This is a genomic window from Rhodopila sp., assembly GCF_965276935.1.
Taxonomy (GTDB): domain Bacteria; phylum Pseudomonadota; class Alphaproteobacteria; order Acetobacterales; family Acetobacteraceae; genus Rhodopila.
Genome location: NZ_CBDIBS010000001.1, coordinates 1 through 455,055 on the forward strand (window position 1 = coordinate 1; position 455,055 = coordinate 455,055).

The window sequence follows — 455,055 nt, forward strand, 5'->3', positions numbered from 1 at the left end:
CGCAGGCGCGCCAAATCGTCGTGGAATACCACATCCAGCACCCAGTGCAGCCGGTTCTCAATGCCCCAGTGGCTCCGCACGACCCTGGCGAGGGTCTCGGCACTGAGTTTGGTTGAGCACAGGTAGTATCGGGTTTCTGTCTGGATAACGCCGCCCCGCTCGGTTTCGCTTTCGATCATGCCGATGGCGGTCAGGCCAGGGAATGCAAATTCGCCCGGATGACGCCGCTCGGCGAACAGCCAGTTGATGTCGTGGCAGATCGTATGGCGGCGGGTTTCGATCCGGCCATGGTCGCCATCGACGGTCTCGAAGCTTTGCAGCGTCAGCGTTGGTGGTGGATCGGCAAAGACGGTTTCCACTTCGGCATAGGTCGCTGGCCAGTTCTCCTTCAAGGCCAGCACGTAATCGCCACCACCCTCGATGATCGTCTGGGCAATCTCCTTCTGCGTGCCCATGGCATCGATGGTCACCAACGCGCCGGCCAGTTCCAGACGACGCAGCAGCACAGGAATGGCGGTGATCTCATTGGATTTCGCCGACACCGCCTCTTGTCCAAGGACCAATCGCTGACGCGTCGCCCAGGCGGACACCGTATGCAGCGGCAGACGCCCTTTGCCGCGGGCATGGCTGCGACGCGAGGTCTTGCCATCGATCGCGATAATCTCGGGCGTGTCAGTCCGCAACCCGTCTACCCAGGTCAGGAAACATGTCTTGAACAGCTCAGGATCAATCGCCGCGATCACGTCGCACAATGTGTCGTGGCTCGGGATGCCGTGCTTGAACGGCAGAAAACGGCGGAGGAAGCCCTGGCGTTCGCTGCCCCACAGGCTGATTTCGACAAAGTCGTCCGCACCGGCGATGGTCCCGCAGAGCATCAGCAACAGGATTTCCGGTAGAGGATATAGCACCTTCGTCGCTTGGCGCGGGTCCCGGAGGGCCGCGAAGTGGGACAAGAAGCAGGGCTGGCTTGGCATGGACATAGAGACCTCCTGATGAGAGGCTTCCTATGAATCCGATTCTAGCCCGCACGGGAATCCCTCAACCACTCAAGCGATCGCCCTGAGGGCAGCGCAACCGTGGTTAAGGCTGCGCTTCAGGATCCGCTGACGGTCCGCCAGATCCCAAGACCATCGGCCCGAGCGGCGGCTTCGGCTGGTTGCAGATCGGCCGTCAGCGCCCGCGCCCATCCACTCCGGACCAGTGCTTCACCCAATGGCACGCCAGCGGACAGGCAGGCGGCGACGGGGCGCCCCATCCTATCGCTGCCATGGATGGTGCAGGCAACCTGACGTTCGCTCACCAGCGATGCCAACTTGTTGGCGGCGGCAACGCCGCAGTCCAGCGCCGCAGCGGTCGCGCCATGGCACAATGACCCACGCGCAGGGGCCAAGATGCCGTCCAGTCGCACCACATGGTCGCCAACCCGTAACGTCTCCCCGTCGATCACCGCCAACTTGTCGGCTGGGGCGGAGAGTTGCTGGTTGGCGGGGACACGGGCCGGCGCGTCAGAAGACCGGCCGAACAACGTGGCAACCGCTAGCAGAGCCGCCACGCCACCCAAGGTAACCAGCAGAACGTTTGGCGCGGGAAAGCTGCGGCCGCGCAGCAATGCACCAGTATCCGCGCGGAAAATTCGCCGCCTGTGGTTCAAGGACATCCGCGCCACTCCACCTGCCTGCTGCTTTCATACATAATTAAAATATTACAATAATGTATTAATTAGCCGTCGGCCAAGCCTGGATGAAATCCTGGCTTGCCGCAGCACGGCGACGGCGGTCAAGTCCAATAGATCGGCTGGCGGCGGAATTTCTCGAAGGCGCGGATGATCTGGGGTCGCAGCTTTCCCGCGCGGGACGCGGTAAACCCTACGACAATACCCACCGCATAGCCATGGCGGCCGGCAGAACCGCCCAGTTCATCCAGAAGCTGCGCCGCCACAGCCGCGTCATTCAGCAGGCCAAGGCGCTGCTGCAGCACACTCAGGCGGCGGATGAAGCGATGTGCGGCTCTGCCGTTGTCCAGGCCGGCGAACATCTCGGCCGCGTAGCGTGCCCGCTTGGCACGCAGCCGTAGTTCGTGCAGCGCAGGAATGTCCAGCGTCTCGATCTGCTTGCCGACCGAGGTCAGCTTCTTCCAGCGGTGCTGCAGGACGCCTGGCGCGAAATCCGCGACGAGCGACCGTTCGGCGGGCACTTGATCCAGCCGATCTTGATCAGGGCCATCTGGCGAAACATCGGCACTCGCCGGCCAAAAGTGCAAGGCGAACCAAGCCAACTCGATCCCCAGAACCCGGAACGCCGGACTTTGGAGGTGGTGCGCGAGTGCCGCGCGATGGTCGTGCCGCCGCCGCACCGCCGCGGCGATCAGCCGATCGAGCTTCTTGTCCGGCGGCAGCGCCTTTGCGATCATCGGCGCCGTCTCGCCGACGAACACATCCCAGTCGCGCGTGAAACCCAACGTGGCGCCGAGTGTCTTCAGCCCGTCGTGCACCCGGTCAAGCGCGCCATCCGGCAGCGCGCCACGAAAAACCGAAATGGCCGACAGCGCTCGACGTACCGCCACCCGCATCTGATGCACGGCCTCCACACGGTTGGCATCCGGCACATCCTTGGCATCCGACTGCGCCGCGACCGGCGCATGATGCAGGATGACGTCCGTCAGGTGCCCCAGGATGTGTGTCAAGGCGGCGGCCACGGTCATCCCCACACCGGGCAGCACGGGCGGCCCTAGCCGCCGCGGGACCGGGACCCCGCCGCTGGCCAGGGCGATAGCCCGCGCGGCCAGGCTGGCCCGCGGCACCCAGACGGCCGCCGCATTCGCGATCACCAGCGCCGCCGCGTGGACGGCGTGGTCCGCACCGCTGAGCTGGATCCGGGCAACCGCCTGTTCCGCCGTCACCGACCGCAGCACGCCGCATTCGATCAACAGGGTGACCGGTGCCTCCTCGATCCGATGCTCGCTGACGGTGCGTCGCCCCTGGAACGCCGCGACCGGTGCGAGCCGAACTGGCAGGCCGGCGGTCAAGGCTGTTGGCTCCTGGCTTTCCTGCAGCACCGGCGGAGGCTGCCCTGGCAGCCAGGTTTCCGCCGCGGGCAAAACACGCTCCAGGCGCCAGCGGCCGCGCTGTTCGGCCAGTATCAACCCCTGGCTTAGCAGCGTCTGGTCCGGACTGTCGTGCCAGACGACCTTGAAGACCTGGCTGCGCGGGCGTCCCTCGCGGGCCAGCGCCTTCAGCCTGGACATGCCGGCGACGGTGTCTGGATCGGCCTGAAGTTCCAGCTCCATCCGAATTAGCCAGCGGCGTCCAGCATGCGGGGAGTCAGGAATCGGACCAGACGGCCGCCGCCTTCCCGCAGTTCCCACCAGGAGCCCGCGATCACGAACTCCGCCAGCGCGGCGGTTGGGAAGCCGGCCACCAGCGCCCGTTCGTGTTCGCCGCTGGCCAGGGCGCGACGGCCGGCCAGGGTCAGCGCCAGGTCGTGCAGGCCGGGATTGTGGCCAATCAGCAGCACGCTGCGCACTGTCTCCGCCACGCCATGCAGCGCGGCCATCAGGTCGTCCAGGCTGGCGAGGTAGAGGCTGTCCATCGGGTCGACCAGCGGCATGTCGTCCCAGGGTTCCAGCGCTTCCAGCGTCTGCATCGTCCGGCGGGCGGTGGAAACCAGCACCATGTCGGGGGTGAGCCCAAGGTCCTGCATGGCCTGCCGCATGATCGCAACACTGCGCCGGCCGCGCGGGTTCAGCGGGCGGTCCCGGTCGGGGCTGGCGGTATCGTCCCAGGAGGACTTCGCGTGCCGCAGGATCAGAAGCTGACGCATGATAGTAGCATCCTGCCATGAACCGGACGGCTTGTCCTCCCCGCCAGGCGAAGTTTCGGCATGGACATGCTCGATCAGGCAGCCATTCTCCCCGGCTACGAGCACCCCATGTCTCGCAATGCGCGCGGGCTGGGTCTCGCGATGCCCGGCCTGATTGGCGCGGAGTGCGCGGACCAAATCGCATCAGGGCACGCGGGCGAAGTGCCGCATGAGGGAGAATCCATGCCGACCGAGACATTGCGGGTGGTGCTGGGCGATCAACTCAGCCGGTCGATCGCGGCGCTGTCCGACCTCGACCCGGCGCGCGACGTGGTGCTGATGGCGGAGGTGATTGGCGAGTGCGCCGTCGCCCCTTACCATCGCAAGAAACTGGTGCTGGTACTGTCGGCGATGCGGCATTTCGCCCGCGCCCTGACCGCGCGCGGTGTGCGGGTGCGCTATGTCCGGCTGGATGATCCCGAGAATATCCAGACCCTGGCGGGCGAGGTGCGCCGAGCAGTCGCCGACCTGGAACCAGGTCATGTGGTGGTGACCGAGCCTGGAGCGTGGCGGGTCCTGGACAGCATGCGCGGCTGGGTGGACGGAATCGAGATCCGCTCCGATACGCGCTTCGTCTGCTCGATTGCCGACTTTCGCCACTGGGTCGCCGGACGCACCGGGCTGCGCATGGAGTTCTTCTATCGGCAGATGCGACGGCACACCGGACTGCTGATGACGGAGGATGCCCAGCCCGAGGGCGGCCGGTGGAATTTCGACGCAGAAAACCGCAGGCGGCTGCCGGCCTCGTTGCAAAGTCCGCCGCCGCCTGAATTCGCGCCCGATGAGGTGACGCGGCAGGTGATCGAACTGGTGCAATGGCGCTTTCCCGACGGCTTTGGCGCGCTCGACGGGTTTCACTTCCCGGTCACCGCCGTGGACGCCGAGGCGGCGCTGGCGGATTTCATCGCCCACCGGCTGCCCGGGTTCGGCGACTGGCAGGATGCGATGAGGCGTGCCGCGCCAAGCTTGTTCCACGCGGTGATCTCGCCGGCCCTGAACATCGGGCTGCTCGATCCGCTGGCGGTCTGTCAGGCGGTGGAGGCAGCTTGGCGAAGCGGCCGGGTCGCGCTGAACGCGGCCGAGGGCTTTATCCGCCAGATCATCGGCTGGCGGGAATACATGCGCGGCATCTACTGGCTGCGCATGCCGGAGTACGCGACGCTGAACGCGCTGGCCGCGACGCGCCCTCTGCCGGACTTTTACTGGAGCGGCGAGACCCGGATGGAATGCATCCGCCAGGTGGTGATGCAGACGCGGCGCGACGCCTACGCGCATCATATCCAGCGGCTGATGGTGACCGGCAATTTCGCCCTGCTGGCCGGACTGCACCCGGACGCGGTGGATGAGTGGTATCTGGCGGTCTATGCCGACGCCTACCAGTGGGTGGAAATGCCGAACACCCGTGGCATGGCCCTGTTCGCCGACGGCGGTATTGTCGGATCCAAGCCTTACGCCGCCTCCGGCGCCTACATCAACCGCATGAGCGACTATTGCGGCGCCTGCAGCTATGATGTGAAGCAGACGACCGGCGCTGCAGCCTGTCCATTCAACGCGCTGTACTGGGATTTCATCGCCCGCCATGCGGATCGGCTGGAAGCGAACCCGCGGATGGCGATGCCGGTGCGAAGCTGGACGAAGATGGCAGCAGACCGACGCACCGCGATCCGGGCACAAGCGGCGGATTTCCTGGCTGGGTTGGACGACGGGGCGGGCAACCGGGCAACCGTGCCGGGTTCGCGGGAATGATTCCCGACGAAGCCGAGCGTTGGGTAGGGCTGCTGCACAGACTCCACCGGCTTGCAGGGGTCAACCTGGCCATTCGGAGGCGTCAGATGAACGCCTGCCGCTCAAAATGTAACCTTCACTAATGTCCGCGAGGGCCTGCGTCAGCGCATCAAGCAGGCCTTGCGGGACATCGTGATAAACTGCACTCATCCGTTGTCACATTATTCGAAAGGAAGTAATCGGTCCGTCATGGATCGAGGAACAACCTCCTGCGGCCGAATTAAGCGCCACGTTGACACGGTGCCGGGAGCATCCTCCAGAACAACGCCGATTGTTTCGATAATGTTGCGGTTGATCTATTGCATTTCCCACCGGATGCGGAACACTTGCTCATCGGCGATCAGATGTGCATCTTAAAAAAATTGAGGTGTGATGAAAATATGTTTCTTTCCCGTATGCGTTTTGCTTTTCGAGATTTTGTCCTGCCACCATGGACTGGCCTACGCAAGCGGCGTCGACAGTCCACCCCCGGCCATCGAGCCGCCACCTGCAAGCAATGCCACTGGCTGGACCGAAGAGCGAGGGACTGCTTCCTATTATGGTCCTGCGCAGAATGGCCGCCGATCCGCCAGTGGCGTCCGCTTTGATCAGCGGCTGCTGACAGCCGCGCATCCGTGGTTGCCGTTCGGCACCAAGGTCAGGGTCACGCTGGGCGAAACCGGACGGTCAGTGATCGTCACCATCACCGACCGTCTGTATTCGACGTGCCGCATCGTCGATCTTTCGGTCGCCGCCGCCAAGCAACTTGGCATGATCCGGCTCGGCATCGCCGAGGTCACCCTCGCCCCCGCCTGAGTAATACCAAACGACTCATGAGGTGACCGTTTTTGCCCAGTCCCGTGTGGCGATTGATCGGATACGCTCTGGTGCGGCGATGAGTTTGTTCCAAGCCACGCAGCATGCGTCGATGATCGCTTCAGAGGTTGCGTAGACGCGGTTGCTGAGGTCGTTCTGTCGCAGGAATTCCCAGACGTTCTCGACGGGGTTCAACTCCGGCGAGTAGGGCGGCAGGTGCAACAGCCCGATATTCTCGGGCACCTCCAAGCGGTCGCCCGTCTGGTGCCATCCGGCGCCGTCCAGCGTCAGCACGGCGAACGCACCTTCGGCGACCTGGGTGCTGATTTCCTGCAGGTGCAGGTTCATCGCGTGGACGTTGGCGTGCGGCAGCACGAGCCCAGCCCCGACGCCCCGCGCCGGGCAGACCGCGCCGAACAGGTAGGCCCAGTGGTAACGCTGATCCCGCGGTGCTGTGGGGCGGCTGCCGCGTTCCGCCCAGATGCGGGTCAGGCTGCCTTGTTGACCAACGCGGGCTTCGTCCTGCCACCAAAGCTCGATCGGCTTGCCGTGCGCGGCCGGCGGAATGGCAGCCGCGACCAGTTCGGCAAAGTTTTTTTATGCGCCTGCTGCGCTTCGGCATCCGCCTTGGGATGACGCGGCCGAACCGAGATGTGGCTGAACCCCAATGCCGACAGAATCCGCCCGACGCTGCGCTCATCCATCAGGACAAAGAAGCGCGCCAGGATCCGCTCCCGCAGGTCGCACAACCGCCAACGCACGACGCCATCTTCAGCAACAGTCGGCTTTTTGCCAACCCAGATCGCCAGTTGCGCCGTCTCCTCGACAGACAGTTTCGCCGCCGCCCCGCCGCCATGCGGACGGTCTGATAGACCCGCAATGCCGTGCTCGTTATAGCGGATTACCCAGTCGCGCAGCGTCTGCCGGTCCATCCCGCAGGTGTTCGCGGCATCCGTCCGGTTATGACCTTCCAGCACCAGCGCCAGCGCCAGAAGTCGCCGCGCCACCGGCGCCTCGGTTGTGCGGCCAGCCTGCCAGCGCAGTGCGCCGGCATCGTGCTCCCGTCGCGTGATCTGTATCGTCATGGCTGTTCCACCCGTCATCAAGCTGGACCAAACCACCACGACGCCCCGAGCCGGCGGAAATCACGTACGAGTCAGCTCATTTGTCGGTTGGTATAATACGCCTTTTGATCACGCGGGGCTGAAACTTCGAAACGCGTGAATTGCCTCGCGACATGCTCTATCCACACCGCCAGGAGGACTGGATCATGCTGAAGGACTGCCGCGGACTGGAGCTGACCACGTGTTCGGCGCGGACCGTCACCGCGTTCGATCATGCCATCGACGGCTACCTCGCCTATCGAGCCGATACGGCCGCTCGACTGGACGCACTGCTGGCGCTCGATCCCGAGTTCGGCATGGCGCATTGCCTGAAAGGCTATCTGCTGATGATGGCCTTCCGCGCCGATCTGCTGCCGGCGGCGCGAAAGGCTTCCATCGATGCCCGGCATGGAATGGCCGATGGAACGCCGCGCGAGAAAGCCCATGCCGGTGCGCTGGACGCCTGGACGGCAGGGCATCCCGAACAGGCGGTCGCGGTCTGGACGATGATCCTGCGCGATCATCCGCACGACATCCTTGCCCTCCGCCTCGCCCATTTCCTTGACTTCTGGCTCGGCCGGCCAAAGGCGATGCTGGCCGCGGTGCTGGCCGTCGACCGGCATTGGAGTCCCGCGCTACCCGGCTACACCGCGGTCCTCGGCTGCCGCTGCTTCGCGCATGAGGAAGCTGGTTTTTACAGTGAAGCGGAACAGGCGGGGCGCCAGGCGATCAATCTTGATCCCACCGATCTCTGGGCGGCGCACGGCGTGGCGCATGTGCTGGAAATGACCGGCCGGCCCGCTGAGGGCATCACCTGGGTGGAAACTCTGCAGTCCCGCTGGGATGACGGCAACAACCTGAAACACCATCTGTGGTGGCATCAGGCGATGTACCATCTGGAGCAGGGCGAGATGGCCAAGGTGCTGTCGCTGTACGAAGCGGGGTTCCGCGACCTGGCCGCGCCGCTGACCGATGCGGCGCCGGACCTGTATATCGATGTGCAGAACGCCGCCTCGATGCTGTTCCGGCTTGGTCGGCACGGCGTTGATGTCGGCGATCGTTGGGTGGAACTGGCCGACAAGGCGGAAGCACGGATTGGCGACTGCCTATCGGCGTTCACCTTGCCGCACTGGATGATGGCGCTGGCCGCCACCGGGCGGGAGGCCGCGGCCCGCGCGATGCTGTCCGCGATGCGGGACTTCGCCAGATCGCCTGATCCGATCCCAAGTCTGGTGCGGCGGGTCGCCCTGCCGGTGACCGAGGCGGTCCTGGCCAACGCGCAGGGGCGGCACGCCGAGGCCGTCGCTCTGATGCGGCCGATCCTGCCTGAGATGCACCGCATGGGCGGCAGCCACGCCCAGCAGGACGTATTGGAGCAGGTGTTTCTCGATGCCGCGCTGAAGGCCGGAGCTGACGCGGACGTGCGCATGCTGCTGGCGCAGGTCACCGGGCGCCATCCCGTGCCGCCGTCTCGGCGGCGGGGCTATTCGATGGGGGCACGTCTACTGGCGGCGTAGAGGTTCTGCCGGTGTATCATCGCAAGGTTCGGCACCAGGGCATGAAGCGGCGCTAGGATTAAACCGACAAGCGCGACGGCGTCGGCCGCCCTGCATCGATCTGTTCAGCTCCGCCCCTGGCGGTGACGGCCGGGCACTTCAAATGCAGTGCCGTCCTTAAATGCAGTGCCGTCCTTTTGTCCGCCAGTTTTGATGCCGGAAGCGTTCCTGCACAGGAGTGTGATTGAGGGGAACTCGACAACTCAATATTAAGTGTGTGTAAGGTGCCCGAAAGGTTAGGGAGGAGCGATCAACATGAGCGATAAAGCTCAGGGGCGAGGCCTGCGTGTATCGATCCCATATCGACTGCGGTGGTCCGCGGTGATCGCGGCGGTCGGTTGTCTGCTATTATTCGGGTCAGGCGGGTCGCCGGCGCAGGCAAGCCCATGTTCCGATCTCGCCAGTTCGCTCTCCGTGCAGCTTGATGACGGCGCCGTCCTGGTCGGACCCGAAACGACGGTGCAAGATATTACCTCGGGCAGCTACACACCGGCGGGGTCTACCACGCCGATCACGGGCCTGCCGCCATTTTGCCGCGTGGCGCTGGATATATCCGCCAACGGGCATCTTACCCAGTCGCAGATTCTGGTCGAGGTCTGGCTGCCGGAAGCCGGCTGGAACGGCCGTTACCTCGGCACCGGCAACGGCGGCTTCGCCGGCACCATCAGCGCCACCGCACTCGCCGGTGGCCTGCTGCAAGGCTACGCGGTCGCCAACACGGACATGGGCACCGGTGTGCTGTACAAGTGCAACGGGCTGTATTGCGGCGGGCGCACCGGACTTGGCGGACCGCCGGCCGGGTTGTACGGGCACCCGGACTCGATCAAGGATTTCGGCTACCGCGCCACCCACCTCATGACGGTGGCGGCCAAGCAGGTGGTTGCCGCCTACTACGGCCGGCCACAGCACCATGCTTATTTCGCCGGTTGCTCGACAGGTGGCCAACAGTCGCTGATGGAGGCGCAGCGCTTCCCCGACGACTATGAAGGCATTCTGGCGGGCGCGCCGGCCTATGACCGGACGCATCTGCACATGTCTGGCTCGTGGCCCTACGCCTGGACCCATGCCTCGACATCCAGCGTGCTGACGGTGCCGGCGCTATCGCTGATCAACAAGGCCGTCCTGGCGAAATGCGGCGGTCAAGACGGCGGCCTTGCGGGTGAGGGCTTCCTGACCCAGCCCGCCGCCTGCCGTTTCAGTGCCGAGGTGCTGCAATGCACCGGCGCCAAGACCGACGTGCCTTGCACCGATCCGGCCGCGGCCTCGTGTACTTGCCTTGCCCCCGAGCAGTCCGCGGCAATGGACGCGATCTGGCACGGACCGGTGGACGACCACGGGCGTCGGCTGCAGCCCGGCTTCCTGCGCAGCAGCGAGACTCCGGTGCCGCTGACCGCGGCCAATCCCTTCGGCAACCTGGGACTCGTGTGGGGCCAGTCGGGAACGGAACCGCAGTTTGACGGACTGATCTTCTGGGCGCTGGGGCCAGACTGGACGTGGCAGGATTTCTTCGCCAACCCCGCCGACCCCGACGCCATGCTGTCCCGCGAAATCCAGACCATCGATACCACACAGGTGGGCGGCATAACCTTTGCCCAGGCGTTGAACGCGACCAGCGCCGACCTGAGCCAGTTCTTCTACAACGGTAGCAAGCTCATTCTGTATCAAGGCTGGGCCGACCCGCTGATCCCAGGTTATGCGGCGGTCGATTACTGGCGGGCGCTGCAGCGTGCCGAGGGTGCCCGGCTGGCGGACTACACCCGCCTGTTCATGGCACCGGGCATGTGGCACTGCAGCGGCGGTCCCGGCCCAAATGCGTTCGGCGGACAGGACCAGGTGGTTCCCCCGAAGCCAGGCGATCCGAGCGACGACGCGCTGGCGGCGCTGGTGAACTGGGTGGAGAACGGTGTTGCGCCCACCCAGATCATCGCCACGAAATATGTGGATGACGTGCCCGCGCAGGGCATCGCTTCCCAGCGACCGCTCTGTGAGTACCCGAGCCACGCGGCTTATCGCGGCTCTGGCAATCCTGGCGATCCGGCCAGCTTCGCGTGCGTGCCCAACCAGGATAATCGCATCCTGGCACCTGCACCGATTTATGGGCCGTAGTGCGGGTGACAAGGTCGATGCGTGTCGCCAGCATCGGCCTCGTCCCCTGCCGCAGCGTGTTCTGCGCGTTTTCCATGCTGAAGGCTGCCCGATGAATGATTAATATCAACCGGCGGAGGAAGTGGCAGGAATGCCTCGTTACGGCGAGTTAGGCGCGTGGCGGCCGCCGGTTATGGTCCCCCCATGATATCCTTGATCCGACCCGCCAGATCGCGCATCGCGAACGGCTTTGTCAGAACATGCATCCCGGGTTCCAGATAGCCGTTGGCAACAACGGCATTCTCCGCATAGCCGGTGATGAAAAGCACCTTCAGCATTGGCCGGCTTGTGCGTGCCGCGTCGGCCAATTGGCGTCCATTCAAGCCGCCCGGCAAGCCGACATCGGTGATCAGCAGGTCGATGCGCCGGTCCGAACGGAGCAGCCGCAGCCCGGCCGGCCCATCGGCGGCCTCCAGCCACGTATAGCCCGCCTCCTCCAGCACCTCGGTCACCAGCATCCGCACCGTCGGCTCGTCATCAACGACCAGCACCGTCTCGCCCTGTTCGGCACGTGGCGTGTCGGTCGATTCCGCCGGCTGGTCGGCAGCGGTTGCATCGCCATGATGCCGGGGCAGATAGAGGCACACCATCGTGCCCTGGCCCAACTCGGAGTAAATCCGCGCCTGGCCGCCCGATTGCCGGACGAAGCCGTAGATCATGGACAGGCCAAGACCAGTGCCTACGCCGATCGGCTTGGTCGTGTAGAACGGGTCGAAGGCGCGCCGGATCACCTCCGGCGTCATGCCGGTTCCGGTATCGCACACGCACAGCGAGACGTATTGTCCCGGCGGCAGCTCGCGCTCTCGCGCCGCGCGCACATCCAGCCACTTGTTGCCGGTTTCGATGGTTAGCCGGCCGCCATCCGGCATGGCGTCGCGTGCGTTGATGCACAGATTGAGCAACGCGTTCTCAAGCTGGTTAGGATCGACCAGCGTCGCCCAAAGGCCGACCGCGCCCACCACTTCGACGGTAATTGCCGGCCCAACGGTGCGGCGGATCAGGTCTTCCATGCCGGCGACCAGGCGGTTGACGGCGGTCGGTTTGGGATCAAGCGTCTGTTGCCGCGAAAACGCCAGCAGCCGATGCGTCAACGCCGCGGCGCGCGCCGCGGCGCCCTGGGCGGCGCGAACGTAGCGCTCCACGTCGGCCATGCGTCCCTGCGCCACGCGTGTTCGAAGCAGATCCAGGCTGCCGGTGATCCCGGTCAGCAGGTTGTTGAAGTCATGCGCCAATCCACCGGTAAGCTGGCCAACCGCCTCCATCTTCTGCGACTGCCGGAGCGCGTCCTCGCTCCGCCGCAGGGCCTCCGCCTGCTCCTTCGCAACCGTGATGTCGCGGCCATAGGCATAGATAAGGTCGCCCTCGGCGGTGCTGTGCCATGAGATCCAGCGCGGCGTGCCATCCTTGTGGCGATAGCGGTTCTCGAAGTTCGTCAAGTTGACCTTCGACGCCGCGGTGTCCAGGCCACCTTGCGTCAGGTCGGCATCGTCCGGCCAGATAAAATCCAGGAAGCTGTGGCCGACAACCTCCTCCGGTTTGTGGCCGAGGATCGCCGTCCAGGCCGGGTTGGCGGCCCGGAAGACACCGTCGGTTCCGATGATGACGAGCAGGTCGCGCGAATTGCGCCAGACGCGATCGCGCTCCGCCGTGCGCTCCGCCACCCGCCGCTCCAGGTCGGCGTTCAGGGCAGCCAGGGCATCGATCGCCTCCCTCCGCTCCTCGATATCGGTGTTGGTGCCCACCCATAGGACGACCGCCCCATCCTCGGCGCGAATCGGTTGCGCCCGGACGAGATGCCAGCGATAGGCGCCGTCGGCGCGCCGGATGCGGAACTCGGTCTCGTAAGGGTTTCCAGTGGAAAGCGAGTGCGCCCAGAGTTGCATGGTAGGCGCCAAGTCATCGGGATGTACAATGCTCGCCCAGCTCTGACCGGCTAAAGCGTGGTAGTCCAGGCCGCTATAGGCGTAGACCTGCTGGTTAAACCAGTCGAGCTCGCCATCCGGCCGAGCGATCCAGGCGTGGTTTGGCACGGCCTGGGCCAGGGCGCGGAACTGCGCCTCGCTTTCGCGCAAGGCCTCCTCGGCGCGGCGGTCATTGGTGACGTCCCGGTAGAATGCGGCTAACCCATCACCCAAGGGGTAGGCGCGCACCTCCAGCCAGACGTCGTGGGTGCTGGAAACATGCCGATACACAAGCTGACCGGCCGCCCGCTCCGCCATCAGTCGCTGCAGCCAGGGCCAGGTCTGCACGCTCTTTAATTCCGGCCAGACGTCCAGCAGATGGCGACCCGCGATAGCCGCATGGCCCCGCCTGTCCATGCGCAGGGCTTCGGCGTTGACGCGCTGGATGTGGAAGTTGCGGTCGAGCAGGATGAACCCTTCACGCATGCCTTCGAGCACACCGCGCGCTTCAGCCTCGCTCTCCCGCAGCCGCCGCTCGGCGATGACCTGCGCGGTGGTTTCCGCGCAAGGACAGAAGAAGCCGGCTACCGTGTCCGTTTCAGTGTCGCGGATCGGCGTGTAAGAGAAGTTGAAATGGGTTTCCTCTGGATATCCATGGCGCTCGATGACAAGCGTGATGTCGTCCATGTGGACCGGAATCCCGGCGTAAGCCTGCGCGACAATCGGTAAAAGGTCGTCGCGGATTTCCGACCACACGTCCAGGAACGGCTGTCCAAGGGCATGCGGATGCTTGTCCCCGAGGATGGCGGCATAGGCTTCATTATAAACCAGGGTCCCAGCCGGGCCCCAGGCAATGAACATGGGTTGCGTGGCACCCAGCATGACTTCAACAAGGGTGCGCAGCGAGGCCGGCCAGATCGCGGGCGGACCAAGTGGGGTGGCTGACCAATCGTGCGCACGTATGCGTGCCCCCACTAAGCCGCCGCCGGTGAGGAAGCGCGGGGCCGCTTGCCAGATCACCTAGGTGCGTCTCCGGTCAAACACTGCCGGCGGCGTCCGGCATCCCGCGGTGATGCGGGAAACCGATGGCGCGGGCAGACTCTGTTCGTGGGCACGCAACGCGTCATGCGGGCAATTTGCCACGATGCAACAGGTCGTGCCAACCGTCGACAGAGGGCGGTGACCCGATTGTACCATGAGCCAGGGTGACCTAGGCGTGACGTCGGCCAGAGACCAGCACGGCCAGTACGCAAAAGCCCCGTCAGGTTCAAGCAACAAGCCCTAGCCAGCGCTCACGCTGACCATGTCGCGGAAAATCCGCCGGAACGGCGGCGGTTCCGTGCAGGCGCCCAGATACAGCCCCAGCGTGGCGAACAGCAGCATGCCGGCATCCGCGGCATCACTCGGATCGCCCGAACCGAATTGCGCCAGCCGCAAGGCCAGCATCAGCAGGATGATCGCGCGGTGTGGCCGCATCGACAGCCGCAGCGGATTGCCACTCGATTTGCCGCCAAAGCGCCGGAAGACCATGCGCAGACCGAGCAGCGCCAGCAGGCCAACCATCAGCATGGCCACGCGCAGGACCGACATGCCGGCATCCCAGGCGATTACCGCAACCGACAAGCCGTGGGCCCGCGCCAGGATCCAGCTCACCGACGCCAGGTCGAGGCAACAGCAAGCCGCCCGCGGACGATCGAGACCACACCGGTTGACGAACACGTTGGACAGCGGCTGGAACAGTCGGTCGATCAGCACATCGTCAAGCGGAGCGAACACCCTTCGCATACACCATCGACCTTCACGGAAGCGTGATCTTAGGCCATATCCGGCGCCGCGACGTCAAGCAAATCATAACAGATGCAGAGCGATTCCCACCGATGCGGCCGCTGCCGCCACGCCAACGATGCCGGCGCCGATCGACATTACACGAATCCGCGTCACCACCGAAACGGATGCGAGCACGATCGCCAGCTCCAGCGCGCCCACCGCGTATTCATAGCCGTGATAGCGATGGGCGTATTCGTCCCGTTCGGCCTCTCGCGCGTGGGCCTGGTCCGCCAACTGCTTCATGCCGTCAGCCGCCGGATCGTCGCGCATCCGCGCCGCATAGTCGCGTGCCTGCTCGATGCGGGCCTGGATCGCCGGGTCCGAAGCATTCGGCAGGCTTGCCAGCACCTCGGCCTCCGTTATTCGGATCACCGAGCGCTGGTTCTTGGCCTGGTAGAACGCCCAGTCGTTGGACAGGGCGATGTGTTCGGTGAGGTAGGCGTTCTGCGAGGTCTTCTGGCCAATCTCGGTCAGCGCCAGCACAGCGGCCAGCACGGAGACCAGCACCGCGACGCCGCGTGCCCAGCCGTCGCCGTGGTTGGCGTGCTCGTGAATGGTCTCGTGTGCCCGTTCGAGGGATTCGCTCACTCTGACTTCTCCTGTCGCCGCGTTTGCGGCAAGGTCGGCTGATCATCGCCGGAGAACCAGTCCATGAAAACAGCGGATGGCAAAGTCCTGGATGGCGTCCGCGTCGTCGATCTAAGCCGTGTCCTCGCCGGCCCGTATTGTGCGCAGCTTCTGGCCGATTTCGGCGCCGACGTCATCAAGGTCGAGGGCCCCGGCGGCGACGAGAACCGGGCCTGGCCGCCGCTCGGCCCCGGCGGAGACAGCGCCAACTTCGCCTCGGTCAACCGAGGCAAGCGCAGCCTGGTGCTGGACCTGAAGACGCCGGCGGCCCGCGACATCCTGCTGCGGCTGGCGGGCGAGGCCGACGTGCTGCTGCACAGCTTCCTGCCGGATACCGCCGCCCGCCTGGGCATCAGCCAGGAGCGGCTGCGCGCCGACAACCCCAGGCTGGTGGTCGCCACCATCTCCGGCTACGGCGCCAAGGGTCCACTGGCGGAGAAGCGCGGCTACGACCTGATGGTGCAGGCCTTCGCCGGCGTGATGTCGACCACCGGCCTGCCCGGCGGTCCGCCTCTGCGCTGCGGCCTGTCGTTCATCGACATGTCTACCGGGCTGTCGCTGTACGGCGGCATTGTAACGGCGCTGCTGGCGCGAACCGCGACGGGCCAGGGAACCTGGGTGCATGGATCGCTGCTGGAAACCGCGGTGGCGTTGCTGGGACATACCGCCGTCGCCTGGATGCAGGCCGGTGTGTTGCCGGAACCGCAAGGATCCGGGAGTTCACTGCTGGTGCCGTACCAGGCGTTCCGCTGCCAAGATGGCATCGTCCTGGCCGGCGCACCGAACGACGGAGCTTGGTTCCGTTTTTGTGACGCGCTGGGATGTGCGGAGCTGGCGGCCGATCCAAGGTTCCACGGCAATCTTGCCCGCGTGGCCAGCCGCGAAATCCTGATCCCGCTGCTGGAGCGCCGCTTCGCACTCGGGACCGTGGCGCATTGGCTGGAGCGGTTCGAGGCGCGCAGCGTCGCCTGCGCGCCGGTGCAGATGGTCGACCAGGTGATGCGCCATCCGCAGGTGGTCGCCAATGCCATGCGGGTGCGGGCGCACGACGTGGATGGTCTGGAGACCGATCTGGTCGGCACGCCGTTCAAGCTGGCGTGGGGTGGCGGTGTGGCGGCCAGTGCGGCACCTCGGTTGGGCGCGGACACCGCCGCTGTAATGGGGGACTGGCTGGGGCTGTCGGAGCGGGAACTCGGAACGTGGCGTCAGGCGGGGGCATTCGGCGGGTGATATGAACCGATAGGGTGTCGCAAAGCCGGCCGATCCGAGGCTCCCCCAAGGACACACCGGCGTCTGCCCATCATCACCGCATCTGGGTCCGGATTTAATGCGCTGATCGCCGTCACCGGTGTCCCGCCGATGTTCTCGCAGGAACCAGCGCCACTCAATGAGCGTTTCCGCAGCGAAAACAAGAGGAAGATGATGACGACTGAACTTGATCTGCTCGCCTGGGCGGTCGTGCTTGGCCTAGTCTGAACTTTACCGTCTTTTCGACGTAAGTCATTGATCCGACTCCGGACCCCACCTGCTTGCTGTCTACGCTGCCGTCAATTCGACCCCCAACAGACTGAGTGCGCGGCGCTGTATCGGCGTTGCGGTGGTCTGAACGGTAAGCATCTTCTGCCCTGCGAAGCAGACGGTGTTTCGGGCCAATGTTGCCAGATCGCCCAGCAGGGTGCGGAAGCTGTGCACCGGCTGGAGCTCGCCGCTAGCGTCCACCACGCGCTGCGTCGAGGCCTTGCGATAAGCCGCCTTGGAGACCTTGGCCTTGGCCACTGGCGACGTCCGCTCTGCTTCGGCCGACGCGCGGTCATGATCGTCGAACAACATCGGCGCCAGCGGCTGGCGCATATGCCACTCCAGGTAATACGCCAGCATGCACAGCAGGACATGCGCGCGTACCCGCGGCGCGGTCCAATGGAACACCGGCCGCAGGTCCAGATCGACGCTCTTGAGGCAGCGGAACGCGCGCTCTACCTGGGCCAAGGCTTTGTAGGCCCGCACGGTCCCGGCGGTATCGATCTGCTTGGCGGGGAGGTTGGTGCGCAGCACGTAAAAGCCATCGAACCTGGCTTCATCGGCGATCGCTTCGGCCTTGCGCGTGAAGTCAAATGCGGCGTCGGTGATGGTCAACGCGAAATGCTTGGCCATCTTGCGTTTGCCCAGGAGAGCGCCGACCGCGCGGCCGATGTCCCCAGCCCCGCGCAGAGGGTTCTTCGCGCGCGTCACCCGGGCCTGGATCTTGCTCAGGTCGGCCTCGGTCAGCGCCAGTAACGCGTCACGCTTGCGTTGGCGTTCCGCCGCCAGCAGCGGGTTCTGGCACACCACCAGCCGTTCGTCGGGATAATCCGGGCTGCTGATCTCAGCCATATCGCGGGTGTCGAACAGGGAGAATTGCAGCTGTCCGCCTTCCGCCAGTTGCCGGATCGCCGGGGCACGCAGCGCGGTGATCCAGTCTAGGCCGGCGGGGCGGAGGGCTTGTTCGATCCGTGCGGCGGTGAGCATGCCGCGGTCGCCGACCATCACCACGTGGCGCAGCCGCAAGCGCTGCTTCAGCTTGCTGATCTGCGCCGCGACGGTGGCCGGGTCGGCGGTGTTTCCCTCGAACACCTCGACCGCCACGGGGCAACCATCCGCGGCACACAGCAGGCCGATCACCAGTTGCGGCCGATCGCCACGGCTGTCGCGGCTGTAACCGTGGTGGGCCAGCGGACAGCAGCGGCCCTCGAGGTAGGTGGAGGTGACGTCGTAGAGCACCAGCGCGCCGTTCTTCAGATGGCGGCGGGCGAGTTGGTTTTCGATGAAGGCCTGCTCGCTGCCGAGCCAGTCGAGGGTGGTGTAGATTTCGCCGGCGGTAACGCAGCCAAGGCCGAGGCTTTCACCCAGCGAGTGGCTGGCGGTGGCGCTGTCGAGCATGCGCGCTGTCGCCAGCTTCGCCGCCGGGTCGAGCAGTCTGGCGACGATCAGCGCCAGCGCCAGGTCACGGCGGCGCGGCGGGGCGCGGCGCGGCAGCAGATCGTCGAGGCCGATGCGCCGTGCCACGCTCAGCGCCGCAAGCACGTGGCCATGCGGCAGCGAGCGGCGGATCTCGAAGCCGTTGTCACCAACCGGGGCGAGCGGGTCGCCACGCAGGGCAGCACGCAGAGTCTCGATGCGCTCGACCGGCAGCTTGGAGAGGTTGGCCAGCGTGCGGTTCTTGACCTTGCCGTCCTCGCGATAGGTTTGGCGCAGGAGGAAGGACGGTTTGGCGTTACGGTTTGGGACCTTGGCGATGTGCATGAGGCATGGAATCAAACCGGTTCGGCCTGTGTCAAGGAGAAATTCGCCAAATGCTTGACTACGTTCGTGGCACGTTTCCTTGGTAATCAACCGGATGGCTCAAAAACACAGCAAAGTTCGGCCTAGTGCATGCCGTGGCCACGGGTCAGTTCACCACGCTGCAGCACGGCTTGCGCTACGGCGTCAGCCCGCGCGACGAGCAAAAGCCGCTGACCGGCGTCGGTGCGCGGGTGCAGCGCGCCTTCGCCAACTACATGCAGACGTTCCCCTTCTTTGCCGCGGCTGTGCTGATGGCGCACGTGGCCGGCCGGCACAGTTGGCTGACGATCACCGGCGCGCAGCTCTACTTCTGGGCGCGGCTGATCTACGTGCCACTCTACGCCGCCGGCATTCCGGTTGTACGCACCCTTGCGTTCGTTATTGCTTTGATAGGGGTAGTGTTGATCCTCATCGCACTGACATAGGCCTCGGCCGCGGCAAGTCCTGCGGCGACAGGCCGAACTTCGGCACCTTGCCCCGAATCACCCGGCGGCCATGGGAACGGTTTCGATGGTATCTTGATCAGGGCACCCGCAGCTTGACGAGGCACAGCCCAGCCCTCGGCGTCATCACAGATCCCAGTCCAAGCTACCGTTCGCGCGTGCTACGCCGCCACATCGTGCTGACGCTTCGGATCGTAGTTCGCATCAGTCCAGGCAGTAACCCAGCTCTCGTAGGTGATCGGCTTCCACCGCTGTGGGTTGTCCGGTCCGGTGCAGGTCGGCAGACATTCGATGACGGTATCCAGGTGCGGCGCCAGGAAGAACGGGATGGCATAGCGATGTTGTCCCAACGGTGGTAACGCCCGGTGCGGCGTGGACAGGAAGCGTCCATTCGTCCAGCGCCGCATCATGTCGCCTGAATTCACCGCGAACGACCCAGGAATGGACGGCACATCGAGCCAGTCGCCGGATGGTGTCCGTACTTGCAGACCTGGAACATCAGACTGTGCCAGGAAGGTCATGAAGTTCGCGTCGGTGTGCGGTGCGATGCCGAACTGATTGGCATCCGCTTTCACTGGCGGATAATGCGACAGACGCAGCGTGAACTGACCGTCCACGAAGTGCGGCGGAAAGTAATCCGGCGGTAGATCCAACGACATCGCAATCGCGGGCAGCAGCCGGTTGGTAAAATCCTCCATCGCGGTCTGGTAGTTCAAGATGTGTTCGCGAAAGCCCGGCAAATCGGCCTCATGCGGCCACACATTGGCGCCGGCGAAGCGACGGCCGGAGCGGCGTAGTGCGCTATCAGGATCACGTTCACGCTTGATAAAGAATGCCTCGTTCAGGTCCGGCTTGTCGTTGTCGTTGACGTCAGAGGTCCAGACCGCATAGCGCCCCATTGCCATGTAGCCATTGTTGTGTGCGTTCATCTTGAGCCCAATCTTCCGGCCCATTGGCAGATCATGCAGACGCTCGGCTTCATCGAATGTCTGCCTGATCAATGCCGCCAGCACGTTATGTCCCGTCATTACGAAGAACCCTACATTCGTTAGGGCATCGTGTATGGCGCGCGAGGTTTGCCGCAGCGCACCCGGACGACCGGAGATGGTGTCGGCGACATCAATGATGGGAATGCCATGGGTCATGCGATCGCCCCTGATGTGGTTTCAATCAACGCTCACATAACCTAGAGGGCGGGTCAACCAGACTAGGCTCGATGGCTGCTGGTCGCCGCGTCAGCTTCAAACCAGGCCGATGTGATATAGCGACGTACGGCTGAACAGCGCCGCTAAGGACGCACTCTCCCGGATCGCATACCATCGCTTCCTCTGGTGCAAGTCTACGTATCCGGGACTGATGGTGTCATAGCCAATATCTTTCGCGTGGCCTGCTCGGCCTCCTCCGGCAGGTAACCCAGTCTCGCGAATGTATCAGCCAGCACCTGCTCTGGAGTCGCGTCGGCCGGCGCGGTCGACAGGATCGCCTGCAATGCGTCCCGTACTGCATCGGGAAGTTCGGGCGTCATAGCGGACAGTGCGCGTAACTGGTGCGGTAGATCAGCGGTCATTGGCGTTCTCCCTCAAACAGATCGTTACTTTGACGCTGCGAAATCGGCACGGACAGGCCTCTGGGGCCGGCTGCCCGGCGCTGACACGAAACCGGCGGGCGGGCTGAGCAGACCATTTCATGGAAGGCTGCCTCCTGCTATCGCGCCTGTCGAGATCAGGGGAGGTTACCCAGCGGGTGGCGCAACCGCCTCCAGCACGACCTCGAACGTAATGCACACTGGGTTCTGCCCGTGCTGCAGCCAACCCTCATGCACCATGCCCCTCATATCCACGACCAGCATGTCCAGCGCCGCTTGGCCGTTGCATATGCAACCTTCGCGGACCAGAACCTCGGTCGCGTGGTCGTCCACCTGACCGCCGCCGGCGAACCGGGCGCCGATCAGGCTGCCCAGGCTGCCGCGCACCACGGCGTCGGCGACGCGGTAGGTACTGGCGATCGTTTCGATGGCGGTCAGGATGTCCTGGTTCGGCTTGATCCGCGCGACAATGCCGCTCGCGTCGCGGAGGGGAATGCCGGACGGCTGGAACAACGGGAAATTGGTCTCCGCATCCGCCGCGGCCTCAATACGAACGTTCATAAAGCCCCAGCCTGTGGCCTCGGCGGTTGCCGCCAGGATCGTCTCGTGCGGCAGGATGTGGCCGCCGCGACGCCGCCCGTCCGGTTCGCTCCAGACGGCGTGGCAGTGCACGAAGGGCTTTCCATTGACCCAGCCGAACGTGGCATTGGCCCTCTCGATTCGACAGGTCCCAATCGGCGCGCGCGGCGCGCTGAACCAGGCGACATGAAAGGCATCATTGGCCGGACTGGGCACCACATAGTGGAACGGATCCAGATCGGCCGCCTGGAACGTGACCGTGGCGGACTGGAAGCCCGCGGCGACCAGCGGCGCGGTCAGCGCCGCGTTCAAGGTGGCGCCCGGCGTCAGGGCGAAATGCAGCCTGTGCGGCTTGCCCGGGATGCTGTCGATCCGCTTCGGATGGACCGGGCCTGGCTGCATCAATTGGCGCATCAGCGTCCTACCGCATAGCCTTGCATGCCGCGCGGGTTGGCGCCGGCGTACATCTGCCCGTCCGCTTCCAGCCGAGCGCCCGACAGGCGGCCTTCGGACCAATCCTCGCCCTTGCTGGCGTCGTGGCCGCGCATTCGCAGGTCGCTTAGAACGGCGTTGTCGAAACGACCTTCCAGCACCAGCTTGCCGGGCCGCGCGAGGCGCGGCCAGAAGCTGGACGGCCAGTGCTCTGAATGGAAGGACGGCGCGTCGATGGCCTGCTGGATGCCCATGCCGTGGTGCACCATGCGCAGGAAGAAGATCAGCGACCATTGGTCCTGCTGCTCGCCGCCCGGCGTGCCGAACGCCATCCAGGGTTTGCCCTCGCGCAGGGCAAAGCTCGGGGACAGCGTGGTGCGTGGGCGCTTGTTCGGCTGAAGGCTGTTCGGCAGGTTGGGCTTTAGCCAGAACATCTGGCCGCGCGTGCCCATCGGGAAGCCGAGCGCCGGGATCACCGGAGAGGATTGCAGCCAGCCGCCCGAGGGCGTGGCGCTGACCATGTTGCCGAAACGGTCGATTACATCGATGTGACAGGTATCGCCGCCGGTGGCGCCCAGGCCGGCGACGGTCGGCTCGCCGGTTCCGGCCATATTGCTGGCCAGCAGAGCCACCCGGGCGGAGGCGCCATGGTCGACGATCGGCGTATAGCCGGGGATCGTGCCGGGTCGAAGCTGCACCGACGCGGTGTCGTCGATCAGGGCACGGCGGGCGATATTGTAGTCGTCCGACAACAGCCCCTGCAGCGGTACAGTGACGAAATCCGGATCACCGTAGTAGGCTTCCCGGTCGGCATAGGCGAGTTTCGCCGCCTCGGTCACCTGATGCACGAAAGCCGCCCCGGTAAGGTCCAGCCCAGCGATATCCATGTCCTTCAGCAGTGCGAGCTGCTGCAGGAACACCGGTCCCTGGCTCCAGGCGCCGCATTTCAGCACGCTGTGGCCGTGATAGTCGTAGGTGATCGGGTCCTCGATCGTCGCCGACCATCGGGAAAGATCATCGGCCGTGAGCAAGCCGCGATGGCAACGGCCGCTGGTGTCCAGTATATCTGTCGCTTGGAAGAAACGACCAACCGCTTCGGCGATAAAGCCGCGATACCAGGCGTTGCGTGCGGCGTCTATGCGAGCTTCCCGCGTGGGACCGATCGATTCGCGGAGGACGCGTTCATAGGTGTCCGCCAAGGCCGGGCGAGCGAACAGGCTGCCGGGTGCCGGCACCTTGCCGTTGGGCAGGAAGACTGCGGCGGAGCTTGGCCAGGCGGTCTCGAACATTGGCTGCATGGTGGCGATCGCCGCGCTGATGCGAGGGACGATGTGGATGCCATTGCGGGCGTAGCCGATGGCGAAGGCCAGCACGTCGGGCAGCGCCCAGGTGCCCCAGTCGCGCAGCAGCAGGCACCACGCATCGAAGGCGCCCGGCACCACCGCCGGCAGCAGCCCAGTGCCGGGGATCAGGCCGAGATCGAGATCCTCGAACTTTGCGATCGTCGCGGCTTCGGGCGAGACTCCCTGGCCGCAGATTACATGCTGACGGCGGCTGGCGGCGCTGTGCAGGATGATCGGCGCGTCGCCGCCGGGACCGTTCAGGTGCGGTTCAGCGACATGTAACATGAAAGCCGCGGCGACGGCGGCATCGAAGGCATTGCCGCCGCGTTCCAGGACCGCCATACCGACCTGGCTGGCCAGCCAGTGCGTGCTGGCGACGACGCCGAATGTGCCGGCGATCTCGGGCCGTGTGGTGAACATGGCGGTGGGCTCCTGATGGGTTGCCGAACGGGGCTTTATCGACGGCAGGCTACCCTCGGCGTGCGGCCGGTCAATGGCTTTGGCGGAGGCTTTAGGCGGCGGAAGCCTGGGAGGCGCGATTTGGTGCTGGTACTGGTGGTTGGCCCAAGCGGAGCGGGGAAGGACACGCTGCTGGGGCTGGCGAAGCAAGCGCTAGGCGATAATCCGAGCTTCCGCTTCGTGCGCCGGGTGATCACGCGCCCGGCCGATGCGGGTGGGGAGGACCATGAAGCCGTCTCGGAAGCGGCATTCGCCGGCCGGGAGTTCGCATTGCATTGGCATGCGCACGGGCTTGATTATGGTATTCCCGCCAATATCGACGCAGATCTGGCGCGTGGTGTCGTGGTGGTCGCAAATGTCTCCCGTGGGGTGATCGCCGATGCCGCGTCACGCTTTCCGGTGCGGGTGATCGAGGTGACCGCGCCGCCCGACGTGCTTGCCAAGCGCCTGATGGCGCGTGGGCGGGAGACGGCAGCTGAAATAGCACGCCGGTTAGCGCGTTCCGTTCCGCTTCCAAGTCATGTCCCTGTCGATACGGTGGTGAACGATGCGACACCGGAGGCGGGTGGGGATCGGTTCATCGCGGCGCTTTGGGCTGGCTTGGGTCAATGATTAGGTTGGTAGGCGCTTGGCCTGGGTTTGCACAGGCATCAAGGGCCGCATTTTTGCTCGGCACCTTGACTTCATCGGCCGGTGGACGTCCGCATCATATCGAGCGAGGTTTCGGGGCGCCCGGATTTGCCGTCATGCGCGGTCTGAATCGAATGGCCAGTTCTGTTGCGAGCGGAACTTACCCCCACAGCCTTACCCGCTCCGCGATCTGGAACGGCGCGTCCGGCCCGACCTGGGTGAAAACGCACAGGTCCGTCACCCGCCGCCGCACATCCAGCGCCGGCGCGAACCAGGCTTCCGCCGCGGGCAGCAACACCGTCTTCTCCTGCTCCGACAGGCGGCGCGTCAGAGTCAGGTGAAAGAACCACGTGCCAAATACGTAAGGATAGCCCCAGCGCAGCAGCATCGCGTCCTGCTCGGCCGACAACCTGGCGGTCCGGCGGTGGGCCACTTCCGCCTCTGACGGCGGTGCACGGAACCCGTCGAGCTGTTTTACGCATACATCGGCCAATACCTGCAATTCGGGGCAGGGGATGGTCTCGCGCAAGGCCAGGAACCCGTGCAGATCGTTCACCGCCAGCCGGGGCAGGTCGAACGGTGCCAGACTCGCCGCGACGGCGCGAACCGCCGTCATCAACTCGCTCCAGGTCCGGTTTGGCGCTAGTCGCATGGGCGGCTTCAGCGTGGCATGAAATCCGTAGCGGCGGGGTTCGGCGGTGATTTCCTTGATGCCAGGCAGTCCCGGCTGTGGGACCGGCGCGCCGGTGACAGGATCACGACCGAGCCAGGTGGTCGCCAACGCGGTCAGCGGATCGTCGCGCAAGGGCGCATAGTAGATCGCGATCCGCGCGTCGCCGAAAGGCGGCGACCGCATCAGATCACACGATCCCCGGCGCACCAGACCTGGCGGACGATCGGCAGGCTCTCGAACAGCCGGATGCGCACCAGATCGGCGCGCAGGCCAGGCTCCAGCCGGCCGCGATCGGGCAAGCCGGCCATTCGCGCGGGATGTTCGGTCACCATGGCGATGGCGGCCGGCAGGCTGATCCCTCCCGCCCGCGCGCACAGGAACGCCGCTTCCACCAGGCTGCCGGGTACGTAGTCGGAGGCAAAGGCGTCCACCGCCCCCGCCCGCACCAGGTCAAGCGCCGACACGTTGCCAGAGTGCGAGCCGCCGCGAACGATGTTGGGCGCGCCGGCGATGACCTGCATCCCCGCGGCCTTGGCGGCGAGGGCGGCTTCCATGGTCACCGGAAACTCGCTGATGCGAATGCCGTCGGCGGCGTTCTCGGCGACCTCGTCGACCGTCCGGTCGTCGTGGCTGGCAAGTGCAATGGTCGTGCCGCGCACCCGGTCCAGCAGGGCGCGCCGGTTAGGGCCGCGCAGCCGCTGCCGCTGGTCCCGCAGTTCGACGATGCGGCGATCGACAGCGTCCCCATCCATGCCGCCGCGGCGGCGCATTTCGCGGTAGAAGTCGATGTTGGCATACTGGCCGACACCAGGGCTGTGATCCATCAGGCTGAGCATGCGGATCAGCGAATGGCTCGCCACCGGATCGAACAAATCCAGCGTGTCGGCCGCTGGCACCTCGCAGCGCAGGTGCAGAAAGTGGTCGGATTTCAGCAACCTGGCCTCGGTCAGCGCGTCCAGATCGACGACGCCATCCTGGAAGGTCTTGATGCGTTCCTTGTCAAAGCCAAGGTCGCCGAGACACAGTGCATCCAGCACCGTGGTAACACCGGCCGCGGCGCATTGCGCGTCGTGCGCCACCATGGCGGAGCGGGACGGCCAGCGCGCCAAGGTGCGCGGCTGCACCTGCCGCTCCAGGTTGTCGGTGTGCAGGTCGACCACGCCGGGGATCAGATAGTCGCCGCCGAGGTCGATTGCGCCCGGCGCATCCGACGACCCAGCCTGGATGTCGGCGATGGCGGTGCCGCGCAGGACAATGGAGCCGAGGAAGGTCTGGTCCGGCAGGACCAGGATGGCATTGGTCAGAAGCGTGTCCGGGATCATGCGGCGTCCTGGTAAGGTGTCATCGTGAACAGCCGGTCGGCGATCGCGTCCCGGACGTCCGCATCATGGCAGATCGCGACGATGGCTGTCCCGCGGGCTTTTGCCTGCCGCACCATATCGACCACCACCGCACTGTTTTCGGCGTCCAGGGAAGCGGTTGGTTCGTCCAGCAGCAGGATCGGATGACCGGCGATGAAGCCGCGCGCCAGATTGACCCGCTGCTGCTCACCGCCGGAGAAGGTGGCCGGTGGGATCGCGTGCAGGCGAGTAGCGATGTTCAGGCGCAGCAGCATGTGTCTTGCCTGGTCGCGTGCGGTTGGCGGGTGGATGCCGCGCGCCAGCAGGACCTCGGCCACCACGTCGAGCGCCGACACGCGCGGAACGACCCGCAGGAATTGGCTGACATAGCCCAGGGTTTCGTGACGGACGGCCAGGACGGCGCGCGGATCGGCGGCGGCGATGTTGATCATCTGGCCGTGGTGGCGGACCTCGATGATGCCGCTTTCGGCGCGATAGTTGGCGTACAGGCTGCGCAGCAGGGTGGATTTGCCGGCACCGGACGGGCCGGACAGCACGACGCACTCGCCGGCGTGGACATCCAGATCGACGCCGGACAGCACCGGCATCCGGATACCCCCGCGTAGGTGCAGGGTGAAGGTCTTGGTCAGCGCACGGGTGCGCAGCATGAGGGTCATGAACTGAATACCTATGCATTCAATACCGAACTGACCAGCAACTGCGTGTAGGGGTGGCGCGGATCGTCCAACACCTGGTCAGTCAGGCCGGTCTCGACGATCCGCCCCCGCTGCATCACCGCGATACGGTGCGCCAGCAGGCGGGCGACGGCGATGTCGTGGGTGACCAGCACCACGGCGATGTTCAGCCGGGTGACAAGAGACCGGATCAGGTCGAGCAATCGTGCCTGGACAGAAACGTCCAGGCCGCCGGTGGGTTCGTCCATGAACACCAGGCGTGGATGGGTGACCAGGGTGCGGGCGATCTGCAGCCGTTGCAGCATGCCGCCGGAGAACGTGCGCGGCAGGTGATCGATACGGTCGGCGTCGATCTCCACCTGCGCCAGCCAGTCCAGCGCGGTGCTGCGAATGGCCCCGTAGTTCCGCGCTCCCTGCGCCATCAGGCGTTCCCCCACGTTGCCGCCGGCGCTGACGCCCATGCGCAGGTTCTGTCGCGGGTCCTGGTGCACGAAACCCCAGTCGGAGCGATGCAGCGTCCGCAGTGCCGGCGCCGGCATGGCGTGCACATCGTGCAGGTGATCGACCGGGTCGCGATACCAGACGACGCCTCGGTCGGGCGGAAGGCGGCCGGACAGGACGTTCAGCAGCGTGGTCTTGCCGGAGCCCGACTCGCCGACGATCGCCAGCATCTCGCCGGGCCACAGGTCGACCGCCACATCGGCCAGCGCGGTAATGCCGCCGAAGGACAAGTTCAGCCCGCGGCCGGACAGGAGGGTTGGATCGGTCATCGAGGCTGGCTGCATCGTCGCCCTGTTCCACTCGGTCACTCCGCCGCCTCCCGCAGCCCGTCCGTGCCGATGTGTCCGCTCGCCCGCCGCTCCGCGCAGTGGTCGGTGTCGGAGCAGACGAACATTCGTCCGCCGCGGTCGTTGGTAACAATCTCGTCCAGATACGAATCCGTCGCTCCGCACAGCCCGCACGGATGCCGGGCGTTGATGGCGCGGAACGGATGGTCCTCGAACTCCAGAGATTTAACCCGTGTCCAGGGCGGAATAGCGTAGATGCGCTTTTCCCGTCCGGCGCCGAACAGTTGCAGTGCCGGCATCATGTCGAGCTTGGGATTGTCGAAGGCCGGGATCGGACTAGGCGACATCAGATAGCGCTGGTTCACCATCACCGGGTAGTCGTAGCTGATGGATATCTGGCCGTAACGGGCGATGTCCTCGTACAGCTTGACGTGCATTAGCCCATAGTCCGCCAGCCCGTGCATCCGCCGTGTTTCCTGCCGGCTAGGTTCCAGCTTGGACAGCGGCTCCGGCTGCGGCACTTGGTAGACAATGATCTGGTCTTCGCGAAGCGGCTTTTCGGGGATGCGGTGGCGGGTCTGGATCACCGTCGCCTCGGCCGTCGCGGTGGTCGTGCGCACGCCGGCGGTGCGGGCGAAGAAACGGCGGATGGATACCGCATTGGTGGTGTCGTCGGCACCTTGGTCGATCACCTTCAGCACATCGTCGGCGCCCAGGATCGAGGCCGTCACCTGGATGCCGCCGGTGCCCCAGCCGTACGGCAGCGGCATCTCGCGCGAGCCGAACGGTACCTGGTGGCCGGGGATCGCGACCGCCTTCAGCAGGCCGCGGCGGATCATGCGTTTTGTTTGTTCATCCAGATAAGCGAAATTGTAGCCTTTCATTCGGCTGCCTCCGCCTCGGCTGCCGCCCGCATGCGGCGGACGTTCTGCAGTTCGCTCTGGAAATCGACATAGTGCGGCAGCTTCAGGTGCTCGACGAAGCCGGTCGCCTCGATGTTGTCCGAGTGGTACAGCACGAATTCGATGTCCTGCGCGGGAGCGGTGACGTCTTCGCCGAGTTCCTCGGCGCGCAGCGCGCGGTCTACCAGCGCCATCGCCATGGCGCGGCGCTCACCAAAGCCGAACACCAGGCCGTAGCCGCGGGTGAACTGCGGCGGCACGGCTTTGGAGCCCTTGAACTGGTTGACCATCTGGCACTCGGTCAGCACCAGATCGCCGATGTCGATGCCGAAGCCGAGTTCGGCGGGTTCGATTTCCACCGAGACCGTTCCCATGCGGATTTCGCCGGCGAAAGGATGGGCGCCGCCGTAGCCGCGCTGGGTGGAGTAGCCAAGGCCGAGCAGAAAACCTTCGTCGCCGCGCGCGAGGGCTTGCAGGCGGATATCGCGGGCGGCCGGAAAGCTTAGCGGGTCGCGGGTCAGGTCGCCGGGTTCGCGGTCGGTGGTCTGATCCGGTTCCAGCAGGCCTTCGTTGCCGAGGATGTCGGGGACGCGGGGGGTGGGGACCCAGGCGGGTTCAATCGGCACGGTTAGCGAAAGGCCGCCATCCACGATTTTGACTGTATCACCGCCGTCAGGCGTGGATGGCGGGCCTTCGCCCGCCATGACGGGGGTGTGAGGCTTGGAAGAGATGTCGTCGGCTACCGTAACAGGGGTATGAGGCCTGGATGAGATGCCTTCGCCCGTCACGGCGTGAGGCGCGAGGCATGGTCCGCGCGCCGCTTCCGGCATGCACGCTTCCGACTCCATAAGCGAAAAATCCAGCAGCCTGTGGGTGTAGTCGTAGGTCGGGCCGAGCACCTGACCGCCGGGAAGGTCCTTGTAGATGGCTGATATGCGCCGCTCGATGTGCATCGCGGCGGTTTCCACCGGAGTGGCGTGGGCGAAGCGGGGCAGGGTGGTGCGGTAGGCGCGCAGCAGGAAGGCGGCCTCAATCAGGTCGCCCTGCGCCTGCTTGATCGCCAGCGCCGCCAGTTCGCGGTCGTACAGCGATCCCTCCGCCATCACCCGGTCCACGGCGCGACCCAACTGGTTCTCGATCTGCGCGATTGACAACGCCAGGGTGGCCGGATCGCCACGCCGCGCCTCGGCCAGCCAGGCGTGGGCGGCGTCGATCGCTTTCTCGCCGCCCTTGACCGCGACATAGGCCATTTCAGGCGTCCTTCACGGTAACGCTGCGCGGCAGGGCAGCGAGTTGACGGCCGGCGCACAGGATCAGGTCGATACCGCGCGGGAACAGCGCCTGGTTGGCTGCCCAGATCGCCGCGAAGTCGTGCGGCAGCCCGTCGACCGTCAGCACCGCCGGCTCCCGTAGGCCGGGGCCGGACAACCGCAGTTGTGCGCCGGCCGACAGCGAGGCGACCTGAAGGATGACCGTGGCCGCGGTTTCCGGCGCCTCATCCGTTCCAGCCGACAGGCCGGCCAGATCCGGTAATGCCAGCGTCAGCACGAACAGCGCCCGCGCAAGCGTCCGCGTGATCGGTGCACCGGTATGGAACGCGATCCAGCCACACGCCGCATGAGCGTTCGGATCGAGCCAGAGCGGCGTCTCCTGATCCACCAAGGTCAGCAGCATGGCGGCGGCGGCGTCATCCAGCGGCGCAGGGGCGGCGACGCCTGGCATCGGGTGCACCTGCCCAGGGCGCGCCATCGCATCCAGCACCGCGCGGAAGCAGGCCTGTGCGTCGGCGACCGGTTCGGCAAAGCCGGCGGATAGGTTATCGCTCATGCGCGGGTTGTCTGCATGGCGAAGAACTGCACGCGGGTGGCGGCGGCCTTGCCGGTGCGGTCCGCCCGCGCCGCGGTCTGGGCCTGTTCCAGCGGCAGGATCACGCGCGCCTCCAGGTCCTCGGTCCATTCGGCATCCAGCATCAGCGCATCCACCAGGGCAGCCAGTTCCGCCTGCCGCATGTCCCGGCCGGCAACATAGGCGTGGCCGATCCGGCCGGTGGCAGTGCGGACCGTGCAGCGCGTCACTGTCATCTCCCCCAAGTTGAACGCCGCCCCGCCACCGCCGGCCCGACCGCGCACCATCACCAGGCCAGCTTCTGGACCCCGCAAGATGGCATGGTCCGGCAATGCGGCGCAGCCAGCCAGCAAGGCATCGATCCGCTCGGCCGGCGCCCTCGCCAGAACGGACATCCAGCGGCGGCGGCCAGGGTAGGGGTGTTCGACGCGATGATTCATGCGAACCGCAAGTTGTTTAGACATCTAGACAGGTAGAGCCGCACAAGTCTATCGTCAACTACCTTTTCGCGGCATGACGAATGGCATTGGATGAAACATCGATGAATGTGGCGGATGACAGTCTGACCCATCCGGTGCTGCGCCAGGACGGCATCGCGCTGTGGCGGCAGATCGCCAACCGGGTGCAGCAGGACATCGCCTCCGGTGCCAGGAAGCCCGGCGAGCAGCTTCCCACCGAGGCGGAATTGTCGGCCGGCTTCGGTGTCAACCGCCACACCGTGCGGCGCGCGTTGGAGGAGCTCTCGCGCGATGGGCTGGTGCGGGTGGAGCAGGGGCGCGGCAGCTTCGTGGCCGAGGATGTGCTGGATTACGCCGTGGAGGCGCGGACCCGGTTCTCCGAATGGATCCGCAAGCACAACAAGGAACCCTCCGGCCAGGTTCTGCAACTGCGGGAGATTGCGGCGGAGCCGCGCCTCGCCGCTAGCCTGAACGTCAGTGCCGGCAGCCGCGTCGTGCTACTGGAACGTCTTGGTTTCGCCGATGACCGGCCTGTCGGCCTCACCCGCCACTATTTCCCGGCGCTTCGGTTGAACGGCATCCTGGAGGCGCTGCGGGCATCGCCCCGCATCACGGAGGCGCTGCGTACGGTCGGCGTGGACGACTACCTGCGTCAGCAGACGCGGGTTACGGCACGGCTGCCGACCCAGGTGGAGGCTGATCGGCTGCGCATGGCGCGCAACCGGCCGGTGCTGGTGACGGAGAACATCAACGTGGACCACGCCGGCACGATCGTGGAATTCGCCACCGGCTGTTATCCCACGCCGCGCGTGCAAATCGTTTTCGAACCTTGAGGGGCCTTGTTCATGCGTGATCTGCGTATTGTCGGCGGCACGGTCCTGCTGGCCGCCGACCGGCTGCAATCGGCCGATCTGGTGCTGAAGGACGGGCTGATCGACCGGATCGGTGGCGGCAGCGGCGGGTCTTATCTGGATGCGTCCGGATTGCTGGTGCTGCCCGGCATCGTCGATCTGCACGGCGATGCGTTCGAGCGGCAGTTGCAGCCTCGGCCGGGGGTGGATTTCCCCGCTGACCTGGCGCTGCGGGATACGGAATCGCAGTTGCTGGCGAATGGCATCACCACGGCGTTTCACGGCGTGACGCTGTCGTGGGAGCCCGGGCTGCGCAGCCTGAGCGCGTGGCGCGCCATGCTGGACGCCTTGGCCGCCCGACCATGGACCTGCGACATGCGCGTGCATCTGCGGTGGGAGGCCTACAATCTGGATGCGCTGGACATCGCGGTTGCCGATATCGCGGCCGGGCGGGTGCATCTGCTGGCGTTCAACGACCACACGCCGTCGATCCTGGCCAAGCTGCGGGACCCGGTGGAGGGCGCCAAGTACAGCGGCCGAGCGGGGATGAAGCTGGCGGCGTTCCAGGCGATGGCGGACCGGATCGCGTCGCACGCCGATGCGGTTCCGGCCGGGCTGGACCGGATCGCGGCGGCGGCGCGGGCGGCTGGCCTGCCGATGGCCAGCCATGACGATGACAGCATCGCGGCGCGGGACGGGTTTCGCGCGCGGGGTGCGAGGATCTGCGAGTTTCCGATGGCGGAGGCGGTCGGACGGGCGGCGGTCGAGGCGGGGGATTTCGTTGCGATGGGCTGCCCGAATGTCGTGCGCGGCGGGTCCCACCTTGGCTGGGCCTCGGCCGCGCGTCTGGCGGAGGCGGGGGTCTGCACGGTGCTGACCTCGGATTACTTCTATCCGGCGATGCTGCGGGCGGCGTTCGTGCTGGCGGAGCGGGGGGTGCTGGATCTGCCGCGGGCCTGGGCGCTGATCTCCTCCAATCCAGCGGCGGCGGCGGGACTGGCGGATCGCGGGGCGATCGAGGCGGGCAGGCGAGGCGATCTGGTGGTAGTCGATCCGGAGACGTCGCGGGCGGTGACAACGATTGTCGGGGGGCGAGTGGCGTTTCTGACGACGGAGGGAAGCAAGCGACTGTTCGAAGCTGCGTGATAAAGCGTCTCACGGGGCGCACGTATCGTCGACGACGCCTGCACAATCGTCGATATCGCCGCCTGGGCTGGATCGACCGGGCCAGCGCCATTCTTGGTGAAGAGCGTCTGGCGGAATTTCCCGACCTCGCCTGCTGGTTCGCCGCGATGGACGCACGCCCGGCGGTCGCCCGCGCCCGCGCCATCGGCAAGGAATCCCGTTCAAGCGGAATATGGACAAGGATCACAACCGCAATCGAAGTTGACTGCCCGCTTCTCACATACGACATGCGCATCGCCCGCTTCAACGAGACCTATGGCAGTCCATACGGGTTTTTGATCGCGGTATAGCCGGATCTTGCAACCACCTGCCTCGGCCCCGCGGAACACGTGATAGCCGTCCGCGTTGCACCCGGATCGTAACCAGCGGGAGCAGCAGCGATGGCAGCGACGGCGGAAAAGACCAATCTGGCTTTGTGGGAGAAGGTGAAGCAGGCGGTCACGGACAGCGACCGGGGCGGCAAACCCGGTCAATGGTCCGCGCGCAAGGCCCAGCTCGCCGTTCAGGACTACAAGAAGCAGGGCGGCGGCTACCAGGGCCAGAAGTCCAAGAACAATCACCTCCGGCAATGGACCGAGGAGGAGTGGGGCACCAAATCCGGCAAGCAGTCCGGCGAGACAGGCGAACGTTATCTGCCGAAACGCGCCCGAGCGCACCTCAGCGATAAGGAATACGCCGAAACGACGGCAAAAAAGCGCCAGGACACCCAGCATGGCAAGCAGTTTTCCCGGCAGCCCGCGGCCATCGCCAGGAAGACCGCCGCGGATCGTGGCACAGGACGCTCGGACGCCGACCTTGCCGCGTTGAAACGCTCCGACCTGCTCGCTCGCGCGGCCCATGCCCAGATCCCTGGCCGGTCCCGCATGCGCAAGGACGAGCTGGTAAAGGCGCTCGCCTGATGCCGGCGCATGGTTTGACCGCAGACGAGAAGAAGGCGACCCATGAGGCGTTCTCCACGCTGGTCAACATGACGGCCGCTCAGTTGCGCAAGTGGCTGGCCAACGAGGAAAGTCGCGGCGTCGGCATGACGCCAGACGGCGATCGGGTTACCGGCAGCAATCAGCATGAGTCTGTCGGCCATCACATGGGCGAGCGCATTCTGGAAATTCGCGGCAGGAAGCAAGCTGATCTATCGGATGACGATTATGCGGACATGCGCAAGGTGATTGGCTACATCCACCGCCATTCCGCGCAGCGGCCGAAAGGTGACATCACCGATACAAGGTGGCGGAAGTCGCTGATGAATTGGGGACACGATCCATTGTAAAAAGCTTTGGCACGGGTGATCGGCAACGTTACTGTTGCTGCACGAGTTCAACATATTGTGCGTAAAGATTAATGTCGAAACGTTCTCAATGCTATGCGATAGATTTGAACCGTGGGCCGAGAGCGCCACGCGGGGATATGGCGGCCGACATCATAGGTGCCGGCGCGCCGCTGCTGATCGGCTTCAGGAATCCGATATTCTATGCCTGACGCGTCGCGTAGAGCTACTTCGCCTTGATTGACGCGCTCTCTTCTTAAAGAGCGAAAAAGGCTGGCCCGCGTGTCGATAAACGCGCGGCCAGGCCGTTCAAGGTGCTCTCGCCGCGGCACACACCCAAATATTTGATTGCCCGCGGCTATCCCGCCCTGCTTCGGCCGGGCAAGACAGTCTCATGCCGCTTCTAATCGCACAACGTCCAGCCCAAGCTCCAGTCGTCATATCCGCTGCGGCTCCGCCCGCCCCCGCCACACTTGTCGCTTTTGCCGTGCTGTTCATCCTCTGGAAGATTCCAGACATACTGCAGGGGCGCCTTTGGGCAGAGGACGGCCTTTTTCTCCTTGACGCTTTGCACCTGCCGTGGTGGCAGGCCCTCACTACCCCGCATACCGGCTATATAGACGTGGTTGCCAGCGGTGCGATGCTGATCGCCACGCGTGTTACGGATCTCGATCATGTCGCGCTGGTAAGCGTTGCGATTGCGCTGATCGTTCAGATTTGCCCCGTTGTCCTGCTCGTCACCACTCGATGCGAATGGTTACGGCAGCGCCGGGTGCGTCTGATCGCCGTACTGCTCGTCCTGACGCCGCCGGTAGCCGAGGAAATCTGGCTCAGTCCCGTCACCAGCCAATACCACTTGATGCTATGCGCCGGCCTTATCCTCGCGTTCGAGGTTCGGCGAGGGGCAATCGGCATGTTGCAGCTTTTGTTGCTGGGGATTGCCGGCTTGACCGGTCCAGGACCGGCCCTCGTGGCGCCGCTGTTTATCGCGCGCGCTTGCCTCGACCGTTCGCGGCGGCGCGCAATTCAGGCAGCCGTTCTATCCACCGGCGCACTAATTGAGATCACGATGGTCTGCGCGCATCCGGAACCGGGACGACACCTCGGGATCAACCCTGCGCTCCTGCTCCACGTCATCTATATTAAGCATCTTGTTATTCCTTTCCTTGGGCCTCGCCTGGCATTTTCGGTAACAAATCGTCTGGACCGGGCGGGACTGCTGGAACGATACCCGCTTATACCGATCCTCGTTTCGACAATGGCGATTACCGGCCTAACCCTGGCCGCCGCGACGGCCCGCGCGCGGGAGGTCCGATGGCTCTGTGCCGCGGCTTTCACAATGATGATTCTGTCCTATTTTGGGGCGCTTGGCGGACAGGCGCACCTGCTCGAGATCTATTTCGGCGCGCGCTACTATTTTGCGCCACAGGTTCTGCTCGAGCTTACGCTGCTCAGCATAGCAAGTACAGGCACAGGAGTGCGCCGGACGGTGACTATGGTGCTCGTTACTTGGCTTCTGATCGTGGGAATTGGAACATATCGCTCGATCAATCAGGGTATGGCGCACGGTCCCTCATGGCGCGAACAGGTTGTTCAGTGGCGCGCGCGAAACGCCAACACTGTTATGTTGTGGCCGCCCACTTTCACAATTATTCCCTGATCAGCTACGTCCTGGTGCGTCTCCTTTGGTGTGGCTACCGCAGCAAAGGGTCTGAGTCATAGCCTAACCGATCCTGGCGGAACCCGGTCAGGCTGCTCCGCCCTCTCCCGAACAATAAGCTGCTGTAGCGCACCCGACGGCGAGGGTCGGCCTTAGTACCCTGGCGGCGGATAATACGCAGGAGGCGGATAATAGGCAGGAGGCGGATAATAGCCCGGCGGGGGCGGATAGTATCCCGGCGGCGGCGCGTAGACCACAGGTGGAGGCGGCGCATAAGCTTGCGACGCGATCACGCCGCCAACCACGGCCGCGGCACCTAGGCCCAGCAACGCGCCCCCCAGGCCAAAGCCTGGGCCGCCACGATAACCGCGGTCGTATCCGCCGTGCCAGCCGCCATGATCGTGGTCGTGTCCGCCGTGCCAGCCGCCATGATGGTCTCCGCCCCCGTGCCACTCGGCATGGGCCGCAGGCGCAAACAGCAGCCCCGCCGCGACGGGAGCCGCAATGAACAGGGACCTAACGCGCCACATGATCTAAACTCCTTGAACTTAACATATTCGATAGTGAAGATACGGCGTGGCCGTATTGCGGCAAGACAAAGATCGTTTGATGGTCATAAATTAATAGCACATTCGCAACATATGCGCCAGCTTTTACCGTTGACGTTCGCCAGGAAGAGAGCCTGAAGCCAGATCACCGCGCCAGATGCCGCACGCTGCTCAGCTCGCCCGGTCCTGAGTTACCGGAAGCACGAACCGGCGATAGACTATTCCAACCCCGATCAGCGTCAGCCCCAGCCCCAGGAAGGACATCACGCGCCAAAGCCCAGTCAGCCCCGACATGTCGATTACGAACACCTTCGCACTGACCGCACCGATCACGCCAAGCGCGGTCAGGCGGAGCCGACGCTGGCCCGAGCGGATGGCCAGAACCATCAGCCCGGTCCCGTAAGCCAGCCACCCGCCGGACCAACCCCGAGTTCCGGCGCCTCAATCGGTGCACTGCCCCAGCCCATTCCGCCGGGATGGAAATACTGCCGGATTTGCAACGTGATCCAGACGAAGCCGGCAACCACGGCATAGGCGCCGAGGCCGGTGCGCAGCTTGTCGTCCGCCACGCGCCGGCGCGCCAGCGCGGCAAGGCAAGCTGGCGCGAGATAAGCGGCGGACAGCGTAAACACCCCCGCCGAGACGCCGGTGACCATCGGGTTCAGCGGAAGAATCGCGACCGCGTCGGCAAGTGCCATCCCACCAAGAATCCGCCAGGCCCAACTCAGAACCCTGCGCTCGGCACCTTGGGCTATCCCGTGCTGGGCGAGATAAAGATAGGCGTTCGCCTGAATGGCGATCGCCAGCAGGTGCAGCGCCACCTCGGTAAAGCGAGCGGGACGTGCCAGGTAGCCGCCACCGTGCGTGTGGCGGATCTCCAGCGCGACGAACAGCGCGAGAAAGATGATCGCGCCTGCCTCCAGCGTGGCGACCAGCCGGTCATCGGTTCGGCGGCGGAACATGGCGGCGGCGGAGGCGAAGGCGCTGGTGGGGACCGCGTAGCCCGGGAGCAGCCCGTTGACCAGCGGCATTGTCCCAAAGGCGTAGTCCAGCACATACGGGTTCAGCACCAGCCGGACAATGATCAGGGCGGCCACCGCCAACGCGACCAGGCGCAGCGCCGGAAGGTCCGCGCGCGCCTCGATCCAGGCCAAAGGTGGCAGGAACAACGCGACGGCGAGTGTGAGCCAGTTGTCGTGCAGCAGCATGGCGCAGCCCAAGGCCAGGGCGGCGACGGCGCCGGCGGCATGGACGCCGGCGCGCGGGCGCTTATTTGAATGCGCGGCGGCCGCGGCAAGGGCCGTGAGCCCGACCGTCAGCGCGAGCGCGGCGGCCGCCCACGTGATGTCCGTCTGAAAGCCCGTGATCCGGGCGTAGGCGGCTGCAAGGCTGAGGACCGGAACCGCCGCGACCAGCGCGGCCCAGTGCAATGGGTTTGCCGCGCGCCGCTGCTGCCACAGACCGGCGGCGGCGTGGAACGCGGCCAGCAGGCCGGCGGCGGCGATCACCGGCGGGGCCACCTGAGCGGCGGGCGGCAGTGCCTGGACAAGGCCCTGGACATGGATTGCCTCCTCCAGCGGCATCCAAGGCGACAGCGTCCAGAGCAGCAGCGTCAGCAGGCCGAACAGCGCGGCGATCCAGGGCAGACGGTCGAGGCGCGGTTCGACGACGCCTTTGCAGACTGCTATGGGAGACAGCAGAAACAGCGCCGCGCGCGAGGCCATGCCAGGGGCGAAGGTTTCCAGCACCAGGCCAGCGGTGCCCATCGCGGCGAACGGTACCCAGGCCAGGCGCCGGCCGGCCGGCTGTTCGAGCGCCGCCTCAGGCAGCAGCAGCAGGTTGAATGCCACTGCGGCGGGTATGAATGCGGCCGCTGCCCAGCGGTTCGGTTCGGCTGAGAGACCGGCAAAGCAGATCCAAAGCGCGCTGGCGATCGTCGTCGCCCAGGCGAGCCAGATCCAGCCGGCGCGGCGGACCACCAGCAGCGCGGCGGCGGAGACAACAAGCAGGTAGGCGAACAGGCCGGGCAATGATGGAGTCTGGGTGGCAACCAGGGCCGGTGTCGCGAAGGCCCCCACAATGCCGGTCGCGGCGGTCAGAGGTCCGTAGCATAGCGCCGCTGTCAGGGCGATCAAGGAGGCGGCTGCCATCGCCGCGAACGCAATCAGCGGCGGCAACAGGCCGAGCAAAGGTCCTGCACCGTATGCCGAGCCGAACAGCACGGCCGTGCCGCCCGCGGCCAGCCCGCTCGGAGCCTGGTCGATGCGGAAGGCGCCGGCCAGCGGCGGAGCCTCGTGACGGTGCAGGAACTCGGCGGCGGTTAGCAGGACAAGGCCCAGCAGCATGGCGAGGGAGCAGCGGGCGGCGGGGCCAAGGAGCGCCTGCTCGACGGCGTAGCGGACCAGGAAAATACCGGCGAACAGCAGCGCCGTGGAGCCGAGCCAGACGCTCCAGCTTGTCGTGAGAAGGGCTTCAAGGTCCCGAAGCGGCAACGGAGGGTTTGCGGGTGGGGGTTTGGTGGCAGGGGCGATCGCGGCTTTGGACGCGACTGGGGCGGGGTTAATCGCCAACGGCTGGGTCACTTGTCGGGCAAGCTCGATGCGCAGGTGCCGTAGTTCCGCGTGGGCGCACAGCGCGCTGAAGAAGCCAATGATGCCCAGGACCCAGCCGCCGAACCATCCGAGTTGCAGGAGAATGTGCATGGGCTCAAGGGGCCTTGAGGCCGTCCGTCGGTCAAGAGAAACGCGGCGCGGGGTGAAAGAAACATGCTTCCATTCTCGTCGGTACGCCGATCGTAGCCTCCAGGGCCTGGTGTGGCATCGCCACGTTGCCGGTGCTCTGGTCAGCGGGACAGGTATAACCGAGGCATATGCCGATGCGCTTATGTCGCGCGCGCCCGCTTCCCTCCCGGATTGACTCGGCCGGTTCGCTTCGTCAGTTTCCAGTCGTCTGGGAAAAGTCAAAAACGAAGGATACGGAGGCGTATGGCAGGCTACGGCTGTATCGGCACGACGCGTGGGATCCGCGCGTGACCAACCTGCTCGAGGCCAAGGGCCTGCATGCCGCCTATGGTGAAACCAGGGTCCTGCACGGCATCGACTTTGCCGTGCGCCAGGGCGGCGTCACCGCGCTGCTGGGGGCGAACGGCGCCGGCAAGACCACTACGCTGCGGGCCATCTGCGGACTGGTCCGCACCCAGGGCGAGCTCAACTTGAATGGCACTTCGATCGGCGGCCTCGCCACCGAGGACATCGTCCGTCTCGGCGTTGCCCACGTCCCGGACGGCCGCGGCACCTTCATGGAACTGACGGTCGAGGAGAACATGAAACTCGGCGCCTACACCCGCCCGGCGAACCAGGCGCATGCCGACTTCGATCACATGTTCGACTATTTTCCCCGCCTGAAGGAGCGCTTCAAGCAGCAGGCCGGCACCTTGTCCGGCGGCGAGCAGCAGATGCTGGCCATCGTACGTGCCCTGCTGCTGCGCCCGCGGCTGCTGCTGCTGGACGAACCCTCGTTCGGGCTTGCGCCATTGATCGTGCAGGAGATCTTCCGGATCCTGCGGCGCATTCGCGACGACGCCGGCGTCGGTATTCTGCTGGTGGAGCAAAACGCCGCCCTGGCGCTGGAGTTCGCCGAGGACGCCTATCTGCTGGAAACCGGACGCATCGTGATGTCCGGGCCGGCGGCGGACATCAGCAAGGACGAGGGCGTCCGTCGCTCGTATCTTGGGTACTAGGGGGCACGATGCAGGGCGTTCTTCATCAGATCATGTCGGGCATCGCCACCGGCGGCATCTACGCCAGCGTGGCGCTGGCCCTGGTGATGATCTATCAGGCCACGCATCATGTGAATTTCGCGCAGGGGGAGATGGCGACCTTCTCCACCTACATCGCGCTGACAATGATCAATTGGGGTCTGCCCTACTGGGTCGCCTTCTTCGGCGCGGTGGTGTTCTCCTTCATCATCGGCGTCGCGATCGAGCGGATCCTGATGCGGCCGCTGGCGAATGCGCCGGTGCTGGCTTCGGTCGGTGTGTTCGTCGGACTGCTGCTGGTCATCAACAGCTTGAGCGGCTGGTTCTTCGACTACACCATCAAGCAGTTCCCGACGCCGTTTCCCGACCGGCCGATGCTGGGCGGCTACTTGTCCGGCCATGAACTCGGCTCGACGGCCGTCACGCTGATCGTGTTGATCTGTGTCTGGCTGTTCTTCCGATTCACCCGATTGGGGCTGGCGATGCGGGCGGCGGCGTTCAATCCGACATCGTCGCGGCTGGTCGGCGTGCGCGTCGGCTGGATGCTGGCGCTGGGCTGGGGCCTGGCGGCGGCGATCGGTGCGGTCGCCGGATGCATGGTGGCGCCGGTCGTGTTCCTCGATCCCAACATGATGGCGGGCATTCTGCTGTATGCCTTCGCCGGCGCCTTGCTGGGCGGCATCGACAGCCCGCTGGGTGCCGTGCTGGGTGGCTTCATGGTCGGCGTGATCGAGAACCTCGGTGGCGCCTATATCGTCGGGACCGAACTGAAACTGACCCTGGCGCTGGTGATCATCGTCGCGGTGCTGACCGTTAAGCCTTCCGGCCTGATGGGCCGCAGAGTCTATAGCCGGGTATAGCGCAATGCGAGGAAGCGTCTGGCTGATCGCCGTTCTTGTCGTGCTTGCTGCCGTGGTGCCAGTGATCGGCCTCAGCGGCTATCACCTGTTCCAGCTGACGATGGTGGTGGTTTATGGCATCGCCATCCTGGGCCTGGCGCTGCTGACCGGGTTCAACGGGCAGATCTCCCTCGGTCATGGGGCCTTCTACGCCATCGGCGCCTACACCACCGCCATCCTGATGACAACCTGGAACGTGCCGTACTGGCTGACCTTGCCCGCCTCGGCCATCGTCTGTGCGGTGATCGGCTTCCTGCTCGGGCTGCCGGCGCTTCGGCTGGGCGGCCTGTACCTGGCGCTGACCACTTTCGCGCTTGCGGTCGCGGTACCGCAGTTGCTGAAATACAAGCTGGTGGAAGACTGGACCGGCGGCGTCCAGGGGCTGGTGATCGACAAGCCGGATGCACCCTTCGGCTTGGCGCTGTCGCAGGACCAGTGGCTGTACCTGTTCACGCTGGCCGTTGCGGTGATCCTGTATGTGATCGCCTGGAACCTGGTGCGCGGGCGGATCGGGCGGGCGATGATGGCGATCCGGGATCATGCTCTGGCGGCCGAGGCGATGGGGATCAACCTCGCCATGCTGAAGACCCGCACGTTTGCCGTCAGCGCGATGTATACCGGCCTCGCGGGCTCCTTGGGTGCCATTGCGATACAGTTCGTGGCGCCCGACAGCTTCGGCGTGTTCGTTTCAATATTTCTGTTCGTCGGACTGGTAGTGGGCGGTGTTTCATCGATCGGCGGCACCCTGATCGGGGCGGCGTTCATCGAGTTCATTCCCAACCTGTCCGACCAGGTCTCCAAGGCAGCGCCAGGCGCGGTGTATGGCGTGCTGCTGATCGCGGTAATGTTCCTGCTGCCGGCCGGGGCAGGCGGGTTCCTCAAGCAGATGTGGCGGCGGATGACACAGCCTCGGCGACGAATCGCCGCTATGCCAGAGGCGAACGCCGATCCGCAGGACCAGCCGCAACCCCCGGTTTCAAGCAACACGCCGGAAGCCGCTGAACTGGTGCGGCAACACCGGACCGGCGAAGACGCCGCGGGCGTTCGCCTGAAGCATTAAAACCACCCGGCGCAAGCCTCATCGCTGAGGCGGATCGCGTCGGCGCGGGACATGCTCACGCATGACGCGGGACGTGCTTATCGACACCAGCGACAGTCCCAGCATCTTCGTGACAAGACGCTGCGGACCGATCGCGTAAGGCTTTCATTAATTAATCCCGCCTACGTTGCAGCCACCGCGCGTCGCAGCCACTGCGCGCCGCGGCGCCACGGGTCGGGTTGACCTGCGGATCTCATTCGGTTCTGGTTGCCCGTCACGGAGACAGGTCTTGCCCGCAGGTTTCAGATCGGCGTCGCGCAGCCGCGGCCTTGCATGGGTCGCGATGGCACTGATGCTCAGCCTGGTTCTCGCCGCGGGGATCGCGATCTGGCAGCTCCGCCAGGGTGCCGTTGCCGACACCGAGGACGACAACCACCGGCTTGGTGTCGTGCTCGCGGAGCAAACTACGCGGACGCTTCAAGCCGTCGATTTTGTCCTGCGGGAGATGTCCGACAAGATCATCGACAGTGGTGTTGATGACCTGAACGTATTGCACAAGATATTCGGCGGCCTTGACGTTCATCAGGCACTTGCTCGGCGCCTTGTCGACCTGCCGCAAGTGATTGGGTTCACCATTGTCGACTCTTCCGGACATCTGGTGAACCTTTCCAGAAAATGGCCCGTGCCGGATTATTCGGTCGCGGACCGGGCATATTTCCAATACTTCGCCGCCACGGCAGACCCCAATCCGTACATCTCGGAGCCGGCGATCGCCCGTACTTCCGGCGAGAAGGCGATCTTTCTCGTGCGCCGGATTACTGGACTAAATGGGACTTTCCTGGGCGTTCTCGTCGCCCCGATCCGCCTGGACTACTTCGATACATTTTTCGCCAAGACTGGTTTCAGTGACGGCACCGGAGTCTCGATCGTCCGCCGCGATGGCCTGATCCTGGTGCATTTTCCCGGATCCGATCTGCGGCCTGGCACGCGCATCCCCACCAAGCTGAGCTGGTATGACCTGGTCGCTTCCGGCGGCGGCCATTATCGCCTGGCAAATACGTTTGCTGATCTCGGCCCGACTTTCGTGTCCGTCCATCCGCTCAAGCATTATCCGGTTGTCGTCGATGTCGTTCGGACTCAGGCGGCGGCGCTGGCGCGCTGGTTTCGACAGGCGATTGCGATCGCGGCAGGCGTGCTTTCGGCCTCGATCAGTCTGGCGCTGTTGCTGCGCGCGTTGACCCGCCAGGTCGCCATCAGCGAGGCATCGCAGGACCAGATCAGCCGGCAGGTCAAGGCATTGCAGGCGAGCGAGACGCTGCTGGCGACGACGCTCGAGCACATGAACCAGGGCCTTATCATGATCGATGCCACGGGTATGATGCTAATTTGCAACAAACGTGCGATTGAGCTGCTCGACCTGCCGGTCGACATGATGGCGGCCTACCCGCGCGCCGCTGACGTCATCGAGTACGTAAGGCAGCGAGACGACGTTTTAGCCTGTTCGGAACCGCCGCTGGACATGGGCTTGGTGCTCGACAATCAGGCTTGTTACGAGCGCCGGCGGCCCAACGGCACCGTGCTGGAGGTGCGCACCGCGCCGCTGCCGGATGGCGGGCTGGTTCGCACCTTCACCGACATCACCGCCCGCGCCGCGGCCGAGGCGATGCTTGGGCTTGCTGCCTCGCACGACCAGCTTACCGGCCTCGCCAACCGCAACGGCTTCAACACCCGATTGGATGCCACACTGGCGGCGGCTCGACGCGGCAATCCCGAGGTGGCGGTGCTGTGTCTCGACCTGGACCGGTTCAAGGCGGTCAACGATACGCTTGGCCACGATGCCGGTGACCAGTTGCTTGTCCTGGCGGCGCAGCGGATGCGTGAGATCGCGCGAGTCACGGACATCATCGGCCGTCTGGGCGGCGATGAATTCGCCATTATTCTTCCTGCCACCAACCTGGCCGGCGCGGAACAGGTGTCGCGGCGGCTGCTCGAGTCGATCCGCATGCCTTACATTCTTGGTACGGAACGAGCGCGGATCGGCGTGTCCATCGGCATCGCCATCTATCCGACCGATGGTGGAACCGCCGAACAGTTGCTGCGCAATGCCGACACCGCGCTATACAAGGCCAAGGCGGCGGGACGAAACACCTTCTGTGCCTATGCCACCGAGGACGGCCAGCGGGAGCAACATCGCGTTCAGTTGGAGCAGGACTTCCGTACCGCCGTCGAATTGGCGCAATTCAGCTTGGCCTACCAGCCGATCTGCGATGCCGCCACCAGCGAACCGGTGGCGTTCGAAGCGCTGTTGCGCTGGAACCACCCCAAACGGGGCGCCGTTCCACCATCAGACTTTATTCCTATAGCCGAGCAGACGGGATTGATAATCTCGTTGGGGCGTTGGGTCATCGAGGTTGCCTGCGCCGAGGCCGCTGCCTGGGCGCTGCCGCTGCGGATCGCCATCAACCTGTCGCCGGCGCAGTTCCGCGACCAAGACCTGCTGTCGTTCATTCGCGACGTGCTGTCGCGGACCGGCTTGGCGCCCACCCGTCTGGACCTTGAAGTGACGGAGGGGCTGCTGCTGGAGGATGTGGCGGACATCGTCAAGACAATGCAGGCGCTGCGGAGCGTGGGCGTCCGCATGGTGCTGGATGATTTTGGCACCGCACACGCCAACCTGAGCTACCTGCGCGGTTTTCCGTTCGATGCCGTGAAGATCGATCGCAGCTTCCTGCGCGCGCTGAACAGTGACCGGCAGGCCCGCGCGCTGGTGGAGGCGATGCTGGCGATGGCCGGCGCCCTCGGGCTCGACGTCATCGGCGAAGGCGTGGAAACGCCCGAACAGCTTACGCTCCTCTGCCTTCTGCAGTGCCGCTGGGTGCAAGGCTTTCTGCTCGGCCGTCCCGCACCCAGCGAGGAGACGCGCGAGCTGATCTGGAACCGTGCGGCGAACAACCCGCGAGGCGACAAGGCCGTGCGCCTTCCTCGGGCAACACACCGATGAGTTTGCCGGGGTTCAAGCGCTGGGGTTCAAGCATCGGCCGTCCATCGGCCTTCTCAAGTCGGCAGCGTTGGAAAGGAAATCAGCGCCACTTGCGCCGCAAACTGCCTGAACGCGCGCGCCGGCTGGGACATGTTCGAGGAGACATAAGCGAAACCTCAAGGCTACGTCAGCGCATCGAACCCTGACGCGTCGCGGTGAGCGCCGTTAGAGCAATATCAGCCTGACTGGAATGGCGAGGCGATCTCAGGCTGATGAAATTGCTCGTGAAATACAGCTAGAGCGGTTCCGCGCTTGGTGAAGCCGCTCTAGCCCGCCGATGCCAGGAAGTTCATCGCCGCCTGCACCCCGCCGGCCTGATGCGGAATGCCGGCCGCGCGCAGGCCCATCTCCACGCCGGTCAGGGCGCCGGTGAAGGACAGCACGCCTATCTCGCCCATGTGGCCGATGCGGAAGACCCGGTCCTCCAGACGGCCGAGGCCGTTGCCAAGGCTCATGTTGAAGCGTTCCAGAATCACCGCGCGTAGATTATCGGCGCTGTGGCCTTCCGGCGTGCGGATCGCGGTCACGCCGGGCGCATAAGCCGCCGGATCGGCGCATTGCAAGTCCAGGCCCCAGACCGCGGCGGCCAGGCGAGTCGCCTGCGCATAGCGGGCATGACGGGCAAAGACACGGGGAAAACCTTCCTCGGTCAGCATCGTCAGGGCTTCGTCCAGCGCGAACAGCAGGTTCATCGCCGGGGTGTAGGGAAAGAAGCCGGTCTGGTTGGCGGCGACCAGCGGCTCCCAGTCCCAGTAGCTGCGGCGCGACCCGCCGGCGCGCGCGGCGGCCAGCGCCTTGCCGCTGATCGCCGTGAAGGCCAGGCCCGGCGGCACCATCAAGCCTTTCTGCGAACCAGCGATGGTCACGTCCACGCCCCAGCCGTCGTGCTGATAGTCAATGCATCCAAGCGATGAGATCGCGTCGACCATCAGCAGCGCCGGGTGGCTTTCCATCGCCTGGCGTACCGCCGCGATATCGGTCATGCAGCTTGTCGAGGTCTCGCTGTGCACGGCGCAGACCGCCTTGATACGGTGCTCGCGGTCGTGATCCAGCACCCGCGCGATGGCGGCCGGATCAGCGCCGTGGCGCCAGTCGGTTTCCAGTGTCGCCACGTCCAGGCCGAAGCGCAGCGCCATCTGTTCCCACAGCCAGGCGAACTGACCGGTGCGGCTGAGCAGGATACGGTCACCAGGGACCAGCGTGTTGACCAGCGCGGATTCCCAGGCGCCGGTGCCGGAGGCGGGAAAGATGCCGACGGTTCCGCCGGTCCGAAAGACTTGGCGCAGCTTCGCCACGACCGCCAGCCCCAGTGCGCCGAACGCGGGACCACGGTGATTAATGGCGTTGCGATCCATCGCCCGCAGCACCCGGTCGGGCAGGTTGGTCGGTCCCGGGGTTTGCAGGAAATGGCGGCCGGACACGAACGGGGTCATTCGGCGTGCATCCTTCAACAGGCAGCGCAGGAACCACGACGGCCGGAAGATTGCAACGATGTTGACGGCATGGCAGGCGCGCGGCCGCCGGCGTTCGGCACTGGCATGGCGACGGCGGAGCAAGTATGGCTAGACGAAAGCAAGCTGGACGGAAGCAATGCAAGCGAACGCAAGGTGGCGCAGCCAACGCAGGATTGGCAGATCATGGCTTCGCTGATCCTGACCGTCATCGGTCCAGACCGCCCTGGGCTGGTGCGCTCGCTGGCACACGCGGTTGCCGCGCATGGCGGAAGCTGGCTGGAAAGCCGGATGGCGCGCCTCGCCGGCCAGTTCGCCGGCATTGTGCTGGTCGAGGCGCCACAGGCGCTGCTGGCCGATCTGCGTGCGCTGGAGTCCGAAGGGCTGCAGATCGTCGCGCAGAATGCCGCGGGTGTTGGACCGGTCAACCAAGACGGTGCCGGCGAGCGGCTGGCGCTGGAGGTGGTCGGCAACGACCGCCCCGGCATCGTCCGCGACATCGCCCGGATTCTGGCGGACAACGCGGTGAACATCGAGGAGCTGACGACCAACGTGGCCAGCGGCTCGTTCAGCGGCGGGACGCTGTTTCGGGCAACAGCCTTGCTGCGCGCGCCGAACCCGAGGGCGGTGGAGGCGGTGCGGGCCAGTCTGGAAAGACTTGGCCATGAACTGATCGTGGACATCCAGCCAGCGGAGAATGTTCCAGGTTCCAACTTGTCATCGGCCTGAGACACGCCCACCAACACTCAGTTGCCGGCAACAGCGCGAAGCCGCACTGCCGCGGTATCCTGTCCGGCGGCCCATCCGACAATGTCCCTGGTTGACCTCGCTGTCTTGCCTGTCCACGCCGTACAGACTTTATGCACCCACCGCCGTTACCGGTGCGACCACCAGACACGGTTCCGCTCCCGGCACGTCCCACATCAGGCGCGGGTCGAATGCCCGTGCCGCGATCATTGACAGCACCACGGTCGCCAGGAAGATCGGCGATCCCTGCATGACATCGATATGCGCCAGCTCACCAAACTGCACCAGCGGCGCGAAGATGATGACGGCGAAGGGATCAACGGTGGACCAGCGTCCGACGTTATCAATGAATCGGTAGAGTTGCGTCTTGCGACGCAGGCAGCATGGCGATCGCCGTCGCACCGACAACAGGAACCATGTCAGGCTGATCAGCTTGGCCAGCGGAAAAACCACCGAGACGAACGAGATCACGATCCCGAAGTACCAGAACTTGCTCTGGAACAGCATCTCGATCCCGTCGATGATCGAACACGGACTTTGCATTCCGGCAAGCCAGTATTCGCCCATCGGCAAATCATAGGCGAATGGTGTCAGGGCGAAGGTCGCGGACAGCAGCGCGGTGCGCTGCATCACCGCGTAAGGACGGCGGCGATGGACCCGGGCGAAGCAGCGTGGGCAGCGCTGCCCCTCGGTCTCCCCCGGCAGCACGAGATCGCAGCTTCGGCAGGCGACCGCATCCGCGCCGACCTCTTGCGGCGGCATCTCCAGCCGCCGCCACACCGCTCGCCGCTCAAGGCTTGCCCGGGTGACCATTGTCATCACCGCCGCACCGACGAAACACCAGCCACTGACATCGATCCGCACCGGGATCTGCGATGCGATCCGCCCATAGCCGATGCCGGCGCCCACCAGCAGGACATCCGCCATGGTCCAGACATCGAGCACCTCGCAATACCGGAACGCCCGGCCGATCCAGCCGCCGCGCCTGCCCAGCCGAAGGGCACCCAACGTGACCGACAGCAACCCGAACCGCAGGGTGGGCAGGACAAGCGCCTGCAGTCCAAGGACAATCGTGACCATCGGCCAGCCCTGGCCCCAGGCGGTGCCCAGCCCGGAGACAAGGTAGGTCGAGCGGCTGATCCCGGCGATATGCATCGTCATTACCGGCATCAGGTTGGCCGGCAGCAGCAGCAGCAATGTCGCGATCGTGCAGGCCAGCGCGGCATCCAGGCTACGCCCGGTGGCATTTTCCAGCACACGTCCGCATCGCCAGCACGCCAGCCGTCCCCGCGTGGGCGTCGGCGGCATGTGCTGGATGGTCGCGCAGTCTCGGCAGGCGATCAGCATCCTTACGAGACGGTGCCGTATTCAGTGGCACTTCCACGCCAACGCGCGCGTCATCCCTCTGGTTCGCGACGTTGACCTGGGATCAGACAGTGGTCGAGTGTTATCCTGCCAATTGCCGATGCCCTGTTCGTGCGGCGGTGTCTGGCAACACGCCGATTGCCGAGTGTGCGGGCATGATGTTCGTCCAGCCGCTACGCGATCGGACAGCCCACCACATGCTGCTGGAATGCCGGCCGCTCGCACAGCCGGTCATACCAGGCGCGAAGGCCAGGCAGTTCCGGCCGCGTCAGCCCAAGATAGTTCATGCCGAACCACCGATGCACATGGACACCCCAGGGAATGTCGCACAGGCTGAAATCGGCGCCCGCGATGTATCCGTGCCGGTTCAGCGCCGGCTCAATCATGCCCCAGATCCTGGCGGTTTCCTCGATTGAGGTGGCCACCGCGCCCAAATCTCGTTTGTCTGGCGGCGTGCGAACCAGGCCCCAGAACACGCCGCCCATGGGCCGGTTCAGCAGCGTCTGCTGCGCGTCCATCCAGTGATCGACCGTGGCACGGACATGCCGGTCGGCCGGCCACAAGGCAGCGCCCGCAGCATGACCCTGCGCGAGGTAGCGCAGGATGGCGTTGCTCTCCCACAGCGTGAAGTCGCCCTCCTGCAACGTGGGCACCAGGCCGGTCGGGTTCATCGCACGGTATTCGGGGGTGTCTGTCCCGCCGAAGGCGCCCCCGACATCGATCCGCTGGAACGGCAGGTCCATCTCGGTCAGGCCCCACAGCACCTTCATGACGTTGCTCGATGAGGCGCGGCCCCAGACGATCCGCTGTGCGCTTTCATTCATGCTATCAATCCCTACTGTCGTCGCAATCTTCATTGTTAACCTGTTGGAGAACGGCATCCAGGTGTCTCGACAGCGCCGTCGGCACCGCGTCCCCGCCAAGCTCGCACAGGATTGCCCCGCGCGGAGCGTCCACCAGCAGGCCGAGGTCGCCGCCGGCTCGATCGCCGCTGAGCGGCATGCAACCGAAGCGGCGGCGATTCGCGGTCCGGAAGCAGCCGACCCGCACACGCAGATTGAAACATTGCAGGTCAAGGGCGATGAATGGCTGCAAGGACGACTTCCGAGCGAGGACGGTATAAGGCTAAACCCGCTGCCACTGCCCGGCAACTTGCTTCATTCCACCAACCAGGGCAAACGGCATTCATGCGACAACAGCCGCCACCCCGCACCTTGAGTGTCCTGACGGCTCTTGCAGGGATCGCCGCCCTCGGCATCGCGCACGCGACGGAAGTCTGGGGTGGCCTAGTCCCCTGCGCGCTGTGCCTGCTGGAGCGGTGGCCTTACCGCATCGTCATTGTCCTCGGTCTGCTGGCGGCGATCGCCCGTCGCGGCGTCGCCCGCCTGCTGTTGACTGCCGCCGTGCTGTGCCTGCTGGCGGATGCGGCGATCGCCGCGGTGCATGTCGGGGTGGAGTTCCAATGGTGGCCAAGCCCGCTGCCGGAGTGTGCGGCACCACGGCTGGCGAGCGGGTCGGTCGCCCAGCGCCTGGCCTCGATGCCGGCGCGACCATCCAAGCCTTGCGACGATCCGACCTTCCTGATCCCTGGGCTGCCGGTATCAATGGCGGCGATGAACCTGCTGTATGCCCTGGCATTCTCCACGATCGTGGCCATGTCGCTGCAAGCGAGGTTCCCAAGACGATGACAAGCGGACAATGACAAGCGACAATTTGGATGGCCCCGGGCAGCGACCTGGCGACCTGACTGACCGCCAGCGGACGGAACGCATGATCCGCGTCGACCACGCCGGCGAATATGGCGCCGTGCAAATCTACGCCGGCCAACTCGCCGTACTCGGCCGCGGTGACAAGGGCGGCCTGCTGCGGCACATGCAGGCGCAGGAACAGCATCACCTGGCCACCTTCAACACCCTGATCGCCGACCGCCGCGTGCGCCCGACCGCCCTGCTGCCATTCTGGCGCCTCGCCGGCTTTGCCCTTGGTGCCGTCACCGCCGCGCTGGGTGAGAAAGCCGCCATGGCCTGCACCGTCGCGGTGGAGGAGGCGATCGACGCCCATTACGGCGCGCAGATAGAGTCCGTGGATTCCACCGCACCTGATCTGCGCGAGACACTGGAGAAGTTTCGTTCCGAGGAACTTGAGCACCGCGAGATCGGCTTGGCGCATGGCGCCGAACAGGCGCTGGGCTATCGCCTGCTGTCCGGCGTGATCAAGGCCGGCTGCCGCACCGCGATCGCGCTTAGCGAGCGGCTGTAGAGCCGCGCAGCCGGTCGCCACTGCCGCCGCGTGCGGTTATCGTGGCTTCCGCCCGTCATGGCTGCGTTTTCGCCACATTTTCAGCATTGTTTCGGCATTATGCTGTGCAATGATCCGTGCATGATGATGTCCCAACCCTTCGTACGCGGCGGCGCCTCGTGCTAGCGGCACTGGTGACGTGGGTCATGCCGGCACGCGCTCAATCGCCGCCGGAACAAGCGCAGCCCAGACCACTGCCGCCTGCGCTAATAGACTACATCGCCATAGTGCTCGCCCGCCTGATCGAGGTCGCTCGCCAGCAAGCCATTGCTGATGGCGTTCGGCCGATCCCGTCCGCCGTCTACCGCTCCCTATTGGGCTATTTTCCTCCAGCGCTGCTGCGGAAGACTCGGTTCGCCAGCGGGAAAGCCGAGGCGTTGACCTTGCCGGCACTGGCTTTTTCCTACGGCGACGCCATTGCTCTGACACTGGGCGAAGTCGTGCTGTTCAAGTCCGAGCGGCTGGCGCAGTCCGACCTGCAACTGTGGGCGCACGAGCTGACGCATTTGATGCAATATCAGCGATGGGGCATCGACGGGTTTGCCGAACGTTACGCCCGCGACAGCGCGGCGGTGGAGCGGGAGGCGATCGACAACGCCAACCGCTTCATGGCGTGGCATTCGCAACGCGGGTCCTGAGGAACCACACGTCCGATTAAGCCGGCGCCGGCCAGGGACCACGTCAGGGTCATGCGAAATCGGTGACCAGCCCGGCTGACGCGAAGGCATTATCGGGCGTGTTCTGCACAGGACGCCCGCACAGCGATATGGGTGGTGGTTGCGCCACAGTCGCCGGCCCGGATCAACGAGACGGCAGGGCCGGCGTATGACGTCGTTCGCTACGCCGCCGCCTGCGCCGCGACCGGCCGCGACCACGCCTTCAACACCGGAAGCACCTCCTTTGCGTAAAGCTTTAGCCCATCCTCGGCCAGATCAAACGGTGTTCCACCGAACCGGAACGATGTTGCCAGTTCGAACTCGCCCACGATCGCCCGACGCTCCTCAAACATCTTCAGGATGTGATCCGGCGTGCCCCAGACCGCCGCCTGCATGAATGCCGAGACGATTCCGTCCATGCCGATCTCCTTGGCCAGTGCGATCTTCTGCGCATAGGCATCATAGCCTTTCACCGTACTGAAATGTTCACCAAGTAACTCGTAATGATAGAAATTGCTCTCGACGAATTTTCCCATGTATTGCCGAGCCTTGTCCTCGGCGCCGTCCATCGTCGGTGTGCAGATGCAGAAATCCGCCAGCAAGGGGGGAAGTTCCGTCCCGCCGTGCATCTGCCGGGTCAGCTCGCGGTGCTTCCGGATTGCCGGCATGCGCATCGGCCAAGGGCGGTCGGCGAACATAACCATGCGGGCGTTCAGCTTCGCCGCAGAAACGACAGAGTCATCGGATGACGCCACGGCGTAGATCCGCCCGTCGATCGGCTTCACCGGCCGGGGCCGCAACTCCGTCCGCGGCTGCTTATAGTATGTTCCGTCGCCCTCGATGAAGCCGGTGCGCAAGGCGTTGACAATCATCGCCGCCGCTTCATCAAACCGTTCACGTGATTCATCCATCGTGCCGCGGAAGGCGTGAAATTCGCGGCGCGCCAGGCCTCGGCCCATGCCAAGGCGCAGGCGCCCCTTGCTGAGCAAGTCTACGACGATCGCTCGTTCGGCGACCCGCAGCGGATCGTTCCACGGCAGGATCACGGCGGCCGTCCCGAGATCGACGTTCGGACAGACCGCTGCCAGATAAGCCATCAACTGCAGGTTGTCGGGACAGAACGAGTAGTCGTTGAAATGGTGCTCCACCGACCACAGCGCATCGAAACCCGAATCAGCAGCCACTCGCGCCAGCCGGATCTCCTCATCCCACACCTGCGCATCGGAAACGCCGCTCCAGCCGTAGCTGGCGAACACCATCTGCAAACCGACGTCCATTGCGTCCTCCTGTCCGTTGGTGGTTGCCATGCTTTCACGACAGCGGGCGGTTCGCAACTTTGCCGCCGGGATGGGCTGGGCCTAAGCTGTCCGAGACAACCAAGGAAGCGGCGATGGCGTTGAAACGCATGGTGCTGGAAATCGGCATGGGAAGCGATATTCGGGGTGCCGACCCGACCAAGGCCGCGGTGCGCGCCCTGCGCGATGCTCTGTGGCACAACTCGCTCAACATCGCCAAAGCGCTGGGGCTGGACACCGATGCCATGCAGGTGGAGGTCACCATCGGCGTGCCGCACCCGGAGAAGGTAAACAAGCAAGAGGTGTTGGCGATCCTGCCGCACGGCACCGGCACGGTGACGGTGGTCGATGGCGGCCTGGAGATCGTCAACGACGAGAACACCGGTTCCACCCTGATCGCCAACGCCGCCGCCGTCGTCTGGCTAGATGTCGCGTGACCACGGAGAATGACGCAAGGAGAATGACCATGTCCCGCAAGCGAGTCATCCTGGAGCTTGGCGCCGGCAACGACCTGCACGGCGGCGACTACACCAAGGCCGCGCTGCGCGCCGTGCAGGACGCCCTGCACCACTCCTCCCTCTCGATGCTCCGTTCGCTCGGCATCGATGCGGAGACGCAGATGTTCGTCGAGGTCACGATCGGTGTGCAGCAGCCGGACAAGGTGGACACCGAGGCGGTCAGGGCGTCCCTTCCCCATGGTGTCGTCACCGTCAGGGCGGTGAAGGGAGGTCTGGACGTGATCGACCGGGAGCGCGGCGACAATGCAGTGATCGCGGCGGCGGCCGTGGCGGTGCGGCTGGAATTACCTTAGGATCGGCGATGAGTGTATGATCGCCGATAAGCGGTGCCCGAGGCAGACAAGGCGGCGTGGGAGCACAGGCCGACGAGGCTGTTAGCCGGGCGTTGCAAGGATTGCCAGCCCGGGCAGGACCGGCAACCTCGTTTGCAGTACGCAACTATTGCCTAGCGCCTATCGGATGAACAGCACCAACGAGTTGAACTAAACGATAGTTCTTGGCGTAATTCTTGCAATTACTGAGGTGATTTTCGGGAAGGTAGATTGTGCAGATTCAGCCAAGTTTGTTTCCAAGTCCCGTGACAAACCTCTACCCCAGCCTGAAAACGGGAACGGCGATCGACCTCGATACAACGCTTACCAGTGGTGACAAGGCAATGTTGTCGGCGGTCTACGGTAGCAACTGGCAAACGCAAGCAGGACCGAACGGCAATATAAAAACAAACCCGCTGGCGGATGCCATCGCGATCTCCCGCGCCATGGGAACCTTGAAGGGGCCTGTTACAGCACAGTTCTTGCGCAGTATGCCAGCAGCCCAACCATGGGAGCGGGCGTTATCCAGAAGGCGTTGAACTTTCTGTCGTCATCCACGGATCAGCACGGCAACTCCGGCAAGTCCGTCAACATCGTGGCGTGACCGTTATCACCGCCTACGCCTGATCGTCAGTGGTATCTATTTGGTATATGCATTAATACTGCAGAACTGGAAGAAGTTGCACGTCCATATATAACAGCGAGCCATGACGGAGGGCAGCATGAGTGCGTACGACACTGATATCCTGGTCTGGTCCACACGCCAAGCCGAGATGCTGCGTCGCCGCGGGGCCGGCGAGCCGGTCAATGATGTCGAACTGGATTGGCTGAACATCGCCGAGGAGATTGAATCGTTGGGCAAGAGCGTTGCGCGGGAACTTGCCAGCAGGATCTCCACGATACTCATCCATCTGATGAAATTGCAGGCGTCGCCGGCGGTCGCGCCGCGCATTGGCTGGCTCGAGACGATCCGGGAGCAGCGGGACGAGATTGAAACCTTGCTGAAGGATGCCCCCAGTCTTCGCCAGACCATTCCTGGCGTCATCGGTGAAAAACTTGCCGGCGCCAGGAAGCGGGTGCACGCGGCGCTGGCAGACCATGGTGAGCAAGCCCTGATCGAACTCGATGCCGTCAGCTATACCCAGGATCAGGTGACCGGGGAGTGGCTGCCCTGAGTCTGGTCGGAAGCTGACCCCTGGATGAAGCCATGCAAAAGCCGATCCGCGCCTTCCGTTCGCGACCCTGAAACTACCGACCCCGCCAGACCGGTTTGCGCTTCTCCACATAGGCCCGCACGCCCTCTACCCGGTCTTCGCTGCTGTACGGGCTGATCCCCTCGTTCAGCCGCAGCGCGACCGGCACCGGCAGGCCGTTCGCCCGCACCGCCGTCTCCTTCATCCGCCGCAGCGAGACCGGGGCGTTCTCACACAGCATCTCGGCCATCCGCATGGCTTCGTTCAACGCCTCGCCGCGCGGCACCACGCGATTGACCAGGCCCCAGTGGCGCGCATCGTCCATGTTGATGTATTCGCCGAGGTAGAGCATCTCGAAGGCGATGCCGGACGGGATCATCCGCGGCAGCATGACGTTAGCGAAGTGCGCGCCCTTGCCGCGCTTGGCTTCCGGCAGTCCCATCAACGCGTGCTCCGCCGCCACGCGCATGTCGCACGCCAGCGCCAGTTCCATCCCGCCGGCGACGGCGGACCCGTTCAGCGCGGCGATCGTCGGCTTCACCGTCTCGTAGACAACTTCGAAGACATAACGTTGCACGCGAGACAGCAGCGGCTGGAACGGCTTGCCCTCGGTGTCCTCCTGCGCCCGCGCCTTCAGATCCGCGCCGGCACAGAATGCCCGGTCGCCAACCGCGGTCAGCACGATCGCCCGCACGTCAGGGTCGGCACCGGCATCGACGAACGCCTTGATCAGTTCATCCGACAGTTCGGGTGACAGCGAATTCATTCGCTCTGGGCGGTTGATGGTCAGCAGCCGGATATGGCCGCGCGTCTCCGACAACAGAATTGGCTCAGCGTCCGCCATCATCGTCTCCCTCTCTGGACGATCGAGACTAACCGAGACTGCGTGACATGGACACGCCGCCGGCGCGCCGACACTATGTGCTGGATGTCTTGCCAGGGAGCCGACGCCCGATGTCAGCCAGGATCACCACCCAGGATGCGTTGCACGCGCTGTTCCACCCGCGCGCCGTCGCGGTGATTGGCGCGTCCGACGATACCACCAAGCATGGCTACATCGTGCTGACCAACGTCCGCGGCAGCGGCTATGCGGGCGGCGTCTACGGCATCAGCCGCCGGTTGAAGGCCGTCGATGGTATTGCCTGCTTCCCCGACTTGAAGGCTGTGCCCGAAGCGGTGGACACGGCATTCCTCGCCATCCCGGCCGAAGCCGCGGTGCAGGCGGTGCGCGACTGCGCCCGCGCCGGCCTGAAGGCGGTGATCGTCGGCTCCGCCGGCTACGCCGAAAGTCTGGACGCCGGTGGTGCGGCGCGGCAGCAAGACCTGCGGCGCATCGCGCGGGAGGAAGGCATCCGCATCGTCGGTCCCAACTGCAACGGTATCTACAACGCGCACCATCCGCTTTCCATCGGCTTCAATACCGCGCATGCCAAGCGCCTCGCACCCGGCGGGATTTCCATCTTCTCCCACAGCGGCGCCCTGTTCGACGCCATGGCGGGACGGCTGTCCATGCTGGGGGCCGGGCTGTCGCTGTTCGCCTCGGTCGGCAATGAGGCCGACATGTCGGTGCTCGATACCATGGAATACGCGCTGACCCATGCGCCGACCAGGGTCATCGCGTTGCTGATCGACAGCCTGGACGATGGGCCGCGCTTTCGTCGCCTGGCGCTGGCCGCACACGCGGCGGGCAAGCCGGTCGTGGCGCTGAAGATTGGCGGGTCGGCGGCGGGCGCCGCGGCCGCCGTGGCGCATTCCTCCCGGCTGGCCGGCGACGATGCTTCATATCGCGCGCTGTTCGCGGCCAGCGGCGTGGCCACCGTGGCGACGCTGGAGGGGCTGATGACCGCCGCCGCTCTGCTGGACAAGTACGGCCCGTGCCCAGGCACGCTCGGCGCGCTGTCCACCTCCGGCGCCGGCGCGTCGCTGATCGCCGACCGCTGCGCGGCGCTGGGCGTGCCGCTCGCCACCCTGACGCCGGAGACGCATGCGGCGATCGACGCCCAGAAGATGTTCTCCCGCATCGGCAATCCACTGGATATGGGCATCTTTGGCGGCATGCGCCGCTCAGCCGATGTTCCGACACGGCTGCTGAACGATCCCGGGGTCTCGGTTGGCCTGGCGCTGGTGCACTCGATGAATCCGTGGCAGGGCGATCCCTACCGCGCCGCCATGGGCAAGGCGCGGGAGACCTCCGGCAAGCCGCTGCTGCTGGTCAGCCCGGGCGGCATGCCGGAAGCGGAGCGCCAAACCTACGTCGCCCGTGGCATCGACGTCTTCACCGAGACCGACATCCTGCTGGAAGGGATCGGCGCACTGCTGTTCCCGCCGCCGCAGCCACAGCCCGAGGCCGCTGCGATCAACGCAACCATGCTGCCGACGCGGCCAATGAGCGAACCAGAGAGCCTGCGCCTGCTCGCCAGGTTCGGCGTCCGGACGGTGGCCACAATCGAATGCGATTCACATGCCGATGCGGTGGCGGCGGCCACGCGCCTGGGTTATCCGGTGGTGCTGAAGGGCGTCGCCGAGGGTGTCGCTCACAAGAGCGACCTGGGGCTGGTGCATGTCGGGCTGCGCGATCCCGATCAGGTCTTGCGAGCCTGCACCGCCGTCGCCTGCCCACATGTCATCGTGCAGGCGATGATCACCGGCGGCCTGGAGGCGATCGCCGGCGTCACCCGCGCCGAGGGCGTCGGCTTGGTGCTGATCGCTGGCCTGGGTGGCATCTTCGCCGAGGCGCTGCACGATGTCGCGACGTTCCCCATTCCCTCCGGCCGGCCCGCGATCGAGGCCGGTCTGGCGGCGGGCAGCCTCGGCCGCGTGATGGCCAGCCCGCGCTGGAAGCATCCCGGGTCGGCGGAGGCCTTCGTCGATCTGCTGATGGCGCTGCAGGAGGCGGCGCTGGCGCTCGGCGACCGGCTGCATGCGATCGACATTAACCCGGTGATGCTGGGGCGGGAAGGCGCGGTCGCCGTGGATGCGCTGGTGGTGCCGCGCCTATGACGGACGACACTATGACAAACGACAGGCCGCCACGACAGTGCCTGGCTGCACGGTGATGCGATTCTCGGTGACCTACCGCGTCCGCGCGGACGCCGCCTCGATCGAGGCTCGGGCTCAGGCCATCGCGGTGGAACAGAGCGTGGAGATGCCGCTCGCCGCCATCGATGACCCGTCGGTGCTGGAAGACATTGTCGGCCAGGTCGAGGCCATCCATGATCTGGGCGCCAACACCTTCGCCGTGCGAATCGGCCTTGCCGTCGCCACGGTTGGCACCGATGCCGGTCAGCTCCTCAACATGCTGTTTGGCAACACGTCCCTGCACGAGGATGTCGTGCTTGTCGATGTGGACATCCCAGCGCCGTTGCGCCTCGCTTTTGGCGGCCCGCGGCATGGCATCGCGGGTTTGCGCCACCGGCTGGCGCTGCACGGGCGGGCCTTTACCGGGTCGGCGCTGAAGCCGCAGGGCTTGCCGGTCGACCGCCTCGGCCGGCTGGCGGAGCAATTCGCGCGCGGCGGGCTGGATATCATCAAGGACGATCACGGCCTGGCTGATCAACACTATAGCCCCTTCGCCGATCGAATACGGGCTTGCGCGGCCGGGGTCGCCCGCGCCGCGCGCGCCACCGGGCATCCGACCCGCTACGTCCCGAGCCTGACCGGTAATCTTGATCAGTTACGGACGCATGCCGCGCTGGCGCGCGAGGAAGGGCTGGACTGCGTCATGGTGGCGCCGATGATTGCTGGTTTTCCTGCGGTGCAGGCGCTGGTGCGGGGGTTTCCCGACATCGCGTTCATCGCCCATCCCAGCCTGGGCGGCCTGCGCATCTGCCCCGACCTGCTGATCGGCAAGCTGTTTCGCCTGATCGGCGCTGATGCTGTGATCTTCCCGAGCCATGGCGGGCGGTTCGGCTATAGCCAGGCGACGTGCCGATCCTTGGCCAGCCGCGCCCGTGAGGTCGGGGACGGCCTGCGCCCCGCCCTGCCTGTCCCGGCCGGCGGCATGACCGTTGCGCGGACCTCGGAAATCCTTGACTTTTACGGTCCGGACACGATGTTGTTGATCGGCGGCAATCTTCTGCTGGCGCAGGACCGCATCACCGACGAAGCCGCCGCTTTTGCCCGCGCCGTCGCTGACCATCGCTTTACCCGAGGCTGACTATGGATGACGACGCCCTGCCGCTGTTTCGCCCCGCCATGCAGGGGTTTCGCTGGGATGCGGTGGCGCATCAGCCATACAAGCAGGACGGCAGCGCGCCGTTTAAGGACATCTCCCGCCAGGTGCTGTTCCAGCAGGACAACCTGGCCTGCGAATTGCGCTATTTCGAAATGGACCCGGCCGGATATTCGACACTGGAACAACATGAGCACACGCATGCCGTGATGATACTGCGCGGCCGTGGCGCGTGCCTGGTCGACAGGACCGTGCAGGCCGTTAAGCCATTCGACCTCATTACTATTCCTGCCTGGACCTGGCACCAGTTTCGCGCGGCGCCGACGGAAGCCCTCGGCTTTCTGTGCATGGTTAACAGCCAGCGCGACCGTCCTCGCTTGCCCACCGACGACGATCTGGCGGCGCTGAAGCGAGATCCTGCGATTGCCCGCTTCATGAGCACAACCTAGACCCATCGCATCTTTCATCGGTCTGATGACCGAGTGCGAACGGGCTACTGAAACCCTTCCATCGAGGACCCATCAGTCCCGAATGGTTGGCACTGGTCGTGAGCCGGGGGACCGGTTCGCGCCGCCGCGCCGTGTTTCAGGCGCCTGCCAATGCGCGAACCGTGTCAGCGGGATCTATTCCTTGACCGCATCCCGCACGGAATCCTTCGCGCCGCCGGCGGCATTCTGCACCTTTCCGCCGGCCTTCTGGGCCGCACCGGATGCCTCGGTCTTCTTGTCGCCCGTTACCTTGCCGGCAGCTTCCTTAACACTGCCCTTGGCCTGGTCCATGGCGCCTTCAACACGATCCTTATCCATCGGACTCTCCTGACGTCTGTTCGCGACACTTGCGGTCGCAGAAGGTTAACGTTCTGAGCGCCGCTAAGTTCCTTGGCTGGCGGCGGCCTTCACGACGAAGCGGTTGAATCGCTTTGGGCTGCTCAGCTTCTCCAAGTAAAGAACAAGGTATTTTGATTTTAATAGGGGTTAATGTATTATCATCAATCCGCAACATGCGTGACGCTTTCAACTATTTTAGCGATAGGAGATGACGCTATCGCATCAACCGTCTCAATCTGTGCGCCTGCTGCTTCGGCTGACTTAAGCCGGATCGTGACGGTCTACCCGCCGTTTCGCACGTTCGGCATCGGCTTGGTCTGGCCAGACGGTGGACAGCCGAGCAGCGGGAAAGTTGGCTCTTTTTGGCGTGATTGCTGATGTGGCCGCTTGCGGGCGTACCAGAGCGCCCGCACAATCCAGTCCCTTGTTTGTCAGGATCCGAAATTCATGCGTCGTCTGATGACTGCCCTGTTCGGCCTGGCCGTTCTGTTTCCGATCGCGGCACCCGCTCAGACCCTGCGCGTCGCCCTGCGGGAAGACCCCGACATCCTGGACCCGACGCTGGCGCGCACCTATGTCGGGCGCATTGTCTTTGCCGGCCTGTGCGACAAGCTGTTCGACATCAACGAGAAACTGCAAATCGTGCCGCAGCTCGCAACCGGCTATGAGTGGGCCGATCCGCGCACGCTGCTGATCCACCTGCGCCCCAACGTGACGTTTCAGGACGGCGAACCGTTCGACGCGCCGGCGGTGAAATATGGTCTGGAACGGCATCTGACCATGCCCGGCAGCTTCCGCCGCGGCGAGCTTAGCGTCATTGACCATATTGAAGTGGTCGATCCGCTGACCGTCCGGCTGGCGCTGAAATCGCCCTCGGCGCCGCTGCTGGCGGTGTTGACGGACCGCGCCGGCATGATCGTGGCGCCAAAGGCGGCCGAGGCGGAGGGCAAGGATTTCGGCCTGCATCCGGTCTGCACCGGCCCGTTCAAGTTCGCTCAGCGGGTGGCACAGGATCGTATCGTGCTGGACCGCTATCCCGGCTACTGGGATGCCGACAAGATCCACTTCGATCGGGTGATCTACCAGACCATGCCCGACACCTCCGTAGTCGTGGCGAACCTGCACACCGGCAACATCGATCTGGCGGAGCGAGTGCTGCCGAGCGACGTGGCGGAGGTCAAGCGCGACCCGAAGCTGCGCATCGTGACCTCGCCCGCGCTCGGCTATGAGGGCATTACCGTCAACCTGGCGAATGGACCACAGTCCAAGGCGCCGATCGGCCAGAGCGCCTTGCTGCGCCAGGCGTTCGACGCGGCAATCGACCGCAAGGCCCTCATCGACGTCGTGTACAACGGCATGTTCCAGCCCACGGTACAGGCGGTTCCGCCGTCCTCCCCGATGTATGTGCCCGGCGTCGAGGCCCCGCCGCGCGACCTCGACAAGGCCAAGGCCCTGGTCAAGCAGTCCGGCGTTCCGACGCCGATCGCAGTGACCATGATGGTGCCCAATACCCCGGATGAGAGCCAGATGGCGGAGGTGATCCAGTCGATGGTCAGCGACGCCGGGTTCGACCTGAAGCTCAATGTGGTCGAGTTCGCATCATCCTTGTCCGCGGCGGCCGAGGGCAACTTCGAGACCTATCTGATTGGCTGGTCGGGCCGCACCGATGCCGACGGCAACCTGTATGGGTTCTTGAAAACAGGGCAGGGGCTGAATGATGCCCATTACTCGAACCCGATCGTCGATCAGGCGCTCGACGCCGCCCGCGCCTCGACCGACCCGGCGGCTCGACTGGGGCAATACAAGACGGTGCTGGAGCAGGAGCGGAAAGATCTGCCGATCATCTACCTGTATCATCCGGTCAATATCGTCGGTCTGTCGGCGAAGCTGACCGGCTTTCGGCCGGTGCCGGACGGGATGATCCGGCTGCAGGGTCTGTCGGTGGCGAAGTGAAACTGAGCGGCCGGATCGCCCAGATCGTTCCGACGCTGATCCTGGTCAGCATCCTGGTGTTCGGCCTGCAGCAGTTGATGCCCGGCGATCCGGCGCTGGCGCTGGCCGGCGAGGAGCGGGGCGACCCGCGCGTGCTGGCGCAGATCCGGGCGCAGCTTTGGCTGGATCGGCCGGTGCCGGTACAATATCTGCATTGGGTCGGCAACGTGCTGCGCGGCAACCTCGGCTATTCCTGGCGCACCCGCCAGCCGGTGACGCAGTTGATCGAACAGAAGCTGCCGGTCACGGCACAGCTTGGTGTCATGGCCTTCGCCATCGCCGTGGCGATCGGCGTGCCGGCGGGCGTGGTGGCGGCGGTGCAGCGGAACCGGGTGTGGGACTACCTCGCCAATGCGATCGGGCTGGCGGGCTTGTCGATGCCGACCTTCTGGCTGGGGATCATGCTGATCCTGCTGGTCTCGGTCGATCTGGAGTGGCTGCCGCCGTCCGGCTACGTGCCGTTGACGCAGGACCTTTGGCGGTCGCTGGCGACGACGATCATGCCGGCCTTCGTGCTGGGCTACGCCATCGCCGCGGTGCTGATGCGGCACACCCGCAGCGCGATGCTCTCCACACTCAGCCAGGACTACGTTCGCACCGCGCGCGCCAAGGGGCTGAATGAGCGCCGGGTCATCCTGCGCCACGCGCTGCGCAACGCGCTGATCCCGGTGGTGACCCTGGGGGCGCTGGAACTCGGCACGCTGCTGTCCGGGGCGGTGCTGACCGAGCAGGTGTTCTCCATCCCCGGCTTCGGCAAGATGATCGTCGATGCGGTGTTCAACCGGGACTATCCGGTGGTACAGGGCGTCGTGCTGGTGACGGCATTCGTGTTCGTGCTGCTGAACCTGCTGGCGGATATCCTGTACGTGCTGATCAATCCGCGGTTGCGCCGCGCCTGATGCGCACGCGGACGCACACCGCTTCGATGCAAACCGCTGGGCGGCCCCCGGGACGTGTTAATCCGCGACGCCTCACGCCCGGCCGTCTGGCCTTGGGACGGTTCCTGCGCCGCCCCGCCGCGGTGGCGGCATTGGGGGTGATCATGCTGTTCGTTATCGGGGCGGTGCTGGCACCGCTGGTCGCGCCGTTCGATCCGGTCGCGACCTCCTGGACCGCGATCCGCAAGGCGCCGTCGGCCGCGCACTGGATGGGCACCGACGAGATTGGGCGGGATGTGCTGTCGCGCGTTGTGTTCGGTGCCAGGGCGAGCCTGCTGGCGGGGGTGGTCTCCGTGCTGATCGCGGCGGCGATCGGTGTGCCGGCCGGGCTGCTGGCGGGGTTCGCCGGGGGCTGGATCGACGCCGTGCTGTCGCGGCTGGTCGACGCGATGCTGGCGTGCCCGTTCCTGATCCTGGCGATCGCGCTGACGGCGTTCCTTGGGCCGAACCTGACGAATGCGATGATCGCGATCGGCGTGTCCACCGCGCCGCGGTTCATGCGCGTGGCGCGGGCGGCGACGCTGGAGGTCGGCAGTGCCGACTACGTGCAGGCGGCTTGGTCGATCGGCGCGCCGGCCTGGCGGGTGGCGGTGCGGCACGTGGCGCCGAATATCGTGCCGCCGGTGCTGGTGCAGGCGACCTTGTCGCTGGCGGCGGCGATCATCGCCGAGGCGTCGTTGTCGTTTCTGGGACTGGGCCAGCAGCCGCCGTCGCCGTCCTGGGGATCGATGCTGAACGCGGCGCAGCGGTTCCTGACCCAGGCGCCATGGCTGGCGGTGTTTCCGGGGATGGCGATCTTCCTGTGCGTGCTGTCGTTCAACCTGGTGGGGGATGGCCTGCGGGATGCACTGGACCCGCGAGGGTCGTAGCAATCGACTGTAGCAAATGGCCCGCCTCAGCCTTCCGCCACCGCCGGATACGGCTGCTCCCACTTGTCCAGATACACGAAGTCCGCCAGCTTGCCGCGTCCGACCGGCCCGAACTTGCCCATCGGGTAGCCGACCGGCAGGATCGCATAGGAATGCACCCCCGGCGGCAGGCCCAGCGCGGCCTCGGCCTCCTTCTCATACAGCAGATGCCGGGTGGTCAGCGTCGAGCCCAACCCCAGCGCGCGGATCGTCAGCAGCATGTTCTGCACCGCCGGATAGATCGAGGCACCGGCGCCCCGGCTCGGATTCGGACCATCCTTCAGGCAGGCCACGATCCAGACTGGCGCCTCATGGAAATGCTCCGTCAGGTATTCGACCGCGCCGTGCTGGCGGGTGAAGCGTTCCGCCGTCACGCCAGGCGGCGCGGCGCTGGTGGCGTAGCGCGGCCCGACGACCTCATCGAACGCCTTCTTGTACCAGACCTGCACGGCCTGCTTGATCGCCGGGTCCTTGACCACGAGAAAGCGCCAAGTCTGCGTGTTGCCGCCGTTGGCGGCCGCGGTCCCGGCCTCCAGGATCTGCTTGATCAGCGCATCCGGCACCGGGTCAGGCTTCAGCCGGCGCATCGAGCGCGTGGTTCCGATGATCTCGAAAAAGTCCGGCATGGTTGCGATCTCCTGTTATGCTCGTTTTGCCGGCGCAACGCCGCCCGAGCCGGAGCGGCCGCCGTCGATGACAATGTGCGTCCCGGTCACATCCCCCGACAGCTCGGAGCACAGATACAGCACCGCGCCCGCGACCTCCTCCGGTTGCGCGTACCGGCCGGTAGGAATGCCGGCGGCTAACGCGGCGTGCACGCCCTCAGGGTTGTTTGAATCGCGCTGCGATTCCAGCGACCGCATCATGCGGGTCTCGACCGGACCCGGACAGACCGCGTTCACCCGCACCCCCAGCGCCGCGACATCGGTGGACGCGACCTTGGTCAGCCCCAGCACGCCGTGCTTGGACGCCACATAGGCCGGCATGCCCGGCGAGCCGAACAGGCCAGCGACCGAGGCGGTATTCACGATCGCCCCCGAGCCCTGCCGCAGCATCACCGGCAGCACGTGGCGCAGCCCGAGGAAGACACCCTTCAGGTTGACCGCGATGACCTTGTCGAAGATATCCTCGTCATAGTCCTGGGTCGGCCGCACGACACCCTCGATGCCCGCGTTGTTGAAGAAACAATCAATGCGGCCATACGCCGCGAGGGTTTTCTCCACGTAGTCCTTCACCGATCTCGCCTGCGTCACGTCCGCCTGCAGGAAGGCCGATGTCGCCCCGCGCTGGGTGATGATGTCCACGCTCGCCTGGCCGGCGTCCGCATCCGCGTCCACGACCATGACCTTCGCCCCTCGCAGCGCGAAGCCGAGAGCGGTCGCCCGCCCAATGCCGCCACCGCCGCCGGTGATCAGCGCCACCTTCCCTGTAAAGTCCATCTTGATTTCCTCCTTTTTGCCCGCTCGCCACGGCTGGCCTTGTGCCAGCCGTTCGCTCCTTTTGCCCCCGCTCGTCATGGCCGGCCTTGTGCCGGCGACCCACCCCTTTCGCCCCGCGCCAGCCCCGTGCCAGGCGTTCGCCCCATTTTGCCCTGCTCGTCACGCTTGGCCTTGCCAGCAGTCCGCCCCTTTCGTCCCGCTCGTCATGGCCGGCCTTGTGCCGGCCATCCGCCCGATGCCGTCGGTGCGCGGATGACCAACAAGTGGTCGTCCATCAGGATGCGGGCAGTTTGTGTTGCTCAAACCACTTTCGCAACATGCAGCGCGGCGATCTCCTCCGCGCTGTAGCCAAGCTCCGCCAGCACGGCATCGGTATGCTCGCCCGCTTCCGGCGTGGCACTGCGGATGCTCCAGGGCGTGCGGCTGAGTTCGATCGGCTGGCCGACCACCTCCACCTCGCCCAGCACCGTGTGCGGCACGGTCCGGGTCATCGCCAGATGCTTCACCTGCGGATCGGCAAACACCTGATCCATTGTGTAGATAGGGCCGGCAGGCACCCCTTGCCGGTTCAGCGCCTCAATCCAGTCCGCGGAAGATTTCGTCCGTGTGATCGCCGCGATCGTCTCGTTCAACGCGTCACGGTTCTCCAGACGCGCTCGGCCGGTAGCGAACAGCGGGTCGGCGGCGAGGTGTTCGGCCTCCATCGCCTTGCACATCCGCCGGTAGATGTCGTCCCCGGCGGCGGCGATGTTGATATAGCCGTCAGCCGTGGCGAAGACTCCGGTCGGGATGCTGGTCGGATGGTTGTTGCCGGCTTGCCCCGGCACCTCCTTGCCGATGGTCCAGCGCGCCGCCTGGAAATCCAGCATGGAGATCTGCGCGCCAAGCAGGGAGCTTTTCACCCACTGGCCCTCGCCTGACTGCTCGCGTTCCAGTAGCGCGATCAGGATGCCCATGGCAGCGAAGATGCCGGCGGTCAGGTCGGCGACAGGAATGCCGACCCGCATGGGGCCGCGGCCGGGTTCACCAGTGATCGACATCAGCCCGCCCATGCCCTGGGCGATCTGGTCGAAGCCAGGCCGGTCGCGATACGGCCCGTCCTGTCCAAAGCCGGAGATGCTGGCATAGACGATCCGCTTGTTGATCGCCTTCAGGCTCTCGTAATCCACACCGAGGCGGAACTTCACGTCCGGGCGGTAGTTCTCCACCACCACATCGGCCTGCGCGACCAGCCGCTTCAGCACCGCCGGCCCGTCAGGCGCCTTCAGGTTCAGCGTCAGGCTGCGCTTGTTGCGGTGCAGGTTCTGGAAGTCGGGGCCGTGCCGCTCGCCGCCCAGGCCGGCGTCACCTTCCGGCGCCTCGATCTTGATGACATCGGCACCCCAGTCGGCCAATTGCCGCACCGCGGTGGGGCCGGCGCGCACACGGGACAGGTCGATGACCTTGAAGCGGGCGAGGGGGCCGTTCGTCATGCGCTGATCCTTCCAAGGCTGAAGGATATCGTGGCATGAAAAGCGCCGGCTGGTCGAGGCGGGCGCCGACGATGCCGACCTTCAGATAAAGCCGCCCTTCGTGATTACCGCCTTGGTGCGGCCAGTGATTGCTTTGACGCCATCGCGGCCCATCCACGGATCCGCTGTCAACACAAACGCCTTCAAAGCGCAACGGACATGGCGCTCATGGCCGGTTGGCTCCATCGTCCGCGGACTTCGGATTAGTGCGCTTTAGAAAAAATAACGCGGAGGTGTTTGCCAGAACTTTTAGTCCAAGCCACGAAGACAGCGGCGTCGGGTTGTCCAGGAGTACCTTCATGTTAAGCCGGCTGGAAAGCGGCGTCGGGTTGTCCAGGAGTACTTCCCTGTTAAGCCGGCTGGAAAGCGGCGTCGGGTTATCCAGGAGTACCTTCCGGCCAAGCAAGGACGACAATGGCGTGGCCTTGTCCGAAAGTACCTTCATGCCAAGCCGCGATGACAACGGCGTCGGGTTGTGCAAGAGCGAGGCCCTTGGGGTCTGCTCCTTCGAGAGTGTCCGTCGATTCAAATACGACGACAGCGGTGCCGGGTTGTCCAACAGAACAGGCCAGTTGAGGGCGGTAGACAATGGCGTTCCCCCAACACCCATGGAGCCTGACGTGGAAGGTTCAGCTTTGGGCCGGGTCACGTCTTCATACGCCGCGTGGGGCGTGTCCTGATCGTTCGGGCGAACGCGTTCCAGGATTTCCGCCGCTCTTCCGGAGGCACCCAATGGCGCCTCAGCGATGACCAGTGTTCCGCCCTGGCGGATGCCCTCGGCGTAATCCTTGGCGTGAGCCTCCGACAGGCCTTGCTGCATGATGCCTGTCTCGCTGACATCGGCTTTGGTTTTGTCGATCACCCGGATTGATGCTTGTCTGAAGCCAACCTGCTCCAGGTTGGCGACCGCACCCATCGCGTCCTCGTTCGTGGTAAACATGCGTGAGACAAGCATGATGTCGCCTTTCCAGTTTATGCGCCGGTTTGATCGGGCTCACGGCATCCAGCGCGCCGGCTCAGGTATGGGCTTCGACCCGGCGAATGAGCGGGACCATCGTCAGAAGTGTCGCGAACAGCAACATGACTTCAACACAGTAGACAAAATCGTACCCCGTTGCCGCCGCAAGCAGATAGTGCGGTGCCAGTCCGTTCACGAGATCGCGAAGTATGCCGCCAAGCGCAATCGCGACTCCGGCTGCCGAGGCTTGCACGGCACCCCAAGCCCCAAGCGCCAGCCCAGCCTGGTTTGGCGGCGCCAGATTCATTGTTGCAGTCAAGGTGCCGTGACCAAACAGGCCGGCGCCGAATCCGATCAGCAATGTCCCTGAACCAAAGACGGAGGCGGAGGCCAGCGGCGCAGCCATCATCACCGCGATAAAGCCAGGAATTCCAGCCAGGACGCCATAACCAGCCATGCGAAAGGGATCAGCGCCGCGACTGAGGACACGCGAAGCAAGACCAAAGCCCAGAAGCCCACCGACAGCCAGGGTTGCTGTCAGCTTGGTCGTATCACCGACAGTCAGGTGCAGAACCTGACCGCCGTACGGTTCAAGCAGAACGTCTTCCATGCTGAACGCCATCGTCCCACAACCGACGGCAATAAGGCGGCGCATGGCTTGCCCGCCGTGAATGAATCGCTGCCACGATTGCTGAAAATTGGGCTGCGTCCGGTGCGCCTGCGCCATCCGCGAACGATTGCGGCCCTCCTGTTTCCACAGGGCGCAGGTGTTGAGAACAATTGTCATCACGGCTGATCCCTGGATGACCTGGATCAGGCGCCCTGGCGTGAAATTCGCGAGAAATGCGCCAAACAAGAGCGCACTGCCGATCATGCCGAACAGGAGCATCACGTACATCAGGCCGACCACGTTGGGCTGCGATTCCTTTGGTGCGAGATCGGTGGCCAAGGCGAGGCCGACGGTTTGCGTCGTGTGCAACCCGGCGCCAACCAGCAAAAAAGCCAACCCCGCCGACAGGTAGCCGATCCATGCCGGAGCATGGCTCGCATTGCCGCCGCCGGACAGGACCAGCAACGCGAACGGCATGATCGCGAGGCCACCGAACTGTACCATGGCGCCCCTGAATATGAAGGGGACCCGCTTCCAGCCAAGCTCGGACCGATGGGTGTCGGAGCGGAAGCCGATCAGCGCACGAAATGGTGCGAAAATCAGCGGCAGCGATATCATGACCCCGACAAGTGATGCGGGCACGTTGAGTTCGACGATCATCACCCGATTAAGCGTCCCCACGAGCAAGACCAGTGCCATTCCAACAGAAACCTGGAACAGTGACAAACGCAGCAGCCTGGGGAGCGGCAGGTCGGGTGTCGCCGCATCGGCAAACGGCAGGAAGCGAGAGCCGAGGCCGATCCATGCCCTCATCACGTGTTGGCTGACGCGATTCATCGTCCTGGGAATTCCATCAGATGAGAGGCAGAGATATGCGAAAACTCCAATCAACGGATTGGTCTGGCTTACGCGGGCCGTGGCCATAGACAAAAAAGCCTCGGCAAAAAAGCGCTGCTTACTGTTTCCGACCTTGATGCACGCCCTCAGAGGTCAGTATTCGATAATACCGGCCTCTGATGAATCATGCGGGCATCAACTCGATTAGTTGGCGCTGGCCGAGCGGATCGGGATGGTGCCGGATGGGTTATTTGCGATGTTATCAACAGCGGCTTTGGTATCGACTGTTGCATTTACATTCGGAGCTACCGTGATCACAAAGGATGCCTGGGCGTTAGCGGCCGTTGCTGGAACAGGGGTTACCGTCATCGAGAATGCGGCTGGGGCTTTTGAATCCGTCGCGGCGACCTTTGGCGTGGCATTCTGTATCGCTAGTCTTGGTTTCGCGGACCCTTGCCAATAGTTACTCATCCAGGTGGTGTGGGTCATGACCGCCGTATGGACAGCCAGCGACGTCAACGCGACGCTGCCCAACAACAGCGGCAAACCTACGGTGGGGTGGACCACACACCAAATTCTACCCTGATTCATGTCAATTTTCTCCCTAGTGGAGCCACGGCGACCAGATGAACGCCAGGAAATGCGCGAATAACGCGATAACGAAGAACACGCGCGCACCGTCGATGACGTGCTTGTGCAGCTCCTCTGACTCCGCGATCGTCAGGCCTGTCGGCCAGACTCTGTTGAGATCTTCGTCCATGGGAATTCCTCGTTCCAAGGCTAGCGGCCAATGTCGTGCTAAACCCGCACGTGGGTTTCATCGCGAAGGCTTCACGAAGCCTCGCCTGGCAGCAGGAATCGTCTGGCTTTTCGTGTCGGAACTCGCACGGCGCCGTAGCTTCGATTGAGGGGTCTGTCTTGAAGACGGGGCGGTGCTGGTCTCTCGGCGTTAGCGCCTTTTGCTGTTGGCTCCCTGTTGTTCCCACCACATGTGTAAAGCAAAGTTGACACTCAACGGTGTAAACTACCCATTACACTTGCTTGGCGTCTTCGTCAATCCGCTTAACAGCGGCGCTCTTGAACTAGCGAGCGGGCGCCACTGACTGAAAAATGGATGATGATCCGCGCCATGCCGGATGCTGAAGGGCGCCCGCTTGACGCCGTCTCGACGACTGATGGGCGGATCGATTCGCGGCTTAGGCCGCGGGTTGATCCGCTCTATCTGACGGCAAGCTCGGTTGGCGGACAGCCGCTTCATTGAGCGGCTGCGTTGTGGCCTTGCAATCGCACGAGGTGTTCAATGAAACCCGCACCACGCTTCAGGGCGCCCCCCAAGGCATCGGCACGTGACCGACTTATTTGAACGGATAGTCACAACGGCGACAGACCCCGGAGGCGCCGAACGACTGCACACGGACCTGCTTATGTCGTGGCCGGCCTTCTCGTCCGCGACACATCTACAACGCGTCTGCCATATCCAACCAGGTTTGCGCGCATGGCATATCCCCGCTGCTGCGGCTGGGACGATAATCGCGGGCACGGCCGCGCCGCACCCGACACTCGGTTGTGCAAGCTAGAGCGCGATCGCCTGACGCTGACCGAGTCACAAGGCGTGAATCACGCGATCAAACAATGAATTAAAGCGCGATCCGTGGGTCAACCTAAACCAATCGCGCTTTAATGCTTCAGGCGGCGCTACATCTGCACGACGGTGCTCAGTTCAAACGCCGTACCGGTCGGGTTTTCGCCGATGCGCAACGTCTTGTCGTCGACGAACCGGTAAGGCGGCACCGGCAGGTTGTATGGCGCGGGCACGCCTTTATACACCCGGCCGGCGAGGTCGTATTTTGATCCGTGGCACGGGCAGAAATAGCCGCCCGGCCAGTTCGGCGCCGGAGTGGTCGGGTTGGGGTTCGGCTGGTAGCCAGGCAAGCATCCCAGATGCGTGCAGATCCCGACCAGCACGGCGTACTCCGGCTTCACCGAGCGGTGCCAGTTCTCCGCATACTGCGGCTGCTGACGCACCGTCGAGTTCGGGTCCGACAGGTTGGACACCAGGCTGGGGGTCTGCAATGTCTTCAGCGCCGCCGGCGTGCGGTTTACGATCAGCATCGGGGCGCCGCGCCACAGCACGACGATCTGCTGCCCGGCAGCGATTTTCGACATGTCGATGTCGATCGGCGCTCCGGCGGCGAGCACGTCAGCCGACGGGTTCATCGAATCGATCAGCGGCCAGATGATCGCGGCGGTGCCGATCGCCGCGCCGGACAGTGCGACAAGAGAGATCAGGTCCCGCCGCGTGGGCTGCGGGCCGGTTGAGCTTGCATGTGATGACATCCCCGCATTATGGGGCGGCGTTCAAAACCACTCCATCAACAGCGTGATAAAATATCCGTGATGCCGCAACACGCGCCGCCCGCTCTATCGCGCCAGGAAATGCAGGATGTGCCAGGTGAACTGGTCCGGGTCCTGCAGGAACGAGAAGTGGCTGGTATTCGGCAGAATGAGCAGGCCGGCACCGGGAATGTCGGCGGCGATCCGCTCGGTGTGCGGCCGCTTGATTGCTTCATCGTGGTCGCCGTCCACCACCTGAATCCTCGGCTTGATGGCGTGAAGCTGCGCCGCCGTCCAGTTCGGCTGCGTCGCCCACATCTTGCTGATGGCATCGACGAAGGCGTCGTATTTCCCCGGTGAGGCCGACAAGGTCCGATACTCCTGGCCGGCACGCGCGATGAAGGCGGCGAAGGTGGGGTTCTTCTCCACCCCGTCCACCACGCCCGAAGGGTCGGTGTTGGCGGCGAAGGCAAATACCTTGGACACCCGGTCGGGATAGCGCATCGCGAGATCAAGGCCGAGGATGCCGCCATCGCTCCAGCCGACCACGGCAGCTTGCCGGATTTTCAGGCTGTCGAGCAAGCCCACCACGTCGTCGGCCATCAGGTCATAGCCGTATGGCCGGTCGTCGCGGGTGCTGCGGCCGTGGCCGCGGCTGTCCATCACGATTACCTGGTAGTCCCGCGCCACCGCCGGTACCTGCAGGCCCCAATAGTTCGCATTCGCCAATCCGCCGTGCAGGAAGACCACCGGTTGGCCGTGCCCGAATACCGCGTACCACAGCTCGATGCCGTTCACCGCCGCATGACCGCTTCGGTCGGCCTTCGGTAATGAAGGCGTCGGCGGCAAGATCAACCACCGCGGCGGCTGTGCCCAGGCGGGGGGTGCCCAGGCGCGAGGCGCCAGCAACAGGGTCATCCCGAACAGCGTCACACGGCGAGGGAGCATGGGAAATTCCGGTTGCGTACGCGGATCCGTTCGTGCGCGCAGGGCAACGCCAGCGGGTAAGCTCGCGCGATCAAGGTTCAAGATCCTTGACACCTCCAGACTTTCACATGCCGCTGCGCGGCGCCAGTGCGATCTGGCGTCATGAGCCAGCCCCTGACACTGTGCAGCGCCACTCGCCGTATCGGAACCTGCCCTTGCAAACCTTGAACATCCTCAGCCTGCAACGCATCACCCCTGCCGATCACGCCCGGATTGAAGCTGTCGATCCGGCGGTCCGGCTGACCGATGCCGGCGGTTGGTTCGACGGCGAATATCGCGAGACCTGGCCCGCCTTCAGCGCCACCCGCTATCTGGCACCCGACGCCATGGGCCGTGGTTCCCGCAGCGACCGCGACAAGCTGCTGGCGGAGGCGGACATTGTCCTGGGCGGCTTCCCGTTTCCGCTCGATCTGCGCGCCAGGGCGCCGCGCCTGAGGTGGTTTCATCAGCGGCCGGCGGGGGCCAGCAATCTGCTGCGCGGCGATCTGTGGGGCAGCGACGTGGTTGTCACCACCTCCCGCGGGTCGGCCAACGGCCTGGCGATCGCGGAGTTCGCGGTGGCCGGCATCCTGCACTTCGCCAAGGGCCTGCATTGCGCGGTGGCCGATCAGCGGGCAGGGGCGTTCACGCCACGCACCTATCGGCCCTGGCTGCTGGAGGGCAAGACCGCCTGCGTCGTCGGCGCCGGCGGCATCGGTCTGGAAGTTGGTCGTCTCTGCGCCGCCCTCGGCCTTCGCGTCATCGGCACCCGCCGCCACGCGCCCTCCGAGCGGCCCTTGCCACCGGGTTTCGCCGAGATTGGCGGCGCCGGGGACCTGGATCGGTTTCTGCCGGAAAGCGATGTCGTGGCCATCTGCTGCCAGTGGACGCCGGAGACCAACCGTCTTTTCAACCACGCCCGTTTCGCCGCGATGAAACCGGGCGGCGTGCTGGTGAACGTCGCCCGCGGCGAGATCGTCGACGAGGATGCGCTGGCCGATGCGCTGGCGCGCGACCACCTGCGCGGCGTTGCACTGGACGTCTACGTCGGCGAGTTCGAGCGTCCGCCGGACCCTAGGCTATGGGCCGATCCCAAGGTGCTGATCACGCCGCACGTCTCGGCCGCAAGCGACCAGGACCGGCATGGCGGGATCGACGTGTTCTGCGACAATCTGCGAGCCTACCTGGACAAGCAGCCGTTGCGGAACGTGGTGGATTGGGCGAGGGGTTATTAGGCTCTCGTCGGTTGCGCCGGGTGAACATGCATGTCCTTGGCCGCAACCATCGCGACGGCATGTGCGCGGTGCCTGGCGGCGATTGCCGCCCCGCCTCATAAGCCGAACACTGATCCGCGACATCGATCAACGCGATGGCGACCTTTGCGTTCATCTTGAACCGCGAGCGGCCTGAAACCGCGACTTTGCCAGACCGTTGCGGTCATGAGCGCAAGCACGGGACCATCATCAGTTGCATCACATCCAGTCCTTGTTCTGGTCGCCTTCCCAGGCCAATCCCAAGACCTCGCAATGCCCAACCTGATCGGCTGTCCGGACTGCGGGGCGATCCAGGAGATGCCGCCGATCAGCTCCGGCCGCCTGCTGTGCTGGCGATGCCACTGTCCGCTTGAACGTGCGACCGGACGCGCGCCGGGCACCGCATTCGCCTGCGCGCTGACAACACTCATTCTCCTCGTGCCAGCCAACCTGATGCTGCTCATGAGCGTCTCGAAGCAAGGTCTGTCGGCGCAGATGCATCTGGCTTCCGGCATCGCGACGATCTGGCACCAGGAATGGCCCATCGTCGCGGTAGTGGTCGCGCTGGAGGCCGTGGCCCTGCCGTTCCTGCGCTTCGGCCTGCTCGCCGCCTCGCTCGGCGCGGTGTTGGTCGGACACTCCGCCGCCTGGGTCGGCCCGACCTTCCGCAGGGCGGAGGCGCTGGATCTGTGGGCCATGCCGGACGTATTCCTGATTGGCTGCGCCATCGGCTACAGCCGCCTCGCGCCGTTCGCGGGGGTGACCATCGGCGCGGGGGGATGGTGCTTCGTCGGCGCGGCCTTGATGGCGATGCTGACCCGGGCCACGTTGCAGCGCCGCCGCGTCTGGCGGCGGATCATGACGCCAGCCGCGGTGACCGGCGATCACCCGTTTTCCTGTAATGCCTGCGACATGGTGGTGCCGGCGCACAGCGAAGGCGAATCCTGTCCGCGCTGCGGCCAGACCTTGTGGCGGCGGCGGCGCAATGCAATGCCCTTTGCGATGGCCTTCACGCTGGCGGGGCTGCTGCTCTATCCGGTCGCCAACCTGTTTCCGCTCAGCGTGCTGGACTGGGCCGCGGGCACCTCGCCGCACACCTTGTTCTCGGCTGTTGAGCGGCTGATCGGCGCCAATCTGTGGTTCCTGGCCGGCTGCGTGTTCACCACCAGCATCGCCATTCCGTTCATCAAGCTGATCGGCATGCTGTGGTTCTATCTCTCAGTGCGCCGCCGCTCGACCCGCCACCTGGTTTTCAAGACACGCTTCTATCGGACGATAGACGAACTCGGCCGCTGGTCGACAATGGATATCTTTACAGTGGCGGTCTACATGCCGCTCATCCAATTCGGCCAGCTTGCCACGGTGCGGATCGGCGCCGGCCTGCCGGCGCTGCTCGCCGTGGTGGTGCTGACGATGCTGGCCTCCCGCTGCTTCGATCCTCGGCTGCTCTGGGATGTGGCGGAGGCGAATTCGGCGGATGTATTCTCGGCCGAACCGGTAGCAGCGACATGAACGACAAGATCCCACGCCGCGCCGAGGAGCGGCATGGCTGGTGGCCGGGATGGATCTGGTCGATCCCGATCGCGGCGGTTGGCCTGGTAATCTGGCTGGCGGTGCGAAGCTGGACCGAGACCGGCCCGCAGATACAGGTGGTGTTCCCGGAAATCGCCAACCTCAAGCCCGGTGACACAAAGGTGCAGTTCGAGGGAATGGATGTCGGTGAGGTCGAGAACTCCAGGCTGGAGCCCGACCTCAGGCACATCCGGGTCACGCTGAGCCTGCACCCGGACCTGCGCGGCCACCTGGGGGCGGACACACGGTTCTGGATCATCGGCAAGCAAGTCAGCCTTGCGCACATCTCTGACCTGAAGTCGATCATCACCGGCGCGTCGATTGGCATCAGCCCAAGCCCAGGGCATTCGCAAGACACTTATCAAGGACTTGCAAACGCCCCAGTGCTCGGCTTCGGCGCCACCGGGACGTCCTTCAAGCTGCATGCATCAAGCCTGGGTTCGATCCAGCAAGCGACGCCGATCTATTATCTTGGCGAGAAGGTCGGGCAGGTCGAAGCCTACAGCATGACAAACGGGCGCGGCTTCGACGTCACGGCGTTCATCAACACCCCCTATGACCAACTGGTGCATGACGGCAGCCGGTTCTGGCGAGCCGGGCCGCTGCACCTGTCCACCGGCGCGGATGGGCCAAGTCTGCAGTTCCAGTCCCTGCCTGCTTTGGTCGAGGGCGCCATCGCGTTCGCAACGCCGGCCGGCGTCTCGCCAGGCGCGGTTGCCGGCCACGGTCACGACTTCACCCTCTACGACAGCGAGGACGCGGCGGAAAATGTCCCGGACCCCAACAGCGTGGCGTATCGGCTGGTGTTCCACAATGTCAGCGGCGTTCCGGACAACGGGGCTTCGGTCAAGCTGATGGGCAAGCGCGTCGGTTCGGTGACCGCGGCGACGTTGCAATACGATCCGGACCAGGGTCGCATGAACGTGCTCGCGACAATCGTGCTGGAGCCGAACCGTATCGCGCTGCCCCATGGCGCGGCCTGGAGTAACCCGCGGCCGCAGATGGACGACATGCTGCGCCATCTGATCGCCGACGGACTGCACGCGGAGCTGGCGGCGTCGCCGCCGGTCATCGGTGGACAGCAGGTCACGCTGGCGCTGTCTGGCGGCCAGCCCGGCAGCCTGGGCCAAGGTCCGGAGCCGGAGATCCCGACAGTGGATGCTGGCGGGGGCGTAGCCGGCATCATGGCAAGCGCGAATGACGTCATGACGAAAGTCAACCAGATGCCGCTGCCGCGCATCGCCGACAATCTGCGGGACATCTCGCATCATCTGGCGCAACTCACCAGTTCCCCGGCACTGGCCGGTATCCTCAGCCACGTCGATCGGTCGACCGCCAACCTGCAGCGCATCAGCAGCGAGATGCGTCAGCAGTTGCCGCCGACCCTGGCCGATCTGCGCCGGACGGTGGCGCAGGCGCAGGCATCGCTTGCCTCCGCACGGGACCTGCTTTCGTCGCAGGGGACCGCTGGGAGCGAACCGGGGACCAAAGGACTGCCCGAAACCCTGTACGAGATCAGCCTAACCGCCCGGTCGTTGCGCAGCCTGGTTGATCTGCTCGACCAGCACCCGTCCGCCCTGCTGACCGGGAGCCGGTAGTGAAAGCCTGCGGAACGCTGCTGCTGATCTTGCTGGTGTCAGGCTGCGGCGGGCCGCCCACACGCTTCTACACGCTGGCACCCGTCGCGCCGGCGGCCACGGCTGGCGTCCCGCTGGCCAGTTGCCCCACCGGACCCGTTGCGGTGAACCATGTGCTGCTACCGGAAACGCTGGATAGACAGTCGGTGGTTAGGGCCGATGGAACCGAGCGTCTCGACATCTCCAACCAGGATCGCTGGGCCGCACCGCTGGACGGCATGATCCAGCACGTGCTGGCGGAGGATTTGCGAAACCGCCTGCCAGCCGATCGTGTGCTGATGCCGGGCGATGCGCCGCCACCGGGTGGTTCGGCTGGAATTGACATCAATATCCAGCGGTTCGTCGGCGACGCCGCGGGGCATGTGGCACTGCGGGTCGATTGGACATTGCTCAATCGGCACAAGACCGTGGTGGCCACCCAGTCGGAGGCGATCAACGCCGATGCCGCCTCGGCGGGAACTGATAGTCTCGTAGCCGCGATGAGCCGAGCGGTCGGTGATCTCGCGGATCGCATCGTCGTTGTGCTGCAAAAATGCCCGGCTTGATGTCGCACGGAATGGCCATGTGGTCATGCGGCCTTGGACCATAGCAGGTTCATGTCGAGGAACTCGTCCAGGGGCGACGCCCTGTCAGCGGCACGGTTCAAGCTGCACCTGCCGATGCCGCTGCGGTTCACGCGCAACTATCCGCCTCATGCCACTTGCCCCCGCTCATACCAACCGCGCGAGCGGCGGACGATCTGCACCACGGACAGCATCACCGGCACTTCCACCAGCACACCGACGACGGTTGAGAGCGCTGCGCCAGATTGAAAGCCAAACAAGGCTATGGCCGTCGCCACCGCCAGCTCGAAGAAGTTGCTGGCCCCGATCAGCGCCGACGGCCCGGCCACGCACCATTCGACGCCGAGCCGCCGGTTCACCCAGTAGGCGAGGCCCGCGTTGAAATAGACCTGGATCAGGATCGGCACCGCCAGCAGCGCGATGACGACGGGCTGGCGCATAATCTGCTGACCCTGCAGGCCGAACAGCAGCACGAGCGTCAGCAGCAGCGCCGACAGAGACAGCGGCGCAAGCGTGCGCAGCCTCCGCCCGAGTGCCGCTTGTCCACCCTTCGCCAGCAGCACGCGCCGCCAAAGCTGCGCCACGATCACCGGCACGACGATGTAGAGGACAACTGACAAGATCAGTGTGTCCCATGGCACCGTGATCGAGGACAGGCCGAGCAACAGCGCGACAAGCGGCGCGAAGGCAAAGACCATGATCGTGTCGTTCAGCGCCACTTGCGACAGCGTGAAATGCGGCTCGCCATCCACCAGGTTCGACCACACGAACACCATGGCCGTGCAAGGCGCCGCCGCCAGCAGGATCAGCCCGGCGATATAGCCGTCGATCTGGCTGGCCGGCAGATAGGGCCGGAACAGATGTGCGATGAACACCCAGCCAAGGAGCGCCATCGAGAACGGCTTGACCAGCCAGTTGACGCCGACCGTCGCCGCAATGCCGCGCCAATGTTCCTTCACCTGCCCAAGAGCAGCGAGGTCGATCTTCAGCAGCATGGGAATAATCATCAGCCAGACCAGCACGGCGACCGGCAGGTTGACCTGCGCCACCGTCGCCGCGCCGATCGCATGGAACACGCTTGGCACGATCTGCCCAAGGGCGATGCCGACGATGATGCAGAGCGCGACCCAAAGCGTCAGGTAGCGCTCGAACGTCCCCATGGACGGGGCTTTTCCTGGCGCAACGACTGCAGCTTCACTCACGACGCGGTCCTCCCGATGTGGCTTCCGCCTCCATCCACCACCGACGCATCATGCAGCCACCTCGCAGCAAGAGGTGCCACCGGCTAGCTCCGGCTTTGAGGCGCAGCAGGCGCCACCGTCGTTGGCCACATCATTGATTGAGAAAATCTGTGCGTCTTCCATTGAATGGTAAGCTTCCCACGCGATGCCGTTTGGATCTTCCACCCAGGATTTCTCCGATTTCGCATAGCAACAGGTCGTTTCCCCATCGCCATGAGTCGATAGATTCGCGGCTGACATCTGTTGGCGCAGCGCGGTCAGTTCGCCCGCATCGTCGACTTGCAGGCCCATATGATCGACGCCGGTTTTTTCCGCCCGGGTCGAGATTGCAAAGTTCAGGCGCGGGTCTTCCAGCATCCATTTTGCATAGTCGGGCTTGAGCTTGGCCGGTTGAGAACCGAACAAGGCATTGTAGAAACGAACACTCTCTTCGATGTTGTCAACTCCGACATGGATATGCATGCGCTTCATTGGCGAGTTCCTTTCTTGACGTTGACGAGGGTGGAGGTATCGCAGATGCCGACGCCGCAGCCCGAGGTATCGCCCTGGCAACAGTTTTCTGTCAGATAGCTCAGCAGGCCATTCATCGCGGTATATTCGGCTGCGTAGATCAGCGATCGCCCTTCCCGCCGGAAGGTGACGAGGCCCGCATGTCGAAGCTGGTTTAGGTGGAACGACAGCGTTGCCGAAGGCAGGTCTAGCCGTTCACCGATCTGCCCGGCCGGTAATCCTTCTGCCCCAGTCCGCACCAGCAGCCGGAATATATCTAGCCGCGTATCTTGAGCGAGCGCCGCGAGAGCGGCTATAGCGTCCGTCTTTTCCATATTTCCAATATAATGGAGGAAAGGAGCATGTCAACAGAAGCCTTTAATCAGGTTTTGCTGAATGTCCGGCGATCAAGCTGTTCCCCGGGACGGCGAACTCAGCGGGTTGGCAGTGGCTAAGCTGCGCTTACCCGGTTCACCACGCGCTCATGGACCGAGACTCAAAACGGAATTTCCACCTCCGCACGCCAGCGCAGCGTGCCCGTGGCGGTGGCCTGGGTGGCGCCAAACAGCCAGCCGAGCTCGTATTTCAACCGGCCTGCGCGGCCAAGGCCGAGTGCGTTGAGATTGAGTGAGCCAATCGCGACCGGCCCGGTGAGCAGTTGCTGGCGCGAGAAGCGCGGCATGCCGCCGAGTGTGCCGGCGTCGCCATAAATCTCGATCGCCGGCGACAGTGGCGCCCACAGGTTCCACCGACTTTGCCAGGCGTAGCTGATATCCAAACCTTGACTGGTCTGATCCGGCCCAAGTTGCCGGGTGAAGAACAGGTTCAGCGTATGGGTGGTGCGGCCGATGTCCTTGCTGACCAGGGGACCGAAGGTGATCTCGTTGGCGGCCGCGTTCCTGCCGCGCGCGACGGTCTGGCCGTATTCAAAATAGAAGCCGGAATCGAAGAAAGCCTCCCCCGGCTCGGTCAGCTCGAAGGTGTTTTCCGTGACCAGTTGCGACAGCAGGGACGGCTCCTGTCCACCCGGCGCGCGGTCGAAGCCAAATTCGATCTCGCTGTGCCACCACGTGGTCAGGCCGGTGCCGAATTCGATCGTGTAGCTCGTCGCGCCGGAATTGGCCGTGCGGCGATCAAACTGGGCATCGCCGTTGTGCTCGATCTCCAGTTCACCCAGATCGATCTCGTTTGGATAGACGATGTGGTAGTCGGCGCGCGCCGGAAACGCCGCCAGCAGCGTCAGCGCGGCGGCAAAGGCGCGCAGCAGGCAGGTCATTGCGCGACCAGCACGCCCCGCGCGGTGTCTTGGTGAAAGTCGCCAAAGAACTTGTATTCGCCAGGATCGAGCGGGCCGAGAAACACAGTGATGTCCTTGCCGGCCGGTACCAGCTTCTCGCGGTTGAGGTCCGAGCTCTCGAACTCGTCGGCACTGTCATCGGTGTTCTGCACACGCAGGCGGAACTTGACATGTGCCGGCACCACGATGCGGTCCGGCACGAAGCGGTGCTGGCGGAACACCAAGGTCGGCAGGTCGTCGGCACGCGCCGGCGGGCCTGACGCCAGCAATGCCGTCAACAGTGCCGCGACGGCGACCGGGCGGTGGCGCGGGCGGCTGATGGCGCGCGACGCCAACGCCAGGACCAGCAGCGTGGCGAGCCAGGCGGCAAGCTGGATGCCCGCGGGCCGCGCGGCGTAGCCGACCAGCGCGTGCAAGCCGCGTCCGGCAAGGCTGTCATCCGCGAGAATCCCGCTGGTGTCCCACAGATGTTCGCCCCAGCCGGGCAGCAGATCGGCGGAATGCAGCACCGCCGCCGCCTGGCCAGCCATGCCGGCGGCGAGCAACGCAATCAGTCCATTGGTGACGCTGAACAGGCGGCGCAGCGGAATGGCGACCAGCCCAAGATACAGCAGCCAACAAACGCCGCCGGCGAGCGCCAGCCCCAGCACGCCGCCGCCGAGCAGCGCCAGCGCGCCCACATGCGTCGCGGCGGCCACGCCGAACAGGAACAGCACGACCTCCGCGCCCTCACGCATCACGGCGACGGCGACGACGGCGGCAAGGGCCGCGAGTGACCGCTGGCCAAGCCGCACGGCCTGGCCGACCTGCCGCAGTTCGGCAGCCATGGTGCGGGCGTGGTGCGACATCCACAGGATATGCCAGCTCAGCATGACGACCGCGAAGCCCAAAATGGACGCGGTGAACACTTCCTGGCCGGTGCTTTGGAACGCATCGGACAGGGCGGCGGCGAACACCGCGACCAGGATGGCTCCGGCGATCCCTGCTGCGATGCCGCCCGCGATCCAGCGGCGCCGACCAGCGATCCCCTCGGTCGCCGCCAGGATGATGCCGACGATCAGCCCGGCTTCCAACGCCTCACGGAAAACGATGATCATGCTGACGAGCATGTGGTGCTCCCCCAAATCCAACTGCGAATAACTATCAATCGCGATGCGTTCTACACAGCCGCCGGCGGCGGCGCAAGACAGCAATATTCTGGCGGTGGAGCCGCCGCTCCGTTCGTAGCTATTTCAGCAGGGATGACCCGCTATCAGCGCAATCGGGGCTGACGCCTACCCTTAGCACCAAGAATGCAACGATCGGCAGCATCGCCGCTGAATGGCTGGACATCGTCTTCCGCGGCGCGGTTTCTCTGCCTGACGATGATTGGTGCCGGCGATCGCAACATCGGTGTTCGTTGATCGCATCGCTCGGTGACGCCCGCGACAATGCCATGCCCGGCCGCTTCTTCTGCACCTTCGTCTTAGCACCGGCAAATACCGCACGGGCTGGCATTTTGGCGCATCCGCCCGACATGCCGATCATGTCGCGCCTCTGGATACCTCGACCGGTGCTCGTCACGCCGTCCGCCCTTGCTTGGCCAAGCGGCGCTGCCATGATCGAGCGCGCCGCGGCGCTGGGCTCAGACATCGTGCGTCTCAACACGGATCGCCTGACCGGCCTGCCTGATGCCTACCGCGACGCGAAAACCACCCTGGCGATCGTCACCGCAAGCCCAAGCCGGCGCCGTCTGCAGCCGATCCCGCCCAGCGCTGATTGGCGCTTTGATCTCGCCGAGGGTTGCCCGGCCCATTGCACATATTGCTACCTCGCCGGCTCGCTGGCAGGTCCGCCGATCATCCGCGCCTATGCCAACCTGCCGGAAATCCTGGCCGAGCTGCCCGCCGCTGTCGGCCAGGGCCGCGTGACATCCACTTCGGCGGATCGCGCCGGAGAGGGAACGACATTCGAATGCTCCTGCTACACCGATCCATTGTCGATCGAGCACCTGACCGGCCACCTTGCCGCGTGTATCGCGCATTTCGGCGCCTGGCACGCGCCGGCGCAACTCCGTTTCACCACCAAGTTCGACACCGTTGAACCACTGCTCGCCCTGGTCCATCAGGGGCGGACCCGCATTCGCTTTTCCATTAATGCGGCAGCGGCTGAACGGCATGAAGGCGGTGCGCCTCGCACGAAGGCGCGGCTTGCCGCGCTTCGGGCCGTTGCCGCGGCGGGCTATCCGGTCGGCCTTACGGTCGCGCCAATCTTGCGTCTGCCGGATTGGGCCGAGGCGTATGACCGCCTGTTCGCTGACGTCGCCATCGCACTCGACGGGCTGGCAGACCTCGATCTGACAGCCGAACTCATCACGCATCGCTTTACGCCAAAGTCCAAGGCAGTGCTCGCTACCTGGTATCCTGGCAGTCCGCTTGAGATGGATGAGGCGCGGCGGGCGCGGAAGATGACCAAGTTCGGCTCGGTGAAATGGGTGTTTCCAAAGGCGCAGATGACCGAGATGCGTTTGACGCTGGAGGCGTCGCTCGTCCGCCACCTACCCAAGGCGCGCCTGTTGTACTGGACCTGATCCGGAGCCTGCTACCGAGGCGTAGATATCCGACCAAAAGGCATCGTCGTGTTGACCACGAGAATAACCGTCGACGAGGCGAACCAATCTAGATTGCCTGGCGGCGCGGCCCGACGCATCGATCACATCTGGTCGGCTGCTATACAGATACGTGTATAGGCGGAATGATGACGATCGTGTCGGCAGGACCGTATGTTGATGATCACCTGTACGCTATCGTGACCGGCAGTTGGGACATGAAGACCACCGCGGAAATGGAGATGATCGCGAGATGGCGAAACCGAGGATGCATTTGGCCTTCGATTTCTCGTATACGCACATGGGCGGCCGCTGGCGCCTCCCCGGCGCGTGGCCGGGGCGCACGTTTCCCGATGTCGCGATGTATGAGGATGTCGCCCGCATCGCCGAACGCGGCCTGCTGGACATGCTGTTTTCCGGCGATGGCACCGGCGTGCCGGATACCTGGCGCGGCTCACGCGATGCCGCCATCGAATGGGGCATGAACTGGCCGCGGCAGGACCTCAACCCGATCATGGTCGCCATGTCGCGCGTAACGAAACATGTAGGCTATGGGCTGACCTATTCGTCCACCTTCATGCATCCTTACTACACCGCTCGGCTGATGAACTCGCTCGATCACGTGACCGGCGGTCGTATCGCGATGAACCTGGTCACCTCCACCCGCCGCTCCGACGCCGCGAATTTTGGCTTCGACGCGCTGATGGAGCATGGCGCGCGCTACGATCGGATGGAGGAATTTACCGACGTGTGCCGCAAGCTTTGGGATGCAACGGAGGCTGACGCCATGCTGTGGGATCATGCGACAGGCCGCGTCGGCGATCCCGCGAAGGTGCGCGGCATGAGCCACCACGGACGGTTTTTCAAGGTCGAGGGGCCGCTGAACACGCCGCCCTCGCCGCAGGGCCGGCCGGTGCTGATCCAGGCCGGCGGATCGCCGCGCGGCATCCGGGCCTCGGCCTACGTCGCGGACCATGTGTTCGGCGCGGACATGGCGCTGCCATCGCAGGTGAAGCAGCGCCACGCGCTGGATCAGGCGCTGACCGATCTCGGACGCGATCCCGCCTCGGTCGGGATCTTGTGGCAGACACCGATCGTGGTGCGTGAGACCGAGCGGGAGGCGCTGGCTCAGAAGGAAAGGTTGCTGACAGCGGTGCCGGCGGAGGCGGTCGGTGTCTACCTGTCGTACAATGCCGGTTACGATTTCTCCAGCTTGCCAGAACGCTTTTCGCTCGCCGAGCTGCAGGCGGAGATCGTGGCATCGCATGCGTCGCCAGTGGGTTTCGTGCATGTCCTGTCGCAGAAGCTGGGCGCCGAGACGACCATTACGCGGAACGAGTTCTTCGAGCATGGCGTGCGCGAGGCCACCAGCTACGATACCACGATCGCGGGCTCGACCACGCAGATGGCGGATCTGCTGCAGCGGAAGTTCGAAGCCACTGGCAGCCGCGGCGGATTCATGTTCGGCCACATCGTCTCGCTGCCCGCCGACCTGGTGGCAATCGTCGATCTGCTGGTGCCGGAGCTGCAGCGTCGCGGCGCGTTCCGCACGGCCTACCGCTACCGGACGCTGCGGGAGAATCTGCTCGATTCCTAACCTGCTGTCCGGCTGGTGGCGGATCGGCATTCCGCTAATCGAGTCTCGAAAGCGGTCAAAATCGGCTCCACGCCTAAACCTTCAAGCGTCAACCACTTCCCCATGAAAATGGATCACGCTCTTGATCGTCACCGACTTCCCCTATGCGTTACGCGAAATCGACCACACCCTGATCCCGCTGCACGATGGCACGAACTTGGCGGCCCGTACCTGGTTGCCGGATGACGCGGACCACAATCCCGTTCCGGCCATCCTGGAATATCTGCCGTATCGCAAGCGCGACGGCACCTATGAGCGCGACGCGTTGACGCATCCGTATCTCGCCGGCCATGGCTACGCCTGTGTCCGCGTCGACATCCGCGGCAGTGGCGAGTCGGACGGGCTGCTGTTCGATGAATATGCCCAGCAGGAGCAGGACGACGCGCTGGAGGTGATCGCGTGGCTGGCGGCGCAACCCTGGTGCAGCGGTGCGGTTGGCATGATGGGCATCTCCTGGGGCGGCTTCAACGGCCTGCAGGTGGCGGCGCGCCGTCCACCGGCGCTGAAGGCGATCATCACGATCTGCTCGACGGATGACCGTTATCGCGACGACGTGCACTTCATGGGCGGCGCGCTGCTAACCGCGACGTTCGGCTGGGCCTCGTTCTTCTTTGGCGCCATGTGCCGCCCGCCCGATCCCGCGCTGGTCGGCGACCGCTGGCGGGCCATGTGGTTGCAGCGCCTGGAAAACCTGCCGCTGTTCCTGGAGCCCTGGTTACGCCACCAGTGGCGCGACCTGTATTGGAAGCACGGCTCGGTGTGTGAGGATTACAGCGCGATCCAGTGCCCGGTCTATGCCGTCGGCGGCTGGACCGATGGCTATACGAACACAATCTCCCGCCTGCTCGCGCACCTCACGGCACCGCGCAAGGGCCTGATCGGCCCGTGGGCGCATAACTATCCGCATCTTGCGCGGCCTGGCCCGCGGATCGGCTTCCTGCAGGATGCGCTGAGGTGGTGGGATCACTGGCTCAAGGGTGTCGACAACGGCGTGATGGACGAACCCATGCTGCGCGCGTGGCTGCCGGACAGCGTCCGGCCGGCGCGATATCACGAGGACCTGCCCGGACGATGGATCAGTGCGCCATCATGGCCTCCGCCAGGGATCGGGGCACGCCGCCTGTTCCTCACCGACACCGGCCTGCAAGCAAATGATATGAGCCTGACGCCCCGCGCGGTCTGCTCGCCGCAGACGGTCGGAAAGGACGCCGGAAGCTGGTGCCCGTTCGGCCGCACCGGTGACCAGGCCGGCGATCAGCGGACCGATGATTCCCATTCACTGGTGTTCGAGACCACGCCGCTCGACGCGCCTGTGGAGATCCTGGGAGCGGCGGTCGTCACGCTTGATGTCGCCTCTGACAAGCCGCTTGCCAACCTGGCCGTGCGGCTGTGCGACGTGCATCCCGACGGGGCGTCGTTGCGGATCAGCTACGCGATACTCAATCTTGCGCACCGCGACGGCCACGAAAGGCCGGCGCCCCTGCTGCCGCGGCACCGCTACCGGGTGCGCATTCAGCTTAATGACGCGGCCGCGGTGCTGCCGGCCGGCCACCGGATCCGGGTGGCGCTGTCCACCACCTACTGGCCGATCATCTGGCCAAGTCCGGAGGCCGCGACCGTCACGGTGCACGGCGGCATGCTCGATTTGCCGGTGCGGCCGCCGGACGTCGTGGATAATCTGCTGCCGCCGCTGCCAGAGCCGGAGACGGCGCCCGCCGAACCGACCACTCTGCTGCGTCCGGGCGTTACACGCATCGACCGGATCGGTCTCGAACTCGGCGGGGAGGGCAGCTTCAAGTTTCACATCGAGGCGGACGATCCACTCAGCGCCGTTGCCGAAATGCGCCAGGTTCAGACGATCGCGCGTGAGGCATGGCGGACGCGGATCGAGACATCGACGCGCTTGTCGTGCACACGGGATACGTTCGTGCTGCGGGCAACGATGCAGGCGTGGGAGGCGGACGTCGAGGTATGTTGCCGCAGCTGGGATTACAGCATTCCGCGTGATCTCGTGTAAGCGTGCCAACGCGAGATTTCGCACGCCGGTACCGCGAGCCAGAACCCGTCGTTGCCGGTCGCCTGGAAGATTAACAAAAAGGAGCGAGCAGGACAGCCGGTCACGCAGGTCCGGCCTGGACGGTGGACAGGTGATCCGGCCGATGTCAACCTTCCTGTATAGATCGGAAGGAGCATGATTTTGCCGGATCTCCGCTACTCTATCGGCACGGATGTCGGGGGCACCTTCACCGACCTTGTGTTCTGCGACTCGTCCGGCGACGTGCACTGCTTCAAGATCCCAAGCACGCCGACGATGCCGGGCGAAAGCATCCTGACCGGCGTTGACGAAATCCACCAGGCACTTCGACCGCCCGCGGACGCCTGGCGCGAAGCGCATCATACCCACAGCAGCACCGTCGCCACCAATGCCCTGATCGAGCGCCGCGGCGCGCGTGTCGGCCTGATCACGACATTTGGGTTTCGTGACCTGTTCGAACTGCAACGCTTGGCGATCCCGCATCCGATGCGCTTCGACTCGCGCCGCCCAACACCCCTGGTGCCACGCGACCTGGTGCACGAGGTCCATGGCCGCATTGGTCCCGACGGCAGCGAAATCGAGCCGCTGGATCAGCAGGAGTTGATCGAGGCAGCCAGAGCGCTGGTCGCGTCAGGCGTGGAAATCGCCGTGGTGACGTTCATTCACAGCTATCATAACCCGGCGCATGAGCGCCTGGCCCGCGAGTTGGTTGTCCAGCATGGCATTGATCTTCGCTTGGAACTCTCCGCCGATATCTGGCCACAGGCGCGCGAGTATGAACGTGCGGTGCTGACCACGATCAACGCCAGCGTACGGCCGATTGTCGAAGCCTATGTGCGGCGGCTGACGGATGGCCTCGATGCACGCGGGCTTGCGATACCGGCACGTATCGCCCGGTCCAACGGTGGCGCCGAACTGGCACGCACCATGCGCGACCGGCCGGTGGTGGCCCTGCTGTCCGGTCCGGCCGCCGGTGTCGCGGGCGCCGCCGACGCCGCGGAAGACGCCGGGTGGGCGGCGGCCGACCTGATGACGTTGGACGTTGGCGGCACCAGCGCGGATATCGGTGTGATACGCGATGGCCAGCCGGTGCTCAGCAGTGAAGAGCTGGTCGGCGATTTTCCCGTTCTCATTCCCACCGTTGCGGTTTCCAGCATCGGTGCCGGCGGTGGCTCCATCATTTGGGTGGATAGCGCCGGATCATTGAAGGTCGGGCCAAGAAGTGTCGGCGCTGATCCAGGGCCGGCCTGCTACGGCAGCGGGTCAACCACGCCGGCCTTGACCGACGCGTTCCTGGTCGCCGGTCTGCTGACCCCCGGCCAGCGCCTTGGCGGCAAGCTGGCGCTGCGACTGGACCCGGCTCGGCGTGCTTTGGCGACCGTCGGGCAGCGCCTGCACTTGACCGAGGAGCAGGTGGCGGACGGCGCGATCCGGGTTGCCACGGCAATGATGGCCGCGGAAGCAACACGTGTGCTGGCGCGCCGCGGGGTCGATGCGCCACGCTTCCGCATGGTGGCGTTCGGCGGCGCCGGACCGTTGATGGCCGCGTTGATCGCCGAGGAGATCGCCATCGACACCATCCTGATCCCACCGTTCCCAGGCGCCTTGAGCGCGTTGGGCGCGGCGCGCGCGGATATCGCTGGCGACCTCGTGCATCCAATCTACACGCGCCTGCACAAGCTGTCCTCGGCCGCGCTCGCGGCGGCCTACCAGGCTCTGCGGAACGCCGCCGAAACCTGGATCGACGACCAATCCTCCGGCGTCGACATGCACCCGTTCCGCATCAGCTATGCGGCGGAAATGCGCTATGAGGGCCAGGGCTACGACGTTCCGGTGGCGCTTGAGCCGGACTGGCTGGCGAATGACGATCGCGACAGCATCGCCGCCGCCTTCCATGCGGCACATCGCTCGGTCTACGGCCACGCCACGGAAGCCAATGAGGTCTGGCTGAAGGAGCTGCGGGTGCATCTGTCCGGCGCGATACCCCGGCCGCGCCTGCGCGCCGTGCGCAACGAAGACCTCGAACCTGATTCGAAACGTCCGATCCGTCTGTTCGGCCAGACAGTGGAAGCAGCGGTCGTCAGCCGATCGGCGCTTGGCGCGAACGGCACGGTGCAAGGCCCGACGATCCTGAACCAGATGGATACTACCACGCTGATCCCGCCGGGTTGGCAAGCCAGCCTCGCCCCATCCGGCGCCATGATCCTGCGTCATACCGAAACGAAGGCGGCACAATGAGCCAGGATGCCATCAGCGTCGAGATCTTCGCAAACCTGTTCAAGGCCGTCGTCGATGAGATGGCGTGGATCCTGCTGCGCTCCTCTCACACGACATTCGTGAAGGAAACACAGGATTTCGCCGTTGCGCTGGTGACACCGGAAGGCGAGACCTTCGCCTACCCCTATGGCGCCGGCGCGACGCCGATCATGGGCGTGCCGATGCACGCCGGCACCCAGGCAGTGACCGATTGGGTGCCGGGTGACGTGCTGATGACCAATGACCCGTACAGCACCGGCGGCATGGTCATGCACCTGAACGACATCTACCTGTTCCAGCCAATCTTCGTCGACGGCAGCTTGCTGTGCTTCGCCTGGACCTTCATTCACTGCACCGATGTCGGCGGCTACGCACCCGGCAGCATCGACATGCAGAACAGTGAGGTGTTCCAGGAAGGCTTGCGCCTGCGGCCGGTGCGGCTGTTTCGCGGTGGCGAACTGAACACCGAGCTGTGGAACATCTTCGCCGACAACTGCCGCATCCCGTCATTGAACTGGGGCGACATCACCGCCTGCGTTGCCGCCTTGAACAAGGCCGACCAGCGGATGCGGCGATTGGCCCAGCGCTATGGCCGCGACGCGGTGACAGCCTCGATCGGCGGCACCTTGGATCGCACCGAACGCATCGCCCGCGAGGTACTGGCGGGCATCCCCGCCGGCGAATATCGTTTCGTCGAGTTCTTCGAGGACGACTACATCAGCGATCTGCCGGTGCGCCTCGCGCTGCGCCTGGTTTCCCACGGCGATGGCCGCGTCACCCTAGACTACACCGGCTCCGACCCGCAGGTGCGCGCAGCGTTGAACCTGCCGACCGGATCAATGAAGCATCATCCGTTCCTTTCGCTCGGCCTTACCAACTTCGTGGTGACGAAAGCCGAGGCAATCCACATCAACGCCGGCATCCAGCGCTGCATCGATCTGGTGTTGCCGGACGCCTCGGTGGTGAACGCGGGGTTCCCGGCGGCCTGTGGAATGCGCTTCACCACCGCGATGCGGGTGCATGATTTGGTGGTGGGCGCACTGACCAAGGCCTTGCCAAATCAGGTGCCGGCCGGTGGCGGCAACACCCTGGTGGTATCCTATATCTCCACCTCTGAACTGGGCGAGACCGGCCGCGTGGTGGTGGCAAATCCAGTACCCGGCGGCTCCGCCGGCGGACCGGATCGTGATGGTATCTCCGGCACCGACTTCTCCGTGGCGTTTCTGCGCAATGTGCCGGTGGAGGTGCTTGAATCCGAAGCCCCGGTGCTGGTGCATCGCTACGCCCTGGTACCGGATTCCGAAGGCGCCGGACAGCACCGAGGTGGCTTCGGCGTGGCCTACCACGTGGAAATCCGGCACCCGAGCGCCGTCGTGGTAATGCGCGGCAAGGATCGCTTCCGCTTCGCAAGCTGGGGTGCGTTCGGCGGCGGCGGCGGCAGCGTCTGCGGCAATGTCGGCCAGCGTGGCGATGCGGTCGCCGACATTGGCAAGCGGACCGTCTATCGTCCCGAACTGGGCGAGGTGATCAAGCTCTGGAGCGGCGGCGGCGGTGGCTATGGCGACCCGCTTACTCGCGAACCGGAACTTGTCGCGCGCGATGTCGCCCAGGGTCTGGTTTCTCCCCAGCGGGCACGCGGGACCTATGGCGTGGTGCTGCACGACGGCGCCGTGGACGCAGCCGCGACAGCCGGCCTGCGTGAGGAACTGGCGGCGCATCGGATTGCGCCGGCAAACTATGACTTTGGGCCAGGCCGCACGGAATGGGAGCGTGTTCATGGCGTCGCGGCCGGCCTGATCGCCGATTGGCTTCCACTGCTGCCCGCCGGCGTGCGGCGCCATGCCCAGGCGCACGCTTATCGGCGCCTGCACGAAACCGGCCCCGGCCCCTACGAGGCGCCGTCCATCCGCGGTATCCTGTCCGAACTTGCCGTCCAACTAAACCCGGCGCGACAGGAGGCGGCGGAATGAGCGAGGCGATCGCCAACCAGCCCGTCACCGAGGACTACATGCCCCGCACGATCATTGCGGGCGTGATCGGCAACATGGTTGAATGGTATGATTGGACCGTCTACGGCCTGCTGGCGGGCGTATTTTCGCACGCCATCTTTCCCGCCCAGAATCCGACCAGTTCAGTGATCAGCGCGTTGCTGACCTTCGCGGTCGGATTTTTGATGCGCCCGGTGGGCTCGATCGTGTTGTCCCCGCTGGCGGACCGCTATGGACGGCGGCAAATCCTGTCGTTGACCATTCTGTTGATGGGCTTCGGCAGCCTTCTGATTGCGGTGGTGCCGCCCTACGCCTCGATCGGGATTGCCTCACCGCTGATCGTGCTGGTGGCGCGGCTTCTGCAAGGATTTTCCACGGGCGCGGAATTCCAGAGCTCGACGGTCTATCTTGTGGAGCATGCGCCCGCTGAACGCCGAGCCTTCGTCGGATCAAGTCAGCTCGCGAGCATCGGCTTCGCCGTCCTGGTCGCCACCGGTGTTGCGACATTGACCACGACGTTTGTTCCGCAACCGGCGCTGGAGACCTGGGCGTGGCGTATCCCGTTCCTGTTCGGCGCGTTGCTGTCGCTCTACGGCATGTGGATGCGGTTGCGCCTGCCGGAGACGCCGTTCTTTGTCGCGATAGAGCAACGGCAGGATAAGGCGCATCGTCCTATCTTCGAGGCACTGCGGGAATATCCCGCCTCGACGCTCTATGTATTCTGCGTTCAGATCGGAACGGTCATGTTCTATCTGTGGACGGTGTTCCTGCCGACCTATGCCAACCTGGTGGGCAAGCTGCCATTAAGCCAGGGACTGCTGGGCGGCACGATCTCCCTCGCGGCATTTACCGTCGCAGTGCCAGTGATGGCGGCTCTGTCCGACAGGGTCGGCCGGAAACCGCTGCTGATCGGCAGTGCCGTCGGCTTTCTGGTGCTGGCGCGGCCGCTGTTCTTCCTGCTGGGCAATGGCGATTTCGCCTCCTTCCTGTTGGCCGATATCGTCGGTTGCCTGCTCCTGGCAATGGTCGATGGTGTGATGCCGGCGCTGTTCTGCGAGCTGTTTCCCACCCGTGTCCGTACCTCCGGCATCGGCATCCCCTATCAAGTCTGCTCGGCGATATTCAGCGGCACCGCGCCGCTGGTCGCGGCCTGGTTCATTCACCGAGGCGAACCGTTGGCGGTGACGTGGTACGTCATGGCAATCGGACTGCTGACCGGGATCGTGTTTTGCTTCATGCCGGAGACACGAGGACGCTCGCTGGGGTAGAGCATGATCGCCTGAGGCTGAGCCGTCAGAAGGCGTGCATCACGCGATTGATCCAATACAAGAGGCATCGACTCATCCGAGTCAATTTGGGGATCCCCAAACCTAGGTCAGGACCAGGCAGGATCGGGAAAGAGATCGAGCGGGATCGTTAGGTATCGCCGGCCATACATTTATGGCTTCAAGGTCGCCTCGTGTAGACGCAGCACCGTGCGGGCATTCGTGGAACTCGTCGCCAACGTGTTGATAACGCCGGTGCGCAGGGCGCCCAAAATCGCGGCGGCCTTGGTGTTCTCGCTTGCAACCGCGATCACGTTGGGGATGCGGATTAGGTCGCGGGTGGTCAGTCCAATGACCCGGCCCTGCATGTTGGCGCTGGAGGCGCGGCCATGGATGTCGATAAAGTCGTAGCCCATGATGTCGCCGATCGTCCCTGAAAGCCTGGCCTCTGCCACCTCCTGCGGGGAGAACCAACCCATCCGGACCATGTTGCTGTCCTCGCTGAGGTCGCCGATCCCGACCAGCGCCACATCCGCCCGGCGCGCGCGGTCGAGCACCAGCTTGACGGTATCGTTGCGGTAAAGCTCGTCGCGCAGGCTGGCATTGGCCACCAGGGCCGGCGCATACAACGTTTCGCTCTCGCCGCCGAAGCGCACGGCCAGCCGGCGGCAGATGTGGTCCGGGTTCATGTGCTCCCCCGCCCGCACCGAGCCGCCAATGGCGCAAATGAACGTCACCGAACGTCGCGTTGATACGACGCAGTCCGCCACAGCGGCGACATTGCGGCCCATGCCGACCGCGACCGTCATACCCTCGGTCAGCGTGCGGGAAAGGTGGCTTGCCACCAGGCCCGCGACCGCAAGGCGCTGCGCTTCCGGATCTCGCTGGTCGACCGACACGAGCAGCCGCTCAATGCCGAACCGGGCGATGAACTCCTGCTCCAGTTCATCGCTGACGCCGGGATGCTGATGCACGCGGATCTCGACGATGCCGTCCTCTCGGGCTCGTTTGAGCAGACGGCTGATCTTCGCTCGGGACAGTGAGAAGCGGCGGGACAGCTCCTCCTGCGTGATGTCCTGGTAGTAGTAAAGGCTGGCGATCTCAACCAGCGTGTCTGCCGAGGTGTCGCCCCAATCAATCGGTCGTCGGACGTCCTTTGAAAATGCGCTCACGATCAGGAAACCCGACTTGCGGGTTACAGCTACGCTTTTTTTACAGCTTCCTCAAATTCCCGGATGCGGGCGATCTTAGGTCCGGAACGAGCTGGCTCGAACTCCGAGGCAAGCCAGGCGTGCAGGATCGTCTTGGCCAATTCGGGGCCGACCACGCGCGCGCCCATGGTGAGAACCTGGGCGTCGTTGCTTTTGCGCGCGCGCTCGGCCGAATAGGTATCGTGGCACTGGGCGGCGCGGATGCCCGGCACCTTGTTGGCGCTGATGGCCATGCCGATGCCGGTGCCGCACAGCAGCACGGCCCGGTCGTTTCGACCGTCCACAATCGACTGTGCGGCGGCGAACGCGATGTCCGGGTAGAGCACCGGCAGAGTGTCGTGGGTGCCGAAATCCTCGACCTCCAGACCGCGGTCGATGAGCACCTGCTTGAGGATCTGCTTCAGCTCGAAGGCCGCCTCATCACAGCCGATCGCGATCGCCATGAACTTTCCTTTCCGAAGTGCGGCGGGTGCACTGCACAAGCGTGCAAGCGCCGAACTTTCCATCAGCGGCAAGAGCGTGCATCTACGCCTGCGAATCGGTGAAAGCAAGACCCACCGCAAGTCGAAAACAAGCTATGACGCTTCAATGCGGGATTATTCGCTGCACGCTTGTGCAGATGCTTGACATCGGTTCAGTCTTGGAGAAGCATTGAAAAAAATGGGAGGACGGCTTGCTTCAACCACGGACACCACAAACCGCATGAACCGGGTCATCAACAACCCGGATGAGGTGGTCGAGGACAGCCTGCGCGGCTATCTCGCGGCGTGCCCCGGCCTGTTGCAGGCAACGCCGCACCCGCGCGTGTTGCGCCGTGCTGATCCAGCGGTGCCTGGCCACGTCGGCGTGGTCACGGGTGGCGGCTCCGGGCACGAGCCCGCGTTCCTGGGTTATGTCGGACCGGGCCTGCTGGATGCGGTGGCAATCGGCGAGGTGTTCGCGTCACCCACCGCCAAAAGCTTCCATGCCGCGTTCCAGGCAGCCGATACCGGCGCCGGGGTCGCTTGCCTCTATGGCAACTACGCCGGCGACAACATGAACGTCAAAATGGCTGTCAAGCTCGCAGCCAAGGACGGCGTCACCGTGCGGACCGTGGTCGCCAACGACGACGTCGCCTCCGCCGGCCCGCACGAGCGCGACAAACGCCGCGGCGTGGCCGGTGAGATTATCATGTGGAAAACCGGCGGCGCGCGGGCGGCCGAAGGTGCGGATCTTTCCGAGGTGATCGCCGCCGCCCAGAAGGCGATCGACCAGACCAGATCGGTCGGCATTGGCCTGTCCGCCTGCACCATTCCAGCCGCGGGCAAGCCCAACTTCACCATCAAGAACGGCGAGATGGAGGTCGGCATCGGCCACCACGGCGAGCCCGGCATCGTCGTCCTGCCGACCGCATCCGCGAAGGACATGGCCGCGGACATGGTGGAGCGCATCGTCACCGACCTGCCGTTCGGCCGCGGCGACGATGTGTCGGTCCTCGTGTCCGGCCTGGGCGCCACCCCGCTGATGGAGCTGTACCTGCTCTACGGCCACGTGGACGAGATGCTGCGTGCCCGCGGCATCACCCCGCGCCACCGCTTCGTCGGCAACTACTTTACGTCGCTTGATATGATGGGCGTATCCCTCACCCTCACGCGGCTGGACGCGGAGCTGGACCGGCTGCTCGCCGCGCCCGCCCGCTCCATCGGCCTTACGGTCGGAGGGCACTGAACGTGGATAGCATCAGCGAACAGGATGCCGGACCGCTCGTGCTGGAGATGGCTGCCGTCATTGTCCGCGAGCAGGCCTTCCTCAGCGAGATCGACGGCAAGATCGGCGACGGCGATCACGGCATCAACATGAGTAAAGGCTTCCGCCTGGCGGCCGAGCGGCTGCGCGCGGGCGGCCCGTTCGGCCTGGCGCATGGGCTGCAAACGCTGGGCGACACGCTGCTGGGCGACATCGGCGGCTCCATGGGGCCGCTCTACGGCACGTGCTTCACCGAGATGGCGGGTGCGCTGGAAGGCGCCGGTGAGATTGACGCCGCCCGGTTCGCGGCCACCCTGCGCGCGGGCTATGCCGCGGTGATCGATCTTGGCGGCGCCAGGCCCGGCGATAAGACGCTGGTGGACGTGCTCGAACCCGCCGTGACGGCGTTCGAGGCGGCGCACGCACGGGGTGAACCGTTCGCCGGATCTCTCGCGTCGATGAAGCAGGCCGCCGCCTCGGGTCTCGCCTCCACCCGCGACATGGTCGCCCGGATCGGGCGCGCGAGCCGCCTGGGCGAGCGATCCCGCGGCACGCTCGACGCCGGCGCCGCCTCCTGCAACCTGCTGCTGGCGACGCTGGCGGACGGGCTGACCCAACTGTTGCACGACCAGCAAGGAGCATCGCAATGAGCGACACCGCGGCGGTGTCCCGCCCCAACGAGTTGCCAAAGACCATGACGGCCGTTGTCGCCTATGCACCAGGCGACTACCGGCTGGAAACCGTTGACGTGCCGCGCGCCGGGCCGGACGACATCATCATCGCCGTGGAAGCCTGTGGAATCTGCGCCAGCGACATCAAGACCTTTCAGGGCGCACCGTCCTTCTGGGGCGACGACAAGGGCCAGCCTCGTTACGTCAAGGCGCCCATGATCCCCGGCCACGAGTTCATCGGCCACGCCGTCGAGATCGGCGAGAACGTCGCGCGCTCGGGGCAGTACAAGATCGGCGACCGGCTGATCTCCGAGCAAATCGTGCCGTGCGAGCACTGCCGCTACTGCAAACGCGGTGAATACTGGATGTGCGAGCGGCATGACGTTTACGGCTTCCAGAACAACGTCAACGGCGGCATGGCCAAATACATGCGCTTCCCGAAGGAGTCACGCACCTACAAGATCCCGTCCGACCTGCGGATGGAGCGCGCGGTCCTGGTCGAGCCTTACGCATGTTCTGTCCACGCCGTGAACCGCGGCCTGATCGGGCTGGACGATGTGGCCGTGATCGCCGGCGCCGGGCCGTTGGGCCTTGGCATGGTGGGCGCGGCCCGGCTGAAGAACCCGTCCAAGCTGGTTGTGCTTGACACCAAGCCCGACCGGCTCGAGTTGGCCAAGCGCTTCGGCGCCGACGTGATCATGAACCCGCTCAAGGAGAACGTGGTTCAGGCGGTCAAGGACATGACGGATGGCTACGGCTGCGATGTCTACATCGAGGCGACCGGTCACCCGTCCAGCGTGGCCCAAGGCCTCAACATGATCCGCAAGCTTGGCCGCTTCGTCGAGTTCAGCGTGTTTGGCGAGGAAGTCACCGCCGACTGGAGCATCATCAGTGACCGCAAGCAACTCGACCTGTACGGCGCGCATCTCGGCCCGTACTGCTACCCGCTCACCATCGCCGCCATCAACGACGGACGCTTGCCGACCGAAGGCGTGGTGACGGATATCTTGCCGTTGTCGGAATGGAAAACCGGTTTCGACAAGATGAAGAAGGGCGACGGCTCCATCAAGGTCGTGCTGGTTCCAGAATAAGAACCGGTGGCGGCATCCGAGGAGCGGAGGAATGACAATGACCAGGCGGGGCAAACTGGACGCGAGACTCGCTGTCGGCTCGGGCGCGATCCTGGTCTTGCTCGCCGCGATGGCCCTCGACACCAAGGCCGTGAAGATGGGGTCCGCCGAGGATGTGCCGGCCGGGGAATTCTCCGCCGCAAAATATGGCCCTGCCCAGTTCCCAAAGGTGCAGTCCGCGATCGAGGGCCGCGCGGTCGAGGCCACGATGCTGGCGGCGGCCTTGGCCAAGGATCAGACGGCGGCCGAGGCGAAGTATGGCGTGCCCACGCCGGCCGGCCCGGAGTTTTCGGTCAAGTTCACGGGCAAGGTCGGCAAAGCGGACTCTGGCGTCTACGACGTTGCGGTCCCTGGAATGCCGGATAACATCCACCTCAGCGTGCAGACCGGTCCCGCCATCAACGGCACCGACCTGCGCGACGCGACCGGCCTCATCAAGTTCGGGGACTTCAACAACCAGATCGACTACCAGAACGCCGGCTCCGCACTGAACAACGAGATGAAGAAAGTGGTGCTGTCCAAGATCGACGTCTCCGATTTGACCGGCAAGACCCTCTCCGTGATCGGCGCCTTCGAGCCGTCCGACCCGGCCGAATGGGTCATCACTCCCGTGAAGCTGACCGTGCAATGAGTGTGGCCCAGGCGGCCGCGGCGTCCCAGCCTGCTCCCGCCATAGGCGAAGCATTGCTGTCCGCGCGCAACGTGACCAAGACGTACGGCAACACCCACGCGCTGCGCGGCGTGAATTTTGACATTCACCGCGGCAAGGTGACCACGCTGTTCGGCGAGAACGGCGCCGGCAAGTCAACGCTGATGAAGATCCTGTCCGGCGTGGTGACACCGACGGCGGGCGAGATCGAGCTCGATGGCCGCAGGGTCAGCTTCGCGTCCACTGTCGAGGCACGAGACAACGGCATCTCCATCATTCACCAGGAGCTGAGTCTCGCACCCAACCTGAGCGTGCGCGACAACATCTTTCTCGGCCGAGAGCTGCGCCGCCCGTCCGGCATCGATTTCAACGAGGAAGCTCGCCAGACCAAGATCCTGATGGAAGATCTCGAGGAGGAGATCGATCCGCTGACCCCGGTCGAGGAGCTGCGCCTTGGCCAGCAGCAAATCGTCGAGATCGCCCGCGCCCTGTCGGTCGACGCGCGCATCCTGATCATGGACGAACCGACCTCCGCGCTGAGCGCGGCCGAGGTCGAGGTGCTGTTCAAGGTCATCCGGGACCTCACGAGCCGCGGCGTCTCGATCGTCTATATTTCCCACCACCTCGAAGAGGCGCTCCAGATCACCGATTATGCGGTGGTGCTGCGTGACGGCGCGATTACGGCGACGGCCGAGGCCAAGGACATCGACCTGCAATGGATCGTCCAACACATGGTGGGCAGCCACTACGACCGCGGCTCCCCGCCCGTCGGCTACGCGTTTGGCGATGTGGTGCTGTCGGCCAGTGATATTTGCGTTGCCGACACCACGCGGTCGGGCGGCCTTGTCGTCGACCACCTGTCGTTGGACGTTCGAGCAGGCGAAATCGTGTGCATCTACGGCCTGATGGGCGCCGGCCGGACCGAGCTGCTGGAGGCTATCGCCGGGCGCGTGTCCATGGTGGCCGGCCGAGTGCTGCTCCAAGGGAAACCCGTCGCGGGTCTCAATATTGCCGGGCGCATCGCCCGTGGCCTGGTGCTCGTGCCCGAGGACCGACAGCGTGACGGCTTGGTGCAGACGATGTCCGTGGGCGAGAACCTCTCGCTCGCCAGCATCAGCGCGTTCGTCAAGCGCATGCTGACTTCACGACCCGCCGAGCGTGCGCTCGTCGACGCGTCCATCCGTAATGTGACCATCAAGACCGCGGGCGGCGCCGCGCCTATCGGCTCGCTGTCCGGCGGCAACCAGCAGAAGGTCGTCATCGGCAAGATGCTGGCGACGCACCCGAAGGCGATTCTGCTCGACGAGCCCAGCCGCGGCATCGACATCGGCGCCAAGGCCGAGGTGTTCCGCCTGCTCGCCGATCGCGCGGCCCAGGGTCTCGCGGTCATCTACTCGACGTCGGAGGTTCAGGAATGCCTCAGCATCGCGCACCGGATCGTCGTCATGAGCAAGGGCAGAATCTCGACCGAGTTCGGACCCGGTGCGACCAAGGAAGACATCATGGCCGCCTCCGGCGAAGCCGTGGTCAGTTGAACCAACAGCGGAACACCTGACGATGACCGAAACAACCCTGTCTGCAAAACGTTCCCCGCTGGGCTCGTTCACCGGCGAATTCGACATCGCCAGGGTGCTGCTGGAAGGCCGTGCCTTCTTCGCGCTAATCGCGATCATCATCGTTTTCTCGCTGCTGTCGCCTTACTATTTCTCGCTCGCCAACTTCCTGACGATGGCCTCCCACGTCGCCATCTTTGGCATCCTCGCCATTGGCATGCTGCTGGTCATCCTGAACGGCGGCATCGACCTGTCGGTCGGTTCCACGCTCGGCCTGTGCGGCGTGATCGCCGGCTTCCTGATGCAGGGCGTGTCGATCCCGACGCTCGGCTACACGTTCTATCCGCCGGTCTGGGTGGTCGTGATCCTCACCTGCGCCCTCGGCGGCTTCGTCGGCCTGGTCAACGGCGTGCTCGTCGCGCGCTTCAAGGTCCCCGCCTTCGTCGCCACCCTCGGCGTGATGTATGTCGCCCGCGGCGTGGCGCTGCTCATCACCAACGGCCTGACCTACAACAACCTCGGTGGCCGCACCGCTTTGGGCAACACCGGCTTCAACTGGCTCGGCTTCAACCGCCTGCTTGACGTCCCGATCGGCGTGGTCGTGCTGGTCGTGGTCGCGCTCATCGGCAACCTGGTGCTGACCCGCACCGCGTTCGGCCGCTGGCTTTACGCGTCCGGCGGGAACGAGCGCGCGGCGGAACTGTCCGGCGTTCCGGTCAAGCCGGTGCAGATTACTGTCTATGTCCTGTCCGGAGTCTGCGCCGCCATTGCGGGCCTCATCCTGTCGTCGCAGCTCACCTCCGCCGGGCCGACCGCGGGCGTGAGCTACGAACTGACGGCCATCGCCGCGGTAGTTATCGGCGGCGCGGCACTCACCGGCGGCCGCGGCACCGTGCGCGGCACCATGCTCGGCGCGTTTGTCATCGGCTTCCTGTCCGACGGACTCGTGATCATTGGCATCTCTTCCTACTGGCAAACGGTGTTCACTGGCGCCGTGATCGTGCTGGCGGTGCTTCTCAACGCCGTGCAGTACCGTCGCCGCAGCCCAAAACCCGCGACGCCCACGCCGGGTCATCCGACGCTCGCGAAGGCGGGCTAGGAGCGACAGACCAAACCAACTTCGGAGCGGCCCCGAAGACTCCGAAAACAACACTTATCGAAGGGAGAAACCATGTCACGCAGAACACTGTTGTCCACAATCGCCGCCATTGCGCTGGCCGTGCCGGCACTGGGCTACAGCACGGCACCCGCAACGGCCGCCGGCGGCCTGATGACGATCATCGTCAATGATCCTTCTAACCCATACTGGCAAACCGAAGGCAACGTAGCCAAGACGGAGGCGGAAAAGCTCGGCTACACGGCCAATGTCGGCGCGACCAAGGGCGACACCAACACCGAAAGCAACCTGATTGACACGGCCATCACCAATCGCTCGGTCGCGATCATCCTCGATCCGGCGAACGCCAGCGGTTCCGTGGGCGCGGTGAAAAAGGCGATCGCCGCCAAAATCCCCGTCATCCTCGTCAACGCCGAGATCAACCAGGAAGGCCTGGCGAAAGCGCAGCTCGTGTCCAACAACGCGCAAGGCGCAGCCCTCGGTGCCCAGCAGTGGGTGAAGGATGTCGGGCAGAAGGGCAACTATGTCGAGCTGCTAGGCTCGCCCTCCGACAACAATGCCGCCACCCGATCCAATGGATACAACACCGTGCTCAGCCAGTATCCCGGCCTCAGGAAGGTCGGCTCGCAGGTCGCCAATTGGGACCGGACCCAGGGCCATGACAAGATGCAGAACCTGCTGCAGGCCAACCCAAACATTATTGGCGTAATCAGCGGCAATGATGAGATGGCACTTGGCGCGATCGCGGCGCTGAAGGAGGCGGGAAAACTGTCGAGCATCAAGGTCGGTGGCTTCGACGGGTCTCCGGACGCGGTGGCGGCGGTAAAGTCGGGGGAGATGGCCTATACCGTCCTTCAGCCAGTCGCCACCTTCACCGCCAAGGCAGTGGAAGAGGCGGACTCGTTCGTCAAGACCGGCAAGACCGGAGCGGCGACTGAAAAGCAGCTCTTTAACTGCATTCTCATCACCAAGGCCAACACGGGACGCTTCGTCGGGCCGTTCACGCTGAGGAAGTGACGGCAGGCGGGTGGCCATGACGGGCTGCCCGCTGACTTTTTACCGACGGGCCGGCGACGCCCAGCCTGAGGATCTCTATCCCTTCTGGTTGGAAGGCTGGCGCATTTGAGTTGTTTCTCCTGCCCATCAAAAGAAACTTGTTGAAGCAGAATCTAGATATGATAAAGAAATGAACTCTTGGTGGCGCCACCTCATCATGCCGACGCAGGTCGGCATCCAAGCTTTTCCCATGCACATGAAAAGCCTTGGGCAACGGCCCTTCCTCCGCCATGATGGTTGAGGCCGTTGCCCAGGCGGTCAGCCTGTCAGCCCATGAGTAGGACCAACAGGACTCTCAATTCACATCACGTGCAGCTTTGCCGAAATCGTGTTGCCATTCCGGGCATTGCCGCAAGCAACACCGGCAGGTTCATAGCAACACGTTGTTGCAAAGCAACGGACTGCTCTTGTGCGTCAACAAGCATCGCGGCCTCATCGAAAGCCAGGATGCGACCATCGCGCATCACCCATTGACCGTCGACCATAACATTGTCGACATGTTCGACGCCGGCATGCTGCACCATCACGTCGAGCGTCGGACGTGCGGCGAGTGTTCCCGCATCCTTGGCGCGCACCAGCACGAGATCGGCGATTTGCCCCGGAGCAACCCGGCCAAGCTGACCTTTCAAATCCAGAGCAGCCGCCCCGGCCTCGGTAGCGGCGGAGAAAATCTCGGACGCCTTCGGCCAGAGTGCGAAGTCCCCGCCGTCTTGTCGCGGTAAGCTCATCGCCAGGCGCATTCCGGCGAAATGGTCGGCGCGTCCGGCGGTATTGGCGGAATCGTTGCCCAGCGCCAGCCGCAGGCCGCAGGCGGCGCAGGCACGGAAGCGCATGACACCGCTGCCCAACATTAGGTTGCTGGCCGGGTTATGGCTGACCGTCACATCGTGGCGGGCGAGGGTTTCCATCTCCGCCTCACTGAGCCAGACGCCGTGGGCGCATGTAAGGCTGCCGTCCAGCAGGCCCTGACGCTCCATCTCCGCCACCAATCCGCCAGGCCATCGCGCATTCAGCGAGGCCTGTGCTCGGGTTTCAAGCAGATGCGTGTGCACCGCGACGCCATGCCGATCCCGCAGCGTGCGCCAAAGCACCCAGGCCGCTGGCGAGCAGCGTTGCGGCGCGTTGGGTCCGAGCTGGATGCTGACTCGGCCCGAACCGGCCCGGGCCGCCTGCACGATGGCGGCAAATCTGCCTGTATAGGTCACGGCATCCAGCGGCGGCGGACCGCCAACCAGCGGCCGCAGTACGTCCGGCAGGGAAAGATCGAGCAGATCGTAGTCGGACACGTCATGCAGGAACGGCGCATAGGCGACGCGCAGGCCGGAAGATTCATGCGCCGCCAGCGAGGCCTCGGCCAAAGGCATCATCACCGCGTGGTCGACCATGCTGGTGATGCCCGCGCGAATACGTTCGGCGGCGCCCAGCAACGTGGCGGCGCGCAGGGCCGGCGCGTCAAATGCGCGGCCGTACAGCGTGGTGTGCAGCGCCCAGAGCTCCAATGGCAGCGAGTTCTCGGTGCCGCGCAACAATGTGCCGTAGGCGTGCGCATGAGCATCAACCATGCCGGGCATTAGCCAGTGCCCGGTGCCGTTCACCACCTCACCAGCGCGGGCGCGCAGTGCGGTCCGCTCCTCGGGCATGAAGGCCACCGCCTCGATCCGACCGCTCTCGACCAGCACGCTGCCGGTACGCGCCGCGGCATCGGTGCAGATCATGGCGTCGTCGATCAGGATCGGGGTCATCGCGGCTTAGCCGGGTTCGCCAGGGGTTCTGACGGCATGCATGCCTTCAGTCCGCTACCGCATAAGCCAGATTGGTAGGCGGTTTTCATGAAGCGCCCGCCCGCCCGCTTCCAATCCAACTCAGGCGAGCAACGGGGTGACTGCTGCCCTGGCCATGGGATGCCGCTGGATTCATGCCAACTGCTGCTCACGGCAGGCGCTTGCCGAGGGCTGGTCACCGGGATCGGCGCCCTGCACCCGCAGCCGGCGCTGCAGCCCGGCGACATCGATCGCGCGGACCGTGGTGCCGGCGGACAGCGCCATCGCCGCGGCGACGCCGGCGGCCTCGCCCATCGCCATGCACGGTGGAATTTCACGGGATATCTTCTGTGCCTGCGGCGTGGCGGAGTAGTGCCGGCCCGCCACCAGGATCTGCTCGATGCCGCGCGGCAGCAGGGCGCGGTAGGGTGTGTAGTAGTCCCGCCCGCGCGCGATGCTGTCGGGGAAATGGACGCGCTGGGTCACATCGTCCTTCGTCACCACATATTCGCCTTGCAGCATCCGCGTCTGCCGCACGCCGGTCTGCGGCGCCACATCGACCACGTAGCAGTTGGCGAACCCCGGCAGCTTGGCGCGCACATGGTCAACCATCGCATGAATACGCTTGCGGCCTTCAAACTCCGCCCGCGTCAGGTCTTCCACCTTCATGCCGTCTAGCCCCGTCATGTGCGGGCAGTTGCACCAGACGATGCCGGGCAGCGGCGTCTTCAGCCACCAGTAATCCCATGAGCCGCCGATCACCCGCCGGGCCTCCAGATCCAGCACGGCATACCGCTCCGGCTCCTCGAACTGGAACCGCTCGGCCTCATCGGTATCGACCCCACCCAGCCGGAACACGGTGGTGACCATGTAGGCGCCCTCGGAAAATCTCGCGCCGGCGGAGGCGGCGACATCCAAATCGCCCGTCGCGTCAATGACCACCTCCCCGATGATCGCCTGTCGCCCCGCCTTGCTTTCGACCACCACGCCGGCGACGCGGCCGTCGCGCACGATGCTGCCGGCGAACAAGGAATGCAGGCGAAGCTCGATGCCGGCCTCCCGCACCATGTCGTCGCTGGCACGCTTCCAGCCATCCGGATCAAAGGCCACCGCGCAGCAGATCGGATGCGGACGGGTGCGGGTATTGAAATCAAACAGCCCCCATCTGGACCATTTGCGGAACATCGCCGGATCGTGGCCGCGCTCGTGTTCCGGCGGGTAGACCGCCAGGCCGTGTGCCTTCATCCGGTCCACCAGTTCACCGCAGAGGCCGCGCACGGTGATCTCCGCACCCGCGCACATGTCGTCCAGCACCAGCACCATGCCGCCGGACGCAAGGCCGCCCAGATACGGATAGCGCTCCACCAGGCACACCGAGGCGCCCTGTCGCGCCGCGGCAACGGCGGCGCTGAACCCGGCCGGTCCGCCGCCAACCACCACGACATCGGCACGGGCGGCAACACGCAGGGTGCGTTCCGGCTCGGTATAGGTGCTGTGCAACATGACGTGTGTCCTCAGCCTTGGGCGTGCGGCGCCCAGCGCACGCAGATGCGCTCGAGCATGCGGATGAACAGAAAGAAGGCGACCGAGAAGGCCGAACCGCAGATCACGGTGGCATAGAGCAGGGCGCTGTCGAAGTTGTAGGTCGCCTGGATGATCAGCGCGCCGATCCCCACCTGGGAGCCGATCCACTCGCCAACAATCGCCCCCACGACCGCCGTGCTGGCGGCGATCTTCAGCGCCGAGAACAGGTACGGAATCGAGGTCGGCAGGCGCAGCCGGGTGAAGACCTCCCACTTGCGGGCTGACAGCACGTGCATCAGCTCCAGCGCCTCCGGGCTGACCGCCTCCAGGCCGCGCACCATGTTCACCAGCGTGGGAAAGAAGCAGACAATCGCGGCGATGGTGATCTTCGGCGCCATGCCGTTGCCCAGCAGCAGCACCAGGATCGGCGCCTTGGCCACCACTGGAATGGAGTTGATCAGCACCACGATCGGGAAGAACGCTATCTCGATCGCCTTGCGATGCACGAACAGCGTGGCGATGGCGATGGCGACGACATTGCCGAGCAGGAAGCCGCTGATCGCCTCGATCGCGGTCGGCCAGAGATTGGTTAGCAGCATGTCGGATTTCTGCCACAGCGTGACGGCGACCACCTGAGGCGCCGGCGCGATGAATGGCTTGACCTGGAAGAACGCCACCAGCGCCCACCAGGCGAACAGCAATGACGCAGCGCCCGCCAGCGGCAGCAGCCGGCGCTTCCAGCGTGCCCAGCGCTGCGCAGCCAACCACGCCGCGCGGGCACGATCAGCGTCGTCCAGGGTGCGCGCGGGCAGGCTGACCGTCGGATGATCGATGCCGACATCCGATGCCATCAGCAGGTCTCCAGCACGGCGCGCAGGCGGCCGGCTAGCGCGCCGAACTCGGCGGTGTCGCGGATCGCCAGATGGCGCGGCTCTGGCAAATCGATCGTCACCATCCGCCGCACCCGGCCGGGTGCGGCGGCGAGCATCAGCACCTGTTGGCCGAGATACGCCGCCTCATGGATGCTGTGGGTCACGAACAGGATCGTCGTGCCGGTTTCCCGCCAGATATGCAGCAGTTCGTCATTCAGGCGGTCGCGGGTGATCTCGTCCAGCGCGCCAAATGGCTCGTCCATCAGCAGGATTTTCGGGTCGCCCAGCAAGGCGCGGGCGATTGACACCCGCTGCCGCATGCCGCCGGACAGTTCGCGCGGCAGCGCCTTTTCCCAGCCGGCCAGCCCGACCAGCGCCAGCAATTCCTCGGCACCACGGCTGCCGCGCATCGGACTGCCGCCGCCCACCTGCAGCGGCAGGCGGACGTTGTCGATCGCGCTGCGCCAGGGCAGCAGGGTCGAGTCCTGAAAGACGAAGCCGATCTCACGCCTGCGGCGTGCGTCCCGCGGCGCCTGGCCCAGCACGCGCACGCGGCCGCTGGTCGGTGCGATGATGTCCGCGACAACGCGCAGCAGCGTGGATTTGCCGCAGCCAGACGGGCCGAGCAGCGTGAGGAACGTACCTGTGTCTAGACTGAAGCTGATGTCCTCCAGCGCGGTCACTTCGCGCCGCTCGCTCATGAACCGCACGGACACGCCGTTCAGTTCGATGGCGGGCGCCGTCAGGGTCGCCGCCGGCTGCATTCAGCCGATCCTGGGCCGGGCCGCGGCGGTGGCCTTCAGGATGTCCAGCGTCATGACCTCATCCAGCTTCGGAGTGCGCTTGGTGAACTGGTTCAGGCTCGCGTAAAGCGCGATCTGATCGTGCCATACCGCCGGATCCATCGTGCCGTAGCCGCCGGCTCTGGTGTGCTCGTCGAAACAGTAGTCCAGCATCACGTCCGCCGCGGCCCGTTCGTCGGCGGGAACCAGGTTGGGATATTGTTTCACCAGCAGCTCGACCGCCTTGTCGCGATTGGTATGCGCGAAACCCCATCCGCGGGCACTGGCACGCAGGAAGCGGGCTAGCACGTCGCCCTGATTGGCGATTGTGTCAGGCGTCGCGTAATATGGGTCGGCATAAAGTTGCACCCCGGCGTCCCACAGTCGCAACGTCACCCGATCCGGTCCCAGAACCTTCAACGCCGTGGTATTGGTCAGCCACCCGGTCACCACATCCACTTGGCCGGTCATGATCGGCATCATGTCCGAGCCGATCGTGACAACTTTTACATCCTTCAGATCCATTCCATTCTTCGCCAGCAGGGCGCGCAGCAGGACGACCCCTGTTGCCTGGATACCCACCTTCTTGCCCTTCAGGTCAGCCGGCGTATGCACCGGATTCTTCGCCAAGGAAAAGAACGCATAGGGGTGCTTCTGCGCCGATACCGCGAAACACCGGACCGGCAAATCCTGCGACACCGCAAGCATCAGCGACGGGCTGGAGGAAACCTGTCCAACCGCGCTGTGCCCCGACGCCACCGCTGCCACACCGTCATTGTTCGGACCGCCCGGCAAGATTTTCAGATCGAGACCCTCTTCGGCGAAATAGCCAAGCCGCAGGGCTGCTACCTCGCCCAACTGGTTGCCGCCGCCAAGCCATCCGAGCTGCATCTCCAGCGGCTGCGCGGCGCAGGCCTGCCTGGGGTCAATGCTGATCAACGCGCTCGTGGCACCCGCTACAAGCACGGATCGGCGGGAGATGTCTTGTCGTGAGATCGAGAAAGACGCCATGGAAAGACCTGCTCCCAAGTGTTTCAGGGTGACAGAACGCTGCTTATGTCAGATAGCGCCTTCTTGCGGCCTCGGCGATGCCCTTTCGGCGGCACTCAAGCGGAAGGCATCACCGTAATCTTGCCGCATGACCGGCTGGCGGCCATGAAGCTTCGCCGCGTTCGCCTACAGCGAAAGCGCCATCTGCCAAGCCAGCTTCTCGGTATCCGCTTGCCTCAACTACAGAATTTCAGGCGACGTGGCAGGCGCATCCGCCGCGCCACCGCAACTCATGACCGAACGACCGATATCGCCGCCAACCGGTGCCGCCCCAACACGCGGCGGAGCTATCCAAGCCGCTTGCCAGCATGTGACGATTCTGCCTTTGTTGGGGCTTCCGAGCCAGTGAAAACAGGGGAGTGTGTAACGTGACGGTATCAATTCGCCAAATTCATCCGGTCTTCGTCGGCGAAGTCACCGGTATCGATTGCAGCAAGCCGCTGTCGTCCGGAGATGTCGCGGCGATTGAGGCAGGTATGGACCACCACGCGGTGCTGATATTCCCGGACCAGCCGCTCACCGACCAGCAGCAGATCGACTTCACCCGGCACTTCGGGGAACTCGAGGGCTACCAAACCGGCGGCCATATCCGCAAGAAAGAAGACTCACGGCTCGCTCCCGAACTTGCGGATTTTTCCAACCTCGACAAGTCGGGCAACATCATGTCGGACCAGGATCGCGTGTGGTTCTTCAAGCTCGGCGATCGGCTCTGGCACTCCGACAGTTCGTTTCGTCCGATACCGGCGAAGTATTCGCTGCTGTCCGGACGCGTCCTCCCCTCCTGGGGCGCCAACACGGAATTCGCCGATATGCGTGCCGCCTATGACGCATTGGACGACCGCACGCGGCGAGAGGTCGAGGATCTGGTCTGTGAGCACTCGTTAAGGTTTTCACGCGAAGCGATCGGCTTCACCGACCTGACGCCAGAAGAGCGGACCGCGTTCCGTCCGGTCCGCCAGCGGCTGGTGCGCACCCATCCGGTGACGGGACGGAAGTCATTGTTCCTGTCCTCGCATGCCGGCACCATCCTGGGTTGGACCATCCCGGAGGCCCGCATGTTCTTGCGCGACCTGACGGAGTTCGCGACGCAGCAGCGCTTTGTCCATGCGCATGCCTGGCGGGTGAATGACCTCGTCATATGGGACAACCGCACCACGATGCACCGCGCTCGGCGGTTCGATCGCAACGAGGTCCGTGACGTGCGGCGCACCACGCTGGGTGGCGACGTTGCGACCATTGAACAAGCCGCGTGACGGCGGACCTACGCCGACGGCAGCCTCAAGCCATCTAATGCGTCATGGCCGGGTGACCGAGCCCGTTAGGAACGGTTGTCCCGGCCATCCGCCGGCGGTCCAAGGATCGTGTGGACGAACCGAACCTGACGGGGTGAAGGTCAGGCGACCTGATCGGAAATCGCCCCACGTCACGGACCAGGCCGTTCAGCACGTAGAGCGATAGAACGCCGCCCGCCGACGTACCGGATCGAGCAGCGACCAATCGCCCTGTTCCACCTCGAACCCCTTCGGAAACGGCGGCCTGACCTCCATGCCGAGTGACCGCATGACCCGCTCGTCGCGGTAATAGCATTGCACGATGACCCCGGTCAGCGCCGTCAGCGGTGCGCCGCCGGCTTCCCGCAACGCCGCCGCGGCGGCTTCGCGCCGAACCGGGTCAAGGTTGCAGAAGACGCCGCCAGCCAACGCATCCAGTCGCTGCAGCGCCTGTTTCACCAGCGCCGCATCCAGCCCGATACTGCCCAGGATATCGGTGAAGATCGTGTCATCGTCCGCGCCTGGTACGCCATGCGCGGCGCTCGCGGGGATCATCATTCCCGCGACGCACCGCAGCGACCGTGTCTCGTTCGCCGTCAGGGGCGGGTCCTGGTTTCGCATGGCTGCCTCAATCGAACAGTGTTGCCAGGCGCTGCTTGATGCTGTCCGCGATGTACAACGCCAGCGCCTGGATCGTGCAGGTCGGGTTCACGCCCGCGGAGGTTACGAAAACACTGCCATCGACCACGAACAGGTTCTTCACGTCGTGGCTGCGGCCCCATTCGTTGACCACGGAACGCTCCGCATCCGTGCCCATACGGGCCGTTCCCATCAGGTGCCAGCCGCCGTTGGTCACCGGCAATTCGACCCCCACATCGTGCGCCCCCGCCGCCAGCAGGATCTCGGTTCCTCGCGCCACCGCATGATCCAGCATGCGGCGGCTGTTCCGGCTGAAGGTGTAATCGATCCTGGGCGCGGGGATGCCGCTGCTGTCCTTCAGCACCGGATCGAGCGTGACGGTATTATGCGCCTCCGGCAGATCCTCGCAGATCGCCATCATTCCAGTGCGATGGCAGAACAACTTGCGATAGGCGTCGTGATGCCCCTCGCCCCACGGCACGCGCCCCGTCGCCATTCCGGCGATCGCCGTTCGCACTGGACCCTGGCCGCGATTGAATTCGAAGGTATAGCCGCGCAGGAAATCCCGTGACGGGTCGGTTTCGTAAAACTCCTGGCTCCAGATGCAATTTCCCGGACCGCGATAGCCATCCTGCGCCTTGTCGAAATAGCCGTAGATCTGGGCATAGGGATGGAACATCAGGTTCCTGCCGACCAGGCCGCTGGAGTTTGCCAGTCCGTTCGGAAATCGCGACGAGGCCGAGTTCAGCAGGATCCGCGGCGTGCCGATCCCGTTGCAGGCCATGATCACGACCTCCGCCGGCTGGAATTGCTCGACCCCGTCCGCGTCGTAGTAGACCACGCCGGACGCCATGCGCTTCTCGTTGGTGGTGATTTCCCTCACCCGGCACCGCGTCCGCAATTCGACCCCGGCGCGGATCGCGTGCGGCCAATAGGTGATATCCGTGCTGGCTTTCGCCCCCTGCGCGCAGCCGCCGACGCAGTTGCCAAGGTTGATGCACCCGGCGCGCCCCTCGTAGTCCGAGGAGGCGATCGCGCTGTCCGATGGCCACCAGTGCCAGCCAAGCTTGTTCAGCCCGCCTGCCAAGGTCGCGCCCGACTTGCCCAGCGGCAGCGGCGACATCATCGGCTGCTTGGGCGGATAGGCCGGATCGCCCGCCAGGCCGGATACCCCTGTCATGCGGTCATTTTCCGCGTAATAGGGCTCCAGCGTGCGGTAATCGATCGGCCAGTCGTCAGCCACCCCGTCCAGCGAGCGTACCCGGAAGTCCGATGGATGAAACCGCGGGAAATGCCCGGCATACAAGATCGTTCCGCCGCCGACGCCATTGAAGTTGACAACCTTGATCGGCGAGTTGTCCTCGTTGATGGGATAATCCATCACCCCGGCGCGGCGGTTGGGGCTGGGGCTGAACGATCCCATTTGCCGCGCCTCCGAGTCCCGGCCATTGCTGGGGTAGTCGGTGGGTTTCACCCAATCGCCTTGCTCCAGGCACACGATCCGCATTCTTGTCTCGGCCAGGCTCCAGGCCACGGCACCGCCCGAGGCGCCGGCGCCTATGATCACGACATCAACCGGTTCCAGCATGGTGAACTCCTGGGCGCACTAGGGGCATCGCCACCGCAAGCCGGCCAGGCGGCCCGCACTATCTTTAAATGTGCCACACACCCTGCGCGATATCGGTCGGGCCGGCAAGCCGAAGGTGGTTGCCATGAATACCGCCATATCAGCACATCAATGTCCACTGCATTGGTATTGCAGCCCAAGGCAATCGGGTGAACCGGATGACGCGAAAAGTTCCGCGCCACGGGCACCCGACGGGCGTCCTGGCCGCGCTGCCTTGTGTCATGGCCCTGGCTTGGCTCGGCTATCCACGACTTGCGGTGCCACACCAAGCCAAGGTCGTGGGTCACCGGGCCAAGCCCGGTGATGACACAGTGGCGGATGCGCCATCCCGTATCTTCGATCTACTTCACCCGATTGCCCGGTGTTGCATCCCGGCAGCCGACTTGCCCACGGTCGCCTGACGTCTATTGTTGCGCCGCAGCGAATACCTGCGGCCTGGACGTCCTGAAGTCGGAGACCCATCTCTCATGTCCCGCAAGCTTATTCTCGATGTCGACACCGGAACCGATGACGCGGTGGCGATCATGCTCGCCGCCTTGCATCCGGAACTGGACCTGATCGGCGTGACCACGGTGAACGGCAATGTCGAGGTGCGCTACTGCACCGACAACAGCCTGCGCACACTGGATTTTATCGGCCGCTCCGACATTCCGGTGTTCGAGGGCATCGCCCGTCCGCTGGTGCGGCCGGATTTCCCGATCCCCCGCGCCAGCAAGAAATCCACCGGCGTGCACGGCCAGACCCTGGACATCCCGGCCGCCACCAGCACCAGGCAGCATCAGCGCGCGGTTGACTTCCTGATCGAGACCTACCGTGCCGCCACCGAGGCGATCACCCTGGTGCCGACCGGCCCGCTGACCAACATTGCCGCGGCCATCGCGCTGGACCCGAAATTCGTCGAGCGTGTGCCGGAGATCGTCATCATGGGCGGCGCGCACCACCACGGCAACGTGACACCGGCCGCGGAGTTCAACATCTGGGCCGACGCCGACGCGGCCGCATCGGTGCTCGCCGCCGGCTTCCGCAAGCTGGTAATGGTGCCGCTGGACGCCACGCACCAGGCGCTGGTGTCGATGCAGGCATGTGACGATATGGCGGCGCTGGGCACGCCCGCCGGCATCGCCGCGGCGCGCTTCATTGGCCGCCGCATCAGGGCCTATGATTCGAACCAACCAATGGCGGAGCGCAACGCCGCCCCGGTGCACGATGCGCTCTGCGTGGCCTATCTGGTGGACCCGACGGTCATCACCACGACCCACCTGCACGTGGCAGTGGAAACCCAGGGCGCGCTGACCGTCGGCCGGACTGTCGTGGACACCAATGCCCGTGGCGAGCAGGCACCCAACTGCCATTTCGCGTTCCATGCCGACCGCCGCAAATTCGTTGCTATCCTGCGTGAGACCTTCGCCCGCGTCGCTGCCTGATCCCGCTCCCCAGCCGCAAGGATGCGCGCAACATGAAATCCATCCTGCTGCTCGCCAGCCTGCTGACGCTCGCTGCCGGAGGCGCATTGGCAGGCGAGCGCGGGTCTCCCACACCAGCGTGTCCGCAAGGCGTGCTGACCCTGCGCCTGCTGCGTTCCATCAACAATCCACCACAGCCGGATGTGGTCGGCACCTGGGAAGCCGCCAATCCCTGCGTGACGATCGAGGTAAACGAGGTGCCATTCGGTCAGCTCGCCGACAAGATCAGCGTGCTCGCCGCATCGGGCAATCCGCCCGACATCTTCGGCTATGACGGGCCGAACACCGCCAGCTACGCCGCCGCCGGAATGCTGCTGCCGCTGGATGCCTACCTGCCCGCCGGGTTCAAGGACGATGTCACGCGGGCGTCGCTGACCGAGCACAGCTACCTCGGCAAACTCTATTCGCCGGGCACGCAGCAGACCACCCTGGCGATGTTTTACAATGCAACGCTGCTCGACAAGCTCGATATCCATCCGCCGACTGATCTGAACTCCGGCTGGACCTGGGCGCAGGCGCTGGAGGCAATGCAGAAGTGCCAGCAGGGGAGGGGCGACGACGTCGCCGTCTGGGGCCTGGCACCCAGCCACTTCGGCACCGGCCAACCTGGCTTCGTGTATCGCGACCTGCTGTTCGAGCGCAGCGCCGGCGATCCCAAGGCGCCAAAGGACAGCAGCGCCTACAAGACCTATTTCGCCATTTCGCCGGACGGCAAGACCGCGGAGGGGTGGCTGAACACGCCACAAGCCGTTGCCGGCGCCACCTTCTACCGCGACCTGTTCAACGTCGCCAAGGTGACGCCAAAGGCCGGCATCCCAACCGCGTTCCAGGACGGCAAGGCGTGCTTCACACTCGACACCTCGTATTTCATGGCCGGGCTGATCAAGAATGATCCTGGCTTCAAATGGGGCGTGACGCCGCTGCCCTACATCAAGACGCCGATCGTGCACACCGGCAGCGTCACCCTCGGCGTCAGCCGCAAGACGAAGTACCCGGCGCAGGCCGCGAAGTTCGTGATCGACGTCAGCACAGGTTTGCCGGCCGTGGAATACGCCCACCGTGCCCGCATCCTGCCGGTGCTGAAATCGGTGCGCGACAAGATGCCGGAATTGAACGAATACCCGCTGTCCATCTTCTATCAGGAGCTGGTGCAGTGGGGCCAGCCACGGCCGCCTTCGCCGCACTTCGCGCAATACGACAAGATCGTGTCCGACGCGCTGCGCGACATCGCCTACGGCGCCGATCCGAAAACCCGGCTTGATGCGGCGGCGCGCACCTTGCAGCCGATCCTGAGCCGCTGACCCGCCCGGTGACCGGCGCCCGCCGCCGGCCGCGCGCCTCCCACGCACGGCGGCGCCTGCGGCACGGCGCCACCATTGCCGCCTTCATCGGCCCGTTCCTGTTGCTGCTGGCGGTGTTCCAGTATCTGCCAGTGGCCAGAATGATGCGCGACAGCCTGTACAGCTACCAGCTTCTCAACCCGGACGAGCGACTTTTCGTCGGGCTGGAAAACTATGTCGAGCTGTTCACCGATCCAGACACGCTGCGGTCCTTCAGCGTGACGTTCGGATTTGCCGCCGGCACCATCGTCGTGGTGATCCCGCTGTCCTTCCTGCTGGCGGTCTACCTGAACGGCAGGCTGCCGATGCGCGCGGTGGTGCGCACCGTGGTGTTCCTGCCCGTGGTGACCTCGGCGGTGGTCATCGCCACCATGTGGACCTTCCTGCTCGATCCGGCCAACGGGCTGATCAACGGCGCGCTGGCGGGGCTGGATCTGCCGCGGCTGGCGTTCCTGACCAGCAAGGCGCAGGCACTGCCCTCTGTCGTGCTGGTCACCGTCTGGCAGCAGCTTGGCTTTGCAACAATCCTGTTCCTGTCGGGCTTGCAGGGCATTCCCGCCGAACTGGAGGACGCCGCGCGGGTCGACGGCGCCTCCGGATTGCAGCGCCTGCGCCACGTGGTCCTGCCGCTGCTGGGGCGCACCACGCTGTTCGTGGTGGTGATCATGACGGTGTTCGCGCTGCAATCCTTCGCACCGCCGCTGATCATGACCGGCGGCGGGCCTGAAGGCACCACCAACTTCGTCGTCTACAACATCTACCAGACCGCCTTCAGCTTGCAGCAGCCCGGCATGGCATCGGCGATCTCCACGGTGTTCATGTTCATCGTGCTTGGGATCAGCCTGGTGCAGATGGGCCTGCTGCGCACGAAGTGGAACTACTAGCGTGCCACGCGCCATGCTGCGCGGTGCGGCCGCCGCCGCCATCCTGGCGATCATCGTCGTGGTGTTCCTGTTGCCCTATGCCTGGATCGTCGCCTCCTCGTTCAAGCCGCAGGCAACCATCTTCCGCGACCTTAATCCGGTAAGCTGGCGCAGCTTCGTCCCGACCAACCCGACCCTGGACAACGTCATCCACCTGTTCACCCAGCGCGGCGTCGGGCGTGCCTTGCTGAATTCCGCCGTCATCTCCGCCTGTCAGGTGGTTGGCACGCTGATCCTGTGCACGCTGGCCGCCTACGGGCTGACGCGCATCCGCTTCCGCGGCAGCAACATCGTGTTCGTGCTGATCCTGATGACATTCCTGCTACCTATCGAATCGCTGATAGTGCCACTCTATCAGGTGGTCGCCGATATCGGCCTGCAGGACACCTTGATCGCCGCGTTCATTCCGTGGATCGCCAGTCCGTTCGGCCTGTTCCTGCTGCGCCAGGCGTTCGAGGAACTGCCGCGCGAACTCGACGACGCCGCGACCATAGACGGCGCCGGCCACTTCCGCATCTTCTGGAGCATCATCCTGCCCAACGTGCGCACCGCGTTGGCGACCCTCGCCCTGGTGACGTTCCTGTTCTCCTGGAACAGCTTCCTGTGGCCGCTGGTGATCCTGCAATCGCCGGAGAACCAGGTGATACAACTCGCCATCGCACAATCCGTGGCGCCTGGGCAACTGCCGAACTGGGGCGAGACATTCGCCGGCGCGATGATCGCGACGCTGCCACTGATTCTGCTGTTCCTGTTCCTGCAACGCTTCTTCGTCCGCGGGATCGCCGTAACGGGGATAAAAGGTTAGCTTCAGCCCCCCCGCAGCCTTCGTCGTCGTGAGCCCTGATCGTCACGGCACTGCTTCCCCCGCCACCACAACCTGTTCCGGCTTTCCCAGCATCAACAGCATAGCGGTTCCCAGCAACGCGAACGCCACGATCGGCAGCATCGCCAGCGGATAGCTGTGCGTCGCATCAAAGATCCAGCCCATCAGCGTGTTGCAGATGAACCCGCATCCCGTCCCCATCGCATTGACCATCGCAATACCCGCGGCTGCGCTCGGAGCGGCCAGGTAGTCCGAGGTCAACGCCCAGAATGGCCCTCGCGTAATTGACGTGCAGACCACGCACACGCACAGCAACCCGATTGTCGGCATCAACCCGGTGAACGGCACACACAGCGCCAACGCCACGCCACTCAGCCCCAACGGTATCGCGGTGTGCCACAGCCGCTCGTTCTTGCGGTCCGACCGCTGACCCCACCAAATCATCGCCGCGGCCGAGAACACGTAGGGCAGGGCGTTCAACCAGCCCACCTGCGAATTGCTCAGCCCGAAGGACTTGATGAATTGCGGCTGCCACAACGCCAGGCCCGAGCTGGCCGTCGCGCCGCCGGCGTAGACAATCGCCAGCGCCAGCACGGTCGGGTTGCGCACCACCCGCCAGGCCGACCCCTGGGCGACACGCCTCGCCTGCCGCCGTTCGCTGTCCAGCCGCTCGGTCAGCCAGGCCCGCTGTTCCGCGGTCAACCAGTTCGCGTGCTCGGGCCTGTCGGTCAGCCAGATCAGGCAGACGAAGCCCAGCAGTATTGCGGGCACGGCCTCCAGGATGAACACCCATTGCCAGCCGCGCAGGCCGAGCAATCCGTCGAAGCCGAGCAGGGTCGCGGAAATGGGGGAGCCGATGAAGCCGGCGACGGGGATGGCGACCATGAAGATGCCGACGATCCGCGCCCGCTGCGCCGCCGGGAACCAGTAGGTCAGATACAGGATCACACCCGGAAAGAAGCCGGCCTCCGCCGCCCCCAGGATAAAGCGGACGATGACAAAGGACGCGGGACCGGCGACGGCCGCCATGCCGGCGGACACCAGGCCCCAGCTTATCATGATCCGGCAGATCCACGTCCGCGCGCCGTACTTCTCCAGCGCCAGGTTGCTTGGCACCTCGAACAGGAAGTAGCCGACAAAGAAGATACCGCCGCCCAGGCCGAACACGGTGCCGCTGAGGCCGATGTCCTTGTTCATCTGCAGCGCCGCGAAACCGGCATTGGTGCGGTCGATGTAGCAGATCAGATAAGCCAGCATCAGGAACGGCAGCAGACGGAGGCTTACCCGCCGCAGTGTCGCGGCCTCCAGCGCGCCGGGTTCGGCCATGTTACCCTCCCTTGCTGCCGGCTGTGATCGCTCGGCCTGAACACAGCCTGCCGGACGCGCCGGACGCCGGTCAACGCCGCATTGCATGATGAATCATCGAGGCAATCCTTGATCGGGACTTGCTGACGGCGGATGTTCGCCTTAATGCCACTCCGAGTAACCCAAGCGGGATCTGCGCCAAGCCGGAGAACGACGCGTGTCAGTCACTACACACGACCACGAACATGACCACCACGGCCACACCCCCGGATTTGTGGCGCGCTGGCTGTTCAGCACCAACCACAAGGACATCGGCACGCTGTATCTGCTGTTCGCCGGGCTGGCCGGGACGGTCGGCGGTGCGCTGTCGATGATTATGCGGGCGCAGTTGCAACACCCGCACGGCACCATCGTCTCCACTGGGCAGGAGTGGAACACGATCATCACCTCGCACGGCCTGATCATGATCTTCTTCACGGTCATGCCGGCGCTGATCGGCGGCTTCGGCAACTGGTTCATCCCGCTGATGATTGGCGCGCCCGACATGGCGTTCCCGCGGCTGAACAATATCAGCTTCTGGCTGCTGCCGCCGGCGTTCGTGCTGATCATGACCGGCCTGTACCTGGGCGAGTCCGGCACCGGCTGGACGCTGTATCCGCCGCTGTCGCTGTCCACCTACGAAAGCGGCATCGGCATGGATTGCACGCTGTTCGCGCTGCATCTGGCGGGCATCTCGTCGCTGCTCGGATCGATGAACTTCATCGTCACCATTTTCAACATGCGCGCCCCCGGCATGACCCTGCACAAGATGCCGCTGTTCATTTGGGCGGAGCTGGTCACCGCGTTCCTGCTGCTGCTGGCGGTCCCCGTGCTGGCCGGCGCCATCACCATGCTGATCTGCGACCGCAATTTCGGCACCGCCTTCTTTGACCCGACCGGCGGCGGCGATCCGGTACTGTTCCAGCACCTGTTCTGGTTCTTCGGCCACCCCGAGGTCTACATCATGATCCTGCCGGCCTTCGGGATCGTCAGCCACGTGGTTTCGACCTTCAGCCACAAGCCGATCTTCGGCTACCTCGGCATGGTCTACGCGATGATCGCCATCGGAGTGGTCGGCTTCGTCGTGTGGGCGCACCACATGTTCATCTCCGGCATCGACGTGGACACACGCGCCTACTTCATGGCTGCGACCTTGGTGATCGCGGTGCCGACCGGCATCAAGATCTTCTCCTGGATCGCCACGATGTGGGGCGGCTCGATCGAGTTCAAGACGCCGATGCTGTGGGCGATCGGGTTCATCTTCGTCTTCACCATCGGCGGCGTCACCGGCGTGGTGCTGGCCAATGCCGGCATCGACGAGATCGTGCACAACACCTATTACGTCGTGGCGCACTTCCATTACGTGCTGTCGCTGGGCGCCGTGTTCGGCATCTTCGCCGGCTTCTACTACTGGATCGGCAAGATGTCCGGCCACCAATATCCGGAGTTCTGGGGCAAGGTGCATTTCTGGCTGTTCTTCGCCGGCGTCAACCTGACCTTCTTTCCGCAGCACTTCCTCGGCCTGTCCGGCATGCCGCGCCGCTATCCGGACTATCCGGACGCCTTCGCCGGCTGGAACCTGATCTCATCGCTCGGTGCCTACCTCAGCGGCGTGTCAATGTTGGTGTTCGTCTATGTCCTGTTCAGGACGTTCACCTCACAGGCGCATGTCGCCGACAACTATTGGGGAGAGGGTGCCACGACCCTGGAATGGACCCAGACCTCGCCGCCCGCGCACCATACCTACCTGGAACTTCCGCGCATTCGCTGAATCCGATTGCCCGTGGACGAGTCGATATGGCAAGAAACCGCCATGTCGACCCGCCGCACATTGCTGGCTTGCGCTGTTCCCGCGGTCCTTGCAGCATACGCCCGCGTGCAGCCGGCGCAGGCCGCCCCGGCGGGCAACAGTTTCCACGACTTCCTGACTGAAGTCCGCACGCAGGCGAAGCGGGCTGGCATCGCCTCCGCGACGCTGGATCGGGCCTTTGCCGGCGTTACGCCGAACCAGAAGGTGCTGGAGCGCGACCGCCACCAGCCTGAATTCAGCATGACCTGGGCGCGCTATCGAACACTGGTGATCACCGACAAGCGCATCGTCGATGGCCGTCAGGCGGTGGCGGCGAACCGTGCCTTGTTTCGTCGGGTCCAGGAGCGCTTCGGCGTCGCGCCTGGGGTCATCGCCGGCATCTGGGGGTTGGAGTCCAGCTTCGGCACCGGCACCGGCGACTTTCCGGTGGTGGAAGCTCTTGCCACCCTGGCCTGGGAAGGCCGTCGTGCGGCCTTCTTTCGCGGCGAACTGCTGGCCGCGCTGAAGATCCTGGATCACGGCGACATCGCACCCGCCGGCATGACCGGCTCCTACGCCGGCGCCATGGGGCAGCCGCAGTTCATGCCAACCAGCTACCTGCGCTACGCCATCGATTTCGACGGCCACGGGCGCCGCGACATCTGGACCAGCAATGCGGATGTGCTGGGCTCCATCGCCAACTACCTGGCGCAGTCCGGCTGGCAAGACGGGCAGACCTGGGGACAGACGGTCTCGGTTCCGTCGGGTTTCGCGGCGGACGGGCGCGATGCCAGGCGCCCGCTGAGCGAATGGGCGCGCGCTGGCGTGCGTCCAATCGGCGGAAGCTGGGCGGCCTCGCCCGATACGCCGGCCGGGATCGTGGCGCCGGACGGGACGGGCGGTGAGACCTTTGCCGTCTTCGGCAATTTCACTGCGATCCGGCGATACAACCCGTCGGATTTCTACGCGATCGCGGTCGGCCTGATCGGCGACCAGGTGCTGGCGTGATGCGGTTTCGCGGCATGCGGACGGGATCGTCCAGCCACGGCCCAAGGATCAGGCGCCGCGCCGCCCGCCCGCGATGACTAGGCGGTTTTTCCTTCCGGTCACCCTTGCTGCCCTGCTGCTCCACGCCTGCACCCAGCCGCCAAAACCCGATCCGCATTACGTGCTCGGCCCGCCCTACCAGTCCGGCGGCGTCTGGTTCTATCCACGCGACTCCGACGATCTGGATGAAACTGGCTTGGCCGCTGTCCTGACAGGGGCGCACCCGCCGCTGACCACGGACGGGGAGGTATTTGATCAGACCGCGCTGGCCGCCGCGCATCCCACGCTCCAGCTTCCCGCCATCGCGCGGCTTACCAACCTGGAAAACGGTCTGCAGGTGATGGTCCGGCTGAACGACCGTGGCAATCCGGATCCGCGGCGGCTGGTGCAGGTTACCCGTCGTACCGCGACGTTGCTCGGGATGTCGCAAACCGGCATCGGCCGCGTCCGGCTTCAGGTCCTGCCGGTGGAAAGCCGAGCAGCGGTGGAGGCTGTGCCGGGCGCGCCAAAACTGGCGATCAGCCCGGCGCCGCGCGGGCCGGTGGAGGTCGTGCAGCTTGCGCCGCCATCCGGTGTGCGCCAGGGCAGGGGACGCCCGCTGGCGGACGCTGCCGTCATCAAGCCGATAGACGAAACGATCGTTACACCACCGCTGCGCCTGCCGGAGGCCGTGGTGCGGACAATCCCCCAGCCGAACCGCCTGATGGTGCGGCTGGATACCTTCGACGCGTTACATAATGCAGCCGTGCAGCAGGCGAAAATGAGCGGCGCCGGCGCCCGGATCGTTGCTTTCCAGGAAGGGCGGACCCGCCAGTTCCGCGTGCAGATCGGACCGCTCCAGGATGTCGCCCGCGCCGATGCTGTCTTGCTCCAGGCGCTTGAATACGGGATACCTGATGCCCGCATCGTCATCGATTAACAGAAGGTTCCGTCGCGATGCTGACCCGTCGTAGTGGCTTGCTGGCGTCCGTGTTGACCACGTTGCTTCCCACCGGCGCCATGCCGGCGTTCGCGCAAAGACATCCGTCGGCGGGGGCGCATTCGGGTGCCGGAAGCAGGAAGTTCAAGGAGCCGGCACCAACCGGCTCCCCGGCGGATACCCCGCTCGGCCCGGTCGATACCACCGCCCGCTGGGCCTATGGAATGGATTTCACAACCGGCGCCACCTTGCTGGAAAAGCAGGCGGACGAGGAGATGCCGCCGTCCTCGATGACCAAGCTGATGACGGTATATCTGGTGTACGAACGCCTGAAGCAGGGCCGCCTGAAGCTGGACGATGAACTGCCGGTCACCGAAAAGGCCTGGCGGATGCAGGGGTCAAAGATGTTCGTGCCGATCGGCGGCTCGGTGAAGGTGGAGGACCTGATCCGCGGCGTGATCGTGCAGTCCGGCAACGACGCGGCGATCGTATTGGCCGAGGCACTCGGCGGTTCCGAGGAAGGCTTCGTCGACCTGATGAACAAGAAGGCGGCTGAACTTGGCCTGACCCATTCCTATTTCAAGAACTGCACCGGCTGGCCCGACCCAGACCAGCACATGAGCGCCCGGGACATCGCCGTCCTGGCCGGCCGGATCATTCACGACTTCCCGGAATATTACCACTACGACGCGGAAAAATCATTCCGCTACAACGGCATCGACCAAGGCAACCGCAATCCGATGGTGCAGCGTGGCACGGCGGACGGCTTGAAGACCGGACACACCGAGGCCGGTGGCTACGGCCTGGTGGTCAGCTCCAGGCGCAACGACCGCCGCGTGATCCTGGTGCTGAACGGCATGAACTCCATGCATGAACGCGCCGAGGAGTCGGAACGGTTGATGGACTGGCTGTTCTTCAACTTCGAGGACGTCACCCTGTTCACCGCCGGCGATGTGGTGGACAGCGTGCCGGTGTGGCTGGGCACCGAGCGGACGGTGCCGCTGGTGGCCGGTCGCGACCTGATCGTGACGATGCCGCGCAACTGGCGGCAGAAGGCCTCGATCAAGGTCAGCTATGACGCCCCGCTGCGCGCCCCCGTGACAAAGGGCGCCACGGTCGGCAAGCTGACGGTGACGGGAGAAGGCGTCCCCCAGATGGACGTGCCGCTGCTCGCCGCCGAGGATGTCGGGCGGCTGGGCTTGCCGGGACGTGCCATGGCGGTGCTGTCGAAGTATGTGACCGGAACGTGAGCCTAACAGGTTCGGCCAGGGGTTCCATGGCGGGTTCCACCGGACGCTTCATCACGCTGGAAGGAGGGGAAGGTGCTGGCAAGACGACACAGTCGGCGCTGTTGACCCAGGCACTGATCGAGCGGGACTTGCCGGTGCTGCGCACGCGCGAACCCGGTGGCTCTCCTGGTGCGGAACTGCTGCGTGGCATCCTGCTGGATGGCGGTGTGGACTGGGCGGCGCCGGCCGAGACCCTGCTGCATTTCGCCGCGCGAGTAGAGCATGTGGCGAAAACGATCCGACCAGCGCTGGATGCCGATACCTGGGTGATCTGCGACCGGTTCTTCGATTCCACGATGGCCTACCAGGGCTACGGCCAGGGCGCCGACCGAGGCTTCATCACTGGGCTGACCCGGCTGCTGGGATTGGCACCGGACCTGACAATCGTGCTCGACGTTTCCGAAACCGTCGCGGCGGAGCGGATGCGCCGGCGCGGCAATCCCGCCGATCGGTATGAGCGGCTGGATGAAGCGTTCCACGCCCGGGTGCGGGAGGGCTTCCGCGCCATCGCAACGGCCGAACCGGCGCGCTGTGTCCTGCTGGACGCCTCGGGCGACGTGGCGACGGTTCATACAGCTCTGATGACCGTGGTGTGGAGGTGGTTCAGACCTGCCCAAGGTTCGCCGCGAATCGCCGGCTAGTACGCCGGCACAGAGGTTTTGGCGGGTTGCCAATGCAGTTTAGCTGGCTTCCAACCTCACCATTGCCTGATGTCCAGGGGCGTTAGGACCTTCGCACCATCTGCTATGGGTGAACTAAGGACATTCTGATACCTGGATGATCCGATGATTGGGCGTCCCCAAAACGGCTAATATCAGATCATGCCAACGAGTTAAGGTGGCACTTATGGCACCTCACATCTACGATGTATGCCTCAGTTAACGGCCAGCAGTATAAAATCTGCCTGCGTTTCAGCGTAGATGCGCTAATACGAAAGGTGCATGATGATGCTCAACACGACGATGATCTTAGTTCGACTTTGGCCATTTGGCGGCGCTCATGCGGCGTTGCAGAGGGCGTAGGTCATGCCTTCGCGTAGCGCCTTGGAGGGTTTTTTGCTGTCTACCCTGGACCGTGACATTGAAAAACCTTGTGCGGCCCAGATTTCGCGACGCACGGCGGCAAGTGTATCGGCGAAAGTGGGCCGCTGCTTGTGGTACCAGGCGGCGGTCGAGACGGCCAGGCGGGCCCGGTGGGTCAGGCGGGTGCCCAGCAATGTGACGATGGAGAACAGCGCCAGCAGGCATGGTGTGGTGCGGGCGATCGCTTGATCGGACCACTGGCGCTGGGTCTCAATGCCGAGGTGATCACGTGTCTCGCGGAACGTCACCTCCAGCGCCCAACGCCGCACAAACCAGCCGATGATGTCGTGCGCATCGTGAGCTGGATCGGTGCACAGCAGCGCCTGTGGCGCGAACGCGCCGTTGGGATCGCGCAGCAGCACCCACCGGATCGGCAACACCGGCAATCCGGCATGATACCACACGGCGCGATCCGAGCAGATCTGCAGACGACGCTCGGTGTTGCCATACCAGCCTGAAACAGAGATCGATTGCCACTCGGTGCTGGGATCTTGCAGTCTCTGGATCAGCGTTGGCAGCCGCGCACCCTTCTTGCGGGGTCGCCCTTTGGCGCCCGGCTCGCGCGGTGCGGCTGGCTTATACAAAGCCGCATCCAGGCGCAGGCGGGTGATACAGATCAGACCCTGGCGCATCAGCGCTGCCAGCAGGTCAAGCGCGGCAAAACTGCTGTCGCCGACCAGCACAACCAACCGTTTTGGCAGCCAGCGCCGCGCCTGCAAGGCCACCTGACGGGTCCAGTCTGTTAGTTTCTTATGCCGTTGGTTGTGCGTGCGGCAAAAGCGTTCCGAGGGCGCCAGCACGGTCAGGAATGGCAAACCCCAAACCCGCTGTGCCCAGGGCACAGGCGCCAGCACCATCAGGCTGAGCCAGCGCAAGCCGCTGGTCTTGACGAAGAACGACTTCGATGAGCGGACCGGCTCACGGTAGATGCCCTTGGCGCTGATCCGCTTGCCACGTCGGCGTTCAATCGTGTCATCCACACCCAGCACGATCGGATCGGTTGAAACGAAGCGGTTGATCAGCAGGTCCAGCAGCAGACGCGCCGCATGCCGGCTGCGCCAGATCGCACGGTTGAGCACGCGATGGTAATTGACGAAGTGCCGCTCCCGCCGCAACCCGATGATCCGCAGGATGCTGCTCACTGTGCGCTGGCCCGGCGCCAGCAGCGCGCCCAACAACAGCAATCGGGCGTGCCGCCAGGTGCGCTGCTGCACAAACACCGAGGCAAATGCTAAAATGATGGCGGCGAAGCGGGGTGGCAGGCAAAGCATGACGGCATCTCCCGGCAGGGATGCCTCATTCTATGCCTCCATCCGCTCCGCCACCCAACCTCGGCCGATGCCTATCCACTCAACCAAATGGCCAAAGTCGAACTTAGACCTCCTGGGCAAAAAGCCGGAGAGATACATTCAGCACTCTATGGGCCGCTATCGCATGAAGGAACCAAACGGCGATGATGTTACCATGCGAGAAGGCGGACAAGATTTTTTGGTTGAGCCGGTAGCCACGCAAATGGACGATCTTACGGACGCTTCGCGATTAGTCCGCCATGGCTCGAAATACAGCGTGGCGCCAAACTAGCGCACCGGAGTCGGCGCATAACCCACATTATTCTTATCGTTCCAAAATCATTGCATTTATGAGGCTTTTTCTGATTGACTTGTTATGCATATTGACGGTAGGTTCTACGGTTACACTCGGCATTTCGACGAACGCAGCGTTAACATGAATTACCGACCGCCTCAGGAAGACGACGATCTTCCGATTTACCGGCTTGCCGACGCCCGAAAACGTCTAGAAAACCTGCGCCAATTTCTGCCGACGTCTGTCAGCTTAGCGACACTTGGCGTGAGGTCTAAAACGCCGTTTCATATTCTTTGCGTCCGCGAGGCTTTGGCATGGCGGACGGAAGAATTTAGTCGCACTGCATGCGACGCAATTGAAAAGGGTGATGTGGCGTCTGGGATGTTGCTTACCCGCGCGGTAATGGAAAGCACAGCCTGCATTTGGCGGCTACGGAAACTCTTGGTGACCCGCGCGCAGCGGAAGACGGAAGAAGTTCAGGCGGAAGCACTCTCAATGTTTGCGGGATCAAAGAACGGCCCAGAATTTGCAAAGAGCATCAATATCTTAACCCTAATTGACGATTTGAACAAAACCATTCCGCTATTCAGGAACAACTACGACACTTTTAGCGAGGTCGCGCACCCGAATTATAGTGGGGTCGTAGGGCTCTTTGCGGAGATCGACAGGCCCAGCTTTGTCATGAACTTCGCCCGTGGCTGGAGCAGGAACGAGGTAAAGCCGCAAAGCGCTATTGAGATACTTGCAACCTGCCTCGATCTTTTCATTCTGGTTTACAACGAGATTGCAGATCAGATGCAAGGATATCTGGCCGAGCTAGAGCCGCTATAGGCGTTTACCCCATAGACCATTTTTACATTTGGTAATGTTCTTTGTCACATGTAATTTTTTATCGATTGATTCTCTGCTTTACGCGATAACTGCCACATGTCGCCCGCTATGCGCACATCGACGCTCGTGTCCACAAATTGCCCATCGTGGCGAATGCCCGAAAAGAAGGCGGCTGTCCCATACAGGACGTTAGTCTGACTGGCAGCGCATCTTGATCGAGAGGTTTTGCCTCTCAAGCCGTTAAAACTTCTAGGTTAAGGTACTAGAGCATTGTTCGCTCACGCTGACCCGGCATCGGCCCGCACCTTATCTGGTACGGATCGGTGCCGCTCGATCGACAAATTCTCTAATAAGCCAGTGCTTCCTGTTCGACCGGCACCCAGCGGCCATCCCTGACAACCGTCAGGAACGAACGGGTCGAGGCATGGTGCTGCTCCGGCCCAAAGGACAGTTCGGAGCCGAAGCTGTCCTTATAGTCGTGAATGCTTTCCATGCCCTTGATGAAGCTGTCCACCGTCAGGTCGCGTCCGGCACGCTGCAAGCCCAGTAGCACGAGGTGCGCGGCGGTATAGCCGACCTCGCCATGAAAGTTGGGATCGCGGCCAAAGCGGGCCTTGAACTTCTTGGCGAAGTCCTGCACCTCGGGCCGCGGATCGTCCGGATAGGCATACAGCGCCGGTGCCATGCAGTAGAAGCCTTCGGTGGCGCCGCCCGGCAAGCTTGCCACCGCCGTGTCATAGGACGCGAACTGGCCGACCATATCGACGTTCCAATTCATCTTTCGCGCGGTCTGAATAATGATGTTGGTGTCGCGGACGATGGTGCCCATCATGACGATGTCGCAGCCGGCATCGTGCAGTTTGCTGACGTTGGCGTTGAAGTCGGTGTCGGTCGGGCGGTGCGCGGTGGTCGCGACGACCTTCAGGCCCAGCGCCTGGGTCTCGGCCGTCACGCCGGCCAGCACATCCTTGCCGAAGTCGGAATCCTGGTAGCTGACGCAGAAGGCTTTGCGGCCTTTCTTCTCGGCGAAGTATTTCACTGCCGCGCGCATCTCATCGTAGTAGGAGGCGAACTGTCCGAACTTCAGCCGGTTGTACGGCTCATACATCGATCGTGCCGCGGTCAGCGGGAACATGTTGGGCACGTTCTTGGCGAACTGCGCCGGCATGTTGGCATCGTTCATCGGCGTGCCGCCATCATCGATGGCAAGGAAGATGTCGTCATTGTTCAGCAGCTTGTTCATCGCCTGAACCGCGCGCGGAATCATGTATTGGCTGTCCTCGAGCACGAACTTTATCTTGCGGCCGTTGACGCCGCCCTTTTCGTTCGCCTCGTCGAAGGCCATCCGCACCGCATCGCTGTTGTTCACGCCCTGCACCGCCGTGACGCCAGACAGGTCGGTGACGGAGCCGATGACGATTTCGGTATCAGTCACGCCACGCACCGGACTGGCCGCGTTGGCGATCGAGGTGGTCATCAGAAGACCAGCGGCAAGAACCGGTAACCAGCCTTTGCTAAACCTTATCGGCATCAAATCGTCCTTCCCTGCGTCCGGCCATGCACGCCGGTTTCGTTTGTGTCCCGGCTCGTGCCGAACGGCGGCAAGCTAGCCGGGACAGGTCCGCGAATAAAGCCTCTTGATACGGTGCGTTGCCTAGTCCTCGCAGTGCGGCGCCTGGGCGCGCGGGGGCCTGTGTTACACCATCACGACAGGCCGCACCGGCGCACCGGTAGCGCCTCGGAATTTTGTCGCCAGCAGAATGAAGCAGCCGGCATGGACGCGGCCGGCGGCGAGTTCCTCCAGCGCCAGGTTCTCGATCAGGTAGACGCCGCATTCGGCCAGGGCGAACCGGTGCACCGGCATCATCAGGCCGCGGTCGGGGTTGGGCAGTACTTCCACCGCCATGGTGTCGGCGCCGATTGCCGCGATGCCCTGGTCGATCAGCCACTTTGCCGCCGGCACATCCAGGCCCGGCTCGCCTTCCAGATAGCGGGCGTTGTCGGTGCCATAATAGCGGCCCCAGCCGGTGCGGATCAGCGCGATGTCGCCCGGTTCCACCGCGAAGCCGCCCGCGTCCGCGGCGCGCTTCAGGTGGTCCGGCGTCACCGTCTGGCCGGCTGACAGATGGGCGCTGCCCGCGGCACCCGCGACATCAAACAGCAGGCCGCGGGTGATCATCGGCGGCACATGCTCGATCCCCAGCCGGTCGAGCCCCCAGTCGGTCACCACGTCCGCCGCGGCATTGTTGTTGTAGAGCCTGTCGCCGTTGGAAAAATGACCCAGCGCGTCGATGTGGGTGCCGACATGCGTGGTCATTTCGATGCGTTCCAGGTTGGTGCCGGCATCGTTCGTTGCCCCCAGCTTGCGGCGGCGCTTGATGGTGTCGCGCCAGGAACCGAAGATCGACATCAGGAACGGCGTCTGATTCGGCGCCATGTATGGCGCGCCCATGAAGATCTCATGGCTGACATCATAGATACGGCCCTGCCGGACAGAGGTCAGGGCGGCAATGCGCTTTTCCACCGTCAGCAGGTTGCCGGCGCCGACCTGGTCGGTCGGCCCCCACTGGCTGTGGCTGTGGATCAGGTTGGGCATGTCTGACGCTCCCGTATTGTTCGGCCAATAGCGTGCCACCGCCGGTTTCGCCACGGCAAGCGCGCCGGGCCGTCTCGGTCGCTCAAGGCGCCAGCGGCGTAAACGTGTCGACGATGTCGCCCCGCGTGGGCAGGTCGGCGGTGGTCCAGCCGCCACCCAGCGCCTCGATCAGCGACACGCTTGCCAGCAGCCGGTTTTGCTGGATCGACAGCGCGCTCTGCTGGTCCGACAGCAGCAGCGTCTGCTCAGTGATCACGCTGGTATACGCAACCGTGCCCGCCCTGTATTCATTGAGCGTCACGTCCACGGCCCGTCGAGTGGACGATACGGCAATGGCTTCGGCCTTGGCCTGCGCCTCCAGGATGCGCAGCGACGACAGGTCGTCCTCTACCTGCTGGAACGCGGTCAGAACCGTGCCCCGGTAGCTCGCCACTGACGAGTCGTAGACTGCGCGCGCCTCCGCCACGGCCGCGGTGCGGAATCCGCCGTTGAACAAGGTTTCGCTGCCCGACGCCGCCACCTGCCAGATCTCGCTGCCGACGGTGAACAGTTGCGACAGCGGGGTGCCAGCGAACTCGCCCAGGGTGGACAACGTGATATTCGGATAATACGCCGCGATCTGCACCCCGATCAGCGCATTCTCCTGCTGCATCGCGCGTTCGGCGGAGGCGACATCGGGCCGCCGCTCCAGCAACGCTGACGGCAGGCCGGGTGGCAGCACCGGCACCTCGGAGGCCAGCCGCCCAGGTGCGAGCGTCAGCTCCGCCGGCGGATGCCCGGTGAGCACGGCGATCGCATGTTCGTATTGCTGCCGCTGCACGCCAACCCCGACCAGCTCCGCCTGGGTCGATTGCAACTGTGCCAGCGCCGTCACGTACGCGGCGCTGGATGAGGTGCCGGCACGATACTGGTTCTGCGTGATCGACAACGACTGCTGGTAGGCCCGCACCGTCTCGCTCAGAAGTTGCATGAGCGCATCCTCCGCCCGCAGGTCGAAGTAGTCGGCGGCCAGCGTCGCCTGCGCCGACAGCGTCGCACCGGCCAGATCCGCCGCGTTGAGCTGCGTGTTGGCAACCGAACTTTCAACCTGCCGCCGCATACGGCCCCAGATGTCGGGCACCCAGGAGACGGTTCCGCTGACGGTGTACTGCGTGGCCGGCCCGCTCAGCCCGCGGCCGCTGCGGGTGACGCCGGGACCGGCCTGGACGACCGGGAACAGGCTCGCGCGCGCTTCGGCCACCAGGGCGACCGCGCTGCGATACTGCGCCTCGAACGATTTCACCGTCTGGTTGGAGACCGCGACCATCCGCTCCAGCCGGTCGAGGTCCGCGTCGTGATACACCGACCACCAGGCGCCCCGATCCATGGCATCGGCCGGATGACTCGGCTTCCAGTCGCCGAGTTCCTTGAACACCGCCGGGGTCGATGCGGCCGGGCGCTTGTAGTCCGGTCCAACCATGCAGCCCGCCGCCGCCAGGCAGAGGGCGCAAGCCCAGACGAACCGCATTATTCGGCGGCCTCCGGCGCGGCCAGGCCGGGAAAGGCACGACGCCACTGCCGTTTCGCCGCCAGCCGCAGGCGATCCAGGTACAGATACACCACCGGCGTGGTGTACAGCGTCAGCACCTGGCTCACCATCAGGCCGCCGACGATGGAAATGCCAAGCGGTCGACGGAACTCGCCGCCGTCGCCGAAACTGAGGGCGAGGGGCAGGGCGGCCAGCAGCGCCGCGCCGGTGGTCATCATGATCGGGCGAAAACGCATGACGCAGGCCTGGAAGATGGCGTCGCGCGGCTGCAGGCCGTGCGCGCGTTCGGCCGCCAATGCGAAGTCGATCATCATGATGGCGTTCTTCTTCACGATGCCGATCAGCAGGAAGACACCGATCAGGGCGATGACGCTGAATTGGATGTGGAACAGCATCAGCGTCAGCACCGCGCCGATGCCGGCCGAGGGCAGCGTGGACAGGATGGTAATCGGGTGGACGTAGCTCTCATACAACACGCCGAGAACGATATAGAGCGTTGCGATAGCGGCGACAATCAAACTCAGCTCGCTGTCGAGGGCCTGCTGGACGATCTTCGCCGTGCCCTCGAACGATCCATGGATCGAAGCCGGCATGCCGATCTGGCGCATTGTCCGATCCACCGCCGCCGCGGCATCGTTGAGCGTCTTGCCGGGTGCCAGATTGAAGGAAATCGTCGCGGCGACGAACGGCCCCTGATGGTTGACCGCCAGCGGCGTTTTCCCGTGCCCGTAGGTGGCAACCGTGGACAGCGGCACCATCGTCTCCTGACTGGTGCTGACGGCGGCGGCCGAGGGAGCACCGCCACTGGCGGTCGCCGCCAGTGCATTGATCGACGCATTGCGGGCCGAACTGGCGGCGATGGAAGCGGCCGTTGGCGTGGCCGTGCCACCGCCCGCGCCGCCTGTCACGCCGCCGCCCGCGCCGCGTGTCACGCCGCTGGCCGCGCTGCGTGTCGCACCCCCGCTTGCGCCGCTTGTCCCGGAGCCAAGCTTTGTCGCGGCGGCGAACGTGCCCAGTACGGCGTTCGTCGTCTGTGTGCCCGAGGCGGGGCCGCCAGTGGTACTGATGTAGATGTCCTTCAGCGTCTCCGGGTTTTGCCAGTACTTCGACGCCACCTCCATGATGACGTGGTACTGGTTCTGCGCGCTGTAGATGGTCGATACCTGGCGTTGCCCGAACGCATCGTACAACGTGTTGTCGATCTCGTTGGCACTGAGGCCGAGGCGGCTGGCAGTGGCGCGATCGATCGTCACATCGGTTTCCAGCCCCGTCTGCTGCTCGTCGGTGCTGACGTCGCGCAGCACAGGATCGCGCTGCAGCGCGCGCTGCAGCTTTGGCGCCCAGTCGTACAGCAGTGCCAGGTCGTCGGCTTGCAAGGTGTACTGGTAGGCGGCGTTGCTCTGCCGGCCACCGGCTCGCAGGTCCTCCACTGGCTGCAGGAACAGTTGGGCGCCGGGTACCACGCCCAGCTTTCGCCGCAGACCGCTGATGACGTGCTCGATGCCCGGTCTTTGCGACAGCGGCTTTAGCGTGACGAAGACCTGCCCGGTATTGGTCTGGGAGGCTGGGCCGCCGCCGCTCTGACCGGTGAAGCCAACCACGCTTTCGACGGCCGGATCGCGCTGCACAATCGCCGAAAGCTGCGTCAGCTTTCGCTGCATCGACTGGAAGGAGACGCTTTGGTCGGCTTGCAGGCTGCCCATCAGTTGGCCGGTATCCTGTTCCGGAAAAAATCCTTTAGGTACAGCGGCATACAGTTCAAAATTCAACCCGATCGTGATCATCAGCACCAGCATGATCAGCATTGGGTGGCGCAGCGACCAGGCCAGTGTGATCCCATACAGCCCCTGTGCCCGATCGAGCAGCGAACGTCGCTTCGGCCCGTCGGCCGGGACCGACGGACGCAGCAGCAGCGCGCACATCATCGGCGTGGTGGTCAACGAAATCACCAGCGACACCACGATGGCTAGCGACAAGGTCACCGCGAAGTCGCGGAACAGCCGGCCGGCAATGCCGCCCATCAGCAGGATCGGCAGGAACACCGCGATCAGCGACAGGCTGATCGAGACAACGGTGAAGCCGACCTCCCTGGCCCCCAGCAGCGCCGCCTGGACCCGCGGCATGCCATCCTCCAGATGACGTGTGATGTTCTCCAGCACGACAATGGCGTCGTCGACGACGAAGCCAGATGACACCGCCAGCGCCATCAGGGAGAAAATGTCCAGGCCGTAGCCCAGCAGGTACATCGTGCCGAAGGTGCCCACGATGGAAATCGGCACGACGACCGCCGGGATCAGGGTCGCCCGGACGCTGCCAAGGAACAGGAATATTACCAGGATCACCATGCCGACCGCGATCAGCAGCGTCAGTTCCGTGTCGCGCAGGCTGGCACGAATGGTGAAGCTGCGGTCGTTGGCGATCTGCACGTCCATGTCGCGCGGCATCGCCGCCATCAGTTGCGGAATGGCCGCCTTCACCGCGTCCACCGTGGAGATGATGTTGGCACCCGGCTGGCGGAACAGGATGACCAGCACCGCCGGCTGGCCCTGCGACAGGCCGAGGTTGCGGATGTTTTCCACCGAATCCGCCACCTCGCCGACATCCGACAGGCGCACCGCGGCGCCATTGCGGTAGGCGACCACCAGCGGCTTGTAGTCGGCCGCATGCGTGGCCTGGTCGTTGGTATAAAGCTGGTAGTGCCGGCCATCCGCCTCGATGGCGCCTTTCGGGCTGTCGGCGTTGGCCGAGGCAAGCGCCGCGCGCACGTCCTCCAGCCCGATGCCATACTTGTTCAGCGCGGTCGGGTTCAGCTCCACCCGCACCGCCGGCGGTGCGGCGCCGCCGATGACCACCTGGCCCATGCCCGGAATTTGCGACAGCTTCTGCGACAGCACGTTGCTCGCGGCGTCGTAGATCTGGCCACGGGTCAGCGTGTGCGAGGTCAGCGCCAGGATCAGCACCGGGAACGAGGCTGGATTGAGCTTGCGATAGGTCGGGTTGCTGCGCAGGCTGCTCGGCAGGTCGGCGCGCGCGGCGTTGATCGCCGCCTCCACATCGCGCGCGGCGCCGTTGATGTCGCGGTTCAGTCCGAACTGCAGCACGATCCGGCACTGCCCGACCGAGCTGGTGGAGGTCATCTCGGTGACATCGGCGATCTGGCCCAGATGCCGCTCCAGCGGTTCGGCGACCGAGGTCGCCACCGTGTCCGGGCTGGCGCCCGGCAACTGCGCCTGCACCAGGATGACAGGGAAATCAATGTCCGGCAGCGGCGAGACCGGCAGCCGGAAGAAGGCAAACAGGCCCGCCAGGGTGATCCCGATCGACAGCAGCGTCGTCGCCACGGGACGCGCGATGAACGCGGCGGACAGGTTCATGTTAAGGCCGCGTCACGGACCGGCCGCCTCATTCCGCGGCTTCCGGCGCCGCCACGTCGGGGAAGGCGCGATGCCACTGCCGTTTTGCCGCCAGTCGGAAGCGATCCAGGTACAAATATACCACCGGCGTGGTGTACAGCGTAAGCACCTGGCTCACCATCAGGCCGCCGACAATGGAGATGCCCAGCGGCCGGCGCAGCTCGCCGCCGTTGCCAAAGCTCACCGCCAGCGGCAGGGCACCCAGCATCGCGGCGCTGGTGGTCATGATGATCGGCCGGAAGCGGATCAGGCAGGCTTCGAAAATGGCGTCGCGCGGGTCCATGTCGTGCGCGCGTTCGGCCTGTAGCGCGAAGTCGATCATCATGATGGCGTTCTTCTTGACGATGCCGATCAGCAGGAACACGCCGATCAGCGCGATGATGCTGAACTCGATGTGGAACAGCAGCAGCGCCAGCACCGCGCCGACGCCGGCCGAGGGCAGCGTGGACAGGATGGTGATCGGATGGATGTAACTCTCGTACAGGATGCCCAGCACGATGTAGACGGCGATCAGCGCGGTGGCGATCAGCATCGGCTCGCTGTCCAGGGACTGCTGGAAGGTCCGCGCGGTGCCCTGGAAACTGCCATGGATGCTCGCCGGCAGGCGGATCCGCGCTTCCGCCCGCACCACCGCCGCGGTGGCATCGCCCAGCACCTTGCCGGGGGCGAGGTTGAAGGAAATCGTCGCCGCGACGAACGGCCCCTGATGGTTTACCGCCAGCGGCGTGTTGCCCGGGCCGTATTTGGTGAACGCCGCCAGCGGCACCATCGTCTCCTGGCTGGTGCTGACCGCGGCGGCCGAGGACGCGCCGCCCTTGCCGGTGGTCGCCAACGCGTTGGTAGCCGCGTTGCGCGACGAACTGGAGGCGATGGAGGCCGCCGTCGGCGCACTGCTGGCGCTCGACACGCTCTTGCTGCTCGCCACGCTTTTGCTGCTCGCCGCGCTGGTGCTTTTCGCCACGCTGCTCGGCGAACCGGTGCTGCTTGTTGAACTGGTGCCCGACGTGCCGGATTTGGCCGTCGTCGCGACGCTGACGGTGCCGACCACCGCATTTGTCGTCTGTGTGCCAGCGGCCGTGCCGCCCGCGGTGCTGACATAGATGTCGTGCAGCGTCTGCGGCCGCTGCCAATACCGCGGCGCCACCTCCATGACGACATGATACTGGTTCTGCGCGCTGTAGATGGTGGAAACCTGACGCTGGCCGAAGGCGTCGTACAAGGTATTGTCGATCTGGCTGGGATTGATGCCCAGCCGGCTGGCGGTGGCGCGGTCGATGGTAATGTCGGTCTCCAGGCCCTTCTGCTGCTGGTCGGAGTTGACGTCGCGCAGGACCGGATCGTGCTCCAGCGCTGCGGTCAGTTTCGGCGCCCATTCATAGAGCTGGGCCGTGCTGTCGGCCTGCAGGGTATATTGGTAGGCGGCATTGCTCATCCGGCCGCCGACGCTGATATCCTGGATCGGTATCAGGAACAGCCGAGCGCCCGGTACGACGGCGAGCGCCTTGCGAAGCCGGCTCATGACGACATCGATGCCGGCGCGCTGCGACAACGGTTTCAGGGCGACGAAGACGCGGCCGGTGTTGGTCGTCCCACCGGCCCCCCCGCTGCCCTGGCCGGTGAAGCCAACCACACTGCGCACCGCCGGATCGTGTTGCACGATGCTGGAAAGCTGGATCAGCTTCTGCTGCATCGCCTGGAACGAGATGCTTTGATCGGCCTGCAGGCCACCCACCATCCGGCCGGTGTCCTGCGCCGGGAAAAAGCCCTTCGGGATCATCACGAACAGCGCGACGTTCAGCCCGATGGTCAGCAGCAGCACCAGCATCACCAATGCCGGATGGCGCAGCGCCGTCGTCAGCGTCCGGCCATACAGTCTCTGCGCCCGGTCGAAAAGGGTCTGCTTCCCAAGCCCCGCGAGGGACAGCCCGTGCGACGCCTTGTAGGCGGCCGGCCGGAGGAAGATCGCGCACATCATCGGCGTGGTGGTCAAGGAAATCACCAGCGACACCAGGATGGCCAGGGAGAGCGTGATGGCGAATTCGCGGAACAGCCGGCCGACGATGCCGCCCATCAGCAGGATCGGCAGGAACACCGCGATCAGCGACAGGCTGATCGAGACAACGGTGAAGCCGACCTCCCTGGCCCCCAGCAGCGCCGCCTGGACGCGCGGCATGCCGTCGTCGATGTGGCGGGAGATGTTCTCCAGCACGACGATCGCGTCGTCGACGACGAAGCCGGTGGCGATGGTCAGCGCCATCAGCGACAGATTGTCCAGGCTGTAGCCCATAAGATACATCGTGCCGAAGGTGCCGACGATGGAAACTGGCACGACGACCGCCGGGATCAGGGTCGCCCGGGCGCTGCGCAGGAACAGGAACACCACCAGGGTGACCAGCCCGATGGCGATCAGCAGGGTGAATTCGGTATCGGACAGGCTGGCGCGGATCGTCGTGGTGCGGTCGTTGGCGATCAGCAGGTTCACGTCGGCCGGCATCGCCGCCATCAGTTGCGGAATGGCCGCCTTCACCGCGTCCACCGTGGAGATGATGTTGGCACCCGGCTGGCGGAACAGGATGACCAGCACCGCCGGCTGGCCCTGCGACAGGCCGAGGTTGCGGATGTTTTCCACCGAATCCGCCACCTCGCCGACATCCGACAGGCGCACCGCGGCGCCATTGCGGTAGGCGACCACCAGCGGCTTGTAGTCGGCCGCATGCGTGGCCTGGTCGTTGGTATAAAGCTGGTAGTGCCGGCCATCCGCCTCGATGGCGCCTTTCGGGCTGTCGGCGTTGGCCGAGGCAAGCGCCGCGCGCACGTCCTCCAGCCCGATGCCGTACTTGTTCAGCGCGGTCGGGTTCAGCTCCACCCGCACCGCCGGCAGCGCCGAACCGCCGATGATCACCTGGCCGATGCCGGGAAGCTGCGACAGGCTTTGCGAGAAGACATTGGTCGCCGCATCATAGATCTGGCCGCGCGTCAGCGTCTTGGAGGTCAGCGACAGGATCAGGATCGGCGCATCCGCCGGATTGAGCTTGCGGTAGGTCGGGTTGCTGCGCAGGCTGCTCGGCAGGTCGGCGCGCGCGGCGTTGATCGCCGCCTCCACATCGCGCGCGGCGCCGTTGATGTCGCGGTTCAGTCCGAACTGCAGCACGATCCGGCACTGCCCGACCGAGCTGGTGGAGGTCATCTCGGTGACATCGGCGATCTGGCCGAGATGCCGTTCCAGCGGTTCGGCGACCGAGGTCGCCACCGTGTCCGGGCTGGCGCCCGGCAACTGCGCCTGCACCGAGATGGTCGGAAAGTCGACCTGCGGCAGCGGCGCGACCGGCAGCCTGAAGAAGGCGAAGATGCCGGCCAGCGTGATCCCGATGGTCAGCAGCGTCGTCGCCACGGGACGTGCGATGAACGGCGCGGACAGGTTCATGACGTGGAATTGCTGGGCCTGGAGCGGTTTCCGATGACGTCGCACCCACTCGTCATGGCTGGGCTTGTCCCAGCCATCTTCGCGCCAATGGCTGGGACAAGCCTTACTCGCGTGCTCAGTCGCCTGCCGATGACGGATTGAACGTGGAGCGACCCGATCGGAAACCGCTCTACCCGACACATGTTGACCACTATTTCAACGCGCAAGAGGCCTGCGCCCGCCATGGCGGCGTTGTAGCGCCGCTGGCGATCCCGCCTGACCACCCGCCCAACCCACTGTCCGACTGCATACCCAACATTGGTCACAATGGCGCACTCTCGCCCGCCAGGCCCTTCTCGGGACCCTTCCCGGTCAGCCGCCAGGCCAGGCGGTCGAACATCAGGTAGATCACCGGCGTGGTGAACAACGTCAGCACCTGGCTGACGATCAGTCCGCCGACGATCGCGACACCCAGCGGGCGGCGCAACTCCGAGCCGGTGCCGTTGCCCAGCATCAGCGGCAGCGCGCCCAGCAAGGCCGCCATCGTCGTCATCATGATCGGGCGGAAGCGCAGCAGGCAGGCCTGCTGGATCGCCTCCCGCGCCGACTTGCCTTCCTCGCGCTCCGCCGCCAGCGCGAAATCGATCATCATGATGGCGTTCTTCTTGACGATGCCGATCAGCAGGATGATGCCGATGACGGCGATCACGTCGATGTCGTCGCCGGCGATCCACAGCGCCACCAGCGCGCCGGCGCCGGCCGACGGCAGCGTCGACAGGATGGTGATGGGATGGATAAAGCTCTCATACAGCACGCCCAGCACGATGTAGACGGTGACGATCGCCGCCAGCACCAGCAGCAGCTCGTTCGACAACGAGGTCTCCAGCGCCGCCGCAGCACCCTGGAACGCGGTGATGAAGCTGGCCGGAAGCGCCACCTCGGTTTCCGCCTGGCGGATCTCGGTCACGGCGTCGCCCAGCGACGATCCCGGCCGGGTATCGAACGAGATCGTCGTCGCCGGGAACTGCCCCAGGTGGCTGATCTGCAGCGGCCCTGGCTTCTGCTCGATCGACACGAAGGCGCTCAGCGGCACCTGCCCGGTGGTGGAGGCGGCGGACGGCAGGTAGATGGCCGACAGCGCGCTGATCGAGGTCTGCAGGTCCGGGTCCGCCTCCATGATGACGCGGTACTGGTTGGACTGCGTGTAGATCGTCGAGATGATGCGCTGGCCGAACAGGTCGTACAGCGCGTTGTCCACCGTCGCCGGCGTGATGCCGAAGCGCCCCGCCGTCGAGCGGTCGATCACCACATTCAGGGTCAGCCCCTGCTGCGCCAGGTCGCTGGCAACGTTCATCAGGTCGGGCGCCTGGTCCAGCTTCTGCACCAGTTTCGGCACCCAGGCGTTGAGTTCGGACTGGTTCGGGTTCTCCAGCACGAACTGGTACTGCGTGCGGCTGACCGCGGCATCCACCGACAGGTCCTGCACCGGCTGCAGATACAGCGATACGCCGGCGACATCGGCGGTCTCCTGCTGCAACCGGCGAGCGATCTGCGTCGCATTGAGGCTGCGATCGTCCTTCGGCCGCAGGTTGATCAGGAAGCGCCCGCTGTTCAGCGTCGCGTTGCTGCCGTCGACGCCGATGAAGGAACTCAGGCTGACCACGTCGGGGTCCTTCAGGATGGCATCCGCCAGCGCCTGCTGATGCGCCGCCATGGCGCCATAGGACGAGGTCTGCGCGGCGACCGAGATGCCTTGCAGCACGCCGGTATCCTGCACCGGGAAGAAGCCCTTCGGCACCACCACATACAGCGCCACGGTGACCGCCAGGGTCAGCACGGCGACCAGCAGCGTCAGCGGCTGGTGTGCCAGCACCACCGTCAGCGCCCGGTCGTAGCGGCCGATCACCCAGTCGAAGCCGCGCTCCGCCTGCAGGTCGAACCGGCTGCGCGCCGAGACGGGCCGGTGGCGCAGCAGCCGGGCGCACATCATCGGCACCAGGGTCAGCGAGACCACGGCGGAGATGACGATGGTGACCGACAGGGTGATGGCGAATTCATGGAACAGCCGCCCGACCACGTCGCCCATGAACAGCAGCGGGATCAGCACCGCGATCAGCGACACGGTCAGGGATATGATGGTGAAGCCGATCTGCCCGGCGCCCTTCAGCGCGGCGGCCAGCGGCGCCTCGCCGGCCTCGACATAGCGGGCGATGTTCTCGATCATCACGATCGCATCGTCCACCACGAAGCCGGTGGAGATGGTCAGCGCCATCAGCGACAGGTTGTCCAGGCTGAAGCCCAGCAGGTACATCACCGCCAGGGTGCCGACCAGCGACAGCGGCACCGACAGGCTGGGGATGATGGTCGCCGGGATGTTGCGCAGGAACAGGAAGATCACCAGCACCACCAGCACGACGGACAGCCCGAGCTCGAACTCCACGTCGGCGACCGAGGCGCGGATCGTCGCGGTCCGGTCGGTCAGCACCGCCACGTCGACGGCGGCCGGCAGGGTAGCGGTCAACTGCGGCAGCAGCGCCTTGATGTTGTTGACCACCTGGATGACGTTGGCGCCCGGCTGGCGCTGCACGTTCAGGATTACCGCCGGCGTCCGGTTGGCCCAGGCGCCCAGCTTGGTGTTCTCGGCGCCGTTGACCACCTTCGCCACATCCTTCAGCCGCACCGGCGCGCCGTTGCGGTAGGCGATCACTAGGTCCAGGTACTGCGCGGGATCGGTGATCTGGTCGTTGGCGTTGATCGTGGTGGCCTGCGCCGGGCCGTCGAAGTTGCCCTTCGGCGTGTTGACGTTGGCGTTGCCCAGCGTGGTGCGCAGGTCGTCGATGTTGATCCCGTTGGCCGCCATCGCCCGGGGATTGATCTGCACCCGCACCGCCGGCCGCTGACCGCCGCTGATGCTGACCAGCCCAACGCCGGGCTGCTGCGACATCTTCTGCGCCAGCCGTGTGTTGGCCACATCCTCCACCTGCGTCAGCGGCAGCGACTTGGACGTCAGCGCCAGCGTCAGGATCGGCGCGTCCGCCGGATTGACCTTGGCGTAGATCGGCGGCGCCGGCAGATCGGATGGCAGCAGGTTGCCGGCCGCGTTGATCGCCGCCTGCACCTCCTGCTCCGCGACATCCAGGCTGACATCGAGCGAGAACTGCAGCGTGATCATCGATGCCCCGGCCGAACTGGTCGAGAACATCTGGTTCAGGCTGGGCATCTGGCCAAACTGCACCTCCAGCGGCGAGGTGACCGAGGAGGTCATCACCTCCGGGCTGGCACCCGGATAGAAGGTCTGCACCTGGATGGTCGGATAATCGACCTCCGGCAGGGCGGAGATCGGCAGGAAGCGGTAGGCGACGACGCCGACGATGATGATCGCGGCCATCAGCAGCGTGGTCGCCACCGGGCGCAGGATGAAAGGCGCGGAGGGAGTCATGCCCCGGCTGTCGGGGCGGATCGAGGTGGCGGCAACCGAATGTTCCCGAGGCAGCGCCACGCTGTCAGGATCGGCTGATCAACGAACCCGCCGCTTGCGGCGGGGAAAGCCCGGCTGGAAGGGAACGCGTCGCTTGCAGCGGGGAACACATTGCTTGCGCCAGCGAACGCGTTGCTTGCGGCAGCGGGGCACACTCTCGACGTCATGGTGGGCAAAGGCCCGCCATCCATGCCTTTGTCGCGACCAGCACCGCCAGGCGTGCATGGCTGACCTTCGTCCGCCATGCCGGAACTGGCCGACTGTGACTGATACGCAGCGGTTACCCGGCCACAGGCCCTTGCTGCCATGGCCGGCCATGGCACGTTCATAAGCGGCCTCATTGGGTTGATGAGGTCAGCTCGCATCGGGCCAAACCCGGCCATGTCACAACGGCCTCATTGCGCCTGCGACGTGCTTCGGTGTCGCTGCTGCTGGACGTCTGGTTGGCCAGAGCCAGTTGGCGCCTGCCCCTGCGCCGTCTCCTGCGCCTGATCCGCCGACGCCTGACTCGTGTGCGCCTGGCCCGTCTGCGCCTGGCCCGTCTGCGCCTGGCCCGTCTGCGCCTGACCCGCCGGCGCCTTACCACCATCCTGCGCCTGACCCTGGCCCGCGTCTGCTTGCGCCGTGGGCACGGTCACGGCGGCGCCATCGCGCAGCCGGTCGGTGCCGTCGGTCACCACCCGCTCCCCAGGCTGCAGGCCGGACAGCACGGCCTCGAAGTTGCCATCCGTCGGACCGACCTTGATCGGACGGACGGACACCGTGTTGTTCGCGTTAATGACGTAGACGAATGTCCCGGGCTCGCCACGCTGCACCGCCGGCACCGGCACGCGGACAGTGTCGTGCATCGTGTCCACCAGCAGGCGGGCGTTGACGAACTGGTTCGGGTAAAGCTTGTCCTCCGGGTTCTGGAAGATCGAGCGGATGTTCAACGTTCCGGTGGTGGTGTTGATCTGGTTGTCCAGGCTGGAAAGCTGCCCCGTCTCCAGCAGGCGGTTGTTGGAGCGGTCATAGGCTTCCACCGACAGCGTCGCTCCGGCGCGCAGCCGCTCGACCACCTCCGGCAGGTTGTCCTCCGGTATTGAGAAGATGACGGAGATCGGCTGCATCTGGGTGACCACCACCAGCGCGCTGGCGCTGGTGGTCGACACGTAGTTGCCCTGGTCGATCTGGCGCAGGCCAACCTGCCCGTTCACCGGCGAGATGATGTGGCAATAATACAGATTGAGTTTCGCGGTATCCACCGCCGCCTGGTCGGTCGCCACCGTCCCGGTATCTTGCTGCACCAGGAATTTCTGGTCCTCGAGCTGCTGCATCGCGATCGAGTCCTGGCGGCCCAACGTAGTGTAGCGCTTCATGTCGGATTTCGCCTGCTCCAGCAGGCCGGTGTCGCGTGCCAGCGTGCCCTGCGCCGAATCCAGTGCGGCTTGATAGGGGCGGGGATCGATCTGCGCCAGGAAATCGCCTTTCTTGACCATCTGGCCCTCGGTGAAGCCGTACTGCATGAGCTGGCCGCTGATCTGCGTCACCACCGTGACGGTATCCAGGGATGTGACGGTGCCAAGCTGGTTCAGAATGACCCGGATGTCGCCCTTGTCGATCGTCGCCGCGCCAACCGGTTGCGCCAGACTCTGCCCCTGGTTGGCTCCGCGCGTCGGTGCAACGGTCCGCGTGGCCGCCGGACCTTGCGTCGCATGGTGGGTCCACCAATACCAGCCACCGCCGCCCGCCGCGATGATCAGCAGCGGCAGGATCAGGCGGCCGACCCGGAAACGGCGCCTGACAGGTGTCGTACGCGACCGCGGGGCTGGGTCCGTTCGGACCTGAGGCGGAGCGACGTGGTCGTCCATGCGGGATGATGTCCTTCGTGAAGCCTAGCCGGCGGACCTATAGCACATGCCGATAAGGGATCGGACTCGGCTCCGGCAAGTTAATCAGCGTCCAAGTTACGGTAAGCCGTCTTTTGTTACACTGGGGACATGGCTGCAACGGATGGTCGCGGGTCGCCGCGCCCCTGTTCAGTCGCGGGTCGCCGCGCCTCTGTTCAGTCGCGGGTCGCCGCGCCTCTGTTCAGTCGCGGGTCGCCGCGCCTCTGTTCAGTCGCGGGTCGCCGCGCCTCTGTTCAACTGTCCCGCCAGAAGGCAGAACCTTTGGCGATGTCCGATACCCCCGTGCCCGCTACATCCGCGCCAACCACCCTCGCGCCCGATACCGCGGTGCCCGACCCCGCCACGCCCGACCCCGCCACGTCCGATCCCACCGCGCCCCACAGGCCCGCGACACCCGCCCGGGTCTGGCTCCTGCTCGGTGCCGCCTTCGCCACCTTCTCCATCGGCGCGGGCTTCATGCAGGCCTACACCGTGTTCCTGGTCACCTTCATCGACGTGTTCGGCTGGAGCCGAGCGGAGGTCTCGGTGGCTTATGCGGTGGCGCAGTTGGTCAATGGTGCCAGCTCACCGCTGGTCGGTTTGCTGGTTGATCGTCTCGGCGCTCGGCGGTTGATCCTGATCGGCGGCACGGTGCTGGCGGTCGGGCTGCTGCTCAGCAGCCGGGTCGATGCGCTGTGGCAGGTGATCCTGGTGTATGGCGTGGTGATGACGCTGGGCGCCAACTGCCTGGGACTGGTGGTGTTCGTGCCGTTTCTGTCGCGCCTGTTCGTGCGCAACCGCGGCATGGCGGTTTCCGTGGTGCAGTCGGCCAACGGGTTCGCGCGGGCCTTCTCCGCTCCGGTGACCACGCTGATGATCTCCGGGCTTGGCTGGCGCGGGGCCTACCTGTGGCAGGGCGTGTTCATGGCCGCGGTGGTGATCCCGCTGGCGGCGCTGTTCCGCGGCGCGGGGCGGCCGGCCGCACGCCGGACCACCGACGCGCACGGCTGGACGTTGCGCCAGGCGATGCGGACGCCGCACTTCTGGCTGCTGTTCGTGGTCTACCTGTGCACCGGCCTGGGCAGCTTCCTGGTGGCGCTGCACCAGTTGGCGTTCGCCATCGATATCGGCTTCGACAAGCTCTATGCCGCCGAGGTGCTCGGCCTTGGCGCCTTCCTGTCGCTGCCGGGGGTGATCATCACCGGCACGCTGTCCGATTACATCGGGCGGGAGTTGGCGGCGATTATCACCTACGGCACGTCGATCATCGGGGTAATCTGCGCGCTGCTGATCACCAGCCCGGACCAGCATCTGCTGCTGTGGCTGCATTCCTGCTTCTTCGGCCTGACCTGGGGCGCGCGTGGGCCGGCGATCACCGCCAAGACGGCGGATCTGTTTCCCGGCCCGAACCTGGGGACGATCCTGGGGGTGATCACCATCGGCACCGGGATCGGCGCCGCGGCCGGCTCCTGGCTGGCCGGCTTCGTCTTCGACACCACCGGCAGCTACCGGGTCGCCTTCTGGCTGTCGATCCTGTTCTATGTCGCCGGCAGTGTCGCCTTCTGGGCGCTGCGCCGGCCGCCGGCGATGCAGACACCGGCCACGCAAACATAGGAGACGTCCCATGCTGTTCCTGGTCATCAGCGAGCCGCGCCCCGAGCCGCCCTCCAGCGTGACGGCGGCTCGGCAGCGCTACTGGACATGGATCCAGCCGCTGATCGATGCCGGCGAGGTCCGCTCGGTTCACGCCAAGGTCGGACGCGGCGCCGCGGTGCTGTTCGACGTTGCATCGAACGAGGCGTTGCACGCCCACCTGAACGCCTGGGCCGACATCATCCCGGCGCGCTTCGATGTGCACGCGCTGATCGATCCCGTGGCGGCACGGCGGTTTCTGCAGGGGCAGGGGGTGGGATGATCGTCATGCCATCCCACGCCGTGTCGTGACGGAAGCGATCCCGGCCGCGCGCCTCGCCACCTCGGACAAGGCCGGGGCGGAGGTAGCCGCCTTGGCCGAATCCGCTTTGGCAGTTACCGCCGGCGCGATCCTCGCCTACCGGTTGTTCGACGTCGCCTACGCCATCGATCTGGGTCGAGCCGAAGCGAGCTGGGCACGCATCGTGCGCACCGGAAGCACTCGCGGGCGGCTGACCACCACGCCGGAAAAGGCGGTAGCGTTCGGCGTGCCGCCGGTCGCCCTGGCGCTGGGCCCAATCACGCTGTCCCTGCCCGACGGCCCGCTATCCGCCACCGCGACCGCTCGGCTGTACGACTTCGGTGTCGTCAGTATCGCGCTGCGGGTGCCGGTCGCCGGGCTGTCCTGGGGCGTCTTCACCCAGCGGCTGAACGCGGTGGATCGAGCCGTCAGCCTCCCCCGGGCCACGGATCTGTGGACGCCGCTGCTGGACCGCGTGCGCCAGGGCGTCGGCGACGCGCTGATCCGCCCCATGCCGTCCACGCTGGAGGAGGACTATCTGATCGGCGTCGCCAACGCCTTCAGCGAGCCCCTGCTCGCGGAGGCCTTGCCGGCGCGCCTCGATTTGATCCCCCTGCTGTCCGGCGAGCAACGCCCGCTGTCCGATGCCGCTCGCCGGGACCTGCTGCGGCATCGGTATTCGTACTACACCGACGATCTGGTGGTGCTGACCTGGGACCGGGCGTTCATCTACGAGCCGCGTGGCGATGCCGACGTCATCGACGTGCTGGAAGTGGCCAACGCCCAGTTGCTGGAGATGCGCTATTACGACGAGCTGCTCGATGCCGAGCTGCCGCGGATGTACGATCTGGTGGAGGCGACGCGGCGGCGCTGGCCGCTGCCGGGCGCACGGCGGTTCGCCGACCTGGCACGCCGGCTTTACACGATCGTTGCTGAAGTAACGGAACTGACCGAGAAGGTGGACAACGCCCTGCAGGTGACCGAGGACGTCTATCTGGCGCGCATCTACGCGGCGGCACTCGATTTGTTCCGCGTGCCGACGGTCAGCGCCGCGGTGGACCGCAAGCTGTCGATCATCCGCGATACCTATACCGCGCTGTACGACGAGGCACATAGCAGCCGGTCGGAGCTGCTGGAGATCATCATCCTGGTGCTGATCGTGGTGGAGATCGTGCTGGCGGTCGTGCGGTAGCGGATGCATCGGCCGACGGCTTGAGGGCAATCGGGTGAACCGGGTGACGCGAAGAGTTCCGCGCCATGAGCACCCGACGGGCATCTTGGCCGCGCTGCATTGCCTTGTGTCATGGCCGAGCTTTGGCCTGGCCACCCACGACTCGCGGTGCCAAACCAAGCCAAAGTTGTGGGTCACCGGGCCGAGCCCGGTGATGACACAACGGCAGATGCGCCATTCCGTGTCTTCGATCTACCTCACCCGATCGCCCTGCCGGCGGCTTGCCTGATGCCACGAACCCGGAATAAGGAGATAGTGCTGCCGGTGCCGGTTCGGAAACCGTCCCACGGTGGTTAAGGTCCAGAATAGGTTTGTCAAAAGGATGAAGGCCATGCATTCGCATCAGCGCCAGACGAGACGCTTCGCGGGTAGGGGATACACCGCCGGCATCGCCGTCGTTGTTCTTCTCGCCGGCTTGCAGCTTTCGGCCGTGCCCGCGCAGGCACAGTTGCTGAACCAGTTGAAGGGTGCGGCCGGAGCGGGACAAGGTGGCGGTGGTGGCATGATGGGAGGTCTCGGCGGCGGGGCATTGCCATCGGTTGGCCAGGCAGGCGCGGGCAACAGCGCCGGCGTTTTGCAATATTGCGTCCGTAACAATTACATGAGCGGCAATGCCGCGTCGTCGGTCAAGAATTCGCTCATGAACAAGATTGGCAGCTCTGGCGGCAGCAGCGGCGACAGCGGCTTCAACGCGGGCGACAAGGGCATCCTGCAAACCGGCAATGGCCAAAGCTACAGCCTTGGCGGCAGCGGGATCAAGGCGCAGGCGACCCAGAAGGTCTGCGACATGGTGCTGCAGCATGCGAAGTCACTGCTGTGAGACAGTTCCGCCGAGGATAGCCCGGTTGTAGCAGAACCCGGAATTTGCCGCCACCGGCTACGCTACGCTGGGCATCGGTTAAGCCCACCAGCCAAAGCCCGGATGAAGATGAACGGGATGGACATGCGGCTTGCTCGGACCATCTGATCATGACCGAGCGCACCAACCCGGACCGACATGCCGCATCCCGAGACCTGGCTGAAAGTGCTTCCCTCCGGTCTGTTCTGCGAGCCAGGCGGGTTCTTCATCGACCCGTTGCGGCCGGTGGACCGGGCGATCATCACGCATGGCCATTCCGACCACGCCCGCCCCGGCCATCGCGCCGTGCTGGCCACCGCCGAGACGCTGGCGGTGATGCGGGCCCGTATGGGAGCCGACCGCGCCGGCGACGCCCAGCAGGCGCTCGGCTGGCACGAACCGATCAGGCTGGGCGACGTCCGGGTCTGGCTCAGCCCCGCCGGCCATGTGCTGGGCAGCGCACAGGTGGCGATGGAATATCAGGGTGCTCGCGCCGTGGTCAGCGGCGACTACAAGCGGGTGGCCGACCCGACCTGCGCCGGGTTCGAGCCGGTGCCGTGCGACGTCTTCGTCACCGAGGCCACCTTCGCCCTGCCGGTCTTCGTCCATCCGCCGCCGGACCAGGAGATCGGCCGCCTGCTGGACAGTGTCGCGCTGTTTCCGCAACGGACGCACGTTGTCGGCTGCTACGCGCTGGGCAAGGCGCAACGGCTGATCGCGCTGCTGCGCCAGGCCGGCTGGGACAAGCCGATCTGGCTGCATGGCGCGCTGGCCAGCATGTGCGAGGTCTACCGCCAGTGCGGTGTTGAACTCGGCGATCTGCGGCCGGCGACGGTGGCGGCGAAGGCGGCGCTGGTCGGCGCCATCGTGCTGGCCCCGCCCGGCGCCATCGCCGACCGCTGGGCGCGCCGGCTGGAGGACCCGGTGGTGGCGCTCGCCTCCGGCTGGATGCGGGTGCGCCAGCGGGCCAGGTCGCGGGGGGTGGAACTGCCGCTGGTGATCTCCGATCATGCCGACTGGAACGAGTTGAACGCCACCTTGGACGAGGTCGCCGCGCCGGAGGTATGGGTGACGCATGGGCGAGAGGAAGCCCTGATCCATGCCGCCGCGCAACGCGGCATCCGCGGCCGAGCACTGCGGCTGCTGGGGTATGGCGACGAGGAAGAAACCGAACCGATGGAGGCAGCCTGACATGACCGACCCGTTGACATTCTCATTCGCCGACGATGGGGCAATTCCAAATTCCGCGCTGAATCTACTGGTTTATCGCGACGCGGTACCAGCCGATCCGGCGGCGATCGAGCGTCTGTTCGCCGCCAACCGCTGGCCGCCGGCCTGGCGCGATGGGGTGCATCCGTTCCACCACTTCCACAGCAATGCGCATGAGGCGCTGGGTGTCGCCCGCGGCGAGGCGTCGGTGCTGTTCGGTGGTCCGGGCGGGCAGGTGCTGACGGTGCGGGCGGGCGACGTCGTGGTGGTGCCGGCCGGCGTCGGGCACTGCAACCAGGGCCAGTCGGACGATCTGCTGATTGTCGGCGCCTATCCGGACAACGCGCCGCGTCCCGACCTGCGGCGCGGCCGAACGGCGGAGCACGGGGATGTGGTGCGGGCGATCGCCGAGGTGCCGCTGCCGGCGGGCGATCCGGTGGCGGGAAGTGATGGGCCGCTGCCCCGGTTATGGGATGGAGTGGCTGCGCGTTAGATATCCCGGCGTGCGATGCTGTGCGACACGCCGGTCGGCCCGCATGGCTACAGGATCAACCGGGCAAAAACCCGCCATCATTTCGTTGCAAGATGGCAGGTCTGGCTGTTGCATTGTCATACCAGCCCATCGGGCACAATGGCGCCCGGTACGCCTATTCGTCGCGCCGCCGCTCTTCCAAGGTCAGATGCGCGATATAGCCGGAACGGCTCTCTCCAGCCATCCATTCCAGGGCATCGAGGCGCTTTAGCACGCGACGCGGCAGCGTAATGTTCACGCGCTCGACGGTGTCATCCAGCAGCGCGGCGTCCAGGGTTATGACCCCAAACGCCCATCCCGCATGATCGGGGTTCTGGCGGATGGCGTCCAGACTGGATGGCGCGGGGATGGCATGACCAGCGTCCAGGGCCGCATCGATCCAGGCGGCGGCGGCTTCCTCGGCGCCTGCCACGGCCTCATCCAAGGTGTCCCCAGCCGAGAAACAGCCGGGCAGATCGGGAACCACGACACCAAGGGCCGTGGTTTCAGTGCCGATTTCGATCGCGATGGGGTAACGCATGTGAACTCCTATAGGCCGGCTTGCTTGGCCGATAAAGCGATGGAACGTGATCCCGACGACACCAGACGGATGGCCTTGTTTTTGCTAAGCTGGCCACCGCAGGCACGTGGACCGACCGGACCGGCACACGGCCGCGGCTGCCGGAGGAGACTACGATGACGACGCACCACAACCGCCGAATGATGAACCTCGGCGCTTTCGTCCACGAAACCGGCCAGCACGTCGCCGCCTGGCGCCACCCGGACGCCTACGCCGAATCCGGCACCGTGTTCGCCCAGGCGCTGGATGTCGCCAGAACGGCGGAGCGTGGCAAGTTCGACCTGTTGTTCCTCGCCGACAGCGCCGCGATCAGCACGCACGGTTCAGCCGAATCACGCGGACGGATGGGCAAGGTGGTGAAGTTCGAGCCGATCACCGTGCTGTCGGCGCTGGCCGCGGTCACCACGCGTCTCGGCCTGGTCGCCACCTGCACCTCGACCTACAACGAGCCCTACACGCTGGCCCGCCAGTTCGCCTCGCTGGACCAGATCAGCGGCGGGCGGGCCGGCTGGAATCTGGTCACCTCCAACAACGAGGCCGAGGCGTTCAACCACGGCCGCGACAAGCACGCCGCGCATGCCGACCGCTACGACCGCGCGGCGGAATTCGCCGAGGTGGTCACCGGCCTGTGGGACAGTTGGGACGAGGACGCCTTCATCCGCGACAAGGAGTCGGGCGTTTATTACGACACCGAAAAACTGCATGTGCTGAACCACCAGGGCAGACATTTCTCGGTGCGAGGTCCGCTGAACGTGGCGCGCTCGCCGCAGGCCCGGCCGGTGCTGGTGCAGGCTGGCGCCTCCGACACCGGCCGCGATCTGGCGGCGCGCCTGGCGGAGCTGGTGTTCACCGCGCAGACCACCTTCGAACAGGCGCGCGAATTCTACGGCGATGTCGTCGCGCGCCTGCCGCGCCATGGCCGCTCGCGACAAGAAATGAAGATCCTGCCTGGACTGTACCCCGTGGTCGGCCGCACCGAGGCGGAAGCGCGGGAAAAGTTCGAATTCCTGCAATCGCTGATCCATCCCAGCGTCGGTCTGGCGGTGCTGGAGCATACCATCGGCGTGGCGAACCTGTCGCAGTACCCGCTGCATGGTCCGGTGCCGGATCTGGCCGACACCAACGGCCCGCTGTCGCGCCAGCGCCTGCTGCTGGAAGCGGCGCGCCGGGACAAGCTGACCTTGTGGGAACTGTGCCTCCTGAACGCCGGCCCGCGTGGCCATCTGCTGAGCATCGGCACGCCCAGTCAGATCGCCGACGTAATGGAGCACTGGTTTCGCAACGGCGCGGCCGACGGGTTCAACGTGATGCCCGCCTTCCTGCCAGGATCGCTCGACGATTTCGTCGACATGGTGATACCGGAGCTGCAACGGCGCGGACTGTTCCGCACCGAGTATGAGGGAAAGACACTGCGGGAAAACCTTGGCCTGCCGAAGCCGGTCAGCCGCTGGGCGCGAATGCCGATGGTGGCGGAATAAACGTGATTTTTCGGTCCGTGGCGGCCAAGTGCCATCGCGGCATTGCCACCACTTCCTGTTTGCCATGCAGGCCGGTGGTATCTTTTTGAATAGAGGGGTCTGAGGGCCAACGAACGACGCAAGCCGACATCGTCTTGTCATGCATTGTCCACGGACCGCCACTGCCAGCGCCGCAGCCTTGGCCTTCCCGTGCAGGGATCGGCGGCGGCATGAGGTGTGATCGATCCTGCACCACCGCGCGCTACAACAATGACCGGCGAAGCAACGGCATCTGGAAGCTGAAGCACGTTTCCGCCGCGGACGTGACGTCAAGCGTTCCGCCATGCGCCCGCGCGATCTCCAACGTGATGAACAGACCCGGGCCCAGCCCTTGCTGGTTTGTCGTGATGCGTGAAAGAACAGATAATTGTTTCTATGTACCTACAAATATCGCTTTCGCCCGTCCACGGCACGACTCTCTGCCCAATCGAGATCAACCCGAACGTCTTGCCGGCCCGATCCCGGCTTCATCCTTCACCGGCTGTGGTCAATTCGTTCAGGCATGGTAGCCTGCCGCGATGTCACACCCCATCACGCCCGAAATCCTCGCCGCCTGGGATGCCGCCGATCCGCTCGCGCCGTATCGCAGCCGATTTCACCTGCCTGCCGGCATCGTCTACCTCGACGGCAACTCCCTCGGCTGCCTGCCGCTTACGGCGAAGCACCGCGTTGCCCAGGCGTGCGCCGAGGAGTGGGGCGAAGGCCTGATCCGCTCCTGGACCGGCGCCGACTGGTTGAACCTGCCGATCCGTGTCGGCGGCAAGATCGCTCGCCTGATCGGCGCCGCGCCGCACGAGGTCATTGCCGCCGACTCGACCTCGATCAACCTCTACAAGACCCTCGTCGCCGCCGTCAGATTGCGACCCGATCGGCCGGTGATCGTGACGGAGGCCGACAACTTCCCGACCGACCTCTACATCATCGACAGCATCGCCGAACAACTGGGCCTCACCGTTCGCCGGGTGCGGCCGAATGAGGTCATCGAGGCGATCGACGACCAGGTCGCCGTGGTGGCGTTGACCCACGTCAACTACAGGACGGCGATGATCCATGATATGCAACAGATCACCGCCGCGGTGCACGCCCGTGGTGGCCTGACGATCTGGGATCTCGCCCACACCACCGGCGCGATGCCGTGCGACCTGAATGGGGCCAACGCCGATTTCGCGATTGGCTGCGGCTACAAATACCTCAATGGCGGACCCGGCGCCCCGGCGTTCGTGTTCGTCGCGTCCCGCCATCAGACGCGGGCGACACAACCGCTCACCGGCTGGCTCGGGCACAGCGCGCCATTCGCCTTCGATGCCAGGTTCGATCCCGCGCTCGGCATGTCCCGCTTCCTCTGCGGCACGCCATCCATCCTGTCCTTGACCGCGCTGGACGCGGCGCTGGATGTGTTCGAGACGGTGTCCCTCGCGGCTGTCCGGGACAAAAGCCGAAGAATGACCGACGCCTTCGTCACGCTGTTCGACGAGACACTCGTGTCGTGGGGGTTCACCCTCTGCTGCGAACGCGACGGCAGCCGGCGCGGCAGCCACGTCGCCTTCCGCCATCCCGACGGTTCCGCCATCATGCAAGCCATCACCGCCCAGGGGTTGATTGGCGACTTCCGCCCGCCCGACGTCCTGCGCTTCGGCTTCGCACCCCTGTACAACCGCTATGCGGACGTACAGGCGCTGGTCGACGTTGTGCTGTCCGTCATGCGGGCGCGGGCAGGATTGTCGGCGGTAACCGCTGCCGCGGGTTCTTGAAGGCCGGTTCAAGAAGCTGCTCGAGCAAGTTTGCCGTCAACCGGCCTGCTCTCCGGTTGTAGCCGAGCCGGTGTTTCCAGCGGCGAGATCGCTGACGCGGAAGCTGACGATCCGCGCGGTCCATGTCCATTCTTGTAACTTTGCGTTTGACTTTGGTTATGGCCGGCAGGGAAACGGTAACCGGCAAATGCAGGACACACGTCAGAGCGACGTATCTCGTCGATCGGCGTCCGATCCCAGGTCAGCCGATCCACGCCGCCGCGTGTGGAAACCTATCGCAATGGTATCAAGATGACGACGATGGAGCACCGCCATGCATCTGTGGACACAAAAGCATCTCTGACGGTCCAGTTTGAGTTGTCCGCGAAGCATCTGGTTCGGCTGCTCCCGAATAGCAGGACGTTTTATTTTCAAATCGCGTCGACTTTACGAATAAAGACTTGACCTGTTGGAAGTAGCACGGGGTTGCAAGCAGTCAGCGGAAGCAGCGTTCGGTCAAGGTGTACATCGCCATGCCAGAAGGATACGCGGCGGATCAACAAGCTGCGCCAATAACGTTGCCGTCTCGCACGGTTACACCCCGTGCCACGCTGTCTCGCGCGCCAGCGACGTTGGCGACACTGCCATCGCCGGCAGCGCAGCCGCCGCCATCCTGCCGAACCGCGCCAGAAGCCTGTTTTCCCGGCACGGCCGCCTGTCGCTGCATCGAAATCATGCAGCAGTGATCCCGGCGGCCGCCGGCCCTGCGACAATCCAGACAAACGCCCCGCAGGGTTCACCTCGTTTGCCGTCGCTTCGGCCGAAACGGCGGAAAATTCGCGCGGATGGCACCGGTCTTGCTGAGACCTGCGACGATCCAACCCCTAAACCGCCGGCCGTTGTTCCGATTACTCCTGGAGTTCCAAACGATGACGCAACCAACTGCCCCTCGGTCACCGTCGCGCCGCGCGATCCTGAAATCCGCCGCCGCCGTCGCCGGTTCGGCGATCGGCAGCGGCGCGATCACCGGCTTTCCGACGATTTGGGCGCAGAACATCAAGGACATCACGCTGCGGCACGCTGGCACGCCGGTGATGGCGATCCCGGCGGTCGCCGAACAGGCGACAAAGGACCTGGGCTTCACTGTTCACATGCAGGCCTCGGAAGGCGCCGACCTGCTGAACCGCTTCCTCTCCGCGTCGGACGCGATCGATTGCGCTGACGTCAGCCTGTATTACCTGAAGTATTTGGTCGGGCGGAACACGCTGCAGCCGATCCCGGTGGCGAAATTCAAGTACTGGGATCAGACCATCCCGCTGTTCACCAAGGGCGAATATTCCGACGGGCGGCACGCGGCGGAGCAGGGCACCGCGCCATGGACCGTGTTGTATGCCACCGACGCCACCGGCCAGAAGTTCTCCAAGACGCCAACCGACTGGCTGACCGGGACGCCAACGATCACCAACGGCGACACCCTGGGCATCCGGCCGGACCTGGTCGGCCGTCCGGTGACAAGCTGGGCCGACCTGATCAGCCCGGATTTCAAGGGCAAGGCGGCGTTGCAGGACCAGGCCGCGATCGGCGTGATCGATGTCGCCATGGCGCTCGAGGCCAGCGGGCGGATGAAATACGGCGACAAGGGCAACATGACCAAGGCCGAGATCGACAAGACCATCAGCACGATGATCGAGATCAAGAACGGCGGCCAGTTCCGCTCGTTCTGGACCTCGTTCGACCAGTCGGTGAACCTGATGGCCTCGGGTGAGGTGGTGATCCAGTCGATGTGGTCGCCCGCCGTCACCGCAGTGCGCACCCGCGGCATTCCCTGCATTTTCCAGCCGCTGAAGGAAGGCTATCGCGGCTGGGGCTACACCCTCGGCGTGATGAAGCATGTCAGCGGCCTGAAGCTTGATTGCTTCTGGGAATACATGAACTGGTACGCCTCCGGCTTCCAGGGAGCGTTCGTGGCGCGCGAAGGCTATTATTCGACCCAGCCGGAGACCGCCAAGAAGTTCCTGACGCCAGCCGAGTGGGATTACTGGTACGGCGGCAAGCCGGCGGCGACCAACATTCTCGATCCCTACGGCAAGGTGATGGAAAAGGCCGGCGGGCCGCCGCGCGACGGCGGCAGCTTTGAGAAGCGCATGGGCAACATCGCGGTGTGGAACGCGGTGATGGACCAGGACCGCTATCTGGTCCGGCGCTGGAATGAATTCATCACGTCCTAAAAAAATAGCTGAAGGCTTCGGTAAGTATCCGCACCGGCGCTGCTCTTGCCGGCATAGCGCCGCGGCTGGCAGATGTCATCTCGACCGCATGACGTCTGCCAGCCCGTGATCGGCTATCAGGGAGGTTTCATCGGATGACCAGCCAAAAGACCACGCGACAATCTGCCTCCCGCCGATCGATCCTCAAGTCCGCCGCCGCGGCTGCCGGGGCCGCGATCGGCAGTGGTGCCGCCGGTGGTTTCCCGACGATCTGGGCGCAGAACATCAAGGACGTGACCTTGCGTCACGCCGGTCCGCCGGTGTCCGCCATCCCGCAGGTTGCTGAACAAGCCACCAAGGATCTCGGCTTCACCGTCAACATGCAGGCCACGGAGGACGCCGACCTGCTCAACCGCATGTTGTCGCAGTCCAATGCGATGGACTGCGGCGATGTCGGCATTACCGACCTGAAATACCTTGTCGGCCGCGACATCCTGCAAACGATCCCGGTGAGTAAAAGCAGATACTGGGACCAGATGATGCCGCTGCTGACCAGGGGCGTATACCCGGACGGGCGCCGCGCGGTAGAGCAGGGGACCGCGCCGTGGACGGTGATCTATGCCACTGACGCGACCGGTCGGAAATTCTCCAAGGCGCCGACCGAGTGGCTGAATGGCATTCCCAGCATTACCAACGGCGATACGCTTGGCATCCGGCCCGACCTGACAGGCCGGCCGATCACCAGTTGGGCGGACCTGATCAGCCCGGATTTCAAGGGCAAAGCGGCGCTGCAGGATCAGGCCGGCATCGGTGTCATCGACGTCGCCATGGCGCTCGAGTCGAGCGGCCAAATGAAGTATGGCGACAAAGGCAACATGACCAAGGCGGAAATCGACAAGACCATCAACACGATGATCAAGATCAAGGAAGCCGGCCAGTTCCGCTCGTTCTGGACCTCGTTCGACCAGTCGGTGAACCTGATGGCCTCGGGCGAGGTGGTGATCCAGTCGATGTGGTCACCGGCGGTCACCGCAGTGCGCACCCGCGGCATTCCCTGCACCTTTCAGCCGCTGAAGGAAGGCTATCGCGGCTGGGGTTATACTCTTGGGGTGATGCGGCATGTCAGCGGCCTCAAGCTCGACTGCTTCTGGGAATACATGAACTGGTACGCTTCCGGCTTCCAGGGGGCGTTCATCGCGCGGGAGGGTTACTACTCGGCCACCCCGGCGACCGCCCGCAAGTTTCTCACGCCGACCGAGTGGGATTACTGGTACGAGGGCAAGCCGGCGGCGGCCGACATCGTCGATCCCTACGGCAAACTGATGGAAAAAGCCGGACGCTCACGCGACGGCGGCAGCTTCGAGACGCGAATGAGCAACATCGCTGTCTGGAACACGGTGATGGACGAAGATCGCTACCTGACGCGCCGCTGGAACGAATTCATCACCTCCTGACCGTCGGAGACCCCCATGCAGCTCGGCGTTTTCATTCCCATCGGCAACAATGGCTGGCTGATCTCGACCACCTCGCCGCAGTACAAGCCCAGCTTCGACCTGAACAACGCTGTCGTGCGAAAGGCCGAAACCTATGGCTTTGACTTCGCCCTGTCGATGATCAAGCTGCACGGCTTCGGCGGCCCGTCCGGGTTCTGGGACTACAACCTGGAATCCTTTACCCTGATGGCCGGCCTCGCCGCTGTCACCAGCCGGATCCAACTCTTCGCGACGTGCGCCGTGCTCACCATGCCCCCGCCGGTCACGGCGCGCATGGCGGTGACCATCGACAGCATTTCGCACGGCCGGTTCGGCGTAAACATCATCTCCGGCTGGCAACGCCGGGAATACGCTCAGATGGGCATCTGGCCGGGCGCCGAACACTACCGTCGTCGCTACGACTACTGCGGCGAATACGTCAGCATCATGAAGCAACTGTGGGAGACCGGGCGGTCCGACCACAAGGGCGACTTCTTCCAGATGGACGACTGCCGCTGCCTGCCGACGCCGATCGCCAGGATCCCCATCATCAGCGCCGGCCAGAGCGACGCCGGCACTCGCTACGCCGCTCAGCACGCCGACTACAATTTCTGCTCCAGCTTTGGCGTCAACACCCCAGCCGCCGTCAAGGACAGTGTCGCCCGCCTGGTTAAGGCCACGGCGGAGATCGGCCGGTCCTGCGGCGCGCTGGTCTCCACCATGGTGATCGCCGACGAAACCGATGCCGCGGCGATGGCCAAGTGGGAGCACTACAAGGCCGGCACCGACCAGGAGGCGATCGGCTGGCGCGATGCCCAGGCCGAGGATGACCCGACCCGCGACCCGCTCGCCGGCCCGAACAAGCGCAAGACCTTCGGCATGCAGACCATGCCGACGCAGGGTGGCGTGCTGGTCGGCTCCTACGCGAATGTCGCCAGGATGCTGGACGAAGTGTCCGAGGTGCCCGGCGTGCAGGGCGTCATGCTGACCTTCGACGACTTCCTGATCGGCATGGAGCAATTCGGCACCCGCATCCAGCCGCTGATGCGTAGTCGCAACGAGATGCCACGGGCGGCGTGACCGCCCGCGCCGTGGCCAAGGCTCCGCTGGTTTAGCGCTCAATGGCGCGTTCGCAGCGTTGAAGGGCGACGTCCGGTAGTAGAGGATACTGTTGGCGAAGTCGGTCATTTTGCCCCATCGCTATAGAAGCGCCGGTGCAAAGGGTCGCTATGCCACGTGAGGAAGTGTTTGATAAGCCATCTCCCCGTGAACTACAGCGAGCGCCAATTTTCCTAACAATAGCAATATCAAACAAGAATTTCATAGGGCGTAAGCTGAACTCAAGTGGCTTTGTCGCTTATAGAGAGATGTATTAAATTGATACCCACTCAAATTGCGCTATAATTAGCGATGCAAGACGATACCCTGATTTCATCGTTCTAAAAATTAGCGCCTTCGAACCAAAAGGTCTGTAATGAAAAAACTTCTCCTACCGGTTTCGCTTGCGATTATATTGACCGCAATGTCGCCAGCATCTGCTAACGAGCAGCGGGACTTCCCCACGGGGGAACCGGGCGCAACCGTGGCTTACTTTGATGTCGGTGGCGCTGGACATCCAACGGGCTGTGTGATTGCAATTACATCAGGCCTTCCAGTGCTGGGTGTCTCGATTGCACTCTTCAGCAACAATAAGTTTACTATAACGGCTGCATCGCAGCAGCCGATTGCAAATATTGCGGCTGGAAGCAGTGCTACAGTAAAGATAAATACAACATACATGTTTTCGAAGGTATCAAGGGCCTTCACCTCCGGTCCTTTCCATGTTCTAGAACTTGTGCCCGTCGAAAAGACGTCCATTCAGGTTGCACACAACGCAATAAACCAAATTGTTTATAACGATGTTCGTGTCGATGTTGTCGCGGATGACGCCCAAATAACCCAGGGCATCAACATTCCAGCAGAGCCCCGACTCGCGGCGGCGCTCGAAGCTTGCCAGCAATATATGGTAACGCACTTCAAAAACTAGGTAACCGTTGAGAAGCTGGCTTGGCCAACGGTTCTAGGCCCTGTTAGGGCTTGAGCTCTTGCTCACGACTTGAGCCAGTCCATGGCAGCATCAAGACATCGCAACCCATCCCGCTAGCTAATACTGAATACTCTCCCGCATCGGCGCGTTCGCCGCTATTCGCCGTACCGACAGCTCGGACAGGTCCAAGGTCCGGTAACCGCCATAAATAATCAACTCCGACAAGGCTCGGCCGATGCCGGGAGAATGCATCAGGCCATGACCGCTGAACCCATTCGCGAGATAGAAACCGTGCAGGCCCGGCACGGCGCCAATGAACGCGTTGTGGTCCAGCAGGCTCATGTCGTAGTGACCCGCCCAGGCACTGCGCAGGCGGGCATTCTCGAAGCCTGCCACGCGATGCGCCAGCCTTGGCCACACCTCATCCTCGAACACCGCGTAATCGACATCGAAGTCGCTGAGCTGCTCAAGCGTCTTGATCCCAAGACCGGCGATGTAGTCGTCGCTCTCCGGTCTGAAGAACAGCCGATCCGGCGTGAATACGAAGGGCATCCCCTGGGCGCGGTGCGGACTGGCGAACGCGAACACGACCTGTTTCACGTTCCGCAGCGGCAGATCAACCCCGGCCATGCCGGCGATGGCCCGGCCGTTGAAGCCGGACGCGTTCACCACGTGCGCCGCCGCGATCTCGACCCCACCGGAACAGCGCGCGCCGGTGATGCGGTCGCCGTCGCGGACAATGCCGGTCGCTTCCACGTACCGATACTCGACGCCGTTCGCGCGGGCACGCCGCTTGAACGCGCCCATCAGGACGTAGCCGTCGATCCATCCTTCACCCGGCCCGGTGAATGATCCGACCTCGATGTCATCGAGCGTCAGCCAGGGAAACCGGCGGCCAAGCTCTGATCTGCCGAGCAGGCGCACGTCGACGCCGAGGGAGCGTTGCAGGCGATTGTTGTCCTCGAACGCCCCGACCGCGTCAGGCCCGCCAAGCAAGAGGTAGCCGTTTTCGTGAAACACAATTCCTGAAGACGATCCGTCCGTCCCGAGATGCACGTCCGCCTGTTTCAGGAACTCCACCGTGTACTGGGACAGCTTGACGTTCACGGCGCTTGAAAACTGTTGCCGGATGCCGCTGGTTGACAGCGAGGAGGCAGCCCGCTCGTACGAGCGGTCCTTCTCCAGCACGATCACGCGGCCTTGGAAATCGGGGTTCACGGACAGGGCATAGGCGACGGCGCTGCCGATCACCGCTCCGCCGATAATCACGACATCGGCTGTTTCCGCCACTTGCGCGTCCTCCTCCTGAACCATCATCGCGCCCGTGACCGGGCATGTCTCGATGTTTCGGCGGACTGGACATAATACCAGGCGGGGAAAAGATCGATCCTGCCGCGCCGCCTTCATCATCATGCCCGGCGATCTCGGCGATGCCGCCGCAACCTACTGGCACCAGAGCTGCACCGCCAAAATGGGCCGCGACGGGATGTCGGTCGTGGATTCCACCTTGAAGGTCTACGGCATCGACCGGCTTCGCATCGCCGACGCGTCGATTTTTCCTCGCGTGACGTCAGGAAACACCATGGCGCCGTGCGTGATCGTCGGCGAGCGGGCATCGCAGCGGCTGCGAGAGGAACACCAATTTTAATGGGTCGTCATCGCATCGCCGCCGGGTGTTCTGGCGGGTTGCGACCGTCTCCAGGCGTCAAACTTGCCACCACGAAACCACTCAATGTCCTGTTGGTCGTTCATCTATCCAGCCAGGGGCTGGCCATTGGGTCCGTTTCGCGGCAAGCAGGTGTTGGCGAATGCTAGGATAATTCCAGGCCTGCATGAGCGATTCCAGCTCTGCGAGAATGGTCATATCCGATGGAGTAACCGACCATGAAGGCCGCCATCCTGAAGGCGTTTGGATCACCCCTTGTTGTGGAGAGCTTGCCCGACCCGGTCCTGGGAACGGGCGAGATCGTCGTCGATGTCGTGGCGGCCGGTGTTCTGCCCTATGCGAAAGAAGTCTTCAGTGGCGAGCGGAATTACCTGCTCACGCTACCCGTTGCGCCAGGCGCGGGCGCCATCGGGCGGGTCCGCGCACTCGGGCCGGACTCGACACGGCTGGCGGTGGGCGATTGGGTAACCTGCGATCCGACAGTGCGGGCGCGAGACGATGCGCTGACGCCCGACATCACGCTGCAGGGTTTGAGCGCCCGCGGCGAAGGCGGCCTACGCTTGCAGAAGCACTTCCATCACGGTTCATTCGCCGAACAGATGCTGGTTCCGACGGAGAATGTCTTCTCGCTCGGACCCATCGACCCTGAGGAAGCCGGCCGGTGGTGCACGCTTAACCTGCTGCTGGTACCCTACGGCGGCCTCCTGGCAGCTAATCTCAAGGCGGGAGAGACGCTGGTCATAAGCGGCGCGACCGGAAACTTCGGCAGCGCCGGAGTGGCGGTCGCCCTGGCAATGGGCGCCGGATGCGTCGTCTGTCCAGGACGTAACGAGGCAATGCTGGAAGAGCTCAGGCGCCGGTTCGACTCTCGTGTTCGCACGCTCACGCTGACCGGCGACGAGGCGGAAGATCGGCAGCGGATGAAGCAGGCCGCGCCCGGCCCGATCGATTGCGTCCTGGACCTTCTACCGCCCTCGGCCCCTGCCAAGGCGGTGCGCGCCGCCGTCATGGCCGTGCGGGAATATGGCAGAGTCGTCTTGATGGGCGGTGTCGGCATGTTGGGCGGCGATGATCTCGCGCTGCCCTATCCGTGGATCATGCGCAACTGCATCACCATCATCGGCCAATGGATGTATCCGCCTGAGGCCAGCATTCGCCTCATAAAGCTGGTCCGTGCCGGGTTGCTGGATCTGCGCAACTGGGAGGTCACGGAATTTGACCTGGACGACGCCAACGAGGCCGTTGACCAAGCCGCCGCCGGGAGCGGTCCATTCAAGCGGACCGTGCTTCGACCATAAGACACGCACGCTGAAATGCGCCGAACCGGTACCACCGCCGACAAACGCATCATTGTTTAATCCGAGGATCTCGGTCATGCCCTCCAATCAGATCACCGCGATCACCGTCGACCAGGACGATGCTGATCGACTTGCCGTTCGCCGGGTCAGCCTCGCACCGGCGGCACTCGGTGAGATCACCGTCCGTGTCAGCGCCATCTCGCTCAACCGCGGCGAGGTCAGGCGCGCCCTCACGATCACCGAAACCGGAACCACGCCCGGCTGGGATTTTGCTGGCGTCGTTGAACAAACCAGCGGAACGCCGGGCGCCCCCAAAGTCGGAACACGCGTCGTCGGAATCCTGCCAGTCGGCGCGTGGGCGGAACGCGTACACGCACCGCTGAACGCGATCGCAGTCATTCCGGAGGGTGTGACGGACGCGCAGGCTGCCAGCCTTCCGGTCGCCGGCCTGACGGCGCTGCATGCCCTGCGCAAGGACGGCCTTCTGCTCGGACGCAAGGTCCTGGTGGATGGCGCTACAGGCGGCGTAGGGCAAATCGCGATCCAACTCGCCGCCGCCTCCGGGGCCCAGGTCTATTCGCACATCCGCCGGCAAGCGCAGCGCGACCTTGTGGAGGCATCAAGCACAGGCGGCGTCGTTGTGGGAGAAACCCTCGAGGCAGCGCGCGGGTCTGGACCTTTCGACTTTATTCTCGACTCGGTCGGGGGTTCGGCGCTGTCAGCCGCGTTGACGATGCTAAGGCGAAATGGCGTCTGCGTCACGGTTGGAGTAACCGAGGGCGCACCTGTCACGTTCGACAGCGCGGTGTTCCTCCGGACTTCAGGCGCATCCTTGCACTCGATCGTCCTCGGTGATGACATCGCGGCAACCGAGCCAGCCGCGGACGGGTTGGCGCTCCTGCTTCGTCTCGTCGAACACGGCAGAGTGAAACCGAGCATTGGCATCGAGGCTCCATGGACCGAAATCGCCACGGTCGCGCGTCAGCTCGTTGAACGTGCCTTCACCGGCAAGGCCGTGCTCCACCTCCCGGGCTGAAGATAGCGCGCAGGCGGCGAGCCTGATCAGCAAGGCCCGGAAGTCGCCCGAGAGGATGAAGCAGCCTTGCTGTATCGCATAACCTTTCACGTGGGCCGTCAGGCGCTTGTCGCCGCCGGAGAGACCGTGATGCAGGTCGGGGCGGCGGAAGTCGAACCGGCAATGTCGGCGCAACAGGCGGGGCGGCTGATCGGGTTGTGGCGTCGCGCCGACGGCAACAGCGTGATCTTCAGTCCCGACAGCGATCCGCACGAGGCGCTTCATGAGGAACTTGATCCGCTCCCGATGTTCCCCTTGGCTGAATTCATCGACGTGCTCCCGGTGCTTCCCTGTCCCGGAGTTCTGAAGTTCGCGAAGGCACGGAAGAAGCCGAATGCTGCTTGAGAAAACCGGATTGAGAGCGCACCATGCCGTGGTCGACAACCGGTTCGCTGATCGCTAGGCGCAGGCGCGGACGCGGTATCGCCAGGCGGCCGAACCCGCCATTGCTCAAGACTTCCTCTGATGTGATCCGATCCGCCGTCGCGCAGCGGAATCCTTCGTGCCAAGCTGGTTTGCCAAACATGAGGGGAATGTACGGAAGATGGACGCTGTCGGGCGAAAAAGCCGGTTGGAACGGATACGGCGGATGCCGCTCGTTTCGCCGCGGCTGTGGCGGCGACGGCTGGTCTTCTGGGTCGGCGCGGTGCTGCTCTCGGTGGTCGCTGTCGTCTTCGCCCAGGCGGCGGACTACGCCGGTCACCTCTTTCTGCTGATGCAAGGCGGCAGGACCTGGCCGGCCTTCATCCTCGCCCCGGCCGGCCTGACGATCTCCTTCCTGCTGACCCAACGGGTGTTTCCCGGCGCCCAGGGCAGCGGCATCCCGCAGACCATCGCCGCCCTGCACATGCACGACGACGTCATGGTCGGCCGCGTCCTCTCCCTGCGCATCGCCGTCGGCAAGGTCCTGCTCACCCTGCTGGGCCTCGCCTCCGGCGCCTCGATCGGACGCGAGGGCCCCACCGTCCAGGTCGGCGCCTCCATCATGCACGCGCTGGGCCGTGGCCTGCCGCGGATCGAGATGCGGCGCGGCCTGGTGCTGGCCGGGGGTGCGGCCGGCATCGCGGCAGCCTTCAACACGCCGCTCGCCGGGATCGTCTTCGCCATCGAGGAGCTCAGCCATTCGTTCGAGGCGCGCACCTCCGGCACCGTGTTCACCGCGGTGATCGTCGCCGGCGCCACGACCTTGGGCATGGTCGGCAACTACACCTATTTCGGCAGCACCTCGATCCAGTTAAGCAACCACGCCGCCTGGGGCGCGGTGATCCTGTGCAGTGTCACCGGCGGCCTCGCGGGCGGCATATTCAGCCAGGCGCTGGTGATCGCCGCCAAGGGCGTGCCAGGCCTCGCCGGACGGTTGATGATGCGTTATCCGGCGGGATTCGCCGCGCTCTGCGGGCTGACCTTGGCGATCCTCGGCTGGGCCTCCAACGGCCAGACCTACGGCACCGGTTACGAGCAGGCGCGCAGCTTGGTGGAAGGCCACTCGACACTACCCGCCGCCTACGCCGTGCTCAAGCTGGCGGCGACGGTGGTGTCCTACGTCAGCGGCATCCCGGGCGGCATCTTCGCGCCGTCGCTGTCGATCGGCGCCGGTATGGGGTCGGTGCTGGCGCCGCTGGTGCCCTCCGCACCGGTCGGCTCGATGATCCTGCTCGGCATGACGGCATATTTCTCCGGCGTGGTGCAGGCGCCGATCACCTCGACGGTGATCGTCATGGAGATGACGGCCGACCAGAGCGTGACCATCCCGCTGATGGCGACCGCGTTCCTGTCGTTCGCAGTGTCCCGTTTGGTCTGCCGCCGGCCGCTGTACGGGGCGCTGGCGCGCCGCTTCCTGCAGTTGCAGACACGCGCGGTGGCCACCGGCGAGGTCGGGCCGGAGGAAGCGGTTGGCCCGCGGCCGGATATGCCGGTATCTTGACACCACCGTATCCTGACCAGACGATCATCAAAGGAAACCGCCATGCCCGGACCCTTGGACGGCTATCGGATCATAGACCTGACCTCGATGATCTCGGGACCGCTGGCCACCATGATTCTGGCCGACCAGGGCGCCGACGTGATCAAGGTGGAAAATCCCGATGGCGGCGACCACACCCGCGCGGCGAACAACCGCAGGGCAGGGTTCTCGGCATCGTTCCTGAATAACAACCGCAACAAGCGTTCGGTCGCGCTGGACCTGAAGCACCCGGCAGCGAAGCAGGCCCTGCTGCGGCTGGCCGCCACAGCGGACGTGTTCGTGCAGAACTTCCGCCCCGGCGTGGCCGACCGCATGGGCCTGGGTGAGGCCGCGGTGCGCGCCGTCGCACCGCGCATCGTCTATGTCTCGATCAGCGGCTTCGGCGAAACCGGCCCATACGCGCAAAAGCCGGTCTACGACCCGCTGATCCAGTCGGTCTCCGGCCTCGCCAGCATCCAGGCGGGGTCGGACACCGAACGGCCAAGGCTGGTCCGCACCATCGTGCCCGACAAGCTGACCGCCGTCAGCGCGGCGCAGGCCATCACCGCCGCCCTGCTGGCGCGCGAGCGCCCAGGGGAGGGCCACGGGCAGGGCCAGCATGTCCGGCTGTCGATGCTGGATGCCGTGGTCGCCTTCCTCTGGGCCTCCGACATGGGCAGCCAGACCTTCGTGGGCGAGGAAATCCCGCAGCAGGAGGCCGCCAGCTTCATCGACCTGATCTACGAAACCGCCACCACCGCGATCAGCGCCGCGGTGCAGACCAACCGCGAATGGCTGGCGCTGACCCGCGCGCTGGACAAGCCGGAATGGCTGCAGGACCCCCGCTTCAGCACGCCCGCGCTGCGCCAGCGTCACATCAACGAACGCCTTAGCCTGATCCAGGACGTGCTGCGCACCCGCCCAGCCGAGGAATGGCTGGATCGGCTGACCGAGGCGGGCGTGCCCTGCGCGCCGGTGCTGACCCGCACAGCGATGCTGTCCGACCCGCAGGTCGTCGCCAACGGCATTGTCGTGGAAGCCGAGCATCCACAGGCAGGGCTGCTGCGTCAGGCCCGCCCCGCCGCGCGCTTCTCCGCGACACCCGCCGGCATCCGCCAGGGCGGCCCGGCATTGGGCGAACATACCGCCTCGGTGCTGGCCGAGATCGGCTATTCGGCCAGCGATATCCAGGCGCTGACACTCCGGGAGGACGCCGCATGATCGACTTCTATTACTGGCCCACGCCGAACGGTTGGAAGGTCTCCATCATGCTGGAGGAGACCGGGCTGCCCTATGCGCTCAAGCCGGTCGACATCGGCGCCGGCGACCAGTTCAAGCCGGATTATCTGGCGATCAGCCCAAACGCGCGCATGCCAGCGATTGTGGATAACGACACCCCGGACGGCCCGCTGCCGATCTTCGAATCAGGCGCCATCCTGATCCATCTGGCGGAGAAGGCAGGGCGCTTCATCCCCACCAGTCGCGTCGGGCGCAAGCAGTGCCTGGAGTGGCTGTTCTGGCAGGTCGGCAACCTGGGGCCGATGGCCGGGCAGCTCAGTCACTTCGTGAACTACGCGAAAAGCGTGCAGGCGGGTGACCATGACTACGCCCACAAGCGCTATGCCGGGGAGTACAACCGCTGCCTGGGCGTGCTGGAACAGCGTCTGCGCGGGCGGGATTTCATCCTGGATGACTACTCGATCGCCGACATGATTTCCTGGCCCTGGGTGCTGATCGCCAAGCCGCTGGGCCAGTCGCTGGAGGCATTTCCCCACGTCTCCCGCTGGCGCGACACCATCAAGTCGCGGCCGGCGGTGCGGCGAGGCGTCGATCTTGGGAAGCCGATGCGACGGACGGGTCCGCACACGGAAGCGGCGAACAAGATCCTGTTCGGCCAGTCGGCGCGGTCATTGGGCGGCTGAGCGGGTAGGGGGTTGCCGCTGGTTCAAGGGCTGAAAGGAGCCCGAAAAGCCCAGGCGAAGGCTACGGAAAGTGCCCTGGAGCAGCGTGCTGGGCCGCCGCTTTGTTAGACGTCCGCTTCCCGCGGAGGAGTTCTTCTTCCTACTGTCGGGCTTTGTGCTGACGCGTCGTGCCTTGGTCGCCGGCGACGAGGTCGCACGCGGCCATCCCGGCGACTGCCACGATCGCTTGTGCACTCCATGGGCGACGAAGGCGGCATCCTCTGCAAACTCTATCTCGAGCCGAACGGCTTCCGGAATGTTTGGCTATTTTTCGCCGAGGCACATAGTTTGAGCCGCACCGGAACTTTGGTGAGATGTCTTTGTCTTCCGATTTGAGCTGAATAAACGGCTGGTGGCATGGTGCCATCGGGAGTGACCGTGGGCGTGTGCCGATGGCACGCCGGCACCAACAGGATGCGCTGCGGGCGCAAACAAACCTCGACATATGTTTTCAACTACTCGATCGAAAATCATAACTGCGCTGGCCTTAGCTGCGACCGCGCTTTTGTCTACCGCTGCAAATGCCGGTGTGATCGACCTCAGCGGTCTCCCACTCGACGCCTTCACTCAGCCACTCACTGCTGGCAATGTTGTGCTCACGCTACGGAACGAAGATTCGGCCGCTCCGACCATCGCTGTCGTCAATAAGGTCCATGTCATCACCGCAACTGGCAATTTCAGTCATGGTGGCGACGTTTTCCTTACCGTCGCTGACGGCGGCACATTCAGCCTCATCTCGGTGGATATCGGTCTGCTGCCAGGTTACGGTTCCTCTGGTCAGAGCGTTGCTACTGCGATATCAATCGACAATCTTAACGGCGTCGCAACGTCTAGCCCGCAAAGGACTAACCTGGGGACGCAGTTCGCTAATATCACATCGGTTGATCTCGACGCGACCGGCGGGGTCTTTTACGAAAACATCAACGTGAATGCAGTGCCCAAGCCCGCAACCTAGGCTTTGATGATCGTCGGCACCGGCCTCGCAGCCCGCCGACGTACGACTGCGCCCGCGGACTGATCCCCACGGCCCTTGGCGTTGACCCATAGCCGGTCAACGGACCGTCGGTATCTTGCTGATTTCGCGCGCGGCCAACCCACCACCCCGCGCGCAATCAACCGGCCGTTCAGACCCCTGGTATGAGACCTACTTGCGTGAGTTGCGGTTCGTCGAGCAATCGGCGGACCCCGTTTCGGCTTAGTCAAAGCGACGCCTTCATTGCTTTCTTGTCAGGACATGATTGCGTCTTCGCATATCTGCTCTCTGAACATCGGCGTGTCAGAACGCATGGTCGACAATCCACCCTCAGCGGACTGCAAGACTGCCTTCCCACCTCTGGTTAGGGCGGCGTTGACATTGTAACAATATGGTTTACCGCCATGTGCTGATAGCGATCATCTTAGTTGATTTGACGTTCCAACTGCCGTCGCCATTGCGTATCCGTCAACCCGAGCCGCTCCGCTTCAAGAATGAAGACGCTGTGCGCGGCGCGTAGCTGCTTTATGTAGCATCCACCGGTCTCGTTCCGCCTTTTGGCGTCGCCGCATCGCTCACGTTGTGTCGGCGGATGTCGCTAGTATCTGATCGCAGAGAAGCGTGAGACGCGTAGCGGCCACGTTTCGGCGCATGAATCAGATACTTCAGGCCAATAGCGACGTATCGCGCTTCTCTGATGCGCGATACTAGCATGCTCGGCGGCTATCTCTTACGGCACGGTGTGGTGATGGATTGCAACCGGCGTAACGTGCCGCTTGTTCCGGCCTGTCGACATCATGGACTCATGACACATTCATTGCAGGGCGAGGATATCCCGCTGGAGGCATTGCGGGGACTTGCGGTGTTGACCGTCGTGGCCTGGCACCTGATGTGCGGTTTTTCCTGGGACAACCGGTCATTTTCATTGACTTTGATCCGGTGGAGGCGGCGAACGACCACTTCTGGTTCGGACTGTTGAACAGGGCCGCCACGATGGATTCCTTCTTCCTACTTTCGGACTTCGTGCTGACCCATCGTGCCCTGGTCGCCGCCGGCGGGGTCGCGTCGGCGCGCGCCGCGGTGAAACGCTAGCCGCGTCTGGCTGGAGGGTAGAGGATATACGACTGAATGCTGCTTCTAGCCTCTACTATACGCCTGCATGTGTAAAGTATTTTGCGCCTCTATTTTCTTAAAATAGCACACAACAGCATGTATTTTGTCCGATAATGATATACATATGTAGTATTATCACTGCAGATGTATGTTTAGACTGTTGGCACGGTCGTTGCTTATTCTGCACTACAGACCGAGCATTTCGGCTGATCATGACAGGAAGCGACATTATGGTTCTGGCAAATCGTTCATTCCGTCTCACGCTGCTTGGAGCCATGGCTCTTGCCGCCGTCTCGGTCACCGGTGTCGCCACCGCCAACGCCACCGTGTTCAGTGCCACCGCCACGCTCACAGACTATTCCACCGGCAACACTGCACTGACATTTACCACACGGGCGGAGCCATTTGTCACCACCGGCGGCGTCTACACGCCTGCCATTGTGTCCTTGACGACCACTGATACCACGCAAGGCTCCCAAACCGACCAGGTTTACCTCACGCTGTCCTGGACGGAGCCCAGCACTGGCGTGCTGCAATTCGCCCAGTTCAACGGCACAGTCGATCAAACGAACAACGGAAACACAAGTACAGGCGATATCAACTGGGGCGTTCCCAGCCGATCGGACAGCTACGGAAATTACGTCGCGCAGAACGTCAGGTTCGCTGACGGTACCACCGGCATGGTCAAGCTATATGATACCACCCTCTCCGGCACTGGCACGTCGCTGACAGGACAGGTTGCCGTGCAGGTCGTCGACACACCGGAGCCGATGTCCATCGCCCTGTTCGGCGTCGGCATCATTGGTTTGGGCGTCGTCGCCCGTCGCCACCCGGCGCGGTGTCCACAAGCAACTGCCTGATCCAGATAGCGTCGCCTGGCTGGTCAATAAATCGATCGCCAGGCGGCCGGAGCATTCTCCGCATCTGTTACCGCCCCAACGTGTCAGCCGCTCTAACGGGACGCCTCGGTTATCAAGAAGGCCCAATCAGTCTTCGCCAAGCAGCGGCGTTACGGCGTTATGTCCGAAGCGATAAAGATCGCTCTTTGGATGATCGTGCCGTCAAAGCTCATCGCGACGTTTTAGCGAATAGGTCATCGTCTATCAGGTCGTGACGAACCCGGTCTGTCTCGTGCTAGGTCGCACGAGCCGGCCTGTCGCGGTAAGCCGCGGCCTCGTGGTTGAGTAACCATCGTTTGCGTTCGATACCGCCGCCGTAGCCGGTCAGCAAGCCATCGGTGCCGATCACGCGATGACAGGGCACCACGACGCTGATCGGGTTGGCTCCGTTGGCTAGGCCGACGGCTCGAACGGATCTGCGACATCCAAGCTTCGCCGCCAGGACGCCATAGCTGAAGGTGTCGTCCGGAGCGATCGTGGTGAGAGCGGCCCAGACGGCGCGTTGGAATGGCGTGCCGGTCCGTGCGCCATTCGCGTGACAGCGAACGCCCTGGGCCACGGACTTTTGGGACATACTGACCTTGAGTGGGCCGCCGCAGCCGAACTTGGGTCGGCTGCACTGGGTACTGGCGGGCGATGTCGATGGCATGGGCTGGCTGCATCGGACAGTTGTTGCTTGCACGCAAGGCGGCGACCCGTTACGGAACCGTATGGCGATGGATGGCATCCTGCCTGACACCCTGATCCTTTCGGCGCGTCCGCATCATGACACACCCGTCGCAGGGCAAGGACGTTCCGCTGGAGGCATTACGGGGACTGGCCGCGTTGACCGTCGTGGCTTGGCACCTGATGTGCGGCTTCTTTCCCGGACGGACCGGTATCTTCAAGGGCTTCAATCCGGCCCAGGCGGCGAATGGCCACTTCTGGTTCGGCGTGCTGAACGGGCCCGCGGCCGTGGATTTCTTCTTCGTGCTGTCGGGATTCGTGCTGACCCGTCGCGCCCTGGCCACCGGCGACGCTGTCCCACTGGTGCGCGGCATCGTAAAACGCTGGCCCCGGCTCGCCGGACCTGTGGTCGTGACCATCCTGCTATCTTACGCGCTGTCGCGGCTCGGGGCCTACACCACGTTCGTCGACGCCGGCCGCCTGACACACTCCCCCTGGCTCTCGAGTTTCGCCTTCGCCAACCCAGGTCCCGCCGACCAGGGCCTGATCGGCGCGCTGACACAAAGCGTGTATCGCGTGTTCTTCTACGGAGACTGTTCCTGGGACACCAGTCTCTGGACCATGGTCATCGAATTTCGCGGCAGTTTGCTGGCGTTCGCGCTCGCGTTGGTTTTCATCCATTTGCGCCCCGCCCGGCCGCTGGTTTCTGGTTTTCTTGCTGTCGTCGTGGTGCTGGTCGTCGCGCGGATCGACCGTGCCTATCTGACCTTCGTCTCCGGGGTCCTTCTGGCGGCGCTGCTGACCAGGCGATCGCCGCGGCTGCCGCTGCCGTTGGCTGGCATGATGGGCGTCGTTGGGATCTACTGCCTTGGCTATTTCGATGGCCGCGGCGATTACCACTGGATTGCCATGCTGTCGGGCACCCAGTGGCTACCCTCGGATGTGCATATCGTGGGATCTGTTGCCCTGATTCTCGCCGTTGAGGGTTCGACAAGCGTGCGGCGCGCGCTCTCGGGCGTCTGGGCGGCCGCCTTGGGGCGGTTATCCTTTCCGGTTTATCTTGTGCATGTGCTGGTGATCTGTTCGGCCGGATCGGCAACGTTTCTCGGATTGTCCGGCGCCATGCCGTCGCCCTGGCCGGCGTTGGGCGGCTGCGCCGTGACGGTCTGCGCGACCCTTGCCATCGCCCTGCCGCTCGCCCGGTTCGACATGTGGTGGATGCGCGCCATCAACCTGGCAACCCGATGGGCAGTGCCCCCGGCGGTTGCATCAAGATCGGAGACCGCACCGATGCCAGGCTTCGCCGGCTTGGAAAGATTGCCGCGGCCTTCCCGCACAGCGCCGGCACATTCTCTCGAAAGCACGGTCGTGCCTTGGGGTGAGCCCTGAATTCGAAGCTTTCGACAGTTGTAGCAGGGATGCGCGACACGGCTTGTCTAAAACCGCGCCTATCCGAACTGGACGTGGTTTAGCCAACCGTCAGGCTGTCCGATCGACGGGTCGCGCCGCTTCAGACGTGAAAACGCGCCGCCGCGCCGTCCAGATCGCGCCCGCCTGCGCCATCGCTTCGGCCGGATCGGCGGCACGTCCCATCGCCAGAAGCGCCAGCGCGATCGTCGCCTGGATCGTCGCCAGCGGCGTCTGGGGCGTCGCCTCGCCACGCCATACGGCGGCCAGCAAAGTCGGCGTATCCTCACCCGTCGGGTGCGCTGGCAGCCCCGCCACGGCGGGAAGTGCCACATCCTCGCGGCCCAGCCGTCGGTCCCAGAGCGCGGCGGTCGCGGCTTTCAGCGGCACCCGTTCCGCCTCGCCGCCACCGCCCTTCAGCACCAGCAGCCGCGATCGGCCCATCCGCTCGGCCACCCCCAGATGCACGTCGATGTACGGCGGATGGAACACGCCATCGACCCCAAACGGGGCATTCGCCGGGTTCAGCAGTCGCGCCACGGTGTTGACCGGGGAGCGCAGGCCGAACAGCCGGCGCATCTCCAGCAGACGGTCCATTGCCGGCGCCATGGCATGCAGCGGCAGATAGGCAAACCGATCCCGTCGCAGGTCATCAGCCGCCGTCGCCATCGCCGCGGCCGGCCGCAGACCCAGCGCATGCAACCCGTCCGCCACGCTGATCCCCGAGGAGAAGTCGTTCGAGCCATGCATCAGAATCGTCGTGCCCGAATTGGCAAGCGCCAGCGCCGCAAGCAGGAACCAGGGCGCCCCCCGCGTGCGTCCCGCGCCATACGACGGCCAATCCAGCTCCACGTTCGGCGAAGCCTGACCCAGTCTGGCGTGGGTGCGGGCGGCCTGCACCAGGCCGGTGATCTCCTCCGCGTCTTCTCCGCGGAACCGCAGCAGCATGAGGAAGGCGCCGATCTGATGCGGATCGGCCTCGCCGCGCAGGACCATGCCGAAGGCGTCGCGGGCTTCCTCCCGCGTCAGCGCGCGCGAACGACCTGGGCCGCGCCCCAGCGTGGCGACGAAGGATGCGAAACGTGCCTCGGTGTCGGCTGATTGGACCATGATGTTCCAGTCTGCTCTCTGTCTTCACCCGTCAACGGACGTTTATCAGAAACCCAGGCTGACCCATGGCAAGAGGGCCGCATGCTTCTCTCGAAGCCGTGATGATGCCAGTTGATTGCCTCGATGCGAATTCACGGTTTGCTACGGCTGTTTAACGATCTACTGACTGCCGCTTGATAATTCAGTGCTTACATGCAACATGTGAGGAATTGCTTCGCCGTGATCTGATCCGAACCCGGATCGCCGGCGGTTATGAACGACGAATGGAACCGTATGCGAACATCGGGCAGCCTGGCCGCACAAGACTCATTCGGCAATGTCCTGCGCGACTGGCGTCGTAGGCGCCGCATGAGCCAGCTCGACCTGTCATGTGATGCCGATGTGGGCAAGAAGCATCTCAGTTTGCTTGAAAGCGGACGCTCACGGCCGGCCCGATCAATGGTGCTGCATCTTGCCGAGTGTCTTGATGTGCCACTGCGTGTGCGCAACACGATGCTGGTCGCCGCTGGCTATGCGCCGGCCTACCAGCAACGTAACTTCCTGGTGCCTGACATGGCCGTCGCCCGCCGCAACGTGGAACTGGTCCTGGCGGGTCACGATCCCTTTCCGGCCATGGCGGTCGATCGGCACTGGATGATGATCTCGGCCAACAAGGCCGTGGCCAACCTGGTCACCGGCGCCGAACCCATGCTGTTGCGTCCCCCTGTCAACCTGCTGCGGCTATGCCTGCACCCTGCCGGCCTGGCCTGCCGCATCGTCAACCTGGTGGAATGGCGGGCCCACATCACTGCCCGCCTGCGCCGTGAGATCGACACCACCGGGGACGCCGGCCTGGTCGATCTGCTGGAGGAAATCCGTGACTATCCCAGCCCACCGGGGGGACAGCCGGCGCGGGCCGCCGCCGCCCCCCACACGGTTGCCATGCCGTTCCAACTTGTCACCATCGACGGCACCTTGTCGTTCTTCAACACCACGACGCGGTTCAGCACGCCAATGGACATAACCCTGTCCGAGTTGGCGATCGAGGCGTTCCTGCCCGCCGACCCGCACACCGCGGCGGTCCTGCGGCGCGATGCGCAGCGATGTCAGGCGCCGGAGACCTATGTTCCAGCAAGCGCGAACCATTGGGTCGCCGCGACGGCCTGACTTGTGACTTCTTCCCGTCAGGGCTAAAGTCCGGACCAGCCACACCCGCGGCACCGACAGACGACCTCGACCGGTCGGCGAGACGGCCGCAATCGTCATGGCGCGCGCAGGCCCGCCATCCACGCCTTGTAGGTGCTGAGAAAAGACGTGAATGCCGACCCGCTTCGGCATGACAAGGCACCGCCTCCGATGTGTCACTTTCTCCCGGTTGCAGCCTAGGGAGTACGCCCTGCATCGGCGCACATCCGGCTCCGTCGAAGCGACCAGCTCCCCCCGGTCAGGATGGCGTCCCAGTTGGTTTTGCGGCATATTCCGGAAAAATGCGAGGAAACCATGTTCATCGGTACGCATGCGGCGCAGGCGCCCAACCGGCCGGCGGTGATCGACAGCGCCACCGGCGAGATGATGACCTACCGAGAACTGGATGAGCGATCCAACAGCTTTGCCCAATACCTTGCCGCGTTTGGGGTCAGGCGCGGCGACACCGTGGCGCTGTTCATGGAAAACAACATGCGCTTCATGGAGGTTGTTTGGGCCACCCGGCGATCTGGCCTGTATCTTACCGCGGTCAACCGATACCTGACCGCGGATGAGGCTGCCTACATCATCAACGATTCCGATGCGGTCGTGGTGGTCGCCTCGAAAGCGCGGCAGGACATCGCCGTCACGTTGCCGCCGCGTCTGCCGCGGTGCCGCGGGTTTCTGATGACCGATGGCACGATCGATGGCTGGTTATCTTATGAGGACACAATCGCACCATTTCCCGTCACGCCGCTCGCCGAACAGTGGATCGGCGAGTTGATGCTCTACAGCTCTGGCACGACCGGCCGTCCCAAGGGCGTGCGCCGCCCGCTGCGCGATGTCGCGGTGGGGGAGGATGAGATCGTCAAGGCTTTCGTCGGCGGTTATGGATTTGATCAAAAAACGGTCTATCTGTCTCCCGCGCCAATGTATCATGCGGCACCGCTGGCGTTTTCGCTTGGCGTTCATCATGCCGGCGGAACCGTCGTGATGATGCCGCGCTTCGACCCGGTGGAAGCGCTTGCCTGCATCGAGCGATACAGGATCACCCACAGCCAATGGGTGCCGACCATGTTCGTGCGCATGTTGAAGCTTCCCGAAGCCGAGCGCCGGCGTCATGACCTGTCCAGTCATCGGATGGCGATCCACGCTGCGGCGCCGTGCCCGACGCAGGTCAAGCGCGCGATGATCGAATGGTGGGGCAAGATCATTCATGAATACTACGGCGCCACCGAAGGCAACGGCATGACCCGGATCAATGCCGCCGAGTGGCTGGCGCACCCGGGCTCGGTCGGACGTGCCGTGATCGGCGTGCTGCACATCTGCGATGAAGATGGCAACGAACTGCCCGCGGGCGAAGCCGGGTTGGTCTATTTCGAACGGGATACCGTGTCGTTTGCTTACCATAAGGATCCGGCACGCACGCGGTCGGCGCAGCACCCGATGCATGTCAACTGGTCGACCGTCGGCGATATCGGCGCTGTCGATGCGGACGGATATCTGTTCTTGACCGACCGCAAGGCGTTCATGATTATCTCTGGCGGCGTGAACATCTATCCGCGCGAGATCGAGGATCTGCTGGTCTCGCATCCCGTGGTCCGCGATGTCGCCGTGTTCGGCATCCCCGACACGGAGATGGGCGAGCAGGTCAAGGCGGTGATCGAACCGATGGACGGCGTGCATCCGTCGGACGTGCTGGCAGACGAACTCATTGCCTGGATGCGGGGGCGGCTGGCGCATTACAAGGTGCCGAAATCCGTCGATTTCGTCGAGCAGCTTCCCCGTTTGCCGACGGGAAAGCTGTATAAGCAGGCGTTGCGCGCGGCCTACTGGCCCGCACCGGCCTGACCGGGCTGCGTTGTTATCGGCAGGAAAGTCGGCAGGCGAGAGGCCGCCGCGCTCAGACTGCCTGTCCCGCGCATCGCTTGCCTACGCCCATCTTGAGTTTTAGCCACGCGCCATCCGGCGACGTCGACGGCCTCGCCGATCATCAACAGGCCGCGCACCGCCTTGTCCGCGACGATAGATCGCGCATGCCCTCCGCGCTGTAAGGACCAGCGTCCACACTCGGCGGTCGTTCCCGAGCCAAAGCTGGGGTTTCTTCAGAAGCCGCTAGCCGCCAGGCGCCGCCAGCAGCACGCGATTGATCCGCTCCAGTGCGGTGAAGGTCTGCCGCCATGCCTTGCCGAATACCTCGGCTTTCATCCCGCGCCCCGCCAGGATCGCGCTGATCTGGCCGACGTCGCGCTGACCGTCGATCAACGGCAGGATTGCCGAGGCCAGCGGGGGCAGCGCCACCGGGATGCGCAGGCCGTCCAGTATTACGGACAGGATGCCGTCGGAACCGATGCCGCGGACCAGCTCCGCGCCGCTGATCTCCCGGCAAACCGGCACGGCCGCGGCGGCGAACGGATCGGCGCGCGCCAGGGGATCACAGCGAGGATCGGCGGCACGGGTGCAATAGACGATGTGCCCGGCCATGTTGCCGGCCAGTGCTTCGGCCAGGGCCGCCCGCTGCGTCAGGCTCATGCCGTCCATCTGGGCGCGCAGCCTGGGGTCGGGCAACAGCGGCGCCGGGTCGTAGCGCAGCGGCTCCACCCAGCAGGCGACACGCAGGCCGGCCTCGGCGAGCATGGCTTCAAAGGCGGTGACGGTGAAGGCACGGTCGCGCGGGTTCAGCAGCAGGTCGTACAATCCAGCATCGCCGCCATTGATGTGGTCGTCGAAGCCGCGGTTGTGGCGGAGCCATTGCGTGTCCGGCAGATGCCGCATCACCCGGCGCGCGACATCCAGCCGCTGCCGCGGCGGCTGATCCGCCGGCGCCAGCATCCGCAGCGCGTCCTGCATCATGTAGACGCCGGTGCGGCCATGCGGCGCATAGACCATCAGTCCCATCCCGCCCTCCGGCGCGAGGACCGAAAGCAGGGCGCGCAGCCCTTCGGCCGGGTCGGGCAGATGGTGCAGCACGCCGCAGCAGTCGATATAGTCGAACGGTCCCAATCCAGAGCCCGGCAGATCCAGCAGCGACCGCTGTTCCCAGACAACATTGGTCAGGCCTCGCTGCTCCGTTCGCCCGCGCGCGATCGCCAGCGCGGTCGAGGAGCGGTCCAGCCAGGTCACCGACCCGGTCCGGCCCAGGCGCGCCATCTGCTGCGCCAGCATGACCGTGGCGTCGCCGGTGCCGCCGCCGGCGATCAGCGCGCGCAACGGCCGTGTCGCCGGCCTGGTGGCACCGAACACCCAGTGATCGATCTCCCGGATATGGCTCGGACTGCCGACGATCAGCCGCCTGGCCTCGTCGCGCGGATCGCGGCGTGGGTAGGGATAGGCCTCGTACTGGTCGGCGAGTTGATCGTCGGCTGTATTGCTCATGCATCGGGCATAGACCGCCGCGATGGTTGAAGCCAGGGGACGGCGATGGGGGGGGCGGCAAGCGGGCTGTGCCACGCGACGCGGCTATTCCGGCATTGGCGTGGAAGGTGCCTCGAAATCCGCCAACATCGACGCCCTGCTGCGTGCCGGCCACGCTTTCGGCGCGGCGTTCTGCTTCACCGTCGGCCCCGGCTGGGATCGACGCGCCGCCCGCACCGTCGATACCGCGAATACACCCCTTGCATGGGCCGCTGTGGCACTTCCCGGCGCTGGCGGACCTGGGGCGGCTGCGCGCTGCTCGGGATCGGGTCGCTGGAAGACGCCGTCATTCCGCCACCCCTTGAACGCCGCCTACGTGCTGGGCCGGAGCGGGCCGGATTGTCCGCCGCCCGGCCCGTGGGCGGCATCAGTGGGCAGCATGGGCGCCGCGGTGCCCGCGGTCGCGGCCACCGGCCATGGTGCGCCACGATTTCGCCGGATCATCCCCGATCGGCAGCCAATCGGGGATGATCCTGACACCGACGCGAACAAGCCATGAGCGCGCAATGCTTGTCCGGCGGGTCCGGGCGTCCTATTCCTCCCGCCATGATCACACGTCTGTTGTTCGTTTTGCCGCTGCTGTGCGTGCTTCCTGCGGCGGCGCAGGTCCGCAAGCCGGCATCGTCGCCGCATTCCGCCTCGACCGCTTCCAGCCCGAAGCAGATCGGCAAGTTCGACGACTGGACTGCGGCGACGCATCCAGAATCCGGTCAGCTTGTCTGCTACGCGTTCACCCGCGCGCAAAGTTCCAACCCCGCGCTGCCCGGCCGGGGTCAGGTGATCCTGACGGTGACCGAGCGCGCTTCCGGCCGTGACACCGTAGCGCTCGCCGCCGGCTTCACCTATCCCGCCAACGCCACGGTTACCGTGCAGGTCGATCAGACCGGGCTGGAATTCTATACCTACCAGACCAACGCCTTTGCGCGCGACGGCAAGGCCGCGGTGGCGGCGCTGGACAAGGGCGCGCGCGCCATCGCGCGGTCGCCCGGCCCGAAGGATGCATCGGTGACGGATAGCTTCAGCCTGAAGGGGTTCAGCGCCGCCTACGCGGCGATCGTCAAGGCGTGCCCCCCGAAATGAGCCCCCCAAAATGAGCCCGCTGGCATGAGCGACATCGTCGACCTGACGGCCGCGGAGCGCACGCGCATCCTGGCGAAGTCGGCGCTGTTCGACCCGCCGCCGGCCGGCTTGGCGGACGGGCGGCGCGATCTGGTAGGGCTGTCGCGCGCCGAACTGGCGGCCGAGATGGCCTCGATCGACGAGGCTGCCTTCCGCGTCAAGCAGTTGTGGCACTGGATCTACCACCAGGGCGTGACCGACTTCAGCCGCATGTCCTCCATAGCTCGGCCGTTGCAGCGGAAGCTGGCGGAACGCTTCGTCATCGGCCGCCCAGAGGCCGCGGTGGAGCAGACCAGTTCCGACGCCACGCGCAAGTGGCTGTTCCGCTTCCGTGATGGGCAGCAGGCGGAGACGGTCTACATCCCCGATCCCGTCGAGGATCGCGGCGCGGTCTGCGTGTCCTCCCAGGTCGGCTGCACCTTGTCGTGCCGCTTCTGCCACACCGGAACGCAGACCCTGGTGCGCAACCTAGGTGCCGCCGAGATCGTCGGGCAGTTCATGGCGGCGCGGGACGCCTATGGGGAGTGGCCGTCGCCGAAGGGCGAGACGCCGCGGCTGCTGTCCACCATCGTGCTGATGGGGATGGGCGAGCCGCTGTACAACTACGCCAACGTCGCCAAGGCAATGACGATCGTGATGGACAACGAGGGCATCGGGCTGTCGCGCCGCCGGATCACGCTGTCCACCTCCGGCGTGGTGCCGATAATGGACCGGGCAGGGGCGGAGCTGGGGGTGAACCTGGCGGTGTCCCTGCACGCGGTGACCGATGCGCTGCGGGATGAACTGGTGCCGCTGAACCGCAAGTACCCCATCGCCGACCTGATGGCGGCCTGCCGCCGCTACCCCGGCGCTTCCAACGCGCGCCGGATCACCTTTGAGTACATCATGCTGAAGGGGATGAACGACTCGGAAGCCGAGGCGCGCGAGCTGGTGCGGCTGATCGCCGGCATGCCGGCGAAGGTGAACCTGATCCCGTTCAATCCCTGGCCTGACTCCAGGTATGAACCGAGCGGGAAGGCGGCGCTGGAACGGTTCTCCGGGATCGTGAACGCGGCAGGGTTTGCCGCGCCGGTGCGGACGCCGCGCGGCCAGGATATCCTGGCGGCCTGTGGGCAGTTGCGGACGGAGGGTCGGCGGCCGCGCGGCCAGTAGCGCCGGATATTGTGCAGCGCGCTGCTCGCGGTTGGCGCCGGTATTATCCGCTGTCGTCATCCGGAACTGGTTCTGGCATCACCCATGTCATATGCCGCCGGTTACTGGCAATATGATTACATCCGATATTGATATCTCTTTCGGACCCGCTCAACATCGAGCGCAAGCTGGCTCGTTGGAACATGCCGGCGTCGGAGGGGATCATGGGCGACAGTCCAACCGGCTTCACGCCGCTTCCCAAGGATCTGGCCGAAATCTTCATGATGCTCGACTTCATAGCGGGCAAGCCGGACGAGACGATCGACGATCTTCAGGTCAAGTGGAGTCGCTCGCTCGCCGGCCAACAGGCACGTCCGAGAGAAGCCTCGGAACTGCTGACCGAACTGCGCAAGATCGAGGATCGATACACCAATTCGACGAAAGCCGCGCCGGCTCCGGTACTGGACGCGGATGACGCCGCCCTGCTGCAACTGGTGAAAAATGCGCTGAACGCCAAGTCGAAACCGGCTAGTGCCACGACAATTGCCTATACAAATCTCTACATCAGGGGACAGCGGCGGGCGCGGCCCGGCGATTATGAGGCCCTTGCGCATCCAGAGCTGGTGAAGCCCGCCTGGCGTCATCGGATAACAAATACTGCCTTGCTCGCGATCGTTCTTGTTGCCGCGTTGATTGCCCTTTGGGAATCCGCGTCCGTGGCCTTGGGAAAGTCGATCCTGCAGGCCCGCCTGGACCTGCGCGTCAGGCAGGCCGCCATCGCTACCGAGAAGTTGCGAGCCGAGACCAGTGCCCTGGCCGCCAGCGACTGGGCGCTTCCCGCCCTTCAGTTGGGCGATGTTTCCTGGTTCAAGGACAAGGCACCCCACCTCAGCTTCGATTTCTGCGAGCGGCCCAGGATACTCGCGCAGACCGTGCGGCTGCAGTTCGAGACCGTTACCGGCATAAAGTGGCCGACGGGCGTCCAAGAGCAGCGAACCCAGGACGCACCCAATGAAAATCCGCCGAAGACCGCCGAGGATCTCCGTGTTTATGAGACCCCCCAACAGCAGGAAATCTGCGACTGGGATCTGATCCTGCGCGATCAATTTCGTATATCAACCGCGGAGATGGCAGGATATGTAAGGTCCTGGCCCTCGCTTGTCGGCAACCCCTTCGAGGCGATGGCGAAACCATTTCTCGCCGCCGTCGGTGTGACCGGCAAGGATAATGACGACGAGCAGGAAGGTGATACCGAGATCAAGTTAGCACCTCGATTGCTGGTTCATGGCAATTTCATACTTCCGGTGCTCTTCGCGTTTCTTGGCGCCGCGGCCCATGTGGTTCTTGAGTTTTACACGAAAATGCAGGCGAGCACGCTGACGCCGCACGATCGGGCCCTAGGCGCGATCCGTCTGGTTCTCGGCCTGGTCGTCGGCACCTGCATCGGCCTTGCGTTCAGTTCCGTTACGCCCGCACCCGACAAGACGATCACCGACCTTGTCGCATCGCTCAGTCTGACCGCGTCAGGTGTCTCGTTCCTTGCGGGATTTGGTGTCGAGGGCGTCTTCGATATGCTCAGGGAGGTCGTCAAGCGGGTGTTTCCCGCACAGGCGTCAAGATGATCAGGATACGTATGGGCCAGCGCTTTGCCCAACGGCGAAGACGAGCGGACCGGCCCTGTCATTGAGCTGGCGTCAATGCAAAAATCGAAGGAGAGGATGCACGCCGGATCCTCCGGGACGACCGCGACATCAGCCTGCCTGCCCGTTGCGCTGCTGCATGCCGACGCGAAGCATCCAGGCCAGGCGACCCTTGACGTTGATCGAATTGCATGATCGGCTTTATCCAGAATAAGCGGCGAATTCGGCGTCCCTTGATTACGACATCCTGGTAGGTTCGACGCGAGCGCCAAGGCAAGACCGCCTGTTTTTGCTTCCGGCAAGACGGGAGCCACGCCTGGATATTGGTTCGGCCGGCAGGCTTTCCTCAACCCGCATCTTATGGAATCCGCGAATGCCAGTTGATCCGCAGGTCCAGGCGCTCCTGGATGAATTTCGTCGACAGGGTGTGCCGCCCTTTGACCAAATGAGCGTCACCCAGGCCCGTCTTGTCGCCGGCGGCTTCCGGGACCTGCAGGGCGAACCCCAGGACGTTGGCGAGGTCCGGGACATTCTCGTTCCTGGTCCCATGGGCCGACTGCCGGTGCGCACATATCATCCGGCGCCGGGAAAATCATTGCCTCTGGTGGTGTATTTCCATGGCGGCGGCTGGGTCATCGGCGATATCGAGATCGCCGATAGACCCTGCCGAGCATTGGCGAATGCGTCACAATGCGTCGTCGCTTCGGTGAACTACCGACTCAGTCCAGAAACGAAATTCCCTGGGCCGGTGGACGACTGCTACGCCGCGATGTGCTGGTTGGCTGAACACGCCGCGGACATCGGAGCAGAGGGCCGGTCCGTGGCGGTTTCGGGCGACAGCGCCGGCGGCAACCTGGCGGCTGTCATGGCGCTGATGGCTCGGGATCGTGGCGGCCCGGTGCTGTCCTGCCAGTTGCTGATCTATCCGGTGACGGCGCCCGCCCAGGGCTCGACGTTCGCATCCTATCAGGATAACGCGGAAGGCTACCTGCTGACCCGGGGCACCATGATGTGGTTCTGGGAGCATTACCTGGCGTCCGCGGACGATGGCAGGAACCCCTACGCCGCGCCGCTGCACGCCGCCGACCTGCGCGGGTTGCCGCCTGCCATGGTCATAACGGCGGAATTCGATCCTCTGCGCGATGAAGGCCTGGCCTATGCGCAGCGGCTGCGAGAGGCCGGTGTGGTCGTCAAATCATCCCACTATCAGGGGATGATTCACGGCTTCTTCTGGATGGCCGGCGCCGTGCAGCGCGGTCGGGACCTGATTGCCGAGCTTGCCAACGAATTACGCGAGCAATTCGCCGCCTGACGCACGATCCGGCGCTACGAACCGAGAAGCCTGCGCTGGCCTGCTCACAGGGAGGCACTCACGATCGGCTGACCTTCATCAAGGTGGTCGTTCCCAACACCCCGTGGCGCTGCCCTTGCTGCCGGGGGCACCGGCAGCAAAAGGCGAGAGCCGCTGTCGGCGGTAGGTCCTTTAACCCGCCATTTGCTGATGCGCCGGAACCGCCAGCTTGAAGAACCGCGCCGCGTTCAGCCCCAGGATCTTCGCCCGCTGAACATCCGTCAGATCCGGCATCGTCCGTTCGATCGCCTCGGCCGAATGCGGCCAGGTGCCCTCGTGATGCGGATAGTCGTTCGCCCAGGCGAAGTTGTCGACCAACCCGAAGCGCTCCGCCAGATACAACCCCACCGGGTCTTCCTGGAACGTCGCCATGCCATGCGCCTTAAAGTAGTCGCTGGGCAGCCCTTGCAGCTTTGGACGCACCCACATGTGGTGCTTGCGATAGGCCTCGTCCATCGCCGTCAGCAGCCAGGCAACCCAGCCGATGCCGGCCTCGATGGTCGCGAAGCGCAGCCGCTTGAACCGCTCCAGCACGCCGGAGGCACACAGGTTCGCCACCGGTTCGATCGTCGGCGCCAGCGAATGCGTGACATAGTTCACCACCGCTCCGCCATTGCCGCGGGCCGCCCGTGGGTCACGGCCGGTTGAGACATGGAAGGTGATCGGCAGATCGGCTTCCTCGATCAGCCGCCACATCGGGTCGAAGTGCGGCAGGTTGTAGTTGACGTGATCCACGTCATGCCCACCCCAGATCGGCTTGCACGGCAGCGACAAGGCGCGGAAGCCGATCCTGGCAACCCGCTCGATCTCGGCCATCGCACCTGGCAGATCGCCGGTCGCGATCGGGGCCACCGGCAGCATGGCATCGGGATGCGGCCCATACTGCTCCCACGCCCAGTCGTTCCACACCCGGCACTGCGCGTTGGCGAACACCGGGTCGGGCGTCGCCCACATTGCCAGGCCCTTGTTGGGAAAGATGACCTCGACATCGACGCCGTCGGCGCGGTTGTCGCGGATGCGCTCCGGCACGTCCGCTCCGGCGCGGGAGCGTACCCAGTCCTCGCCCTCGAAGCTCATCACCCGCACCCGGTCCGGCCGGTAGCCTTCGCAGTAGCGCCACTGCACGCCTTGCTCGTCTGTGATGATGCGGGGCACGCGCTCCCGGTACTTTGCATCGATCCGTTTCTCCCACAGATCGGGCGGTTCGTTGGCGTGGCTGTCGGTGGAGACCATGAAGTATTTCCGCGGATCGCCGACCCGGGCGGAGCGAGTCCAACCGGCGTGTCCCGGCGTCTCCAGACGCCAGAGATTCGGGGTATTGATTTGTATCTCGTTCATTGGCTTTCTCCCTTGGATGGTCCGCCGTGCTGCTTTCTGATCAGCCTACTCCTCGGTAGGCGGGCCTTACCAGCGGTCAGCCGACGCCGTGTCAGGGACCACCGCACGGGGCATCCGCGGCGCGGCACCCATCGCTGGTCTGCCTGGCCGCGCGTGACCATCAGGCCAATGCGCCGCTTGCATCTGCCCCCACCCCGTGCGATCCACCCAAGGCAAGCACCCAGCACAAAGGGCCCGTCCATGCAGCGCGAGGTTTACATCGTTTCCGGCGTCCGCACCGCCATCGGCGATTTCGGCGGCAGCCTGAAGGACATCCCGCCCACCGACCTCGGCGCCCGCGTGGCGCGGGAGGCCCTGTCGCGCGCCGATGTCGCCGGTGACGAGGTGCAGCACGTCGTCTTCGGCAACGTCATCCACACCGAGGCCAAGGACATGTACCTGGCCCGTGTCGCCGCGCTGAACGCCGGCATCACCCAGGATGCGCCGGCGCTGACCTTGAACCGCCTGTGCGGCTCCGGTCTGCAGGCCATCGTCTCCGCCGCCCAGGCGGTCACGCTCGGGGATGCCGACATCGCGGTCGCCGGCGGGGCAGAGAGCATGAGCCGAGCCGGATATCTGGCGGCGGGGATGCGGTGGGGCGCGCGGATGGGGGACAGCGCGATGACCGACATGATGAACGCTGCGCTGCACGACCCGTTCCACAACATCCACATGGGCGAGACAGCGGAGAACCTGGCCGAAAGTCATCAGGTCACCCGCGGCCAGCAGGATGAACTGGCGATTCAGTCGCACCAGCGCGCGGCCCTCGCGATCGCGCAGGGGCGCTTCAAGACCCAGATCCTGCCGGTCGTGCAGAAGACCCGCAAGGGCGAGACCACCTTCGACACCGACGAACACGTCCGTCCCGGCATCAAGCCCGAAGACATGGCGAAGCTTCGTCCGGTGTTCCGCAAGGATGGCACGGTGACCGCCGGCAATGCCTCCGGCATCAACGATGGGGCCGGGGCGGTCGTCCTGATGGACGGCGACACCGTCGCCAAGCGCAACGCCCGCCCGCTCGGCCGGCTGGTCGCCTACGCCCATGCCGGCGTCGACCCGAAGATCATGGGCATCGGACCGGTCCCCGCGACCCGCGCCGCGCTGAAGCGCGCCGGCCTCGCGCTGGAGCAGATGGACGTCATCGAATCGAACGAGGCATTCGCCGCTCAGGCCTGCGCCGTCGCCCGCGATCTCGGCTTCGATCCGGCAAAGACCAACCCCAACGGCTCCGGCATTTCGCTCGGCCACCCGGTGGGTGCGACCGGCGCGATCCTGACCATCAAGGCACTGTATGAACTGGCACGCATTGGCGGCCGCTACGCGCTGGTGACAATGTGCATCGGCGGCGGCCAGGGCATCGCGGCGATCTTTGAACGGGTCGAATGACGCATCCGCCGCAGTAGACTCAGATCGCTTGGCGAGGCGGGGCTGCTCCCGCCGATCGGGCTTGCGCCGGTGCTGGCGATTCCGTCCTGGTACTATCCATTGGGTCCTGTCTCGGTGCGAATTTCCGCAACGGACGGATAGCCGACTTCGGACGTCCGCGGGCCTAGGTCCACTTCGCACCCGAGGCTTCATCGCAAGCCTAACGACTTGCACCGCAATATCTTGCATGGCCGCGACACGCCATGCCGTCACCGTATGCACGCCGGAGATCAGCGAAGCCGGCGTGTTAAGTTGCTAAAGCCTCGCACTCCACTGCCGCACCGCGTCGGCAACACGATCAGGCTGCTCGGGGAATAGCGCGTGCGAAGCGTCCTCGATGATCACCGTCGTCACACGATCGCCCACCTTGTCGTGCAACGCCGACCACTGGGCCGGTGGATTGAACGGGTCGTGGCGTGGGATGATGTCGAGTATCGGCGCGGTGCCGGCATCCCAATAAGGATTGAGGTTGGTGGCCTCGACGGCGCCGCGCTGCATGGCAAGCGTCTCGGGATACCAGCCGTCGAGCCACGGGCGGGGATCGTGCCCTGGAGCAAAGAAGGCGAGGCGCAGCGCGGCCAAACGCTCCTCCTCCGGCCGGGTGGGGTCGCCGGCGACGAAGGGAGCCTTGTTGACCTCGGGCGCCACCTTTGCCGGCGAGGACGTGGCGGCGGCGAGGATGATGCCGCGTACCAACTCGGGATGTTCGACCGCGACCACGCGCGCGACGAAGTTGCCGAACGCGTGGCCGAGCACGACGGCGGGCGCACCGCCAAGCTGCCGGATGACGCCAGCGACGTCGGCGGCGAGATCTTTCAGGTCGATGCCCTGCATCGGCCCGGCCGAGCCCGCGATGCCGCGCGGCTGCGGGCGCAGCACGCGCCAGCCCGTCGCGGCGACGCGGTCGGTGACGTCATCAAAATCATTGAACCCGTCGCGGCCGTAGGAGGGCAGCATGATGAGCGTTTGCCCTTCCCCATCGACACAGGTCACGATCTTGGCGGCATCGGCGCTGACGGTTTCGAGCCGGCGTGGACGGTTTGCCAAAATGCTTCTCCTCTTCGCGATCGCGAGTCAGGCGACCGGCGGCAGCTCGACGCGAAGCACCTTGCCGGTGCGGTACTGGCCGTCCGGTGGCTGTGCGGTGCCGCCATCGCTGGAGAAGTAGGCGATGCGGCCCTTGTCGCTGGGCGTGCGTCCCCAGGCGCCCGCCGAAGGGCCAACCAGCGTTTCGGTGAACGGGTCGCCGGCGATCACGCTCCTGCCCTCGCGGTTGCCGTCATGGGCCAGGCGCACGCGGTCGATGGTGTTCTCGCGGTGCGTCGTCGCGTAGGCGACGCCCCCGTCCTCGTCGATCAGGAAATCGTCCCATTCGCGACCGCCAGCGATGAACTCGGGAAGCCCGACCGGGTCCTGCGTGGTGGGATCGAGCTTCACGCGCAGCATCATCTGCTGTGATGTCGTGGTGTAGTAGACATAGCCGGTCTTGCGGTCGAACTGGACGCCGTTGGTGCCCGGCTGCTCGGGCTTCATTTCCCCGGGCCGGTTCTTCATGCTGTCGTGCTGAAGCCAGATGCGTGCCGACGCGCTTGCGTCGTCGTCCAGCTCGACCCGCCAGATAAGCCCTGCCATGCCAGCCGCAAGCAGCACTTTCGGCGCGACCATGCAGCCGCCGTTGAGCCCGACCCATGGCCTCGGAAACCCGAGCACGAGGCGCGGCGCGACTGAACCGCCGGGCGTCCAGCCCGTCAGATCGAGCTCGTAGAGCTTCGCCTCATGCGTGTCGTAGACGTCGGCGACGCCGAGCAGAAAGCGCTCGGATTTCCATTCCACGACGAAGGTGGTGTTGAACTCGAAGGTGAACAGGAGAAGCGGCTTGACCGGCAGTGTACTGCCAGGCGCGGGCACGAACCACAGCTCCTTGCGGTTCGTCACGGTGATCAGCATCGACCCGTCGGCGCGAACCGCCAGGTTCTCCAGGAAGAAATGCTCGGGGAATTCGGCCACGACGGTAAGCTTGGCCTGGGGTGCGCTGGGCATGAGATCGGACCTCTCGGAGGAATGGCTATGCCGGCCTTGGGGCAGGAACGGCGAACAGGTTGAGCAGACCGCAGACGAGGTGATAGCAGCCGGCGAGAACCGCGAAATCGACGAGCCCCGTCTCGCCGAAATGCCGCAGCGCCTCCGTAAAGAGCTCATCGTCGACGGCATGTCCGGCGGTGAGCACCAGCGCAAGGCGCTGGGCAATCGCCTCATCGGCCGCGAACTCGGGTGTGATATGCCCGGCCACGAGCGCCTCGACGCATGTGTCGGAGAAGCCTGCGTGACAGGCGGCCGCCGCATGCGCGGAGAGTTCATAGTGCGCTTTCCACACCGACCCCACGCTGAGAATGACGACTTGGCGGACGCGGTCGGACAGGCTGGTGTGCTTGCTCTCGTCCATCTGGAGCTGCACGAAGGTCAGCGCGATGTCCGGACTTCGCAGCATGGGATTGAATGGCCCGATGAAGCAATTATCGAAGGTTTTGCTGTCAAAGCCGGTCTTGCCGGCCCAGCGTCCCATGGTCGCGTCCATCCTGTCCCACAACGTCTTCTGCGCCGGGGACAAGCTGATTGCGTCCAAGAGCGGCAGGCGGCCGCCGAGCCAGGCATCGGGATCGGGCATCGTCGACTCCGGAAATTCTTGAGCGGCTACTGGTCGAGGCCGGTTGCGTCCGCGTCCGCCGGCACGTCGAAGGCGGCGAGCGTCATGCTGACCATCGTGAACCAGCCGATCAGCACCGCGACATCAATCAGCCCGGCGTCGCCGATCCGCGACTTGGCCTTGCGGTAAAGGCCAAGCGAGACCGGCCGCGGCTGCACCAGGGCATAGGCGACCTGGTAGACGACCTCCTCGCGCGGGTCTTCGAACGAAACCGGAAGACCGGCGATTAGCCGTTGCACCGTCTCGGGATCGAGATGCCCTTGCGCCTCGCCGATCTTCTCGTGCTCGTAGCTGGCGTAGGCGGAAAGCCAGCGCGCGGTGACAAGGTTGGTGACGATCTCGATCTCGGCCTTCGTCAGCGTCGACCGCTTCTGATAATATTCTCCCGTAGGAACGATCGTTTTCGACAGCGTGGGATTGGCGAGCCAGATGCGATGCGGCCCAGGAACAAGCCCGCGCAGTCCCTTGGTGAAATCATAGGCATCCTTCATGTCGGGCGGCATGTCCGCGACGGGCGTCTCGCGAAATCGCCCGAACGTGCCGAATTCGGTCCGATCAGCCATCGAAGCACTCCTTTTGACGAAATAACATCGGCCCGCAATCGGCAGCACGCCGCAAACGTTAGGTGTGGAAGATTGGTTCAATCCCGGCCGTGAATGAAGACTATGCCCCAGGTGAATACAGCATGACCTTGATCGCGACGGACCGGCTTGATCTGATCAGGCTGTTCCTCCGTGTCGCCGAGACCGGGCAGATCTCGCAGGCTGCCCATGCGCTCGGCCTGTCGCAGCCGACCGCCAGCCGTTTTCTGAAGCGGCTCGAGGATCAGGTGGGAACGAAACTCGTCGACCGCTCGCCGCAAGGGCTAAGCCTGACCCAGGCAGGCCGGGACTTTCTCGCGCCGGCGCGGCGTTTGGTCGACGACTGGTACGAGGCCATCGATGTCGTGAAGGGGGACACATGCACCCGCTCGGGCACAATCCGCATTGCCGTGCCCGTCGCCGTCGGCCAAGGGTTTCTGGCCGTGATCGCCGCGCGCTTCCTGCGGGCGCATCCCGCCATCGCGATCGAGTGGCACCTGCGCGACGATCTGGTCGACGTGACCGCGGAAGGTTACGACTTGTGGATCCGCGTCGGCGAGGTCCATCGCGACGACCTCGTGGTGCGGCACATCTACCGGGTCGAGCGCGCGATCGTGACGGCGGCAGGGCGTCCTGAAGTTTCGCATCCGCGTGAGTTGCAGCCGACGCCGGCCGTGCGCCTCTCCACGTTCGTGCCGGGAGTGGTCGAGCTGACTGATGGCAGCGGTGTGACGTTCCAGCTCCGGCAACGGGTCATGTTCACCACCGACAATCTATATGCCGCGCTCACGGCGGTGCTGCAGGGCGTCGGCTACGCCGTGCTGCCGTTGTGGTGCATGCACGCGCAGCTCGCGCAGGGGGCGCTGCGGAGGGTGTGCGAACCATGGCGTCCCGCCGACGTCACTCTCTCGATTGCCTATGCGCCGAACCGAGGCCGCTCTTCCCGCGTCGCCGCGTTGATGGCCCATATTCAAAAGGAGCTGCAGGACGACCAGGGTCTAGGCGTCGCCTTCCTTCGCGCAGCCGGCGCGATGGATAGCGTGACCAGAATAGGGCGGCTCGTCCGTCGATAAGCATGACCTGCGACAGTCTCGCTCGCACGCGAACTCTTGATTCACGCCTTCTAATTGGTCAGCCTTGGTCGGTAACACGCTATGGCGGTTGCAGCGACGCCTCCGCTGTCGCGATGACCTGAGGCGTGAAGACATAACCGCCATACCGAACGGTTTTGATAAAGGACGGATCTTTCAGGCTGGTCTCGATCTTCCGCCGCAGCCGGCTGATCTGCACATCGATACTGCGGTCGAATACAGCCGCGGCGCGACCGTGCAGCATGTCCAGCAAGTCGTCGCGCGACATCACCTTGCGGGAATTCTGGCAGAAGATCGTCAGGATGTTGAATTCACCGCTAGTTAGGGATCGGGTTGCGCCGGTCGGATCAAACAGTTGTCGGCGCGCCATGTCCAGCCGCCAACCTTCGAACACCAGGGTTTGAGACGCTTCGACCGCGGCCGGCTCGGATGCGGCACTGCGGCGCATCACCGCCCTGACCCTGGCCACCAGTTCCCGCGAATTGAACGGCTTGGGCAGGTAGTCGTCCGCCCCCAGTTCCAGACCGACGATCCGGTCAGTGTCCGTGCCGTGTGCCGTGACCATGATGATGGGAATAGTCGATTTGCCGCGCAGCCGGCGGCAGATGCTCAGCCCGTCCTCGCCGGGCAGGCCAACATCCAGGATGACAAGATCGACCTTGCTGTCGGACATCACACGATCAAGATCTCGCCCGCTTCGGGCAGGCGTCACCTTGAATCCATGCTCGGTCAGGCAACTGACCATCGTGCGACTGATGTCAGGATCGTCCTCGACAATGGCGACATGCGATGCTGCGTCCATACCTCACCTTTTCGTGGGCGGACATTGGCACTTTAGCATGTTCAATAACAAGGTCAACCTGAACATGGAAACAAATTGATATTTTCCGTCACATTGGGTGCCGTCTGGGCCAAAGGTGGTTCGTTCGTGGTGGGGTAGCCCTGGGCATACCGATCAGTATAATCCCCCTGGTTGAGACGGTCCGACGCATGGGGCCAGACCATTCGCGGACGCATGGGGGAGTGAAGCATGAGTTTGAAAGGTGCGGCATATATCGTGGGGGCGTGGGAACATCCCACGCGCAAGGCGACCGACAAGTCGATCGCCATGCTCCACGCGGAGTGCGCCAAGGGCGCGCTGGAAGACGCGGGCCTGACCAAGGACGATGTGGACGGCTACTTTTGCGCCGGTGACGCGCCGGGGTCGTTGGGACCGTTGTCCATGGTGGACTACATGAACCTGAAGTGCCGGCATGTGGACAGCACCGATGTCGGCGGTTCGTCCTATCAGGTGGCGGTTGGTCACGCGCTGGAATCCATTGCCGCCGGGCGGTGCAATGTCGCGCTGATCACGCTGGCCGGGCGGCCGCGCAGCGAAGGCATGGCGACCGGCACCGCACCGCGGGCCGGCAGTCCCACGGCGCCGGAGATGCAGTTCGAATACCCGTACGGACCAACGGTAGTGAACCAGTACGCGATGTGCGCCGCGCGCCACATGTACGAGTATGGCACCACCAGTGAACAGCTTGCCTGGATCAAGGTCGCCGCCTCAACCCATGCGCAGTACAACCCGAACGCCATGCTGCGGGATGTCGTGACGGTCGAGGACGTGGTGAAGTCGCCGATCGTCGCCAGCCCGCTGCACCGTCTGGATTGCTGCGTGATCAGCGACGGCGGCGGAGCATTGATCGTGACCAAGCCGGAGATCGCCAAAAGCCTGAAGCGGCCGAAGGTCAAGGTGATCGGCGTCGGCGAATCGCCGAAGCACCAGATGGGCGGCGAGGTCGACCTGACCTACACCGCCGCCCGCTGGTCCGGCCCCCCAGCCTGGGAGATGGCCGGCATCAGGCCGTCCGACATCAAGTACGCCTCGATCTACGACAGTTTCACCATCACCGTGCTGATGCAGCTCGAGGATCTAGGCTTCGCGGAGAAAGGCAGGGGCGGCGCCTTCGTGTCCGATGGCAACCTGATCTCCGGCGTCGGCAAGCTGCCGTTCAACACCGATGGCGGCGGGTTGTGCAACAATCATCCGGCCAACCGCGGCGGCATTACCAAGATCATTGAAGCCGTGCGCCAGTTGCGCGGTGAGGCGCACCCTTCGGTACAGGTTGCCAACTGCGACCTGGCGATCGCCCACGGCACCGGCGGGTCGCTCGGCACGCGTCACTGCGGCAGCACCGTCATCCTGGAGCGGGAGTAATCATCATGGCCTACGTACAGAGAAAGATCCCGTTCGTCGGAACCGCTGACACCAATCCAGAAACAAAGCCGTTCTTCGATGCCGCCGCGGCGGGAAAGTTCATGGTTCGCCGCTGCACCAGGTGCACCAAGGCGCACTGGTATCCACGTGCCCTATGCCCGTTCTGCTTCGGCGACTGCGCCTGGGAGGAAGCCTCGGGCAAGGGGAAGATCTATTCCCTCAGCGTCATGAAGCGGGGTGAGGCACCCTATGCCATCGCCTATGTCACCTTGGCCGAAGGGCCGTCGATGCTGACCAACATCGTCGACTGCGATCTTGATGCCTTGAAGATTGGCCAGGACGTCAAGGTGACGTTCGTGCCGTCCGAGGGCGGACCGCCCTTGCCGTTCTTCGCTCCGGCCTGACCGGCCTTGCCGAAGGCGGGTCAACGGCGCCGGTCCGCATGGGCCGGCGCTGTTCGTCGGTTGCGCAACGCCGGCTGACGGTTGGTCGAGCCGCTGGTTCGATTGCATGATTAACGCGCTTTGAACGTGCCGCTCGACGCGACCATGGTTTAAAGCGTGATCGCCTGGGGCTGGCACGGTCAGAAGGCTGAGCTACGCGATCAAACAATGAGGTAAAGCGCGACTCCTGAGTCAACCTAGAGCATGATCGTTTTAAGTTGACTCCTGCGTGAGTAGGGGTTCCGGCGCGGCCTAAAATCTGATCCAAGCTGTGGGCTGGGTCGGAGGCCAGCATGGATGGGTGCTCCTTACACGTTGGATTTGCGAGAACGCGCTGTCGCGGCATTCCGCTCAGGCAGGAGCCGGCTTGAGACGGCGACCCTCTTCCAGGTCAGTGAGTCGTCTGTGCAGCGGTGGTCGCGGCTGGATCGACAGAAGGGCAGCGTGGCGGCGCAGGGGCTGGGTGGTCATCGGCCCTTCGCACTGGCCAACGAACGCGACAGGATTATCGAACGGATTGCGCAACAGCCGGATCTGCCGTTGCGCGCACTGCTCGCTGAGTTGCAAGACCGTGGCATCACGGTGAGCTATTTTGCTGTCTGGAACATCGTTGACCGCGCTGGTCTCAGCTTTAAAAAAAAGCCTGCACGCCAGCGAGCAGGATCGTCCCAATGTTGCCCGTCGGCGCCTGCAATGGCAAAAGCGGCAGGATAAAGTTGATCCCAGACGGCTTGTTTTTGTAGACGAAACCTGGACGAAGACGAACATGACCCCGATCCGGGGGCGGTGCCCGGTCGGCCAGCGTCTGCTCGCCAAGGTGCCGCATGGTCATCGCCAGACGCAAACCTTCGTTGCCGCCCTGCGATGCGACGGCATTCATGCGCCATGCCTGCTCGATCAGCCGATGAACGCGATCAGTTTTCGCGCCTATGTCGAGCAGTTCCTGGTGCCGACGTTACGACCGGGCGACGTTGTGATCATGGATAATCTGAGCAGTCACAAGGGCCCTGTCATCCGCAAGGCAATCCGGACAGCGGGTGCAAAGCTGATTTTCCTGCCACCCTATAGTCCCGACCTCAACCCGATCGAGCAGGTGTTCGCCAAACTCAAAACCCTGCTGCGCAAGGCCAACGCCCGCACCATCGACGCAGTGATCGAAGCGATCGCCAAGCTCCTCGACGAGTATACCGTCGAAGAATGCGCCAATTACCTCGTCAACTCCGGCTACGGGTCAACCTAAAACGATCATGCTCTAAACCAGCCGCGTTTTATGGGACTGATCAACGCTGTCCGCTGTGCAGGCTGTTGCGGCCCTGGGTCTTTGCTTATCAATAAGCGCTTCATTTGTCGCAACGTGCCCTGCGCTCAACGTCATGGCGGGCGTACGCCCGCCATCCACGCCGTTGTCGAGACCAGCACTGCAAGCCGTGAATAACGGGCCGAGGCGCGCCATGACGGAACTGGGTAAACGTGTCTGACTTGCAGTCGTTCCTTGTTCACGTATCCTGTGCTTGGGCGCAACGACAAAGGCGGCAGCCCGCGTGTCGTTAAGTTCTGCAGGGCCCTTCGTGGGTTTCGGTGGGGACTAACCGCACGGCGAGGGCGGCCAGGGCAGCAATCACGCCGGCAACCAGAAACGTCACGGATAGCGAACGCGTAATCAGCATGCCGGCGAACGCGGAACCAAGCGGGAAGCCGGCGGTGTTCAGGCTGATCGAGACGGAGAGGACGCGGCCGAGCAGCGCGGGATCAGTGCGCCGCTGTCGCAGCGTGAGCAGGCCGACATCGATTGGCCCTTCGGCGAAACCGGCCATCAGAAGACCCAGGACTAATCCCGGGGATCCAAGTTCCGCTGCGATTGACCAGGCGGCCAGGGCGGTTGCCAGCATGCCGGCCGCCATGATCGGCCGTTCTCGTCCCGCGGTGCGAAGCTGGCCGGCCAGCAGGGCGCCCAGGCCGCCGGCGATGCCGGTCGCCGCCCACAGGAAACCCGTCATCGTCTCGCCTGCGCCATTGGCGAACGTGCGGACCATGAACACGGGCACGGCGATAACAAGAATACCCCAGGCCACCTGATACAGGATGTATGAAACCGCCAGCCCGCGCAGCGTCGGGTGGCGCATGACGACGCGGACGCCCTCCAACGTGTGATGCAGGAGCGAGCCCGATGAAGGCGCCACATTCGGGACGAGACGCACGCGAGCAATGCAGACGGCCGCCATGCCGAACGTCAGGGCGATCAGCGTCAGTGCTGGCGCTGGTCCGGCGAAGGCAACGATCAGCCCCGTGAGCGCTGGTCCGAGCACGTCGGCAGCGGCATGGATCGCAGTGTCGAGTGCATTGGCGCGGTCAAGCGCCTCGACTGGTACCAGCCGAGGCAGCAGAACACGGATGCCCGCGGTGCTGAGGGGGCTTGTCAGAGAGAACAGTCCAACCAGTATCAACAGGACGACGGGATTTACCCAGCCAAGCTGATCCGCCGCGACCAGCAGCGCGATCAGCACCGTGCTCGCGATCATGTCGACCGTGACTGCCGAGGCCGATCCGATACGGTCAAGAAATGCGCCAGCGAGCGGGCTGATCATCAAGCCTGGTGCCACGGCGGCACATGTCACCCACCCGGCAAGCGCGGGTGAGGCGAAGCGTCCCAGCACATACAGCACGAGAGCCAGCAACAGCATGCGGCCGGCCAGCCGAGACAACATGGCCGCCGTCAGAACGGCTGGCAGATCGGCAACGGCAAAAAAATCGCGATATGAAACAGGTTGTCCGACCACCGGCTTGTCTTCAAGCGGCGGATGCTCCGGCCTGCGTCTCGAGAAACCCATTCAGCGCACTAATGAAACCCTTGGTGTTCTGCCCGTGCACATTATGGCCGCAGTCCGGCACCGTCACCAGCGTGCCGCGCGGTAGCGCGTCGGCGAACCGCTCCGCTGCCTCGGGCGCGAGAATATTTGACTTCGCGCCCCGCACCAGCAGCACCGGCAAGTCGAAACGTGTCGCGTCATCAAGAGAGACATTCTCCAACAGACCGCTGCCGCGCACGATGTTCAGCCGGCGCGGATTGGAATCGCATTTGCTGACGTACTTCCCGTCCGCCCGTTCCAGCATGTTGTACTTCACCGTCCGCTCGATATGCTCGCGCGGGCGATACGGATCGTATTGACGCACGTTGCGGATGAAGTGCTCCAGATCATCGAATTCCTGGTTCACCTGCACGAACCCGGCGATCGCCGCTCGCCCCTTGTCGGATAGTTCCGGCCCCACATCGACGATCACCAGCGCGCCCAGCCGCGACGGATCGCGCCGCGTCAGCAGCATGGCGTTGCGTCCGCCCATGGAATGACCGATCAGGACCGGCCGCCGCAGCCCCATCGTGTCGATGAAGGCCTCGGCGTCCAGCGACATCTCGTGGTTGGAATAGGCAACATCGCGCGCCCACTCGCTGTCGCCATGGCCGCGTTGATCCAGCGCCAATACGCGGTAACGCTGCGCCAGGTGCAGGCTGACCAGGTCCCACGAATGCGCCGACTGGTGGCCGCCGTGCAGCAGCACGATCGGCGGCGCGTCCGCCGCGCCCCAGTCGAGGAAATGGAACCTCATCTGGCGCAGCACGACGTTGCAGGACCGATAGGCAATATCCCGCGCATGCGGAATGCCCAGGTCGGCCGCGCTGTCCAGCAGGCTGCGGAACTCGTCCGTGTCGGTCATGTCCAGCGGCTGCTGCCCATTGGCGAAAATGTTGAGATACATGGCGTCGGACACCTCGATGCAAGCAGATCGGGCCGGCAGACCGCTGCGATAATGCCACAACAGCCTGCCTGGCCCTGCATGGCAAGTGCCTCAAACCTCCGCTCGCCAGTGCATGGGTGGCTCGGCCGTGACCAGGGAGCCGCCGCATGTGCCCGCGCGGCCCCGTCATTCATCCGGGATTGCTCCCGCGGCAACGTGGTGCCAGTTGAATTTCGGCATAGGCAGGAGATTGATCAATGAGCAAGGTCGTGCGGTTTCACGAGTTGGGTGGCCCCGAGGTTCTGAAGCTCGAGGATGAGTCGCCGCGGCAGCCGGGGTCAGGCGAGGCTCAGGTCGAGGTCCGCGCCATCGGCCTCAATCGCGCCGAGGCCATGTTCCGGCGTGGCATCTACCTGGAGCAGCCGAGCCTTCCATCGCGGATCGGCTACGAGATATCCGGTGTCGTCCGCGCAGTTGGACCGGACGTGACGTCGTTCAAGCCCGGTGACGCGGTCAGCACCATTCCCGGCTACTCGCAAGGCAAGTATGGCGCGTGTGCGGAGGTGGCCCTGGTTCCCGCCGATGTGCTGGTGGCCAAGCCGGAGGCACTGTCGTTCGAGCAGGCAGCCTCAATCTGGATGCAGTACATGACAGCCTACGGCGCGCTGATCGACATCGCGCATCTCGGCAGGGGTGATGCGGTCGTGATAGCTGCGTCGTCTTCCAGCGTCGGATTGGCGGCAATCCAGATCGCCCGTCATGTGGGCGCCACGCCGATCGCCACCACGCGGACCGGGGCCAAGCGTGCCGCATTGCTGGAAGCCGGCGCGGCAACGGTGATCGCGACCGAAGAGGACGATGTGCCGGCGGCGATCATGGCCGCGACTGACGGCAAGGGCGCGCGGGTCGTGTTCGACCCGGTTGGCGGCCGCATGGTGCTGAAACTGGCGGCGGGGATGGCGCAGTCGGGCATCCTGTTTCAGTACGGCGGCCTGAGCGGCGAGGAGACGCCATTCCCGACCATGGCGAGCTTTGCCAACAGGCTGTCGATGCGGGCCTACTCGCTGATGGAGATCATCGCCGATCCGGCGCGGCGCGCAAGCGGCGTGGACTACGTGCTCGATGGCCTGAAGTCCGGCGCGTTGACGCCGAAAATCGCCAAGACGTTCACGCTGGACCAGATCGTCGAGGCATATCGCTACCTGGAAGGCAACGAGCAGATCGGCAAGATCGTGGTGACCGTCTAGATCGGCCGCCAAGGAAGCCGGCTGCTGCAAGCCAGCCGGCTGTCCCTGCTTTAGTCGGCGGATTTTCAGGCCGCGGCGCGCCGGGTCAGGTCGGCCTGGGACGGCAGTTCCCGCCCGTGTGTTTCCGGCAACAGCAGTGCGGTCGGAACAGCAGGGCGGTCGCATCTGGACGGCCCGCCAAAGTTGCTCAATCGCGCTTCATGCGAACGCGTTTCGTGCAAAAGCCGGAGCGTTGGAGGAGTCGTGTCAGGGCTCTGCGGTGCGGTGCCAGGCTGTCAAGCCAGCGACGCTTCTTCGGTGCCGGACACGCGGCGGCGTGTGGCAGCCGACCGACCCTGGTCAGCCAGATGCCGCCTGCTTATGGTTGGCGCTGTCGCACCAGCCGAGGAACCCGCCGATGTCCCAGTTCGCGCTTGAAACCAACTCCGCGCTCGATCGTGCCCAATCCTATCAGGCGGAGCTGACCGCCATCCGCCGCGACATTCATGCCCATCCGGAACTGGGGCTGGAGGAGTATCGCACCGCCGACCTAGTCGCCCGCAAGCTGGAGGAATGGGGGATCGAGGTGCATCGCGGCGTCGGCAAGACCGGCGTCGTCGGCGTGCTGCGCAACGGCAATGGCGAGGCCGCGGTCGGGCTGCGCGCCGACATGGACGCGCTGCCGATCCAGGAGGCGACCAACCTGCCGTATGCCAGCCAGAATCCCGGCCGGATGCACGCCTGCGGCCATGACGGCCACACCACCATGCTGCTCGGCGCGGCCAAATACCTGGCGGAAACCCGCAACTTCAACGGCACTGTCAACTTCATCTTCCAGCCGGCCGAGGAAGGCGTCGGCGGCGCGCTGGAAATGCTCAAGGACAAGCTGTTCGAGCGTTTCCCCTGCAATTTCGTCTACGGCATGCACAACCGGCCGGGGCTGCCGGTCGGCCGTTTCATCACCGGACCCAACGCGCGCGCTGCGGGTGGCGCGTTCTTCGACATCACCATCACCGGCAAGGGCGCCCATGGTGCGCATCCGCAGCAGAGCATCGACCCGGTGGTGATCGCCTGCCACCTCGGCACCGCCCTGCAGTCCATCGTGTCGCGCAACATCTCGGCGCAGGATACCGCGGTCTTGAGCATCACGCGGATCCAGTCCGGCGACGCCTACAACGTGATCCCGCAGCATGCGGTGCTCGCCGGCACGGTGCGGACGATGAAGCGCGAGATCATGCAGACGATCGAGACCAACATGCGGCGCCTGTCCACCAGCCTCGCGACCGGCTTCGGGGCGACGGCTGAACTCGATTTTCGGGTCATCTTCGCGCCGATGGTGAACAACGAGGCCGAGGCGATCGCCTACGGCGATGCCGCCGCGGCGCTGGTGGGCGAAGCGGCGGTGCGCCGCGACGGACCGCCCGGCATGGGATCGGAGGATTTCAGCTTCATGATGGAGCAGGTGCCCGGCGCGCACATCAACCTCGGCAGCGGCGACACCGCCGCGCTGCATAACCATTTGTATGACTTCAATGATGCCGCGATCCCCTACGGCGTCGCCCTGTACGCCGGAATTACCGAGAAAAAGCTGCCGAAAGGCGCCGTTGACTGATGTTGACGCGGCGGACGCCGACGGACCTGATGATCTGGTTCGCCGGCCAGGCGATCCCCGCCCGAAGCGGCGACAGCGTCGCGGTGGCGTTGCTGGCCGCCGGCATCGCCGCCACCCGCACGACGCCGATCTCCGGCGCGCCGCGCGGACCGTTTTGCATGATGGGCGCCTGCTTTGATTGCCTCGCGATGGTGGACGGCCAGGCGAACGTGCAGACCTGCATGGTGGCCGCGCGGGACGGGATGCGGGTGGAGCGGCAGGAGGGTTCGGCATCCTTGAAATAACGAGTTTTCGTCATCGCCAGCATGCTGACGGTGCAGGGCGGCATCACTAACGTTTGTTGAAGGCGATGGCGAAGATCACCGACCAGCACCGCCCTGGCTTGCGCCAGCGCGACCCGCGTGCCATCGGCCCGGGCCTCGCTCCTTGCATGGAGCACGACGCCATGCCCCTGCTCGACCAGGAGGTGCCCCACCATTACGTAAGCCGAGCCCGTCGGAGGAAAATGCCTCTATTGGGCCTTTTATCGCCTAATCGCTTTTATGGTAAGTGGCGAAGGCCTGCGCTGGCCTCGTTCCCCTCAGCCGCACAGGCCGTATCCGAATGCTCGATGGTCCCGTCGGGCTGAATGAAATGAATACGGCGAAGGCGGAGGATATCGAACTCGGCTGAAATGCCGGTGCCCTGCTCTCGCGGCCCCGCAACCATCATCCCTACCGGGAACCAGCGATGAAGTCCGGCGCATTCGGAATGCATCAGCACAGGCCCGCCACTGCACCCGCTTAGGTTAGCCCCTAGCTCCGGCCCTGTCCCTGCCACAACTCGACTGTCTCGCGTAGGTTCATAGGTCACGATGATGTCGCGCTGAGTTACATCTTGGATGAAAGTGAGTGTCATAAAAGCACGAAATACTGCATTGAAGTGCAAAGTTTGTTTTGCGATTTCCCCAGGGAAACCGCCGAAGCTAACCGGGTCGCCTTGGTTGGGTGCTGGCGGCGGCCAACTCGTGGAACGGCAATCCAACGCTACGGCCTCACTTCCCGTTAAGTCATCTTCGGTGACGGCAAATGTTGCGATGTCAAGATCGGCGTTACGAGCGAGAACCGCGCCGAGAAGATCAAATGGAACCGTCCTAAGTAGGCACCTCATGCCTACATCCTTCCGCTTGTCCTCTTCAAAAGCCGAAATAACATGGTCGGCGGTAACCCCAATTAGCCCACGCTCAAAACGCAATATGAAGCAACTGCCTCCGGACAAAGGTTTAGGCCAAGCCTCTCGATCATTATACCGAACCAAAGGCCGGGCAACTTTCAACGTGAGGTCACTCATTCGTTGATGGAGGACTCGTTCATTGGACGTTGCGACATAAGGGGCACTCACCGTTAATCCCGCTCCTCGGCGGTCAAGGTGGCTGGGGCCAAGACGACCTCTGTAGAGCTTTCGGACCGCGGCACCGTTTCGATCAGGCGAAGGAACCGCTCGGTAACCTGGCCAACAAAGGCGTCTGTCTCGGCATGAACCGGGCGCTTCCGCTGGTGGGCTCGCGCGCCGTCCAAGGCCATCTGCCAAGCACCGTCTTTCATGCGACTAATCTCCGCCAAATCCAAACCAACGCATAACCCTGCTTTTCGGTACCCTCGGCCCGGCGTCGGCTGCAGCAGATTGGGGTTTATTCTCCGGTTTCCTCTCTACCGGAATAACTGCCGTTACACGGTCAAGTTCCGAGCGGCCTTTGTCCGTTATCATGTCGCCCGGCAATCTGCGAACGCCCGTGACCCATTGAAGGGAACACATGCAACCAAGTTCTTGGCTCGGTCTGCTGATCGCATCCAGATAGCCAGCGGGGCCAACTTTCATAAGACCCTTTTCGAAAGCCCAACAGCCGCGAACGGCATACACGCGGCCGTCACGCTGTTGATGGTTGTAAGTCTTCTGGTATTCGCCCTGCGCGTCCAGATCGCTATAGCGCCAGATTGCGGCAAGAGGATTGCCTGCGAACACAAAGATATGTTCGATTTCGGCGGGAAAGCTTCTCGCCTTGTATGTGTAAAACAGCCGATCCCACGTTGCCAAAGAGCGAAGCTCTTTCTTGATTTCCGCAATGCTGCCCTTGATCGCCTTGTCTTTTGTTCCTCCACTTGGGACTTGGTCAAGAAACTCTTTCAACATCGCCTGAAATTGGCCAATCTGGCCATTTAAATAAGTGTTCGACTGAGAACGATAGTTCTCAACACACCACTCAAACTGCTCGGTGATTGATGGGCGGAGCGTATCAAATATTTTGGCTACGTGGCTCCCGCTGGAACTGACGTTTTGTGATTGCTGTTCATCGCTGCCTGATATTTCTTTGATCGGCATACCTCGAACGCGAATTACATTGTCAAGAAAAGCTTTACATACCCGTTGGTAGCTCGCTGTAGCGTCTTGGCTGCTCGGTATGATTGAGGGAATCGACCTTGAGATATCGGTGTAGGTGTCCGCAAGATGGTTCGGATATTGCGGGCCTGATTTCAGGACGGCCGCCAGCATATTCCCTACCGCGTTGATCGACTCTCTCGTGTCGATGATCGGCCGAGAATCCTCCATCACGCGGCCAGCGTAGAAATTGTGCTGTTGTGGGCGTTGTAGCCCTGCGCAATCTCCCGCACGGCTTCGCCGTTCGCCTTGCGACGGATGCTCGTCACGAAAACACGCATGCCGACCTCCTTATTGTCTTGCCTGCCAAGTAGCGCCGCAGAAGCGCGCCATCTGCCGTTGTGAGTCACTCAGGCCCTTGGACGTTAGAATACAGTTTTGGAGGCAGCCTTTACACCCTCGGGTCATCGCAGGAAGACGGCCTGCCAGGGCGATGCTACGTCCCGCACCGCGAGCTGCGGGTAGCCGGCCGGAGCCCATCCGGAAACGGGTCCGGACCGAAAGGTGTTGCTTCGTATTCGACGCAGGCGCGCCATGACGTTGTGACTGTGGTGCGCTACCGCAAACAGTGTATTTGTTAATCAGCAGCGAGTTGATCCCGCCATCCCGGATCACCGGATCGGCACGATCAGCCCGTCCACCGCCGTGATACCCGACCCCGCACAGATCAGCGGATTGATGTCCAGCTCCGCCACCGTGTCGCGGTGATCCGCGACAAAGCGCGACACATCGCTGATCACCTGCGCCAGCCGGCCGATATCCACCCCGGCCATGCCGCGGAACCCGTCCAGCAGCGCGACCCCCTTCAGGCGGCGCAGCAGCCCCACGGCCTCGGCCGGCGTGACCGGGGCAGGGGAGATCGCGGTATCCTTCAGCACCTCCACCAGGATGCCGCCCAGACCCACCACGATCAGCGGCCCGAACAGCGGATCATTGCGGGCCCCGACCACAAGTTCGATCCCGGCCGGCACCATCGGCTGCACCAGCACGCCATTGATCCGCGGCGGCGGCGACACCTTGTCGGCGTTCGCCATCACGGCGTGCCAGGCCGCGCGCACCTCATCCGCGTCCCGCAGGTTCAGGCGGATGACGCCGGCCTCGGTCTTGTGCGGCAGATCGGCCGACTCGACCTTCAGCACGACGGGATAGCCCAGCGCGCCGGCGGCGTCGGCGGCATCGTCGGCGGAGGCGGTCAGACGCTCCCCCACCACCGGCACCCCATACAGCGCCAGCACCGCCTTGACCTCCCGCTCCGTCAGCGTCTCGCCGGTGGCCGCCTTGATCAGCGCACGCGCCTCCGCCGCCACCCCGTCCGGTGTGGCCGCGACCACCTGCGCGCCTGCCGCCCGCTTGTCGGCCCGCCATTGCCAGGCCGCCAGCGCCGCGAAACAGGCACTCATGGAGCGGAACAGCGCGACCCGGTCGCACTGGTTCGCCTCGACCACACCCGGCCCGTCCTGCCATTCCGTCTGCCAGACGACGCAGGCCATCTTGCCGGCTTCCCTGGCCATCGCGCTGTAGAGCCGCGGTCGTTTCGCCGATGGCGCGTAGCCATAGGTCAGCGGCGAAACCAGCACGCCATATTGCGGATCGCCGAGCAGCGCCGTGGCGCAGGCGCCGAGGGATTCCGGATCGCTCAGCACCTGGGCGGTGACGTCGCAAGGATTGCGTGAGGAGCCGAATTCCGGAATGCGGGATTCCAGTATGGCACGGACGTCCGGCGTCGGCTGCGGCATCGGCACGCCATGTTGCTCCGCCCGATCCGCCGCCATGATCGCCGCCCCACCCGAGGCGGCGATGACCGCAGCGCCCGCGGCCTTCGGCGGCGGTGCCTTGGCGAAGAAGGCGGCGGTTTCCATCAACGCCTCGAAATCATCCACCACAACCGCGCCGGCATGGCGGAACAGCGCGCGGTAGGAGTCGTGCGAACCGGCCAGCGACCCGGTGTGCGACATTGCCGCGGCGGCGCCGTGCGCGCCGGTCGCCATCTTGAACATCACCAGCGGCTTGTCCGCCGCCCAGGCGTTCTCGGCCGCCAGCAGCAGGCGGTCGGGCGTCGCCATGCCCTCGAACACGCAGGCGATGGACGCGCAGGCGGGATCGTCAACCAGATAGTTGACGTAATCCGCCATATCGACGTCGCAGCAATTGCCGGAGGTCAGCACATGGCTGACCGACAGCCCGCGCACCACGCCCTGCGCCAGCGCCATGCCGAGCGCGCCGGACTGGCTGATGATGCCGACAGCGTGCGGCTCTGGCTGGGGGATCGGCGTGATGTCCATGAATGTCACGCGGCTGTCCAGCATGGCGTTCACCACGCCGATGCAGTTCGGCCCGACGATGCGCAACCCCGTCTCCCGCGCGATCGCCGCCAGCCGTTCCTGCTGCGTAATGCGGTCTTCCTTGCCGGTTTCCGCATAGCCGGAGGCGAAGATGATGGCGCCACCGACGCCGGCCTTGACGCAGTCGAGGATGATCTCCTCCACCGCGTCGCGTGCCGCGCAGATCACCGCGCAGTCCGGGGTTTCCGGCAGGTCCCGGACATTGGCGTAGCAGGTCTGTTCGTTGATGGTCGGATAGCGCGCGTTGACCGGATAGGACCGGCCGGCGTAGTGCGCCATGTTGGCGAGCACCTGCTTGCCGAACGCCCCGGCGCGGGTGGAGGCGCCGATGACGGCGATGCTTTGCGGATGCAGTAGGCGAATGAGCTGATCGCGACTGTAGACTCCGGTGCGCCGGTATTGCATTGACTTTGGCCTGATTGACGTTCCTTCGGCGGCCAGCATACTCGCCGGTAACCGCGCGGCAAGCGTCACGCCGGGTGGCGCGCGAACAATCGGGGGAACCAGATGTCATCGTTGTTTGATCTGACCGGGAAGGTCGCCATCGTCACCGGATCAACCAAGGGCATCGGCCTGGCGATCGCCACGCGGATGGCGGAGCACGGCGCGATGGTGGTGATCTCAAGCCGCAAGCCGGATGCGTGCGAGGCGGCGGCGGCCGGCATCCGGGCCGCCGGCGGAAACGCCGTCGTCATTCCCTGCCACATTGGCCGCAAGCCGGAGCTTCAGGCGCTGGTGGACCAGACGCTGGCGCAGTGCGGCGGGATCGACATCCTGGTGGAGAACGCGGCGGTGAACCCCTACCTGGGGCCGGCCGCCGGCATGCCGGATGAGGCCTTCGATCGGGTCATGGGATCGAATGTCCGCAGCAACGTCTGGCTGGCGAACATGGCGATCCCGCACATGGTGCAACGCGGCGGCGGGGCGCTGATCATTATTTCCTCGATTGGCGGCCTGCGCGGATCAGCGCAGCTCGGCGCCTACGCGATCTCCAAGGCCGCCGACATGCAATTGGCGCGCAACATCGCGGTGGAATGGGGGCCCAGGAACATCCGCGCCAACGCCATCGCGCCGGGCCTGGTGCGAACGGATTTCGCACGGGCGCTATGGGAGAATCCGGAGCTGTACCGCAAGCGGACCAAGGACACGCCGCTGCAGCGGATCGGCGAGCCGGATGAGATCGCCGGCGCGGCGGTGTTCCTGGCCTCGGCCGCTGGAAGCTTCACCACGGGACAGACAATCGTGATCGATGGCGGCACAACGGCGGGATCGGTTGTCGGCAGCGACGATTGAGCCCGTATCCGGGGATCAGCGATGTCGTCTCCAACCACGCGGCGCCCTTCCTGCGTGGACGGAGGCCCTGTCTCCACCTCTTCATTATTGGCCGGCAGGTCATGCCCGTCAGCCGCTCTGCTTCTCCGGCAAGGCCAGCCGCTGACTAAAAATCACCAGATCGTCGCGACCTTGTACTCGCGAAACACCGTGTCGTCGGTGATCACGGTCAGCGACCGTTCGAGCGCGGCAGCGATCAGCATTCGGTCCATCGGGTCCTTGTGGTGCATCGGCAGCCCATTCGCTCGTTCGGCAACATCCCAGGTCAGCGGCAGCGCACGATAGCCAACCTGTCGAAGCCACTCGGACAAAGTGCCGTTGAAGCCGGGCGGCGCGGGTCGTTCCAGTTTGCCAAGGGCAACCTTGCGGGCGATCTCCCAGACTGTGATGGAAGCGACGAAGACGTCACCCGTGCTCATCGCCATCTTGCCCGCGTGGCTCATGGTCTGTCCGCCGTAGCCGTGAAAGACAATGATCGCGCAGGCGTCGGCGAGGAACGTCACACAGGCCAGCCTTCCTCGCGGGCTTCGTCGTCGGCCATCGGAGCAAACAGGGATTTGTTGTAGGTGCCGTTCCAGCCCCAGTCGCCCAGGGTGCGGGTAACCGTCCGTGGTGCGCCAATGATCCGCGCCACCGGGTGGCCATGGCGGGTAACGGTGATTTCGGCACCAGCCTCAGCCTCGGTGATGAGGGCGGACAGGTGCGCCTTGGCTTCGGCAAGAGTAATGCTTTTTTCCATGACCAATAATCTGGTCATTGGCGGCTGCGTGTCAAGCGGGAACTGGCGAGGACCGGCCAAGGCGCCAACCCCTGGACGCGGTGGCGGTTTTGTCGATGGGCTGCACGGGAAGGTCATCCACGCCCACAACGGCATTGACCGCGTTCGGATTAGCTTGCGTGGCGACAAAACCATGACGAACGTCGGGCGCACCGTTCACGCGCTGCCGACCTAACCACTTCGTGAAGCCCGCCAGGCTCAACCGCCGCCCGTCGTCATCAGTTGGCGGATTGGAGGGCATCACCCATGGCGCAGCAGATTCCGATCAATGAGTCCACCGAGACCGGCATTGAAATTCCGGAGGAAGGTGTCTTCGAAATTGCTCCCGACTTGGCCTACCGGCGCCTGGCTCTGGTCAACATCATGCTGTTCGGCCAGCCACACCAACCCGAATGGGTGCTGATCGACGCCGGCCTGCCCGGCACCGCCGGCATCATCGCCCGCACCGCCGAAGCCCGCTTCGCCACCGACGGACCGCCCGCCGCAATCCTGCTGACGCACGGTCATTTCGACCATGTCGGCGCCCTGACGACCCTGGCCGAACGCTGGGGCGTGCCGATCTACGCGCATCCGCTGGAGCACCCGTATCTCGACGGCACGACCGCCTATCCAAAGCCGGACGCGCATGTCGGTGGCGGCATCATGTCCATGCTCGCGCCGCTGTATCCGCGTGGGCCGCTCAGTGTCAGCCTGTGGCTGCGGGCGTATCCGCAGGACGGCACGGTGCCGCACATGCCGGGTTGGCGCTGGATCCATACGCCTGGCCACTCGGTCGGCCACGTCTCATTCTGGCGCGAGTCGGATCGCTGCCTGATCGCCGGTGACGCCTTCATCACCACCGCGCAGGAATCCGCCTATGCGGTGACGGTGCAGGAGCCCGAACTGCATGGACCGCCGATGTATTTCACCCACGACTGGCAGGCTGCCAGGGACTCGGTCCAGCGCCTGGCGAAACTGGCGCCCGAGGTAGTGGTGACCGGACACGGCAGGGCCATGCACGGAGAGGCGATGCGGACGGCCCTAAACCGACTGGCAACGGACTTTGATCGCGTCGCCGTGCCCAAGGATGGACGTTACGTCAACCAGCCGCAAACCGCGGCGGACGGCAGCGCCTATCCCGGACGGAACTGACAGGTCACTCCGATTGGTTGGCGGAGGTGGCGCAGCTTTACGCCACGTTCAGGAAGTTCTCCGCCAGGCCCATTAGCCCCGACAGCGAAGCGACATGACCTTCACGTCCTTTGGATCAGCCCGCCTCCAGCTCATCGATAAACCCCGAGATCACGTCCAGCCCCTTGTTCCAGAACCCCGGGTCGGACGCATCCAGCCCGAACGGCGCCAGCAGTTCCTTGTGCCGCTTGGTGCCGCCCGCCCGCAGCATGTCCAGATACTTCGCCTGGAACCCGGGATGGCCGCCTTGGAACACCGAATACAGCGCGTTCACCAGGCAATCCCCGAATGCATAGGCATACACGTAGAACGGCGAATGAATGAAATGCGGCACATAGGCCCAGAACACGCTGTAGTCCGGCGTGAACTCGAACGCCGGCCCCAGGCTCTCGGTCTGCACCTGCATCCACAGCTCGCCGATCCGCTCCGGCAGCAGCTCGCCCTTGCGCCGCTCATCATGCAGCAGTGTCTCGAACTGGTAGAACGCGACCTGGCGGACCACCGTGTTCAGCATGTCCTCGGTCTTCGCCGCCAGCATGATCCGCCGCTGCGCCAGGGTCGCCGCATCCAGCAGGGAGCGGAACGTCAGCATTTCGCCGAACACGCTCGCCGTCTCCGCCAGGGTCAGCGGCGTCCCCGACATCAGGTAGCCCTGTCGAGCCGCGACGACCTGGTGCACGCCATGACCGAGTTCATGCGCCAGGGTCATCACGTCCCGCGTCTTGCCATGGTAGTTCAACAGCAGGTACGGATGAACGCTTGGCACCGTCGGATGGGCAAAGGCACCGCCTGACTTGCCCGGCTTCAACCGCGCATCGATCCATGGCCGGTCGAAGAACCGCTGGCCCACCGACGCCAGCTCCGGGCTGAACGCGCCATAGGCCGTCAGCACCTGCTCCCGCGCTTCCCCCCACTCGATCAACCGGTCATCGTCGCTCGGCAGTGGCGCATTCCGATCCCAGTGCTGCAGCTTTGGCAGTCCCAGCCACCGCGCCTTCATCTGGTAGTACCGATGCGACAGCCGGGGATAGGAGTCCCGCACCGCCGTCGCCAGCGCATCGACGACCTCGTCCTCCACCATGTTGGCGCGGTTCCGCGCGCTGCCGGGGCGGGCATGGTGGCGCCAGGTGTCCTCGATCTCCTTGTCCTTGGCCAGCGTGTTGGTAATCAGCGAGAACAGCCGCAGATTGTCCCCGAACACGGCGCCGATCGCGCGGCCGGCGGCCTCGCGTACCAATCGGTCGCGGTCCGACAGCTTGTTCAGCGTATCGCTGACCGTCAATGAGGCGCCTTCCAGAGGGATCCGCAGGGCGGCGATCGTCTCGTCGAACAGCCGCACCCAGGCGCCGTTGGCGGTCAGGTCCCGCTCATGCGTCAGCTTCTCCAGGTCGTCCGCCAACTGGTGCGGCCGGTAGACCCGCAGGTCGCGCAGCCAGGGGCCGTAATGCGCCAGGGCCGGGTCAACCAGCTTCGCCTCCAGCGCCGTGTCGCTCAGCCGGTTCAGCTCCAACGAAAAGAAGATCAGGTCGCTGCTGATCCCGGTCACCTGCTCGCGCACCGTCTGGTAGAACTGGCCGATCGCCGGGTCGGTCGAATCGCCTGCGAACAGAAGCTGGGCGTATGATGACAGGCGGCCGAGGCTTTCCTGGATACGCTCGTAATCAGCGATCGCGGTGGCGATCGCGGCACCGGACAGCGTTGCCAACTTGCCGGCGTAGGTGGCGGCGAACGATTTCGCCATCGCCTGCGCCCGCGCGAAGTCAGCCGCCACCATGGGATCGTCAGGCGCAGTGTATAGATCGGACAGGTCCCACGTGGGCAGTGTGCTCGTCTGTGCGGGGCTGGTGGTATTCATTATGGTTTCAACATCCTGAACCTGCGGCGAAAGCAGGATTGGACCTGCTGCGTAAGTAAGATATGTAGGCTAGGAGTGTCCCACGTCAAAGGGCGTGCTGGCCAGCGGAATCAACCTGCCCGGCATCCCGCGCCGGAGGATGCGTGCAGACCAATTCAAACTGGCCGAACCTGGCCGCGATGATGTTCACCCTGGCCGGCGCCTGGCCGGAGAAGCCGATGTTGCGCGCTTACCAGGATGGCGCCTGGCACACGGTTACCTGGGGCGCATTCGCGCGCCAGGCCGCGTCCTGCGCCCGCGCCCTGCGCGCCGCGGGCGTGTCGGCCGGCGACCGCGTGCTGCTCTGCATGGAGAACCGGCCGGAATATCCCATCGCCGAAACCGCCCTGATGGCGATCCGCGCCATACCGGTTCCGGCCTATACCATCAACACGGCCGCGGACCACGCGCATCTGCTGCGTGATTCAGGCGCACGCGTGGCGATCGTATCCTCGGCCCCGCTGGCCGAGAGGCTACGGCAGGCGGCGGCCAAGGCGACGAAACTCGATCTTGTCGTGATGATGGACACGCCGCCGGAAAGCCTGCCCGACATCGTGCCTTGGGCGTCGCTGGTCCAGGACGCCCGGCAGCCGGACGACATCGCGTTGGAAGCCGACCAGATTCCCGCCACGACAATGGCTTGCCTGATCTACACCTCCGGCACCGGCGGCGTGCCGAAGGGGGTGATGCTGCCGCACCGCTGCATCCTGTCCAATTGCGCCGGCGCCGTCGAACTGGTCCGCCCGCTGCGCCTGAAGAATGAGGTCTACCTGTCCTATCTGCCGCTGGCGCACAGCTATGAACACACGGTCGGCCAGTTCTTCCTGCTCAGCCTGGGCACCGAGATCGTCTATGCCCGCGGCGTCGAGCACCTGGCGGCGGACATGCTGGCGGTCCGCCCAACCATCCTGACTGTCGTGCCGCGGGTGCTGGAGGTGATCCGCGCCCGCGTGCTGGCACAGCTCGCGCGAGAAAAGCCCTGGCGGCGGCGTCTGTTCCAGACAGCCTTGGCGATCGGCCACAAACGCATCGATCGCCAACCGCTCACTCCGCTGGAGCATCTGCTGGACCCGCTGCTGGATCGGCTGGTCCGCGCCAAGGTGCGCGCGCGCTTCGGCGGCCGGCTGGTCGCGGCGATGTCCGGCGGCGCCCGCCTGGAACCCGAGGTGGGACGGTTCTTCCTCGCCCTCGGCCTGAAGATCATGCAGGGCTACGGCCAGACCGAGGCCGGTCCCGTCATCAGCGCCAACCCGCCCGACGCGATCCGCATCGACACCGTCGGCACCGTGCTGGGCGGCGTCGATCTGCGCCTGGCCGACGACGGTGAAATCCTGGTCCGCGGCAGCCTGGTGATGGACGGCTACTGGAACCGCCCGGCCGACACCGCCGCCACCATCGTCGATGGCTGGCTGCACACCGGCGACATTGGTGAGCTCGACCGCGGCTATCTGCGTATCACCGACCGGAAGAAGGACATGATCGTTCTGTCAGGCGGGGAGAACGTCTCGCCAGCCAGGATCGAGGGCATGCTGATGGCGGAAGCCGAGATCGCCCAGGCGGTCGTCGCCGGCGACGGCCGCAGCGGCCTAAGCGCGCTGGTCGTCCCGGCCGAGGGTCTGGACGACGTCGCCGTTGCGCTGGCGGTGCACCGGACCAACATGCGCCTATCCGCGACCGAGCGCATTCGCAAGCACGCGGTGGTCGCGCCGTTCACCGTCGAAAACGGCTTGCTGACGGCTTCGCAGAAGATCCGCCGCATGTTGGCGATCCGTGCCAACGCTCAGGTACTGTCCAGGCCCCGGTGACCCAGGCCACGGTGACCCAGGCCCCAGCGACCCAGGCCCCAGCGACCCAGGCCACGGTGACCCAGCCTGATTTTCCGCCGAACGGTCATTGCGACGCGCCGGCCGCTCTGCTAGAGGGCGCGGCTTGTCTGTCGGTTCAAACGTGTCCGCCTCTCCGATCCATCGGGTCGCGGGGCATACGGTGTTCGAGAAAGAGCCTGGTCCATGGCCGTACCAAAGAGAAAAACATCGCCTTCCCGTCGCGGCATGCGGCGGAGCCACCAGGCGTTGCCGCACGAAGCGCACGCCGAGTGTTCCAACTGCGGCGAGCTGAAGCGTCCACACCACGTGTGCAGCCACTGCGGGCACTATGATGGACGCGAAGTCGTCGCAGCCGGCAAGCCGCTGCGAGGCGCTGTTCGCGCCTGAGCCCGGATCGCGGCATACGGCTCCTCCGGTGACGGCTCCTTCCATACACGCACCGCTTGCTTTGGCGTCGTTCACCCTGGCGATCGACGCCATGGGCGGCGACAAGGCGCCCGACATGGTCGTGCAGGGTCTGGAACTCGCCGCCGAACGGCATCCAGGCGCGCGCTTCCTGCTGATCGGCGACGAGCCGGTGCTGAACACCTTGCTCAGCCGTTCCAGGCGCGCCCGCGCGGCCTGTACGGTGCGGCACGCGCCCGATGTTGTCGGCAACGATATCAAGCCGACCGCTGCGCTGCGGATGCGCCAGTCGTCGATGCGGCTCGCGATCGACGCCGTGGCGAGCGGGGAAGCCTCGGGCGTGGTCTCCGCCGGCAATACCGGCGCACTGCTGGCGTTGGCCAAGATCGTCATCAAGACGCTGCCCGGCATCGATCGGCCGGCCATGGCCGGGATCGGACCGTCGGCGCGCGGCGACGTGGTCATGCTCGACCTCGGCGCCAACGTGCATTACGACGTCCGCAACCTGGTCGAGTTCGCCGTCATGGGTGACGTCTTCGCCCGCACCGTGCTGGGCCTCACGGCACCATCCATCGGCCTGCTGAACGTCGGCTCGGAGGAGATGAAGGGCGACGATATCGTGCGCGAGGCGGCCGAGATCCTGCGTGCCAGCCATGTCGGGCCACAGTTCCATGGTTTTATTGAAGGCCATGATATCGCCGCCGGCACCGTCGACGTGGTGGTGACCGACGGCTTCACCGGCAACGTCGCGCTGAAGACCGGGGAGGGCGCGCTGAAGCTGATCGGCGAGTTCCTCAAGCAGGTCTTCACCAGCGGCATCATGGCAAAGATCGCCTATCTGCTGGTGCGGCCCGGCCTCGACCGGTTGCGCGAGTGGCTGGATCCGGTGCGCTATAATGGCGCCGTCATGGTGGGGCTGAACGGGGTGGTGGTGAAGTCGCACGGCGGCACCGATGCCCAGGGTTTCGCCCACGCGGTCGATGTCGCGATGGACATGGTGGTGCATCGCTTCAACGATCGGATCCGGGAGGATCTCGCGCGTCTGGGACTGCTCAGGCGTCACTCGGCGGAGAAGAGTTCGGCGACGCCGCCGGTCAAGCAAACCACGGATGTCAGTCTTGGACCGAACGCGGGTTCGACGGACGACAACCACCTCGCCACCGCCTGAGTGGAATCGAAGATGCCGCCCTGTTCCATCCTCGCCGGCTGCGGTGGCTATCTGCCTGAGCGGGTCGTGACGAACGACGAACTGTCGCGCACGATCGATACCTCCGATGACTGGATCCGGGAGCGCACCGGTATCCGGCAGCGCCATTTCGCCGCGCGGCATGAAACCGCGGCTTTCATGGCGACAGCCGCGGCACGTGCGGCGCTGGCCGATGCTGGCGCGACCGCGGCGGACGTCGATGCCATCATCCTGGCGACCAGCACGCCCGACCAGGCATTTCCCGCCACGGCGCTGCGGGTGCAGGCGGAACTTGGGATCACCCGTGGGTTCGGCTTTGATCTGTCGGCGGCCTGCGCCGGCTTCATCTATGGGTTGTCCGTCGCCGACGGCATGATCCGCGCTGGTCAGGTGCGTGGCGTCCTGGTGATCGGCAGCGAGGTCTATTCCCGCATCCTGAACTGGCAGGACCGTGGCACCTGCGTGCTGTTCGGCGATGGCGCCGGTGCGGTCCTGCTCCGCGCCGAGCAACCGCGCCACCATGACAGGCGCGGCATATTGTCGACCCACATCCACGCGCAGGGCACACTCGGCGATATTCTCTATGTCGATGGCGCCGTCGGCCAGCCGGACAAGTCCGGCCATCTGGTGATGAACGGCCGCGAGGTCTTTCGCCATGCCGTCACCCGGCTGGCCGAAGCGGTGGACGAAGCATTGGCCGCCAACAACCTGTCCCATGCCGACATTGATTGGCTGGTTCCGCATCAGGCCAACCGCCGTATCATCGACGCCATGGGACGCAAGCTGGGCCTGCCGCCGGAGCGGGTGGTGGTGACGGTGGACCGGCACGCCAACACCTCCGCCGCGTCGGTCCCGCTGGCGCTGGCCGAAGCTTGCCGGGACGGCCGCATTCGCCCCGGTCAACTGGTGCTGCTGGAAGCGCTGGGCGGCGGCCTGACCTGGGGTTCGGCGCTGGTGCGGATGTAAGGCAGGCCAGGGCTCCGCCCTGGACCCGCAAAGGGGCGGATGCCCCTTTGATCCCTGTCCAGGGGTTTGGCGGAGAGGGGGCCACTCAGTCCGTTGCAACCGCCTCGGTCGCCCCCCTCTCCGCCAAACCCCTAAATGGGTTCCAAGGGCGTCAGCCTTTGGCGGGGTCGAGGGGCGGAGCCCTCGCCTTCCTGGCCGTCTCAGCCTCAAACGACACAATCGGCTGCAAAGTGCTGATCCTGAGTGATTCTCGTTACCGATAAACTTGACGCGCCGATACGTTCTGCCTAGCGTACGGTTATGCTGACGATCACGCGTGCGCACATTGCCGAAATGATCTATACCCAGGTCGGGCTGTCTCGCAACGAGTCCGCTGACCTGCTGGAGGACGTTCTCGATCGCATTGCAATCCGTCTCGAGAATGGAGAGGCCGTTAAAATCAGTGGCTTCGGCACCTTTTCAGTGCGCCAGAAGGGACGCCGTATTGGCCGCAATCCAAAGACGGGCGAAGAAGTGCCCATCTTGCCGCGGCGGGTGCTGGTGTTCCGCCCCAGCCATGTGCTGAAGGCGCATGTCAACGGCACCACGCCCGGTCCGGAAGACGATGAATGACCGGATTCTCCTGGACATTGATCCGGACCGCGGGCCATGGACCTTGTCGTGACAGACGACCCGCGAGGCAGCGATAACGATCCGGGCCAGCGCGCTCGCCTCAAGAAGGCCCCCAATGCCTACCGCACAATCAGTGAGGTAGCGGACGATCTTCATATTCCACAACATGTTCTGCGCTTCTGGGAAACCAAGTTCCAGCAGGTAAAGCCGCTCAAGCGTGGCGGTGGCCGGCGCTATTATCGGCCTGATGACATCATCCTGCTGCGCCGCATCGCGGATCTTCTCTACACCCAGGGTTACACGATCAAGGGCGTCCAACGCCTGCTGCGCGAAGGCGGCGGCCTGCTGTCCGACGACATTCCGCCACCAACCGCCGACGAACGCGCCGCGGCGGAGGGGGAAAACCATCCCACCCATGAACGGCTGATCCCCGGTCTCCCGCTCATGGTGCCGCCGTTGCCCCTCACCGGCCGCGCGACGCAAGGTTCGGGCGCGGATCCGCAAGCCGAACACCTGCGTGCGCTGCTGGCGGAGGCGGTGCGGGAACTGGAGGCTTTACGGGCGCTGCTGGTCGGCAAGTAGAACCGCCGAACTTGCAAGCGAGTGGCGACCGCGCTACCCGCCGAAAGCGGACAGTCCGGTCTGTGCCCGCCCCAGGATCAGTGCGTGCACGTCGTGCGTGCCCTCATACGTGTTCACCGTCTCCAGGTTCATCACATGACGGATGACGTGATACTCATCGACAATGCCGTTGCCGCCATGCATGTCGCGGGCAACGCGGGCGATGTCCAGTGCCTTGCCGCAGTTGTTGCGCTTCAGCAGGCTGATCATCTCCGGCGCGGCCTGGTGCTCGTCCATCAGCCGGCCCAGGCGCAGGACGGCGTGCAGCCCAAGCGTGATCTCGGTCTGCATGTCGGCGAGCTTCTTCTGCACCAGTTGCGTCGCGGCCAGCGGGCGGCCGAACATCATGCGCTGCAGGGTGTACTCACGCGCGGCGTGCCAGCAGAACTCGGCGGCGCCCATCGCGCCCCAGGCAATCCCGTAGCGCGCGTTGTTCAGGCAAGAAAACGGACCGCGCAAGCCTTTCACGCCGGGCAACTGGTTCTCGGCCGGCACGAACACGTCCTGCATCATGATCATGCCGGTAACCGAGGCGCGCAGCGAGAATTTTCCTTCAATCTTCGGCTGCGTCAGGCCATCCATGCCGCGTTCCAGGATGAAGCCGCGGATGTCGCCGGCATCGTCCTTCGCCCAGACCACCAGCACGTCGGCGATCGGCGCGTTGGTGATCCAGGTCTTCGAGCCGTTCAGGATGAAGCCGCCATCGACTGCTTTCGCACGGGTCCGCATCGACGCCGGATCGGACCCGGCATCCGGCTCGGTCAGGCCAAAACAGCCGACAAACGCGCCGGTGCGCAGCTTCGGCAGGTACTTCCGCCGCTGCTCCTCCGAGCCGAAGGCATGGATCGGATACATCACCAGCGACGACTGCACGGAGAACGCCGACCGGTAGCCGGAATCGACCCGTTCGACCTCCCGCGAGATCAGGCCGTAGCTGACATAGTTCACGCCGGCGCAGCCGTAGCCGTCCAGGGTGGCGCCCAGGAAGCCCATCTCGCCGAACTCGTTCATGATCTCGCGGTCGAAGTGCTCGCGACGGTTGGCCAGCAGGACGCGCGGAAACAGCTTCTCCTGGCAGAAATCGTGCGCGGCATCGCGGATCGCCCGTTCGTCCTCATTGAGCGCGCCCTCCAGGCGGAGCGCATCATCCCACGCGAACGGCGTGAAATGACTGACGGGATGGGAAGGAGCGTCGTTCATGCATCGGTCTCCCTGCTGTCTGGCGCCATGCTCTCGGGGCTATGGGGACGGCGGGGCCGCAGCATCATGAAGGCTGGCACGTCATCGCCAAAGCCGACGACATCGGGACCCAGGTCCTCATCACGGCGATAACGCTCACGCCGCGGCTCGTCGCGACGGAATTCGTCCCGACGTAACTCGTCCCGGCGGGGATCGTCTCTGCGCGGCTCATCGCGCCGCGGCTCATCCCGCCTGGACGGACGCTCCGGCGCGCGCGCCATCGTCGGTATGTCAAGGCTCGCATGCTCCGGCACCGCCTGCTCCGGGTTTGGCGGACGGGCCGGACGCGCCCGCTCTGGCCGTGCGCCGTCGCGTCTTGCCCTTGGCTCCCGCGTCTTGTCCTTCTCCGACGGCGTGCGGGCCTCGGGCTTCCTCGGTTCGGCGCGCCGGCGTCCGCGTCGCTTGCGGCCGTCGCCCTCGGCCCAGTCTACCGGATCCAGGCCTTCGACCAGCATGGGCGGAATTGGATGGGCGATCAGCTTCTCGATCTGCTGCACGGCATAGCGGTCATCGGGCGCGGCGATGGTGAAGGCATGACCGATCAGTCCGGCCCGCCCGGTGCGGCCGATGCGGTGGACATAGTCTTCCGCATGGATCGGCACGTCGAAGTTGAACACATGCGACAGGCCGCCAATATCCAGGCCGCGCGCCGCGACATCGCTGCACACTAGCAACTTCAGCTCGCCGGCCTTGAACTTCTCCAGCGTGGCGAAGCGCACGGTCTGCGACAGGTCGCCGTGCAGCGCGCCGGCGCTGAAATGATGTTTCGACAGCGACTTGTAAAGGATATCGACATCGACCTTGCGGTTGCAGAAGATCAGCGCGTTCTGCACGTTCTCATTCCGGATCATCCGGCGCAGCGCCTCGCGCTTGTCGTGTTCGGCCACCAGGGCAAGACCCTCGGTGATGGTGACCGCCACCGATGCGGACCGCGAGACGGTGATTTCCTTCGGATTGCGCAGGAAGGCATCGGCCAGGCGTTTGATCTCCGGTCCCATGGTGGCGGAGAAGAACAGCGTCTGCCGGGTCGCCGGCAGCATCGAGACGATACGCTCCACATCCGGAATAAAACCCATGTCCAGCATGCGATCGGCTTCGTCGATGACCAGGATACCCGTGTCGGACAGCAGGATGGAGCCGCGCTCGAACATGTCGAGCAGCCGGCCGGGCGTCGCGATCAGCACGTCCACGCCGCGGTTGAGGACGTCCTTCTGGTCGGACATGCTCTCGCCGCCGATGATCAGCGCGTGGGTCAGCTTCAGGTATTTGCCGTATTGCACGAAGTTCTCGGCGACCTGCAGGGCAAGCTCGCGGGTAGGCTCCAGGATCAGGCTGCGCGGCATGCGGGCGCGGGCCCGCCGCCCGGTCAGGATATCCAGCATCGGCAAGGTAAAGCCGGCGGTCTTGCCGGTGCCGGTCTGCGCGATGCCCATCACGTCGCGGCCCATCAGAACATAGGGGATGGCCTGTTGCTGGATCGGCGTGGGACGGCGGTAGCCAAGTTCGTTGATGCTGCGCAGCACGTCCGCCGAAAGACCCAGATCGGCGAAGGTGGCAAGCACCGGTTCGGGCGGCGCGCCCGCCGCGATCGGGATGACAGCGCCGCCGGCGATGGGTTCTTGTTGCGCATCAAGATCAAACAGCGGCGGCGAGTTCGCGGCCAAACCGCTGCTGTCCGCCTGAAGCGTGTCCGGTTCAATTGCCGCATCAGCGTCAGCGGCGGAGTCTGCCGGCTCGGCTTGATCCGGGATCGGTCTTGCCGAACCGTCGTCCGCGAGCGGTTCCGCCGGTGCTTCATCCATGGCAGCCGGGTCCGCCTCGCTCTGCGGGGCAACCGCCTCGGTCGAGGCTTCGACGGTCGGCACGACGGTTTCCGCGAACGCGCTCTCCGCCGCCGGAGCAGTCGTTTCCGGAGCAGTCGTTTCCGGGGCGGTCGGTTCCGCGTCGGTCTGTGGCCGTGAGGCGGTCGTTGATTCGGTCAATTCGGGTCCAGTCGATGACATGGCTGCGATCAATGCATCGGCAGCCGCGCGAGGGACATCTGCATCCCGCCTGCGAGATCTCCGGCATCCACTCGCCTGACGGGCGGGGTATCGGAATAACAAGGGCAAAAGTCAAGGATACGGGGGCACTTGATTTATGTGGCGACGGTTTTCGCCAGTCCAATCCCCCAGGTGCTGCACCGATGGTAAATTCAGACGATCTTCAACTCAAGAAATTCCATCTGGCACCCCCGGCATACCCGGCAACGCCGGGCACCCTGCGAAAGCAACGACCATCACGTTGAACAGCTCTCCCATGGCCCGCGGTTCGGCTAGCCGCAGCGCGCCATCCCGCAGCGCCGCCGCCTGTTTTACCGGGCGTTCACGAGCCAGTACTTCCGTCCGCTTGAACAGCCCGAGTTCGGCCAGAAACGCCCCCTGCGTCACCGGCCCCTGCACCGAGGCCCCCGCCGCCCGCGCGACCAAGGCCAGATCGGCGAAATCCACATGCGCGGTCAGATCCGCGGTGCCCGGCGGTGACAGCGGATCAACCGGCCGCGCTTGCGCGATCGCCTGCAGGCTGACCCCGGCGGCGCTGCGTTCGGGCCCGTAATCCACCAACAACCCCACCCCCCTGTCCCGCCGCACCCGCTCGGCCACCGCCCCGACGAACGCCCGCGCCGCCTCGTTCACCTCGACGACCTGTCCGACGGCCGCTCGCCGCTCCGCCGGCACCGCGGTTCGGTCGGCCGGACGTTCCAGCCAGGCCCCGTCCAGCACGAACCGTTCCGTCCATCCGCCAGCCCGGCGGACGAACTGCCTGATCGGCAGCGCGTCCAGGAACTCGTTCGCCAGCAGGATCATCGGCCCCGTCGGCACCGAATCGAGCGAGTCGTGCCAGGTCGCCATCGGCACCCGCGCCGCCTGGGCCGCGCGCAGGCGCGCCGAGGTCTCGATCAGATGCACCCGCAGCGCGGTGGCGAACGCCGGCATCACGCTGCGCGCCGCGCGCAGGACATCCGCCATCAACGTGCCGCGGCCCGGCCCGGCCTCGACCAGCAGTACCGGGTCCGGGCGGCCCAGATGCTGCCAGTTGTACGCCGCCCACGCGCCAATCAGTTCGCCGAAGACCTGGCTGATCTCAGGCGACGTGGTGAAGTCGGCGAACGGGTCGTGCGTCGAATAGTAGATGGCGTTGGCCCGCGCCATGAAGTGGTCCAGCCGCTCTGCTGTCATGCGATCCGGCGAGTCCGCAGAATCAGCCACAGCCCGACCAGGAACATCGGCACCGACAGGACCTGTCCCATCGTCGTGCCGAACGGCAGGAAGCCCAGGAACGCATCAGGCTCGCGAAACAACTCGCCGGTGATCCGCGCGATGGCATAGCCGCACAGGAAAAACCCGGTCAGCATGCCGAAACGCGAGCGCAGGCGTTCCCGGCGCGAGAGCAGGAACATGACCAGGAACAGCAGCAAGCCTTCCAGCAACGCCTCGTAGATCTGGCTCGGATGCCGCGCCACACAGATGTCGGGAAAGCTGGGGCAGTCGGGTGCCCTGGGGAACTTCATCGCCCAGGGCAGCCAGTCCGGCGCGGGGCGTCCCCACAACTCGCCGTTGATGAAATTCGCCACGCGGCCAAGGCCCAGGCCGATCGGTGTGACGACAGCGATCCGGTCGGCGAAGCCCAGCAGCGGGATGCCGTTGCGGCGGCAGAACACGATGATCGCCGTGGCCACCCCCAGCATGCCGCCGTGGAAGCTCATGCCGCCTTGCCAGACCGCGAGGATCTGCAGCGGATGCGCCAGATAGACCGATGGCTGATAGAACAGCACGTAGCCAAGCCGTCCGCCCAGCACGACGCCCAGCACCGCCCAGGTCAGGAAGTCGTCAACCTGCAACGCTGTGGCGACAGCCGGCGGCAGCCGCGCCAGTCGGCGCACCAGCCGCCAGCCGACCAGCAGGCTGGCGATGTAGGCAAGGGCATACCAGCGGATGGCGAACGGTCCGACCTGGACAATGACCGGGTCGAACTGCGGAAACAGCAGGGCGGGGATCATGGCACGACCGGGATCACACGTACCGGTCAGGCGTTGCCAGATGTTCCTGCACGTAACGCCGGATACCTTCCTCCAGTGAGGTGAACTGGCCAGGATAGCCAGCGGCTCGCAGCCGTTTCATCGGCGCCTGGGTGAAGGACTGGTATTGTCCGCGAAGGCTGGCTGGCATGTCGATAAAGTCGACCGCACGCGGCCTGCCCACCGCGTCGGACACCGCGTGCGCCAAATCCAGGTAGGTGCGCGCCTGGCCGGTGCCCAGGTTGAACAGTCCGCTGACCGCGGGCGTGTCCATCAGCCACAGCATCACGTCGACCACGTCACCAACCCAGATGAAATCCCGCGCCTGTGCACCATCGGCCAATCCCGGCTGATCGGACTTGAACAGGCGTGCCGGTCCGCCAGCCGCGACCTCATCATATTTGACCTTCACGACCGAGACCATGCCACCCTTGTGGTATTCGTTCGGGCCATAGACATTGAAGAACTTCAGGCCGGCCCACTGCGGCGGATGCTCATGGCGGCTGGTCAGGTGCTTGGCGACCTGCATGTCGAACGCGTGCTTGGTCCAGCCATACAGGTTCAGCGGGCGTAGCTGCTCCAGCGCCGGGATCGACCCGTCGTCGTCAAAGCCCCGCGCCCCGTCGCCATAGGTCGCGGCGGACGAGGCGTAGATCATGCGCACGCCGCGCGCCGAACACCACTCCCAGATGCGGCGGCTTAATTCGACATTGGTCGCCCAGGTGTGATCGCCATCGGTCGCGGTGGTTTCGCTGACCGCGCCAAGATGGAACACCATCTCGAAGGATGGACGGCTTGCCAGGAAGGCGTCCAGCTCGGCCGGCGCCACGATGCGGGATGGCGGATGCTTGGCAAGATTGCGCCACTTGTTCCCGCTGCCCAGGCTATCCACCACGACGGTTTCGCACCCGCGTCGCGTCAGCGCCGCATGAAGATAAGAGCCGATGAAGCCAGCGCCGCCGGTAACAAGGATCATGGCGCCGCTATATACGTGGCATGATCCGGCTGAGGAAGCCGTATCACAGGAGCAAGCAGCAATGACCGATCGGCCAAAGTTTTTCGACGACCTCGCCGGTGTTGCCGGCGGTGCGATCTCCGCCATGGCGGGACTGCGGGAGGAGGCGGAGGCGATGCTCCGCGCGCGGCTCGATGACATGATCCAGCGCCTCGACCTGGTCCGGCGCGACGAGCTGGAGGCGGTGCAGGAACTCGCCGCCAACGCCCGCGCCGGACAGGAAGCGGCCGAGGCCACGGTGACGACGCTGGAAACCCGGCTTGCCGCGCTGGAGGCGAGGGTAGCCGTGCTGGAAGCGCCGGATGCGGATGCCGTCGTGCCGGATGAGCTTTAGAGCCTGATCGCCTGAGGCTGACCCGGTCAGAAGGCGTGAATCACGCGATCAAACAATGATTAAGGCGCGATCCGTGGGTCAACCTAAAACAATCGCGCTTAATCCACCTGTATTGTGGAGGCAAAGACACCTAAGCTTTTGGTGAAAAGTTAGCGATAGCCCTTGCGGGCGATGCGGACACATGAATAGGCTTCATCATGTGGCCAACTCCGGGCGAATCGCATTGCAGATTCATACCAATCCTGGGGGTGAAGGCCACGCTCGGCCTTCCTTTTGATGGGAGACCCCGCATGTCAGCAGCGCTGACCACGTCCAGTGACACCGCAGCCAACCCCCTCGATGTAATGGAGCAGATCGTCGCCGCGAATGAATGGGTGTTCGACCGCCGCAGCGATTCCGAAATGGCGGCGGAGGCACCGGGGCGCTGGTGCGACTACGGCCTGTTTTTCAACTGGTCGCACGAGATCAGCGTGATGCACTTCACCTGCGCCTTCGACCTGAAGGTGCCGGAAAAGCAGCGCGCCGCGCTGTACGAGCTGCTCGCCCTGGCGAACGAGAAGCTGTGGCTGGGCCATTTCGGCCTGGAGTCGGACGACGGGATGCCGGTGTTCCGTCATGCCGTGCTGCTGCGCGGCGCGCCAGGCGCGTCCGCCGAAAGCCTGGAGGATATGATCGACATCGCTTTGACCGAATGCGAGCGATTCTTTCCCGCCTTCCAGTTCGTGCTGTGGGGCGGCAAATCCCCGGCGGATGCCCTGGCCGCCGCCATGCTGGATTGCGTGGGGGAGGCATGAGGAAATCAGCCAGCGGCGGTGGGACCAGCAGGACCGGCCCGCCAGGTCCTCGCAGGCAAGTCACTGCTGCCTGGAAGCGGCGTTCATGCCCCACGTCATGGCCGGCGGAGGCCGCCCAGCCACGCCCGTGCCGGGTACGGCACCGCAAGGCGTCGGCGGCCAGGCCGCTGCCGGTCGTGACGCACGGTCCGATCCGGCTGTCTTCTTGTCGCTCCGCCAACTGGCTACCATGCTGAGCCCAGCCGGCTCCATCCCGCCGATCCTGCTGGTCGGCTGTGGCCGCATGGGCAGCGCGATGCTGGCGGGTTGGCGGGAGCAAGGTCTGGCGCCATCCTGCGCCGTCGATCCCGCCGCATCGGCCACGACGTCCGCCGGTCCCGACATGACCGTGGTGCCGGACGCCGCGGCACTTCCGGACCGCTTCGTTCCGGCCGCCGTCGTGCTGGCGGTAAAGCCGCAGAACGCCGCCGCCATCCTGCCGGCCTATGCACGCTTCGCCGGCCGAACAGTATTCCTGTCCATCATGGCGGGGCGTACAATCGCCGGGATTGGCGCGTTGCTGGGGCCCACGGCGGCGATCGTCCGCGCCATGCCGAACACCCCCGCCGCGGTACGCCAGGGAATTGCTGTCGCCTGCGCCGGCGAAGGCGTCAGCACCGCGCAACGCACGCTGTGCGACCGGCTGCTGCGCGCGATCGGCACCGTCGCCTGGGCGGAGCAGGAGGCGCTGCTCGATCCCGTCACCGCCGTCTCGGGCAGCGGACCCGCCTATGTCTTCCTGCTGGCGGAACTCATGCAGCAGGCGGCGATCGAGCAGGGCATCCCGCCCGACCTCGCCCGTCTGCTGGCGCGCCACACCGTGTCCGGCTCCGGTGCCTTGTTGGCGGCCAGCGCCGAGGACGCGGCGGATTTGCGCAAGGCGGTCACCAGTCCCGCTGGCACTACAGCCGCGGCGTTGTCGGTGCTGATGGCGCCGGACGCCTGGCCCGCCGCGCTGTCCCGCGCGATTGCCGCGGCAACCCGGCGCTCGCAAGAACTTGCCGGTTGAGCGAAGCGGCACACGTCCCATGTGTGCATCATGAGCGATACTGAATTCGACACCGCGCTGATTGCCGCGGCCTTCCGTCTGGCCGCCGAGGATGGCTGGCGGCACGTGACCGTTCCCGCCGCCTGCCGAGCGGCTGGTTTGCCGTTATCGGAAGCGCGGGCCCGCTTTCCCGGCCGGTCCACCATTCTGCTGCGCTTCGGGCGGCTTGCCGATCAGGCGGCGCTGACCGACGCCCCCTCCGAGGGGCCGGTGCGGGATCGTCTGTTCGATCTGCTGATGCGGCGATTCGATGCCCTGCAAACCCATCGTGACGGGATCAAGGCGCTGCTGCGCGCCCTGCCGACTGACCCCGCGACCACCTTGCTGCTGGCCGTCGCGACGCGCGACAGCATGCGCTGGATGCTCCAGGCCGCCGGCATCGACGCCACCGGGCCGCGCGGCGACCTGCAGGCGCAAGGTCTCGCGGCGGTGTGGCTGTGGTGCCTGCGCACCTGGGAGAAGGACGAGACGGACGACCTGTCCGGCACCATGTCGGCGCTGGACTCGGCCTTGGGTCGGGCGGAGCAGGTTGCCTCCTGGATGGGCGGCGGCACGTCGTCGGCGCCACCACCACCGCCCATGGCGGAGGGAGCCGGCGAGCTTGATCCCTCCGACCCGGCCTTTCCCGACCCGGATCCTCCGGGGCCGCCGGCCGGAACGCCGCCCGCGCCGCTCGATCCGACCCCGATGATCGAGCCGCCCGACGAACCGGATGCCTGATGCGGTCGGCGCGCGGCTCGACAGCGCGATCCGGCTCGCCGAACAGGCCGGCAAGATGGCCATGGCGATGCGGCCGCCGCCTGGGGCGGTACGCGGCAAGCTGAAAGCGCCACAGGACTGGGTGACCGAGGCGGACACCGCCATCGAGCGGTTTTTGTCCGAGCAGTTCGCCGCCGCCTTCCCGTCGGACGGGTTCCAGGGCGAGGAGGCGGGCGTCTCGCGCGGCGGCCGCCTGCGCTGGGTGGTCGATCCGATCGACGGCACCGCCAACTTCGCCCGCGGCGCGGCGCGCTTCTGCGTCTCGGTAGGCTGCCTGGAAGGAACCACGCCGCTGCTCGGCGTCGTCGTCGCGCCGGCGCTGCATGAGACGATCACCGCGCGGCGGGACGCCGGGGCCTGGCTCAACGGTCGGCCGCTCCATGCCGCCGATACGAAGGCCGTGGACCAGGCGATCATGGAAGTCGGCTGGTCCCGCCGCCGGCCAAACACCGCCTATCTTGAAGTGTGCGAGCGCGTGCTGCGGGATGGCGCCAGCCTGCGGCATGGCGGGTCCGGTAGCCTCGGACTGGTCGACGTCGCCGCCGGACGGCTGGATGGCTACGCGGAACTGCACATCAACCTGTGGGACGTGGCCGCCGCGCTGGTCATCCTGCGAGAGGCCGGGGCGCGGGTCAGTGACTTTCTGCGCGGCGACGGCGCGACGGCGGGCAATCCGATTGTCGCCTGTGCGCCGGGGCTGGCAAATGCGTGGTCGGATTTGCCGGGACTGCCAGCGGCGGTCTGACGGCGACCGGTTCCAATGGGGCCACGTGCGGTGCATTGCTAGAACAGTTTCCGATCAGGTTGCTCCGTTTTGACCCCGTCATGGCCGGGCTTGTTCCGGCCATCTTCGCACCAACGGCTGGGGGCGGATGGCCGGGACAAGCCCTACCGGATTCACACAACATGGAAACGATCTGGCGGCTGCTGCGTCAAGCATGGCCCGGCTGATGCCTTGCGATGTGGTATCCCATGAGCATTGCGTTAAAGCGGGCGAGGCCGGCATGAATGACAATGGGTCCCGGCTTGCCGTAGTAGCCGGTCCAGCCGCCGAGGCGTGCGCATACCCAGGTGGCGTAGGCCAGCGAGCCGGGGGGGTGCGGGTTTTTCTGCTTGGCGGTGTTGCCTTCGAGGGTGGTGCAAACGGCCTGCAACACGGGTTGATCGTCGGGGTCGAAAGCGTCGGTCAGCGGCCGAGCGGCGGTTCCGTCCCGGTCATGCACCATCTGCATGACCTTGACGGCGGCGATCAGGGTGGTGGCGACAAGGTTCTCGAAGGCCGCTTCGTCCTGCATTTCGACGGCCTCAATGTCGAAGCCCTGGGTTTTCATGACCCGGAACACCTGCTCGATGCTCCAGCGGCGGCGATAGAAGTCGATGATGCGTTGCGCCTCTGGCAGGGTTTGCACCGGGTGCGTTGTCAGCAGGCGCCAGTGCAGCGGCTTCACTCGCGGCGGTGCATTGACTTCCCGCGCCTCGACGTAGGTCAGGCTCAGTTTCGCCGGCAGCCGGGCGGCTTCCGCCGCGCGGTTGCGCTTTGGCCGGCGCAGCGTGACCGGGCAGGCAGACAGCACCACCTTGGCCTGGCGTTCGGCGCGGCCGGGGGCGGCTGGCACGTGCACCACGCTGCCGCCCAGTTCGCCCAGCGCGGTGGGGGCGGCATACAGCCGCGTCGCGTCGGCCAGCACGCGGTTGTGGTGGCAGCGGATCAGCAACTCCGTCGTCGGCGGGCGCAGCGCGAAGGCCTCGTAGAGGTCGCATTCGCGATCGGCCACCGTGGTGACGCAGGCCGCGCCAGCCGCCGACAGCCGCGCCGCCTCTTGCGTCGCCTCCAGCCAACGAGCGCTTTCCTTGTCGCCGAACGCTCGTTTGTTGCAATGCGCCGCCTGCTTGCCCCGGCGCAGCAGGAAGCTGGCCGCGACGACGCCCAGCAAGGTGCCGTCGTCGGCGTCCACGGCAATCGTCGGATGCAGGTAGTGGCCGCTGTCCTTGCCATCGTCGCGCAGGCTGGTGGTGTCCTGGATCGCCAGCACGTGCCGGCCGCCCACCAAGGCGGCGGTGTGCGTCCGCGCAGCCTCGATCATCTCATCGGGGGTCACGCGGGGGTTGTGCAGGAACCGCCTTATCCTCATCTCGCCGGCCCGGTCGCCGCCCAGCGCGCGCACCTGCACCCGCTTTTGGCCCATCCCACACAGCCGCTGTTGCATGTCCAGCCAAGCCGCTTCCAAACGACGATCACTGAACAGCGAGGGGTTGGCTGTCATGCCATGCTCCGCAATGCACTTCTCGATTTGAGGCAGATGACAAGCCCATACCGCACGGGGCCTAGCAAGGTCGTTCATAGGATGTGTGCATCGGGTAGGGACAAGCCCTGGCATGACGAATTGGCGCCCAAGGACATGACTTCTTCAACAATTTTTAAGTGACCGCTATCATGTTGCCTTCGCGCGCGACCGCTCCGACGCGCCCGCGCGCAGTTCGGTCAGCGCTTCAGGTTGCTGATATTCCCTCGCGCGGCGGCAGCCCCTGCGGCATGGTGCGGTTCGCTCAGGAGGTGTCCAATGCCCAAATATGACTTCGTCACGGTCGATGTCTTCACCGACCAGCGTTTCGGCGGCAATCCCTTGGCGGTCTTTCCCGACGCGGCCGGATTGACCGACCGGCAGATGCAATCGATCGCCGCGGAGTTCAATCTGTCGGAGACCACCTTCATCCTGCCACCGGCCGATCCCCGCAACCACGCCCACGTGCGCATCTTTACCCCAAGGGCGGAGTTGCCGTTCGCCGGCCATCCCAATGTCGGCACCGGCTATGTTCTCGCCTGCATGGCTGGCGATCCGCCCGAACACTACACCTTCGAGGAAGCCGCCGGCCTGGTCCGCGTGCATATCCTGCGCGACGCCGGTGGCGCGATCTCCGGCGCCCGCATCTCGGCGCCCCGTGCGCTGTCGCTGGACATTGCCGTGCCGATCGATCTGGTCGCCGCCTGCGCCGGACTGAATGAGGACGATATCGGCACCGGGGTGCATTACCCGATCGTCGCCTCGGTCGGCGCATCGTTCGTGATCGCCGAGGTCGCGTCGCTGGAGGCGCTGGCTCGGGCCCAGCCCGATCTGGCGGCGTTCCGCGACGGTGCGGCGCGGCTTGCAGCCCTGCCGGAGCACTTCGCCGTTCATCTATATACCCGACTTGGCGAGGATTTCCTCCACCTGCGCACCCGCATGTTCGCCCCTCTGCTCGGCGTCATGGAGGACCCGGCCACCGGTGCCGCCAACGCCGCACTGGCGGCCCTGCTGACCTCATTGGCACCGGGGGAGAATGTCGATCTGCACTACGACATCGAACAGGGCATGGAGATGGGACGGCCCAGCCACATCATCGCCTCCGCCCGCAAAACGGGTGAGGGGCCGGTGCTGGCGACGGTGGCAGGAAGCTGTGTCCCGGTGACCCGAGGGACCTTGGAGTTGTAAAGAGTGGTTCGAGCAGGTGGTATCACCGAAACGGTGAATCACGCGATCAATCTAACGGCTGGAGCAGGGTCCGTGAGCCAAGGCGAACGGACGACGCTCTAGCGGCGGCGCCCCAAGGATCAGAACCGGGACACCTCAAGCACGGCAACATCATAGCGCCGGATCGCGTCGTCGTGGGTGACCAATGTCAGGGTCTCGATCCGCGCCTGGGCAATCAGCATCCGGTCGAACGGATCGGCATGGTGGCGCGGCAGGCTGCCGGCGGCGATGCCATGGGCCGGCAGGATCGGCAGCATGTCGCAGCCCATGCGCTGCATGATCTCGTCAAAGCGCTCCAGCGGAAATGTCAGCCGCCCGCAGGCCTGTTTGATCGCGATTTCCCATGGCGTGGCGGCACTGACGATCACCTCGTTGTCGGGCGACGCCAGTGCCGCTAGAATCCGTCGATCAATCCGGGATGGCTCCGCGACCATCCATAAAAAGACATGCGTGTTGAGCAGCAGGTTCAAGATGCTGTTTACTTGAACGCCTGCAGGATCTCCTCAGGCAGCGGGTCATCGAAATCAGGGCCAATGGTGACCTGCCCCGCCAGAAGGCCGAGCGGACGCGGCGAGGTCCGCTTGGCCAGGGGCACCAGCCGCGCGAGGGCGCGACCGGCCTTGGCGATGATGATCTCCTCACCCTGGGCCGCGCGTTCGACCAGTTCCGACAGATGAGTCTTGGCTTCGTAGAGATTAATGGTGTTCATGGCCGTTCCTTGACCAACGTTGGTCAACCGATGGTCCACCTTGGCATCCACGTCAAGAACCTGAAATAATCCGCTCATTTTTCATGCCTCATCCAAGCTGATCGGTGATGTTGGCTTGTAGCCGTGAAGCAGTGGTTAATTGGCCTGAAAAGGAGCGCCGCAGGCAGAGCCATGTTACGGCGCAGGCGTCACCTGAAATCGCCGCTTACCGCGATCAATCAGCCTGCTACTCGACCGTCACCGACTTCGCCAGGTTCCGCGGCTGATCCACATCCGTGCCTTTAAGCACCGCGACATGGTACGCCAGCATCTGCACAGGGATCGCATACAGGATCGGCGCCACGAACGGATCGACCGCCGGCAGCACGACGGTTTCGGCGGCAATCCCCTTCAGCTTCGCCGCGCCGGCAGCATCGCTGAACACGATCACTTGGCCGCCGCGCGCCGCCGCTTCCTGCAGGTTTGATGCCGTCTTCTCGAACAGCGGCCCGGATGGCGCGATGGCGATCACCGGCACCGCCGGATCGATCAGCGCGATCGGGCCATGCTTCATCTCTCCGGCGGCGTAGCCCTCGGCGTGAATGTAGCTGATTTCCTTCAGCTTCAGCGCACCTTCCAGCGCGATCGGAAAGCAGTTGCCGCGGCCCAGGAACAGCACGTCCCGCGCCTGCGCCACCCGATGCGCCAGCGCCTGGATCGCCGCATCATTCTCCAGCACCTCCGCCGCTCGGCTTGGCACCTCCAACAACGCCGCCGTCATCGCCGCTTCGTGCTCCGCCGAGATCGCCCCTCTGGCGCGTCCGGCCGCGAGCGCCAGGCAGGCCAGCACGGAAAGCTGCGCGGTGAACGCCTTGGTGCTGGCAACCCCAATCTCCGGTCCGGCAACGGTTTCCAGCACCGCGTCGCTCTCACGCGCCATGCTGCTTTCGGCGACGTTCAGGATCGACAGCACCTGCTGCCCCTGTTCGCGCATGTAGCGCAACGCTGCCAGCGTATCCGCCGTCTCGCCCGATTGGGAAACCAGCAGCCCCAGCCCACCCTTCGGCAACGGCGGCGTGCGGTAACGGAATTCGCTGGCGACATCACCCTCGGTCGGAATGCGGGCGATCGCTTCGAACCACCAGCGGCCGACCAGGCCGGCGTAGAACGCACTGCCGCACGCGCTCATGGTGATCCGAGGCAATGTGGCGAAATCAATCCCCAGATCGGGCAGCGCGACCGCGCGGCTGCCCGGACTGACCATGCGATGCAGCGTGTCGCCGATCACCGCCGGATGCTCGTGCAGCTCCTTTTCCATAAAATGCCGGAAGTTGCCCTTGCCGATCGCGGCGCCGGTCATGCGGGTGAGTTTCACCTCCCGCTCGACCGGATGGCCGTCCATGTCGAAGAACCGCGCGCCCTGGCGATCGACCACCGTCCAGTCGCCATCGCGCAGATAGGCGATGCGGCGGGTCAGCGGCGCCAGCGCCGACGCGTCCGATCCGACGAACATCTCGTCCTCGCCGAAGCCCACCGCCAGCGGCGCGCCGTGCTGCGCGCCGATGATCAACTCGGGGTGGCCGGCGAAGATCATCGCCAGCGCATAGGCGCCTTCCAGCCGGCGCAATGCCGCCCCGGCCGCCTCAACCGGTGCCATGCCGTGCTTCAGATTGAGGTCCACAAGCTGCGCCACCGTCTCGGTATCGGTTTCGGTGCTAAATTCCTGACCCTGTGATTCCAGTTCGGAACGCAGTTCGGCGTGATTCTCGATGATGCCGTTATGCACCAGCGACACGCGCGCGGTGCCGTGCGGGTGGGCGTTGCTCTCGGTCGGCGCGCCATGCGTCGCCCAGCGGGTGTGACCGATGCCGATAAAGCCGGGCAGGGCGGTGCGCTCCAGGATGGAGGCCAGGTTGACCAGCTTTCCCTCCGCCCGCCGGCGCTCGATATGCCCGTTCACCAGCGTGGCGATGCCGGCGCTGTCGTAGCCGCGGTATTCCAGCCGGCACAACGCGTCCAACAGGATCGGGGCCGCGGGACGGGCGCCGATGACGCCGACAATGCCACACATCAGTGCTGTTCCTTCTTCGCGGCTGCCCGCATGATCCTGGCGCGCCCCGGCTTCTGCACCTGCCGTCCGCGCCCCAGGGCCAGCGCGTCGGGCTCGACCGTCTCCGTGATCACACTGCCGGCGGCGATGAACGCGCCATCGCCGACCGTGACCGGCGCCACCAGTGTGGTGTCGGAGCCAACGAAGACATCCGCACCGATCGTGGTGCGATGCTTGTAGGCGCCATCGTAGTTGCAGGTGATCGTGCCAGCGCCGATGTTAGTACCAGCACCGACGGCGGCATCGCCGATATAGCTCAAGTGACTGGCCTTCACCCCGGCGGCCAGGGTGGCGGCCTTGATCTCCACGAAGTTGCCGACATGCACGTTGTTTTCAAGGCTGGCGCCGGGCCGCAGCCGAGCGAACGGGCCGATGATGCTGCCGCGGCCGATCGTGGCACCTTCCAGATGGCTGAAGGCACGGATCAGCACGTCGGAGGCGACGCTCACGCCGGGGCCGAACACCACGTTCGGCTCGATCGTCACGTCCGGTGACAGACGCGTGTCGGCACACAGGAACACCGAGGACGGGTCGGTCATCGTCACCCCGGCGTCCATTGCCGCCTGGCGCAGCCATGACTGCAGCACGGCTTCCGCCTGCGCCAGTTCGGCGCGGCAGTTGACGCCAGCCAGTTCGTCCGCCGCGGCTTCGACCGCGATGACCGGAACACCGTCGGCGCGGGCGAGCGCCACGACGTCCGTCAGGTAATATTCCGCCTTCGCATTGTCGTTGCGAACCGCCCGCAGCCAGCATCGCATGTCAACCGCGGCGGCGCACAACACGCCGGCGTTGCACAGGCCGGCCGCGCGTTCGGCCGCGCTGGCGTCGGCGTATTCGACGATGCGCTCGACCAGGCCATCCGCACCGGTCAGCACCCGTCCGTAGCGCCCAGGGTCGGCAGGGCGGAACGCCAGCAGCGACAGTCCAGCGCCGGCGCGGCTGTCCAGCAGATGCCGCAGCGTGGCGGAACGGATCAGCGGATTATCGGCGTACAGTACGGCCACCTGGCCGCTGCCGAAATGATCCAGCGCCTGCATCGCCGCATGGGCGGTGCCCAGTCGAGCGTCCTGCACCACGCAGGTATGTGGCGCGGCTTCTTGCCGGACCGCATCCATCTCCGGGCCGAGCACGACAACGATGCGGTCGAACACGGTTTCGCAGCTCGCCAGCAGATGGCGCAGCATCGATCGCCCGGCCAGCCGGTGCAGGGTCTTCGGCCGAGACGACTTCATCCGTGTACCCAAACCGGCTGCCAAGATGATGGCGGTTGCGTGCATGCCTTGTTCCTGCTTCGCTCGGCGGACGGCCTAGCGGTCCGGCTGAACCTATGTCAAAGCTTTCCGTTATGCTACTGGTTCAATCACGTTTCGGAGTGCGATGGAGTGGCGCGAACCCTGCTGCTGGATCTGGATGGCACCCTGGTGGATACCGTTCCGGATATCGCGGCCGCGCTGAACCGGCTGATGCGGACGCGGGCGCTGCCGGCGTTCACGCCAGCGCAGGTCGCCGGCATGGTCGGCGACGGCGTGGCGGCATTGGTCGCGCGCGCTTTCGCCGCGCATGGACAACCCCAGGATGCGACGGCGCTGGCGGATTTCGCCGCCGACTACGGCACTCATGTGGCGGTGGAAAGCCGGCTCTACCCGAATGTCGAGCCGGTGTTGCGGGCGCTGGCGCGGGACGACTGGGCGCTCGCGGTCTGCACCAACAAGCCGGAGAGCGCGGCGCAGGCGCTTTTGGCGGCAATGGGTCTGCTGCCGCTGCTGCGCGCCGTCGCCGGCGGTGATAGCTGCGCGGTGCGCAAACCCGATCCGGCGCATCTTCTGGCGACGCTCGCACGCGTCGGCGGCAGCCCGGACCGTGCGATCATGCTGGGCGACCATCGCAATGATGTGCAGGCCGCGAGGGGCGCCGGCATGGCGTGCATTTTCGCCGCGTGGGGCTATGGACCGCCTGCCATGGCGGAGGGCAGTGCGGCCTGTGCGCATGACATCGCCGAGGCCGCCGCACTTGCCGGCCGGCTGCTGCCGCCGGTCGATCCGGTATCTGACAGCAATTAAACCGCGTCCGGTTTGGCAGCCATGGTCCCGCTTCTTCAACCAGGGACTCAATGGGCACCGGCGCCCCTGGCCGTTTTCAACCCAAGTCGATCGTATAAGCGGTGAGTCGCCGACTCCGGAAGCGATCATAGCTCCACGGCCCAGATGGCCGCCTTCGCGCCTATGTCGGTCGTTCCAGGCGACTTCGAGGCTCCCTCAAAGCGGACATGTTTGCCTTCGCCACGGTGGACCGGTTCAAATTCCGCAACGCTCGCTGCGGTGCGGGCCGCTACACATCAGCCGGTCGGGCGTTTCCAGCCATTAGATCGCGCCAGCTTCTCCTGGGTCACCTCTTGCTCTCGGGCCCAAGGTTCAGGTCTGACCCGCCGCGCGCGCTGCGACGCGCGCCAGGCGATCAACGATTGAACGGAATGCCTGCTCGGTGCGCGTCTCGTGCTTGAGGCTTGAACCGGCGGTCGCCAGGAACGCCGCGAAGCCGTCCGCACCGCCGAAGGCCGTCAGGTCCGCGCCCTGCTGCGCCGCCTCACGACCGCGTTTGGCGAGCAGCGCGGCGAACCGCGCATCGAGCCGGGCCACATGGGCGGCCGTCCGCTCGGCCTCGAGTTCCAGCAACTCCGCGCCGTGCGGCGTCGCATTGAGGATGTGAAAGAAGCCGAGATCCTTGGCGAGCAGGGTCGCGGCAATGTTCTCCGACAGTGACGCATCAGGAACCCAGGCCGCCTCCGCGCGGGCGAGCGCTTCATCAACCAACGACGACGCCAGTGCCTCGAACAGCGCGGGCTTGTCAGGAAAGCGGAGATAAAGCGTCGCCCGCGCAATCCCAGCCTCGCGCGCGATGTCGGCCATGCTTGTCCGCTGGAAGCCGTGACGGCCAAACAGCGTCAGCGCCGCGGCAAAAACACGTCTCAAGCCAGGATTAGACGGACTAGACATTCAATGTATAATATGTCTAAATCTGCATGCAGGCGAGGAGAGCGTCATGGTCGAGTCTGAACGTGTGCTGGTGACGGGTGGATCGGGGTACATCGCAAGCTTCTGCATTGCCCAGCTTCTTCAGGAAGGTTCACACGTTAGCACGACCGTCCGCAGCCTCACACGTGAGGCGGCGGTCCGCGCCGCGATCCGTAAGGTCGCAAGGACTGACGAAAGACTTAAGATCGTGGTCGCCGATCTCAACGCTGATGCCGGCTGGCGGGAGGCCTGTTCCGACTGCTCGGGCGTGCTGCACGTCGCATCACCCTTCCCGGCGCGCAATCCGAGGAATGACGAGGAACTGGTGCGGCCGGCCCGCGACGGCACACTGCGGGTGCTCAAGGCGGCCCGCGACGCCGGCGTGCGGCGGGTGGTGATGACCTCATCGACGGCTGCGGTGACCTACGGCCATGGCGGACGATCACAGCCGTTTACCGAGGCGGACTGGTCCGACCCGAGCAACCGCACCGACAGCTCCGCCTATGAGCGGTCCAAGATGATCGCGGAGCGCGCTGCCTGGGACTGGCACTCCCGCGAGGGCGGGGCGCTGGAACTCGTCACCGTCTGCCCCGGCGCGGTGATCGGTCCGGTGCTCGGCGGCGACTTCTCGGCCTCGCTCGACATCGTCAAGAAGCTGATGGACGGTTCGTTACCCGGCCTGCCAGCCTTCGGCTGGCCGCTCACCGATGTGCGCGACATCGCCGACTTGCATGTCCGGGCGCTACGCGCACCGGATGCCGCCGGGCAGCGCTTCATCGGAGCTGGACCATTCTACTGGATGGAGGACATCGCGCGGGTGCTGCGCGAACGCGTGCCCGAGATGGCGGGCAAGGTGCCCGCCCGCCGGTTGCCGAGTTGGCTCGTGCGGATGTCGGCGATGTTCGACCCGGCCGTGCGTGGCCGGCTGTTCGAGATCGATAAGGAACGGCCGGTCTCCGCCGAAAAGGCGAAGCGCGAACTCGGGTGGGCGCCGCGGAGCAACGACGACGCGATCATCGACACGGCGCGGAGCCTGCTGGCGGAAGGTATCGTCAAGCGCGTGGCGGCCTGACCAGCGATCTTGTCGCGCGGCCGCCGGGTCGTAACCCGATCAGATGTCACGTCACTCCGGTCAGCGTGCCCTCGACCACGGCCGAGTCATCAAGGCGGCACAGTTAACCTGGCTAGGACAAGCTGCGGACAGGCAGCTCTCCACGCAGACCAGACGGTACGAACCGGCCTGACTCCTTCCGGACGTCGGTCATTGATCACGTCAGGCAACGATAAAGGCGGGAAGCCAGAGAAACCGCTTTGGCAACCCTTTCAAAACTTATGTAGCAAGATGCTGGACGAACGGCCCGAGACAGCCGCTTGCCCTGACCGCCGCCCGGTGCGATGGTCCGGCGCATCAAAACAACCGGCGATCCGGCTTCGGCAGTCGGATGCCCAAGAGGACAGAATGGCGAAAATCAAGGTGAAGACCCCGGTCGTCGAACTCGACGGGGATGAGATGACCCGCATCATCTGGGGTTTCATCAAGGACAAGCTGATCCTGCCGTATCTGGATATCGACCTGAAATACTACGACCTCGGGATGGAGTACCGCGACCAGACCGACGATCAGGTCACCGTCGACGCCGCCCACGCCATCGCCCGGTATGGCGTCGGCGTCAAATGCGCCACCATCACCCCCGATGAGGCGCGGGTGAAGGAGTTCGGCCTGAAGCGCATGTATCGCAGCCCGAACGGCACGCTGCGCAACATCCTGGACGGCACGATCTTCCGCGAGCCGATCATCTGCGACAACGTCCCCCGCCTGGTGCCGCACTGGACCCAGCCGATCGTCATCGGCCGCCACGCCTACGGCGATGTCTACCGCGCCGTGGAGATGAAGGTCCCCGGGCCCGGCAAGGTCAGCATGACCTACCAGCCGGCCGATGGCGGACCGGCACAGACGCTGGAAGTCCAGGCGTTCGGCGAAGGCGGCGGCGTCGCCATGGGCATGCACAACACCCGCGTCTCGATCGAGGGCTTCGCCCGCGCCAGCTTTAACTACGCGCTGATGCGCGGCTGGCCGCTGTACTTCTCCACCAAGAACACCATCCTGAAGACCTATGACGGCTTCTTCATGGATATCTTCGCGACAATCTACCAGAACGAGTTCAAGGCCGAATTCGACAAGCGCGGCTTGACCTACGAACACCGGCTGATCGACGACATGGTCGCCTGCGCGCTGAAGTGGAACGGCGCCTATGTCTGGGCCTGCAAGAACTACGACGGCGACGTCCAGTCCGACACCGTGGCGCAGGGTTTCGGCTCGCTCGGGCTGATGACCTCGGTGCTGCTCAGCCCCGACGGCACCAAGGTGGAAGCGGAAGCCGCGCATGGCACAGTGACCCGCCACTACCGCCAGCACCAGCAGGGCAAGGAGACCTCGACCAACCCGATCGCCTCGATCTTCGCCTGGACCCGCGGCCTGATCCATCGCGGCCAGTTCGATGGCACGCCCGATGTGACCGGCTTCGCGGAGACGCTGGAGAAGGTGTGCATCGAAACAGTCGAGTCCGGCGCCATGACCCGCGACCTGGCGACCCTGATCAGCCCGGAGCAGCCTTGGCTGAACACCCAGGCATTCCTGGCGAAACTGGACGATAACCTGCAAAAGGCGATGAAGTAGCGGTCTTGCTCCCCCAAGGCCGAACACCGGTCATGTGCCGCAAGTGGCTGGGTTCGTCGTGGTTCCAACCGGTGCTGACCCGCAACCGCCTGTGAAGAGCTGAGGCAAAGCCGGTCACGAACGGCGGACGCCTGCCCATCCGGTCACGACAGGCGCATGCCGCACGCTTCCAGGAGACAAACACGGACATGGATGACACGACCGAAATCGCCGGCTTGCGCAATTACCCGCTGGCGCGCCGCGGCATGATGATGACCGGCTTGATCAGCGGCTTCACGCTCGCTACGCAGCGCGCCGAGGCGCAGGCAATCCATACTGACAGCGAAGGGCTGGAGGTTGGCGAGACCGAGATCCCCACCGACAAGGGCCGCCTGCCAGCCTATTTCGCCCATCCGGCGAAGCACGGTGAATTTCCGGTGGTGCTGGTGAATGAGGAGATTTTCGGCGTCCACGAGTACATCAAGGACATTTGCCGCCGGCTGGCCAAGCAGGGCTACCTTGCCGTCGCGACGGAATACTATGCGCGGATCGCTGACCTTTCGAAGATGACCGACGCCAGCCAGATCGTGAAGGATGTCATCTCCAAGGCGCCCGACGCGCAGTATATGGCGGATCTCGATTCGACCACGGCCTGGGCGGTACAGCATCGCGGCAGTTCCACGCGGGTGGGTGTGATCGGCTTTTGCCGCGGCGGCCGGCAGACCTGGCTATATGCCGCGCACAGCCCGCACCTGAAGGCGGCGGTGGCGTTCTATGGGCCGATCGGGGGCACGCCCTCGCCGATCCAGCCCCGGACGGTGCTGGATCTGGCCGACCAGATCAAGTGTCCGCTGCTGGGCCTGTATGGTGGCCAGGACCCCAGCATCCCGGTCGATCTGGTGCGGCAGGCAGAGGCGAAGGCAAAGGCCGCCCATAAGCTGGTCGATATTGTCATCTACCCGGACGCCGGGCATGGGTTCCATGCCGACTATCGTCCAAGTTATCGGCAGGCGGATGCCGAGGATGCATGGAAGCGCGCCATGGCGTGGCTGCGGCGGTTCGGCGTTACCCCGGCGGGCTGAGCGGAACGGCTGATCCGGCCTGGCATCAGTTGATCAATCTTCGTTGCGAGTCGCATTCGGCGGTCGCATGTCGAGAACCTCTTGTGCCCTCGGCCGGCCCGCAACCAGACCCGGTTTCATGAATTTTGCGGCCCATTGCGCCGCGGACCCCTGACCGTTGCCTGTCGATGGATCAGCCTCAGGCGATCACGCTCCATGGCCTCTGGTCGGCGCCGGATTCCTGTAGCGACTTATGCATTCCTAGCCAGCTTGCAACGATGTCCTCCCTGCGGTCAGCGGGCGCCATGCTGACGTAGAACTCGGCTTCGTTGGGGGCAGTATCAATGAAGTAATCGCACGCCAGCGCAAGCAGATCAAGTTCAGCCAACTCAAGACACAGGGCCGCGAACGACGTCGGCGTGAAGACCCAGCAGTGAACGTCGTGGTAGGTTCCGTTCGCGATCGCGTCCCGCGCCAGATCCAGACCGATACGCGTGGAGGCATAGGGCTGCAGACCGGCGGCATCGAGCGGACCGTTCCAGGCCGCCGCGACCTCGACGTATCGCAGCAGACTGTGGTGCTCGATGACCGCGCGCGGCAGCGGCGTCCGCGCCTGTCGCAGATAGGCGTCAAGCACATCGTGGATCCGGCTCTCGCACCGCAGATAATCAAAGGTGAAGCGGCGATCGGGAACGGCAAGCCGCAGGCTGCCATGCGGCCGTAGAACGGTGCGGACCTCGGCGAACCAGGCGACAAGGTCAGGGACATGCTCGATGACGTGCGAGGCGACGACGTAGTCGACCTTGCGATCGGACCCGATGCATTCCTGCAGCGTTCGTTCACCCCAGACATGATCGACGGTCACGATCTTGCTGATGTCGACGCCATCATGCGTGCGGTAGATGTCTCGCAGGGAAGCGGTATCGGCATGGTCGACATAGCGGATGTCGCCTTCCGCGGGGGTCACCAATGGCGTGGTCAGGGCGCCGATCTCCATGCCCTCCAATGCCGGAAGATCCAGATTGGCCAGTATTCGGTCCCGCCGCTGCGGCACCAGGTCAGGCCGAAAGGGAAACTTCAAGGGAAGCGCACGCACGCCCGGCCGCAACGAGCGATTTTCGTTCATGCCGTGACGGGTATAGTGCGTCAGGCCCGATGCGATGGTCCCGGCGTCGACCGCCGCGGCAACATCCGGATTGGCGGCCAGATAGGCCGCTTCATCAAAGTCAGCCGCCGCCGTTTGCATTGCCTGCTCCCGGAACGCGCCGAACCCGTCCCGATCGGGTTCGTGGCGTAGCCCGGACACGCTTGTCCTCTGTCCTCGGCGATCCGGCCCTGCCGCCATGATCGTCCGAGGTTGCATTATGCCGGTGTCCGATCATGGTCTAGCACCTTGCTTGATCGCGTGATGCACGCCTTCTGACGGGTCAGCCTGCGGCTATCCCGCCAGTCGCGACGCCTGAGCTGCGCCGCTGATGGCAGTCAGATTAGCCGGATTGGCCGTTCACGGAAAGCTGATTGTACTGCTTCCGCCTGGTTCCATCGGCTCCCCGCAGGACCTGCGGCAGAATAACCCAGGCAGACGATCTTGTTCGGCGATGTTGGCTTCCTGAAGGTCGTGCGGGACGGCGTGACGCAGGCGTCGAAACGGTGGTGCCGCTGCCTACCATGGGATCGGGGCACCGTCCCAGGCAAAGAAGCCGCCGTTCGCCGTCGGGCCCAACCCGTCCATCACCGCCAGCAGAGCCGCCGCCGCCTGTGCGGGACTGAACAGCCGCGCTGGCGCGACACCGGCCTGGAACGGTGCACTCAGCGCCGTATCGACCGTGCCGGGATGCAGCGCGACGCAGACACAAAGCGGCCGCGTGCGGCGGTGCTCGATCGCCAGGCTGCGGATCAGCATGTTCAGCGCCGCCTTCGACGCGCGGTAGCCGTACCAGCCGCCAAGCTGGTTGTCGCCGATGCTGCCCACCCGCGCCGACAAGGCGGCGAACAGGCTGGGTTCGGCCCTTGGCGTCAGCGGCAGCAGATGCTTGGCGACCAGTGCGGGACCCGCGGCGTTCACCGCGAACAGCCCGCTCAGGCCCTCGAGCGACAACGCCCGCATCGACTTCTCCGGAACAAGTCCTGGCCCATGCAACCGCCCCGTCGCGACGACGATGCGTGTCAGCCGCCCAGCCTGCGTGATCCGGTCCGCCGCGATCCGCTCGGCCGCGGCCGCTAGGCTGGCCTCATCCAGGATGTCGGCGCCGATCCAGCCACGCCGGTCGTCGCTCCGCCAGTCCGCCGGCCGGCGACGCGACATGGCGATGACGCGCGCATAGGCGGGATCGACTGCCAGACGTTCGGCGATGGCACGGCCGATCCCGCCCGAGGCGCCAACGACGCAGGCTATGGCGGGCGACAGGCGGCTCATCTCAGGCCGTCAGCACGATCGCGCCGGCGATCAGGCCGGCTGCCGCGCCCAGGGTCAGCGGCGTGCGCAGTCTTGTATACCAGGTCGGCAGGTCGGCACCCCGCAGGTCCCATAGCCAATGCACCCCAAGCGCCACGGCAAGACCCAGCAACTGCCCCCGACGCTGCGCCGATGGCAGCAGCAGCAGGGCCAGCGCCACCAGGGTCGGCAGCATGGCGAGGGTGATGATCCAGGGCCGCGGCGCCGGCTGCCTGATTTCCGCACCCCACCGCGCGCCACCGAGGAACGACAGGATCAATCCGCCGTAGAGCGACAGCACCACCGCCGACAGCGGCCTGATGTCCGGGAACAACACCCCGGCGGCGGGCGGCGCGAGGAACGGGATCACGCCAAGCAGGCCATAGGCCAGCACGGCGCGCGGAATCGGCGGGCGCATCGGTTCAGCAGAGGCGTCGGCTGGCGGCAAGCGCAGGCGAAGCCGGCCGTAGGCGCAGGAACCCCAGATACAATCGCTCCAGCACCTTCAGCACCAGCTTGTTTCGCGCTGCCAGGCCGAGTGGACGGAGCAGGGGGATGGCACGCCAGAGGGCGGCGAAGGCGGCAGCGCCGGACAGCAGCGGTCCATCTGCTTCGCGGGCGCGGAAACGCTCCAGCAACGCCTGACGCCCGATCGGACAGACGCTGCCCTCGGCGGCAGCGTCGACGAACAAGATCGCGTCGCGGCGGTCCAGCCGGCGCATGAGGGCGATCTCCCTCGAACACAGGGGGCAGGACCCATCGAACCAGACCGTGACCTTCGCCATGCACCGGACATGGGGTTGCGGCGGGGGTTGGCAATCCGGTCCGCTGCCTGGATGGGCCTCACACACGTTGGCACACCGGGCGCCGACCGGCGGATATCATCCCAGCGCCGGGATGTCCTCCGGCCGCTCGACCGTGACATTCAGGTCCCTGACCAGCCCATCGGCGATCGAGTAAACCCAGCCATGCACGCTGATCTTCTGTCCGCGCTCCCAGGCGTCCTGGACGAAGACGTCGGACGTGACGTTCTTGACCTGGCCGACGACATTGAGCTCGCATAGGCGATTCAGGCGTGCGCGTTGGTCCGCGATGGCGTCGAGTTCGTGGCGGTGCGCGCGGTGGATCTCGCGGATCGGGTGCAGCCAATGGTCGACCAGTCCGCGCCGCCGTCCGTCCACCGCCGCCGCGACGCCACCACAGCCGTAGTGGCCGACGACCAGGATGTGCCGGACCTTCAGGACGTCGACGGCGAACTGCAGCACCGACAGGTAGTTGGCGTCCTGCGGCGGTGCCAGGTTGGCTACGTTGCGATGCACGAAAAGTTCGCCGGGGTCGAGCCCGACGATCTCGTTGGCCGGGACACGGCTGTCGGAACAGCCGATCCATAGGTACTCCGGCGCCTGTTGTCCCGTCAGGCGCGAGAAAAAGCCAGGATCGCTGGCGGTCTTGCGCGCCGCCCAACCTCGGTTGTTGGCTTTCAGGTCGTCGAGCATGATATCCGTCCACGGTTTTGCAGTCGCCATGATCGTTGCGATCCGCACGGCCGCATGTGCCGCCACGGTGTCAGCAAGCCAATGCCTAATGCCAACGCGGCGACGCGTGTTTCGCGTCCTTTTATCCAATCCGCAGACAGCCGCAACCGAAGATCGCCGTCGTCCGCGGCGCGGGAGAAGACGCGAAGTGACCCAAAGGAAGCCGGCCGCCATGCCTTGTCATCGACCGCACCAGCGGACCGTGCCGCGCCGGCTGATCGCCATCGTGCTGTCCGCCGTGTGGCTGATCGGTTCGACACCCGCACCGTCACCGGCACAGCCGCCACCACCTGCCGCGACCGTGGCAACACCGGATTATCCGCCCGAACAGCTTGATGCGATCCTGGCACCGATCGCGCTGTATCCCGACCAACTGCTGACCCAGGTCCTGATGGCGTCCGCCTATCCGCTCGAGGTCGTGCAGGCGGCCCGCTGGATTGACGATCCCGCCAATCGCGCGCTGCGGGGTGATGCGTTGACGCAGGCGCTGGCGCAGCAGGACTGGGATCCCTCAGTAAAGTCGCTGGTGCCGTTTCCGCAGGTGCTGGCGATGATGAACGGTCAGCTCCCGTGGCTGCAGCAGCTTGGCTATGCGGTGGCCGAACGGCAGGGTGCGGTGATGGCTGCGGTTCAGCGGCTGCGGCGGCAGGCGGCGATCACCGGCGCGCTGCACTCCACCGATCAGCAGGTGGTCCGCGATGAGGCACAGGTCATTGTCATCGAGCCGGCACAGCCGGCGATGGTCTACGTGCCGAACTATGCGCCGGCGCAGGTGTATGGTGCATGGCCCTATCCGTCCTATCCGCCGGTCGATCTGCCGCCGCCGCCTGGCTACGGGTTCGGTCCCGGACTGGCCACTGGGCTGGCGTTCGGCGTGGGCGTGGTGATCGTCGGCGGCCTGTGGGGCTGGGTTCGGCCGAACTGGCGTGACCGCAAGATATCCGTTAACGTCAACCGCTTCAACGGCATCAACGTTAACCGTCCGCCTGTCCGCGATCCGGACTGGCGTCCGGCCACGGTGAACAACCGGCCGATCGGTGGGTTCCGGCCGCCGCGTCCGATCGGCTCATTCAGCGGCGGTCCGTCCGGCGGATCCAGCCTTCCAAACGTTATCACGCCTGGCAATGGTTTGCGTCCGCCGACCGCGACCGGCGGCGCTGATCGCTCCGTCGGTCGCCAGGTCAGGCCTCCAGCCGGCTTCATTCGGCCGCCAGCGCCGCCTGGCGGGATCGACCGGCCGATCCCAAGCGGTCGCCCCGCTGGCGGCGGTGGCGCACGGCCAGGATTTGCCTCGGCAAAAGCGCCAGTGGCGTCAGGACGCGCTCCACAGGTCAGCCAGCCCAGCGCGCCGGTCCACGGCGGCGGGCGCAACCGTATGTGATTGACCGCCCAACGGAGCCGGATGTCGTCAACCGGCGGCTAATCGAGCTTGCCATCGGCCATTTGACCATAGGTCCGTAAACGAGCCGGCGCTTGACGGCGGAGCGGATGCCGGGTCATTTCCGGCGTTTTTTGCTGCTCGGCAGACCGCTTCAGACCGCCGCCGTCGCCGATCAAGCTCGACAGATGACCCACCCCGTTTGTATGGTCGGACCACCGGAGCATCGAGTTAACTTCATGGGTCTGAAGACAGTTGCGATGAGGCCGATGCAAGGGCTGCTCATGGTCGCGATCGGCGGCTTCATCATGCTGGCCGCCGGCTGCGCCGAACAACCGCCGCCCAAGCCGCCGCGTCCCGCGGCACGCGTTCACCCGCCGGACTGGTTCCATCAGCAACTCGCCGCAGCCCGCGCGGCAAGGCGGAATCACCAGCCCAGGACCGACACCGTGGGCGCGCAGCGGGCTTATGACGATACGATGCGCGCCGCCTGCACCCGTGCCGCGTTGATGGGGCCTGACAAGTATCCGGCGCGCTGCGACGCGGTCTTGCACCCGACGCCGGCTCAGTCAGCACCCGACGCCGACCCGCTTGCCTGCGAGGACGATACCGACCCGGCCCAGCAGACCGCGTGCAGCGATTGATCGCAGGGCAAGGCCTTATCTGCTGTCCTGCCCCCGAAGTTGATCGCATCCTGTGACGGACGCAGGCGATCAGCAGGCCACTGAAAACACATAGCTGGTGGCCGGGGTCAGGGGTTCGCCCACCATGGCGCACGTCTGATCCAGGACACCAGGCTGGCCGCGGCTTGGGGTGCCAGACTCGGTGACTACGCAGCGGTCGCGGGAACCTGCAGACCCTGGTTCATTGCGGCTCGATCGGCATCCGCGCGATGCCCAGCCACGCAACCGGTGCGCCGGCGCCCTCCGCCGCCTGGGCCGACGGCAGCGAGGTATCCCAGTCCGCCGCGATGAACCGCCGGCCGCTGATCTTGGCGGCCTCGTCCGAGATCAGCCACAGGAGCGGCGGGACCATGATTTCCGGCCGCAGCATCTTGGTGCGGTCGCCGTGGTCGCCGACCAGCGGCGTATCGGTGACGCCGCCGGGCACCAGCACGTTGGCGGTGACACCGGTGCCGGTCAGGTCGGCCGCCAGCACCGCCATCGCCGACTCCAGCGCCGCCTTGCTGGCGCCGTAGAGCAGGTACCCGTCGCGCACCATCGTGCCCAGGCTGGTGGTGACGGTGATGACGCGGCCCCGGTCGGCTTTCAGCATGTGCGGCAGCACGGCGTGGGTCAGCATGATCGGTGCGGTGGCGTTGACCGTCAGGAACTGCTGCCATTGCTCGCCCGTCGCTTGCCAGAAGCGGATCGGGTTGCTGCGCTGATTGGCGCGCACCGCCGCCTGGCCGATCCCGGCGTTGTTGACCAGGATGTCGATGCGGCCGAATGCGCGCAGGGTCTCGGCGACGATGGTGTCGAACGAGGCCGGTTGTGCCAGATCAGCCGCCAGCGGCAGGATCGGCGCGGGCAGGGTATCCAGCCCCGCTGCGTTGCGATCCACCGCGACCACGTCGACCCCGGCTTCGGACAGACCCAGCGCCATGGCACGCCCGATGCCGCTGGCGGCACCGGTGACGATGGCGGTCTTGCGTTCTGTTGGCATTCTAGGTTCCTCCCGGCGCTACTTTGGCGCGAGAGCAGCGGGATGCCAAATGAATGTATTCACTTCAGCAGGAATCGTTTGCCAGCCGCCTCCGCGTGGTCGCCAAAACCGGCATTTTGACGACAGCCATGACTATTTGTCTGCTTTGACTCGTACCTGCCGGCGATAGCTGTTCAACATTCTTCTGGTAAGCTGCTTCGCACCTGCTCATCAGCAATGTTGCGTACCTGGGACTCGTCAGGGGCTTCATTAAGAGTAGATCGAATATATTGTTCAATAGCATCAAGCCATGCCTGCTCATGCTGAGGCAGAAAATCTGACAGTTTTGGTGTTTTAGCAGCCGCAGTGCGCACGGCGGACTCTTGTCCTTGCTTGGCCGAATTGACTTTTCCGCCGATCTGAGCAGCCAGAGCGTTGTTATAGATAGCCCCGAACTTCGTACGTCCCCACCACGTCACGGGCGATGTATCGACAAATCCATCCTTGCGAATGGTGCCCATGTTGAGTGGCTTTCCCTCTGGTGAAGCATGCTTTAGACTTAGCGCACTCTGAAACTCAGTGTAGACATTCAGTGCTTCGGCCTTAGCCAAAAAAGCCTTTAGAAGTTCCGGTAGCCGAAGGTCTGTCTGCCCAAGTTTCTCGAAGAACTCGTCCTCGCCGATGGTCATCCTCTGACCAATAACCACGGACGATGAGTCAGGAGGCGCTGCAACCTCAACTCGAACACCGTGTAGACCATCACCTTCAATCCGTATGACGCCTCGCTCGATCAGTGCGGTCTGGGCCAAGATTGACGGCACCACGAGGCGCACGCCTTGCTCCGGGGTCTCATAGATCGCCAACTCCACCAGTGCGAACGTAAACCGATGTCCAGCGTGGCTTTGCAACAGGTTGACGAGCGGGAGGATGTCCTCGCGGATACCGTCTCCAACGACTGCAATGATTGCACGTCCTCGCCGCAAATTTCGTGATATCGCATCGATGAATTCGGCTTCGTCAAGTTCTCCGGCATGAGCATTTACAATTCCGAATAGGGAAGTTTCGGTCGCTTTGTCCACGCAGCGTGCCTTGATAACCGCGCGCTGCAGCTCGCTGTAGTTCATTCCGAATACAGCAGCGGCGTATTCCATTGCCTGAGCAACAACGGCTCGACGTGCTTCCGGATTTCGCCAAAGTTTTGCTTCGATGAAGACAAGGCCACCATCCCGGGTGACAAACAGGTTGTCTAGTGCTCCAGACCTGCCGCCACCGAAACTAAGCGGCAGCTCGCGGCACAAGGGAATAAGATCGCCAAATCCTGGCTCGATTTGCTCAATCGGTAGCACCTCCGGATGGCGGTGTAGAAGACCTTGCAGCCAAGCCTCATCGTAGACGCCTGGAGCGGTGCTCGACTCTAGATCGACCCGTCGAAGCGCCTTGGTGTGTTGCTTGGGTTCGTTAATCCAGAATGGCAATCCGTCACGTCGACGCATACGTTTGCTAATCCTTTAATACATTGCGATAATGGTTCGAGTGACACTATGCGTTTTCCCACGTCAGGATAAACGAAAGTCACCATTGCAGAATTGTAAACAATCTCATCCCGCCGCCCCGATCACCAGGCACACATTCTGCCCGCCAAACCCGAACGAGTTCGAGATCGCATGCCGCACGCTGGCCGCACGCGCCACGTTCGGCACGCAATCCACCGGCAGCGCCGGATCGGGCGTTTCATAGTTGATCGTCGGCGGCAGCAGCCCGTCACGGATCGACAGCACGGTGAAGATCGCCTCCACCGCGCCGGCCGCCGTCAGGCTGTGCCCGATCATCGACTTGTTCGACGAGATCGGGATCGCGCCAGCCCGCGCCCCGAACACCGCCGACAGCCCGACCCACTCCATCTTGTCATTCTCCGGCGTGCCGGTGCCATGCGCGTTGACGTAGCCGATCGCCTCGGGTGGCAGGCCCGCGTCAATCAGGGCATTGCGCATGCAGGCGATGATCGGCTTGCCGTCCGGTGAGGACCGGGTGCGGTGGAACCCGTCCGCGACCTCGCCGCAGCCCTCCAGCACCGCCAGCACCGCGGCACCTCGGGCCCGCGCGCCGGACAGGCTTTCCAGCACCAGCGCCCCGGCGCCCTCGGCCATCACGAAGCCTTCCCGGTCCTTGCTGAACGGGCGGGATGCGGCCGCCGGCGGATCATTCCGCGTGGACAGCGCCGACAGCAGGGAAAACCGGATCAGGCTTTCGGGATTGACCGAGGCATCGGTGCCCACCACCAGCGCGGCCTCCGTCTCCCGCCGGCGGATCGCTTCGACGCCAAGCTGGATCGCGGTTCCGCCCGAGGCGCAGGCGGTCGAGGTCGCCACCGGCGATCCCCTGGTGCCGAACCGATCGGCCAGGTTCTCGGCGACCGAGCCGAACAGGAACCGCCGATAGTACGGCTCGAACCCGCCGCTGCCGGCGGTGCGAAGCAGATCGGCATACGTCACCGCCTCGTTCGCTCCCGACGCGGCGGCGATCGCCAGGCGCTGGGTCCATTCGATTTCGATCGGCGGCAGCGCCAGCAGCAGTGGCCCGGGAAAATCGCCGATGCGGCCGATCGCGGCTTCCGCTATGGCTTCCTCGATCACCAGTTCGGCCAGCCGCTCCGCCAGGGCCGGGGCCGACATCGCCGCGACGGGAATGAAGTCCACCGTGCCGGCGATGGCGGTGCGCAGGCCGGCGGTCGGGAAGCGGGAAATGCGGCGGATGCCCGACACACCACGGGTCAGCGCGCCCCAGTTGTCCGACTGGCCCTGCCCGAGGGACGTGACGATGCCCATGCCGGTAATGGCAACGATCGGGCGGCCGAGATGATCGGTATCCTGTGTCATGATGAACCTTTGGACGAAGCTACGGCGAACGCTTCATGCCGGGGTGACCAGCGCCAGCGCCTCGCCGCGCCAATGGCCCCAGGATGTCACCAGCGCCTGCTTCAGCGGCCCCGGCATCGCCCGCTCCGCCGCTTCCAGCGGCGTGAACAGCCTGCCCCGTTGCACCGCCAGCGCCGCCAGCGCCAGGCTGGCGGGAAACGAAGGCTCCGGGCCATGTCCCAGCGCCGTCGCGGTGCCCCGTACCGGCAGGCCGAGGCTGGTCAGGAAGGCGTTTTCTTCCACGGTCGGTCCGGCCACGCCACTGGCGCCGGAGATCACCGCGCAGCCGGCCGGATGGTGATCCGCCGCCATGCCCGCGAGTTGACGCCTGGCGTTGGCGGTGGCCTCTCCCGGTCCACGCCGGCACCGGCCGGTCTGGATCGCCGCGACATGCGCGATCGCCGCCGCCCCACGCTGCGCCGCATGGGTTCGGCTTTCCAGCACCAGGAAACAGCCGATCGAGCCCAGCACCATCCCGCCGCCGGTTGCCTGACGCGCCCAGACGCCGGCGAACGGCGGCCGGGACTGCACCCCGCCTAGTTCATAAAGCAGCATCATGTCGGGCCGCTGCGCGTTATAGGAACCCCCCACCAGCGTGACGTCGCCTTGCCCCGCGGCGATGCGCGCGCAGGCGATGCGAACCGCGTCCGCGCCGGCGGCTTCCTCGCCCATGAAGGTGCGCGATGAGCCGGTCACGCCATGCACGATGGAAACGTTGCCGGCCAGCAGGTTGGACAGTTGCGCCAGGAACAGCGTCGGCCGCAGGTCACTCAGCAGATGCTCGTTCAGGTAGGCGCCTGGGTCGGCGGCCTTCGGCTGGCCCGACAGCATCGCCTCGTCCACTGCGTAATCGCGCTCGCCGCCGCCGGCCGCGACGATCATGTCCATCCGCCGCAGCAAGCCGGCGTCGCCCTTGATGCCGGCGGACTGCAGCGCTAGGCCGGCGGCGAACACGCCGATGCGCTGCCAGGCCTCCATCTGCCGCTGGTCGCCGCGCTTGGGGATCTGCGCGTCGAGGTCGAGCGGCGCCATCGGGTGCACCATGAACGGCGCGAACGTCCGCGTATCCACCACGGGCCTGAACCCGGCCGGATCGTCCAGCGCATCCCAGTGCGCCTGCACGCCGGTGCCGAGGCAGGATACCAGCCCGATGCCGGTGATCAGGGCATCGCGATCATGCGGCATCAAGCAGGCTCTCCGGCACGCCGACGCGGCGGGCGGCTTGCAGCATGACGTCCCGCATTCTGTCGTTCGGGAACGGCACGACGCCGTAGCGAACCTCGGCGTCGGCCACTTTCCGGTCCCCAAGGGCGCCGTCCCGCGTGCTGATCGAGCCCTTCACCACGGCGTAGCCGGAGCCATCATGCAGCAGGCTGACCTCCGACGTCAGCAACTGGCCGGGCGGCACGAAGCACCGCATCTTGGCCTTTTCCACCTGCATCAGGAACGGCATCCGGGTGAACCGCAGCATCGCCAGGATCAGCCAGCCGCCGGTCTGCGCCATCGTCTCGATCATCAGCGTGCCGGGCAGGATCGGATGGCCGGGAAAATGACCCTCGAACACCGGCGACTGGTCGGGCACCTGGCAGGACGCGGCGATCAGCCGGGACTCCAGGTCCAGGCGGGTGATCCGATCGACCATCTGGAAGTATTCCAGCCGCATCAGGCCGCCGCGTCGGCGTGCGATGCCATGCGTCCCAGGCGGGCTTCGCCGCGATCTATCAAGCGGGCTTCGCCGCGATAGATCAAGCGGGCTTCGCCGCGACGAGCTTGTCGATGTTGCCGCACAGGTTCTTCAGAACGAAGTACTCGTCGGTGGAGACCTTGCCGTCGTTCACTTCCTGCATCCACTGCTCCAGCGGCATCTTGATGCCGAAGGCCTTGTCGATGGCGAAGGCGACGTCAAGGAAGTCCAGGCTGTCGATCCCGAGGTCGTTGATGGCATGGCTGTCCGGCGTGATCTTGTCGCGCTCGATGTCGCAGGTGTCGGAGATGATCCCCGCCACGGTTTCGTAGGTCGATGCCATGCGTCAGTCCCTGAGAAAGCCCGCGCACTAACATTGTCGCCCCCAGCCGTGCAAGAGACCGTGAGGGCGTGGTTGGACGTCGCGGCCGCCGCAACCCCAAGGTCATTCCGCCGCCAGAATCGACGCGGCCGCGTCGGCGAACACCTGGCAGCCAAGCACGATGTCCGCGTCGTCGGTGTTCTCGGCGTAGTGGTGACTGATGCCGCCGATGCTGGGAACGAACAGCATCGCCGAGGGCAAACGGCGAGCCAGGATCTGCGCGTCATGCCCGGCGCCGGAGGGCATTGGCTGGTGCAGGTTTGGCGCGTGATGCTGCGCGGCGGCGGTCAGCGCGGATTGAAATGCCGGGTCCATCGCGCTGGGATCGGTCGTGCCGCGCTGCATGACGCTCACCTCGCACGGGCCGCGCGCGGCTTCAGCCAGCAGCTCGTTCAAGCTTGCCTCCAGCGTGTCCAGGATCGCCGGGTCGGTGTCGCGGAACTGGAACACCAGTTCCGCGTCGCCCGGCACGATGCTGGGCGCGCCTGGGTGCAGCTTGATGTCTCCGGTGGTCCAGACCGTGCGCGGGCCGGCAACCGCCGGAAACCGCTGCTCGATGCCGGCGACGAGTTTCACCAGCGCGACGCCGGCGTCCTTGCGCACCGACATCCGCGTGGTGCCGGCATGGTTCTGCACGCCCTTGAAGGCAATCCGGTAGCGCCGGCTGCCGACGATCGCGGTGACGATGCCCAGGCGCAGGTGGCGGCCTTCCAGTTCGTTGCCTTGCTCGATATGGGCTTCCAGGTAGCCGCGGTAGCGGCCCCGGTCCATCGTCTGCCGCGGCCGGTCGGAAAAACCGGCCTGACGCAGCGCATCGCGCAGCGCGATGCCGGTTTCGCGGTTGGCGCAGGCGTCGATCTCCGCCTCGGTCAGCAGGCCGCAGAACGACCGGCTGCCGATGAACGAGCCAAAATGCCCTTCCTCATCGGCCCAGGCGGCGACATCAATGCCCCGGCCCAGGGTGCGCGCGGCCTCCAGCCCATAAATCACGCCCAGCGCGCCGTCCAGCCAGCCGGCATGATTCTGCGTCTCGACATGGCTGCCCAGCAGCAGCTTGCGGCCTGGCGTCGGATCGCGGCCATGGACGTTGCCAATGCCGTCGATCGACGTGTCCAGTCCAGCTTCGCTCAGGCGCGCGGCGAGCCAGTGCCGGGATTCGACATCCCGCGGCGAGAACGTCGGGCGGTGCACGCCGGTCTTGTACTCGCCGATCTTACGCATCGCATAGAGGTCGCGGAGAAGGCGGGCGCCGTCGATCGCGGGCATGGCGATGCTCCCTGTCATTCATTGCAGTGCAGCATGTCGTTCAGAGCGCGTCCATAGGTGCCGGAGGCTGGCCTTGCCGATGACCCTGAGGGGGTCGCGCCGCCGATAGATAATGCGGCCTTCCGGATTGGGCACGCGCTGGCCTTGTTGGCAAAGTTCCGGTCTCGCGGGTCGATGTTCCTGATTACACGTCATGAGCGGAACAGAGAGCAATGGCACGAACATGAAGTTAGCAAGAGCCGATTTATCTTGATCGTTATGAATTGGCATTTTCCGGCACAGCTTGTTCCTCCTCTGGCGTTCTGCTATCTAGATTAGCAAGAATGCTGATGAGCGGACTGTTTTCACGAGAGTTCGACTACTAGGTTATATTACCTAGGTCTTACTGTGGAAGTTCAGACTATGGCGTTACAATTGGGTGCTGTGCGGGACGCCTTCCTCGCGGCTAACGTGCCTGCGGACAAGGCCGACAAGGCCGCGGAAGAACTGGCGGAGTTCAAGGACCGCTTTGCCGGCGCTGACGTAAAGCTGGTCGAGCTGACATCCAGCGTACGACTCGTGCAAGCCATGCTTAGTGTCAACCTTGCGCTGACGGCAGGCGTCCTGTGGCGCCTGCTCGGCCACTGACATGGCATTCAATCCCGATCTCGTCGATGCCGACGACGAGGTGCTGGTGGAATTGCCCTCGCGGGCATTGCGGCGTGGCCTGACCCGAGGGCCGCGAATGCTTGGGTTGGGTGAACAGCTATAAGGTGATCGAGTGCCTGCTCATCCATCTAATGCGCGCAACGCCTTGGATCAATCTACGCCAGGTCAGCGGCGCCGGGTTCGGTATCGCCGCCACGAACAAGCGTATCAAGCAGCGACAGGGTCCGACGCCAGAGGCTTCGTCGAGTTGCGGCAGAGCTGGCACGACGCGGACTGTAATCGCCGAAACCCCTAAAAGGGATTGGAGCGACGCAGCCGATAGCCGCTCAACGATGTATCTGATCGCAAACGTACAAAAGGGACGACGGCAATAGGTCGAAATGTCCATTTGTATGTTGGCTACTCGAGGCACCCCCCAACGAGCACCGAAGGATGGCATCGTGCCAACCCTGGGGAAGATCCTCTGCGATAGTTGAAGGTAACAGGGCAAGGCCTCGCTGCCTGCGTTTCGATGGCGCCAGAGCGTCCACCATAAAGATAGTCATGCCCGTTCGGCCAGCAGTGGGCGCTCACATGAGGCCGCTACATGGGTGCCGTTGTGAAAGCTCAGGTTGGTTAGGGCGATGTTCTTAAACAATTGGATAACAATCCTGAAACAGCATTCAGCTAACCTGATGTGTTAACCTTATGATAAGGAACATGCTTCGTCTGATGTCGGATTGGGAAATATTTCTTGATCACCCCCACAACCTGAGGTAGAACCCACAGGACCCATCCGGAACCAGCCGCCATGACCGAGACCACCACCCGCACCCAACCCGCGACCGGAACCACACCGCCGGTTCGCCCGATGGACATCCTGCTGAACCTCGTCGTCACCCTGCTGACGCCGATGTTCCTGATCGACAGCGGCGGCGACCTCACCTTCGCCCGCATGGCGGCGCTGGAGACGGTGAACAGCTATAGCGCGCGCGACCCGATGGAACTGCTCACCATCGCGCGGATCATCGGCTTCGGCCTCGCCGCGCTGGGCTCGCTCGCCCTGTCCATGGCCGATGACACGCCGCCGCTGATGATGCTGCGCTGGCGCTGCAACGCCAACGCGCTGAACCGCTCCGCCGAACAAAACCGCCGCGCTCTGCAAACCAGCCGCTTGGCCGCCATGGACTGTGCCGGCATGGGGCATTGCCAAGGGAGCCAGCCAACCGCCGCGGCCTGGGGCGACCTGCCGCCGGACGCCGATCAGGCGCGCTACGAGGCGCAGGTGCTGGCCGATCTGGCACAGACCCAGCAGCGCGTCGCCGAAGCCAAGGCCCGCCAGGCGGCTTCAGACCAGGCCGCACAAGCCATCCCGGGCGCGCCGCCGGTGCCGGTGGCCGAGCGGCATCCGGCACCGCCGTCCACCCCAGTTGCCCAACCGACACCCGCGCCGATCCCTGCTACGATGCTGACCCCGATCCCGTCCCCCGCGCCGATCCCCGCCATGACCGCGGAGGAGCGTTACCGCGCCGTCTTCGCTACGGCGATGGCGGAGGTGGCGGCGGAATTCACCGCCGAACTCGATGATCTGTCGCCGCACCAGCGTGCGGAGGCCGTGGTGCAGGCCGCGGCGCTCAGCAGCAGCGCCAACGTGTTGCTGTCAGGCACACCCACGCCGTCGCCGAGGTTCGCTGCACCGCCATCCGATCCGATAAGGTAAGGCCCCGAACACGGATCGGTACGCTGGTCCGCTCGATCTGACCCAGGTCCGATCCAGGTGCAGGCCGTCGGCGGGCCGGGAACCGGTTTTAGTGGACTACCGTTCGATTACTGCACGGCCGAGTAGGGCGTCGGGCCAAGGATGAAATTCTTTACGTTCGCCACGAGCGGACCATTCTCCTCGGTCTTGGCGCGGGCCGCCGTCCAGTCGGGGTCCACCTGGAAGGCGTTCCACTTGGTCTCGCGGTCAGCCAGCGATTCCCAGGCGAGCATGTAGTACAGCGTCATGTTCGATTCGCCGATCACCGTGGTCCAGAAGCCGGCCTGCTTGATGCCGTGCTTTTCCCAGATCTTCAGCGTGATGGTGGAAAACCGCTTGTTCAGGTCGGGCAGGCGACCTGGCACGGCCTCATAAATCCGTAATTCGTAAAGCATCGTGTTTCTCTCCCTGGTGATGCCGGAACAGTCTGCGGCGAGCGACGCCAACGGGCAAGCCGGGCGGCCGATGCATCCGTGGCGGGGCAGCCCCGCATCGCGGCGGAAATCCCCAGGTTGCCGCACGGTCCCGGCTTCGATAGCTTTCCGCGCTTTCCATCCGCCTTCAAGTCCCGTTGGGAACCTGTCATGTCGCTTACCGCCGAACGTCTCGACCGCATCCAGCCCAGCCTGACCATCGCGATCTCCACCGTGGCGCGCCGCATGATCGCCGAGGGCAAGAACGTCATCAGTCTGTCGCAGGGCGAGCCGGACTTCGATACGCCGCGCAACGTCAAGGACGCCGCGATCCGCGCGCTGGAGAACGGCGAGACGAAATACACCGACGTGTCCGGCACCCCGGCGCTGCGCCGCGCCGTCGCCCAAAAATTCGCCCGCGACAGCGGCATCGAATACAAGCCGGAGGAGATCATCATCTCTACCGGCGCCAAGCAGGTGCTGTTCAACGCCATGCTCGCCACCCTGAACGCCGGCGATGAGGTCATCATCCCCAGTCCCTGCTGGGTCAGCTATCCCGACATCGTCACCCTGGCCGATGGCAAGCCGGTGCTGGTCCCCTGCGGCCAGAACAACGGCTTCAAGCTGCGGGCGGAGGATCTGGAAGCGGCGATCACCCCGAACACCCGCTGGTTCATGCTCAACAACCCCTGCAACCCGACCGGCGCGGGCTACAGCGCCGACGACCTGCGGCCGATCTGCGATGTGCTGCTGCGTCACCCGCATGTCTGGGTGCTGACCGACGACATCTATGACAGCCTGGCCTATGCCGGGTTCAAGCCGAGCACCATCGTCGCGGTGGAGCCGAAGCTGCAGGACCGCACCCTGACGGTGCACGGCGTTTCCAAGGCCTACGCGATGACCGGCTGGCGCATCGGCTTCGCCGGCGGCCCTGTCGCGCTGATCAAGGCGATGGACAAGCTGCAGAGCCAGTCCACCTCCAACCCCAACTCCATCGCCCAGGCCGCCGCGATCGAGGCGCTGACCGGCCAGCAGGAGACGGTGGAGACGATGCGCCGGGTGTTCGAGCAGCGGCGTGACCTGGTCGTCGGGCTGCTGAACCAGGCGCCGGGGATGAACTGCACCAATCCGGATGGAGCCTTCTACGTCTATCCGTCGATCCACGGCTGCATCGGCAAGACAAGCGCCGGCGGCAAGCTGATCAAGGACGATGAGGCATTCGCACTGGCCCTGCTGGATGAGGCAGGCGTCGCCACCGTCCACGGCGCCGCCTTCTGTTATCCCGGCTACGTCCGCATCAGCTACGCCAACGCGACCGAGGAGTTGCAGGAGGCCTGCAGCCGCATCCGGCGCTTCTGCGAAGGTCTGCACTGATGTCCCAGCAAACGGCCGCCGCGCCTGGATTCTCCCAGCGGTTCGGCCGGGTCCAGCTTGCCGCCAGCGTGCAGATGTCGATCAAGGCGCGGGAACTCAAGGCCGCCGGCAAGCCGGTTGTCACGCTGACGACCGGGGAGCCGAACTTCGACAGCCCGCCGCATGCGATCGAGGCGGCGCATCAGGCCACATTACGTGGCGATACCAAGTATCCGCCACAGGATGGCACACGGGCGCTGAAGGAGGCTATCCAGCGCAAGTTCAAACGCGATTCGGGGCTGCACTACGCGCTGGATGAAATCGCCGTCTCCAACGGCGGAAAGCAGTGTATTTTCAATGCGATCATGGCCACTGTTAACGCTGGCGATGAGGTTGTCATCCCGGTCCCGTCCTGGATCGCCTACGCCCAGATGACCCAGTTGTGCGAGGGTGTGCCGGTGCTGGTAAGCTGTCCTCAGAACAACGGCTTCAAGCCGCGTGCCGAGGATATCGACGCCGCCATCACACCGCGCACCAAATGGCTGATTCTGAACAATCCCAACAATCCGACCGGTGCCTGCTGTTCGGCGGAGGAAATACAGGCGATTGCCGCCGTCATGCGGAGGCATCCGCATGTCTGGGTGATGTCGGACGACATGTATGAGCATCTGGTGTTCGATGGTTTCCATCACGCCACCTTCGCCGAGGTCGCGCCCGACCTGAAGGCGCGGACGCTGACGTTGTCGGGGGTCTCGAAGACCTACGCCATGACCGGCTGGCGGATCGGCTTCGCTGGCGGCCCGAAGCCGCTGATCAAGGCGATGACGGTGATGCAGGGTCAGGCCACGGCCGGCACCTCAACCGTTGGGCAGGCAGCGGCGGCGGCGGCCCTGGATGGCCCGCAAGATGGCGTGGACGTGCAGATCAAGGCCTACCAGCGCCGCCGCGACCTGGCAGTGGCGATGCTGAACGACACGAAAGGCATCACCTGCCACAAGCCGGAGGGCGCGTTCTACGTCTTTCCCAACGTCGCCGGCTGCCTGGGCAAGACCACCACCGGCGGGCGCATGTTGAACAGCGACGAGGATGTCTGCCTGGCGCTGCTGGAAGAGCATTACGTCGCCACCGTGCATGGTGCGGCCTACCACATGAGCCCCTATCTTCGGATCAGCACCGCCACCGCCGACGATGACCTGCGGGAAGGCCTCCAGCGCATCCAAACTTTCTGCGCAGGCCTGCGGTAGAGCGCGGTCCAGGCCGTCAGAGTGGCTTCCGATCAGGTCGCTCCAGGTCGTCATCGCCGGGCAGGTTCCGGCCACCCGCCGAGGTCGCTCAAATTCGTCAAGGCCGAGCGTATCTCTGCCATCCGCCGAGGCCGCTCAAATTCGTCAAGGCCGGGCGTGTCCCGGCCATCTGCCCCCAGCCGTTGGCGCAAAGGTGGTTCGGACCATGACGACTGGGAGCGGCCTGATCGTAAACCGCTCCAACGCCAGAATGAGGCACATCGCTACTGCCGCGCGCGAGGTAAATCGGATCCATGCGGCCGTCCTGAGACCGGGGGAGCACCGGATGCGCCAACGCCCTGAACTTCATGTTTTAACATGAACGTGGCAGGCGACGATCAAGAGTCCACCTGGTCAATCCGCCTCGGACGGGACAGCGACGGTCCGGCGCTGATCGCGCTGATCGCGGCGTGCTGGGCCGTATATCCGGGCCTGCGGATGGACGTGGACCGGGAAATGCCGGAACTTCATGCGCTTGCAGCCTATTACCAAGGCGCCCTATGGGTTGCGCAACGCGGGCACCGTGTTGTCGGCATGATCGCCACCCGCCCGCTTGGCGAGGACGTTTGGGAAACCTGCCGCGTCTATGTCGATCCTACGCTGCATGGCAGCCGCCTTGCCCATGAACTCCTGGACACCGCCGAAGGCCATGCTCTCCGCCACGGCGCTCGGCGTTTCGTGCTATGGACCGATACCCGTTTCCAGCGGGCGCATGCCTTTTACGAAAAGCGGTCCTATATCCGTCACGGCGGAATTCGGGTGCTGCACGACCTGTCCGCGTCGCTGGAATTCGGCTACGCGAAGCCGGTCGACGGGATCGAGGCGCTGGATGCGGCCTCGGCCACATCCGCCGAACGGCGCTTGTCCGACATCCTGATTGCCTGCGTGGCGGACGGCGCCTCGGTTTCCTTCCTGCCGCCGCTCGATCCCGGCAAGGCGCGGGCGTTCTACAGGCGTGTCAGCACGCAGGTGGCCATCGGGCAACGCTTGCTGCTGGCAGGATGGCGTCGCGGCGTGCTGGTGGGCACGGTCGCGCTCGATCTCGACACGCCGGAAAATCAGCCGCACCGGGCGGAGGTGCAGAAACTGCTGGTGCATCCCGTGGCTCGCAGGTCGGGCCTCGGCCGCGAGATGATGCACCAGGTCGAAATGCACGCCCGCGCCGCCGGACGAACCCTCTTGACGTTAGACACATGGGCAGGGAGCGCCGGCGAAGCGCTTTACCGTGCGGCGAGCTGGCATGAAGCCGGCCGCATTCCCGGTTTCGCGCTCGACGCCGAGGGCAACGCGCAGGACACGCTTTTCTTCTGGAAGAAAGTATGAGTCAACAACACATCGACCGGAGATAGCTGATTGTTTCTACAACTCTTACCTTCCAAACTGCGCGTCGTGCAGCCGGCGGTAGGTTCCTCCGGCGGCGAGCAGGTCGCCATGACGGCCCTGCTCGACGACACCGCGCTCGTCGACCACCACGATCCTGTCGGCGTCGCGAATGGTGGCCAGGCGGTGCGCGATCACCAAGGTGGTGCGGCCGACAGCCAATTCGGCCAGCGACTGCTGGATCGCCCGCTCGGTTTCCGTATCCAGCGCGCTGGTCGCCTCGTCCAGGATCAGGATCGGCGGGTTCTTCAGGAACATGCGGGCGATTGCCAGACGCTGCTTCTGCCCGCCGGACAGCTTCACGCCGCGCTCGCCGATCAGCGTGCCGAACCCGTCCGGCATGCGGGCGATTGTCGCCTCAAGCCGAGCACGGCGTGCCGCCTGGTGGATTTCGGCCTCGGTGGCACCGAGGCGGCCATAGGCGATGTTGTCCCGCACCGTGCCGCCGAACAGGAAGACGTCCTGCTGCACGACGCCGATCTGCCGCCGCAGCGAATGCAGCGTCATCGACCGGACATCGATCCCGTCGATGGTGATCCGCCCGGCATCGACATCGTAAAAGCGCGGCAGCATGGCGCACAGCGTCGTCTTTCCGGCGCCGGACGGTCCGACGAAGGCAACTGTCTCACCCGCCGCGATCCGCAGGCGGACATCACGCAGCACCCGATGCGCCGGCGAGTAGCCGAAGGTGACATCCTCATAGGCGATGTCGCCGCGCAGCGGTGGCGCCGCGACGGCATCCGGTGCATCGACCAGCGTTGGCGCGGTATCGATCAGTTCGCAGTAACGGCGAAAGCCCGCCATCCCCTTCGGATAGGTTTCGAGGACGGCGTTGATCTTCTCGACCGGCCGGAAGAACACGCCGACCAGCAGCAGGAAGCCGACGAAGCCGCCGGGCGACAGCGCGCCGTGCAGCACGAACCAGGTCCCCGCGATCATGACGATCATCTGTGTCGCGCGCATCGACAGGTAGCTCAGCGCCGTGCTCTGGGCCATGATCCGGTAGCCCTGCAGCTTGACCCGCCGGTAGTCCTCGTTGTCGCGGGCGAACAGCGCCCGCTCGTGCGCCTCGTTGGCGAAAGCCTGGACAACGCGCATGCCGCCGATGTTCTCCTCCACGCGGGCGTTGAAGGCGCCGATGCCGGCGAAGATGGCGCGGAAGTTCTGCGTCATGCGGCTGCCGAAGCGGGTCGCCAGGAACATGATGACCGGGACGACAAGGGTGGTCAGCAGGGCCAGCCTGGCGTTGATGGCGTACATCAGGCCAAAGGCACCGGCGAACGTCATCAGGGCGATGAACAGATCCTCCGGCCCGTGGTGGGCGACCTCTCCCACGTCCTCGAGGTCCTTGGTGACGCGGGCGATCAGGTGGCCGGTCTTCTGCTCGTCGTAGAAGGCAAACGACAACCGCTGGAGGTGATCGAAGGCCTTGCGGCGCATCTCCGTCTCGATGCCGATGCCGAGTACGTGGCCCCAGTAGGTGACGATGGCGATAAGCCCGGTATTGAGCAGATAAAGCGCGGCGAGGCCGCTAGCCGCGGCGGCGATCAGCCCCCAATCGCGACCGGGCAGCAGCCGATCGACGAAGATGCTGACGGCGAGGGGAAAGGCAAGCTCGAGCAGGCCCGAGAGGACAGCGCAGCCGAAGTCGACCGCGAACAGCCGGCGGTGCGGCCGATAGTAGGCAAAAAAGCGACGAAGCATTGATCAGGCGCCGGACATGGAATCGTTGACGCTTGCTATATCAGCTTCCTTACCAATTGGCTCCGGCGAAACGTTCACGGGACCGAGCCGCGCGGCAACCGCATTGACACCATCGCCGGATGCGGCCGTCGCGGATGCTTGCCGCGATGACGCACAGCCGCACCGGTCGGTGCATGTCCGACAACGCTTAGCGAAAGATCGAGTGCGGTCGAGCGAGGTTGATCATGCTGCCCGCCATGTGCCAGCCGCTGGACGTGGTTTCGTCGTGGATCAGACCATCCTGAACGGGTTTGCCAACCGCACCCAAGGCTTCCGAAAGCCTGACCGCCGCCTCCATCACCTGCGGCAGAAGCGCCCGCGGGCGGGGCGGGCGCATACGCATCGAGGGCGAGTCGATATCCAGCACCGCGACGACCGCACCGGCCGCGTCACGGATGGGACAGGCGATGCTCACGGACCCTGGGACGACCTCATCCGAGGTAATCAGGTAGCCACGTGCGCGGATGCGTTGCAAGTCCGCGGCAATCCACGTCGGATCGATGCGCGTCGCCGGGGTAATGCGGTTCAGGCGCTGGGCGAGCAATTGCGTCTGAACCGCCTCCGGCGCGAAGGCGAGCAGCACGCGGCTGCTGCCGGCGTGCAGCGGGCCGCGCTTGCCAACCTCCGAGTACATCCGGATGGCGGGATCAGTCTGGTAGATCGCCACCGTCTCGCTTTCCATCCCGTCGCGCACCCGAAGATAAACGTTCTCTCCGGTGGCTTTGCCCAGTGAGGCGAGAAACGGCATGGCGGTCGCCGCCAGCGCGCCTTGCTCGGTTGCGGCGCGTCCTAGCACGCTCCATCGCGCCCCAAGGCGCCACAGGCCGCGGGCTTCGTCCTGAATGGCGAAACCGCGTGACTGCAAGGTCCGTAGCAGACGGAACGCCGCGGTGCGGGTGCACCCCGCCGACTCAGCCAGCGCGGCCAGCGATGCGGGGCCGAGGCGCGCCAGCGCTTCCAGCAGATCAAGCGTACGGTCGACAGCGGCTATATTATAGTCTTTCGAACTGGTCTCTGGAAACGCACCAGACAGGTCCGGGCTCGCCTTCGATTTCGGCTGAGATGCCCCGTTACCATTCTTGGCTGTCCCCATCGTGTAGACCTTTCCTCAAATATGGCGGATCGCCGGCTAACCTCGAACTGATGCTTTAAACCACGATCAATGCGCATCAACATTACTGATGAGTAGATTTGCATTCCCTTAAGCTCCCGTCAAAGCCGATTTTGCATGGGTGCCATGCAATGAGGCAGGCAGTGGCTGAATTCAAAGCAGTTTCGCTGGAGGTATGATCGTTTGCGGCTTGCGGTTCTTCAGACGTTCCCTCAAATCGTTCGGTTCTCGATAGTGGATGCGCCGGTCGGGGAATGCGCCCGTCGGGGAATGCGCCGGTCGGGGAATGCGCCCGGTGGGGATGTCTGCGTTGCGGCGGGCCTTGCAGCCGTTCTCCCCGCCAGCGGTGGATGGCGACGGCTTGTTGCTTGTCGTCCCGCGAAGCCTGCGGTAAAGCGCCCGCTTCGTGCCGACCGGCGATGGGCTCGGCCTGGCGTGCCTTGCCGGGCGGACCCGGATGGTTCATCGCGGGCGTGGTGAAATTGGTAGACACGCCAGATTTAGGTTCTGGTGGCGAAAGCCGTGGGGGTTCAAGTCCCTCCGCCCGCACCACCCTGCCGCGGGAAGCCGGGGTCGGTCGCCCCGTAGGGGGCGAGGAACCGCCGCGCGCGGCGGTTGGATTTAGCGCCGCCCAGGCGGCTTGTGCAGACTGATTTGATAGGATTGGCCGGACAATGCAGGTGACCGAGACGCTCTCCGACGGGCTGAAGCGTGGCTACACCGTAGTGCTTCCCGCGGAAAACCTGGACTCCCGCCGGAATGCTCGGCTGGTGGACCTTGGCAAGACGCTGAATTTGCCGGGGTTCCGACCCGGCAAGGTGCCGCTGACGATTGTCAAGCAACGCTACGGCACCGCCGTCTCCGCCGAAGTCGTCGATCAATCCGTCAATGACGCGATGCAGACGGTTCTGGCCGAACGCGGCCTGCGCCCGGCGCGGCAGCCGAAAGTGGCGCTGGTGACCGAGAATCCGACCGCGCCGGGCACCAGCCTGGAATTTAGCGTCGAGATGGAATTGCTGCCGACCATCGTCATGCCGGACTTCAGCACGCTCGCTCTGACGCGGTTCAAGGCTGAGGTGACGTCGGAGATGGTCGATCGCACGCTTGAAAGGGTCGCCAAGAGCAACCGGAGCCTGGCGCCGATCACCGCCGAGGAGCTACAGGCGCGCGGCGACGGGGCGGCGATCGGGGACGTCGTGACGATCGACTACCTGGGCAAGATCGATGACGTACCGTTCGAGGGCGGCAGCGGAACCGATACCGAGGTGGAAATCGGTGGCGAGGGGTTCATACCGGGTTTCGCCGAACAGCTTGCCGGCGCCAGGCCGGACGAGGTCAAGACCATCGCCGTCACCTTTCCCGCCGATTACGGCAAGGCTGAACTCGCGGGCAAGCTGGCGTCGTTCGAGATCACCGTCAAGCAGATCAGCCGCCAGGTGATCCCAGCGCTGGATGACGAACTGGCCAAGCAGCTCGGCACCGACAGCCTGGCCGCCCTGCGTGAGCTCGTGGTCACCCGCCAGCAGCAGGACCTTGATCAGATGTCTCGCCTGCGGCTGAAGAAGGTGCTGCTGGATGCGCTGACCGGCCTGGCGGATTTCCCGGTGCCGGCTTCCATGGTGGACGAGGAGTCCGCCCAGATCTGGCAGCAGTTCGAGAAGGCCCGCGAGGACGGCACGCAGGACGAGGCGGACAAGAGCAAGGACGACGACACGCTGAAGTCGGAATACCGGGCCATTGCCGAACGCCGCGTGCGGCTGGGTCTGCTGCTGGGCGAGATCGCCGCGGTGAACGCCATCACGGTTTCCGAGCAGGAACTCAACCGCGCGATCTATGCCCAGGCGATGCAGTTCCAGGGGCAGGAAATGCAGATGCTTGAACTCTACCGGAAATACCCGCAGCTCACGAGCAGCATCCGCGCACCCATCATGGAAGACAAGGTGGTTGATTTCGTGCTTGAACTTGCCAGCGTGACGGATCAGCTTGTCACCCCGGAGCAACTGGCCGAGGAGGATACCGGCACGCCGGCGCCGTTGGCTCCAGACGCCTTGGTTTCCGGCCCTGGGACTTCAGACCCCGGACCTTCAGATTCTGGGGTTTCAGACTCTGGGACCTGAACAAGCGGGCGACCGGCCGCTTGGCCGGGTGGCTGGACTTTCGTGCCGGCGCATCTAGCTATAGGTTGTTCTTTTCCTACTCTTGTTAGTTCAGGTGATCATAATGCCGGACCGCAGCCCTGTCGAAGTCTATGCCAATGCCCTGGTGCCGATGGTGGTTGAACAGACCGCCAGGGGCGAGCGGGCGTTCGATATCTACTCCCGCCTGCTCAAGGAGCGGATCATCTTCCTGACCGGCGCGGTCTATGACCAGGTCAGCGCGCTGATTTGCGCCCAGCTTCTGTTCCTTGAGTCGGAAAACCCGAACAAGGATATTTCCTTTTATATCAACAGTCCAGGCGGCGTCGTTTCGGCTGGTCTGGCAATCTACGACACCATGCAATATGTCCGCAGCCCGATCAGCACGGTGTGCATCGGCCAGGCGGCCTCGATGGGCAGTCTTTTGCTGACCGCCGGCGCCAAGGGCAAGCGGTATGCGTTGCCGAACGCGCGCGTGATGGTGCACCAGCCGTCCGGCGGCGCCCAGGGCCAGGCGACCGACATCGAAATCCAGGCCCGGGAAATTCTGACGCTGCGCAAGCGGCTGAACGAAATCTACGTGCGCCACACCGGCCAGCCGATCGAGGCGATCGAGCGCAAGCTGGAACGCGACAGCTACATGTCGGCGGAGGAAAGCCGCGACTTCGGCCTGGTTGACGAGGTGGTGGAAAGTCGCCCGATGGCGGCAAGCGACGACACCAGCAAATCCTGAATAACCGGCGGGTGACGGTCTGACTGGTTCGGTGCGGCCGTCATGCCGTGCCAGCACCCGTCATCTGGTATTTTGTATGGTCTGATGGCCAGCATTCACCGTATAGTCGCGGTCACTTTCAGGCGCCGTCAGTCGACGGTTCTTGTCCTGGCCGCGTGGCGGGGGTTATGCTCCCCTATTGTGCCCCTATGTCCGGGGGAGGAGTACGCATGAGCAAGTCCGGCGATTCGAAAAATACCCTCTATTGCTCGTTCTGCGGCAAGTCGCAGCACGAGGTCCGCAAGCTCATCGCCGGCCCGACGGTCTTCATCTGCGACGAATGCGTCGAACTCTGCATGGATATCATCCGTGAGGAGCACAAGACCCACCTGGTGAAGTCTCGCGATGGTGTGCCGACCCCGCGGGAGATCTGCAAGGTGCTGGATGACTACGTGATCGGCCAGAGCCATGCCAAGCGGGTGCTGTCGGTGGCGGTGCACAATCACTATAAGCGGCTGGCGCATGGCCAGAAGAACAACGACGTCGAGATCGCCAAATCCAACATCCTGCTGGTTGGTCCCACGGGATCGGGCAAGACGCTGCTGGCGCAGACGCTGGCGCGCATCCTGGATGTGCCGTTCACCATGGCCGACGCCACGACATTGACCGAGGCCGGCTATGTCGGTGAGGATGTCGAGAACATCATTCTCAAGCTGCTGCAATCGGCTGACTACAATGTTGAGCGGGCGCAGCGCGGCATTGTCTATATTGACGAGGTCGACAAGATCTCGCGCAAGTCGGACAATCCGTCGATCACCCGCGACGTGTCGGGGGAAGGCGTACAGCAGGCGCTGCTGAAGATCATGGAAGGCACGGTTGCCTCGGTCCCGCCACAGGGCGGGCGCAAGCATCCGCAGCAGGAATTCCTGCAGGTCGACACGACCAACATCCTGTTCATCTGTGGCGGCGCGTTTTCCGGCCTCGAGCGCATCATCGGCGCGCGCGGCAAGGGGTCGGGCATTGGCTACGGCGCCGAGGTACGGTCGCAGGACGAACGCCGGATGGGTGCCATCCTGCGCGAGGTCGAGCCGGAGGATCTGCTCAAGTTCGGCCTGATCCCGGAGTTCATCGGACGCCTGCCGGTGGTGGCGACCCTGGAGGATCTGGACGAAGACGCATTGATGGAGATTCTCACCAAGCCGAAGAACGCGCTGGTGAAGCAGTATGGCCGGCTGTTCGAGATGGAAGGCGTGAAGCTCTCGTTTACCGACGACGCGCTGAAATCCGTTGCCACGCGTGCCATCGCCCGCAAGACCGGCGCGCGCGGCCTGCGTTCGATCATGGAACAGATTTTGTTGTCCACCATGTTCGACCTGCCCGGTCTGGACGGGGTGGAGGAAGTGGTGATCAACCGGGAAGTCGCCGAATCACGCTCTAACCCATTGTATTTGTATGGCAAGGAACGAGCCGAGAGCAGCGCCTGACGCGCCACGTCGGGAGATGGACAGGTCTCGCGGCGGCGTGATCACGAATTTCAAGGACTTGCGGCAACTCGTTCGGCGGCTATATCCCACGGAACGGTCTCTGACAGAGCCGATGTCTCTGACGGAGCCGATGAAAGTATCCTCCGTGCCGTTGCCGGGTGGAGGATGCTGACTGTCCTTGAGGAGGTCAAACATGACGGAACAGAACAAGCCGGCGCCTGAACAGAACAAGCCGGCTCCTGAACAGAACAAGCCGGCGGGCGAGCGGTCCGCTGGCTCCGACAAGCCGCAGACGCAGCCGCAAGGTGACCTGATGGCGGTGCTGCCGCTACGCGACATCGTGGTCTTCCCGCATATGATCGTCCCGCTGTTCGTCGGCCGGGAGAAGTCGGTACGTGCGCTGGAAGCGGTGATGAAGGACGACAAGCAGATCCTGCTGGTCGCTCAGAAGAACGCCTCGCAGGACGATCCCTCGGTGGAGGACATCTACCGCGTCGGGACCGTCTCGACGATCCTGCAATTGCTGAAGCTGCCCGATGGCACGGTGAAGGTGCTGGTCGAGGGTGGACGCCGTGCCAGGATCGCCAGTTTCAGGGAGACCGAGGCATTCTTCGAGGCGGTGACCACGCCGATGCCCGACGTGGGCGGCGACAAGAAGGATCTGGAAGCGCTAGGCCGCACCGTGGTGTCGCAGTTCGAGCAGTACATCAAGCTGAACAAGAAGATCGCGCCCGAGGTGCTGGTTTCGCTGAACCAGATCGAGGAGCCGTCGAAGCTGGCCGATACCGTCGCCAGCCACCTGAACCTGAAGATCCCGGAAAAGCAGGACCTGCTGGAGATCGCCCGCATCAATGAACGGCTGGAACGCGTGTTCGGCCACATGGAGTCGGAAATCGGCGTGCTTCAGGTGGAAAAGCGCATCCGCAACCGGGTCAAGCGGCAGATGGAGAAGACCCAGCGCGAATACTACCTGAACGAGCAACTGAAGGCGATCCAGAAGGAACTGGGCGAAGGCGAGGACGGCAAGGACGAGAACGCCGAGCTGGAAGCGCGCATCAAGAAGACCAAGTTCAGCAAGGAAGCTCGGGAAAAGTCGGTCGCTGAACTGAAGAAGCTGCGCACCATGAGTCCGATGAGCGCCGAGGCGACGGTGGTGCGCAACTACCTCGACTGGATGCTGTCGATCCCCTGGAAGAAGCGCAGCAAGATCCGCAACGACGTGGTGGAAGCCGAGAAGGTCCTGGAATCCGATCACTACGGGCTGGAGAAGGTCAAGGAACGGATCATCGAGTACCTGGCGGTGCAGGCGCGCAGCCCGAAGGTGCGCGGCCCGATTCTGTGCCTGGTCGGACCACCCGGCGTGGGCAAGACGTCGTTGGGCAAGTCCATCGCCAAGGCAACGGGGCGCAACTTCGTGCGGATGTCGCTGGGCGGCGTCCGGGATGAAGCCGAGGTCCGCGGCCACCGGCGGACCTATATCGGCTCGATGCCCGGCAAGGTCATCCAGGGCATGAAGAAGGCGAAGACCTCCAATCCGCTGTTCCTGCTGGATGAGGTGGACAAGCTGGGCTCCGACTGGCGCGGCGATCCGTCCTCGGCCTTGCTTGAGGTGCTGGACCCCGAGCAGAATTCCACCTTCGCCGACCACTACCTGGAAGTGGACTACGACCTGTCGGACGTGATGTTCGTCACCACGGCCAACAGCCTGCGCATGCCGCAGCCGCTGCTCGACCGAATGGAGATCATCCGCATCCCCGGCTACACCGAGGATGAGAAGGTCGAGATCGCCAAGCGGCACCTGCTTTCCAAGCAATCCGAGGCGCACGGCCTGAAGAAAGAGGAGTGGAGCCTGTCGGAAGACGCCTTGCGCGACCTGATCCGCTATTACACGCGTGAAGCCGGGGTGCGGAACCTGGAGCGGGAGATCGCCAACCTGGCCCGCAAGACGGTCAAGGAGATCGTCACCAAGAAGACCGCGAAGGTGGCGATCACCCGCAAGAACCTGGAGAAGTACGCCGGCATCAAGAAGCATCGCTACGGCGAGACCGAGGCCGAGGATATGGTCGGCGTGGTGACCGGCCTGGCCTGGACCGAGGTCGGCGGCGAGATCCTGACCATCGAGTCGGTGATGCTGCCCGGCAAGGGCACCATCAAGCACACCGGCAAGCTGGGCGACGTGATGCAGGAAAGCGTTTCCGCCGCGCTGAGCTACGTGCGCAGCCGCTCGACCAAGTTCGGCATCAAGCCGACGCTGTTTGAACGGCGCGATATCCATGTGCACGTGCCGGAGGGGGCGACCCCGAAGGATGGCCCCTCGGCGGGCGTGGCGATGGCAACCTCCATCGTGTCGGTGCTGACCGGCATCCCGGTGCGGCGGGACGTGGCGATGACGGGTGAGATCACCCTGCGCGGCCGGGTGCTACCGATCGGCGGCCTGAAGGAGAAGCTGCTGGCGGCCCTGCGGGCCGGGATCACGACGGTGTTCATTCCCAAGGAGAACGAGAAGGACCTGGCGGAGATCCCGGACAACGTCAAGAAGCTGCTGAAGCTGATTCCGGTTGCCGATGTCGATGAGGTCATCGCCCAGGCGCTGGCGCGTCGGCCGGAGGCGATCGAGTGGGAGGAGCCGCCGGAGCCGCCGGTGCCTGCTCCGGCCCCTCACCAGGCGCCGGCGTCGCTGCCACACTGACGGCGTCTGGCAAGCCTGATGATTGCTGTAGCGGCCCGCCGGCTGACGCTGGCGGGCCGTTTTCCTTGGTTATCCGGAGCGCAAAGCATTGACGGCGCGGAAACGCCGCCAGTAGTGTCCGCCCGCTTTGACGGGCTGCCAGCCCTCAGCTTCGAGTCGTGACCATGGACATGAGAGGGAAACGCTGTGAACAAGATGGATCTCATCGCGGCCGTTGCCGACGGAACCGAGCTTTCACGGATCAAGACCGGTGAAGTCGTCGATGCCGTGTTCAACGCGATCGCCGACGCGCTGAAGAAGAAGGAGGAGGTTCGGCTTGTAGGCTTTGGCACGTTCGCGGCGGCGATCCGCAAGGCCAGCACCGGCCGTAATCCGCGGACCGGGGAAGAGATGGAAATCCCGGAATCGACGACGGTCCGCTTCAAGCCCGGCAAGGGGCTGAAGGATTCTGTCGGCGCGGTCTAGCTGAACTGGTCGCCCGGGCGCGACAATCACATTGGCTAGCTGATGAGAGCTGGCTGATGGAAGCTGGCTGAGAGGGTTCGCCGGATTAGGTTTGCCGCCTGGTGGCGTGGCTGCCAGAGCGGTCCCGGAACGGGCCGTGAGGTATGATCCATTGGGGGGCGGTTAGCTCAGCGGTAGAGCGTCTCGTTTACACCGAGAGGGCCGGCGGTTCGAATCCGTCACCGCCCACCGGTCTGCCCTTCCGCTTGGGCCCAGCAAATCTGGGACATATGCAAAGCGGGAGGTCGAACTTGGATCGGGTTCATGGAGCGGGCAGGATGTCAGACTATAAGCTTCACTATTTCCCGGAGTCGGGTAACAGTTACAAACTGGCGCTTATGCTAACCCTCTGCGGGCAGGCGTTTGAGCCTGTCTGGACTGACTTCGGCAGTGGGATAACCTGGACAGAGGGGTGGCGTCGCAGCGTCAATCCCATGGGTGAAATACCGGTTCTCGTCGAGGACGGCGTGAGCTTGACACAGACCGCACCGATACTCCTGCGGTTGGCCGACAAGTTCGGCCGCTTCCAGGGCACTGATGAGACGGAAAGGTTCGAAATCCTGCGTTGGCTTTTCTGGGACAATCAGAAACTGAGTGGCTTCATGGCGGCTTACCGCTACCGCCGTGCGTTCACGGAAAACCCGGACAGGCATGTGTTGGATTTCATGAAGGCGCGAACCGACGATTTCCTGAACATCCTGGAAAGCAGCCTGAAAGAACAGCGCTTCATCGTGGGCGACAAACCAACGGTCGCCGACTTGTCGATGACAGGATATCTGGCATTTCCGAAGCACGAGAGCGGGTACGATTTGGACGCTAGTCATCCCGCTATCGGTGCGTGGCTGGGCCGCATTCGAGCGCTGCCGAGCTGGGCCGCGCCCTACGATATCCTGCCGGGCAAGCGTATGCGCTGCTATGTATGAGATGCACTGTGCCCACGGACCTGGCTATGCCTATCAACTCGCGCGCTCAAACTGATCCAGTACCCGCCGCTCAACACCCTTGACGCCTCCAGCCACGCGGCCTAAACGCTGCGCCCTGTCGCTGCGGGTGTAGCTCAGTTGGTTAGAGCGCCGGCCTGTCACGCCGGAGGTCGCGGGTTCGAGCCCCGTCACTCGCGCCAGCGGCAGCCCTTCCATTTATTCATGTTTTCTTCGCCTTGCGCATAGGCAAATTCCTGGCCGTCCCCCTATATGGCGGGCATGGTCGGATGGGTCTATTGTCCGGGCTTGCTGCACCGCGGTATTGGATGGGCTGGCGCCGATGGCGCCCAGTCGGCGCCATAGGGCGATCAGTGTCATGAGACCTTGTTGGGAGCTGTCATGCAGCCAATCCTGTTTGGCTATCTGCCGATCCTGGTGTTCCTGGTGATTGCTGGGGTCATTGCCACCGCGATGGTGGGCGGTTCGTTGCTTGTCGCGCATCAGAAGCCGTATGCGGAAAAACTGTCCGCCTATGAGTGCGGGTTCGAGCCGTTTGACGACGCCCGCCGCCGGTTTGACGTGCGCTACTACCTCGTTGCCATCCTGTTCATCATTTTCGACCTCGAGGTTGCGTTCCTGTTCCCCTGGGCAATTTCGCTCAAGCACATAGGCGCATTCGGCTTCTTGTCGATGATGGGGTTCCTTGGCGTGCTGACCGTGGGCTTCATATATGAATGGTCCAAAGGCGCGCTTGATTGGGAGTAGCGGGATATGAGTGATGCAACCTTGAGTGACCCGACCGTCAGCGACCCGACGGTGCTGGCCTGGAACCGGGATCATCTGCCGCCAGGGCCGGAGCAGGATGCCGTCATCCAGGGCATCACGGGCGAGATAGCCGACAAGGGCTTCCTGGTCGCCAACCTGGACAAGGTGGTCAACTGGGCGCGCACCGGCAGCCTGTGGCCGATGACCTTCGGGCTGGCCTGCTGTGCGGTGGAGATGATTCATGCCTACATGCCGCGCTACGATCTGGATCGGCTTGGCGTCATCCCGCGCGCGTCACCGCGGCAGAGCGACGTGATGATCGTCGCTGGCACGCTGACCAACAAGATGGCGCCGGCCCTGCGCAAGGTCTACGACCAAATGCCGGAGCCGCGCTGGGTCATCAGCATGGGAAGTTGTGCCAACGGCGGCGGCTATTATCACTATTCCTATTCGGTGGTGCGCGGGTGCGATCGCGTGGTGCCGGTGGACGTTTACGTGCCAGGCTGTCCGCCCTCGGCCGAAGGGCTGGTGTACGGCATCATGCAGTTGCAGAAGAAGATCCGCCGGACAGGAACCATTCTCCGTGGCTGATGAAACCCCGTCCGAGGCGGCTCCGCCGTCCGCCCTGGAAGTGCTTGGCCAGACCGTGACTCCGATCCCCGGCATCGTCGGCTACCGGATCGAGGGCGGCGAGCTGGTGGTGCATGTCGAACGGGAATCGTTGCTGGAGGTGATGATCACCTTGCGCGACGACCCCCGGTTCGCCTTTGAGCAGATGATGGACCTTTGCGGTGTGGATTGGCCGGATCGGGCAGAGCGCTTCGACGTGGTATACAATTTGCTGTCGGTCTCGCTGAACCACCGTTTGCGGGTGATTGCCGTGACCAGCGCGGACAAGCCGGTTCCCTCGGTCCACACCGTCTGGCCGGTCGCCACTTGGTGGGAGCGCGAGGCCTGGGATCTGTTCGGCATCGTGTTTTCCGGCCAGCCCGACCTGCGGCGCATCCTGACCGACTACGGCTTTGAAGGGCATCCGTTGCGCAAGGATTTTCCGCTGACCGGCTATGTCGAGGTCCGCTACGACGAGGACCGCAAGGCGGTGATCTATGAACCCGTCAAGCTGACGCAGGATTTCCGCAGCTTCGACTTCCTGTCCCCCTGGGAAGCCGTGACCACGCTGCCGGGTGACGAGAAGGTCTTCACCGAACGCGCCGAACAGGCGAAAGGCTGAGCCATCATGACTGAACCCGTCTCGATCGACGTCAAGCCGTCGGCCAAGCTGGTCGAGATCGACAGCCACTCGATCAACTTTGGTCCGCAGCATCCCGCCGCGCATGGCGTGCTGCGGCTGATCCTGGAACTGGACGGCGAGGTTGTCGAACGCGCCGATCCGCACATCGGCCTGCTGCATCGCGGCACCGAGAAGCTGATCGAATACAAGACCTACATGCAGGCGGTGCCGTATTTCGACCGGCTCGACTACGTGTCGCCGATGTGTGAGGAGCACGCCTTCGCGCTGGCCGTCGAGAAGCTTCTCGGCATCACCGTGCCGGACCGCGGGCAATGGATCCGCGTGCTGTTCGCCGAGATCACCCGCGTGCTGAACCATCTGCTGAACGTGACGACGTATGCGCTGGATGTTGGCGCCATCACGCCGAGCCTGTGGGGGTTCGAGGAGCGTGAGAAGCTGATGGAGTTTTATGAAGCGGCCTCCGGTGCTCGTTTGCATGCGAACTACTTCCGGCCGGGTGGGGTGGCGAAGGACCTGCCCGCTGGGCTGACCGATCAGATCGCCGCCTGGGCCGAGACCTTCCCGAGGTTCATCGACGACCTGGAGCATCTGCTGACCAAGAACCGCATCTGGAAGCAGCGCACGGTCGATATCGGCGTCATCACCGCCGAGGACGCGCTGGCCTGGGGATTCAGCGGGCCGCCGCTGCGTGCCTCCGGCGTGCCGTGGGACCTGCGCCGGTCGCAGCCCTATGACAAGTACGCCGAGGTGGAATTCCAGATCCCGGTCGGCCGCAACGGCGACTGCTACGACCGCTATCTGGTGCGCGTCGCCGAGATGCGGGAGAGCGTGCGGATCATCCAGCAGGCACTGGCGAAGCTGCCGCCGGGGCCGGTCAAGGTGCAGGACCGGAAGTTCTCGCCGCCGGCGCGGACCGAGATGAAGCGGTCGATGGAAGCGCTGATCCATCATTTCAAGCTGTTCACCGAGGGCTATCACGTTCCCCCGGGTGCCACCTATACCACGGTGGAAAGTCCGAAAGGCGAGTTCGGCGTCTATCTTGTCGCCGACGGCACCAACCGGCCGTATCGCTGCAAGATCAGGTCGACCGGCTTTGCCTTCCTGCAGGCGACCGATGTGCTGGTGAAGCGCCACATGCTGGCCGATGTCAGCGCGATCGTCGGGTCGCTCGATGTCGTGTTCGGCGAGATCGACAGGTAGGCCATGGCAAGCGAGAACAGAGCGGCAGGCACGGAAGCGGCCGACGACCAGCCGGCCCACTTCGCCCTCGATGCCGAAAGCGAAGCCGAGATCGCGCGGGTGATCACCAAGTATCCGCCCGGCAAGCAGGCCAGCGCCGTGCTGCCGGCGCTGTATATCGCGCAGCGGCAGATGAAACGGCAGACCGGCAGTGCCTGGGTGCCTGTCAAGGCGATGGATTCCGTCGCCGACAGGCTGGGGATGCCGGCCATCCGGGTCTACGAGGTCGCCACGTTCTACCTGATGTTCAACACCGAACCGATCGGCACGTATCACTTGCAGGTCTGCACCACCACGCCTTGTTGGCTGCGCGGCTCCGATGCGGTGACGCAGGCCTGCCGCGATGCCACCGGCATCCAGGGCTGGGGTGAGACCAGTGCCGATGGTGTGTTCTCGATGACCGAGGTGGAATGTCTCGGCGCCTGCGTCAACGCACCGGTCCTGGCGGTGGACGACGACTTCTATGAAGACCTGGATGCGGAGACAGTTACTGCGTTGCTGGCGGCGCTGCGCCGGGGCGAACGGCCGCCGCCGGGCTCGATGACGGGGCGGCAGACGTCCGCGCCGGAGGGAGGTGCGACCACCTTGAAGACGTTGAATTTCAGACCGGAGCGTCAGGATGCTTGACGACAAGGATCGTATCTTCACCAACCTGTATGGCCAGTTCGATCCGCTGCTGAAAGGCGCGCGGGCGCGTGGCGACTGGGACGACACCGCGGCGATCCTGGCGCGTGGCCGCGACGTGATCATCCAGGAAATGAAGGATTCGGGTCTGCGCGGTCGTGGCGGGGCAGGGTTTCCGACCGGCCTGAAGTGGTCGTTCATGCCGAAGCAGTCCGACCGGCCGTGCTATCTGGTGGTCAACGCCGACGAATCCGAGCCGGGCACCTGCAAGGACCGCGACATCATTCGCCATGACCCGCACAAGCTGGTCGAAGGCTGCCTGGTCGCGGGTTTCGCCATGGGCGCCAGCGCCGCCTACATCTACATCCGTGGCGAGTTCTACAACGAGTCGCTGGTGCTTCAGGCGGCGATCGACGAGGCCTACGAAGCTGGCCTGATCGGCAAGAACGCCTGCGGCTCGGGCTACGCCTACGACGTGTTCCTGCATCGTGGGGCAGGGGCCTATATCTGCGGCGAGGAGACCGCCCTGCTCGAAAGCCTGGAAGGCAAGAAGGGCATGCCGCGCATGAAGCCGCCGTTTCCGGCGGGTGTCGGCCTGTATGGCTGTCCGTCGACGGTGAACAATGTCGAGTCGATTGCGGTGGCGCCCACCATCCTGCGCCGCGGCGCCGCCTGGTTCAGCAGCCTCGGCCGGCCGAACAACGCGGGGGAGAAGGTGTTCTGCATCTCCGGCCACGTCAACAGGCCCTGCAATGTCGAGGAGGAACTCGGCATTCCGATGCGCGAACTGATCGAGAAATATGCCGGCGGCGTGCGCGGCGGCTGGGACAATCTGCTGGCGGTGATACCGGGCGGCGCCTCCGTGCCGCTGATCCCGAAGTCGGTCTGCGATGAGGTGCTGATGGACTTCGACAGCCTGCGCGCGGTGCGCAGCGGGCTGGGGACGGCGGCGGTGATCGTGATGGACAAGTCCACCGACCTGATCAAGGCGATCACCCGACTGTCGAAGTTCTACATGCACGAAAGTTGCGGCCAGTGCACGCCGTGCCGGGAGGGCACCGGCTGGATGTGGCGCGTCATGAGCCGGATGGTGGAGGGGCGCGCCGACCCGTCCGAAATCGATATTCTGGATCAGGTGACGCGGCAGGTGGAAGGCCACACGATCTGCGCGCTGGGCGATGCGGCGGCCTGGCCGATCCAGGGGCTGATCCGGCATTTCCGCCCGCTGATGGAAGAACGCATGGCCGCGTACAAAAGCCGCAGTGCGCCGCGCATGGCGGCGGAGTAGGTCATGGAGGTCACTGACAAGTTCGAGCCGATCATCGCGAAGGACAGCGACCTGTCCGGCTCGACCTTTACCCGCTGCATGCTTAAAGATGCGCGGTTTGCAGACGTGGCGATGCCTTCAGCGGATATTCAGAACATCAACCTGTCAGATGCAGCAATTCGCGAGATGAACCTGTCTCGCGCAAGCTTCACCGAGGGCATGTTGCCGGGCGTGCGGTTCACCGCAGTCAACCTGTCAGGTGCGATGTTCGACGATGTCAACCTCGCGGGTACGACAATTCGCGGCGCCGATCTCAGGGGCATGCAGATCAGCGGCTGCAAGCTGGACCGGATGCGGATCGACGGTATCCTGGTGAGCGATCTGCTCGCCGCTTTTCGGAAGAGTGCGTAATGCCCAAACTTACCATCGATGGCATTCCGGTCGAGGTCGCCAACGGCTCGACCATCCTGCAGGCGGCGGAGCAGGCGGGGGTAGAAATTCCCCGCTTCTGCTATCATGAACGGCTGTCGATCGCCGGCAACTGCCGCATGTGCCTGGTGGAGGTGGAGAAGGCACCGCCCAAGCCGATCGCCTCCTGCGGCTATCCCGCGGCCGAAGGCATGGTGGTTCACACCGACAGCAAGATGGTGCGCAACGCTCGGCGCGGCGTGATGGAGTTCCTGCTGATCAACCACCCGCTGGATTGCCCGATCTGCGATCAGGGCGGTGAATGCGACCTGCAGGACCAGGCCATGGGCTACGGCATGGATCATTCCCGCTACGCCGAGAACAAGCGCGCCGTGCCGGACAAGAACCTGGGGCCGCTGGTGAAGACCAACATGAACCGCTGCATTCACTGCACGCGGTGCATTCGCTTTGTTACCGAAATTGCCGGCGTGCCCGATCTTGGCGCCACCCGCCGCGGTGAGGCCATGGAAGTCACCACCTATGTCGAGAAGGCGCTGGGGTCCGAACTGTCGGCCAACATCATCGATCTGTGCCCGGTCGGCGCGTTGACCTCCAAGCCCTATGCCTATGTCGCTCGGCCGTGGGAACTGACGAAAGTCGACAGCATCGATGTGTTGGACGCCATCGGCACGAATATCCGCGTCGACGCGCGCGGCCCGGAAGTGCTGCGCATCCTGCCGCGTGTCAACGACGACGTGAACGAGGAGTGGCTGGGCGACAAGGCTCGCTTCGCGCTGGACGGCTTGAAGCGCCGCCGGCTCGACCGTCCCTGGGTGCGGGAAAACGGCAAGCTGCGCGCGGCGACCTGGGCCGAGGCGTTCACCGCCATCGCGGCGAAGCTGAAGACGCTGCCAGGGGAGCGCATCGGCGCCATCGCCGGCGATCTGTGCGATGCCGAAAGCATGGTGGCGCTGAAGGATCTGATCCACAATCTCGGTTCGGCCAACCTCGATTGCCGCCAGGACGGCGCCAAGCTGGATGCCGGGCGGCGCGATTTCTATTCCTTCAACACGTCCATTACTGGGATCGAGGACGCCGACGCGATCCTGATCATCGGCTCCAACCCACGCCGCGAGGCGCCGGTGCTGAATGCGCGCATCCGCAAGGCCTGGGTGGCGAACGCGATCCCGATTGGCGTCATCGGCACCAACACCGACCTGACCTATCCCATCACCGTGCTGGGTTCGACGCCGTCGGTGCTGACCGCGCTGCATGACGGCTCGCCCGACTGCGCCAAGATTAACGACTTCGCCAAGGTTTTGGGCGACGCCAAAAGGCCGATGATCATCGTCGGGCAGGGCGCGCTGGTTCGGCCGGACGGTGGCGCCATCCTGGCCGCGGCCTGGCGGCTGGCCTCGCGGGTCGGCGCGCTGACATCCGACTGGCATGGCTTCAATGTGCTGCACACTGCGGCCTCCCGGATGGCGGCCCTGGACCTTGCCTTCCTGCCGGGACCAAAAGGCAAGGGGTTCGAGGCGATGCTGGACGATGGCGTGGATTTCCTCTGGCTGCTGGGCGCGGACGAGTTTGATCCGGCGCGCATCGGCGCCGGCACCTTCGTGGTCTATCAAGGCCATCACGGCGATGCCGGCGCCAAGCGGGCGGACGTGATCCTGCCAGGGGCCGCCTATACCGAGAAGGCCGGCACCTACGTCAATACCGAAGGCCGGGTGCAGCGCGGCTTCATGGCGGTGTATCCGCCCGGCGAGGCGCGCGAGGACTGGAAGATCCTGCGCGCCTTCAGCGCCGTTATCGGCAAGACCCTGCCGTACGACACGATCGAAGCGGTGCGCAACCGGTTGACCGAGGTCAATCTGTCCTTCGGCCGATTGAACCACCTGCCGCGCTTCGGCTGCTCCGATACCACGGGTCCGGCCGGAGATCCGGCGGCCCTCGGTGATGCGCCGCTGGCGTCCACCGTGGAGAATTACTACATGACCGATCCGATCAGCCGATGCAGCCCGACCATGGCGGCCTGCACGGAGGCACAGTCCGAAACCGCGCCGCCAATCCCCGTCATGGCCGCGGAGTAACGCGATGTATGCGTTTTTTCACGATACCAATACTGGCATCGTGATCCTGACATTCGCGGAGTCGCTGGCACTGCTGGTGCCGCTGCTGATCAGCGTCGCCTACCTGACCTACGCCGAACGCAAGGTCCTGGCCGCGATGCAGTTGCGCAAGGGTCCGAATATCGTCGGCCCGTTCGGGCTGTGGCAGCCGTTCGCCGACGCGCTGAAGATGCTGATGAAGGAAACCATCATCCCGTCGGGCTCGAACCGTTTCCTGTTCCTGCTGGCGCCGATGCTGACCTTTTCGCTGGCGATGGTCGCCTGGGCGGTCATCCCGGTCAACAACGGCTGGGCGATCGCCGATATCAACGTCGGCATCCTGTATCTGTTCGCGATTTCCTCGCTTGGCGTCTATGGCATCATCATCGCGGGCTGGGCGTCGAACTCGAAGTACCCGTTCCTGGGCGCGCTGCGCGCGGCGGCGCAGATGGTCAGCTATGAGGTCTCCATGGGCTTTGTCCTGGTCACGGTACTGCTGTGCGCCGGCAGCCTGAACCTGACGCAGATCGTGCTCTCACAACGGACCGTCTGGTACTGCGTGCCGCTGTTTCCGATGTTCATCATCTTCTTTATTTCGACCTTGGCGGAATGCAACCGCTCGCCGTTCGATATCGCGGAGGGCGAATCGGAGATCGTCGCCGGCTTCTTCGCTGAATACTCGGCGATGAGCTTCGCGCTGTTCTTCCTGGGCGAATACGCCAACATGATCCTGATGAGCGCGATGACCACCATCCTGTTCCTGGGCGGCTGGCTGGCGCCGTTTGGCGTCGTGCCCTTCACCTGGGTTCCCGGCGTGATCTGGTTCGTGCTGAAGGTCTGCGCCTGCCTGTTCGTCTTCCTGTGGGTGCGCGCGACGATGCCGCGTTTCCGCTACGATCAGCTCATGCGGCTTGGCTGGAAGGTGTTCCTGCCGATCTCGCTTTTATGGCTGGTGCTCACCGCCGGCGTATTGACGGCGTTTGGGTGGCTGCCCAATACGTAAGCCGAGCGCGCGTTTGCGCGCTGACGGAGTTCTGACATGTCATTCATCGACCGCACCGCGCGGAGCCTGGTGATGAGCGAACTGATCGCCGGTTTGGGCCTGACCTTGCGCTACTTCTTCAAGCGCAAGGTGACGATCAACTATCCCAACGAGAAGGGCGTGCTCAGCCCGCGCTTCCGGGGCGAACATGCGCTGCGCCGCTACCCGAATGGGGAAGAACGTTGCATCGCCTGCAAGCTGTGCGAGGCGGTCTGTCCGGCGCTGGCCATCACCATCGAGGCCGAACCGCGCGCCGACGGTTCCCGCCGCACCACGCGCTACGACATCGACATGACCAAATGCATCTATTGCGGGCTGTGCGAGGAATCCTGTCCGGTGGATGCCATCGTCGAAGGCCCGAACTTCGAGTTCTCGACCGAAACGCGCGAGGAACTGTACTACAACAAGGAAAAGCTGCTCGCCAACGGCGATCGGTGGGAGCCGGAGATCGCGCGCCGGCTGGAACTGGACGCGCCTTACCGATGATCACCACGCTTCTGTTCTATCTGTTCGCCGCCGTGCTTCTGACGTCGGCGGCAATGGTGGTCAGCGCCCGCAACCCGGTGCACTCGGTGCTGTTCCTGATCCTGGCCTTCTTCAACGCCGCCGCCCTGTTCCTGATCGCCGGCGCCGAGTTCCTGGCGATGATCCTGGTCATTGTCTACGTCGGCGCGGTGGCGGTGCTGTTCCTGTTCGTGGTGATGATGCTGGACGTGGATTTCGACGAGCTTCGCAGCGGGTTCCAGCGCTATCTGCCGGTCGGCGCCACGGTTGGCGCGGTGCTGTTCGTGGAACTTGCGCTGGTGCTTGGCGGCTGGACGCTGACCTCCGGCGCGGTGCGGTTCCACATGTCGCCGATGCCCACCGGCGTCAGCAACACCCAGGCGCTGGGGCAGGTGATCTACACCGACTACATCCTGCTGTTCCAGACCGCCGGGCTGATCCTGCTGGTGGCGATGATTGGCGCCATCGTGCTGACCCTGCGGGATCGCAAGACCGCGCGTCAGCAGGACATCACCCGCCAGACCGCGCGCACCGTGGCCGAGACGCTGGACATGGTGACCTTGTCGCTTGGTGCCAGCACGACACAATCCGGTGGTTTCCTGCGGCCCAAGGTGGGCGAGCCGGAACGGCTGGTCGACCATTCGGCGGCGGGGGAGCATGACCATGGGCATTAGGCGGAAGCATCGGGCCGTCGGCGATGACACGCTGATGAGGCAACTAGCTTGGCCGTTTGGAGCGGGTTCCGATCAGGTCGCTCCAGCTTCAATCCGCCCGGCCATCGGCCGACAGGAACGCCACGCATGAGCACCATCGGCACCGGCCATTACCTCACGGTCTCCGCGATCCTGCTCGTTCTTGGCATCTTCGGGATCTTCCTGAACCGCAAGAACGTCATCATCATCTTCATGGCGATCGAGCTGATCCTGCTCGCCGTCAGCCTTAATCTGGTGGCGTTCTCGGCGGCGTTGAACGACCTGGCGGGGCAGGTGCTGGCGATGCTGGTGCTGACGGTCGCGGCGGCCGAGGCGGCGATCGGCCTGGCCATCCTGACGATCTACTTCCGCAACCGCGGGTCGATCCAGGTTGAAGACGTCAACCTGATGAAGGGCTGATCATGCTGTTCGCGCTCGCCGTCTTCGCGCCGCTGGCCGGCGCGCTGATCTCCGGCCTGCTGGGCCGAGCGATCGGCGACCGTGCGGCGACGGGGGCGTCGATCCTCGGGATGCTGATCGCCGCGGTCTGCGGGCCGCTGGCGTTCTTCCAGTTGACCGGTGGGACCGCCGATGCCGGCGCGCTGGACCTCGGCACCTGGATCGAGGCCGGGCGCTTCCACGTTGATTGGGCGCTGCGCTTCGACACGCTGTCGGCGGTGATGGTGGCGATGGTGTCGTTCGTGTCGATGCTGATCCACGTCTACTCGATCGGCTACATGGGGCACGAGACGCGACCGCGCTACCGGTTCTTCGCCTACCTGTCGCTGTTCACCTTCGCCATGCTGATGCTGGTCACCGCCGACAACCTGGCGCAGTTGTTCTTCGGCTGGGAAGGCGTCGGCCTGTGTTCCTACCTGCTGATCGGCTACTGGTATGACCGTCCGTCCGCCTGCGCCGCCGCGATCAAGGCGTTCGTCGTCAACCGCATCGCCGACCTGCCGTTCGCCGTCGGACTGGCGCTGATCTTCTTCAAGTTCGGCTCGCTGGAATTCCCGGTGATCTTTCCCGCCGTCGCGCAGCACGGCGCGGACACCTACGCGCTGTTCGGCACCAGCTTCCCGGCGTTCGAGGTGATCGGCTTCCTGTTGTTCATCGGTGCCATGGGCAAGTCGGCGCAGCTTGGCCTGCATGTCTGGCTGCCGGACGCGATGGAGGGGCCGACCCCGGTTTCCGCGCTGATCCATGCCGCGACCATGGTCACCGCCGGTGTCTTCCTGATGGCCCGCATGTCGCCGCTGATGGACTATGCTCCGGCCGCGCTGGGCTTCGTGACGTTCATCGGCGCATCGACCGCGCTGTTCGCCGCGACCATCGGCTGCGTGCAGAACGACATCAAGCGGGTGATCGCCTACTCGACGTGTTCGCAGCTTGGCTACATGTTCGCCGCCGCCGGAGTGGGTGCTTATCAGGCGTCGGTGTTCCACCTGATCACGCACGCCTTCTTCAAGGCGCTGCTGTTCCTGTGCGCGGGCTCGGTGATCCATGCGATGTCAGATGAGCAGGATATGCGCCGGATGGGCGGGCTGGCGCGGACCATTCCGATGACCTGCGCGGCGATGTGGATCGGCAGCCTGGCGCTGGCCGGGATCCCGCCGCTGGCCGGGTCGTATTCGAAGGATGCGATCATCGCCGCGACCTACGCCTCCGGCACCGGAATCGGCCTGTACGCCTTTGTCTGCACCGTGCTGGCGGCGTTGCTGACTGCCTTCTACTCTGGGCGGCTGCTGTTCATGACCTTCCATGGTCGGTCGCACGCCGATCACCACGCGCTGGAGCATGCGCATGAAAGCCCCTGGGTGATGCTGGTGCCATTGATGGTGCTCTCGGTCGGCGCGATCGGCGCCGGCTGGGCGCTGAACGGCTGGTTCATCGGCTCTGGCTGGCACGCGTTCTGGAACGGCGCGATCGTCAACAACCCGCACAATCAGGTCATCGCCAGCCTGGAGCAGGTGCCGACCTGGGTCGATCTGTCGCCCCTGGCCTTCGCGCTGGCCGGGTTCGCGCTGGCCTTCCTGATGTATGTCGTCAATCCGCTGCTGCCGGTGCGCCTGGCCGGTGCGTTCGGGCCGGTCTACCGGTTCCTGCTCAACAAGTGGTATTTCGACGAGCTGTACAACGCGATCCTGGTGCAGCCGACGTTGCGGCTGGCCCGCGGATTGTGGCAGGTCGGCGACGTGCAGATCATCGACGGCGTGCCGAATGGTCTTGCTGCCCTGGCCGGCGAAGGCTCGCGTGAGGTGGTGAAGATCCAGACCGGCTCGCTGGCGGTCTATGCCTTCGTCATGCTGATCGGCGTTGTCGTGCTGGTCGCCGTGTTCATGATCGGGCTGGTGATGGGATGACCGCCGTGACCAACGCCGCCGGCTTTCCGATCCTGTCCTTGATCACCTGGCTGCCGCTGGCGGGTTGCCTGGTGATCATGATGGTGCGCGGCGACGAGGCCACCGTCGCATCGAACGCACGCTGGACCGCGTTGTGGACCAGCCTGCTGGTGCTGGTGCTGTCGCTGGTGCTGTGGGTCCGATTCGATCCGGCCGAACCCGGCTTCCAGTTCAACGAAAGCATCGCCTGGCTGCCCGAGTTCAAGGTCGGCTACCGCATGGGCGTGGACGGCATCTCGGTGCTGTTCGTGCTGCTGTCCACCCTGCTGACGCCGATCTGCATCCTGTCGGCCTGGGACGCCATCCACACCAGGGTGCGGGAGTTCATGCTGAGCTTTCTGATCCTGGAAACCATGATGGTCGGCATGTTCTGCGCCACCGACTTCGTGCTGTTCTACATGTTCTTCGAGGGTGTGCTGATCCCGATGTACCTGATCATCGGCGTCTGGGGCGGCCCGCGCCGGGTCTATGCGGCGGTGAAGTTCTTCCTGTTCACCTTGACCGGTTCGGTGCTGATGCTGCTGGCGCTGGTCGCCATGTGGCTGCAGGCCGGCACCACCGACATCACCACGCTGATGCACACGATCTTCCCGACCCACATGCAGACCTGGCTGTTCCTGGCGCTGTTGGCCTCCTTCGCGGTGAAGGTGCCGATGTGGCCGGTGCACACCTGGCTGCCGGACGCGCATGTCGAGGCACCAACCGCCGGATCGGTCATTCTGGCCGGCGTGCTGCTGAAGATGGGAGCATACGGGTTCCTGCGCTTTTCGGTGCCGATGCTGCCGCAGGCGTCGGCGGCCTTCGCGCCCCTGATGTTCGCCTTGTCGGTGATGGCGGTGATCTACACGTCGCTGGTCGCGCTGGCGCAGACCGACATGAAGAAGCTGATCGCCTATTCCTCGGTGGCGCACATGGGCGTGGTGACGATCGGCATCTTCACCTTCAATGTCCAGGGCATTACCGGCGCACTGTTCCAGATGCTATCGCATGGGATCGTCTCCGGCGCGTTGTTCCTGGTGGTCGGCGTCGTCTATGACCGCATCCATACGCGCGACATTGCCCGCTACGGCGGGCTGGCGGATCGCATGCCGGGCTACGCGCTGGTGTTCATGCTGTTCATGATGGCGACGATCGGGCTGCCCGGCACCTCCGGCTTCATCGGCGAGTTCCTGGTGATCATCGGCTCGCTGCAGGTGAATTTCTGGCTGTCGCTGCTAGGCGGCATGGGGATGATCCTGGGCGCGGCCTACATGCTGTACCTGTATCGCCGGGTGATCTTCGGCCGCATCACCCGCGACGACCTGCGGAACATCCTGGACCTCAGTCCGCGTGAGTGGGCGTTGTTCGCGCCGCTGATCGGCCTGACCTTGTGGATGGGCATCTATCCATCCAGCTTCACCAGCTTTTTCGATGCCTCGGTGGGCGCCATGGTGCAGCAGCATACGGCGGCGCTGGCCGTCACCACCAAGCTGGCCGGGATCGCGCATTGATGAACTGGACCATCGCTCTCCCGGAGATCGTGCTGGCGGCCATCGGCATGGCGACATTGGTGTTTGGCGTCTTGCGCAGGCAGGCGGACGCGACGCTGTGTGCACCATGTTCACCATCGGCGGCTTCCTGATCGCCGGGCTTCTGGTGATGACCCGCACCACCGGCTTCGGCTTTCACGGCCAGTTGGTGGCCGACCCGTTCAGCGCCTTCAATCAGATCCTCATTCTCGCCGGCGCGGCGATGTCGACCATCCTGGCGCTTGGCTGGAACCGGGCGCAGAACATCGCGCGGTTCGAGTTTCCGGTGCTGATGCTGTTCTCGACCATCGGCATGATGCTCATGGCCGGGGCCGGCAACCTGATGACGCTGTATCTGGGGCTGGAGCTGCAGTCGCTGGCTTTGTATGTACTGGCGGCGTTTGCCCGGGACGAGCTGCGGTCGTCCGAGGCTGGCCTGAAGTATTTCGTGCTCAGCGGCCTGGCGTCCGGGCTGCTGCTGTACGGCATATCGCTGGTCTATGGGTTCTCCGGCACCATGGACCTGATGTCGCTGCATACGCTGCTGGCGGCGCCAGCGACGGTTTCGGCCGGCCTGGTGGTCGGCATCGTCTTCGTGCTGGTTGGTCTGGCGTTCAAGGTTTCCGCCGTGCCGTTCCATATGTGGACGCCCGATGTGTACGAGGGCGCGCCGACCTCGGTGACCGTGTTCTTCGCCACCGCGCCCAAGGTCGCGGCGATGTCGCTGCTGCTGCGGGTGATGGGGACGTCGTTCGCATCGCTGGTGGGCGCGTGGCAATTGCTGGTGGTGATCGTCGCGATCGCGTCCATGGTGTTGGGCGCCCTGGCGGCGATCGGGCAGACCAACATCAAGCGGCTGATGGCGTATTCCTCGATCGGCCATATGGGCTATGCGCTGATCGGCCTGGCGGTGGGATCAGCCGCCGGCGCGCGCGGCACGCTGGTCTACATGGTGATCTACGTGTTCATGATCGCGGGCACCTTCGGCTGCATCCTGGCGATGCGACGGAAGGGACGCGCGGTGGAGCAGATTTCGGACCTGGCGGGGTTGGCGTCGAATGATCCGGCGCTGGCGCTGGCGCTGGCGGTGTTCATGTTCAGCCTGGCGGGCATTCCGCCAATGTCGGGCTTCGTCGCCAAGCTGTATATCTTCCTGGCGGCGGTGCAGGGCGGCTTGTGGGCCCTGGCGATCATCGGTGTGCTGACCAGCGTCGTGGGCGCCTACTACTATATCCGTGTCATCAAGGTGATGTATTTCGACGCCGCCGCCGAACGCTTCGACCAGCGGCCGCCGTCGCTGTCGTTCGTGGTCGCGGTCACCGGCGTGTTCACCGCGTTCTTCCTGCTGTTTCCCGCCCCGGTCGTTGCCGCGGCGCAGGCGGCGGCCGGGGTGCTGTTCAGGTAGGCGGAAGCACCCGCTGATCAGGTGTCCGCTTTTTGGTTGAGCGGTGCCGCGCCAGCGACCTATACGACCCCTGTCCGCTGAACCCGCACAGGGAAACATCCGCCGAATGGACCTTCAACCGAGCCTCGATCACGCGCTGGACGATGGTGAACTCCTGCTCCAGTTCGAGAGTATCGGCGACAATTGCGAACTCGGTCTGGTGCAGCGCCGGGTGGGTGTGGAACCTTTGGGGCTGCTGCGTTTCGCCGGCGCGCCGCTGCGTCATCTGCTGCGGGCTTTGCACGCCCGGTTCGCCGGCATTGCCGAACCTCACCACGTCCGCTTGCAGCCGGAAAACGGTGAGTACATGGTCAAGCTGACCAAGTATGACTTTACCCACCACACGCACGTGCAAATCGGCGCCATGGAACCGGTGGCGCTGCACCGTCAGCAATGCCGTACCATCGGCTTCCTGGCCGGCAAGTTGGTGGGCGACCTGGAAGCGCCGTCGAAGATCCTGGTGTTCCGGCAGAACGAGCCGCTGTCGGCCGCTGATCTGGTCGATCTACGGATCGCGTTGTCGGTCTATGGCCCCAGTGTTCTTCTATGGGTGCAGGAGGCGCGGCCGGGGCATCCTCCTGGAACGGTTGACGTTGCGGACGAGCGGCTGCTGGTTGGTTACGTTCGCCGCCTGGCTGACCGGGACGATGTGCCGGACCTCGACATGGAGTCATGGTTGGCGATGTTGCGCAACGCCCATGGCCTGTGGCGGCGTGCCCAGGCGGGCGGCGTGGCACTAGGCGATTTCGCCGCCGGACAGCTTGCGCGGACGGAACTGACGTTCGGGCAGGAGGGCAACGCCGCATGCCATCTTGGCTATGGCTGGTCCGGACCGGAAGCGGGTTATACGTGGTCGATCGGCGAACGCAGCCTGCTGACCATCGAGAACCCTGCCGATGCGGACACGTATTGGCTGGAGATGGATGTCATGCCCTTCGTCAGTCCCCCGCTGCTGCCTCGGCAGCGTCTGGATGTCGTGATCGGCGGGACATTGGTGCACAGCTTCGATCCGCTGGCGCGTGGCGAGGTGGGATGTCTGGTGCCAGGGCACCTGATCGCCGGCCGGACAGAGGTCGCGATCATCCTGGATCATCCCTACGCGGCCAGTCCGGTTCTGGTTGCCGGAGGGCAGGATGACCGGCGCCTGGGCGTGGCATTCACTCGCATTGCCTTGATTTGCACTTAAGGGGGGGCGGATGGCCGGGACAAGGGGCCTGGAGCGCGATGGAACGCAAAAGCCATGCAAGGGCCGGCTCGTTCATAAACCCAAGCGGAGATTTCCGGTCAGGATTGCTCATGTCCGCCTTGAGGCTTATGCGGTCATCACGTGTCACAATTCCGCCTGTTGTCACGGCGGGTAGGAACCAAGCCGTCACGACGGCATAGAGGAGCGAACAGCATGACGCGCGTCCTTCTGATCGGCATCAAGCCCGAGGCAGTTGACTTCTCCGATCCTGATTTGCCGCCGGGAACCACGTCGGAGAAGATCGCGGCTGGGATCGACGCGACCCTGTCGGATATGAAGGCGCGCGGCTGGGAGGCAGCCTTCTGCTCGATCCTGACCGACGACAGTGCCGAGGCGACGATCGCTGCGTCGCTTGCCGAGCACTGGGACTGCATCGTTATCGGCGGCGGCATCCGCGTCCCATCACGGGCCCTGGCGTTATTCGAACGGGTCATCAATGCCGTCCACCGCGGCGCGCCGAAGACGCCGATCGCGTTCAACACCTCCCCAAACGACTCCGCCGATGCGGCGGCGCGGTGGCTGAGAAGGGGCGCTGAGCAGCCGACCGGCGCTGAATGAGCGAAGGTCCGCTTACGCTGGTGAGCCGCCGAAAGCGGATCGTCTCTTAACCACCAAACTCGGCCGCGGGAGCGATCTCGGTCCTTGCGTAGGTTATCCGTTCGTTGCTCCCCGGACCCCGACAACGCTCCCCTCGCGTGCTCGGTCGCCCGGCCATGACGAATTGGTGCAACGTGATTGAAAACCGCGCTAAACCCGGTGAAACCATCAAACTTTCGCGGCCTCGGCCACGATGCGCTGCAACCCGGCATCGCGGATGCCGAGCGACGCCAGGTGATCCAGGGTGTTCTGAAGGTAGGATGCGCAGGTGCCGAGCGTGCCGGCGGCGGAGGCAATGCGTATTGCGGCTTCGGCGTCGCTTAGTCTACCCGCGTAGCGCGCATGAGAGCGGTTGACCACGAATGTGATTGCCTGAAAGCTTGCGTGGGCGGTATGAACGTTGACCCAGCGCGCTAGATAGGCGGTCCCGAACATCTCGCGCCGCCATATGATTAGCAACTCCGATCGGACCTCCCGCGCCGGAATGCGGAATGCGACGCCCCGGCAGGTTCCGCCACGATCAAGCGCCAGCATCAGGCCGGGATTGGTCGGGCTGCCCCTTCCCATCTCGAGCCACAAGCAAAAGCGGCGATGCCAGCCACGGATGACGCCAACCCGACGCTCGGCATAGGCGAACGCGGGATTCCACATCAGCGAGCCATAGCCGAACACCCAGACGTCCGCGGCCGGATCATGCGCAGCGAGGGTCTGTTGCAGGGACGCAGCGATCTCCGCGTCGCTGCGGACCACCATGCCGGGAGGCAGGCGGGTGCGGATGTCCGCCAGAAGCGAGCCGTCCGCCAATCCAGCGTGTGTAATCACCACCTGTTCGGGTGGCATGGAGGCTTTGTCTGTCATGCCGCCATGTATCCACATATTGATGTGGGGGGCGAGCCTGATGTCAGAACCTGCCGTATGGAGTTGAGTGACGTATAGAAAGTTGCCATGATGCAGTTTCGGCACGGTTAGTCCCGGATCAACCGCGCATGGGCTTCGCGGGCGCGTTCCATCGCAGGGGCCAATGACGGCGGATTGAGGAGCAAATCAACAAAGCGGCGCTGGTCGTCCGCCGCAAGGCGGATGATATGCATCTCCTCGATCGCTCCTTGCGCCGCGTCCTGGGCGGCAGCCACAACGAAATCACTGACGCTGCGACCTTGTAACTGGGCGGCGCGTTTGATAATGGACAATGCTTCCGGGGCTATTCTTGCCTCGATCCGCGTGGTCCGGTTGGGTTTCTGGGGCATTATAAAGCCTTTCTTTCCCTCACATTGCACGGGATTCAGCCGGACATGTTGAGCAGGGACTTTTCAGCCGTCGAGGAGATTGACGCGTTCAGGCGCTTGCAGGGGATGCAAGTTGACGGTGCAGGCTTTTGTCGTCCGGTTTCATTTCAATTGCGCGCCGGACCAGAAGTTCGGACTGCCCAGGGTCGCCAGTCAAATGCGTCAGATGCGCGAGGTGACCCAGTGCCGGGGCACTGTCTGGATGGTCTTTCACGACGGCTCGGGCATCGGCGAGGGCCTCCTGCAATCGGCCCTGCCGGGCGACGAGGTCGCCCAGGAAAATCCGAAACCCCTCGGTTTCAGGCGACAAGCCGACTGCTCGGCGCTGCTCGGCCTCGGCACCTGCAAGATCATTGCGATGCATGAGCAAGCTGGCCAGATGGACGAAACGATGTGGATTGCGCGGCTCCAGTTGCGTGGCTTTTCGGGCCGCCGCGATGGCGTCCGCGAAGCGCTGCTGCTGGTTGAACAGGACGCTGAACTCGTGTTGGATGTGCGCACTATCGGGTTCAAGGTCGGCTGCGTGCCGGAAGGCAAGTTCGGCGGCCGCGGGGTCTCCGGCTTGCCGAAGAACATGGCCCAGATGTCCGTAGGCGCGGGCGTTGGGGGGTCCGCTGGCCGTGGCCGCATAGGCTTCCGTCAACGCCTGCCGTGGCCTGTCCTGCCGCAGCAGGAAGTCACTGAGCGTGATGTGGAACCGAGCCGCATCGAGGTCCAGCGCCATGGCTTGACGAGCCGCGTCCACGGCTTCCTGGAAACGGTTCAGCCTGCCCAGTATCTGGGTCAGCCTGTGATATGTGGCGGCGGTGTCCGGATCGAGCGTGGCCGCCGCCTGAAGCGCCGTGATGGCTCCGGGCAGGTCGCCTTTCGCTTCCAGGCCGTCGGCCAGTTGCGCCTGCAACCGCGCGGAAAAAGGCTCCTGACGGATTGCCTGACGGATTACCTCGCAGGCTTCGTCGACCTGGCCAAGTTGCCGGATCAGATGCGCCAGAAGGATATGGAAGTGGGGTTCCGTCGGGTCGGCGGCGACGGCGGAGCGCAACGCCGCCTCCGCCTCCCGCAGGTGCCCGGCATTGCGCAGCAGGTTGCCCAGATGGGCATGGTAGGGGGCGAAATCCGGTTTAAGTTCAATGGCACGTCGCACCGCCGCGAAAGCCTGGTCATGCGCGCCCTGCTGGCTCAAGACATGGCTCAGCGCATCATGCGCGGCGGCTGACCGTGGGCTGCGCAGCAGCGCGGCGTCGAGACATGGGCGAGCCTGTTCGTGGCGTCCGGCGCGGAGCAGGCTCAGGCCCTCTTCCAGCGCATCGTTCCACTCGTAACGCATGTAGCGCAGCGCGTACTCGCGGAACGTGAAAGATCCTTCGTTCATGAAACGATATTTCTGGTCCGCGCTGGCGAAGCTCAGGCCGAAATGTCGGCCGACGCCGGGATGTATGGGCAATTCGTCTTTCGGGAATGGGGTCGCACGCGTGCCGATCCGCATCCGCTCGATGTCGTCACGTTCCGCGCCCAGTTGCTCGAAGAATTGTGCCGCCAGCGTCACGGCTATGCGGACATTCGGATGATACGGACTGAGAAAGGTTTGTTCCTGACGAAAATACCGTTCGATGACGCCGGCGATCTGGTAGCCGGTGGTCTCATCGCGGGAACGCTGCCTGTCCATGACCAACTCGTACAGGCGGTCCAGATTGACGCGGGTCCTGACGTCCAGGCTGGCGTAGGTCTCGACCGCCTGTTCGGCTGGAACGTTGGCGGCGATCATGCGATTCAGGTAGGAATCGCCGGCTTCCCCGCCATATGGTCCGGTCGTCATGAACGACGGCGGCGTGTTCCTGGGGTGCTGCTGGCCGGCAAACGGCCACAGGAATGCCGCGGTGACCATGGGAACGAGCAGGCGCGGCCTGCCACCGCCCAGGTCCGTGGTGTCAGCGCGCGGCCGCAGGTCGAGCAGTTGCTCGACGACGACGTCGGCCTGTTCGATGGCAAGCTGCCCGGCGGGCGTCAGGTCCTGATAGGATGGAATGACCTCCAGCGTGTCGCCGGTGCGGGCGGCGACGAATTGCCGGTACAGCTTTGCCATGGCATCGATCTGGCAGTTGCCGATCAGCACGATGCGTCGCCGGGTCTTGCCGGTGTGGCCTTGGCTGGCCGCCGGGCTGGCGGATGGTAACCGCGACCGGAGCGATGGGTTGCCGCGCAGGTCGTGCGCCCGCCGGCAAAGCGCCGACCACGCCGCGTTGACCGGGGCCGCGTTGACCGGGCCGAGCAGATCGTCATTTGTCGAGAATGAGAAATGCGCGATATAGCCGACCAGAAGACCCGGCTGCCTGACCTCGACCATGCCGGCCGGATGGGCTTCGTCGGCATGTCTGACATACAACAATGTCGAGTTGCCATATCCTTGGATGGCGGTGTGCAGCCGAAACAGATCGGCGTCGGCAAGGTTGCGGAAATTGGTCTTGAAGACGAAGATCTTCTCGCCGGCTTCGAGGTCCTCGATGAGTTTATGACGAAGCGACCGAATTCGATCGAGGAGCTGATCGGTCACGTCGTCCAGGCTGGTATCGGCCGCCTTGACAAACGACCTCATGGCCATCCAGTAACGTCTGTCCTTGGTCCACCATTCGTCGCTATGCCCGGGTTGGAAGATGATGGTGTTTTCCACCGACCCGACGCCGTCGAAACGGCTTTCCAGTGCCTTGATCAGCAGATCATGATCGAGGTCGGCGTCGCGCAACAATCCTTGCGCGTCATGGCCCAGATGTTTCTGCAGAAGCCCGAATTCGTCGCCGTGGCCGCTGCCGCCCAGGCTCTCAAAGGAATTTGCCAGATCGCGATCACTCAGGTCATCCATCAAACCCCCGGGCATTGGTGACACCGCCACCGAGGCCGATCTGGTTATGACCGGTGCGGTTCCGTCCATGATCTTGATCCGCGGTGGCAGGGGATGGATACCCGGCTTGCACGCTCGTGATCAAGCATAACTCCATTGGTGGCGGTCGAGGCCGGGAAGCTTGCCACGCTGGAATTTTCCTCGGCGTGGTATGTGGTCACCAATCGCGGGCTTGGTTTACCAGCCTGCGCGACGGCGCCATTGTGCGCGGCGGCGGCGGCACGTCGGATCAACCGCCATCGGGAAAGGATACAGCATGACCGCTTCGCCTGCGACAGCACGGGCAATCGCCAGCATTGGCTTCATTGGTCTCGGCGTGATGGGTGAGCCGATGTGCGGCCACCTGGCACGCCGGTCCGGTCTGACCGTCCTGGCGCATGACCTGCGCGACGAACCGGTGCGGCGGCTGGCCGAACATGGCGTGCAGGCCGCGTCCGTGCAGCAGATCGCCGAGCGCTGTGATGTGATTCTGCTTTCGCTGCCGGATGGCAAAGCCGTCGACGCCGTGGTGACGCAGCTTGAGCCGGAGCTGCGCCCCGGCCAAGGCATCGTGGACACCAGCACGTCCTCGGTCGAGCTCACCCGGCAGATCGGAGTTCGGCTGGCGGCGAAGGGCATCGCGTATGCCGATGCGCCGGTGGCGCGGACGCGGGATGCCGCCGCGCGGGGCGAACTCAGCATCATGGTCGGCGCGACCGAGGACACGTTCGTCCGGCTCCGGCCGATCCTGGAGACGATGGGCACGGATGTCACCCATTGCGGGCCGGTGGGCTGCGGCCAGGTGGTCAAGATCCTCAACAACATGCTGGTGTTCCAGCATTGCGGCGCGCTGGCCGAGGCGATCGCGATCGGCCGGCGCAACGGCGTGGCCGCCGACGTGCTGCTGCCGACCATGGCTATGGGGTCCGGCGACAGCTTCGTGCTGCGCAACCACGGCATGAAGGCGATGCTGCCGGAGGTTTTCCCCGAGCGGGCGTTCTCCACCCGCTACGCGATGAAGGACCTGTCCTATGCGCTGGAGATGGCCGCGGCATCCGGCCTGGACATGGCGGCGGCGAAGCTGACCATGGCGCGCCTGAAGCAGGCGGAGGCGGCCGGGTTCGGCGATCAGTACCATCCCGTGGTGCTGAAGGTGATCGACCCGCAATGAGCGGCTTTCCGGAGGCCGCATCCTGGCGCGCGGCCTGTGCCGGTGATGCCACGTTGGCCGCCTGGACCGGCCCGTGGTCCGTCAGCTTCGCCGTCGCCCACGGTGCGGATACCACTGTGTTCAACCTGATCGATGGCAAGATCCAGCCGGAGGGCGGCTCGCCGGCTTTCACCCTGGCCGCGCCCGATATGGTCTGGCGCAAATTCCTGCAGCCAATTCCGCCACGCCACCATCATGGTCTTTTCGCCATGCACTACCGGGTGCCGGAGTTCTCCATCCGGGGCGATCAGCTTGTCTTCATGCAGCACGCGCATGTCGCGCGACGGGTGCTGGAAGTCGGCAAATGGCTGGCGCTGGGCAACCGGGCGCCGGTGCCGGTGAGCCTGGCGCCGCGCGGGGGCGCGCGGGCGATGCCGCGGATTGAAGGTCGCTACGTGCCGGTCACCGTGCGCGGCGACACCTATCAGATCTATTACGAGGTCGCCGGTGCCGGACGGGATATCCTGTGCATGCACACCGCCGGTGCGGACGGACGCCAGTTTCATGGGTTGATGGCTGATCCACGGATCACGCAGGGTCATCGGCTGGTGGCGTTCGACCTGCCCTGGCATGGCAAGTCGCCGCCGCCCGAAGGTGCGATTCCAGGATCGTGGCGGTTGAATACCGATCTGTATGTCGACCTGATCATGGGGTTTGTCGCCGCCGCCGGACTGGAGCGGCCGATCGCATTGGGCGCCTCGATGTCGGGCGAGATCTGCCTGGAGCTCGCCTACCGTCATCCCGACGCGTTCGGCGGCATCATCGCGTGCGAGGCGTGCGAGAAGATCGAGCGCCGGCAGACTTCCTGGGCGGCGCATCCGGCGGTCAACCCGTCGCTGTTCGTGCCGGAATGGATCCGTGCGCTGAGCGCCCCGCAAAGCCCGGCGGAATACCAGGAAGCGATTGCCTGGCACTATGGCCAAGGTGGGCCGGGCGTGTTCTTCGGCGATATTGCGTTCTATTCGGGCGACTGGGATGCACGCGACAAGGTGGGAAAGATCGATACCAGCCGCTGCCGGCTGTTCATGCTGACGGGGGAGTATGACTATTCATGCACGGTGGAAGCGTCGCAGGCGACGGCGGCGAAGATCCCCGGCGCGCGGTTCCAGGCGATGGCGGGGATCGGACATTTTCCGTTTGCGGAAAATCCGCGGCTTTTCGCGGATTATCTGTTGCCGATCCTGAGCGAGCTTGGCGGCGCGATCCCGCCCTAGGTTCGGCACGGTGATTTTGACGAGTTGCCAGACAAGCCTTGCTGGCTTCTTGGCACCACCACAGCCCGCTTCCGAGAGCAGAATCAGTCGTTTCGGACAGACTGCTCGGCTGGTGAGCGGACATGGACGCGAGTCACGACTTCAGTGCTATGACCCGCTGCGAGAGGAAGTCCGCGAATTTGGGATGCAGGAAAACGCGTTCATAGAGCACGTTTTCTTGCCGTCTCACCTCGAACCGCTGGAGAAGCGCGGCGTAAAGTTGCTCGATGGACTGAGATGACGAGCGACCATTCATCGCGCCGATGACACCGTTGATCGATTGTTTGGCGTGCTGGCGCGCCAGACCGTCGTCCGCGACATCGAGTAAGATTTCGTTAAGGATTGCGCGCCATTCACGGCTGTCTCGAGGTGCAGGAACAGCGGTTCCTTGAGGCGCAGGAACAGCGGATCTGCTTGGCAGCTTCCACCAGCAGTAATTTGCTCCGCCGATTTGCCCCATCCAGCGTTCCTCGCAGACAGTAAACTGGGCCTCGGCGTCCACCGGCATACCCCAGTGCAGACCCGAAGCAACTGTGCCGGGGGAGCGCCCGGAGACGACAATGATGCCGTCCTTATCAACCTGCGCGTATAGGTGTCCGGGATCAAGCAGCGTCACTAGCTTCATCACCGTGGCCGCAGGCGACACTATTGCGAGGGAAGCAGCGTGCGCGACCAGTTCGATTGGATTGCCCCAACGTTTGACTTCGCTCGACAGCCAGTCGCTCGGGAGTAGAAGCTCCGATGCGAACCGGTTGGCCTCCTCCTCCATCTGGTAATGTGGTATTAAACCTGGGCTTTGCGTTGAGGTGTCATCCACCATGATCCCAGTATGCCACGGGATGAGCACGTGCCCAAGTTCGTGGGCAGCGGTGAAGCGGAGCCTCGTTGGTGGACGCAGCTTGTTCAGGACGATTTTTGGCCGAACGCCCGATTTTTTTAAATCATAGCAGACGCCGTCAGCGTCGATAGGAAGGCGTTCGATCGAGACCTCGGCGTAGTTCCGGGCTAGTGTGATTACGTCTACGGGCGCCGTCAGCTCAAACCTCACGAGAACGCGGCGTGCAAGATTGACTTCGGGCGGGTGCGTCAGGCTGTTCTGCGCCGCTCTAGCCATTTCCCCAGTGCCTTAATGGCCGTTTGGTTGTCCGCGCGTGCTGCCAGCAGCATGTTGTCGACGTGTTCGTGCATTACCGCATCCAAGGACGCATGGCTCATTCGCGCCCGCACGATATGCGGTAGAACAGACGCATCGTGAACCCAAGCCTCGTATTCGTCTCGAGTCATTCCAAGGAATTCGTTTATCGGTATGGAATCGGTTTCGACGACTTTGGCCTCCTCGTGCCAACGGTCAATAAAATCGTCGATTTCATCCGCCATCAAGTAGCCGCCACTATACAGGTCCATAAAGGTTGGCTGTTTCAGTGAATTAGACATCTATGGTCCTCCCCGGAACTGCATCCGAGATCATGTTGCCGACCGGGTCGAGAACCCCGAGGTGCTTACCTCGTCGATTATAGACTTCAATTTCCCCATGCAGATCATCCCACTCATAAAGGCGTTGGCCGTCGTGGCTGCGCCATCGCCTGCGGCCGTAAACAAACCCGAGGGACTGGCACGCGTCCAAGTAAGATTGGCGGGGTATCGGCACACGTCCCAATGCAGAAAGTCCGTCCACAGTCAGTCATCGTACGAGGCCCCAGAGACCTTCATGTATAGACAGGCGAACTCGTCGTTTCCGTGTTGTCGAATGTGGTCGCGTCAGTCCAAGCTGTCCACCAGTCTTTTGAGACGGCGGTCCCCAGCACCATTGAAGGTAACAGGGCCTGAGCGACCGCCACCTTCTCGACATCCCGGCGTGGCCGGACTTCATACGACTCGCCTGTGAGTAAGGATTGCACTCCCTACCTCAAGCCTTGACGGCAGACGCATCAAAGTGAACCCTGCGGCATCTCCTCCATGGGAACCCTGAGCATGAACATCGCCACCTCGCCCGCTTCGCTCGCCGGCGTATCCGACGCCGAATGGCAGATCCGCTGCGACCTGGCCGCGCTGTACCGGCTGATCGCGCATCATCGCTGGACCGATTTCATCTACACCCACATCAGCGCCCGCGTGCCGGGACCGCAGCACCACTTCCTGATCAACAAGTACGGCGTGCATTTCCAGCACATGCGTGCCTCCGACCTGGTAAAAATCGACCTGGATGGCAACGTGGTCGAGGCGGGCGATGTCAGCAGCCGCCAGGTCAATGCCGCCGGCTTCACCATCCACTCCGCCATCCACATGGCGCGGGAGGACCTGATCTGCGTCGCCCACACCCATACGCCAGCCGGGATCGCGGTGTCGGCGCAGAAGGACGGGCTGCTGCCGCTTTCCCAGCATGCGATGAAGTTCTACGGCCGCATCGCCTATCACGGCTATGAAGGCATTGCCCTGGACCTGGATGAGCGGGAGCGGCTGGTCGCCGACCTCGGGCAGCACAAGGCGATGATCCTGCGCAACCACGGGCTGCTGGTGGGTGGCACCTCGATCGCCGAGGCGTTCCTCAACATCTACATGCTGGAGCGGGCCTGCGCCGCGCAGGTGGATGCGCTGTCCGGCGGACGCGAGCTGATCCTGCCGCCGGAAGCGGTGCGGGTGCACACGGCGGAGCAGTTCGCCAAGCACGAGAACGACACCCACTACAGCATGGTGTGGGACGCCGCGCTGCGGCTGATCGAGGACGGCAAGCCGGACTACCGCAGCTAGTTCCGCGCGTCGACCCGCGATGACCATCTCCTGTGTCCCGAATGCCGGGATGGTCATCGGCTCGGAGCCGTCCCGCCAGGCGCGGAATGCGTGGTCTCGGAGCTGATGTGGCGTCCGACGATGCGGCCTGAGCATGTTCCGCGCCGCATACGGCGGCGCGGCGGATAAGCCGTACGACGGCACTGGCATGATGGTCATGCCCGGTTCCTCGACCATTCATTCGCTCGCTTGAGCGAGCCAACGAACAAGCGGCTGATCGAGGCGATCAGCCGTTCTGGCTTCGACAATCGGTCGCGCTGCAAGTGCCGGCCGAACGCGAAGGCGGCGGCCGCTGCCGGCTATGCCCGCGTCGCGCCACCCGTGCTTCTACATCGCTCCGGCCGCTGCTGAACGCCATCGTCGCGACTCGGCTGACGCAGACCGGCGGGTCGAGCAGATCGATCCATCGAACCAACTCATCCGGGCGATGTTATCGGTCTAAAAGGCAATGCGACAGATGATCTCTCAGCCTGAGTATGCCGCGGACCGGCTTGTCCGGACACTCCGCGCCATCGCCATTGCGGCGTTCATCGTGTTGGCGACCTGGGCGCTGGCTGGTCTCCTGCTCACGATTTTCACGGCGGTGATGCTGGCGGTGATGCTACGCGGGGTCAGCGATGGGGTGGCACGCCGCACCGGCGCCCCGCCTCTGCTGATGTTGGCGGCCGTAAGTCTTCTGTTCGTCGTGCTGCTGCTGGCGTTCCTTTTCTATCTTGCTCCGCGCGTGGTGGATCAGGTGCAGGATCTGTGGGGACAGTTGTCGCAAATCATCGCGGATCTGCGCCATTCCTATGATGGCACGCGATGGGGCCATCTGGTCCTCGATCATCTCCAGCAGGGCATCAGCAGCGTTGGCAACCATGTTGCCGGCTATGCGACCGACGTCGCTGCGACGACATTCAGTGGCCTGGCGCGGGCGTTCGTGGTGATTGTGACCGCGCTTTATCTTGCGGTTTCCCCCGCGCTCTACGTCAACGGTGCCGTGAGGCTGTTTCCGCTGCGGCATCGCGACCAGGCCAACCGGGTATTGATTGATCTTGGGCGCACGCTGCAATGGTGGTCGCTGGGACAACTCATTGATATGGCAGTGGTCGGCGTGCTCTCCTCGGTCGGGCTCAGCCTGCTCGGCGTGCCGCTGCCGATTGCATTAGGGGCGTTGGCCGGGCTGCTCACGTTCATTCCTTACCTGGGCGCGATCGCCGCGTCGATTCCGGCGGCGCTGGTTGCGATGACCGTAAGCTGGCAGACGGCGCTTTGGACGCTCGTTGTTTTTCTCTGCTGCCACGTGATCGAGGGCTACATCCTGGCGCCGATCGTGCAGCGTCGGACGGTTAATATGCCGCCGGCATTGACCGTCCTGGCGATGACCATCCTCGGCGCCCTGTTCGGTCCGCTGGGCGTGATCCTTGGGACGCCGATCGCGGTCGTGGCGCTGGTCACGACGCGCGAAATCTATGTTGGGGAAATGCTGGGCGATCCCGAGATCGCCGGGCCACGCGGGGCAGATTCGAAGTTCACCGACCCATCGAATGCCGCCCGGCGTGTTGACAACACGCCGCCGGGGCGCGGCGGTTGATCCGGTTCAGCGCCGGGCGGTGGGCGATCAGGATGTCCGCACCGGTGGGACCGTCATGCAGGGCATGCCCCGGCCGCTGAGGCGCGCGCAGGCGTCCGTGGCCATTGCCGGGGTCAGGCCGGCGAGGCGGGCGCGGAAGGCGATCTGGCTGCCAAAGGGCCGGGTGGCGGGCAATTCCGTCTTGGCCATCCGCAGCAGGTCTGGCACAGCCTTCCTGGCTCTTTCGGCGGCGGCCTGCGCGGTGGCCAGATTGGCGAAAGCGCCGACCTGGATCGCCCAGACGCCAACCGGGGTGCTAGGGCTGAACCGGAGCAAAGGCGCGCTGGCTTCTTGTATTGGACGCCTGGCGCGGTCCACGCGGCGCCCGTCCGCGAGCCGCGAGCGGAGCGGCGGCGGCAAGGTTTCCGCGACGACAGGTGGGGCGACGACAGGTGGGGCGACGACAGGCGGGGCGACGACAGGCGGGGCGACGACAGGCGGGGCGATGACAGGTTGGGCGACAATGGCGGCAGGCCGGCACGGCCGTGTCGGGTCGTACGCGGCATCCGGATCGCAGTCAGCAGGCGGCGCGAGGGATGGCGTGACAGCCACCGCAAGGGGGGGCGCGGGGACGGACTGGATCGGCTGGCAGGGGCGGGTGGGATCATAGGCGGCATCCTGATCGCACCCCGCCGGCGTTGGGGTGACGATGGCGGCCGCCGTCTGGATCCTGGGCTGCGCCGGCGTGCAGGGCCCGTCGGGATTATACGCGGCGTCGGGGTCGCAGCCGCCGCGAGAGCGGCGCGCGGCCAGCAGCGGCAGGCTGCCGTTCGGCGCGCCATAGACCGCCAGCGGACCCGACATGGGCGTACCCGATCCGAGCAAGGGCGCGATCGAAGCGACGTAGTTCACTGTCTCCTCGGGCAGGGGGATCCCATCGTTCAGGTAGCGGTCCAGACGATTGGGTCCGGCGTTGTAGGCGGCCAGGAACCCCGGCGCACCGTAGTGGTCGTACATCTCCCGCAGATAGGCGGTGCCGGCGAGGATGTTGTTGTGCGGATCGAACGGGTCGTCGCCCAGGCTGTAGCGCCCGCGCAGGCCGCTGTAGGTGTCCGGCATCACCTGCATCAGGCCCATGGCGCCGGCCCAGGAGATCACATCCTCCTGGCCGCCGGATTCCTGCCGCATCACCCGGCGGATCCAGAGTTCCGGCACGCCAAACCGGCCCGACGCTTCATGGATATAGGGACCCCAGGGGTCGCTCGCCGAACCGGGCGGCGGATAGTAGCGGGACGGGTTATAGTGGGCGGCCTGCCGCGCAGTGTGGCTGCCGCACGCCGTGACGGCGCAGAGCAGCACGAGGCAGGCGAGCAGGCGCAGTCCAGGGAAGCAGCGGCAAGACGCAAGGACTTCGTGGGCGGCTCGGTGGCTCATGCGATTGCACCCGACTCGATACGGTCCGATGCCTACTATCATGGACGCGAAGCAATACGCCGAGATTCTTTGTGGATCGCCAAGCGGCTTGCCGGTTCTGATCGATGCCGTGTCGACCGATGACACCAACTGGCGTAGGTTCCGGCCGCCGGTTGTCTGCCGTCGTGGCGGGTGGCGTTCGGCATCCACGGTTCTTCTCAACGGATGCAAAGGCGCGGATGGCGGACCTGCCGCTGCCTCGCGTGCCCGGTCGGCCGGCATGACGGTTGAGGCCGTCTCGCCGACCGGTCAACATACATGCCGCTTGGTACAGCGCCGTATCGAGCCAAACCGACCACGGGAACTCATGAACAGGCATCTCAGGCTACTGCTCCTCGCCGCCGTTTTGCTTCCGCTTGATGCCAACGCCGCCGAACCACCCGGCTCTCGAACCCCGGGCTCTGGGACATCGGGTTCGCCGGCGGGGTCGGCGGTGGAATTTCTTGGCAAGGGCGAGCAGATCTACACTTGCGCCGTTACCTTGGGCGCCGCCACCTCGGGCGGCGCGGCCTGGAAGCTGAAGGCCCCCGAGGCAACGTTGCTTGATGCATCGGGCCACGTCGTCGGACGTCATTTCGCCGGTCCCACCTGGCAGGCGTCGGACGGCAGCAAGGTGGTGGGCACACCGCTGATAGCCAGTGCTTCCCCCGATCCCGGCGCAATTACCTGGCTCGTGCTGCGCGCGACCGCGCATGATGGCGCCGGTCTTTTCGCCAGTGTCGCCTACATCGCGCGAACCCGTACTGTCGGTGGCGTCGCGCCCGCCACCGGCTGTGATGGCAGCCATCAGGGCGCCGAAATCCGCGTTCCGTACAGCGCAACCTACACGTTCTTCAAGCCGGTCGCGCCCTGAAAGGAGCCGAACCAGATCGCCGGCAAGGCAGCCCGGTCGGCTGCACCATGGGCGCTCTTGTCAGGTTTCCCCCGGCGGTGTCCCTTGGGCGGCGGGCTTGTCAAGCGCGGACCTGGGCGCTCCATTGCCTTTCAGCACATGTTCGACAGGCCGGTGCCGGCTAGCTGGCGATGCGCCACCGCCCAACCGCGGTATCGGCAGCCCCAGGTTCTCCCGCAGCGTCGCGCCGGTGTATTCTGTCCGATACAGGCCGCGCCGCTGCAGCTCCGGCACAACGAAGCGCACGAAATCCTCGAAGCTGCCGGGCATATGGGTGCCGGCGATGACGTAGCCGTCGCAGGCGCGTTCGGTGAACCAGAGCTCCAACCGGTCGGCGATGTCGCGGCCGCTGCCGACGATCGCCTCGCGCGGGCGGCCGCGGCGGGTGACCTCGAGGAAGTCGCGCACCGTGGGGTTGCGGCCGGTCAGCCGCACCACCCGGTCGCGCATCGCCTGCATGCCGGACATGCCTTCCAGCTCCGCGGTGGTGAACGCCTCATCCATCGCCTTGGTCTTGAAGTCGAAGTTCATCGCCTCGGACAGCAGCGCCAGTCCGTCGACCTCCTTATACAGATGATCGATCAGCGCCATCTTGTCCTCGGCCTCGGTCCGGGTTTCGGCCACGACCGGATAGGCGATGGTGTTGACGGTCATCAGGTCGGGGTCGCGGCCGAGGCGGGCGACCTCGGTCTTCAGGTCGGCGTATTGCCGCTTGCCTTCTTCCAGGCTGGCGTAGCCGACGAAGACGGTTTCCGCCCAGCGCGCGGAGAACGTCTTGCCGCGCGCGCTGGCGCCGGCCTGGATCACCACCGGGTGGCCCTGCGGCGACCGGGGCACGGTGAACGTGCCCGACGAGTTGAGGAATTTTCCCTTGTATTCCAGCCGGTGCACTTTCTCCGGGTGGGCGAACAGGCCGCTTTGCTTGTCGCAGACGATGGCGCCGTCTTCCCAGCCGTCCCAGCAGCTCAGGACGATTTCCATGAATTCGTCGGCGCGGTCGTAACGCAGGTCGTGGTCCATGTGGACCTCGCGGCCCATGTTGTGGGCCTCCCCGTCGTTCACCGAAGTCACCACGTTCCACGCCGCGCGTCCGGCCAGCATGTGGTCCACCGTCTGGAAGCGGCGGGCGACATCGAACGGCTCGTAATAGGTGGTGGAGGCGGTCGAGCCGACTCCCAGATGCTTCGTGCCGAAGCCCATCGCCATCATGGTCGCCACCGGGTCGATCTTCACCACACGGATGCCGTTGGCGACCACCTCGGCCGGATTGCCGCCGTAGATGTCGGGCATCGCCAAGCGGTCGTCGAAGAAGGCGAGGTGAAACTTGCCATCCTCCAGCACCTGGCCGATCTTCTGGTAGTAGGCGGCGGAGGTGAAGTCGCTGCGCGCGTCCGGATGGCGCCACGCGCTGGCCAGCGTGGTGCAGTTCTGTGCCTGCAGGAAGCCTACCATAACCATTTGCCGCATCATGTCACCTCGGTTCCGCCCATTGCGGCAGTCTGGACTGAACCGTGGTGATGTCCAGACCGGCGGCGTTTCTGGTCAGGGATGCTTGGCCGAGTGATGCTCAAGCGACGCGCCGGCTCGCACAGACGTGACAGGTTTCATTCTTGCTTAGCGTTGTCTGTTTTGCTTGATGACGAAGAAGAAAAGGTATGTGCAGCAGATGCGCTGTTCAGGCGGGAGGAACACGTTAGTGAAAACCAAATTGGCACTTTTGGGAGCAACCTTGGTCGCTCTTGCGCCGGTCGTATCAGCGACTCCAGCCATGGCGCAGCAGAACAGTGGGCTTTACGTTCTGCACACACCGGCAAGTGGCACCTGCCCCAGCCTGGATTGGCACATCCTGCTGCAGCCGAATGGTTCATTGTCGGGCTTCGCGGCCTGGGACCAGATGAAGCACATGGCCAGACTGAATGGGACCATCGCCAAGAATGGCGCGTTCAAAATGAACGGCCAGGAGGTCGGCGGGGAGGACAGAACGGCGGTCGTCACAGGCACTGCTTCGGGCTACTACATAAAGATATCGATCAACGGATCCGGAACTGGCTGCGACAATAAGATATTCTCAGTGCCGCGCTTCGCGAGCGGCCTAGCGGGCGGTGGCGGCTAAGGCAAACTGAAGGCGGGCGAGTTCGCTTACCAAGACCAGTTGCTGGAAGGTTGCAGCTACAGGGGGTGCGGCATGGGGCTGGTCGGCCCTACCGAACCCCGCCAAGCCGCTGCACTGCCGCAACGAGTAACCGGCGGTATTGTGCGGAGCCATATCCCGCCGGAGCCCTATCCCGCGCCGGCAAAACCGGCCCGAACAGTCGCAACGCTTATGAAGCTTGGCAACGTGCATTCTGACTTAGCTTGATGACCTTACATCGCTTTCCAAAAACCGTCGCAGCGCGCGTCCACCTTGAAAAACAAGCTTCCGGCCGCCGAAGCCTTGGACAAGCGCCAGGTGCGTGGCCCGTCTCCTCCGGTTCCAGTTCCAGGCGAAGCGCAGGAAGGCCAGATCGAGCCGTTCGGGGCAGCCGGGCGCTGCGTCGGAGCGGATCCGCCCATAGCCGAACACGATGCGGCGGATAATGCGAAGCATGCACAACGGAATTGATGCGTCAATGTAGATCAGGGTGTCCGCCGCGCGGAGGCGGGGGTTGATCGTGCCGAGGTAGTTGCCGTCGATGACCCAAGCCGGCAGCGCCGCGATGCGTTCCACTTCGGCACTAAAGATGTCCTCCGGCGTTCTCATCCAGTTTGGCTGCCAGTAGGCCTGGTCCAGATGGAAGACCGGCAAGCCGCGGTGCGTACCCAAATGCCGCGCCAGGGTGGACTTACCACTACCCGGCGGCCCCATGACGACAATCCGCTGCATTGGGCGCAAAATGCCGAAAGCGGACCTCGGCTTCAAGCCGATTGCATGATGGAAGCTCCATCCGGACACGCACGCTCTTGTCTCGCTATCAGGGATCGGGTCTGATCCGGGCAACGCCATGGAGGAGCCGAGATGGCCGAGATACGCACAGTACCATTGCTGACGCTGAAACTGGCGGTGAACGGCATGCAGTCGATCGGGCAGAGCCCCTCCGGCAACCGCCGCGTCGGCCTTGTGGCAGGTGGCACCTTCGACGGCCCCAGGCTGCGCGGCATCGTGCTGCCCGGCGGCGCGGACTGGATCATCGGCCGTCCCGACGGCGCCACCACGCTGGACGTCCGCATCGTGCTGGAAACCGACGACAAGGCGACGATCGGACTGACCTATCGCGGGATGCGGCACGGCCCGCCGGCGGTGATGGACAAGGTCAACAGCGGTGTCCTTGTCGATCCGGCGGAGTATTACTTTCGCACCGTGGCCACCTTCGAGACCGCGTCGCCGAAATACGACTGGCTGAATCGCATCTTTGGCATCGGCACCGGCAGCCGCCCTCCGGAAGGTCCGGTCTACGAAATCTTCGAGGTCCTGTAGCCATGGCAAAAATCGGATTCATCGGCCTGGGCAACATGGGCGGCCCGATGGCCGCCAATCTGGTCAAGGCCGGCCATGCTGTCAGCGGCTTTGACATCAACACCAAGGCGCTCGACCTGCTCGCCGAGGCCGGTGGTCGGATCGCCGGCAGTTCAGCCGCGGCGGCGAATGGCGCCGACGTCGTCATCACCATGCTGCCGGCCGGGGAGCATGTGCGGGAGGTTTTTCTCAATCAGGGTGGCTTGATCGACGTGGTGAAGGGCGACGGCCCGTTGCTGATCGACTGCTCCACCATCGACGTCGACAGCGCCCGCACGGTGACCGCGGCAGCCGAGGCGGCGGGTCTGGCGATGCTGGACGCGCCCGTCTCCGGCGGCACGGTGGGGGCGCAGAACGGCACGCTGACCTTCATGGTCGGCGGTTCGGACAACGCCTTCGCGCTTGGCAGGCCGATCCTGGAGGCGATGGGCAAGAACATCTTCCACGCCGGCGGACCTGGGGCCGGGCAGGCAGTGAAGATCTGCAACAACATGATGCTGGCGATCAACATGGTCGGCGTGTCCGAAGGCTTCATCCTGGCCCAGAAGCTCGGCCTGGACTGGGACAAGCTGCACGCGATCTGCGCCACGGCGACGTCGAACTCCTGGGCGCTGTCGAACTACTGTCCGGCGCCGGGACCGGTGCCCGCGGCGCCTTCCAATCGCGATTACGCGCCCGGCTTCATGGCGGCGCTGATGGTCAAGGACGTCAAGCTGTCGCAGGCGGCGGCGGCGGCGACAGGTGCCCCGACGCCGCTGGCCGCGAAGGCGCTGTCGTTCTATCAGCAGGTGGTCGAAGCCGGCGACGGCGCCCGCGACTTCTCCGTGGTATTTCGCTGGCTGGCTGGGCAGAGCCGGGAATAGGGACATGCCATGACAGTGCAGGCATTCAAGGCGGCCCGCGATTTCCTGCTGGCGAACCGGACCGACTACGCCACCGCGTATCGTGACTTCCGCTGGCCGGAACTCGATCGTTTCAATTGGGCGCTGGATTGGTTCGATGCCGAACTGGCGCGCGGCGAGACGGCGCACCAGCCGGCGCTGATCATCACCGGCGAAGCCGCCGCCAGGCTGACGTTCGCCGAGCTGTCGGAACGATCCAACCGGGTTGCCAATGGCTTGCGGGCACTGGGGGTCAGACGCGGTGACCGAATCCTGCTGATGCTGGGCAATGTCGTTGCGTTATGGGAAGTCATGCTGGCGGCGATGAAGCTGGGGGCGGTGGTGATTCCCGCGACCACCTTGCTGACCGCTGGCGACCTGGCCGATCGTTTCGACCGAGGCCGAACGCGGCATGTCGTGGCGGCGAGCGCCGAGGCGGTCAAGTTCGGTGGTTTTGATCCGACCCTGACGCTGATCGCGGTGGGCGATCCGGTGTCCGGATGGTCCCGCTACGACATGCTGCTGGCGGCATCGGCGGAATTCACGCCGGATGGCGAGACCTTCGCCGACGATCCGCTGCTGCTTTATTTTACCTCCGGCACGACGGCGAAGCCGAAGCTCGTGCTGCATTCGCATCGGTCGTATCCGGTCGGACATCTTTCAACGCTGTATGGCCTCGGTCTGCTGCCGGGGGACATTCACCTGAACGTTTCTTCACCGGGATGGGCAAAACACGCCTGGAGCTGTGTATTCGCGCCGTGGAACGCCGGCGCCGCGGTGTTCATCGCCAACCTCGGCCGGTTCAACGCGCGGGCGCTGCTCGACGCCGTGGCGGCGAACAAGGTCACCACGCTGTGCGCGCCGCCCACGGTGTGGCGGATGCTGATCCAGGAAGATCTGAAGACTGTCAGGCACAGCCTGCGTGAAGTCCTCGCCGCCGGAGAGCCGCTGAACCCGGAGGTGATTGATCAGGTCAAGGCCGCCTGGGGCCTGGTTGTCCGGGACTTCTACGGGCAGACCGAAACCACCGCGCAGGTCGGCAACACGCCTGGCCAGCCGATCAAGGCCGGTTCCATGGGGCGCCCGCTGCCGGGGTTCCGCATCCGGCTGCTGGACGACGAGGAGCAGGATGTGTCGGAAGGCCAGGTGTCGATCGCGCTCGACCCGCCGCCGGCCGGCCTGATGCGCGGCTACCAGCAGGACAACGGCGGCATCGCCAAGCTGACCGGAACGGCCTACCGCACCGGCGATGTGGCATCGCGTGACGCGGAGGGTTACCTGACCTATGTCGGCAGGGCAGACGACGTGTTCAAAGCGTCCGATTACCGAATCAGCCCGTTTGAACTGGAAAGCGTGCTGATCGAGCATCCGGCGGTGGCGGAGGCGGCCGTGGTGCCGGCGCCGGACCCGGTGCGCATGGCGGTGCCGAAGGCCTATCTGGCGCTGGTCGGCGGCGCGACACCCGACCGTGCCACGGCATTGTCGATCTTCCAGCACCTGCGCACCCGCCTGGCCCCGTTCAAGCGTGTGCGCCGGCTGGAATTCCATGAGTTGCCAAAGACCATCTCCGGCAAGATCCGACGCGTCGAACTGCGGCGGGAGGAAGCGGCGCGCGCCGCCAGCGGTCTGCGTGGGGATGCCGAGTTTCGCGAGGAGGATTTTCCGGAGCTGCAGGCGTCATAAACGCCTCATAACCCTTGGGCGGCGGCGGAACCAAGGGCTGCCTGGATAAACTGCATGCAGGTGCCGCGGTCGTGGCTGGCCAGCGCCTGCAGCGCCTGGGAAATCTGCCCGACCGTCGGGTTGTCGCTGACGGTGTGCGTTCGGCCTAGCGGAACAGAGCGATCGAGCAACCGCGTCTGCGCCATTTCCAGCGACTCCTGCGTCTGTCCGGTGCGGCCGGCGGCCAAGGCGCCTTCCGCCGCGCGGAGCAGGTCGGATGGCCGATGGCTGTCCGGCAGATCCGGCGCCGGCAGGTCAGGGGCCGTGATGGAGTGCGTGTCCTCGGGCGTCAGGTTGCTGGCGCTGCTGCCCCTCGGCATGGGCATGCCGGCGGCGCCGTTGTTGCCGGGACGTGCACCATTGGGGATGGGCTGAGACAGCGCTGCGGCTGACAGCGCGACAAGCAGAGGCACGGACAGGATCATCGGGCGCATCGACGCTGATCTCCGGGACAAATTGGTTACGTCGCCAAGTGGTTACGGAGCCGGTGTGACGAAATCAAGGCATCCTCAGGTCACGACAGGTTGAACGGAAGCAGACCAACCGCGGTAATGATCGACCGTTGCTGGGCCGACATGAAGCGTTGAATCCGTTGGCTTTCCCGACTGGCAAAGGGTCACTTCTCAGGGCCGTTCGCATACCACGCGCTAACCCGCAACGAGCATTTCGATCTGTCGCCTGGTCTCGTCGATCAGCTTGGTGATCTCGCCGGAGGATTGCGATGAGCGTCCGGCGAGGGATTTGACTTCCGAGGCGACCACGGCGAAGCCCTTGCCGGCGTCGCCGGCGCGGGCGGCTTCGATGGTCGCGTTCAGCGCCAGCAGGTTGGTCTGACCGGATATGCTGGTGATGCCTCCGGCAACCTGGCTGATGCGTTCTAGCACGCCTGTCATGACCTGCTCGCTTTCTCGGATCGCCTTGCGGCGGGCGGAGACATCCATGGCATAGATCACCGTGCGCCGGAGCCGGCCTTCGACGTCGCGCAGCGGTTGCGCCGGTCCCGACAGGACGACTTCGCCGCTGGCGCAGCCGCCTAGGACGAAGTCCCGGGTCACCGACGTGCCGGCGGCAAGCGTGCCGCGTTCATCAACGCTGAACAGCGTGTCATAGGCCAGGGATGGCAGGCACCTGGCGTCCACGACGCTGTGCGCGCCCAGCAGGGTCAGCGCGCCATCGTTCAGCCGCATCAGCTCGCCCTTGTCATCCCACTCCAGAACGATGTTGGATTGTTCAATCGCCTTGATGCGCAGGTCGAAGTCGAGTGCCCGGGTCTTGGTCTCGGTGATGTTGGCCTGAACCGAGACGAAATGTTCGAGTGCGCCATCCTTGTCGAAGACCGGATTGACCGATAGCGAGATCCAGTACGGCGCGCCGTCCTTGGTGTAGTTGAGGATCTCCTCGTAGAACGGTTTTTTCTGGTGCAGGTTCCGCCTGATCCGCTCGACGGTGACGGGATCGGTGTGCCGGCCCTGCAGCAGGCTGCCGGGCTTGCGTCCCCTGGCTTCGGCTTCGGTGTAGCCGGACATGCGCGAGAAGCCCGGGTTGACGTATTCGATCAGGCCGTCCTTGGTGGTGATAACGACACCGTTGTCGGTCTCGTTGGCGACGAGGGACAGCAGGCCAAACTTGACCCGCTGTTCCACCTGCTCGGTGATGACGGTGGCGAACTTGATCACCTTGAAAGGCTTTCCATTCGGGTCGAGGATCGGGTTGTAGGTTGCCTGGATCCAGACTTCGCGGCCATTCTTGCCGAGACGAAGGAACTCCGCGGACTTGAACTGTCCCTTGTGCAGGTCGTCCCAGAACCGCTTATAATCCGGGCTCTCACGATCATCGGGGCGGACAAACATGCTGTGGTGCCGACCCTTGATCTCGTCGAGGGTATAGCCCAGCGCATCAAGGAAATTCCTGTTGGCAGCCAGGATGGTTCCCTGAGGGTCGAATTCGATCACGGCCTGTGACCGGCTGATCGCGGCGACCTGACCGGCAAAGTCCACATTGCGCAGTTTCAGGGCGGTCACGTCGGTCGCGAATTTCACCACCTTGAAGGGCTTGCCGTCGATGCCACGGATCGAGTTGTAGGTGGCCTGCAGCCAGATCTCGCGGCCATCCTTGCCAATTCTTTTGTATTCTCCAGCGGTGAAATGTCCCTGCCGCAACCTGGCCCAGAAGGCGGCATACTCCGTGCCGGTGCTCTCCTGCTTGCTGACAAACATGCGATGGTGTTTGCCGAGCACGTCTTCCTTGGTGTAGCCGACGGTGGAGAGGAAGTTCTCGTTGGCCGCGGTGATGGTGCCGTCGAGATCGAACTCGATCACCGCTTGGGAACGCCCGATGGCGGCAACCTGGCCGGCGAAATCCAGGCTCTGCCGCTTTGCCTCGGTGATGTCGGCTGCGAACTTGACGACCTTGAAAGGTTTGCCGGTCAGGCCGCGCACCGGATTGTAGGTGGCCTGCAACCACACTTCGCGGGCGCCTTTGCCGACGCGGCGGTATTCGGCGGACTGGTATTCGCCGCGCCGGAGCCGCGCCCAGAATTCGCGATATTCGGCACTGTCCCTGTCATCCGGGTGGACGAACAGGCTGTGATGCTTTCCCTTGATCTCGTTCAGGGCATAGCCGACGACGTCGAGGAAATTCTGGTTGGCATGTAGAATGGTGCCGTCCATGGAGAATTCGATGACGGCCTGCGAGCGATCGATGGCAGCAAGCTTGGCTCGCATGTCGCGACCCCGAAACAGCTTTGACATCAGGATACCTTCATTGGATGGATGCTTCCCGCGCGACCGCCTGACAGATGCCAGACATTCGTTAAGATCCGGTAAAAGGAGCAACTCGTGGTCCAACACACTGCCTGATCGCGTGATTCACGTCTTTCGACGGCTCAGCCCCGGGTGATCGCGTTCTAACGCCAGCGGCGGTGGAACCATAGCCACTGGCCCGGATGTTCCCTGATCCATCCCTCGATGACCGAGGTGATCATCTGCGTCGCCGCCGCGACGTCGATTTCCCCATCCGCGTCCCTGGGGAGCACGAAGGGACCTTCTCCGGTCACCAGGAAGCCATGGTCCGGCAGCCGCACCACGCGCATGCCAACGACCGGACAGTCGAAACGGCGGGCGAGGCGGGCGACCGTCGGATTGGCCTTGCAGCGGCGGCCGAAGAAGGTGACGTCCACGCCGCGGGAAAAATGCTGGTCGACCAGCATGCCCAGATGTTCGCCGGCCTGGAGTGCGGCGGCCATTTCCAGCGGCGCCTGGGCGCGGGTGCGGATCATGCGGCCCATCAGCGGCGCGCGGATGCGGATGATCTCCCTGGCGACCGCCTTGTTGTTCGGCATCCGATAGACCACGGCGGATGGCACGCCATGGGCGGCGGCGGCGACCGCCGGCAATTCCCAGTTGGCCAGGTGGGCAGCGAAGCACAGGGCCGGCTTGTCGTCGTCCTTCAGCGCCATGAACAGCGGCAGGTTCTCGGCCTGGATGCGGCCGGCATTGGGGTGATCGAGGTCGAAATCCCAGATCCGCGCCATGTGGACATACTCGCCGGCGACGCGGCCAAGGTTGTCCCAGGCTTCCCGCAAGGTCCGCCGAATCCAGGCCTGGTCCTTGTCCGGAAACGCCGCGCGCAGGTTGGCCTCGCCGATCCGATGCGCCGGCAACAGCGGGCCGACGTGGCGGGCGATGGCGCCGCACAGGTCGGAGGCACGGTTCGGGTCGGCCCGCCGCAGCAGCCGGATCAGTCCCTTGACGATGCGCCCAAGGATCCGATCGCCATAGAGAGCCAGCGTTCGTCGCACCGGATCAGAGTTCGACGAGGATCTTGCCGAACACGTCGCGGCTTTCCAGCCGGCCCAGGCCAGCGCGGAAGTCGGCCAGCGGATAGACAGTGTCGATCACCGGCTTCACACCGGAGGCGATGCGGTCCAGCCCGCGCGCCAGGGCCGAAAGCGGTGCACCGAACGAGCCGACAATCCGGTACTGCTGCTGGAACAACTGCATCAGGTTCAGGCTGGCGGTGGGACCGGAGGTGGCGCCGCAGGTGACCAACCGGCCGCCGCGCTTCATCGACAGCAACGAGCCCGCCCAGGTGTCGGCGCCGGTATGCTCGAACACCACATCGACGCCCTTCTTGCGGGTCAGCTTGCGCACGATGCCCTCGAACCGGTCTTCCCGGTAGTTGATGACGTGGTCGGCGCCCAGCGCCGTCGCCCTGGCGGCCTTGTCGGCGGAGCCAACGGTGGTGATGACGGTGCAGCCGATCGATTTGGCGATACGGATGGCGATGCTGCCGATGCCGGAGCCGCCGGCATGGACCAGCACCCACTCCGCCGGTTCGAGCTGGGCGTTGTCGAACAGCATATGCTCGACGGTGCTGTAGGCGACCGCGACACAGGCGGCGTCATGCATGCTGACCGTGGCGGGGATCTTCACTACCAGACGAGCGGGGTGGTTGGTGATGTCCTGGGCGAAGCCGTTGATGTGGAAGCCGCGCACGCCGCTGGGGTTCTCGCAGAGATTGTCCCGACCGCGCAGGCAGGACGCGCAGACGCCGCAGGTCAGGGCGGAGTAGGGGACAACACGGTCGCCCGGTTTTACGTTGGTCACGGCGGCGCCGACGGCGATGATCTCACAGGCGGCCTCGGCGCCGACGCTGATTGGGTACAGCCGCTTGGCGAATGCCATGCCGCGAAAGCCCCAGACGTCGATGTGGTTCAGTCCAACGGCGCGCACGCGAAGCTGGACCTGATCCGGCGCGGGGGGCGCGGGCGGTTCGCGTTCGACTAGCTCGACCTGACGGTCGGCGAGAAGCTGCAGCGCGCGGATCATGGCCATGGGGTTGGTCCTGGGTCACTCATGGCTGCCCAGTAATCAGGCTTCGACCAGGGGGCAATCCCTAATGCATCGATGCCCTGGTTCGGCCAGTGCGGACCCTTAGACAATGCCAACGTTAACGGTTTCTTCAGGCGCCTGATTCAAGACAAAAGAGCCGGCCGAGGAACAGTCCCGACCGGCTCACTCGAGGAGGATGTGATGCGTAATCATCGCGACCTCTTGCCGTGGATGCTGGTGAAGAGCGGCGTCAAAATCAAGACAGCCATCGTCCGCAAGTAGGCTGGCTGGTCCATGCTCAGACCAGCCGCTCCTTGAGGATCGCAACGTGATATCGCCGAGCGCTTCTCGCGTCGCGGCATGATTGGCATGCGTCGTCATGGCGATTCGGATCGCGATGGATGCATCGCGGTTCAGTGGGACAGTCCGGCCTTGGCTTCCAGCAGGTGCCATGCGCGCGACAGCCGACCGCGAACGGTTCCGGACGGGTTAGGTAAAGTCATGCGCTGCCGCGTGACTGTTCTGATCAGCACCCTGAGTGAAGCAGGATCGACGCGGTCAGCCCGCATCATGGTTTGGACAAGGTCGTCCGACAGCAGGTCTTCCAGGCTCAGGCTCTTGTGACATGACAACATCGCTACTTAAACCCTTGAGTACAAGCCTGATTTCAAGGCACAGCCGTCCGCTCATTGCATGAAAGGTGGCTCCGACGTCTCTGCTCGAACCGAGGTTCGCTCCGTACGCCTTATCGTTAACGTTGGGTTGGCGCCAGGTTTCGCGGGGTCTGGCAAAGCATCCCGGTCAATGCCGAACGTCGGAGCAAGCCTGAACCGATATTCCTAATCGACGCCGAAGTGGCTGGTCGCTGGTTGATCATGCCGTCTTTGCAGCTTGATGGCACTTTCCGGACAGACCAGCACGCAGAGGCCACAGCCTTGGCAGGCGTCAGGACTCAGGGCGAACGCCTGTTTACCGCCGTGGACGAGAAGCTTGAGGCGTCCAATCAACGGAAGCATCGCCCTTTCGTCGCTCGGGACAGTACGGATCGCAAGGAGAGAGTTCTAACTTGAGATATCTGCCAGCTTTGCTAGACTGACGGTTTTTGGGCTGGAGGCTGTAATGTCTGCGGATGGTTTGAACTGCAAGCAGTGCGGAGGATTGGACTACGTCAAGAGCGGCACGGTGCGCGGCCACCAGCGCTACCGGTGTCATCGCTGTGGCTGCAACTTCACCGATACCCCGTTGCGGGGCAAGCCGCCTGCGATGAAGGCGCTGGCTATGCTGCTGTATGGCATGGGCAACATGAGCTTTAGCATGATCGGACGCCTGCTGGGTGTCAGCGACGTGGCGGTGCTGAAGTGGGTGCGAGCCGAAGCCTCCGCCTTGCCGGAGCCTGAGGTAGCGGCGCAGGTGATCACGGTCGAGGCGGACGAGATGTGGCACTTCATCAAAAAAAGTCTGCCAAGCTGTGGGTCTGGCGCGCCTATGACGTTGATACACGCCGCGTTGTGGCCTGGGTTCTGGGTGGGCGTGATGATGCAACCTGCCGCCGCCTGCTCGACAAGGTCGGCCTGAGCGGCAAGACCTTCGTCACGGATGATTGGGAGGGTTACCACCGGCTGATCCCGGAGGATCAACTGTTCACCGGCAAGGACTTGACCTTCCCCATTGAGCAGGACAACAGCAACGTCAGGCATTATCTCGCTCGCTTTCGACGCAAGACCAAGGTCGTGTCCAAGTGTCCCACCATGGTCGATCTGTCACTGCGCCTGCTCCACCACCTGCAAGATCCGGAAAACTATGCCACTTATGCCAAGACGTTCTTGGCTATCTTTGGTTAGAACTCTCCGCAAGGACACTGTATGGGCAGATTGGAACACACGCCGCTTCGGCTTTGCAACGCGTGGGATCAATGATCGGGGCCATGTATCCCGGCGAAAACTTGCAGTCCGGATCGATTAGGCCAAGGCTGGGCATGATGTTCTCCTTCAGGTCGTTCGACGTTCAGAGCTCGATCTACCGGGACGGGCTCATTCGATCGGGGCAAAGGCGATTTGGGCATTCATCAGCCATGATCCGGATGCCCCTCGGCACGGTGTGCCAACACACGGGTCGACAGGTTTGCAGCGGATGACGTCTTAAGAAAAAGCCAATGCCTTATAGTCAGATCGTTCGGTCTAATAATGTGGGTTCGCTTTGCCTGTCAAGCTGTGCTAGATGGAACGCTCTAATTTCATGAGAGCGTGGCGTGCGCAAGGTGGATCCCGAAAGGCATGATGAGAAACGGCGGCAGATTCTGCAGGCTGCCGAGCGGTGCTTCGTCCGTGGTGGGTTCCGCGGAGCAAGCACCTCCGACATCTGCGCCGAGGCGGGCATCAGCCCCGGTCACCTGTACCACTACTTCGAATCCAAGGAGGCCATCATTGCCGCCATGACAGAGATTGGCTTGCAGAAGGCGGCCGCTCGCTTCGACGGCTTGATGCAGAAGCCGGACGTGGTCGCCGCGCTGCTCGCGGAAATCGATTCGTTGAGGCTGAAACAAGGCATGGCCGGATCAATGCTCCACTTGGAGGTGCTCGCCGAGGCCAGCCGGAATCCAGCGATCGCGAAGATTCTGCAGCATCGCAGCCGGCGGCTGCAGCAGCTTTTGGCCAGCTTTCTGCGCAAGGGGCAGGAACTCGGCCAGGTTGATCCCGGCCTTGAACCAGACGCCGCCGCGGCCATCGTCTTGAACGTGGTTCTGGGGGCGGGCAGCCTGCGGGTATCGAACCCTCACCTCGACGGTGCCTCAAGCAGGGCAATGCTGAAACTGCTCATCTCCCGGTTCCTGACGCCCCTGGGCATGGCAGAGACCTAGTACCTTTGCACAGAGGTTTTGACCGGTTGAGCGTGTCCTGGAAGTAGTTCAGGCAAAGCGGAACGCTCAAGCAGGACGACGATGCTCCGTGCGAAGCCTGGTTTGCGTGAGATCAGCCCGGCCTGCTCGAGGGTGAGCACCATCTGATGGACGCTTGGAGGCGTGAGGCGGAAGAACCGCATCATGTCCGCCTCCGCCGGCGGGCGCCCGTTCACCAGAGTATAAGCGTCGATATACGCCAAAAACTGGCCCTGTCTGGGGGTAAATTGCGGTCGCAGCGCATCGACAGCTCGACTCATCGTTGTCCTTGAAGGGAAAGGAACGGCGATGACCATACGGTATCGGGTCGATCTGAGCGAGGCGGAGCGCGCACACCTCACGACGCTGCTGAACGGCGGCAAACACGCAGCACGCAAGATCAAGCGGGCTCAGATCCTGCTGGCCGCCGATGCTGGTGTCAGCGACGACGTGATCGCCAACAGCGTCTCGGTTGGCACCTCGACGGTCTACCGCACCAAGCGACGCTTCGTCGAGGGCAACCTGGATCTGGCGCTCAGCGAGGAGGTCCGCCCAGGGACTTCGCGCAAGCTGTCCGGCAAGGAGACCGCGCTGCTGGTGGCAACGGCCTGCACCACCCCGCCGGTGGGGCGCAAGCGCTGGACGCTCGATCTGTTGGCCGGCGAGATGGTGAGGCTGACCGAGCATGAGGATCTGTCGCGCGAGACCGTGCGCCGGCGCCTTGCAGAAGACGATCTAAAGCCGTGGCGGCGGGAGATGTGGTGCATTCCACAAATTGATGGCGCCTATGTCGCGCGGATGGAGGATGTGCTCGATCTCTACGCCGAGACGGCTGATGCGAAGCGCCCGGTGGTGTGCTTTGACGAAAGTCCGACCCAGTTGATCGGCGAGGTACGTGAGCCGATCCCGGCCGAACCGGGTCAGCCGGAGCGCTATGATTGCGAATACCGCCGTAACGGCACCGCCAATCTGTTCGTGTTTCTCGACGCACACAGACCCTGGCGTCATGTAAAGGTGACAGACCAGCGAACCGCGCAGGATTTCGCCGTCTGCATGCGTGATCTGGCCAATACCCACTATCCAGATGCCGACCAGATCCGGGTTGTGCTGGACAATCTTTCAACCCACACCGCCGGGGCGCTATATGAGACCTTCCCGGCACCCGAAGCGCACCGTATTCTTCAGCGCCTGGAATTTCATTACACACCCAAACATGCCAGTTGGCTGAACATGGTGGAGATTGAGATCGGCGTGCTGCGCGGCCAGTGCCTGGATCGCCGGATCGGTGAGCGCGACGTTCTCAACACCGAAATCAAAGCATGGCAAAGCCAACGCAACGCGTCAGGCGCACGGATCCAATGGAAGTTCACGACGCAGAAGGCGAGAGACAAGCTGGCTCGCGCCTATCCCGACACCACTTAACCGTTCAAAATCACTGTGCAGAGTTACTAGTGGATAAAATCCAACGGATAGGCCTGTTGAATTTATCCACTAGGCTTTGATTTGGTGGGCCGATTCACCTAACGCTTGGGAACCAAGCGTTAGGATCGGACCACTAGCTTGGCGTGCATCCATGGCGAAGTGGTAGACCGGCGTTAGCCCGTAGGCTGCGGCTAGCGGGCCGAGCGGACATGCCCCGGATGTGGCTCAGGTATGGTCGATATGCGAGTTAGGTAGGAGCGCGGAATGAATCGAGTCTTGCTCATGCGGGTGTGCCTGCTATGGCTATGCTGCATCCTGCTGTCTGGCTGCGGACTTTTCGCCGCGCCGTGCCGAGTGGGCTCAGCAGCGCTGAAGATCGTGCCGCTTGCCGGACAAGTGGCGGCAGCGCCAACCGACGCTTGCGCTAACGCGATCGATCCAACACCAACAAGGTCCTGAACGCCTTGCGGTGTGACCGAACCGACATCGCTGCACCCGCGCGTCGTGCTCGGCACGATGGAGATCGCGTTCACCGGGCCGCGTGTTTGAGAGCATGCTGATTGTCTACCGCATCCTGTAGAACGCCGCGTTCATGCTGGCGCACACGTGTACGGGACCATGGCGTTTTGCACGAAGCTCCGCGGCTTGCCGGTGAAGATGCGCGGCCCAGGCCGGCGGCACCACCCGCTGCTTTGATTGCATCATGACATTGGCCATCGCCTCGCTTGTCAGCGGTCCGCGGGACGCCTAGCGTCGCGTGGATCTCGCGGAAGGAACGCACCATCATGAAATTCCTGGTCGTCCAAGGCGCCGGCATGAACATGCGCGGCAAGGTGCAGACCGAGATCTTTGGTAGCATGACAATGGACGAATACAACAAGCACATACAAACTTATGCAGCCGAGCTTGATGTGGGGGTGGAGATCTTTCATTCGAACATTGAAGGCGAGGTGATCAATCGGCTGTATGCGGCGAACGATCAAGGTTTTGACGGCGCGTTGGTGAACCCGGCTGGCTACTCCCGCGGCTATCCCGCACTGACGGCGGCGATCAGCCAGGTGACGTTCCCGGTGATCGAGGTGCATATCTCCAACCCGGTGCGCCGGGGACCGATTTCCGACACGGCTCAGGTCAGCCTCGGCATGGTCGCGGGCTTTGGTGTCCTGGGGTACTACCTGGCGCTGCGCGGCCTGCGCGACACACGCAAATAGCGGGCTTGTCTCAGGTCAACCGCACTGTCACTGGCGGCAGCGGCGGAAAGGTGACGGTCACCGTGGCGGGTCCGGACAGCCAGACCGGCGGCGTGACGCTGCCCAACATCACGATCTGACCGGCCTTCAGGCCACCGAACGCGGCGGCGACGGCGGAGCCCGCAAGCCAAGCCAGCCCAGTCAGCGGATGCCCCAGCAGGTCGGTCGTCACGCCGTGATCCCCGGTCCCGTCATCCAGGCTGATCCGGCCGTGCAGCGCGCCGATGTCCAACGTGCGCCAGTCGGTATTGCCCTGTTCGCCGATCACCGCGGCCGCGTGATACATCTGGTCGGCTACCAGGGTGGGCGTGCCCAGGTCCTTCAGGTCGCCGTAGCGGTTCTCGACGATCTCAATAGCCGCGACAAAATCGCCCACCGCCGCCTGGGCCTGCTGCAGCGAGCATGGCCCGGGCGGCAGGTCAGCGGCGAGGCGCACCGCGACCTCACATTCGACGCCAGGCCGGATGTAATCGGCAAAGCGCAGATTGGCGTGCGATAGATAGACGTCCTTGCCCTGCATGAACCCGGCAATCGGCGCATCGACACCCAAATAGGTTTGCATCCGCCGGCCGGTGGCGCCGATCTTGAAACCGAAGGGCGGATCGGCGTTGACCAGACGCGCCAGCGCGTGCTGCACCGCGGCGCCCTCGGCTTCGGTGGTGGGCGCGATGCCGGGGGGCAGCGACGACACGACCATATGGTTCTGCCGGTCGCGCAGCAGCGCCGCCGCGGCTTGTGCGGGATTGAAGGCCATCACCGCCTGCTTAGTTCGTAAAGCGCCACCGATGCCGCGGCGGAGACATTCAGGCTTTCCACCGCGCCCTTGATGGTGAGGCCGGCAATCGCGTCGCAGGTCTCCCTGGTCAGGCGACGCAGCCCTTCACCCTCGGCGCCGAGCACCAGGGCCATTCGCCGGTCGGCGAAGGCCGGGCCGGACAGTGGCGCGCCGGCGGCGTCCAGGCCGATGCACCAGACATTGGCCGCCTTCAGCGCGATCAGTGTCCGGGTGATGTTGACCGCGCGCAGCAGCGGCATTGTCTCCAAGGCGCCGGAGGCGGCCTTGGCGAGGGCGCCGGTTTCCTCCGGCGCGTTGCGGTCCTGGGTGATGACGGCGGCGGCGCCGAACGCGGCGGCCGATCGCAGGATGGCGCCGACGTTGCGCGGGTCCGTCACCTGGTCCAGCACGACGATGACGCCGGATTTTTCCAGCACCGACTGCAGGCTGGGGGGTGCCAGCGGATCGGCCAGCAGCGCCGCGCCCTGATGCACGATGTCACGGCCGAGGAGGTGATCCAGGCGCGCGCGGTCGACGTGTTCGGCGGACAAGGCCCAGGGTGGCGGAAGATGCCGGCTGATCGCGGCTTCGGCTTCTTCGGTCAACAACAGGCGGCGCAGACGGCGTGACGGATTTGCCAGTGCGGCGGCGACCGCGTGGTGGCCATACAACCAGACAGTGCCCTTGGGCGCGTCCGGTGCATGGCGCGGCGCATCATGCTCCCGAGGGCGCGGCGACGGGCCGCCCTGGCGCGGCTGAAAGCCTTGCGGTTTGGCGGTTGCCGAGCGGAATGGTTCGCTGTTGGAGGCTTCCCTGTTGAGGCGGGGCTGGAATCCGGTTCCCGTTCCCCCTTGGGGCCTTGGCTTCTGGGGGTTGCGCGGTCCCGCATCAGCATGATGACCGCCGCCATGGCCGGCGCGGGATTCGCTTCGTGGTCCGGCGCCGCCCTGGCCGGGCGGACGTTGGGGCGGGCCGCCCGGTCCCCGGTAGGGACCGCGATCAGACGGAGGGCGCGACGAGCCGCCGGGACGATTGCCGTGGGGAGGTTTCATTGGCAACCCTTATAAACCCCGACCACATGCCTGCACAGGCGTCAGAGCGACCGGCGGGTCATGTTGTCGTGCCGCCAGATCGGAAAGTGGCGCGCCTGCTGGCACGGATTTTCATCAGCGGCTGGATAAAAAGGGCATTAAGTATGGCTCGTTACATGGCCTTGCGGTTCGCCGCCGCGTTGGTCGCCTTGAGGTGTTCCCAATTCGCCCGGGCCGTTTCGTCCGCGACTACCATGGTCAGAACATAGACGCCGACGGTCGAGCCGGTCTTCACGATCATGATGACACAGGCGCGCCGACGCTGAGAATCCGCTCCGACTCCGCCTGAAAGTGGTCGAACAGGTCAGTGGTTCGCTGCATGTCCTTGATGTCTTCATGGCGAATGCAGTGAACCCGATGGGTGTCACCCAGATCCACCGACGGTGGAATGCGCGTCCGGCAGGCATCGACCACGAAGGGGCAGCGCGACGCCAGGAAGCACCCCGTGGGCAAGTTGATCGGACTTGGGATCTCGCCCGACAGGCTCACGTCGAATGGCTGCCGCAGCGCCGGGTTGGGCAACAGGACGGAGGACAGAAGGCCGACGCTGTATGGATGACGTGGCTGGGCAAACAAGCTTGCTGCTTCACCTTGTTCGACAATCATGCCGAGATACATGACCGCGATACGATGGCTGACAAACCGCACCGTGCTTAGATCGTGTGAGATGAACAGATAGGCGGTACCAAGCTGCTTCTGGATGCCCACGAGCAACTCGATGATCTCCGCCCTGGCCGTGGGATCGAGCGCCGAGGTGGGTTCATCGAGAATGACCAACCTAGGACGGGTGATCATGGCCCGCGCGATGCCGACACGCTGCTGCTGGCCGCCGCTGAGTTCCGCGGGGTAGAGCTGCAATGTCCGGCGCGCGAGACCGACCAGATCGAGCGCCTCGGCGACCCGCCTTGATCGTTCGTTGGGGGATACGCCCAGCACAACCAGCGGCTCCGCGATGCAGGCTCCGATCCTCATTCTGGGATCGAGTGCATCGGCCGGTTCCTGGAACACGATCTGTATCTGGCCGCGCAATGAAGCCGGGTTTCGCTTCCGCGTCATCAGCAGATCGTTGCCGTTGAACTTGATGCCGCCACCGGAGATATCGGTCAGGCCGAGAATGCACCGCCCGACCGTCGTCTTGCCGGAACCGCTTTCACCGACGATTCCCAGCGTTTCACCCGGCTCGAGCGTGAAGGAGATTCCGTTGACGGCTTGTACGACGCTGCGTGATCCCGGTATCGCGAATCGCTTGACGAGGTGGGCGACCTCGAGAAGCGGCATTACCGCAGCACCGGAAAATGACACCGCGCATAGTGGCCACGCGCGAGTTCACGCAGCGCCGGACGATCGACGCGGCACCGCTTTTGCGCGAGCGGGCAGCGCAGGACATAGGGGCACGCGGTTGCCTCGACCGCGGCACCTGGCAGCGGCTCGGGACGCGCCCACAGCCGACGGAGCCGCTGGTTGTAGGAGAAGGCGGCCATGAGCATGATCGTGTAGGGATGCGCGGGCCGGAAGAAGAAATCCTCACGATCCGCGAGCTCCATGATCTCACCATCAAAGATGACGGCGACCCTGTCGCAGAAATGCGCCGTGATGCCGATGTCGCGGGTTATGAACAGCATGGCGCTGCCGCGATCCTTTGCCAGCCGGCGCAGCAGGTCCAGGATCTGCGCCTGCACGGTGACATCAAGACCGCTGGTCGCGTCATCGGACACGATGAACTTCGGCGAGCAGATCAGGGCGATCGCGATGACGATCCGTTGCGCCATGCCGCCGCTCATTTCATGCGGGAAGGCTGTCATGCGGCGGTCGGGGTCGGGGATCTGCACGGCGCGCAGGATCTCGAGCGCCATGCCGAACGCCTCGCGCCGCGATACGCGCAGATGGACGCGGGCAACGTTGGCGATCTGCTCGCCCACGGTGAGCAGCGGGTTCAGCTCGTTGCGCGGGTTCGGCACGATCATGGAGATATCGCGGCCACGCATCCGCTGCAGCGCGACCTCGGTCAGCGGCATGATGTCTCGGCCTTCGAAGACCAGTTCTCCGGCCGAGATGCGGCCCGGCTCGGGCGGCAGGCGAAGCAGGCTGCGCGCCAACGTGGTTTTGCCAGCGCCCGATTCACCGACGAGGCCGAAGATTTCCCCCCGTTCGATGCGAAGATCAAGGTTCCTGATGGCGACAGCCGGGTTGCCGCTTATGGTTGGAAACTCGACGGTCAGCCGGCGTATGTCGAAGGTCGGCATGGCAACAGTCGCGGCGGCGTTTTCCTGGACCGGATCGCTGAGCTTCAGCATGTCATCGTCCAATCCTGGGATCGATCGCGGCGTAGACGATATCCACGATCAAGTAGACGACCAATGAAAATATCGCGGAGAACAAGACGAAGCCGAGTACCGGATAGATATCGGAGTTGAGCACGCCTTGCACGGCGTACTGGCCAGCGCCCCCCCAACTAAAGACGATTTCCACCAGGACCGCGCCACCAAGCAGATAGCCATAGAGGACACTGATGATGGTCACCACGGCGGGCAGGGCGTTTCGCAAGGCGTGACGGACAACCATCCCATGCGGCAACCCGGAGAGCACCTCGTAACGACTGAAATCGGATTGCAGCATCCTGTCCATGGTCGACTGCGTCATCTTCAGGATCGGGCCGGCGTTGATAAGACTAAGGGTCAGGACGGGCAGGCAAAGGTGGCCTAGCGCCGAAGCAAGAGCCTGCCAGTCTCCCGCAATGATGCTGTCGAGCAGCAGGAAGCCGGTTACTGTCGGAGGCGGCAGGATGGCGAAGTCCAGACGACCAAGTGGCGCCGGTACGACCTGAAGGACTGTGTAGAAGACAAAGATGAGCACCAGCGCCAGCCAGAAGTCCGGCAGCGAGCCGGCGGTGAGGCCATACAGCCCGGCCACGCGGGCGAGCGCCCCTTTCTCGTTGAACGCCGAAGCGATTCCTAACGGCACGCCGATCAGGATGGCGCCGAGGAGCCCAAGCGTGACCAGTTCGAGTGTCGCGGGAAAACGCTGAAGCAGGTCTTCGAGAACCGGTCGCGTGGTCTGCCAGGAGGTACCCAGGTCACCATGGACCAAATCGACAAGGAAATGCCAGAACTGCACCGGCAGGGCGTGATCAAGGCCAAGCTTCGTACGCAAGCCGGCAACCGCATCGGCGGATGCCATCGGGCCGAGCATCAGCACAGCCGGATCACCAGGAATCGACTTTATGAGAAAGAAGCTGACAAGCAGAATGCCAAAGAGCTGTGGCACGATGAACAGCAAGCGGTGTCCAAGGAATCCAATGATTCGCATCAGGCTCGGCGCCTGGAAGCACGCGCCCGTTCGCGCAGTGTCACGTCGCGGATCAGGCGGCGGACTTTCATCGGGTCGCCGAAGACCTCTACACTGTTTCCGACCAAGGAAAATCCGAAGACGGTGATGGCGAGCGCGAGGCCGGGAAACACCGACGGCCACCATTCACCAGTCACGACGTTCTGAAAGCCGGTCGCGATCATGCTGCCCCACTCCGGGATGGGGGCTCGAACGCCCGCGCCGACGAAACTCAGGCCTGCTGTCAGCAGGATCGCCCAGCCGACATTGACCGAGAGTTGTGCCAGCGCCGGGCCCATCGCGTTCGGCAGGACGTGGCGAAAGATCGTCCGCATGGCCGACATGCCGGCGACCAGGGATGCCTCGACGAAGCGCATTTCCCGTATTGTCATGACCTGCGACCGCATCAGACGCAGGTAGATCGGAATGTTGACGAAGGCGATCGCGAAGACCACGGTCTGAATGCTCTGGCCCAGACTGGCGACCAGGGCGATGGCGAAGACGAAGACCGGAAAAGCCTGCAGCACATCCGCAAGCCGCATGATCAGGAAAGCGATTCGCGATCGGAAATCCCCAGGCCGGCTGTAGTAACCGACCCATGCCCCTAGCAGGCAACCTATTGTCGCCGAGATCAGCGTGCCGAGAACCGCGATCGTGATGTCGATACGTGGGCTGTACAAAACCCGCGAGAATATATCCATCCCCACGGCATCCGTTCCGAGCCAGTGTAGTCGGTTCGGCGGCTGAAGGAACTGCGACGGATCGGCCTCGATTGGGTTGTAAGGTGCGATCAACGGTGCCAATGCACCCGCCAACACAGCGACAGCCACGATGACATACCCAGCCGCGAAGCTTGGGCGGGCGCCGGCGATCCGCAGCATGGTCCTGATCCAGGAGGACCTGGGTTTCGCGGACGACAGGCTCATCGATCGCCAGCCATCGGGCGCATTCGGGGTGTCAGTCGTCCTGATCGATAAGCCATCATCAGATCATCACGTCGCCGCCGTTCATGTTGAACGACGCGCCGGTGTAGTAGGAGCCTTCATCCGAGGCGATCAGGACCACTGTCGGCGCGACCTCCGCCACCTCCCCGTAACGGCCGAGGGGAAGTTCCAAAAGTTTTTGGGCTTTCCACTCCGGTGAACCCACCAATGACATGTCGGTGTTGATCGGTCCCGGGCAGATCGCATTGACGGTGATGTTGTATTGCGCGACCTCGTAGGCGAGTGAACGGGTAAAGCCGAGCACGCCGGCCTTTGCGGCGGCGTAATGGGTGAGCTGGCGGCCGCCTTTGTGGGCGAGCTGCGAACTGGTGCTGATGATGCGGCCCCAGCGGCGCTCGATCATTCCAGGCAGTACAACGCGGGTGCACAGAAACACGCTCCGCAGGTTCACCGCGATCATCTCGTCCCATGTGGCAACTGTCATGTCGATGAGCGACACATGGGTATTGATGCCTGCATTGTTCATCAGAACATCGACACGCCCCAGTTGCCGCTCGGCCTCGGTCAGCGCCTGAGTGATAGAGGTTTCATCGGAAACATCCGCGCTAAAGGCGATCGCCGTTACGCCCAGGCCGGTCAATTCCGCAGCGACCTGCCTGGCGTTATCACCCATGCGGTCGATCACGGCGACGTCGGCGCCTTCCCGCGCGAAGGCGAGCGCGATCCCGCGTCCGATGCCGCGGCCCCCACCGGTCACGACGCATTTCTTGCCCTGTAGCCGGCCCATGCCAATCTCCTTCATCAGTGGTTGCGTCGGTCAGGTCCGGCTGAAATCCTGGAAGCGCAGATTGTTCGACGTGTAATAGGTGAAACCTTTCAGGTTCTTCTTTCGACCCAGGGCATATTTGGGGTACACCACGAATCCCCACGGAGCATCGTTCATCACGGTCTTCTGGACCTGTGTGTAGATTACCTTGCGGCGCGGATCATCCAGCGTCTGCATGCCTTCCTGAATCAGCTTGTCGACATCAGGGTTTGAATAGTTGCTGTAGTCGACGAAGCTTTTGGACGAAAAGTAGAGGGCGGTGGAATAACCCGGATCGGGTGTCCAAGGTGAGTCAAGGTAGAAGATGACCGGCTTCTGCCGCCGGCTGACGTTTTCGTAGAAGACCCCGGCCGGCAGCTTGTCCAGAACAGCCTCGATGCCGACGCGGCGCAGGGAGGTCTGGAAGATCAATGCGATCGGCTCCTGCACCGGGTTGCCCGCATCGTAGCTGATCGTGGTCTTGAAGCCGGCTGCGAGGCCGGCCTGCTTGAGAAGGTCTTTCGCCTTGTCGACGTTCTCGTCGTAATCAAAGAAGCTGTAGTCAACCATTGGATAACCTTGCGGAACGCAAGCGGTCTGTTTTGTCGCGAGGTCGTAATAGACGGTCTTGACGATTTCGTCCCGCGGCAACAGGTAGTTCATCGCCTGGCGGACGAGCCTGTTGTCGAATGGTGGAATTTTCGCATTGAGTTCGAGCCACAGCATGTAAGACGCCGGTACGGCATCAAATGTCGCCAAGGGCGACGATTTCAGTGACAGATACTCACGTGGCGCGAGGAACTGGGCGATGTCGACCGCACCGCCTTGCAGCAGGGAAAGCCGGCTAGCCGAGGACGGCACCTCGCGCATCACCACCGTCTCGAAATAGGGTTTGCCACCGTAATAGTCGTTGCGCGCCTGGAAGACCGCTTGCTGACCGCGGACGATCTGTGCCAGGCGGTACGGACCGAAGCCGGCGCTGTTGTTCTTCAGGAAGTTGTTGCCCCAGGGGTCATCGGTGGTGGCCACCTGCTTCATCTTGACCTGATCGTAGATCGGCGATCCCAGGTTGCAGTGCAGTTTCAAGATCAGCGGCGTCGGCTTGGGAAGATCGAAAGAAACAACCTGAGGCGACTGTACCTTGATCTGTGCAAGGTCCTCGACTCCTAACATGCGCGTCATGAAGGTGCCGTTGCCCTTGCTGTTGAAGCGGCGCGCCCATGAATAACGCACATCCTCGGCGGTCAGCGGATTGCCCCAGGCGCTTTTGACGCCCTGCCGAAGCGTGAAGGTCACGCGTTTGCCGTCGGGCGACAGCTCCCACTTTTCGGCCAATTTGCCTTCCAGCGCGAGGCCGTAAGGCAACTCCGGGTGGACGCCGATGTCTTCTCGCATGACATCGGGAGAGGCAGGATCGGGGATTTTCTTGTACGCGATCAGGTTGTCATAGAACGCGCCGGTTGAATCGACTGTTCCGAGGCTGACGTCATAATCACCGTCCAGCCCCTGCGGTGTCGCCGGGCTTGCGATCACCAGCGTCTTGCTGCTGTCCGCCGCCCGCGCGTGGTTGGCAGACGCCGCGCCAACGGCCGCAAGGGCAGCCGTTCCACGAAGCAGGTCTCGACGATCAACTCGGATTGGCATGTGTCCCGCCTTGGATGTGGTTCAAAGGGCGCTGGTCTTGTTCGTGAGCTGGAGGCTGACAGTCTGGCTCAGATCATGACATCGCCGCCGTTCGGGTTGAGGGACGCGCCGGTGTAATAAGACCCCTCGTCGGACGCCAGCAGGACGGCCGTCGGCGCGATTTCCTCGACTGTTCCGAACCGGCCTAGCGGCAGTTCGGCGAGCTTGCGTGCGCGCCACGCGTCGGACAGCGTCGTGGACATGTCTGTCTCAATCGGTCCGGGGCAAATCGCGTTGACGGTGATGCCGTGTTGCGCGACCTCATAGGCGAGAGCACGGGTAAATCCCAGGATGCCTGCCTTAGCGGCGCAATAGTGCACAAGTTCGATGCCGCCCTTATGGGCAAGCTGCGAGCTGGTGCTGATGATACGGCCCCAGCGACGGCTGATCATGCCGGGCAGCACGACACGGGTACACAGGAACACGCTGCGAAGGTTGACCGCGATCATACGGTCCCAGGCTTCAACCGACAGGTCGACCAGAAGCGCGTTACCGCCGATACCCGCGTTGTTGACCAAGACGTCTACTGAGCCAAGCGCCTGCTCCGCCCGCTGCAAAGCCGCGGTCGCGGATGTTTCGTCCGATACGTCGGCCGTTATCGCGAAGGCACAGACACCTATAGCTTCCGCGTCGCGCGCGGTTGTGGCCGCGAGCTCTTCATTACGGTCCAGTATTGCAATGTCGGCGCCTTCCCGGGCAAACGCCAGCGCAATGGCACGACCGATGCCACGTGCTCCTCCGGTGACGACGCACTTCTTGCCTTTCAGTCGATCCATGGGACGCTCCTGTTGCAGGTAGCGCCGACTTGGTCTTCGCTACCTGCATATTGCACCAGGGTATCTTCAAGAACCGTGCCATGGCGGTCGTCCATCACGGGTCCGAAGTTGAAGCCTCGAAGTTGCCTGATAGAGCGCAAGCAAGTACTTTCATTCTGGATTGACAGTGGCGGTGACCCAGGGAAATCTTGGCACCTGTGCGTTGATGCGTCGCCCTGGGCAAGGATTTCACCGTTGAAGGCATTCATCTGCACGACATGCGGCACGCAGTTCGAGCCCACTGACGCGCCGCCGGAATCCTGTTCAGTGTGCACCGACGAGAGGCAATATGTGGGTCCGTTGGGCCAGAGTTGGACAACACTGCCACAGCTCATGCGCAGCCACATGACGACGGTCCGCGACGAGGCGGGCTTGATCGGGATCGGCACCAGTCCGAACTTCGGCATCGGGCAGCGAGCGTTGCTGGTTCAAACACCCGATGGCAACATCCTTTGGGATTGCATCAGTCTGGTGGAACCGGCCGCCGTTGCGTTGATCAAGGGTTTGGGCGGCCTGGCCGCAATCGCGATCTCGCATCCGCATTACTACACGACGATGCTGGAATGGAGCCGAGCGTTCGGCGGCGTGCCGGTGCATCTTCATGCGGCCGATCGTGCGTGGGTGATGCGCAACGGCCCAGAGATCGTGTTCTGGGAGGGCGATAGCAAGACGCTCGCCCCTGGTCTGACGCTCATTCGCTGCGGTGGTCATTTTGAGGGTGGCACGGTTCTACATCATGCCGCCGGCGCGGCAGGCCGTGGCGCTTTGCTGAGCGGCGACATCCTGCAGGTGGTCGCGGACCGGGCGCATCTCGGCTTCATGCGGTCCTACCCGAACTTCATACCGCTTGGCGCCGCCGCGGTGCGGGCCATCGCGGCGAGGCTACAACCCTGGTCGTTCGACGCGATCTATGGCGCGTTCTGGAACGGGGTCATCCCGCGGGACGCCATGACCGCTCTTACGCGATCGGTGCAACGCCATATCGACTGGCTGGGACGCGACGCGCTGTAGCGAGACACAGGTCCAATGTCCGCACGCTAAACACAGCAGCTTTGGGCATTGGTGGCCGGCGGCAGGTCGATGACCGGGTTCTGGTCAAAGAAGCCTGATGGCATCAGCTTGAAGCCGCAGATGACGCATGGCTGGACCGGATGATCCTCCGGTCGCGGCAGATGATGCAGACCGAAGCTGTGCCAAACCACGATATCGGTGTTGTCAACCGGCCGGTCTGTCCGCGTCCAGTTCGGCAGCCCTTCTTCACCATTCGACTGGTTGACAAATTCACCAGCGGGAAACCGCTCGTCCGCGTTAAACGGCGTCACCCAAAGCTGATGCTGGATGAAGCGCCCGCGGCGGCCAGAGGGGCTGTCGGGATGGGTGAAGGGCTGCACCGATGACCCTGCTTCCAATTTGAAACCCGTCGGCCGGCCGACCCAGTTCTTCACCTGCGGATTGATGATGCGCCAGTAGCGCATCTTGCCGAAGTCGAAATCCCGCTGCGCTTCGCGTTCCGAGCGCAGCGGCCGTTCCTCGACGAGGAAGGCGTTGCCATAAGGGTTGTCGTTACCGAGTGGCAAGGCGCGCGTGTCGCACTCCACAACGGTGTTGTTCGGTCCATCCACCTCCATATCGAGGCGGGCGCAGAAGATGTGCTGATGGATATGGCCGACGACACCCGGCGCCACCTCGGTGCCGAAGCGGCCGGGCTGTCCCGGATGGCAGGCCGAGGTGTTGATGATCCCGGTCGCTTTCATCTCATATTCGATACGACCATCCTGATGCAGGTACCAATAGGATGCGTACTCGTAGTTTCCAATGGTGGAGATCGAGGAAATCACCAAACGTCGAGCGCGTCGCACCTCCACGCGTTGGGTACGAACATCGGTATGCTTCCAGGAAAGACCGGCGTCTTCCTCGTGGAGGCAGATGCAGTTCTTGATGGTGCGTGGGAAACCGAACACGTCTGGCACTTCGGCATCAAAGTAGTGGATCGCGCCCAGGCAATCGCAGCCGAGTGTCAGGGCGTTCGCCAGACGGCCGAAGCCGATCTCACCGCTGTCGAAGACGTTCTTGCGGTAGTGGCTGCGCTCCGGCGTGCCGTATGGCACCACCATCTCGGCGATCGAGGCGCGATAGAGGATCGGCCGCCGCTGACCGTCCTGGGTGTAGCCGATGGTGTTCAGCACCAGTCCCTCGCGGCCGTTGAAGCCGACGCGGAAGTCCCAGTTTTCCCAGGTGACCTTGTGCCCATCGACACGAAATCCCGGGCCTTCTGGCTGCACCACGTCAAGCGGCGCGGAAGGCGGCCGAAATGACTTGAGCAGATCGGCGTCGTAGTTGAGCGGCGTGCGCGGTACCGGGATGTAGTCGCCATTGGCCTCGAAATGATCCTCGACCTTCAGGATTTCGAGCGTGCTGACGTCGATCAGCGCATGCAGCCCCTCGACGGGATGGGCGTAGTAATTGTCGAGCGGGAAGCCACGCATCCAGATAAAGCAGTTGAGCACCCTGCGGCCTTGCTCGATGACATGGCCGAAGTCGCCGACGGTCCAGGGATCAACACACATCAGGTCGAGGTGATCCAGCAGGCCGCGCCGGCGCAGCGCTTCCTGGAAGCGCGGGTTCGCCTTGACGATCTTTTCAATCTGCAGGACTTCCTCGATCGCGACCATGGCACGGGCATCCTCGCGGAAGACCTGCCACAGAAGCTCACCGCTGCTCAGGTCGAACTTGCCGGACACGACACCCATGACACCACGGCGGTAGATGTTGAAGCGGGCGATCCGCTGAATTGGTGTGCCGTCGGTATAGGCGCGCACGACGTGCTTGGGTGGTTCGTCCAGGTCGATCGTCTCGACACGCAGATCGTCACCCCAACTGAATTGGTCGCGAATGAGTTGCGCCGCGCGGGTCAGTTCCGCCGCCGAGAGCGGATCGAGCGGATGTGGAAAGGCGGTCGTGGCTTGCGGCTGCGTATGGCAGGTTGTCATGTCGGTGGGTCCTGTTTGTCCGTTGTCAGCCGAAGGGCTGGTCAGCCATGAAGCGGTGAAGCGTGTTGAGCGTGATGCGGGCGATGTTGTTCTCATAGCCGTTGCAGGGCAATGCGCCGCACCACGCGATCGAACCGGTGGAGAAGATCGCCCCGCCGGACGTGGTCTCGGTAAACGTAAGATCGGCGCGGACGCGCTCGTTCTGATCGCCGCCGAGATTGGGCAGGGTGGATGTGAACTCCTCGTTCACCAGCAGCATCAACGGGCTGTGGTCTTCCGAGGATGCGAGGCGCAGGATGTTCGGCGGCGAGCCGAGAAGGGGGTTGATGCAGTCGAGTTCGATGCCGGCCGCGCCGCCGCCGATCAGGCCGAAGTCGCCGATGATCTCGTCTTTCACGCCGTCGAAGATGAAGCTGGCACGTGGATTGTCGGCATCCGGCGCGCGACGGTAGTAGGAGGATACATCGAAACCCTGAGCCACGAAGCCAATGCCCGTCATCAGGTTAGGCGGTCGGCCGCAGCGGCGCCAGAGGCCGCCATATTCGCCGGTGAAGGAATGGTAGTATTCGCCGGGTTCGGCTTCCCAGGATCGGATGCCGTCCTCCGCCCGCCGCACCTCGATGACGCCGGGCAGTTCATCATGAAAGGCGATACGCCAGTACCAGCCGTTGCCGCCCATGTACATCAGCCGGCCGCCGCGATCGAGCCAGGCCTTCATTGCGTCCCACATCGCGGTGGAATGATATTCCGGGTGCGATCCGGTCAGGATGACGCGATAATCCTTAATCAGCGCATAGCCATCGCGATGCAGATCCTCGTCCGTTACGACGTCGTATTCGATGTCGTGATGCGCAAGCCAGCCGAACAGGTGCGTATCGGCGTTGTACTGATAGAGGCTTGATCCGTCGCCGCCGAGCCAGGAGTGGTAGCGCGGCGCGCAGTTGATGACGGGACGCAGACGGCTGGAATAGCAGATGCCGGAGCCATCCGCGTGCTTGTCGTACAGCGAATAACCGATCTCTGGATGATCGTAGAGATAGACGTCCTGATGGCCGAAATGCAGCAGCCGTCCCATCAGGGCTTCGGGGCCCGGTGTCGCCATGTGACCAGCGTGGTTGGCATAGGCGATGTAGGAGCACGTCGGCGCCAGGAAGGCGACCTTGGGCCGCTTTGTCCGTGCCGTCGGGATACGCGGCGGGCGGATGAAGAAGGGAATGTAGCTTTCCCGCATTGCCTCCGGTCCCGTCTCGCCGCAACGCACGTGCAAGGCGTAGGCACCGCTTTTGGCGTCGTCCGGCACGGTCCAGACGATGTCGGCCGGCCAGCCGGCGTCGTACAGGTCGTCCTCGTGGAAATGCACCGTGCCGTACTGGGCCGGCGCCGCCTGCCAGCTATGGTGCTTCCCCGTCCAGGCCGATCCCTTCATGCCGCGCGCGGGCAGGTTGACCAGCCGACCGTGCCGGCGGGATGGCCCGACATCCGTGACCCGCTCGGTCCTGATCCCTTCCGAGAAGTTCCAGGCGGCAATGATGCGCGGCGAAAGCGCCGGCGGCAGCGGGCTGATTGTCATCGCCGCGAGCGTGGGCTGATCCCATTCACCATCGAGAAAGACCGGAGCTTCAATCTTGCCGTTGAAGTGCTCGCCGACCATTCCATCCGGCTGCGGCGCACCCGCCAGATATATCGGGCCCGCCACGTGACCCACCGCCAGAGGCAGCTTGCCGTCGCGGCTTTCGCTGTCCCACACGCCGAAATCGGCTTGCAGTGCCGACTGGGTCAAGCGGAAGTACTGCTTCACGGGATCGATCGTCAGCGTAACGACATACCACTTTCGCTCGAGCATCCTGGCAGCAAGTTCGGCCCGTGCGGTGTTGCCTGACCCGTCGCCCAGGATGAGCATCAGTCGACCGTCACTCGTCATCAGCTTGAAGCCGCACTGCGTGGCGGCATCCCATTGGGCCGCCAGCACCTGAGCCGGACGATTGAGCAGAGTCGGCCAGATCAGCATGCGGAAGCTGAATGCCTGACGTGATCCCAGGGCCGGAAATCCGGCCGCCACGAAGTACGAACCGGCATCAGCGCGCCGTGGGACGCCGGTATAATGGCCATCCACCACGCTCGGCAGATGGGGAAGGTCGAGTCCGGGGCCGGCCGGATTACAGTCTCCGTTCACCACGCGGACGATGCGTGCCTCGTATTCATCACCTTCTTCCAGTGAAACCTGAAAGGAGATCCGCTCGCCCGGCGCTACGCTGTAGCGGTCAGGATAGCCCAGGATTTTCAGCATTGCCGTCCTTTCCTGCAAGAGCACACGGTTCGCGGCCGGTCACGCGCCAGCGGTCGCGGTTGGTGGAGGCAGGTTGATCCTTTCACCAGTCGCCGCATGCCAGCGCCGCCGGAACACTTCCCACTCCGCCTCGTCGCGGTTGGTGAAGATGGGGCTGTCCTCGAAGATCATCGGCTGCCGGCGATCAGCGGGCATCTCCGCGATCTGCCACTCGGCAAAGGGCTTGCGACAGAACAGCACGAGCTGTTTTCCACTTGGATCATTGCGCAACGTGTTCAGCACGCGCATCAAGCCGGGACTGTGCTTGCCTACGGGTCTGCTTCGGAACTCCTCGACGAACGGACGGTCGAGTTCCGGATCGATTCGATAATGACCCATCAGCCTCTCCGGTAAGACATGCGATCTGCCACGGCGCCCGGGCCCGGCTGGCCAGACGTTGGACACGTTCGCACTGTGCGATCCGCGCGCCGGCATGGCATCATGTCGAGGATGTTGAACGCGGTTGCCGCTGCCATGACGCATCATTTCAGCCCGATCGTTCGGCCGCGTCAACTTGCACCAGCGCCATGCACGGCGTGCGCTGCCGGCGACAGGGAATCTTGAAGCGCTGTATCAGCACGCCAGTCAAACTCCGGTGCCAACGAAGAATAAAACCACCGATCGCAAACGGAGACTGATTAAATCCAGGGTTTATGCCTGATAAAACGGCAGGAAAAAATCGCTTGCAAACAATACTGCCGGAGTTACCGTGACGATCCAGATGTCCATGCGGCCACGCTTGTAGACGGAGGCTAAAGTTGCCTTGAGCATAATCGCTGCTGCCAGCCAGAGGCTTCAGGGTAACACGGGTGACGGGGGCGATTGTCCGCTTGCCCATGCAGCCGATGTGTCCAGCCGGCCCAGGTGTCACCAGCCTGCATGGCAATCAGCAAGCATCGATCATGCAAGGCTTCCTGGCACATGAGGGTTTCGGTGCGGGCTGACCGTTTTTCGTTTGGTACAAGACGACGCTCTTTCCACTTTTCCATAAGCCAGCGCGTGCCAAACCTTCCGCCATTTGCCCGCCGGCCAGGCATGCAAGATCGAACGCCTGGGAGCGACCGTTGCATGAACGACGGCGGCCTTGTCCGGCTCCGGACGCCATTCATCGGATCAAGGATTCAGCTTCCATGATCATAACCTTCGGCCTGGTTGCCATCTTCTGCATCGCAGTCATCGTCGTGCTGCAGCGCGCGCATGTCAGCGACAAGTCGTTCACCGACTATGCGGTTGCCGACCGGTCGTTCGGTCCCGCGTACCAGATGATGTCGTTCCTCAACACCTGGTGGCCCGGCAGTATTTTCCTGGCATTGACCGGGCTTGCTGCCAGCGGGGGCGTGGTCGGCTTCTACATGCCGATCTACAGCCTGCTGACGGTTGTATTGATGTACGTCATGGCCGAACGGGTCTGGCTGTGGGGCAAACTGTTCGACCTCAAGACACAGCCGGACCTTTTCGCGCTGCGCTACAACTCACGCGGCTTCGCGGTGATTGGTGCGCTGGTTGGTATCATTTCGGGCATACCCTGGCTGGTACTTGGCTTCAAGGGGCTGGGCGATCTTTTCGAGTCGCTGTCTCTCGGCGCGATGGGTGCGACCTCGGCGGTGCTGATTGGCGTTGTCCTGATGGTCATCCGCCAGTTCTGGACCATCCGCATGGGCATGCGCGGGGTGGTGATATCCGACATGTTGCAGGGGATCGTGGCCTATGTCGGCGGCACGGCCATCGTTTTCGGCCTGATCGCCTGGTTGATCTGGGGCCATGGGTTCAGCGTCACCACGCTGCACACGGCGATGCTGCAAGCGCCTGGCCTCGGTTCGGCGGTCGGCCCGCTCTACCTGTTCGCCATCATTTTCAGCGGCGCCATCGGCGGCTGGTGCTGGCCGTCCATCTTCATTCGTATCTACACCGCCGACAGCGTCCGCAGCGTGCAGCGCGCGGGCGCGCTGGGTGCGCCGATCTCGTTCTTCTATGCCATGGCGCTGGTGATCCTCGGGCTGCTGGCCAGCTTCCTGCCGGAGGTCGCGAAGGCGCCGGATACGATGTGGTTCACCGTCTGCCGAATGGCGGGAGGGCCCCTGCTGCTCGGCCTTGGCGGTGTCGCGGTCCTGGCCGGCACCATGGGCAGTGTCGATGGCGGAATCCAGGCCACGGGCGCGCAGGTCGCCAATGATATCGTCGGCAACTACCGGCCGCTCAATCACAAGCAGTCGGTGGTGATCGCCAAGCTCGCCATGATCGCGGTGACGCTGATCTCGGCGTTGCTGGCGACCCGCTCGATCCCGCACCTTTTCACGCTGGCCATCCTGTCCTACCAGGGGATCATCCAGTTGGCGGTGCCACAGTATCTCGGCATCTTCTGGAAACGCGGCAACGCGGCTGGCGCCATTGCCGGCACCGTGGTGGGCTTCGGGCTCGCCATCATCCTGCAGAGCATCTACCCCACCAGCATCTCCTGGGCCTGGGGCCTTACGTCCGGCATCATCGCGCTGGCCGTGAATGCGGCGATCTATGTCGGCTGCGCGGTGCTGCTGCCGAGCGGCGCTGGTGAACGGGATCGGGTGGAGGGACTGTTCGCGCTGACCGGCAGCCGCGTTCCGAGCGCCGGCGCTGTCGACGCCCTGGCGTTGCAGCCTCGGCTGAGTCCATCATCGCGCCGCGCCTGAGCATGGCATCCCCTTCACGACAGGAGCCGCATGCATGACCACCTTGCTGCCAGCGACCAGGCCCCGCTCCGCCTTCATTTCGATCTGGTTCATGCTTGACGCAATCCTGGGCTTGTTTCCACCCATCTACTGGATCGCCGGCGGTCCGGCCCCGCTGATCTTCGGGTTGCCGTGCTCGATTGTCTACTTCATCGCCCTTGCCCTGTTCATCGCCGCGAGCATTGTCGCGGCTTACTGGGATGATGAGAAACGCGGTGCGTTTAATGTGACCTCTGACAGTCTGCTGCCGCGATCTGGCGGTATCGGCGCTTGACCTACGATACCATCATCGTCGGCGGCGGCAGTGCCGGTTGCGTGCTGGCGAACCGGCTGTCGGCCGATCCGGCGCGCCGTGTCCTGCTGCTTGAAGCCGGCAGGGCGGCGCCGCTCGATTCCGATGTCCCGGCCAACTGGCCGATGATGCTCAACACCAGGGTGGACTGGGGCTACCACACCGAGCCGCAGGCAGGGTGCCGTGGGCGTCGCATCTACTGGCCACGTGGCCGCATGATCGGCGGCTCCGGCGCGCTCAACGCGATGATCTATATCCGAGGGCTGCCGTCGGATTATGACGGCTGGGCGGAAGCGGGCTGCACCGGATGGTCGTGGCACGATGTCCTGCCGGCATTCCTGCGGTCGGAGAACAATCCCAGGCTTGGCAATACGCCGCTGCATGCGGCCGGGGGCGAGCTGACTGTCTCCGACGTGGCGCACGTCGATCCGGTCGAGCGGCTTTGGCATCAGGCCGCGCAGGCCGCCGGCATTCCCGCCAACGAGGACTTCAACGGGCCGGTGCAGGAAGGTGTGGGCTGGTTCCAGCTTACGGTGAAGGATGGCGAGCGCTTCGGCACCGGCAAGGCGTTCCTGCGCCAGGCGCTGGATCGTCCCAACCTGACGGTCCGCACCGGCATCCTGACGACGCGGATCATCATCGAAAACGGCAGGGCCCGCGGCGTTGCCTTTCTCGATCGCGGCCAGCCGGAGACCGCCCTGGCGCCCGAGGTCGTGCTGTGTGCCGGCAGCATCGGCTCGGCGCAGTTGCTGCTGCTGTCCGGCATTGGGCCGGCCGATGAACTGCGCGCTGTCGATGTCGCCCCGCTGCACGATCTGCCGGGTGTTGGCAAAAACCTGCAAGACCACATCAACGCGCCAATTACCTTCTCCACGCGCGAACGCGTCGGGATCGGCGGCATGACGGGTGCCGAACTCGATGCCGCCATGGTCCAATGGCACCAGGAGAAAGCCGGCCCGCTGACGTCCTGCTGGGTGGCGGCCGGCGGCTTCGCCCGCAGCGGTCCGGATGCAAGGGAACCGGATTTGCAGCTCTATGGCGTCGTTTCCGGCCATCGCGACCATGCGCGCTATCTCGCGGCCGGCCCTGGCATGACGTTGCACGCGACGTTGCAGCGGCCGCGCAGCCGGGGTGAACTCAGGCTTCGCTCCGCCGACCCGCTGGAGCATCCGGCGCTTGACCCGCGCTACTTCAGCTCGGATGACAGCGGCCAGGATCTCGCAACGCTTGTCGTGGGCGTCAGGCTCAATCGCCGCATCGCCGCCTGCGCCCCGCTTGCCGACCAGCTTGGCCCGGAGATCACGCCGAGCGCCGAGGCGCAAAGCGATGAGGCGATCAGCCAGTTTATCCGCGGGCACTGCACCACGCTGTATCATCCCACCAGCACCTGCCGCATGGGCAGGGACCCGATGGCGGTGGTCGATCCGCGCCTGCGGGTGCACGGGCTGGAGGGCCTAACGGTCGCGGATGCGAGTGTGATTCCCATCATGGTTTCAGGCAATACCAATGCGCCGACGATCATGATTGCTGAACGAGCGGCGGAGTTTCTCGGCGCGTGACGTATCCCGCTGCTGTAGGCAGCGCGGTGATCGCACGAACAGGATTGATCCCGCACGCTCACCCCCCTTGGCTCAGGCGGCCTCGCCGGCTAGCGTTTCATCGGCGGGCTCCGGCTGATCGGGCTGCTGTCTGGGCCGGGCGATGACATCTCAAATGAGTCAGGGCAACAATCAACCCCGTGTCCTTGCGAAGATCCCGGTCACCGTGCTGACCGGCTTCCTCGGCAGCGGCAAGACGACGCTGCTGCGGACTGTGCTGGCCTCGCCCGAAATGGCCGACACTGCCGTGATCATCAACGAAGCGGGGGAGGTGGGGCTTGATCATCTGCTGCTGGAAGCGGTGGAGGAACAGGTGCTCGAACTTCCGAGCGGCTGTCTGTGCTGCGTCCGTCGGCTCGATATCGTCACCACGATCCGCGGGCTGATCGAGCGGCGTGACCGCGGTGCGATCCGCGGCTTCAGCCGCATTGTCATCGAGACCAGCGGCCTCGCCGATCCGGCGCCCATCCTGTATACCCTCGCCGTCGATCCGACGCTGGGCCATGTGCTTTCGTTCACCGCGGTGGTCACGCTGGTCGATGCCGTGGCGGGGTACACCAGCTTGCAGCGTCATCCGGAGGCGGTGAGCCAGGTTGCGGTGGCGGACCGCATCCTGATCACCAAGATCGACCTGTCGCCGCTGGCCGGCGATCTGGCGGCCATGCTGGACGGGCTGAACGGTTGGGCCGAACGGATCGAACTTCCTGGTCCGTCCGAACCGGTGGAGATGCTGTTCACGAAGGCGCCCCCGGTGGCCAACCGGCGACGTTTCATTGCGCAGGCGGTCGCACCGGATGCGGCGCATACCGCGGCGATCCATACGGTCTCGCTGGTTCTGGCCGAACCGCCGACACGCTTTGCCTTCGCCCGCGCGCTTGGTGGCCTCGCCGCCGATCGCGGAGCGGACCTGTTGCGCGCCAAGGGTCTGCTCTGCTTTGCCGATCGGCCGGACCATGTTGCGGTCATCCATGCCGTGCAGCACACGATCTATCGTCCGGAATGGCTGGCGCGCTGGCCTGATGATGACGCGCGCAGCCGGCTTGTCTTCATCACGCGAGACATCGGCGCGGATGACATCCTTCGACGCTTCGCGGCCTTCGCGCCCGTACCTTGGACGGCGGCCACGATCTGATAGCACAGGAGATTTTGCCATGTTCGATCTCGTGATCACCAATGGGATGGTGGTTCTGCCCAGCGGCGCCGCGCTTGCGGACATCGCGGTGACCGGCCAGACGATCGTCGCCATCGGCGGAGCCGGTGTGTTCGCTGGCAGCGGTGCGCAACGGATCGTTGACGCGACGGGCCAGATCGTCATGCCGGGTGGCATCGATCCACACGTGCATTGCGGGTTGACGATGCCGGCCCCGGCGGGCGCCAGCTTTGACAGCGAAATGCCCAGCGTGGTGAGCAAGGCGAGCCTGTTCGGCGGCACCACCACCATGTGCGACTTCGTCTTCTGGCAGAATGACAGTGGAACGCTGCATGACGCGGTGAAGCAGCGCCGCGGCCTGTTTGATCAGCGCTGCTACGGCGACTATGCGCTGCACATCGGCGTCGAAAGTCCGCTGCCCACCTCGATTCTTGATGAAATCCCCGCACTGGTGCGGGCCGGCTACCCGACCGTCAAGATGTTCACAACCGACATCACACCCGGCCGCATGGCGCACCTGACCAACTTCGGCGACATCTGGGAGGTGCTGAAGGTCCTCGCGCGCGAAGGCGGCCTGGCATTGATCCATGCCGAGGACAACGACCTTGTCATGCACATGTACGAAAAGCTGATCGCCGAGGACAAGGCCGGCTTCGAGCATCTCGCTGAAGCGCACACTGTGATGTCGGAGGAGCTGTCGTTCAACCGGGTCATCGGCCTGGCGCGGAACGTGCCAGGGGCCGCGCTGTACATGGTCCATACCAGCGCTCGCACCGGCGTCGAGGCTGTTACCCGCGCCCGCGCCGCTGGCTACCCGATCTATGGCGAAACGTTGCATCAGTATATCATGTTCAATGCCGAGGACTACAAACGGCCGAATGGGCAGATCTACCACACCTATCCGTCGCTGAAGTATCCCGAGGACCAGAAGGCGCTATGGAGCGGCATGCGGTCCGGCGCGTTACAATGCGTCGCCACCGACGAAGTCTGCTGTCCACTGGAAGTGAAGCTTCTCGGCAAGCGTATCGATGACACGACCGGCGGCAACAGCGGGGTCGAGCCACGGGTGTCGCTGATGTACACCGAGATGGTCACGAAGCGCGGCTTCAGCGTCGAGCACTTCGTCGATCTGGTTTCGACCAACGCGGCGAGGATCATGGGTCTGTATCCGCGCAAGGGCGTGCTGGCGGTCGGGTCCGACGCCGACATCGTGTTGCTCGACCCCAAGCTTGGCCACACCATCGATGGGTCAGCGCTGCATTCGGTCGACTACTCGCCGTGGGACGGCTGGGAGGTTGCGGTCTGGCCAAGCATGACCATGCTGCGCGGGAAGATCATGGTGGAAGGCGGCCAGTTCAACGGCAACTTGTCCGATGGCGCCTTCATTCCGCGCAAGATCCCGGAGGCAATCCGGCGCGGCCCGGCGGTCTGAGTGCGGTCAAGCGGACTATCGGGAGGAACACGCCAGTGATTGAGAATGGCTCACATCAGCCCCAAAGCCCGCGGGACCGAGCGGCCGTCCTCATCAACGGCGGATTGGTTGCCGACGTTACGACATAGTCAGCACAATGAACGATATTACCCCGTGCACGGCGTGTGGCCATTATCACGTATAGAACCAATCGGTCATCCGGCTCTCTTTTCAATCGCGGCTGGCATACTGCTTGCTGACTGATTTCAGGATCGGGAAGAGGCGGTGACATGAAAACCTGGGTGCTTAAAGCGTTGGCAGTCGCCGTCGCGGCGCTGATCGCGGGTCCGGCGCATGCTGACGGGATGGATTATTTCGAAGCCCAGCTCAAGCCATACTTCGAGAAACCAAGCTTCGTCGCACCAGCGCCCGCGTTCGACGCAAAGGCTTGCATGGCCGGGAAGTCGATCCTGAGTATTCCTGTCTCGTCGGCCAATCCCTTCACCGCCAACATCGAGAAGGCGATGGCCGCCGCCGCCGGCCGGGTCGGGTTCAAGTACACGGTGTGGGAAAACCAGGGCCAGAGCTCGCAGTGGGTGCAGGGCATGAACGCGGCCATGAACGAGAAGGCGAGCCTGATCGACCTGCTGGCCGGCACCGATCCGCGGGTGCTGGTTCCGCAGGTTCGCGCGGCGCGTGCCGCCGGCATTCCTGTCGTGGCGTCGCACTACAATGGCAAGGAGCAATCCGACATCGTACACAAGTACGCCGACGCCGACGTTCCAATCGATTATTTCAAGGCGGGTGCCCTGCTTGTGGATTGGGCGGTTGTGCACACCAAGGGGGACATGAACGCCCTGGTGCTGATCTCCTCCGGTGCGCTATCCACCGACAGCATGGTGGCCGGTATAGATGCCGAGCTGAAACATTGCGATCATTGCAAGACCAAGGTCTTGAACTTTCCGGTGGTCGACTGGGGCACGCGCATAACACCCAACGTGCAGTCAGCGCTGCTGAGCGATCCGACGGTGAACTACATCATTGTCATTTATGACAGCATGTCGCAGTTCGTGGTTCCCGCGGTGATCGCGGCGAACGCGACCGAGCGCGTGAAGATGGACGCGTTCAACGGCACGCCGTTCGTCCTCGGTCTGCTGCAGGATGGCAAGATCCAGATGGATATTGGCGAAAACCTTGACTGGATCGGCGACGCGCTGCTTGACGCGGAGATGCGCATTCTCTGCAAACTGCCGCAGGTGCGCGACCCGAAAATCCCGTTCTATATCTTCGATAGCCATAACGCGGAGGACGCAGGCAAGCCGCCGCAATTGTCAAAAGGGTATGGCGCCGCCTATGTCGAGGGCTACGAAAAGCTCTGGAAACTGAAGTGACCGCGCCGGCGCTGGCATTCTCCGGCCTGTCGAAGACCTTTGGCGGACAGCAAGCACTACGATCCGTGAATTTCGCCGTCGCGCCCGGTGAGGTGCACGGCCTGCTCGGCCAGAACGGTTCCGGCAAATCGACCCTGATCAAGATACTGGCCGGATTTCATGCACCTGATCCTGGCGCGACACTGAGCATCGCGGGTCAGGACGTGCCGCTGCCGCTGCCGCCGGGTGGTGTGCGCGCCTTTGGCGTGGCGTTCGTTCACCAGCATCTCGGCTTGATCCCGCCGGTCACCGTGCTGGAGAACCTGTTGCTGACACGGCTTTCCGGACGTGGCGGACTTCGCCGTCGCTGGGCGATCAACTGGCCACGGGAGCGGGCGGCGGCGCGTCGTCTGTTCGAACGTTATGAACTTGATATCGACCCGGCGGTGACGCTGTCGCGGCTGTCCTCGGTGGAGCGCGCGCTGGTGGCCATCGTCCGGGCGGTGGAGGAAACCGCCGCGGGTCACGCCCGAAGTGGCCACGGCGTGCTGGTGCTGGACGAGCCTACACCGTTCCTGCCGCGCGCCGACGTGGATCGTCTGTTCACGCTGATACGCCGGGTGGTCGCCAACGGCGCCAGCGTGATTTTCGTGTCGCACGATATCGAGGAAGTGCTGGAAATCACCGACCGCGCGACGGTGCTGCGCGATGGCCAGGTGGCGGGTGTGCTGGCGACGGCGGACGCCACGCGGGATACGCTGGTTGGCATGATCATCGGCCGCCAGCTAAAGGCGGGACCTTCGAGAGCCGTTGCGATCGGCAGCGGCCCCGCGGCTGTCGCGATCGCGAACCTGTCCGGCGGCCAAGTCGCGGAGATGTCTCTTTCGCTGCGCGCCGGGGAGATCGTCGGGCTGACCGGCCTGCTGGGTTCCGGGTATGAGCAGGTGCCTTATCTGGTCTACGGCGCGCTACAGGCGCGGGCCGGCACGCTCACGCTGGGCGCGGAGCGGATCGATCTGACGGCACTGACGCCAGCCGCGGCGATCGCGGCCGGTCTCGTGCTTATCCCAGGCGACCGGCCGGTCGCGGGTGGCGTGGGCGCCCTGCCGATCGTGGATAATGTGACGCTGCCGGCGCTGGTCAGCCGGTTCCGGCCGTTTTTGCTTCGTCGCGGTGCAATGGTGACGGCAAGCCGCTTATTGGGAGAGCATTTTGGCGTTGTTCCAAACCGGCCGATGCTGCCGCTTGCGTCGCTGAGCGGAGGCAACCAGCAGAAGGTCGTCCTGGCGAAGTGGCTGCAACTGACACCCAAGCTGATTTTGCTGGACGAACCGACCCAAGGGGTGGATGTCGGTGCGCGGCAGACCGTCTATCAGGCGATCCGCGATGCCGCTGCCACCGGCGCATGTGTGCTGTGTGCCAGTTCGGACGCCGAACAACTGGCTGAAATCTGCGATCGGGTGGTGGTGCTGGGTCGCGGCAGGATCGCCGCAGAGCTGACGCCGCCGACGCTGTCGAAGCATGCGATCACCGAGTGCTGCTATGGGCTTGCCGCATGACGCCGGGAACCGCCGCCGCCAAGGCCGCCGCGCCGGATCAGGCGGGGCCGAGGCACGAACCGCGTTTCATCGATCTGGCGGAACGCTATGGGCTGATCGCGGCACTTGCGATTCTGGTCGTCGTGTTCAGCGTCCTGCGGCCGGAGACGTTCTTCACCTGGTCGAACCTGTCGACCATTCTTGGCTCGCAGGCCGTCCTTGTCGTGGTGACACTTGGCCTGATCGTGCCGTTGACGGCGAACGACTTCGACGTCTCGATCGCCTATGTCATGACGCTGTCGGCGATGATGGTCGCGTTGCTGAATGGGCAGGATGGCTGGCCGATTGGGCTGGCTGTGCTGGCCGCCCTGGCGATGGGGATCATGGTTGGCGCGATCAACGCGTTCTTCATCACCGTGTTTCGGATTCACTCCCTGATTGTAACCCTGGGGATTGGCACATTCCTGCATGGCGTGACGCTGTACGTCAGTGATTCGATGACGATCAGCGGCATCTCCGATGGGCTAATGAACCTGGTTATCGTCGACCGGCTGCTCGGCATTCCGCTGGAGTTCTATTATGCCCTGCTGCTGTGCATCCTGGTCTGGTACGTCTTTGAATTCACCGCGATTGGCCGGCAGATGTTGTTCGTCGGCCGGGGACGGGAAGTGGCCCGGTTGTCCGGCATCAACACCGATCGCGTCCGCCGCGGCTGCCTCATTGTTTCCGGCTTCATGGGCGCGCTCGCCGGTGTGTTGTATGCGGGCACCCAGGGCGCGGCGGACCCGGTCTCGGGCGTGTCCTACCTGTTGCCGGCCTTTGCCGCTGCTTTCCTGGGGTCCACCAGCATCACGCCGGGGCGGTTCAACGCCTGGGGTTCGGCGATCGCGGTGTATTTCCTGGTGGTGGGCATCACCGGGCTGGTGTTCATGGGCGGCAGCAGCTTTGTCCAGGACATGTTCTACGGCGGCGCCCTGGTTCTGGCGGTTACCTTGTCCCAGCTTGTCCGTGGCCGAGAGGAGCAGCAATTCTAGATGCCGCGCCGCCTCTATCGTCAATCCCGCGCCTGACGACGATAAGGCAGTGCCGAAGGAATCAATCCTTATGGCGATTAGTGCTACGCCACGTAAGCCTCACGTCCGGATCTCCACCGAAACATCCATGCCCAGGAAATCGCCCGGCCGACCCGTGAACGTGCCCTTCAGCGGCACGGCCTGACTCGGGTCGCGCACCACCGCCACACGGATCAGGTTGCGGTCGCTGATCAGACCGTTGGTCGGGTCGAAGGTGACCCATCCGGCGCCCGGCAGGTAGATCTGCAACCAGGCATGGGTGACGCCGCCACCGATCAGCGTGTCCGGGCCACCGCCAAGCTTGCTATCATCATACAGGTAGCCGGAGACGAAGCGCGCGGCCAATCCCAGGCTGCGAGCGGCCTCCATCATCAGCAGCGCGTAGTCACGGCAGGTTCCGGTCAGCGTCCGCAGGGTCTTCACCGGGTCCTGCGTGCCCATCTCCTCACGTGGATTATAGGTGAACTCGTTCTGGATTGCCTTGGTCATCGCCGACAGGATGCCCAGTGTTTCATGGTCAGGGGTTTCCGCCACGAAACGGCGCGCCCAGAGGTCCACCTGGTGCGTCGGATCAGGATAGTGGCGCTCCGCGGTTCGTCCGATATCGGGAACCTCGGAGGCATCATAGCTGAACGGGTATCGGCGCGCGTAGTCCTCGACCTGCACCGCGCTCTCGGGCAACGGAAAATGTTCGGCGCGAAAGACCGATTCGACGAGCAGTTCGCTTGCCGGCGTGGCGAACCGGGCGATGGCGATCGAATTGCCGAACACGTCATGGATCCAGCGGACCGACGCTCCGGCCGGGCGCAAGATCAGGGAGGTCTCCAGCAGCCGCAGGTCGTGGCTGTCGCGCGGACGCATCATCATGCGGTGCTCGCCAAACCGAACCGGGTTGGCGTAGCGATAGGTGGTGCGGTGGTCCACGGTCAGGACGGGCATATGCGGCCTTTCTGGAATGGATGGCCGGTGGCTAACAATTCGGCTTGGCGAAGGATTGTCGGCCCACGATGATTTGCGCCGCGTCAGTCGCGCGAGGCAGGCTCCAGTCCAGCGCGCCGCAGGATTGGTTCTGCCACGGGTGACGCCAGAAACGCCAGCAGCTCGGCCGCCGCGCCGCTGTCCGTCAACAGACCGCCGGAGAACGTCGCCACGGTCTGGATTTCCCGCGGCAGCGGTCCGACGACCTCGATCCCCGGCACGACCAGCAACTCGCTGATCTGCTGCACGGCCAGGGCCGCCTCGCCGTTCACCAGGCGTTCGGCGGTGAAGCCGGAGGGGACGATCACCGCGCGGGCGTTGATCTCGGCGGCGATGCCCAGGCGCTGGATCAGTTCGGCAAAATACAGGCCGCTGGCGCCGATGCGGGAGTAGGCGACGGCGCCAGCGCCGAGCAGCGCGGCCTTGAAAGAATCGACCGAGCCGATGTCGGGCTTTGGCGCGCCTGCCTTCACGGCCATGCCGATGAAGGACAGCGCGATATCGATGCGGGTTCCCGATCGGACGATGCCCTGATGCGTCAGATCGTCAATCCCCTGGGCGGTCAGGATGGCGATGTCCGCCGCTTCGCCGCCACGCAGCCGGTCCAGCAGCGCCATGGTAGGCGAAAAGGCGGTGTCGATCGCGATGCCGGTCTTGGCCTGATGCAGATGCGTCAGGTCCTTCATCGCACCCATCACCGCCAGGGTGGACAAGATCTTGATGCGCGTCGTCATGCCAGGTCGCCGGTCTCGTTCAGCGGCTCCAGATCGACGCTGACCGCCAGGGTGTGGTCGCCGCCGCCAAGGATGACGCCACGCACGGGGCTGACGTCGCTGTAATCGCGGCCCCAGCCCAGCAGCACGTGCTCGTCTTTCACCACGATGCCGTTGGTGGGATCGAGCTCCACCCAAGCGTCCCTGGGACCCAGCCAGCAGCCGACCCAGGCGTGCGACTGGTCGGCACCCTGGCGCCGCTGCTGTCCTGGCGGCGGCCTGGTGCGGATGTAGCCCGAGGTGTAGCGCGCCGGCAGGCCAAGACCGCGCAGCGCGCTGATCATCACATGGGAGAAGTCCTGGCACACGCCTTCGCGCCGCCGCATCACCTGCGAGACCGGCGTGGAGATGGTGGTGACGCCGGAGCGGAAGCGGAACTCCCTGTAAATACGGTTGTTCAGATCCATCGCCGCCTGAAGGATCGGGCGTCCTGGGGTGAAGGAGGTGCTGGCGAAGGCTGTGGTGGCGGCGTCGACCGGCGCCATGGTGGTGCCGAAGCTGTATTCGGCTGCCTGCCAGCCTTCCAGGCCATGCGCGGCCGTTACCACCGCTTCCCAAGGCGGCGTTTCGGCTGGGTCGGGATGAGACGAAGACAGGACTTCGACGACCGATTCCGCGGTGACCTCGAAATCGGCGTGCGGCAAATCCAGGAACAGCCAGGTCACCAGATTGCCGAAATAATCTGTTCCGTCACGCCGCCGAGCGGGGGCGGGCTGTGTGGTGATCTGCTCGGAAATGATGGTCTGGAAGGCGCGCGGACGCGGGCGCAGATGAACCATATGGGCGGCGAGTTCGACTGGAGTGCCGTAGCCATAGCGCGAGGTGTGTCGGACGCGGTAACGCATGACGCATCCTAGCCGGGTCTGAAACGGTTGTCTGCGGCTGGTCGCGGAGAGTTGGTCTGGAAAAAAGGCGATGACGGGCGGAGGTGCACAATCCGTTGGTCAGACAACCTTAGATCAGAAACGGCACGGCCATCTTTGGCTGGCCAGCGAATGAGCAGCCGACAAGCCGCTGCGCGGCACGATCTTGCGGTCCTTCCCAGCTGAAGATCCTTTGCGGACGTGCATCGGCGTTGACAGTCATGTGAGTGGCGTGTGATCCGGGTAGGGTAACTGATGCAAGCTCGAGCTTTCTGATCAGTGGCCGATATCATCCACGTGTATCCAGCGTCAGTGATCGCATGCCAAGCGGCGACCGTTTGTCCGCCATGGGCGCGAAGCGGACAGTCATCAGGGTATGTTCAATGGCGTATTCTGGCCGCGACTGAACAGTCCGCTTTCGGAAAGCCTGAACGCAAAGCAGACCTCGGCGACCGAAATCGGTATCCGCCCCGCGCTCAGGTCTCGAGCAGTTCCTTCGCGAATATGTCCTCGCAGGTCAATCGCCGCTGCGTGAGGCCTTGTTCGTAATGATAGCGCAAGACGACATCGACTGCCTTACGATTGGCTGCCATGCCATAGGGCCACCAGTCATCACCCAGCAGGCTGCGGTCCTCGTCGATGAGCCTGCTAAACCACGGCAACATGGTGGCCATGTTGTTGAAGGTCATGCCCTTCACATATTGCTCCGTCACAGCCTGCTTCGCGTCGCAGAAACCCCTGTAGACAGCCTTGACAATGTCCGGCCGCCCGGCAGCAAGTTCCCTGCGGACCACCACCGTGTGCATGATTGGGAAAATGCCCGTGCGCTGAAAGTAGGAGCGCTCAGCCCCCTCATAGTCGTCGAACAGCCGGCCGACCTTGGGCGATTTCTCCAGCACGCACTTTGGAACGTCGGCCGAGATTAAGGCGTCGATCTCGCCTGCTTCCAGCATTTTGCCCAAATCGGCGCCCTTCGCGGCCGACTTCACTTCGACATCAGCGGGATGCGGTTGTGGAATGAAGTCGACCGGCTCCATTGGGAAGTCAATGCCGCCAACGATCCAGCGGCATTGTTCCGGTTTCAAGCCGTAGTCGTCCGACAAAATGCCCTTTGGCATGATACCGGCGTCATGGCCATAAACCGCAAGTTCACCGATGGTCTTACCGGCAAGATCCTCCGGGCGCTCAATCCCACTCGCCTTGTTGATGTAGATCGCTGAGTGCCGGAAGCAGCGATTGGGGAATACTGGAATTGCGACGAATGGCGGATCGTCAAAGTCCATGGTGCGCAGGAAATACGTCATGCCGAGTTCCGACACATCGAACGCGCGCTTCCGGATCATGCGCTCGAAGATTTCAGTAACAATGCGCGCGCTGTGGAAGGTCGCGTCAACGCCCTCGATCGTGACGGTGCCGTCGGCCAGAGCGCGCGTTCGATCATAGTTCCAAAAGGCGATCTCGAGTTTCATTCCGCTCATGATGATGAGTCCTGCTTGTTCTTGGCTGACCGATCCCTGGCAGGCACTGGACCAGCGTTCGGCGGCGTCAGCGTTGGGGAGAGGCATCGGTGGTCCGACATCATTGTTTAACGCGCTAAGACCGCGGATGATGCCGACCAGGTACCTCCACGCATGTCACGACCCCATGCGCCCTTCCTCAAGCTGCCCCGCGCCGCGGCCGGTTTTCCACGCCCAAGCTGCGCGCGATCGGCAGCAGCGTGAAATAGCGCCGCGATACCCGTTCCGCCATTGCGCCGATGGCGCGGGACAGCGCGCGCAGCCGCGGCGGAAGCCGGGCTGCGGTGGACATCTGCTCGGGCGAGCGTATCACCTCCTGCACGATGTCCTGGGCTTCCTGCAGCAGCGGCTCCATCGCCATCACCAAAGTGTCGCCGTCTTCCACAATCTCGCGGAGCAGATCACGCAGCGTGGCCAACTGGAATGCCAGGCCGCGCGGATTGCCTTCATCCGCCAGGATCAGGTCGAGCGCCGGCGCCGGCTGCAATACCGCCAGATAGCGGCCGCGGTAGGTGATCATCGAGTCTCTCAGCTCCAGCGCCAGGCGCAGTCCCGCTTCCACCCGGCCCGGCTGGCTGGCTGCGTCCGGCTGGTCCAGCACGTCCGCCAGTTCGGTGACGATGGCCTGGGCCCGCTCGGTTCGGCGGCCGAAATCCAGGAACAGCCGGCCGCCGCCGCGTACCATGTTTTCGGCCACCAGTCCGGCGACGGTGGCGGCGAAGGCCAGGATCTCCGTCGTCAGGTGGGACGCCGATTCCAATGCCGACGCATCGGAGTCGAACGGAAGCTTGCGCATCGCCTCCCCCAGGTCGCGCAGCGAGCGGGTCAGCACGGTGTGCATCTCACCGGTCAGGCGGTCGCGAAGCTGATCGACCTGCCGTGACACATGGCCCAGCACCCGGCGCATCCGGCCGTTGGCGCGGAAGGCGCGTGTCACCGTGGAGGCCAGCATGCCGACGCCCAGCACGGTGTTTTCCTCGGGATTGATCATGCCGGCGCTGCTCAGGCTGGCCATCAGCACCTGCATCTCGGCAAGCTCGCGGGCCGACGGCAAGGGACGCAGGATGCGGGCGATCATGGCGCGCTGCAGGCGGGCGGCTTCCTCCAGCCGTTCCAGATAGCGACCCAGCCAGTAGAAATTATCGGCCACGCGGGACGGCAGGTCCCCCGCCGTGCGGCGGATCGCCAGAATCGGCGTGATCACGCCGAGCACACCCTGGGTGGCGCTGCTTTCCTCCGCCAGCACCCAGACGTCCTTCGACAAGGCATTGCGCGGCAGCCGGCCGGCCAGGGCGTCTTCATCCGACAGGGCGCGGGCGAGGCCACCTGGGAACGCCCGCCAGCGCGTGCCATCGAAGCACAGGAACATGCGCAGCGCGACCGGCCTCGCCTCCAGGCCGTGCGGACCGGCGCAGGGCGCCACGGAGGGCGTTGGCGCCATGGAAGCGGCATAGGCGGCTGGCATCGCCGCGATGCCGGCCGCCAGATCCGCGCGTTCCCGTGCGGACAGCATCATCGGCACCACCGGTATAGAATCGCCGTCGGTTGCCGGCCGGATAACCCAGCCTTCCAGGTCGCGCAGCACGGTGCGAACCACCGCCCCTTCACCCAGCCACAACGTGGCCTGGCTGGCCACCCGCAGATCTTCGGACAACAGCCGGCGAGCCAGACTGGGCAGGAAGGCGGCGAGGGCAGGGGCCTCGGCCAGGGCGGAACCAGGATTGTTCGCCATGCGCAGCGAACCCGCGCGGATCGCTTCCAGCAGTCCGGGCACGCCGACGCCGGACGCCAGTTCCAGCGAGTCGACCTGGTCGCCGTCCTTGCGTCGCAGCAGCACGCCGATCCGCCGCAGTCCCCGCAGGGTCTTGAGAAAGACCTGGCCGTTGCGCAGTGTGAGGTCGCCGCTCTCCACCAGGTTGATCGACAGTTCCCGCGACAGCAGCACATGCTCGAACCACATCGGGTCGGCGTGGCCGCCGCTGAGAAGCGCGACCGCCGCATCGTCGTCGGGAGCAAGCGCCTGCAACGTCTCGCTGATGATGTCGAGGAAGGGGCGGAGCTGCCGGATCCTCTGGAACTGGAACAGCTCCGGCACGACGCGGCCAAGGATGCGGCGGTTTTCCAGCGCATAGGCGAGGCCCTGGCCCTGGTCGGTGCGGTCGGCAAGCACCCGCCAGGCACCGTCGGAGCCGCGCAGCAGGTCGGCGGCGTAGAATGACAGGACGCGATTTCGGTGCTGGCCATCGACCCGGCGGCACGGACGCAGGAACGCCGGATTGCCATAGACCAGATCGGGCGGAAGCAGCCCCTCGGCCAGCAGTGTCCGCGGGCCATACAGATCGGCCAGGATCAGGTTCAGCAGATCGGCGCGTTGCGCCAGGCCGAATTCCAGCGCGGCGAACTCGGCCGCCGCCAGCGGCAGCGGGATCGGATCGCAGCGCCAGTTGACCGCGCGTTCCCCCGGCAGGATGGCGGTGATGCCCTCCTCCTCGAACGACTGGTCGAGCAGGTGCGCGCGCTGCGCCAGGGTTTCGCTGCCCAGGCTGAACATGGCGGAGAGCAGGGACCGCCAGTGCGGTTTGACGCCACCGGCACCGTCCGCCATTTCATCCAGCGCGCTGTTGCCGATCATGCTTGTCGGGCTCGAGGCGCCGCGACGGCCTGAATGGATTGGCTGATCAGGGCGGCCAAACCCTTGCAGGCACGCACGGTATCTTCCTTTTTTCAGGCCGAGGCGTTAATCGTACAACATCGGTGAAACCTGTGTCCAGAAGCACCTTTCCGATGGTGATCCGACGGCGTGGTGCGGTCAGGCCGCCACTTCCAGCGCATCGTTGACGACCGGCGGCGCGGGCTGGACGCGAGACCTTGGAGACGGCCGCACCGGCGCCGGCTGGTGGCCGATCAGGCGGCGGTACAATGCATCATATTCGGCCGCCGCACCGGACCAGCCGAAACTCCGTGCCATCGCCGCGCGGCGCATCTCGGCCAGCAGCGCCTCATCGTCATAGGCGTCGAAGGCCCGGTGGCAGGCGGACATCAAACCATCCGAGGACAGGTTGGAGAACAGAAAGCCGGTTGTCCCGTCATCGATGGTGTCCGCCAGTCCGCCGGTGGCATGGGCGATCGGCAGGGCGCCATAGCGCTGCGCCTGCATCTGGGTCAGGCCGCACGGTTCGAACCGAGACGGCATCAGCGTGAAGTCGCTGGCGGCGACGATGCGGCGCGCCATTGGCTCGTTGAAGCCGATCAGCACGCCGATATCATCGCGATGCCGGCGGGAGGTCCGGCTGAGCATATGCTCGATCTCCGGATCGCCCAGGCCGAGGATGGCGATCTGGCCGCCGTTGCCGACGATGTCGTTCGCCGCTTCGGCCACCAGGTCCAGGCCTTTCTGATGCACCAGGCGGGAGACGATGCCGAACAAGGGCCCGTCGGATGGACGCAGGCACAGCCCGGTGCGAATGACGTCCGCATTGGCCTGCTTGCCGTCCAGGTCATCGGGCTCGAAATGATGCGGCAGATGCGGATCGCTGCCGGGATCCCAGCTCTCGTCAATGCCATTCACGATGCCGGAAAGCTGTCCCCGCGACGCGCGTCCCTGCATCAGGCCATGCAGGCCGGCGCCAAGCGACTCGGTGGTGATTTCCTTGGCATAGGTCGGGCTGACCGTGGTGACGTGGCTGGCATAGAAGCTGCCGGCTTTCAGGAAGGAGACGCGGCCGTGGAATTCCACCCCGTTGACATTGAACGCCGCATCCGGGATGCCCAGCCCGTGACGCTGGGTGGCGTCGAAATTGCCTTGATAGGCAATGTTGTGGATGGTCAGGACAGTGGGGATGCGCGTGCCGTCCCACTGCATGTAGGCTGGCGTCAAGCCGCCTGGCCAGTCGTTCACATGGACGATGTCGGGGGTCCAGTCCAGCCCGCCGCGCCCGGCGGCAATGTCCGCCGCGGCCAGCGAGAGGCGGGCAAAGCGCAGGTGATTGTCCTGCCAGTCGGCACCCTCTGGCGTGCAATAAGGCGTGCCCCGCCGGTCGAACAAGCAGGCTGCTGCAACCAGATACAGGATCATGCCGTCCGGCAGGCGCACCTCGCCAAGCCGAGCGGCTGGAACTGCGGCACGTCCGGGAAGGTGACCGGTCCATGCCACGGCGGGGATTTTCGCCATGACCTCGGCGTAGGCTGGCATGACGATGCGGACGTCGATGCCACGTTGCCGCAGCGCGAGTGGCAGGCCGGCCGACACTTCGCCAAGGCCGCCTGCCTTGGCGAGGCCGGCGACCTCACTTGTGACGAAGAGCACCTTTATCGCTGCCACCAGGACCCCGACCTTCTGGATCCATCTGATCCATTTGAACCGATCATACTGGCTAGCGAGGCTGGCGAATGCGTGGCCGATGCCTTGGGAAGCCTACAAAATCAGGATTGGTTGACAGCCTGATACCGACAATGCAACTATATGTTATCGGACTGCGGCATGTCGGACGGCATCGGAACGGCAATGCGCCTGACCGGTAAAAGGCCATGGCTGCTATTGCAAAACAGGCGAATGTAGCTGCATGGCGGCTGACTATTCGCAGACCTCGCCTGAGGCAAGGCAGCTAAGCCATTATGTTACGATACAGTTATTGATATAGGGTTCAGACAGATCTTGCGATGACGGGCGCCAAAGGCGCTGAACCGCTGCCTTGCACAGATACATTCACCTGCATGGACAGGCGCAAGCGTCAGTGCGTCACCGCCCCGCCGACGGCACCCACCCCGCCACCGAGGAGCGCGCCGGTTGCGGGCCGGCCACCGGCAACCGCCGCAACGCCAGCGCCGGCCCCCGCGCCGATCAAGCCGCCAGAGACAGCCCGGGTCGCCGGATCTCCGCCGCACCCTGCCAGACCCAACATCAGCCCGGACAACATCACCACCTCAACAATGCGCATAACAAAACTCCTGTCCTCGCGGGTGACAGATTGACCGAGAAACTTGCCAATTCGCGACAAAAAAGCGGCAACTTTGCGGCAGCTCATCAAGGGTTTGTCAAGCAACCCCTTGTGATCTGCAACCGTGAAGGCTAAGCCGTCTGGTGCCGCTTGCACGCCTCCTCACGTCGTGATTCTCTAGTGACCTGAGTCGTAGGTTCGCCATCATGGGTGAACCCCAGACCCCGGCCACTAGTTCCTTGTTTTCAGTGGCCTACTTAACCGTACGTCCGTCACAAGATGCGACGAACTTCGGGGGGCAGGACACGAGGGCCAATCCTTCGCATTCCGACCAAAGGTTCTCTGGATGTTCACCCGGTTGCTCGGCTTCATGTCAGCCGACATGGCGATCGATCTCGGCACGGCCAACACGCTGGTGTATGTCAAAGGCCGAGGCATTGTGCTGGCGGAACCCAGCGTCGTCGCCATTGCCGATGTCCGCGGCAAGAAACAGGTGGTCGCGGTCGGCGAGGAAGCCAAGCAGATGCTCGGCCGCACCCCAGGCTACATCACTGCCAGCCGGCCGCTGCGCGACGGCGTCATCGCCGATTTCGAAGTGGCGGAGGAAATGATCAAGCACTTCATCCGCAAGGTGCACAACCGCCGCCGTTTCGCCTCACCGGTGATCATCATCTGCGTCCCCTCCGGTTCCACTGCGGTGGAACGCCGAGCCATTCAGGAAAGCGCGGAAAGTGCCGGGGCACGGAAGGTGCAGTTGATCGAGGAACCGATGGCCGCCGCGATCGGCGCCGGCCTGCCGGTGACCGAGCCGTCGGGTTCGTTGATCGTCGATATCGGCGGCGGCACCACCGAGGTCGCGGTGATCTCCCTGGGCGGCATCGTCTATTCGCGCAGCGTCCGCGTCGGCGGCGACAAGATGGACGAGGCAATCATCAGCTACATTCGCCGCAACCATAACCTGCTGATTGGCGAGTCCTCGGCTGAACGCACGAAGATGGAGTTGGGCGCCGCGGCCGCTCCGAGTTCCGGCGAGGATGGCCCGTTCCGGGAAGTGCGCGGCCGCGATCTGATGAATGGCGTTCCGCGGGAGGTGCTGATCAGCCAGCGGCAGATCGCCGAAAGCCTGGCCGAACCGGTGTCCGCCATTGTCGAGGCGGTGAAGGTCGCGCTGGAAAACACGCCGCCCGAACTGGCCGCCGACATCGTTGACCGGGGCATCGTGCTCACCGGCGGCGGTGCGCTGCTGCATCGGTTGGATCAGGTACTGCGCGATACGACGGGGCTTGGCGTCGTCATAGCGGAAAACCCGCTGCAATGCGTCGCACTTGGCACCGGACGGGCGTTGGAGGAGAGAAAACGTTTGAGTAACGTGCTGACAAGCATGTATTAGAGGCAGGCAACGCCAGAAGGGCGTCCGAGCGGGCGTCCAGGTGGGCCAGTGGAGGATGTCAGCAAGGCCGTTCGCGCTGATCTTCCTCCGTGAAGGTGCCAATGATCCGCCTCTCGATCCAGGCCCGCCAGGCATTGGCGCGGATGACCCTGCCGATGCTGATCCTGGCTTCGTTCGCCTTGATGCTTCTGGGCAAGGCGGATTCGGTGGTGGCCGAGCGTGTGCGGCTGGCGCTGGCGGATGCGCTGGTGCCGATCTATGCCGCTATGGCGGGACCATCCGAGCGGGTTCAGGCCGCCGTGACCGAACTTGCCGACCTGTGGGCAATGCGGGCGGAGAATGCCCGCCTGCGCGACGAGAATGAGCGGCTGCATCGCTGGCAGTCGATCGCGCTGGCCCTGGACGCCGAAAACCAGCGTCTGAAAGCCAGCCTGCGCTGGATCCCTAATCCCCCGGCGTCTTTCGTCACCGCGCGGGTCGTCGCCGATGCCGGCGGCGTCTACGGCAAGGCGGTGCTGCTGTCGATCGGCCCCCACCACGGCATTCGCCGGGGCGAGATCGCGGTCGATGAACGCGGACTGGTCGGCCGCGTCACCGACGTGGGCGCCCGCACCGCGCGCGTCCTGCTGATCACCGACCTCAACAGCCGTATCCCGGTCATGCTGGAAGCATCGCGCGCCCACGCCATCCTGATCGGCACCAACGGAAGCCGGCCGCGGCTGCTCTATTGGCCCGAGGGCACCGTTCCACAGGAAGGCGAGCGGATCGTCACCAGCGCCGAGGCAGATGCGTTCCCGGCCAATCTGCCGGTCGGCACCGTGCACTATGCCGGCGGCGGCACCCCAGAGGTCGAGCCCGCCGCAATGCTCCAGAAGCTGGAACTGGTGCGGATCTTCGACTACGGCGTGAATGACATCGCGTCTGCCGAAGCGGCGCGATCCCCGCCGCATCCGCAGGGACAGCCGGCGTCGCCGATCACGCCTGGCGAGCATTGATGGTGCGAAGCGACCGGCACCCAGGTGTCCGCCCCAGAGCAAGCCTGGGCCGCCGGCTGGACAGCGCCGCGCGGATCAGCTTCCCCACCTGTGCCACGTTTCTGCTGATGCTGCTGACCACGGCACCCCTCGGGATCGCTGCCCAGCCGCCTCTGCTGCCTGCCGTGGCGATCGGCTGCGTCTGGTTCTGGTCATTGGTTCAGCCGGACTACCTGCCGCCACCCGCCGTCTTCGTGATCGGCCTGCTGCTCGACCTGCTGGGCTATCTGCCGCCGGGTGCCGGCGTGCTGACCCTGCTATGCTGCCACGGGGTCGCACTTCGGCTTCGCCAGGTCCTCGCGCAACGCGGCTTCGCGCTGGCCTGGCTGGCGTTCATCCCGGTTGCCGCGGGCGCCGCGCTGCTGATCTGGCTGCTGGTCATGCTGCTGACGTTCCGCCTGCTGTCCCCCGAGGCGGTGGTGTTCCAGGCGATCTTGAGCGTTGCGATCTATCCCGTGATCGCGGTGCCGCTGGCGGCGGCGCAGCGCTCGATTACCAGTGCGGAGCGGGCCTGATGGCGCATTGGGCTTGTGGACAAGGAACCGCGGTGGATCAGGCACGGTTGGTCAGTGCCGTCATGGCGGGCGACCGGGCACTTGAGGGAGGGGCAGGCCCGGCGTCCACGCTTTCGCCGAGGCCAGCACCGCAAGGCGTGGATGGCGGCCCTGCGGCCGCCATGACGTCAAGGTTACAGATACCCGGTTGCATATGAAGCGGGCGGTGAAACGCACCGGCGTCTTTACCCGGCGCGCGCTGCTGCTAATGGGCGGACAGGTTGCCATTCTAGGTATGCTGGGATCCCGCCTGTATCAGGTGCAGGTGCGGGAAGGTGCCCGCTTTACCACCTTGGCGAACGAGAACCGCATCAGCGCCCGCATGATCGCCCCGCCGCGCGGCCGCATCCTGGACCGGTTCGGCGTGGTCGTGGCCGGCAACAGCACCAACTGGCGCGCCGTGCTGATCGCCGAACAGACAAATGACGTGGCGGCGACCCTGGACGCGTTTTCCGCGCTGCTGCCGCTCAATGAGTATGAGCGGGCGCGGATCGACCGGGAGCTGCACCGCCGGCGCAAGTTCATTCCGGTGCTGATCCGCGAGTTCCTCACCTGGGACGACATGGCGAGGATCGAGGTCAATGCCCCGAACCTGCCCGGCATCGTCGTCGATGCGGGCACCACGCGCGAATACCCGTTCGGCGAGCAACTCGCGCATGTTGTCGGATATGTCGCGCCGCCGAACGATCAGGACGTCGCCGACGATCCGCTGCTGGGCCTGCCTGGTCTGCGGATCGGCCGCGCCGGGATAGAGAAGTACCATGACCTGGCGCTGCGCGGACGCGCCGGGGCGGTGCGGCTTGAGGTGAACGCGGTCGGCCGGGTGATCCGCGAACTGGACCGCCAGGACGGCGTGCAGGGAGAAGAAGTCGGGCTGACCCTCGATGCCGGCTTGCAGCAGTCGGTGCTGCGGACGCTGGGCGACGAAAGCGCCAGCGCCGTGGTGATGGACTGCCGCAACGGCGAGGTGCTGGCGATGGCCACCAACCCGTCCTTCGACCCGATCCTGTTCAACGCCGGCGTTTCGCAGGCGCAGTGGCTGGAATGGAATGCGGACCGCCGCACGCCGCTGATCAACAAGGCGACGTCCGGTCTCTATGCGCCTGGATCAACCTTCAAGATGGCGGTGGCGCTGGCCGGGCTGGAATCCAGGGCGATCAGCCCGACGGACCGCATTCACTGTCCAGGCTACCTCGATATCGGCAATACGCGGTTCCACTGCTGGCGCAAGGGCGGCCACGGGATGCTCGACCTGCAGGGCGGCCTGAAGCACAGTTGCGACGTCTATTTCTATGAGGTTGCCCGTCGCACTGGCATCGACCCCATCGCGGCGATGGCCAACCGGTTCGGCCTGGGGGTGGAACTGGCGCTGGATCTGCCCGGCCAACGTCCTGGCCTGATCCCGACGCGGGCATGGCGGGTCAGCCACGGCCACGCCTGGAACCTGGGCGATACCATTGTCAGCGGCATCGGCCAGGGCTTTATCCAGGTGACGCCGCTGCAGCTTGCGACCTACGTCTCCCGCATCGCCAGCGCGCGGGCGGTGCAGCCGCATCTGACACGCAAGCTGGGCGGCGTGCTGCGGCCTGGGGCGACGGCGGCAGACCATCCGCCGCTCGCCGTGGCTGACAAGCTGCTGCATATGGTGCGGCAGGGCATGTGGGCGGTGGTCAATGAACCGGGTGGCACCGCGCCGCTGGCTAGGCTGGCCGATCCGGCGGTGCAACTGGCCGGCAAGACCGGTTCCGCGCAGGTCCGGCGGGTATCGCGGGAGCTGCGCGAAAGCGGCCACTTCGACAGCGGGAAGCTGCCCTGGGAGTATCGTCCGCACGCCTTGTTCGTCGCCTATGCCCCCTATGACGATCCGCGCTACGCGGTGTCGGTGGTGGTCGAGCATGGCAACGCCGGTGCCGCGGCGGCGGCCCCAATGGCGCGGGACATCATGACCGAGGTGCTGCGGCGCGATCCGGTCAACCAGACGAACCCGCCCGTTGCCGACGCGACGCCGTTGCCTGGGAATCAGGCGCGGTCATGACGGATCGCCGCCCCTGGCGCGGAGTGTCGTTCGACGCGGTGGGCAAGTTTCGGCGGATCAACTGGCTGTACGTCCTGCTGCTTTGCCTGCTTGCCGGCGTCGGCTACACCGCGTTGTACAGCGCCGGCGGCGGTCCTGAGCCATTCGCGACACGTCATGGGGTGCGGTTCGCCCTGGGTCTGGTGCTGATGCTTGCGATTGCGATGGTGGATATCAGGTTCATCGCCCGCCTCGCCTGGCCGGCCTGGCTGGGCTGCGCCGTGCTGCTGCTGCTGGTGCTGCGGATGGGGCATGTCGGTAAGGGGGCGGAGCGCTGGCTGGAACTCGGCGGTCTGCAACTCCAGCCATCCGAACTGATGAAACTGGCGCTGGTGCTGGCGCTCGCGGCCTGGTTTCATCGCGCGTCGTGGGAGCGGATGGGCAACCCGTTGTTCCTAATCCCGCCGCTGCTGGCCGTGCTGATCCCGGTCGGGCTGATCCTGAAGGAGCCTAATCTGGGCACCGCGGCCATCACCGCGATACTGGGCGCCGCCGTCTTCTTTGCCGCCGGCGTAAGATGGTGGAAGTTCCTGCTGGTCGCACTGCCGATCCCGTTTCTGGCGGAGTTTGCCTACGCGCATATGCACGATTACCAGCGGGCGCGGATCGACACCTTCTTACATCCGGAAAGCGATCCGCTGGGAGCGGGCTACAACATCATTCAGTCCAAGATCGCCCTGGGGTCCGGCGGGCTATGGGGCAAGGGCTTCCTGCAGGGCACCCAGGGCCACCTGGATTTCCTGCCGGAAAAGCAGACTGACTTTATTTTTACCATGATTGGCGAAGAATTCGGGTTGGTCGGCGGCCTGGTCGTCATGGGGCTGCTGTGCCTTATAATCCTGGGCGGCATGCTGATTGCAATTCGCTGCCGCAATCAGTTTGGCCGGCTGGTGGCCCTGGGCATCTCTTGCAATTTTTTCCTTTACGTGTTTGTCAACATCGCGATGGTCATGGGCGTGATTCCGGTTGGTGGCGTGCCTCTGCCGCTGGTTTCACATGGGGGATCTGCGATGCTGACGGTTATGGTCGGATTCGGCGTGTTGATGTCGGTCCACGTGCATCGTGACGTGGTGTTTGCCATGCGCGACGCGGTTTAGGTGCACGCTATTTTTCCGCTGGCCTACCGCCAGAGCCGATATGAAGCCGCCGGCGCGGTTGTGCGGATCGGCTGCCGTTCGGTCGCCATGGACCGGCTGTTGTCCGTGCATCGCAGCCGAACCGGCACGTTCGTCACTGCCTTCAACCCATTCTCCCGCCGGATGCCGCTGGGCTGGAACCGGCGCATGCAGGCTCGGCTTGAGCAGACCGCGCGCCGCTGGCCGGCGCTGGCCGCCAAAGGGTCGTGGCGAGGCTGGTGTGAGGCGCACCTGCTGCTGTTTGGAAACTGGCGGCCGGCGATCCGTCTGGCCCGCAGCTTTCGGCAGAACGCGGTTGTGATCATCCACCTCAGGCAATCCGGACGTCTGGTATCGACTTCTTGAACCGAACGATCCACCTCTGTGCAGTCGAATTTGCCGGGTGTCTGAAGGTCGTCGCGTTTAAAGGTCTTCGAACCTCTGCTCCCGTCCAGGTCAGATCAATCCGTCAGCGTCGACGTTTTACGCACGCATCTTAGTGGGGTCAGCGTGGCAATCGATGATTTACTTGCCTGGTCAAGTGCCGAGGCCGCAGTCAGCATGAACTCATCGATGTCGATTGTGCCGCCGGCCAAACCCCTGTCGGCGGCCATCTACATCCAGGACCTTTCGCCGGGCGGGGTCGAGCGCCAATGCCTCGTGCTTGCACGCGAACTGCGGGCGCGCGGCGTGGACGTGACACTGGTGTTGCACAAGGTCCGCGGTGAGCTGCTGCCGCTGCTGCCGGATGGTGTACCGGTCATCGACCTGCACAGCCGCCGCACATTGCAGGATGTCCAACGGCTCCGGCGGTATCTGCGGAACGACCAGCCGAGCATCTTCATGGCCAATGTCGACCATAAGAACGTTGCGGCGTCGCTGGCCAAGGCGTTGACCGGGTCCAGAACCAAGCTGGTGATTTGCCAGCACAACCCGCTGACGTCGGGCTTTCATGCGACAGTGAACTGGAAGCATCGCTGGGTGCCGTTCTGCTATCGGATGCTGGCGTCCTGGATCGACCATGCGGTGGCGGTTTCGGATGGCATCGCCGGGGAACTCATCCGCAACGGTGGCCTGCCGGCGCGCAAGGTCAGCACGATCAGCAATGCCGTGATCGGCGATGACTTCGAGAGCCGAGCGAATGCCCCGGTGACGCATCCCTGGCTGGAGGCCCGCGACCGCCCGGTGTTTGTTAGCGCCGGCCGCCTAGTGGAAATGAAGGATCACCGCACCCTGCTGCATGCCTTCTCCCTGCATGTCCGTCGCGATCGCGCTCGCCTCTTGATGCTGGGAGCCGGGCCGATGCGAGCGGAACTGGAAGCGCTTGCGCATTCCCTGGGCATCGCGGCGCATGTGGATTTCGTCGGCTTCGTGCAGAACCCGCTGCCTTACATGCGGGAAGCGGACGCGTTTGTCCTGTCCTCCCGCTCCGAAGGTTTCGGCAACGTGCTGGTGGAGGCGTTGGGATGCGGCACTCCGGTGCTGTCGACGGATTGTCCGCACGGGCCAGCCAAGATCCTCGCGAGCGGGATGTATGGCATCCTGGTGCCGCCGCAGGATCCGGCAGCGTTGGCGGCGGGATTGGGGCGTATCCTTGATGAGAAGGCGCGGTTTCCAGCGACCACACTCAAAGCGCGCGCCGGCGACTTCACCTATGCTGCGTGCGCGGATGGTTATTTGCGGCTGTTCAGAAGCCTGGTATAGAACGTCTTTCCTGCCGTTTCGTATCAAGTGGTTTTCGATCCAGTCGCTGCGGCTTGAACCCGTCATGGTTGGGCGCCCGAGCACGAGAAGGGGGTTGTCCCGGCCATCCTCGCACCAACGGCTGGGGGCGGATGGCTGGCACAAGGCCGGCCATGACGAGTTGATGCAACTTGATCGGAAAACGCTTTAAAGCGCGATTGGTTTAGGTTGATCCACGAATCGCGCTGCACCCCATTGTTTGATCGCGTGATTGACGCCTTCTGACTGGGTCAGCCTCAGGCGATCACGCTCTAACCCCAGCGGCGCAGGCCTGTCGCGCGGGCCCGCCGAACCACGAACCAGAGCCACGCTGCCTGCGGCAACAGTGTCGCGAATGGCACGATGGGCTTCCACGCCGACGGTGCCGCGATGAAGACCAGGCAGCAGACGCCGCCAAAGCCGGCGAATCCCCAGTGGAGCAGCGTTATCTTGGTCGCCGGCAGGCCGGACCGCTGCGCGACCTGATACAGGTGTCCCCGGTGCGGCCGGATGACCGCCTCGCCGTCCAGGGCGCGGCGGACCAGGGTGAACGCAACATCGAACAGCACGCCGGACAGCAGCATCGGCATCAGCAGGAAGGACAGTTCCACGCCATCAAAGCGGCTGGCAACCACCGCCAGCACCGCCAGGATGAAGCCGCAGAACTGGCTGCCGACATCGCCCAGGAAGATGCGAGCCTGAGGAAAGTTGAACGGCAGGAATCCGGCCAGGCCCGCCGCGAGCAAACCGGATGCGGCATAGGCGAACCAGCCGCCGTGCTGCTCACCGATGAACCCCAGGAACAGGCAGGCAATGAGCGCCACACCGCTGGCCAGGCCATTCAGCCCATCGATGAAGTTCATCGCGTTCGTGGTGAACAGGATCCACGCCAAGGTCGCCGCGATGCCAAGCCAGCCGACGGGGAGGGCACCCAGATAGGGAATGTTGAGGTTCATGACGTACAGCCCGCTGCTGACAGCGATCAGTGCGGCCAGCAGTTGTGCGCCAAGCTTGACGGTGAATGGCCAGTCGAACAGGTCGTCAAGAAAGGCGACGACCGCGATCGCGACGGAGGCCTCGATCACGCCGCGAAAGTAGGGGTCGGCCAGGCGGGCGAAGGCAGCAAACTGGTAGAGTACGCCGATGCCGACCAGGAACGCCAGCACGACACCAACGCCGCCACCTTTCGGTGTCGGGCGGTGATGTGCCTTGCGCGCCGCCGGCGTGTCCATCACCCGCGCCGCGATCATCATGCGGACTGTCGCGGCCGACAGCAGCACCAGCAGGGCGGCGAATTCCAGGTGGCGGAGGACGGCGGCGATGGTCATGCGACGATCTTCTCACAAGCAGGCCGGCTTCCAGCAGGCAGGCCGGTCAGCGGCAGGCGGATCGTTTATCGCCCTAAACCGATTCCGGCCATCCCATGCCAGAGTGTCGATGCTGCTACCGGGAGAAGCCTTCCAGCTCGTCCTTCGCCCAGTCGATCGCCTGCTGGATCGACTGGCCGGACACCAGCTTGGAGACCATTGTCGGGATCAGGCCACGATTCCACGCCTGCACGCCGATCTCCGGCGGACCGGAGGAGCCGGTGATATAGTATTCCGCATCGTGCCAGGGACGGATCGGGTAGTTGTAGACGGTGCCTTTCGGCGGCTCCACCTCCTCCCAGATCTTGAAGTCGGCCATCGACTGATAGGGCGGGATGTCGTAGCCGTCGACCGCCGTGGTCAGCGTCTCGATCTGCTCACGGGCGCCGAGGTAGGCCAGCAGGTCCCGCGCCGCGCCTTTGTTCTGGGCGAATGACCACAGGCCGAAGAAGTACGGGCGCATCGGCACCAGCCGCCCATGCGGGCCACGTGGGTTGGGAAACGTCCAGCAATCCGCCGCGATCTGGGGCGCATCGCGCTTGGCCACCGCCCACGCCGAGGGCGGATTCCAAATCAACGCCGACTTGCCGGAGATCAGCGCGCGGTTGTTCGAGGCATCGTCGTAGCTGACGGTGTCGGGTGGCAGGAACGGCGCCATCCGCTTGGCATACTCCAGCGCCGCCTTCACGTTGTCGGAATCGACCGTGATGTTGCCCTTGGCATCCACCAGGTTGGCGCCGAACGCGCCGAAGGTGGCACCCCAGGTCTGGTTCGAATCAGTGGTGCCGCCGCAGCCGAAGCCAAATGCAAATCCCGCTTTCTGGCATGCTTCCGCCGCCTTCAGTTGGGTTTCATAGGTCCAGTCGGCGGAGGTGGCGGGGGTCGCCGGATGCGCCGGGAACCAGGATTGAACGTCAATGCCGGCGTGCTGCTTCAGCAGGCTGATGCGCCCACATGGCGTCAGCGGCGCGGATCCCCAGGCAACCGGGACCGCACGCCAGTGACCCTCGGACACGCCGAGATATTCATAGGCGTGGCCGATCTTGCCGTACTGATCGATGAACGTCTTCATGATGTCGTCCACCGGATCAAGCTGGTCCGCATACTCGTGCACCGACCACATGTCGAAGGCGTAAATGTCGTGACCAGTCTTCGCCTGCGCCTCGGCTGCCATGGTGATGTTGATCTTGTTGCCGATGGCGGTGAGGAAATCGAGCTCGACGTCGACCTTGTTCTTTACCGCCCAGGCGGCGACAACCTTGCGCATCGCGGCGTTGCCCGCTGGCACCCAATGGTCCCACAAGGCGACATTCAGCCGGCCGGCCGCGCCGGCGGTCCGGATATGCACCAGCGGCAACGCGGACGCGGCCGCACCAAGACGCAGCGCTCCACGGCGTGTCATGTGTGTTTTCATCGACGTTGGCTCCCGTATCGGCCGGCTCGGCCAACAGGCGTCATGCCTGTCTTATCTTGTTGCCAGGGAGTATTCCTCAGCCGGTGATACGGAACAAGGACGATGTTGTTTATCGATCGGCGAACGACAACGGGCGACGGGATTGGGCGGAAGCGGTGCTGAAAGGCCTGGGTTCGCTGCCGACGCTGGATCGTGAATTGTCATGATCCAGGTGACAAAGACGCTGATGCTCGACGAGCGGGCGCTTGAGGAGACGTTCGTTCGCGCCTCCGGTCCGGGTGGGCAGAATGTCAACAAGGTTGAAACGGCGGTGCTGCTGCGTCTCAACCTTGATCGCGCCGGACTTCCGCCGCCGGTGCGCGCGCGGTTGGAGAAACTCGCCGGCAAGCGGCTGACGCTGGAAGGGGAGGTGCTGATCACCAGCCAGCAGCATCGTACGCAGGAGCGCAACCGCGCCGAGGCGATGGCAGCACTGATCCGGCTGATCCAGCGGGCGGCGATCGCACCGGTGCGGCGGGTGGCGACGAAGCCCAGCTTTGGATCGAAGCTGCGCCGGCTGGAGGAGAAAGCCCACCGAGCGCGGATCAAGCGTGGTCGTGGCGGCGGAGCCGAGCGCGAGTAGCAATGCGTCTGACAGCCTGATCTATATCGGTTACCGCAACGGAAGAGGCGGTGCAAAAGGGCCGATCTTCCGCTCGGTGGTCTCAATCTTCCAGCCGCTCCATGGCGCCCGCGATCAGTTCGATCTGGCGGGCGATACGCTGCAGAGTATCCGCCTCCAACCCGGTTGGCCGAGGCTTCAGCGCATGCTGTCCCGATGCCAGGCCGCGCAAGGCGTCAATGATCCAGTCGCGCCAGGCTCGCAGCGCCTGGGCTGACTGATCCGCCAGCGCCGGGTCGAGCTGAAGCGCCGTCAGCCGGCCGGCACAGCGGCGCAGGGCCGCGTCGATCACCATCGCCGCTTCCAGACGGTCCGGCTTGCCGCGGCCGGGCTGAAGCAGGGCGCGGGTGATCAGTGCCTCCAGCGTATTGCTGGCGATGCCCGCGGCACGCCGGGACGCGGACCTGTCCGCCAGAGGCTGCTGCAACAAGACGGCAAACGCCGCCTCCGCATACACACCATGGGCCGCGATCGCCCGCCTGACCTCCGCCGCCACCAGGGCCGGTTCGCGGTGCGGCCACAGCAGGAAGTTGGCGGCAACCGCGATGATGCCGCCGATCGTGGTCAACGCGACCCGTGCGAAGGCAATCCTCCATTCATTGGCGCCCGGTGCTCCGGTTTCCACCAGCAGCACGACCAATGGCGTCAGGACCATCATGTACAGACCGTAGCTGACGGCGCGGATGGCCTGCGCGGCGACCGCCAGCGGCAGCATCGCGGCGGCGATGGACAATGGGGTGGTGCAGACCAGACCGACGACGGCGGCAACCAGGCCACCGGCGACGGTGCCTCCGACGCGCTCGATCGCCCGCGTGTAGGTCAGCGAGAAGTAGGGCTGCATGGTCACCACCACGGTGATGGTCATCCAGTGGTCGTAGGGCATGAACCAGATCATGGTGATCGCCAGCGGGATGGCGGCGGTGACGGCACAGCGCAGAGCATGGCGCAGGGCAGGGGACTGCCAGCTCAGGTTGTCACGCACGGGATGTGTGATGCGCTGCCACAACGGGATCGGCCGGCCGGCGGCATCGACGCCAGGGTTGAAGTTGGCCGGCACCGCGAGGGTATGGGCGATCCGCAGACGCTCGGTGATCTGGCCGACCACCGCCCGCAGCGGCGCATCCGGCGGCAGCTTCGCGGCAGCGGCGACGATCGCGTCGATGGACCGGTCGATCCGGCGATGCACATCCGGATCGTCCGTCAGGATCGCCCGTCCAAGGATCAGCAGCAGCGGCCGCGTCCTGCGCAGGATGGGCGCGACGCCGGCGCGCTGCTTGCCCGTGCCATGTTCCAGCAGGTCGCTGAAGGCAATCAGCGCGCCGAAGATCTGGTCGGCGGTTTCCAGCCGGATCAGGCTCTGCGCAGCCCGGTTGCTGACGCCGCCGCGGCCGCGAAGCGTGTCCAGTACTATGATTCGCGCGGCCTCGATCGCCTCCCGCACCGCGCGCCGATGAATGCGCGCATGGGCTTCCCAGGCGGCATCGGTGACGGCCGGGGTTTGGACCAGCGCATGAAGGTCGCTGATCAGGTCCGACAGCCGGTGATAGGCCTCCGCCACGGCGCGCCTGGCGGGCAGGTAGGGATAGATCCGCCAGATCACCATGGTCAGCAGCGTCGCCCACAGCCCGCCGCCGATGAAGGCGGCCGACCGCATGGCGGCGTGTTTCAGATCGGGAATGGCATGATCCAGCGCCAGGATCTGGACGACGCTCAGCAGCGTGCCAAGCTGTTGCGGCACCGGCCCGTAGATACGGGCGAAGGAGGCGCAGAACAGGCCAAACACGCCGATGACGACGGCGGCCGGCGGGCTGCGGCCGAGCAACAGCCCCAACCCGGCGTTCACGGCGACAGCGATGACGATAAAGCTGAGCAGCACCGGCACGCGCCGGCGGATCGGGCCGCCGGGGTCGCAGAGGCAGGTAAGTAGGGCGGCCAGCGCGGCTTCGAGCAGCGGCGGAAACTGGAGGTACTCGGCCGCGGCGCTCATTACCGCGACGGACAGGCCGGCGCGGACGCCCTCGGCCAGGCTGATGCCGCGGCGGTTGACGATGATCGGCAGGCGATGGAGGTCGGGCGCGCTGTGCACGGTCGGCATGCCGGCCTACCGACGGCGTTGCTGGAAGAAGCCGCGCAGCAGGGTGGCGGCCTCGGCCTCACGCACGCCGCCGATGACGACCGGGCGATGGTGGCAGGAGGCGGCCTGGAAGACGCGGGCGCCGTGCTCCACGCCGCCGCCCTTCGGGTCGTAGGCGCCGAAGATCAGCCGGCGGATGCGGAACAAGCTGATGGCGTGGGCGCACATCGGGCATGGTTCCAGGGTGACGAACAGGTCGCAGTCGGGCAGGCGAGGTGTGCCACGAACGGCGGCCGCAGCCTTCAGTGCCAGCATCTCGGCGTGGGCGGAGGCGTCGTTGTTTGCTTCCGTGCGGTTTCCGGCGACAGCCAGGATGGTGCTGTCGGCGGTGACGACCACGGCGCCGACCGGGACTTCGCCGTGGGCGGCGGCGGCACGCGCCGCGGTCAGGGCCTGTTGCATGGGGTCCGGTTCTGCCATTGACGGAGGATACGCGGTTGCCCGGCCTGCGTCGTGGTTGTATAGCGAGCCGCCTGACAGGCCGGCGTAGCTCAGGGGTAGAGCAACTGATTCGTAATCAGTAGGTCCACAGTTCGATTCTGTGCGCCGGCACCATGAATTGTCATTAGGGCGTTCGGGTCGTTTTGCCGCCGCTGATAAGCCAAAGGCGTCCCGGGCTTTGGTGAAGCTGCGATATGATGGATCGCACCGGGACATGAACGGTCTGGTCGGGGACCCGTTCCGGGGCTGGCGGTCCGGCCGTCCGGCACCGGGCGCGAATGGGTTGGCGATCCTTGAGCGTCGCATCCATTTGCCAGGAGAGTTTGATGCGAGAGGCCGAGAGAGAGCTTTACTGGCGCGCTGGCGGAGACCGATGGTTTTCTAGTTGGGACAATCAGTCATATATGGTGCTGGTTCCGCGTGGACCGAATGCCGCATCCGGTAGTTGGCCGGCCCGCCTCGACGTCGGGAACTTCCTAGCCCGGCTCAGGGGCCGCAACACGCCGAGCTGCTCAGGGCTTATCGGCATGATTGTTCGCCAGACCGACGCAGAAGAGTCACCGATATGATTGTCATTGCCGTAGTGGTGCCGTTTCTTGCCTTACTCCTTGATGGACACATCTTTCAGGCGGCGTTTTGCCTTGGGCTACAGTTGACGGTGATCGGCTGGATACCCGCTGCGATCTGGGCCATCATCGTGGTCAAGCGGAACGCCGAAGACCGGCGTTATCGCGAACTTGTAAGCAGAACACGACGGTGAAGCGGCTGGCACGCGCGCTCGCCCGCAGGGGCACCCGGATCACGTTCTGGTTGTCCCCTCTCGCCGCAAACCGCCGGTGCAGCCGCATCACGGTGGACGGCGCGTCGGGCGGTGCGGTGTGCTGTCGGATACAGATTGATCTAGCCGCTGAAAATGCGTCAATCAGTTCGTCATCCTGCATCGCCACGACCCAGGTAATGGCATCGTACTCGGCGTTAATGCCCAGGTCCCTCTTGCCCTGCATGACGGTCGAGCCCCTGATATAGGCAACAACCTGCCGCCGCGTTTGCCTGCGGTCGCCAATCAACACGCATTGAACGGTCGTTCGCCGGCATCTTTTATTAGCAGCAACCAACGGATCGCGCCGCGACCGTAAGCAGCTTGGATAGCCACGGCTTACATTAAAGGTGATAATGCATTTCATATTGGCGCAGAAATATGTACTGGCGCCTTAGGTTTGATAGCCGACGGAAAGCGGCAGGAGCAAGCAGGCGTGGAAGCCCTTTTCAAAGCGGTTGTGGCGGATCTGGATGCCGTACGTGACGCCTACCTGCGCGCTGGCCTGTTGACCGATGGCGGCCCCGGATCCGTCGCCCGCAGCCTGCTCGGCGGCCCTGAAGCCGTGGAGCGCTTCCGGCGAGAGGTCCTGCTGGTCGACGCGCTGGTCCGTCACCGCATCGCGCGCCTGGTCTTCGACCGGAGCGGCCCACGCCACATTGTCGTGTTCGGAGGCAATAACGTCGGCAAGAGCACGGTCGTCAACATCCTCGCCGCCGACTTGATCGCCGGCACAAGTCCCGAAGGTGGATACACCCGTCACGCCCATGCCTTCAGTATGGCACCCTTGCCGTTGCTCGAGTGGAACCCATACGCCTTCAACAGGTTCAGCGCGGTGGCGGCAGACCACCAGCCGGCTGGGCAGGATGATTACTACACGACACGATTGATCGCCGCCGGAAGCCTGCCGGACAACATCGTGCTGTGGGATTCGCCTGATTGCGACTCGGTGGGATCATCGCGCTATCTGGCTGCTGTCGTCGAAGTGGTCGCACTGGCCGACCTGGTCATCTACGTCACCAGCGTCGAGAAATATGCTGTCGCCGACCTCGTGGAGTGGCTATTTCAGTTGCACGATGCCGGCATCCCGATCCTGGAGTGCCTGAACAAGACGCCGAACCGGGATCGTTTGCCTGTCATGCGCAAGCAAAGGGAAGACGTGTTTCCCGCGGCCTCGCGACAACTCGATTTGCCGGCGCCAGAACCACGCATCGTCGCCCTGCGATACCTGGCGGACGGCGACGAGACCGATCTATGGGGGGCCGATCATCCCGAGGCCGCGGCGCTGAGACAAGCCGCGCTGGCGAGCCTGGACGCTAGCGACGAGATGAACGGGGCGCGAACCGCGCTGCGATCCGTACAGCGGCGGGTCGAGCGGGTTTTGCAGCCCGCGCGGATGGAATTGTCTGTCCGGCATACCTGGAAAGCCGCGGTTAATCGTGCGGTCGCCGGATTCGTCACGATTTATGAAAACGAATACCTTGCCAGCGGATCGACAATCGAGCCGTTCAAGAAATTGAATGTGGAATTACTGGAATTGCTCAACCCCGACATTCCCCATCTGGGTCCGGTGATTCGCAGCCTTCGGGCGGTGCAGCGCATCCCGACCGAACTGGTCAAGGCAACCTGGCGTCGGGGTGTCGACCTGATCGCGGGCAACATCAAGGCTGGCGACGTCAATCAACTGGCCCCCGAGCTGAAAGCCTACACAAATGCCCATCGGACGCTTGTCAATACGTTACTGGAGTGCATCGACACCGAGCGCCGCGTTCCGCACCATCACTCTTTCTGGGACAAGCTGGCGGTTGAATGGGAGGCACAGGCCATACGGCTGGCGGATGACTTCAGCCAGACAACCGCCGCCCACGCGGCACGCGGCAACGAGGAGATAAGGACGGCCGCTCGCGACATCCTGCAGGCGCTGCAACAGCGGCCCGCTGTGCTGGGGCTTCTGCGCGCGGCACGCGTCTCGACTGATATCGGCGGATTGCTGATCGGGTTTCTCATTCCCGGTCACGGAAGTATTGTCCATGACCTTGTGAAAGACATCGTGGTCGCGCCGGCGATGCTGGGCGCGACAGGCTTTGCCGCCTCCTCCGCCGTCGAAGGCTACATCGCACAGCGGCGGAGCCAAATCGTCGAGAAGCTGCGCGCGGAGGTGCGGGAGATGGCGATCGTGCTCTATGCCAAGCCGCTCGACGCCGTCGGCGACGCCGTAATGACGCAGGTGGGTGCGGTGCGGATTGCGTCGGACCTGCTCGACCGCATTCCCGCCAACTTGCGGCGTCTGCAGGAAATCGCCGAGCAGCCGACCAGGGCGCGTGCATGACCGAAGCTGATCCCTCGGCGATCCTGGCGCGAGCAGGCCTATGGACCGAAGAGCTGCGCCAACGTGGCCAGGTGGATGACGCCGCGGCGGAACGGTTGAACGAGACGCTGGCCGAATCGCTTGGTGAACGTCTCGACCGTCAGGATGATCCGCTTTTGGTCGTGATGCTTTGCGGGCCGACGGCGGTGGGCAAATCAAGCCTGATCAACGCACTCGCGCGGGCTGACATCTCGCGCCCTGGGCTCGGTGCGACAACGCGTGCGGCGGTGCTGTATGTGCATGAACAGGACGATCCCGCGCGGCTGTTCGAGTACAGCCACCTGCTTGGCGGCAGCGAGCAGCACGAGACCACGCTGGTTCGCCATCGTCGCGATGAACTCCTGCACAAGGTTCTCGTTGACACGCCGGATATCGACAGCATCAGGCTGGAACACAAGGCGTTGACGGCGCGTCTGGTGCACGCCGCCGATCTGGTTCTGTTTGTCACCTCGCCGGAGAAATACAAGGTCATGCGATCCGCCCGCTGGATTATCGAGCAGCGGCAGCAGCGCGCGATGGCCTTCCTGTTGAACAAGTGGGATCGGGCGGCGCTTGGCCTGCAAAGCGGTCGTCGCCAGGAGGTGGCGGAGGATTTCCGGAATGTTCTCGCACACGAGGGATTTTCCGATCCGCTCATCTTCAAGGTTTCAGCCGAACCGGAGGCTGGAGACGGTCCGGCTTCAGCCGATTTCGAAAACGAAATGCCGGCGCTGCGCGCCTGGCTGGAGGCAGGCATTCGCCAATCCACGGCAACCGTGATCCGGCAGCGCCGCCTCCGCGCGGCTTGGGGACGACTGGCTGCCGCGATCGAACCCGTGGTGCCCCGGCCGCTATCCAGCCATCCGCTTCTGCCGGTGATGATCGAACGTCTCGCCCGTCAAGGCAGCACCGTGCAGCATACTGTCAGTGGCGAGGCGGCCCTCCTTGAGTCGGTTGATCTCGAAGACAGCGCCTGGCCCGACACGCCTGGACTGCTCGGCATGTGGACAAGAACCCGGCATCGCCTCGCTTCGACCGCAGCATCGTTGCGGATGGGTTTGCCCAGACTCAGCCTGACCCCACGTAACCGCATCCTGGAAGGTGATCCGTATCATCATCCCACGCCCGACCATGGGTTCGGCGGCAAGACGGCTGCCATGCTGTCGGAGGCCGTGGCGCAACTGCTTCGTGAAGCCTCGGCGGCGCGCCTGGCGCTTGGCCCGATCGGCGCGGCCTGGCTCGCGGAAACCGGGCAGCTTGAACGCCAGCTCGCGCTGTTGCCGCTCGATGTCGGGGCGGAGCTCGTGACGCAGGCCAACCGCCGGACGCTCCGCCGCGTGGCGGGGTTGACGAGCGTCTATGCCATGGAGGCACTGATCGCGCTGGTTCTTCTTGTCGCTTGCGGTCGCGTCGGCATCGACTTCGTCGAGGGAAACTATGCGCCCGCCGGCCTGTTCGTTACTGTTCTTGAGCTGGTTGCAATACTGGTTGTGATCGGCAATATCATCGCCACGCTGTTCTTTCCGCCGTTACGGCAGCGGATGCGCCGGATGATCGCCCAGCGCGCCAGATCGTCTGTCGCCGCCGTTGTGCGAAGAATGCAAATCCTATTGTCGGAACACGTCGAAGCGGTTGACCGCCTTGCGCGGGAAGGCCATGAGCTGTTGCTCCTGATCGATCGCATGGTGATCGGCCTTGCCACGGAGACCCGCAACGAAGACGACGTTGATCGTCTGTTCGGGCAGCGGCAACCCGAAGTCCCATTGATCAGGCAGGCAACTGAAGTGCCGCCGGTGGCCGAGCGGGCATTCGAAGATCCGGCGCGTCGGCGTCCGTCGTTTGACTAACTGGCGTTCAAGACATCAGCCGACGCGTGGCAGGCGCCAATGCCTGCGCGTCGTCGACCTGAAGGGCCGCATTAAAGGCTGAACCAGGCGGTCTCCGCGGTCCGGCAGGCGCAGGTTCTTGTTTGTGTGAAGATGTGGTCAGATCCGTCGGTTGCCGCCCAGCCGGATGGTCCGGCCGCGGCAGGGTCCGGAACGCTGACTGGCGGAAAGCGCCAGCGGGATTCATCGGTCGGACCGCGAGATGCCGCAGAGCGACACTCAGCCCCAGCATAGCATCTCGCCGGTTCGGCTTTCCGCCATGAAGCTGCAGGCGGTCCAGCCCGTCGTGGTGCCGATCACGGGCGCTATGCCGTGCTGGTAGCGGTCGGAGTTGAAGATCATCATTTCACCAGGCGCCAGCCGGAGCTTGACGCTTTCCATGCCCGCGACGCTCAGCCGCGGCTCGCCTGGCGTCTCGTCCACGGCATCATCGTGCTGGCTGCCTTGGTGCGGACTGAAGATTTCCAGTTCGCCGCCGGCCTCGACCTGAGAAAACGCCAGGACAAAGCAATACACATCGGAAACGATGTTCGGCATGACCAGTCGGGCGCTTTGCCGGGAGGCTTGGCCGGTGGCGAAATGGCATGGGGCGGGTTCGTCCTGCTGATGCGCCCGCAGTGTCGTGAACATGTGTTCGATGCCGCCTCGCGGCCCTGGCACCGAAACGTAACGGCGGCCGTCGTCCAGCGCCGACAGCAACGCCTTCAACCTTGTTTCCAGGTCAATGCCGATGGCTGATAGCTCAGCCAGCCCGTTGCGATGTACTGGCACCGCCCGGCGGTAGGCGGACGGACCTTGCGGGGTCAGAGCCGCGTCAATGCCAAGACAATACGCTTGAGATGATCCCGCAAGCGCGCTTTCCATGAGGCCGTGCCTGGCTTCCTCCAGCCGGGTGCAAAGTCGCGCGCAGGTGGTGGGATCGTAGATGTCTCGCAGGATAATGCCTTCAAAGGCCTCCTGCCGCAGACGTCGCACCGCGTCCGGGTGCCGCGCTGCGTCGGCCGCCGAAATGACGACCGTGCGGAAAAAATTGGACATCGGCGTCTCCCGTGGAGAACCGGCGAAAGATCAGGTCGCCGGTGTTCCGCCAAAAAGATAAATCAGAGCCATAATGTTGGTAAAGGAATAAATGTTGAACCGACTTATCTTGCGCCCTGTCAATAATCCGACAGCCAAGAGCGACACCGCACTTCGCACCGACGTGCGTCATGTCGGATGGAAAGATAATGGGAACGTGCTGACCCAGCTCAGCTACGGCATCCGTCGCATCGCCCGGCTGACGTTGGCGATCGATGGTATCAGTGCGGGCCACCACACCGTCCGACGCTCAATTCATAAAGTTAACGGATGCTCTGACGCATTATTCCAGCAACAAGCTTTCGCGCCAAAGTGTGTGGCTGCACTGGACTTATACCATGTGTGGACGGCCCCTTGGGTTCAAGACGGCTATGCACAGGATGAGCTGAGGGTCGCATGCGGTCATGTGTCCGGCCTGTTGGCGCGGTCGCATGACCGCTGGCCCAGATGGGATCCGCAAGCGAGTGCCAAACAACCGCGCGGCCTGGTTCGGCCACAGGTATAAACGGCATTTCTCGCTTGTCGGTGCGACCGTTGGTCATCTTGCTGTTGGCCTTAGAGATGGTCGGCTTCGTCGCTACAGCATTTCGCCTCCGTTAAGTGGATCTCCTGCCTGTTGGTTACGTAAGGTACTGCTGTCAGGTCGCCTCGCAGGGAGGGCGTAGCCTGATCGGAGAGGCGACCCGACAGCAGCGGCAAAATTCATGCGGCTGCCACGTGTGGCGGCAGGTGGGTGAAGTAGGCTTGGTCCGGCGTCCGGGCGTCAAGGCTCGAGTGCGGTCGTTTGCAGTTGAAGAAATCCAGATATACCCCGATCAGGCGCCGCGCTTCGGCGACGGTTTCATAGGCCCGCAGATAGACCTCCTCGTACTTCACCGACCGCCACAGCCGCTCGACAAATACGTTGTCTCGCCACGCACCACGACCGTCCATGCTGATGGCGATCCCGTTCTCCAGCAGCAGCCCGGTGAACGCGGCACTGGTGAACTGGCTGCCTTGATCGGTGTTGAAAATGTCCGGTTTTCCCTGCCGCGCCAGCGCTTCCTCGACGGTCTCGAGGCAGAAATCAACCTCCATGGTGACCGACACCCGCCACGCCAGAACCCGCCGGCTAAACCAGTCAACCACCGCCGCCAGATAGACAAAGCCTTTCGCCATCGGAATGTAGGTGATGTCCATCGACCACACCTGGTTGGGCCGGTCAACCGGCAGGCCGCGCAAAAGATATGGGTAAATCTTGTGTCCTGGACACGGCTTTGACGTGTTCGGCCGACGGTAGATCGCCTCAATACACATTCGGCGCATCATCGTCCGCACCATCTCGCGGCCAATGATCACCCCCTCCCCGCGTAGCAGATCGCGCAGCATCCGGCTGCCCGCGAACGGGTAGTCCAGGTGCAGCGCATCAATCCGCCGCATGATGACAAGCTCGCCCTCGGGCACCGGCTGCGGGTCGTAGTACAGGCTGCTGCGGCTCAATCGCAGCAACGCCGCCTGCCGCCCCAGCGGCAACTCGTGCGTCCGGTCAATCATCGCTTTGCGCTCCGCAGGCCGGCCTTGCTGAGCGCACCGGACAAAAAATCGTTCTCCAGCGTCAGCTCTCCGATCTTGGCGTGGAGTGTCTTGACGTCGATGACAGGTGCCGGTTCGGATGCTCCGCCGCCCGAACCAAACAGGCCCGAGGCTGCCTCCAGCAGGTGTCCCTTCCAGGCAGTGATCTGGTTCGGATGCACCTCAAACTGTTGCGCCAACTCGGCCAGCGTCTTCTCGCCCTTGATCGCGGCCAGCGCCACCTTGGCCTTGAAGGCCGCAGCGTGGGTCCGGCGTGTTCGCTTCGTCATATTCGCTCCTGATCCGCGGCATCCTCGCCGCTCTCAGGCAGAAGTTCCACTTAGCAGACTGTCCGAATTTAGCCGACCACCTCTCCTTGAACCCCGGCAGCCGCTGCGGCTAGGCGGTAGCCGGCTGATGCCGGTAGGCCTCGCCGCGCGACATCATCGCCCACACGATGCGGGCTGTCTTGTTGGCCAGCGCCACCGCAGCCAGCTTCTTTGGCTTGCGCGCGAGCAACGCCAGCAGCCAGGTGGAGGTGTTTGGCCTGCCTGGCCTGACATGCTGGATCACCGCGGTGGCGCCCACCACGAACAAGCTGCGCAACCGTTCATTGCCGGCTTTGCTGATGCGGCCCATGCGCTGCTTGCCGCCCGTCGAGTGCTCCTTCGGCGTGAGGCCAAGCCAGGCCGCGAAGTGGCGCGCGGAGGCGAAGTCCTGGCTATCAATGGCGAGTGCCAGGGTGATGGCGGTGACCGGGCCAATGCCGGGCACCTCAGCCAGCATGCGGCTGACCGGGTTGGCCTTGTGCTGGGCGAGCAACTCGGCATCGAGTTCGCCAATCTGGCGGTCAAGCTCTGCGATCTGCTCGCCGATGCGCACAAACATCGTCCGTGCCGCCGCTGGGATCGCCGTCTCGGCACCCAGCCTGTCCAGCAACGGTTGGACATGCGCCGTGCCTTTGCCGGCAATGACGCCGAACTCGGTGGCATGCCCGCGCAGGGCGTTTATTAATTGAGTGCGTTGGCCGACCAGCATCTCACGGTGGCGCAGAATGACCAGCGCGGCTTGCCGCTCGGCGCTCTTGACCGGCACCGAGGCCATGCCAGGGCGCGACGCCGCGTCATTGATCGCTTCGGCATCGGCGCGATCGTTTTTGGCGCGCTTGACGAACGGCTTGACGTACTGAGCCGGTATCAGGCGCACCGTATGGCCCAGCCGGGCCAGCAAGCGCCCCCAATGATGCGCGCCGCCGCACGCCTCCATGATCACCTCGGTGCTGGGAAGCTTGCCAAAGAAGGTTTCCATTTCTGCGCGCCTGAGATTCCTGCGCACAACAGGATGTTCCTGCTCATCGACGCCGTGCAGCGTGAAAACATGCTTGGAGGTATCAATGGCAATGCGCTTAAGCTTCATCTGGACGGTCCTCTTGTTGGAGCTATGACAACCCAACTTTGGCACGCGATGCCGTGGGGCCGTCCACCCCAACAACGGCCCTTGATGTTGACCGATAGCCGGTCAACGGCCGTCGGTAGCTTACTGATTCCGCGCGCGGCCGCCCCACCAACCCCGCGCGCATACCAGTCAGCCCTGCGGGCTGCTGGTATTACAGCGGAATTGCCAGCAATGTGTCGAAATGTCCGCTGTCGCAAACCACGATCCGTTCGACAAAGCGTAGTTGGCCGGCCTCATCGTGCAGCTTGTCCAGATAGACGCCGGTGGCGAACAGATCGGTCTGGGCATCGCGCAGGATGCGCGCGACCAGGAACGGTGTCTCGGCCACGATACCGTCCGGTGCCGCGGAAACAATCATCGGCAGCCCGATGATGTGCCGGTAGCTCTGCCGCTCGTATATATTGGCAGTGCGCAGGGCTGTGACGCGGTCGCGCAGCATGGCGCGTGAATCGGCGTAGACGACGCCGGCAGCATAGCCGCGCCGATGGTTCCCGGCCGAGGTGATCTTGTACAGGCAATCCTCGACAAAGAAATCAGGCCATGCCTCCAGCCGATCGTGATCGATGGTCGCGGCGTAGGCGGCGTTCAGTTCGGCGACCCGCAGCAGGTTCATACGTTCACCATCCGCCGCCACAGCGACCAGAAACCCCGTACAGCGGCCTCGGTCGCCCTCGTTGGTTGACTTTCGATCCCCGCGCCGCCCATCGCCACGATCGAAGCGTTGTCGTCCGCTGTCGCGATGCCGCGTTCGACGAAGCCGCCGACACAGCCATCCTCCATCGAAACAAAGCCGGCCGGGCCGCCGAGGTTCAGATGCCGCAGCCGCCGCTTGCGCATCTCCGGTGTGTCGTCGGCGTAGCCAAAATAGATCCACTCCAGGTTGGTGCGGTCGACCCCGTTTGGAGTGAAGAACCGAAACGCCATGGCGTTCTGCGTCTTCTGCACCACGAAGTTGGGAAACACCGTGACGATGTGCTGTCGGATGCGGTCCGGGTGTTCGTCCACCACATCGATCAGGCTGGCATCCTCCAGCTTATAATCGTCGGAGACAGAGCGCATGCCGGCATAGGCTTTATCATCCGCATCATTCGGCGCGATGGTCGAGGACACACTGCATCCGCCATTCGGGCTGACGGTCAGGCCGCCGCCCTGACTCAGGCGATTGATCTTGAAGGTGGCGAAGAACAGATGCAGCAAGCTTGCGTGATAAGAATCGCGTACGTTCTCGGCGTACATCTTCCAGTTGTTCGGCAGCACCTCGACGAACCGGCCAATGATCTCGATCCGCCGGTCGGCGACAACCCGCTTGAACTGTGCCAGCACATCGGCGCCGATGAACGTCTCGATGTCAGGCGTCTCATCATGCAACGTGCCGAACACCAGTCCGCACAGCGTCGTGGTGCGGAGCTTGCGTGGGCCGTGGTTGTCCAGACGGAAATCACTCGGCATGCCGCCCTTGCCGTTCACGCCGCGCTGGAACGCAACGGATGCGAGATTACCTCGCAGATCATAGCGCCAGGCATGGTAGACGCACTGGAAATCCTTGGCACCGCTGCCGGCATCATCCAGACAGATCAACGCGCCGCGATGGGAACAGCGGTTCTCGAACGCCGCGATCAAGCCGTCCGCATCGCGCACCACGACGACCGGCATCTGTCCGACCAGGGTCGTGCGCCAGTCGCCGACGCTGGCGATGTCCGACTCCAGGCAGAGGAAATTCCAGACCGCGCCCTCGAACAGCCGCTGCTGTTCGGTCCTCAGCAGATCCTTGTCGCGATAAACCCAGTAGGGCACGCGCGTGATGTCGCCATCCCAGGCGGGAGGCGACGGCTGGGATTGAGGCGCAAGCGAGGCAGGCATGGCGTTTCCTCCCGCGGCGATAAACCCAAGCAACGTCCGAATTCCTGGACCTGCCATCAACTCTATGCGGCAATAGACGTCGTGTGAAGCATCGCGAAGTCGCAAGGCCGCCGTCGCCTTGAACCGAGTTTCCGTCTCCGCGTTATCGTTAAGAGGCCGGCGGGCAGTACCGAGATGTTTGAGTGGCGTCAGCGCGACACCATCGGAGTGCCGCGTTCCGCTACCAGTCACCGCTGTAGAACCGAGCGGTATCAGCGGCCGTGCCGATACGATGTCATTTCAGGGAGATCGAAACTCATGCCGAAAGACGCCAAGCACGCACTGGCTGAGTTCGTCATCAACGAGGTTCTTGATCCGGTCATGAAAGCGAGGCCGGACACACTTGAAGACGCGGATCGGCCCGTTCTGGAACACTTGCAGCAGGCCACACGCGCGGAAATCGAGCGCTACCGCGCTTATGGTTCGGCCGAAGAGGTGCTGGTCAACTTCAGGCGCGACCTGACATCGCGGCCGGCGAAGAAGGTCCACGCCGAGCTCAATCGGCTGGGACTTCCCACGCTCCTTGACATCAGGGATCGCTTCGAAGACCTGGCCCGGTCCCGCGGTGTTCATGCCAGCTCGTCCTGATCCGGCTAGTCCCGTGCATTATTAATTTGGAAGGCGGGCATGTGGCTTCACATGTTTCACAAACGTGGAGATGCGGCACCGTTCCTGCAACAGACCTGCAGCCAAGACGTTGTCAGGCCAGCGACACCGGTGTCGCGGGAGTTGGTGCCATGGTGAAGCAATGGGATGATCATGTTGCGCTGGCCAATGGCGGCGACTCCGGCGGCCGACGGTTGCCATGAGGCGCTATCAGATAGGCGGCAGAGCATGATTTCCTCCCGGCTGCATGGGCTGATCGACTGGGGCGTCGCCGCGTCCTTGGGCAGCGCCTCGGCGTCAGGTTCCTTGTCGCCGCCTGTACGCACAACGCTTGGGGCCGCCGGAGCATACCATGCGAGCTATGCGGCGGTAACGGATTATGGAGCAGGGCTGCGTCCGTGGCTGACGATGCCGCAGCACCTGGCGCTCGACGCGATCGGCGGCACCGCACTCCTTGCGATCGGCCTGATGATGCGGCGGGCGACGACAGCCGAACGCGCGCTGCTGGTCGTCGTGGGTCTGTCGGAACTCGCGGTGGTCGCGCTAAGCGATACGACTGTCGCAAGCGGTCCTAGTCGAGACCAACCGGCAACGTACCCGCCGCTCGACACGCCTCGCCCGGTGGCGCATGACGTCTTCATTGTCGAAAGTGCCTTGGGCGGCTTACTGGGGAAGGTCCTGCCGGCGCGCATGACGGTGATCCGGCTGGCAAGCGGCGACCTGCTGCTGCACTCTCCCACCCGGTTCACCGAGGGCCTGAAGCGCGAACTCCAGGCTTTAGGGCGTGTCACCCATCTGGTAGCGCCCAACATGGCGCACTGGACCTTCCTGGGTGATTGGCAGCGCGCCTATCCCAATGCCATCACCTGGGCCGCGCCCGGCCTGCGAGAGCGGTCGCAGGTGCGAAACAGTGGCATACAGATCGATTTTGTCCTGGGCGAGACCGCGCCGTATGCCTGGGGCGACGCGATCACACTGGTGATGGTGCCGGGCGGCATGAAATTCCATGAGGCCGCGTTGTTTCATCGGCCATCACGCACATTGGTGCTCACTGACCTTGTCTTGAATCTGGAACCAGCGAAACTTCCGGTCCTGTTGCGTCCAATCGTTGAGCTGTTCGGCAGCACGGCGCCTGATGGCATGCCGCCGCCCTACCTGCGGGCGCTGATCAAGCTGCGGCGGCGGTCCGCATCGCACGCGGCGTCACGATTGCTCGACCTTCGGCCGGAACGGGTTATCTTCGCCCACGGACGATGGTTCGAGACCAATGGCACGGAAGCGCTTCGGCGTTCATTGCGGTGGCTGGTGCGCTGACACGACCCCGTAGGGCAATCGATCAGCAGAGTTTGCTGCTGTGGCTTCGTCGAAGGCAAGAGAGGCTCCGCTGGAATTACGCGACCCGACCTCAACCTATATAGCCTGGCAGCGTTCGGAGTCCGCCGCGGCCCAAGAAACCGAGGACACGCGTCCGGCGCGGGAAAGGATGACGACATGAAGGCCATCCGCATCGAGCAGTACGGCGGACCGGAAGTGCTCCGGCTGCAAGACATCCCGGTGCCCGATCCCGGCGCGGACGAGGTGCTGGTGCGGATGGCCCATGCCGGGATCAACGTGATGGACGTGGGAACGCGCAAGGGCGTGTTCGCGAACTCGCAGACCTACTCCGTCCGCCTGCCGACCACCATCGGCATGGAAGGGGCGGGAACGGTGGAGCGGGTCGGTGCCGGCGTGACCGGGTTCCGCCCCGGCGACCGGGTCGCCTACTGCCTCGTCTGGAACAGCCATGCCGAGTTCGCCGTCGTGCCGGCCTGGCAGCTTGTCCACGTGCCACAAGCCGTGCCGCTTGCGCTTGCCGCCGCCGCAACATTCCAGGGATTTACCGCCCACTACCTGGCAACGGACGTCGGCCGCCTCGGGCCCGGACGGTCCTGCCTGGTGCACGCGGCGGCGGGAGGGGTGGGGCAACTCCTGGTCGGCTTCGCGGCGCGTCTAGGGGCCACCGTTTACGGCACGGTCCGCGCCGAGGACCAGAAGCGGATCGCGCGCGAACGCGGCGCCCAGGATGTGTTCCTGTCAGGCCAAGGCGGCTTCGTCGCACCGTTGCTCGCGCAGACCGGTGGCGCCGGGGTGGACGTGGTGTTCGACTCCGTCGGCAAGCCGACGCTGCGCGACGATTTCAAGGTGACGCGCAAGCAGGGGCTGGTGGTGAGCTTTGGGGCGTCGGGCGGCGCCGTGGACGACTTCAACCCGGCCGAGTTGGGTGAAGCCGGGTCACTTTATCTGACCCGCCCGCGGTTGAAGGACCACCTGTCCGACGCGGACTCCATACAGGCGCGCGCGGCCGCGCTTTACGCCGGGCTCGCCGATGGCACGCTGTCGCTGCCGCTGGGCAGGCGCTACGCCATGGAACAGGTTGGACTGGCACACGCCGATGTGGAGGAACGCAGGACCGGCGGCAAGCCGCTGCTCGACATTGCCTCATTGGAGCCTACCCCGGTAGACTAACGATCTCAGTTAGCCTTATTTGGCAGCAGGTAGGTTCACCGGGATGCCGCGGGACGAGCCACCCACTCTGAACGCGCGGCGATAGGCCATGGGCGTCGTGCCAACCAATTTCGCGAAGCGTTCCCGCAGCATCGTGGCGGACCCGAAGGCGCTCTGGGCCGCAACCTGCTCAACGGACATGCCCGTGGTTTCCAGCAGAATCTGCGCGCGTCGTACGTGAGCGGCGAGCAGCCATTGCAGCAACGTGGCGCCAACCTGCTGCCGGAAATGCCGGCTCAAGGTGCGAGGCGACACGACCGCCCGCTGGGCAATCTCACCCACATCGGGGTCTCGGTGCAGGTTCTGCGACAGCCAGTGAAGCAGCGGTTGCAGGCTCGCCCCCGACGCCGGAGGCTGGTGGACGATGAACCGCGCTGGTCCCCCTTCGCGCTCGTGAACTGGGGTGCAAGTGCCAGGAAAGATCGAGGTCAAACATGAAGGTTCTTGTGTTGGGTGCAACGGGCGGAACCGGACGGCTGATCGTCCGGAACGCGCTGGCGAAAGGTGACTCGGTTGTGGCCCTGGTGCGCTCGAAAGCGCGCGCCCGTGACCTTCCAGCAGCAGACGTGATTGAGGGCGATGCTCGTGACGAAGCCGCCCTGTCGAGGGCCCTGGATGGCTGCGATGCCGTCATCAGCGCGTTAGGCACCGGCCTGAGCCCATTCCGTGAGGTCACCCTGCTGTCTACCGCTACACGCGCCCTGGTCGCCGCGATGATACGAAGCGGCGCGCGACGGTTGGTTTGCATCACCGGCATGGGGGCTGGGGACAGTCGTGGTCACGGCGGGTTCCTTAACGACCGGCTGATCCTGCCGCTGCTGCTCCGCAACGTTTACAAGGACAAGGACCGCCAGGAAGCCGCGATCCGCGCCAGCTCACTCGATTGGGTCATCGTCCGGCCCGCCGTGCTCAACAATGAGCCACCCCGTGGGAACGTCAGGGCCGTCGCCGATCTGGCAGGCGTCCACGGCGGCAAGATAGCACGCGCCGATGTTGCTCGCTTCGTGGTGGACCAACTGACGACCGACACCTGGTTGAGGCGGACACCTCTCATTTTATGGTAAGAGGGTACACAGAACCCTGGTCTGGGGTAAGCGCTCAGGCACCGGTTGGTGTCAAACCGGCTGGGCAATCCGTGCGGCGATGGCCTGGCGTGTTCCTGTCACCGCCAATGCCATGTCTTTGCCATCCAGTTTCAGCCAGTCACGCGGCTTGGCATGCGTGGCCGCCGCCTGCCGTAGCACCGCGAGCGTCGCATCCGACGCATCATCACGACGCGCGGCGACGCGCTTTTCCAACTCGGGCAGCGAAACGTCCAGCCACACGCCGACGAACGGAGCCGAGGCGTTGCGTGCCGCGGCCGCGGCCGCGCGTCGCATCTGGGGGTCGATGAACGTGGCATCCAGGATGACCACATGGCCCGCTTCCGCCACCTGCCTTGCCTGATCAAGCAGCATGGCGTTGACCGCCGCGTTGGCCTTGTCCGAATAGGCGTTCGGTGGCAACCGCGCCTCTGGCGACACCTCGTGCAACCGCTTGCGGATTTCATCGCTGCGCAGCACCACCGCACCTGGCGCGGCGCCGAGATCAGGTGCCAGCAGGCGGGCCAATGTGGATTTGCCGCTGCCCTGCAGGCCGCCGATCGCCAGCACGAGGGCCGGTGGTGGGGACAGATACTGATGCGCCGCTGTCAGATACGGCCGTATGGCATCCTTGCGATCCGAGGACGCGGATACGTGGGCTCGGATCATCGCCCGCTCGGACAGGAACAGCGGCAGGCCCCGCATCGCCGAGACATCGCCGGTGCGGGCCAGATAACGGTTCATTACCCGGTTCGCCGCGGCACGATCGACCCGATGGTCCAGGTCCATCAGCAGGAACGCCAGGTCGTAGCCGACATCGGTCGTCGCCATCGCCTCGTCGAATTCCAGCGCGTCGAAGGCGACAGGCTCGCTTTGCCAAAGACATAGGTTGCCCAGATGCAGGTCGCCATGGCAGCGGCGGACGAAGCCGGTTGCGGCGCGTTCGTTCAACCATGGACCGTGTGTGCGAAGGCCGGCCTCGATGCGACGCTGCCAATCCTCGACCTCGGCTGCTGGCAGTTCCGCTGCCCGCGCGGCGTCGGCGTTGCCGTGGGTGGTGTGCAGCAACGCGGCGGCGCTGTCCCAATCCGATATCGGCGGCAGGCGAGCGTGGTAGAGGGCGACGCAATCGCCGAGCGCGTCGAGCAGTTTTGGTGTCAGCGCGCCGCGCTCCGCGATGACATCAAGGAAGTCCGGCTCTGGTACACGCGCCATGCGCAGCACCCAGTCTACCGGCGCTCCCGCCGCGCCCTCGGCGTTGATAGCCAGCGTGCCGTCGGGGGTTCGAACGACGGCGACAATGTCACGATAGATACCGGGTGCCGCGGGCTTGTTGAGTTCCAGTTCCCGCATCAGGAAATGGTGCCGCGCGTCGATGCTGGTGAAGTCCAGGAACGGCAGCCGGACCGCCTTCTTCAGCTTCCACACCGTGTCGCCGCCGACGAACACCGCCGAGATATGCGTTTCCGATGCCGGGGATCCGGACAGCGTGGACAGGAACCGCGCGACGTCCCGCTGCGCCGCCGGGACTGTCATGGCGTCTGCCTCGAACCGACCGGCGGATAGTATTGCGGGGCTTCCTCACGAACAAACATGCCGTAGTCGCGAATGACCCGCACGACGCGGTGCCGCCCCTGCATGGCGGCCAGTCCGGCCTGGGCCGCGACCAGATCACGCCATGAGGTCAGATTCAGCCCGTCCCCTGGGCGCGTGAGGCTGTCGAAGGTGTCGGATCCCAGCAGGCCAGGCATTGGCGCGGCTCGCGGATTGAGAGCTTCGAGCGGTTGCTCGGTCGCGATGACGACCTTGGCTTCGCTGGCTTGCGTGATATCGAAGCGCTGCTGCACCAGCAGGGCTTCAGGTTCCAGATGGGTGTCGATCACGATCTCGCCCACGCGCAGATGATAGTCGCTAAAGATCTCCAAGCGACCCTTGCCTTGGATCTTGCTATGCAGGGCATGCGTCCGCCAGCGAACCAGCGCCTTTTCGTCACGCCAGATCGACAGCGATACCAGCCATCCAGGACGGCCGCGGCTGCCATAGCGCTCATTCGCGATAAAGCCGTCGATCTTCAGCAGCTCGGGCCGCAGCATAGCCGCATGACCCAAATAATCGCTCCAGCGCTCGGCGCGAGGGTTGACCTCGAAGACGACGGCGAACATCGGTTCGTCCTACTATATGGTCGAATGCGTTCAGGAACGTTCTTGTCAGCGAAGCGTAGCGATTTCCGGTGGATGCGTCAGGGGTGAGGTCGAGAAAAGGCATCTTGGTTGATTACTGCGACTTTCGCATTAATCTTGTGCCAGAAAGCCAGATTATAAAGTCCTAAGCTGAGGTTCATCTTTGACACATAGTTCGGGCCGACCCAATCAGATTCGGGAAGCCCTGATTGTCACCAAGGAAACCAACGATGAAGACCATGATTCTTGCCGCCGCTGTTCTTACAATTGGCATCTCTTCAGCCTTTGCCAGCGACGCCTCAAGTGACGGCGCGTTCTTCAAGAACACGCCCGCTACCCAGCAGAGCAGGATGGCCACCGGGCATATCGACCGCAGCTTTGCGATACCAAAGCCCCAGAACATCGCTTTCGAGAACAACGCTCTGGGAGGCTGACCTCAGCCAGCCGGATGGCCGAAGGAGCTGGTCGCAGGATCGGCATCTTTTTCTTGCCTTGGGGCCAGCCTCGCGATCAACATCGCAACGGCTGACGCTGTTCCGGGACGGATTGAAACGGGGCAGCTCGCATCACGCCAGGAACAATCAGGCGCGCGGCCTAGTCGCTGACGACACGTGACGTAGGCGCCTGGAAACAGCCCAGCTTACTTGCAAGCCGATGCGTCATTTCGTCCGCCGCCAACGAGCAGGCTAGCCGTACAGCAGGCGAGACATTCGGCCACCTGGACATCGTGCTGGCCGGTGCCGGCATCTCCGGCCTGACGGCGGTCGGGCAGACCACGGCCGAACAGTTCGAGCGGATCATGACCGTCAACGCCACCGGCGTGTTTCTGACGGTGCAGGCTGCGGCACCCTACCTGACAAGCGGCGCCTCGGTGATCCTGGTCGGATCGGTCCACGGCGTCTTGGGCATGCCCGACTACGCCGCTTATGCCGCCAGCAACAGCGCCGGCAAATTTCTAATGATCGACCGCTGCCGTCCTGGGATCGGCGCCCCGCGCCCATTCGTTGACCAGAGTGTAGCCGATCCCCAGCAGCACCGGCCCCAGGAATATGCCCAGCAGCCCGAATGCCAGCGCGCCCCCCAGCACGCCCAGCACCGTCAGCAGGAAGGGAAGCTGTGCGCCGCGGGAGATGAACCACGGCCGGATCAGGCTGTCGGCACCGGTAATCGCACCGCCGCCATACACGATCAGGAAAATGCCCCGCCCGAGATGGCCGCTGCTCATCAGCCAGATCGCCGCCGGGATCCACACCACGGGCGCGCCGATCGGCAGTACCGACAACAGCCCGGCAATCGTGCCAAGCAGCACCGGCCTCGGGACGCCGGTTATCCATAGTCCGAATGTTGTCAGAATGCCCTGCACCACCGCCGTCCCAAGGATGCCATAAACCACGCCGCGGACGGTCGCACCGGTCACCACAATAAGGCGGTCGGCCTGCACGCCAGCGATCCGGTGCAGGATCAGCCGCAGCCTGTCGGCCACCGGCTCGCCATAGACATAGAAGAAGAAGGCGACGAACAACGCCAGCAGGAACATCAGCACCCCGTTGGCGATGCCCAGCAGCAGGCTGAGGCCGCCTTCCAGGATAATGCCGAAGTATGGACGCAGCGCCTCTAGCATGCCGCTGATGTCGGCGGCCCAGCGGTTCCAGAGATCACCCACCGTGTTGCCGACCAGCGGGATATCGAACACCCACAGTGGCGCATCCGGCAGCCCGGCGCGGAGTGCGTCCATCACGATATGACGGAGGTGGCCGACGTCATCGGCGCCGCCGGGTGCGGCGACGCCAAGCGGCAGCACCAGGACGATGGCTGTCAGTGCCACCATCAGCCCGGCTGCCCAGATGCGTTTCAGGCGAAGGTGCAGCCGCAGCCACTCGAAGACCGGCCACGTGGTGTAGACCAGGATACCCGCCCAGAGCAGGGCGGAGAAAAACGGATACAGCACCAGCACGCAGCCGATCGCCACCCCGCCCAGCAGCAGGCCCATCAGAATTCGTTCGGCGATCATAGCTCTCCGTTCAGCCAGCACACCGGCGGTTGCAAGCCGCCGCGATACGGCGGCAAATCCGGGCGACGACCATCCGTCGGCGGATCGACTGGTTATCCGCTGTCAGCGTGTTGGCTTTCGCGCAGCCGATACTAGCCAATCCATCCGGTCACCTATAGCGTCTTCCGCCGAAGGCTGCTTCTGCCGCCGGTGAACCCGCCAGACAAGGGTCCTGCCGGCGCGAACCAACACCAAATCAGAACCGGGAGGATGAACCGTGCCGCGTTTCGCCGCCAATCTGTCGATGATGTTCAATGAGGTTCCGTTCCTCGAGCGCTTCGCCGCGGCCCGCGCCGCCGGCTTCGAGGGCGTCGAGTTCCTGTTCCCCTATGAATACGCCGCCGGGGAACTGCGCCGCCGCCTGTCCGGCGAGGGGCTGACACAGGTGCTGTTCAACATGCCACCAGGCGATTGGGCAAACGGCGAACGTGGCATGGCCAGTCTTCCTGGCCGGCAGGCCGAGTTTCACGAGTCGGTCAAGAAGGCATTGGATTACGCCGCCGCGCTGGATTGCCGCCAGGTCCACTGCATGGCAGGTCTGCTGCCAGCCGGTGTATCGATGACCACGGCGACCGCGGTGTATGCCGCCAACCTCGCCTGGGCCGCCGAACAGGCCAAGCCCGCCGGCGTGCGTCTGGTGATCGAACCAATCAATCATCACGACATGCCCGGCTATTTTCTCAATACCCAGGCGCAGGGTGCCGAGATCATCCAGGCGATCGGCGCCGATCGCGTCGGCCTACAGTTCGATGTCTACCATGTTCAGGTCACCGAGGGCGACATCACCCGGCGCATGGAGCAGTTCATGCCGGTGATCGCGCACATGCAGATCGCCGACGTGCCCGCCCGTAACGAACCAGGCACTGGCGAGATCGGCTGGCCCTTCGTCTTTCGCCGCATGGATCAACTCGGCTACCAAGGCTGGGTCGGCTGCGAATATCGCCCGGCGGGGGAGACTGTCGCCGGACTAGGCTGGCGCGACCAGTTCGGCGTCTGATGCCGACGGCGTTGAGGCCAACCCGCCCCAGCCCTGCGTTCAATGGACAACCGTCACAGCGTCAATACCCAACGTTGGGCGGATGAGCCGGCTTATGGAGGAGAGCGTCACATGAAAATTGGATTTATCGGCCTGGGGATCATGGGGCGCCCGATGGCGCTGAACCTGAAGAACGCAGGCCATGAATTAATCGTGCCTGAGCGCGCCAGCCTGACCGAAGAGGTGCGTTCGGCCGCCAAAGTCGTTGCGACGCCGCAGGCGGTTGCCGCCGCGTCGGAGCTTGTCATCCTGATGCTGCCCGACACACCGGACGTGGAAGCGGTGCTGTTCGGCGCTGATGGCGCGGCGCAGAGCTTGCAGAAGGGCGGCCTGCTGATCGACATGTCCTCGATAAGCCCGATTGAAACCAAGGTCTTCGCCCAGCGGGTCAACGAGAAGGGTTGTGACTATCTGGATGCCCCAGTGTCAGGCGGCGAGGTTGGGGCGCAGCAGGGAAGCCTGACGATCATGGTTGGTGGTCCGGATCCAGCCTTCGCCCGGGCCAAGCCGCTGTTCGATCTGATGGGCAAGAACATTACCCATGTCGGCCCTGAAAACGGCACCGGGCAGACCTGCAAGGTGGCAAACCAGATCATGGTGGCATTGAACATCCAGGCGGTGTCGGAGGCGCTGGTCTTCGCTTCCAAGGCCGGGGCCGATCCGGCCAAGGTGAGGGCCGCCTTGATGGGTGGATTCGCATCCTCCCGGATTCTGGAGTTGCATGCGGAGCGGATGATCAAAGGGACGTTCAACCCGGGATTCAAGATCAAGCTGCATCAGAAGGATCTCGCGCTGGCGTTGTCATCAGCCAAGATACTCAACCTGGCGCTGCCGAATACCGCGGTGGCGCAGCAGATGTTCGCCTCCTGCATTGCGCATGGCGGCGGTGAACTGGACCATTCCGCGCTGATCACGGTGATTGAAGGGTTGGCCGACCACGCCATCCGACCGGCGAAGGCGTAAATAACGCTGGCCCGCAACGAGTCGCACGTCATGAAAAGGGGTTGAGATTAGCAGCGTTTTGTGCATAAACTATGCGTGCCATCCGGGATATGAGACAGTTCCGTTTCAAGATTATCAAAAAAACCCGGATTAAATGGCTGCTGTTTTTGCTGAGTATTCAGTTCACAGCGTATAACCCGCGCAGGTTGCACAAGGGTCACGCTCCATGTCCATGCGTTTTACCGAGATTGGCCAGCAGCTTCGGGCCTATCGTCTCGAGTCCGGCCTGCGCGCCGAAGAGATCGCCGCTCGGCTTGGCGTGTCGCGTGCCGCGCTCTACCGGTATGAGAAGGGCGAGGTCATTAAGCTCGACACGATCAAGCGGCTCGCGGAACTGCTGAAAATTTCGCCGCTCTCGCTGCTTGGCATTGGCGTCGAGTACTACAACCGGCCGATCGGCTACTATGAGCGGACGCGCCAGGTCGAGGAAACCGCCGACCAGATCCTGCAATTGTCTGGACCGCTGTGTTATCTGACCACGTCGGATGCTTATGATTCGGCATTGGCCGAGGCGTTTGAGGAAACCGCCGATCAGGTCGGGCCGGACCGCATGTCGATGCGCAGCCTGGCCGAGCAGGTGCTTGGAATTCTGGCGGCGCGCAAGCGGATGTACGCGATGCGCCGGCCGGGGATTATCGCCATGGTCTCGCTGCCGGCGGTTCAGCGGCTGATCGAGGTTGGCATCGTGTCCAGCATGCATGTGTCCGACCGGGTGCGGCGGATCTGCCGTGACGTCGCGGTCACCGAGGTGGAAAACATCGCCAACCTGATGGAGACCGAGCCGATGGGTCTGCAGTTTGGCCTGCTCGCGGGAGCGCCACCCAGTACATCGTTCGAAATCCTCCGCGCGCGCGACCGGGTCAGCCTGGCGATCAATCCATTCCGCACCGACACGCATCCCAGCGCCCAGACTGGCGTCGCCATGATCACCGGTGCCGATGAGGCGATTGCGGCGCATCAGCGTGTCGCCGAGGCAAGTTGGCGAGAAGCGATCAAAGGTCCCGCCGGAGCAGCGCGGCTGCGTCAGTTGGTCAACGTGGCAGCGCCGGTTTCGTAACTCGACCGCCGGGCAATCCCGCGACGCTTCACGGAAGGCTTCAAGCCGAGAGACCTATTTCATGATGCATTGAACTGGAACAACGCCACCGATAGTTGTAACATGCACCTGACATCAACCTTAAGAAGGCCCTAGGTGCGAAAACTTTCTGCTATTGGTCAGGCTTTTCGTACCGCATCTCGTATTGTCCCTCATGATTTCGCTTTATCCCTGAGACACATTTTCAGGCCAAGCCAAACAGCCGATGCCGAACCGGCGGCGTTGCTTTACCAGGTCTTCGATCAGCCTGGGGAGGCGCTGTACCAGGCGCAGAAGACGGAGGCGCTGATCAGATTGACCGGCGGTGTGGCTCACGATTTCAACAATTTGCTGACCGTTGTGCTGGGCAACGCCACCGCCCTGCGAATGAACGCCGAGAATCGCGACGATCAGCAGGCGGTGCGGCGTGCGGAAATGATCGAACGCGCCGCGGAACGAGGCGCCCGGCTGGCCAACCAATTGCTGTCTTACTCTCGCAAGCAGATGCTGCGGCCCGAGACGATATCAGTCTATCAGGCCATTTCCGCCGTGCATGAAATGCTCGGCCAGGCGGCCGGCGAGACGGCCCGTATCCTTCTCGTTTCAGAACCAGAGCTTTGGAACTGCCAGGTTGACCCAGGGCAGCTTGAGTCGGCGATCTTAAACCTGGTGATAAATGCCCGCGATGAGATGCCAGTGGGTGGCGATATCTCGATTTCCTGCCGTAACCGGCTGGTTAATGCCGAGACGGCGCGGGCACGTGGAAGGTCCGCCGGCGACTATGTCCAGACCGATGTGAAGGACACCGGAAACGGCATTCCCGCCGATCTGCTGGAAAAGGTTTTTGAGCCGTTCTTCACTACCAAACCGATCGGCAAGGGAAGCGGACTAGGGCTTGCACAGGTGCAAGGCTTCGTAAGTCAGTCCGGCGGCTGGGTCGAACTGAAAAGTGCCGTCGGATTTGGCACAACCGTGTCACTGTTTCTACCGCGTGCCCGGAGAGTTGATCCGGATGCTCCGTCGCCGACGAATGATCCGGTGCCCGCCGGAAACAATCGAACGATCCTTGTGGTCGAACCAGACCCGGATCTTCGGACAACAGTCTGCGAAATCCTGAGCAATTCCGGCTATCATGCGCTTCCGACGACAAACGCTTCCGGCGCCCTGGCACATCTGGTTTCAGACGAGCCGATCTATCTGCTGCTCACCGAGGTCGAGCTTCCTGGCGGCGTCAGTGGCATTGATCTTGCAGCCGAGGCATGCCGTCTGCGGCCAGGCCTCCACCCGTTGGTCACGTCGGGCTCCGCCAACGTAGCCGATCAAAAAGCCCGCGCAAGCAGCCGATGCTTCGAGATTTTGCTGAAGCCGTATCAGGCATCCGATCTCGTGCGCGTGGTAGGAGGCATCCTCAAGAGGGAGACTTTTTCCACCGAGACGGAGCAACTCCTGGCGGACGCCCGTGTCACCACCTCGCGGTTGCGGTTCCTTGAGTCGTATCCTGCCGGACGTGGATTGCCCGCGAGGATTAAGGCTGCCGACCCGCAGCCGGAAGTCGCGACCGTTCGCAGCAATGCCATCCGGCTGGGCGTCATGGCTTTCAGAACCATTGGATCATCGGAAGCCAGCGCCTTCGCGCTCGGCCTGGCCGAAGAAATCACCCGGGCGTTCTCTCCGTTCCGCTGGATCACCTGCGTTGCGCCGGCATCCATCGCTGCCTTGGCCGACGCTCCGTTCGAACAGACATCACGCTGGCAGCAGTTCAATCTAGATTTTCTGCTCGAAGGCAGCCTGCGCAGGAAAGGGGACGAAATTCGCGTCCTGGCGCGCGTGGTCAACATGCGAGGTTCCGGCGAAATGGCCTGGGCACGTCGTTTCGACGGCCGGATGCCCGATCTTTTGAGCCTACAGGACCAGATTGCTTCCGAAACCGCTGCGCAGGTCGCGCCGGAGCTTCTGGTTTGGGAGGGACAAGAAGCGGCGTCTCGCCCCAAAATCGACCCGACCGCCTATGATCTGATGCTGCGTGCCATTCCAGCTATCTATCGACTGGATCAAGCGCAGTTCCGGGCGGCGGGCCCCTTGCTGGAAAGCGCGCTGACGTTGGATCCGTCCAACCCCGCCTGTCACTCATGGCTTGCCTATTGGCATCTTCTGATGGTTGGCCAGGGCTGGGAAGCGGACCCAACACAGGCAGTCCAACGGGCTGGCCATTTGGCACAACGTGCGGTCGTGCTTGATCCCACTGATGCCCGCGGCTTTGCCGTGGCAGGGCATGTCCGGGCGTTTCTGCACAAGGAAGCTCAAGCAGCGCTATGGCTGCATGAACGGGCTATCCAACTTAACCCGAACCTCGCGTTGGCATGGTGCTACTCCGGTTTGGCTCATAGTTACATGGGTCAGCATACCGAGGCCATTCAGCGCATTCAGCGTGCGCAGCAAATATCGCCACGGGATCCGCACGGCTTCTTTTTTGACATGGCGCTCGTCATGCCGTTCCTGCTGACCGGTGAATATGAAGCCGCGGCTCGGCTGGGTAGAAGGGCGCGTGCTGTTCATCCCGGTTTTTCCTCGACCTACAAGGGATTGCTTGCCGCTCTGGGACAGCTTCACGCCACACGGGAGGCGACCCCATTGCGAGACGAGCTTTTGCGGCTGGAACCGGCTTTTTCGCTGCGTGAAGCCGCCGCCCGTTCACCGCTGTTGCAGCAACAGGACCTGAGACGTTATGTCGAAGGACTTCGGTTGGCGGGTGTTCCAGAACGATCGCGAATGACGTCCTGAAATCTATCCCGGCGCCGACTTAAACCGCTATCCTTGCAGCACTGACGGGACATGCGCCTTGACGGCGTCGCCGAGCGGCTATCGCATAAGTGCCGAAGGGACGGTCTTGATCCTGGTTCGGAACAACGATTGTTTTGTGATACGCGCTCCAGTCGGCATCGGTCATGTTGGCCATGCTTTGCACGATAGAGGTGGCACTGAGCGTGCGTTCGGCATAAGCCTCCCGCGGTAGTGGCTGTACCTGGAGTAGCGGAAAATCAGCTTTTAGATGCACTGGCTTGTGGGTCTGCGTGAGGCGGAGGTTGGTGAACAGCGGGCCAAACCACTCATCCGTCTCAACGATACCCTCGTAGAGACTGTAGCCGCCGGGGGCGGCAAGATTGGCCGGAGATCGTATCAACAGGCTCCAATCCTTGGCGGTTCGGGCCATCAATCCGGTCCAGATCTGGACTAACCCTGGTTCCGGCAACGCGGTCAGGAACGGCGGTGCGCAACCCTGCAGCGACCTTGGCGCGATGCGATCGAAAGCCTCGGCAAAATCCGGAAATTGCGCGGCGGGCGATAGCGGCATCCAATCCGAAGCGCCATCAAAGTGCCAGTATAGATCGTGTCCATCCCAAATTAATTGCATATCGATCGGAGAGAACACCCACCATCCGTAGCCGGCTGCGCTGGTGACGGCATCGCAGTAACGATAGGCGCGTGTTGGAAGCGTGCCCGCGGCTGCGCGATCGGCACGCTCGGGCGCACGCGCTTGCTCAATCAGCCGATGAAACTGTAACACTGGCGCCGCGAATGTCATGAGTGGTGTAACTCTCGCCTTATACTATACCACTAAGTAAAGCAGGCGTCCTGACTGATAAAGTCGTGCCTCCGGACGGCCATGATAATGCTGACGGGCGCTTATAGCAGGATGACAGGCAGCCGGAGGTTGATATGTTCAGGTGTAACCGGTTATGGCATGACCATCTCAGCTCCTGGCGCCCAGGCGCCAGGACATCTCGGCTTTGCCTATTTCGCCGAACGAAGACGGAACCCGGCGCCAAAGCGAATCCGTCCGTTATCCATAATTTTCGGCAGATGACCTGGGGCCGGCGGGAGACTGGAACCCGCCGCGGCCGGCAGGGAGTCTGGCGTGCTCGTTACGGCCGTCCGGGGGATTTCGGCAGTAGAGGTCTTGATCGGCAACCTTGAGCGGGTCTTGGAGGAGGTCATCAGGATGTCCTTTCATTGAACATTCCTGTGATAGCCAACTCCATTTCTATAGACAATCGAAAAATCACGCATCCGTGATCACAATTTAGTTACGAACTAACACAATATGTTGATACGAAATATGTTGGTCAGTCAGCAGTGATGCTACCGTTTGAAACCGCCGCTGTCATGGCTCGATTTGTTTCGGCCGGCTGCAACGGCATCGTGCGAAGCGGTGTTGATCGGGCAGTCGGGCCGTTGCGGCAGGATGAACCCGACAATGCCGTTGCTTGCCGTGACGGACGGCACAGCCTGACATGTAGCGACCGTGCAGGGCTGTGGCGCTGGCCAACCCAACCGGGACAGCAAGGCCGGGTTGGCATCCGCAAGTCGCAATCAAGCTCTGCTCGCCCCGGTTGGTCGCGTTCGGAACACCATCAACGGGATCAGGAAGAACACCAGCGCCGTTGCCGCCGCGGAAACCAGGATCAGCGGCGTGAGGTGCTGGTTGAAGACATGCTGATACAACACCGAACCCAGCATGTCCGAAAGCGGGCTGGTCAGGTTGATGATCGACATCAGGCCGGCGAACGCGAAACCCTCGGCGCCTTCCGGGCAGGAATCGGCCGCCAGCGACAGGGTCGCGATCGTGGCGATCATCGCGGCAATGCCGCTTATCAGCCAGATCACGACGGCGGTCGCGGGGCCGACCAGCAGCAGATAGAGCAGGGTGGCGACGACCCCGCCCGCGATGCTCAGCCGCAGCAAGGCCGGCTTGCCGATGCCACGTAGTTTCCAACGATACAGCAGGCCGCCCAGGATCCAGCCGCCGGCGCTGACCGATGCCAGCACGCCGATAAAGCCCTGGGAGAACTTCAACCGATCGCTCATTTGGAAATACAGCGGCGTGCCGAAGCCGGGACTGAAGTAGTACAGGAACAGGAAGCCGGCGACGAGCCACAGGTTGCGGGTTCGGAATGCCGTCAGCAGGGCGGCCAGGCGTTCCCGCAAAGCAGGCAGATCGAGCCTGGCCCGATGTTCCTGGATCAGCCAGATGCTGGCGATGATGGCCGCTGGCGCCACCGCGGCGATCCAGGCCGCGGTGTGCAGCGCGCCCAACGGCGAGAGCGTTTCGATCAGGTAACCGGCCAGCAGCACGGCGCCCATCTGCGCGATGTTGTACCACAGCCATTGCTGGTTGACGAAGCGCGCGGATGCGTCATGCCTCTGGCCGGTTTCCACCAGCAGCGCGCCACATAGGGTGCTGGAGATCGCCATGGCGAAGGCGGTGATCGTCAGCGCCGGGATCAATGACCGCGTGCTGCTCAGGGATGCAACCAGGGCAAAGGCCAATACCGCGGCGGCGTTTGCCGCGAGCAGGTAGAACCGGCGCCGGTAGCCGAACAACGGCACGAAATCAGATACCGCGCCATACAGTGGCTTGATGATCCAGGGCAGGTCCAGCACCGCCAGCGAGACGCTGATCTTGACCGGGTCCCAGCCTTGGGTCTGCTTCAGGAAATAGCTCAGCGGCTGCCAGATAACCCCGGATTTGGCCTGGCAGACCCCCTCCACCGCATAGACGATGGCGAAGAACCACATGACGCGGCTGACCGACTGATTGGTCTCCATAGGCCATTGTGCGGGCTGCGTCGGTTGCCCTCAAGCCTGGGCTTGGGCAACCTGATGCGAGCTGGCGGGTGCCCGGCGGCGGAGGACAGAACGTATGGCCTGGCGTATTGGCATCGATATAGGCGGCACTTTCACCGATGTGGCGCTGGTGGAGGAAGCTAGCGGCCAGATTGGTATCGCCAAGGTGATGACAACGCCGCATGATTATGGTGAGGCCGTGATCGCGGGCATCCGCAAGGGGCTGGCGGAGAATGCGATTGATCCCGCCGACGTGACGCTGCTGTCGCACGCCACCACGGTGGTGACGAATGCGCTGCTGGAGCACAAGGGCGCCAAGTGCGGCTTCGTCGCCACCCGTGGCTTCCGCGACCTGCTGGAGTTGCGGCGGTCCTCTCGCCCGGATCTCTATGATCTGTTCCAGGATGGGCCGATCGTGCTGGTGCCACGGCGGCATCGGTATGAGATAACGGAGCGAATTGACGCCCAGGGCGAGGTGGTCACGCCGCTGGCGAGCTCGGAGATACCGGCGCTGATCGAGGCGATCCGCGCCGCCGGGTTGCAGACGGTGGCGGTGTCGTTCCTGTTTTCCTTTCTGAATGACAGCCATGAACGCCAGGTTGGCGCGGCGCTGCGTGCGGCGCTGCCCGATGTCGGCGTGTTCCTGTCGTGCGAGGTACTGCCCGAGATCCGCGAATTCGAACGCGCCAGCACCACCGCGGTCTGTGCCTATGTCGGGCCGCTGCTGGCGGGTTATCTGGCTCGCCTGTCCAGCGCGACGAAGGCGCTTGGGTTGCCGGAGCTGTATGTGATGGGCTCGTCGGGCGGCGTGTTCGATATCGCGGAAGGGCTGCGGATGCCGGCCATGGCGGTCGAGTCTGGGCCGGCGGCCGGCGTGATCGCGGCGGCCTTGGCGGGACGCCAGCTCGGCCGGCCAAACCTGATCTCCTTCGACATGGGCGGCACCACCGCCAAGGCCAGCGTGATCGTTGGACATGAAGTCGCGGTCACGGCGGAGTATGAGGTCGGCGGCGGCGCCAATACCCGGCGATGGATGCATGGCACCGGTCATCCGATCCGCGTGCCGGTGATCGATTTGGCGGAGGTCAGCGCCGGCGGCGGCTCGATCGCCTGGGTCGATCCTGGCGGCGCATTGAAGGTCGGTCCGCACAGCGCCGGCGCCGATCCGGGTCCGGCGGCATATGGCGCGGGGGGCATGCGCCCGACGGTGACCGATGCCGACGTGGTGCTGGGCTGGCTGGACCGGGAGGCGCTGCTGGACGGCGGACTGCCGATCGCGCTGGATGCCGCGGAGCGGGCGATCGCCGCCGATGTGGCGGCGCCGTTCGGACTGTCCGTGCGCGAGGCCGCCGCGCGGATCATCGAGGTGGTCAACAGCAACATGGCACAGGCGCTGCGCATCGTCTCGGTCGAGCGTGGGCATGATCCGCGCGAGTTCAGCCTGATCGCCTTCGGTGGCGCGGGGCCGGTTCATGCCGTGGCGCTAGCCGAGGAGCTACAGATACCCGAGGTGATCATTCCACCCGCACCTGGCGCGTTCTCGGCCCTGGGGCTGGTCGCGACGGACCTCAAGCGGGATTATGCACGTACGCTATATGCCGACCTGGAAACTGTAGAACCGGCACAGGTCGCGGATGCGTTCGCCGCGATGGAGGCAGCCGGCGCCGCCATACTGGAAGCGGCGGCCGTTCCGGTTGACCGGCGGGCACTGCCGCGCTTCGCCGATGTGCGATACCGGCGGCAAGCCTATGAACTGACGCTGCCGGTTGAAGCCGGGCCCGTGACCCGAGACAGCCTCGACCACCTCGCCGCGGCGTTCCATGAGAAGCACGAGCAGACCTATGGCCATGCCAATCCGAGTGAGGCCGTGCAGCTTGTGAACCTGCGGCTGACCGCGGTGGGCAAGCTGGCGGACCTGAAGCTGGCTCAGCCTTCCGATCCATTGAAGGTCCGTGTCCGAACGCGTGAAGTCTGGTTCGCCGCGACCGGCTTCGCGCTGGCGGAGGTGCACTGGCGGAATGGCCTTTCGGCCGGCGCGACGATCGCTGGTCCGGCCATCATCGAGGCGCTCGACTCGACGACCGTGGTTCCGCCCGGCTGGACCGGGCGTGTGGATGAACTGGGCTATATCAGGCTGACCCGATCCTGACCAAGATCGCGCGAAGGTCGGACTCGGTTGGCGAAACGCCCGCTACAGCCTATCTTGCTCGCCGATGGAGGATCGCAATGAATGCGCTTGACCTGATGCTCAGCCGAGAATCGGCGTTGAAGCTTGAAGAACCGGGACCCTCGGCCGAGGACCTGGACCGCATGTTCGCGAGCGCGGTTCGCGCGCCGGATCATGGCCGCCTGCGGCCCTGGCAGTTCGTCGTCATTGGCCCGGATCAACGCGCCCGCTTTGGCGCAGTGATGGCGGAGTCGCTGCTGCGGCGCGTGCCTTCGGCATCCGACGCCGACTTGCAGCGGGAGCGTGACAAGGCTTTTCGCTCGCCGACCATCGTCGTGGTCGCGGCCAAGGTAAAGAAAGGCCACAAGATACCGGAGGTCGAGCAGATCGCCTCGGCCTCGGCCGCCGCGCAGACGATCATGCTGGCGGCGCCGGCGCTGGGCTATGGCGCGGTTTGGAAGACCGGTGCCCCGGCCTACGATCCGGCCGTCAAGACCGCGCTCGGCCTGGCAGAGACCGACGCGATCATCGGTTTTCTATACGTCGGCACGCGGTCCGGCGGATCGTCGCCGATACCGCGACCGGAGGCGAAAGACTTCGTCACCACCTGGACCGGCTGATCATTCGCCGGGTTATCACTCCCCACCCAGGGGCTTCATGTTGCGCTCCACCGCCCGCCGCAGCAGGGCGGCGGAGCGATAGACGCCATGCACCATCTTGGAATAGGGCAGCACCAGGAACAGCGCCAGGATGAAGCCGAGGTGCACCGCCATCGCCAAGCCCATCGCCCCGGTGGCGCGCACCGCCAGCAGGATCAGGCCGGTCAGCGCGATCATGGCCAGCAGCATCAGCAGCGCCACGTCCGCCCCCAGCAGGCGCCGCACGGCGGGCATCGGGTCATCGACGAACTTCATCGCGAACAGCCCCACCGTGCCGACCATCAGCAGCACGCCGCCGACGGTGCCCAGCAGCACCGGCAGGCTGATGAACGGGTAGGGCGCTGGCCAGCCGAGGAAGGCGTGGTAGATGAACGCCGAACTGGTCGAGGCAAAGCACAGCAGGAAGCCGTAGAACATCGCGTGGTGCAGATAGCGCCGGCGCATCGAGAACCTTTCCGACGCGTCATTGCAGCCGTTGCCGCCGCCGCCAAGGTTCTTCAGGGTCAGCACATCCCATAGCGCGATCGCCAACGCGGTTGCGCTGACCTTGTCCTGTGGCCCGGCCTCATGCCAGAAGTTCCGCGCGCCCATCCATAGGGCGAACAGGGAAAAGCCGAACGTCGCCAGGGCCACGACGTTCATCGCCCAGAGCGGGATGACCCGGTAGAACGAATCCGCGACGACCGGATGGGCGCCGAAGAAATTGCCTGGGGTGTTCAGCAACATGCTCAGGATCAGCACGACGGCGATGGCCAGCGCGGCGATCAACGAGACCAGGGTGCCGTTGCGATTAAAAGCGGTGGCCAGCGGCTTCGGCCAGGCATATTCGGCGTAGCTTTCGGCCCGCACCTCCGCCAGGGCACGAGGCACGTTGATGCCCCATTCATGCGGTGGGGCGTATTGGCAGGCGTAGTAACAGCCGCGGCAGTTGTGACAGAGGTTGGCCAGGTAGCTCAGGTCGCCGGTGGAAAATTCACGGCGCAGTTCCAGGGCGGGGAAGACGGCACAGAAGCCCTCGCAATAGCGGCAGGCGTTGCAGACCTCCATGTCCCGGCGAGCGGTGATGACGGCGTCAGTTTCTTGCACGACGTGCGGCCTCCTGCCCGGCGATGCGGCCGAAGACCGTGCCGATGGTCATCCCGAACCCGGCCAGGTAGCCCTTGCCGAGGATATTGCCGGCCATGATCTCGCCGGACGCGAACAGGTTGCCGGCGGGCTGACCGGTATCCATCAGCACCTGGGCTTTCTCGTTCACGCGAACACCGAGGTAGGTGAAGGTGATGCCGGGGCGCAGCGGGTAGCCGTAGAACGGCGGCTTCTCGACGGGACGCGCCCAATTCGTCTTGTTCGGCGTCAGGCCGTCCGTGGCATTGCCGTCCAGTTTCAGGTTGTCGAACACCTGGCCGGGTTTTACCGCCTTGTTGAAGCTGTCGATGGTTTGCCGGACTTTCGTCGGATCGAGTTTCATCTTGGTAGCAAGTTCTTCCAGGGTATCCGCCTTGATGGCGGGATAGACCGACGGCATGAACAGCGGGAATGCCTTGGCGTCACAGATGGAGTATGCGATCTGGCCCGGCTGCTGCGCGATCAGGCGGCCCCAGATGGCGTAGCGCTTGGGCCAGACGTCCTCGCCTTCATCGTAGAAGCGGTCGCCGTCGCGGTTGATGACGACGCTGTAGGGCACGCTGTCCAGGCGGGTGGTGATGCCGCCGTCGAATTTTGGCGCGCGGGCGTCGAGGGCGACTGCGTGGCATTGTGTGGGGTCGCCGATCGTGCCGACGCCCTGGTCCAGCAGGTTTTTCAGCACGCGCCCGCGGTTGTATGGCGTGCCGCGGATGACGAAGTTGTCGACCGCGTCGCCCCAGTATTCGCGCATCCACTCCAGGTTTGCCTGGAAGCCGCCGGCCGAGGCGACGACGCAGCGGGCGTTCAAGGTCTCAGGAAATCCCTTGTGGGTGATGTCAATGGAGCGGACCGCGCCGTCGTCCATGTTCAGCGACAGCACCTCGGTGTCATACAGGACATGCACGCCGAGCCGTTCGGCGGTTAGGTAGTAGGCGTTGACCAGGGCCTTGCCGCCGCCGAGGAAGAAGGCATTGGTGCGCCCCAGGTTCAGCGTGCCGGTCAATGACGGCTGGAAGCGCACGCCGGCCTGCTTCATCCAGCCGAACACGCCGGAGGACGCACGGATAGTCATCCGGGCGAGCGCTTCGTCGGTGTTGCCGCCGGTGACGCGCAGCAGGTCGTCCCAGTATTCGTCTTCGTGGTAGGCATCGGTCAGCACATCGTTCGGCTGGTCGTGCATCGCCCTCAGGTTGCGGGTGTGGCGGCTGTTGCCGCCGCGGAAGGCCTTGGGCGCGCTTTCCAGCAGCAGCACGCTGGCGCCCGACTGGCGCGCGGTGATCGCCGCGCACAGCGCCGCGTTGCCGCCGCCCGCCACCAGCACGTCATAGGTTCTTGTCCGATCCGGCATCCGGCTCCCCCTGGGATGGGTTCCATCTACGAACGGTTGCCGGATCGCGCAAGGCGTGCGAATGGCGCGGGTGGGCTGGAATGAAGGGGGTCTGGATGGTGGAAGCCGCGACGGCGAGCGCCTGGTACGAGATCGTGCGGGAGGTGCTGAAACGCCACGATGTCAAGCTGGTGACCTATGTCCCGGACAACGTGCTGCGTCCGCTGATCGAGGCGGTGGAGGCGGACCCGTTCTTCCAGGCCTTCGCCTGCACGCGGGAGGAGGAGGCCGTCGGCATCAACACCGGCGCCTGGATGGGCGGGGTGCGGTCGATGCTGCTGATGCAGACCTCCGGCTTTGCCACCTTGCCGAACGTGCTGGCGTCGCTGGCGGTGCCGTTCCAGATCCCGGTGTTGATGATGGTATCCGAACGCGGCACCTTGGGGGAATTCAACATCGGCCAGTCGCTGGTGGCACGGACCATGCGCCCGGTGCTGGAGGCGCTGGCGATCGAGCACCACACCATGACCCGCCTGGACGAGGCCGAGTTCATCCTGGACCGTAGTCTGGTGCAGGCCTTCGCCACGATGGCGCCGGTCTGCTTCATCCTGTCGCCGCTGCTGACCGGCGGCAAGGTTTTCTCGAAGTAGGAGCTGGGGATATGGCAGATTTGGTGAACCACCCGGCGACCCGTGATCAGGCCAAGGTGATGAACCGGTTCGACATCACCAAACGCATGCTGGATCTGTTGCGGCAGGACGAGGCGGTCGTTGGCGGCATCGGCTATACCAATTTCGACCTGTGGGCGGCCTGCGGTGGCCGGCGGCGGCAGAACTTCTACATGCTGGGGTCGATGGGGCTGGCGGTGCCGATCGCGCTGGGGGTGGCGATCGCCCAGCCGCGGCGGAAAGTCTTCGCGCTGGAGGGGGACGGGTCGGTGCTGATGCAGCTCGGCGCGCTGTCCACCGTGGCGGCGCGGCGGCAGAGCAACCTGTGCATCGTGATCATGGACAACGGGGCGTACCAGATCACCGGCGGACAGAAGACGATGACGGAGCAGGGGGCGGATATCGTCGGGATCGCCCGGGCGTCTGGGCTGGCGCAGAGCGCCTGGGCGGCGAATGAGGATGCGTTTGTTGAACTGGTCGGGCTGTCGTTGCGGGAGGCCGGGCCGTGGCTGATCGGCTGCCGGATCGATAACCAGAAGCCGGTGGATACGACGGAGCGGGATCCCTCGCGGATACGCGATGGGTTCATGCGGGGGTTGGGCGTGAGGGGGTGAGGGAACGGGTATTCCGTTGGGATTTATCCGTCGCCGAAAACCTTTGCTAACGTCGCGACCGCATCCTATATCTGACTAACATGTTGGTCAGGAGCGCGCGGATGGATGATGTGAACCTTGCGGATGCCAAGGCGCATCTAAGCGAATTAGTGGCGCGGGCGGAGGCTGGCGATCTGATCCAGATCAGCCGCCGGGGGAAACCAGTGGTGCAGCTTAGCACCCTCGCGCGGCCTCGGCAGCCTATTGCCCTGTCTGTGCTGCGGGCGGTGACGGATAAGTTGCCGCGGGGAACCGATATAGTGCGGACGATGCGGGATGAGGCGCGCTACTGACGCTGTATCTCGACACGTCGTTGCTGGTCGCGGCGCTTACCAACGAAGCGGCCACCGGGCGGGTTCAGCTTTGGTTGAGTCAGCAGGACCCGGCGGGGCTGTTGATCAGCGAGTGGGTGGTGACGGAGATTGCCTCGGCGCTGTCGATCAAGATCCGCATGGGTCAGCTAACGGTTGAAGATCGCGCCAAGGTGACCGGGCTGTTCACTCGACTGAAGGAGGAGTCTCTGACGGTGGTTCCGGTCATCCGCGATCACTTCCTGACGGCGGGGCGGTTCGCCGAGCAGTATGGGATTGGTTTGCGGGCGGGGGATGCGTTGCATGTCGCGGTCGCGGCGGCGCGAGGGGCGACGATCTGCACGTTGGACAGGCGGCTTGCGGAGGGTGCGACTGCGGTGGGGGTGAGCGCTGAGTTGGCGTGAAGTGAGCCTGTGCCCCAGAAACCAGATCGTCCAAATAGGTTAAGTCACAATCTTGGAAGCTGATCGAGCGGCACGCCAAGAGCATTGCCGGCGGCAGTGCTGAATGCTTCGATCCCTTTAAGAAGGGCGTGTTCGTCAGGTAATTCAGCAAGATCGAAATCCATTCCAAAAATATCGATACCGTCAATTTTGGGATGGGATACCATCGTTCCGGCACCAGCGACTATATTGAAGCAATGCTCACTCGCGCCCCACAAACTAACGGCAATCTCTCTGTTCGGCCGGTTCAGTACAAGGTAGAGACAAAGCTTCGTCTGGCACTCTTCCACGTTCCTAAATGTCAACGGGTTAGGATCAGTGGAGGCGAATGCCGGCATTCCGGTGTCTGAACGTGACCAAACGCACAGAACTGCATCGTTCATGCGCGGATACTCCGACCACTTCCCATTCTTGTATTGTGTATCGTCGCGGCGGCGAGACGCTCTAAAACTTATATTGACCATAGGCAGCATGCCCCAGACCGATCTGGTTTCCGGATTCCATGTACTCATCTTGAACGGCGAATCCGATGACCAATGCGAAAATTCCAGCCGCTCACGAATGATGCGGTTATAATCGAGAATGCGCTTCTGAAAAGCCCAAAGTAAGCGGTAAGCCCGCCGCACATCGGCCAGCGCTTCGGCAAGTTCGGTTGTTGACTGGCTCATGATCATTCGCGTTCTTGTGGGAGAAAGACGCTGGCAGCGGACGTAATGGGTTGCAAACGAGCAAGCGTAGTGACCCACTTTGGAATAAAGGCGGCTGGAGGTGATGTAATCCCACCGGCAACGGCACGCCAGCGCGGCAGAGTTAGTTCCTTCATCCAACTCAGTGGCTCAACGTTAATTCCATGCAATATTAACCCGACCCGTATGTCGTTTATCAGACGGCGGTATACATACTTGTCGGCGGTGACGTCACAAATAACGCTGAAAAGCTTGTGCCAATGCACGGCCGCAAAGCGAACATCTTGGTCAAGAAGACTCGGGGCCGTTTGCTCTAGTTCCGCTAGCAGTTTGCTGCGGAGCGCGATCAGTGTCGTTAATCGCCCGTCCTGCAAACCCCCTACCGCTAACAGCCAAACCTGCTTGCCAGGAAACTGCATACTCGCCCGAGCGTATTCGCGAGCCAGTTGATCGGGTTTCTGCTGACGCACAAAATCATTGCGTTTGGCTTCAACAACCAAAACTCGATCAGTGAATTCGACAATCACATCTGGTTCGACGGCTTGCTCACCGGCTTCGGTCTGCCAGGGCCAGAATAAAACATTTTCGACCGGAGTTGGCGGGATCATCGCTACGCTGGCCCAGATCTCTTGCGAGAAGAGAATGGCGCTAACTGTTTCATCTGGTAGGTAAAAAAGCCGCTCCAATACGGTTGCAGTTAGCGTATCTTCCGATCCGTTGAATTCTTCCAGCAGCCGGACACTCTCCATTCCGGTTCCCCGCTTTTTGCCCCGCAGGATACCGTTTAGCATTCAGCTCCCTTTCTATTCTGCGCAGTTGCCACTTGTCCTAAGTTTATAGGTTCCAACGCACTTCTTATCGAACCATCGAATACGCACGCAGAATTCCAGATGATGGGCGAGGCGCATCAAGCGCATAGCCGGAAGGTATCGCATGGAACGAGACTGACAGCTTCTAGCCGCCATCACAATCACCCGCCATCCTCGCCGCGAACCCCATCGCCCGTGCACCGCCAACCCGACCCTCACACTCGGCCGCCAGCAGCCGCACCAATGCCAGCGGCTCCATCGTGCCAACCATCGCGGCCCGGCGGCGCACCAGCGCGAAGTCCGCTGGCGTCAACATAGTCAGCCCATCCAGCACCGGTGGCGCGGCCAGCCCAAAGAAGCGCCGGAACGCCAGCCGAGATTGCGCCTGGGTCAGCCAATCAAACCGCACCTTCACCAGGAAACGGCGCAGGCTGGCGCGATCCAGCCGGCCCAGCAGGTTGGTCGTGCAGGCGAACGGCAGCGCGTGCTCCTCCATCCAGGTCAGCATCTCGTTGACCTGACTGATTTCCCAGCTCCGCACCGCGTCCACCCGATCCAGCAGCAGGCTGTCGGCCTCATCGAACACCAGGAATGCATTGCTGTCCCGCGCCTCGGCGAAGGCGTCGGCGATGTTGCGCTCGGTTCCGCCGACATAGGCATCCAGGATATCGGAGGCACGCTTGTGCAATACCTGCAACCCCATTCGGTCAGCCAGATGCCGCACCCAGGCGCTCTTGCCCGATCCCGGCGGCCCCGACAGCAGGAACGACACCGCCCGATCCGCATCCGGCCGCGCCAGCCGATCCACCAGCGCGCCCAGGTCGCAGTCCGCGTTCACCAGGGCCGCATCATACAGCCCGTCGTGCGCCCGCTCGGGCGCCGGCAGGGCACCGCCATGCACCGCCCGAGCGACGCCTTCCACGATGACACGGGCGGTCTCGGCCTGCCCGCCGGCCAACCGCGCCGCGCGCAGCGCCGTTGACGCGACGGCCGGCGCCGCCGGCACCAAGCGCGCCAGCCGCGCCGCATCGGCCTCCGGCAAAACGATGCCTTCCGCCTCGCCCATCTGCCGCCACAGCCGCGTCCTGGTCACCAGGTTCGGCACCTTCAGCTCCAGGCACATCGTCATACGCCGCAGCACGGCGGGGCCCAGCATGCTGATGTCGTTCGCTGTCCAGATCACTGGCACCGCCATGCGCTCCAACAGCCGGTGCATGAACACGCGGGAGTTGGTCGCGGGCTCGTCATCAGATCCATTGCGTTCAACAAACAAATCTTCCGCCTCGTCGAACAGCAGCAGCGTATCGCCGGGCGCGACGAGCCGCTGGGCCAGGCGCAGGCCGGCCAGACGCTCCCCACGACAGGGCTCTCCGCCGCTTTCGTCCGCCTCGGCGACCGGCCGCAGCCGCGCGCCCACCCGCTCGGCCAGCGTCGCGGCGAACGACGTCTTGCCGGTGCCGGGCGCCCCGTAGAGCAACAGGTTGATCCCGTTTTCCCGCCCGCCCAGTGCCGCCCGCAGCACGGAAGCGGCGATTTCGGCTTCCTGACCAAGATGCGTGAAGGACTCCCACGGCAGCGGTGCCGCGACGGCCGCGCCGAGCAACTGGTCGTAGACGTCGGCCGCTGGCGGCACGCCCTGGCGGATCAGCGCCTTCAGCCGCTCCAGCGCGCCAAGCCCGCCGCTGCGCCCGAGGTGAAGCAGCCCGCTAGCCAGCAGCTTTGCGCCTGCGGTCAGCCGCGTCTCGACCTCCGCCGAGGATGCTTGCAGCAGCAGCGCGATCAACGTGGCGTCCCGGTGCAAGTAGGTCGGACCTTCGCGGCACACGCTGATCGTGTCGAACAGCCGCTCCACCCGCTTGTCGACCTTGTAGTAAAGCACAAGCGCGAGGATGTGACTTTCCAGCGCATCAAGCGCGAGGATCGGGCTCATTGCCTCGACCCAGCGACAAGCATGGGCATCCGGGATGCCTGACACAGCAGCCCCGCCTTGCGTCAGCGCACTGTCGATCTTGCGCCAATCCTGCTCCGACACACCGCGACGCGGCCAAAATCCGTAGCTGTCGGCATCGCCCGGAACTGCGTTGTCTGGCAGATCGAACCCAGCCGCGCTCTCCGCAAGCCACTTCGCCAATCCCACAGCTTCCGGAGAGCGGCGATCAACCGCGGCGTGGACGTTTAGGGCACACCGCAGTGCCATCGCGGCGCCGTTTCTGCCAATGCTTTGCGCAGCGGCGTGACGCCACTCAAAAGGGGCATTCATGGCAGTTTCTCCAGAGGTTCGATAAAGTCGGAATACGCTGTACGGGCGTCGGAACTGGACGCAAGCGAAGAGATTCGCGGGCTGCCATTGCGGCGGCTTCGCACAGACGCAACCGCGCCTTGCTCGGCCAAAGGCCGGCGACGGCATATGCCTGACGGAACGCATGACGCAGTCGGGTTATCGCGGAGTCGTAGCATGAATGGCTGAAACGGGTCCTGGTCAATGCACATACAGATGTAGCGGGGACAGCGACGCCGTCCCCGCGCCTTGTCAGCGCCGCGCCGCCTGACGACCGCGGGCCAGAGCTTCCGCCCGCAGCAGTTCCGCCGCAGGAATGACTCGCGCGGCCTGCCTTGGATCGCCGAGACCAAACTCGATCTCGATGAAGCCGTCCTGGCGAAGGCGCGAGCAGACCGCAAGTGTTACGCCGGTATGCACGATCTGGAAGTGCGCCATTTCAATACCCCTGCCGCGCCGGGCGATTTCATGCCAGGCCGCCAACGCGGCTGGGCGAAGCTGAACTCCGAGCGCGGCGCGGGCTTCGGTGGACGGAACGATGACGACGGGAGCCTGAACCTGAAACATCGCGATCTCCTTAATGAGCGAACATCAGCCAGACCGCTCGGATAGATTCCGACTGTGGTCTGGTTCACGTTGCCGAGGAGGACAGGTTCAGTTCCTCATAACATTACATAATAGCAGAGAACCAACGTGCTGTCACGCCTTATCTTGAGGAACTCGCCCGTCTGCGACAGAACCGGATAAACGAGATGCTCTGTCCCACGCCGGCCCGCGGGTCTTATCAACGCAATGGACCCGCACCGGCCGGTCCGGCATAGTCGCTATCAGATATGGATCGGCTTGGCGACCAAGCGGAATAAGCATAAAGGCCAGAGATGGCATGGCAGCTTGGTGCCTGCGTGAGGCGCTTATCAGTGGCGGCACAACCCCGGAACTTGCCAACAAAGCGGCCGAGGAAGTCGCAACCTATGAGGCGCGACTGGCTTCGACGGACGCCCGCCTGACGCTGTTAACCTGGATGGTGGGTGCAAACATTGCTCTTACCGCGGCTGTGCTGGCCAAACTGCTGCACTGAAAACGTTTCTTCCCGAACTGGCTGACTGGCAACGACAGGCAACACAAAATCCTGGACTTCGACCACCGTCACCAGGACGCATAGCCACCTACCCGTTACTCCGCCGCCACCGCCGCCCGCATCCCCACCCGCCGCAGCGCCCGGTCGACCCACTGCGCCGTCAGCTTCTCCTGCGCGCCGTTCTGCCCCAGCCGTTCATGCAGCGCCGGGAAATCCACCCGGTCCAGCGCCTGGTCCTGATTGAAGCAGGAGAACACCACCGTCCGCTCCCCCGTCGCCGGATTGATCTGCGGCTGCAGGCACTGCGCGCAGACCTCCTTCATCATGCACTGCATGGGGGAGTTGATCGATCCGATCGCGCTGTGCCCGGCCTTCAGATAAGGCGCCAGCACGCCATGCCGAGCGGCGCCCACCGCCTGCATCATGCGGTCGGAGCCGATGACGATCATGTGGTCAGCCTCCGCCAGCGGCACCGCCTGGTCGCCGAGCGCGCCTGATGCGTAGGCTGCCATCGCCTGCACGATGTTGCCGACGAAGCTGCGATCCTGCGGCCGATGCGGTCCCACCGTGAAGCCCGGCGCCTCATCGCAACACCAGATGATCACGTCGGCCGCCCGCTCGATCTCGGAGACCTTGTAGCGGTCGCGCAGCGCCTTGTAGCCGGCGAAGTACACCACCTTCGACCCCGTCGCCCGCGTCGCCGCGCCGATCGAGAACAGCACCGCGTTGCCCAACCCGCCACCCACCAGCGCCAACGTGCTATCGGCATGGATCTCGGTCGGCGTGCCGGTCGGCCCCATCAGCACCACCGGCTCCCCAGGCGCCAGCATGGCGCACAGGTCCGAACTGCCGCCCATCTCCAGCGCGATGACGCTGACCAGCCCGGCCGAGGGATCGGTCCAGGCGCCGGTCATCGCCAGCCCCTCCATGTTCAGCAAGGTGCGGCCGACACCCGGTTCGTCATCGCGCGCGGCCAGCACCTCGAAGTTCTGCAACCGGTAGAATTGGCCGGGCCGGAAGGCGCGGGCAGCGGCCGGGGCGCGGATCACCACCTCGATGATCGTCGGCGTCAGCCGATGCACCGCATGCACCCGCGCCGTCAGCGCATCCCGTGTTGCGGCGATCAGCGCGGCACCCGGCACCGAGGTCGCCGGAATCGCAGCCAGGGCACGGGAGACCACGGGATAACCCCGCTTCGCCCCGCCCATCGCCTTCACCACGTTGCCAAAGAAGCTCGGGTGCAGGTCGCCAAAGAAGCTGATGAACCGTCCATTCTCCGCCCGGTGCATCAGCACCTCGGCCTTGTCCGGCTTCGCCAAACCACGCACCGGTTCCACCTTCGCGCCGTTCTCGTCCACCGCCTGGAAGTAGCGGCCGTCCAGCTTGATCCGGTCATCCTCCCGCGCCAGCACGGTGTTCGGCTGAGTGCCGGCCGCCACCAGGATCGCCCGCGCCGGCAGCACCACCTCGGAGCCATCCGCGCGGGTCATGCGCAGCCCCGCGGCATGGCCGAAGCGGTCGGTCTCCACCGCGGCGGGCGTCAGGCCCTCGGCGAAGTGGACTGATTCCTCCATCGCCTTGGCGACTTCCTCGTGGTTCAGCGTGTAGGACGGGCTGTCCACCAGCCGGCGGCGATACGCCACCGTCGCCCCGCCCCAGCCATCCAGCAACCCCGCCAGATCGGCCGCTCGGCCTTCGCGCGCGGCCGCCTCGCGTTCGGCGCGGATCGCGGCGGCATGGGCGAGGAATTCGCCAGCGGTCTCCGCCTCCTCCTGCGTCCAGCGCAGGCGCACCGCCATCTCGCCGTTCTCCGCCACCAGCACCCGGTGGCGCAGGGCGAACTTCTCCACCTGACGCACGTAGTAGGCCAGGCTTTCGGTGGCAGTGTCGATCGCCGTCAGCCCGCCGCCGATCACCACCACCGGCAGGCGAAGCTGCAGGTTGGCGATCGAGGACGCCTTCGCCGCCCCGGATAGTTGCAGCGCCATCAGGAAGTCGGACGCCTGCCGCACCCCACGCGCCAGCCCGTTCGGGATATCCAGCACGGTCGGCCGGCCGGCGCCCATGCACAGGGCGATGTGGTCGAAACCCATCGTCCAGGCATCGTCGACCGACAACGTGCCGCCGCCGCCGAACCGCACGCCACCAAAATGCGCGAACTGGTCAACCCGCCGCTCCAGCAGCAGCCGCACCAGCTTCAGGTAATTCTTGTTCCAGCGGACGGTGATGCCGTACTCGGCCACCCCGCCGAACCCGGCCATCACGCGGTCATCCAGGTTCTCGAACAGCGTCGCCACGTCGCGCACCGGGGCGGAGACGTCAAAGCCCAGCGGCTCGATCTTCAACCCGTCAACCGCGACCACGGTATGGCCGTCGTTCATCAGGTGATGCGCCAGGGTGAACCCGGCCGGTCCCAGCCCGACGATCAGCACCTTGCGCCCGCTGTCTGGCCGGGGCAGGGGGCGGCGGATGTCCAGAGGGTTCCACCGGGTCAGCAACGCATAGATCTCGAAGCCCCACGGCAGCGCCAGGACGTCCTTCAACACGGATGTTTCCGCCTGAGGAATATCGACCGGCTCCTGCTTCTGGTAGATGCACGCCTTCATGCAGTCGTTGCAGATACGGTGGCCGGTCGCGGCCATCATCGGGTTGTCGATGGCGATTGTGGCGAACGCGCCCAGCACATGGCCGGCGGCGCGCAGCGTGTGCATCTCGGAAATCTTCTCGTCCAGCGGGCAGCCGGCCAGGGTGACGCCGAACACCGATTTCTGGAACTGCCCGGTCTTGCGGTCCTTCAGCCCCTTCGAGCAGGAATCCTTGCCCTGAGTATGACACCAGATGCAGTAGTTCACCTGGTCCAGCGCCTGCTGCGTGTTCATGCCGTGGTCGGTCAGGGCGAAGCCCTCGCGGTGCCGCCGGTCATGTTCCGGCAGGCGCAGCATGGTTACGCCATCGCGCTCGATCGTCTCGACCGGCACAAGGTGCTGCGGATCGATGCGACGCGGCACGCCGAACAGGGTGCCGCCGCGATGCGCCGCCTGGCCGTCCGGGGTCAATGTCGCCCAGGCAGCATAGCGCAAGGCGATGTCCAGCGCCTCCGCATCGGTTTCCCAGATGGCAACATAGGTAGCGAAGGCCTGCTCGGTCAATGCCTGACCCATACGGGCTTCCAGCGCCGCACGCAGCGCCGGACCGTCGAAGGCGGACGGGTCGGCGTACTTCTTCACCGCCTGGCGCTGCACGAACAGGCGCTTGCAGGCGTGGATCGGGTCCAGCGCGAGCGTTGTCCGCATCAGCGCCTCGGTCTGCGGCTCGATGCCGAACAAGGCCGCCACGAACCCGTCCAGATGCGGGCCGAGCGCCACGACCAAGTCGGATTCGTCGCGCGAGGACAGGCTGTCAGGCGCCGCGCGGGCCGCCAGCAGACGTTGATGCAGCGCCGCGTCCTGTTGCGCCAGCGTCCCCAGGAATTGGCGATCCAGCCGCACAAGCCCGTTACGCACCGCGAGGTCGGCGAACGAGAAGCCAAAGGCAAGCCGAGGAGAATCAAGAGACGTCACGGGACCAGACCATCTTCCACTAAAAAATCCAACAAAAAGCTCGGCTTTAGGCCAACGCGCCGATTGCCATCGCCGGGAGTTGCATAGCGGATGCCATAGCCCGACCGGTCAGGCAACCGCCGCTGATCACACCTCTCCGGAGTTCATTGCGGTACTGTCCTCGGGGCAAAGCCATTCCAGCAACTTGCTGGTCAATGCGGTTGTCGTCAGCGGCTTGGTAAGCTGATCGTCCATCCCGCTGGCCAGGCTCGCCTCGCGACTTCCCTGCAAGCTATGGGCGGTCAAGGCGACAATCGGGGTGGAGTGACCCTGAAGCGTCTCGATGTGACGAATTGCCCGGGTCGCCTCGTAGCCGTCCATTTCCGGCATCTGGCAATCCATCAGCACCAGGTCAAACTGGTATTCTCGATAAGCGGCGACTGCCTCCAGGCCGTTTCGGGCGGCTGTGACGCGGCAACCCAATGCTTCCAGCAAAGCCTGGGTTATCCGCATGTTGGCTGGGTTGTCCTCCACCAGCAGGATCGAGATGGAGCTTCGGCCGCCGCGATCAAGTGTCGCCTGGAACGCTTTGCTCGCGGCGGAGACGAAGTCAGCGGCCGGTGCGGCTGGCGGCAGCGTGACTGGCGGAGCGGGACGGGCAGCCGGGGCGGGTAGAACGGCCGGCGCGGCCAACCCTCGTTCCAGGAACACAGTAAACCAGAAGGTGGACCCGACGCCGACCACGCTCTCCACGCCGATGTCACCATCCATCAGGTGGCAGAGCTGGCGTGCGATCGACAGGCCCAGCCCGGTTCCGCCATAGCGCCGGGTGGTGGAACTGTCGGCCTGCGTGAAGGCCTCGAAGATCAGGCCCTGCTTGTCGGCTGGGATGCCGATGCCGGTATCCGATACTTCGAAGCGTATGCGCAGTCCGGTGCCGATCTCCTGCTCCATTGCCGCATGGATGGTGATGCTGCCCATGGCGGTGAATTTCAGTGCGTTGCCAACCAGGTTTGTCAGGACCTGCAGCAGGCGGTGCGAATCGCCGACGAGCATGAGGTTCAGCGGGTCTGGCATCAGCAGCGACAATGTCAGTCCCTTGGATCGCGCCTGATCGCCGAACAACACCGTGACATCGAGCATCAAAGACGGCAGGTGGAACGGGATGCGGTCCAGTTCCAGCTTGCCGACCTCGATCTTTGACAGGTCCAGGATGTCATCGATCATTCGCAGCAGCGCCTGGCTGGACCGGGCGGCGGTTTCGAGATAACGCCGTTGCGGGGCGGTTAGATCCGTGAGCCGCATCAGCTCCACCATGCCGACGATCCCGTTGAGCGGGATGCGGATCTCGTGGCTCATGTTCGCCAGGAACTGGCCCTTGCCGAGATTGGATGTCTCCGCCTGCCGCAGCGCCTGGATGGTGTCGGCGGCTTTGCGGCGCAGGTCGCTCAGCATGGTGTTGACCGCGGCGCCCATCTGGCCGATCTCCCGCGGCACCGGACCGTGGAAGACTGGAACCGACACTTCGTCATTGCCGGCAACAACCGCCTCGGCGGTGGCCGCCACGACGCGGACCGGGCGGGCCAGATAAAGCGCGAACACCCAGCTCAGCAGCGTGGCGGCGCCGAACGAACCGGCCGCGACGATGATTGCCTTCGCGGTCACTTGATCGGCTCCGCGGCAAAGCTCGATGATCGGCTGCGGCACCATGACGGCCCGGCCGGTTTCCGGCACCACGGCGCAGCCGGCGATCATGTTGCTGTTGAATGGCGGCGAAAGGATCTGGCCGACGCCGGTTTCGCCCCGCATTATCGCCGCCGCGCCGGAAGTGTCGGGCGACGCCGCCGCCCAGTCCTTGAACGGATGGGCGACCAGGAGATGCCGCGCCCGCACCGAGTCCATCTCGTTCTGGAAGGACGTTTTGCTCTCCCAGAAGGCGAGGACGCCGACCGGTACGACGGCGACGACAGTGAAGGCAATGAACAGCAGGAGACGCAGACTGACGCCGCCGAGCAACTTCGTCATGACAGCCGGTGCCGGAGTGTCGGCCTTGGATGAGATCGTCTTCGGCGGAGGGGGCATGTTCTGGTTTGGCGTCGGCTGCATTCCAGAGCTTCCGCAATGGCAGAGCGCGGCCTGCGGCAGATGCAATACCACGCCATGCCAATGACTTGGCAAATCGCTTTGCTCGCTGTTAAACTCGATAGCTTCAAGTTATACTTTCTCAGTCAACCCATTGTATTGGTTGGTGTGAAGTGCGCTGGTGACCTTGATTATCAGTAATGAGCCGTGGTGCCTGTTGCGAAATTCGATATTATACAACTTGAAGCCAGCAGAAGTTATAACTTCATCTGAGCTGTCAATCAACCGTCAGAAATTCGGCTACAACGGTCGTGAAGTCGTCGAGGCAATGCTAATCCCTCATTAATATTCTCGCGTACATACGCTAAATGGACGTTGCTTCGCCAGAGCGGTTTCAAATCAGGTCGCTCCACCTTCAAGTCGTCATGGGGCGACTCTTCCTCGCGTGCTTGATCGCCCAGCCATGAAGAGTTGGTGCGACCTGATCGGAAACCGCCCTGAGCTCAGTAATCCTTACCGAGCAACAATGGTTCAGCATTGAACGCTCATCCAATCATGTCGGCTGTCATCGAACCTCGTCATGCAAGCCGCGTCCTCTCATTGCGAAGCATGTCGGCCCAAACGGGAACGGCCTCAGCCTGCCCGTCGATCGGCAGCGACACAAGCCGCCCGACGTCGCAAGCGTTTCAGCGGCTCCCATGGCCAAAGACCTTCCGCCAGCAGACGAGCTTTCCTGGCACCGCGCCGCATGGGCTAAGATCCCATACATATCATTGAGGAGATGACATGCCGATTCGCGTCTACCTCGCCGGCCCAGATGTCTTCCTGCCGGACCCCGGCGCCTGGATCGAGCGCAAGAAGGCGATCTGCGCCGCCTTCGGATTGCACGGAGTTTCACCACTCGACGATCTGCCGGACGAACCCCGATCCTGGACTATCCTGCCGGACTGGCACCGCATCGCGCTGCGCAACGAGGCTCATATCCGCAGTGCCGACGCCGTCGTCGCGAACCTGACGCCGTTCCGCGGCCCCAGCGCCGACGTCGGAACGGTGTACGAGGTCGGCTTTGCCCGCGCTCTCGGCCTGCGGTTGTTCGGCTACGCCACCGTTACCACTTCATTGTTGGACCGCACCATCGCTGCCCTGCGCGGCACCGCGCGTCAGGCTGCCGACGGCTCCTGGTCGGACGCTGACGGTCTGCAGATCGAGCAGTTCGGACTGTTCGACAATCTGATGATCGAAGGCGGCATCACCGGCTCCGGCGGAACATTGATCCAGCAGGACAAGGACCGTTGGCACGACCTGTCGGTGTTCGAGCGCTGCATCCAAGCGGCGGCGGCGGCAATGTTCGGCGGAGATCGACCCAGGCGGCTTGAGCCGGAGCAGTCGGATCACACCGTCGTCGACCCGCCCAGGATCGTCGTCGCCTGCGCCGACAGCACGCCGCCGTTGCCATGCACCAGCGCCAGTTCCGCATCCAGCACCTGCCGCTGACCACATTGGCCGCGCAACTGCCGCACCGCCTCGATCAGCAGGAACAATCCATACATCCCGGGATGGCAGTATGACAGGCCGCCGCCGTTGGTGTTGACCGCCAGCGAGCCCTTTGGTCCGATCCGACCACCCTGGACAAACGGGCCGCCCTCGCCCTTGCCGCAGAAACCCAGATCCTCAAGGAACAGGATGGTGTTAATGGTGAACGCGTCATATAGCGCCAGCACGTCGATATCACCGGGCTTTACTCCCGCGGCGTGGTAGGCCCGTGCCCCGGATTCGATCGCTCCGGTCCGCGTCAGGTCCGGCATCGACGTGATCGAGGCATGCGTGATCGACTGCCCGCTGCCAAGCACATACACCGGCTGCTGTTTCATGTCGCGGGCCCGGTCCGCCCGCACCAGCACGATTGCTCCACCGCCATCGGTCACCAGGCAGATGTCGCGCACCGTGAACGGCTCGCTGATCGGCCGGGCATTCAGCACGTCGGCGATCGAGAGCGGTTGCTTCTCCCAGGCGGCCGGGTTCAGCAGCGCCCAGTCGCGCGCCGCCACGGCGACCTCCGCCATCTGCTCACGCGTGGTGCCAAACTCGTGCATGTGCCGGTTCGCCGCCATCGCATAGGCGCTGGCCGGCAGGAACGGCTTGTAGGGCGTCTCGTAGGGATTGAATTCCCGTGCACTGGCGGCTCGCCTGCCGACGGTGCGCTGCGTGCTGCCGTAGGCAACGACGGCAACCGAGCAAAGCCCGGCCTGCAGCGCCGCATGGGCATGCGCGACATGGATCTCGAACGACGAGCCGCCGACGATGGTGCTGTCGGTATAGGCGTTCGGCAGCCCGAGATACTCGACCAGCGATAGCGCCGAGGTCCGCGCCTGCGTCGTCGCGCAGAACAACCCATCCACGTCCGCCAAGGTCAGTCCCGCATCCACCAGCGCGCGATGGATGCCCTGGGCCATCAGGTCGATCGGGCTCATCAATGCGGCGACGGCGCCGAGGTCCGATTCCGCCGCGCCAACGATGGCGACGCTGCCACGTGTCACGTCAGTCATGGTGTGCCCTCCGCCGGGATGAAGACGGGGTAGGGGTCCTCGTCGCCGCCGGGCGTGTGCACCCGAAAGCGGACGCGCAGCCCAATCCTGACCTGGGTGGGCGGGATGTCCTCGACCCGGCTCATCATGCGAAAGCCTTCGTCGATGTCCACCAAGCAGACATTATACGGCTCGCCGTCCCGCGGATGCACCACGGTGGTGGCATGCACCGTTCCCAACCCCTGACTGATCCGCCACTCGAGATCGTCGGCGCCGGTGCGGGGGGCGATCACGCGCGGATAGAACACCGCCTGATTGGCGGACGCGCTGTACTGATAGCCGAGCTCGCCGCGTTTCAGGTGCGCGATATAGGTCGCCAGAGGCGATGTCGCCGCGTTAGCCATAAGCCAGGTCCTTCCATCGTATGCACCAAGCGTAGCAACGCCGCCGATCCCGCACAAACGCCACGGCTTCATCATGACGCCGCTTGCACCGGGGCAGGGATGACGCCAGATTTCGCCAATGCCTCAGTCGTCCCCATCCCCCGATATCGCGTCGCCGGACAGTTTCCTGACCGGCCAGTTGCTGATCGCCATGCCGGCCATGGCGGATCCGCGCTTTGCCCAAAGCTTGATCTATCTCTGTGCCCATACCCCGGAAGGCGCCATGGGGCTGGTACTGAACCGGCCGATCGTCAAGCCGACCTTCGACGACCTGCTGAAGCAGTTGAACGTCGAGCCGTTGCCGCCGGTGCGTCAGGTCAAGTTGTGTGCCGGCGGTCCGGTCGCCAACGCCCGCGGCTTCGTGCTGCACACTAATGACTGGACCGGGGAAGGCAGCCTGAAGGTTGACAACAGCATGGCCCTGACCGCCAGCCTGGATGTATTAAAGGTCATCGCCGAGGGTGGCGGCCCCCGAGAATGCGTCCTCGCACTCGGCTATGCAGGGTGGGGACCTGGGCAGCTCGACAAGGAAATTCACGCCAATAGCTGGCTGTCGGTTTCGGCCGACGAGACGTTGCTGTTCGACACGGCCCACGACACCAAATGGCGGCGGGCCTTGGCGAAACTGCATGTGGATCCGCTTTTGCTTTCCGACGTGGCGGGTCACGCATAGGCTCCTGTCGTGGCGGAGCGCAGGCTCGACAACACCGCAAGGCCTCGGTGGCCGATCTATGCCCGACACCAGCGGTAGCCGGACTGCGCGCCGATTGCCCGCCCATGTCGTCACCAGCCACGGTACGGGACACGGAAGGCGCAAAATCTGCCGCCGTTAACTCCGCGGTAGCATTTCCGGCGTCTTAATCCAGCCTTTCGCATCGCCGAAGGAGCCGGACGTGGCCGCACATCTCGCCGAACTGACCGACATCGTGCGCGGCGTCCTACGCAACGCCGACGTTGAACTCGTCGCTGATTCCAGGTTCCAGGATCTGCCCGCATGGGACTCCATGGACCTGGTCGCCGTGGTCGTGGAAGCCGAGTGCCGCTTCGGCCTGCTGTTCGAGCCAGAGGAAATCGAGGCACTGCACACCGCCGCCGATCTGCTGCAGGCGATTGTCGACAAACGGGCGCTCGGTTCGGCCTGATCATCTGTGCCGTTCAATTCCTTTCTGTTCTTGCTAGGCTTTCTGCCGGTTACCGTGGGCGGCTATGCGGTCATTTGCCGCCTGGGCTCACCCTGGGCAAAGGTATGGCTGATCGCTGTCTCCCTGTTGTTCTATGGCGTCGCGGCACTTGGCTTCCTGCCGCTGCTGCTGCTGTCCGTCAGCGGCAACCTGTTGCTGCTGCGGGCGATGTCGGCGGTCGACCGACGCGGCTGGTTGGCGGCGCTGGGCTGCGTGCTGAACCTGGTGCTGCTCGGCTGGTTCAAATACGCGCAACCCGTGCTCTGGCAGGATCCTGTCCTGCCGCTGGGTATTAGCTTCTTTACCTTCACCCAGATCGGCTGCCTGCTGTCGCATGCAGGCGGGACCGATCCAGCGCCGCGTCCAGCCACGTATGCCCTGTTCGTCCTGTTCTTTCCCGCACTGACGGCAGGTCCTATCCTGAACCCGCGCGAGATGCTGCCGCAATTCGACCGCGCCGAGGGGTGGCGGCTGTCGGCCGACAACCTGGCGGCCGGCGCAGGCTTCTTTCTGATCGGCCTGCTGAAGAAGACCTTGCTGGCCGATCCGTTGTCCGGCGTGGTCGCGGCCGGCTTCGCCGCTCCCGGCGCGCTGTCGCTGCTCCCCGCGTGGCAGGCGGCGATCGCCTGGTCGATGCAACTCTACTTTGACTTCTCCGGCTATTCGGACATGGCGGTCGGGCTAGCGCGGATGTTCGGCATCCATTTTCCCGACAATTTCGAGCAGCCCTACTGCGCCCGGTCCGTCATCCAGTACTGGCAGCGCTGGCACATGTCACTGACCCGCTTCCTGATGGCGAACATCCATGCGCCCCTGACCCTGGCCATTCTGCGCCGGCGCCGAACCGCCGGCCTGCCGATCAACCAGGCGGCGCAGCAGACGCCGGCCGGCTTCCTGGGCATGGTCGCCGTGCCAATCCTGCTGACAATGATCCTGGCTGGGATCTGGCACGGACCGGCGCTGACCTTCCTGCTGTTCGGGCTGCTGCATGTCGTGTTCCTGCTGATCAACCACGCCTGGCGCATCTGGCGGGCGCCATCGCTGGCACCGCTGCTGGCCGTGGCGCTGACCTACCTTAGTGTGTTGACTGGCGCGGTGCTGTTCCGTGCCGACTCAGTGGCCGATGCGGCGGCGATGCTGTCCGGCATGGCTGGACTGCACGGCGCAGCGCCGCTGTCGGCCGATCTCCATGGCATCGTCGATACGCTCTGGATCATCGGGCTCTATGCCATCATCTGGCTTGTGCCGAGCACCCGGCAGTGGATGCAGGGCGGCGCATCGCGGTTGTCCTGGCGCCCCACGCCGGGATGGGCCGTCGCCATGGGGTGCGCGGCGACGCTCGGCCTGCTCGCCTCCGGCGGAACGGGCGAGTTCGTGTATTTCCACTTCTGATGCGCTACCTGCGAATCATGGCGGCGACGGCAGTGGCCAGCTTCGCCCTGGTCTGGCTGTGGGTCGCGACCATGCCGATGGCGTTCATGGACCCGGAGTACGCGTCGTTTCGCGCCAAGAGCATCATGCTCGACCGCTGCGACCTCGGTCAGGCCATCATCCTGGGCGACTCGCGTGCCGCCGCCGACATCATCCCCGCGCGGCTGCCGATCACGGTCACCAACCTTGCCATCGGCGGTGGGGAGGCGATCGAGGCGTATGCCGCGCTGACCCGCGCCCTGGCCTGTCCAGACGCGCCGCGGCTGGTCATCATCTCCCTGGACCCTGGCCACTTCGCCCGCCCCGACCTGTTCTGGGAACGCAGCGTCCGCTTCGGCTTCGTCAGCGGCCAGGACCTGATCACCTTGCGCGACCTGTCGCGGGAAACTGGCGATCTGTCCATCTATGCTGGTCATGGACACGACGGATTACCGTTGGCGCTGCGCGACCTGCTGGAGCGAAGCCGTTTTCCGCCGCTTTATTTCGCCAGCCTGGCGCACGGCGTCGGCCTGCTGCGGTGGTGGCACAATCATCGTCTGCTGAAGGCGGCGCTGGCCGCGCGGGGGCACTATCCCTTTGGCACGCAGCCCGGATCGGACGTCGTGGCATTCGATGGGCACCTGCCGACGTTCCGCCCGCTGCCGATCCTCGACCGCTATTTCGACAAGATGCTCGCGCTGCTGGCGGCGCGCGGGATCGAGTCCCGGTTCATTGCCATGCCGGTGAACGAGGCGACATGGCGCAACGTCCAACCCGCCATGCGCATGGCATTCGCCGCCTACCTGTCCGGCTATGAACGCCGCTATCCGCTGTTCCATGTCGACCCGGACCTGATGCCGCACTGGCCAAACCGCTTCTTCGGCGACGAGTTCTGCCACCTGAACCCGGACGGCGCCGAACGCTTCAGCGCACGGTTGTCTCAGCGGCTGCAGGCGGCGCCACCCAGCACGCAGAACGAGGCGCAGAACGGATGGTTGAGCGAGACGGCGCGCGACGCCTCCCTCAGCGTGGTTCCCATCTCAAAGCGGGGATCATAGGCCAGCAGCGTACAGGCCAACACCACCGGTGCGGCGGCATCGCGGCGCTTCACCACCATTCGGGCGCCGGCGCACATCACATCGTCCGGCGACTTGTGCAGGATGCCCCAGCAGGCCGTGGTGATCTCCGGCACGTCGCGCTCGGCCTCCATTTCCGGGAACAGCATCAGGCGTACTCGGTCATGCGCGTCCACCGGGATGTCGTGTTCGGCAAACAACCGGGCGAAGCCGTCGCGGAGCGATGATTCGGTCTCGCCGGTGAAGCGGCGGCCGGCGACGTCCAGGCGAAAGCCGTTGCGGGCCAGCCAGATCAGGCCATCCAGAGCCGGCCTCCAGGTGCGCCGGCCGCGTTCCGCCTCATGGATCACCGGGTCGTAGTGGTCGAGCGAGACGCGCAGGGTCAGTAGGCCGCCGAACTTGTCTTTCAGGGCCAGCAGCGGCGCGCGCAGCTTGCGCAGGGGCTTCATGGCGTTGGTCAGCACCAGCGCCTTCAGCCCACGTGACAGCACATCATCCAGCATGCCGATGATGTCGGGGTTCATGAACGGCTCGCCGCCGGTGAAGCCGATCAGGCTGGTGGGCAGGCGGTCGCGTTCGATCTCCTCAAGATAGGCGCCGACCTCTGTCCGGGTCAGATAGCTCAGGCGGTCGTTGCGCGGGGATGATTCAATGTAGCAGTTGCGGCAGGTCAGGTTGCACACCGTGCCGGTGTTGAACCAAAGTGTTTCCAACGCCCGCAGCGCCACGGTCGCCCGCACCTCGCCTGCCGCGGTCAGTCGCGGATCGTGGAACTTTGCCGAGTCGAGCGGGCGGCTGATCTGGTCCAAAGCGGTCTCCTGGTTGTTTCGTAACCGCAAGTGCGCGGTGTGCGTATCCGCGAACTCTGGGCGATATAGGAAGATGCGGTTCACGCTGCCTGGGACAACAGCGCGCGGATCTAAATCGTGGCTGGCATCTTGATCACCCACCTGGATTGTTCACGCCATGGCTGATCAAGATCCAGGAGGAAGAAAAATGGTTGGAAGCAATCGTTTGAAGGACCATTTTATGCTCCGAACTCCGGATTTTCAAAAATGTCCAAGTCCGGGGGAGACATCGTCGGCGCGCCAGCGTTCGATCTGCTGCGAAGCTCTGCCGTGGCTTGATGGGCGAGCCATGGCGTTTGAGGCGGAACAGGGTCTCGCAGACTTCAAGGCATCGGCGACGGCATCTCTGCGACCCGCCATCCCTTCGCTCGGCCAGATCGGCATGCATGCTATATAAATGCTACGATCGTTCGTAGTTTTTGCCATAGATCGGAGACCAAATGGCTAATCCCTGGACGAAGAAGAACCCGTTCCTAAGCATGTTCCTAAGCGGCGCGAACGCCGCCGCGGGAAGAACGCGCGGTCTATGGATGCAACAGGCAAAACGAAACCAGACCACGGCGGTCAAACAGGCTGCGCGCGCCTGGACGCCCACATCCGGTCGCAAACGCAAACGCCGTAAGTAATCATCAGCAATTGATATCTGACCATGCCGATCAAATTGGTCGTCACGAATGGTCAGAAAGATGGATGGTTTCCTGATGCTGACGCTCGTTCTGGCCGGTTCGCGTCGCGTTTGGCGGCAGGCTTTCCGGATCGTTCATAAACCTTGTTGAATTCAGCGATCCTCCGAAAATGCGACATGATCCCCCAGAGGAACTTGCCATGACAGGCGAAGCAACTGCTTCTATCCGCCGCATCAATCCGGCTGAACTTGGCTCTCCTCCAGGCTACTCTCAGGTCGTCGAGGTTCGGGCTGCTCGCATCGTCTTCATTGCAGGACAGACCGCTATTGATCAGGAAGGTAGATTGGTCGGCAAGGATGACTTCGCCGCGCAGGTCGCGCAGGTGTTCCGGAACCTGGAGGCCGCTCTCCGCGCTGCCAGTTGCACAGCGGGTGATCTGGTCAAGCTGACCGTCTTTCTTCGGAACATGGACGATCTCTCCACCTACCGGGAGGCACGCAACCGCTTCTTCGCGACCGCCATGCCTCCAGCCGCGCCCGCCGTAACCCTGGTCGAGGTTTCCAGGCTTTACGGCCCGGACTTTCTTATCGAGATTGAGGGCATCGCGGCAGCCTAGCCGGCACCATGCCGACAGAGGCCACCACCCCTCGGATCTTTCCCACGACATCAAAGGACGCAACGGACATGCCCGGCGCACTCGATCACCTCCTGGTTCTGGACCTGACGAGCCACCTTTCAGGCCCCTATTGCGCCATGCTGCTGGCGGACCACGGCGCCGAGGTCATCAAGATCGAGCCGCCGAAGGGCGACTCCGCCCGCGGCATGCCGCCGTTCGTCAACGGCGAAAGCGCGCCGTTTATGACGTGGAACCGCAACAAGCGTTCCGTCGTAATGGACCTGAAGCAGCCAGACGACCAGGCGGCGCTGCTGGAACTGGCTGACCGGGCGGATATTCTGGTGGAGAACTACCGGCCGGGCGTGCTGGATCGCCTGGGTCTCGGCTGGTCGGTGCTGCACGCGCGCAACAAGCGGCTGATCCTGGCTTCGATCTCCGGCTTCGGTCAGACTGGACCGTATAGTTCGCGCGGCGGTTTCGACCTGATTACCCAAGCGATGTCGGGCCTGATGAGCACCAACGGACCGGCCGACGGCGACCCGTTCCGCCTGCCAATTGCCATCTCCGACGTCACCGCCGGCATGTTCCTGGCCTTCGGCGTCCTGGCGGCAGTGGAGGCTCGGCATCGCACCGGCGAGGGCCAGCGCGTGGAAACGTCTTTGCTTGAAGCCGCCACGTCGCTGGCGGTGTACGAATCCGCCCATTACTTCGCCACCGGCACCCGGCCGGAGCGGATCGGCCAGGCGCATCGTGGCAGTTCGCCCTATCAGTGCTTCCAGACGGCGGATGGCTACATCACCCTGGGCGCCTCGCAGCAGAAATTCTTCGTCGGGCTTTGTGAACTGGTCGGCGCGCCGGAGCTTGTCGCCGATCCACGCTTCGCGACCAACGCCGACCGGGTGGCGCACAACACCGTACTGGTGGAAATCCTGGCGGAGAAACTGCGCACGCGACCCTCCGCCCACTGGCTGGCGGCGCTGGAGGCACTGGGCATCCCCGCCGGCCCGGTGCTGCACTACGATGAGGTCTACACCGACCCGCAGATCCTGGCCCGCGACATGGTGGTGGAGACCAACCATCCCGTCACCGGCGCTTTTCGTACCATGGGCGTGACGGTGAAGCTGTCCGATACCCCAGGCTCGGTCAGGCGCGCGGCGCCGCGGCTGGGGGAGCACACGGCAGAGGTCCTGAACGAACGCAAAGCAGCGGAATAAGGACCACGCGATGTTGCTGTTGATATTTCGCCGTTAAAGCGCAATTGGTTTAGGTTGGCCCATGAATCGCGCTTTAACGCATTGTTTGATCGCGTGATTCACGCCTTCTGACTGAGTCAGCCTCAGGCGATCACGCTCTAGCTCGGCGGGTCCGCCGGACGCGCTATCTGTCCTGCCGTCCGCGGCGTGCCGGTATGCGCGAACTGTTCCGACACCTCGGCCAGGATGATGCCGAGCTTGCTGATCGTGGTGCGGATCATGACCGAGCCGTCATCGAGTTGGTACATCCACTGGTTCATGGTGACGTCGAAGGGTCGCTCGCCGGGGAAACGCGCCAGAACCCACTGCCAATGGAATGCGCGCCCAACCGACTCTCCCTTTGCCGAACCCACCATGTCATTGGCTGTCGCCTCGAACCGGTTGGGGCCGGTGCGCCACAACGTCCAGCGCCGGTCCTGCGGCGAGCTGTTTTCAAATGACAGATGCTGAACCATATGCAGCCGGTCGGGTCCGTCGTCATGTCCCGCGCACTGGGTCATCACCCATCCAGTCGGCGCGCCGGATCGCGATTCGACGACTCCCCAGGATCGAATCTGGCCGTTGAAGAAAATGAGCGGATCAAACGCGGAACTGGTCCCCCCAAGATTGGGCGGCACGGTGCTTCGGTCGCAGCCGGTTGTCAGGAAGACGGCCGCGCAGGCAATCAGCAGGGGAAAACGCACCTGTCGCTCCTTAAGGAAATCCGCTTGCCGGCGTCGCGCCTGCCTGTGGGCGCTGTGTCTTCGATACGAACAATGTGGCTCGCTGGTTCAGTGGCGGCCCGACAATCGCCGCGACCGGCGACAGAAGTATCTACAATGCAGCAGGCGGATGCTTGTCGGCTGCCGGACGATTTTGCGATCCGCAGGCCTTTGCCGGCCAATCTCGCAATGGCAAGTTTATACTTGACACGTTATTGCAAGTTAATTGTTCGCAGTCAACATCTATATGGAACATCGCGAAGCGCACGTCGCGGTTGGCTGATTGCCGTCGTTTACCACTGTCATGCCAGTGGCATCGTCCGCTTTGGCCGACTGTACGATCGTCGCTTGTTCGCCACATGAACCCGAATGTGTTCACCACGGTGGCAACCCATCCGGACAGGAGTGAGCTTCGGAAAGTACGAGCCGGGTGTGCTGAGCGCCATCGCTTGATATAGCGGCGTTGAATCGGCATGGGACCCGGAGGAGGTTTGGACCTTGATTTGCCGATCCGATCGCCCCACGGCGACAATGAGCTGACACTATCCGGCGAAAGCTCTGCCTCGAATGATGGTACTTGTTCGTCATGCCGGCAGAGGTCGGCACAAATGCTTTTCCAACAATGGTATAGGCCATCATTTCGATGTGCCGAATTAACGTTCGACACCCAAGGCGCCGACGGCGATGCCGCGCTGTTCCGCGGCCTAACCTTCATCCATGCTTCGGCCGTCTCGGTTGTGCCGGAACTGATGCTGGACAGCATTATAGCTAGAGCTGTTTCCGATCAGGTCGCTCTATTTTGAACCCGTCATGGCCGGGCTTATATGAGCCCGACCATGATAAACTGGTGCAACGTAATCGGAAACCGCTCTCTAGAGCCTGTTATGGACCTGCGGCGGAGTAATCACCAAGTTTGCAGGCATGAGCACCGTCCGCAAGCCCTACCCGTCTGATGTAACTGATGAAGAATGGGTTTTGGTTGCGCCGTACCTGACCTTGCTGGCGGAGGATGCCGGACAACGGGCCCATCCGCTACGGGAAGTGTTCAACGGCCTGCGATACATCATCAAGACCGGCGCGCAATGGCGCTGGATGCCAAATGACCTGCCGCCCTGGGCAGCGGTCTACCAGCAGGCGCAGCGGTGGTTGGCAGCGGGCTGTTTCGAGGCGCTGGTTGACGATTTGCGGGCGGTGCTCCGCCACGCCTTGGGCCGCTCAGCAGAGCCAAGCGCCGTCATTCTCGACAGCCGTACCCTGCGGTCCTCGCCGGAAAGCGGGCAGCGTGCGGGCTATGACGGTGCCAAGCGCAAAAAGGGCTCGAAGCTGCATCTGGCGGTCGATACGCTGGGCAGTCTGCTGGCACTGCACGTCACTGCGGCTGATGTCGACGAGCGGGTTGAGGTCGGCCGACTGACCCGGACGGTGCAGGCCGTGAGTGACAACAACGTCGAGGTTGCGTTCGCCGATCAGGGCTACAATGGTCCCAACGCCGCCGCGGCCGCCGAAGCCAACGGTATCGAACTGGTTGTGGTCAAGTTGCCGGAAGCCAAAAAGGGTTTTGTCTTGCTACCGCGTCGCTGGGTGGTCGAGCGGTCGTTCGCTTGGATGACCCGCTTTCGGCGCCTGGTCAGGGATTATGAACGATATGCCAGTACTCTGGCAGGATTTCACCTCATTGCATTTGTATGCCTCATGCTCAAACGCGTCGCTTCACTGGCGGTAGGTTCATAACAGCCTCTAGAACCAACAACAGCGGCCTCGGTCATGCGTGGCTGCAGTGCGTTTCGCAGCGAGAGAAGGGTTCTGGACTGCTGACGCATACGGCGGTGGACAGCCTGAGCAGCTTTGGCCACAGTCCCGCCATGCGGATTTTCTACATCATGTGTCTGATCGTCTTATCCAGTTGCTCCGGTGATCCCCGGTCGCTGGGGATTACCGGCCCGGGAACACAGGCCGCAACACCACCGCCGTCATCCACCCTGGAGGACACCACCGGCACCCCCGGCGTGCCGACATCCGGCTCTTTCTATGGGCCGAGCCGAGGGCCGGTGACCGGCGCGAGCGGGTTCTGGGGATATAATTGAGTCGCGGCGTCGCCGTCCGACGCCGCAACCAGTCGGCCTCAGGCCGACATCGCCGCCGGTTCGGTCCGCAGCCGCTTGACCAGCAGCTTGTTCAGCGCGTGGACGTAGGCGCGGGCCGAGGCGACGATCGTGTCAGCGTCCGCTCCCTGCCCATCGACCATCTTGCCGTTCTCCTCCAGCCGGACCGTTGTCTTCGCCTGCGCATCGGTGCCCTCCGTCACCGCGCCGACCGAGAACAGCACAAGGTTCGCGGCATGCGGAAAGATCGACTGGATCGCGTTGAACGTCGCGTCCACCGGCCCATTGCCGGTTGAAGCGGCGGCATGTACCTGCCCGTCCACCTCCAGTTCCAGCTCCGCCCGCGCCGGGCCCTTTGATCCGGCATGCAGGTCGAGCGAGACGAACCTGATCCGCTCGTGGTCGCGCATCACCTCGTCGTCGACCAGGGCGACGATGTCCTCGTCGAACACCACCTTCTTGCGGTCGGCCAGATCCTTGAAGCGGCGGAACGCGTCGTTCAGCTTGTTGTCGCCGATCACGTATCCCAGCGTCTTCAGCTTGTCGCGGAATGCCGCTCGACCTGAGTGCTTGCCCATCACCAGGCTGGATTTCTGCCAGCCGACGCTCTCTGGCAGCATGATCTCGTAGGTGCCGGCATGCTTCAGCACGCCATCCTGGTGGATGCCGGCCTCATGCGCGAAGGCGTTGCGGCCGACGATCGCCTTGTTCGGCTGCACGTCGAACCCGGTGATCGCCGCCAGCATCTTCGACACCCGCAGGATGTTCGGCGTCTTGATGTTGTTCTTGAATGGCACTGCGTCCTGGCGGGTGCGGATCGCCATCACCGCTTCCTCCAGGGACGCGTTGCCGGCGCGCTCGCCGATGCCGTTGATGGTCGCCTCCACCTGCCGCACACCGGCCCGGATCGCGGCGAGGGTGTTGGCGACGGCGAGGCCCAGGTCGTTGTGGTTGTGCGTGGACAGGATGACCTTGTCGGCGCCGGGCACGCGTTCACGCAGCATGGTGTAGATGCGGGTGATGTCTTCCGGCAAGGCGTAGCCGACGGTGTCGGGAATGTTGATGGTGGTGGCACCGGCCTTGATCGCGGCCTCGACACAACGGCAGAGGAAATCGGGCTCGGTGCGGGTGCCGTCCTCGGCCGACCACTCCACGTCATCGGCGTAGTTGCGTGCCAGGGTCACCGAGCTGACCGCCAGCTCCAGCACCTCGTCCGGCTCCATCCGCAGCTTGTATTTCATGTGCAGCGGGCTGGTGGACAGGAAGATATGGATGCGCTTGCGCGGGGCGGCCTTCACCGCGTCGGCGGCGCGCAGGATGTCTTCCCGCCCGGTCCGCGCCAGGCCGCAGATCACCGGGCTGTCGTCGCGCTGGCCAACCGTTTCGGCGATCGCCTTGACGCTTTCGTAGTCACCAGGGGAGGCGATCGGGAATCCGGCCTCCATTACATCGATGCCGAGTTCGGTCAGCGCCTCGGCCATGCGGATCTTCTCGTGCAGGTTCATCGAGAAGCCGGGCGACTGCTCGCCGTCGCGCAGGGTGGTATCGAAGATAATGATGCGGTCGTCGTCCAGCGTGCCGAAGCTGGGATGGGTGATGCTCATGGATTGTGTCCTTGGCGGGATGGGGTGACGCAAGACCAGCCTCAGGGGTTCCCCTGAGCGAGCCGGCGTTCAGCAACCCGGCGCAACGCTCAGGGGCGGCTAAGTCGAAGGAGGAGGCTGGCCAGGCACGCAGGACCGGACGCGGGGGCGTCGACGGTCGGGCTTGCGAAGGACGCACCGTGGCACATCCCTAGCTTCATAGCGGCAAGCGTCGCGATCCGCAACAGCGCGGATGGTTGGTCAGCATGTTGGCGAACAATCTAGCTGGCTGTCCGTGCCGTTGCGGCTCAACGCGAAGTCGTTATTGAACCCGCGTGCCGCAAGCTTCAGCATCCTGCCCGTTTCGGAGCCATAGTAACCGACGGCGGAAGATCGGCGGCGGTCCGATTGGCCATCAATAGCCCGGTCGCTGCTTGATACGTGATAAATCGACCGCGATCACGACGAAGCTGGCGTGACTCTTGCTTTATGGCATTGCAGTTATGCGATTTTGGCTGCATGTCGCGCAGGCAGAACAGGAGCAGGTCATGATCAATTGTCGAATCATGCGTCGTACAGCCGCCCGCGCTATCGCCGGTGTGGCGGTTTCCGCCGCCTTGGGGCTGAACCCACTGGCTCTGAGGCCAGCCCGGGCGGCGGATAAAACCGTGGGTGTCGGGCTGGATCTGTCGCTGACCGGAGCCGATGCGGAAGGGGCGAAGCGGATCGAGAACGGTGCAATGATGGCGTTTGATGAGGCCAACGCCAAGGGCGGCGTGAACGGCTACAAGATCGTCGTCACGCCATACGACGACGGCACCGCGACCGCGGGCCAGTATGACCCTGCTCAGGCGGCGACCAATGCGCGCAAGATGGTGTCCGACAAGGCGATCATGGCCTCGATCGGTCCGCAAATGAGCGGTGCCGGCAAGGCGATGGCGCCGATCCTGAGTCAGGGCGATCTGGCCACGATCACGCCAAGCTCGACCAATCCCGATATCACTGATCCGAAATATGCCGCCCAGTATCGCCCGGACGGCAAGGCGATCTACTTTCGTACTGTTGCCACTGACGCCTATCAAGGTCCCTACATGGCGAATTATTACGCCGATGTGCTGCACGTGAAGACGGTCTATATCCTGGATGACAGCGGGGCTTATGGGGTTGGCCTAGCGGACGCGTTCCAGGCACAGGCGGAAAAGAAGGGCATCAAGATTGTTGGCCGCGACCGGCTGGATCCGAAGGCGGCCGACTACACCGCGGTGCTGACCAAGATCAAGTCGCTCAACCCGGATGCGATCTATTACGGCGGCGTGCTCCAGGCCGGTGTGAAGCTGGCCAAGCAGGCCTATGACATAGTGCCGAAGATGATCAAGGGCGGCGGCGATGGCGTGCAGGGGCCGGAGATGCTGACCGCCGTCGGTTATCCCGCCAACGAAGGCTGGTATGCGACCATCGCATCCCCACACGTCACCGACGATGCCAAGATGGCGGGTTGGGTGAAGTCCTATAAAGCCAAGTTCAACGTTGATCCCGACGATTACGCGGTTACCGCCTACGACGCGGCCGAGGTTATCACCGCCGCCCTGCGGCAGGCCACCGCTGGCGGCAAGGCACCGACCCGCGCCGCCATGCGCGATGCCATCCAGTCGGTCAAAGTCACCACTCTGCAAGGCCCTGTTTCATTCGACGCCAACGGCGACCTGGAGGACAAGACGATCAGCGTCTTCCAGATCAAGCACGACACCAGCTTCCCCAACACCGACATGCGGCAGTTTCATTACATTGGCGTAGCACCCTCGACCTGATAGCAACCGGATGACCACCACCGACCTGCTGCTGCAGCAGACCATCAACGGCCTGAGCCTGGGGGCGATGTATTCGCTCCTGGCGCTGGGCTTTACCCTGGTCTACGGCATCCTGGAGCTGATCAACTTCGCCCACTTCAATGTCTTCATGGTCGGCAGCTTCATCGGCATGTGGACGTTGCAGCTCATGGGCATCGATGGCCAGGCGGTGGTCATGACCGGGCTGCCGCTGATCGGGGTGATGCTGGTGGCGCTGGTTGTCACCATGCTGCTGTCGGGCGGCCTGGGCGTGCTGATCGAGCGGCTGTCGCTGCGGGCCTTGCGCGACGTGAAGGGGCCGGCGGCGATGATCACCACGATCGGCGTGTCCTACATACTGTTCAATATCGTGCTGCTGGCGGTCGGCGCGGATTCAAAGAACTACCCGAACCCGCTGCCGCCGATCCAGTTCGCGATCGGCGGCGCCGTGCTGCGGCTGCGCGAAATCCTGATCTGGGTCATCGCCGTGCTGCTGATGGTTGGGCTGCATTTTTTCGTGCAGCGTTCGAAGATGGGACGGGCGATGCGCGCCACCGCGCAGGACCCCGAAGCGGCCCGCATGATGGGGGTGGAGGTCGATCGGGTCATCATCATCGCGTTCTTCCTCGGCTCCGCCCTGGCCGGCGCCGGCGGCCTGATCTTCGGGCTTTACTACAATTTCACCAGCTTTATCATCGGCTTTACCGCCGGCCTGCGGGCGTTTACCGCAGCCGTCCTGGGCGGTATCGGCAATGTGCCGGGTGCGATGCTGGGCGGCGTGATCATCGGCCTGATCGAGGCGATGGGCGGCCAGTTCATCGCCACCGCCTGGACCGACGTGATCATCTTCTCGATCCTGGTTCTGGTCCTGGTGTTCCGTCCCTCCGGCCTGCTGGGCCGTGTCGCCCCCAACAAATCCTGAGGCAGCCATGGCCACTGAAGCAACCTCGATCTGGGTCAAGCCGTTCGCGGGACTTTCGCTGGCGCGCCGCCAGCAGCTTCTGACCCTGCTGGTCGCCATTGCGGCGATCGCCTTTCCGCTGGTGCACAGCAACGACGCGGATGTCGACGCGGCGGCGAACGCGGCGGCCTATGCCACCCTGGCGCTTGGGCTGAACATCGTCGTCGGCTTCGCCGGCCTGCTCGACCTGGGTTATGCGGCATTCTTCGCCATCGGCGCCTACGCCTACGGCATCCTGACCTCGTTCCAGATCATGCCGGCTTGGTCGCCGTTCTGGCAGCCGTTCGCCTGGCTGGAGCTGGTGCAGCGCCTGCCGCAGCCGGGCGGCGACGTGGTGCATTTCTCCGTGTCGTTTTGGGTCATGCTGCCGGTCTCGGCGCTGATCGCGGCCGGCTTCGGCGTGCTGTTCGGCGCGCCCACCTTGCGGCTGCGCGGCGACTACCTGGCCATTGTCACCCTGGGCTTCGGCGAGATCGTGCCAATCGTCGTCCGCAACGTCTCCTCCGTCACCAACGGTGCCGCCGGCCTGAACGGCATCCAGGCGCCAATGATCTACGGCCACAGTTTCGGCATCGACGCGTGGCCCTACTACTACGTCGCGATCGCCCTGGTGGCGCTGCTGATCTTCGTCAGCATCCGCCTGCGCGACAGCCGCATCGGCCGAGCCTGGATGGCGATCCGCGAGGATGAGACGGCGGCGGCGGCGATGGGGATCGACCGCACCCGCACCAAACTGCTGGCGTTCGCCACCGGCGCCGCCTTCGCCGGCGCCACCGGCACCTTCTACGTCGCCAAGCTGCAGACCGCGACACCGGAGATGTTCGGCTTTCCAGTCTCCGTCATGATCCTGGTGATGGTGGTCCTCGGCGGCATGGGCAGCGTCTGGGGTGTGGTGGTCGGCGCCGTGCTGCTGCAACTGCTGCAATCGTGGTTCCTGGAGGATCTGTCCGGCTGGATCCATGACCTTGGCGCCGCGATCAATGTGAGCTGGATGCAGCAGATCGACCTGACCCAGTCGATCGAGCTGATCTTCGGCCTGATCCTGGTCTTCATGATGTTGTTCCGCCGCGAGGGGCTGATCCCGGCCACCCGCAAGCAGTCGGCGCTGAGCTATGAACAGCAGCACGCCGAGGTCCGCCGCGGCGGCTTCAGCACCCTGAAGGGGCTGGGCAATGTTACGCAGGGCGCGCTGGAGGTAAAAGGTGTCACCGTGCGCTATGGCGGGCTGGTGGCGCTGAACGCGATCGACCTGTCGGTGCCCGCCGGCAGCGTGGTCGCCGTGATCGGCCCGAACGGGTCCGGCAAATCGACGCTGTTCAACGTGATTACCGGGTTGACCCCGGCCAACGGCGGCGCGATCCGCTTCGACGGTGAAGAGCTGCTGGGCCTGCCGCCGCACCAGATCCTGCACCGCGGCGTCGCCCGCACCTTCCAGAACATCCGCCTGTTCACCAATCTTTCGGTGCTGGACAACGTCCTGATCGGCCAGCACACCCGGCTGAAGACCGGCCCGTTCGCCGCCGTGCTGCGTCCGCCATCGACGAAACGGGAGGAACTGGCGGCACGCGAATGGGCGCTGGAGATCATCTCCGTCTTTGGCAATCGGCTGCTGCCGCGGCTGACCCAGACGGTGGCGCATCTGTCCTATGCCAATCGACGACGAGCGGAGATCGCCCGCGCCTTGGCGTCGCGTCCGAAGATCCTGCTGCTGGATGAGCCGACCGCGGGGATGAACCCCGCCGAAACCCTGGAACTCGCCGAACAGATAAAAAGCCTGCATGGGCTTGGCCTGACCATCCTGCTGATCGAGCACAAGCTGGATGTGGTGACGCGGCTGGCCGACAAGGTCGTGGTGCTCGACCACGGCGAGAAGATCGCCGAAGGAACGCCAGACGAGGTGCGCCGGAACGAGGAGGTGCTACGCGCCTACCTTGGCCGCGGCAAGCTCGCTGAAAGTGCGGCCGTCCATGTCTGAGCAGGCACTGCTGCGGTTCCAGGACGTCAATACCTACTACGGCGACCTGCATATGCTGAAGGACGTGAACTATTCGATCGCCCCTGGGGAAATCGTTTCCTTGCTGGGTGGAAACGCCTGCGGCAAATCGACGACGATGAAAACGATCATGGGGATTGTCCGGCCGACCACGGGGTCCGTCCTGTTAGATGGCGTGCCGATCGAGCGGCTGTCTATCGCCGACCGGGTCAAGCGCGGCATCGCCCCGGTGCTGGAGGCACGGCGGCTGTTCCCGCGCATGACGGTCTATGAAAATCTGGAGATGGGCGCTTATACCCGCAAGCGCGGTCCGGAATTCAATGAGGACCTGGAGCGGGTGTATTCGCTGTTTCCCAGGGTGAAGGAGCGGCTGAACCAGATCTCCGGCACGCTGTCCGGTGGCGAGCAGCAGATGGTCGCCATCGGTCGCGCCCTGATGGCTCGGCCGCGGCTAATCTGCATGGACGAGCCGTCGATGGGATTGTCGCCGCTGTTCGTGGAGCAGGTGTTCGAAATCATTCAGGCGATCAACCGCCAGGGCACGACGATCTTCATGGTCGAGCAGAACGCCAACATGGCGTTGTCCATCGCGCATCGGGCTTATGTGCTGCAGACGGGCAGGGTGGTGCTATCGGGGTCGGCGGCGGACTTGCGGCGGAATCCGGCGATCCGGGAGGCGTATCTGGGGGAGTTGCAGGTGGCCTGAGGGGAGATCTTGTCTGGCCTTCTGGTCCACATAAGTGTTTTGCGCGTGGATGCACGCGGCGAACTGATCATCCTGACCTCCTCATAAGGCAAGCAACCCTGGCAGCATGCGTACTGGCAGCCCGATGACCGAGTGACTATGCGGCTTGAAGATCGGACAGTGCCGAGGCAGCGGTTCCACCGGAAAACTACTTCCTGTCACGTAGCCACGCACCACTCAGCCGTCGCATGATTGTCCATCCGCCTGCGGCCATTCAGACTCAAGTTCACTTGCGTAAGTTTGGTATTAGGTAGCATCCGCAACCGGTCAAATCAGCAGGTTATCGGTGTCGTATGTATGGTCCCGGTTGTGGGGGGGCGGGTAGATAGGCAGAGTCCGAGTTATGGACTTTAGCCTCGCTCGGATCATTGAAGCGTTTGAGAGCGGTTTGGCCGAAAGGCGGGTTCGGCTCTTGTCATTCTAATCGGGCTGGCAATCGCTAGCTGGTCGTTTAACATTCTTGTTACAAATTTTGTTGTTCCGACATATGACTTTGCAATTGAATCGTCAGAATATGGCAAGACCTCTGCGGTTAAAGCTTGGATCTTAGGTATCATAAACGACAAGCAATTGTGAGTATACGGTGGGCTATAAGCGTATGGTTCATATCGGCTTTTTACATTAAAATCTTGCAACGGCGTGCATACAGAAGTATAAAAAAGAAGTCTCCAAAAATCCTGAAAAGTATATCGGGCCTACAACTAGCGAGATTAATTGGATTATTGCTGAAAAGCATGATGAAGTCCGCAATCAGAACGCGGGATAAGGTAATTGACCTAATTAGATGTTACTTATTGATGAAAGGTCCTCTAGCCGCACCCCTTCCATCTCCAGCGCCGCCAAGGTAGCCACGAAGAAGCACGCCGCGAACGTTCCGGGCGCCAGCTTGCCCGCGATGGATGTTTCCGTTTCCGCCATGCCCTGCTTGTTCAATTGCTCCGCCAATTCCCTGTAGCCGATTCCAGCCCGCTTTGACTCGGCTTTAAGAAAGCGGCTGGCTTTCGTGCCCCATTCCTTCTCCCCTTGGCAGGCAGCCCACGCGGCCGAAGGCCATGCCAGTGTCGCGCCATGCAGGCCGCGAGAACCACGATCGAGGCGTTGGTGATCATGTCCACCGAACCGGGTGCTGCTGTACAACCCCGCAAGCCATCGCCATGAAGCTCAAGGACGGGCTCTCCCGGGGTCCGCCTCCAGGCGCTTCTCAAAAGTCTGCCTTCAGGTCGCCATGAAGCCAATTTATCACATTGCGGAACGTGACAATCTTTGCAATACGCGGAACGAATGGCAGGGCAGACGGTGGTGTTGCCGAATGAAGCGTCCGCTCAAGCAGTCCCGCCGGGAGAAAACGCCGCTCATGAACTTTATCGTGCCGCCCGCGTGCCTTGGTGGAACTCGGTTTTGTCATACCGCATGGAGTGCGGGACGACAGCCAGCTTGCGGGCGAGCAGGACACGCGCGCACGCCATCTGGATTGCTCTGACGTGAGTTATGTTGAAGATGCGACCAAGCTGGCTGGGGAAACCTCCGCACGCGGGCAACTCGCTCGCAGCGTGCGCGCGTTTTTCGCCGAACGCCTGACCAGGCCATTTTTCATGTCGCCGCGCGACGTCGGACTTTTCTTGCGGAGCGCACGCACGGACAGAGCGATCAACCGCATGCGCCGTCAGCACGGCGCGCGTGCGGCGTTCGAGGCCGCGTACTCCGCGACATCCGATCCATGGGGTTCGGCCTCGCTGCGCTACGGATATCAGCGACGCAAATACGACCACATTGTTGCGCTGCTGCCATCCCGCCAGTTTCGCAAAGCGCTTGATCTCGGCTGTGGCCTGGGCCTGCTTTCGCAACGCTTGACGGCGCGGGCCGACGAGACACTCGGCCTTGATGTCGCGGATGCCGCCATCAAACTCGCCCGCGCTTACGCCAAGGGCGTCGGGCGGCTGACGTTCGCGCAAGGCGATGTGCTGGACCTGCCGCACGAGCTGAACGGACGCTTCGATCTGGTCGTGATCGCCGACACGCTCTATTATCTTTCGCCGCTCAAGAACGAGCTGCTCAAGATGTTAGCCTGTCGTGTCGCGGACCTGCTCGCACCGGGCGGCATCTGCCTTATCGCCGACCACTTCTTCTTTTCCGCCGACATTGACTCGCGTACGTCGCGCCGCATCCACGACGCTTTCTCCTGGTCGCCGCGATTCAGCGTCGTCAGCCATCATCGCAAGCCATTTTTTCTTGTGACCATACTTGAAAAGCGTGGCCTGATCGATGCAATCGTAAATCCATGAGCGGTACCGGACCGAAAGCCGGTCCGCGCCGCTCGCTGATCGTCCGTTCGGCGGTCCTCTTGCTTGGGCTGGCCCTGGTTGTCTGGGTCGCGTCGGCAACCTGGAACGGCTTTTCCGCAGCCCTTCGACAGGCGGATCGCGCGCTCTGGACACTGCCTGTCCTTGTCGCGCTGCACCTCGTCCAGCTCCTGTTCTCAAGTATGGCGTGGCGCATTCTGTTCACCTGGATGGCACGTCCCGGCCTTGCCACCTTCTACCGCCTGCGGCTGATCCGCGAGGGCATCGACTCATTGCTCCCCGTTGCGCAGATCGGCGGAGAAGTGATCGGTGCTCGGTTGCTTGCGGCAACCGGCATTCCGGCGGCCGTCGCCGGGGCAAGCGTCATCGTCGATCTGACTCTTGAGCTCATTGGCCAGCTTATTTTCCTGCTGGCCGGCCTTGCCGCTCTTGCCTGCCTACCCGGACGGACCGGCTGGTTGCTCTGGCTCGAGGTCGTCGCCGGGGCCGGATTGATTGTCACGGCCTTCATGTTCGCGCAGCGTCACGGCGTGCTTACAGTGATTGAAGCCGCGGTTCGCGGTCTGGCCAAACGCTTCCCGGCCCTCCAGAGCACTTCCATCGAGGGTCTGCACACGGCTACAATCAGCTTCTATAATCGTCGCGGACTGCTGCCGCGGTCGGCACTGATTCACGCTTTTTCCTGGTCGCTTGGTAGCGTGGAGACCTGGCTTGTGCTGCAGGCCGCAGGCGCTGCCGTGACGCCACTGCAGGCGTTGGTGGTCGAGAGCCTCGGCATGGCGGCCCGAAGTGCCGGGTTCGCGGTTCCGGCGGCGCTTGGCGTGCAGGAGGGTGGGTTCGTGCTGGCCGCGGCCGCGGTCGGCTTATCGCCCGAACTTGCGCTCGCGCTGTCGCTGATAAAGCGCGTGCGCGAGATTATCGTCGGCCTTGTCGGGCTGGTTCTCTGGCGACGCGCCACTCCGCGTGTTCCCGTCACGCTTCCTGCCGCCTAGGCCAGACCCGGAACGATATCTGGCCTGTGCGATGCCGCGACCATCGCTGCATGGGACAAGCTGCTGGAAGCGCTTGCTGCTTACGCCAACACTGGAATCAAGTCCCTGTTACCGCGCCAAGCAGATCCGCCATTCACGCGCAGAAGCTGGGTGAACGATTACAATTTCTTCAAACTGACTTCTCTCTGACAAAGATGGATCTGCCCTGGCCTGTCATGGACGCGCCGTAAGATCAGGCTCGGACGAAGCGGTCGCCTGTCCGGTGGTCATCTTGCAAGCAAAGGGAATGGATCATGACAGCGCTCCACGATCGACGAATGCTGAAGGCTAGCCTGCTCGCCACGACCATGCTGGTTGCGCCGCAACTGGCGCGTGCCGAGGTCAATACGCTTATCGACGGCAACAACGGCACGCTCCCGCTGCCAACCGGCCAGTTTGTCACCCCGACGGCGCCGCTGACCAATGCGGTTCAGCAGGACCTCAACCCTGGCCTGCCGGCCTACCCGAAATTCGTCGCCGGCGAGGCGGTGCGGTCGCAGCTCAGCCCGGACGGCACCACGCTGGCGATCATCTGCGCCGGCCAGAACACGTTGTACGACACGACGGGAAAGCTCGATACGGCGAATTCGACGCAGTACATTTTTCTCTACGACGTCGCGGGCGGCAACAAGACCTCGCCTGCGCTGATGCAGGTAATCAAGCAAACGAACGCTCATGTCGGCCTCGTCTGGTCGCCGGATGGCAGCACGCTTTATGGCACGGGCGGCAATGATGATGCTGTCTATGCCTATACCAAGACCAACGGCACCTGGTCGCAGTCGGCGAAGATCCCCCTGGGCCATATTCCAGGCGGTGCGACCGCTACCAACTTGACCGCTGGCGTCGGCGTCGGCCTTGGCGTTGAACCCAACGCCAGCGGCCTGGGCATCTCCGCCGAGGGCAAGACGCTGGTCGTCGCCAACAACTTCAACGACTCGATCAGCGTGATCGACACGGCGACCAACACGGTCCGCTACGAGCACGATCTGCGGCCTTATTCCGCCAGCAACGAGGGCACCAGCGGCGTCGCCGGCGGTGAATATCCGCTCGCGGTCGTCATCAAGGGCACCACCGCCTATGTCTCATCCAACCGCGACCGTGAGGTTGTGGCCGTTGATATTTCCTCGCCGACCGCCGCTCGCCTGATCACCCGCATCAAGCTTGACGGCAACGCCAACGGGATGACACTCAACGCGGCGCAGACGACGCTGTATGTCGCGCAGGACAACGCCGACGAGGTCGCGGTGATCGACACAACGAGCAACAAGGTCGCCGGCGAGATTGATACGCGCGCCCCGGCCGGAATGCTGACCGGCCCGCATTACACCGGCGCGTCACCGTTCGCCGTGACGATCTCCCCCGATGGGAAGACGCTGTACGCGGTCAACGACGGCTCGAACTGCATCGCCGTGATCCCGCTGACCGGGTCGGGCGCCAACACGGTCACCGGCCTGATCCCGACCGCCTATGCACCGAAGGACATCACCTTCAGCGCCGACGGAACGTGGATGTACATCATCAACGGCAAGAGCGACACTGGCCCAAATCCCGGCCATCTGACGGGCAGCACCGCTCTCATCACCAACATCACCTATCCCGGCGGCAATGCCGCGGCGGCCGCCGCGGCAAGCGCGTCGAACCAGTACCAGTTCCAGTTGGAACACGCGACGCTGGTCAGTGCCCAGGTTCCGGGCAGCCCTGATCTGTCGGACCTGACAACACAGGTGGCCAAGAACAACCTCTATAGTGTCCCGGCCAACACCGGCGATGCGGCGGTGATGAACTTCCTGCACGGGAAGATCCAGCACATCATCTACATCGTGAAGGAGAACCGTACATTCGACCAGATTCTTGGGGATCTCAATAACGGCGCGAACGGCGACCCGTCGCTGACGCAGTTCGGCAGGCGCATCACGCCGAACTTCCATCGTCTGGCGACCGACTTCGTCACACTGGACAATTTCATGGACCCTAGCGACGGCAGCATGGACGGCTGGTCCTGGACGATGCGCGGTCGTGTCACGACCACGGAGGAAATCACGCAGCAGATCAACTATGCTGGCGTCGACCGCGGACTGTCGTACGAAGGCGAGGGCTCCAACCGCAACGTGCCGGTCGGTCTGGCGACGGCCGCCGCCCGTGACGCAGCGACGAAGGGAGCTTTCACCGGCGGTGCGGCTAATCTGCCCGGAGGCGCCCCCAACCTGCTTCCCGGCTCCGCCGACGTCGCGGGCACCGACGCGCCGTTCGGCACGCAGGAAGGCTATATCTTCGACTCCGTGTTGAACGCTGGCCTGACGGTACGGAACTACGGCTGGCAGGTGAACAACATCGGTCCCACCACATCCAGCAACGGCAATCCGATCACGAATGCGGGCGACGCCGGCGTCGTCCAGGCTGCCGAAGTCAATTCGATGCTGGTGCCCCTCACCGACGTCTACTTCCGCGGCTTTGACCAGACCTACTCCGACCAATGGGACGTCAATGAGTGGAACCGCGAGTTCATGCAGTATATTGCGAACAAAAATCTGCCGAGCCTTGAAACGGTCCGGTTAAGTCATGATCATATGGGCAGCTTTACCACGGCGCTCGCCGGGGTGAACACGCCCGACACCGAGCAAGCCGACAATGACCTCGCGGTTGGGCGTCTCGTCGCGGCCGTGGCACATAGCCCGTATGCCAATAACACCCTGATTATCGTGACCGAGGATGACTCCCAGGACGGTCCCGACCACGTCGACTCACACCGCGCCCCGATCTATGTGGTTGGTGCGTATGTGAAGAAGCACGCGGTGATCAACACACGCTACAACCAGGTGAGCGTGCTGAGCACGATCGAGGACATTCTTGGCGCGCCGCACATCAACCTGAACACCGCCTACCAGCCGCCGATGGCTGATCTGTTCGACGTCACCTCGAACGGCAACTGGACGTACAACGCCGTCGCCTCGACGATCCTAAGGACGACGTCGCTTGCGCTGGCCGACACCGGCGTCAAGTTCGCGGAGGGTCCAGATATCCTGCCGCGGCACGATGCGGCATATTGGGCCAAGGCGACGCGCGGTTTCGACTTCTCGGGTGAGGATCGCGTGCCGTTCGACCTGATGAACCAGGTTTTGTGGGATGGCACGATGGGGGGCAAACCCTACCCGACGCATCGTTCAGGCGTGAAGTTGGGCAGCGTGCGTACGACTGAGAACTAAAGCGACTGAACGAGGGCGGGGCATTTCGACGCCCCGCCCTGCTTCTGTCCGGTCAGGAATGCCTCAACTCCTAATGCCGCTATAGCCCCTCGGGCCTGACCTGCGTCCAACGTTGCTTGTCGAATTTGCCAGCAAACAGACCACCGCCGAACTTCAGCCGGTCGTCGATGCGGGGGTGGTTCTTAAAACCCCGCGGGCTGCGAGGCCTGGCCAATCACCGCGCCCACCAGTGCCCGCTGCACAACCCTACTTCACCGTCGTGACCCGCAGTGCGTTGGTGGTGCCGACCTGACCAAAGGGCACGCCGGCGGTGACGACGATTTCCTCGCCGCGCGCCGCGAAGCCCTCGGTCAGCGCGACACGTGCGGCGCGGTTCACCGCCTCGGTCATGGAATGCGCCTCGGGCGTGACCATGGCGTGCACCCCCCAGACCACGGCCATCCGGCGCGCCGTATCCTGCTGCTGCGTCAGCCCGATCACCGGTGCGGCCGGTCGCTCACGCGCCACCCGCAGCGCCGTGCTGCCGGAGGTGGTGAAGGCCACGATCGCCTTGGCGCCAATGGTCGCGCTGACCTGCGCGGAGGCCGCGGCGATCGCCGCCGCCGCGTGCTTTTCCGGCGCGTGGCGGGAAGCATCGATCAGCGCCCGCCATTCGGCGTCCTGCTCCACCCGGGCGACGATGCGGTCCATCATGTTCACCGCCTCGTACGGGTATTGCCCGGCCGCCGTCTCGCCGGACAGCATCACGGCGTCGGCGCCATCGAACACAGCGGTGGCGACGTCCGATGCCTCGGCCCGGGTCGGCGCAGGGGCGGTGATCATGCTCTCCAGCATCTGCGTCGCCACCACCACCGGCTTGCCCAGTTGGCGTGACAGGCGGACGATGCGCTTCTGCGCCAGCGGTACCTCCTCGGGCGGCAGTTCGACACCCAGGTCGCCGCGCGCGACCATCACCGCGTCGGTCAGCGCCAGGATTGCCTCCAGGTTGTCCAGCGCCTGCGGCTTTTCCAGCTTCACCATGATCCAGGCGCGGCCGGCCACCAGCGCCTGCGCCTCCGCCACGTCCTCCGGCCGCTGCACGAACGACAGTCCGATGTAGTTGGCGCCGTGGCTGACGGCGAACTCCAGGTCGGCCCGGTCCTTCACCGTCAGGGCGGGGATCGGCAGCACCACGTCGGGAACGTTGACGCCCTTGCGGTCGGACAGCGGGCCACCGACGACAACCTCGGTTTCCAGTGCGTCGCCGCGCTTGTGCAGCACCCGCAGGCGCAGCTTGCCATCGTCCAGCAGCAGCGAGCAGCCGATCGAGGCGGCCTCGATGATCTCCGGATGCGGCAGGTTGACCCGCTGGGCATTGCCAGGGGTGGCGTTCAGGTCCAGGCGAAACCCGTGGCCGGCCTGCAGATGGACCCGGCTGCCGGAGAAGCGCCCGACCCGCAGCTTGGGCCCCTGCACATCGGCCAGGATGCCGATCGGGCGGTCGAATTTCGCCTCCAGATCGCGGATCATGGCGAAGCGGGCAGCGTGGTCGGCGTGGTCGCCGTGCGAGAAGTTCAGGCGGAACACATCGGCACCGGCCTGGAACAGCCGGCTCATGACGTCGGGGGTGGAACTGGAGGGACCAAGTGTCGCGATGATCTTGGTGCGTCGGCGTCGGCGGAGTTTTGGGCGGACAGCCATGCGGGGATCCTTTAGGTAATCAGGATAGCTCTGATATCGTTAACGTTCGTCAGCGTCGGTCCGGTCACGATCAGGTCGCCAAGGGCGCCAAAGAAGCCGTGGCTGTCATGGCCGGCCAGACTGTCGCGCGCGTTCAGCCCCATCGCGCGGGCGCGCATCAGGCTGTCGGGCGCCAACAGAGCGCCGGCGATCTGGTCCATGCCGTCGATCCCGTCGGTATCGCCGGCGGTGGCCCAGATGCCGGCGGCGCCGTCCAGCGCAATGGCGAGACCAAGCAGAAAGGTGGTGTTGCGGCCGCCCTGACCAGCGGGATCGCCGGTCAGCGTCACGGTGGTCTCGCCGCCCGACAGCAGGACCGCGGGTGGACGCATTGGCTGACCGTGCGCGCGGACCGAGCGGGCGATGCCGGCCATCAGGGTGCCGACCTGGCTGGCCTCGCCTTCCAGCGCATCGCCCAGGATCAGCGGCGTCAATCCCAGCAGGCGGGCGGTGGCGGCCATCGCGTCCAGCGCCATCATCGGCGTGGCGATCATGCGAAAGTCCACATTCGTCAGGCTGCCGGGTTTCGGCGTCTCGTCTTCGTCCTGTGCCAGCCGACCGGCGACGGCGTGAGAGGGGATGATGCCGTAGCGGGCGATCAGCGCGCGGGCGTCGGCGAAGGTGGTGGCGTCCGGCACGGTGGGGCCGGAGCCGATGACGGCGGGGTCGTCGCCGGGAACGTCGCTGATCGCCAGGGTCACCACCTGGGCGGGCGCGGCGGCGGCGGCCAGGCGGCCGCCCTTGATAGCCGACAGGTGTTTGCGGACCGCGTTCATCTCGGTGATGTTGGCGCCACAGGCCAGCAGCGCACGGTTGATCGCCTGCTTGTCGGCCAGCGTCAGGCCCGGTGTCGGGGCCGCGAGCAACGACGATGCGCCGCCGGACATCAGCGCGATGACCAGATCGTCCTTGGTCAGACCCTGGACGCGTTCCAGCAGGCGCCGCGCGCCGCGGTGGCTGTTGTCATCGGGAACCGGATGGCAGGCTTCGATGACCTCGATCCGGCGCGTCGGCACGGCGTGGCCATAGGGGGTGACGACGGTGCCCCGCAGCGCGACATCGGGCCACGCATCCTCCAGCGCCGCGGCCATGAGGGCGGCCGATTTGCCACCGCCCACGACGATGCAGCGGCCGGACCGCGGCTTTGGCGGCAGATGCCGAGCCAGGACCGTGCGCGGGTCGGCGGCGGCGACGGCGGTGTCGAACAGGGCGCGCAAGGCGGCGCGGGCGGTCGCGTCAGTCCAGGCTTGATCCGGAGGCCAAGGCTGATCCCGGAGCCCGGGTTGATCCTGCTGCATCGACGATTTCCTCATTTTTCAGCATGCGGAGTATGGCGAAGCGGGCATGTCCACGCCATCTCTGAGCGAACGATCTGGAGGTAGGCATGTCCGCACCCGACTTCGACACGGCGACTCGCACTGAACTGGAAGCCGCGGCGTTCCGCCGGCTGGTGGAGCACCTGCGGGAACGCACCGATGTGCAGAATATCGACCTGATGAACCTGGCTGGCTTCTGTCGGAACTGCCTAAGCCGGTGGTACCGGGAAGCGGCGGAAGAGAAGGGGCTTGGACTGCCCGATCCGGATGCGCGGGAAATTGTCTACGGCATGCCGTATAAGGAATGGCAGGCGAAGTATCAAGCTCAAGGAACGGCGGACCAGAACGCGGCGCGCGCCAAGATGGAAACCCACCATTAGGCGACCGGTATGGACGCATAACGCGTCAGCGTGGGGATTGGCGGGCTTGTCCTGATAGTTTTTCGTGCGGATGCCGTTCGCCTCAAGCCCGTGCCATGCTGAGCGGGCGGTAACCGCCTTATGCTGTTCGATAGTTTTGCGGAACGGCCTGCTGGTCGTCGCCCAATCCACCACATCGACTTTCCAGGGCAGATCGGACTTCGACAAATCATCCGCCAGCGCTGTGCCCACCCATAATGGCACCGGCCCGTCGGTTATGACAGCCAGACCAAGCGCGGAGCACTGATCTCGAAATTCTGAATCACGCCGGTGATCAGGGTGTTACGCTGTTTCTCGCTCTGCTGCCCGAACCAGACGTTATCGGCTACCACCTGAAAGGCATCCTCAAACGCGGCCACCTGGCCTTGCGCGGTGAACTGGTTCCTCTGGAAACAGCATTGACCGCCACCGCCCCCGAAGCTATTGCCGCCCGCCCTGCTACAGCGGAGACTCGACACCATGGCGGCCAAGGCGGTCAGCGAAGAAGACATCAAGAGCGGCGGCGTCGGCGCCGACCGACTGCGCAGCCTGGTCGAGCGCATCGAACGACTCGAGGAAGAGCGCGCGGCGCTCGGCTCCGACATCAAGGACATCTTCGCCGAAGCCAAATCGGCCGGTTACGACGTCAAGGTGCTGCGCCAGCTCATTCGTATCCGCAAGCAGGAACCCGCCGAGGTCGAGGAGGCGGAGACCCTGCTGGATGTCTACCGCCGCGCGCTGGGGATGTAGCGCCAGGGCCACGTAGCAGGAATTGCAATCGAGTGGCTTTCGCCTTGGTGGCGATGGGTGCAAGGCAGCCACGAAAAGCGGGCGCGTTGAGATTGACAGGACGGATGTTCAAGATCGAGTCGCGTGAGGCTTGGGAAAGCCGCCGAACGGCCACCGTAGCTCTGGCGCGCGCTGGGCGGACCTGTTCTGCTGACGGCGCTGGTGGACCGCAAAAAGGTTCGGCGACATCATCGAGAGGACGAGTTGCTGGCTTTCACATCGGTTGGCGGCTCAACCCTCGGCCTCTGTCGGTCGATGATCTGCTTGGCAGGCGTGCGGAAGGCGCATATGGGCTGGTCGATTAACAACCGCGCCGGTTGCCGCGGCGGCTATGAAAAGCCGGAAATAAGTTAATTCAGTCGAAGATCGATCAGATGCCGTGGGTCGGCCGGCAGCTCGCCCCGTTCAACCCGCTTGACGATATCCGTCAGTGCCGCGTTCGCCGGCGTCGGCAGCCCGATCTCATCTCCTTTGCGAACGATGAAGCCATTCAGGAAATCGATCTCCGTCCGCCGGCCCTTGACCATGTCCTGACCCATCGACGGACGATGTTCCCCGCCGCCGGCCTTGTTCACCTCCGCCAGCCGATGCTCGTCGTACGCGCGGGTCGCGGCCGGATCGCCTTCACCGGCGCAGGCGATCACCTCGGGATCGATGTGGTGGACCTCCTCCAGCTCATAGCCGAGCGCCTGGCCGACGCGGATCGCCTCGCTGCCGAGGCGGGCACCGAACCGGCGCAGCGTGTCGTTGCGCAGGATATCCTTGCTGATCAGCCCGGTGGAGGCCGACATGCCGTTTGCCATCGCATTGGTTACCAGCTTCGACCAGCGCTCCCCCCATAGGTTTGATGTCACCAGCGCGGAATCCGTCAGCGCGACCAGCCGCTCGATCTCCCGCACCCGCTCGGTGATCCGCCCATGCACCTCTCCGGTACGGAACACCGTGTGCTTGTCGCCGCTTTTCCCGGCGGCGCGGCGGACATGGCCGGGCTCGCACAGATCGACAGTGATCGAGCTGGCGATGCAGCCAACCACTTTCCCCCAGCCGACCACGCCGGCGATGGTCGCCTCGTTCATGCAGTTCTGCAGCGAGACGATGAAACCAGCCGGCGCCAGATACTGCGCGATCATCACCGTCGCCCATTCGGTGTCGTATGACTTCATGCAGACGAAGGCGATGTCGAACGGCTTTTCCTTCGCCGCCTGCTGCAAGTCCGTCAGGTGCAGCGCACGCACCGGCGTCGACCATTCCGGCACGTCGCGGATATGCGAGACCTTGAGACCCTGCGCCCGCATCGTCTCCACGTTCGCCGGCCACGCATCGATGAACGTCACGTCTTCGCCGGCCCGCGCCATGTGCGCCCCGGCATAGGCGCCAACCGCCCCGGTTCCCATGATCGCGATCTTGAAGCCCATCGTTGCTCTCCCCTTGTCGGCAGGTGTTCGGCCAAGTGTGCCCGGAAGCGGACGAAACGCAACCGGCAGCAAGCGGCGGCGAAGCCAGCCAGGTATTTTGTTGCGTTTAATTACATACAACACGATTGGGCGATGCCGGTGAAACCAGCCCATGCCACGGCCAGATTATTCGTAGGTATAGCGCGTATTAACACGTCGTTCATCTCGCCACCGCCTGCCCGGTAAGGCGCGGTATAATAAATTGGTCGATTGATGGTTTGCGGACCGCCGCTGGTTCCCGCCGGCTCATGGCCGTCTAAGGATTGAGAGATGATCATGAAAAGGCTTGGCCCCTGGCTCGTCGTTCTGATTGTCATAGCCGCCGGCCTCGCCGGCTGGCGCTTCATCGAGCGGCCGGATGCCGCCCATGCCGCCGATCCGGCACCAGAGCCGTCTGTGCCGGTCACCACCGGCGTCGCCCAGATCCAGGATGTGCCGATCTACCTGAACGGCCTCGGCACCGTGCAGCCGTTGAATGTGGTCCAGATCAAGGCGCAGGTGAATGGCACGCTGATCGCACTGCCGGTGCGCCAAGGCCAGGAGGTCCACAAGGGCGACATCGTGGCCGAGATCGATCCACGGCCTTACAAGGCAGCGCTGGATCAGGCGACGGCACAGCGGGACGAGGATCAGGCGCTGCTGAAAAGCGCCCAACTCGATCTGCGGCGTTACCAAAACCTGGCCAAGAGCAGCTTTGCCCCGGTCCAGCAGGTGGATGATCAGCAGGCCACAGTGGACAAGGAGGCTGCCTCGGTCGCGTACGATACGGCGGAGGTCGAAACCGCCGAGATCAATCTCGGCTATTGCGTCATCCGCGCGCCGATCGATGGAAGGATCGGTTTCTATCTGGTCGATGTCGGCAACCTGATCCAGACCGCCAGCCAGACCGGTATTGTGTCGATCACCCAGGACAAGCCGATCAGCGTGGTGTTCACCCTGCCGGAGGCTGACCTGATCCAGGTCCAGGCGGCGCGGACAAAAGGGCCAGTGCCGGCCACGGTGTTCAACAATACTGACAAGAAGGAACTGGCAAGCGGCACATTGCTGACGCCGGACAACACCATTGACACGACCTCTGGGACGATCTCGCTGAAGGCGAATTTCGACAATGCCGATGACCATCTGTGGCCAGGCCAGTTCGTCAACACCCGCATCCAGGTTGGCACCTTGCCGCGTTCGGTCACCGTTCCCACTCTGGCGATCCAGCACGGGCCGGATGGCCTGTTCGTCTATCTGGTCAAGCCGGACCAGACCGTTGCGCAGGTTGATGTGCAGGTCAGCGAGCAGAACGACGGCCGGACGGTGGTGAAAAAAGGGTTGTCGGGCAGCGAAACCGTCGTTGTCTCCGGGCAGTCGCGGCTGGCGCCGGGGACCCACATCAAGGCCACCAACACCGCCACCGCTGCCAGCTAGGACGCCAGACCTGATGAGCATATCCGCGCCTTTCATCCGGCGGCCGATCGCCACGTCCCTGCTGACCGCGGCGATCTTCCTGGCTGGGCTCGTCGCCTATCCGCTGCTGCCGGTGGCTCCGCTGCCGAACGTGCAGTTCCCGACGCTGACCGTGTCGGCGCAGTATCCCGGCGCAAGTCCCGCGACCATGGCGTCCACCGTCGCAACGCCACTGGAAACCGAGTTCGGTCAGATGCTGCCCGGCCTGTCCCAGATGACCTCGGTCAGCGTGCTCGGTACCACCCAGATCACGCTCCAGTTCGGCCTCGGAACCGATCTTGGCAATGCCGAAACGCTGGTGCTGGAGGCGATGAATGCCGCCCAGGGCTCCTTGCCGAAGGGGATGCCGACGCCGGCGACCTTCCGCGCGATCAACCCAGCCGACAGTCCGATCATGATCCTGGCGATGCAATCGGATCAGGCGCCGATCACCACGGTTGATAACTACGCGGAGAACCTGGTGGAGCAACAGCTTTCCCAGCTTCCCGGTGTGGGTCAGGTGCTGGTCGGCGGCCAGCAGACGCCGGCGATCCGGGTGCAGGTCGATCCCGCGCGGCTGGCATCGATGGGCATGACGCTGGAGGACGTGCATAATGTCCTGACCTCCGTCACGGTCGACAACCCGAAGGGCAGCATCGACGGGTCGAAACAATCGTACACGATCTATGCCAACGACCAGCTTACCCAGGCCGAACCTTATAACAACGTGATCATCGGCTACCGCAACGGTGGTCCGATCCGCATTCGCGATATCGGCAGGGCCGTGGCAGGACCACAGAACCGGGAGCTACGGGCCTGGACGAACGGCAAGCGGTCGGTCCTGCTGCTGGTGTTCAAGCAGCCAAACGCCAACGTCATTGCCACCGCCGACGGCGTCAAGGCCAAGCTGCCAGCCCTGCGAGCCGACATCCCGCCTGATATCCAGTTGAACGTGGTGTCCGACCGCACGCTGACGATCCGAGCCTCGGTCAGCGATGTGGAATTCACGCTGATGCTGGCGATCGGCCTGGTTGTCATGGTGATCTTCCTGTTCCTGCGCAACATCTGGGCAACGATCATACCCAGCGTGACCATCCCGGTGGCCCTGGTCGGCACCCTGGGCGTCATGTACGTCTGCGGATTCAGCCTGGACAACCTGTCATTGATGGCATTGACCATCGCGGTAGGTTTCGTCGTCGACGACGCGATCGTCATGCTGGAGAACATCTTTCGTCATATCGAGGACGGCATGCGTCCGCTGGATGCGGCCCTGCTCGGCGCCGGCGAGATCGGCTTCACGATTGTTTCCATCAGTGTTTCCCTGATCGCCGTGTTCATCCCCCTGCTGCTGATGGGCGGCATCGTCGGCCGGCTGTTCCGGGAGTTCGCGATCTGCGTCTCGATCACCATTGTCGTTTCAGCGGTGATATCACTCACCTTGACCCCGATGATGTGCGCCCGGTTCCTGGCGCCGCAAGCGCATGATCACGGACGCTTCTACAGGCTGATCGAGGGCATGTTTGATGCCATACTCCGCTTTTATGAGCGAACGCTGGATATCGCGCTGCGCTTCCGCATCATTACCCTGATGGTGTTCGTCGCGACCGTGCTGACGACGGTCGGCTTGTACACCGTCATCTCCAAGGGGTTTTTCCCGACCCAGGACACCGGCATCATTATCGGCATCACGGACGCCGCGCAGGATGTGTCGTTCGACCAGATGGCGGTGTTGCAGCAACAGGTGAACAAGGTGGTGCTGCACGATCCCGCGGTTGCATCGGTTGTCGCCTCGGTCGGCGCCGGCACGGCCGGCCAGACAGCCAACAATGGCCGCATGTATATTTCGCTGAAGCCATGGGACCAGCGTTCCGACAACGTCATGCAGGTCGTCGCTCGGCTTGATCGGAAGATGCAGCCTGTCAGCGGCATCCGCCTGTTCCTGCAGCCGGCGCAGGATGTCAGGGTCGGCGCCCGCCTCGGCCGGACCCTGTATCAATATACGTTGCAAGATCCAAACATGGATGAGCTGAACAAGTGGGCGCCCAAAATTCTGGCCAAGATGCGCCAGATCCCACTGCTGACGGATGTCACATCGGATCAGGAGAACGCCGGCACCACGGAAACCCTGACTTATGACCGGGATCAGGCCGCCCGCTTCGGCGTCCAGCCGGCGGCGATCGACGCCATCCTGTATGACGCGTTTGGCCAGAACGAGGTCGCGCAATACTTCACCGGCAACAAGGCCTACTACGTGATCCTGGAGGCCTTGCCCAGCGAGTACGGCAGTCTCTCGACCCTGGACAAGCTGTACGTGAAATCGTCCAGCGGCGTATCGGTGCCGCTGTCGACCCTGTTGCGCCAGACCACGGCCCCGGTGCAGCCGCTGGCGGTCAATCATCAGAGCCAGTTCCCATCGGTTACCATCTCCTTTAACCTGGAGGGCAATGCCTCACTGGGCTCTGCGGTCACGCAGGTGGAGCAGGTAGAAGCGTCGATGGGGGTGCCCGCAAGCGTGCAAGGCAGCTTCCAGGGTACGGCTCAGGCCTTCCAGGCATCGCTCAGCACTGAGCCTTATCTGATCGCCGCTGCGCTGGTGGCAGTCTACATCATCCTGGGGGTGCTGTATGAAAGCTACGTGCTGCCGCTGACCATCCTGTCGACGCTGCCGTCCGCCGGTGTGGGGGCGTTGCTGATGCTGCTGCTGTTCCACTACCAGTTGACCGTGATCGCGCTGATCGGGATCATCCTGCTGATTGGCATCGTCAAGAAGAACGGCATCATGATGGTGGATTTCGCCATCTCGGCGGAGCGGCGCGACGGGCTAAACCCATACCATGCCATCCGCCAGGCCTGTCTGCTGCGCTTCCGGCCGATTCTGATGACCACCATGGCGGCGCTGCTCAGCGGTTTGCCGCTGATGCTGGCGAACGGAGCAGGCTCCGAACTGCGCAAGCCGCTGGGCTTCGCGATGGTCGGCGGCCTGCTGCTGAGCCAGATGCTGACGCTGTATACCACGCCGGTGATCTACCTGTACCTGGATCGGCTGCAGCACTGGCTGTTTCCGAACCGTCAGCTTGCCTTGCCGCGGCTGGCGGCGAAGATGGGGGAGGCGACAGCAGATTGATCCACCTCCACATCCCGGCCACTCGCTCTTTGTTTTCAGAGGCCTGCCTATCCCCTCCGTCCGTCACAAGATATGACGAACTTCGGGGGCAGGACACTGGCGGCTTACTCGATCACGTAATTCACGCCTTCCGAACGGTCAGCCTCAGGCGATCACGCGCTAACAAGCAGCCGTGATTTCTTTACAAACGACAAGTGATGACTGCTGACAGCAGACCGCTTGCGGATCCGGTAATTATGATGATCGTATATATAACGTAACATGATATCTCCCGAAGCCGGCATCCTTCCGAAGTCACAGCTACAACATTCCCTGATCAGCATGAACAGCCGATGATGTGGTTGCCACAGAAACAAGTAAAATTCGTGCGCTTCGCAGGAAAATCTTGACCCGCGGATCACGATTGTTTTATCCCGGCTGCGCATCGTCGTTCCGACCGGGGGTCTCCATGCCGCAGCCTGCCGCCCGCGCCACGCCCGGGACACCCGGCGCAAGATCCGTTTGGGCCGGTCCGCATCACGAACGGTCGTAAACCTCACGAACGCCGCCGCCGAACGAAAACTTTCTGAAACGACGACACGAACCTGCCGCGCTGGGTGCAGCCAGACGGCCGTACGCGCCCGCATACCGGTCACATCATTACTTGACTGTTTAGGAACGACCCGATGACTTTTGACCGCGAGGCGCGCCAGTTCCGCCTGTTGACAGTTCACTGCGTCCTTTGGTCGCTCGCCATGTCCATGGCTGGCGGCTTTGTCGGCGCTTATTTGCTGCGTCAAGGGTTCAGTCTCGCCACGACAATCGTGATCTATGCAATCCTGCTTCTGGTCCGCTTCGCGATCAGGGCGGTGATGCTGCCGGTCATCCGTCGTGTCGGCATGCGCCGAGCGATCCTGCTGGGCGCCGGGATCGCCGCCTTGCAGTTCCTGCCGCTGATCGGCGCGGAGCAACCGCTCTGGCTGGCTGTCTGGATCCTGATCGTCGCAGCCGGTGAGTGCGTGTACTGGCCGGTCTGTCACGCCGCCAATGCGGTCTGCGGCGGCGGCGGACGGCGAGGCCGGCAGCTCGCGCACCGGCAGATGGCGAGAACCGCCGCCTCGGTCGTCGGTCCGGTCGTGGGCGGCATCTTGCTGACCCGAATCGGGCCGGCGGCTGAATTCGGCATCGCGACGGCGTTCTGCCTGTTGTCCGCGGCGCCGCTGTGGTGGATGCGAGAGATTGATCTCGGGCGCGTCCCGACCTTTTGCCAGTCCCTGGCGGCCGCGGATCTGGTCGGGCTCTGCGCCTTCGCCGGCGATGGCTGGATGAGTGCCGGCACCGGGATCGCCTGGGCGCTGATCCTGTTCTCGACCCTTGGCTCGTCTTACGATGCACTCGGCTGGGCCAGCACCGCCGCCGCGGGCGCCGGCGCGCTGGCGGGGCTGGGCTGCGGCGTGGCGATCGATCGTGGCCATCGCCATCTGCTGTCCCATGGTGTCACCGCCGCGCTGCTGATCGGTGTGCTGATGCGCGTCGCGTCCGGTTGGGCGCCGTGGGTGGCGTTCGCGGCGAATACCGTCGGCGCGGCCGTCAGCGGGCTGTACTACCCAATCCTCATGAGCGTCGTCTACGATCGCGCCAAGCGATCCGGGTCGGCCTACCAGTTCCACCTGTCCACCGAGGCGGGATGGGATAGCGGTGCCATCCTCGGCTGTCTTGTAGCGGCCGCCGTTGCCTGGACTGGTGTGCCCGCGCCCCTGGCGGTGCTTCCCTCAGTCCTCGGCATCGTGGTCATCCACCGCTGCGTTCGGGCGGAATGCAAGACCGTCGCAGTTGAGAAGCAGCGGATGGTGATTGTGTCCGTGGTGCCGGGAGACACCGCCTCGCACGACGAGAAGGTGCTGCCCCAGGCTGCCTGATGCGGCGGCGGGCGGGAACGCTGGCAGACGAGCGACGCCGGCCCCTTGGCGATCTGAACAGCGCCTGTTAAGTAATGACCGGTGCATATCAGGCACGGGTCGCGTGATGCCGCCATGACGTTGGAAGCAAAGTGCTGCTGCAAACGATGCATTTATGATCAACATCGAGATGGCATGGTAATCCGCCCAACCAAGATGTCCGCCGTGGACCACACATCGACGCTTCAGGCAATTCTCTCCAGCGACCAGCCACGGCAGCACATATTCGGGCTGGTTCAAGCGCTTGCGCTGCCCGATTGCTGGATTGGCGCCGGTTTCATCAGGAATGCCGTATGGAATCACCTGCATGGCAGCTTGGCTCCTCATTACACCGGTGACGTCGATGTCCTGTGGTTCGATCCTGAACGGACCGATCCGTCGGAGGATCGAAGACTGGAAGCCGCGCTGCGGACCCAGGCGCCGCCGATCGGCTGGTCGGTGAAAAATCAGGCCAGGATGCACACGCGCAATAACGACCCGCCTTACGCTTCAACCGTTGATGCTATGCTTGGCTGGCCCGAGACAGCGACCGCGGTTGCGGCCAGACGAACCAGGCAGGCCGCCTGGGAGATCGCCGCGCCATTTGGTCTGGAAGATCTGTTCGCCCTGGTTCTGCGGCCTACGCCCCGGTTCGCGGGTGAGAAGCGGACGGTGTTCCTGGATCGCATCCAGTCTAAGCGGTGGCTGGAGACATGGCCACTCCTGCGACTGGAAGATGCTTGCATCGAGCGTGGTCGGCGGCTATCGGCGCCTACCTGACCTTGGCGAAGCTGAAGCAGTCGCGCGGCTGATCGCTGATGTTTGGATGCAGCAACCACCGTCGCAGCAATCCTTCTCGTGTCAGCCCGGCCTTCTCCATGACGCGTGCCGATGCGAGGTTATCGACATCGCAGACAGCGCCGATGCGCCAAATGTCCGGTTCGCTCAGCGCCCAGCACGCCACCTCGGTCAGGGCTTCCGTCATCAGCCCTTGTCCCCAGGAAGAGCGCGCCAGCACATAGCCGAAGCCAAGATGGTACGCACAGGATCGCCGCAGATCGAACGCGCCGACGATCAGCGCGCGATCACGATTTACGAGGACATAGGTGCGGGACGACACCGCCGCCATGCAGTGCTTGACGTAAGCTTCGGTCTGGTCAATCCGGGTGTGTGGCCGCCATGTCAGGAACCGGGTAACGTCTGGATCCTGCGCATAAGCATCAAAGATAGCTCGCGCATCGGCTGAAGTTATCAGCCGAAGGGTCAACCGCGGGGTTTGGAACGCATCCCGAAACATGCTCTGAACGCTGCCATGCGAAAGGGTGACTTGTCACGGCGGGAATACGCGGGCCGACCAGCGTGCCCGAGCCGCGGCGGTTCTTGGCGATCAAGCCGCTTTCCGCCATCATGGATCGCTGCGACAAGCGTGATACGGGAACATCTGGTGCCGCGACCGCACATCATCATCCTCAACGGCCCTGGCAGCGTCGGCAAAAGCGCCACCGCCCGAGCGCTTCAGACACTCACCGCCACGCCGTTCCTGCATGTAGCGATGGATACCTTCATCGATATGCTTCCGAAGGGGTTGTTCGGCCATCCGGACGGCTTGATCTTTGAGATGATCCAGGAGCAAGGCAAGCGGTCGATCATGATCAAGACCGGCCCCGTCATCGAGCGCGTTATGCGGGGCATGCGTCACGCCATCGCGGCCATGGCCGCACAAGGCAACAACCTAGTCGTCGACGAGGTCATGATCGGAAAGGAGAAAGCAGCAGAGTACCGTGTGCTTCTATCACCGTTCGATTTGCGTTGGGTGGGTCTGTTTGCTCCACTCGACGTGCTAGAGGCAAGGGAGCGCAAACGTGGAGATCGAGAGATCGGCTTGGCACGCTGGCAAATCGATCGTGTTCACCACGACATGACCTACGATCTGGGGATCAATACTACCGCCACAACGCCCCTGGAGAATGCGCGGATAATTCGCGACACCTTTGACCTCTGACGGTCCCGCATATCCAGCCCGATCTATCCCCAAGGGAACTGCGATCTTCCGCCTTGGCGCCGACGTTTTCGCGGGACGCCTGGCCGCCAACAGCGGTGTCGAGACGGCTGTGCCGCCGCTTCCGCCGGCATCTTGCCACGCGTTGAAGCGCGACGCGAGGTCGGTGGTCATCAGCGCCACCGCAAACGCCGCCGGACCGACGACCGCGACGTAGCCGATCAAGAACCAGAAGCCAACGCTGACAGAGCGTTCGCCTTGATCAATTCGCGGGTGAAGCTGGCAATGGCGGCACTAGGGTCGGCACCGACCGCATAGCGGCGCTTCAACCTAGACCCCTTTGGTTCAAGGCGACTCAGTGACACGAAACCGGCGGAACAGGCGCGGCAGAAACGCGATCATGGCCAGTGCCCCGAGACCGAGCAGGCCGTAACGCAAAGCCGAGGTATCTCCGGCCGCCGCCGACCGTCCGGCATAGCCCAGCCAAGTATAGGCGACCGCGCCGGGAAGCATGCAGACCGCCGAGGCAAGGATGTAAGCAGGCAGCGAGATACGCGTCAGGCCGAGCGCGTAATTGAGCAGATTGAACGGAACGAACGGCACCAGGCGCATCAGGGCAATGAAGCGCCAGCCTTCCGTCTCCACCCCATCAACAATGCGCCGCAGGCGGCCGCCAAGGCGCTGCTCGATCCAGTCGGCACCGATAGCGCGCGCGATCAGGAAAGCAAGCGTCGCACCCAGTGTTGCGCCGAGCAGATTCCACAGCGTGCCCCATATCGGCCCGAACAGGGCGCCGCCAGCTAGACTGAGCAGCGCCCCGGAAAAAAATACAACGGTGCCCGCCGCGTACAGCGCCACAAATCCGGCGGGAGCCCAGACGCCTAGGCCATTCACGGCTGACGCGATGGTGCCTGCATCAAAATCATGCCGGTGCGTCAGCGCCCATCCGATGCCGGCTGTCAGCGCGAGCGCCAAGCCGAGACGCAGCGGCAAATGAGCGCGTGTCATAAGATATACGTCTGCTGCACGATCACCGAAGGTGCCCGCCGCAGTAATAGCAACAGCATCCGGTGCAGCCATGATTCAAGCGGATCGCCGCAGTCGTCCAGGCCGGGCGTCATGCGCCTATGCCCCCAGGGTGGGTTGCGCACGATAGGTGCCGAACAGACGTTTCACCAGGCCAGATCAAACCCGAAATTCTATCGGTTTCCCACCGCTCCATCGACTGATGCAGGACTTCGAAGACCATCACCGCGATCAGGCCTGCGCCGAGCACAAGGATTACGATCAGCTTAATTGCCTTGGCGAGGAGAAGCTCGCCAGGATGACCACGACTCCCTCACACAAAGTCCCAAGGGCCGTGCAAAACCGCAACATCCGGCCACCAACAACAAAAAGGCCGGGACTGCCCCGGCCTTGATGCAGTTCTTGGAGAAGCGGGCTAGCCGCCGCCGCCTTCAAGCCAAGTGCCGCCCGGCCCATTGCCGGTGTTGTCATACGGACCCTGCTGGTGGGTGCTTTGCAAACCGCCAAAGGTCGCGGCATTGGCCGCTGGTGCAATCGCGGCTGTCAGGCTTAGGGCAGCAAAGGCTGCCAGAATCATGGTCTTCATGGGAACTCTTCATCTCTCGTCGGCCGGAATGTCCGGCTTCGACAGCGACACAAATGGGCTGATCTCGGCTGATAATAATCAGACTTTCTGGCATGGGATCTATGCGCTGAAAGATGAAATCGTCTGGTCGACGCACGGGTTGGACGCGCCGGCATCTATTGCAAAGCGCTTACACATGCCGCCTTTCGAACAAGCAGCTTTAACCTTCGGCGTCCGGTCGCCGATGTCGTGTTGGCCCAGGGCTCGCTCACCGGGCGTAACTTGCAAGTTCCGCCCGGTAAGCGCCGCATCATTCACACCTATCCCCGCGGCTGGCCTCGCCCGGTCCGCTTCATGTCCATTGTCCCGGCGAGCTTCACTTTGGCTTCGCCATGCTTGCCATTTGCTTGAGCATGAATTGGGGCGCGACCCGGCTCATTGCTTTCAGCACGTTGGCGAGGCCAGGCCGGATTTCGAGCTTGCCCGCCTCGATACCGGCTATGGCTCGTCTGGCGAGCACCTGGACGCTCATTGGCTTCTGCCCCCGCGTCTCCTCGGCGAACTCACCGCGAAACAGCGGCGTCTCGACACCCGGGGGAGCCAATTCGACCACAGTCACGCCCGCGCCCTGGAGCTGAATGCGCAGGGATTGCGTAAAAGAGTGAACTCCCGCCTTTGCGGCGCAATAGACGGGCGCCACAGGGAATGGAATGAAGGCCAGTCCCGATGAGACATTGACGATCAGCGCCTCGGGCCGGGTTTTCAGATGCGGCAGGAACTGCTGAACCATTCGGATTGGCCCGCTTAGATTGACCTCGATTTCACGCGTCACATCCTCTAGGTCGCGCGCCTCATTGAGCTTGAGGTTGCGCATGATGCCAGCGTTGTTGATGAGGGTGTCCAAAGTTGGAAAGCGCGACAGGACAGCCGCATGCAGCGCCGCAATAGCTTTTTGGTCGCTGACATCGCTCCTGAAGGTGTGGATACCGGGAACGGCCTGCGCGGCCGCGGCGAGTCTGTCCTGATCGCGCCCGGTCACCGCGACCGTATTGCCGCGGCCGAGCAGTTGCCTCGCCAGCTCGAGGCCGATGCCGCTCGTGCCTCCGGTGATCAGGATGGTTCTCTGTTCCAGCTTCATACAGGGCTCCTCGCACCGGTGACGGTGCTTGCGACCTGCATTTATGCGCTGACACTCTCTCACTGGAAGAAGGCACCAAAAAGTTTTATACTTACCTAAAGGAGAGTGCAGATGACCGGATTGCCTCAATTCACCGCGGAGCAGATCGCAATGGCGAAGCTTTATGCCGCTGCTACGCCGCCCGAGGATATCGACCCCCGGATCGAGGCGCTGGTGCACGAGTTGATCGGGCGGGTTGCCGACAAGTGGACAATGCTGGTTCTGGAAGTCTTGGGCGAGCATGGCGAGCTGCGCTTCACGCGCCTGAGCGAGCTGGTGCCCGGCATTAGCCAGAAAATGCTCACCCAAACCGTGCGCCACATGGAACGCGACGGTTTCCTGGTGCGGACCGTGCATGCCGTCGTGCCGCCCAAGGTCGAGTATAAACTTACGACGCTCGGCCTGACCCTCGGTGCGGCCTTTTGCGGCGTGTGGGTATGGGCTGTGGAGAACCTCGATGGGGTCGAGCAGGCACGCCAAGCTTTCGACGACAAAACCAGGGCAAGCTGACATTTGCGCAGGTCCGGGCAGCGGGCCTAAATACAGGCCGCCTTGGGGCCGTGCTTCACCCCTGGATGCGCCACGTCGCAGCCGCCTTTGACCAAATGCCGGATACTGAAGCTCACTTTGATCGGAATTGCAGCGGAGTGTGACAAGGCAGACTGGTCGATATGAACGGTCATTGCTTAAGCCGGCGTGAAATTGACACATGGCGGCCTCCGGAAGGCTTCGCCATCCCTGCATCAAGCGTCCTCCCACCCTCGATTGGTTCATCGCGCCGTGCAACGGTGTCACGACATTCGCCATCGGCGGCGGGGCACGGCTCGTAGGAGACAACGTCATGCAACTGAATCATATCGCAAACCGCCTCGATTCCCGGTACTTCGAGATTGTTGTCACAATGCTCAGATCGAAGCTTGGCTTTGTCGAGCTTCGCCGGACCGACCGGTCCATCTGGCTGCGACAGCCAGGAACGAACGTGGACTTGCAGTTCAGCCGTAGTGACACCGCTCATCGTGATCCGGACAAGCGCCGTTCGCAGGTGTCGTTTCTGAGTGACAGTCCGCGGGCGGCGTTGGAAGATCTGGCGGCCTGGGCGAGGGCGCAGGGAATGCAGGCCACCGTAGGGGCCTATTCAGACAAGGAGTTCTTTCTCGACGCGCCCGACGCCTTCGTGGATTTTGTCATCGAGGCGATGACACCGGACCTCGCCGAATATGCTGTCGAGATTCCCTGAAACGCCCCGGCGCCCGCATCCTGTCCGCGCAGCGTGCCGTGTGGTTTCTTCAGCCCCAACCTCCTCATGCCGCCTTGTCCGCGTCCTTCCGCCGGTGATCGAAGTTGGTCAAATTCAGCTTCCGCCGATGATCCGCATAAAGCAGCGGCTCATACTTCGCCGGGTTGTCCGGACCGACGCAGGTCGAGACTGGCCGGATTACCGCATCCAGGCCCGGACCGTAGAAGAACGGCACCGCGTGCCGCAGCGCGTTGTTCGCGTTGATCACCCGGTGCGGCGTTGGGATATAGCGGTCGTTCGAGTAGCGTGACAGCATTTCGCCCGTGTTCATGACGAACGTGCCGGGGATCGCCGGCGGCCGGATCCACTCGCCCTCCCGCGTCCGCACCTCCAGCCCTGGCAGCGCCGACTGTGCCAGCAACGTCAAGAAACTCGTGTCGATATGCGGCGCGAAGCCGAACTGGTTGTCCTCCGCCGCATCATGCGACGGATAGCGGATCAGCCGCAGCGTGATCGTTGGCTCGCGGAAGTCGGTAACAAAATAATCCGGCGGCAGACCGAGGGAGGTCGCGATCACCGACACCATCTTGTGCGCCAGCGGCTGCATTACGTGGAAATAGGCCATCGTATGCCCCCTGAACAACGGCATCTCGGTCGGCCATCTGTTCAAGCCATGCAGTGGATCGCCTGACCGGATCAGCGGATCGTCCGGTGACCGGTCGGTAACGATGTAGAAACTCTCGCTCAGGTTCGGCTTGGTGTTGTGGTTGACCTTGGATGTCCGGACGATCTGCGCGCCATGCGGCAGATACCCGATGTTCAGGTCGCCTACCTTCAAGGCAAGCTTGCGCTGCTCCTCCAGATCGAAGAAGTCGGATGCCGCGGCAAAGGCACCGTCAATCAGCGACCGGCTGATGCCGTGGTTGGCAATGACCACGAAGCCAGTATCCGCGCAACTCCGGGCAAATGCGGGAGCCAACGCCTCCCGCGCGCCATCGGCGCCCGCGACCAGATTTGCGATATCCAGCACGGGTATCCGTTCGGCTAGGCTCATGGTGGTTCAACTCCCGTTTACGCTGCGCTGCATAAAGCCTAGCACAGCGGCTATTCACGACAATTGGGGGCCCTTAAGGGTGAGTAGTGACACATGGCCACGCTGCACAGGTTTAGCCGGTAAAATCTTTAGCGTTGGGAGCTAACGAGTTGTTGTTACAATATGAATGGATAATGTATCGTTCGTCACGAAAAGATTGTTCCGGTCTATGCCATCGCCACATTCCTGGCTGGGTAGGTTGGCGGTGTTGGCGGTAAAGCCCCCACGTCGGCCCGCGGCCCCTCGATTGGCGGAACATCTGGAATCCGTATAGGTTACGAATATGGCGATGGATCCGTTCGGCTGGTCAAAATGGTCGTCTCATCTGGGGAACGCAATTACCATTGCAACTGGAATTCCGGCTTTAAGCAGTGTAGTTGCGGGCCTCTGGGCCTATTTGGTTGGCGCAGGGATTTCGATCTTTCTGGTTGTGTTAGCTGCCTTCACGATGACCTTATGGTGCTGCATTGGCATTCTCTGGCTAAAAGATCGCGCCCAGTCCATAGGAAGGCGTCCTGCTCTTGACTGCTCTTGGGGATTACGTGTTGACGCTGCATTCCTAAACAGAGATGTGACTTCGAATTTCGAGTGGCAAGTTGTCATTCAATTCAGGAACGTATTGGATTGGCCCATACGTGTAGACACTATAAAAACATTTGTAGAAATTGAAAATGTTACTCCTAGTACTCAAATGGAATACAAAATTCCGGTGGTATTAACAAAAGGATCAACAACCGGGCAGAATCTTCCTCCATACATAAAAGGTGCTTTGCCTGACAAAGAACGTTATAAGGGGAAAATAGACCTTTTTATTCGGTATGGGCATCCGGACTATGGGTATTCGCGGCTTATGACGAGAAAATTTATCTTTGAGATCATAGTAAAGCCGCAGGCCCCTCCTGGGATGCAAGGCGTGCTGATGCCAATGAGCG

General features: G+C 64.3%; 404 protein-coding genes, 4 tRNA genes and 5 pseudogenes (1 of these 413 only partly in view). 230 read left to right on the forward strand and 183 right to left on the reverse strand.

All coding sequences use genetic code 11. The features are described from left to right. From ACQY4S_RS00005 to ACQY4S_RS00020, 4 genes are all read right to left on the reverse strand, one after another. Nucleotides 1-980 (reverse strand): ISAs1 family transposase (locus ACQY4S_RS00005; protein WP_428483112.1); only part of this gene is annotated, 980 nt, incomplete at its 3' end. Between the two features lie 113 nt (nt 981-1,093). Next, the gene (locus ACQY4S_RS00010; RefSeq protein WP_428483113.1) at nt 1,094-1,657 is read right to left on the reverse strand and encodes a thermonuclease family protein; all 564 of its coding nucleotides are present in this window, start codon (nt 1,655-1,657) and stop codon (nt 1,094-1,096) included. 119 nt (nt 1,658-1,776) lie between these two features. Further along, the gene (locus tag ACQY4S_RS00015; RefSeq protein ID WP_428483114.1) at nt 1,777-3,285 is read right to left on the reverse strand and encodes a CHAD domain-containing protein; all 1,509 of its coding nucleotides are present in this window, start codon (nt 3,283-3,285) and stop codon (nt 1,777-1,779) included. A 5-nt stretch (nt 3,286-3,290) separates the two neighbouring features. After that, nucleotides 3,291-3,818: a SixA phosphatase family protein gene (locus tag ACQY4S_RS00020; protein WP_428483115.1), complete on the reverse strand. Its 528-nt coding sequence runs from the start codon at nt 3,816-3,818 to the stop codon at nt 3,291-3,293. 222 nt (nt 3,819-4,040) lie between these two features. Here ACQY4S_RS00020 and ACQY4S_RS00025 point away from each other — a divergent pair, with 222 nt between their 5' ends. Continuing rightward, on the forward strand, nt 4,041-5,603 hold the full coding sequence (locus tag ACQY4S_RS00025; protein ID WP_428483716.1) for a cryptochrome/photolyase family protein: 1,563 nt from the start codon (nt 4,041-4,043) through the stop codon (nt 5,601-5,603). Nucleotides 5,604-6,044: 441 nt separating this feature from the next. Beyond that, nucleotides 6,045-6,437, forward strand: a complete 393-nt coding sequence (locus ACQY4S_RS00030) for a septal ring lytic transglycosylase RlpA family protein (RefSeq protein ID WP_428483116.1) — start codon at nt 6,045-6,047, stop codon at nt 6,435-6,437. Between the two features lie 15 nt (nt 6,438-6,452). Here ACQY4S_RS00030 and ACQY4S_RS00035 read toward each other — a convergent pair. Next, nucleotides 6,453-7,522 (reverse strand): IS630 family transposase gene (locus tag ACQY4S_RS00035; RefSeq protein WP_428483117.1). Its coding sequence is split into 2 segments (ribosomal slippage): nt 6,453-7,036 and nt 7,036-7,522, totalling 1,071 coding nucleotides; the frame shifts between segments, so codons are not numbered across the junction. A gap of 152 nt (nt 7,523-7,674) precedes the next feature. Here ACQY4S_RS00035 and ACQY4S_RS00040 point away from each other — a divergent pair. Beyond that, nucleotides 7,675-9,057, forward strand: a complete 1,383-nt coding sequence (locus tag ACQY4S_RS00040) for a tetratricopeptide repeat protein (RefSeq protein ID WP_428483118.1) — start codon at nt 7,675-7,677, stop codon at nt 9,055-9,057. Between the two features lie 294 nt (nt 9,058-9,351). Next, nucleotides 9,352-11,202, forward strand: coding sequence for a tannase/feruloyl esterase family alpha/beta hydrolase (locus ACQY4S_RS00045; protein ID WP_428483119.1), 1,851 nt, complete (start codon nt 9,352-9,354; stop codon nt 11,200-11,202). Nucleotides 11,203-11,372: 170 nt separating this feature from the next. Here the strand turns inward: ACQY4S_RS00045 and ACQY4S_RS00050 are convergent, their stop codons facing one another. The 3 genes from ACQY4S_RS00050 to ACQY4S_RS00060 form a co-directional block, all read right to left on the reverse strand. Then, complete coding sequence (locus tag ACQY4S_RS00050) at nt 11,373-14,162, reverse strand: PAS domain-containing protein (protein WP_428483120.1); 2,790 nt, start codon at nt 14,160-14,162, stop codon at nt 11,373-11,375. 261 nt (nt 14,163-14,423) lie between these two features. Beyond that, the gene (locus tag ACQY4S_RS00055) at nt 14,424-14,918 is read right to left on the reverse strand and encodes a hypothetical protein (protein ID WP_428483121.1); all 495 of its coding nucleotides are present in this window, start codon (nt 14,916-14,918) and stop codon (nt 14,424-14,426) included. 72 nt (nt 14,919-14,990) lie between these two features. Next, entirely contained in the window at nt 14,991-15,557 is a 567-nt protein-coding gene (locus ACQY4S_RS00060; RefSeq protein ID WP_428483122.1) for a DUF4337 family protein, read from the reverse strand. Nucleotides 15,558-15,620: 63 nt separating this feature from the next. Between ACQY4S_RS00060 and ACQY4S_RS00065 the strand changes: the two genes are divergently transcribed. Further along, the gene (locus tag ACQY4S_RS00065; protein ID WP_428483123.1) at nt 15,621-16,826 is read left to right on the forward strand and encodes a CaiB/BaiF CoA transferase family protein; all 1,206 of its coding nucleotides are present in this window, start codon (nt 15,621-15,623) and stop codon (nt 16,824-16,826) included. A 306-nt stretch (nt 16,827-17,132) separates the two neighbouring features. Here ACQY4S_RS00065 and ACQY4S_RS00070 read toward each other — a convergent pair whose 3' ends face one another. Beyond that, complete coding sequence (locus tag ACQY4S_RS00070; RefSeq protein ID WP_428483124.1) at nt 17,133-18,875, reverse strand: IS1634 family transposase; 1,743 nt, start codon at nt 18,873-18,875, stop codon at nt 17,133-17,135. A 125-nt stretch (nt 18,876-19,000) separates the two neighbouring features. Between ACQY4S_RS00070 and ACQY4S_RS00075 the strand changes: the two genes are divergently transcribed. After that, on the forward strand, nt 19,001-19,339 hold the full coding sequence (locus tag ACQY4S_RS00075; RefSeq protein WP_428483125.1) for an MAPEG family protein: 339 nt from the start codon (nt 19,001-19,003) through the stop codon (nt 19,337-19,339). Nucleotides 19,340-19,518: 179 nt separating this feature from the next. Here ACQY4S_RS00075 and ACQY4S_RS00080 read toward each other — a convergent pair whose 3' ends face one another. From ACQY4S_RS00080 to ACQY4S_RS00095, 4 genes are all read right to left on the reverse strand, one after another. Then, on the reverse strand, nt 19,519-20,502 hold the full coding sequence (locus ACQY4S_RS00080) for an isopenicillin N synthase family dioxygenase (RefSeq protein ID WP_428483126.1): 984 nt from the start codon (nt 20,500-20,502) through the stop codon (nt 19,519-19,521). Between the two features lie 194 nt (nt 20,503-20,696). Beyond that, complete coding sequence (locus ACQY4S_RS00085; protein ID WP_428483127.1) at nt 20,697-20,924, reverse strand: hypothetical protein; 228 nt, start codon at nt 20,922-20,924, stop codon at nt 20,697-20,699. A 165-nt stretch (nt 20,925-21,089) separates the two neighbouring features. Beyond that, a complete protein-coding gene (locus ACQY4S_RS00090) occupies nt 21,090-21,935 on the reverse strand; it encodes a PCC domain-containing protein (RefSeq protein ID WP_428483128.1) in 846 nt (281 codons plus the stop codon). Continuing rightward, nucleotides 21,935-23,716, reverse strand: a complete 1,782-nt coding sequence (locus ACQY4S_RS00095) for a gamma-glutamyltransferase family protein (RefSeq protein WP_428483129.1) — start codon at nt 23,714-23,716, stop codon at nt 21,935-21,937. The genes ACQY4S_RS00090 and ACQY4S_RS00095 overlap by 1 nt, the downstream gene beginning before the upstream one ends. A gap of 123 nt (nt 23,717-23,839) precedes the next feature. On the opposite strand from ACQY4S_RS00095, the gene phnN reads away from it, so the two are divergent. Then, nucleotides 23,840-24,367, forward strand: coding sequence for a phosphonate metabolism protein/1,5-bisphosphokinase (PRPP-forming) PhnN (phnN, locus tag ACQY4S_RS00100; RefSeq protein WP_428483130.1), 528 nt, complete (start codon nt 23,840-23,842; stop codon nt 24,365-24,367). 178 nt (nt 24,368-24,545) lie between these two features. Here phnN and ACQY4S_RS00105 read toward each other — a convergent pair whose 3' ends face one another. From ACQY4S_RS00105 to phnG, 8 genes are read right to left on the reverse strand one after another with little or no spacing between them, the layout of a single operon-like run. Beyond that, nucleotides 24,546-25,241 carry a DUF1045 domain-containing protein gene (locus ACQY4S_RS00105; RefSeq protein WP_428483131.1) on the reverse strand — a complete coding sequence of 232 codons (696 nt, stop codon included), beginning with the start codon at nt 25,239-25,241 and terminating at the stop codon, nt 24,546-24,548. Continuing rightward, a complete protein-coding gene (locus ACQY4S_RS00110; protein WP_428483132.1) occupies nt 25,241-26,380 on the reverse strand; it encodes an alpha-D-ribose 1-methylphosphonate 5-triphosphate diphosphatase in 1,140 nt (379 codons plus the stop codon). The genes ACQY4S_RS00105 and ACQY4S_RS00110 overlap by 1 nt, the downstream gene beginning before the upstream one ends. Then, the gene (gene phnL, locus ACQY4S_RS00115; protein ID WP_428483133.1) at nt 26,377-27,075 is read right to left on the reverse strand and encodes a phosphonate C-P lyase system protein PhnL; all 699 of its coding nucleotides are present in this window, start codon (nt 27,073-27,075) and stop codon (nt 26,377-26,379) included. Before phnL ends, ACQY4S_RS00110 begins: the two co-directional genes overlap by 4 nt. A gap of 11 nt (nt 27,076-27,086) precedes the next feature. Further along, complete coding sequence (phnK, locus tag ACQY4S_RS00120) at nt 27,087-27,863, reverse strand: phosphonate C-P lyase system protein PhnK (RefSeq protein WP_428483134.1); 777 nt, start codon at nt 27,861-27,863, stop codon at nt 27,087-27,089. Between the two features lie 35 nt (nt 27,864-27,898). Then, nucleotides 27,899-28,765, reverse strand: coding sequence for an alpha-D-ribose 1-methylphosphonate 5-phosphate C-P-lyase PhnJ (locus ACQY4S_RS00125; RefSeq protein WP_428483135.1), 867 nt, complete (start codon nt 28,763-28,765; stop codon nt 27,899-27,901). After that, entirely contained in the window at nt 28,762-30,033 is a 1,272-nt protein-coding gene (locus ACQY4S_RS00130) for a carbon-phosphorus lyase complex subunit PhnI (protein WP_428483136.1), read from the reverse strand. The genes ACQY4S_RS00125 and ACQY4S_RS00130 overlap by 4 nt, the downstream gene beginning before the upstream one ends. A 1-nt stretch (nt 30,034) precedes the next feature. After that, a complete protein-coding gene (phnH, locus tag ACQY4S_RS00135) occupies nt 30,035-30,610 on the reverse strand; it encodes a phosphonate C-P lyase system protein PhnH (RefSeq protein ID WP_428483137.1) in 576 nt (191 codons plus the stop codon). Then, a complete protein-coding gene (gene phnG / locus ACQY4S_RS00140) occupies nt 30,607-31,068 on the reverse strand; it encodes a phosphonate C-P lyase system protein PhnG (RefSeq protein ID WP_428483138.1) in 462 nt (153 codons plus the stop codon). The genes phnH and phnG overlap by 4 nt, the downstream gene beginning before the upstream one ends. Nucleotides 31,069-31,169: 101 nt before the next feature. Between phnG and phnF the strand changes: the two genes are divergently transcribed. The 6 genes from phnF (at nt 31,170) to ACQY4S_RS00170 (ending at nt 36,046) form a co-directional block, all read left to right on the forward strand. After that, on the forward strand, nt 31,170-31,919 hold the full coding sequence (phnF, locus tag ACQY4S_RS00145) for a phosphonate metabolism transcriptional regulator PhnF (RefSeq protein WP_428483139.1): 750 nt from the start codon (nt 31,170-31,172) through the stop codon (nt 31,917-31,919). 12 nt (nt 31,920-31,931) lie between these two features. After that, the gene (locus tag ACQY4S_RS00150; RefSeq protein ID WP_428483140.1) at nt 31,932-33,083 is read left to right on the forward strand and encodes an alpha-D-ribose 1-methylphosphonate 5-triphosphate diphosphatase; all 1,152 of its coding nucleotides are present in this window, start codon (nt 31,932-31,934) and stop codon (nt 33,081-33,083) included. Further along, nucleotides 33,080-33,412, forward strand: a complete 333-nt coding sequence (locus ACQY4S_RS00155) for a hypothetical protein (RefSeq protein ID WP_428483141.1) — start codon at nt 33,080-33,082, stop codon at nt 33,410-33,412. The genes ACQY4S_RS00150 and ACQY4S_RS00155 overlap by 4 nt, the downstream gene beginning before the upstream one ends. A gap of 90 nt (nt 33,413-33,502) precedes the next feature. Then, nucleotides 33,503-34,021: a hypothetical protein gene (locus ACQY4S_RS00160; RefSeq protein WP_428483142.1), complete on the forward strand. Its 519-nt coding sequence runs from the start codon at nt 33,503-33,505 to the stop codon at nt 34,019-34,021. Next, nucleotides 34,021-34,389 carry a DUF3140 domain-containing protein gene (locus tag ACQY4S_RS00165; RefSeq protein WP_428483143.1) on the forward strand — a complete coding sequence of 123 codons (369 nt, stop codon included), beginning with the start codon at nt 34,021-34,023 and terminating at the stop codon, nt 34,387-34,389. Before ACQY4S_RS00160 ends, ACQY4S_RS00165 begins: the two co-directional genes overlap by 1 nt. Before the next feature lie 484 nt (nt 34,390-34,873). After that, entirely contained in the window at nt 34,874-36,046 is a 1,173-nt protein-coding gene (locus ACQY4S_RS00170; RefSeq protein WP_428483144.1) for a hypothetical protein, read from the forward strand. Between the two features lie 152 nt (nt 36,047-36,198). Here ACQY4S_RS00170 and ACQY4S_RS00175 read toward each other — a convergent pair whose 3' ends face one another. The 3 genes from ACQY4S_RS00175 to ACQY4S_RS00185 form a co-directional block, all read right to left on the reverse strand. Next, nucleotides 36,199-36,576: a hypothetical protein gene (locus ACQY4S_RS00175; protein WP_428483145.1), complete on the reverse strand. Its 378-nt coding sequence runs from the start codon at nt 36,574-36,576 to the stop codon at nt 36,199-36,201. 189 nt (nt 36,577-36,765) lie between these two features. Further along, nucleotides 36,766-36,981, reverse strand: coding sequence for a DUF2339 domain-containing protein (locus ACQY4S_RS00180; protein ID WP_428483146.1), 216 nt, complete (start codon nt 36,979-36,981; stop codon nt 36,766-36,768). Next, nucleotides 36,981-39,296, reverse strand: coding sequence for a DUF2339 domain-containing protein (locus ACQY4S_RS00185; RefSeq protein ID WP_428483147.1), 2,316 nt, complete (start codon nt 39,294-39,296; stop codon nt 36,981-36,983). Before ACQY4S_RS00185 ends, ACQY4S_RS00180 begins: the two co-directional genes overlap by 1 nt. Nucleotides 39,297-39,622: 326 nt before the next feature. Between ACQY4S_RS00185 and ACQY4S_RS00190 the strand changes: the two genes are divergently transcribed. The 4 genes from ACQY4S_RS00190 (at nt 39,623) to ACQY4S_RS00205 (ending at nt 45,290) form a co-directional block, all read left to right on the forward strand. Beyond that, complete coding sequence (locus ACQY4S_RS00190) at nt 39,623-40,333, forward strand: ABC transporter ATP-binding protein (RefSeq protein WP_428483148.1); 711 nt, start codon at nt 39,623-39,625, stop codon at nt 40,331-40,333. Nucleotides 40,334-40,341: 8 nt separating this feature from the next. Beyond that, entirely contained in the window at nt 40,342-41,211 is an 870-nt protein-coding gene (locus ACQY4S_RS00195; RefSeq protein ID WP_428483149.1) for a branched-chain amino acid ABC transporter permease, read from the forward strand. 4 nt (nt 41,212-41,215) lie between these two features. After that, on the forward strand, nt 41,216-42,310 hold the full coding sequence (locus ACQY4S_RS00200; protein WP_428483150.1) for a branched-chain amino acid ABC transporter permease: 1,095 nt from the start codon (nt 41,216-41,218) through the stop codon (nt 42,308-42,310). 322 nt (nt 42,311-42,632) lie between these two features. Then, nucleotides 42,633-45,290: a bifunctional diguanylate cyclase/phosphodiesterase gene (locus tag ACQY4S_RS00205; RefSeq protein WP_428483151.1), complete on the forward strand. Its 2,658-nt coding sequence runs from the start codon at nt 42,633-42,635 to the stop codon at nt 45,288-45,290. Between the two features lie 305 nt (nt 45,291-45,595). Here ACQY4S_RS00205 and ACQY4S_RS00210 read toward each other — a convergent pair whose 3' ends face one another. After that, nucleotides 45,596-46,762: a pyridoxal-phosphate-dependent aminotransferase family protein gene (locus tag ACQY4S_RS00210; RefSeq protein WP_428483152.1), complete on the reverse strand. Its 1,167-nt coding sequence runs from the start codon at nt 46,760-46,762 to the stop codon at nt 45,596-45,598. Nucleotides 46,763-46,831: 69 nt separating this feature from the next. On the opposite strand from ACQY4S_RS00210, the gene ACQY4S_RS00215 reads away from it, so the two are divergent. Continuing rightward, nucleotides 46,832-47,509: a glycine cleavage system protein R gene (locus ACQY4S_RS00215; protein WP_428483153.1), complete on the forward strand. Its 678-nt coding sequence runs from the start codon at nt 46,832-46,834 to the stop codon at nt 47,507-47,509. Nucleotides 47,510-47,638: 129 nt separating this feature from the next. Here ACQY4S_RS00215 and ACQY4S_RS00220 read toward each other — a convergent pair whose 3' ends face one another. Continuing rightward, nucleotides 47,639-48,835, reverse strand: a complete 1,197-nt coding sequence (locus ACQY4S_RS00220; RefSeq protein WP_428483154.1) for a paraquat-inducible protein A — start codon at nt 48,833-48,835, stop codon at nt 47,639-47,641. 230 nt (nt 48,836-49,065) lie between these two features. Then, nucleotides 49,066-49,662 carry a glutathione S-transferase family protein gene (locus ACQY4S_RS00225; protein WP_428483155.1) on the reverse strand — a complete coding sequence of 199 codons (597 nt, stop codon included), beginning with the start codon at nt 49,660-49,662 and terminating at the stop codon, nt 49,066-49,068. A 4-nt stretch (nt 49,663-49,666) separates the two neighbouring features. On the opposite strand from ACQY4S_RS00225, the gene ACQY4S_RS00230 reads away from it, so the two are divergent. From ACQY4S_RS00230 to ACQY4S_RS00245, 4 genes are all read left to right on the forward strand, one after another. Beyond that, nucleotides 49,667-50,110, forward strand: coding sequence for a hypothetical protein (locus ACQY4S_RS00230; protein WP_428483156.1), 444 nt, complete (start codon nt 49,667-49,669; stop codon nt 50,108-50,110). Next, entirely contained in the window at nt 50,080-50,580 is a 501-nt protein-coding gene (locus ACQY4S_RS00235) for a disulfide bond formation protein B (protein WP_428483157.1), read from the forward strand. The genes ACQY4S_RS00230 and ACQY4S_RS00235 overlap by 31 nt, the downstream gene beginning before the upstream one ends. 10 nt (nt 50,581-50,590) lie before the next feature. Continuing rightward, entirely contained in the window at nt 50,591-51,151 is a 561-nt protein-coding gene (locus ACQY4S_RS00240) for a demethoxyubiquinone hydroxylase family protein (protein ID WP_428483158.1), read from the forward strand. Nucleotides 51,152-51,336: 185 nt separating this feature from the next. Further along, nucleotides 51,337-51,828: an eCIS core domain-containing protein gene (locus tag ACQY4S_RS00245; RefSeq protein ID WP_428483159.1), complete on the forward strand. Its 492-nt coding sequence runs from the start codon at nt 51,337-51,339 to the stop codon at nt 51,826-51,828. A 200-nt stretch (nt 51,829-52,028) separates the two neighbouring features. Here ACQY4S_RS00245 and ACQY4S_RS00250 read toward each other — a convergent pair whose 3' ends face one another. Further along, nucleotides 52,029-53,123, reverse strand: coding sequence for an LLM class flavin-dependent oxidoreductase (locus ACQY4S_RS00250; RefSeq protein WP_428483160.1), 1,095 nt, complete (start codon nt 53,121-53,123; stop codon nt 52,029-52,031). Nucleotides 53,124-53,236: 113 nt separating this feature from the next. On the opposite strand from ACQY4S_RS00250, the gene ACQY4S_RS00255 reads away from it, so the two are divergent. From ACQY4S_RS00255 to ACQY4S_RS00270, 4 genes are all read left to right on the forward strand, one after another. Further along, the gene (locus ACQY4S_RS00255; RefSeq protein WP_428483161.1) at nt 53,237-53,578 is read left to right on the forward strand and encodes a Lin0512 family protein; all 342 of its coding nucleotides are present in this window, start codon (nt 53,237-53,239) and stop codon (nt 53,576-53,578) included. Nucleotides 53,579-53,607: 29 nt separating this feature from the next. Next, nucleotides 53,608-53,952 carry a Lin0512 family protein gene (locus ACQY4S_RS00260; RefSeq protein ID WP_428483162.1) on the forward strand — a complete coding sequence of 115 codons (345 nt, stop codon included), beginning with the start codon at nt 53,608-53,610 and terminating at the stop codon, nt 53,950-53,952. A 251-nt stretch (nt 53,953-54,203) separates the two neighbouring features. Beyond that, complete coding sequence (locus ACQY4S_RS00265) at nt 54,204-54,509, forward strand: hypothetical protein (protein WP_428483163.1); 306 nt, start codon at nt 54,204-54,206, stop codon at nt 54,507-54,509. Nucleotides 54,510-54,692: 183 nt separating this feature from the next. Next, nucleotides 54,693-55,145, forward strand: coding sequence for a DUF29 domain-containing protein (locus ACQY4S_RS00270; protein ID WP_428483164.1), 453 nt, complete (start codon nt 54,693-54,695; stop codon nt 55,143-55,145). A gap of 73 nt (nt 55,146-55,218) precedes the next feature. On the opposite strand, the gene ACQY4S_RS00275 is transcribed toward ACQY4S_RS00270, so the two are convergent. Beyond that, complete coding sequence (locus ACQY4S_RS00275; RefSeq protein ID WP_428483165.1) at nt 55,219-56,010, reverse strand: enoyl-CoA hydratase/isomerase family protein; 792 nt, start codon at nt 56,008-56,010, stop codon at nt 55,219-55,221. 107 nt (nt 56,011-56,117) lie between these two features. Between ACQY4S_RS00275 and ACQY4S_RS00280 the strand changes: the two genes are divergently transcribed. The 3 genes from ACQY4S_RS00280 to ACQY4S_RS00290 all read left to right on the forward strand — a co-directional run bounded on the left by ACQY4S_RS00280 (nt 56,118) and on the right by ACQY4S_RS00290 (nt 59,783). Continuing rightward, nucleotides 56,118-58,163, forward strand: coding sequence for an acetate--CoA ligase family protein (locus tag ACQY4S_RS00280; protein WP_428483166.1), 2,046 nt, complete (start codon nt 56,118-56,120; stop codon nt 58,161-58,163). Between the two features lie 67 nt (nt 58,164-58,230). Further along, the gene (locus tag ACQY4S_RS00285; RefSeq protein ID WP_428483167.1) at nt 58,231-59,319 is read left to right on the forward strand and encodes a RuBisCO large subunit C-terminal-like domain-containing protein; all 1,089 of its coding nucleotides are present in this window, start codon (nt 58,231-58,233) and stop codon (nt 59,317-59,319) included. Between the two features lie 2 nt (nt 59,320-59,321). Beyond that, a complete protein-coding gene (locus tag ACQY4S_RS00290; RefSeq protein ID WP_428483168.1) occupies nt 59,322-59,783 on the forward strand; it encodes a cupin domain-containing protein in 462 nt (153 codons plus the stop codon). A 174-nt stretch (nt 59,784-59,957) separates the two neighbouring features. On the opposite strand, the gene ACQY4S_RS00295 is transcribed toward ACQY4S_RS00290, so the two are convergent. Further along, nucleotides 59,958-60,140, reverse strand: a complete 183-nt coding sequence (locus tag ACQY4S_RS00295; RefSeq protein ID WP_428483169.1) for a CsbD family protein — start codon at nt 60,138-60,140, stop codon at nt 59,958-59,960. Nucleotides 60,141-60,608: 468 nt separating this feature from the next. Here ACQY4S_RS00295 and ACQY4S_RS00300 point away from each other — a divergent pair, with 468 nt between their 5' ends. The 3 genes from ACQY4S_RS00300 to ACQY4S_RS00310 are packed head-to-tail and all read left to right on the forward strand — an operon-like array spanning nt 60,609 to nt 63,960. Further along, a complete protein-coding gene (locus ACQY4S_RS00300; RefSeq protein ID WP_428483170.1) occupies nt 60,609-62,114 on the forward strand; it encodes an ABC transporter substrate-binding protein in 1,506 nt (501 codons plus the stop codon). Then, nucleotides 62,111-63,052 (forward strand): ABC transporter permease, encoded by a 942-nt coding sequence (locus ACQY4S_RS00305; protein WP_428483171.1) that lies wholly within the window; start codon nt 62,111-62,113, stop codon nt 63,050-63,052. Before ACQY4S_RS00300 ends, ACQY4S_RS00305 begins: the two co-directional genes overlap by 4 nt. A gap of 26 nt (nt 63,053-63,078) precedes the next feature. Continuing rightward, a complete protein-coding gene (locus tag ACQY4S_RS00310) occupies nt 63,079-63,960 on the forward strand; it encodes an ABC transporter permease (RefSeq protein ID WP_428483172.1) in 882 nt (293 codons plus the stop codon). A gap of 26 nt (nt 63,961-63,986) precedes the next feature. Here ACQY4S_RS00310 and ACQY4S_RS00315 read toward each other — a convergent pair whose 3' ends face one another. From ACQY4S_RS00315 to ACQY4S_RS00355, 9 genes are all read right to left on the reverse strand, one after another. Then, nucleotides 63,987-64,625: a nitroreductase family protein gene (locus tag ACQY4S_RS00315; protein ID WP_428483173.1), complete on the reverse strand. Its 639-nt coding sequence runs from the start codon at nt 64,623-64,625 to the stop codon at nt 63,987-63,989. 15 nt (nt 64,626-64,640) lie between these two features. Next, nucleotides 64,641-65,438 carry a glucose 1-dehydrogenase gene (locus tag ACQY4S_RS00320; protein WP_428483174.1) on the reverse strand — a complete coding sequence of 266 codons (798 nt, stop codon included), beginning with the start codon at nt 65,436-65,438 and terminating at the stop codon, nt 64,641-64,643. A 299-nt stretch (nt 65,439-65,737) separates the two neighbouring features. Continuing rightward, the gene (locus tag ACQY4S_RS00325; protein ID WP_428483175.1) at nt 65,738-66,910 is read right to left on the reverse strand and encodes a CaiB/BaiF CoA transferase family protein; all 1,173 of its coding nucleotides are present in this window, start codon (nt 66,908-66,910) and stop codon (nt 65,738-65,740) included. A gap of 205 nt (nt 66,911-67,115) precedes the next feature. Beyond that, entirely contained in the window at nt 67,116-67,904 is a 789-nt protein-coding gene (locus ACQY4S_RS00330; RefSeq protein WP_428483176.1) for a hypothetical protein, read from the reverse strand. Between the two features lie 61 nt (nt 67,905-67,965). Further along, nucleotides 67,966-69,441, reverse strand: coding sequence for a PucC family protein (locus tag ACQY4S_RS00335; RefSeq protein ID WP_428483177.1), 1,476 nt, complete (start codon nt 69,439-69,441; stop codon nt 67,966-67,968). A gap of 117 nt (nt 69,442-69,558) precedes the next feature. Beyond that, nucleotides 69,559-69,945 carry a light-harvesting protein gene (locus ACQY4S_RS00340; protein WP_428483178.1) on the reverse strand — a complete coding sequence of 129 codons (387 nt, stop codon included), beginning with the start codon at nt 69,943-69,945 and terminating at the stop codon, nt 69,559-69,561. Nucleotides 69,946-69,958: 13 nt separating this feature from the next. After that, nucleotides 69,959-70,114, reverse strand: a complete 156-nt coding sequence (gene pufB, locus ACQY4S_RS00345; RefSeq protein ID WP_428483179.1) for a light-harvesting antenna LH1, beta subunit — start codon at nt 70,112-70,114, stop codon at nt 69,959-69,961. Nucleotides 70,115-71,049: 935 nt separating this feature from the next. Next, nucleotides 71,050-71,691 (reverse strand): ubiquinol-cytochrome c reductase iron-sulfur subunit, encoded by a 642-nt coding sequence (gene petA, locus ACQY4S_RS00350; RefSeq protein WP_428483180.1) that lies wholly within the window; start codon nt 71,689-71,691, stop codon nt 71,050-71,052. Between the two features lie 84 nt (nt 71,692-71,775). Beyond that, nucleotides 71,776-72,636, reverse strand: coding sequence for an alpha/beta fold hydrolase (locus ACQY4S_RS00355; protein ID WP_428483181.1), 861 nt, complete (start codon nt 72,634-72,636; stop codon nt 71,776-71,778). 86 nt (nt 72,637-72,722) lie between these two features. Here ACQY4S_RS00355 and ACQY4S_RS00360 point away from each other — a divergent pair, with 86 nt between their 5' ends. From ACQY4S_RS00360 to ACQY4S_RS00375, 4 genes are all read left to right on the forward strand, one after another. Beyond that, nucleotides 72,723-73,889 carry a D-2-hydroxyacid dehydrogenase gene (locus tag ACQY4S_RS00360; RefSeq protein WP_428483182.1) on the forward strand — a complete coding sequence of 389 codons (1,167 nt, stop codon included), beginning with the start codon at nt 72,723-72,725 and terminating at the stop codon, nt 73,887-73,889. A 291-nt stretch (nt 73,890-74,180) separates the two neighbouring features. Next, nucleotides 74,181-75,419 (forward strand): paraquat-inducible protein A, encoded by a 1,239-nt coding sequence (locus ACQY4S_RS00365; RefSeq protein WP_428483183.1) that lies wholly within the window; start codon nt 74,181-74,183, stop codon nt 75,417-75,419. After that, nucleotides 75,416-77,077, forward strand: coding sequence for an intermembrane transport protein PqiB (locus tag ACQY4S_RS00370; RefSeq protein ID WP_428483184.1), 1,662 nt, complete (start codon nt 75,416-75,418; stop codon nt 77,075-77,077). The genes ACQY4S_RS00365 and ACQY4S_RS00370 overlap by 4 nt, the downstream gene beginning before the upstream one ends. Then, nucleotides 77,077-77,661 (forward strand): PqiC family protein, encoded by a 585-nt coding sequence (locus ACQY4S_RS00375; RefSeq protein WP_428483185.1) that lies wholly within the window; start codon nt 77,077-77,079, stop codon nt 77,659-77,661. Before ACQY4S_RS00370 ends, ACQY4S_RS00375 begins: the two co-directional genes overlap by 1 nt. Nucleotides 77,662-77,807: 146 nt before the next feature. On the opposite strand, the gene arsB is transcribed toward ACQY4S_RS00375, so the two are convergent. The 6 genes and pseudogenes from arsB to ACQY4S_RS00405 form a co-directional block, all read right to left on the reverse strand. Next, the gene (gene arsB, locus ACQY4S_RS00380) at nt 77,808-78,881 is read right to left on the reverse strand and encodes an ACR3 family arsenite efflux transporter (protein WP_428483186.1); all 1,074 of its coding nucleotides are present in this window, start codon (nt 78,879-78,881) and stop codon (nt 77,808-77,810) included. Between the two features lie 48 nt (nt 78,882-78,929). Next, nucleotides 78,930-79,391 carry an ArsI/CadI family heavy metal resistance metalloenzyme gene (locus tag ACQY4S_RS00385; RefSeq protein WP_428483187.1) on the reverse strand — a complete coding sequence of 154 codons (462 nt, stop codon included), beginning with the start codon at nt 79,389-79,391 and terminating at the stop codon, nt 78,930-78,932. Further along, complete coding sequence (locus ACQY4S_RS00390; RefSeq protein ID WP_428483188.1) at nt 79,388-79,744, reverse strand: ArsR/SmtB family transcription factor; 357 nt, start codon at nt 79,742-79,744, stop codon at nt 79,388-79,390. The genes ACQY4S_RS00385 and ACQY4S_RS00390 overlap by 4 nt, the downstream gene beginning before the upstream one ends. A 161-nt stretch (nt 79,745-79,905) precedes the next feature. Then, nucleotides 79,906-80,685, reverse strand: a complete 780-nt coding sequence (locus ACQY4S_RS00395; RefSeq protein WP_428483189.1) for a hypothetical protein — start codon at nt 80,683-80,685, stop codon at nt 79,906-79,908. Next, entirely contained in the window at nt 80,682-80,984 is a 303-nt protein-coding gene (locus ACQY4S_RS00400) for a cupredoxin domain-containing protein (RefSeq protein ID WP_428483717.1), read from the reverse strand. Before ACQY4S_RS00400 ends, ACQY4S_RS00395 begins: the two co-directional genes overlap by 4 nt. Nucleotides 80,985-80,990: 6 nt before the next feature. Continuing rightward, nucleotides 80,991-81,815: pseudogene (locus ACQY4S_RS00405) on the reverse strand (FTR1 family iron permease); the annotation flags it as partial. Between the two features lie 290 nt (nt 81,816-82,105). Here ACQY4S_RS00405 and ACQY4S_RS00410 point away from each other — a divergent pair. From ACQY4S_RS00410 to ACQY4S_RS00435, 6 genes are all read left to right on the forward strand, one after another. Beyond that, nucleotides 82,106-83,275 carry an SPL family radical SAM protein gene (locus tag ACQY4S_RS00410; RefSeq protein ID WP_428483190.1) on the forward strand — a complete coding sequence of 390 codons (1,170 nt, stop codon included), beginning with the start codon at nt 82,106-82,108 and terminating at the stop codon, nt 83,273-83,275. Nucleotides 83,276-83,546: 271 nt separating this feature from the next. Further along, nucleotides 83,547-84,890 carry an NtaA/DmoA family FMN-dependent monooxygenase gene (locus ACQY4S_RS00415; protein ID WP_428483191.1) on the forward strand — a complete coding sequence of 448 codons (1,344 nt, stop codon included), beginning with the start codon at nt 83,547-83,549 and terminating at the stop codon, nt 84,888-84,890. Nucleotides 84,891-85,011: 121 nt separating this feature from the next. Further along, on the forward strand, nt 85,012-86,946 hold the full coding sequence (locus ACQY4S_RS00420) for a CocE/NonD family hydrolase (RefSeq protein WP_428483192.1): 1,935 nt from the start codon (nt 85,012-85,014) through the stop codon (nt 86,944-86,946). Between the two features lie 174 nt (nt 86,947-87,120). Then, on the forward strand, nt 87,121-89,202 hold the full coding sequence (locus tag ACQY4S_RS00425) for a hydantoinase/oxoprolinase family protein (RefSeq protein WP_428483193.1): 2,082 nt from the start codon (nt 87,121-87,123) through the stop codon (nt 89,200-89,202). Continuing rightward, nucleotides 89,199-91,190 (forward strand): hydantoinase B/oxoprolinase family protein, encoded by a 1,992-nt coding sequence (locus tag ACQY4S_RS00430; RefSeq protein WP_428483194.1) that lies wholly within the window; start codon nt 89,199-89,201, stop codon nt 91,188-91,190. Before ACQY4S_RS00425 ends, ACQY4S_RS00430 begins: the two co-directional genes overlap by 4 nt. Continuing rightward, nucleotides 91,187-92,476 carry an MFS transporter gene (locus tag ACQY4S_RS00435; protein ID WP_428483195.1) on the forward strand — a complete coding sequence of 430 codons (1,290 nt, stop codon included), beginning with the start codon at nt 91,187-91,189 and terminating at the stop codon, nt 92,474-92,476. Before ACQY4S_RS00430 ends, ACQY4S_RS00435 begins: the two co-directional genes overlap by 4 nt. Nucleotides 92,477-92,646: 170 nt before the next feature. On the opposite strand, the gene ACQY4S_RS00440 is transcribed toward ACQY4S_RS00435, so the two are convergent. Together ACQY4S_RS00440 and rpiB are read right to left on the reverse strand one after the other, a co-directional pair. After that, complete coding sequence (locus ACQY4S_RS00440; protein ID WP_428483196.1) at nt 92,647-93,645, reverse strand: sugar-binding transcriptional regulator; 999 nt, start codon at nt 93,643-93,645, stop codon at nt 92,647-92,649. A gap of 29 nt (nt 93,646-93,674) precedes the next feature. Further along, nucleotides 93,675-94,127 (reverse strand): ribose 5-phosphate isomerase B, encoded by a 453-nt coding sequence (gene rpiB / locus ACQY4S_RS00445; protein ID WP_428483197.1) that lies wholly within the window; start codon nt 94,125-94,127, stop codon nt 93,675-93,677. Between rpiB and ACQY4S_RS00450 the strand changes: the two genes are divergently transcribed. From ACQY4S_RS00450 to ACQY4S_RS00485, 8 genes are all read left to right on the forward strand, one after another. Then, on the forward strand, nt 94,126-94,311 hold the full coding sequence (locus tag ACQY4S_RS00450; RefSeq protein WP_428483198.1) for a hypothetical protein: 186 nt from the start codon (nt 94,126-94,128) through the stop codon (nt 94,309-94,311). The genes rpiB and ACQY4S_RS00450 overlap by 2 nt on opposite strands. A gap of 75 nt (nt 94,312-94,386) precedes the next feature. Continuing rightward, entirely contained in the window at nt 94,387-95,391 is a 1,005-nt protein-coding gene (locus ACQY4S_RS00455; RefSeq protein ID WP_428483199.1) for a dihydroxyacetone kinase subunit DhaK, read from the forward strand. Nucleotides 95,392-95,393: 2 nt separating this feature from the next. Next, nucleotides 95,394-96,059 (forward strand): dihydroxyacetone kinase subunit DhaL, encoded by a 666-nt coding sequence (gene dhaL, locus ACQY4S_RS00460; RefSeq protein ID WP_428483200.1) that lies wholly within the window; start codon nt 95,394-95,396, stop codon nt 96,057-96,059. A gap of 98 nt (nt 96,060-96,157) precedes the next feature. Further along, complete coding sequence (locus tag ACQY4S_RS00465) at nt 96,158-97,171, forward strand: alcohol dehydrogenase catalytic domain-containing protein (RefSeq protein ID WP_428483201.1); 1,014 nt, start codon at nt 96,158-96,160, stop codon at nt 97,169-97,171. Nucleotides 97,172-97,268: 97 nt separating this feature from the next. After that, nucleotides 97,269-97,841 (forward strand): DUF2291 family protein, encoded by a 573-nt coding sequence (locus tag ACQY4S_RS00470; RefSeq protein WP_428483202.1) that lies wholly within the window; start codon nt 97,269-97,271, stop codon nt 97,839-97,841. Next, the gene (locus ACQY4S_RS00475) at nt 97,838-99,394 is read left to right on the forward strand and encodes a sugar ABC transporter ATP-binding protein (RefSeq protein WP_428483203.1); all 1,557 of its coding nucleotides are present in this window, start codon (nt 97,838-97,840) and stop codon (nt 99,392-99,394) included. Before ACQY4S_RS00470 ends, ACQY4S_RS00475 begins: the two co-directional genes overlap by 4 nt. Before the next feature lie 94 nt (nt 99,395-99,488). Then, nucleotides 99,489-100,511 carry an ABC transporter permease gene (locus ACQY4S_RS00480; RefSeq protein WP_428483204.1) on the forward strand — a complete coding sequence of 341 codons (1,023 nt, stop codon included), beginning with the start codon at nt 99,489-99,491 and terminating at the stop codon, nt 100,509-100,511. 171 nt (nt 100,512-100,682) lie between these two features. Then, a complete protein-coding gene (locus tag ACQY4S_RS00485; RefSeq protein ID WP_428483205.1) occupies nt 100,683-101,546 on the forward strand; it encodes a D-ribose ABC transporter substrate-binding protein in 864 nt (287 codons plus the stop codon). On the opposite strand, the gene ACQY4S_RS00490 is transcribed toward ACQY4S_RS00485, so the two are convergent. From ACQY4S_RS00490 to ACQY4S_RS00515, 6 genes are all read right to left on the reverse strand, one after another. After that, entirely contained in the window at nt 101,530-101,799 is a 270-nt protein-coding gene (locus tag ACQY4S_RS00490; RefSeq protein WP_428483206.1) for a hypothetical protein, read from the reverse strand. The two genes, ACQY4S_RS00485 and ACQY4S_RS00490, sit on opposite strands and share 17 nt — an antisense overlap. Nucleotides 101,800-101,890: 91 nt before the next feature. Then, nucleotides 101,891-103,327, reverse strand: a complete 1,437-nt coding sequence (locus ACQY4S_RS00495) for an amidohydrolase family protein (protein WP_428483207.1) — start codon at nt 103,325-103,327, stop codon at nt 101,891-101,893. 171 nt (nt 103,328-103,498) lie between these two features. Next, the gene (locus ACQY4S_RS00500; RefSeq protein ID WP_428483208.1) at nt 103,499-104,848 is read right to left on the reverse strand and encodes an FAD-dependent oxidoreductase; all 1,350 of its coding nucleotides are present in this window, start codon (nt 104,846-104,848) and stop codon (nt 103,499-103,501) included. A gap of 11 nt (nt 104,849-104,859) precedes the next feature. Further along, nucleotides 104,860-105,720, reverse strand: coding sequence for an ABC transporter permease (locus ACQY4S_RS00505; RefSeq protein ID WP_428483209.1), 861 nt, complete (start codon nt 105,718-105,720; stop codon nt 104,860-104,862). Beyond that, a complete protein-coding gene (locus ACQY4S_RS00510) occupies nt 105,720-106,505 on the reverse strand; it encodes an ABC transporter ATP-binding protein (RefSeq protein ID WP_428483210.1) in 786 nt (261 codons plus the stop codon). The genes ACQY4S_RS00505 and ACQY4S_RS00510 overlap by 1 nt, the downstream gene beginning before the upstream one ends. After that, complete coding sequence (locus tag ACQY4S_RS00515; protein WP_428483211.1) at nt 106,506-107,534, reverse strand: ABC transporter substrate-binding protein; 1,029 nt, start codon at nt 107,532-107,534, stop codon at nt 106,506-106,508. Nucleotides 107,535-107,941: 407 nt separating this feature from the next. Between ACQY4S_RS00515 and ACQY4S_RS00520 the strand changes: the two genes are divergently transcribed. After that, the gene (locus ACQY4S_RS00520) at nt 107,942-108,826 is read left to right on the forward strand and encodes a TauD/TfdA dioxygenase family protein (RefSeq protein ID WP_428483212.1); all 885 of its coding nucleotides are present in this window, start codon (nt 107,942-107,944) and stop codon (nt 108,824-108,826) included. Between the two features lie 186 nt (nt 108,827-109,012). Here the strand turns inward: ACQY4S_RS00520 and ACQY4S_RS00525 are convergent, their stop codons facing one another. After that, the gene (locus ACQY4S_RS00525) at nt 109,013-109,465 is read right to left on the reverse strand and encodes a hypothetical protein (protein ID WP_428483213.1); all 453 of its coding nucleotides are present in this window, start codon (nt 109,463-109,465) and stop codon (nt 109,013-109,015) included. A 7-nt stretch (nt 109,466-109,472) separates the two neighbouring features. After that, nucleotides 109,473-111,071 carry a GMC family oxidoreductase gene (locus ACQY4S_RS00530; protein WP_428483214.1) on the reverse strand — a complete coding sequence of 533 codons (1,599 nt, stop codon included), beginning with the start codon at nt 111,069-111,071 and terminating at the stop codon, nt 109,473-109,475. 506 nt (nt 111,072-111,577) lie between these two features. Between ACQY4S_RS00530 and ACQY4S_RS00535 the strand changes: the two genes are divergently transcribed. From ACQY4S_RS00535 to ACQY4S_RS00550, 4 genes are read left to right on the forward strand one after another with little or no spacing between them, the layout of a single operon-like run. Then, on the forward strand, nt 111,578-112,534 hold the full coding sequence (locus ACQY4S_RS00535; RefSeq protein WP_428483215.1) for a nucleoside hydrolase: 957 nt from the start codon (nt 111,578-111,580) through the stop codon (nt 112,532-112,534). A 32-nt stretch (nt 112,535-112,566) separates the two neighbouring features. Beyond that, nucleotides 112,567-113,874 carry an extracellular solute-binding protein gene (locus ACQY4S_RS00540; protein WP_428483216.1) on the forward strand — a complete coding sequence of 436 codons (1,308 nt, stop codon included), beginning with the start codon at nt 112,567-112,569 and terminating at the stop codon, nt 113,872-113,874. Nucleotides 113,875-113,882: 8 nt separating this feature from the next. Next, the gene (locus ACQY4S_RS00545; protein WP_428483217.1) at nt 113,883-114,797 is read left to right on the forward strand and encodes a carbohydrate ABC transporter permease; all 915 of its coding nucleotides are present in this window, start codon (nt 113,883-113,885) and stop codon (nt 114,795-114,797) included. Between the two features lies 1 nt (nt 114,798). Then, nucleotides 114,799-115,641 carry a carbohydrate ABC transporter permease gene (locus ACQY4S_RS00550; protein WP_428483218.1) on the forward strand — a complete coding sequence of 281 codons (843 nt, stop codon included), beginning with the start codon at nt 114,799-114,801 and terminating at the stop codon, nt 115,639-115,641. 42 nt (nt 115,642-115,683) lie between these two features. On the opposite strand, the gene ACQY4S_RS00555 is transcribed toward ACQY4S_RS00550, so the two are convergent. Further along, nucleotides 115,684-116,985: an MFS transporter gene (locus ACQY4S_RS00555; RefSeq protein WP_428483219.1), complete on the reverse strand. Its 1,302-nt coding sequence runs from the start codon at nt 116,983-116,985 to the stop codon at nt 115,684-115,686. 196 nt (nt 116,986-117,181) lie between these two features. Between ACQY4S_RS00555 and ctaD the strand changes: the two genes are divergently transcribed. The 5 genes from ctaD (at nt 117,182) to tmk (ending at nt 122,688) form a co-directional block, all read left to right on the forward strand. Next, nucleotides 117,182-118,774 carry a cytochrome c oxidase subunit I gene (gene ctaD / locus ACQY4S_RS00560; RefSeq protein WP_428483220.1) on the forward strand — a complete coding sequence of 531 codons (1,593 nt, stop codon included), beginning with the start codon at nt 117,182-117,184 and terminating at the stop codon, nt 118,772-118,774. Nucleotides 118,775-118,816: 42 nt separating this feature from the next. Then, nucleotides 118,817-119,800, forward strand: coding sequence for a lytic murein transglycosylase (locus tag ACQY4S_RS00565; protein ID WP_428483221.1), 984 nt, complete (start codon nt 118,817-118,819; stop codon nt 119,798-119,800). Nucleotides 119,801-119,873: 73 nt separating this feature from the next. Continuing rightward, nucleotides 119,874-120,758, forward strand: a complete 885-nt coding sequence (locus ACQY4S_RS00570; RefSeq protein WP_428483222.1) for an RlpA-like double-psi beta-barrel domain-containing protein — start codon at nt 119,874-119,876, stop codon at nt 120,756-120,758. A gap of 17 nt (nt 120,759-120,775) precedes the next feature. Further along, nucleotides 120,776-122,008 (forward strand): D-alanyl-D-alanine carboxypeptidase family protein, encoded by a 1,233-nt coding sequence (locus tag ACQY4S_RS00575; protein WP_428483223.1) that lies wholly within the window; start codon nt 120,776-120,778, stop codon nt 122,006-122,008. 26 nt (nt 122,009-122,034) lie between these two features. After that, nucleotides 122,035-122,688: a dTMP kinase gene (gene tmk / locus ACQY4S_RS00580; RefSeq protein WP_428483224.1), complete on the forward strand. Its 654-nt coding sequence runs from the start codon at nt 122,035-122,037 to the stop codon at nt 122,686-122,688. Between the two features lie 356 nt (nt 122,689-123,044). Here tmk and ACQY4S_RS00585 read toward each other — a convergent pair whose 3' ends face one another. Next, nucleotides 123,045-124,400: an IS701 family transposase gene (locus ACQY4S_RS00585; RefSeq protein WP_428483225.1), complete on the reverse strand. Its 1,356-nt coding sequence runs from the start codon at nt 124,398-124,400 to the stop codon at nt 123,045-123,047. Nucleotides 124,401-124,854: 454 nt separating this feature from the next. Between ACQY4S_RS00585 and ACQY4S_RS00590 the strand changes: the two genes are divergently transcribed. Next, the gene (locus ACQY4S_RS00590; protein WP_428483226.1) at nt 124,855-125,544 is read left to right on the forward strand and encodes a hypothetical protein; all 690 of its coding nucleotides are present in this window, start codon (nt 124,855-124,857) and stop codon (nt 125,542-125,544) included. A gap of 346 nt (nt 125,545-125,890) precedes the next feature. Here ACQY4S_RS00590 and ACQY4S_RS00595 read toward each other — a convergent pair whose 3' ends face one another. From ACQY4S_RS00595 to ACQY4S_RS00625, 7 genes are all read right to left on the reverse strand, one after another. After that, nucleotides 125,891-127,075: an ABC transporter substrate-binding protein gene (locus ACQY4S_RS00595; RefSeq protein ID WP_428483227.1), complete on the reverse strand. Its 1,185-nt coding sequence runs from the start codon at nt 127,073-127,075 to the stop codon at nt 125,891-125,893. 165 nt (nt 127,076-127,240) lie between these two features. Continuing rightward, nucleotides 127,241-128,140, reverse strand: a complete 900-nt coding sequence (locus ACQY4S_RS00600; RefSeq protein WP_428483228.1) for a cyclase family protein — start codon at nt 128,138-128,140, stop codon at nt 127,241-127,243. An 82-nt stretch (nt 128,141-128,222) separates the two neighbouring features. Further along, nucleotides 128,223-129,647 carry an efflux transporter outer membrane subunit gene (locus ACQY4S_RS00605; protein ID WP_428483229.1) on the reverse strand — a complete coding sequence of 475 codons (1,425 nt, stop codon included), beginning with the start codon at nt 129,645-129,647 and terminating at the stop codon, nt 128,223-128,225. Then, on the reverse strand, nt 129,647-133,042 hold the full coding sequence (locus tag ACQY4S_RS00610; protein ID WP_428483230.1) for an efflux RND transporter permease subunit: 3,396 nt from the start codon (nt 133,040-133,042) through the stop codon (nt 129,647-129,649). Before ACQY4S_RS00610 ends, ACQY4S_RS00605 begins: the two co-directional genes overlap by 1 nt. A gap of 28 nt (nt 133,043-133,070) precedes the next feature. Next, nucleotides 133,071-136,505: an efflux RND transporter permease subunit gene (locus ACQY4S_RS00615; RefSeq protein ID WP_428483231.1), complete on the reverse strand. Its 3,435-nt coding sequence runs from the start codon at nt 136,503-136,505 to the stop codon at nt 133,071-133,073. A 301-nt stretch (nt 136,506-136,806) separates the two neighbouring features. Further along, nucleotides 136,807-139,983, reverse strand: coding sequence for an MdtB/MuxB family multidrug efflux RND transporter permease subunit (locus ACQY4S_RS00620; protein ID WP_428483232.1), 3,177 nt, complete (start codon nt 139,981-139,983; stop codon nt 136,807-136,809). Between the two features lie 374 nt (nt 139,984-140,357). Further along, nucleotides 140,358-141,812, reverse strand: coding sequence for an MdtA/MuxA family multidrug efflux RND transporter periplasmic adaptor subunit (locus ACQY4S_RS00625; RefSeq protein ID WP_428483233.1), 1,455 nt, complete (start codon nt 141,810-141,812; stop codon nt 140,358-140,360). A gap of 306 nt (nt 141,813-142,118) precedes the next feature. On the opposite strand from ACQY4S_RS00625, the gene ACQY4S_RS00630 reads away from it, so the two are divergent. The 6 genes from ACQY4S_RS00630 (at nt 142,119) to ACQY4S_RS00655 (ending at nt 147,534) form a co-directional block, all read left to right on the forward strand. Beyond that, nucleotides 142,119-143,444 carry an MFS transporter gene (locus ACQY4S_RS00630; protein WP_428483234.1) on the forward strand — a complete coding sequence of 442 codons (1,326 nt, stop codon included), beginning with the start codon at nt 142,119-142,121 and terminating at the stop codon, nt 143,442-143,444. Nucleotides 143,445-143,454: 10 nt separating this feature from the next. Next, nucleotides 143,455-143,745, forward strand: coding sequence for a DUF3303 family protein (locus ACQY4S_RS00635; RefSeq protein WP_428483235.1), 291 nt, complete (start codon nt 143,455-143,457; stop codon nt 143,743-143,745). A 25-nt stretch (nt 143,746-143,770) separates the two neighbouring features. After that, on the forward strand, nt 143,771-144,955 hold the full coding sequence (locus tag ACQY4S_RS00640) for a hypothetical protein (protein WP_428483236.1): 1,185 nt from the start codon (nt 143,771-143,773) through the stop codon (nt 144,953-144,955). A gap of 370 nt (nt 144,956-145,325) precedes the next feature. Beyond that, nucleotides 145,326-145,814, forward strand: a complete 489-nt coding sequence (locus ACQY4S_RS00645; protein WP_428483237.1) for a DUF2501 domain-containing protein — start codon at nt 145,326-145,328, stop codon at nt 145,812-145,814. Between the two features lie 177 nt (nt 145,815-145,991). Further along, complete coding sequence (locus tag ACQY4S_RS00650) at nt 145,992-147,023, forward strand: ligase-associated DNA damage response exonuclease (protein ID WP_428483238.1); 1,032 nt, start codon at nt 145,992-145,994, stop codon at nt 147,021-147,023. A 1-nt stretch (nt 147,024) separates the two neighbouring features. Next, a complete protein-coding gene (locus ACQY4S_RS00655) occupies nt 147,025-147,534 on the forward strand; it encodes a cupin domain-containing protein (RefSeq protein WP_428483239.1) in 510 nt (169 codons plus the stop codon). A gap of 154 nt (nt 147,535-147,688) precedes the next feature. Here ACQY4S_RS00655 and ACQY4S_RS00660 read toward each other — a convergent pair whose 3' ends face one another. Then, nucleotides 147,689-148,093 carry a type II toxin-antitoxin system HicB family antitoxin gene (locus ACQY4S_RS00660; protein ID WP_428483240.1) on the reverse strand — a complete coding sequence of 135 codons (405 nt, stop codon included), beginning with the start codon at nt 148,091-148,093 and terminating at the stop codon, nt 147,689-147,691. 155 nt (nt 148,094-148,248) lie between these two features. On the opposite strand from ACQY4S_RS00660, the gene ACQY4S_RS00665 reads away from it, so the two are divergent. From ACQY4S_RS00665 to ACQY4S_RS00690, 6 genes are all read left to right on the forward strand, one after another. Continuing rightward, nucleotides 148,249-149,610: an LLM class flavin-dependent oxidoreductase gene (locus tag ACQY4S_RS00665; protein WP_428483241.1), complete on the forward strand. Its 1,362-nt coding sequence runs from the start codon at nt 148,249-148,251 to the stop codon at nt 149,608-149,610. A gap of 557 nt (nt 149,611-150,167) precedes the next feature. Continuing rightward, nucleotides 150,168-151,400 (forward strand): kynureninase, encoded by a 1,233-nt coding sequence (gene kynU, locus ACQY4S_RS00670; RefSeq protein ID WP_428483242.1) that lies wholly within the window; start codon nt 150,168-150,170, stop codon nt 151,398-151,400. Nucleotides 151,401-152,308: 908 nt separating this feature from the next. Then, a complete protein-coding gene (locus tag ACQY4S_RS00675) occupies nt 152,309-153,607 on the forward strand; it encodes an ABC transporter substrate-binding protein (protein WP_428483243.1) in 1,299 nt (432 codons plus the stop codon). Nucleotides 153,608-153,741: 134 nt separating this feature from the next. After that, a complete protein-coding gene (locus ACQY4S_RS00680) occupies nt 153,742-155,040 on the forward strand; it encodes an ABC transporter substrate-binding protein (RefSeq protein ID WP_428483244.1) in 1,299 nt (432 codons plus the stop codon). Between the two features lie 15 nt (nt 155,041-155,055). Beyond that, nucleotides 155,056-156,138 carry a pyrimidine utilization protein A gene (gene rutA, locus ACQY4S_RS00685; protein ID WP_428483245.1) on the forward strand — a complete coding sequence of 361 codons (1,083 nt, stop codon included), beginning with the start codon at nt 155,056-155,058 and terminating at the stop codon, nt 156,136-156,138. A 394-nt stretch (nt 156,139-156,532) separates the two neighbouring features. After that, on the forward strand, nt 156,533-157,084 hold the full coding sequence (locus ACQY4S_RS00690) for a hypothetical protein (protein WP_428483246.1): 552 nt from the start codon (nt 156,533-156,535) through the stop codon (nt 157,082-157,084). Between the two features lie 117 nt (nt 157,085-157,201). Here the strand turns inward: ACQY4S_RS00690 and ACQY4S_RS00695 are convergent, their stop codons facing one another. Continuing rightward, on the reverse strand, nt 157,202-158,374 hold the full coding sequence (locus tag ACQY4S_RS00695; protein ID WP_428483247.1) for an NAD(P)/FAD-dependent oxidoreductase: 1,173 nt from the start codon (nt 158,372-158,374) through the stop codon (nt 157,202-157,204). A 121-nt stretch (nt 158,375-158,495) separates the two neighbouring features. On the opposite strand from ACQY4S_RS00695, the gene ACQY4S_RS00700 reads away from it, so the two are divergent. From ACQY4S_RS00700 to ACQY4S_RS00745, 10 genes are all read left to right on the forward strand, one after another. Further along, on the forward strand, nt 158,496-158,732 hold the full coding sequence (locus tag ACQY4S_RS00700) for a GMC oxidoreductase (protein WP_428483248.1): 237 nt from the start codon (nt 158,496-158,498) through the stop codon (nt 158,730-158,732). A gap of 236 nt (nt 158,733-158,968) precedes the next feature. After that, nucleotides 158,969-160,048 carry an alcohol dehydrogenase catalytic domain-containing protein gene (locus ACQY4S_RS00705; RefSeq protein WP_428483249.1) on the forward strand — a complete coding sequence of 360 codons (1,080 nt, stop codon included), beginning with the start codon at nt 158,969-158,971 and terminating at the stop codon, nt 160,046-160,048. A 76-nt stretch (nt 160,049-160,124) separates the two neighbouring features. Continuing rightward, entirely contained in the window at nt 160,125-161,084 is a 960-nt protein-coding gene (locus ACQY4S_RS00710) for a zinc-binding dehydrogenase (protein ID WP_428483251.1), read from the forward strand. Between the two features lie 66 nt (nt 161,085-161,150). Further along, nucleotides 161,151-161,468: a muconolactone Delta-isomerase family protein gene (locus tag ACQY4S_RS00715; protein ID WP_428483252.1), complete on the forward strand. Its 318-nt coding sequence runs from the start codon at nt 161,151-161,153 to the stop codon at nt 161,466-161,468. 244 nt (nt 161,469-161,712) lie between these two features. Then, nucleotides 161,713-163,047, forward strand: a complete 1,335-nt coding sequence (locus ACQY4S_RS00720) for a chloride channel protein (protein ID WP_428483253.1) — start codon at nt 161,713-161,715, stop codon at nt 163,045-163,047. A gap of 42 nt (nt 163,048-163,089) precedes the next feature. Beyond that, nucleotides 163,090-164,286 carry a CaiB/BaiF CoA transferase family protein gene (locus ACQY4S_RS00725; protein WP_428483254.1) on the forward strand — a complete coding sequence of 399 codons (1,197 nt, stop codon included), beginning with the start codon at nt 163,090-163,092 and terminating at the stop codon, nt 164,284-164,286. Further along, nucleotides 164,283-164,987: a glutathione S-transferase family protein gene (locus tag ACQY4S_RS00730; RefSeq protein WP_428483255.1), complete on the forward strand. Its 705-nt coding sequence runs from the start codon at nt 164,283-164,285 to the stop codon at nt 164,985-164,987. The genes ACQY4S_RS00725 and ACQY4S_RS00730 overlap by 4 nt, the downstream gene beginning before the upstream one ends. Nucleotides 164,988-165,555: 568 nt before the next feature. Then, nucleotides 165,556-165,981: a hypothetical protein gene (locus ACQY4S_RS00735; protein WP_428483256.1), complete on the forward strand. Its 426-nt coding sequence runs from the start codon at nt 165,556-165,558 to the stop codon at nt 165,979-165,981. Between the two features lie 909 nt (nt 165,982-166,890). After that, nucleotides 166,891-167,091: a hypothetical protein gene (locus ACQY4S_RS00740; RefSeq protein WP_428483257.1), complete on the forward strand. Its 201-nt coding sequence runs from the start codon at nt 166,891-166,893 to the stop codon at nt 167,089-167,091. 251 nt (nt 167,092-167,342) lie between these two features. Next, complete coding sequence (locus ACQY4S_RS00745) at nt 167,343-167,972, forward strand: PEP-CTERM sorting domain-containing protein (protein ID WP_428483258.1); 630 nt, start codon at nt 167,343-167,345, stop codon at nt 167,970-167,972. 274 nt (nt 167,973-168,246) lie between these two features. Here ACQY4S_RS00745 and ACQY4S_RS00750 read toward each other — a convergent pair whose 3' ends face one another. Next, nucleotides 168,247-168,570 carry a methylated-DNA--[protein]-cysteine S-methyltransferase gene (locus ACQY4S_RS00750; protein ID WP_428483259.1) on the reverse strand — a complete coding sequence of 108 codons (324 nt, stop codon included), beginning with the start codon at nt 168,568-168,570 and terminating at the stop codon, nt 168,247-168,249. 206 nt (nt 168,571-168,776) lie between these two features. Between ACQY4S_RS00750 and ACQY4S_RS00755 the strand changes: the two genes are divergently transcribed. Beyond that, nucleotides 168,777-170,066 carry an acyltransferase family protein gene (locus ACQY4S_RS00755; RefSeq protein ID WP_428483260.1) on the forward strand — a complete coding sequence of 430 codons (1,290 nt, stop codon included), beginning with the start codon at nt 168,777-168,779 and terminating at the stop codon, nt 170,064-170,066. A 90-nt stretch (nt 170,067-170,156) separates the two neighbouring features. Here the strand turns inward: ACQY4S_RS00755 and ACQY4S_RS00760 are convergent, their stop codons facing one another. Beyond that, on the reverse strand, nt 170,157-171,194 hold the full coding sequence (locus tag ACQY4S_RS00760) for a glycosyl transferase family protein (protein WP_428483261.1): 1,038 nt from the start codon (nt 171,192-171,194) through the stop codon (nt 170,157-170,159). A 252-nt stretch (nt 171,195-171,446) separates the two neighbouring features. Between ACQY4S_RS00760 and ACQY4S_RS00765 the strand changes: the two genes are divergently transcribed. Together ACQY4S_RS00765 and ACQY4S_RS00770 are read left to right on the forward strand one after the other, a co-directional pair. Continuing rightward, entirely contained in the window at nt 171,447-172,340 is an 894-nt protein-coding gene (locus tag ACQY4S_RS00765; RefSeq protein ID WP_428483262.1) for a helix-turn-helix domain-containing protein, read from the forward strand. A gap of 333 nt (nt 172,341-172,673) precedes the next feature. After that, nucleotides 172,674-174,209 carry an acyl-CoA synthetase gene (locus tag ACQY4S_RS00770; RefSeq protein WP_428483263.1) on the forward strand — a complete coding sequence of 512 codons (1,536 nt, stop codon included), beginning with the start codon at nt 172,674-172,676 and terminating at the stop codon, nt 174,207-174,209. Between the two features lie 264 nt (nt 174,210-174,473). Here ACQY4S_RS00770 and ACQY4S_RS00775 read toward each other — a convergent pair whose 3' ends face one another. Continuing rightward, nucleotides 174,474-175,733: a class I SAM-dependent methyltransferase gene (locus tag ACQY4S_RS00775; protein ID WP_428483264.1), complete on the reverse strand. Its 1,260-nt coding sequence runs from the start codon at nt 175,731-175,733 to the stop codon at nt 174,474-174,476. A 22-nt stretch (nt 175,734-175,755) separates the two neighbouring features. Between ACQY4S_RS00775 and ACQY4S_RS00780 the strand changes: the two genes are divergently transcribed. The 5 genes from ACQY4S_RS00780 (at nt 175,756) to ACQY4S_RS00800 (ending at nt 180,974) form a co-directional block, all read left to right on the forward strand. Beyond that, nucleotides 175,756-176,271: a hypothetical protein gene (locus ACQY4S_RS00780; protein WP_428483265.1), complete on the forward strand. Its 516-nt coding sequence runs from the start codon at nt 175,756-175,758 to the stop codon at nt 176,269-176,271. Between the two features lie 62 nt (nt 176,272-176,333). Continuing rightward, nucleotides 176,334-176,852 (forward strand): invasion associated locus B family protein, encoded by a 519-nt coding sequence (locus tag ACQY4S_RS00785; protein ID WP_428483266.1) that lies wholly within the window; start codon nt 176,334-176,336, stop codon nt 176,850-176,852. 24 nt (nt 176,853-176,876) lie between these two features. Continuing rightward, complete coding sequence (rlmN, locus tag ACQY4S_RS00790) at nt 176,877-178,043, forward strand: 23S rRNA (adenine(2503)-C(2))-methyltransferase RlmN (protein ID WP_428483267.1); 1,167 nt, start codon at nt 176,877-176,879, stop codon at nt 178,041-178,043. Nucleotides 178,044-178,303: 260 nt separating this feature from the next. Further along, nucleotides 178,304-179,644, forward strand: a complete 1,341-nt coding sequence (locus ACQY4S_RS00795) for a hypothetical protein (RefSeq protein ID WP_428483268.1) — start codon at nt 178,304-178,306, stop codon at nt 179,642-179,644. A gap of 391 nt (nt 179,645-180,035) precedes the next feature. Further along, nucleotides 180,036-180,974 (forward strand): alpha/beta hydrolase, encoded by a 939-nt coding sequence (locus tag ACQY4S_RS00800; RefSeq protein WP_428483269.1) that lies wholly within the window; start codon nt 180,036-180,038, stop codon nt 180,972-180,974. A gap of 171 nt (nt 180,975-181,145) precedes the next feature. Here ACQY4S_RS00800 and ACQY4S_RS00805 read toward each other — a convergent pair whose 3' ends face one another. Beyond that, nucleotides 181,146-182,351, reverse strand: coding sequence for an amidohydrolase family protein (locus ACQY4S_RS00805; RefSeq protein ID WP_428483270.1), 1,206 nt, complete (start codon nt 182,349-182,351; stop codon nt 181,146-181,148). Nucleotides 182,352-182,591: 240 nt separating this feature from the next. On the opposite strand from ACQY4S_RS00805, the gene ACQY4S_RS00810 reads away from it, so the two are divergent. Further along, entirely contained in the window at nt 182,592-183,776 is a 1,185-nt protein-coding gene (locus ACQY4S_RS00810; protein WP_428483271.1) for an acetyl-CoA C-acyltransferase family protein, read from the forward strand. A gap of 294 nt (nt 183,777-184,070) precedes the next feature. Here the strand turns inward: ACQY4S_RS00810 and ACQY4S_RS00815 are convergent, their stop codons facing one another. Genes ACQY4S_RS00815 through ACQY4S_RS00830 form a run of 4 tightly spaced genes read right to left on the reverse strand, consistent with a single transcriptional unit; the run spans nt 184,071 to nt 187,082 of the window. Next, nucleotides 184,071-184,862: an alpha/beta fold hydrolase gene (locus tag ACQY4S_RS00815; RefSeq protein WP_428483272.1), complete on the reverse strand. Its 792-nt coding sequence runs from the start codon at nt 184,860-184,862 to the stop codon at nt 184,071-184,073. 27 nt (nt 184,863-184,889) lie between these two features. Then, nucleotides 184,890-185,855, reverse strand: coding sequence for a hypothetical protein (locus ACQY4S_RS00820; protein WP_428483273.1), 966 nt, complete (start codon nt 185,853-185,855; stop codon nt 184,890-184,892). A gap of 25 nt (nt 185,856-185,880) precedes the next feature. Further along, entirely contained in the window at nt 185,881-186,480 is a 600-nt protein-coding gene (locus ACQY4S_RS00825) for a carboxymuconolactone decarboxylase family protein (protein WP_428483274.1), read from the reverse strand. A gap of 26 nt (nt 186,481-186,506) precedes the next feature. Beyond that, nucleotides 186,507-187,082 (reverse strand): carboxymuconolactone decarboxylase family protein, encoded by a 576-nt coding sequence (locus ACQY4S_RS00830; protein WP_428483275.1) that lies wholly within the window; start codon nt 187,080-187,082, stop codon nt 186,507-186,509. A 122-nt stretch (nt 187,083-187,204) separates the two neighbouring features. On the opposite strand from ACQY4S_RS00830, the gene ACQY4S_RS00835 reads away from it, so the two are divergent. Beyond that, nucleotides 187,205-188,173, forward strand: coding sequence for a LysR family transcriptional regulator (locus ACQY4S_RS00835; RefSeq protein WP_428483276.1), 969 nt, complete (start codon nt 187,205-187,207; stop codon nt 188,171-188,173). Between the two features lie 79 nt (nt 188,174-188,252). On the opposite strand, the gene ACQY4S_RS00840 is transcribed toward ACQY4S_RS00835, so the two are convergent. After that, nucleotides 188,253-188,993, reverse strand: coding sequence for a response regulator (locus ACQY4S_RS00840; protein WP_428483277.1), 741 nt, complete (start codon nt 188,991-188,993; stop codon nt 188,253-188,255). A gap of 228 nt (nt 188,994-189,221) precedes the next feature. Between ACQY4S_RS00840 and ACQY4S_RS00845 the strand changes: the two genes are divergently transcribed. The 3 genes from ACQY4S_RS00845 to ACQY4S_RS00855 all read left to right on the forward strand — a co-directional run bounded on the left by ACQY4S_RS00845 (nt 189,222) and on the right by ACQY4S_RS00855 (nt 192,077). Continuing rightward, nucleotides 189,222-190,394: a thiolase domain-containing protein gene (locus ACQY4S_RS00845; protein WP_428483278.1), complete on the forward strand. Its 1,173-nt coding sequence runs from the start codon at nt 189,222-189,224 to the stop codon at nt 190,392-190,394. 5 nt (nt 190,395-190,399) lie between these two features. Beyond that, complete coding sequence (locus ACQY4S_RS00850) at nt 190,400-190,798, forward strand: Zn-ribbon domain-containing OB-fold protein (protein WP_428483279.1); 399 nt, start codon at nt 190,400-190,402, stop codon at nt 190,796-190,798. A gap of 336 nt (nt 190,799-191,134) precedes the next feature. Then, nucleotides 191,135-192,077 (forward strand): IS630 family transposase gene (locus tag ACQY4S_RS00855; protein WP_428483280.1). Its coding sequence is split into 2 segments (ribosomal slippage): nt 191,135-191,470 and nt 191,472-192,077, totalling 942 coding nucleotides; the frame shifts between segments, so codons are not numbered across the junction. A gap of 307 nt (nt 192,078-192,384) precedes the next feature. On the opposite strand, the gene ACQY4S_RS00860 is transcribed toward ACQY4S_RS00855, so the two are convergent. Then, nucleotides 192,385-193,542, reverse strand: coding sequence for an MFS transporter (locus tag ACQY4S_RS00860; RefSeq protein ID WP_428483281.1), 1,158 nt, complete (start codon nt 193,540-193,542; stop codon nt 192,385-192,387). Between the two features lie 82 nt (nt 193,543-193,624). Continuing rightward, a complete protein-coding gene (locus ACQY4S_RS00865; RefSeq protein ID WP_428483282.1) occupies nt 193,625-194,590 on the reverse strand; it encodes an alpha/beta fold hydrolase in 966 nt (321 codons plus the stop codon). 236 nt (nt 194,591-194,826) lie between these two features. Between ACQY4S_RS00865 and ACQY4S_RS00870 the strand changes: the two genes are divergently transcribed. The 3 genes from ACQY4S_RS00870 to ACQY4S_RS00880 all read left to right on the forward strand — a co-directional run bounded on the left by ACQY4S_RS00870 (nt 194,827) and on the right by ACQY4S_RS00880 (nt 197,691). Further along, nucleotides 194,827-195,816 (forward strand): zinc-dependent alcohol dehydrogenase family protein, encoded by a 990-nt coding sequence (locus ACQY4S_RS00870; RefSeq protein ID WP_428483283.1) that lies wholly within the window; start codon nt 194,827-194,829, stop codon nt 195,814-195,816. A gap of 397 nt (nt 195,817-196,213) precedes the next feature. Then, the gene (locus ACQY4S_RS00875) at nt 196,214-197,407 is read left to right on the forward strand and encodes a M20 aminoacylase family protein (RefSeq protein ID WP_428483284.1); all 1,194 of its coding nucleotides are present in this window, start codon (nt 196,214-196,216) and stop codon (nt 197,405-197,407) included. Next, nucleotides 197,407-197,691, forward strand: coding sequence for a (2Fe-2S)-binding protein (locus ACQY4S_RS00880; protein ID WP_428483285.1), 285 nt, complete (start codon nt 197,407-197,409; stop codon nt 197,689-197,691). Before ACQY4S_RS00875 ends, ACQY4S_RS00880 begins: the two co-directional genes overlap by 1 nt. A gap of 256 nt (nt 197,692-197,947) precedes the next feature. Here the strand turns inward: ACQY4S_RS00880 and ACQY4S_RS00885 are convergent, their stop codons facing one another. The 3 genes from ACQY4S_RS00885 to ACQY4S_RS00895 all read right to left on the reverse strand — a co-directional run bounded on the left by ACQY4S_RS00885 (nt 197,948) and on the right by ACQY4S_RS00895 (nt 202,569). Further along, nucleotides 197,948-198,640, reverse strand: a complete 693-nt coding sequence (locus ACQY4S_RS00885) for a hypothetical protein (RefSeq protein ID WP_428483286.1) — start codon at nt 198,638-198,640, stop codon at nt 197,948-197,950. Nucleotides 198,641-198,994: 354 nt separating this feature from the next. Further along, nucleotides 198,995-199,996, reverse strand: coding sequence for a hypothetical protein (locus ACQY4S_RS00890; protein ID WP_428483287.1), 1,002 nt, complete (start codon nt 199,994-199,996; stop codon nt 198,995-198,997). A 437-nt stretch (nt 199,997-200,433) separates the two neighbouring features. Next, a complete protein-coding gene (locus ACQY4S_RS00895) occupies nt 200,434-202,569 on the reverse strand; it encodes an acetate--CoA ligase family protein (protein ID WP_428483288.1) in 2,136 nt (711 codons plus the stop codon). Nucleotides 202,570-202,671: 102 nt separating this feature from the next. On the opposite strand from ACQY4S_RS00895, the gene ACQY4S_RS00900 reads away from it, so the two are divergent. Continuing rightward, nucleotides 202,672-203,457, forward strand: coding sequence for an SDR family NAD(P)-dependent oxidoreductase (locus ACQY4S_RS00900; RefSeq protein ID WP_428483289.1), 786 nt, complete (start codon nt 202,672-202,674; stop codon nt 203,455-203,457). 152 nt (nt 203,458-203,609) lie between these two features. Here the strand turns inward: ACQY4S_RS00900 and ACQY4S_RS00905 are convergent, their stop codons facing one another. Together ACQY4S_RS00905 and ACQY4S_RS00910 are read right to left on the reverse strand one after the other, a co-directional pair. Further along, the gene (locus ACQY4S_RS00905; RefSeq protein ID WP_428483290.1) at nt 203,610-203,999 is read right to left on the reverse strand and encodes a type II toxin-antitoxin system VapC family toxin; all 390 of its coding nucleotides are present in this window, start codon (nt 203,997-203,999) and stop codon (nt 203,610-203,612) included. Beyond that, a complete protein-coding gene (locus ACQY4S_RS00910; RefSeq protein ID WP_428483291.1) occupies nt 203,996-204,253 on the reverse strand; it encodes a type II toxin-antitoxin system Phd/YefM family antitoxin in 258 nt (85 codons plus the stop codon). The genes ACQY4S_RS00905 and ACQY4S_RS00910 overlap by 4 nt, the downstream gene beginning before the upstream one ends. 267 nt (nt 204,254-204,520) lie before the next feature. Here ACQY4S_RS00910 and ACQY4S_RS00915 point away from each other — a divergent pair, with 267 nt between their 5' ends. Beyond that, a complete protein-coding gene (locus ACQY4S_RS00915) occupies nt 204,521-205,405 on the forward strand; it encodes an MBL fold metallo-hydrolase (protein ID WP_428483292.1) in 885 nt (294 codons plus the stop codon). A gap of 115 nt (nt 205,406-205,520) precedes the next feature. On the opposite strand, the gene ACQY4S_RS00920 is transcribed toward ACQY4S_RS00915, so the two are convergent. Further along, nucleotides 205,521-207,299, reverse strand: a complete 1,779-nt coding sequence (locus ACQY4S_RS00920; RefSeq protein WP_428483293.1) for a M3 family oligoendopeptidase — start codon at nt 207,297-207,299, stop codon at nt 205,521-205,523. 143 nt (nt 207,300-207,442) lie between these two features. On the opposite strand from ACQY4S_RS00920, the gene ACQY4S_RS00925 reads away from it, so the two are divergent. From ACQY4S_RS00925 to ACQY4S_RS00950, 6 genes are all read left to right on the forward strand, one after another. Beyond that, the gene (locus ACQY4S_RS00925; RefSeq protein ID WP_428483294.1) at nt 207,443-209,143 is read left to right on the forward strand and encodes an AMP-dependent synthetase/ligase; all 1,701 of its coding nucleotides are present in this window, start codon (nt 207,443-207,445) and stop codon (nt 209,141-209,143) included. A 204-nt stretch (nt 209,144-209,347) separates the two neighbouring features. Beyond that, a complete protein-coding gene (gene rpmF, locus ACQY4S_RS00930) occupies nt 209,348-209,551 on the forward strand; it encodes a 50S ribosomal protein L32 (protein ID WP_428483295.1) in 204 nt (67 codons plus the stop codon). Nucleotides 209,552-209,642: 91 nt separating this feature from the next. Next, entirely contained in the window at nt 209,643-210,737 is a 1,095-nt protein-coding gene (gene plsX / locus ACQY4S_RS00935) for a phosphate acyltransferase PlsX (RefSeq protein ID WP_428483718.1), read from the forward strand. A gap of 12 nt (nt 210,738-210,749) precedes the next feature. Next, a complete protein-coding gene (locus ACQY4S_RS00940) occupies nt 210,750-211,721 on the forward strand; it encodes a beta-ketoacyl-ACP synthase III (protein ID WP_428483296.1) in 972 nt (323 codons plus the stop codon). 300 nt (nt 211,722-212,021) lie between these two features. Beyond that, nucleotides 212,022-212,333 carry an integration host factor subunit alpha gene (locus tag ACQY4S_RS00945; protein ID WP_428483298.1) on the forward strand — a complete coding sequence of 104 codons (312 nt, stop codon included), beginning with the start codon at nt 212,022-212,024 and terminating at the stop codon, nt 212,331-212,333. Between the two features lie 36 nt (nt 212,334-212,369). Beyond that, complete coding sequence (locus ACQY4S_RS00950) at nt 212,370-212,915, forward strand: MerR family transcriptional regulator (RefSeq protein WP_428483299.1); 546 nt, start codon at nt 212,370-212,372, stop codon at nt 212,913-212,915. A gap of 33 nt (nt 212,916-212,948) precedes the next feature. Here ACQY4S_RS00950 and ACQY4S_RS00955 read toward each other — a convergent pair whose 3' ends face one another. From ACQY4S_RS00955 to rfaD, 5 genes are all read right to left on the reverse strand, one after another. Continuing rightward, complete coding sequence (locus tag ACQY4S_RS00955) at nt 212,949-214,154, reverse strand: acyl-CoA dehydrogenase (RefSeq protein ID WP_428483301.1); 1,206 nt, start codon at nt 214,152-214,154, stop codon at nt 212,949-212,951. Beyond that, a complete protein-coding gene (locus ACQY4S_RS00960) occupies nt 214,151-216,205 on the reverse strand; it encodes a DEAD/DEAH box helicase (RefSeq protein WP_428483719.1) in 2,055 nt (684 codons plus the stop codon). Before ACQY4S_RS00960 ends, ACQY4S_RS00955 begins: the two co-directional genes overlap by 4 nt. Before the next feature lie 198 nt (nt 216,206-216,403). Beyond that, nucleotides 216,404-217,411, reverse strand: a complete 1,008-nt coding sequence (locus ACQY4S_RS00965; RefSeq protein WP_428483302.1) for a class I SAM-dependent methyltransferase — start codon at nt 217,409-217,411, stop codon at nt 216,404-216,406. Beyond that, complete coding sequence (gene lgt, locus ACQY4S_RS00970) at nt 217,408-218,232, reverse strand: prolipoprotein diacylglyceryl transferase (RefSeq protein WP_428483303.1); 825 nt, start codon at nt 218,230-218,232, stop codon at nt 217,408-217,410. Before lgt ends, ACQY4S_RS00965 begins: the two co-directional genes overlap by 4 nt. 13 nt (nt 218,233-218,245) lie before the next feature. Next, on the reverse strand, nt 218,246-219,226 hold the full coding sequence (gene rfaD, locus ACQY4S_RS00975; RefSeq protein ID WP_428483304.1) for an ADP-glyceromanno-heptose 6-epimerase: 981 nt from the start codon (nt 219,224-219,226) through the stop codon (nt 218,246-218,248). Nucleotides 219,227-219,287: 61 nt separating this feature from the next. Between rfaD and ACQY4S_RS00980 the strand changes: the two genes are divergently transcribed. The 5 genes from ACQY4S_RS00980 to ACQY4S_RS01000 all read left to right on the forward strand — a co-directional run bounded on the left by ACQY4S_RS00980 (nt 219,288) and on the right by ACQY4S_RS01000 (nt 222,984). Continuing rightward, nucleotides 219,288-219,599 (forward strand): accessory factor UbiK family protein, encoded by a 312-nt coding sequence (locus ACQY4S_RS00980; RefSeq protein ID WP_428483305.1) that lies wholly within the window; start codon nt 219,288-219,290, stop codon nt 219,597-219,599. 290 nt (nt 219,600-219,889) lie between these two features. After that, a complete protein-coding gene (locus ACQY4S_RS00985) occupies nt 219,890-220,393 on the forward strand; it encodes a YbjN domain-containing protein (RefSeq protein WP_428483306.1) in 504 nt (167 codons plus the stop codon). Between the two features lie 229 nt (nt 220,394-220,622). After that, nucleotides 220,623-221,441 carry a pyrroline-5-carboxylate reductase gene (gene proC, locus ACQY4S_RS00990; protein ID WP_428483720.1) on the forward strand — a complete coding sequence of 273 codons (819 nt, stop codon included), beginning with the start codon at nt 220,623-220,625 and terminating at the stop codon, nt 221,439-221,441. Between the two features lie 30 nt (nt 221,442-221,471). Further along, the gene (locus ACQY4S_RS00995; RefSeq protein WP_428483307.1) at nt 221,472-222,200 is read left to right on the forward strand and encodes a TetR family transcriptional regulator; all 729 of its coding nucleotides are present in this window, start codon (nt 221,472-221,474) and stop codon (nt 222,198-222,200) included. Further along, a complete protein-coding gene (locus ACQY4S_RS01000) occupies nt 222,193-222,984 on the forward strand; it encodes an inositol monophosphatase family protein (RefSeq protein ID WP_428483308.1) in 792 nt (263 codons plus the stop codon). Before ACQY4S_RS00995 ends, ACQY4S_RS01000 begins: the two co-directional genes overlap by 8 nt. Nucleotides 222,985-223,171: 187 nt before the next feature. Here the strand turns inward: ACQY4S_RS01000 and ACQY4S_RS01005 are convergent, their stop codons facing one another. Next, nucleotides 223,172-224,503 (reverse strand): IS4 family transposase, encoded by a 1,332-nt coding sequence (locus ACQY4S_RS01005; protein WP_428483309.1) that lies wholly within the window; start codon nt 224,501-224,503, stop codon nt 223,172-223,174. A gap of 297 nt (nt 224,504-224,800) precedes the next feature. Between ACQY4S_RS01005 and ACQY4S_RS01010 the strand changes: the two genes are divergently transcribed. Continuing rightward, nucleotides 224,801-225,709: a PhzF family phenazine biosynthesis protein gene (locus tag ACQY4S_RS01010; protein WP_428483310.1), complete on the forward strand. Its 909-nt coding sequence runs from the start codon at nt 224,801-224,803 to the stop codon at nt 225,707-225,709. Nucleotides 225,710-225,828: 119 nt separating this feature from the next. Here ACQY4S_RS01010 and ACQY4S_RS01015 read toward each other — a convergent pair whose 3' ends face one another. From ACQY4S_RS01015 to glmU, 4 genes are all read right to left on the reverse strand, one after another. Further along, nucleotides 225,829-226,218: a type II toxin-antitoxin system VapC family toxin gene (locus ACQY4S_RS01015; RefSeq protein WP_428483311.1), complete on the reverse strand. Its 390-nt coding sequence runs from the start codon at nt 226,216-226,218 to the stop codon at nt 225,829-225,831. An 8-nt stretch (nt 226,219-226,226) separates the two neighbouring features. Continuing rightward, nucleotides 226,227-226,508 (reverse strand): type II toxin-antitoxin system Phd/YefM family antitoxin, encoded by a 282-nt coding sequence (locus ACQY4S_RS01020; RefSeq protein WP_428483312.1) that lies wholly within the window; start codon nt 226,506-226,508, stop codon nt 226,227-226,229. A 175-nt stretch (nt 226,509-226,683) separates the two neighbouring features. Continuing rightward, entirely contained in the window at nt 226,684-228,507 is a 1,824-nt protein-coding gene (glmS, locus tag ACQY4S_RS01025) for a glutamine--fructose-6-phosphate transaminase (isomerizing) (protein ID WP_428483313.1), read from the reverse strand. Continuing rightward, on the reverse strand, nt 228,507-229,823 hold the full coding sequence (gene glmU / locus ACQY4S_RS01030; protein WP_428483314.1) for a bifunctional UDP-N-acetylglucosamine diphosphorylase/glucosamine-1-phosphate N-acetyltransferase GlmU: 1,317 nt from the start codon (nt 229,821-229,823) through the stop codon (nt 228,507-228,509). The genes glmS and glmU overlap by 1 nt, the downstream gene beginning before the upstream one ends. Before the next feature lie 105 nt (nt 229,824-229,928). Here glmU and ACQY4S_RS01035 point away from each other — a divergent pair, with 105 nt between their 5' ends. Beyond that, nucleotides 229,929-230,606, forward strand: a complete 678-nt coding sequence (locus ACQY4S_RS01035; RefSeq protein ID WP_428483315.1) for an HAD family hydrolase — start codon at nt 229,929-229,931, stop codon at nt 230,604-230,606. Nucleotides 230,607-230,957: 351 nt separating this feature from the next. On the opposite strand, the gene ACQY4S_RS01040 is transcribed toward ACQY4S_RS01035, so the two are convergent. Beyond that, nucleotides 230,958-231,539, reverse strand: coding sequence for a TetR/AcrR family transcriptional regulator (locus ACQY4S_RS01040; protein ID WP_428483316.1), 582 nt, complete (start codon nt 231,537-231,539; stop codon nt 230,958-230,960). Between the two features lie 46 nt (nt 231,540-231,585). Here ACQY4S_RS01040 and ACQY4S_RS01045 point away from each other — a divergent pair, with 46 nt between their 5' ends. The 3 genes from ACQY4S_RS01045 (at nt 231,586) to ACQY4S_RS01055 (ending at nt 235,295) form a co-directional block, all read left to right on the forward strand. Next, nucleotides 231,586-232,629: an SDR family oxidoreductase gene (locus tag ACQY4S_RS01045; protein WP_428483317.1), complete on the forward strand. Its 1,044-nt coding sequence runs from the start codon at nt 231,586-231,588 to the stop codon at nt 232,627-232,629. Nucleotides 232,630-233,016: 387 nt separating this feature from the next. Then, the gene (locus ACQY4S_RS01050) at nt 233,017-234,234 is read left to right on the forward strand and encodes an NADP-dependent isocitrate dehydrogenase (RefSeq protein WP_428483318.1); all 1,218 of its coding nucleotides are present in this window, start codon (nt 233,017-233,019) and stop codon (nt 234,232-234,234) included. A gap of 188 nt (nt 234,235-234,422) precedes the next feature. Beyond that, the gene (locus ACQY4S_RS01055; RefSeq protein WP_428483319.1) at nt 234,423-235,295 is read left to right on the forward strand and encodes a dienelactone hydrolase family protein; all 873 of its coding nucleotides are present in this window, start codon (nt 234,423-234,425) and stop codon (nt 235,293-235,295) included. Between the two features lie 178 nt (nt 235,296-235,473). Here the strand turns inward: ACQY4S_RS01055 and ACQY4S_RS01060 are convergent, their stop codons facing one another. The 5 genes from ACQY4S_RS01060 to ACQY4S_RS01080 form a co-directional block, all read right to left on the reverse strand. After that, nucleotides 235,474-236,580, reverse strand: a complete 1,107-nt coding sequence (locus tag ACQY4S_RS01060) for a methyltransferase domain-containing protein (protein ID WP_428483320.1) — start codon at nt 236,578-236,580, stop codon at nt 235,474-235,476. 357 nt (nt 236,581-236,937) lie between these two features. Then, nucleotides 236,938-237,690 carry an SDR family NAD(P)-dependent oxidoreductase gene (locus tag ACQY4S_RS01065; protein WP_428483321.1) on the reverse strand — a complete coding sequence of 251 codons (753 nt, stop codon included), beginning with the start codon at nt 237,688-237,690 and terminating at the stop codon, nt 236,938-236,940. Nucleotide 237,691: 1 nt separating this feature from the next. After that, nucleotides 237,692-238,126 carry a DUF3429 domain-containing protein gene (locus ACQY4S_RS01070; RefSeq protein ID WP_428483322.1) on the reverse strand — a complete coding sequence of 145 codons (435 nt, stop codon included), beginning with the start codon at nt 238,124-238,126 and terminating at the stop codon, nt 237,692-237,694. 4 nt (nt 238,127-238,130) lie between these two features. After that, nucleotides 238,131-238,493: a thiol-disulfide oxidoreductase DCC family protein gene (locus tag ACQY4S_RS01075; protein WP_428483323.1), complete on the reverse strand. Its 363-nt coding sequence runs from the start codon at nt 238,491-238,493 to the stop codon at nt 238,131-238,133. Between the two features lie 96 nt (nt 238,494-238,589). Beyond that, nucleotides 238,590-239,234, reverse strand: coding sequence for a carbonic anhydrase (locus ACQY4S_RS01080; protein WP_428483324.1), 645 nt, complete (start codon nt 239,232-239,234; stop codon nt 238,590-238,592). Nucleotides 239,235-239,415: 181 nt separating this feature from the next. On the opposite strand from ACQY4S_RS01080, the gene ACQY4S_RS01085 reads away from it, so the two are divergent. Together ACQY4S_RS01085 and ACQY4S_RS01090 are read left to right on the forward strand one after the other, a co-directional pair. Continuing rightward, complete coding sequence (locus ACQY4S_RS01085; RefSeq protein ID WP_428483325.1) at nt 239,416-240,624, forward strand: DUF3300 domain-containing protein; 1,209 nt, start codon at nt 239,416-239,418, stop codon at nt 240,622-240,624. Between the two features lie 266 nt (nt 240,625-240,890). Next, on the forward strand, nt 240,891-241,265 hold the full coding sequence (locus tag ACQY4S_RS01090) for a hypothetical protein (RefSeq protein WP_428483326.1): 375 nt from the start codon (nt 240,891-240,893) through the stop codon (nt 241,263-241,265). 220 nt (nt 241,266-241,485) lie between these two features. Here ACQY4S_RS01090 and ACQY4S_RS01095 read toward each other — a convergent pair whose 3' ends face one another. The 7 genes from ACQY4S_RS01095 to ACQY4S_RS01125 form a co-directional block, all read right to left on the reverse strand. Continuing rightward, nucleotides 241,486-242,286, reverse strand: coding sequence for an SDR family NAD(P)-dependent oxidoreductase (locus ACQY4S_RS01095; RefSeq protein ID WP_428483327.1), 801 nt, complete (start codon nt 242,284-242,286; stop codon nt 241,486-241,488). Between the two features lie 173 nt (nt 242,287-242,459). After that, nucleotides 242,460-243,758, reverse strand: coding sequence for a hypothetical protein (locus ACQY4S_RS01100; RefSeq protein ID WP_428483328.1), 1,299 nt, complete (start codon nt 243,756-243,758; stop codon nt 242,460-242,462). A 105-nt stretch (nt 243,759-243,863) separates the two neighbouring features. Next, a complete protein-coding gene (locus ACQY4S_RS01105) occupies nt 243,864-245,141 on the reverse strand; it encodes a beta-ketoacyl-ACP synthase (protein WP_428483329.1) in 1,278 nt (425 codons plus the stop codon). Between the two features lie 33 nt (nt 245,142-245,174). Continuing rightward, a complete protein-coding gene (locus ACQY4S_RS01110; protein ID WP_428483330.1) occupies nt 245,175-246,365 on the reverse strand; it encodes a beta-ketoacyl-ACP synthase in 1,191 nt (396 codons plus the stop codon). Beyond that, a complete protein-coding gene (locus ACQY4S_RS01115) occupies nt 246,355-246,843 on the reverse strand; it encodes a 3-hydroxyacyl-ACP dehydratase FabZ family protein (RefSeq protein WP_428483331.1) in 489 nt (162 codons plus the stop codon). The genes ACQY4S_RS01110 and ACQY4S_RS01115 overlap by 11 nt, the downstream gene beginning before the upstream one ends. Nucleotides 246,844-246,925: 82 nt before the next feature. After that, the gene (locus ACQY4S_RS01120) at nt 246,926-247,207 is read right to left on the reverse strand and encodes an acyl carrier protein (RefSeq protein WP_428483333.1); all 282 of its coding nucleotides are present in this window, start codon (nt 247,205-247,207) and stop codon (nt 246,926-246,928) included. 102 nt (nt 247,208-247,309) lie between these two features. Continuing rightward, entirely contained in the window at nt 247,310-248,512 is a 1,203-nt protein-coding gene (locus tag ACQY4S_RS01125; RefSeq protein WP_428483334.1) for a hydantoinase/carbamoylase family amidase, read from the reverse strand. Between the two features lie 402 nt (nt 248,513-248,914). Here ACQY4S_RS01125 and ACQY4S_RS01130 point away from each other — a divergent pair, with 402 nt between their 5' ends. The 3 genes from ACQY4S_RS01130 (at nt 248,915) to ACQY4S_RS01140 (ending at nt 250,859) form a co-directional block, all read left to right on the forward strand. After that, entirely contained in the window at nt 248,915-249,139 is a 225-nt protein-coding gene (locus tag ACQY4S_RS01130; RefSeq protein ID WP_428483335.1) for a hypothetical protein, read from the forward strand. Nucleotide 249,140: 1 nt separating this feature from the next. Continuing rightward, complete coding sequence (locus tag ACQY4S_RS01135) at nt 249,141-249,263, forward strand: hypothetical protein (protein WP_428483336.1); 123 nt, start codon at nt 249,141-249,143, stop codon at nt 249,261-249,263. 687 nt (nt 249,264-249,950) lie between these two features. After that, on the forward strand, nt 249,951-250,859 hold the full coding sequence (locus ACQY4S_RS01140; protein ID WP_428483337.1) for a hypothetical protein: 909 nt from the start codon (nt 249,951-249,953) through the stop codon (nt 250,857-250,859). A gap of 107 nt (nt 250,860-250,966) precedes the next feature. Here ACQY4S_RS01140 and ACQY4S_RS01145 read toward each other — a convergent pair whose 3' ends face one another. Further along, on the reverse strand, nt 250,967-251,293 hold the full coding sequence (locus ACQY4S_RS01145) for an NIPSNAP family protein (RefSeq protein WP_428483338.1): 327 nt from the start codon (nt 251,291-251,293) through the stop codon (nt 250,967-250,969). 189 nt (nt 251,294-251,482) lie between these two features. On the opposite strand from ACQY4S_RS01145, the gene ACQY4S_RS01150 reads away from it, so the two are divergent. From ACQY4S_RS01150 to ACQY4S_RS01160, 3 genes are all read left to right on the forward strand, one after another. Further along, nucleotides 251,483-252,685 carry a pyridoxal phosphate-dependent aminotransferase gene (locus ACQY4S_RS01150; RefSeq protein WP_428483339.1) on the forward strand — a complete coding sequence of 401 codons (1,203 nt, stop codon included), beginning with the start codon at nt 251,483-251,485 and terminating at the stop codon, nt 252,683-252,685. Beyond that, nucleotides 252,685-253,908, forward strand: coding sequence for a pyridoxal phosphate-dependent aminotransferase (locus ACQY4S_RS01155; RefSeq protein WP_428483340.1), 1,224 nt, complete (start codon nt 252,685-252,687; stop codon nt 253,906-253,908). Before ACQY4S_RS01150 ends, ACQY4S_RS01155 begins: the two co-directional genes overlap by 1 nt. Nucleotides 253,909-254,265: 357 nt before the next feature. After that, a complete protein-coding gene (locus tag ACQY4S_RS01160; RefSeq protein ID WP_428483341.1) occupies nt 254,266-255,270 on the forward strand; it encodes a GNAT family N-acetyltransferase in 1,005 nt (334 codons plus the stop codon). A 45-nt stretch (nt 255,271-255,315) separates the two neighbouring features. On the opposite strand, the gene ACQY4S_RS01165 is transcribed toward ACQY4S_RS01160, so the two are convergent. After that, the gene (locus ACQY4S_RS01165; RefSeq protein WP_428483342.1) at nt 255,316-257,031 is read right to left on the reverse strand and encodes an ABC transporter ATP-binding protein; all 1,716 of its coding nucleotides are present in this window, start codon (nt 257,029-257,031) and stop codon (nt 255,316-255,318) included. Between the two features lie 187 nt (nt 257,032-257,218). Then, a complete protein-coding gene (locus tag ACQY4S_RS01170) occupies nt 257,219-258,163 on the reverse strand; it encodes an IclR family transcriptional regulator (RefSeq protein ID WP_428483343.1) in 945 nt (314 codons plus the stop codon). Nucleotides 258,164-258,648: 485 nt separating this feature from the next. On the opposite strand from ACQY4S_RS01170, the gene ACQY4S_RS01175 reads away from it, so the two are divergent. The 26 genes and pseudogenes from ACQY4S_RS01175 to ACQY4S_RS01300 all read left to right on the forward strand — a co-directional run bounded on the left by ACQY4S_RS01175 (nt 258,649) and on the right by ACQY4S_RS01300 (nt 283,690). Further along, a tRNA-Leu gene (locus tag ACQY4S_RS01175) sits at nt 258,649-258,733 on the forward strand. Between the two features lie 122 nt (nt 258,734-258,855). Beyond that, nucleotides 258,856-260,190: pseudogene (gene tig, locus ACQY4S_RS01180) on the forward strand (trigger factor); the annotation flags it as partial. 211 nt (nt 260,191-260,401) lie between these two features. Next, entirely contained in the window at nt 260,402-261,049 is a 648-nt protein-coding gene (clpP, locus tag ACQY4S_RS01185) for an ATP-dependent Clp endopeptidase proteolytic subunit ClpP (RefSeq protein ID WP_428483344.1), read from the forward strand. Nucleotides 261,050-261,258: 209 nt separating this feature from the next. Further along, complete coding sequence (gene clpX / locus ACQY4S_RS01190; RefSeq protein ID WP_428483345.1) at nt 261,259-262,512, forward strand: ATP-dependent Clp protease ATP-binding subunit ClpX; 1,254 nt, start codon at nt 261,259-261,261, stop codon at nt 262,510-262,512. Nucleotides 262,513-262,825: 313 nt separating this feature from the next. Then, on the forward strand, nt 262,826-265,201 hold the full coding sequence (lon, locus tag ACQY4S_RS01195; RefSeq protein ID WP_428483721.1) for an endopeptidase La: 2,376 nt from the start codon (nt 262,826-262,828) through the stop codon (nt 265,199-265,201). 195 nt (nt 265,202-265,396) lie between these two features. Then, complete coding sequence (locus ACQY4S_RS01200) at nt 265,397-265,666, forward strand: HU family DNA-binding protein (RefSeq protein ID WP_428483346.1); 270 nt, start codon at nt 265,397-265,399, stop codon at nt 265,664-265,666. A gap of 156 nt (nt 265,667-265,822) precedes the next feature. After that, nucleotides 265,823-265,894 (forward strand) — tRNA-Val (locus ACQY4S_RS01205). Nucleotides 265,895-265,983: 89 nt separating this feature from the next. Then, nucleotides 265,984-266,628, forward strand: coding sequence for a glutathione S-transferase family protein (locus tag ACQY4S_RS01210; RefSeq protein ID WP_428483347.1), 645 nt, complete (start codon nt 265,984-265,986; stop codon nt 266,626-266,628). Nucleotides 266,629-266,751: 123 nt separating this feature from the next. Next, a tRNA-Asp gene (locus tag ACQY4S_RS01215) sits at nt 266,752-266,828 on the forward strand. 199 nt (nt 266,829-267,027) lie between these two features. Further along, entirely contained in the window at nt 267,028-267,393 is a 366-nt protein-coding gene (locus ACQY4S_RS01220; protein WP_428483348.1) for an NADH-quinone oxidoreductase subunit A, read from the forward strand. 6 nt (nt 267,394-267,399) lie between these two features. Beyond that, nucleotides 267,400-267,984, forward strand: a complete 585-nt coding sequence (locus tag ACQY4S_RS01225; RefSeq protein WP_428483349.1) for a NuoB/complex I 20 kDa subunit family protein — start codon at nt 267,400-267,402, stop codon at nt 267,982-267,984. Then, nucleotides 267,977-268,624 carry an NADH-quinone oxidoreductase subunit C gene (locus ACQY4S_RS01230; RefSeq protein WP_428483350.1) on the forward strand — a complete coding sequence of 216 codons (648 nt, stop codon included), beginning with the start codon at nt 267,977-267,979 and terminating at the stop codon, nt 268,622-268,624. The genes ACQY4S_RS01225 and ACQY4S_RS01230 overlap by 8 nt, the downstream gene beginning before the upstream one ends. Nucleotides 268,625-268,630: 6 nt before the next feature. Further along, nucleotides 268,631-269,845, forward strand: coding sequence for an NADH-quinone oxidoreductase subunit D (locus ACQY4S_RS01235; RefSeq protein ID WP_428483351.1), 1,215 nt, complete (start codon nt 268,631-268,633; stop codon nt 269,843-269,845). A 3-nt stretch (nt 269,846-269,848) separates the two neighbouring features. Then, nucleotides 269,849-270,511, forward strand: coding sequence for a complex I 24 kDa subunit family protein (locus tag ACQY4S_RS01240; RefSeq protein ID WP_428483352.1), 663 nt, complete (start codon nt 269,849-269,851; stop codon nt 270,509-270,511). Continuing rightward, entirely contained in the window at nt 270,504-271,796 is a 1,293-nt protein-coding gene (gene nuoF / locus ACQY4S_RS01245) for an NADH-quinone oxidoreductase subunit NuoF (protein WP_428483353.1), read from the forward strand. Before ACQY4S_RS01240 ends, nuoF begins: the two co-directional genes overlap by 8 nt. Before the next feature lie 3 nt (nt 271,797-271,799). Beyond that, entirely contained in the window at nt 271,800-272,186 is a 387-nt protein-coding gene (locus tag ACQY4S_RS01250; RefSeq protein WP_428483354.1) for a pentapeptide repeat-containing protein, read from the forward strand. Next, complete coding sequence (nuoG, locus tag ACQY4S_RS01255; RefSeq protein ID WP_428483355.1) at nt 272,186-274,276, forward strand: NADH-quinone oxidoreductase subunit NuoG; 2,091 nt, start codon at nt 272,186-272,188, stop codon at nt 274,274-274,276. Before ACQY4S_RS01250 ends, nuoG begins: the two co-directional genes overlap by 1 nt. Before the next feature lie 4 nt (nt 274,277-274,280). Next, nucleotides 274,281-275,297 (forward strand): NADH-quinone oxidoreductase subunit NuoH, encoded by a 1,017-nt coding sequence (gene nuoH, locus ACQY4S_RS01260; RefSeq protein ID WP_428483356.1) that lies wholly within the window; start codon nt 274,281-274,283, stop codon nt 275,295-275,297. A 36-nt stretch (nt 275,298-275,333) separates the two neighbouring features. After that, nucleotides 275,334-275,822, forward strand: a complete 489-nt coding sequence (nuoI, locus tag ACQY4S_RS01265; protein ID WP_428483357.1) for an NADH-quinone oxidoreductase subunit NuoI — start codon at nt 275,334-275,336, stop codon at nt 275,820-275,822. Further along, the gene (locus tag ACQY4S_RS01270; protein WP_428483358.1) at nt 275,819-276,514 is read left to right on the forward strand and encodes an NADH-quinone oxidoreductase subunit J; all 696 of its coding nucleotides are present in this window, start codon (nt 275,819-275,821) and stop codon (nt 276,512-276,514) included. The genes nuoI and ACQY4S_RS01270 overlap by 4 nt, the downstream gene beginning before the upstream one ends. 126 nt (nt 276,515-276,640) lie before the next feature. After that, nucleotides 276,641-276,952 (forward strand): NADH-quinone oxidoreductase subunit NuoK, encoded by a 312-nt coding sequence (gene nuoK, locus ACQY4S_RS01275; protein ID WP_428483359.1) that lies wholly within the window; start codon nt 276,641-276,643, stop codon nt 276,950-276,952. A gap of 2 nt (nt 276,953-276,954) precedes the next feature. Further along, the gene (gene nuoL, locus ACQY4S_RS01280; protein WP_428483360.1) at nt 276,955-278,895 is read left to right on the forward strand and encodes an NADH-quinone oxidoreductase subunit L; all 1,941 of its coding nucleotides are present in this window, start codon (nt 276,955-276,957) and stop codon (nt 278,893-278,895) included. Beyond that, nucleotides 278,892-280,424, forward strand: coding sequence for an NADH-quinone oxidoreductase subunit M (locus ACQY4S_RS01285; protein WP_428483361.1), 1,533 nt, complete (start codon nt 278,892-278,894; stop codon nt 280,422-280,424). The genes nuoL and ACQY4S_RS01285 overlap by 4 nt, the downstream gene beginning before the upstream one ends. Then, nucleotides 280,424-281,847, forward strand: a pseudogene (gene nuoN / locus ACQY4S_RS01290) (NADH-quinone oxidoreductase subunit NuoN). The gene ACQY4S_RS01285 and the pseudogene nuoN overlap by 1 nt, the downstream one beginning before the upstream one ends. Nucleotides 281,848-281,953: 106 nt before the next feature. After that, nucleotides 281,954-283,072: a hypothetical protein gene (locus ACQY4S_RS01295; RefSeq protein ID WP_428483362.1), complete on the forward strand. Its 1,119-nt coding sequence runs from the start codon at nt 281,954-281,956 to the stop codon at nt 283,070-283,072. Nucleotides 283,073-283,285: 213 nt separating this feature from the next. Further along, nucleotides 283,286-283,690: a hypothetical protein gene (locus tag ACQY4S_RS01300; RefSeq protein WP_428483363.1), complete on the forward strand. Its 405-nt coding sequence runs from the start codon at nt 283,286-283,288 to the stop codon at nt 283,688-283,690. 207 nt (nt 283,691-283,897) lie between these two features. Here ACQY4S_RS01300 and ACQY4S_RS01305 read toward each other — a convergent pair whose 3' ends face one another. The 3 genes from ACQY4S_RS01305 to ACQY4S_RS01315 form a co-directional block, all read right to left on the reverse strand. Next, nucleotides 283,898-284,587 carry a gamma-glutamylcyclotransferase gene (locus tag ACQY4S_RS01305; RefSeq protein WP_428483365.1) on the reverse strand — a complete coding sequence of 230 codons (690 nt, stop codon included), beginning with the start codon at nt 284,585-284,587 and terminating at the stop codon, nt 283,898-283,900. Nucleotides 284,588-284,694: 107 nt separating this feature from the next. After that, a complete protein-coding gene (locus tag ACQY4S_RS01310) occupies nt 284,695-284,976 on the reverse strand; it encodes a DUF1778 domain-containing protein (RefSeq protein WP_428483366.1) in 282 nt (93 codons plus the stop codon). Between the two features lie 88 nt (nt 284,977-285,064). Continuing rightward, nucleotides 285,065-287,872, reverse strand: coding sequence for a WcbI family polysaccharide biosynthesis putative acetyltransferase (locus ACQY4S_RS01315; RefSeq protein WP_428483368.1), 2,808 nt, complete (start codon nt 287,870-287,872; stop codon nt 285,065-285,067). A 295-nt stretch (nt 287,873-288,167) separates the two neighbouring features. On the opposite strand from ACQY4S_RS01315, the gene ACQY4S_RS01320 reads away from it, so the two are divergent. Both ACQY4S_RS01320 and ACQY4S_RS01325 read left to right on the forward strand, forming a co-directional pair. Beyond that, nucleotides 288,168-289,061 carry an NAD(P)-dependent oxidoreductase gene (locus ACQY4S_RS01320; protein ID WP_428483369.1) on the forward strand — a complete coding sequence of 298 codons (894 nt, stop codon included), beginning with the start codon at nt 288,168-288,170 and terminating at the stop codon, nt 289,059-289,061. Next, a complete protein-coding gene (locus ACQY4S_RS01325) occupies nt 289,058-290,314 on the forward strand; it encodes an alpha/beta fold hydrolase (RefSeq protein ID WP_428483370.1) in 1,257 nt (418 codons plus the stop codon). Before ACQY4S_RS01320 ends, ACQY4S_RS01325 begins: the two co-directional genes overlap by 4 nt. 133 nt (nt 290,315-290,447) lie before the next feature. On the opposite strand, the gene ACQY4S_RS01330 is transcribed toward ACQY4S_RS01325, so the two are convergent. From ACQY4S_RS01330 to ACQY4S_RS01340, 3 genes are read right to left on the reverse strand one after another with little or no spacing between them, the layout of a single operon-like run. Then, a complete protein-coding gene (locus tag ACQY4S_RS01330) occupies nt 290,448-291,467 on the reverse strand; it encodes an ImmA/IrrE family metallo-endopeptidase (RefSeq protein WP_428483371.1) in 1,020 nt (339 codons plus the stop codon). Next, nucleotides 291,440-291,787 carry a hypothetical protein gene (locus tag ACQY4S_RS01335; protein WP_428483372.1) on the reverse strand — a complete coding sequence of 116 codons (348 nt, stop codon included), beginning with the start codon at nt 291,785-291,787 and terminating at the stop codon, nt 291,440-291,442. Before ACQY4S_RS01335 ends, ACQY4S_RS01330 begins: the two co-directional genes overlap by 28 nt. Next, nucleotides 291,780-292,028: a colicin E3/pyocin S6 family cytotoxin gene (locus ACQY4S_RS01340; protein WP_428483373.1), complete on the reverse strand. Its 249-nt coding sequence runs from the start codon at nt 292,026-292,028 to the stop codon at nt 291,780-291,782. Before ACQY4S_RS01340 ends, ACQY4S_RS01335 begins: the two co-directional genes overlap by 8 nt. Nucleotides 292,029-292,324: 296 nt before the next feature. Between ACQY4S_RS01340 and ACQY4S_RS01345 the strand changes: the two genes are divergently transcribed. Both ACQY4S_RS01345 and ACQY4S_RS01350 read left to right on the forward strand, forming a co-directional pair. Beyond that, the gene (locus ACQY4S_RS01345; protein ID WP_428483374.1) at nt 292,325-293,101 is read left to right on the forward strand and encodes a class II aldolase/adducin family protein; all 777 of its coding nucleotides are present in this window, start codon (nt 292,325-292,327) and stop codon (nt 293,099-293,101) included. Between the two features lie 496 nt (nt 293,102-293,597). Beyond that, nucleotides 293,598-294,716 carry an AI-2E family transporter gene (locus ACQY4S_RS01350; RefSeq protein WP_428483375.1) on the forward strand — a complete coding sequence of 373 codons (1,119 nt, stop codon included), beginning with the start codon at nt 293,598-293,600 and terminating at the stop codon, nt 294,714-294,716. 27 nt (nt 294,717-294,743) lie between these two features. Here ACQY4S_RS01350 and ACQY4S_RS01355 read toward each other — a convergent pair whose 3' ends face one another. Next, nucleotides 294,744-296,129 carry a lytic transglycosylase domain-containing protein gene (locus tag ACQY4S_RS01355; RefSeq protein ID WP_428483376.1) on the reverse strand — a complete coding sequence of 462 codons (1,386 nt, stop codon included), beginning with the start codon at nt 296,127-296,129 and terminating at the stop codon, nt 294,744-294,746. A 346-nt stretch (nt 296,130-296,475) separates the two neighbouring features. Here ACQY4S_RS01355 and ACQY4S_RS01360 point away from each other — a divergent pair, with 346 nt between their 5' ends. Continuing rightward, complete coding sequence (locus ACQY4S_RS01360; RefSeq protein WP_428483377.1) at nt 296,476-297,021, forward strand: DUF3455 domain-containing protein; 546 nt, start codon at nt 296,476-296,478, stop codon at nt 297,019-297,021. 60 nt (nt 297,022-297,081) lie between these two features. Here the strand turns inward: ACQY4S_RS01360 and ACQY4S_RS01365 are convergent, their stop codons facing one another. After that, nucleotides 297,082-298,512: an NtaA/DmoA family FMN-dependent monooxygenase gene (locus ACQY4S_RS01365; RefSeq protein WP_428483378.1), complete on the reverse strand. Its 1,431-nt coding sequence runs from the start codon at nt 298,510-298,512 to the stop codon at nt 297,082-297,084. Between the two features lie 184 nt (nt 298,513-298,696). On the opposite strand from ACQY4S_RS01365, the gene ACQY4S_RS01370 reads away from it, so the two are divergent. Next, a complete protein-coding gene (locus ACQY4S_RS01370; protein WP_428483379.1) occupies nt 298,697-299,173 on the forward strand; it encodes a hypothetical protein in 477 nt (158 codons plus the stop codon). A 237-nt stretch (nt 299,174-299,410) separates the two neighbouring features. Here the strand turns inward: ACQY4S_RS01370 and ACQY4S_RS01375 are convergent, their stop codons facing one another. Then, nucleotides 299,411-299,923: a hypothetical protein gene (locus tag ACQY4S_RS01375; protein WP_428483380.1), complete on the reverse strand. Its 513-nt coding sequence runs from the start codon at nt 299,921-299,923 to the stop codon at nt 299,411-299,413. 132 nt (nt 299,924-300,055) lie between these two features. Between ACQY4S_RS01375 and ACQY4S_RS01380 the strand changes: the two genes are divergently transcribed. The 3 genes from ACQY4S_RS01380 to ACQY4S_RS01390 are packed head-to-tail and all read left to right on the forward strand — an operon-like array spanning nt 300,056 to nt 303,117. Further along, entirely contained in the window at nt 300,056-300,514 is a 459-nt protein-coding gene (locus ACQY4S_RS01380; RefSeq protein ID WP_428483381.1) for a DUF3237 domain-containing protein, read from the forward strand. A 2-nt stretch (nt 300,515-300,516) separates the two neighbouring features. Continuing rightward, a complete protein-coding gene (gene mmsB, locus ACQY4S_RS01385) occupies nt 300,517-301,416 on the forward strand; it encodes a 3-hydroxyisobutyrate dehydrogenase (protein WP_428483382.1) in 900 nt (299 codons plus the stop codon). A gap of 9 nt (nt 301,417-301,425) precedes the next feature. Then, entirely contained in the window at nt 301,426-303,117 is a 1,692-nt protein-coding gene (locus ACQY4S_RS01390; protein WP_428483383.1) for an AMP-binding protein, read from the forward strand. Between the two features lie 5 nt (nt 303,118-303,122). Here the strand turns inward: ACQY4S_RS01390 and ACQY4S_RS01395 are convergent, their stop codons facing one another. From ACQY4S_RS01395 to ACQY4S_RS01415, 5 genes are all read right to left on the reverse strand, one after another. Next, on the reverse strand, nt 303,123-303,590 hold the full coding sequence (locus tag ACQY4S_RS01395; protein WP_428483384.1) for a hypothetical protein: 468 nt from the start codon (nt 303,588-303,590) through the stop codon (nt 303,123-303,125). Nucleotides 303,591-303,803: 213 nt separating this feature from the next. Then, the gene (locus ACQY4S_RS01400; protein WP_428483385.1) at nt 303,804-305,906 is read right to left on the reverse strand and encodes a methyl-accepting chemotaxis protein; all 2,103 of its coding nucleotides are present in this window, start codon (nt 305,904-305,906) and stop codon (nt 303,804-303,806) included. A gap of 155 nt (nt 305,907-306,061) precedes the next feature. Then, nucleotides 306,062-306,955, reverse strand: coding sequence for a lipid A biosynthesis lauroyl acyltransferase (locus ACQY4S_RS01405; protein WP_428483386.1), 894 nt, complete (start codon nt 306,953-306,955; stop codon nt 306,062-306,064). Nucleotides 306,956-306,959: 4 nt separating this feature from the next. Beyond that, a complete protein-coding gene (locus ACQY4S_RS01410; RefSeq protein ID WP_428483387.1) occupies nt 306,960-307,991 on the reverse strand; it encodes a zinc-binding dehydrogenase in 1,032 nt (343 codons plus the stop codon). A gap of 836 nt (nt 307,992-308,827) precedes the next feature. Further along, complete coding sequence (locus ACQY4S_RS01415) at nt 308,828-309,004, reverse strand: ATP-binding protein (protein ID WP_428483388.1); 177 nt, start codon at nt 309,002-309,004, stop codon at nt 308,828-308,830. Between the two features lie 103 nt (nt 309,005-309,107). Here ACQY4S_RS01415 and ACQY4S_RS01420 point away from each other — a divergent pair, with 103 nt between their 5' ends. The 3 genes from ACQY4S_RS01420 (at nt 309,108) to ACQY4S_RS01430 (ending at nt 310,845) form a co-directional block, all read left to right on the forward strand. After that, nucleotides 309,108-309,563, forward strand: coding sequence for an IS1/IS1595 family N-terminal zinc-binding domain-containing protein (locus ACQY4S_RS01420; RefSeq protein WP_428483389.1), 456 nt, complete (start codon nt 309,108-309,110; stop codon nt 309,561-309,563). Continuing rightward, nucleotides 309,497-309,829: an IS1 family transposase gene (locus ACQY4S_RS01425; protein ID WP_428483390.1), complete on the forward strand. Its 333-nt coding sequence runs from the start codon at nt 309,497-309,499 to the stop codon at nt 309,827-309,829. Before ACQY4S_RS01420 ends, ACQY4S_RS01425 begins: the two co-directional genes overlap by 67 nt. 407 nt (nt 309,830-310,236) lie before the next feature. After that, nucleotides 310,237-310,845 carry a TetR/AcrR family transcriptional regulator gene (locus ACQY4S_RS01430; RefSeq protein WP_428483391.1) on the forward strand — a complete coding sequence of 203 codons (609 nt, stop codon included), beginning with the start codon at nt 310,237-310,239 and terminating at the stop codon, nt 310,843-310,845. Here the strand turns inward: ACQY4S_RS01430 and ACQY4S_RS01435 are convergent. Further along, a complete protein-coding gene (locus tag ACQY4S_RS01435) occupies nt 310,842-311,180 on the reverse strand; it encodes a LexA family protein (RefSeq protein ID WP_428483392.1) in 339 nt (112 codons plus the stop codon). The two genes, ACQY4S_RS01430 and ACQY4S_RS01435, sit on opposite strands and share 4 nt — an antisense overlap. Here ACQY4S_RS01435 and ACQY4S_RS01440 point away from each other — a divergent pair. The 3 genes from ACQY4S_RS01440 (at nt 311,173) to ACQY4S_RS01450 (ending at nt 313,496) form a co-directional block, all read left to right on the forward strand. Beyond that, on the forward strand, nt 311,173-312,285 hold the full coding sequence (locus ACQY4S_RS01440; RefSeq protein WP_428483393.1) for an IS630 family transposase: 1,113 nt from the start codon (nt 311,173-311,175) through the stop codon (nt 312,283-312,285). The genes ACQY4S_RS01435 and ACQY4S_RS01440 overlap by 8 nt on opposite strands. A 282-nt stretch (nt 312,286-312,567) precedes the next feature. Continuing rightward, the gene (locus ACQY4S_RS01445; protein WP_428483722.1) at nt 312,568-312,744 is read left to right on the forward strand and encodes a DUF6726 family protein; all 177 of its coding nucleotides are present in this window, start codon (nt 312,568-312,570) and stop codon (nt 312,742-312,744) included. A 326-nt stretch (nt 312,745-313,070) separates the two neighbouring features. After that, nucleotides 313,071-313,496, forward strand: a complete 426-nt coding sequence (locus ACQY4S_RS01450) for a type II 3-dehydroquinate dehydratase (protein WP_428483394.1) — start codon at nt 313,071-313,073, stop codon at nt 313,494-313,496. 10 nt (nt 313,497-313,506) lie between these two features. Here the strand turns inward: ACQY4S_RS01450 and ACQY4S_RS01455 are convergent, their stop codons facing one another. From ACQY4S_RS01455 to ACQY4S_RS01500, 10 genes and pseudogenes are all read right to left on the reverse strand, one after another. Continuing rightward, the gene (locus tag ACQY4S_RS01455; protein ID WP_428483395.1) at nt 313,507-314,289 is read right to left on the reverse strand and encodes a 2-keto-4-pentenoate hydratase; all 783 of its coding nucleotides are present in this window, start codon (nt 314,287-314,289) and stop codon (nt 313,507-313,509) included. After that, nucleotides 314,289-315,065, reverse strand: a pseudogene (locus tag ACQY4S_RS01460) (TrmH family RNA methyltransferase); the annotation flags it as partial. The pseudogene ACQY4S_RS01460 and the gene ACQY4S_RS01455, both read right to left, overlap by 1 nt. A gap of 448 nt (nt 315,066-315,513) precedes the next feature. Continuing rightward, on the reverse strand, nt 315,514-315,642 hold the full coding sequence (locus ACQY4S_RS01465; protein WP_428483396.1) for a hypothetical protein: 129 nt from the start codon (nt 315,640-315,642) through the stop codon (nt 315,514-315,516). Continuing rightward, entirely contained in the window at nt 315,639-316,679 is a 1,041-nt protein-coding gene (locus ACQY4S_RS01470; RefSeq protein WP_428483397.1) for an ABC transporter ATP-binding protein, read from the reverse strand. Before ACQY4S_RS01470 ends, ACQY4S_RS01465 begins: the two co-directional genes overlap by 4 nt. Next, nucleotides 316,679-317,695, reverse strand: a complete 1,017-nt coding sequence (locus ACQY4S_RS01475; protein ID WP_428483398.1) for an ABC transporter ATP-binding protein — start codon at nt 317,693-317,695, stop codon at nt 316,679-316,681. The genes ACQY4S_RS01470 and ACQY4S_RS01475 overlap by 1 nt, the downstream gene beginning before the upstream one ends. A 1-nt stretch (nt 317,696) precedes the next feature. After that, on the reverse strand, nt 317,697-318,707 hold the full coding sequence (locus ACQY4S_RS01480) for an ABC transporter permease (RefSeq protein WP_428483399.1): 1,011 nt from the start codon (nt 318,705-318,707) through the stop codon (nt 317,697-317,699). Further along, nucleotides 318,707-319,606, reverse strand: coding sequence for an ABC transporter permease (locus tag ACQY4S_RS01485; RefSeq protein WP_428483400.1), 900 nt, complete (start codon nt 319,604-319,606; stop codon nt 318,707-318,709). The genes ACQY4S_RS01480 and ACQY4S_RS01485 overlap by 1 nt, the downstream gene beginning before the upstream one ends. Before the next feature lie 103 nt (nt 319,607-319,709). Next, entirely contained in the window at nt 319,710-320,471 is a 762-nt protein-coding gene (locus ACQY4S_RS01490) for an SDR family NAD(P)-dependent oxidoreductase (protein WP_428483401.1), read from the reverse strand. Between the two features lie 15 nt (nt 320,472-320,486). Next, nucleotides 320,487-322,007, reverse strand: a complete 1,521-nt coding sequence (locus ACQY4S_RS01495; protein ID WP_428483402.1) for an ABC transporter substrate-binding protein — start codon at nt 322,005-322,007, stop codon at nt 320,487-320,489. Nucleotides 322,008-322,186: 179 nt separating this feature from the next. Further along, complete coding sequence (locus ACQY4S_RS01500) at nt 322,187-322,933, reverse strand: SDR family NAD(P)-dependent oxidoreductase (RefSeq protein ID WP_428483403.1); 747 nt, start codon at nt 322,931-322,933, stop codon at nt 322,187-322,189. A gap of 384 nt (nt 322,934-323,317) precedes the next feature. On the opposite strand from ACQY4S_RS01500, the gene ACQY4S_RS01505 reads away from it, so the two are divergent. After that, nucleotides 323,318-323,983 (forward strand): MBL fold metallo-hydrolase, encoded by a 666-nt coding sequence (locus ACQY4S_RS01505; protein ID WP_428483404.1) that lies wholly within the window; start codon nt 323,318-323,320, stop codon nt 323,981-323,983. A gap of 26 nt (nt 323,984-324,009) precedes the next feature. On the opposite strand, the gene ACQY4S_RS01510 is transcribed toward ACQY4S_RS01505, so the two are convergent. The 4 genes from ACQY4S_RS01510 to ACQY4S_RS01525 are packed head-to-tail and all read right to left on the reverse strand — an operon-like array spanning nt 324,010 to nt 329,126. Continuing rightward, the gene (locus ACQY4S_RS01510; RefSeq protein WP_428483405.1) at nt 324,010-325,962 is read right to left on the reverse strand and encodes a primary-amine oxidase; all 1,953 of its coding nucleotides are present in this window, start codon (nt 325,960-325,962) and stop codon (nt 324,010-324,012) included. Nucleotides 325,963-325,987: 25 nt separating this feature from the next. Next, nucleotides 325,988-328,249, reverse strand: a complete 2,262-nt coding sequence (locus ACQY4S_RS01515; protein WP_428483406.1) for a N,N-dimethylformamidase beta subunit family domain-containing protein — start codon at nt 328,247-328,249, stop codon at nt 325,988-325,990. 39 nt (nt 328,250-328,288) lie between these two features. Continuing rightward, the gene (locus tag ACQY4S_RS01520; RefSeq protein ID WP_428483407.1) at nt 328,289-328,774 is read right to left on the reverse strand and encodes a hypothetical protein; all 486 of its coding nucleotides are present in this window, start codon (nt 328,772-328,774) and stop codon (nt 328,289-328,291) included. Between the two features lies 1 nt (nt 328,775). Beyond that, nucleotides 328,776-329,126, reverse strand: coding sequence for a hypothetical protein (locus ACQY4S_RS01525; RefSeq protein WP_428483408.1), 351 nt, complete (start codon nt 329,124-329,126; stop codon nt 328,776-328,778). 292 nt (nt 329,127-329,418) lie between these two features. On the opposite strand from ACQY4S_RS01525, the gene ACQY4S_RS01530 reads away from it, so the two are divergent. The 8 genes from ACQY4S_RS01530 (at nt 329,419) to ACQY4S_RS01565 (ending at nt 339,386) form a co-directional block, all read left to right on the forward strand. Then, nucleotides 329,419-330,954 (forward strand): sodium:solute symporter family protein, encoded by a 1,536-nt coding sequence (locus tag ACQY4S_RS01530; RefSeq protein ID WP_428483409.1) that lies wholly within the window; start codon nt 329,419-329,421, stop codon nt 330,952-330,954. A 34-nt stretch (nt 330,955-330,988) separates the two neighbouring features. Then, complete coding sequence (locus ACQY4S_RS01535; RefSeq protein WP_428483410.1) at nt 330,989-331,267, forward strand: hypothetical protein; 279 nt, start codon at nt 330,989-330,991, stop codon at nt 331,265-331,267. After that, entirely contained in the window at nt 331,264-332,844 is a 1,581-nt protein-coding gene (locus tag ACQY4S_RS01540) for a GMC family oxidoreductase (RefSeq protein ID WP_428483412.1), read from the forward strand. The genes ACQY4S_RS01535 and ACQY4S_RS01540 overlap by 4 nt, the downstream gene beginning before the upstream one ends. 154 nt (nt 332,845-332,998) lie before the next feature. Further along, entirely contained in the window at nt 332,999-334,015 is a 1,017-nt protein-coding gene (locus tag ACQY4S_RS01545) for a CobW family GTP-binding protein (RefSeq protein WP_428483413.1), read from the forward strand. A 19-nt stretch (nt 334,016-334,034) separates the two neighbouring features. Beyond that, nucleotides 334,035-335,465, forward strand: a complete 1,431-nt coding sequence (locus ACQY4S_RS01550) for an amidohydrolase family protein (RefSeq protein ID WP_428483414.1) — start codon at nt 334,035-334,037, stop codon at nt 335,463-335,465. Between the two features lie 269 nt (nt 335,466-335,734). Continuing rightward, nucleotides 335,735-336,835 carry a sugar ABC transporter substrate-binding protein gene (locus ACQY4S_RS01555; protein WP_428483415.1) on the forward strand — a complete coding sequence of 367 codons (1,101 nt, stop codon included), beginning with the start codon at nt 335,735-335,737 and terminating at the stop codon, nt 336,833-336,835. Continuing rightward, entirely contained in the window at nt 336,832-338,373 is a 1,542-nt protein-coding gene (locus tag ACQY4S_RS01560; RefSeq protein WP_428483416.1) for a sugar ABC transporter ATP-binding protein, read from the forward strand. Before ACQY4S_RS01555 ends, ACQY4S_RS01560 begins: the two co-directional genes overlap by 4 nt. Next, a complete protein-coding gene (locus ACQY4S_RS01565) occupies nt 338,370-339,386 on the forward strand; it encodes an ABC transporter permease (RefSeq protein WP_428483417.1) in 1,017 nt (338 codons plus the stop codon). The genes ACQY4S_RS01560 and ACQY4S_RS01565 overlap by 4 nt, the downstream gene beginning before the upstream one ends. A gap of 99 nt (nt 339,387-339,485) precedes the next feature. Here the strand turns inward: ACQY4S_RS01565 and ACQY4S_RS01570 are convergent, their stop codons facing one another. The 7 genes from ACQY4S_RS01570 to ACQY4S_RS01600 all read right to left on the reverse strand — a co-directional run bounded on the left by ACQY4S_RS01570 (nt 339,486) and on the right by ACQY4S_RS01600 (nt 348,493). Continuing rightward, a complete protein-coding gene (locus tag ACQY4S_RS01570) occupies nt 339,486-340,364 on the reverse strand; it encodes a transglutaminase family protein (protein ID WP_428483418.1) in 879 nt (292 codons plus the stop codon). Nucleotides 340,365-340,447: 83 nt separating this feature from the next. Beyond that, complete coding sequence (locus ACQY4S_RS01575) at nt 340,448-341,137, reverse strand: substrate-binding domain-containing protein (protein ID WP_428483419.1); 690 nt, start codon at nt 341,135-341,137, stop codon at nt 340,448-340,450. Next, nucleotides 341,134-342,021, reverse strand: a complete 888-nt coding sequence (locus ACQY4S_RS01580; RefSeq protein ID WP_428483420.1) for a transglutaminase family protein — start codon at nt 342,019-342,021, stop codon at nt 341,134-341,136. The genes ACQY4S_RS01575 and ACQY4S_RS01580 overlap by 4 nt, the downstream gene beginning before the upstream one ends. Nucleotides 342,022-342,515: 494 nt before the next feature. Beyond that, nucleotides 342,516-343,604 carry a hypothetical protein gene (locus ACQY4S_RS01585; protein WP_428483421.1) on the reverse strand — a complete coding sequence of 363 codons (1,089 nt, stop codon included), beginning with the start codon at nt 343,602-343,604 and terminating at the stop codon, nt 342,516-342,518. Nucleotides 343,605-343,695: 91 nt separating this feature from the next. Beyond that, nucleotides 343,696-346,188 carry a circularly permuted type 2 ATP-grasp protein gene (locus ACQY4S_RS01590; RefSeq protein WP_428483422.1) on the reverse strand — a complete coding sequence of 831 codons (2,493 nt, stop codon included), beginning with the start codon at nt 346,186-346,188 and terminating at the stop codon, nt 343,696-343,698. A 177-nt stretch (nt 346,189-346,365) separates the two neighbouring features. Continuing rightward, on the reverse strand, nt 346,366-347,862 hold the full coding sequence (glgA, locus tag ACQY4S_RS01595) for a glycogen synthase GlgA (RefSeq protein ID WP_428483423.1): 1,497 nt from the start codon (nt 347,860-347,862) through the stop codon (nt 346,366-346,368). Between the two features lie 424 nt (nt 347,863-348,286). Beyond that, nucleotides 348,287-348,493 carry a hypothetical protein gene (locus ACQY4S_RS01600; RefSeq protein WP_428483424.1) on the reverse strand — a complete coding sequence of 69 codons (207 nt, stop codon included), beginning with the start codon at nt 348,491-348,493 and terminating at the stop codon, nt 348,287-348,289. Between the two features lie 346 nt (nt 348,494-348,839). On the opposite strand from ACQY4S_RS01600, the gene ACQY4S_RS01605 reads away from it, so the two are divergent. The 7 genes from ACQY4S_RS01605 (at nt 348,840) to ACQY4S_RS01635 (ending at nt 356,364) form a co-directional block, all read left to right on the forward strand. Continuing rightward, entirely contained in the window at nt 348,840-349,883 is a 1,044-nt protein-coding gene (locus ACQY4S_RS01605) for a rod shape-determining protein (RefSeq protein ID WP_428483425.1), read from the forward strand. A 101-nt stretch (nt 349,884-349,984) separates the two neighbouring features. Further along, nucleotides 349,985-350,878 (forward strand): rod shape-determining protein MreC, encoded by an 894-nt coding sequence (gene mreC / locus ACQY4S_RS01610; RefSeq protein ID WP_428483426.1) that lies wholly within the window; start codon nt 349,985-349,987, stop codon nt 350,876-350,878. Beyond that, nucleotides 350,878-351,432 (forward strand): rod shape-determining protein MreD, encoded by a 555-nt coding sequence (locus tag ACQY4S_RS01615; RefSeq protein WP_428483427.1) that lies wholly within the window; start codon nt 350,878-350,880, stop codon nt 351,430-351,432. Before mreC ends, ACQY4S_RS01615 begins: the two co-directional genes overlap by 1 nt. A 193-nt stretch (nt 351,433-351,625) precedes the next feature. Further along, a complete protein-coding gene (mrdA, locus tag ACQY4S_RS01620) occupies nt 351,626-353,506 on the forward strand; it encodes a penicillin-binding protein 2 (protein ID WP_428483428.1) in 1,881 nt (626 codons plus the stop codon). Next, nucleotides 353,503-354,642 carry a rod shape-determining protein RodA gene (gene rodA, locus ACQY4S_RS01625; RefSeq protein ID WP_428483429.1) on the forward strand — a complete coding sequence of 380 codons (1,140 nt, stop codon included), beginning with the start codon at nt 353,503-353,505 and terminating at the stop codon, nt 354,640-354,642. Before mrdA ends, rodA begins: the two co-directional genes overlap by 4 nt. After that, the gene (locus ACQY4S_RS01630; protein ID WP_428483430.1) at nt 354,643-355,026 is read left to right on the forward strand and encodes a DUF3293 domain-containing protein; all 384 of its coding nucleotides are present in this window, start codon (nt 354,643-354,645) and stop codon (nt 355,024-355,026) included. A gap of 207 nt (nt 355,027-355,233) precedes the next feature. Further along, complete coding sequence (locus tag ACQY4S_RS01635; protein ID WP_428483431.1) at nt 355,234-356,364, forward strand: glycosyltransferase; 1,131 nt, start codon at nt 355,234-355,236, stop codon at nt 356,362-356,364. Nucleotides 356,365-356,654: 290 nt separating this feature from the next. Here the strand turns inward: ACQY4S_RS01635 and ACQY4S_RS01640 are convergent, their stop codons facing one another. Together ACQY4S_RS01640 and ACQY4S_RS01645 are read right to left on the reverse strand one after the other, a co-directional pair. Then, on the reverse strand, nt 356,655-357,710 hold the full coding sequence (locus tag ACQY4S_RS01640) for a glycosyltransferase family 4 protein (protein WP_428483432.1): 1,056 nt from the start codon (nt 357,708-357,710) through the stop codon (nt 356,655-356,657). Between the two features lie 115 nt (nt 357,711-357,825). Then, a complete protein-coding gene (locus ACQY4S_RS01645; protein WP_428483433.1) occupies nt 357,826-359,151 on the reverse strand; it encodes an ABC transporter substrate-binding protein in 1,326 nt (441 codons plus the stop codon). 214 nt (nt 359,152-359,365) lie between these two features. Here ACQY4S_RS01645 and arfB point away from each other — a divergent pair, with 214 nt between their 5' ends. Further along, a complete protein-coding gene (arfB, locus tag ACQY4S_RS01650) occupies nt 359,366-359,785 on the forward strand; it encodes an alternative ribosome rescue aminoacyl-tRNA hydrolase ArfB (RefSeq protein WP_428483434.1) in 420 nt (139 codons plus the stop codon). A gap of 82 nt (nt 359,786-359,867) precedes the next feature. Here the strand turns inward: arfB and ACQY4S_RS01655 are convergent, their stop codons facing one another. Then, nucleotides 359,868-361,919, reverse strand: a complete 2,052-nt coding sequence (locus tag ACQY4S_RS01655; protein ID WP_428483435.1) for an FUSC family protein — start codon at nt 361,917-361,919, stop codon at nt 359,868-359,870. A 6-nt stretch (nt 361,920-361,925) separates the two neighbouring features. After that, nucleotides 361,926-362,360, reverse strand: coding sequence for a nucleoside deaminase (locus ACQY4S_RS01660; RefSeq protein ID WP_428483436.1), 435 nt, complete (start codon nt 362,358-362,360; stop codon nt 361,926-361,928). A 78-nt stretch (nt 362,361-362,438) separates the two neighbouring features. Between ACQY4S_RS01660 and ACQY4S_RS01665 the strand changes: the two genes are divergently transcribed. After that, nucleotides 362,439-362,513 (forward strand) — tRNA-Thr (locus ACQY4S_RS01665). Nucleotides 362,514-362,964: 451 nt separating this feature from the next. Then, the gene (locus ACQY4S_RS01670; protein WP_428483437.1) at nt 362,965-363,159 is read left to right on the forward strand and encodes a YqaE/Pmp3 family membrane protein; all 195 of its coding nucleotides are present in this window, start codon (nt 362,965-362,967) and stop codon (nt 363,157-363,159) included. On the opposite strand, the gene ACQY4S_RS01675 is transcribed toward ACQY4S_RS01670, so the two are convergent. Next, nucleotides 363,101-363,403, reverse strand: coding sequence for a hypothetical protein (locus ACQY4S_RS01675; RefSeq protein WP_428483728.1), 303 nt, complete (start codon nt 363,401-363,403; stop codon nt 363,101-363,103). The two genes, ACQY4S_RS01670 and ACQY4S_RS01675, sit on opposite strands and share 59 nt — an antisense overlap. A gap of 249 nt (nt 363,404-363,652) precedes the next feature. On the opposite strand from ACQY4S_RS01675, the gene ACQY4S_RS01680 reads away from it, so the two are divergent. Together ACQY4S_RS01680 and ACQY4S_RS01685 are read left to right on the forward strand one after the other, a co-directional pair. Beyond that, complete coding sequence (locus tag ACQY4S_RS01680; protein ID WP_428483438.1) at nt 363,653-365,545, forward strand: GTPase domain-containing protein; 1,893 nt, start codon at nt 363,653-363,655, stop codon at nt 365,543-365,545. Then, nucleotides 365,542-367,410: a GTPase gene (locus ACQY4S_RS01685; protein ID WP_428483440.1), complete on the forward strand. Its 1,869-nt coding sequence runs from the start codon at nt 365,542-365,544 to the stop codon at nt 367,408-367,410. Before ACQY4S_RS01680 ends, ACQY4S_RS01685 begins: the two co-directional genes overlap by 4 nt. Before the next feature lie 258 nt (nt 367,411-367,668). Here ACQY4S_RS01685 and ACQY4S_RS01690 read toward each other — a convergent pair whose 3' ends face one another. The 5 genes from ACQY4S_RS01690 to ACQY4S_RS01710 all read right to left on the reverse strand — a co-directional run bounded on the left by ACQY4S_RS01690 (nt 367,669) and on the right by ACQY4S_RS01710 (nt 373,392). Beyond that, nucleotides 367,669-368,487: a hypothetical protein gene (locus ACQY4S_RS01690; protein ID WP_428483441.1), complete on the reverse strand. Its 819-nt coding sequence runs from the start codon at nt 368,485-368,487 to the stop codon at nt 367,669-367,671. A gap of 741 nt (nt 368,488-369,228) precedes the next feature. Next, nucleotides 369,229-370,367, reverse strand: a protein-coding gene (locus tag ACQY4S_RS01695; protein ID WP_428483442.1) for an IS3 family transposase whose coding sequence is annotated in 2 segments (ribosomal slippage) — nt 369,229-370,109 and nt 370,109-370,367 — 1,140 coding nt in all. Because the reading frame shifts where the segments join, the coding sequence is not laid out codon by codon here. Nucleotides 370,368-370,476: 109 nt separating this feature from the next. After that, a complete protein-coding gene (locus ACQY4S_RS01700; RefSeq protein ID WP_428483443.1) occupies nt 370,477-371,493 on the reverse strand; it encodes an IS110 family transposase in 1,017 nt (338 codons plus the stop codon). A 190-nt stretch (nt 371,494-371,683) separates the two neighbouring features. After that, a complete protein-coding gene (locus ACQY4S_RS01705; protein ID WP_428483444.1) occupies nt 371,684-372,145 on the reverse strand; it encodes an aromatic-ring-hydroxylating dioxygenase subunit beta in 462 nt (153 codons plus the stop codon). Then, nucleotides 372,142-373,392 (reverse strand): aromatic ring-hydroxylating oxygenase subunit alpha, encoded by a 1,251-nt coding sequence (locus ACQY4S_RS01710; protein WP_428483446.1) that lies wholly within the window; start codon nt 373,390-373,392, stop codon nt 372,142-372,144. Before ACQY4S_RS01710 ends, ACQY4S_RS01705 begins: the two co-directional genes overlap by 4 nt. A gap of 297 nt (nt 373,393-373,689) precedes the next feature. On the opposite strand from ACQY4S_RS01710, the gene ACQY4S_RS01715 reads away from it, so the two are divergent. From ACQY4S_RS01715 to ACQY4S_RS01725, 3 genes are all read left to right on the forward strand, one after another. After that, on the forward strand, nt 373,690-374,019 hold the full coding sequence (locus ACQY4S_RS01715) for a hypothetical protein (RefSeq protein ID WP_428483447.1): 330 nt from the start codon (nt 373,690-373,692) through the stop codon (nt 374,017-374,019). Nucleotides 374,020-374,265: 246 nt separating this feature from the next. Further along, nucleotides 374,266-375,351 (forward strand): DUF4336 domain-containing protein, encoded by a 1,086-nt coding sequence (locus tag ACQY4S_RS01720; RefSeq protein WP_428483448.1) that lies wholly within the window; start codon nt 374,266-374,268, stop codon nt 375,349-375,351. Between the two features lie 177 nt (nt 375,352-375,528). Next, nucleotides 375,529-376,542, forward strand: a complete 1,014-nt coding sequence (locus ACQY4S_RS01725; protein WP_428483449.1) for a quinone oxidoreductase family protein — start codon at nt 375,529-375,531, stop codon at nt 376,540-376,542. 15 nt (nt 376,543-376,557) lie between these two features. On the opposite strand, the gene ACQY4S_RS01730 is transcribed toward ACQY4S_RS01725, so the two are convergent. After that, on the reverse strand, nt 376,558-377,013 hold the full coding sequence (locus ACQY4S_RS01730) for a helix-turn-helix domain-containing protein (protein ID WP_428483450.1): 456 nt from the start codon (nt 377,011-377,013) through the stop codon (nt 376,558-376,560). Between the two features lie 2 nt (nt 377,014-377,015). Between ACQY4S_RS01730 and ACQY4S_RS01735 the strand changes: the two genes are divergently transcribed. After that, nucleotides 377,016-377,645 carry an NAD(P)-dependent oxidoreductase gene (locus ACQY4S_RS01735; protein WP_428483451.1) on the forward strand — a complete coding sequence of 210 codons (630 nt, stop codon included), beginning with the start codon at nt 377,016-377,018 and terminating at the stop codon, nt 377,643-377,645. 51 nt (nt 377,646-377,696) lie between these two features. Here ACQY4S_RS01735 and ACQY4S_RS01740 read toward each other — a convergent pair whose 3' ends face one another. Together ACQY4S_RS01740 and ACQY4S_RS01745 are read right to left on the reverse strand one after the other, a co-directional pair. After that, nucleotides 377,697-379,199 carry an AAA family ATPase gene (locus tag ACQY4S_RS01740; protein ID WP_428483452.1) on the reverse strand — a complete coding sequence of 501 codons (1,503 nt, stop codon included), beginning with the start codon at nt 379,197-379,199 and terminating at the stop codon, nt 377,697-377,699. Next, nucleotides 379,196-379,825: an antibiotic biosynthesis monooxygenase family protein gene (locus tag ACQY4S_RS01745; protein ID WP_428483453.1), complete on the reverse strand. Its 630-nt coding sequence runs from the start codon at nt 379,823-379,825 to the stop codon at nt 379,196-379,198. Before ACQY4S_RS01745 ends, ACQY4S_RS01740 begins: the two co-directional genes overlap by 4 nt. 248 nt (nt 379,826-380,073) lie before the next feature. Between ACQY4S_RS01745 and ACQY4S_RS01750 the strand changes: the two genes are divergently transcribed. Together ACQY4S_RS01750 and ACQY4S_RS01755 are read left to right on the forward strand one after the other, a co-directional pair. Continuing rightward, a complete protein-coding gene (locus tag ACQY4S_RS01750) occupies nt 380,074-380,277 on the forward strand; it encodes a hypothetical protein (RefSeq protein WP_428483455.1) in 204 nt (67 codons plus the stop codon). Between the two features lie 227 nt (nt 380,278-380,504). Further along, nucleotides 380,505-380,786 (forward strand): annotated as a pseudogene (locus ACQY4S_RS01755) (SDR family NAD(P)-dependent oxidoreductase); the annotation flags it as partial. A gap of 12 nt (nt 380,787-380,798) precedes the next feature. Here the strand turns inward: ACQY4S_RS01755 and ACQY4S_RS01760 are convergent. Beyond that, entirely contained in the window at nt 380,799-381,854 is a 1,056-nt protein-coding gene (locus ACQY4S_RS01760; RefSeq protein ID WP_428483456.1) for an AI-2E family transporter, read from the reverse strand. A 256-nt stretch (nt 381,855-382,110) separates the two neighbouring features. Here ACQY4S_RS01760 and otnI point away from each other — a divergent pair, with 256 nt between their 5' ends. From otnI to ACQY4S_RS01780, 4 genes are all read left to right on the forward strand, one after another. Continuing rightward, nucleotides 382,111-382,890: a 2-oxo-tetronate isomerase gene (gene otnI / locus ACQY4S_RS01765; RefSeq protein WP_428483457.1), complete on the forward strand. Its 780-nt coding sequence runs from the start codon at nt 382,111-382,113 to the stop codon at nt 382,888-382,890. Nucleotides 382,891-382,932: 42 nt separating this feature from the next. Beyond that, nucleotides 382,933-383,892 (forward strand): 2-hydroxy-3-oxopropionate reductase, encoded by a 960-nt coding sequence (locus ACQY4S_RS01770; RefSeq protein WP_428483458.1) that lies wholly within the window; start codon nt 382,933-382,935, stop codon nt 383,890-383,892. A gap of 211 nt (nt 383,893-384,103) precedes the next feature. Continuing rightward, complete coding sequence (locus ACQY4S_RS01775) at nt 384,104-384,988, forward strand: helix-turn-helix domain-containing protein (RefSeq protein WP_428483723.1); 885 nt, start codon at nt 384,104-384,106, stop codon at nt 384,986-384,988. Nucleotides 384,989-385,321: 333 nt separating this feature from the next. Further along, entirely contained in the window at nt 385,322-387,787 is a 2,466-nt protein-coding gene (locus ACQY4S_RS01780; protein ID WP_428483459.1) for an ATP-binding protein, read from the forward strand. 19 nt (nt 387,788-387,806) lie between these two features. On the opposite strand, the gene ACQY4S_RS01785 is transcribed toward ACQY4S_RS01780, so the two are convergent. Continuing rightward, complete coding sequence (locus ACQY4S_RS01785) at nt 387,807-388,589, reverse strand: DUF6065 family protein (RefSeq protein ID WP_428483460.1); 783 nt, start codon at nt 388,587-388,589, stop codon at nt 387,807-387,809. A gap of 788 nt (nt 388,590-389,377) precedes the next feature. Further along, a complete protein-coding gene (locus tag ACQY4S_RS01790; protein WP_428483461.1) occupies nt 389,378-390,613 on the reverse strand; it encodes an MFS transporter in 1,236 nt (411 codons plus the stop codon). Between the two features lie 94 nt (nt 390,614-390,707). On the opposite strand from ACQY4S_RS01790, the gene ACQY4S_RS01795 reads away from it, so the two are divergent. Both ACQY4S_RS01795 and ACQY4S_RS01800 read left to right on the forward strand, forming a co-directional pair. Continuing rightward, a complete protein-coding gene (locus tag ACQY4S_RS01795; protein ID WP_428483462.1) occupies nt 390,708-392,780 on the forward strand; it encodes a hydantoinase/oxoprolinase family protein in 2,073 nt (690 codons plus the stop codon). 77 nt (nt 392,781-392,857) lie between these two features. Then, nucleotides 392,858-393,418 (forward strand): nitroreductase family protein, encoded by a 561-nt coding sequence (locus ACQY4S_RS01800; protein ID WP_428483463.1) that lies wholly within the window; start codon nt 392,858-392,860, stop codon nt 393,416-393,418. Nucleotides 393,419-393,433: 15 nt separating this feature from the next. On the opposite strand, the gene tcuB is transcribed toward ACQY4S_RS01800, so the two are convergent. Both tcuB and tcuA read right to left on the reverse strand, forming a co-directional pair. Then, a complete protein-coding gene (gene tcuB / locus ACQY4S_RS01805) occupies nt 393,434-394,543 on the reverse strand; it encodes a tricarballylate utilization 4Fe-4S protein TcuB (RefSeq protein ID WP_428483464.1) in 1,110 nt (369 codons plus the stop codon). Then, the gene (gene tcuA, locus ACQY4S_RS01810) at nt 394,530-395,930 is read right to left on the reverse strand and encodes an FAD-dependent tricarballylate dehydrogenase TcuA (RefSeq protein ID WP_428483465.1); all 1,401 of its coding nucleotides are present in this window, start codon (nt 395,928-395,930) and stop codon (nt 394,530-394,532) included. The genes tcuB and tcuA overlap by 14 nt, the downstream gene beginning before the upstream one ends. Before the next feature lie 80 nt (nt 395,931-396,010). On the opposite strand from tcuA, the gene ACQY4S_RS01815 reads away from it, so the two are divergent. From ACQY4S_RS01815 to ACQY4S_RS01830, 4 genes are all read left to right on the forward strand, one after another. Beyond that, the gene (locus tag ACQY4S_RS01815; RefSeq protein WP_428483466.1) at nt 396,011-396,559 is read left to right on the forward strand and encodes a thiamine pyrophosphate-binding protein; all 549 of its coding nucleotides are present in this window, start codon (nt 396,011-396,013) and stop codon (nt 396,557-396,559) included. Nucleotides 396,560-396,570: 11 nt separating this feature from the next. Beyond that, entirely contained in the window at nt 396,571-397,191 is a 621-nt protein-coding gene (locus tag ACQY4S_RS01820) for a thiamine pyrophosphate-dependent enzyme (protein ID WP_428483467.1), read from the forward strand. A gap of 101 nt (nt 397,192-397,292) precedes the next feature. Then, the gene (locus tag ACQY4S_RS01825; RefSeq protein ID WP_428483468.1) at nt 397,293-397,523 is read left to right on the forward strand and encodes a type II toxin-antitoxin system Phd/YefM family antitoxin; all 231 of its coding nucleotides are present in this window, start codon (nt 397,293-397,295) and stop codon (nt 397,521-397,523) included. 2 nt (nt 397,524-397,525) lie between these two features. Next, nucleotides 397,526-397,945, forward strand: a complete 420-nt coding sequence (locus tag ACQY4S_RS01830; RefSeq protein ID WP_428483724.1) for a type II toxin-antitoxin system VapC family toxin — start codon at nt 397,526-397,528, stop codon at nt 397,943-397,945. A 44-nt stretch (nt 397,946-397,989) separates the two neighbouring features. Here ACQY4S_RS01830 and ACQY4S_RS01835 read toward each other — a convergent pair whose 3' ends face one another. From ACQY4S_RS01835 to ACQY4S_RS01850, 4 genes are all read right to left on the reverse strand, one after another. Continuing rightward, nucleotides 397,990-398,652 (reverse strand): hypothetical protein, encoded by a 663-nt coding sequence (locus ACQY4S_RS01835; protein WP_428483469.1) that lies wholly within the window; start codon nt 398,650-398,652, stop codon nt 397,990-397,992. A gap of 2 nt (nt 398,653-398,654) precedes the next feature. Continuing rightward, nucleotides 398,655-399,461 carry a hypothetical protein gene (locus ACQY4S_RS01840; RefSeq protein WP_428483470.1) on the reverse strand — a complete coding sequence of 269 codons (807 nt, stop codon included), beginning with the start codon at nt 399,459-399,461 and terminating at the stop codon, nt 398,655-398,657. Nucleotides 399,462-399,624: 163 nt separating this feature from the next. Then, nucleotides 399,625-401,739 (reverse strand): AAA family ATPase, encoded by a 2,115-nt coding sequence (locus ACQY4S_RS01845; RefSeq protein WP_428483471.1) that lies wholly within the window; start codon nt 401,737-401,739, stop codon nt 399,625-399,627. Between the two features lie 270 nt (nt 401,740-402,009). Then, nucleotides 402,010-402,324 (reverse strand): hypothetical protein, encoded by a 315-nt coding sequence (locus ACQY4S_RS01850; RefSeq protein ID WP_428483472.1) that lies wholly within the window; start codon nt 402,322-402,324, stop codon nt 402,010-402,012. Nucleotides 402,325-402,640: 316 nt separating this feature from the next. Here ACQY4S_RS01850 and ACQY4S_RS01855 point away from each other — a divergent pair, with 316 nt between their 5' ends. Next, nucleotides 402,641-402,835: a hypothetical protein gene (locus ACQY4S_RS01855; protein ID WP_428483473.1), complete on the forward strand. Its 195-nt coding sequence runs from the start codon at nt 402,641-402,643 to the stop codon at nt 402,833-402,835. A gap of 95 nt (nt 402,836-402,930) precedes the next feature. On the opposite strand, the gene ACQY4S_RS01860 is transcribed toward ACQY4S_RS01855, so the two are convergent. Both ACQY4S_RS01860 and ACQY4S_RS01865 read right to left on the reverse strand, forming a co-directional pair. After that, the gene (locus ACQY4S_RS01860) at nt 402,931-406,395 is read right to left on the reverse strand and encodes an FAD-dependent oxidoreductase (protein ID WP_428483474.1); all 3,465 of its coding nucleotides are present in this window, start codon (nt 406,393-406,395) and stop codon (nt 402,931-402,933) included. Between the two features lie 126 nt (nt 406,396-406,521). Further along, entirely contained in the window at nt 406,522-408,480 is a 1,959-nt protein-coding gene (locus tag ACQY4S_RS01865; protein ID WP_428483475.1) for an ATP-binding protein, read from the reverse strand. Between the two features lie 762 nt (nt 408,481-409,242). Here ACQY4S_RS01865 and ACQY4S_RS01870 point away from each other — a divergent pair. Further along, nucleotides 409,243-409,950: a nucleoside 2-deoxyribosyltransferase gene (locus ACQY4S_RS01870; RefSeq protein WP_428483476.1), complete on the forward strand. Its 708-nt coding sequence runs from the start codon at nt 409,243-409,245 to the stop codon at nt 409,948-409,950. Here the strand turns inward: ACQY4S_RS01870 and ACQY4S_RS01875 are convergent. Together ACQY4S_RS01875 and ACQY4S_RS01880 are read right to left on the reverse strand one after the other, a co-directional pair. After that, on the reverse strand, nt 409,848-411,002 hold the full coding sequence (locus ACQY4S_RS01875) for an acetyl-CoA acetyltransferase (protein WP_428483477.1): 1,155 nt from the start codon (nt 411,000-411,002) through the stop codon (nt 409,848-409,850). The two genes, ACQY4S_RS01870 and ACQY4S_RS01875, sit on opposite strands and share 103 nt — an antisense overlap. Beyond that, nucleotides 410,999-411,385, reverse strand: a complete 387-nt coding sequence (locus ACQY4S_RS01880; protein ID WP_428483478.1) for a Zn-ribbon domain-containing OB-fold protein — start codon at nt 411,383-411,385, stop codon at nt 410,999-411,001. The genes ACQY4S_RS01875 and ACQY4S_RS01880 overlap by 4 nt, the downstream gene beginning before the upstream one ends. A 118-nt stretch (nt 411,386-411,503) precedes the next feature. Here ACQY4S_RS01880 and ACQY4S_RS01885 point away from each other — a divergent pair, with 118 nt between their 5' ends. The 4 genes from ACQY4S_RS01885 (at nt 411,504) to ACQY4S_RS01900 (ending at nt 415,073) form a co-directional block, all read left to right on the forward strand. Further along, entirely contained in the window at nt 411,504-412,097 is a 594-nt protein-coding gene (locus ACQY4S_RS01885; protein WP_428483479.1) for a YqgE/AlgH family protein, read from the forward strand. Between the two features lie 220 nt (nt 412,098-412,317). Next, nucleotides 412,318-412,566 (forward strand): acyl carrier protein, encoded by a 249-nt coding sequence (locus tag ACQY4S_RS01890; protein WP_428483481.1) that lies wholly within the window; start codon nt 412,318-412,320, stop codon nt 412,564-412,566. Nucleotides 412,567-412,572: 6 nt separating this feature from the next. After that, a complete protein-coding gene (locus ACQY4S_RS01895; protein WP_428483482.1) occupies nt 412,573-413,997 on the forward strand; it encodes an MBOAT family O-acyltransferase in 1,425 nt (474 codons plus the stop codon). Next, nucleotides 413,997-415,073 (forward strand): hypothetical protein, encoded by a 1,077-nt coding sequence (locus ACQY4S_RS01900; protein WP_428483484.1) that lies wholly within the window; start codon nt 413,997-413,999, stop codon nt 415,071-415,073. The genes ACQY4S_RS01895 and ACQY4S_RS01900 overlap by 1 nt, the downstream gene beginning before the upstream one ends. On the opposite strand, the gene ACQY4S_RS01905 is transcribed toward ACQY4S_RS01900, so the two are convergent. After that, nucleotides 414,956-415,900, reverse strand: a complete 945-nt coding sequence (locus ACQY4S_RS01905; RefSeq protein WP_428483485.1) for a radical SAM protein — start codon at nt 415,898-415,900, stop codon at nt 414,956-414,958. The two genes, ACQY4S_RS01900 and ACQY4S_RS01905, sit on opposite strands and share 118 nt — an antisense overlap. A gap of 864 nt (nt 415,901-416,764) precedes the next feature. Here ACQY4S_RS01905 and ACQY4S_RS01910 point away from each other — a divergent pair. Both ACQY4S_RS01910 and ACQY4S_RS01915 read left to right on the forward strand, forming a co-directional pair. Beyond that, nucleotides 416,765-417,181, forward strand: a complete 417-nt coding sequence (locus tag ACQY4S_RS01910; protein ID WP_428483486.1) for a RidA family protein — start codon at nt 416,765-416,767, stop codon at nt 417,179-417,181. A 68-nt stretch (nt 417,182-417,249) separates the two neighbouring features. Further along, nucleotides 417,250-418,395 carry a CaiB/BaiF CoA transferase family protein gene (locus ACQY4S_RS01915; RefSeq protein WP_428483487.1) on the forward strand — a complete coding sequence of 382 codons (1,146 nt, stop codon included), beginning with the start codon at nt 417,250-417,252 and terminating at the stop codon, nt 418,393-418,395. A 137-nt stretch (nt 418,396-418,532) separates the two neighbouring features. Here the strand turns inward: ACQY4S_RS01915 and ACQY4S_RS01920 are convergent, their stop codons facing one another. Then, nucleotides 418,533-419,117: a DUF3833 family protein gene (locus ACQY4S_RS01920; RefSeq protein ID WP_428483488.1), complete on the reverse strand. Its 585-nt coding sequence runs from the start codon at nt 419,115-419,117 to the stop codon at nt 418,533-418,535. 939 nt (nt 419,118-420,056) lie between these two features. Here ACQY4S_RS01920 and ACQY4S_RS01925 point away from each other — a divergent pair. Both ACQY4S_RS01925 and ACQY4S_RS01930 read left to right on the forward strand, forming a co-directional pair. Then, nucleotides 420,057-420,866, forward strand: coding sequence for an IS5 family transposase (locus ACQY4S_RS01925; RefSeq protein WP_428483489.1), 810 nt, complete (start codon nt 420,057-420,059; stop codon nt 420,864-420,866). 95 nt (nt 420,867-420,961) lie between these two features. Further along, nucleotides 420,962-421,219 carry a hypothetical protein gene (locus ACQY4S_RS01930; protein WP_428483490.1) on the forward strand — a complete coding sequence of 86 codons (258 nt, stop codon included), beginning with the start codon at nt 420,962-420,964 and terminating at the stop codon, nt 421,217-421,219. 38 nt (nt 421,220-421,257) lie between these two features. Here the strand turns inward: ACQY4S_RS01930 and ACQY4S_RS01935 are convergent, their stop codons facing one another. Further along, entirely contained in the window at nt 421,258-422,841 is a 1,584-nt protein-coding gene (locus ACQY4S_RS01935; protein ID WP_428483491.1) for a 2-isopropylmalate synthase, read from the reverse strand. A gap of 527 nt (nt 422,842-423,368) precedes the next feature. Between ACQY4S_RS01935 and ACQY4S_RS01940 the strand changes: the two genes are divergently transcribed. The 4 genes from ACQY4S_RS01940 to ACQY4S_RS01955 are packed head-to-tail and all read left to right on the forward strand — an operon-like array spanning nt 423,369 to nt 428,306. Then, on the forward strand, nt 423,369-424,628 hold the full coding sequence (locus ACQY4S_RS01940) for a branched-chain amino acid ABC transporter substrate-binding protein (protein WP_428483492.1): 1,260 nt from the start codon (nt 423,369-423,371) through the stop codon (nt 424,626-424,628). Nucleotides 424,629-424,638: 10 nt separating this feature from the next. Then, nucleotides 424,639-425,568 (forward strand): branched-chain amino acid ABC transporter permease, encoded by a 930-nt coding sequence (locus ACQY4S_RS01945; protein ID WP_428483493.1) that lies wholly within the window; start codon nt 424,639-424,641, stop codon nt 425,566-425,568. A gap of 7 nt (nt 425,569-425,575) precedes the next feature. Continuing rightward, nucleotides 425,576-427,582, forward strand: coding sequence for an ABC transporter permease subunit (locus ACQY4S_RS01950; RefSeq protein ID WP_428483494.1), 2,007 nt, complete (start codon nt 425,576-425,578; stop codon nt 427,580-427,582). Next, entirely contained in the window at nt 427,575-428,306 is a 732-nt protein-coding gene (locus ACQY4S_RS01955; protein ID WP_428483495.1) for an ABC transporter ATP-binding protein, read from the forward strand. Before ACQY4S_RS01950 ends, ACQY4S_RS01955 begins: the two co-directional genes overlap by 8 nt. 819 nt (nt 428,307-429,125) lie before the next feature. Here ACQY4S_RS01955 and ACQY4S_RS01960 read toward each other — a convergent pair. Further along, nucleotides 429,126-429,482: a DUF6471 domain-containing protein gene (locus ACQY4S_RS01960; protein WP_428483496.1), complete on the reverse strand. Its 357-nt coding sequence runs from the start codon at nt 429,480-429,482 to the stop codon at nt 429,126-429,128. Between the two features lie 344 nt (nt 429,483-429,826). Between ACQY4S_RS01960 and ACQY4S_RS01965 the strand changes: the two genes are divergently transcribed. The 3 genes from ACQY4S_RS01965 to ACQY4S_RS01975 all read left to right on the forward strand — a co-directional run bounded on the left by ACQY4S_RS01965 (nt 429,827) and on the right by ACQY4S_RS01975 (nt 434,879). Continuing rightward, nucleotides 429,827-430,627: a class I SAM-dependent methyltransferase gene (locus tag ACQY4S_RS01965; RefSeq protein ID WP_428483497.1), complete on the forward strand. Its 801-nt coding sequence runs from the start codon at nt 429,827-429,829 to the stop codon at nt 430,625-430,627. A 59-nt stretch (nt 430,628-430,686) separates the two neighbouring features. Further along, nucleotides 430,687-431,637: a lysylphosphatidylglycerol synthase domain-containing protein gene (locus tag ACQY4S_RS01970; RefSeq protein ID WP_428483498.1), complete on the forward strand. Its 951-nt coding sequence runs from the start codon at nt 430,687-430,689 to the stop codon at nt 431,635-431,637. A 293-nt stretch (nt 431,638-431,930) separates the two neighbouring features. Further along, nucleotides 431,931-434,879: a beta-propeller fold lactonase family protein gene (locus tag ACQY4S_RS01975; RefSeq protein ID WP_428483499.1), complete on the forward strand. Its 2,949-nt coding sequence runs from the start codon at nt 431,931-431,933 to the stop codon at nt 434,877-434,879. A 246-nt stretch (nt 434,880-435,125) separates the two neighbouring features. Here the strand turns inward: ACQY4S_RS01975 and pyk are convergent, their stop codons facing one another. Together pyk and ACQY4S_RS01985 are read right to left on the reverse strand one after the other, a co-directional pair. Continuing rightward, nucleotides 435,126-436,559 (reverse strand): pyruvate kinase, encoded by a 1,434-nt coding sequence (pyk, locus tag ACQY4S_RS01980; protein ID WP_428483500.1) that lies wholly within the window; start codon nt 436,557-436,559, stop codon nt 435,126-435,128. Nucleotides 436,560-436,570: 11 nt separating this feature from the next. After that, entirely contained in the window at nt 436,571-437,896 is a 1,326-nt protein-coding gene (locus tag ACQY4S_RS01985; RefSeq protein ID WP_428483501.1) for a glycerate kinase type-2 family protein, read from the reverse strand. 86 nt (nt 437,897-437,982) lie between these two features. Between ACQY4S_RS01985 and ACQY4S_RS01990 the strand changes: the two genes are divergently transcribed. Further along, complete coding sequence (locus ACQY4S_RS01990) at nt 437,983-438,294, forward strand: DUF1244 domain-containing protein (protein ID WP_428483502.1); 312 nt, start codon at nt 437,983-437,985, stop codon at nt 438,292-438,294. Between the two features lie 498 nt (nt 438,295-438,792). After that, nucleotides 438,793-439,062, forward strand: coding sequence for a DUF2312 domain-containing protein (locus ACQY4S_RS01995; protein WP_428483503.1), 270 nt, complete (start codon nt 438,793-438,795; stop codon nt 439,060-439,062). A gap of 389 nt (nt 439,063-439,451) precedes the next feature. Here ACQY4S_RS01995 and ACQY4S_RS02000 read toward each other — a convergent pair whose 3' ends face one another. Beyond that, nucleotides 439,452-440,516, reverse strand: a complete 1,065-nt coding sequence (locus tag ACQY4S_RS02000; RefSeq protein WP_428483504.1) for a ketopantoate reductase family protein — start codon at nt 440,514-440,516, stop codon at nt 439,452-439,454. Nucleotides 440,517-440,831: 315 nt separating this feature from the next. Between ACQY4S_RS02000 and ACQY4S_RS02005 the strand changes: the two genes are divergently transcribed. The 4 genes from ACQY4S_RS02005 to ACQY4S_RS02020 all read left to right on the forward strand — a co-directional run bounded on the left by ACQY4S_RS02005 (nt 440,832) and on the right by ACQY4S_RS02020 (nt 447,806). After that, entirely contained in the window at nt 440,832-441,968 is a 1,137-nt protein-coding gene (locus tag ACQY4S_RS02005) for an efflux RND transporter periplasmic adaptor subunit (RefSeq protein ID WP_428483505.1), read from the forward strand. A 13-nt stretch (nt 441,969-441,981) separates the two neighbouring features. After that, nucleotides 441,982-445,110: an efflux RND transporter permease subunit gene (locus tag ACQY4S_RS02010; RefSeq protein ID WP_428483506.1), complete on the forward strand. Its 3,129-nt coding sequence runs from the start codon at nt 441,982-441,984 to the stop codon at nt 445,108-445,110. A gap of 665 nt (nt 445,111-445,775) precedes the next feature. Beyond that, complete coding sequence (locus ACQY4S_RS02015) at nt 445,776-447,008, forward strand: MFS transporter (protein WP_428483507.1); 1,233 nt, start codon at nt 445,776-445,778, stop codon at nt 447,006-447,008. A gap of 174 nt (nt 447,009-447,182) precedes the next feature. Next, the gene (locus ACQY4S_RS02020) at nt 447,183-447,806 is read left to right on the forward strand and encodes a nucleotidyltransferase family protein (protein ID WP_428483508.1); all 624 of its coding nucleotides are present in this window, start codon (nt 447,183-447,185) and stop codon (nt 447,804-447,806) included. On the opposite strand, the gene ACQY4S_RS02025 is transcribed toward ACQY4S_RS02020, so the two are convergent. After that, complete coding sequence (locus ACQY4S_RS02025) at nt 447,799-448,323, reverse strand: GNAT family N-acetyltransferase (protein ID WP_428483510.1); 525 nt, start codon at nt 448,321-448,323, stop codon at nt 447,799-447,801. The two genes, ACQY4S_RS02020 and ACQY4S_RS02025, sit on opposite strands and share 8 nt — an antisense overlap. A gap of 147 nt (nt 448,324-448,470) precedes the next feature. On the opposite strand from ACQY4S_RS02025, the gene ACQY4S_RS02030 reads away from it, so the two are divergent. Continuing rightward, a complete protein-coding gene (locus tag ACQY4S_RS02030; protein ID WP_428483511.1) occupies nt 448,471-449,028 on the forward strand; it encodes a chloramphenicol phosphotransferase CPT family protein in 558 nt (185 codons plus the stop codon). Nucleotides 449,029-449,370: 342 nt separating this feature from the next. Here ACQY4S_RS02030 and ACQY4S_RS02035 read toward each other — a convergent pair whose 3' ends face one another. From ACQY4S_RS02035 to ACQY4S_RS02045, 3 genes are all read right to left on the reverse strand, one after another. After that, a complete protein-coding gene (locus tag ACQY4S_RS02035; RefSeq protein ID WP_428483512.1) occupies nt 449,371-450,033 on the reverse strand; it encodes a TVP38/TMEM64 family protein in 663 nt (220 codons plus the stop codon). Between the two features lie 433 nt (nt 450,034-450,466). Continuing rightward, a complete protein-coding gene (locus ACQY4S_RS02040; RefSeq protein WP_428483513.1) occupies nt 450,467-450,637 on the reverse strand; it encodes a hypothetical protein in 171 nt (56 codons plus the stop codon). A gap of 355 nt (nt 450,638-450,992) precedes the next feature. Then, nucleotides 450,993-451,754, reverse strand: a complete 762-nt coding sequence (locus ACQY4S_RS02045; RefSeq protein WP_428483514.1) for an SDR family oxidoreductase — start codon at nt 451,752-451,754, stop codon at nt 450,993-450,995. A 111-nt stretch (nt 451,755-451,865) separates the two neighbouring features. On the opposite strand from ACQY4S_RS02045, the gene ACQY4S_RS02050 reads away from it, so the two are divergent. Next, a complete protein-coding gene (locus ACQY4S_RS02050; RefSeq protein ID WP_428483515.1) occupies nt 451,866-452,303 on the forward strand; it encodes a winged helix-turn-helix transcriptional regulator in 438 nt (145 codons plus the stop codon). 199 nt (nt 452,304-452,502) lie between these two features. Further along, entirely contained in the window at nt 452,503-453,030 is a 528-nt protein-coding gene (locus ACQY4S_RS02055) for a hypothetical protein (protein ID WP_428483516.1), read from the forward strand. Nucleotides 453,031-453,094: 64 nt separating this feature from the next. Here the strand turns inward: ACQY4S_RS02055 and ACQY4S_RS02060 are convergent, their stop codons facing one another. Then, the gene (locus ACQY4S_RS02060) at nt 453,095-454,084 is read right to left on the reverse strand and encodes an isopenicillin N synthase family dioxygenase (RefSeq protein ID WP_428483517.1); all 990 of its coding nucleotides are present in this window, start codon (nt 454,082-454,084) and stop codon (nt 453,095-453,097) included. Nucleotides 454,085-454,406: 322 nt separating this feature from the next. On the opposite strand from ACQY4S_RS02060, the gene ACQY4S_RS02065 reads away from it, so the two are divergent. Further along, on the forward strand, nt 454,407-455,055 hold the 5' portion of the coding sequence (locus ACQY4S_RS02065) for a hypothetical protein (RefSeq protein WP_428483518.1). Its footprint extends 74 nt past the window's final position; 649 of the gene's 723 nt are visible here — the first part of the coding sequence; the start codon lies at nt 454,407-454,409; the stop codon falls past the right edge of the window.

What these genes read in the sequence shown, in the direction of transcription:
- ACQY4S_RS00010 (WP_428483113.1), bottom strand. Translation starts at nt 1,657, where the DNA reads ATGTCCTTGAACCACAGGCGGCGAATTTTCCGCGCGGATACTGGTGCA.
- ACQY4S_RS00015 (WP_428483114.1), bottom strand. Translation starts at nt 3,285, where the DNA reads ATGGAGCTGGAACTTCAGGCCGATCCAGACACCGTCGCCGGCATGTCC.
- ACQY4S_RS00020 (WP_428483115.1), bottom strand. Translation starts at nt 3,818, where the DNA reads ATGCGTCAGCTTCTGATCCTGCGGCACGCGAAGTCCTCCTGGGACGAT.
- ACQY4S_RS00025 (WP_428483716.1), top strand. Translation starts at nt 4,041, where the DNA reads ATGCCGACCGAGACATTGCGGGTGGTGCTGGGCGATCAACTCAGCCGG.
- ACQY4S_RS00040 (WP_428483118.1), top strand. Translation starts at nt 7,675, where the DNA reads ATGCTCTATCCACACCGCCAGGAGGACTGGATCATGCTGAAGGACTGC.
- ACQY4S_RS00045 (WP_428483119.1), top strand. Translation starts at nt 9,352, where the DNA reads ATGAGCGATAAAGCTCAGGGGCGAGGCCTGCGTGTATCGATCCCATAT.
- ACQY4S_RS00065 (WP_428483123.1), top strand. Translation starts at nt 15,621, where the DNA reads ATGAAAACAGCGGATGGCAAAGTCCTGGATGGCGTCCGCGTCGTCGAT.
- ACQY4S_RS00070 (WP_428483124.1), bottom strand. Translation starts at nt 18,875, where the DNA reads ATGCACATCGCCAAGGTCCCAAACCGTAACGCCAAACCGTCCTTCCTC.
- ACQY4S_RS00080 (WP_428483126.1), bottom strand. Translation starts at nt 20,502, where the DNA reads ATGACCCATGGCATTCCCATCATTGATGTCGCCGACACCATCTCCGGT.
- ACQY4S_RS00085 (WP_428483127.1), bottom strand. Translation starts at nt 20,924, where the DNA reads ATGACCGCTGATCTACCGCACCAGTTACGCGCACTGTCCGCTATGACG.
- ACQY4S_RS00090 (WP_428483128.1), bottom strand. Translation starts at nt 21,935, where the DNA reads ATGCGCCAATTGATGCAGCCAGGCCCGGTCCATCCGAAGCGGATCGAC.
- ACQY4S_RS00095 (WP_428483129.1), bottom strand. Translation starts at nt 23,716, where the DNA reads ATGTTCACCACACGGCCCGAGATCGCCGGCACATTCGGCGTCGTCGCC.
- ACQY4S_RS00105 (WP_428483131.1), bottom strand. Translation starts at nt 25,241, where the DNA reads ATGCGGTCGCCGCCTTTCGGCGACGCGCGGATCGCGATCTACTATGCG.
- ACQY4S_RS00110 (WP_428483132.1), bottom strand. Translation starts at nt 26,380, where the DNA reads ATGATCCCGGACACGCTTCTGACCAATGCCATCCTGGTCCTGCCGGAC.
- phnL (WP_428483133.1), bottom strand. Translation starts at nt 27,075, where the DNA reads ATGACCCTCATGCTGCGCACCCGTGCGCTGACCAAGACCTTCACCCTG.
- phnK (WP_428483134.1), bottom strand. Translation starts at nt 27,863, where the DNA reads ATGACCGATCCAACCCTCCTGTCCGGCCGCGGGCTGAACTTGTCCTTC.
- ACQY4S_RS00125 (WP_428483135.1), bottom strand. Translation starts at nt 28,765, where the DNA reads ATGAAAGGCTACAATTTCGCTTATCTGGATGAACAAACAAAACGCATG.
- ACQY4S_RS00130 (WP_428483136.1), bottom strand. Translation starts at nt 30,033, where the DNA reads ATGGCCTATGTCGCGGTCAAGGGCGGCGAGAAAGCGATCGACGCCGCC.
- phnH (WP_428483137.1), bottom strand. Translation starts at nt 30,610, where the DNA reads ATGAGCGATAACCTATCCGCCGGCTTTGCCGAACCGGTCGCCGACGCA.
- phnG (WP_428483138.1), bottom strand. Translation starts at nt 31,068, where the DNA reads ATGAATCATCGCGTCGAACACCCCTACCCTGGCCGCCGCCGCTGGATG.
- phnF (WP_428483139.1), top strand. Translation starts at nt 31,170, where the DNA reads ATGAATGTGGCGGATGACAGTCTGACCCATCCGGTGCTGCGCCAGGAC.
- ACQY4S_RS00150 (WP_428483140.1), top strand. Translation starts at nt 31,932, where the DNA reads ATGCGTGATCTGCGTATTGTCGGCGGCACGGTCCTGCTGGCCGCCGAC.
- ACQY4S_RS00160 (WP_428483142.1), top strand. Translation starts at nt 33,503, where the DNA reads ATGGCAGCGACGGCGGAAAAGACCAATCTGGCTTTGTGGGAGAAGGTG.
- ACQY4S_RS00165 (WP_428483143.1), top strand. Translation starts at nt 34,021, where the DNA reads ATGCCGGCGCATGGTTTGACCGCAGACGAGAAGAAGGCGACCCATGAG.
- ACQY4S_RS00175 (WP_428483145.1), bottom strand. Translation starts at nt 36,576, where the DNA reads ATGTGGCGCGTTAGGTCCCTGTTCATTGCGGCTCCCGTCGCGGCGGGG.
- ACQY4S_RS00180 (WP_428483146.1), bottom strand. Translation starts at nt 36,981, where the DNA reads ATGGTTCTGGCCATCCGCTCGGGCCAGCGTCGGCTCCGCCTGACCGCG.
- ACQY4S_RS00185 (WP_428483147.1), bottom strand. Translation starts at nt 39,296, where the DNA reads ATGCACATTCTCCTGCAACTCGGATGGTTCGGCGGCTGGGTCCTGGGC.
- ACQY4S_RS00195 (WP_428483149.1), top strand. Translation starts at nt 40,342, where the DNA reads ATGCAGGGCGTTCTTCATCAGATCATGTCGGGCATCGCCACCGGCGGC.
- ACQY4S_RS00200 (WP_428483150.1), top strand. Translation starts at nt 41,216, where the DNA reads ATGCGAGGAAGCGTCTGGCTGATCGCCGTTCTTGTCGTGCTTGCTGCC.
- ACQY4S_RS00205 (WP_428483151.1), top strand. Translation starts at nt 42,633, where the DNA reads ATGGCACTGATGCTCAGCCTGGTTCTCGCCGCGGGGATCGCGATCTGG.
- ACQY4S_RS00210 (WP_428483152.1), bottom strand. Translation starts at nt 46,762, where the DNA reads ATGACCCCGTTCGTGTCCGGCCGCCATTTCCTGCAAACCCCGGGACCG.
- ACQY4S_RS00215 (WP_428483153.1), top strand. Translation starts at nt 46,832, where the DNA reads ATGGCAGGCGCGCGGCCGCCGGCGTTCGGCACTGGCATGGCGACGGCG.
- ACQY4S_RS00220 (WP_428483154.1), bottom strand. Translation starts at nt 48,835, where the DNA reads ATGCCGCCGACGCCCACGCGGGGACGGCTGGCGTGCTGGCGATGCGGA.
- ACQY4S_RS00225 (WP_428483155.1), bottom strand. Translation starts at nt 49,662, where the DNA reads ATGAAGGTGCTGTGGGGCCTGACCGAGATGGACCTGCCGTTCCAGCGG.
- ACQY4S_RS00235 (WP_428483157.1), top strand. Translation starts at nt 50,080, where the DNA reads ATGCGACAACAGCCGCCACCCCGCACCTTGAGTGTCCTGACGGCTCTT.
- ACQY4S_RS00240 (WP_428483158.1), top strand. Translation starts at nt 50,591, where the DNA reads ATGACAAGCGACAATTTGGATGGCCCCGGGCAGCGACCTGGCGACCTG.
- ACQY4S_RS00245 (WP_428483159.1), top strand. Translation starts at nt 51,337, where the DNA reads ATGCCGGCACGCGCTCAATCGCCGCCGGAACAAGCGCAGCCCAGACCA.
- ACQY4S_RS00250 (WP_428483160.1), bottom strand. Translation starts at nt 53,123, where the DNA reads ATGGACGTCGGTTTGCAGATGGTGTTCGCCAGCTACGGCTGGAGCGGC.
- ACQY4S_RS00255 (WP_428483161.1), top strand. Translation starts at nt 53,237, where the DNA reads ATGGCGTTGAAACGCATGGTGCTGGAAATCGGCATGGGAAGCGATATT.
- ACQY4S_RS00260 (WP_428483162.1), top strand. Translation starts at nt 53,608, where the DNA reads ATGTCCCGCAAGCGAGTCATCCTGGAGCTTGGCGCCGGCAACGACCTG.
- ACQY4S_RS00270 (WP_428483164.1), top strand. Translation starts at nt 54,693, where the DNA reads ATGAGTGCGTACGACACTGATATCCTGGTCTGGTCCACACGCCAAGCC.
- ACQY4S_RS00275 (WP_428483165.1), bottom strand. Translation starts at nt 56,010, where the DNA reads ATGATGGCGGACGCTGAGCCAATTCTGTTGTCGGAGACGCGCGGCCAT.
- ACQY4S_RS00280 (WP_428483166.1), top strand. Translation starts at nt 56,118, where the DNA reads ATGTCAGCCAGGATCACCACCCAGGATGCGTTGCACGCGCTGTTCCAC.
- ACQY4S_RS00290 (WP_428483168.1), top strand. Translation starts at nt 59,322, where the DNA reads ATGGATGACGACGCCCTGCCGCTGTTTCGCCCCGCCATGCAGGGGTTT.
- ACQY4S_RS00295 (WP_428483169.1), bottom strand. Translation starts at nt 60,140, where the DNA reads ATGGATAAGGATCGTGTTGAAGGCGCCATGGACCAGGCCAAGGGCAGT.
- ACQY4S_RS00300 (WP_428483170.1), top strand. Translation starts at nt 60,609, where the DNA reads ATGCGTCGTCTGATGACTGCCCTGTTCGGCCTGGCCGTTCTGTTTCCG.
- ACQY4S_RS00310 (WP_428483172.1), top strand. Translation starts at nt 63,079, where the DNA reads ATGCAAACCGCTGGGCGGCCCCCGGGACGTGTTAATCCGCGACGCCTC.
- ACQY4S_RS00315 (WP_428483173.1), bottom strand. Translation starts at nt 64,625, where the DNA reads ATGCCGGACTTTTTCGAGATCATCGGAACCACGCGCTCGATGCGCCGG.
- ACQY4S_RS00320 (WP_428483174.1), bottom strand. Translation starts at nt 65,438, where the DNA reads ATGGACTTTACAGGGAAGGTGGCGCTGATCACCGGCGGCGGTGGCGGC.
- ACQY4S_RS00325 (WP_428483175.1), bottom strand. Translation starts at nt 66,910, where the DNA reads ATGACGAACGGCCCCCTCGCCCGCTTCAAGGTCATCGACCTGTCCCGT.
- ACQY4S_RS00330 (WP_428483176.1), bottom strand. Translation starts at nt 67,904, where the DNA reads ATGCTTGTCTCACGCATGTTTACCACGAACGAGGACGCGATGGGTGCG.
- ACQY4S_RS00335 (WP_428483177.1), bottom strand. Translation starts at nt 69,441, where the DNA reads ATGGCCACGGCCCGCGTAAGCCAGACCAATCCGTTGATTGGAGTTTTC.
- ACQY4S_RS00340 (WP_428483178.1), bottom strand. Translation starts at nt 69,945, where the DNA reads ATGAATCAGGGTAGAATTTGGTGTGTGGTCCACCCCACCGTAGGTTTG.
- pufB (WP_428483179.1), bottom strand. Translation starts at nt 70,114, where the DNA reads ATGGACGAAGATCTCAACAGAGTCTGGCCGACAGGCCTGACGATCGCG.
- petA (WP_428483180.1), bottom strand. Translation starts at nt 71,691, where the DNA reads ATGTCATCACATGCAAGCTCAACCGGCCCGCAGCCCACGCGGCGGGAC.
- ACQY4S_RS00355 (WP_428483181.1), bottom strand. Translation starts at nt 72,636, where the DNA reads ATGCTCCCTCGCCGTGTGACGCTGTTCGGGATGACCCTGTTGCTGGCG.
- ACQY4S_RS00365 (WP_428483183.1), top strand. Translation starts at nt 74,181, where the DNA reads ATGCCCAACCTGATCGGCTGTCCGGACTGCGGGGCGATCCAGGAGATG.
- ACQY4S_RS00370 (WP_428483184.1), top strand. Translation starts at nt 75,416, where the DNA reads ATGAACGACAAGATCCCACGCCGCGCCGAGGAGCGGCATGGCTGGTGG.
- ACQY4S_RS00385 (WP_428483187.1), bottom strand. Translation starts at nt 79,391, where the DNA reads ATGAAGCGCATGCATATCCATGTCGGAGTTGACAACATCGAAGAGAGT.
- ACQY4S_RS00390 (WP_428483188.1), bottom strand. Translation starts at nt 79,744, where the DNA reads ATGGAAAAGACGGACGCTATAGCCGCTCTCGCGGCGCTCGCTCAAGAT.
- ACQY4S_RS00395 (WP_428483189.1), bottom strand. Translation starts at nt 80,685, where the DNA reads ATGACCTGCCTGCTGCGCGCCTTTGCCGCCGCGCTGACGCTGCTGGCG.
- ACQY4S_RS00415 (WP_428483191.1), top strand. Translation starts at nt 83,547, where the DNA reads ATGGCGAAACCGAGGATGCATTTGGCCTTCGATTTCTCGTATACGCAC.
- ACQY4S_RS00425 (WP_428483193.1), top strand. Translation starts at nt 87,121, where the DNA reads ATGATTTTGCCGGATCTCCGCTACTCTATCGGCACGGATGTCGGGGGC.
- ACQY4S_RS00430 (WP_428483194.1), top strand. Translation starts at nt 89,199, where the DNA reads ATGAGCCAGGATGCCATCAGCGTCGAGATCTTCGCAAACCTGTTCAAG.
- ACQY4S_RS00435 (WP_428483195.1), top strand. Translation starts at nt 91,187, where the DNA reads ATGAGCGAGGCGATCGCCAACCAGCCCGTCACCGAGGACTACATGCCC.
- ACQY4S_RS00450 (WP_428483198.1), top strand. Translation starts at nt 94,126, where the DNA reads ATGAACTTTCCTTTCCGAAGTGCGGCGGGTGCACTGCACAAGCGTGCA.
- rpiB (WP_428483197.1), bottom strand. Translation starts at nt 94,127, where the DNA reads ATGGCGATCGCGATCGGCTGTGATGAGGCGGCCTTCGAGCTGAAGCAG.
- ACQY4S_RS00455 (WP_428483199.1), top strand. Translation starts at nt 94,387, where the DNA reads ATGAACCGGGTCATCAACAACCCGGATGAGGTGGTCGAGGACAGCCTG.
- ACQY4S_RS00475 (WP_428483203.1), top strand. Translation starts at nt 97,838, where the DNA reads ATGAGTGTGGCCCAGGCGGCCGCGGCGTCCCAGCCTGCTCCCGCCATA.
- ACQY4S_RS00485 (WP_428483205.1), top strand. Translation starts at nt 100,683, where the DNA reads ATGACGATCATCGTCAATGATCCTTCTAACCCATACTGGCAAACCGAA.
- ACQY4S_RS00495 (WP_428483207.1), bottom strand. Translation starts at nt 103,327, where the DNA reads ATGACCCCGATCCTGATCGACGACGCCATGATCTGCACCGATGCCGCG.
- ACQY4S_RS00500 (WP_428483208.1), bottom strand. Translation starts at nt 104,848, where the DNA reads ATGTTGCACAGCACCTATACCGAGCCGGAACGCACCCTGCGTGTTGCC.
- ACQY4S_RS00505 (WP_428483209.1), bottom strand. Translation starts at nt 105,720, where the DNA reads ATGGCATCGGATGTCGGCATCGATCATCCGACGGTCAGCCTGCCCGCG.
- ACQY4S_RS00510 (WP_428483210.1), bottom strand. Translation starts at nt 106,505, where the DNA reads ATGCAGCCGGCGGCGACCCTGACGGCGCCCGCCATCGAACTGAACGGC.
- ACQY4S_RS00515 (WP_428483211.1), bottom strand. Translation starts at nt 107,534, where the DNA reads ATGGCGTCTTTCTCGATCTCACGACAAGACATCTCCCGCCGATCCGTG.
- ACQY4S_RS00525 (WP_428483213.1), bottom strand. Translation starts at nt 109,465, where the DNA reads ATGCGAAACCAGGACCCGCCCCTGACGGCGAACGAGACACGGTCGCTG.
- ACQY4S_RS00530 (WP_428483214.1), bottom strand. Translation starts at nt 111,071, where the DNA reads ATGCTGGAACCGGTTGATGTCGTGATCATAGGCGCCGGCGCCTCGGGC.
- ACQY4S_RS00535 (WP_428483215.1), top strand. Translation starts at nt 111,578, where the DNA reads ATGTCCCGCAAGCTTATTCTCGATGTCGACACCGGAACCGATGACGCG.
- ACQY4S_RS00540 (WP_428483216.1), top strand. Translation starts at nt 112,567, where the DNA reads ATGAAATCCATCCTGCTGCTCGCCAGCCTGCTGACGCTCGCTGCCGGA.
- ACQY4S_RS00555 (WP_428483219.1), bottom strand. Translation starts at nt 116,985, where the DNA reads ATGGCCGAACCCGGCGCGCTGGAGGCCGCGACACTGCGGCGGGTAAGC.
- ACQY4S_RS00565 (WP_428483221.1), top strand. Translation starts at nt 118,817, where the DNA reads ATGTCGACCCGCCGCACATTGCTGGCTTGCGCTGTTCCCGCGGTCCTT.
- ACQY4S_RS00570 (WP_428483222.1), top strand. Translation starts at nt 119,874, where the DNA reads ATGACTAGGCGGTTTTTCCTTCCGGTCACCCTTGCTGCCCTGCTGCTC.
- ACQY4S_RS00575 (WP_428483223.1), top strand. Translation starts at nt 120,776, where the DNA reads ATGCTGACCCGTCGTAGTGGCTTGCTGGCGTCCGTGTTGACCACGTTG.
- tmk (WP_428483224.1), top strand. Translation starts at nt 122,035, where the DNA reads ATGGCGGGTTCCACCGGACGCTTCATCACGCTGGAAGGAGGGGAAGGT.
- ACQY4S_RS00585 (WP_428483225.1), bottom strand. Translation starts at nt 124,400, where the DNA reads ATGCTTTGCCTGCCACCCCGCTTCGCCGCCATCATTTTAGCATTTGCC.
- ACQY4S_RS00590 (WP_428483226.1), top strand. Translation starts at nt 124,855, where the DNA reads ATGAATTACCGACCGCCTCAGGAAGACGACGATCTTCCGATTTACCGG.
- ACQY4S_RS00595 (WP_428483227.1), bottom strand. Translation starts at nt 127,075, where the DNA reads ATGCCGATAAGGTTTAGCAAAGGCTGGTTACCGGTTCTTGCCGCTGGT.
- ACQY4S_RS00600 (WP_428483228.1), bottom strand. Translation starts at nt 128,140, where the DNA reads ATGCCCAACCTGATCCACAGCCACAGCCAGTGGGGGCCGACCGACCAG.
- ACQY4S_RS00605 (WP_428483229.1), bottom strand. Translation starts at nt 129,647, where the DNA reads ATGCGGTTCGTCTGGGCTTGCGCCCTCTGCCTGGCGGCGGCGGGCTGC.
- ACQY4S_RS00610 (WP_428483230.1), bottom strand. Translation starts at nt 133,042, where the DNA reads ATGAACCTGTCCGCCGCGTTCATCGCGCGTCCCGTGGCGACGACGCTG.
- ACQY4S_RS00615 (WP_428483231.1), bottom strand. Translation starts at nt 136,505, where the DNA reads ATGAACCTGTCCGCGCCGTTCATCGCACGTCCCGTGGCGACGACGCTG.
- ACQY4S_RS00625 (WP_428483233.1), bottom strand. Translation starts at nt 141,812, where the DNA reads ATGGACGACCACGTCGCTCCGCCTCAGGTCCGAACGGACCCAGCCCCG.
- ACQY4S_RS00630 (WP_428483234.1), top strand. Translation starts at nt 142,119, where the DNA reads ATGTCCGATACCCCCGTGCCCGCTACATCCGCGCCAACCACCCTCGCG.
- ACQY4S_RS00635 (WP_428483235.1), top strand. Translation starts at nt 143,455, where the DNA reads ATGCTGTTCCTGGTCATCAGCGAGCCGCGCCCCGAGCCGCCCTCCAGC.
- ACQY4S_RS00645 (WP_428483237.1), top strand. Translation starts at nt 145,326, where the DNA reads ATGCATTCGCATCAGCGCCAGACGAGACGCTTCGCGGGTAGGGGATAC.
- ACQY4S_RS00650 (WP_428483238.1), top strand. Translation starts at nt 145,992, where the DNA reads ATGCCGCATCCCGAGACCTGGCTGAAAGTGCTTCCCTCCGGTCTGTTC.
- ACQY4S_RS00655 (WP_428483239.1), top strand. Translation starts at nt 147,025, where the DNA reads ATGACCGACCCGTTGACATTCTCATTCGCCGACGATGGGGCAATTCCA.
- ACQY4S_RS00660 (WP_428483240.1), bottom strand. Translation starts at nt 148,093, where the DNA reads ATGCGTTACCCCATCGCGATCGAAATCGGCACTGAAACCACGGCCCTT.
- ACQY4S_RS00665 (WP_428483241.1), top strand. Translation starts at nt 148,249, where the DNA reads ATGACGACGCACCACAACCGCCGAATGATGAACCTCGGCGCTTTCGTC.
- kynU (WP_428483242.1), top strand. Translation starts at nt 150,168, where the DNA reads ATGTCACACCCCATCACGCCCGAAATCCTCGCCGCCTGGGATGCCGCC.
- ACQY4S_RS00675 (WP_428483243.1), top strand. Translation starts at nt 152,309, where the DNA reads ATGACGCAACCAACTGCCCCTCGGTCACCGTCGCGCCGCGCGATCCTG.
- ACQY4S_RS00680 (WP_428483244.1), top strand. Translation starts at nt 153,742, where the DNA reads ATGACCAGCCAAAAGACCACGCGACAATCTGCCTCCCGCCGATCGATC.
- rutA (WP_428483245.1), top strand. Translation starts at nt 155,056, where the DNA reads ATGCAGCTCGGCGTTTTCATTCCCATCGGCAACAATGGCTGGCTGATC.
- ACQY4S_RS00690 (WP_428483246.1), top strand. Translation starts at nt 156,533, where the DNA reads ATGAAAAAACTTCTCCTACCGGTTTCGCTTGCGATTATATTGACCGCA.
- ACQY4S_RS00700 (WP_428483248.1), top strand. Translation starts at nt 158,496, where the DNA reads ATGCCCGGCGATCTCGGCGATGCCGCCGCAACCTACTGGCACCAGAGC.
- ACQY4S_RS00705 (WP_428483249.1), top strand. Translation starts at nt 158,969, where the DNA reads ATGAAGGCCGCCATCCTGAAGGCGTTTGGATCACCCCTTGTTGTGGAG.
- ACQY4S_RS00710 (WP_428483251.1), top strand. Translation starts at nt 160,125, where the DNA reads ATGCCCTCCAATCAGATCACCGCGATCACCGTCGACCAGGACGATGCT.
- ACQY4S_RS00720 (WP_428483253.1), top strand. Translation starts at nt 161,713, where the DNA reads ATGCCGCTCGTTTCGCCGCGGCTGTGGCGGCGACGGCTGGTCTTCTGG.
- ACQY4S_RS00725 (WP_428483254.1), top strand. Translation starts at nt 163,090, where the DNA reads ATGCCCGGACCCTTGGACGGCTATCGGATCATAGACCTGACCTCGATG.
- ACQY4S_RS00730 (WP_428483255.1), top strand. Translation starts at nt 164,283, where the DNA reads ATGATCGACTTCTATTACTGGCCCACGCCGAACGGTTGGAAGGTCTCC.
- ACQY4S_RS00745 (WP_428483258.1), top strand. Translation starts at nt 167,343, where the DNA reads ATGGTTCTGGCAAATCGTTCATTCCGTCTCACGCTGCTTGGAGCCATG.
- ACQY4S_RS00755 (WP_428483260.1), top strand. Translation starts at nt 168,777, where the DNA reads ATGACACACCCGTCGCAGGGCAAGGACGTTCCGCTGGAGGCATTACGG.
- ACQY4S_RS00760 (WP_428483261.1), bottom strand. Translation starts at nt 171,194, where the DNA reads ATGGTCCAATCAGCCGACACCGAGGCACGTTTCGCATCCTTCGTCGCC.
- ACQY4S_RS00765 (WP_428483262.1), top strand. Translation starts at nt 171,447, where the DNA reads ATGAACGACGAATGGAACCGTATGCGAACATCGGGCAGCCTGGCCGCA.
- ACQY4S_RS00770 (WP_428483263.1), top strand. Translation starts at nt 172,674, where the DNA reads ATGTTCATCGGTACGCATGCGGCGCAGGCGCCCAACCGGCCGGCGGTG.
- ACQY4S_RS00775 (WP_428483264.1), bottom strand. Translation starts at nt 175,733, where the DNA reads ATGAGCAATACAGCCGACGATCAACTCGCCGACCAGTACGAGGCCTAT.
- ACQY4S_RS00780 (WP_428483265.1), top strand. Translation starts at nt 175,756, where the DNA reads ATGGTTGAAGCCAGGGGACGGCGATGGGGGGGGCGGCAAGCGGGCTGT.
- rlmN (WP_428483267.1), top strand. Translation starts at nt 176,877, where the DNA reads ATGAGCGACATCGTCGACCTGACGGCCGCGGAGCGCACGCGCATCCTG.
- ACQY4S_RS00795 (WP_428483268.1), top strand. Translation starts at nt 178,304, where the DNA reads ATGATGCTCGACTTCATAGCGGGCAAGCCGGACGAGACGATCGACGAT.
- ACQY4S_RS00800 (WP_428483269.1), top strand. Translation starts at nt 180,036, where the DNA reads ATGCCAGTTGATCCGCAGGTCCAGGCGCTCCTGGATGAATTTCGTCGA.
- ACQY4S_RS00805 (WP_428483270.1), bottom strand. Translation starts at nt 182,351, where the DNA reads ATGAACGAGATACAAATCAATACCCCGAATCTCTGGCGTCTGGAGACG.
- ACQY4S_RS00810 (WP_428483271.1), top strand. Translation starts at nt 182,592, where the DNA reads ATGCAGCGCGAGGTTTACATCGTTTCCGGCGTCCGCACCGCCATCGGC.
- ACQY4S_RS00820 (WP_428483273.1), bottom strand. Translation starts at nt 185,855, where the DNA reads ATGCCCAGCGCACCCCAGGCCAAGCTTACCGTCGTGGCCGAATTCCCC.
- ACQY4S_RS00825 (WP_428483274.1), bottom strand. Translation starts at nt 186,480, where the DNA reads ATGCCCGATCCCGATGCCTGGCTCGGCGGCCGCCTGCCGCTCTTGGAC.
- ACQY4S_RS00830 (WP_428483275.1), bottom strand. Translation starts at nt 187,082, where the DNA reads ATGGCTGATCGGACCGAATTCGGCACGTTCGGGCGATTTCGCGAGACG.
- ACQY4S_RS00835 (WP_428483276.1), top strand. Translation starts at nt 187,205, where the DNA reads ATGACCTTGATCGCGACGGACCGGCTTGATCTGATCAGGCTGTTCCTC.
- ACQY4S_RS00840 (WP_428483277.1), bottom strand. Translation starts at nt 188,993, where the DNA reads ATGGACGCAGCATCGCATGTCGCCATTGTCGAGGACGATCCTGACATC.
- ACQY4S_RS00845 (WP_428483278.1), top strand. Translation starts at nt 189,222, where the DNA reads ATGAGTTTGAAAGGTGCGGCATATATCGTGGGGGCGTGGGAACATCCC.
- ACQY4S_RS00850 (WP_428483279.1), top strand. Translation starts at nt 190,400, where the DNA reads ATGGCCTACGTACAGAGAAAGATCCCGTTCGTCGGAACCGCTGACACC.
- ACQY4S_RS00860 (WP_428483281.1), bottom strand. Translation starts at nt 193,542, where the DNA reads ATGTTGTCTCGGCTGGCCGGCCGCATGCTGTTGCTGGCTCTCGTGCTG.
- ACQY4S_RS00865 (WP_428483282.1), bottom strand. Translation starts at nt 194,590, where the DNA reads ATGTATCTCAACATTTTCGCCAATGGGCAGCAGCCGCTGGACATGACC.
- ACQY4S_RS00870 (WP_428483283.1), top strand. Translation starts at nt 194,827, where the DNA reads ATGAGCAAGGTCGTGCGGTTTCACGAGTTGGGTGGCCCCGAGGTTCTG.
- ACQY4S_RS00875 (WP_428483284.1), top strand. Translation starts at nt 196,214, where the DNA reads ATGTCCCAGTTCGCGCTTGAAACCAACTCCGCGCTCGATCGTGCCCAA.
- ACQY4S_RS00880 (WP_428483285.1), top strand. Translation starts at nt 197,407, where the DNA reads ATGTTGACGCGGCGGACGCCGACGGACCTGATGATCTGGTTCGCCGGC.
- ACQY4S_RS00895 (WP_428483288.1), bottom strand. Translation starts at nt 202,569, where the DNA reads ATGCAATACCGGCGCACCGGAGTCTACAGTCGCGATCAGCTCATTCGC.
- ACQY4S_RS00900 (WP_428483289.1), top strand. Translation starts at nt 202,672, where the DNA reads ATGTCATCGTTGTTTGATCTGACCGGGAAGGTCGCCATCGTCACCGGA.
- ACQY4S_RS00910 (WP_428483291.1), bottom strand. Translation starts at nt 204,253, where the DNA reads ATGACCAGATTATTGGTCATGGAAAAAAGCATTACTCTTGCCGAAGCC.
- ACQY4S_RS00915 (WP_428483292.1), top strand. Translation starts at nt 204,521, where the DNA reads ATGGCGCAGCAGATTCCGATCAATGAGTCCACCGAGACCGGCATTGAA.
- ACQY4S_RS00920 (WP_428483293.1), bottom strand. Translation starts at nt 207,299, where the DNA reads ATGAATACCACCAGCCCCGCACAGACGAGCACACTGCCCACGTGGGAC.
- rpmF (WP_428483295.1), top strand. Translation starts at nt 209,348, where the DNA reads ATGGCCGTACCAAAGAGAAAAACATCGCCTTCCCGTCGCGGCATGCGG.
- plsX (WP_428483718.1), top strand. Translation starts at nt 209,643, where the DNA reads ATGGGCGGCGACAAGGCGCCCGACATGGTCGTGCAGGGTCTGGAACTC.
- ACQY4S_RS00940 (WP_428483296.1), top strand. Translation starts at nt 210,750, where the DNA reads ATGCCGCCCTGTTCCATCCTCGCCGGCTGCGGTGGCTATCTGCCTGAG.
- ACQY4S_RS00945 (WP_428483298.1), top strand. Translation starts at nt 212,022, where the DNA reads ATGCTGACGATCACGCGTGCGCACATTGCCGAAATGATCTATACCCAG.
- ACQY4S_RS00950 (WP_428483299.1), top strand. Translation starts at nt 212,370, where the DNA reads ATGGACCTTGTCGTGACAGACGACCCGCGAGGCAGCGATAACGATCCG.
- ACQY4S_RS00955 (WP_428483301.1), bottom strand. Translation starts at nt 214,154, where the DNA reads ATGAACGACGCTCCTTCCCATCCCGTCAGTCATTTCACGCCGTTCGCG.
- ACQY4S_RS00965 (WP_428483302.1), bottom strand. Translation starts at nt 217,411, where the DNA reads ATGACAGCAGAGCGGCTGGACCACTTCATGGCGCGGGCCAACGCCATC.
- lgt (WP_428483303.1), bottom strand. Translation starts at nt 218,232, where the DNA reads ATGATCCCCGCCCTGCTGTTTCCGCAGTTCGACCCGGTCATTGTCCAG.
- rfaD (WP_428483304.1), bottom strand. Translation starts at nt 219,226, where the DNA reads ATGATCCTTGTTACCGGCGGCGCTGGCTTCATCGGCTCTTATCTTCAT.
- ACQY4S_RS00980 (WP_428483305.1), top strand. Translation starts at nt 219,288, where the DNA reads ATGACCGATCGGCCAAAGTTTTTCGACGACCTCGCCGGTGTTGCCGGC.
- ACQY4S_RS00985 (WP_428483306.1), top strand. Translation starts at nt 219,890, where the DNA reads ATGTCAGCAGCGCTGACCACGTCCAGTGACACCGCAGCCAACCCCCTC.
- proC (WP_428483720.1), top strand. Translation starts at nt 220,623, where the DNA reads ATGCTGAGCCCAGCCGGCTCCATCCCGCCGATCCTGCTGGTCGGCTGT.
- ACQY4S_RS00995 (WP_428483307.1), top strand. Translation starts at nt 221,472, where the DNA reads ATGAGCGATACTGAATTCGACACCGCGCTGATTGCCGCGGCCTTCCGT.
- ACQY4S_RS01000 (WP_428483308.1), top strand. Translation starts at nt 222,193, where the DNA reads ATGCCTGATGCGGTCGGCGCGCGGCTCGACAGCGCGATCCGGCTCGCC.
- ACQY4S_RS01005 (WP_428483309.1), bottom strand. Translation starts at nt 224,503, where the DNA reads ATGACAGCCAACCCCTCGCTGTTCAGTGATCGTCGTTTGGAAGCGGCT.
- ACQY4S_RS01010 (WP_428483310.1), top strand. Translation starts at nt 224,801, where the DNA reads ATGCCCAAATATGACTTCGTCACGGTCGATGTCTTCACCGACCAGCGT.
- glmS (WP_428483313.1), bottom strand. Translation starts at nt 228,507, where the DNA reads ATGTGTGGCATTGTCGGCGTCATCGGCGCCCGTCCCGCGGCCCCGATC.
- glmU (WP_428483314.1), bottom strand. Translation starts at nt 229,823, where the DNA reads ATGCACGCAACCGCCATCATCTTGGCAGCCGGTTTGGGTACACGGATG.
- ACQY4S_RS01040 (WP_428483316.1), bottom strand. Translation starts at nt 231,539, where the DNA reads ATGTCTAGTCCGTCTAATCCTGGCTTGAGACGTGTTTTTGCCGCGGCG.
- ACQY4S_RS01045 (WP_428483317.1), top strand. Translation starts at nt 231,586, where the DNA reads ATGGTCGAGTCTGAACGTGTGCTGGTGACGGGTGGATCGGGGTACATC.
- ACQY4S_RS01050 (WP_428483318.1), top strand. Translation starts at nt 233,017, where the DNA reads ATGGCGAAAATCAAGGTGAAGACCCCGGTCGTCGAACTCGACGGGGAT.
- ACQY4S_RS01055 (WP_428483319.1), top strand. Translation starts at nt 234,423, where the DNA reads ATGGATGACACGACCGAAATCGCCGGCTTGCGCAATTACCCGCTGGCG.
- ACQY4S_RS01065 (WP_428483321.1), bottom strand. Translation starts at nt 237,690, where the DNA reads ATGAGCCGCCTGTCGCCCGCCATAGCCTGCGTCGTTGGCGCCTCGGGC.
- ACQY4S_RS01070 (WP_428483322.1), bottom strand. Translation starts at nt 238,126, where the DNA reads ATGCGCCCGCCGATTCCGCGCGCCGTGCTGGCCTATGGCCTGCTTGGC.
- ACQY4S_RS01075 (WP_428483323.1), bottom strand. Translation starts at nt 238,493, where the DNA reads ATGGCGAAGGTCACGGTCTGGTTCGATGGGTCCTGCCCCCTGTGTTCG.
- ACQY4S_RS01080 (WP_428483324.1), bottom strand. Translation starts at nt 239,234, where the DNA reads ATGGCGACTGCAAAACCGTGGACGGATATCATGCTCGACGACCTGAAA.
- ACQY4S_RS01085 (WP_428483325.1), top strand. Translation starts at nt 239,416, where the DNA reads ATGCCTTGTCATCGACCGCACCAGCGGACCGTGCCGCGCCGGCTGATC.
- ACQY4S_RS01090 (WP_428483326.1), top strand. Translation starts at nt 240,891, where the DNA reads ATGCAAGGGCTGCTCATGGTCGCGATCGGCGGCTTCATCATGCTGGCC.
- ACQY4S_RS01095 (WP_428483327.1), bottom strand. Translation starts at nt 242,286, where the DNA reads ATGCCAACAGAACGCAAGACCGCCATCGTCACCGGTGCCGCCAGCGGC.
- ACQY4S_RS01100 (WP_428483328.1), bottom strand. Translation starts at nt 243,758, where the DNA reads ATGCGTCGACGTGACGGATTGCCATTCTGGATTAACGAACCCAAGCAA.
- ACQY4S_RS01105 (WP_428483329.1), bottom strand. Translation starts at nt 245,141, where the DNA reads ATGACACAGGATACCGATCATCTCGGCCGCCCGATCGTTGCCATTACC.
- ACQY4S_RS01110 (WP_428483330.1), bottom strand. Translation starts at nt 246,365, where the DNA reads ATGCCGCATGATCGCGATGCCCTGATCACCGGCATCGGGCTGGTATCC.
- ACQY4S_RS01115 (WP_428483331.1), bottom strand. Translation starts at nt 246,843, where the DNA reads ATGCGGCTGGAATACTTCCAGATGGTCGATCGGATCACCCGCCTGGAC.
- ACQY4S_RS01120 (WP_428483333.1), bottom strand. Translation starts at nt 247,207, where the DNA reads ATGGCATCGACCTACGAAACCGTGGCGGGGATCATCTCCGACACCTGC.
- ACQY4S_RS01125 (WP_428483334.1), bottom strand. Translation starts at nt 248,512, where the DNA reads ATGCCCGCGATCGACGGCGCCCGCCTTCTCCGCGACCTCTATGCGATG.
- ACQY4S_RS01130 (WP_428483335.1), top strand. Translation starts at nt 248,915, where the DNA reads ATGGCGTTACAATTGGGTGCTGTGCGGGACGCCTTCCTCGCGGCTAAC.
- ACQY4S_RS01135 (WP_428483336.1), top strand. Translation starts at nt 249,141, where the DNA reads ATGGCATTCAATCCCGATCTCGTCGATGCCGACGACGAGGTGCTGGTG.
- ACQY4S_RS01140 (WP_428483337.1), top strand. Translation starts at nt 249,951, where the DNA reads ATGACCGAGACCACCACCCGCACCCAACCCGCGACCGGAACCACACCG.
- ACQY4S_RS01145 (WP_428483338.1), bottom strand. Translation starts at nt 251,293, where the DNA reads ATGCTTTACGAATTACGGATTTATGAGGCCGTGCCAGGTCGCCTGCCC.
- ACQY4S_RS01150 (WP_428483339.1), top strand. Translation starts at nt 251,483, where the DNA reads ATGTCGCTTACCGCCGAACGTCTCGACCGCATCCAGCCCAGCCTGACC.
- ACQY4S_RS01155 (WP_428483340.1), top strand. Translation starts at nt 252,685, where the DNA reads ATGTCCCAGCAAACGGCCGCCGCGCCTGGATTCTCCCAGCGGTTCGGC.
- ACQY4S_RS01160 (WP_428483341.1), top strand. Translation starts at nt 254,266, where the DNA reads ATGAACGTGGCAGGCGACGATCAAGAGTCCACCTGGTCAATCCGCCTC.
- ACQY4S_RS01165 (WP_428483342.1), bottom strand. Translation starts at nt 257,031, where the DNA reads ATGCTTCGTCGCTTTTTTGCCTACTATCGGCCGCACCGCCGGCTGTTC.
- ACQY4S_RS01170 (WP_428483343.1), bottom strand. Translation starts at nt 258,163, where the DNA reads ATGGGGACAGCCAAGAATGGTAACGGGGCATCTCAGCCGAAATCGAAG.
- clpP (WP_428483344.1), top strand. Translation starts at nt 260,402, where the DNA reads ATGCCGGACCGCAGCCCTGTCGAAGTCTATGCCAATGCCCTGGTGCCG.
- clpX (WP_428483345.1), top strand. Translation starts at nt 261,259, where the DNA reads ATGAGCAAGTCCGGCGATTCGAAAAATACCCTCTATTGCTCGTTCTGC.
- lon (WP_428483721.1), top strand. Translation starts at nt 262,826, where the DNA reads ATGGCGGTGCTGCCGCTACGCGACATCGTGGTCTTCCCGCATATGATC.
- ACQY4S_RS01200 (WP_428483346.1), top strand. Translation starts at nt 265,397, where the DNA reads ATGGATCTCATCGCGGCCGTTGCCGACGGAACCGAGCTTTCACGGATC.
- ACQY4S_RS01210 (WP_428483347.1), top strand. Translation starts at nt 265,984, where the DNA reads ATGTCAGACTATAAGCTTCACTATTTCCCGGAGTCGGGTAACAGTTAC.
- ACQY4S_RS01220 (WP_428483348.1), top strand. Translation starts at nt 267,028, where the DNA reads ATGCAGCCAATCCTGTTTGGCTATCTGCCGATCCTGGTGTTCCTGGTG.
- ACQY4S_RS01225 (WP_428483349.1), top strand. Translation starts at nt 267,400, where the DNA reads ATGAGTGATGCAACCTTGAGTGACCCGACCGTCAGCGACCCGACGGTG.
- ACQY4S_RS01235 (WP_428483351.1), top strand. Translation starts at nt 268,631, where the DNA reads ATGACTGAACCCGTCTCGATCGACGTCAAGCCGTCGGCCAAGCTGGTC.
- ACQY4S_RS01240 (WP_428483352.1), top strand. Translation starts at nt 269,849, where the DNA reads ATGGCAAGCGAGAACAGAGCGGCAGGCACGGAAGCGGCCGACGACCAG.
- nuoF (WP_428483353.1), top strand. Translation starts at nt 270,504, where the DNA reads ATGCTTGACGACAAGGATCGTATCTTCACCAACCTGTATGGCCAGTTC.
- ACQY4S_RS01250 (WP_428483354.1), top strand. Translation starts at nt 271,800, where the DNA reads ATGGAGGTCACTGACAAGTTCGAGCCGATCATCGCGAAGGACAGCGAC.
- nuoG (WP_428483355.1), top strand. Translation starts at nt 272,186, where the DNA reads ATGCCCAAACTTACCATCGATGGCATTCCGGTCGAGGTCGCCAACGGC.
- nuoH (WP_428483356.1), top strand. Translation starts at nt 274,281, where the DNA reads ATGTATGCGTTTTTTCACGATACCAATACTGGCATCGTGATCCTGACA.
- nuoI (WP_428483357.1), top strand. Translation starts at nt 275,334, where the DNA reads ATGTCATTCATCGACCGCACCGCGCGGAGCCTGGTGATGAGCGAACTG.
- ACQY4S_RS01270 (WP_428483358.1), top strand. Translation starts at nt 275,819, where the DNA reads ATGATCACCACGCTTCTGTTCTATCTGTTCGCCGCCGTGCTTCTGACG.
- nuoK (WP_428483359.1), top strand. Translation starts at nt 276,641, where the DNA reads ATGAGCACCATCGGCACCGGCCATTACCTCACGGTCTCCGCGATCCTG.
- nuoL (WP_428483360.1), top strand. Translation starts at nt 276,955, where the DNA reads ATGCTGTTCGCGCTCGCCGTCTTCGCGCCGCTGGCCGGCGCGCTGATC.
- ACQY4S_RS01285 (WP_428483361.1), top strand. Translation starts at nt 278,892, where the DNA reads ATGACCGCCGTGACCAACGCCGCCGGCTTTCCGATCCTGTCCTTGATC.
- ACQY4S_RS01295 (WP_428483362.1), top strand. Translation starts at nt 281,954, where the DNA reads ATGGACCTTCAACCGAGCCTCGATCACGCGCTGGACGATGGTGAACTC.
- ACQY4S_RS01300 (WP_428483363.1), top strand. Translation starts at nt 283,286, where the DNA reads ATGACGCGCGTCCTTCTGATCGGCATCAAGCCCGAGGCAGTTGACTTC.
- ACQY4S_RS01305 (WP_428483365.1), bottom strand. Translation starts at nt 284,587, where the DNA reads ATGACAGACAAAGCCTCCATGCCACCCGAACAGGTGGTGATTACACAC.
- ACQY4S_RS01310 (WP_428483366.1), bottom strand. Translation starts at nt 284,976, where the DNA reads ATGCCCCAGAAACCCAACCGGACCACGCGGATCGAGGCAAGAATAGCC.
- ACQY4S_RS01315 (WP_428483368.1), bottom strand. Translation starts at nt 287,872, where the DNA reads ATGGATGACCTGAGTGATCGCGATCTGGCAAATTCCTTTGAGAGCCTG.
- ACQY4S_RS01320 (WP_428483369.1), top strand. Translation starts at nt 288,168, where the DNA reads ATGACCGCTTCGCCTGCGACAGCACGGGCAATCGCCAGCATTGGCTTC.
- ACQY4S_RS01325 (WP_428483370.1), top strand. Translation starts at nt 289,058, where the DNA reads ATGAGCGGCTTTCCGGAGGCCGCATCCTGGCGCGCGGCCTGTGCCGGT.
- ACQY4S_RS01330 (WP_428483371.1), bottom strand. Translation starts at nt 291,467, where the DNA reads ATGGCTAGAGCGGCGCAGAACAGCCTGACGCACCCGCCCGAAGTCAAT.
- ACQY4S_RS01335 (WP_428483372.1), bottom strand. Translation starts at nt 291,787, where the DNA reads ATGTCTAATTCACTGAAACAGCCAACCTTTATGGACCTGTATAGTGGC.
- ACQY4S_RS01345 (WP_428483374.1), top strand. Translation starts at nt 292,325, where the DNA reads ATGAACATCGCCACCTCGCCCGCTTCGCTCGCCGGCGTATCCGACGCC.
- ACQY4S_RS01350 (WP_428483375.1), top strand. Translation starts at nt 293,598, where the DNA reads ATGATCTCTCAGCCTGAGTATGCCGCGGACCGGCTTGTCCGGACACTC.
- ACQY4S_RS01355 (WP_428483376.1), bottom strand. Translation starts at nt 296,129, where the DNA reads ATGAGCCACCGAGCCGCCCACGAAGTCCTTGCGTCTTGCCGCTGCTTC.
- ACQY4S_RS01360 (WP_428483377.1), top strand. Translation starts at nt 296,476, where the DNA reads ATGAACAGGCATCTCAGGCTACTGCTCCTCGCCGCCGTTTTGCTTCCG.
- ACQY4S_RS01365 (WP_428483378.1), bottom strand. Translation starts at nt 298,512, where the DNA reads ATGGTAGGCTTCCTGCAGGCACAGAACTGCACCACGCTGGCCAGCGCG.
- ACQY4S_RS01370 (WP_428483379.1), top strand. Translation starts at nt 298,697, where the DNA reads ATGACGAAGAAGAAAAGGTATGTGCAGCAGATGCGCTGTTCAGGCGGG.
- ACQY4S_RS01375 (WP_428483380.1), bottom strand. Translation starts at nt 299,923, where the DNA reads ATGCAGCGGATTGTCGTCATGGGGCCGCCGGGTAGTGGTAAGTCCACC.
- ACQY4S_RS01380 (WP_428483381.1), top strand. Translation starts at nt 300,056, where the DNA reads ATGGCCGAGATACGCACAGTACCATTGCTGACGCTGAAACTGGCGGTG.
- mmsB (WP_428483382.1), top strand. Translation starts at nt 300,517, where the DNA reads ATGGCAAAAATCGGATTCATCGGCCTGGGCAACATGGGCGGCCCGATG.
- ACQY4S_RS01390 (WP_428483383.1), top strand. Translation starts at nt 301,426, where the DNA reads ATGACAGTGCAGGCATTCAAGGCGGCCCGCGATTTCCTGCTGGCGAAC.
- ACQY4S_RS01395 (WP_428483384.1), bottom strand. Translation starts at nt 303,590, where the DNA reads ATGCGCCCGATGATCCTGTCCGTGCCTCTGCTTGTCGCGCTGTCAGCC.
- ACQY4S_RS01400 (WP_428483385.1), bottom strand. Translation starts at nt 305,906, where the DNA reads ATGTCAAAGCTGTTTCGGGGTCGCGACATGCGAGCCAAGCTTGCTGCC.
- ACQY4S_RS01410 (WP_428483387.1), bottom strand. Translation starts at nt 307,991, where the DNA reads ATGGCCATGATCCGCGCGCTGCAGCTTCTCGCCGACCGTCAGGTCGAG.
- ACQY4S_RS01415 (WP_428483388.1), bottom strand. Translation starts at nt 309,004, where the DNA reads ATGCTTCCGTTGATTGGACGCCTCAAGCTTCTCGTCCACGGCGGTAAA.
- ACQY4S_RS01420 (WP_428483389.1), top strand. Translation starts at nt 309,108, where the DNA reads ATGTCTGCGGATGGTTTGAACTGCAAGCAGTGCGGAGGATTGGACTAC.
- ACQY4S_RS01440 (WP_428483393.1), top strand. Translation starts at nt 311,173, where the DNA reads ATGACCATACGGTATCGGGTCGATCTGAGCGAGGCGGAGCGCGCACAC.
- ACQY4S_RS01435 (WP_428483392.1), bottom strand. Translation starts at nt 311,180, where the DNA reads ATGGTCATCGCCGTTCCTTTCCCTTCAAGGACAACGATGAGTCGAGCT.
- ACQY4S_RS01445 (WP_428483722.1), top strand. Translation starts at nt 312,568, where the DNA reads ATGCGGGTGTGCCTGCTATGGCTATGCTGCATCCTGCTGTCTGGCTGC.
- ACQY4S_RS01450 (WP_428483394.1), top strand. Translation starts at nt 313,071, where the DNA reads ATGAAATTCCTGGTCGTCCAAGGCGCCGGCATGAACATGCGCGGCAAG.
- ACQY4S_RS01455 (WP_428483395.1), bottom strand. Translation starts at nt 314,289, where the DNA reads ATGGCCTTCAATCCCGCACAAGCCGCGGCGGCGCTGCTGCGCGACCGG.
- ACQY4S_RS01465 (WP_428483396.1), bottom strand. Translation starts at nt 315,642, where the DNA reads ATGATCGTGAAGACCGGCTCGACCGTCGGCGTCTATGTTCTGACCATG.
- ACQY4S_RS01470 (WP_428483397.1), bottom strand. Translation starts at nt 316,679, where the DNA reads ATGCCGCTTCTCGAGGTCGCCCACCTCGTCAAGCGATTCGCGATACCG.
- ACQY4S_RS01475 (WP_428483398.1), bottom strand. Translation starts at nt 317,695, where the DNA reads ATGCTGAAGCTCAGCGATCCGGTCCAGGAAAACGCCGCCGCGACTGTT.
- ACQY4S_RS01480 (WP_428483399.1), bottom strand. Translation starts at nt 318,707, where the DNA reads ATGCGAATCATTGGATTCCTTGGACACCGCTTGCTGTTCATCGTGCCA.
- ACQY4S_RS01485 (WP_428483400.1), bottom strand. Translation starts at nt 319,606, where the DNA reads ATGCTGCGGATCGCCGGCGCCCGCCCAAGCTTCGCGGCTGGGTATGTC.
- ACQY4S_RS01490 (WP_428483401.1), bottom strand. Translation starts at nt 320,471, where the DNA reads ATGAAGGAGATTGGCATGGGCCGGCTACAGGGCAAGAAATGCGTCGTG.
- ACQY4S_RS01500 (WP_428483403.1), bottom strand. Translation starts at nt 322,933, where the DNA reads ATGGATCGACTGAAAGGCAAGAAGTGCGTCGTCACCGGAGGAGCACGT.
- ACQY4S_RS01505 (WP_428483404.1), top strand. Translation starts at nt 323,318, where the DNA reads ATGACGACGGTCCGCGACGAGGCGGGCTTGATCGGGATCGGCACCAGT.
- ACQY4S_RS01510 (WP_428483405.1), bottom strand. Translation starts at nt 325,962, where the DNA reads ATGACAACCTGCCATACGCAGCCGCAAGCCACGACCGCCTTTCCACAT.
- ACQY4S_RS01515 (WP_428483406.1), bottom strand. Translation starts at nt 328,249, where the DNA reads ATGCTGAAAATCCTGGGCTATCCTGACCGCTACAGCGTAGCGCCGGGC.
- ACQY4S_RS01520 (WP_428483407.1), bottom strand. Translation starts at nt 328,774, where the DNA reads ATGATGCGTCATGGCAGCGGCAACCGCGTTCAACATCCTCGACATGAT.
- ACQY4S_RS01525 (WP_428483408.1), bottom strand. Translation starts at nt 329,126, where the DNA reads ATGGGCAAGCGGACAATCGCCCCCGTCACCCGTGTTACCCTGAAGCCT.
- ACQY4S_RS01530 (WP_428483409.1), top strand. Translation starts at nt 329,419, where the DNA reads ATGATCATAACCTTCGGCCTGGTTGCCATCTTCTGCATCGCAGTCATC.
- ACQY4S_RS01535 (WP_428483410.1), top strand. Translation starts at nt 330,989, where the DNA reads ATGACCACCTTGCTGCCAGCGACCAGGCCCCGCTCCGCCTTCATTTCG.
- ACQY4S_RS01545 (WP_428483413.1), top strand. Translation starts at nt 332,999, where the DNA reads ATGAGTCAGGGCAACAATCAACCCCGTGTCCTTGCGAAGATCCCGGTC.
- ACQY4S_RS01550 (WP_428483414.1), top strand. Translation starts at nt 334,035, where the DNA reads ATGTTCGATCTCGTGATCACCAATGGGATGGTGGTTCTGCCCAGCGGC.
- ACQY4S_RS01555 (WP_428483415.1), top strand. Translation starts at nt 335,735, where the DNA reads ATGAAAACCTGGGTGCTTAAAGCGTTGGCAGTCGCCGTCGCGGCGCTG.
- ACQY4S_RS01565 (WP_428483417.1), top strand. Translation starts at nt 338,370, where the DNA reads ATGACGCCGGGAACCGCCGCCGCCAAGGCCGCCGCGCCGGATCAGGCG.
- ACQY4S_RS01570 (WP_428483418.1), bottom strand. Translation starts at nt 340,364, where the DNA reads ATGCCCGTCCTGACCGTGGACCACCGCACCACCTATCGCTACGCCAAC.
- ACQY4S_RS01575 (WP_428483419.1), bottom strand. Translation starts at nt 341,137, where the DNA reads ATGACGACGCGCATCAAGATCTTGTCCACCCTGGCGGTGATGGGTGCG.
- ACQY4S_RS01580 (WP_428483420.1), bottom strand. Translation starts at nt 342,021, where the DNA reads ATGCGTTACCGCGTCCGACACACCTCGCGCTATGGCTACGGCACTCCA.
- ACQY4S_RS01585 (WP_428483421.1), bottom strand. Translation starts at nt 343,604, where the DNA reads ATGCCTCTCCCCAACGCTGACGCCGCCGAACGCTGGTCCAGTGCCTGC.
- ACQY4S_RS01590 (WP_428483422.1), bottom strand. Translation starts at nt 346,188, where the DNA reads ATGATCGGCAACAGCGCGCTGGATGAAATGGCGGACGGTGCCGGTGGC.
- ACQY4S_RS01600 (WP_428483424.1), bottom strand. Translation starts at nt 348,493, where the DNA reads ATGCGCATTGTTGAGGTGGTGATGTTGTCCGGGCTGATGTTGGGTCTG.
- ACQY4S_RS01605 (WP_428483425.1), top strand. Translation starts at nt 348,840, where the DNA reads ATGTTCACCCGGTTGCTCGGCTTCATGTCAGCCGACATGGCGATCGAT.
- mreC (WP_428483426.1), top strand. Translation starts at nt 349,985, where the DNA reads ATGATCCGCCTCTCGATCCAGGCCCGCCAGGCATTGGCGCGGATGACC.
- ACQY4S_RS01615 (WP_428483427.1), top strand. Translation starts at nt 350,878, where the DNA reads ATGGTGCGAAGCGACCGGCACCCAGGTGTCCGCCCCAGAGCAAGCCTG.
- mrdA (WP_428483428.1), top strand. Translation starts at nt 351,626, where the DNA reads ATGAAGCGGGCGGTGAAACGCACCGGCGTCTTTACCCGGCGCGCGCTG.
- rodA (WP_428483429.1), top strand. Translation starts at nt 353,503, where the DNA reads ATGACGGATCGCCGCCCCTGGCGCGGAGTGTCGTTCGACGCGGTGGGC.
- ACQY4S_RS01635 (WP_428483431.1), top strand. Translation starts at nt 355,234, where the DNA reads ATGTCGATTGTGCCGCCGGCCAAACCCCTGTCGGCGGCCATCTACATC.
- ACQY4S_RS01640 (WP_428483432.1), bottom strand. Translation starts at nt 357,710, where the DNA reads ATGACCATCGCCGCCGTCCTCCGCCACCTGGAATTCGCCGCCCTGCTG.
- ACQY4S_RS01645 (WP_428483433.1), bottom strand. Translation starts at nt 359,151, where the DNA reads ATGACACGCCGTGGAGCGCTGCGTCTTGGTGCGGCCGCGTCCGCGTTG.
- arfB (WP_428483434.1), top strand. Translation starts at nt 359,366, where the DNA reads ATGATCCAGGTGACAAAGACGCTGATGCTCGACGAGCGGGCGCTTGAG.
- ACQY4S_RS01655 (WP_428483435.1), bottom strand. Translation starts at nt 361,919, where the DNA reads ATGCCGACCGTGCACAGCGCGCCCGACCTCCATCGCCTGCCGATCATC.
- ACQY4S_RS01660 (WP_428483436.1), bottom strand. Translation starts at nt 362,360, where the DNA reads ATGCAACAGGCCCTGACCGCGGCGCGTGCCGCCGCCGCCCACGGCGAA.
- ACQY4S_RS01670 (WP_428483437.1), top strand. Translation starts at nt 362,965, where the DNA reads ATGATTGTCATTGCCGTAGTGGTGCCGTTTCTTGCCTTACTCCTTGAT.
- ACQY4S_RS01675 (WP_428483728.1), bottom strand. Translation starts at nt 363,403, where the DNA reads ATGCAGGGCAAGAGGGACCTGGGCATTAACGCCGAGTACGATGCCATT.
- ACQY4S_RS01685 (WP_428483440.1), top strand. Translation starts at nt 365,542, where the DNA reads ATGACCGAAGCTGATCCCTCGGCGATCCTGGCGCGAGCAGGCCTATGG.
- ACQY4S_RS01690 (WP_428483441.1), bottom strand. Translation starts at nt 368,487, where the DNA reads ATGTCCAATTTTTTCCGCACGGTCGTCATTTCGGCGGCCGACGCAGCG.
- ACQY4S_RS01700 (WP_428483443.1), bottom strand. Translation starts at nt 371,493, where the DNA reads ATGAAGCTTAAGCGCATTGCCATTGATACCTCCAAGCATGTTTTCACG.
- ACQY4S_RS01705 (WP_428483444.1), bottom strand. Translation starts at nt 372,145, where the DNA reads ATGAACCTGCTGCGGGTCGCCGAACTGAACGCCGCCTACGCCGCGACC.
- ACQY4S_RS01710 (WP_428483446.1), bottom strand. Translation starts at nt 373,392, where the DNA reads ATGCCTGCCTCGCTTGCGCCTCAATCCCAGCCGTCGCCTCCCGCCTGG.
- ACQY4S_RS01715 (WP_428483447.1), top strand. Translation starts at nt 373,690, where the DNA reads ATGCCGAAAGACGCCAAGCACGCACTGGCTGAGTTCGTCATCAACGAG.
- ACQY4S_RS01720 (WP_428483448.1), top strand. Translation starts at nt 374,266, where the DNA reads ATGATTTCCTCCCGGCTGCATGGGCTGATCGACTGGGGCGTCGCCGCG.
- ACQY4S_RS01725 (WP_428483449.1), top strand. Translation starts at nt 375,529, where the DNA reads ATGAAGGCCATCCGCATCGAGCAGTACGGCGGACCGGAAGTGCTCCGG.
- ACQY4S_RS01735 (WP_428483451.1), top strand. Translation starts at nt 377,016, where the DNA reads ATGAAGGTTCTTGTGTTGGGTGCAACGGGCGGAACCGGACGGCTGATC.
- ACQY4S_RS01740 (WP_428483452.1), bottom strand. Translation starts at nt 379,199, where the DNA reads ATGACAGTCCCGGCGGCGCAGCGGGACGTCGCGCGGTTCCTGTCCACG.
- ACQY4S_RS01745 (WP_428483453.1), bottom strand. Translation starts at nt 379,825, where the DNA reads ATGTTCGCCGTCGTCTTCGAGGTCAACCCTCGCGCCGAGCGCTGGAGC.
- ACQY4S_RS01750 (WP_428483455.1), top strand. Translation starts at nt 380,074, where the DNA reads ATGAAGACCATGATTCTTGCCGCCGCTGTTCTTACAATTGGCATCTCT.
- ACQY4S_RS01760 (WP_428483456.1), bottom strand. Translation starts at nt 381,854, where the DNA reads ATGATCGCCGAACGAATTCTGATGGGCCTGCTGCTGGGCGGGGTGGCG.
- ACQY4S_RS01770 (WP_428483458.1), top strand. Translation starts at nt 382,933, where the DNA reads ATGGACAACCGTCACAGCGTCAATACCCAACGTTGGGCGGATGAGCCG.
- ACQY4S_RS01775 (WP_428483723.1), top strand. Translation starts at nt 384,104, where the DNA reads ATGCGTTTTACCGAGATTGGCCAGCAGCTTCGGGCCTATCGTCTCGAG.
- ACQY4S_RS01785 (WP_428483460.1), bottom strand. Translation starts at nt 388,589, where the DNA reads ATGACATTCGCGGCGCCAGTGTTACAGTTTCATCGGCTGATTGAGCAA.
- ACQY4S_RS01790 (WP_428483461.1), bottom strand. Translation starts at nt 390,613, where the DNA reads ATGGAGACCAATCAGTCGGTCAGCCGCGTCATGTGGTTCTTCGCCATC.
- ACQY4S_RS01795 (WP_428483462.1), top strand. Translation starts at nt 390,708, where the DNA reads ATGGCCTGGCGTATTGGCATCGATATAGGCGGCACTTTCACCGATGTG.
- ACQY4S_RS01800 (WP_428483463.1), top strand. Translation starts at nt 392,858, where the DNA reads ATGAATGCGCTTGACCTGATGCTCAGCCGAGAATCGGCGTTGAAGCTT.
- tcuA (WP_428483465.1), bottom strand. Translation starts at nt 395,930, where the DNA reads ATGCCGGATCGGACAAGAACCTATGACGTGCTGGTGGCGGGCGGCGGC.
- ACQY4S_RS01815 (WP_428483466.1), top strand. Translation starts at nt 396,011, where the DNA reads ATGAAGGGGGTCTGGATGGTGGAAGCCGCGACGGCGAGCGCCTGGTAC.
- ACQY4S_RS01820 (WP_428483467.1), top strand. Translation starts at nt 396,571, where the DNA reads ATGGCAGATTTGGTGAACCACCCGGCGACCCGTGATCAGGCCAAGGTG.
- ACQY4S_RS01825 (WP_428483468.1), top strand. Translation starts at nt 397,293, where the DNA reads ATGGATGATGTGAACCTTGCGGATGCCAAGGCGCATCTAAGCGAATTA.
- ACQY4S_RS01835 (WP_428483469.1), bottom strand. Translation starts at nt 398,652, where the DNA reads ATGAGCCAGTCAACAACCGAACTTGCCGAAGCGCTGGCCGATGTGCGG.
- ACQY4S_RS01840 (WP_428483470.1), bottom strand. Translation starts at nt 399,461, where the DNA reads ATGCTAAACGGTATCCTGCGGGGCAAAAAGCGGGGAACCGGAATGGAG.
- ACQY4S_RS01845 (WP_428483471.1), bottom strand. Translation starts at nt 401,739, where the DNA reads ATGAATGCCCCTTTTGAGTGGCGTCACGCCGCTGCGCAAAGCATTGGC.
- ACQY4S_RS01850 (WP_428483472.1), bottom strand. Translation starts at nt 402,324, where the DNA reads ATGTTTCAGGTTCAGGCTCCCGTCGTCATCGTTCCGTCCACCGAAGCC.
- ACQY4S_RS01855 (WP_428483473.1), top strand. Translation starts at nt 402,641, where the DNA reads ATGGCAGCTTGGTGCCTGCGTGAGGCGCTTATCAGTGGCGGCACAACC.
- ACQY4S_RS01865 (WP_428483475.1), bottom strand. Translation starts at nt 408,480, where the DNA reads ATGCAGCCGACGCCAAACCAGAACATGCCCCCTCCGCCGAAGACGATC.
- ACQY4S_RS01870 (WP_428483476.1), top strand. Translation starts at nt 409,243, where the DNA reads ATGCCGATTCGCGTCTACCTCGCCGGCCCAGATGTCTTCCTGCCGGAC.
- ACQY4S_RS01875 (WP_428483477.1), bottom strand. Translation starts at nt 411,002, where the DNA reads ATGACTGACGTGACACGTGGCAGCGTCGCCATCGTTGGCGCGGCGGAA.
- ACQY4S_RS01880 (WP_428483478.1), bottom strand. Translation starts at nt 411,385, where the DNA reads ATGGCTAACGCGGCGACATCGCCTCTGGCGACCTATATCGCGCACCTG.
- ACQY4S_RS01885 (WP_428483479.1), top strand. Translation starts at nt 411,504, where the DNA reads ATGCCTCAGTCGTCCCCATCCCCCGATATCGCGTCGCCGGACAGTTTC.
- ACQY4S_RS01900 (WP_428483484.1), top strand. Translation starts at nt 413,997, where the DNA reads ATGCGCTACCTGCGAATCATGGCGGCGACGGCAGTGGCCAGCTTCGCC.
- ACQY4S_RS01910 (WP_428483486.1), top strand. Translation starts at nt 416,765, where the DNA reads ATGACAGGCGAAGCAACTGCTTCTATCCGCCGCATCAATCCGGCTGAA.
- ACQY4S_RS01915 (WP_428483487.1), top strand. Translation starts at nt 417,250, where the DNA reads ATGCCCGGCGCACTCGATCACCTCCTGGTTCTGGACCTGACGAGCCAC.
- ACQY4S_RS01925 (WP_428483489.1), top strand. Translation starts at nt 420,057, where the DNA reads ATGAGCACCGTCCGCAAGCCCTACCCGTCTGATGTAACTGATGAAGAA.
- ACQY4S_RS01935 (WP_428483491.1), bottom strand. Translation starts at nt 422,841, where the DNA reads ATGAGCATCACCCATCCCAGCTTCGGCACGCTGGACGACGACCGCATC.
- ACQY4S_RS01940 (WP_428483492.1), top strand. Translation starts at nt 423,369, where the DNA reads ATGATCAATTGTCGAATCATGCGTCGTACAGCCGCCCGCGCTATCGCC.
- ACQY4S_RS01945 (WP_428483493.1), top strand. Translation starts at nt 424,639, where the DNA reads ATGACCACCACCGACCTGCTGCTGCAGCAGACCATCAACGGCCTGAGC.
- ACQY4S_RS01950 (WP_428483494.1), top strand. Translation starts at nt 425,576, where the DNA reads ATGGCCACTGAAGCAACCTCGATCTGGGTCAAGCCGTTCGCGGGACTT.
- ACQY4S_RS01955 (WP_428483495.1), top strand. Translation starts at nt 427,575, where the DNA reads ATGTCTGAGCAGGCACTGCTGCGGTTCCAGGACGTCAATACCTACTAC.
- ACQY4S_RS01975 (WP_428483499.1), top strand. Translation starts at nt 431,931, where the DNA reads ATGACAGCGCTCCACGATCGACGAATGCTGAAGGCTAGCCTGCTCGCC.
- pyk (WP_428483500.1), bottom strand. Translation starts at nt 436,559, where the DNA reads ATGGCTGTCCGCCCAAAACTCCGCCGACGCCGACGCACCAAGATCATC.
- ACQY4S_RS01985 (WP_428483501.1), bottom strand. Translation starts at nt 437,896, where the DNA reads ATGCAGCAGGATCAACCCGGGCTCCGGGATCAGCCTTGGCCTCCGGAT.
- ACQY4S_RS01990 (WP_428483502.1), top strand. Translation starts at nt 437,983, where the DNA reads ATGTCCGCACCCGACTTCGACACGGCGACTCGCACTGAACTGGAAGCC.
- ACQY4S_RS01995 (WP_428483503.1), top strand. Translation starts at nt 438,793, where the DNA reads ATGGCGGCCAAGGCGGTCAGCGAAGAAGACATCAAGAGCGGCGGCGTC.
- ACQY4S_RS02000 (WP_428483504.1), bottom strand. Translation starts at nt 440,516, where the DNA reads ATGGGCTTCAAGATCGCGATCATGGGAACCGGGGCGGTTGGCGCCTAT.
- ACQY4S_RS02005 (WP_428483505.1), top strand. Translation starts at nt 440,832, where the DNA reads ATGAAAAGGCTTGGCCCCTGGCTCGTCGTTCTGATTGTCATAGCCGCC.
- ACQY4S_RS02010 (WP_428483506.1), top strand. Translation starts at nt 441,982, where the DNA reads ATGAGCATATCCGCGCCTTTCATCCGGCGGCCGATCGCCACGTCCCTG.
- ACQY4S_RS02015 (WP_428483507.1), top strand. Translation starts at nt 445,776, where the DNA reads ATGACTTTTGACCGCGAGGCGCGCCAGTTCCGCCTGTTGACAGTTCAC.
- ACQY4S_RS02020 (WP_428483508.1), top strand. Translation starts at nt 447,183, where the DNA reads ATGGTAATCCGCCCAACCAAGATGTCCGCCGTGGACCACACATCGACG.
- ACQY4S_RS02025 (WP_428483510.1), bottom strand. Translation starts at nt 448,323, where the DNA reads ATGTTTCGGGATGCGTTCCAAACCCCGCGGTTGACCCTTCGGCTGATA.
- ACQY4S_RS02035 (WP_428483512.1), bottom strand. Translation starts at nt 450,033, where the DNA reads ATGACACGCGCTCATTTGCCGCTGCGTCTCGGCTTGGCGCTCGCGCTG.
- ACQY4S_RS02040 (WP_428483513.1), bottom strand. Translation starts at nt 450,637, where the DNA reads ATGAAGACCATGATTCTGGCAGCCTTTGCTGCCCTAAGCCTGACAGCC.
- ACQY4S_RS02045 (WP_428483514.1), bottom strand. Translation starts at nt 451,754, where the DNA reads ATGAAGCTGGAACAGAGAACCATCCTGATCACCGGAGGCACGAGCGGC.
- ACQY4S_RS02050 (WP_428483515.1), top strand. Translation starts at nt 451,866, where the DNA reads ATGACCGGATTGCCTCAATTCACCGCGGAGCAGATCGCAATGGCGAAG.
- ACQY4S_RS02055 (WP_428483516.1), top strand. Translation starts at nt 452,503, where the DNA reads ATGGCGGCCTCCGGAAGGCTTCGCCATCCCTGCATCAAGCGTCCTCCC.
- ACQY4S_RS02060 (WP_428483517.1), bottom strand. Translation starts at nt 454,084, where the DNA reads ATGAGCCTAGCCGAACGGATACCCGTGCTGGATATCGCAAATCTGGTC.